This window comes from Fulvivirga ligni, from assembly GCF_021389935.1.
Taxonomy (GTDB): Bacteria; Bacteroidota; Bacteroidia; order Cytophagales; family Cyclobacteriaceae; genus Fulvivirga; species Fulvivirga ligni.
Genome location: NZ_CP089979.1, coordinates 876,372 through 1,337,744 on the forward strand (window position 1 = coordinate 876,372; position 461,373 = coordinate 1,337,744).

Sequence of the window (461,373 nt, forward strand, 5' to 3'; positions counted from 1 at the left end):
TGAGGTTTTTTAGGGTTTGGTGAACCTTGGTAACTTCTAAATTGCTAATAATGAGCAAGTTAAATTTCTTTTTAACTTTTCTATCTGCAGCTACATCAAACTTAATCATGAAAGCACCGTTGCCACCTTCTCTCTCAATAACAGGGATTATTGTATTCTGTTCTTTATAGAAAACTGTCGATTGAAGTTGGTGGGGCGATATGTAGTTAGATAAAGTCATCATGGTGTTACTTTTGCTTCAGTGTGAAATAGAAGGTAGCCCCCTCATTAATAGAAGCATCGGCCCATACTTCCTCACCATGTCTGGTCAAAATTCTTTTAACTGTTGCCAGTCCTATTCCGGTTCCTTCAAATTCTTTTTCACTATGTAGTCTCTGAAAGGCCCCAAATAACTTGGTTGAATAGTTTATGTCGAAACCGACACCGTTATCCTGGATTAGAATCACTTGCTTACCGTCTTGCTGTTTAGATAGTAGCTTAACTGAAGGATGTTCTGAGTTTCTTGAGTACTTCGCCGCATTAGAAAGGAAGTTTTCTAGAACGATGGAAATCAATCCTTTGTCTCCTTTCCCAGTAATATTTGGCTGAATGACAAAATTCGTATTAGGGTACTCCTTCGAGAGATCCTCTATAATTTCCTTTGCCATCTTTGAAATATTTAGGGACATTACCGTAATTTCCTGCCTGGTAATGCGTGATAGCAGTAGCAGGTTATCAATCAAAAGGCCCATTTTTACGCTGGCAGAAGAAACTCTTCTTAAGTAATTCTGTCCATTAATATCCAGTTGGCTTGCATAGTCTTCTAAAAGGGCTTGGCTGAATCCATGTATGCTACGTAAGGGTGATCGTAAATCGTGAGATACTGAATAACTGAATGCCTCTAATTCTTTATTGGCATTTTTAAGTTCCGTAGTTCTTTGTTCTACAATTTCTAGTACTTTTTGCTCTTCCTCTTTTCTTTTAGTGATTTCCTGAACGTGACTGATAAAATATTGCGGAATACTATTTTTATTTCTTACTAAGGATACGCTGAGCTGCCCCCAGAAGATGCTTCCATCTTTTCTATAGTACCGTTTATCTAATTGGTAAGTATTAATTTGACCATCAATTATTTGCTCTACTAATTTCATGTCGCCTGCCAAATCATCAGGATGGGTGAGTTTTTGAAAGTTTAGATTAAGCATTTCTTTTGCTGTATAGCCAAACATCTTAGTAAGCGCCTTATTTACTTCCAACCAATTACCTTGAAGGTCAAGAATGCCGATACCGATAGGAGAAAAATCCAGGGCGGCATGAAATTTTTGCTCACTTGCCTTTAATGCATGTTCGATTTGCATATCTCTGGTGATATCCATGCAAATACCACTGAGCATATCATGCTGCTCGCTAAAAGAGCCAATGGTTTTTATGAATTTTTGATTTCCGTGGGCGTCAACAATTCTATAGTTAATGTTAACGTCCTGCCGCTGTGCTAAACTATGTTTAAGTTTTAGAATTAGTTTTTGACGATCCTTTGGATGTACTCTTTTAAGAAAATATCTTAAACTCACGGGTTGATTATCATCAGGAAGATTAAATAAGGAGAGCATTTCCTTATCCCAATCAAAAACTTTCTGGCTCACGTTCCATGACCAAACACCGGCATGTGCCGCCTCAAGAGCCATTTCTAAAATTTTCTGCTTTTCCATTTTATTGTCGTCTCTTACCCCTCCTGTTCTCTCTTCATTAAAGCTATTTATTCTATGAGTATTCAGGTAAATATGTTTTTCTGACCTGGGTTGTTCGTTATTGAAAGTGAAATAATCACCCTCATTTAAATCTGGTGTTTGCTCGGTGCAGTACAATGTGGACAACCTGATGTCATAAACGGAGTTCTTACTCAGTTTTAATTCAGGTGTTCTCTTAGGTACTGTTCCGATCAAACTTATCATCTGGTTTAAATTTTAAGTTCGAAAATATGACTTAAGGCAGATTTGCTGCTCAAAAGCCCTGAATCGGCCTTTTTATTCGTGTTGAAAAGAATATCATTATAACCGTTAAAAATACTATTGTATGCGTGTAAGGAAAAGGTTTCTTTTTTGTTAGCCGATGATGCTATGCCGCATAAAATGATATGATAAAGAGCTAAGAATGGCCTTTGGAATAACTGCTGGGGTTGAACCGAAATAATACTATAAAGGAATAATCTCGTCTTACCTCCTGTAACAGCCAGATATTTAGTTAGCCTCTTTGTCATTTGTTCCCTCTCCTATTCGATACTATAATAAGATACCAAAAAAAACGATAAGAAGGAATAGGTATTAGTATAGTAATGAGTAAGGTTTAGGTATAAATTACATAATACTAATTGACGGACTGAGGGAATATATAGATGTAATTTGAATTATATAAATATGGAATTATAAATGAGGGTTAGCGCTTTTCATACACCAATTTTCCTCGTGTGTTCCATTCTTTAACAATAAAAGGGGTTTCTTCTTTTATGTAAGGCTCTTTAGGGTATCTGATGATTTTCTTTCTTTTACCACTAGCATAGTATTCAATCCAATCTCCAACTCTCATACCCCACCTGAACTCACCTTTAACGGCCACCCTGCCATTATTATGAAAGTAATAATAGTTGCCTTCTTTTTCACCATATTCTATGGGCACTATCTCTTTCATTTTCTCCCTCTTGGAGTCGTAATAGCTTACCATTGACTCACGTGGCCATCCTTTGTAGTATTTTTCTTTATCTACTAAAATGTCATCTTTATTATATTCTACCCACCTTCCATGCTTCATGCCTTTGTAAAAAATGCCCTCTTCAAGAACCTGATCATCCTTCATTCTTTTATAAGGACCGTGAAGCACTGAACCATTCTGCTGGTCTACTTCACCTCCATGCCTGATGGTTCCTCTTCTGTAGTCTAGCCAATAAATGTCCCTTACATAGGGGTCAAGTTCCACAGGTTCTTTTATTACATTGAATAACTCATAGGTCTTAGTGTTACCCATGCCCTTTTGGGTGTACTTTTTTTTGGTTTTTATGCCATAAAAGACGTTCTTTTTTCTCTTTTTCTCTTTAGGCTTTACATAATCTTCCTCTTCCTCCTTATCATCCAGCTCTATGGTGAGAGGGGTGTCTATAGTAAACATCTTATCAGTGCTTTCAGGGTCTACTTCCTGAGCATTAACCGATAAAATTGCTATAAATAAGCATATGCAGGATAAATAATATCTCACGAGAACAAAAGTTTAGGTGGTACTAACGTAAAGAACCAATTTTTATTTCTCTTCATCAATAGAGATGATAAATTAATAGTTCCTCACAATTTATAAAAAAAGCCATGACAATTCGCCATGGCTTTAATTTTGAGAATAATTTTGTTTATTCAGCTGCTAACTCAATACTTCTTTTAATGAAGTTGGTAAGGTCTTTACCTGTTAGCATATTCTGAGAAAGCATGGCCAAATCATAAGCTTGTTTGGCTAGTTGTACTTTCTTGTCTTCTTTCTTCGCTCTTAGGATCTTGCCTACAATGCTGTGGTTTCCATTAACAGAAAGCTCAAATTGATCAGGCATATTTCCCATCATAGCATACTGTCCACCGCCATTCTTAGCCATGTCTTTCATTCTTCTCATAAACTCAGACATGGTTATAGTTACTGGCATGTCATCCGGAGAAAGTGAATTCACAGAGATGTTCATTCTAGGGTTAGCTACAGCTTTTTCAAAAATGCCTTTCACCTTTTCTTCCTCATCCGCACTAAGTACACTTTCTATTTTCTCATCTTTATCAATAAGCTTTTCGATAGTGTCAGCATCCACACGCTTTAGCTGGGTGTTTTCTAGTTTCTGCTCCAAGAAGTTTACATAATGGCTGTCCAGCACTCCATCTAAAAGAAGTACATCATAACCTTTATTTTTAGCTACTTGTATGTAAGTGTCTTGCTTACCAGGATCTGTAGTATAAACATAGATTACGTTGTTATCCTTATCTTTTTGGTTTACTTCTACCTTGGCTTTATACTCATCCATAGTGAAGAACTCACCTTCAGTGTTAGTGAAAAGCGCAAAGTTTTTAGCCTTATCGTAGAACTTGTCTTCGCTAAGCATTCCATATTTTACGAATACTCCTATGTCACTCCATTTGTCCTGGTATGAATTTCTGTCAGACTTGAATAATTCATCCAGTTTATCAGCCACTTTCTTAGTAATGTGATTATTGATCTTCTTCACATTACCGTCTGACTGAAGATAACTTCTCGATACGTTTAATGGAATGTCTGGAGAATCTATAACACCATGAAGCAGCATTAAAAATTCTGGCACTACATCTTTTACCTCATCAGTAATGAATACCTGACGAGAATAAAGCTGAATTTTATTTTTTTGCACCTCGAAGTCGTTCTTCACTTTTGGGAAGTAAAGAATACCGGTAAGATTAAAAGGATAGTCTACGTTCAGATGGATCCAGAATAGAGGATCTTCTGACATAGGGTATAACTCCTTATAAAATTTCAGATAATCCTCATCTTTTAATTCTGAAGGAGACTTTGTCCACAAAGGATCAGTATCATTAATAATACGATCTTTAGTTTCAGTTTTATACTTAGGCTTACCTTCATCATCTTTCCCATCTTCTATTTGCTCGTCTTTTGTACCAAACTTAATAGGAACTGGTAAGAAACGGCAATACTTATCAAGAATAGATTTTAGTTTCCATTCATCTAAAAACTCTTCAGAGTCATCAGCTACATGAAGGATGATGTCAGTACCTCTACTTTCTTTAGTAGCTTCGGTAATTTCATATTCTGTAGAACCATCACAAACCCACCTTGCAGCTTCAGTACCATCCTGATAAGATTTACTAATGATCTCTACTTCCTTAGCTACCATGAAAGCAGAATAAAAACCAAGACCGAATTTTCCTATGATGTCTTTTGCATCACCTTTATCTTTGAATTTCTCTACAAACTCAGTAGCACCGGAAAATGCTATTTGGTTGATGTATTTCTTGATTTCATCAGCTGTCATACCAATACCCTTATCACTCACGGTAATGGTCTTCTTTTCTTTATCAAAACTTACTTCAACGGTGGTATCACCTATCTCTTCACTTATCTCTCCTAAAGATGATAATCTTTTAAGCTTTTGAGTGGCATCTACAGCATTAGAAACCAGCTCTCTTAAGAAAATCTCATGATCTGAATACAAGAACTTCTTGATAATTGGAAAGATGTTCTCGGTATGAATTGAAATTGTACCCTTTTCTGACATTTTTATATTTTTTAATTATTCGATAAATCACTTTGATACGTACGCCCTGACCAAATACTATTCCAGCAGATCAAAAATGACAAAATGACAGATTTACTTACCTTGTCACCATAAAATGTGACATCGTTTATATTTTCGTTGTTCAATTTTTTAAACTTTAGTACTATGAGGCTTTTATTAATTTCAGTGCTAACCATGATATCAATGCTGGCACATTCTCAAGTATGGGTAGGAGGTTCGTCGGGAAACTGGAATAATGTTTTGAATTGGACTGTTACCCCCGTTACATCACGAACATTTAACTCAGGCGGCTCAGTTAGTGTGACCAGTGTTCCGGGTATAACAACTGGGGGATTATATATTTTAAATAACACACATGTTTCACTTACTCCTACAGCTCTTTTATCTGCAACATTCTTTCTGACTAGCACTTTATATATCGAGCCAGGATCTTCCCTTACTTTAAAAACTAACTCTGGTCGTGTGATTAATATAACCATGGGTGGTTCATCAGATGCTGAAATTGGGGGTAATCTAACGTTTGAGGGAGGTATCTTTGATCTTGGAGATAATAGACTACTACTCCATACAAACTCTACTCCTATCAATGGCGTGGCAAGCTCTTTTACACTAGGGAGTGCCTCGAATGTAGAATTTGGCGAAGCTGGAAACACCTCAGGAGATATGATCATAATCCCTGATGATATTTTTTCTTCTGACCCTCAGGTAGAAACGATTGTAATAAATAGGACAAACGGTGTTCAGCTGGGCAATCAACCATTTACGGTAACAGATCAAGCTACATTTACTCTGGGAGATATTCATACCAATGATAATGGGAGATTGATATTTTCCAGCACTGCTCTTAATCCTGCTGAGATTCATGGCAGTGCTATTGTAGGCTACGCTGAAATGGAGTCTAGAGCAATAAGCACTGGCGCATTAGATTTTCTTGGGGCGAACATATCATCTGGTGAGGATATTGGTAATGTCAGTTTAACTAGAAGGACAGGCTCTGTAGGCGAAAACACTTTCAATGGCAACTCTAGTGTTTCATCAACTTGGGATATTTCTGTTTCAAGTGAGCCATCAACTACGGGTAGACTCATGTCCCTTGCCTGGCTTCCAGATATGGATAACTCCGTGAATATTTCCAATGATTTCCAAAAGTTTGTGTCTGACGGCCTTGGGGGCTGGGATGGTTTAGGATCACTCGCAAGTCTTAGCATTATCAGCGACTGGAGAATAACGACACCAGTTGCTGTATTCTCTATTTCAGGCACTCTGACAGTGGCTGATGAAAATAATGTTTTACCGGTATCAATCGCTGGCTTAAAAGCACGAAACGCAAAGGGTAAGATTGAGATTACATGGCAAACCCTATCTGAAATTCAAAACGATTATTTCATTCTTGAGAAGCAATTGGCTGGTGCTTTTTCACCCATCGGAAAAATAGGAGGAGCAGGTAATTCCAATGATTTGATTGAGTATAAAGGCGTGGATAATGACCCCGCTATTGGTCAGAATGTATATCGCTTGAAGCAGGTTGATCTGGATGGATCAATTACTTATTACGGTCCGGTAAGTTGCGATTATAGAAGTGGAAACCTCAGGCTGGTGGCTTATCCTAATCCTGTCATTAATGGAGCTGCATCCTATGTGATGTTTACTGCAGACGATGAATTGATCATGAACTTGCGACTTGTAAATTACTTGGGCCAGGAGTTTATGAACAAAGAGATCAAGTCTAATGAAGCATATGTCCTGCCCTCGGCTGATCTGCAGAATGGGATGTACAAACTTATAGCCACTGATCCATTTGGACAAAAAATTGCCAAATCAATAGTAATCAGTGACTAAAAGATATTATCTGATTCTATCTACTGATCTAACGAGCTTTTCATCTTTTCTGATGAAGCGGTTAGCAAGCACATTCATGATCATGGCGCCAATTGGAAGAAAGCTACCCATGCCGTAAGTCCAGTTTTGCTCAATTGATTCTTCCGCCATGACTTCTCTGGCAAACCAGAACCCTAGACCAAGAGTACCAATCATTAACAAAGAATTAAGAGCACTTAATTTTATTTGTAAAAGCCTGTTATTGAAGCGAGTGATCTCAACAATTCCGACAATGGCAGATAATACAGCACACACGCCTATCAGGATATAAGGAAATGTTACTTTCGAAACTTCTTCTACACCATTTGAAGTGAGTAAATAGAAGGCGGTGAGCAGAATTCCCTGATCGCTATCTGGGCTATGGTAAGCCCACATTGGGAAGATCAATGTTAGTAACATTAGTATCACTACTAATAATAGAAATACGGTTTGAATCCTTTGTAACATATTGCTATTGGCTTAAATTGCGAGTGCAAATTAAATCAAACCGTGCGGTTAAAAAAAGCAAATCCGCATTTACCCCTTAACCTTTTAATTTCCTCAGAAAACTACTACTTATGGAAAGTGCTTATATTGTTGATATTTTAAGAACACCAATTGGCAAGTTTGGTGGTACTTTAGCCACTATAAGACCGGATGATTTAGCGGCGCATGTAATTAAGAATCTGATAATTAGAAATAATACTATTGATTTTAATGATGTTGAAGACGTCATTTTTGGTGCGGCAAATCAGGCTGGTGAGGACAATAGAAATGTGGCCAGAATGGCGGCGCTCCTGGCAGACTTACCTCTATCAGTAGGTGGCGTTACTGTCAATAGATTATGTGCTTCTGGTTTGCAATCTATTATGGATGCTTCTCGGGCAGTGATGCTTCAGGAGGGCGCAATTTACATAGCAGGTGGAACTGAAAGCATGACCAGAGCTCCATTTGTCACTGCCAAATCCGAAGTTCCTTTTGGAAGGTCTGTAGAAACTTATGACACTACTATTGGGTGGAGGTTTGTTAATCCTGATCTAGCATCCAAGCACTACCCCTTTGGAATGGGTGAGACTGCAGAAAATGTAGCAGAAAAATATAAAATTTCTCGAGAGGAACAGGATGCTTTTGCTCATACCTCACAAGAGAGATATCAAAAAGCGTATGAAGCAGGAAAATTTAATGCTGAAATAGTAGCCGTAAATGTTCCTCAGAAAAGAGCAGAGGATATTTTATTTCAAAAAGATGAACATCCAAGGTTATCTAGTTTAGAAAAACTGGCAAGCTTAAGTCCGGCTTTTAAAAAAGGTGGAACAGTAACGGCCGGAAACTCTTCTGGAATAAATGATGGCGCTGCTGCTGCCCTAATAGTAAGTGAGGCAACGCTAAAGAAATATAATTTGAAACCAATGGCCAGAGTGGCTTCTATGGCTATAGCAGGTGTAGATCCTACCATTATGGGTGTAGGTCCGGTGCCAGCTACTCAGAAAGCCTTGAAAAGAGCTGGCCTGCAAATAAAGGATCTTGATTTAATTGAACTCAACGAGGCTTTTGCTTCTCAATCTATTGCTTGCATGAGAGATCTTGATTTGGACCCAAATATTGTAAATGTTAATGGTGGTTCAATAGCCATTGGTCATCCTTTGGGGGCTAGTGGTACGCGAATTTCAGCAACGCTTCTACATGAATTACAAAAAAGAGATAATGTAAAATACGGTCTGGCCACTATGTGTGTAGGTGTGGGACAAGGTGCCGCCGTGATATATGAAAAGTTATGAAAATGACTGATTTAAAAGTTATTGGCTTTGATGCTGATGATACCTTATGGATAAATGAAAATTATTTTCGCGAAGCAGAAAGTGCTTTCTGCGAAATGCTATCAGATTTTGCTGATGAGAAACAGGTCATGGAGACCCTGTTTAAAATCGAAATTCGAAACCTTGAGCTTTATGGTTTTGGAATTAAAGGCTTCACGCTTTCTATGATAGAATGTGCTACAGAAATCTGTGGAGAAAAACTGACATCAAAGCTCACCAGCAGAATTCTGTGCATAGGTCAGGAAATGTTAGATAAACCTGTAATTCTTTTAGACAAAGTGGAGGAGATACTTCAACACCTAAAGGATAAATACAGAATTATTTTAGTTACCAAAGGAGATTTACTAGATCAGCACCGCAAGCTGGAAAAGTCTGGACTGGAAAAATATTTTCACCACATAGAAGTGATGAATAACAAGTCAGAGGCGGATTATAGCAAGTTGGTGAAGCACTTAGATATTATTCCAGATGAGTTTTTAATGATTGGCAATTCTCTTAAATCAGATGTTATTCCTGTTCTGAATGTTGGAGCACATGCTATATATGTTCCTTATGAAATTACCTGGCAGCATGAAGTCCCCTCTCCTGAGGTATTGGTAAAAGAATATGTGCAAGTAGAATCATTGCATGACATTTTAGAATACGTTTAATGAGATATTTTTTTGAGGTTTCCTACCATGGAAAAAACTACCACGGATGGCAGCGGCAGAATAATGCCATTTCTGTACAACAGGTTCTAGAGGAGGCACTTGCATTACTTACAGGAGTAGATACTATAGTAATTACCGGAAGTGGGCGTACGGATACGGGAGTGCACTGCAAGCAGCAATTTTTTCATGCAGAAATAGAAAAGAATATCGATTGTGGTAAACTTCAATACAATTTAAATAGTTATTTACCGGAAGATATAAGCATTAACTCCATATTTGCAGTAAATGAGGAGGCTCATGCAAGATTTTCAGCTGTTTCCAGAAGTTATGAATATCATGTGAGCAAAAAGAAAACGCCATTTTTTAAAGACATGAGTCATGTGTATGTAAAACCTCTGGATATTACAACCATGAACGAGGCGGCTACGTTACTCATTGGAGACAAAGATTTTGAAGCGTTTAGCAAAGTAAAAACGGATGTAAATAATTTCAACTGTGACATTACCTATGCTAAATGGGAGGAGGATGAAAATTTCTACGTATTTCATATTTCTGCTAACAGATTTTTACGAGGCATGGTGAGAGCCATTGTCGGCACGCTTTTTCAGATTGGTATGGGAAAGATGAGTGTAGATCAATTTGCTGAGATTATTGAAAGTAAAGACAGAAGAAATGCAGGTGCGGCAGCTCCGGCACAAGGACTTTTTTTAACTAGGGTTAAATACCCTGATGATATTGTAAACTAGATTGGAAAAAGAAAAAGTTAATAGCGGTAATATAGTAGACCTTCAGGTTTTAAAAAGACTCCTAAAGTTCATACAGCCCTACAAAGGAAGGTTTATCTTTTTAATCATTCTTACTATTGCCTTGGGTGCTTTAGCTCCCTTAATGCCTCTGCTCATTCAGCAGACACTAGATAATCACGTGGCATTCGGTGATTATTCCGGTATGGTAACTATGATGATGATACTGATCGGGATACTCATAGCTCAGGCTATAGTACAGTATGCTCATACTTATCTCTCAGGTTGGCTGGGTCAGTATGTTATCAGAGACATTAGAGTGCAGCTTTATGAGCACTTAGTTAAATTGAGGCTTAAGTTTTTTGATAATACCCCAATTGGCCGACTAGTTACAAGGACCATTTCTGATGTAGAGACACTGGCAGATGTATTTTCTCAAGGTTTAGCAGCCATGATGGGAGACCTGCTACAGCTTGTTTTTATCCTTATCATTATGTTTAGTAGTGATTGGAGGCTGGCCCTAATCAGTTTGTCTACTTTACCAATTCTATTACTATCCACTTATGTGTTTAAGGAAAAGATTAAGGTAGCTTTTAATGATGTTCGAAATGCGGTGGCAAATCTAAATTCGTTTGTGCAAGAGCACATTACGGGAATGAGCATAGTCCAAATTTTCGGTAGTGAGCAAAAGGAATATGAAAAGTTTAGAGAGATAAACCGAGATCATAAAAGAGCCAACCTTAAATCCGTTTTATATTATTCCATCTATTTCCCTGTGGCCGAAATTATTAGTGCGGCGGGTATAGGCCTATTAGTATGGTACGGAGCAAAAGGTGTTATTAATGAGGAGGTTAGCGGATTTACTATAGGTAAGCTAATTGCTTTTATCATGTACATCAACATGTTCTTTAGACCGATACGAATGATTGCTGATAGGTTCAATACATTGCAATTAGGTATAGTAAGTTCTAGCAGAATATTAAAGCTGTTGGATAATGATGAGTTTATTCCTGATGAAGGAAAGCACGCACCTGATCATATAGATGGTGCCGTTTCATTTGACAAAGTATGGTTTGCGTATAATGATGATGAATATGTGCTGAAAGACATCAACTTTAGCGTAAAACCAGGTGAGACATTGGCTCTTGTTGGTGCTACTGGTGCCGGAAAGTCTTCTATCATTAATCTTCTAAATAGATTTTATGATATCAATAGAGGTTCTATTCAGGTCGATGGCGTAGATATAAAGGAGTATGATCTTTCTAGCCTAAGAGGCAAAATTGGAGTTGTACTTCAAGATGTATTCCTGTACAGTGACACTATCTATCATAACATCACCCTTGGCCATGATTCAATCACTGAAGAGGAAGTGATGAAAGCTGCTGAAATTGTTGGTGCTAAAAAATTTATTGAACGATTACCAGGTGGATTGCATTATAATGTAATGGAGCGTGGCTCTACCTTATCTGTAGGTCAGCGGCAGTTGATCTCTTTTGTGAGGGCCATGGTTTATGATCCGAAGATACTGGTTCTGGATGAAGCTACTTCTTCAGTAGATTCTGAAACTGAAGAGCTTATACAGAATGCGATAGAAAAAATGATGAAGGGCAGAACTTCAATTGTTATTGCTCACAGACTATCAACTATCCAAAAGGCGGATAAGATAATAGTGTTAGACAAAGGGGAAATTAAAGAGGAAGGCACTCATAATGAGTTAATTAACCTAGATGGCTATTACACTCAACTCCATAAAATGCAGTATAAAGAAATAGTTTAATTTTTTGCCTTAAATTATTGAAATTGCCATACTCTGGCTAAATTACTTCTCTAAAATATTTTTTTAATGCCATTTTTACTAAAGACATCTTTATTCTTTGGTCTGCTGTGTTTTTTTGCGATCAATGTATCTGCCCAGCGCAAGCCCCAGCCTTTCTACAAAGGCAGGTATAAACCTGTGAAAATATCCAGACAGAAGGCTAAGGTTGTATGTCCTGTTTTTCAAGATAGTGAATATCCTTATCAGGGAATTGGCTTTAAGCTTGGAGACCCTTCCGCTATTACCTATAAATTTTATGCTACTAAGAATTTTGCACTAGCTGTTGATGTAGGACGCACCGCAAGCGGATTATATAGTAAATATTATGCCTCGGAATTTGATTCATATACTGAAAGTGATACCCTGATTGGTACGCAGAATGTAGAATATCTAAACCACAAGGTAAAGTTTGACTGGCAGGGAGAAGCTAAAATCCTTTATCATATCAACGGTGACAGGTGGATAAAGGGTATACAAGGCTACCTTGGTGCTGGTTGGCAATGGAGACGTGCTCAAATTAGATATGAATACATTCTTGAGTTGAATTTCAATGAGAATGAAATATTATCTTTTGAAAGAGAGCGGTTTGCCACTGGGCCTGTGGGCGTGGTCGGTCTGGAGTATTCATATTTTGAGCTTCCTATATCTGCTTTCATAGAACTGGAAGTATTCTCCGATGTATTTGAAGATCCAGGATGGATAAGGCCACAAGGCGGAGTTGGCCTAAGATACATTTTTTAAGGCTTTTGTACCTTAGCTGGTAACTTCTTGTAATTTTACCTTCCTAATTTAAGCTCATTTTTCTATGGTTAAGAAAATTTTACCCATCGTAGTGGTTATTGTAGTAATAGGTGCCGTTGGTTATTACCTACTTGGTGGAGGTGAAAGTATTCAGTTTGAAATAAGGGAGTATCCGGACCTTCACGTAACGGGTAAGGAATTTCTTGGCAAGTACAATGATGGTGCGGTGAAAGATCTATTCTTTGAAGCTAAGCAAATTTCGGAGTCTCGAGAGGGTTGTGATGTTACAGTAATACATTATGAAACGCCTGAATTGCAAGATTCTGTAAGACAATTTATTGGTGTTTCTTCCCCAGATTCATCATTTGTTTCCGGTAAGGCGTTTAATGAAGTCCGAAGTTTTGAGAAGCCAACAATGCTTAAAGCTGTAATAACGGCTCACAATTTTGTGATGCCTAGACCTGAAGAGGTGAAATCAAAGGCATCTGAATATGCAAAGGAAAAGGGCTATGAGCTTGAGGGATATTCAATTGAGGTTTATAAAGGAACCCGAGACCTTGAAATATTATTTCCGTTAAAGAAGCTATAATTAAGATATAGCTTCTTCACTTAGCGTTTGCTTATCATAAAGCTCCTTGTAAGTTCCGTTGGCTTTCATAAGCTCTTCATGTGTGCCTTTTTCAACGGCCACACCATCGTCGAGAACTATTATTTTATCCGCAAGCTTCGCAGATGAAACTCTATGAGAAATAATGATGGATGTTCTACCCTGCATAATGTTCTTCATACTGTTAAGGATAGTATTTTCCGTTTTAGTATCTACTGCAGAAAGTGCATCATCGAGCATCAGTATCTTTGGATCTCTTGAGATAGCTCTTGCTATGGATACACGCTGCTTTTGTCCACCACTTAAAGTAATACCACGCTCTCCTACCCTGGTGTTGAATCCATTCGGGAAATCCATAATGTTATCATAAACATCGGCATCTTTAGCCGCTTTTAGTACTTTCTCCTCACTTAAGTCATTGGTACCAAAAGCAATGTTGTTAAAAATGGTATCGCTAAATAAGAAAACATCTTGAGGCACATAACCTAGCTGGCTTCTTAAGCTTACCATTTCATATTTCTTGATGTTTTTATCATCTATAAGGATTTCTCCCTCAGTGGTATCATATAATCTGGAGATAAGATTGGCAATGGTGCTCTTCCCTGAGCCCGTAGTACCAATAATTGACAATGATTGACCTGGTTTTATTTCAAAAGAAACATCTTTCAAGGCTGTAATGCCAGAGTCAGGGTAAACGAAAGTAACATTCTTAAATTCGATCTCTCCCCTTAGCTCTTGCTGAATGTTTTCCGTACTTATAATGTCATTTTTGGTTTTCAGGAATTCATTGATCCTCTTTTGTGATGCTGCTGCTCTTTGAATTAGACTACTGATCCACCCTAAAGAAGCCACGGGCCAGGTTAGTAGGTTTACATAGATGATAAACTCAGCTATATTTCCAAAACTCAATGAACCATCAATTACCTCTGTACTTCCGGCATAGATGGTAAGAATTGTACTAAGACCAATCAACCCCAGAATTAACGGAAAGAATAAAGACTGTACTTTGGTGAGCCTAAGTGACTTGTGTTTATACTCATCACTCTTTTCAGTAAACTGCTGTACAGAATCCTTCTCCTTAGTAAATGATTTTAATACCCGAATACCTGAAAATGCTTCCTGCGCAAAAGTGGAAAGACCAGATTGACTGATCTGTATTTCTTCTGACCGCTTATTTATGATGTTATTCACATAATAAATGCTGATAGAAAGTATGGGTAAAGGAATTAATGCATATAAAGTAAGGGTAACATTAATAGAGAGCATGTAAGGGATCAAAATGGCGAAAAGCACGAAAAGATTGAGTCCGTACATAATAGACGGCCCCAGGTACATACGCACCTTGCTCACATCTTCTGAAATCCTATTCATTAAGTCACCAGTATTATTTCTACGATAGAAACTTAATGGTAAAGATTGATAATGCGCATATATCTCATTCTTCAGATCATATTCTATAAGACGAGACATGGCTATTATCGTTTGCCTTACAAAAAAGAGAAATACACCTCGAAGAAGCGCCATGGCTAAAATCAGCACAGCGTAAATGATTATACTCCCGGCAAAAATGGTATAGTAGTTTTCCTGTAATTCAAGCCCGTCTAAAGATTTGTATATGGTGATGTTCTCTGTAACCAGATTTAATGCATACCTGACTATTAGAGCAGGAGCGATCTGAAATATTACAGAAAGTATAATAAATATGACCCCTGAAATGAGGTGATATTTGTATTTGAAAAGATATTTATTGAGGTAACTTAATTCTTTCATGCAGCACGAGCACACTCATTTAAAATGTGCAGAAAAATCCATTAATATCTAGATAACGAGCTTACGAATAAGAGGTTTTTCGCAATCGTTTTCTACGTTGATAAAATATTAAAAAAAGTCTACTTTTGCGCGACCTTATGATGAGCGATTATGCTCTAATAAGCCAAAACTACGATAAACAAATTATTTAACGGTACTAAGATGCAAATAAATGAAATGGAACGGATTTCTGAAGATTCCGTATTTGGAGGGTTAGCAAAACTAGGCCACGAGCAGGTCGTATTTTGCCATGATGAAGCAACAGGCCTTAAGGCCATTATTGCTATTCACAACACGGTTTTAGGACCAGCCTTAGGTGGCACCAGGATGTGGAACTATGCGTCTGAAAAGGAGGCTCTGAATGATGCTTTAAGACTTTCACGTGGTATGACCTATAAATCAGCCATAACCGGATTAAATCTTGGTGGTGGTAAAGCAGTTATTATAGGAGATGCGTCTACTATGAAAACTGAAGCTTTCATGAGAAGATTTGGCAAATTCGTGAATAGCCTGAACGGTAAGTACGTTACCGCTGAGGACGTGAACATGAAGACCCGTGACATGGAGCTTATCGGTATGGAAACTAAGCACGTTACAGGTCTGCCGCAAAGCATGGGTGGTGGAGGTGATCCTTCTCCTGTTACTGCTTATGGTACTTATATGGGAATGAAAGCTACTGCCAAAAAAGTATTTGGTAGTGATAGTCTTACTGGTAAAAAAGTGGCTGTGCAAGGTGTTGGCCAGGTGGGTATGTATTTGGTCGAGTATCTGACAAAAGAAAATGCAGAGATCTACATTACTGACATTAGTGAGGAGAAGCTTAAGAGCGTGGCGTCTACATCAGGAGCTAAAATAGTAGGCATGGATGAAATCTATGATATTGATATGGATATCTATGCTCCTTGTGCATTAGGTGCTACATTGAATGATGACACCATCGGTCGATTGAAGTGTGCTATGGTAGCTGGAGCGGCTAATAACCAGTTAGCAGATGAGCAAAAGCATGGTTACTTGTTGCTTGACAAGGGAATTACTTATGCACCAGACTTTCTAATAAATGCTGGTGGTATTATTAACGTATATGAAGAGTTCTTAGGAAACTATAATAGAGATAGAGCCTATGCCATGGCTGAAAATATCTATGATACTTGCCTTAATATTTTAAATGAAGCTGAAACTGATGGTATTTCTACTCAGGAAGCAGCTATTAAAATGGCAGAAAAACGTATTTCAGATATTGGCAAGGTGAAGTTGTCACTATAAGATATTATTGTTTAATTTTGCATTAGCAAAAGGACACTCCCATAAGTCTCCTCAAAATCTGCCGAACCTTTTGGCCGGCAATTACATGTAGTTTTGAAACATGACTTTTGAGAGTGTCTTTATTTTTTATGGACTAATAAGTTCTTTTTTTACACTGAAATGCTCAATAGACGAACATTAAGAATTAAGGCTATGCAAACCATCTTTGCCTATAGACAAGGTAGAGAGGCTAATTTTGGAATAGCCCAAGAGTACATTGCGGAGGGATTTGCACCTGATTTGAACTCTATGGAGGTGCAAGACAGAGGTTTGCTGAAAGAGCAAACACAAGAGGCCTTGAAAATTTTTAAGGCTAACTATAAAGATGAATCTTTCTCTAGCACAGCTGGCTCTGCAGAAAGAGTGAATACTGTGGTAGATGATGCTATTCGTCAGTACCACAGAAATGTGCACAAGGATTACCTGTTTTTTAAGAAAAACATGGTTACAGAAGCGGAAAAAATTCATGACCGCTACATCTCAATTCTTAACTTATTAATAAGCTTTTCTGAGAGATCTGTTCAGGACAAGAGGGAAAATCACGGCAACTTTGTTAAAAATTTGTTAATTAAATCTCTTTCCTCGAATGAGAACCTGGAAAATATTAGCTTGAGAAGAAATCTCAAGTGGGATGAAGAAGATACTTCCGTTTGGCAGTGGTTTAAAGAGTTTGTAAAGACTGATGATGAATACAAACAATATCAAAACCTGGCAGAAACCACTTTTGAAGATGACAAAGCTCTTTTAATGCACATTGTTAAAAACATCATTTTCAAAAATGAAGTTATAGACAAGTACATGGAAGAGCAGGACATTAACTGGACTGAGGACCGAGCTATTATTAAGAGTTTGGTTACAAAGACGTTAAAGTCTATTTCAGAGGAAGACGATGAGTCTGATCTGGAAATTCAAGAGTTGTCTTACAACTGGGAAGATGACAAGGAGTTCTTTATCATGTTGTTCGTGGAAACTACTAAAGTAGAAGCTGAGTACGAAGAATTAATCTCTAAAAAGACCAAAAACTGGGACATAGAGAGGATAGCGGCTACCGATAGAATAATATTGGAAATGGCAATCTGTGAAATGATTAATTTCCCAAGTATACCGGTAAAAGTTACAATTAATGAATATATTGAGGTCGCTAAAAAATATAGCACACCAAAAAGTAAAACCTTCGTCAATGGTGTGCTGGATGTTATAGCTAATGAATTGACAGATTCTGGTGACATCAGGAAAAGTGGACGAGGATTAATTGACAATAAATAAAAACTAAACCGAAATATGAGTAGTAAATCAGGTAACTCTTTTTTAGCCTTTCTACTAGGAGCAACTACCGGAGCAGTATTAGGAATTTTATATGCACCGGATAAAGGTTCAAACACCAGAGATAGACTAACATATAGATTAGACAAGTATAAAAAAATGCTTGAGGAGTTAGTGGATGATCTGGTAACGGAGAAAGACAGAAACTTTAATGAAGCAAAAAGCCACGGACAAAAGGTAGTGGATGATGCTAAAGAAAAGGCTGAAAAGCTTCTTGAAGATGTGGATGAGCTAATCAGCCACATTAAAAAAGGAGATAAGAAAGACGAGTTAAATTAAAAACTATTATTGTTTGTAAATAACGAACACAAATTAAACCTAATATGAGAAAAGGAATCAAATTATCGCTATTAGTTGGTCTTTTGGCAATGGTTTTTGCTGCATGTAGTAGCAATAAAGATTCAGAGAAGAGAATTGCTGAATTAGAAAACAGAATCAATGAACTAGAAGGCACTGGTGCTACGGCAAATCCTGCTACAGCAACACCTGTTGCTCCTGCTCCGGAAGAAAAACCAGAAGGTCCTCTTCCTGCATTCGAATTTGAAGAAGAAGAGTTTGATTTTGGTGAAATTAACGAAGGTGACATTGTAGAGCATACTTTCAAGTTTAAGAACGTAGGTGACGCTCCGCTAATCATTCAAGATGCTAAAGGTTCTTGTGGATGTACAGTGCCTACATGGCCTAAGGAGCCAATTCCAGTAGGAGGTACAGGAGAAGTTACGGCTAAGTTTAACAGTAAAGGAAAATCTAATACTCAAAACAAAACTGTAACGCTTACTTCTAACACTTGGCCTAAGCTTACAAGACTTAGAATTAAAGCTCAGGTTAACTCTACAGACGCTCCTGCTACGGACGGTCCTGTGAAGTAACAATCATAGAAAAAACATAAAAAACATCCCAGCTCCTGAATAAGGGGTTGGGATGTTTTGTTTTAATTCATGTACTTTTACGAAAAATAATAATTAGTAAGATGTTAAAGACAGTTCTATTACAGGCTTCTGGTTCAGGAGGAGGAATGCAATCAATGATTCTTTTTGGTGGTGTTGCACTTGTGTTCTATTTCTTTATGATCAGACCACAGCAAAAGAAGCAAAAGGATCAGAAAAAATTCATTCAGGAAATAAAGAGAGGAGATCAGGTAGTTACCATTGGTGGTATTCACGGGAAAGTATTAAGCGCTGATGATGACAACGTGGTGTTAGAAATTGATAAGGGAGTAAAAATTACTATCTTAAAATCATCAATTTCACTTGAGGCATCTAAGCCTCCGGTAAAGGAAGAGAAAAAAGAAGACAAGAAATAAGTTGAGTAGAATAAGTGACATCGTAAAATCATTGAAGCCGGAGTCATACGGGCATATCCGAGTGATAGTTCTGTGTGTTTTTGCGGCTACTACTTTCTGGTTTTTAAATTCACTTAACGAAAATTACTCTACTACTTTAAAATATCCCATCAAGTTTATGTACGATGAGGAAAGCTACATGGCAGTAGAAAAGCTTCCTGAAAATGTACAGTTAAACGTAAGTGGTCTTGGCTGGAATTTGTTTAGAAATAGCTTGGGTATAAAAGTTACCCCATTAGAAATACCATTAGAAACCCCTGCAGATGATAAACGGATTGTCGGGGCTTCACTGCCAGGTTTAATTTCTGAGCAACTAAATGAATTTCAGCTTAACTATGTTCTTACAGATACCCTTTATGTAAATATAGAGAGGCGTATAAGTAGAACTTTTCTATTAGCAATAGACAGTGCTGGCATTTCTCTGGATAATAATTATAGGGTGGTTAGCCCTATAACTTATGAGCCAGATTCTGTGCTTCTACAGGGCCCGGAAAACATCCTTAGTGCTATGTCAGATACTATCTATGTAAAAATCCCTCAGGAAGAATTAGACGAAAGCTATAATGAGGATGTCCCCATTAGTTTAGCTCAATCTTCTCTCATCCATAAAAACCCTCCTGCCATAAGAGTTAGCTTTGAGGTGGAGGAATTTGTGAATAATAAGCTTACTGTGCCTCTGGAACTTGTAAATTTCCCTGAGAACTTTACTGGTACCAAAAGTTCTATCGAGGTTAATTATCGTGTAGCCAGATCAAGGCAGGAAGATGTTACCCCTGAATATTTTGAAGCTGTTATCAACTTCAGAAAGATGGATAAGCAGGATTCTACCATCCTACCTGTGTTAAGAGCTTATCCGGACTACATTAAGGATGTAAAAATAGATACAGCTCGCGTTAAAGTGTTGCTCAATGAGTAATCTGCCACTTCAGGTTGGTGTTACAGGCGGTATAGGTTCAGGAAAAAGTATGGTGTGTGAGGTATTTGCCTCTATAGGCGCGCCTACCTATGATGCTGATAAGCGAGGCAAATGGCTTACAGATAATCACGCTGAAATAGTGGAGGAGGTTTCTTCTCTTTTTGGTGAAGATGCCTACAAAAATGGTCAGCTTGACAGGCCCTTTATTGCCAAGATCGTATTTAACGCACCCGAGAAACTTCAGCAACTCAATCAAATCATTCACCCCAGAGTAAAGGACGATTATCTGGAATGGGTCTCCTATCAGGATTATCCCTATGTAATTAAAGAGGCTGCCATTATGTTTGAATCAGGATCAAACAAGAGCCTGGATAAAGTGATTACCGTGTACGCTGCTGAGGACATCAGAATAAAGCGAGTTCAGCAAAGAGATCCTTTCAGGTCAGTTAATGAGATTAAAACAATCATAAAGAAGCAACTACCTGAAGAGGAACGCCAGGCTCTTTCTGATTATGTAATAGTTAATGATGATAGTGAATTACTATTACCTCAAGTTCTAAAGCTGCATTACCAGTTTGCTAATGACTATAGCGCTGATTGAGCCTCTTCTGGCTTAGGTTTTTTAGCAAATGCCTTCTTAATCCAGCGAGGAAGTACTAATGCACCACCCAGTAAGTATGGATAGTAGGTGATGAGCCTCCAGAAAAGGGTAGTGCCTAGAGTAAACTCTACCAAATAACCATCGAATAATTTAATAAAGAACTCTTCTGCTAAGCCACTTCCGCCCGGTGTTGGAGAAACTAGCATCACTATCCATAAGATCAAATGCTTACCTAGTATAAGTAGATGGTCTGCAAAATTAAGCCCTTGTGTGTAGGCGCTTATGATGAAGTTTAAAATGGCATATCTTGCGACCCATGCCACTATGGTAGACATGATTATTTTAAACCAATATCTTTTTTGCTTGCCTCTAATAAGTGTGGAGGCCCACATTACCTCGTTACCATGCTGATAAGCTGCATATCTCCATTTTCTGAGGAATTTTATAGAGGTCACCTTAATTAGAATCCATTTGAAAACCCTCGGTCTGTAAAAAAGAGCGAAGGCCATGCTAAAGGTGTATATGGCTATTAAAGAATAACTTGTAATGAATAAACCCTTTAAAGTGCCCTCAAAATCGGGAAAACTACTACTTCCGATCAATAGCAGCGCGATAGGGGCAAATATTACAAAGAAAAGATTATCAAGAATGGCTGTGAGTAGTGTGTAAGCCAATGATTTACCCAGATTGATACCCTCTTTAAGCAATATGAACACGGCTACTGCTGTGCCTCCTACTACCGAAGGTGTTACTGCTGAGGCAAATTCCCAAAGAATGATGACATAAACGCTGCTGGTCCAGCTGAGCTCTTCATTCGTAAGCGTTCTGATTCGGTATATATAAGCAGCATCTTTAATGAATAAGACCAGAAAAGCTAGTACTACAGGTAGTACTTGTGCTTCAAAAATAAGATTTAACTTTTGCGGAGTAAACGTATCATCCGTAAGGATTTTGTACACCACGAAGGCAACACTAATTACAGCCGGAACCCAAATCTTATTGGGATTAAGAGTTTTTAATATTTTTTTAGTGTCTATGTTCATTTATTCAGCAGCAGCTTCCTCCAGCTTCTCTATCCAAAAGTTATTAAAGCCTTCACCAATGTACATGGTGATAATGTTCAACTGTAATAATTCCAGAATAGCTAAAAAGTTAAAAATTACTGCAATTTTATTCGGATCACTTTCAATAAATGTTGAAAAAGCGATTTTAGGGGACTTCAGTAATTGGGCCTGAACATAGTCTTTTTGCCCTGATATGGTGTATGGATATTGGATTACCTCGTGTCTTGGTTTGTTTTGTTCTATCTCATAACGCTCCAAAACTCTCTGAAATACTTTTAAGAGTTTATAAAGGTCCAGGTCCTGCAGTTCAGATTCTACATTCACATTTTCAGAAAGTGACCTTACTTCCTTAAGAACATTTCCACGCTTCTCTTTACTGATCTGAGCATCCTCCATTTCTTTGAGTTGCTCCAGTACGGACTTGTATTTCTTGTACTCCAGAAGGTGTTTTACAAGCTCTTCCCGGGGGTCTATTTCATTTCCTTCGTCATCTAGCTGCGGCCTAGGCAGAAGCATTTTAGACTTAATACGCATTAAGGTGGCCGCTACTAATATAAATTCGCTGGCTACTTCAATATTCATTTGCTCCATATGGTGCAAATAGTCTAGAAAGTCATTGGTAATCTGATAGATAGGAATATCGTGAATATCTAGCTCATCCCTTTCAATGAAGAAAAGCAATAGGTCAAAAGGACCCTCAAAGAGTGGTAATTTTATTTCAAAACTCAAGGTAAATCAGCTTTTTCTAAATAAGACGAACTAGTTCAAAGATATTACTTATACCCCAAATTATACCCTGTTGCTAAAAAAAATGTAAATTTACAGGATGCTGTTTAATTATCTTTTCCAGCACATTGGAATAGGTACATAAAACAGTTACCTTGAGTTGTTGTTATTTGTTACAAACCCATTTTTTGCCGATGTTAATTGAGCCTGGAAAACTTTTAGCCACCATCAACAGCCCTGATGATTTGAAGCAATTAGATCAAACTCAGTTAGTAAAGCTGTGTGATGAATTAAGGCATTATATCATAGATAATGTTTCTGTTTATGGTGGTCATTTTGGTGCTAGCCTTGGCGTGGTAGAACTTACCGTGGCTTTACACTATGTGTTTAATACCCCTAAAGATCAGCTCGTTTGGGATGTTGGCCATCAGGCATATGGCCATAAGATATTAACCGGCCGAAGAGATGAGTTTCATACAAATAGAATTTATAAAGGCTTATCAGGTTTTCCTAAAAGAAAGGAAAGTGAATACGATGCTTTTGGCGTAGGCCATTCATCTACTTCTATTTCTGCAGCACTGGGAATGGCTGTAGCCTCAAAATATAAAGGAGACAAAGACCGACAGCACATTGCCGTGATAGGTGACGGAGCCATGACGGGTGGTCTTGCCTTTGAAGGAATGAACCATGCAGGTGTTTCTAATAGCAATTTACTCATTGTGCTTAATGATAACTGCATGTCTATAGACCCAAATGTGGGTGCGCTCAAAGACTATTTGACTGATATTACCACATCACACACTTATAATAAAGTGAAAGATGATGTTTGGAAAATATTGGGTAAGGTGAGCAAATTTGGTCCCAATGCCAGGGACATTATCTCAAAAGTAGAGAACAGTATTAAGTCTTTCTTACTTAGCCAAAGCAATATGTTTGAGTCATTGAATCTCAGATATTTTGGCCCGGTGGATGGTCATGATGTTAACCATTTGGTGAGCGTTATGGAAGACTTGAAAGATATAAAAGGACCAAAGATACTTCACTGTATTACCATGAAAGGTAAGGGCTATGGTCCTGCTGAAAATGGTAACAAAACTACCTGGCATGCCCCTGGTAAGTTTGATAAAGTGACAGGAGAAATAAGAAAGAAGGTCTACGAAACTCCGCAAGCGCCTAAATATCAAGATGTTTTTGGCCATACCCTGGTGGAATTGGCGAAGAAGAATAAAGATATCGTGGGAATCACCCCTGCTATGCCTTCAGGTTCTTCTATGAATATCATGATGAATGAAATGCCGGATAGAGCGTTTGATGTAGGTATAGCGGAGCAACATGCTGTTACTTTCTCTGCTGGTTTAGCTACGCAAGGCTTAATTCCTTATTGTAATATCTATAGTACGTTCATGCAAAGGGCCTATGATCAGGTGATTCATGATGTATGTATTCAAGATTTACCGGTTAATTTCTGCTTAGATAGAGCCGGTTTTGCCGGTGCAGATGGTCCCACTCACCACGGTGCGTATGACATTGCTTACATGAGATGTATTCCGAACATGATCATCGCTTCTCCTATGAATGAGCAAGAGCTTAGAAACCTCATGTACACAGCACAGAAGCCTAGAAAAGGTAATGCCTTCACTATTAGATATCCAAGAGGTGAGGGTGTGATGCCGGAATGGAAAACACCGATGGAGGAAGTAAAAATAGGTACAGGCCGAAAAATTAAAGACGGAGAGGAAGTAGCTATTTTAACCATAGGGCATATAGGAAATTATGCGGTTGAAGCTTGCGAGAAGTTGGAGAAAAAAGGCTTTAACCCGGCTCATTATGATATGAGGTTTGTAAAGCCTTTAGATGAGAACATGCTTCATGAAATATTTCAGAACTATACTAAGGTAATCACTGTAGAGGACGGCTGCCTCGTGGGTGGGTTTGGTACTGCGGTTTTAGAATTTATGGCTGAAAATGGTTATCAGGCGCAAATAAAAAGATTGGGTATTCCTGATGAAATTGTAGAGCACGGAGAGCAGTTAGAGTTGCATAAGGAATGTGGATTTGATCCTGATGGAATTGTTGATGCTGTTATTCAAGTGTCTGAGAAAGAACTGGTAAAGAAATAGTGTCTGCCATAACCTACACAGAAACCGGTCACGGTTTTCCTGTTATCCTTATTCATGGGTTTTGTGAATCTAAAGCTATGTGGGATCCATTTTTAAGTGGTCTTCCTGAGGACTATCGATATATAACTCCAGATCTTCCCGGCTTTGGTGAAAGTACTCTTCCTGAGGGCGATTTTACCATTGATGATATTGCAGAATCAGTGGCCGAATGGCTGGAGCAGTTAGAGATAAATACTTGCATTATCATCGGTCATAGTCTTGGCGGCTACGTGGCGCTATCATTGGCTAGATATCATTCTGAAAAAGTAGCGGGCATAGGGCTCTTTCATTCCAGTGCCTATGCGGACGATGAAGCGAAGAAAGATTCCCGAAATAAAACCATCACTTTTGTGGAGAAGCATGGAGTTCAGCGATTTGCGGATTCCTTTGTAGAGCCTCTTTTCCATGTATCTAACAGGAAGGATAACCAGCTCACCATTGCTTGGCTTAAAGAAATAGTAGCCAGTACTGACCAAGAGAGTCTCATCCAATATACCAAGGCTATGCGTGACAGGTTTGATAATGCTCAGGCCTTGAAATCATTTAAGAAGCCTGTTTTAATTATAGGTGGGGAAGAAGATCCTGCGGTGCCTGTAGAGAAAACTAGGGAAATGGCCGAGCTTCCAGAGAATTGCCGATTAGAATTACTGCCTATGACCGGGCATAAGGGTATGTATGAAAGGAATGATGTCTGCCAGCAGGTAATTACAGAATTTATACGGAACGTAGCAGCTAGCTAAGGGCTCTTTTAATTAACTCGAAAACTCTTGGTTCATAATCGAGTTTTAATGCCTCATTATGAGCTTTTGGGGACATTTTTCTCCAGGTTTTACCTATGATACTTACCACTTTGTCATCTTCATGATCTTTAATGAAATCAGTAATATAATATTTCAGAAATACCAGGCAGACTACATCTTCTAAAGCCTGACTTTCCTCGTCAGATTTCATCTGACTTTTCATTATATACATGGATACCTGAGAGATTTCCTCATCAGAAAAATCATATTTGGATAGAATGCTTCCTAAGATGTCACAATGCATCTTTTTAGCCTCCGTTCGCCATATAAGATAACCTTTTCTATCTGCCGAATACTCAGTTCTGGGTAATGACCACCTCTTAATGTGCTGGCCGTGAGCGGCGATTTTAAGTAATGTGCTGGCTTGTGGATAATATTGATTTAAGGCCTCAGTCATTCTTAGCGAATAGAGATACTCATATGCATATGTTCGTCCATCCCAGGTGTCAGTTCGTGGATCTTGTTGATTAATATTATCTATTTCATCAATAATAGCGTCATAATCTTTGGAGCGGTCATTCATAGGACTGTAAGGCTTTTGAATTCATATATTCAAATATAGCCTTTGGTCTGTGCTTTACTACCTCTCCTATTACAATTATTGATGGTGATTCTAACTTTTCAAGAGCCACCTGTTTTTCAATGTGGGCCAAGTCCGAAAATACTCTTCGTTCATTGCTACAAGTTCCATTTTGAATGATTCCAATAGCTTCTTTCGGGCCTCTATATTTACTGAACAATTTGGTGATTTGCCCCAGGTTTTTCATACCCATTAGAATAATCACTGTTGCAGTGCTTTGGGCGGCCAGTTCTAAATCTTTGGATACTTCCAAATTCGTGGTGGTTCCAGTAATTACCCAAAAGCTTTCATTAACGCCTCTTTTGGTGAGCGGTATGTAATTAGTAGCCGGTACACTTAAGGAGCTACTGATTCCTGGAATGATTTCTACTTCTATATTATGAGCCATGGCATGCTCTAATTCTTCATGTCCCCTACCAAACACAAATGGATCACCTCCTTTTAATCTTACTACTGTATCATGCTTTTGAGCATAATCTACCAGCATGTCATTAATGTAGATTTGCTGATAGCTATGTATCCCGGCTTTCTTTCCAACATAAACTTTGATGCAATGCTCACTGCAGTAATCTAGCAGTTCAGGATTAGCCAGCGCGTCATATAAAACTACATCTGCTTTTTGCAAAGCTTTGATCGCTTTGAGTGTAATTAGCTCCGAGTCCCCTGGACCGGCGCCTGTAAGTATGATTTTGCCCATTTCCGTGCGTTTTAGAGGGTTTTTAGTAAATATACGTAAAATGATTTTTCGAATTGCATATTTTTTACGTAATATTACTTAAAATTAATAAAAACCACTCTAAGTATGAAGAAAGTAGTTATTATCGGAAATGGTATGGTTGGCTATAAGTTCTGTGAAAAACTTAGGACTGTGGCCACGGCGGAGCAAATTCAGGTGGTTGTGTATGGGGAAGAAGTGCTGCCAGCTTATGACAGGGTACACTTATGTGAATATTTCACTAATGGCTCGGCTGATGATTTGCTTATGGCACCAACAAGCTGGTACGCTGAAAATCAGATAGAATTAATAACCGGCGAATTAGTGACATCCATAAATAGAGAGGAAAAAACCATTTCTACTCACAAAAATAATGTTGAGAACTATGATTATCTAATATTAGCCACTGGTTCCAGGCCATTGGTGCCACCTATAGAAGGGGTGGATAGAAATGGAGTATTTGTTTATAGAACTATTGAGGATCTTGATAATATTATCGATTACGCGAAGAATGCCACCAGTGCGGCGGTCCTTGGCGGCGGTTTACTAGGGTTGGAAGCGGCTAAGGCCCTTATTGACTTAGAGTTAGATACTCATGTAATAGAATTTTCTGATAGACTCATGCCGCGTCAGTTAGATGAAGCGGGGTCAGATTTATTAAAATATTCACTTGAGCAGTTAGGGCTGAAGATTCATTTAGGTATAAACACGAGATCCATCCAGGGTAATGGCAAGCCGGAATCCTTTCTTTTTCAGGACGGGGAGCAATTAAAGGCAGATATGCTGGTGATAAGTTGTGGTATAGTGCCGAGAGATGAATTGGCCCGAGAGTGCGGACTAGAAGTGGGAACTCGTGGCGGTGTGGTAGTTAATGACTTGATGCAAACTAATGATGCTCACATCTTCGCTATTGGAGAGGTGGCCTTACACAACGGTATGATTTATGGCCTGGTAGCTCCAGGTTATGAGATGGCTGATGTAGTGGTGAATCAGTTAACTTCTACACCTGAAAAATTATTTGCGGGCTTTGATATGTCTACCAAGCTGAAGCTGATTGGTATTGAGGTGGCCAGTTTTGGTAATGCTCTTGATCTGGAAAAGATCGGTACTCCTATTACCTATAAAAACCTGAAACAGGGAATTTACAAGAGAATCAATATTTCTAAAGATGGCTCTCAACTATTAGGAGGAATTTTGGTAGGAGATAGTAAGGACTATAATATGCTCATGCAGATGTCTCAAAACGGCATGGCGCTTCCCCCTAATGCTGAAGATCTAATTTTGGGAGCAAGAGGAGGCGAAGGAATGGATATGGTAGGTAGCCTTCCTGATGATGCTCAGGTATGCTCGTGTGAGAATGTAACTAAAGCTGATATTGTAACCTCTGTTAAAGAAAAGGGTTGTGAAGATTTGGCGTCAGTAAAGGGATGTTGTAAAGCTGGAACGGGCTGTGGCGCATGTACTCCAATGGTCAATGACATCCTTCAACAAACACTATTATCCCTGGGTAAACGTGTAAGAAATGTAATTTGCGAGCATTTTGATTATACCAGACAGGAACTCTTTGATCTGGTGAAGATTAAAAACATTAAATCCTATGATGAGTTGCTAGATCAGTTTGGTGCCGGTGATGGTTGTGAAATATGCAAACCTGCGGTGGCTTCTATCATGGCAAGTATTTTCAATGAGCTTATTGTAAAACAAGATACCATTCAGGATACCAATGACAGGTATTTGGCTAACATTCAAAAAGGGGGCTCATATTCGGTAGTGCCTAGAATTCCCGGTGGTGAGATAACTCCGGAGAAGTTGATAGTCATAGGTCAGGTGGCTCAAAAGTATGGTCTTTATACTAAAATAACTGGCGGTCAAAGAATAGATCTGTTTGGTGCTCGCTTGAATGATTTACCTAAAATCTGGGGCGAACTGGTGAAGGCTGGTTTTGAAAGTGGCCATGCTTATGGTAAATCTTTAAGAACAGTTAAAAGCTGCGTGGGCTCAACCTGGTGCAGGTATGGCTTGCATGATTCTGTATCTTTTGCAATAGAAGTGGAGGAAAGATACCGTGGATTGAGGTCACCCCATAAGCTCAAAGGCGGTGTTTCTGGCTGCAGACGAGAATGCGCAGAAGCCCAAAGTAAGGATTTTGGAATTATTGCTACTGAAAAAGGATGGAACCTATATGTGTGTGGAAACGGAGGAGCCAACCCTCAACATGCTCAGCTTTTGGCAGGTGATATAGATAAAAAAACATGCGTAAAATACCTGGATCGCTTCCTTATGTTTTACATCAGAACAGCGGAGCCACTAAATAGAACAGCTACATGGTTGAATAAACTAGATGGCGGCTTGGAGTATTTGTACGACGTAGTGGTAAATGACTGTCTGGGTATAGGTGATGAATTAGAGAAAGAGATGCAGGGTGTGATTGATACATATTCCTGCGAATGGAAGGAAGTGGTTGATAATGAGCATCTTCAGGCTAAATTCAGACACTTTGTAAATTCAGAAGAGCATGATCCTCAGCAGGCCTTTGGTGACATGCGTGGACAAAAGCTTCCTGCCAATTGGGCTTAATTCTTTCAACTTTAAACCTGTAGAAAATGGAAAACAATAACTTAATAGATACTTACCCTCAGTACGAAACGGTTCATCCTGAAGATGTTAAAGTTTGGTTTAGGGCCGCTCATGTAGATGATTTTCCTAAAAACGGAGGAGGCTGTATTCTTTACAAAGGACTTCAAGTGGCGGTGTTTAATTTTACCAGAAGGAATGAATGGTTTGCCACTCAAAACTTATGTCCGCATAAAAAGCAGATGATTCTATCGAGAGGGATGATTGGTACGGAAGGAGATGAGCCAAAAGTGGCCTGTCCTTATCATAAAAAAACGTTTTCATTGCAGTCAGGTGAAAATCTGAATGATAGCTTATGCCAACTGGCTACCTATCCGGTAAAGGTAGAAAATGATACTGTCTATGTTGGCTTTAAGTTTTGATCTGCAGATGTAGTTTTTCTCAAACCATAATTTTTATAATTTAGACAGGCCTAATGATGATGCATTATATATATGCCCCGACTTCTAAAATTTGATAAACTTGGCCGGTTTTATATACTTGCCCTCTCTGCTATTGCATTTAGCATTTTATTCAGTCAGCTGGTAGTTCAGAACTATATCGGCAAACAGCAAAATTATTCACGTACTATAAATGTAGCTGGTAGACAGAGAATGTTGAGCCAGAAGATAAGCAAGATAGCGCTTCAATTAGCCTATTTTCAGAATACTGATTCTCAAAAACCATTGCTTACAGACCTGCAGGAAACCTTGGATCTATGGGTGCAATCTCACGAAGGGCTTCTTCATGGTGATGAGGCTTTGGGTCTTCCTGGTACTGATACAGAGGATATTCTTAAAATGTATGAGAAGGTATATCCTCATTATGAGCCGATAGTTGAAAGTGTGAAGAGCATCATTAAAAAGAGATTGGCCGATCCTGATAGCGATATTAAAGAAGAGGTAAATGTTACCTTAGAAAATGAGGATAGCTTTCTGGCTGCAATGGACGCAATAGTATTTGCTTATGATACTGAAGCACAAGCTAAAATTGTAAGATTAAAGAATATAGAGGTGGGTCTGCTCATCTTATCATTGACTATTATTCTGATAGAATTTTTATTCATTTTCAAACCATTGGCCAGGGATGTTCGGCTCACGGTGTCTGATTTGATAGACTCTGAGGCCAAGTCAGTAAAAATGGCAGAAGAAATGAGCCGGTTATATGAAGAGCTGGTTCGCTCTTATCAGGAATTGGAATCCTTGAATTTTGAAACAGAACCGCAGCAGGTTTATGCTACTATAAATTCAAAAGGAGGTTTTCAGTCTATATCACCTGCTTTTGCCAAATTATTAGGTGAGTCAATGAATAGTATGCCTGGCTCATTTCCATTACTGCTTCAGAAAAATGAATTCTCAGAGCAGTTTATCAATGATCTTCTGCTTTTAATTGAGAACAGGCAGGCCTGGAACGGGGAGCTAAAATTCACTGATTCTGATGGTGATTTTTGCTGGCTGGAGCTTTCTATTATTCCTACGGAGTTTCAGACTAAGTCTGAATTTAAGCTTATAGGTAGAAATATAACTGAGATAAAAGAAGCTCGGATTCGGTCCAGAGAGATTAACCGTGAGAAGATAGAGAAAAAGGTAAGGGAGCAGCAATATCGATCCGTGCTTATATTAGAAGGTCAGGAAGAGGAAAGGCGCCGGCTTGGCAGGGAAATGCATGATGGCATTGGGCAAATGCTCACTGCCCTAAAATTGAGTATTGAATCCATTACGCCAACAGATTCTATTCACACTAAAAAGAGGCTGCAGGATACTAAATCTCTTATGAAGAGTATCTTACAGGAAGTACGGCGTATTTCTTTTAACCTCACACCTACCAGCCTGGTTGATTTTGGCATAGTGCCAGCCGTTAAAAAGTTTTGTCAGGAAGTAAATAACTTTTCTGCCCCTGAAATTGCTTTTCAAAACAAAACCAGTTTCGTAAATAGGCTGGATACACATATTGAAAGTAATATATATCGTATAGTGCAAGAAGCCGTAAATAACGCTATTAAGTATGCGAAGGCCAAAAACATAAATGTTTCCTTCGAGCATAATATTAACTTGCTGACTATAAAGATTATAGATGATGGAAAAGGCTTTAATTATGAGAATTTATTAAATTCAGGTCATTTTAAAAGAGCAGGACACGGTATATTTAATATGAAGGAAAGAGCAGCGTTTGTTAATGCTGATTTTAACTTATCTTCTGAAGTAGGTTCTGGTACAGAAATTACAATTAAACTACCTTTGGAGTAAATGGATACTACTATAAACATAATGCTGGCTGATGATCATGAGATCGTTAGGAAGGGTATAAAGATGCTGCTGGAGAGTGAATCAGATATTGAGGTGGTGGCAGAGGCTTCTGATGGACAAGAGGCTATAGATTTGCTGGGCAGTAATCATCCTGATATTGTGATTATGGATATTAGAATGCCGAATCTCAATGGCATAGAGGCTACAAAAACCATTAAAGATAAATTTCCTGCAGTAAGTGTCTTAGTGCTATCCATGCATGATGACGAAGAGTATATTACCCAGTCTATAGATTGTGGTGCTGATGGTTATCTCTTAAAAGATTCTGGTAAAGAAGAATTTGTAAAGGCTATTCATAACGTTTATGGCGGTCAGAAATACTTCAGTGCTGATATTTCTAATATTCTGGTGAATAATTACCTCTCAGCTAAAAAGTCTGGAGCTGTTCAGGTAGATACTGAGCCTGCTCAAACCATCGATTATGGACTAACCAAACGCGAGCGCCAGATTCTTAAAATGATTTACGAAGGTGTCTCTAATAAGGATATCGCAGACCAGTTACAGAAGAGCATCAGAACCATTGAGACTCATAGATTCAATATTATGAAGAAATTGGAAGTAAGTAATATTGCTGAACTACTACGTAAAATTGAAAATGAGCCTGGACTCAAGAATGGCTTAAAATAATCTAAATCCCTCTTTAAACTAGATTTTAAGCATTTCCAACCTTTTTAATAACACGTAATTACGTAGAAATTAAGTTTTACGTAAATTATACGTAGAAATATTTGACTTATTGGTTTATAAATACGTAATTTTACTTAACAAACCTAAGTAATCGTATTCATAACCATGAAACACCTTATCTACCTTAGCCTTTTCATGATTATCTGTGCAAAATCCTACGCACAATTATCTGTATCTGGACAGGTTCGGCCCAGGGCTGAATTCTACAATGGTAATAACTCCGGCTTATCTACTGAAGATAATAAGCCAGGTTTCGCCATTATGCAACGCACGCGGCTACAATTAGCGTTTTCTAATGAAAATGTAATTGTTCACTTCACTCCTCAGTACATTAATTTTTGGGGTCAATATGCTGAAACCAGCACTCAGGGAGCTGTCTCTATCTACGAGGCATGGGCTGGTTATAAGTTTTCAGAGAAGTTTACCTTGCAATTTGGCAGGCAGCCCATTTCTTATGGGGATCAGCGTTTTCTTGGAGCGCTAGATTGGGCTGCATCTGGCCGAGCTCATGACGCTTTTGTGGGTAAGTGGAAAACGGATAAGGTATCATTAGATGGCGGCGTCACCTGGAATCAGGTAGGATTTACTAATGACATTAACACCTTTAATAATACCGGTGCTGCCAGCGTAAAAAGCCTTCAATATCTTTGGTTATCTGCCGGAAAGGAAGATTTCTCTTATGCTGGTATGGTGGCCAATGTGGTAACAGAAACAGATCCAGGCATTTATTACGCTTATACTACAATAGGTGTAATGCCTAAGGTTGAACTAAGTGATAACTTCTCCCTTTCGGCATCAGGATATTTTCAGTTTGGTAAATTCAAAGGCACCAAGCTTGGAGGCTCTCTTTTTTCTATAGAAGGAACCTACAAAGCTGGAAAGATGCCACTCACAGCAGGGGCTGATATAGTATCTGGAGATAAAGAAGATACTCAGGGTAAGAATGAAACCTGGAAGCAGCAGTTTGGCACTAACCATAAGTTCTATGGCTACATGGATTTCTTTTATGTGGGTGAGCAGCCATCTATGGGTTTAAATGATTTCTATGTAAAAACTTCATTTGCCACAGGTAAGAAATCAAAATTGATTACCCATCTACACTATTTCACTGCTAACCAAAGCTTTACGGATGAGATTAGTGATACGGGCGTTAGCGCTTCTGGCTACCTCGGAACAGAACTAGACCTCATTTATAATCTTAACATCAGCGAGGAGCTCAATTTCAAACTTGGCTATTCTCAGCTTTTCGCCTCTGAAAATTTCGAGCTCTACAAAAATGGTTCATCAGAAACCATCAATAACTGGGCCTGGCTTCAGCTCAATTTAAATACATCCTTCCTTAAATCAAGTAAATAACCTTTAACCATTATTGATATGAAACTTCTTAGCAACGGACAAGCCACTAACATCAAATTGTGGAGTATCAGCTCTCCGCAAATGCGTGCATTTCACTTTTCCTGGATGGCATTCTTTCTATGCTTTTTCGGATGGTTCGGTATAGCACCCATGCTTCAGGTAGTAAGAGAAGACCTGGGTATTACCACAGATCAAATTGTTACTACTAACATGGTAGCTGTAGCTTCTACAGTATTTATGCGCCTGATTATCGGGTGGTTATGTGATAAAATAGGCCCTAGAATTACTTATACCTGGCTACTGATTTTAGGTGCTATTCCAGTTATGCTTATCGGTATTTCCCAGAATTATGAACAGTTTTTATTATTCAGAATGTTTATTGGTGCCATAGGTGCGTCATTTGTAATTACTCAGTTTCACACTTCTGTCATGTTCGCTTCTAATGTGGTAGGTACTGCTAATGCTACTACCGCTGGTTGGGGTAATCTTGGTGGCGGCGTTACACAGCAACTTATGCCTGTAGTTTTTGCAGCGGCCCTGGCCATTTTCGGAGCGGAAACATTAGCCTGGAGATATGCCATGGTAGCACCAGGTATACTTCTTTTTATCATGGGAATTTTATATTACAAATATACCCAGGATACACCTCAAGGAAATTATAAAGACCTTAAAGACACAGAGTTAGAAAGAAAAAATGCAGGCAGCGCATTTAGAGAAGCATGTAAAGATTATAGAGTGTGGGTGCTTTTTGTAATCTATGGTGCATGTTTCGGTGTGGAGTTAATTGTTAATTCAAAAGCTGCTTTATACTTCTTCGATTATTTTCAGATGGACATGGCCACAGCTGGTCTTATTGCCGGCCTTTTTGGTCTTATGAACCTTTTTGCTCGTTCACTGGGAGGTATTGTTGGTGATTATTTCGGCAAAAGCTCAGGTCTTTCTGGTAGAGTACGCTGGCTATTTGTAGCACTACTGTGTGAAGGTATTGCGCTTGTAATATTCTCCAGAATGGGTACTGTACCTACCATTATTGCTTCGTTAATAGTGTTCAGTTTATTTGTTCAGATGAGTGAAGGTGCTACTTACAGTGTGGTTCCATTCATTAATAAGAAAGCTTTGGGAGCTATATCTGGTATAGTCGGTGCTGGTGGAAATGCTGGTGCAGTAGCAGGAATGTTTTTGTTCAAAAAGCAACTTACCGGCCTTGAGTGGACAGACTCTTTCTTTATCCTCGGTTTAATAGTGGCCGGAGTGTCGTTCTTCAGCTTTGCAGTACGATTCTCAGCAGAAACAGAAGCTGCTGTGAAAGAAGAAAGAACCAGAATAGCCGAAGCAGAACCCATGCTACAGGCTTCATAATTTCAATTATTCTTCGGAGGGTGTATGATACAAAACAAGAAAACTTATAAAAGCACGTGCTCTTACTGCGGTGTGGGTTGTGGTGTCAAAGTGTCTATAGATAAACAAGGAAAAATTGATTTAGAAGGAGACGAGACCTATCCTGTAAATCAAGGAAAGCTTTGTAGCAAAGGCATGAACCTTCATTATACAGTAATGGAAAAGAGTGATCGATTGTTGTTTCCGCAGATGAGAGGAAGCAAGAATCATCCTCTGGCTCGTGTGAGTTGGGATGACGCTATCAATAGGGCTGCCGCCGTTTTTAAAACATTGATAGCGATGCACGGTCCTGATTCTGTAGGTTTTTATGTATCGGGTCAGTGCCTTACCGAAGAATATTACCTTGTAAACAAGTTAACCAAAGGTTTTCTTGGTACAAATAACATAGATACCAACAGTAGGCTCTGCATGAGTTCTGCTGTGGTTGGCTACAAATTGGCACTGGGTGAAGACTCAGTGCCTGTTTCTTATGAAGACATAGAACTAGCCGACTGCTTTTTTATTTCCGGGGCTAACCCTGCTTGGTGCCACCCTATTTTATTTCAACGCATACTCAGTCACAAAGAAAAAAATCCAGATGTAAAGCTCATTGTGGTTGATCCACGAGCTACAGATACCTGCAGCATGGCAGATCTGCATTTGCAAGTGCTTCCTGGTACTGACGAAGTGCTGCTTCATGCCATCACCAGGGTGCTAATTGAACAAGGCTACGCAGATCATGAGTTTATTCAGCAACATACTGATGGCTATGATTTGTTATATAAGGAGGTAATGAACACTTCTTTAAAAGAGGCTGCCTCCATTTGTCAGATTTCAGTGGATGATATTTTGTCTGCAGCTAGAATAATTGGTCAATCAAAAGGTTTCATCAGCATGTGGGCCATGGGACTTAACCAAAGTACTCAAGGGGTCAACACTAATCTGGCTTTGCTTAACCTGCATTTGGTCACTGGTCAAATAGGAAAACCTGGCGCCGGTCCATTCTCACTAACAGGTCAGCCTAACGCCATGGGAGGCCGAGAGGTAGGTGGAATGGCCAATCTACTAGCCGCCCATAAAGATCTACTCAACCCTGAGCATAGAAATGAAGTAGCCGAGTTTTGGGGTGTAGATAAAATCAATGAAAAACCAGGACTCACTGCTACTCAGATGTTTGAAGCACTGAAGTCTGGTAAAATGAAGGCTATCTGGATCATCTGTACTAACCCTTCTGTAAGTATGCCAAATGCCCGAATTGTGGACGAGGCTCTTTCTCAGGCAAAGTTTGTGGTAGTGCAGGACATATCTAATTCTAGCGATACTGCCAAGTATGCTGATCTTTTACTGCCCGCAGCAGGCTGGCTTGAAAAAGAAGGCACCATGACTAATTCAGAACGAAGAATTAGCTATCTGCCTAAATCTGTGGATGCTCCGGGTGAGGCATTGCCAGACGCAGAAATACTCATGAGGTTTGCCAAAGCCATGGGTTTCAAAGGCTTTGATTTTAAAAACAATGAAGAAATTTATTTAGAACATTGCCGCCTCACTAATGGTACTCGAATAGATATTTCAGGCCTAAATTACTCTATGCTGAAAGAGAGAACTTACCAGTGGCCAGTTCCATCATCTCAGCATGAAGGAACTGCTCGTCTGTTTGAAGATAAAATCTTTTATACTGATAATGGTAGGGCAAAGATTCATACTCCTGGTCCTGCAGATAAGCCAGAGCGATTATCGAAAGATAAACCATTGATATTAACCACAGGTCGTATCCGTGACCAGTGGCATACTATGACTAAAACTGGCAAAGTGAATAAGCTGAAAAAGCATATTCCAAAGCCCTTTCTTGAAATAAACCCTTCAGATGCTGAAGCCAGAGACATAAAAGATGGTGATCCAGTAAATGTTACAGGTTCTCGGGGAGACGTAAGGGTCAGTGCAAAAATCACTGATACCATTAAAAAGGGAGTAGTCTTCCTGCCCATGCATTGGGGCAAAATGCTGGGTAATGATAATGGCAGAGCCAATAATCTTACTAATGAAGCTATCGACCCAAGGTCAAAACAACCGGGGTTTAAGTACTCTGCCGTGGAGGTCACAAAATATAAAAAGCCTAAATCGAAAATAGTGATTGTGGGTGCCGGTACCGCAGCCTTTAGGTTTATACAAACTTATAGAGAACGGAATATCTCTGATGAAATTCATGTGTTTTCCAGAGAAGAATGGCCTTTTTATAATCGCGTTTTGCTCCCTGAATATTGTAATAACTCAAAGGGCTGGCAAGATTTATTAAAGTATGAAATAGCCGAATTAGAGAAGCTCGGAATTGTGCTTCATGTCTCGAATGGAGTAGTGAATTTGGATAGAAAAAATAAGGTAATTATAGATGAAAAAGGAGAAGAGCACGATTATGACCAGCTTATTTTAGCAACCGGAAGTAAAGCTTTTGTCCCACCTGGTGCTCCCATGCACATTCCCGGGGTATTTACCATGAGGGAACGGCAAAATGCTGATGAGCTCAAAAACTACCTGCACAGCGGTAATCATGTTTTGGTAATTGGAGGAGGATTATTGGGCTTGGAAATGGTAGCAGCATTGAGAGAAATCAATGTAATGGTCACAGTAGTGCAACTAAGCTCCAGACTGATGGAGCGCCAATTAGATGCTACGGCTAGCACTTTGCTCCGAGAATATGTGGAAGAGCTTGGTGCTCAGGTACTTACTAATGATCAGGTTATTGGCCTTAAAGAAACTCCGAAAGGGACTATCGCGGCTACATTTCGCAGTGGAAAAATGGGGCATTTCAACAGCGTAATTTACGCAGTGGGTACTCGTCCGAATATTGAGCTTGCCACACAGGCCGGCCTTGAAACTTCTAGAGGTATAGTAGTTAATGAGCACTTGCAAACTACCGATCCAGATATTTTTGCCATCGGAGAAATAGCTGAATATCAAAACAAAACAAATGGAACAACCGCAGCGGCTGAAGAGCAGGCAGATTGCTGTGCTAAATATATTTTGGGAGATACAGGTGCAACTTATGCGGGCTCCACGGTGATGAATATACTAAAATTCTCCCATCTGGATCTATGCTCTATTGGTCTGCCGGAGATACCTTACAATGGAAAAAATTATGATGAAATCATATTCATGGATAGATCTCAACTATATTATAAAAAGTGTATTATCCATAAAGACCGATTAGTTGGGGCCATTCTGATGGGCGATAAAGAGGAATTTGCTGATTTTAAACAGCTCATAGAAACTCAAACAGAGCTTTCTGAAAAAAGATTAAAACTTTTAAGGTCCGGCCAAAAACCTAAATCTATAAGTGGTAAATTAGTTTGTGCTTGTAATAATGTAGGTTCTGGAAATTTAGAGGAAGCCATGGCATCTGGCTGCTCCTCCTTAAATGATATTTGCCAGGCCACAGGTGCTGGCTTAGGGTGTGGAAGTTGCAAGACAGAAATTCAAAGAATGTTAAACGATAGGCTTGAGCCGTGTAAGGTATGAGTGAAACCAAGTTTAGGGACTTAGTCCGTGTGTTCGTAAAGGGTGGTATTATTTCACCAGGTGATTTATTAAAAATTTTGTTAGTGGCTCATAAAGTAGGATCAGAATATATTCACATAGGGTCACGTCAGGACATCCTCTTTCCTGTTCCTGATGACTCACAAGCGGATCTGGATTCTTTATTTCAAGAGATTGATTTGCAGTATGAGCTGGAAGATTTTCATTATCAAAATATAGCCAGTAGCTATGTGGCTTTAGACATTCAGCCCAGCAAGCAGTGGCTGGTGGCTCATCTCTATCAATATATTCTGAACAGCTTTGATTACAATCCTAAGTTGAGAATTAACATTGTTGATCCTTCACAGAGTATGGTTCCATTATTTACCGGAAATATCAATTTCATTGCATCAGATTATGAAAACTTCTGGTTTGTCTATCTAAGGTTTACAGATCAAAATTCTGGCAAGCCATGGCAATTGCCTTTTCTACTATATGGCGAAGAAATATCTGCCTTTTCGAAGAAAATTGAAGAGCTAAATGATCAAAATCCTCAGATTGAATACGCTGAGATTTATAATGTATTAAAAACATTGGCTTTTAAGACGCAACCGCTTTCAGAAAAACTCACCTTGCCAGAAGTGAATTTTAGTTATTACGAAGGCATCAACAGAATGCCTGATGGTAAGTATTGGCTGGGGCTTTATTGGCGGAATAATAAGTTTTCCGTTAATATTTTGGAAGCCATTTGTTCGCGATGCTTAAATACTGATATCGGCGTAATAACACTTACTCCATGGAAGTCTTTAATTATTAAAGGAATCATGGAAAATCATCGTGTGGGGTGGGAAAAATTGATGGGTAAATCAGGTATGAATCTGAGACATTCTTCTTTAGAATTAAACTGGCATTTGCCAGTAAGAGACAGAGAAGCGCTTGATTTGAAAGTGGAATTAGTACGAACTTTAGATCAACAAGATATTAGTACATATGGCCTTTCTTTTACCATTAAAACCTCTGAAGATATCACACCTTTTTCTACGGTGGTAATTGAAAAAAACAATCTTCATAACACTTATAATATTTTGTATTCCAAAGACTTTAATCCTAATCTGATGGATTACCAGTTATACGCCAGAAATGTGGAGAAAGAAAGTATAGCTGCATTGCTAATAGAGCTTAGCCATATTTATTACGATAACTTGCCTGAGGACAATGTCTTTCATAACATGGGAGATACACTGGTGCAAAACTTAAAAAAAGATTTGTATCAATGTAGTAGATGCAAAACTCTTTACGATGAGGAATATGGAGATCCTCAAAATAGTATCAAGGCAGGAGTTGCATTTGCAGATTTGCCTGTTTCATATCAGTGTCCTCTGTGTGGTTCGGAAAAGGCATTATATGAAAGAGCAATATTTTAGTTAGCCACCGCAGCCTAAATTTTTCTTCAAGTTCCTGTTAGGAAGAATTCCGAAGGTTTCCTGATCTTCATTTTCTTCCTTTTCTTTTTCTTTTTCGGCCTTTTTATTTTCTGGCTTCTTCTTTCCTTCGTTCTTCATACTATAAAAATGGATAGTTTTAGTAAATTAAACGTGAAATCCATGTCTTCTGTTTAGATCTACAAACTATGAAATTAATCAACCAAATGCTCTGCGCATTATGCATAACCTGTATTTTTGCGGCCTGTCAGAAAATAGATAAAGAAGAAAATACTATGAGTAAAGCAACGCCTCCAAAAGCGGAGAAGATAGAAAAGCAGCTGATTGCGCACGGAGAGACACGTATAGATAATTATTATTGGTTAAATGAACGTGAAAATCAGAAAGTAATTGATTATCTGGAAGCTGAAAATGCCTATACAGATACTGTTTTAAAACATACTGAAGGTTTTCAAGACAAGCTTTACAATGAAATTGTTGGCAGAATAAAACAGACTGATGAATCTGTTCCATACAAAACCCATGGATATTGGTATTATACCCGCTATGAAGAAGGGCAAGAATACCCTATTTTCTGTAGGAAGAAAGGCACGTTAGAAGGTCAGGAAGAGGTGATGCTGAATGTGAATATTATGGCTGAAGGTCATGAATACTTTCAGGTAGGTGGCCTCAATGTGAGTATGGATAATAAGCTTCTTGCCTATGGCGTAGATTCAGTGGGAAGAAGACAATATACAATCCACGTAAAGAATCTTGAAACGGGAGAAGTAACGAAAACGGCAATTGCTAACACAACCGGAGGAAGTACATGGGCCAATGACAATGAAACCCTGTTCTATACCAAGAAGGATCCCGAAACACTACGTTCAGATAAGATATTCAAGCATAAATTAGATTCTACCACTGCGGATGCCCTTATCTATCAGGAAGATGATGATACATTTTACACGGGTATCTATAAAACAAAGTCAGACAAATATTTAGTAATATGGTCAGGAAGCACGCTTACTAATGACTATAGAATACTAAATGCAGATACTCCTGATGGTGATTTCAAAGAATTTATCCCAAGAGAAAAAGGCCTAGAATATTCTTTCGACCACTTTGAAGATAAATTTTACATAGTGACCAACTGGGACGCCATTAACTTTAGATTAATGGAAACTCCTGAAAACAATACGGGTAAAGAGAATTGGAAAGAGGTCATCCCACATCGTGCCGATGTTTATCTGGAAGGCATTGAGCTTTTTAGAAATCACATGGTAGTGGAGGAGCGCTCTAATGGTCTTACTCAGCTAAGAATAATCAACCAGGAAACTAAAGACGAGCACTATCTGGATTTTGGTGAGGAGGCTTACACCGCCTACATTGGCACAAACCCTGAGTTTGATACTGACATACTCAGATATGGCTATACATCTTTAACCACTCCAAATTCGGTCTATGACTATAACATGGACAATAAAGAAAAGGAGCTGATGAAGCAGCAAGAAGTGATCGGCGGTTATAATCCTGATGAATACGAAACCAAGAGATTATTTGCTACTGCTAGGGATGGTGTGAAAGTGCCAATATCATTAGTTTATAAAAAAGGGACTAAAGCAGGCTGAAGGAAATCCTACATTACTTTATGGATATGGTTCTTATGGCGCTACCATAGATCCATCCTTCAGCTCTACCAGATTAAGCCTAATTGATAGAGGGTTTGTCTTTGCTATTGCGCATATACGAGGTGGCCAAACCATGGGGCGCCAGTGGTATGAGGATGGTAAGATGTTTAAAAAGAAAAACACCTTCAATGATTTTATTGACTGTGCGAAGTTTCTAGTCAGTGAAAAATATGCTCAGAAAGATGAATTATTTGCCATGGGAGGAAGTGCCGGTGGTCTTTTGATGGGTGCAGTGATCAATCAGAGTCCTGAACTGTGGAAAGGTGTGGTGGCAGCCGTACCATTTGTAGATGTAATGACCACCATGTTAGACGAAAGCATACCATTGACTACAGGCGAATATGACGAATGGGGAAACCCCAATAATAAAGATAGCTATGATTATATGCTCTCTTATTCTCCTTATGATAATGTTAAGAAACAAGACTATCCTAATATGCTTGTAACTACCGGGCTGCATGATTCTCAGGTTCAATACTGGGAGCCTGCCAAGTGGGTGGCTAAATTAAGGGAGATGAAGACAGATAATAACATCATATTACTAGAAACGAATATGGATGCTGGACACGGTGGGGCGTCTGGCAGGTTCCAGAGGTATAAGGAGACTGCCTTGGAATATGCCTTTATCTTAGACCTTGCTGGCATTAAAGAGTAGAAATTACCCACATCATTTTCAACAGGTTAGGGATAAAATTCCACGTGATGGAAGCCTTAACCTGTTTTTTTGTTTTAAAATGGCCCAAAAAGCAGTTTGGTACATTCCTTGAATAATTGTAGGCAAAACGAAACTAATTTTTACGCTAAGCAAAACCTACCTTAAATTTTTGTTTGGCAGAGTTTAAATATAACTACAATGAATCATACACAGCATAGTAAAAAAGCGGCACAACCTTTAGGAGAGTTAGTGAAAGAGCACCAGTTGGCTATAGAATCTTTTGAAAGAATTATGGAAACTGCGGATAGTGAGGATTTAAAAGAATACTGTGAAAAAGCTATCGAACTAAGAAATACATTAATTGCAGATCTTCAGGAAGAAATCGATACGGTATCAACAGATTATAAATTATCAGATAGAATTAATATCGTTGACAGAATTAAGTCAGGAAAGAAAAATATAGTTCAGGCTATCGAAAAGGTAGAAAAGAACATTGTTCAGGCGTACATGAGAATTATTAGAAGTAACACTTTCAATAACACCACTGAGAGTATCCTGCGTGCGCAATTAGAAACTTTAAGAAATCGACTAAAAGCTGTAAAAACGACTGCACCGAAAGGTATTCTACAGGCGGCATAAAATTTTCATCACTATTAGTTATAATTTTCTTGGGCGTACTAACTTCGTACCATGCCTAAGAAAGATCCTTATGCATCCCTAAGGTTCAAGGAATTCAGATACTTCTTAATACTAAGATTTGCACTGATATTTGCCTGGGGGATGCAATTTGTCGTTATAGAGTGGGAAGTTTATAGTCTCACCAAAGATCCTTTATCACTCGGACTTATTGGTTTGGCTGAAGTCATTCCGGCGGTTTCACTAGCGCTATTTGCCGGCCATTACGTCGACAAGCTGGAAAAGCGATCATTACTACAGAAATGTATACTTGGTTTTTTAATCATCAGTACTGGCCTATTCTTACTCACGTGGCCATTAGTGAACCAGAATTTTAGCGTTCAGCTCACGCTGATTTTAGTATATGTTCTGGTATTTATTGGGGGTATTGTTCGCTCCTTTCTTGGACCAACAGTATTTTCTCTCTTCTCTTTAATAATTCCTAAAAAGCATTACCCCAACGGAGCTACTTGGAGCAGTGGTGCCTGGCAAATGGGAGCTGTACTTGGCCCGGCAGTTGGTGGTCTCACCATTGGCTGGATTGGTGTCCATTGGTCTCTTCTGGTAATTGTAGGTTTTGCATTGATAGCCTTCATAGCACTTCTTTTCATTGAGTCTAAGCCTATACTAAATGCGGCTAAGGATGAAGGAGTATTTAAAAGCTTAAAAGAAGGCCTCACTTTCGTCTTCAAAACAAAGGAAGTTCTTGGGGCCCTTTCACTAGATATGTTCGCGGTGCTGTTTGGTGGTGCCGTGGCTTTGCTTCCAGTATTCGCTCAAGACATCTTGAAAGTGGGGTCAATGGGCTTTGGGTTTTTAAGAGCGGCACCTGCTGTCGGTTCTTTTCTTACTATTCTTACGGTCACCTATTTTCCTCTAAATAAAAATGCTGGCCTTAAACTTTTAGCAGCTGTGTTTGGCTTCGGTCTTTGTATAATCACCTTCGGTATTTCAGAAATTTTCATTGTCAGTTTGGTGGCCCTCTTCTTTAGCGGAGTTACTGACGGGATTAGTGTGGTTATTCGTCAGACAATTTTACAGCTCAAAACTCCCGACAATATGCGGGGTAGAGTGGCCTCCGTTAACAGTATGTTTGTGGGGTCTTCCAATGAGTTGGGGGCATTCGAAAGTGGTGTTACCGCTAAACTCATGGGCGCTGTCACGGCCGTTGTTTTCGGTGGCTCCATGACTTGCTTAATTGTACTGGTAACCGGTGTAGTTTCACCTAAAATGAGAAAATTGGACTTCAGTAAAGATCTGGAAGACAATGATTTAGAATAAAAATTCTCCAACTTACTTACTAGTTAGTAAGTTTGTCTATATTTGTCTCGTGAACACTCGAGAAAAGATAGTAAAATTAGCGAGAAGAGAGATTCTGAAGGTAGGCTACAAAGGCTTTAGTTTCCATGATATTTCTTCTCCCCTTCGTATTAAAAATGCCGCTGTTCATTATTACTTCCCTACCAAAGAAGACCTGGGTCTGGAGGTGATTGATAATGAGATACAGCGTTTCATTTCCTGGTTTGAAGACATGGCAGACCTCAGTCATTGGCAAAAATTGGAAGCCTTTTTTGAGCTTTATGATGGCAAGCTTACGGATGAGCAAATGTGTATGGTGGGCAGTTTATGCTCTTCCTATTTTTCTGTAACTGAAAACATTCAGGCTAAACTCAAAGAAATGATGGACCATATTAAGAACTGGCTTAGCGGACTTCTCGCCGAAGGAAGCGAGGAGGGTTCATTTAGTTTTATTGGTTCAGCTAATGATAAAGCGCTAGTGATTCTTACCAGTCTGGCGGCCGGGGTGCAAATGGCTCGTGCAGTAGATGAAGATTATTTTACCCCCTTAAAACATCAACTAAGATTAGAACTAAATATAAATAGTCATGAATAAAAGAGTAGTAATTACAGGCTTAGGTGCGCTCACTCCTATCGGAAATAATGTGAATGACTTCTGGAATAATTTATTAGCAGGAGTAAGTGGAGCAGGCCCTATCACCAAGTTCGATACAGAACTCTTTAAAACGAAATTTGCATGCGAGCTGAAAGGTCTGAACCTGGAGGAACACTTCGACCGTAAGGAGATCAGGAAAAATGATCCTTTTACTTTATACGCATTGATAGCTTCAGAGGAGGCTATGACAGATTCAAAAATTGACCTTGAGGCTACTAATATAGACAGATTCGGTGTGGTATGGGCATCTGGTAATGGTGGTATCACCACATTTGAAAATGAGGTTCTGGAATATGCTCAATCTGATCGTGGTCCTAGATTCTCACCTTTTTTCATACCTAAAATATTAGTGGATACTCCTTCTGGTGCTATTGCTTTGAAATATGGTTTAAGAGGTGTGAATTACTGTACAGTTTCTGCCTGTGCATCATCTACAAGTGCTATAATGGATGCTCTGAACTACATTCGTCTTGGCAAAGCTGATCTTATGCTGGCTGGCGGCTCTGAGGCTCCAATTACCAGATCAGGTATAGGTGGCTTCGGGTCCATGAAGGCCTTGTCAACCAATAATGATGATTATAAAACAGCTTCAAGACCGTTTGATGTGTCTAGGGATGGCTTCGTAATGGGAGAAGGCGCAGGTGCACTCATCCTTGAAGAATACGAGCACGCTAAAGCAAGGGGAGCTCATATCTATGCAGAGCTTGTAGGTGCAGGTATGTCTAACGATGCCTATCACGCCACTGCAACTCATCCTGATGGGTTAGGCGCGCAATTGGCTATCCAAATGGCCTTAGATGAAGCTGGCATAGGTATGCAGGATATAGATTATGTAAACCTTCATGCTACTAGCACGCCTGTAGGCGATTCTTCGGAGCTTAATGCCATTCATAATATATCTAAAGGTGATACGGCACACATGCACGTGAGCGCCACCAAATCAATGACGGGGCACTTACTTGGTGCGGCTGGTGCAGTGGAGGCCATTGCTAGTATAAAGGCCGTTCAAAATGATGTAATTCCACCAACTATAAACACTAAGGAAGTTGATTCTGATTTACCTCAGGGGATTAACTTAACACTTGGTGAAAAAGTAGAAAAGAAAGTGAATTATGCTATTAGCAACACCTTTGGCTTTGGAGGTCATAATGCCATAGCTATATTTAAAAAATACAGCTAAGCCTCTTTAATAAAAGGCTTTTCTTCATCCACAAACTTGCGAGATACGCTGTAGATCTTCACGGGCTGCCGCTTACCTCGCAAGTCAATGTTTCCAAGTTCCTCCACTCTAAAATCTCCATCCAGAGGAATTAAAGAAATCAAGCCTTCAGATACTAATAGCTTTTTATCAAATTCATTGCATTGTGATTCAATCCTCGAGGTAGTGTTAAGCACATCGCCCGTGAAAATAATATCCTTTTTAAAAGTACCTACCTCACCTGTAGTCACTTCCCCACAATGTAATCCGGCTTTGAAAGTAGGAGCCACACCATACTTTTCTAAGTATTTGTGCGCTTTATGCTTTATAATGTCTTCAATATCAAAGAAACAACGAATACAATTGGCATTTTCAATTCCATATTTCAGTTTCCAGGTAATTACTACCTCATCCCCCACGTACTGATATATTTCTCCATCTCTCTCTATAATTCCCTTAGTAACGTCCTCAAAAAACCTGTTCAGTAACTTAAAATATCTTTTATGACCAAGTCTTTCAGCAATGGTGGTAGAAGACTTTAAATCCAAAAACATGAATATTCTATCTTCATTGATTGGCGTATGATACTTGCCTAACAGCGTTTCAAAGAATACGCCTCTACCGTATTTATCATTCACTTGAAGTATCACCATGGTAATCGTTGATATAATACTCCAGCAAATTACATTAAGGGCAAAGGCATAGCTGCTCACAAATTCTGTGATGTTGAACCATAAATCACCATCAAAATAAGATTCGCCAATAAATACCCAATAGTAGAACACGAATGCACCCATACTTACGATACCAATAATCACCATAAACGATAATAAGTTGATGATGATTACCATACCTAAAGGTAGTTTCCTAAGCTTATCTTTGAGAAAGAATGTTATGATAGAGCCGCCAATGACACCTCCTATGAGTACCGCGAAAACATTAGTATATAATGTGGTTTCAAAGTCATAATCATTAAACTCAAAGGCTTGTTGCGAAAGCTTTATCAAATGATTGTAGTACACTATCAGTATACTTAAAACAATCCAGGCGAACGTGATGAACAGTACCGTTCGAAGCTTGATTTTGGTGTTGTTGGAAATCAGTTTGCTCACTCTTATTTAAGGTTGAAGTTCCCTGGCTAAAGATATCATGATTTTAAAAATTTAGCATTAGGAAGTGAATGTCTAATGTTTTTAACGGTCATTTTGTTTTAAATTCATTGAAACTATTACAATAAAAAAGGGCAGTACTCTACATACTGCCCTTTTCATGCGTTTAAATTTATGAATTAAGGTATTGGTTTCTCCATTTCTTTCAGATGGCTGTATTTATGGTATTGCATTAATATAAATGCGGTTAAAATACCTGAAAATGTGCCTTCAAAGAATATCACTCCACCACAAATGAATGGATTTAAGTACTGTCCGAAATATTCAAATTGCTGAAGTTTACTCATGAACTGAGCATCTGCAAGTAAGTAGAGCGTTACAAAAACAGAAAAAATCAGAAGACCTAAGGCTGCTGTGGCTATTCCCACACCCAACCCATTAAAATAGGCAAATGTATTTCTGTTATGCATCTTAAAGTGCTTTATAGAGAATAAAACACCCGAAAATAGAATTACATAATTTAGAGCACGTAGCTCATATACGTAAATCCAACCCGTAAACAACATCAAGAAAAAAAAGATAATGAGTGCAGCGGCTGTAAGCACCCCGTAATGAACACTAACGTTTTCTAAGTTATGCTTTTTCATGGATACGGTATTTGGTGATACCTCTATAACCGAGAAAACTTAAAAAAGTTCTATATGAGCTTTGTAAAATAAAAAAAGCTAAGCTCTCGTGAAGCTTAGCTTTATATTTTTCAATTGTCTTTTCTTAGAAAGAATAAGAAAGACCAAAGTCTAAACCACTGAATCTGTTTCCACTGTAAACTTCAGCATTAGCAGACCATCTATCATGGAAATACCATCTTGCACCAGCTTGTACTTTTACAAGGGCGCCTGAATCTTCAAAGTCAGGATCATTTCCATTATTGTTATCATAATCATCACTCCAAATGGTCGCACCTACAGTTAAACCACCGTAAAGGTCTAATTCGCTAGGTAAGCCACTAATGTGAGAACCATAATGGTAATCACCTCTGAACCCTAGGTTAAATATGTTATAATGATACCCATAATTAGTTCCTAAATATCTGTAATCATTACCGTGTCTTCTGTAGCTGATTCTTGGTCCGATAGTTATTTTATCAGATACTCCGAAGTCTAGACCTCCGTATACAGGTACACCCCAATTAGAGAATCCCACACCAAAGTCTACTTGTTTAAATCCATATCCTGGCTCAAATCCCTGAGCCTTTGAGTCTTGCAGGTTAAAGCCGAAAAAAATCAGTGCTATTAAAGCCGTACTTTTTAATACCTTTTTCATTGTGTTTAAAATTGATTATTAATCCAGTATAAAGTTATACTTACAATTCAACGCTTAAATTAAATTATTGTTTTCACTCCTAATCTATTAAGCGTTATTTGATGGGTCAAATTTAGTATTAAAAATGAAAATCAAACTATATTTTAATGTCCGGATAAAATTTAAGCAGTTATTCCGACCAATACATCTTTTAGTAGCTCTCCTTCAAAATCTTTAGCCTTGGCATCAAGATTAATTCCTACTCTTATGGCTTTTAAACCATGAGCCCCCTGAAGTTCTTCTAGCTCTACAAACTCGATGTCATCATCAAGATAACCGATGGATTGCAGATACTGAATATAACCAACATACTCGGTAGCCTCCTTCTGCTGAGTGTAAACTATAGCTATTTTTCCTGGCTGAGTGAGTCTTTCTTCGGTATTTTTTATGAAGGCCTTATCAATCCTCTTTTTAACTATTTCATAGCTAATATTATATGCGCCATCTACATCAAAGTGTTTCTCGTCTCTTCTAAACTTAATAGATAATGGTTCACCATGAACAAGAATGAGTTGGGTGATGTCTAATTGCTTAGGCAAAGAGCTTTTAAGTTGATTAATATTTACAGCGATTTCGCACTGAATGATCAGTTGCCATAACCTAAAGTTTCTTAGATAGATTGGGTCAAATTTATGATCCTGCACTAATGAACCTCCCAGGTAAATATTATACTCTACGCCATCAGTTTTGTACTTCTCATAATAATGTGGAAAGATCTCCTGAGCATCATGTTCCACCTTGTCCAGGTAGCTGGTTATGTGCTCATTTATCATAGTTAAGCTTTCTTCAAAATTCTTTCGCTTATCATAAATCACACCCAACTGAGGATCAAGCAACTTCTCGTAGTTTTTAATAATTGGTCTAAGGAGCTCATCCTTTTTGAAGAAGTTGAAAGTGCTGGCAACTTCTTCCCTCAGAAACTCAAGAATTACTGATTCATCACCAGAATTAAGACCTCTGGATATCTTGTTAATATACTGTTCTACCCTATAATTAATTTCATTTAGGATAGGCATGTTTTTTACCGCTATAATATCCTGAAGTACTTTCTGTACTTGTTTCAGGTTATTAGTCAAGTCCTGCTGAATAGCATAAGCTCTTTCACCACTGGAGTTTCGAATATCAGCTAAACCATATATAGGATATACCTTTGGGAAAACTATGTTATCAAACTTGGCAGGCAAGCCTTTGCGGCGCTTATGCATCAAGTCAAACCCGCTTTCTATAAATTTCCATTCTACCGTTGGGTGAATGGCAGTACATTCCTCTTGAATCAACGCTCTTACCTCGGTTTGCATATCAGCCAATACTCTGCGCACTGCTGCTGTAAACATCGGCATAACATTATATAACCTGGAGGCTGTCAGTGCGTTCAGCTTTCCGGCCTCAGGGCTTCCTAGCTCAATAATTCCTAAAACAAGACCTTCGTGAATAAGCGGTGCTACCACCACATTTTCAATACCTTTCTTTACAAGTGTACTTTCTATACAGCCGCAGCTCTCATATTCTTTCAGGTCTTCTACAATTACAGGTTTTTTCTCTGTGTAGGCTCTTACATATATGGAATCTACTAAATGTTCACAGTCAAGATTATCATCTTCTGCTGTCATTACGAAGCTGCTCCAGTTATTTTCACCATAATTAGAAATAATATTATAATTAGGGTCAAAATAGGATAAGCCCAGCTGCAAGTCAGGCATATTGAAAATAGATCTGATCTTCTCTCTGATTGAAATAAAGCTATCACCATCGGTTACAGCGTTCTTTTTCAAAAGATCATATTTCACCGCCGAGAGCATTTCTTCTGTAGTTACATCAGTAAGCCTCATTACCGTGAAGCCCTGAAACTCATAATTTTCAGGATTAATATGCTTCAACCATAAATCAGTATCATGCATATGGCTGAGGAGCATATTGATGGTTTTTTTATCAATTTCTTTGGGTTGGCCCTTGCTAATAACATCTACAAATTGAGTGTTCACATCTATTTTGTAGACCTTTTTTAAGCCAGTTTTTTCATCCGGAATAGTTACCAGGATGGGTTGATCCATTTGTAAATTTGTGCCATAAAATTTGTTTAGAATATAAATGCATGCCATTGTGATTTTGCCAGTGATAATATCATTGTTAGGCAAATTCGTTGTTAAATCATCCCTTAAACTGTTAATGGGAAGTAATTTTTGGTAGTTTGGAGTGGCATATACGCCCTCAAAGTTGAAAGGTAAAATAGCAGCGGCTATTTCAGTTTCAATCAAAGCAGGAGGGAATATAACACTCATGAGTAATCCAATTAGCTCATGATGTTTATCTATAATACTTAAATCTTCAATCGGCTCCCTAAGTTCAGGAGCTTCGGCTAGCAGATCTTCAATTTTCTCTGCCAAGAAACCGGAAAATATTTGATTACCTTCCAGGTTAGCTTCCCAATACCGTATCAATCGGGACAAATTGAGTACCGATTTGAACGGAAAGTTGTGAATATTTGCAAAACAAGACTGCATGGTTAGGTAGTTTGTGTGTATTGAATTAGTTCAACGTTAAATTTTTAATAGAGGTTATTAATCTGCTTGGAAAAATAATCTCTTAGTTAATCGTATAATCTATAAGTCGGATGACGACTGATTATATTTTATACACAACCATTTTATTTTTATAAATGGTTCAATTATTTCTTCATCGGTGATAAATTCTTTTTTCAACACTTTATGTACACTTTTACAGTCTTATGAGTAAAAAAGTAAAACTATATACCATCATTTTGGTCTATTGGGTAACCATAGTAGATATGGTGGCCTATTTTGGATTATCCAGTATCAGAGGTTTTGTGGAAGTGGCCGCTATAGATGTGAAGTCATTACAAAGTCCTTTAATCACCTACTGGGTGTCTCCCTTTCAGATTTATGAAAGTACTTTGTTCGGAATATTTTTTGGCGTTTTATTCATTGCAGTTAATGAGCTTTCAGATAGGCTCGAAGTACAGCGGTTAAGCTTTGGAAGAGTCATTCTCATGAAGAGTAGCATCTATCTGTCAGGGTTTATAGTCAGTTTATGTCTCGTCTATTTTATTATGAGCCAGTTTAGCTTCTTTCCTAAAGCTGAACTGGAGCAGTTGCGAGCGGAAAAATCTGTCTTTGTATTACTGATCCTTGCCTTCTTTTTTGTAGGCTTTCAAATTGTGCTTATCAACTTTATGCTTCAAACCGTTATTAAGTTTGGTACAAATAACCTTTTTAACATACTGTCTGGTAAATATAGAACACCAATTGTAGAGAGCAGAGTCTTTCTTTTTATGGATTTAAAGTCTTCTACCACCTATGCAGAAAGATTGGGTAGCATAAAATACTCCAACATGATTAAGGATTGTATCGATGAGATTAATCGGATTGTAGATGATTATCATGCTGATATTTACCAGTATGTAGGTGACGAAATAGTCCTTACCTGGAAAAAGGATTCACTTTCTGATTCTTCTTGCTTAAATATTTATTTTGCCTTTCAGAACAACTTAAAAAAGAAGGGCAGTTATTATCAGGAAAGATATGGAGTGGTCCCTGAATTTAAAGCCGGCATCCATGGTGGAGATGTAACAGTAGCCGAGATTGGTAACGTAAAACGCGATATTGCCTACTATGGTGACGTTCTGAACACGGCTTCCAGACTACAGTCAATCTGTAATGATTATGGTGAGCATATGCTTATATCCAGAACGCTGCTAAATCAGCTTTCTTCAAATAGCTATGAGTACGGTAATTTAGGAAAGCTACAATTGAAAGGGAAGGTAGAAGCAGTGGATGTAGTGTCTGTTAGAGAAAGGTAAAAGTCAATAAACAAAAAAAGCCTCGATTCTTATTAGAAACGAGGCTTTTTTTGTTTATGCTTTTTATTAGTAGTTAGATCCAGCTCTGATCATCGCACATCTAAATCCGATAGTAGCTGTTGAAGAATCTTGATCTAAATATCTTCTGGTACCTGGAGACATCCAATATGCAACGTCTTTCCAAGATCCACCTTTATAAACTCTTGCTTCGTCAGTGATTAATGAAGTGAAACCTTCAGGATTATTCTCTCTATCACTGTTGTAATACTGCTCACCAGTAGCTGCATTTCTAGTCTCATCCATATAACCATCTCTTCTGATAGGGTTAAGATCATCAAAATCCTGGAATGACATAGGACGGTAAACGTCAAGTACCCACTCACTTACGTTTCCAGCCATGTTATAAAGACCGAAATCATTTGGAGGGAACTCATATATGTAAGAAGTAATTAATGCTCCATCATTTAATTTACCGGCGATACCAGCGTAGTCACCTCTACCTCTTTTGAAGTTAGCTAAGAAGTAACCCATTTCTTTTCCATAAGGATTTCTTAGTGCGTGACCGTCCCAAGGGTAAACTCTTTGGTGTGTTTGGTTTTCATCTAGCCACTGAGTACCGATCAAGGCAGCAGCAGCATATTCCCACTCAGCCTCAGAAGGTAATCTATAGTTTGGAAGAACTACACCAGACTCCAATGGAATTCTACCATCAGTTTCTGCATACTCTTCACCTGCATCTTCTGCAAGCTTCATGTTTACAGCTCTGGTTCTCCACTCTGAGTAATTATTAGCTTGTACCCAGCTTACACCTACCACAGGGAAATATCTGAAACCAGGGTATCTTAAGTAATGATCTACATAAGGGTCATTATATGCTAATCTGCTCACCCATACTGAAGTATCAGGTAAAGCTGACATATAAACCTCTCTTGAAGAATCAGATACGTTTAAGTAATGTAGGTATTCTAACCAGTGAATGTTGGCAATTTCAGTTTCATCCATGTAGAATGAAGCCACTGAAACTGTTCTTTCAATGTTATCCCTTCTTTTAAGAAGATCTTCTTCATAAGAACCGATAACAGCACGTCCACCTTCTATGAAGCGTAAGTTCGGACCTTCTGGTTGACCGGCGTATGGGTTAACCATGAAACCGTTATTATCTTCATCATTATAAGCCAATCCTGTGGCTGTACTCACTGCTCCTGGGTGCACACTGGTAGGTCTACTGCTTCCACCCATAAAACAAGAAGTAAGTAACATTGAACCACTGACAACTAACAAAGCACTTTTAAAAAAGCTTGCAGTTCTTTTCATACCTGTTTTATTTATTCAAAAAAATCAAATGCAAACACTAATATAGTGATATAAATTAATCATATACAAGTTAATGCGGAGCCAAAATAACATTTCTAATTGAGAATTATTAAACAAAGTGCATATTTTTCAATATTAACATTTTGTAAACTCCCAATATGGCTACACTTACTACACAAAAAATACTACCGCTTCTAAATAACTAAAAATCAATGTAAATATTATAATACACCAAATCATTTTTTCATAAATAATTCAGTGCCGCTTATAAACCATTTAACAAAATGAAAAGCCGTAGAATGAAGTTATGATTTACTTTTAAACCACCATATATATATTTGAGACTGTATATACTCATTATACCCCTTTGGTAAACCAGCTTTATGATAAGCATTGATAATATTAATAGAAAAAAACTCTACTGGCTTTTTCAGATTACCGGATGGCTCATGTTTTATCTGGTGTATGTGCTAATAGCATCCTACTTTTCGGGTTTCCGGGCAGAAGTATTTCTGGGCTACTTGAATACCGCTGTATGTGGTCTCTTGGTAACGCACTTCTATAGATTGCATGTAAAAAAACATAATTGGGTCGGTTATGGCCTGGTGAACCTGGCATTACGCGTATTGCTGGCATGTTTTATATGTGCCATCATCTGGTCGGCTATAGTGTTACCTATTAATTATATATTTTTTCAAGTAGACTCCGATCAGAAATTTACATGGTTTATAGCCATAATAATTGCCTTTAACCTTTCCATTATGATGGTGGGTTGGTCTCTCATTTATTTTCTTTTTCAAGTCTTCATTAATTTTAAAAAGACAGAAATAGAAAAATGGAAATTACAGGCAGCGGTGAAGGATGCGGAGCTTATAGCACTTAAGTCCCAGATAAATCCGCATTTTATATTTAATAGTCTTAATAATATAAGGTCTTTGGTAATTGAAAACCCGGAAAAGGCCAGAGATATGATCACTCACCTTTCCGGCTTGCTCAGATATTCGGTGCAGTTTAATAATAAGGAGAAGGTTTCTCTAGAAGATGAATTGGAGATAGTTCAAAATTATTTAAATCTGGAATCTATACAGTTTGAAGACAGACTGAGATATAAACTGGAGATTAAGCCGGAAACTTTAGACCTTAAAATTCCTCCCATGGCTGTACAGCTTTTAGTAGAGAATGCTATAAAGCACGGAATTTCTAATTTACCGGAAGGCGGGGATATTTATATCAAGTCATTTTTAAAAGAAAATACACTTATAATAGAAGTGATAAATACAGGCCAGCTAAAAACGACAAGTGATAGTACCGGCATAGGTTTAAGAAATGCCTCTGACCGATTGAAGTTGCTCTTTGGTAAATTATCAGATCTTAAAATTGAAAACCTGGATAGTAAATCTGTTTCTGCCAAATTTACTATACCCTTAACTTAATATATTATGAAAGCGATAGTAGTAGATGATTCAAGGTTAGCCAGAAATGAGTTGAAACGCCTCTTGAAAGAGTTTGATCATATTAATGTGATCGGAGAGGCAGCGAATGCCATGGAAGCTAAAGAGAAAATAGAGACGGATAAGCCTGATATGGTATTTCTGGATATACAAATGCCAGGTAAAAATGGATTTGAGCTACTTGAGGAGCTGGAATACGTTCCATATGTGATCTTCACGACTGCCTATAATGAATACGCTATTAAAGCTTTTGAATATAATGCGTTGGACTACTTACAAAAACCTGTTCAGAAGGATAGGCTAGCTGGTGCAATAAGTAAGGTATCGGAAAAGAAGAAAAGTGAAGAGCAGGCTGATACCGAAGATAGAATGACGGCGAATGATCAGGTGTTTGTAAAGGATGGTGATAATTGCTGGTTTGTACAGTTGGCCAATGTGAGAATGCTTGAGGTGGATGGAAATTATACTAAACTCTATTTTGACGATCAAAAACCAATGATTCCTAGGACGCTAAACTATCTGGAGTCAAGATTAGATCCTAAAACTTTCTTCCGGGCTAACAGGCAGCAGATCATTAATCTAAAATGGGTAGAAAGAATAGAGCCATGGTTTAGCGGTAGTATTAAAATATATATGAAGGGCGGAGAAGAGGTGGATGTTTCACGCAGACAAACGCAGAGATTTAAGGAGCTAATGAGTTTCTAACTCTATGAGTTGCAGAATTTGACGATGAGTTGCATCCCAAAATGGGACAGGCGTGTCGTATATAGGAAAATTTTCTAAAGTGGAAATGCATTTCTAGGGTCTGAAGGGTGTTTTGTCAGCTGGCATAGTTCTTATTTAAGAGAAAACAAATAGGAACTAAAACTGAATTGATATGATACCTTTGGACGATTTCAAAATTTTACCTTTCGACAAAAAATGTGACTTTATAACGGTATTCGCGGACTACCTTATCTACAGAACTGAAGATGATAATAAGTTCTATTTATATTATCTAGGTGGCTACTTTGTAGAGGTATGTTACGCTCCTTACGAGAATAAAGTATTGGGAATCAATGCATTTGACACTACAGATGACCTTGCTCCTTACTTGAATGATATTCAAATTGGAGAGTTAGCTTTCTAAGATTACTTTTTCCCTGTTATTCCAGACAGGATTTCAATGGCTTGATTAACTGTGAGTACGTTTTGAATAGTTAAGATTAACTTATCCTTGACCTCTTTTAATCGGCATGTTTTAGCATTGGTTTGTACGTAAGCGAGGATACGACCAAAGGTTTCAGATTTAAAATATTCTTCCTTATCTGAGCTTACGAAATAACCTTTCATCTTTTCACCTTTAAGCGTAAGCTTTTCAAAGCCTAGCTGTTCGGCTAACCATCTTAATCTCACGGTTTCAATGAGTTCTTTTACTGACTCTGGTAAAGGACCAAACCTATCCTTAATAGATTCTGTAAAGGCTTGAAGTTCCTCTTCAGTTTTAATATTGTCTAGTTGAGAATACAAGCTTAGTCTTTCGGAAATATTGCTTACATATTCATCCGGAATAACTACTTCCAGATCCGTTTCAATATTACAGTCTTGAACAAGGACCTTTGCAGCTTCTGACAGTTCTTTTACGAAAAGGTCTTTAAACTCTGTTTCTTTTAGCTCTTGTACTGCCTCATCCAGTATTTTGTGATACATATCAAACCCAAGGTCTGAGATAAATCCACTTTGCTCCGCTCCTAATAGGTTTCCTGCTCCACGAATATCTAAATCTCGCATGGCCACTTTAAAACCATCGCCAAGATCAGAAAATTCTTCCAACGTACTTAGTCGCTTTCTTGCATCTGACGAAAGCGCTATGGTAGGAGGTGTTAATAAATAACAGAAGGCCTTCTTATTGCTTCGCCCTACTCTACCACGCATTTGGTGTAGATCTGAAAGGCCGAACATATGAGCCCGGTTTATAATTATGGTATTGGCATTCGGAATATCCAGCCCAGATTCAATGATGTTAGTAGATACCAAAACATCATACTCACCCTCGATGAACTTCATCATGGCTTTTTCCAAAACAGGGCCATCCATCTGACCATGAGCAATTCCAACTCTTGAATCTGGAACCAATCTAAGGATGATATTTGCGACCTCTTCAATGTCCCCCACTCTGTTATGCACGAAAAACGCCTGCCCCCCACGTCTTAGCTCAAAGCTGATGGCATCTCTCACCACTTCTTCATTAAAGGTATGAAGCTCTGTAGTAACAGGTTGCCTGTTTGGTGGAGGGGTAGAAATGATACTTAAATCTCTCGCTCCCATTAAAGAGAAATGTAGTGTTCTAGGTATAGGAGTAGCCGTTAATGTTAATGCATCTACGTTTACACGCATTTCCTTAAGCCTCTCTTTCACCTTTACACCAAACTTTTGTTCCTCATCAATAATCATGAGCCCGAGGTCCTTGAACTGAACATCTTTGCTAGCTATACGATGAGTTCCAACTAGTATGTCAGTAGTTCCTTCTTTAACTCTTTTCAGAGTGTCTTTAATCTCTTTAGTAGATTTGAATCTATTGATGTATTCCACCTTCACAGGGAAATTCTCTAGCCTGGCTCTGAAGGTGTTATAATGCTGCATGGCTAGGATAGTGGTAGGCACCAAAACTGCAACCTGCTTGCTATCAGTTACTGCCTTAAATGCCGCTCTTATAGCCACTTCTGTTTTTCCGAAGCCAACATCACCACACACCAGCCTATCCATAGGGTGCTGCTTCTGCATGTCTTCCTTTACATCTTCAGTAGCTTTCGCCTGGTCAGGGGTGTCTTCATATATAAAGGATGATTCCAATTCGGCTTGGAGGAAACTGTCTTTAGTAAAAGCATAACCAGGTGCTTTTTTACGTTTGGCATATAGCTCAATCAGGTCTTTGGCTATATCGGCTACCTGCTTTTTAACTTTCTTCTTCTTGTTTTCCCATTCTGGAGAACCAAGCTTGCTGATAGCAGGAGGTGTTCCCTCTTTCCCTGTATATTTTGAAATTTTATGGATGGAGTGAATGCTTACATAAAGTAAATCATCATCTCTATATATAAGTCTAATGGCTTCTTGCTCTTTACCATTAACCTCTCTCTTTTCCAGTCCGGCAAATTTTCCAATACCATAATCAATATGGGTAACAAAATCGCCTGGTTGCAGCGTTCTTAGTTCTTTAAGAGTTAGCGCCTTAGACTTCGACTGACGGTCTTTAGTTTTATACCTATGAAATCTTTCAAACAGCTGGTGATCAGTATAGCAAGCAATTTTCAAGGTGCTATCAATGAATCCTTCTCTCAAACTGATATTGAGACCCTGAAAGTCGCTGTTATGGTCTATTTCTTCAAAAATAGATTGAAGGCGGTTCAGTTGCTGCTGTGAATCAGATGCTATGAGTGTGGTGTAGCCTTGATCTTGATTATCAGATAGATTCTGAGCCAGCAGTTTAAAATCTTTATTAAATGAAGGCTGAGGTTCTGCTTCGAAGCTGTAAGTTTCGCCTGCTTTGAAATAAAAACGATTACCAAATTCTATTTTTGACAATTCAGTGGTTTGAGCCACAAAACTTTTTGCTGTCTCAAAAAGATCTTCCGGCTTTAAAACAATCTGAGTATCACCACTTTCTTGCAATATCTGGTCAAAACTGCCTTTGGCCTTTTCAAAGTAAGCATCAATAACATCAAGTGTCTGCTGATGATCTTTAAACCATATTTTGGTATTTCTTGGCAAGAAATCTATGAAGCCTTGCCTTTCCTCTGATATGAGTTTGGTCTGAACATTTGGGATTAAATTAATCTCCTTCACTGTTTCCACAGAAAGCTGTGATGAAGGATCAAATGTTCTTATGCTATCTATTTCATTACCAAATAGTTCTAGTCTATAAGGTAGGTCCTGAGCGTAGCTAAATATGTCTATAATACCACCACGAACTGAAAATTGGCCTGCTTCATATACGAAATCAGTTTTTTCAAAATCATAGGTAAGTAACAGTTCACTTAAAAATTCGATATCCACTTCTTCCCCCACCTTAGCTGAAAAGGTATTCTTAAGAAGTGATTTTTTGTTGATTACTTTCTCCGTTAATGCTTCTGGGTAGGTCACTATAATCTCACCTGTAGAAGCCTTATGGTTTACACGGTTAAGAATTTCGGCCCGCATGAGCACATTGGCATTTTCTGTTTCCTCAAACTCATACGGTCTTTTATATGAGGTAGGGAAAAAGAGAATTTCTTTACCTGAAAGTAGGTTTTGTAAATCGTTATGAAAGTAGGCGGCTTCTTCTTTATCATGAAGCACAACCAGGTGGTTTTGGTGATTGATCTGATAGAGCGAGGCCACCAAAATAGCATCTAAACTCCCTCTTAATCCTTTTAACTGGACGCAGTTATCCTCATTAGGCTTGATTACCTCAGCCATAGTTTGAATAATACTGTCCGCCTTATATAACTTAAGTAGTTCTCCTGCTTTCACTCAGCTATCAACAAAATTGAAGGGCCAAAGTTACTGAATAATAAATGAGTAGGCAGGTAAGCGTATTAGTTTATTGTTAAAAATGTTATTGGTGGTGCTCGTGAATTATATTTTGAATTTGATGCATATGTCTAAGGTTGTGAGCGGTGTAAAACCAGATACTATCCCCGAGATAGAATTTTAGAATAGGTCCTAGTGCAGTCTTTACCTTGAATGCTCTCAAGTTCTTCTGCTCAATTTGCTGAATGATCTGCAGGGTTCTTTTAATGTTTTGTTCAAATTGTTTTAAAACATCACTTTTCACCTCATTGAGAATGGGATCAAGCTTTTTGAAGGTCTTCATTTTATTTTTGAGCTGTCCATCTGTAGTTGGTTCCATGCCTTTCGCAAAATAGGCGGCAATCCAGCTTGTTTTGAAATTGCTCTTTTTCTTATCTAAAGGCGGAATAAGCTTAGGCTCTATCTGTTCAAGATAAACTTCCATTGAGATATTCATGTGGTGCAGACAGTCCAACACGCTCCAGCCACCACTGCTCTTTGCTTCTAGTTCATTACTCGAAAGGGTATGAAGGCCTGCGGCAAATGACTGTAAGTTAAGATTATCCTGTGTTAATTTATTGATGAGAGTTTCCTGATCCATGTTTCTATATTTTTCTTAAAATTAGTGATCACTTTCTAATTGCAGATTGATATAGATCAAGTTCGCCTATCGGCATTTTTTCCTTAGTCGGCTCAGAGTTTCGGGCGTCATGCCCAGGTAAGAGGCCAAATACTTTTGAGGAACGAGCTGAAAAATATGTGGACTTTGAGTTCGTAGTCTTTCAAATTTTTCTTCAGCGGTATAAGATCGAACTTCAAGCTGTCTTTTAGCCATACCAATGAGTATTTTCTCATTGAATTTTCTGCCCCAGCGCTCTACACTTTTAAACCGATCAAACATCATGGTTAAGTCTGAATACGAAATGCGCAATAAGCTACATTCTGTAAGTGCTTGCAAAGACCATTCTGATGGAGTTTGGCTTAAAAAAGAGTCATAAGCTCCGGAATAGTCATCATCATAAGTGAAGCCAACGCAGGTTTCCTCACCATCAATTAAATAAAAGCCTCTTAAAACTCCCTTCACTACATAATAAAAGAACTTTTCAATACTTCCTTCTTCTATCAGATATTCGCCTTTTTTTAAATCATAAGATTTCCAATATTGGCTAAACTCAAGCCAGTCATCATCTGGCATATCAGAAAGTAGTTTAACGTATTTATGGAGCTGGCTCAGGCCGAAACTATTTCTATCTTTGCTGGGCATAATTGGATTAAAAATACTAAAAACTACTGAATGGATGATTTCTTATCTATTACAAGAGTGTTAATTTGGACGTGCCTGGTCTGTACGATTGTAGGACTTTATAGGCCTGTGATTATGCTTTGGTGGATGGAACGTCAAAATAGATGGAAAATCTTAGAGACTTATGGGTTGGCCACAGTGGTGGTATTTGTTATACATTACCTTATGTTGATCATATTTTCCTAAGCCTTTTCAGTAATTGCTATTACCTTTTGATTATTTAAATCCGTAAAGGCAAAAAGATACAGATCTCCCCCTTCCTGCAAGCCTGTTTTTTTTCTAATACTTTTTACTTCCTCAGGAAAATTGCGAGTGGTAATATTAGCTTTCTTAGAACCCAATGCGCTCAAGATCTTCTTCTTATTATAAGGAACGGTTGATTTCACCTTGAATTTTCTCCCAGGAAAATCATCAACTAATTCATTGCTTGTATATAGGTGAGTGTTAGGATGCATCTTTTTTACTGGGAATGCATGTGTAAGCATATTAAAGGCACCAGCTTTCATAACACTACTATTGGGCTCATATAAATACCCTTGAAGCTCTCCATAATTAGCCTGACAATTGACCTCTTCTGAATGATGGAATGAAAAAGTTTGCTCGGAATTACCATGGAGATTTACCGTATGAGTTTTGGCTACCCCAGAATGGTCAAAATCAATATGATAAAGCACCTCTTTACATTCATTGTTAACCGATACGATGTGGACAGCTTTTACATAATCCAGGCTTTTCAGCGCCAGATGAATATCCAGCATAGGTGAGGTTTTTATAAGGATCTCCTTGGTCTTTCCTTTAAGCTGATCGATTACTAGTGTTACATCGGGCTCACAGTCTTCGAGCAAAACTACTTTCTGGCTATTCTCATCTCTGCGGGCAGGGTCAATATACACCAAATCAGTATTTTCTATACTTTTCAATAACGGTATTGATTCTTCGTTGCAAACGGAGATATTATCAGATCCTAAAGCATGAAAGTTGTGAGCTGCAATTTCGCAGAGATGCATCTGCCTTTCCACATAAACGGCTTTTTCAAAACGCTTACTTAAATAGTAACAATCAATACCATAGCCGCCTGTTAGGTCATACATTCTATGCCCCTCAACTAATTGGGCTTTATATAAAGCAGTGGCTTGCGAAGAGCACTGCTCCATGGATATCTGAGGAGGAAAAACAATATTGTCTGCCTGATGCCAGTCTGGAAGCTTGCTTTTAGCTCGCTTTCTGGAAGCAATCTGCTCAGCTACTAACTTCACAGGCACACCGCAGACTTCTTTAAATTTTAGTGAAAGTGAAAAAGGATCATGATTTTCATGATCCTTTATAAATTGTTGTACTTCTGTTTGAAGAAGCAGGTCTATCATTAATAAACTAAATTATTGGCGGCTAAGAATTCTGCAATTTGAACGGCATTCGTAGCAGCTCCTTTTCTTAGATTATCTGCCACCACCCACATATTTAATGTGTTTGGCTGAGACTCATCTCTTCTTAATCTTCCGACAAAAACTTCATCTTTTCCGTGAGCATTTAATGGCATAGGGTAAACGTTGTTGGCTACATCGTCTTCTATTACTATACCAGGAGTCTTGCTCAATAGCTCATAAACTTCCTTAATGTCAAAATCCTTGTGGAATTCTACATTTACAGATTCAGAATGACCACCCATAACAGGTAGTCTAACGGCTGTTGCAGTTACTGCAATTGACTGATCATCAAGGATTTTCTTTGTCTCATTTACCATTTTCATCTCCTCCTTAGTGTATCCGTTTTCCTGGAATACATCTATATGAGGAAGAACATTCATATCTATTTTATGTGGGTACACCTTGGCAGTTTCATTGCCTGATCTTTCCCCCATAAGCTGATCTACTGCATCTTTTCCTGTTCCAGTAACAGACTGATAAGTAGATACAACCACTCTCTTTATTTTATATTTTTTGTGTAAAGGAGCTAACGCTAATACCATCTGAATGGTAGAGCAGTTCGGATTAGCGATGATTCTATCATCTATTCTTAATGCTTCAGCGTTAATTTCAGGCACAATAAGTTTGTGGTCAGGGCTCATTCTCCATGCAGAAGAATTGTCCACCACTATACAACCAGCCTCAGCGAATTTCGGAGCCCACTCTAATGATGTGCCTCCGCCTGCTGAAAATATAGCTACATCTGGTTTATTAGCAATAGCATCTTCCATACCAATCACCTTATAGGTCTTACCCTTAAAAGTGTATTCCTTACCTACAGACCTTGGTGAGGCTACGAGAAATAATTGGTCGAATTGAAAATTTCTTTCATCGATGACTTTTAGTACCTCCTGGCCAACTAAACCAGTGGCACCGACTACTGCTAATTTCATGTTTATTGTTTTTTATAAAATTGGACCCAAAAATAGTGTTTTTATACATTTTATGTGGTATTTTATTATAAATGAATAGATTTATTTGGCATTTATTTCTTTCAGCCAATATTATACTGTCATTTATAATTAACCTAAACCCTTGCTGTGCACAGGTATACGATGATTTTTCTGATTCTGACTTTCTGAATAATCCTTCCTGGCAAGGTAGTGATAATTTGTGGCAGGTAGCTAATGGCATTTTACAGTCTAACAGTGACGGTGCGGCTACTTATTATCTTTCCACAGGAAATCAATTAGCTGAAGATGTAGAATTTGAATTTTTAATAAACCTTAAATTCGCCACCTCAGGGGCTAATTATGTTGATGTTTTCCTCTTATCAGATAGTTCAAATCTTCTGCAAACAAAAAATGGATACTGTCTGAGATTGGGTGGAACCAATGATGCTGTAAGCCTTTTCAAATTGCTCAATGGTGCATCTTCAATTCTAATAGAGGCCGATGGTGTTATTAGCAGTAGTTCGGATAATCCCTTTCAAATAAAAGTGATTCGTGATACTGGCCTTTGGACCTTAATGCTAGATAAGGGGTATACAGGTGTTTATGATTCCATCGGATCAATTGCCGACTCTGATATTAACACTACTTCTTCCTTTGGCTTTTTAATAAAGCAATCAACAGCATCTGCTCCTAAGCATAACCACTTCTTTGACAATGTCATTGTTCAAGAAATAGGTGCTGATAGAATCCCACCATCTATAGTTAATGTTGATTTTATTGCAATGAATAAGGTGAGCATCGAATTTTCTGAGGAGGTGCTACAATCCACGGCTGAGGAGGTTGCTAATTATAAAATAGACGATGCACTACCCTCTCGGGCTGAGTTGGAGGATTCTGGATTGAAGGTTGAATTGACATTTGACCATCCTTTTGTTGAGGGTACTTTATATCAAATGTCTGTTGAAAATATTGAGGACTTACTAAGTAATAAGTTGGTGCCGTTCCATGACGAGCTTACCTTTTATCTTGCCCAAGAAGCTGATTTCAAAGATTTGATTATCAATGAAATAATGGCTGATTACGAGCCTTCAGTGGGCTTGCCGACTTCTGAATTTGTAGAGCTTTATAATCGAAGTGAAAAAACTATTCATCTTGATAATTGGTCCCTGAGTGATGCATCTTCTTCTGGCGTAATTTCTGAAAGCTATTTGCTGGCAGGTGAATATGTAATACTATGTCCTGAGGGTTTTGAGCTTGAATACTCAGATTACGGCCAGGTAGCCACGGTAGATCCCTGGCCAAGCCTTAATAATGGTGGAGATCAACTTGTGATAAAATCATCAATTGCAATAGACTCCGTCGAGTATGATGATGGCTGGCATAGCAGTTCTTCCAATCGTGATGGTGGTTGGTCTTTGGAACTTATTGACCCTAATAATTTATGTGGAGGAGCCGCTAATTGGTCTTCATCTACCGATATAAAAGGAGGCACACCGGGAGCGCAAAATTCTATAAAAAGTGACAAGCCAGATTTGATGGGGCCAGAACTTCTGGAGGTATTCGCAGTATCTGAAGATAGTGTGCTCATTCGCTTCAATGAAGTGTTGGATGCTTCTACTATACAGGCTAATGACTTTATTATTTCTCCTTCTGTGAATGTTATCGGAGTTGAACTAAGTGATGATCTGCAATCAGCGTGGTTATCCTTGAGTGAAGGATTAAAGGCTCGGCAGGCCTATCAATTAGATGTGGTCAATATTACTGATTGTAACGGAAATAAGATTCACCTGTCTAGTAAAGCTGAATTTTATCTGATAGAGAAGCCTGAAAATGGAGAGCTCGTAATTAATGAAGTTCTCTTTAACCCCCGAACTGGAGGGGTTGATTTTGTAGAATTGTATAATGACTCCGAAAAATATATTAATCTGAAAGATTGGAAATTGAGTAATGGAAGCTCTTATAGTGTTATTTCTACCAACTATTTAGTGATTGCACCTCATGAATTTATTGTGTTCACCGATGATCCAGTCATTTTGCATGAGCAATATCCATTAGGTAACATTGAAAGGTTCTTTGAGGCTGATCTTCCTTCTTTTCCAAACGATCAGGGAACTGTAGAAATTCAGGCAGCCGATAGCCTGATAAATGAGTCTTTTGATTATGATGAAGACCTACATTTTGAATTGCTGAAATCAGTGGAGGGTGTTTCTCTGGAGCGTATTTCAATTACGGCTTCCGCTAATGATGCAAATAACTGGAAATCAGCGGCCTCATCTGTTGGATATGCAACTCCAGGCTATAAAAATTCTCAACTCTTAGAGCCCGGCCAGCTTTCCATGGGTAGTATCGATATTAGCCCAAGAATAATTATTCCTGATGGTTCTGGCCAAGCGGACTACACTACAATCAGCTATAGTTTTGATAAGCCGGGTTATGTTTCAAATGTTGAAGTGTTTGATTCAAATGGAAGATCAATTAAAATGCTTGCCGCTAATGATTACTTGGCTGCTGAAGGGTTCTATGTGTGGGATGGAGTTACCGATGAAGGGCACAAAGCAAGAGTAGGGTACTATATTATATATTTTCAGGTATTTGATGATTTAGGAAACGAGCGTATTTATAAAGAACGGCTGGCGGTGGGAACGACTTATTAAGATTTAGCAAGAAAATTTTTAACTAATCAGGAAAATGAATCAGAAATCGATTGCAAACCTCCTATAATTAATTTTTTTTGATTAAATTGTAAGACTAATTAACTCGTGCTATAGTTATGAACTGCGTAATTGACAACTCTATTCTTTATCATTTGCGACAAGGTCGTAAAATGGATGTAATTCGAAGGTATATCAAATTGAAGTATCGCATAAGTATGGATATGGAAACCCTGAAAGAAAGGATTAAGCATATCAATACGAAGCATTTAGAGCTTACCAAGCATACTTTAGTAGGGAATTAATTCAATTCATTCCCATACATAAATACCTGAGGTTTATTTTCTTCTTTGATGTATCCTCGGAACATTCCCGCGGTGTTAAACGTCATGGCCACATTTCCTTGTCGGTCTAGTGCAATAACGCCGCCTGTTCCTCCTGTTTCTGTAAGCTTCCTGCTGATTACCTCTTTTGTGGCTTCCTCAACCGTCATGTAATTATATTTCATGTTAGCGGCAACATCATAAGCAATCACTTCTCTTATAAAGTATTCGCCATGTCCTGTGCCTGATATGCCACATGTCTCATTATGAGCATAGGTGCCTGCGCCAATAACTGGAGAGTCTCCTATTCTTCCGTATTTTTTATTTGTCATTCCTCCGGTGGATGTTCCTGCTGCTATGTTTCCCTTCGAGTCAAGTGCTACACAGCCTACAGTTCCAAATTTATAGTCAGGATAAGTTTGCATATAGGCCGTTTCCTTGTTGTCCTGCTGTTCCTTTATTTTTTGGAATTGCTCAAACCTCGTTTCATCAAAAAAGTATGATGGCTCTACCATTTCCATGCCCTGCTCTTCTGCAAAAACCTCTGCACCGTGGCCAGCCATCATTACATGAGGTGATTTCTCCATTACGGTACGAGCGGCTAGAATAGGACTTTTTATGCGGCTTATGCCTGCTACTGCGCCAGCCATGCCAGTGGCTCCATCCATAATGGAGGCATCTAATTCGTTTTTACCCTGATTGGTGAATACGGCACCTTTTCCGGCATTAAATAGAGGTGATTGTTCCATTACCTGAATGGTTCCCGTTACAGCATCTAAAGCCGATCCGCCATCTTTTAATATCTGATAACCAGTGTTTAACGCTTCCTGAAGCTTTTCTTGATAAGCTTTTTCTCGTTCAGGAGTCATGTTTTCTTTCTTGATGGTACCGGCGCCACCATGGATCACCAAAGTAATTGGTCCGGCTCCTTGAACCACTTCAGTAGTTTTTGCGTTAAGGGCTGAACTGTCACTTTCTTCGCCATGCTGCTTACATGAACTGAAGAAAAAGGATAAAAGAACAATGCAATTAATAAGTATGTGTAGTCTTAAATTCATAATAATGAGTTTAATTTGCAGCCTTAAATTAGAAGTGTGAGGTTAATTTATCTAACCGCTCATGTAAAGATTTATTCATACTGATTTTTTTGTTTTTCGTTTTCATAAATTATTTTTAGGCGATTTGTAAAAAATCCAAGTTATCACTTAAACTAATTAACCATGAGCAAGGAAGAAAAGACCAGGTACTCAGACGCTGAGTTAGCGGAATTTGAAACGTTAATCAATGAAAAGCTGGAAAAAGCCAAAGGCGAGCTTAAGATTTTAAAAGGATCTTTAAATAAAAGCAATGATGAGGGCACTGACAGCACTTCTGGTAATACCAAAGTCTTAGAAGATGGTGCGGATACGGCAGAGAAAGAAAATCTTAGTCAGTTAGCGGCAAGACAGCAAAAATTTATCAACAATCTTGAGAATGCTCTAATAAGAATCAAAAACGGTACTTATGGCGTGTGTTCTGTAACAGGAAAGTTGATTGCTAAGGAAAGACTTAAAGCAGTACCTCATACTACACAATCTATTGAGGCTAAATTGAGCCAACAGAATTAATTGGATTTTCTTCAAAACCATATTGAAGCACTAGTATTCTGCTCTACCAGCCCTATTAAGGAAAAGGATTTACAAGCATGCTTATCTGAAATGTTTGAGGCGGATGTGCCTATGGAAGACATAGAAACAGCCTTGGAGGAAATAGGTAAGAAGTATGAGGGTGATAATTTTTCCTTTAGTTTAAATCATAGTGGTGGAGGCTATCAGTTTTTGACTAAGCCGGCTTATCAAGCCAGTATTGGCATTATGCTTAAGCAGCAGTCAAAACGTAGATTATCTACATCTGCGCTGGAAACGCTTTCTATCATTGCTTACAAGCAGCCAGTAACCAAATCTGATGTAGAAAGCATCAGAGGAGTAAGCTGTGATTATGCGGTGCAAAAGCTCTTGGAGAAGAGTTTGATAGAAATAAAAGGAAAGGCAGATGCTATCGGCAGGCCGCTTTTATACGGCACTAGTGATAGTTTTATGGAATATTTTGGCATTAACAGCCTAAAAGAATTACCAACTCCCAAGGATTTTGCGGAGGCTGGTGACAATGTGATTGGAGAAGAATCAGACGAGAATTAAAATCCAGTAGCGATACTGTGTTAAAAATATGAAACCTAGAAAAAAAGGCTCCTCGCGGGTAAAGCAAGTAGTGCGGAAGGAGCAACCACAAACTGAAGATATCAGGCTGAATAAATATATTGCCAATTCAGGTGTGTGTTCAAGAAGAGAGGCTGATAAACTTATTGAAGCCGGAGAGATCAAAGTTAATGGCAAAGTAGTTACTGAAATGGGCTTTAAAGTAAAGCCTGAAGATAAGGTAACTCATAACGGCAAGAAGCTTGTGCCGGAAAAGCATATCTATTTGCTATTAAATAAACCAAAAGATTTTATTACCACCACCGATGATCCTGAAAACAGAAGAACTGTTATGGATTTGGTGAAGAACGCCTGTTCGGAGAGAATTTACCCGGTAGGAAGATTAGATAGAAATACTTCTGGTTTACTTCTTTTCACGAATGATGGAGAGTTAGCAAAGAAGCTGTCTCACCCTTCTCATAAGGTGAAGAAGATTTATAAGGTAGACCTTGATAAAAGCATTACCAAGGAACATTTTATTCAAATTCAGTCTGGTCTGGAGCTAGAAGATGGATTAGCAGTGGTGGACAACCTGGCTATTCTGGATGGCGATAAAAGACAGCTGGGTATAGAGATTCACATTGGTAAGAATAGAATTGTAAGAAGAATTTTCGAGCACCTTGGCTACGAGGTAGAGAAGCTTGATAGAGTGATGTATGGATTTTTAGACAAGCTAAATTTACCAAGAGGTAAATGGAGAATGCTTACTGAAAAAGAAGTCATCAAACTTAAGCATCTTAATTAAGAAAGAGGTTACGGAGCCATTGACGGCAGGCTCACGGTAAAAGTTGAGCCTTTTCCATACTCTGAATCCACCTTAACGGTACCGTTAAGTTTGTGGGCAGCTTCTTTAACGATATATAATCCTAAGCCGGAGCCTACGGAATTTCCTGAGGCCCGGTAAAACATATCAAAAATCTTTCCTTGATTTTCCTTCTTAATTCCACTGCCATTATCCTGTACCACAATACTTACCCTACCACCTTCTTTAATTAAATCTACTTTTATAAAAGGTTTCTCCTTGTGCAAATCATGATACTTAATTGAATTGGAGATGAGGTTATGAAGGATGGTAGTGATCTTTATTTTATCACTAAATACCTGAATACCAGAATGATCGTATTGCAGCTCTATCTGAGATGCCCCTTCATTGAATTCCAGGGCGGTCTTCACCTCTTCAATAATCTGCACAAAGTTTAGTGGCTCTATCTTAAGATGGTGCTTCACACTTTTAGCATAGCTGAGAATATCATTGATCACCGCATCTAACTTGTCCACTCGGCCTTCTATTTTCTCAAAAAACTCAAGTGCAGTGTCATCCTTTATATGAACCTTTCCAAGGCCTATAAGACCCAAAATGGATGCTATTGGCGACCTTAAATCATGACTGGTACTGTAGAAGAAATTATCGAGATCTTCATTGGCTTTTTCAAGATCCCTTCTTTCATTTTCTAAAAGCCAAATGGCCATACCCATTCCTACAAGAGCTTCTAAGAAGAAATCAAGGAGCCCAAGATACTGTATGTAAGGGAAGCTGATATCTACATTGATCAATGGAAAAAATCCCAGAAGAAAATAATTAAATTGCTCGGCTCCATAGATGAGGAAAGCAATAATCAACAGCCTCTTACCCAGGCTTTTGTCATGGGAAAGATTAGTAATCATCCATAAACCGGTGATGAAGAAACCGGCCCCGGTAATGAGAGCTCTAAAGCTTACTCTAATAAAGAATCTAAGATCCTGTCCGTCAGCATTTTCTATAAAGAGAATACTTGATAAAAGCGCTAAAAATACCGCTATGAATAAAATGATTCTGAGGTGACCAGAATAGAACTTTCTGTTCCTTATCAGTTCCCAGGTACCTATTAGGAGAAGGGATACTTGTATGTAGGCAAAACCTATTGAAATAGTTGATAACGCTATTCGTATAGGATTTTGAACAGGGTAAACCCACGAGGCATACAGGTTTAGGCCAGAAGTGAGCATATAAAGAGCAAATGCCCACCAGCACCATGACCACAACTTCAGGTAGTGTCGCTTGTATATCCTAAAAGTATAAAAGAATAGTAGGCCTAGTATAATTGACCAAATTCCCTGAATGAGATACTGAGAAAATATTCTTACCGAGAGCTCTGACAATGACTTAAAATTAAGGTGCCAAGATAGTTACATCATTATTAGTTATCAAGGAAACTTATCAAGAAGGATTATAAATTATTAGCAAAAATAGTATGCTTGCATACTATTTTGTTATAGAAATATTAACTTTATGTATGCTAGATACTGTATTGAAATCGATTGAAAAAATGGAAAAGGAAATAAGAGGCCATAAAAAAAGCCTCACTAAAATAGCGAGGCTTTTGGGTGGTGCTGAGTGGGCTCGAACCACCGACTCACGGATTTTCAGTCCGATGCTCTACCAACTGAGCTACAGCACCTTGTTAAGAGGATGCAAAACTATATAAATTTATTTGTGGTGCAAACAAAAACTTTAAAAATTAGATATAAATTTTTTTTCTATGGAATACATACAACAGATACTGTTCTTAGTCACGCTCGGTATCGCCTCATTTATTCTTTTTAAGCGCATTTCGCGAATAAGATCCAATATCAAACTAGGTAAAGATATTGACCTTAGTGATAATGGATCGGAGAGAATGAAAAATATGTTTCTGATTGCCTTCGGTCAGAAAAAAATGTTCAAGAGACCTGTACCTGCTTTTTTGCATTTGCTCATTTATGTAGGCTTTCTTGTTATAAATCTGGAAGTTTTGGAGTTCGTCATTGACGGGCTTACCGGGCAGCATAGAATATTTGCTCCACTATTGGGCGGTTTTTATTCTGTCTTAATGAATGTGTTTGAGTTTTTGGCAGTGGCTGTGCTGTTCTCATGTGTGGTTTTCTTAATAAGGAGAAATGTTATTCGTTTGAAGAGGTTCCACTCTAAAGAGATGACCTCCTGGCCTACTTTAGATGCTAATCTTATTCTTGTTATAGAGATTGTACTGATGCTAGCTATATTAACCATGAACGCTACTGATCAGCTCTTACAAGCCCAAAATGAACATTATACTGCCACGGGATCGCTGTTTTTCAGTAGTTTCCTTATGCCTTTGTTCTCAGGGTTGAGTGAAGGCACCCTGGTTTTTATTGAAAGGTTTGCCTGGTGGTTCCACATTGTAGGTATTCTTGGTTTCGCCATTTATGTTACCTTCTCTAAGCATCTTCATATATTCCTGGCCTTCCCGAACACCTACTATGGAGATTTAAGGCCCAAGGGTGAGATGAGAAATATGGAGGCAGTTACCAATGAGGTAAATATGATGCTTGGTATTCAACAAGAACAACCTGCCGCACCTCCTGAAGAGATCGCAAGGTTTGGAGCTAAGGATGTAAATGACCTTACCTGGAAAAATATCATGAATGCTTATGCCTGTACGGAATGTGGGCGCTGTACGTCAGAGTGTCCAGCTAATCAGACCGGTAAGAAGCTTTCTCCTAGGAAAATTATGATGGATACCAGAGATAGAGCTGAGGAAGTAGGTAAAAGCCTGGCTACCGGTGGTAAAGGATTGGAGGATGGCAAATCTTTACTTGGAGATTACATCACCAAAGAGGAGATCAATGCCTGTACAAGTTGTAATGCTTGTGTTGAGGCCTGCCCTGTAAGCATCAACCCATTAGAAATAATACTTGAGATGAGAAGATATGTAGCCATGGAAGAGTCCGGCTCGCCAGCTTCATGGAATAGTATGTTTCAAAATGTGGAGACCAATTTTGCGCCGTGGAAATTTGCGCCTACAGATAGGTTTAAATGGGCGGATGATTTAAAGAAGGACTAAAATATTAAAGATATAGATATGAGTAAATATAAAGTACCAACCATGGCCGAGATGGCCGCTAGTGGAGAGTCACCTGAAATTTTGTTTTGGGTTGGCTGTGCCGGTTCTTTTGATGATAGATATAAGAATGTTACCCAAGCCTTTATTAAGATTTTGAATAAAGTGGGAATCTCATTCGCGGTGCTTGGACCTGAAGAAACCTGTACTGGTGATCCTGCAAGAAGAGCTGGAAATGAATTCTTATTTCAAATGCAGGCAGTGGCAAACATTCAGGTGATGAATGGATATAATGTGAAAAAAGTAGTGACTGCTTGTCCGCATTGTTTCAATACTATCAAAAATGAATACCCGGCTTTGGGAGGTGAATACGAAGTGATTCATCATAGCACTTTTCTGCAGCAGTTAATCAATGATGGAAAAGTGTCACTTAAAGGTGGAGGAACATTTAAGGGTAAGAAAATCACTTATCATGATTCTTGTTATCTCGGCCGATCTAACAATATCTATGAGGCTCCCAGGCAGGTGTTAGAAGCTCTTGATGCTGAGTTAATAGAAATGAAGCGTTGCCGAACCAAAGGATTCTGTTGTGGGGCTGGAGGAGCTCAAATGTTTAAAGATGCTGAGCCTGGTAAAAAAGAGGTGAACATAGAAAGAACAGAAGAGGCCCTAAGCACAGGTGCTGATACAATAGCCGTAGCCTGTCCATTCTGCATGACTATGATGAGCGATGGCGTAAAAAACAAAGAAAAAGAAGGTGAAGTGAAGGTGAAGGATCTAGCTGAGTTGATAGCTGAGTCTGAGGGATTAGACTGATAACAATACTGGTGGCCTCATTATCTGGAGGCCACTGTTACTTCTGAGTTTAATAACTTATTTACCCTGCTGATCATATCACTTTTATCAGTATAAGAGTATTTATTGCTATCTAGAATTTGTCTTCCTATAAGCTCACCAAATTCTATAATTCTTTCTGAGCTATAAAAAACATTAGCCTTCTCGAGCTGAATAAGAGCTAAATCAAATTTCTGATGATTGAAAGCATCTACGGCCTGATTAAAATATTGCAACCCTACCAAGCCATCCATTGAGATTATTTGGTTGATATTAAATTCAAATTCATACTGACCTTCCTGAAGTTTCTCCTGGTCACTCTCTATTTCGCCCATTCGGCTGGCAACTTGATTGTTGTTATCGATATAGCCGTTTAAAGGATCTGTACTTTCCATGAGTACGGTGCCATTTTCAGTTTCTATTTTTAAGTAGATGTGATAATTAGTTTCTACAATTTGAAAGGGCACATTAAGTTTTTCAAGTAAAACCGCATATAAAGAGGTTCCAGAAAGACAGTCATAATTACCGTTTTGAATGGTTTCACTCAATGAAGAATATTGAACATATCTCTTTAAGTACTTTCTGTGCACTTTATAAAATAGTTGAGAAAGATACCTGCCCTGGATTTGATTCGAGGTGATTTTAGTATTGTATTTTTCTAAAAATAAATCTATCTCCTGATTAAACTCGTTAGCCACGGCGTCTGTCATCGTTTCATCAGCCGCTATTAATAACTCAAAATATCCATGAAGGGAATTATTTTGATATTTCTTAATGAGAGATTGTTCAAGCGCAGATTGATAACTGAGGTCTGTTAAAAGTATCTGAGCGTGTGCCTGCCAACATGTGGCGATAACCATAAAAAATGTAAAAGCCTTCTTCATCTTATCCTCTGTTAAAGTTTACTTAAAAAACTTAACATTAAGTTAACATAAAATAAAATTCAAGGCAACTTTTGTTAACATTAAGTTAACATTGGAATTAGATTTTCGCTCAGAAATTTTTTGACACCTGTTACAATGTTTTAATTTTTCGGCCGTTCATTGATTAGAAACGAAGAATGGATGAAAAGATTAGCGTTAATTTGTCTTATAGTGACTGTTGGCTGTGCAGATGATCAGGAGATGATGATGCAAAGTCAATGGGATGTTTTATGGGAGGCCGGTACAGAGCAGGTCAGCGGAGAGTTAGTATTATATAAAGATAATCGAGCAAAGCTAAAGGTATTTGGAAACACAAATTCCCTATTAGTTTCTGATACCTCTCAGGTTAACTACGAATGGAGCCTTCAACAGAATGCTCTTACCCTAAAAAGAGTAGATAACGGCATATCATTAAAATATCAGATCTTAAAAAAGGCCCCTGATATGATGGAATTATCATTTGCAGATGATATCAAGGTTAATCTTCACCTCAAGAAAGGTCAGTCTAACATATAAAATTATTCTTTCTTACATTTGTTAAGGTTTAAACTTTAACAAGACATATGAAAAAAGTCCTAATTATTTTTGGCTGTATCATTTTGGTACTGTTGGCTGCTCTATTCATTATCCCAATTGCATTTAAAGACCAGATCAAGGCTGGTATAGATAAGGCTTTGGCTGAGTCTCTTGATGCGGATGTGGTTTGGGATGTAGAAGATTTCGATATTTCTCTTTTCAGAAACTTTCCTAATGCTACGGCTAATCTGAATAATTTTGGTGTGTTAAATCATGCACCATTTGAAGGACAAATACTTTTTGCCGTAGAACAGTTTGAGGTTGAAGTAGATCTTTTCAGTCTTTTTGGTGATCAGATTAAGATCAATGGTATAAAACTGAATCATCCGGAAATTAAGATTAAGGTGCTTGAAGATGGTACTGCTAATTACGATATCGCAATAGCAGATACTACCGCAGTAGATCCAGCTACGGATACTGCAGCAGTGGCTTACAATATTGGAATTGACCACTGGGAAATTACCCATGGGCATGTAGTATATGATGATAAAACCATGCCTATTTTTCTAGAAATAGTGGGCCTTAACCATAGCGGTAGCGGAGATTTTACTCAGGATATATTTGATTTATCAACTAAAACAGTGGCCGACTCAGTTACAGTGGAGTTTGATGGTATTGAGTATATCACTAAAAAAAGAGCTGAAATTGATGCTGTTCTGACTATTAGCGATGAATATGGTAAATATACATTCAAAGAAAACACAGCTAAAATCAATGACTTTGCCCTAAGTTTTGATGGATACCTTGCCCTATTAGAAGATGGAAGCATGGATATGGACTTAACTTATGGTACCCAGGAAAATAGCTTTAAAAGCCTTCTGTCGTTAGTGCCTGGAGTTTACACCGAAGGATTTAATGATATTGAAACTGAGGGTTCACTGGCTTTTGATGGTGCGGTGAAAGGTAAATATGACAGCTTACACATGCCTGCTTTTAACCTGAATATGAAAGTGAATGAGGCCATGTTTAAATACCCAGACCTACCCACGGCAGTAAAAAATATTAACATGGATTTGGCTGTAGCCAATGAAGACGGCGTGATAGATAATACCGTGGTTAACCTAAAAACTTTGCATTTAGAGTTTGGTAGCAATCCTTTTGATGCGAAGTTATTAGTGAAAAACCTTTATAACTATGACATGGATGCTAATGTAAAGGGAAAACTAAACCTTGAAGAGCTTAGCAGAATGTTTCCTTTAGAAGGTATGGCTTTGAAAGGAAGCTTTAATGTAGATATGTCTGCATCTGGTGTTTACGATAGTGTGAAGCAGGTTATTCCGGCCATTAATGGTGTTATGAGCATGCAAAATGGCTATGTAAAAACTGCCGAATTTCCTTATGCCCTTGAAAACTTAAGCTTTGATGCAAAAGTGGCTGATCCATCTGGAAAGATGAGCGACTTTAAAGCTGAGGTTAATAATTTCAATATGGTGATGGATGGTGAGCCATTTGCCGCAAGCCTTGTTTTCGAAAATCTTGATAACTATACCTGGGATTTAACCGCTAAAGGTGGTGTGGATCTTGAAAAAATCACAAAAGTATTCCCGCTAGAAGGTATGGAGCTTACCGGCAAGATAGATGCGGATATAGAAACTGCAGGTAAAATGTCTGAGCTTGAAGCTGAAAGATATCAAAACTTGCCTACCAGTGGTAAGGTAACGGTGAGTAAGTTCACTTATAAAGATAGTGAACTACCTTATGATGTAACTATTTCTGATGCTCAGGTATCTTTCGATCCTCAGAAAATGACTATCAATAACTATAAAGGAACAGTTGGAAAAAGTGACATGACTATCAATGGATCTGTTTCTAACTACATTGGATATATGTTTGGTGAAAACCAAATTATAAAAGGAAACATGAACTTCAGCTCGAATATGCTCGATTTAAATGAGTTTATGTCCGAAGAGGAAGATCCGGCTACTACAGTTACGGAAGAAGAGTCTTATGGTGTAATTCAAGTGCCTGAAGATATTGATTTTGTGTTGCATTCGAATATTAAAACGGTGAAGGTAATGGATATGGACATTACCAATGCTACCGGAGACATTATAGTGAAAGATGGTATAGCTAATCTTTCGGGCTTGAAGTTTAACCTTTTAGGGGGTGATTTTGGTGTGAATGGAGCTTATAATGCTAAAGACATAAAAAATCCTAAATATGATTTCTCTTTAGATATTGACCAGCTTTCCACCCAGAAGGCTTTCCAAACATTTAATGTAGTAAAAGCCTTTGCTCCTATTGCTAAAGATGTAGATGGAAAGGTTTCTACCGATTTTAAAATCAGCGGCCTTTTAGATGATGAAATGATGCCAAAGATGGAATCAGTAGATGGTAGTGGAGTGCTGAAAATTCTTCAGGCTTCTATGACTGACTCAAAAATTATAAAAGGAATTACCAGCCTCACTAAACTTAGTGATACAGATGAAGTGACAATCAAAGATTTGCTGCTTTCTATCACTATAGAAGATGGTCAATTGAAAGTGAAGCCTTTTGATGTAAAAATTGCTGGTTATACCACTACCGTGGCAGGTGCTACCGGATTTAACGGAGGCATAGATTACAGCCTTAAAATGGATGTTCCGGCTGGAAAATTAGGAAGTCAGTTTAATGGCCTTATCTCTAAATATGCTGGAGGCAGTACTTCTGAGAACAGCACGATACCAGTAACTATTGGATTAGGAGGTACTTATGATGATCCTAAACCAAAGTTATTAATGGATGAGCAGGAAGAACAGGTGAAAACTGCTGTGAAAGAGAAAGCCAAGGAAGAAGTGAAAGAAAAAGCATCTGAACTATTGGATGAGGTGAAAGATGAAAAGGCGAAAGAGGTGATTGGAAATATCCTGAATAGAGATAAAAAGGACACTACCAAAACGGAAGAAACTAAAGAGCCTGAAATAGATGTTGATAAGGCTAAAGATAAAATCAAAGACCTTTTCAAAAAGAAGAAAGATAACTAAAATTTGAAGGTGCTTCGCTAAACACGAAGCACCTTTTTTATTTCTCTTTTTGCCATTCTGGCGAATAGAAAGTACCTCTCCCTCCTACGGTTATTTTTACAATATCAGCACCCGTGTGATAGCACTTGCCTCCTTTCTTTCGATTGTGAATCAAGAAGTCTTTCGGAAAATCGTCATAATGAGCCTCATTATCTATAGCTACCTTGCACACTCGCTGTATCTTATCATAAATTTTCTTTTTCTCAGCCTCGGTCAGTTCTGCGGCGCGACTTTCCGGGTGTATTTGGCTTTGATATAAAATGTCATCAGCCATCCAGTTGCCTATGCCAGCCATAGTATCCTGATTCAATAGGATACTCTTGATCGGTGCCTTTCTATTTTCCAGTGATTCTAGGAATTCTGTTTCTGAAAGCTGAAGCGCATCTTTGCCTAGATTATGATCCTTTTGAAATTCTTCAATGGAATTAGCAAGGTCAATCCAGCCAAACTTTCTTTTACTGATGTATGACATTTTAAAACCATTGTTAAAATGAAAGAGCACTTTATTATACTTCGGAGTATCTTCCAGGTCTTTAAAATATTTCCAGGAGCCAGTCATCCCAAAGTGAACTACCATGAACTTCTCGCCCGTAGTTTCTACAAATAGATATTTGCCGATTCGTTTAGTAGACTTAAATTCCTGTCCTATTAAATGCTTGTTCAGGGTGGTTTCTGCTACTTTAATTAATTTCTTATCGGCTACTTCTATCTTGGTGATCTTGCTATGCAGCATGGTGCTATCTGCATATCTCTTGTACATTTCTACCTCAGGTAACTCAGGCATTGTTTTTTATTAAATAAACAGGTCACCATTCATATAGTTGAGGCTAGATGTTTAGAATCAAAAAAATGACAAAGATCAGTAGATTTATTGATCTAATTTTGAATTAAACACTTGGCAAACCGGGCTGTAGATCATATCTTCGCAATAGTTTGTAATTAATCTAAATAAAAGAAGGTGAATACAAGAAGTGTAGTAGATTTGACCCCGGGAGAAAGTGGTATAATAAATGGCTTTATGGATGATACGCTTTCTTTGAAGCTTTTAGAAATGGGATGCCTACCTGGCCAGCCGATCAAGTTTAATTTCGCTGCCCCTCTTGGTGACCCTATTTGCGTTAGTGTTGCCGGTTACAATCTTTCACTAAGATTAGACGAAGCAATCACTATTTCTATTCAGTAAATGTCTAAAAAGAGTATTCCCAAAATTGCTTTAGTAGGGAATCCTAATTCTGGCAAATCTTCATTATTCAATCACCTTACTGGATTAAATCAGAAAATAGGAAACTTCCCAGGCGTTACCGTTGATAAGAAAACGGGTATTTGCCATCTTGATGATACACATAAGGCTGAGATTATAGATCTTCCTGGTACCTACAGTATCTATCCTAATTCTACTGACGAAAAAATTGTTTTTGATATACTAGGAAACAGAGACAATCCTCTGCACCCTGATATTGTGGTGGTGATTGTTGATGCTTCTAACTTTAAAAGAAACTTACTATTATTTACTCAGCTGTATGATCTGCATATTCCTACCGTATTAGCTCTTAATATGATGGACATTGTGGAGAAAACGGGTCTGAGTATAGATGAAAAAAAGCTTTCTAAGGAGCTTGGTGTGCCGGTTATTCCTATGAAGGCCAGAAGAGGTAAGGGAATTGACCTGTTGAAGAAAACACTACTGGCTGATATAGATTATAATTTCAAGCCCATTTTTGATGCTCGCTCACATGCGCCAGAGGCTATTGAGGCAGTAAAAGAAACATTTTCAATACAAGATGACTATGTGGCATATCAAATGCTTCAGCAGCATAGAATAAACCAATCACTTACTAAAAGCGAGCAGAACTTAATAAGTGACATCATTGAAAAGCATGACTTTTCAAAAGATGAGCTTAGAAGAAAAGAAACTTTAGACCGTTATGCCGCTATCAATCAGTTTATTGATGGCTCGGTTAAAGAGAATTTCACTACCCTACCTATGCGCTGGACTCAGCGCTTAGACAGGATCTTTACTCATAAAGTATGGGGTTATGTGATTTTCTTTGCGATCCTGTTCCTAATATTTCAGTCTATTTTTACCTGGTCCAGTGTGCCTCAGGATTTTATAGATCTTACCTTCTCTGAGTTTGGAGCTTATCTGGCAGATACACTGCCACCAGGTGTTCTCACGAGATTGCTTACGGAAGGAATTATTCCAGGTATCGGTGGTATTGTAATATTCATACCGCAGATCGCCATCCTTTTTGCATTCATAGCTATTCTTGAAGAAACGGGCTACATGTCAAGGGTGGTTTTTCTTATGGATAAGATCATGAGAAAATTCGGTCTTAACGGAAAGAGCGTGGTTCCTTTGATTTCAGGGGTGGCCTGTGCCATACCGGCCATCATGGCCACCAGAACTATTGAAAACTGGAAAGAAAGGCTAATAACCATATTTGTAACTCCGTTGATGAGTTGCTCAGCCAGGCTTCCTATTTATACTATTCTTATTGCCCTTATTGTGCCAGATACCAGTTATGGCTTATTTTGGAATCTTCAGGGCTTAGTACTTATGGGCATGTATTTGCTGGGCTTTTTGGCAGCTTTGATATCAGCCTTGGTAATGAAGCTTATACTAAAAACTAAGGATAGAAGCTTTTTAGTGATGGAGCTTCCTACTTACAAGATGCCGAGGTGGAAGAACGTAGGAATGACCATGTATGAGAAGTCTAAGACGTTTGTGCTTGAGGCTGGAAAGATCATCTTGGCTATTTCCATAGTGCTTTGGGTGCTGGCCTCTTATGGTCCGGGTGATAATATTGAGAATGCAGAGCAGATTGTGAGACAGAAGTATGCCCAGGAAAATATTTCTGAAGTGGATCTTCAAAATAGGATAGAATCATATAAGCTGGAAAGCTCCTATGCGGGTCTATTTGGTAAGGCCATTGAGCCTGCTATAGAGCCGTTAGGGTACGACTGGAAAATTGGTATTGCGTTAATCACGTCATTTGCGGCTAGAGAAGTTTTTGTGGGTACAATGGCTACCATATATAGTATAGGTGATACAGAAGATGAGGCCACTATCAAAAATAGAATGAAGAATGAGGTAAATCTGGAAACGGGTGAGCCCAGATATACATTGGCTACAGGTCTGTCTTTGCTGGTATTCTATGCTTTTGCCATGCAGTGTATGAGTACATTGGCGATTGTATATAGAGAAACTAAAGGGTGGAAATGGCCTATGTTGCAACTTATCTATATGTCACTATTAGCTTATTGCTCAGCGCTTTTGGTATATCAGGGATTAACTTAAGATGTCTTTTCAAGAATTAGCTTTCTTTTAGCCCAGATCATACCTATCTCCATATTACTCACAATTTTGTATTCCATGGGAGGTGAGCCAATAAAAAAGGCGTTTTTCAAAGTGATCTGAATAATTGGTGATGGGGCAATGTATACTGCTCCAAGAATTTTTTCTTTGATAAGCTCTCGGTGGTCTCTATAAAAATACCCCAATTTGGACTTGAGGTTTGCTGTAAGCATTTTAGCAGTTGTTAGGTCCACAATTAAGATACTTTTGCTTTCTAGAGAGTTTAGGAAAGCAAGGGCATCATCGAGATATTGCTCGAAGTATTCCACAGTGGCACCCACTGGTTCTATCTTATTGAGATAGATTTCATTTTCTATTTTCTTAAAAGAAGAATAGCTAGACATATTGTTTTGTTACTGCTTAAGTATCTTTATACTATAACTACGTAAAAGCACCCGTGTACGGTTCCTATATATTAAGTTAAGATTTTAAAATGACACATAATAATAATATTCCGCTAAAAGATAGCTTTAAACTTCGTGAAGATGCTTTTAAGCTGGAATATAGAAAGTTGGAGAAGCACCATGCATTGGTGTCGGTGATTAGAGTTTCACTTTTCCTGTTGACTCTGGTCTTAATAGTTTGGTTTGCAAATGTTCGTTTGGCCGAAGGTATTCTGGGTACAATTGTGTTTTTTGGGGTAGCCTTTGTGGTTATTGTGAAATATCATAACAGAGTAAAAGCAAAAAGGGACAGGGCTGCTGCTCTATCTTTAATTAACCATAATGAGATAAAAAGACTGGATTTTGACTTTTCCGGTATTAATGGAGGTGAGGAATTCATTCAGAAACCTCACCCTTACGTTCAGGATCTGGATATTTTTGGGCGGCATTCTGTTTATCAGCTTTTAAATAGGTGCGAAACGCCCTCCGGCCGTGAAGCATTGGCTAAATGGCTGAAGCATCCGGCAGATTCTCAGGCCATAAAGAGAAGGCAGGAAGCTGCTCAGGAGCTAACAAATGATCTGGAATGGAGACAAAATTTTCAGGCGGCAGGTATGTCGGAAGGTAAAAGTGAAAGCAAAATTAAGACCCTCCTCAGCTGGATTAATGAACCTAACCAAGTGATAGATAAGCCTTGGCCGAAAGTTTTAATGTACGCTTTACCTGTGGTGGCTCTTTCTGCCCTTATGGCGGTCATTTTTTTTGATGCCAGCATCTATTTCATTTTTGGGGCGATGCTTGTTAACGGCATTGTGCTGAAGAGGTTTACAGGATACATAAAGAACATTACTGAAAAGACCGAAGCTGGAATTTCTGTTCTGGGCAGCTACGGCGTCATGATTGGCCTCATTGAAAATAAAGCCTTTCAATCGGATTATTTGCAAGAGCTCAAGATGGTATTTGAACATAAAGAAACTAAGGCCTCAGATTCAATTCTAAAATTAAAGTCTATTCTGGATTATTTACAGTCTAGAGCGAATGCCTTTTATCTGATTTTAAACACCTTCTTGCTTTTGGATCTTCACCTGGTGATTGCGGCCGAAAAATGGAAGAGAAACCAAAAAGCCGATGTCAATCACTGGTTTGAAAATATTGGTGACTACGAGGCACTAAGCAGCATTGCTGCTTTTGCTTATGCTCACCCATCATACCATTTCCCGGCCATTGAAGGGGATGATTATAAACTTGAGGCTCAGGAGATTGGTCATCCGCTCATTCTCCCTCAAGAGCGAATAAGCAATGATTTTCATATGGATGGAAAAGGGTCGATTAATATCATTACGGGTTCCAACATGTCTGGTAAAAGTACCTTCTTGAGAACTATCGGGGTAAATCTGGTTTTGGCCTTAGCCGGTAGCCCTGTCTGTGCCAGGCAAATGAAAACTTCCATATTACAGATATTTACCAGCATGCGTACCGAAGACGATCTGCAAAGCCATACGTCATCATTCTATGCTGAGCTCAAAAGGCTTCGTTATCTGCTGGATATTCTAGAGGAAGACGGCCTTCCGGTTTTATTTATGCTGGATGAAATTTTGAAAGGAACCAATTCAATCGACCGCCATAAAGGCTCTTCTGGTTTGGTAAGGCAGTTGTCAGATAAAAATGCTATGGGTTTTGTTTCCACCCATGATTTGGATCTAGGTGAGCTGGAAAACCAGTTGCCTAAGGTGAAGAATTATAGCTTCAATAGCGTAATTAATGGGGATAAAATAGTTTTTAAATACAAGTTAGAAGAAGGAATTTGCAGAAGCTTTAATGCCAGCAAGCTCATGCAGAATATAGGTATTGAAGTAGATGAAGTTTCCAGTTAGAAAAATCTAAATGGACTTCATGCTCATTTCAAATCTAATTGTTTAATTTGCTCATCTTGGGATGTTAGCTCAGTTGGTTCAGAGCACTGCCTTGACAGGGCAGGGGTCGTTGGTTCGAGTCCAATACATCCCACATTAGGTTGTATCAAAAGAGAGGTCTTTGGCCAAAAGTGATTTTATATATGAAGATTACTGCTTGTGATACAACCTCTTTTTGTTTTGTGATGATCCACCCTCCTAATTGGTGCATTTGCCCCTGTCATCAATGCTGATGTTTTATGCATTTATCCCGAAATTGCGTTAATTTCAATGAAACAAACTAAAATCTATTACTTAGAAAAACCAGATAACTCTAAAACGCTATGAGAACCAGACCTTTAACCGCCATTTATCTAATGGTAGGTGCTTTGCTATGGAGTAGTTCATTGCTCTTTGCGCAAAAAAAGCAAGATACTGATGCTGCCGTGGAGGCATTACTTTCAAAAATGTCAGTAGAAGAAAAAGTAGGACAGATGACTCAGGTCACCATAGACTTGATTCTAAAGGACAACTCTAATACCGAAATTGATCAGAAAAAATTAGAGGAGGCTATTTTAAATAAGCATGTGGGCTCCATTCTAAATGTAAAGGGCCATGCTTACTCCATGGACACCTGGCACAAGATTCAAACAGCCATCCAAGACGTAGCCACTAAGAAAACGGCCAATAAAATACCTATTGTTTATGGTATAGATGCTATTCACGGAGCTAACTACATCGAAGGATCTGTTCTTTATCCCCATAACATTGGTATGGCTGCCACCCGTAATCCTGACTTGGTAGCGGAGTCCGCCAGATTAACTGCCATTGAAACCAGAGCAAGCGGTATCAGATGGAATTTTGATCCAGTATTAGGTCTGGGAAGACAGCCTCTATGGTCTAGATTCGAAGAGACTTTTGGTGAAGATGTTGTGTTAGTATCAGAAATGGGGAGCACTGCCATTGAGGCTTATCAAGGTGATGACCTTCAGGCTTTTACGTCAGTAGCTGCTTGCCTTAAACATTTCTTGGGTTATTCACTTCCTGCTTCAGGCAAAGACAGAACTCCGGCATACATCACTGACTACACCATAAAAGAATATTTACTCCCTCCTTTCGAAGCAGCAGTAAAATCTGGTGCTGCCACTGCCATGATCAACTCAGGTGAAATCAACGGTGTGCCAGTGCACGCCAGCAAATATTACCTCACAGAGGTATTAAGAAATCAACTGGGCTTTAAAGGTGTTGCTGTTTCTGATTGGGAAGATGTGATTCGTCTGCATACTCGCCATAGAGTGGCCGACACACCCAAAGAGGCTGTGAGGTTGTCAGTGGAGGCTGGCCTTGACATGAGCATGGTGCCAACCGATTACTCTTTTTATGATTTGCTTTTAGAGCTTGTGAAGGAAGGTAAAATTACTGAAGAAAGATTGGACCTTTCTGTAAGAAGAATCCTAAAACTAAAGTATGATTTAGGCCTGTTCCAAAATGCATATCCTGAGAAGGAAGCCATGAAATTGGTGGATAGAGCGAAGGAAGAAGAAGTGGCTAAAACAGCGGCTTTAGAATCTATGACGCTTCTAAAAAATGAAGGTAATGTTTTGCCACTGCCAAAATCAGCTAAGGTTCTGTTGGCTGGTCCATCTGCGAATGAAGTTACATCTCTACATAGCTCATGGTCATATGTATGGCAGGGAAATGAAGCAGCAATGTATCCTAAAACTACTAAGACCATTAAGCAGGCTTTGGTAGAAAAGCTAGGTCAGGAAAATGTGATCTCATATACCGGAAATAAGTACGAAGCCGCTGAAAATTATGATGTAAATCAATTTAAAAAAGAGGCTTCGAAGTATGATTACATTGTATTATGCCTTGGAGAAAAGGCTTACGCCGAGAGCCCGGGAAGCATCAATGATCTTACACTGCCACAAGAGCAGATTGATTTGGCTAAAGCCGCTATAGCTACTGGAAAAAAAGTCATTTTGGTGCTGGTAGAAGGAAGACCTAGAATAGTTTCATCTTTTGTAGATGACATTCCAGGTGTTTTGTTAGCCTACAGACCTTCAACTAAGGGAGCTGAGGCCATTGCTGACGTACTTGTGGGAGATTATAATCCGAACGGAATACTACCGTTCTCTTATCCTAAATACAGCGGCGATTTAACAAAATATGATTTCAAGCATTCTGAAGCCATAAGAGAAAATGTGCCTAACCAATATACCACAGGCCAATATAGCGGTCAGTGGGCATTTGGCCATGGTTTGAGTTATACCACTTTTGAGGTAACAAGACTTAAATCTGATAAAACCACTTTTGGACCAACAGACGTGCTTACCATCACCGCTACGGTGAAAAATACTGGTAAGAAAGATGGTAAAATGGCAGTTGAACTTTATAGCAGTGATTTATTTGCATCTATCACTCCTAATAACAAAAGGCTTCGAAAGTTCGATAAGGTAAATCTGAAAGCTGGTGAAGAGAAAACGGTAACCTTCAAGGTGTCACCAATGGACCTGGCTTTTATTAATGCTGAAGGCAAGAAAGTTACTGAGGCAGGTGATTTTGTTTTGATAGTAAAAGATAAAACTATCAAAGTCACCTATAAATAATTACTTAATCGAGGCTGGGGCGAAATGCTTCAGCCTCACTTTCTAATGGCTTGTATTGAATAGGGATACGTACTATAAAATGAGCAATATTATGCTCGGACTCCACCAGTTTAATAGTTCCCCCTAAACGTGTTACCGCCAGGTTCACCATGTAAAGCCCTAAGCCAATAGAGCCATGAATACCTGCAGCTCGAGTAAACATTTCGAAGAGTGTGGGAATGTCTTCCTGTTTTATTCCTATGCCATTATCCATGATACTTATCTCCAGGTAAGGGCGGTCAAATGCCGCAAATACAGCGATTAAAAGCTCATCTTTAGTTGGGTCATTAAATTTAATAGCATTATCTAATAAGTCAGAAACTATAAATTTGATCAATAAAGGATCTGAATAAATTGTGAGGCCATCCATTACGTTATGCTCTAACGAGAAGCCTGATAGCTGATCCTCATATTCCTCAATTATAGAATGGAAGATATCTGAAAAGTCAATTTCCTGAGGTTCAACCTTGGTTACACTTATATCATAGACGGATGATAGTCTGGCCAAAATGGTATCAAGGTTTTTGGCATCTTTAAAGAACCGACTGAAATATTCTTTCGATTTTTCATCTTCCACATCCATTAACGCTACATTACAAAGACCTAATAGTCGTGCCAGTGGCCCTTTTATATCATGAGCTGTTTTGTAAATAAATGAGTCCAGTTCTTGGTAGGACTTCCTTAACTGCTCATTTTTTTGCTGAATAATCTTACGTTTTTCTTGGGCTCGGCGTGTTTCAAGCCTTTCATTGGCCAGTGTTTGTAACGCTAGTTCTTTTCTTGTTACATTAATTCTATCTGCTAAACCCAGAGAAAACAAGGCTACTTCAAACACCGTCGCGATCTGTATTGCATGCTCTGTAATGTCGTTTTCAACGGATATATTTAACCTTTCCAGAGCAAATGCTAATCCACCAAGTATAAATAGTGCATTAGCGCCCAAAAAATACCTGGCTGGGGTAAAGCCCTGTCGAATATTTTGAATAGCCAATGTAAGTATAGCCAGGAAGCTTACCGCCGCTGATATAATTGTAAGTGTTCTGCCTGTTTTCCAAAATCCTAAGACCATTATTATTGATACTAATACTAAAAAGAGCATTATGAAAAAGGTGATGATGCTCATGGCTCTGTTGTGCTGCCTTATTTTAAGAAAGCTTCGGCTAAATGTAAGGTAGAAAAAAACGGCCGAGACCGGGGATAAAAACCTTATGTATAGATCTAATCGCGGTGAATTTTTGAACAATGAATTTGCCAGATAGCCATTGTTTGAAGCAAAAAACAGCAACAAAAAAAACAGGAAGATTACATAGTATAAATAGCTATTGCTTCTTAATGAAATGAAAAGTAAAAAATTGTAAATGAGCATTATGCCCAGTGCTCCATAAAATAACGCCTGAGAGAGTTTTTCTTTTTCAAACCTTTTAAAGAAGGTATCGCCGACATAGAGTCTTGATGATTTTAGCGTGAAGCTTTTAAACTGATGTGAGATGTCTGTTGTACTATGTAGCCGTACATATATCTGTCTGGTTTTTCCTGCTGGTATTTCAATATGATGAAATACCATAACCCCAGACTGTACTGGCCTGTCTTTTACGTTTAGCAAATCACCACTTCTAGCCTGAGATAGAAGGGAGTCATATTCATTCAATACATAGAAATCTACATAGTCGGTAAAGGTGAAATTGATATTACCGCTCACCGTCTCCGCCAATTTGTTCTTGATATTGAAGTGTAACCATTGTGTGTTGCCTAATTGAGCACTATCCTGATAGGCTGAGAAATGTGCAGACCGTATCACTTTTTGAATGTCAGCCGTTTCAGTACTGTCTTCCCAGTAAGTAATATATGGTGTAAGGTCAGTAATAATATTTGGCTCATCGATAACCACCGTATTCTGGCTAAAGCAATGGATGCTCAGACATGCCATAATAAACATTAGAAGTGGCCTCATTGACGGAAGTTTAATATCCAAATGGTTTGGAGCTTACAAAGTACTAAGATTTCTTGGCTCAAAAAATTTAAAGATATAATTAAACTCTCAACAGATATAGATTATATCAGAAAATAGAAATATCTGACTATTTGCCTGCTTTAAAATGATTTATTTATCCAACTTAGCCGTTATGTAAGGGTAAAATTGGTATCTTTTGTTTTACTACCTCATGAGTTTTAATTGCAGAATAATTTTCATTGTCTTTTTGCTTTTTGGCACATTCGCTGCCAATGCGCAAATTATCAGGCTTGATGCCGATACAGACGAGAAGATTATTACCATTAACCAATTGAAATTCTATCAGGATGCCACTGGAAATGATAATTTCGATGATATTTTCTACCAGCCTGAGCTTTTCAGAAGTGATCCCAATTTTGCCTTAAAAGACTTCGATCCAGCCTCTACTTATTGGGTTAGAATGAAAGTCAATTTTCCGAAGGACTCCGAAAAGCAGTGGATTATTGAGTTCTACGATCAAACCATAGATCATATTGAAGCCTACATACCTCAGCAGGGAGGTGGATTTAAAAAGTTCGTTTTAGGTGATCAGTATACTTTTGATTCAAAGCCTTTCAAACATAAAAACTTTGAAATACCGCTAGACGGGCAGCTGCAAGGCATTAGAGAGTTTTACTTTATGTTTAAAAGCAGCTCAAATGCTGATGTACGAATTGCGATAAGAAGTGTTAATAGGTTTATTCATTATTCGCTTAATGAATACTATCTCTATGGTCTTTTTTATGGTATGATATTGATTATCAGCCTTTATAACCTTTTAATTTACTCAGCCATAAGAGAGAAAAAGCATGTTTACTATACCTTTTATATTTTGAGTGTAGGTGTCTACGCTATGTGTGTAGATGGGATAGCTTACCAGTATTTATGGCCTTCGTGGCCTCAATGGAATCAGATTTCTTATGGGGTAGCGCTGTTTTCATTAATATTCTGGGCATTGGTTTTCGGTCAGCGCTTTTTAAATACTAATGTTAGGGCACCAAGACTTCATGTCATTATCAACTGGACTATAGGACTTAGATCGGCTCTGTTTTTATACGCACTGTTTGTTGATAACTCAATTTTTGAAATCAGAAATATTGAAATCATTCCATTATCCCTCATATTCTATGCAGGTATCGATGTCTGGGTAAGAGGCTATAAACCAGCACGTTTCTTCGTAATGGCCTATGGTGTGTTGTTCTTAGGCTTTTTATCTAAAGCATTATTAACCATCTCCATCATACCATTTAATATCATTTCATACTACAGCTTGCACATTTGCTTTTTGCTGGAAATGCTGTTTCTGTCATTCGCACTTAGTGATAGAGTAAGAATATTAAAGGCCAATAGAGATAGAGCATTGAAGAGAATAATTATTCAGCATCAGGAGAATGTAAAGCTGAAGGATAAGGTGAATAAGGAACTTGAAAATCTTGTAGCCAAAAGAACAAAGCAGCTGGAGGAGAAAAATATGCTTTTGGAAGAGAGTAATCAAAAGCTTTATGCCCAGACCAATGACATTAACAAGATCAACTCTATGCTGGATCTTGATAACTGGAAGCTTAAGAACAATATTAAAGAGATTCTACAGGATCGTTTGATTAATAAGAACCTTACTCTCGAGGAATTTAATAAGATATTTCCAGACAAAATTAGCTGCTATAAATTTCTTGAGAAGCTAAAGTGGAGCCAGGGCTATGAATGCCAGAAGTGCGGAAATACTAAATATTCTGATGGACAAAGTAAGCTGTCACGAAGGTGCTCCAAGTGCGGTTATGATGAGTCAATTACCAGTAACACGGTGTTTCATCGGATAAAATTTCCAATAGAAAAGGCCTTTTACATCCTTTATATCACCAATAATAAGCAAATCCAATATACACTTGATGAACTCAGTGAAATGCTGGATTTGAGAAGAAATACGGTGTGGAATTTCAAGAAAAAAATTGAGAGTGTTTATAAATCTTCAGATGGTTCTTCCATTATCATTCATGATCTGTTTACAGCTCATTTAAATTAGAATAGGGTATAATGCCCACCCCTTCTAAAAAGGGTTTTATCCAATTCAGGCACTTCTCTCCCTTTCATGTATTTGCTGATAGAGACATGAAAAAGCTGGGCAATCACATCTGAAATCTCTCCGGATCCTTTCATTCGCCTGCCAAACTCGCTGTCATTCACATGGCCATCGTGCACGGCACATATTTGATTCCATACTTTATCAAACCTGTCTGGAAAATTTTTCCTGAGCCAATCTTCAAATACCTGGCCGATGAAGCCATTTAATCTCACAATGGTATACCCTGCTCCTAATGCGCCATGATCCGCTGCGGCCTTTATTACCGTTGGTATTTCATGGTGATTCAGACCCGGTATAATTGGAGCATTCATAATCGAGACCGGTATACCTGCCAAAGTTAACTCTTCAATGGCCTTGAGCTTTCTTCTGGCACTGGCCGTTCGTGGCTCTAACTTAGACCTGAGCTCTTCGTCCAGTGAAGTGATAGAAAGAACCACCCGTACCAGGTTAAGCTTAGCCAATTCTTTCAATAGATCAATATCCCTAAGCATGGTCACATTTTTAGAAATAATGCCAACAGGGTTTCTATACTTCAGAAATATTTTGAGCAGCTCCCGAGTAATGCCGAGTTTTCTTTCCAATGGCTGGTAGCAGTCTGTATTTCCTGAAAGTACAATGGTTTCAGGTCGCCATGATTTCTGTAGAAAATGCTTTTCAAGTAATTCAGCAGCGTTCTTTTTCACTATAATCTTACTCTCAAAATCGAGGCCGGCATTAAATCCCCAAAATTCATGGCTACGACGAGCATAGCAGTATATGCAGCCATGCTCACAGCCTTGATATGGATTAAGGGAATAGCCCATGCCTACATCTGGGCTTTCTACCTTATTCACTATTTTTTTAGGTGTCTCATAAAAGATTTGGGTGGTGATTTTCTCCTCCAGAAGTTCTTCATCCAGGCCCTCTATATGCTCTTGAACATATTCATGAGCCAGATAGGGGTTCTTAGCCTGTATTTGAGCACCTCTTCCTTTACGATATTCATCAACCATAAAGTGAAATTACTAATTTAATTAGTAAAAACTATTAAAAATAGTAATTATGATTATGCTATGAATTTAAAGCCTACGCCGTGCTGGTTAAGTATTTCTACATCAGGATCTTCCTTTAAATACTTACGAAGTTTCGAAATGAAAACATCCATGCTGCGGCCCAGGAAATAATCATCACTGCCCCAGATTTTTTTTAGTATCTCTTCACGTTTTACCACTTTGCCTTTATGCTCACAGAGGTATTTTAGTACATCAGCCTCTTTTTGAGTGAGGTTTTTTTCTTTGTCAGAGATATTTAAAGTGAGGTTTGGGTAATCAAATGAATAAGCTCCGATCTTAAATATTTGTGAGCTCTCAGATTTATGTGTACGCTTTAGAAAGACCTCAATTCTGTAAATAAGTTCTTTCATATGAAAAGGCTTGGTCACGTAGTCATCTGCACCTGTTTCAAAACCGATGAGCTTATCTTCCTGCATAGATTTGGCGGTAAGAAAAATAATAGGCACTTCTGAATCGAGCTCTCTTATTTCTTTAGCTAAGGAAAAACCATCTTTCTTTGGAAGCATAACATCCAGCACGCAAAGGTCAAACTGGTCATCTTTAAACCTGTCGATTCCCTCTTGGCCATCATGGCAGCGAAGTACCTGATAACCATTTTGCTCCAGGTTATCCTGTATTACGAAGCCCAGGCTCGTGTCATCTTCTACTAATAATATGGTTTTATTCTGCATTTAAAAAACTGAGTTGAAATGTGCTTCCCTCGCCTAATTCACTGAATACCTTTAACGTACCCTTATGAGCTTTTGCTACTAAATTCACATAATTTAAACCAAGACCAAAGCCTTTCACATTATGAACATTACCGGTAGGTACTCTATAAAATTGTAAGAAAATCTTCGACTGCTCCTGTTTGCTAATGCCTATGCCGTTATCAATCACCTCTATAAAAACCCTTCCATCTTTATTAAAAGTTCTGATCTTAATTTGCGGTACATCAAGGCAATACTTAATAGCATTATCAAGCAAGTTGTAAAGAACGTTGGTAAGGTGCAGAGGGTCTGCGTTTATAATAGTGTCAGTGGCCTGAAAATCCATGGTAATGTGACCTCCCTGATCCGCTATTGAAAGTGACATACTTTTTTGCGTGTCAACGATGATTTCATGAACGTCCACATTTTCTGCCTTGAGCGTAATTTCCTGTTTGTTCAAATTGGCCATTTGTAACACACGTTCCACTTGCCGTTTTAGCCGCAGGTTTTCATTGTCTATAATAATGGCATAATTACGAAGCCTATCGGGTTGATGAATGATATTTGGGTCTTTCAAAACATCAGCAGAAAGTGCAATGGTGCTTATCGGGGTTTTGAACTCATGGGTCATGTTATTGATAAAGTCTTTCTGCACCTCAGACAGCCGCCTTTGTTTTAATATTACAAAAAGGGCGTAAGCAAAAAAGATGACCACCACCAGTAGCACCATGGAAGAAAAGATCCAAATGCCCATACGGTTAGTAATGAAAGAAGCCTTGTTAGGAAACTGTACTCCGAAATAATAATTCTGATTATTCCATTTAGGAAGATTTTTGGTAATCGGGCTTATCTGATTATCATTAAGAGAGACATAGCAGCCATAAACCATTTTATCATTGGTACAATCATAAATACCATATTCAAAGTCGGCATTTATATTTCTTTTGCCGAATTCTGATTTAAGTAAATCTTCTAAAATTGCCGCATCGATCTCATTATTAATCATTACTACATAATAATTGGTAGAGAGCTGTTTAATGGGATTATTATTAGGTTGAGTATCTGTAAGTGTAAAAAAAGCTTGCGCTACATTATAAAGCGCAGTATTCACTTCACGGTCAAATTGCTCTGTTTCCGTGTTAAAAGCCTGCTTAAACCAATAGATCTGGGTCACTACAATACCCACTATGCTTACTATGGCTAGTATAACTAATAACCGGATGGTTCTGCGCTTCATAAGCTCAAATTAACTATTATTGAGCGGGTTACCAGAAATTTTAACAAATCATTAACACCATATTGGCATATCGTGTGTCTTAGTACTACATAATAAAAACTTAACTCTTTTATGAAAACACTTCTTTACGCTGCTACACTGATTTTACTGGTCTCGTCATGTCGTCAGTCCTTTTATGGGCCTGCAATGTATGGGCATGATGTGATTGCCGTTCAAAAGCCAATTTATGATGATACTGTAAAATCTGGCCTTTATTTATCAGGTACTTATTCGATCGGAGCAGGTTATAATTATGATGATCGCAATGAATCTATCCTGGGTCAGCTTGTTTATGCCAGATCCTGGGAAAATGCCAGCATAGCCTTAGGTGGTTATGGTTTCACTGGTAATTACTTCGTGTCAGGTGATGATAGCGACTTTATTTCAGATAATGATTATGAAGGAAATTATACCTACAATGGTGTGGGTGGAGTGGCAAGTGCAAACTTCACTTTAGATTTCAGGAAGGTTAATTTTCGAATGATAGGTATTCAGGTTAATAAATCTTTGGAGTATGGCAAATTCCAGGATTTTAAAGATATGATTGCTACAGATACCACTCGTAATTTTTCTACTATTGGAAATGACAATCTGAACGTTCTTCTTACTTCTGAAATAGTAACTAAGACAGACCCTTCATTTTCCGCCAGGCTATTCATAGGTAAATCTTACGGAGGCATTGATAAAATTGCCGAGGAAGAATCAGACGCTTATGGTACCATGTTAGTTGGAGCTACATTTTCACTTACTTCAAAAAGATTTAATGGCTATATTCAGGTAAATAGCCAAGAGCACGCCGACCCTGTATTCAATTTAGGAGTGGGTTATAACTTGCTAAAACCTTAAAAATCAGCTTTATCCTATTTTTTGATAGGATAAAGCAAATTTCTCCCTAAATAGTATGCATGCATAACATATTTAGTTATATTTGTTAAGAGCAACTAAATCGTTTGCAGTGAAGAGAGAAGAAACTATTGACCACAACATAAAGACCGCCTGGCATGCTATTTCACGCATGTATAATCAGCAGGCGGCTAAGGAAGACATTACCACTTCAATTGGTTTTGTTCTTCTCAATATCTCCTCAAAGGAAGGCACCCCCGCCACCAAAATAGCACCACTTATGGGCTTGGAATCCAGAAGCTTAACACGCGTGCTCAAAAACATGGAGGAAAAGGGTTTGGTATACCGCCAGCCTGATGCTAACGACAAAAGATCTGTTCGAATTCATTTAACTGATGAGGGAAAACGCAAAAAAGAGTTCTCCCGCCAAACAGTTTTATCGTTTAACAACTTTGTAAGAGAAGAGATACCGGATGACAAGTTATCTGTGTTCTTCGAAGTGATAAGCGCAATTAATAAAAGAATAGAAAATAATAACATATACGAAACGGAAAACCATAAAAATCAACAATGAGAAGAATAAACAAAGTAGCCGTGTTAGGTTCGGGAATCATGGGTTCTCGAATAGCATGCCACTTCGCGAATATTGGAGTAAAGGTGCTCTTGTTGGATATTGTTCCTCGTGAATTAAACGATCAGGAAAAGAAAAAGGGGCTAACCCTGGAAGACAAGGCAGTAAGGAACAGAATAGTACAGCAGTCTTTTGACACCGCTGTAAAGTCCAAACCCGCACCATTGTATGATTCCAGCTTCGCCAGCAGAGTTTCATTAGGAAACTTTGATGATGACATGGAAAAGATCAAGGACTTTGATTGGATTATTGAAGTAGTAGTAGAGAACCTTGATATTAAAAAGAAGGTGTTTGATCAGGTAGAAAAATACCGTAAGCCTGGCACACTAATCACATCTAACACTTCAGGTATTCCTATTCACCTGATGCTGGATGGTAGAAGTGAAGATTTTCAAAAGCATTTCTGTGGTACCCACTTCTTTAACCCACCGAGATACTTAAAATTATTAGAAATCATCCCTACGCCAAAGACAGACCCTGAAATAGTGGACTTCTTTATGCACTACGGAGATCTTTACCTGGGTAAAACTACTGTATTATGTAAGGATACCCCTGCATTTATTGCTAACCGTGTAGGTATCTACGCCATATTAAAGGTGATAGAAACTATGCAAAAGCTGGATCTGAATGTAGATGAAATAGATAAACTTACAGGTCCTGTTATTGGCCGTCCTAAATCTGCCACCTTCAGAACTTCTGATGTAGTAGGTTTAGATACTTTGGTGAAAGTGGCGAATGGTCTTTACCAGGGTTTACCTAACGATGAAGGCAGAGAGACCTTTAAATTACCAGAGGTAGTTTCTAAGCTGGAAGAAAATAAATGGCTTGGAGATAAAACTGGTCAGGGTTTCTATAAGAAAACCAAAGATGAAAACGGTAAGACAGAGATACTTACGTTAGATCTTAAAACATTAGAATACCAACCTAAAGCCAAGGTGAAATTTGGAACTCTTGAGGCAACCAAGCCCATAGAAAATCTGAAAGAACGTTTCAAGGCTTTATTTGCCGGAAAAGATAAAGCAGGTGAATTCTACAGAGATTCATTCTACGCATTATTCAAATATGTTTCTAACCGAATTCCTGAAATAGCAGATGAGCTTTACAAAATAGACGATGCTATCTGTGCTGGTTTCGGTTGGGAAGTAGGACCTTTCGCCACCTGGGATGCCGTGGGAGTGAAAAAGTCTGTAGAGAAGATGGAAGAAATGGGCTACAAGCCAAACCGATGGGTTTATGATATGCTTGATGCCGGCTTCGACTCCTTCTACACGGTGAAAGATGGTCTGAAGCATTATTACGATATTGAATCTAAGTCATACAAAGCTATTCCTGGCGCTGAAGAATACATCATTCTTGATGATATCAGAGGTAGCAAAAAACTTTGGGGTAACGCAGGAGCTACCATTTTCGATCTTGGAGATGGAGTGATCAACGTGGAATTCCATAGTAAAATGAATACCCTGGGAAGTGAGGTAGTTGAAGGTATCAACAAAGCCATCGATATGGCTGAGAAAGATTACAGAGGCCTTGTTATTGGTAATCAGGGGGCACAGTTCTCTGCTGGTGCTAACCTGGGTCTGGTATTCATGTATGCCATAGAGCAAGAATATGATGAGATCGATTTTATGATCCGTCACTTCCAAAATACCATGATGAGAGTGCGTTACTCTTCAGTGCCGGTAGTGGTAGCTCCTCATGCATTAACCTTGGGCGGTGGTTGTGAAATGACCATGCACGCTGACATAGTGCAGGCAGCAGCGGAAACTTATATCGGACTGGTAGAAGTGGGTGTTGGCCTTATCCCTGGCGGTGGTGGTACAAAAGAACTCACCAAGAGAGTGTCTGATGCTATAGAAGAGGGTGATGTTGAGCTGAATGCACTTCAAAACTCCTTCATGAACATTGCTACCGCAAAAGTGGCTACCTCTGCTCATGAAGCGATTGGAATGAACATTCTAAGACCTCAGGATAAAATTACCATTAACAAAGACAGACAAATTGCTGATGCCAAGGCCACTGTACTTGAGCTAGCCGATGCGGGTTATACACAACCTATCCAGGCTACTAATATAAAAGTACAGGGTAAAACCGGTATGGCACTTTTCATGGCCGGAGTTAGCGGTATGAGAATGGGTAGATACATATCAGACCATGATGTGAAAATAGCCAACAAGATAGCTTACGTAATGAGTGGAGGAGACCTTTCCTACCCTCAGGAAGTTTCCGAGCAGTACCTTCTAGACCTGGAAAGAGAAGCCTTCCTTTCCCTTACAGGAGAAAAGAAAACGCTGGAAAGAATCCAAAGCATCTTAACCACAGGTAAACCATTGAGAAATTAGATATTGAGTTAATAGTTATTGGTGAATTAGTTATTAAAACTATAACCAATAACCCATTAACTGAATAACCAATAACTAAAGAAATAATGAACGCATATATAATAAAAGGATATAGAACAGCGGTAGGTAGGGCTAAAAAGGGTGGCTTCAGATTCACTCGTCCTGATGACCTGGCCGTGGAAACTATCAAACATTTGGTAAGCTCTATTGAGGGGCTTGAAAATGAGATGGTTGATGATGTTATCGTTGGAAATGCTGTACAAGAGGCTGAGCAGGGAATGCAGATGGGAAGAATGATTTCCCTTATGGCATTAGGTATTGAAACACCAGGAATGGTGATCAACCGTTACTGTGGGTCTGGCCTGGAAGCAATTCATTTGGCCTCAGCCAAAATTAATGCTGGTATGGCTGATGTAGTAATTGCCGGTGGTACAGAATCCATGTCTATGGTACCTGTAATGGGTTATAAGACAGCGCTTAACTATAAAATAGCCTCTGAGCATCCTGACTACTACACCAGCATGGGATTAACTGCTGAACAGATAGCACAGGAATGGAAGATCTCCAGGGATGAGCAGGATCAGTTTGCTTACAATTCGCATATGAAAGCCGTGGCGGCTCAGAAAGATGGTAAGTTCAAAGATGAAATCTTGCCTATCACTGTGAAGGAAACCTATGTTGAAAACGGTAAAAAGAAAAACAGAGAATACGTAGTGGATACTGATGAAGGTCCAAGAGCTGATACCAGCGTGGAAGTTTTAGGAAAACTAAGACCAGTATTTGCCGCAGGTGGATCCGTTACGGCCGGTAACTCATCTCCTACTAATGACGGTGCTGCTTTTGTGGTAGTAATGTCAGAGAAGAAGGTGAAAGAACTTGGTCTTGAGCCAGTTGCTCGTATGGTCAGCTATGCCGTGGCAGGCGTTGAGCCTCGCATCATGGGTGTAGGTCCTACGTATGCCGTGCCTAAAGCTTTGGATAGAGCAGGTCTAAAATTGAATGATATCGACCTTATTGAATTAAATGAGGCCTTTGCCGCTCAGTCTATTTCTGTAATCCGTGACCTTGATATGGATATGTCTAAAGTAAATGTAAATGGCGGCGCCATTGCATTAGGACACCCACTAGGAAGCACCGGAGCACGTTTGTCCATCACACTTCTAAACGAAATGAGAAGAAGACAAGGCAGCAAATACGGTATGGTAACAGCCTGCGTAGGCGGTGGCCAGGGCGTAGCCGGTATTTATGAGTTTTTGAAATAAGATTTGAGTAGTGAGTAAAGAGTATTGAGAGGTGAGAAATTAGACTTGAGATTATTGTTCAACCTAAAAATATATCAGTTATGCACAATTTAAATGAATTGAAAATCTGGCATAAATCTATGGATTTGGCGGTCTCAGCTTACAAACTTTCATCAGTGTTTCCCAGTGATGAAAAATTTGGCCTTACCTCTCAGATTAGAAGAGCGGCAGTGTCTGTATCCTCAAATATTGCTGAGGGAGCAGGACGCAATACTAACAATGAATTTGCTCACTTTTTAGGAGTTTCTAATGGCTCATCTTATGAATTACAGACTCAACTCATCATAGCCGAAAGGCTGGGTTATTGTGATAATAAGGAGATGAGCTTATTACTAAATGACATTATAGAAGTTCAGAAAATGAATTTCACCTTTCAAAGAAGATTAAAACAATAAAACATTCGATTTGAGCAAGTGACGTCTCAATACTCTCTACTCAAATCTATAAATCAAATTACTATGAGTACAGCAACAGAACAAGCCAATGCTGCTATTAAAGGTGGCGAGTTTTTAATAAAGGAAACAGAAGCGAAAGACGTTTTTATTCCTGAAGAATGGAATGAAGAGCAAAAGATGATTGCTCAGACCTGTAAAGATTTCTTGAAGCAGGAAGTATTAACTCGCCTGGATGAGATTGATTCTATGAAGCATCCAGAGTTAATGCCTTCTTTGCTAGATAAAGCCGGAGAGCTAGGTCTTCTAGGTACTTCAGTGCCGGAGCAGTATGGTGGTTTTGGTATGGACTTTAACACTTCTATGCTTGTAGCTGAAGTTTTAGGTGCAGGACATTCATTTGCTGTTGCTATTTCTGCTCATACCGGTATCGGCACATTGCCTATTTTGTATTATGGAAATGAAGAGCAGAAGGCTAAATATTTGCCTAAGCTCGCTACTGGTGAATGGAAAGCAGCTTACTGCTTAACTGAGCCAGATTCTGGTTCTGATGCTAATTCTGGTAAAACCAAAGCGAAACTTACTGATGATGGTAAACACTATATCATCAATGGTCAGAAAATGTGGATAACCAATGGTGGTTTTGCAGATGTGTACATCGTTTTTGCTAAAATAGATGACGATAAAAACCTTTCCGCCTTCATCGTGGAGAAAGACTTTGGTGGTATCACAATGAACGAGGAAGAGAAGAAGATGGGTATCAAAGGATCTTCTACTCGTCAGATCTTCTTTAACGACTGCAAGGTGCCCGTAGAGAATATGCTTTCTGAAAGAGAGAACGGCTTTAAAATCGCTGTAAATATTCTAAATATTGGTAGAATTAAGCTGGGTGCAGCTGCTATTGGTGGTAGCAAAGGAGTAATTGATAATGCTGTTAACTACGCAAACGAAAGAAAGCAGTTTGGTACTTCTATCTCTAGCTTCGGTGCTATTAAGCACAAACTGGCAGAGATGGCTACTAAAGTATATGCTTCAGAGTCAGCTCATTACCGTGCAGGACAGAATATTGATGATGCCTATGATTCGTTAGTGCAAGGTGGAATGGATCCTGCAAAAGCAAGGTTAAAGTCAGTAGAGGAATTCGCTATTGAGTGTGCTATTCTAAAAGTACACGGTTCTGAAGTGCTTGATTTTGTTACTGATGAAGGTGTACAGATATATGGTGGCATGGGTTTCTCAGCTGATGGTCCTATGGACAGAGCTTATCGTGATGCACGTATCAACCGAATATTTGAAGGTACCAATGAGATCAACAGAATGTTGTGTATCGACATGCTTATGAAAAGAGCACTGAAAGGTCACCTTGATTTAATGACGCCAGCTATGGCAGTGCAAAAGGAGCTGATGTCTATTCCTGACTTCGGAGCTTCTGATGATGAGACATTATTTGCTAAAGAGAAAAAAGCACTAAATAACCTAAAGAAGGCCGGATTGATGGTAGCTGGTGCAGCTGTACAGAAGTTCATGCAAAAGTTAGGTGAAGAGCAAGAGATATTGATGAACATGGCTGATATGCTTATTGAAGGTTATGTAGCTGAATCTTGTCTGCTAAGAGTAGAGAAACTCGTGGGCCAAAAAGGAGAGGAAGCCTTAAAGACTGAAATAGATATGATGCGCGTGTATTTATATGAGGCTGTTGAAAAAGCTGCTTCTGCAGGTAAGCAAGCCATCTATGCTTTTGCAGAAGGAGATGAGCAGCGCATGATGCTTATGGGATTAAAACGATTTACCAAGTTAGAGTCATTTAACTTGAAAGACGCTCGAAGAAGGATAGCCGATCAAATGATCGCGAAGAATGAGTATTCTTTTTAGAGATCCAGATTAATAGTTAAAAGAGAGTAAGGTGTCTGTTGCAGACACCTTATTTTTTTGTGATTACCCTAACCACTTTCTCGCTTCGTCCTCACTATCAAAGTATTGCATTTCTGCGGTGGCACTCATGATGGTTTTTACATTGTCTATGTAGAATTTTTTGAAAACATCTTTTTCTACTACAATAGCAATCTTGTTTAATCCGGCCTGAATTGCCTTTGGAAGGATTTCTTCTCGGAGCCATTTAGCGTTGCTTGGCCCCACTACTCCCTGCTTTCTAATATCAGAAATCCATTTATTGGCCTTATTATCAATAATGGCGTTTAATGCGCCGGTAAAAATTTCTCTATACATTCCTTCTGTTGGTATCTTTTTCCATACCACGTGCACGGCGTTAAGATCTGCCTCATAAGAGATGGTAGAATAATCGTCGTTTCGAATTTCCATGAGTGTTAGTTTAGTCGTTTATAAAGTGCGATTTGAAATTGGAAATGTTGTGTTTCGTTCCTAGGATGATCAACACATCTCCTTTTTCAATTTTTTTATCTGATGCCGGGTTGAATATAAACCCCTCTTTATCATCTTTAAAAGCAATTATGGTGACACCACTTTTCTGTCTGATGTCTAATTCCCTTATTGTTTTATGATGAAATTCATCTTTTAATCGAGCGTAACTCACCTCTTCCAGCTCCAGATGCTGTTCGCCAACTCCACTTAGTAGCTCTAAAAATTCTATAACATAGGGTTTTGTGATAAGGTTTGCCATGTGAATACCCCCTAACCTATCAGGCATTACTACATGAGAAGCCCCGGCACGGTAAAGTTTCTTTTCAGAATTGGTCTCTGCCGCCTTAGCAATCACATTAATTGTCGGGTTCAGCTCCTTTGCTGTAAGAGTGATAAAAACGTTATCGGCATCACTAGGAAGGGCTGTTATCACTGTTGATGCACGTTCCAGGCCTGCTTCCAGGAGCACTTCATCTAAAGTGGCATTACCACTGATAAAAGCATATTTTTTTTCTTCAGGAAAGGCGTCTATCACTTCATTATCTCTTTCTATAATTACAAAGTCCTTTTGTGCCTTGTGCAATTCTTCGCACGCCATGGCGCCATTTCTACCAAAACCACAAACAATGACATGATCTTTCAATTTATTCACTTCTCTCGCTGAAATATAGTTTTTAAAAACCCTGCCTAACTCGCCTTCAAACAAAAAGGTAGATAGTACAGAAACAGTATAAGCAAAAATGCCAAGATTTAAAACGATGTAACATACCGTGAAGATTTTTCCATTGGTAGAAAGGGCATTTACCTCAGTAAAACCTACCGTAGCAAAGGTTATTATAGACATATAAACAGCGTCTATTATATTATACCCCTCTATATAAATATAGCCCACTGTGCCTATAATTAGGCTGAGTAAGAATAATAGGGTGGCATAAATAAGCTTAATAACACTTCTCGGCATCTCTTTTCTCATATTCAAAGTTGAAGATATTGATATTGTAAATTCTATCCAATTTTTATAGTTTACGGAAATGAAAATCCTCTCCTTATGGTCGGGACCCAGAAATGTGTCTACGGCCTTGATGTATTCCTTTGCTCAACGTCCGGATACCCATGTAATAGATGAGCCTTTATATGCTCATTACCTGGCCAATACACCGGTAGAGCATCCTGGTGGAGATGAGGTGCTTCAAGTCATGGAAAATGATGGAGACAAGGTATTGACCGACCTGTTTGATGATGACCATAGTGCTGATCTGATATTTCTGAAAAATATGGCCCACCATTGGATTCATTTAAATGACAACTGGCTGGCTAAAATGGATCATTTATTTCTAATCCGTGACCCCAGGGAAATGCTTCCATCATTGATCAACCAGATTCCACAGCCTATCTTAAGAGATACGGGATTAAAAATGCAGTATGATCTCTACCATACCATGCAGGCGCAAGGCAAAAAACCGGAGATTATAGACTCAAAGAGATTGCTCCTAAATCCTGCCGTTATTTTGCGTAAGGCATGCGATGCTTTACAAATTCCATTTACAGAGGGCATGCTAAGATGGGAAGCGGGGGCCAGACCTGAAGATGGTGTTTGGGCAAAGCAATGGTACCATAGTGTACACCAGTCTACAGGATTTTCACCTTATAAAACCAAAACCGAACCCTTTCCGGATCAACTCTTACCCTTGCTGGAGGAGTGCGAACCCTATTATCAATTTCTATTAGAACGAGCTTTACAATAACATGATGAGAGAAGTACAATTACCTGACGAAAGAAATAAGGATATTTTAATCAATATAAACGGCACACTTTACCCTAGAGATGAAGCCAAGGTATCAGTATTTGATAGTGTAGTACAAGGTGGAGATGCTGTGTGGGAAGGTCTAAGGATCTACAATGGCAAGGTGTTTATGCTGGAAGAGCACCTTGACAGGTTAGTGGCTTCCGCCAAAGCAATGGCGTTTGCAGAGATACCAACCAAAGAGGAGGTAAAGGCTGAGGTTTTTAAAACATTGAACGCCAATAAAATGTATGACGAGGCTCACATAAGACTAACTCTGACCAGAGGAAAGAAAGTGACTTCAGGGATGAGTCCACATTTTAATCAGTACGGGCCAACCCTCATCGTACTGGCAGAATGGAAAAAGCCGGTATATGATAATGAAGGTATAGACCTGATTACGTCCTCTATCCGCAGAAATAGTCCTCAATGTGTGGATTCAAAAATTCATCATAATAACCTCATCAATAATATTCTGGCCAAAATAGAAGCCAATCTTGCAGGCGTGGCCGATGCCGTAATGCTTGATGTTGATGGATTTGTATCGGAAACTAATGCCACCAACATTTTCTTCATTAATGGTGAAAATGTGAAAACTCCTTTTGCTGATAGCTGCCTGCCAGGTATTACCAGGTCTAATGTTATTAAGCTTTGTGATAAGAATAATATTCCTATTAAGGAGAAAAGAATCTCTATAGCCGAAATGTATATTGCTGATCAAGTATTCGTTACCGGAACTATGGGGGAGATAACTCCTGTTTTAAAGATAGATGGCAGACAAATTGGGTCAGGGAAAAAGGGTGATCTCACAAAAAAGATTGAAAAACTTTACCTGCAAATGACCAAAGATGATGGAATAGTGATTCCTAAGTATTAATATTGAAAATTCAACCAATGTACTAAAGTATGAATCCATCGGAAAAAGGATGGTTGAGAGGGTTTCTGGAAGCTAGAAAAGAATCATTTCTTCATAACATCAAGGAACAAGTTCGAGGCCAGAATCCTGATCAGTCTTTTTATGGTTTAATACAACCTACCGGTATTATGTACGGATATCCTGTAGATACGGTAGAAAAGGAACATCAGGCTAGCTGGCACAACTCTGATAAGGTAAAAGTTATTCTTTTGGATACTTTTATAAACATCGCTGAGCTTTATAGCGAGGGTGGTGCAGATGATTACTGGCAGCTGATGGAAGACGTTATGAATAGCGTAAATCGCTTTTATAATGGCGTATATCCTGAAATAGCTACTTCCAGCACTAACTGGCTCGGAAGGAAAATAGATACTTTTGCTCTTACCGAGAAAATTCTTGAGAAGCGTATTGATATAGCTTTCAAAAAATCATCTGGTAATTTCTGGGCAGAGTTTTTCTATCATACGCAGCTTTTTCTGGATGTTTATATCTTTAGTCAATGGAGCCATACTACTCAGGATCAGGTGCTTACCGACTTCTTCCGTGAGGAGAAAGTTGACTTAAGCTATACCTCGGTTAAGGTGATGGCTGCTGCTGCTCATGCTAACAAAAAAGTAGAAACTGAGGAGCAAAAGCTTTTCCAACATTTCATTGAAAATTCAGCATTTCCAGTGGAGAAGAGGCGCGTAGCTCAGGAATATTTTATTCATGGGCTGGGTATTCAGGATATTCCTGTAGAGCCTACTGATTCATGGATTATACGAAAGTTTTTCCTGGAGCTGGCTATACTTACCATTTGGTCAGATAAGAAAGTAGATGATATAGAAATAGAATTCCTGCAGGGATTCAACAAATCATTAGGCTTTTCTGATGATGATTTTGATCATAGTATGATTGCCGTGGAGGGCTTTGTGCTTCAAAACTGGCATCAATTGGATTCACTTCAGGATAAAAAAGAGTTTGCCGAAGTGAGTGATGAGTATGTGCTACGCATCTCCAGAGTGGTTGAAAAATATCGTAATAGAATTACCAAAGGCATTACCGAAGATATTGACTTACTCACAGTAATAAAGTCAGGTGTATCTGCAGAGCTCAATGATGTGGAAAAGGAGATCATTAAGGATAAGCTTATTGCTTTACTTAAGGAAATTCCAAGCTTCAGAGTGATTGCACTACCCAATGATTTTCTAACGTTTAACATTCTCCTAAGGATCATTCCGAAGGACATTATGAAAGACGTGTTACAGAGTACTTAATCGCTAGATTCAGTATTCTTCTCTGGTAGCACTATAGACATCACTATTGAACCCACTAGCGTTACTATAATCACGGTAAATGATGCTACGATTGGAATATGTATATCCACTAATTCTATCAGCATTTTCGCGCCGATGAAGATGAGAATAAATGCCAGCCCTTTCTGTAATAGGTAGAACTTATCTATGATGTTCGCCAGTAGGAAGAATTTCGCCCTTAAGCCTAATACTGCGAAAATATTACTGGTATAGATAATAAATTCGCTTTGGGTAATAGCAAAAGCCGCTGGAATGGAATCCACAGCAAATATTAAGTCAGTGGTTTCTATTAGAATGATCACTAAGAAAAGGGGTGTAAATAAAAGGCTGCCACCTTTTCTAACCATAAACCTGCCACCGAAGTCTCCTTTAGTAATCTTTAAGTGTTTTCTTGCAAACTTAAGAATTGGGTTCTTTCCTGGATCGATTTCGTCTTCTTCACCTTCAAAAAAGATCTTAATACCGCTATAAACCAGAAATACTCCAAAGATGTACAGTATCCAGTAGAATTGGCCGATGAGGTATGCCCCCACAAAAATGAAAATGGCCCGGAAGACTAAAGCTCCCAGAATACCCCAAAACAATATGTTATGATAATATTCTTCCTTTACCTTAAAGTACCTGAGAATGAGAAGTATTACGAAAATGTTATCTACAGAAAGTGCATATTCTGTGAGATAGGCCGAAAAATAGGCCAATGAAGTTTCTGTGCCGCCATCATTCAGATAAATGAGAAAACCGAAACATACAGAAATCACCACCCAGAAAATAGACTGGAAAAGGGCTGATTTGGTTGAAATTTTATGTGCTTTCCGATTAAATACTCCTAAATCTATGACTAGAAAGATTAGGATAATTCCTCCAAAAACAGCGAAAAGCACAGGTTCATACGTGTTGTCAAACAATGAAATCCCTAACATAATGCTGTTTCCGAGCACGGAATAATAAGTAAAGAAAGTTTTGCCATTTAACTATATATACAATCGCTCAAATCTACAAAATAAATCTGAAGACTAAAGCTTACATAACTGGATAATTAAACTGATAAATGGTAATATAATAATATTTTTTAGTTATTACACTGGTTACATAGTCCCTGAATCAAAACATTTTTTTCTTTGGACTTGAACCCTTGAGGTAAGGCTATATCGGGGATCTTTACATTATCAAGGCACTGAGTTTGACCACAATGTTCACACTTGAAATGTACGTGTTCATGGTGATGTTCTTCCTTCGAACATTCGTGACACAGAGCATATTTTGTAATGCCTTCATCGTCAAGCACTTTGTGGATGATGCCTTTACTTAAAAACGATTTTAAGGTTCTATAGACCGTAACACGGTCATGAGAATCATCTATTTTAGTTTCGATATCTGAATGAGACAAAGCATGTTCATTAGAAATAAGAAGCTGAAGTACCTCAGATCGGCAAGGTGTAGATTTCAGCTTATAGTCATTCAGTATCTTTTTGGTTTCCATTGATTAGGGTTAATTCATTTGAAACTGCAGGCTAAGTAAGTGACTATAAATACCTTCATCATAGGCAGAAAGTTCCTCATGAGAACCTGATTCTACGATTTTTCCATCTTTAATCACAAAGATATTGTCGGCCTTTCTAATAGTTGATAGTCTGTGAGCTATCATAATGGTAGTTCTTCCCACCATCAGTTTATCTAATGCTTCCTGCACTAACACTTCAGATTCAGCATCCAGAGCGCTGGTGGCTTCATCCAGAATGAGCATGGAAGGATCTTTTAATATAGCTCTGGCAATGGCAATTCGCTGTCTCTGTCCACCGCTTAACTTTATACCTCTATCACCCACCAGTGTTTCGAATTTTTCAGGGAATTTTTCTATAAACTCCAGAGCATTAGCCTTTTCAGCTGCTTGCCTTATTTCTTCATCGGTAGCGCCAGGCTTAGCGTAAGCTATATTTTCTTTTATTGATCCTCCAAATAAGATCACCTCCTGAGGCACGATTCCTACGTTGCTTCTGTAGTAAGAAAGGTCATAATCGCTGGCTGATTTGCCATCTACCATGATATTACCTGCCTGGATGTCATAAAACCTCATCAATAGCTGTATGATGGTAGATTTACCAGCACCACTCGGCCCAACTAAAGCCACTTTTTGACCTTCTTGAATGTGGAGGCTCATGCCTTCCAAAATATTGATCTCACTTCTGGTAGGATAGGCAAAAGTCACATTGTCATAAATGATATCTCCCTTAAGCTTTTCTTGAGATTCAATTCCTTTCTTGGTTTCTTCTTCCTCATCTATGATTTCAATTACCCGCTCAGAAGCTCCTATCGCTCTTTGTATTTGGCTAAACACTTCTCCCAATCCGGCTAACGAACCTCCGATGAAGGTTGTGTAAAGAACGAAAGACATAAGCTCACCTACGGACATGGCATCTGTTTGTACCAAAGTGGCTCCATACCACATGATGGCAACTATGGCACCAAGTAGAGCGAATATCAGGAAGGAAATAAACATGCCTCTAAACTTGGCAGATTTAAGGGCAATATTTACAGTTTCTTTAAGCTTCTTAGTGTATCTATGGATTTCAAAAACCTCGTTGGTAAAGGCCTTTACGGTAATGATAGATTGTAACGTCTCTTCTACTATTACATTGGTCTCTGCCAGTTTATCCTGAGTGGATTTGGAAAGCTGTCTAATAAACTTGCCGAAAAATAAAGCTGCCAACACCACAATTGGAAAGGTGCATATCATAAAAAGAGTAAGCTTAGGAGCTATAAAAGCTATAACTACTGTGCCTATGATGAGTGTAGCCCCTTGTCTGAAAAGCTCAGCAAGCGTTACTGAAAATGTATCCTGTAGTAAAGAGATGTCTGAGGTAATACGGCTGATGAGCTCTCCTATCCTTCTGTTATCGTAGAACTTTAGGGGCAGCACCAAGATTTTGCTAAACATGTGCTTTCTCAGGTCTGCCATAGACCTTTCATTCACCTGAGCGAAAAGAATAACTCTGAGAAAAGAGAAAATACTTTGTACGAAAAGGATACCGATAAGCATTAAGGTGATTTCCAAAATGGAGTTAATCACATAATCTTTTCCTGGAATAATGACCCACGGCCTACCTTCTGCCACATCAATTAGTTTCCCTGCGAAATAGGGGAAAGCTAAAAGGGTAGTGCTGCTAAAAAGCAGACAGATCATACCAAAAACAAAAGTAGGTTTGTAAGGCGATACGTATCGAAATACCCTTATGAGTTTTTTGAAATTCTTCTTATCCAGCTTTCGCTTTTCTCCTTCTTCTAAGGGCTCTCTTCCTCTTCTTTTAGCCATGCAATGTATTATTAGATAAAGATTTACCTTTTGCGCGGCTGCAAATTTATCCACTAATAACTTTATAGACTAATCAAGCGTTCAAAATATGTGATATTTCGGCTCATTTCGAATTTTTCACATAACTTTAAGACGACTTAATTCACAAATTATGTACTCATATAAAAGACTACTTGTAGCGCTGGACCTCAGTGAAATGGATGAGGTGTTGCTTAAATATACTTCCGAGCTTGTAAAAATCTGTGGCATAGAAAAGATCTACTTTATGCACGTAGCCAAGTCATTGAACTTGCCTGAAAAATTACGTGAGTCTTATCCAGATTTGATGGCACCTACTGATGAAGCTCTAAAAAAGGACATTGAAGACAATATTGGGAAGTATTTTACAGGAAGTTGTGAGTATGACGTAGAGATAAAAGAGGGTAGTGCCGAAGATAAAATTCTTAGATGGGCAGATATTAAAGAGATAGATCTTTTGGTGGTTGGTAGAAAGATAGAACTAAAAGGTAAGGGTACCCTTACTGGTAAGCTGGCTAAAACTATACACTGTTCTATCTTATTTGTGCCGGAAACAGCTACTCCGAAAATATCAACAGTGCTTATGGCTACTGATTTTTCAAAGACCTCTTCTCTTGCTCTGCAGGAAGCGGTAAAAGTGAAAGAGGCTGTTGGTGCTAAGCTTATAGTGCAGAATTCTTATGAGGTGCCGTCAGGATACCACACTAGCGGTAAAACTTATGAGGAATTTTCTGAAATTATGAAAAGCCATGCTTATGAGGATGTGGTGGAATTTCTTGATAGAGAAGGAGTTAGCATTAATGATGCTGAAATAGTTCTTTCTTTAGATGAGGATGACGATCCTGCAGAAAAGGCCTGGAAAGTAGCTGATGAAAAGAACGCTGATTTAATAATCATTGGCTCCAGAGGAAGAGCGGGATTGGCCTCTATTTTATTAGGAAGTGTGGCCGATAAAATGGTGCATTATGACCGAGGCATACCTTTGCTAGTGGTAAAAGATAAGAAAGAGAACCTGAGTTTCTTACAGGCTCTCCTTAAATTGTAGTTAGAAAGAAATACTAGACTTTATATGCATATTAACGGAATCCTTAAATATCATTTTTTGGGTTCCGTAAATTTCATACTCTCTCAGCACGGGCTCTTTCCTAATATCATCAAAAACAAATTCTAAGTTTCTTTGAGAGTGATAGATTGGATTGTCTTCCACGTATTCAGCCTCTACCTTTCTGATGTTATTTAAATTATTCAGATAGTAAATTTTCAACGATTTTACTTGAGCATCATCATTGTTAGCAGTGTATGATTTCACCTGTAAGTTACTGTTACTATCAGCATATACTTTTTCATCATACATGCCCTGAAGAGTTGGTTTATTGATATTGATGTTATCAAATATTTTAAACTCTTTATCCCATAAGGCACTATCCGGATGTATTTCGGCCTGAGCCGTATCACCAGACAGCATAGCAGATTTTTTAATCACTGCACCTTTACTTAAAAGCAGTGCTTTTTGAGTAGATAGTAAACTATCAATATTATAGTAATAAGAAACATCCTTCTCTGGCTTAGTGCATGCTGCCAGAAGAAGGATGAAGAATAATGCTGTATATCTCATTTATATTAGAATATCGCCAGTCATTTCTGCAGGGATTTCTACTCCCATTAGAGTAAGGATAGTTGGTGCTAAATCACCTAACTTACCATCTTTTATAGTTCCTTTGAAATCATTACTAGCAAGGATGCAAGGCACCAGGTTAGTAGTATGTGCTGTGTTTGGTGTACCGTCAGGGTTAACCATAATGTCAGAGTTACCGTGGTCAGCAATGATGATGATATCATAACCATTTTCCAAGGCTGCTTCTGTCACTGCTTTTGCACAACCATCCACGGTTTCACACGCTTTAACGGCCGCTTCGAATACACCTGTATGGCCTACCATATCAGGGTTAGCGAAGTTAAGGCAAATGAAATCAGGCTCTTTAGACTGTAGCTCAGGGATGATCTTATCCTTAATGTCATTGGCACTCATTTCTGGCTGAAGATCATAAGTGGCCACCTTCGGTGATGGACAAAGTAATCTCTTTTCACCATTAAACTCATCTTCACGGCCTCCTGAGAAGAAGAAAGTTACGTGCGGATATTTTTCAGTTTCAGCGATACGAATTTGCTTCTTTCCAGCTCTTTCTAATACTTCGCCTAATGTATTTTTAAGGTTATCTTTCTCAAACAAGACCTTCACACCTTTGAATGTTTCATCATAAGTGGTCATGGTGAAGTAGTTAAGATCTAATTTTTTCAGTCCTTGCTCAGGGAAATCTTTTTGAGTTAAAGCCTGAGTGATCTGGCGGCCTCTATCCGTTCTGAAGTTGAAGCAAATAACCACATCACCTTCTTCAATTACAGCCACTGGCTTACCATCAGCCCCTACATGAACTATAGGCTTGATGAACTCATCAGTAACATCATTTGCATATGATTCTTTAACCGCAGCAATCAGGTCTGTAGCCTCATTTCCCTCTCCTTTCACCATTAAGTCATAAGCAAGCTTTACTCTTTCCCAACGGTTATCTCTATCCATGGCATAGTATCTTCCTACAATAGAAGCCACTGTACCCGCAGTTTTTTCTGTATGTGATATAAGGTCTTGAAGGTATTTCTCGCCACCTTTTGGATCGGTATCACGACCATCAGTAAAAGCATGGATGAATACATTATCTAAAGCCTTATCTTTAGCCAAAGAACAAAGTCCTTGAAGATGTTTGATGTGAGAATGCACACCACCATCAGATACTAATCCGATAAAATGAATCTTCTTTCCATTGCTTTTAGCATAGTCAAAGGCTTCATTAAGCACAGGATTGTCATCAATAGTATGTTCTTCGAAAGCTTTATTGATCTTAACTAAATCCTGATATACTACTCTACCAGCACCTATGTTCATGTGGCCTACTTCAGAGTTACCCATCTGACCTTCAGGAAGACCAACGGCTAATCCTGAAGCTTCTAGTTTGCTGTGTGAAAACTTTTCAAAACAGCTGTCTACAAAGGGTGTATTCGCTGCTTGTATTGCTGAAACATCAGGGTTAGTACCTAATCCCCAGCCGTCTAGGATCATTAATAAAACTTTCTTACTCATAGTTTTTAAGGGTTTGCTGCTGCAAAAAACGGCAATTTTGGTTTGGTATTCAAAGCCTTAGTTAAAAACATTGCCCAGGCTAAATAATATAAGTCCAGATTCCTCTTCTGAGAACCCAACGGACACATTTAGCGTGAATTTTTCCTCTAAAGGTACCAGGTAAAATCCCGCTCCGTAGCCAGTATGCCACTGATCTGTAAGGTCCTGACTATCAAACACACGGCCGCTGTCTACAAAGCCTCTCAGGCCTACTTTTATTGGCAATACCTTGGTGTTTCTTTCAAAAAGCTGCACTCGGAGTTCACTATTAATAAAGGCGGTAGACTCTCCGGTAAACCTGTTTTTTCTGAAGCCTCGTAAGTCATTATTTTGCCCCAGGTATTTGAGGTTATAAAAAGGAACATCACCGAATGACGTAGAGCCACCCACCTTTAGACCCAGAGTAATCGGATTTTGCCAGTAATTAGAAATAAACTGCTCCAAAGAGGAGTTCGCAATTCCAAAATTATCATACGAAGGATTGTCCAGATATATGCCATTCTGGTAATTCAGGAAAAAGCGCATACCGCGTAATGAAAGGTTAGGCCTGTCTCTAAAATCCAGATCTAACATGGCATTAGACGTGAAGAAACTTTGAGATTCATCTCCTGGCCTAAGGTTTTCGGAGGCATCTTGCTGGAAAAGATTATTGTTTTTTAATTGGTCGCTGTTGTGCTCATAACCTGCACCAAGCTTTAAGGTGCTGAATTTTAGGAAGTTTCTGATAATTCCAACATTGCCGCTGTAAGTATTGTATTGCACATCATAAAAATCCGCATCCATCAAATCATCAGTCTTTTCGGTGTCATTCCCTTGGCCGAAATAGAAATTTAATCGGTGTGGAACGCCCATGTGAGCATTGAAATAAGTATCCCATTTCCCGAAGGTATACCTCCAGCGAGCTTCATATTTAAGTTCAAAATTACCTATTGTGGTGGCAGAGGCACTGATGAAATGAGTGCTACTGAAATCAGGTTTTCCATATTTTTGATTGGTAAATTTTACTCCTGCGTTCAGTGACATGCCATTATCAGCATTGTAAGAAATATAAGCAAGAGGGAAATAGGTAGGATAAACAAATGCGGTGCGCTCATAATTGTAAGCATCTAAATCTTTTGTTTTCGCCCGCTTTCCATCGCTGCCAAGTTCATAGGTGTGATCTTCGTCCCTGTCATATACAATCAACTGTTTTCCAGGCGCTTGAGAAGAATCTTCGATGGAGTCGCCTCCCGGGCCGGGTATTATTCTTATTAGGATTGAGTTTTTGGTGCTTTTACCACTTATCTTGAAGATATCATGATCATCAAGGCCAAAAAGCCTTATTTCTTTGGTTTCCGAAGGGTAAAAAATACGGTGGTATAACTGCTTTTCTTTTTGATCATCCTTTTGTTTATACACATTCACCTCTACGGAACCATCATTATTTCTAATCGCTTCGAAGTACTCATCTTTTTCTGTACCTACTATGTCCACTAGTTTAGCCAACATTAGATAATACTCTTCCGCATATTTTTGAAGGTCTTTTTTTCGGGCTTTCAACTTGTTTTCTATCTCCATGCCGTCAGGATTATATATCTCTTCGGGCATGTTGTGTACCGCTTCGCTAATCACTTCATCGGTAATCTTAGCTTGTATTTCTTTAGCGGCGTTGATCCAGTCTTCTTTTGTGGCTTCATTGGTGAGCGGGCGATCCATATGGCGGGCTTGCCACATCAGGCTTCGAAGGCCTTTTATTTTATATCCGAAATTTTCACCACTGGCCTTGGCCCACTCGCGGTCTGCCAACCAGGGGAAAAGGCCATCCCATTTGGAGAATACATGGTCTCTATCTCTTGGTACAGGTCTGTATAAAGTTCCTTTGTCCTGCTCGTAGCCTATCCATTTCCAGTTGTCTTCATGTTTACCCCAGTCGCCAACCAGAATATCAAACACGCGGGCTTTCACAAACTCCTGTTCGGCAATATGATTATCATTGTCCTCATATAATTCTCGGAACATTTGTAGGGAATGCTTTACATCATCACCATTACCAAACACTATCTCCACTTTGTCTGGGTTGATGGGCTTTTCTTCCAACATACCCAGCAAATGAGCATAGTCAGGTCGGTAAATTCCTAACTCAGGGCTATCGGGCAGCACGTATAAAGTAGGTCTCGGGTGCATAATATCAATAGCATCGAGCATTACACTGGCAGCCATGGCACCATAAGGTTGTTCGGTGGTGGTCTGGTCTTTAAGTACGCTGCTCACTACGGTTTCTCTTAGTTCATAAGGTAAGGCTTTAACCGGATCTTTGTTTACTGATCTAAAAACATATTCTTTACCATCTCCTCCATTTATTTTTAAAGAGGTAGTTTGTCTTCCACCTCCTACAGCATAAGGTTTGAGTCCTTCAAAAGTAGTGTCCATATCAAGATATGGCACCTTCACTGGTGTGATCCAGCTGCTACGATAATGTTGGCCAAAGAAAAGCTTATAAAATATGTCTCTTCGATATTCCGGGCCAGCCACTCGGGTCACATATTTGGTGGTATCAGTAGAAGGTGCGGTTGAGGCCTCTTCATTGTCACATGGTACCACTCTGGTATTATTTAGGGCGGTATGGTCTTCATCTATCTTACAAACGGATGCAAAAACCTGGATTTTTTCATTGGTGTCACCTTCTAAGGCAATGAAATGTGACGAAACGGCACCATTGTCATAATAATCAATGGTTAGAAATCCTTCTTTTTCTGATCCAAATTTGATGCTTGGCTGGTTGGCCAGGTAGCCGGATTTTCCTAAACCACCGCTGTTGATAAGGATATTATCTCCAGACTTAATAATTTCCTGATTTTTTTCATGACTTGAAGTGTAAATTATGGACTTATAGTCCTTTAGCACATTGGTCATGGTGTTAGCAAATGGCTCGTAATTTTCATTAGAAAGATCTACACTTCTGCCAATATTTTGTCTGTATGAGGTGACCATACCTTTGGCGATAGGAAGGGGCCATAGCCAGTCTTTTAGGCTATATCTGCCACCATAGTTACCTTGTGATTGTAGCGGATGGTGGCCTGCTATCAATATATTTTTATTGCCATTTTCATCTAAAAGTTCAGTGAATTCTTCCAGATAGTCACCGGTAGTGGTCACTTTGCAGTCCGCATCGGCCGGTAGCGTTTTTCTGTAGGGGTGGTTCCACCATTGGGTGTCTATGGTAATGAGCAGAAGGTTGTCACTGAGTTCTATATCTTCCGGGCCGGGGCAGGCGTCATCATTGGGCCATTTTACATTTTCCAGCTCCCAGTCCTTCACTATTTTCTCCAGCTTTTTTACGGCTTTCCATCCGTCAGGACCTGAGTTATCCCAATCACGGTCACCGGGAACGATGATGATTTTTCCAGTAGCGGCCTGGCTAAGTTGTGTGAGAAAAACTTTTAGGTCAGCGGTATTTTCCTGAGTAGGTTTTTCATGAATAAGGTCACCATTGATTAGTACGGTGTATACGCCATTGTAGCTTTTAAAAGAAGGGATGACCTGAGAAGCCAGCTGCTCCTTATTTGCTACATCTGCTATATTTCCTAATAAATAAACTCTATGCTCTAAATTCTGAGCGCAAACCCGTATAGCAGAGATGCATAATACGGCCACCATTGCCAACAATATCTTTTTAATCATAACATGACTAACAAGTAAAAGAGGCCTTAGTTATGATGAGAGATACTTTTGGAAAGAGAAGGGGTGAAAGTGTTAATTGCCAAAAGCACTGATTACAAGCCTTCTTTGGCCACCATAATCTCTATGCTCGCATAAATAAATACCTTGCCAGGTGCCTAAATTGAGCGCACCATTGGTAATTGGAATAGTCACGGATGCGCCTAGTAATGAACTCTTTATATGTGCAGGCATATCATCCGGGCCTTCAAAAGTGTGCTTATAATATGGGGCATTTTCGGGCACCATCTTATTAAAATGACTTTCAAAATCCTGCCTTACTGTGGGATCTGCATTTTCATTAATGCTTAAGCTGGCAGAGGTATGTTTTATGAATACCTGAAGCATGCCTGAGCTTATTTCAGCAATCTCCGGGAGCGCCTGCTCTACTCTGCTTGTAATTAAATGGAAGCCACGGTTGAAAGCGGGTAAGGTTAGTTCTGTCTGATGAAACTGCATAGGCCTAATTTTCTATCCTTTCAAACGCTCCTATGTCAGGTTTGTTATCGCGGGTGTTACCATCATGATCAGTAGTTAAGCCTAAGTTTACACCCGCATCTTTGGCTACTGATAGAGTGTCTAAATGATAGTCATTTGAGCCCGGGTTCATAAACTTCGGGTCTTCGTTAATGATGTTATCATTGGCATTTAAATCCTCATTACTCGTGCGGATAAGATTATGAGACATAGCCAGAGTGAAGTTGGCGTCTCCTCCATTACTGAGCAATATTTCTTCTCTGAGATTCCCCCAAATGATGGTATTAGAAAGGTCTACACTAAGATCGCTCACCAAAAGCTGATCATTACCTAAAACCAGATTATCTGAAAAAACCACCGACGGATCTTCTCTAAAAAAGTCAAAAGAGTAGCTGGCAAAGGTGCAGTGGTCATAAATGTAATTACCACCAGCATAATTACCCACAGCATTGATGGCGCAGTTATTCACTACAGTATTGTACATGGTTAAATCTGAAGTGATTGCCAATACGCCATATCCAGGCAAAACCAAACCTCCGGAAACTGGTATTTCGGCAACGCCACCTATATTTTCAATAGTACAACCATCTAGTTCGAGATCAGCAATATTATCATCGTCAGGTGTACCCAGGTAAATGCCTACTTCGGCATTTCTTATATCCGAATAGCTTATTTTGTTATCCTTGCTGCCTGGTAGGAATATTATTCCACCCCACTGGCCTGGTACATTTTCATAGTCCAGACGGTCATTAGTAAATGAAATGCGATTGTCAGCTTCTCCTTCAGCCTTGATGCTTCCTTTTACGAAGATGTAGCTGGTGTTATGGGAGTAAATTTTTGTCCCTGGCTCTATGGTAAGACTGCATAGAGAATCTACCAATATGGAATTATAAATGACATAAGGCCTGTCTGCCGTCCAAACAGCATCACAAGTAAGCACAGAATCTCTAAGAAAATTAGCATCCTGACCCCAGGAAACTAGCTTTACATCCTGAATATTATCATTGGTATTAAAAACCAGTTCATCAGTAACTATAAACGGAAGATCCTGATCATCAGGGTTTATCATTACTTCTACCAGCACTAAAAGGCTATCTTCACCAAGTAGTCTGGTATCTGTAAATTTTGAATTAGCCCTGCCGTTGATATACACTGTATATGCCGAAGATGAGGCCTTAGATAATGAGATATCTTGTATGTTTACAGCGTTTTTATTGTCATTATACACTTTAAACCTCTGGGTGATACTGCCTACAGATGTGAATACCGTATCAAAAAACACGGTATCTGTAGAAAAGCGTAAGGCAGTATCACTATCGTAGGTGAATTTTTCCTCTTCAGGTTTACAGCCATAAATGGCAATAAATAAGCACAATACAGGTATTAGATATCTCAAAGGGTTTACCGTTTATGCGCCTTCTTTCATTTTTTCGGCGCTTTCTGCAAGTTGCAGTTGTTCTATGAATTCATCAATTTCCCCGTCCATCACTGATGGCAGGTTATGCTGACTGTAGTTGATACGGTGGTCTGTAACCCTACTTTGAGGGTAGTTATAGGTTCTGATCTTGTCAGAACGGTCTCCACTACCTACCATAGATTTACGCTGAGCACCTACGGCCTCATTATGTTTGGCCAGCTCTATCTCATAAATTCTTGAACGAAGTACCTTTAATGCTTTATCAAAGTTTTTTAGCTGTGATTTCTGGTCTTGACAAGATACCACTATTCCGGTAGGCATGTGGGTAAGTCTCACCGCTGAATAAGTGGTGTTTACTGACTGACCACCAGGGCCTGAAGAACAGAAGGTGTCTTTTCTTACGTCGTTCATATCTATTTCAACTTCTACGTCATCCATTTCAGGTAAAACGGCAACAGTAGCTGCTGAAGTATGTACGCGGCCTTGAGTTTCTGTTTGAGGTACTCTTTGCACCCGGTGTACACCAGATTCAAACTTTAACGTACCGAAAGCATTTTCACCGCTTACAGTACTTACTATTTCTTTATAGCCACCACTGGTGCCTTCGGTAAGATCCAGCACAGTAAGATTAAGGCCTCTTTTCTCACAGAATCTCTGATACATTCTGAACAAATCACCAGCGAAAATGGCCGCTTCATCACCACCTGTACCAGCTCTAATCTCTAGGATAGCTTCTTTATCATCATTAGGATCTTTAGGAATGAGCATCTGCTTCAGTTCGTCCTCTAATGCTTCTTTTTGTGGCTCTAGCTCGTCAAGCTCCATTTTAGCCATATCACGAAATTCTTCATCTTTTTCATTTTTGATGACTTCTTTCGCGTTGGATATATTAGATAATACGTCTTTATAGACTTCGTATTTTTTAACTATCTTATCGAGATCTTTATATTCTTTGCTCAGCTGAGAATATTTCTTCATGTCAGACATGGCGTCTGGCTGCACAATAAGCTGGGCCACTTCGTCAAATCTATCTTTTATCTCTTCTAGCTTTTCAATCATAAGGATTATGTTATTCTTACAACAAAATTAATAAAACAGCACGATTATGTCGTAGCTTTGATGAATATTCACAAACGAAGCAGATATGAGCAGAATATTTCTTATTTCCTTTCTCGTAGTGTTGGCCAGCTGTGGAGGCAACTTGTCTGATAAAGAGAGAAAAGCCCTGCACACCGAAATGGATGAACGTGCTATAAAAAAGGTTTCTGAAGAAGAAATATTTGAAAAGGCTCTGGAAGAAGGCCGCTCACTGATACAAGCCGTTACTGAAGACTTCGTTTCTGAAGAACAGGCTGCCTCTATGTGCAAATGCACTCTGCAGTGGATCACTGAAGATAATGCTTCCTCACTTTCCGGTACTAGCAAAGAACTATGGGATGCCTATGAGTTTGCCGTGTCTAATGGCAATAGCCTGAACGATAATGTTCAAAAACAAGACGATGATCTTCTGTATTCTGCGCCATCTATGGAAGGTGAATCACTTCATGGTGTTTGGTTCATCACCTTCAAAAAGAAAAATATTATTCTATCACTTTGATGGTTTTTCAGGGCAAGCTCCTTCTGTCCAGGAGTTTAGACCTGCAGCTTTAGCTTCACATTTGTTGCCATAAGTTTGGCCATTGCAGCCACAAACAGGCATATACTCTTTGGTACACATGGCCTCAGGGTTTATTTTTTCTTGGTTAATACAATCCTCTTGTTCCTGAACTTTGCATCCTGCTAGTATGGCCACTGTAAAGAGAACAGAAAAAGTAAACTTTTTAATCATAGGTATTATTGGTTTAGGTGTATTAGGTTAACGTATTATAACGAAAACAGTTAACCGTATGGTCGTTCACCAGGCCACAAGCCTGCATGTGTGCGTAAATTACAGTGCTTCCAACAAATTTGAAACCCCTTTTCTTTAAATCTTTGCTCAGATCGTCAGATTCTTTTGTGGTGGCAGGAGCATCTTTGTGATTCACCCATGAATTTATAATGGGCTTATTGTCAACAAATTGCCAGATGTATTTGTCGAACGAGCCAAATTCTTTCTGTACTTCAAGAAACCGTTGGGCATTATTCACGGCGGCCCTTACTTTGAGCTGGTTTCTGATAATACCCGGGTTGAGCAATAATTCCTGGATTTTGGTCTCATCAAAGGCGGCTACTTTTACTGGGTCAAAGTGAGCAAAAGCCTCTCGGTAGCCTTCTCTTTTCTTCAGCACAGTGGCCCAGCTTAGTCCGGCCTGAGCACCTTCCAGAATAAGAAATTCAAAATGCACCTGATCATCATGCACAGGTACACCCCATTCTTCATCATGATATTTGACATAATCATCAAACTGGCCCTCGGCCCATCCGCACCGGTGAATCTCACTCATATCAGAAGTGTTTCATCCATTCAAAGAACTGATAATGATCACCATTCATACCGATGGATTCATACACCTTTTGAGCTCTAAGGTTGGTTTTCTCCACATAGAGACGCAGACCCATAAGGTTTTCTTCGGCCATAACCATCTCCTTCAGGTAACTATACATTTGCCTGAATATACCTTGCTTTCGGTAGTCTTCTTCTACAAAAACAGATTGAATCCATAGTACGGTGCCATTTCTCCACTCGCTCCATTCTGGGGTGGTTAGAAGGCAGGCTATCACTCTGTCTCCATCTTTGGCAACATAGTAGGTTCCTTTGGCGGGGTCTTCAAAAACAGCGGTTACACCTTTGGTCACCGTTACGGTGTCCAGCTCCAGCTCTTCAGTTTGCCAGGCCATTTTTGCCTGAAAGTTTACAATTGTATCTATATGAGATTTATCAGCCGTAGTAATTTTAATCATAGGGCTAAAGATACAAAGAGTAAAAAAAGAAAAGCGGCCCGTGAGCCGCTTTTTCCTTTTACCTTGAGTTTTATAAACCTTTTCAACTAATATTGTTAATAAGAATACCGGGGAAATATTAAATAGTTACAAAATATGTACGATGTTATAATTATAGGTGCTGGGCCCATCGGTTTAGCCTGTGGAATAGAAGCAAAAAAGGCGGGGCTGGAATATGTGATCATAGATAAGGGCTGCCTGGTGAATTCCATTTATAATTATCCTTTGAACATGAGCTTTTTCTCTACCTCAGAAAGGTTGGAGATAGGTGGTGTACCTTTTATTTCTCATGCTAATAAGCCGAATAGATTCGAAGCCCTGGAATATTATAGAAGGGTGGCGCTAAGCTGGGATTTGAAGCTAAAGTTATATGAAGAAGTAAACTCATCAGTTAAAGAAGGGGATTTATTCACCATTAAAACTTCCAAAGGTACCTATCAGTCTAGGGCTATTATTTTGGCTACTGGCTTTTATGATATTCCTTATATGATGAATGTTCCCGGTGAAGATTTGCCTAAGGTAAAGCATTATTATGATGAGCCTCATCCATATTTTGGTCAAAAAATAGTGGTTGTAGGAGCCGCCAATAGTGCAGTAGATGTCGCACTTGAAACTTACAGAAAGGGTGCAGAAGTAACTATGGTTATCCGTGAAGACGGCATCAGAGATACTGTAAAATACTGGGTGAAGCCAGATATTGAGAATCGTATTAAGGAAGAATCTATCAGCTCATATTTTCATTCAGAGATTAAAGCTATAAGGGAGCATGAGGTGGATATTGAAACGCCGGAAGGAGTAGTAACCTTAGAAAATGACTTTGTGCTGGCCATGACTGGTTATAAGCCAAACTTCTCTCTTATGGATTCATTGGGAATTGCTTTTCAGGACGATCCTATGCACACTCCGGTTTTTAATGACCAAACGCAGGAAACTAACGTCGAAAATCTATACCTGGCGGGCGTAGTTTGTGGTGGGCTTAAAACCAACAAATGGTTTATAGAAAATAGCCGGGTTCATGCCGATGTGATAATTGCCGATTTATCAGCCAAATTGAAGTAAACTACGAGTCTAAGGCGCAAAAGGTTATCTGGACGGATGTGAACAGAAGGTGTTCAATCACATATCACCCAAATGGGTTTTTGAAAACGCATGCTATTGTTAAGTAATTGATAATCAGTCATTTATTTTCTTGGCATGATGCTAGTATTAGGGTTTAGCAACAACAACAAATTCTTAATTCAAAAACTCAAATTAAACGTCTTATGAAAAATCTAGTTAAAACTTCCCTGTTTGCATTTATAGCTGTATTTATGGCCTCTACTTTTACCATGGCTGCCAACCCTGATAAAACTACAGAGAAGGCCCGCACCGCCGTAAGCAACGCTGCTCCTGATGATTGGCACACTTTAGCCGAGTCTGCACAGATGTGTATTAAGAAAGGGGTAAATCTGAAAGAAGCTAAGCAGTGGTTAGATACCTCCTTACAAATTAAAAAGAGTGCTTTCGGAAAAGAAGTTGCCGGTGATTATTATCTAAGCAACAAACTTTATGAAAAAGCAATCAATTCATATGTAGAAAGCATGAAGTTGATAAAAGAAAAAGATTTCTACGCCGATACTGATGATATTCAAAAGAAAATAGACAAGGCAAAGAAAAGCCTATAAAGATTATTCCTTATATATCGTCCACTTTAAACCTTGTCAGAAACGGCAGGGTTTATTTATTTTAATAATAATCAAAAGTCCAGGCAAAAAGCCATACCAGCATGAGTATGACCAGAATTACTGCAATGATTCTTATAAAAGGTTTATTAAACATTGGTTCCGTTATTAGTTGATTCGTCGGTTTCTTTCTCTTCTTCTTGCCTTTCCTCTACAGACTTGTTTTTCTCCTGCTGGGGAATGCTTTCTATCTCTTTATCTACTTCTTGCCAATAGGCCATTTTCACAGCTTCTACGGGCTCTATGTGCTTGCCGCTGGCAATAAGTGCTATCGCCATTATTACGCTGGTAATGAGTATGGTGTACAACAATATTCCAGAGCTGAAATTATCACTTTGCAAAGCCAGAGGAATATCAAAGAAGAGCAAAATGGTAATGAGTCCTCTTGGGCCTATGAGTGCTTCCGGACTTATATTGCGGCCTTTGAATGAACGTAAAAGAATGGCCCTAACACCGAGAATTACCACCACAATTCCAGCGCTTATCAATAATACCTGGAGGTCTAATAATGAATTTAAGTCAATGGTTATACCGAAGATCACAAAGAAGAATGTCCGCACCACAAAGGCTGATTCAATTGTGACCAGATGAAAGTTCTTAAGAATACTGCCGAGCGAAGGTACATGCAATAACTTTTTGAGCTTCCCTCTAAAGAATATCTTATAATTATTGAGCACCAAGCCAAAAATCAGGATGATCAATAAAGACGAAAGGTGGAAGATCTTTCCAATAGAATATAATAATAAAAGTACAGCTATAAGTAAGAATAGCTTTACCTGAGTTTGTACTTTTTGAAAAATGAAAACTAGCGCATAGCTGATTACTACAGATAAAACTATGGTAATGAATATGTTAGAGAATACATCCCAGATTACTGAATTGACATTGTCATTATTAAGATTGCCGGTAAGGAAATAGAAGTACATAATTCCCAGAATGTCGGAAAAGGTACTTTCATACACCATAAACTCTTTCTTTTCATCAGTTAATTCCCCAACAGAAGGAATAACGATGGCACTACTCATAATGGATAATGGAATAGCATAAAGCAGACCAGTTAAGAAAGATAGATCTAGTATGAGCTGTAAAAAGTAGGCTATAATAAAGGAGCAAATCATTAAAGTAAGGAAGGCTACCACAAATGATTTCCAGATCAACGGCCACTTTTCCCAAGTTAATTCCAAATCAAGTGAGGCCTCCAGCACGATCATGATTAACCCTACGATACCCAGTATTTCAAGGATATGGAAGAGCACATCGCCCGTAGGGATCTCAAAATAATTAAGCCCTAATTTTATTAGAATACCAGACAGAATGAGCAGTAAAACGCTCGGTATACTGGTTTTTTGTGATATGATATTGAAAAAGTAAGACATTATCACCACTATGGAGATTGTGATAATGGCCGTATATGAGTTAAAAATTTCCATCCGCGAATAAAATCAATATTTCCTTAACAAGGAATAAGCTGTAAGGTTGAAAATAGAAAATTAATTATTAACTTTGAATTTCAAAGTACTTTTTTACTTGTGTAATTAGCCGATTATCCCGTAATGAGCAATACAGATTCGAACAAGAATTATAGTCAGGATTTATTTGAGATCCGAAACATGATGGAGAAATCTTCAAGGTTTATGGCACTTAGTGGCCTCTCTGGAGTTCTCGCTGGTATTTACGCCATAGTGGCCGCTTACCTGGCATATAAGATATTCTACTTTTCTGATGAAATCATTTATAAGTCTATATCTTATGGTGAGTTGTCAGATAATGTGATAAAGCTGGTTGGTTTGGCTACTGCTACCTTAGTTTTGGCATTATTAACAGGCCTCTTTTTCTCATACCGCAGGGCTAAGGCTCACCAGCAAAAAATGTGGGATGCCACTGCTAAGCGAATGCTCATTAACCTGGCCATCCCTTTATTCACGGGCGGTATTTTTGTACTCATCATGTTTTCAAAAGGTGCTATTGGACTTATAGCTCCTGCTACGCTCATCTTTTATGGATTGGCTTTGGTAAATGGCAGTAAGTATACTTATACAGATATTCGATATTTAGGTATCTTTGAAATCGTTCTGGGCTTGATCAGTTGTTATTTTATTGGGTTTGGATTGTTATTTTGGACACTGGGCTTTGGTGTTCTTCATATCATTTATGGCACAGTGTTGTATTTCAAGTACGAAAAGTGAGAAGTTATTTAAATAATTTACATAAGGCTTTTGAAAACCGCATAAGGCTGGGCGTAATGTCTGCTTTGGCGGTGAATGAGTCCGTAGATTTCAATACGCTAAGGGACCTGCTGGGTGTAACGGATGGTAACTTGGCTAGCCATCTGAAATCCTTGGAGAAAGTGAAGTTTATAGAGGTAAAAAAAACCTTTGTAGGAAGAAAGCCGAACACATCCTATGTAATGACTAAGGCGGGAAAAAAGGCTTTTGAAGAGCACTTAGATGCGCTTGAAAAATTAATTAAGGAACAATCTAGATAATTTTTTTTATACCTATACTTTGAAATGCAAAGTACTTTCTAAAACAATAAATATGGAACAACAAATAGAGAAAACACCGCTTGAGAAGCTTAATAACGGAATTAAGAATTCTGTTATGCTGAAGGTATTCACCATTACCATTATTGGATTACTGCTGCTCATACCTACATCCAGCATCAAATCTTTGATCAGTGAGAGGCAATTCAATCAGACTCATGTCATTGAGGAGGTAAGCTCTAAATGGGGAGGTGAGCAGAGCTTAATAGGCCCTGTATTGTCCATCCCTTATAAGTCTTACTATAAATCTGATAATGTGATGAAATATGCGATACACCACGCCCATTTCTTGCCAGAAAAGTTGATTGTGAATGGTGAGGTAGAGCCCAACATGTTGGAGAGAAGTATTTATGAGATCATACTTTACAATGCTAAAATACAGGTGTCTGGAGCTTTTAATAAGCCTGATTTTTCTAAGTGGGACATTAGGCCTGAGGATATTCTTTGGTCAGATGCTTATTTGACTATTGGCATTCCGGATATGTCTGGTGTAAGAGAGGAGATAAAGGTAAATTGGGATGGAAGCCCAGAAGCCGTGGAAGCTGGTGTTACCAATCATGACATTACCAGCTCGGGTGTAACCTGCCACATTCCTTTGGTAGATTCTCTTCAGGCTGATGGGCATAAATTTGACTTCAATCTGGATTTAAACGGCCATAAATCTTTGAATTTTGTTCCACTAGGCAAAAGCTCTCAGGTGAAATTGGCTTCTACCTGGCCTCACCCCAGTTTCAATGGAAATTTCCTGCCGAGCGAAAGAGATGTGACTGATGATGGTTTCACAGCAGAATGGAAAGTATTTTCTCTCAACAGAAACTTCCCTCAACAGTGGTTGAATAATACACACGCTGTGTCAGGATCAAGCTTTGGTGTAGACCTGATTTTACCGGTAGATGATTATCAGAAAAACATGCGGTCTGCTAAATATGCTTTACTTATCGTAGCCTTTACTTTCGTGATCTTCTTTTTAGTGGAGGTGCTCAATAAAAAGAAATTTCATCCTTTTCAATACATTTTGGTTGGCTTAGCTTTGATACTTTTCTATAGTCTGCTACTCTCTTTTTCAGAGCACCAGGGTTTTGATGTGGCCTATCTTATTTCCAGTGTAGCTACAGTTGCCCTTATTACCATGTATGTTTCGGCAGTAATGAAAGATTGGAAAATTACCGTCATCACCTCGGTGCTGCTTTGTGTTATTTACTTCTTTATATATATCATCCTACAACTGCAGGATTTTGCCCTGTTGGTAGGAAGTGTTGGCTTGTTTGCGGCTCTGGCTGTGCTAATGTATTTCTCTCGAAATATAGATTGGTACAATATCAATCGAAGGCCTGTAGAGGCGTAAACTTTGAAAATATTGCCCCAAGTATATAATTTGGGGCAATTTTTCCATTCTTTTTCCCATTAATCTTAGCTATTGTCCAAAAAAAGAGCATTTTTGTCAAATACATTATGCTATTTTCAGCATGGTTGGGTTTAATGACGGATTGTTTATATGTGGGTTTATATTTTATTCGTAATTGGATTTATATTCTTAATTAAAGGGGCTGACCTCCTGGTTGAGGGTGCGTCTTCTATTGGGAGAAAATTCAATATATCCAGTCTTATTCTTGGTCTTACCATTGTTTCCTTTGGTACTTCGCTACCCGAACTTCTTGTAAATATTATAGCCAGTTATAATAATAACCCAGAGATTGGTGTAGGAAACATTCTGGGGAGCAACATAGCTAACATACTCCTGATATTGGGAGTGGCGGCTTTGATTAATCCACTTCCAATAACCAAAAACACCTATTTCATAGAGGTGCCTTTTTCGCTTACAGCTACACTTTTAGTAGGCTTTTTGGCGAATGCGTCACTTTTTGGAAAAACCAATGACTTTCTTATTAGTCAGTATGATGGGTTCATTCTTATTTTCTTCTTCATCCTGTTTATGGGCTATGTCTACATTGTTTCCAAGCAGAAAAAGTCAGAGTTTGATTCCGATGAGTTTAAGGAAATGCCCATGGCAAAATCCGTCCTATTGATTTTGATAGGTATGGTTGGGCTGTTTTTTGGTGGACAATGGGTGGTAGATGGAGCCGTACAAATGGCCAGAGCTATGAATATGAGTGAAGGTTTTATTGGACTTACAGTAATTGCCATAGGAACTTCACTGCCTGAATTAGTGACATCTGCGGTTGCTGCTTTTAAGAAGAATACAGACATAGCCGTTGGTAATGTAGTAGGGTCTAACATCTTTAATCTGCTATGGATATTAGGAATTAGCTCTATTATAAAGCCCATACCTTATGATGTAATCAGCAATGCTGATATTTTTATGATCATAGCTTCCAGTACGGCTTTAATTTTAGCCGTAGTGATAGGTAAGAAACCCATTATTTCTCGCTGGGAGGGTTTATTTTTCCTAATTGCTTATGCCTGGTACATTACTTTCCTGGTAGAAAGAGGCTAAAGTTTACTCTTCCTCTGTTTCTGGTGTCATGCCGCCGGGCTGTACCTTCTCATTTCGCCTTTTTCTATAAAAGTTAATGAACTTAAAGATCACGATGCAGACGATGATCCAGATGAAACCACCCAAAAATCCAGCAAGCACATCACTAGGGTAATGTACTCCAAGGTATACCCGAGAAAGGCCTATCATAATGATTAATGAAATTTCTAGTACAATAAGACCAATTTTGGCCCACCGATTTTTCATGTACTTGTAAGTGAGGTACACCAAAAAACCGTAAAATGCCATGGCGCTCATACTATGGCCGCTAGGAAAGCTATAAGAATGGGTATGAATAGCCACCAACCTCATGTCCTCTATCGGCCTGGGTCTTGCTAATATCTCCTTGATTCCAATATTTAATAAGAATGAGGTAGATAAAACCAACGTTGCCTGCAAAGCTACCTTCCAACGATGCCCTCTAAAATATAATAATGCAGCTATTATGGGTATAATGATAAGATAGGCCGTTACATCCCCCAGGTCTGTAATAAAGGTGACTACCTTGGTAAAGCCCTCAGAGCGATATTGATAAACGAAATCAGTGATGTGGTTATCAAAGTTTAAGAGCTCATCTGCTCTCATCTTTTCCGTTATTTCCAAAAATGCATTCAAAGATAATATGCATATTATCGTAGGAATGATCAGTGAAATAAGGAAAATCACATATTCACTTTTGTGTCGGCTTAGCTCTATTTTTAGTCTCCTGTACGCTGTAATCATTGACTCATTCTAATTTTTCAAAAGGATGGTCTTTTTTTAACAGCAACAAAGAGGTGAAGGTTATTTAATATTGAATTCGTTCATGAGCTCCTCAATAGAAAGGGTATTCTCAAAGAAAGATAAAACCTTCAGCATTACTTCATCTACAAGTGTATCAGGGCATGACGCACCACTAGTAAGAATAACTTTTACAGGCTCTTGATTAGGTAGCCAGTTTTCAGTGGTCAGTAATTCCTTTTTACTGTAGTTAAAGTGCCTGATTTCCTTTTCAGACTTAATCTCAGAAGCAGAGTTAATGAAGTAAGAAGGAAATTTTCTTTCACAAAGCTCCACAATATGAGAGGTGTTAGAGCTATTGTACCCTCCTACAATTAGGGCCAGATCAGCATCTTGCTCTAGTAGACCGTAAGTAGCATCCTGATTGTCATTGGTGGCATAGCAAAGTGTATCACGTGTGTCGGCAAAATGGTCTTTATGGTCGTCTCCATAAAGTTCTACCATCACATTTTTTATGTAATCTGCTATCTCCTGAGTTTCCGTAGCCAGCATAGTGGTTTGATTCACCACGCCTACACGGTTAAAATGTATTTCTGGATCAAAGCCCTCTGAATATTTGCCTTCAAAGAGCTGATAAAATTCTTCTTTACTAATGTTACCCTTTATCACCTCACCTAACTGCTCCGCTTCGCTCAGGTTTTTTACAATTACTGCAGGCGCCTTTTCTGCACTATGAGAAAAAGTAGCGCGGGTTTCTTCATGGTTATGCTTACCATGAATAATGATGGTGTGCTGCTCATCTCCAAGCTTGGAAGACCTTTTCCATACCTTTTCCACAAAAGGGCATGTGGTATTATACTGCTGTATTTCTATGCCAATATCCTCAAGCTTTTTCTCTATTTCCAGGGTGGTACCAAAAGCAGGGATGATCACCACATCTTCTGGATTCAGCTGATCCCATGGAATAAATTGTGTGCCATCAGTATCCATAATGAACTCAATTCCTTTGGACTGTAAATCTTTATTTACCTCCTGATTATGAATCATTTGGCTAAGTAGATATACCTTCTTGTCAGGATTTTCCTCCAGTGCCTTATAGCTTTTTTCAATGGCATTTTCTACACCATAGCAAAACCCAAAGTGACGAGCTATATAAAACTTCACGGGCCCAAAATCTAACTCCGTAGGTGTAAAGTCCTTTTTACGCGGATCCATAATTCTACGAGCCTCTTTTATCTTACCCGTTATGGATGACTTGTAATATTCTGGTATATCAAATTTCTTGATGGCAGTGCTATTTAGATGAACTACAAAAGTAAGGAATAGTGCAGAAATAGTAGAATGAAATGAGCGGATTGGTGTTTGAATGTGGAGGATGAGCAATTGGGATAGACAACCGAGTCGGAACGCACCCTCCCTAAAACAAAAATGGGAACTCTTTTTTACAAGAATTCCCATTTCACAGCTACTTCCTTAAAAGCATTGTGCCAAGTTACTGTTCTCCCAACTTCATCAGCGGTTTTATCGCAAGACAAATTCTGAATCTAGCTTTTGTATAAAATCTCAAACAATACCGCTTACGCTATACTCTTATCAGTAATTTTCTGTGATTTGCATCATTTCAAGTTACTTACTTTTACATAAATAACTCCTTCAACTATCTGCTAAGAATCCGTTATCATCTTGACTAGCAATATGACTTCAGACTGTTCTATTAAGCTTTTTTACTTTGCGACTTTAGTCCTTTCAGGTTATCAACTTGCGCCTTAACCCATATAAAAACTACTTAACAATTTCACATTACTAACCTGCTACTCTTTTGTGGCAGTTGAGATTATCTCTCGCTTGGTAAATCTAAGGTCGTAATAATATCTTTGCATGCAAAAAAAATGGACTTCTACTTTCCCACAAGTTTTCCCCTGAGAAGTACCATAAAAACACATATTTATTCACATTAAATACAAGATAATCACAGAGTTATCCACAATTTATCTTAAAAACTCTTTTTAAGGTGGCGTTCTGTTAGCATTACTACCAAAATGAGAGCTAAAACTATCATTGCAGAAGCTATTGTCAATCCGGTTTGGTAGCTCACAAATAAGAAAATGAGGCCCTCAATCACCGTTATCGCTATAAAAAACCATAGCATAAGCTTGTTGGCATATCGGTTTGCTTCATCCCAGGTCTGCTGGTTTTTCATCGAGCGTTTTGTTCGGTAGCCATATACATGGTTGATCGCCTTTGGAGGGAACGCATAGAAAAGAATAGAAATCAGTAGCATCAAAGGGCCGGTTAGCAAATAACTGATCAGACTGGTGCTCATAATTATAAGGTTAAGGTAAAGGTAGTTGTTCCATTTTCGGAGCGAGCAGAAATACCGCCGTTGTGTAATTTCATAATCTGCCGCGCGAAGCTGAGTCCAATGCCTGATCCACTCTTTTTGGTTGTGTAGAAAGGAATAAACACCTTTTCTATATCCGTGGGGGACAGGCCAGAGCCGCTGTTGGAAATGCTCAAACGCACACGATGAAGATCATGATATATTTTAATGTCGATTAATCGTTCTGAATCGTCAATGGCTTCAATGGCATTTTTTAATAGGTTAATAATAACTTGCTCTATGAGGTTTTGATCTCCATTAACTTTAATATCCTGACTTTCAGCATGTATAGTATGTTTAATCTCGGCCTGCTGCATATCTGGTTCCAGCAGTTGAGTAATCCTTTTTACTACCTCCACCAGGTTGAAAGGTCTAAGCGTCAGGTCCGGGGTTTTAGAGAATTCTTTATAGGTATTAATAAATTTGATCAGCCCTTTGCTCCTTTTTTCCACGGTATCCAGGCTGGTATAAATGTCATCACCGTCTTCAGCGGTCAATGTGTTGATATCTTGATCCTTTAATTGCGCATTAATAGCTGCGCTTAATGAGGCGATTGGAGTAACTGAGTTCATTATCTCATGAGTAAGAACGCCGATCAATTTTTGCCAGGCTTCTACTTCTTTTTGATCCAGCTCAAATAGCAGGTTTTGGATGAGTATTAACTTGAAAGACTTCTGCTGAACCACAAATTCCTTGAGCTGCACGGACAGCTGTTGCATTTCTCCACCTATATAGGTTTTGATTACCTGTTTTTCCTCTGGTTTTAGCTTTTTGATGGTTTCGAAAAGATGACTATCAATTGATTTTAATTCATCTATGTTTCTTAGAAAAGGCTTTCTGATCAGATTCTTGGCCGCTGGGTTGAGCATTTCTATGTTGCCATCTTCACTGTAGCTTATCAGCCCTACACCTATGTTTTCATTCAGCGTTTTTAAGTACTGAAATTGACTTTCTTTTTCCAGGTTGAGCTTTTGAAACTCCTTTATAATGTCATTCAGTGCCGCACTGAGATGAGCCTCTACGGCGCCGTTTTTATTGCCTTGAAAAGATGAAGTAAAAGCGCCTTGCTTAATGGACAGCAAGAAATGTGTAAGCCTGATATTCGTTTTTTCAATATAGAGTACCAGATTTACAACTACTATGATCAATATAATGAAAAGCACCGCCGGTGTGAACCACCATTCAGTATAGAGCCAGCAATAGGCCATTCCAAAAGCCATGAGCAAGATGAGGAATACCCGTAATAGGATGTTTATACGGAAGTTTTTGAAGTTCATAGTTAGTAGCTGATGCCGTATTTGTCCATTTTTCTGTAAATAGTGGTTCTTCCCAGTCCCAGCTCTTTGGCAGCCTTTGAGATGTTGCCTTTATTTTTAGCTATTGCTTTCTCTATAGTCTCCTTTTCAATCTCATTTAAGCTTACTGACTCATTGGGGGATATTACCTTGTTTTTAGGATTTTGAAGAAGTAAATCGTCAGGGTCTAGCACACTAGTGTCGCTCATAATCACGGCTCTTTCTATGGCATGTTGCAGTTCTCGTATGTTGCCAGGCCATGAGTGTTGCTCCAGGTGCTTCAGGCCTTTTTTGCTAAGCTGGAGAGTCCCTTTTCGGTATTTATCGCCGAATAATTTAAGGAAGTGCTCTGCTAATAGTTGAATATCTTCCGGCCTATCTTGCAATGGCGGCATTTGCAGCTCTACGGTATTAATTCTATAAAGAAGGTCTTCTCTAAATTCACCGTTCTGCACCATTTGAAATAAGTTATTATTGGTAGCTGCGATAATTCTACAATCTATGGCTATTGTTTCGCTGGTTCCCACTCTGGTGATGGTTTTATGCTGGATGGCAGTGAGTAATTTTGCCTGAAGGTTCAGGGAAAGATTTCCTATTTCATCCAAAAATAACGTGCCTCCATGTGCCAATTCAAAGCGGCCAATCTTATCTTGTTTAGCATCTGTAAATGATCCCTTAGCATGGCCGAACATTTCAGACTCAAATAATGATTCACTGATAGTACCTAAATCTACTTTCACAAAAACATTGTTGCTTCTGCTGGATTTTTCATGAATAGATTTCGCCAATAATTCCTTTCCTGTTCCATTTTCACCAAAAATGATAACGTTGGCGTCTGTAGTAGCTACTTTGGCCGTCATCTTAAAAAGGGATTTCATGGCAGGAGATTGGCCTATGATCTCCGTGCTGGTGTCATTAAGTAGCTGTTTGATGCCCGTTTCCTTTTGCTTCAGCTGTTCTATTTCTTGTTTGCTTTGGCTAAGATTAAAGGCAGAGAGCACCGTAGCTTGTAGCTTTTCGTTTTCCCAGGGCTTTACCACAAAATCTGCTGCACCAATTTTCATGGCTTCTACTGCCAGCTTTATATCTCCATAGGCGGTGATCATTACCACTTGCTGTTCAGGGTTTAGGCCTTTTATCTGCTGGAGCCAGTAGAGGCCTTCCTTGCCGCTGGTAGAGCCAGTGGTATAGTTCATATCCAGCAATATCACATCATATTGATGATGGTTGAGCAGGTAGTTGATCTGCTCCGGCTGACTTTCTACCGTAATATTTTTGAATAATGGCTTTAAGGTCATGCGGGCAGAATGAAGCACATCGCTATCATCATCTATAACTAAAATATTGGCAGATATCTGCTTCATACTTTTATTGGCTTATTTTTATAATGAAGATAGAATTTGTTCCTGTTTGGAACAAATATCTGTTCCATAACGGAACACACTAATCAACTTAAGTTATATATTTTCACTTTAAATATCTGTAAATCAGTGTTTTAAGTTTAGAGGCATGTTTTTGGCCTTTGAGGAAGAAACACATTTACTATGCTGAAAAATTATCTAAAAATCGCGTTTCGAAATCTGATCAAGCAAAAAGTATATGCCTTGATCAATGTTTTAGGGCTTGCTTTTGGTCTCGCTTGCGTTATTCTGATCTCTTTATACATTTCAGATGAGTGGAGCTATGATAAATTTCATAAGGATGCCGCTGACATTTATCGATTGGAATGGCATTCTGATAATTCTCAAACCCGAACACCTCATCCCATGGCTCTGGCCATGAAGCGCGATTTTCCTCAGGTATTGGAAGCTACATCGCTAACACCACTTTGGGGTGCAGGACTAACCAAGCGCGTTTTTTCCATTAAAAATCCTGAAAAAGATTTAGTTTATGATGAGAGAGATATCCTGGGTGTGGATAGTACTTTCTTTAAGGTTTTTGATTTTAAATTGATCAAAGGAAATAAGGCGGATGTACTTAGGAATGTGGGAGGAGTTCTTCTGTCTCAGAGCTATGCGCAGAAATATTTTGGCGATGAAGACCCCATCGGCAAACAACTTTCTATAGATGATGATAAAACTTTGGTAATGGTGGAAGGTGTGTTTGAAGACGTGCCCTCTAATTCTCATTTCCATTTTCATATACTCATTTCTTATGTCACCCTGAAGGCATTAGAGCCAGGCAATAAATTTTATACCTGGGATGATTTTGGGCATTTTAATTACTTGAAATTAAAGCCAGGAGCTGATGCCCACGAACTGGATGAGCAGCTTTTGGTGTGGTTTTCTAAGCAAGTAAAATTACCCGATGAGGACGTGGCTCGAATCTCTAAAACAAATATGCATTTCCAGCTGACTCCTCTTACTGATATTCATTTAAAATCACATATTAGATGGGAGCTGGAGCCAAATGGAAATGTTGAGTATGTGTATATCATGACCACTGCGGCATTCCTTATTTTGTTAATTGCTTCAGTTAATTTTATGAATATTAGCACGGCCCAGTCGACAGAGCGATCAAAGGAGATTGGTGTTAGAAAGGCTTTGGGAGCGTATAAAAGTCAGGTTTCATTACAGTTTTTGGGAGAATCCTTACTTACGGCGGCTATAGCAGTGATCATAGCGGGGCTTTTAGCTGAGGTGGCCTTGCCGTTATTCAATTACATTACTGGTAAACAGCTAGAAACCAATTATCTACATGCTCCAGTATATCTATTTTCAATGATAGGTATAGGTGCCTTGGTGGGCTTATTGGCTGGTTTGTACCCTGCCGTATTTCTTTCTTCAATCAATACTATGGTGAGTTTAAAAGGCATTGAGAAGATAAAGCCAAAGGGTGTAGGCCTTAGAAATGTGTTAGTGGTGCTACAGTTTTTAATAAGCATGGTTCTTATTAGTGGAAGCTTCATCATCAATGATCAGCTTTACTTTCTGGAGAATAAAGATTTAGGTTATGATAAAAATCGCATCCTCAATATTCCCTTAAAAAATGCTGATCTCGATAATCGATTTCTGGCCTTGAAAACGGAGCTGGAGGCAGTGTCTGGTGTGCAGTCTGTTTCCGGCGTAAGCAATGTTCCCGGTCTTCAGTTTAATCAGCACAATATTTATCCTGTAGGAAGCCCAAAGAACAGCATTAACATATCTGAGCTTTATACTGACGAGAGTGTCATAAGCACTATGGGGCTTACGCTTCTGGATGGAAGGGGTTTTTCAAGAGACATTCTAACGGATAGAGATAATGCTTTAATTATTAATGAAAAAGCGGCCAACGAGCTTGGTCTTTCTGATCCTGTCGGCAAAGAGGTAATGTGGGAGCAAGTGACCGGTGAGGCGCCAAAAAGACATACTATTATAGGTGTGGTAAAGGATTTTAACTATCAATCGCTTCATGAAACAGTAAAACCATTGGTTTTTAAATATGCTGAGCACTACAATTACATGCTGGTGAAGATTTCAAATGATGATTATCAGGCCACTCTTAATGACATGGCGCAGGTTTGGAGCCAGTTTATAGACCGTTTTAACTTTGAGTACACTGTGCTTTCTGATGATCTCTCTTATCAGTATCAATCTGAAGAGCAGACTGCTAAAATCTTCAGTGGCTTTTCCATCATCGCTGTATTTATTGCCTGCTGTGGCCTGTTTGGCTTGGCTAGTTTATCATTTAAGCGAAGAATGAAAGAAGTGGGCGTAAGAAAGGTACTCGGGGCCAGTGTGTTTTCAGTGCTATCGCTTTTATTGAAAGACTTTTCCAGGCTCATAATAATCGCTATTCTTATTGCAGCTCCTTTTGCCTGGTATTTAGCTGATAACTGGCTTCATAATTTCACCTACAAGGTAGAGGTAAATCCATTGATTTTTGTTCTATCAGGAATAGCTTTGATTATCATTTCATGGATAACACTTTCTTACCTTACTCTAAAAGCAGCAAAGGCTAATCCGGTGGATGTGCTGAAAGATGAATAGACTTATAAGCGCAGGCGAATAGTTATACCATGAGTGCCTTTATACTGGAAGTAGCCGGCACTAAAGTCTTCGAGCTTGCGCATATATTGTTTTTCTTTCTTGTTGCCTATAATGGCTAAAACAACTCCTCCGATGGTAATGGGTAGACCAATCATGGTGAGGTAATATCCAGTGATGCCATCAGGGTCATCTGTGGAAAGTTGGCTGCTGCCGTTGCTGCTATAAGTGGTGTACCAGTCTGCCCTGGATACCAGAACGATACCTGTGGCAGTCATGATAGCTCCACCGGCAGCCATGGTGGTTCCTATTCGCTTTAACTTGCCGAATTTTTGCACTTTATTAGCATAAAGCATGTGCTTGTCGTCAAACTGAGCTTTGGCGATTTGAAGGGTGCACACCACAAAAAGCAGGGTAAAGGTTAGGGCCTTCATCATAAAAGAATTATTGTAGATCAAAAAATATTTACAATATATGCACTTTCCTTGAGGAGGTAAAGCTTTTTAAAAGTAAAGTTCTGCGGCCACCGCAATGAAGGCTCCCATAATAGCCACGCCTAGTTTCTTAGGGTTAAAAGAGTGCGATGTGTTGGTTTCAAAAATAATGGTGGTGGAAATGTGTAGGAAGCTACCACTTACTATGGCAAAAAGTATGGTAAATATCTTCGGAGAAAAAGCGTTTCCTTCAACATAGTAATCACCTAAAAACAGGCCAACAGGAGATGCCAGTGAGAAAATCAATAGGAAAATAATGGCAGTGTTTCTCTTCTTTAAATGACAAAGCAAAATAGACATCAGCGCAAAAGCCGCCGGGGCTTTGTGCAGCACTATTCCTGCTAGTAATGACATGGATTCATGGTGTGCATGAATGGTGCTAGGGTGAGCTAACAAAGATCCCTCTAAAAAAGAGTGCACAGAAAGAGCTATCAAAACCATAATAGCACTGGATTTACCATGTTTATGATCACCTTCGTGTTCGTGCATATGGCCATGCTCTGCGCCAGCTGAAAAGTATTCTAATATCTGCTGCACAAAGAAGCCCACCAAAATATAGAGCCCTATGGTAATGGGATCAGTGGATCTGGCAAAAAGCTCGGGTAAAATGTGAATGATGGTAATGGCAAACAAGTATGCACCTGCAAATACCAGTGCCAGCTTATATTTATTGCCTTGATTTTGAGGAACAAATAATGCTAGTATTCCGGGAGCGAATGCTGAAAAGAATAAAACTAGAAGGTTTATTGCCATTAATCTAATATTAGGGAGCAAATATACAACATAGTTGCATTTGCAATGCTCTTATTCAGCATTTTGCGTAACAAAGATCATTCTGTCAGAAGTTTCTTTGTCATATGGGTTAAGGTCGTAGTCGCCGAATATCTGAATGGTCTTGAGACCAGCCTTAGAGAAATAGCGAAGGAAGCTCTCTTTGTATATTACCTTCACATGTTCGTGGAAGATATAATCTCTACCTTCATCTGAGAACTCGATGTATTTAATGATAAAGCCATCATCACTTAGCTTTTTACGAATCTTGAAATGAATTCCGCCAATTTCTTTCTCGTGAAAAGGTTGTAGGTTTTTAATTACTTTATGTGGGTTAAGGAAGTCCATAAGGAAGCTGCCTTTTGGCTTCAGGCCCGCAGCTACAGCACAAATGGCTTGCTCATTTTCAGCCTCAGTTTTGAAATAGCCAAAGCTGGTGAACATGTTCAGAATAACGTCGAATTCATTCTTCCTGAATATTTCACGCATGTCATGAATATGGAAATGCAGCTTTTCATTCTCAAACTGCTTAGCATACTTAATGCTCTCAGCAGATAAATCAACACCTACCACATCGAAGCCTTTCTTATTGATGTAGATGGAGTGTCTTCCTTTACCGCAAGCCAGGTCAAGCACCTTATGGTTAATGTCAATTTTAAAGTGGCTGATCAGGTTATCTATAAACTTCTGAGCCTCTTCAAGATTTCTGTTCTTATATAAAATATGATAATAAGGTGAGTTAAACCACTCTCCAAACCATTCTTTGCTTACTGCTGTCATTGCTCTACCTTTTCAATTTTATCCTTTATGCCCGGAGTTGCATAGGATTGCATGTTTCCGTCTTTATCAGTATATATTAAGAAGGCATCCATTTCCGGGTGCTCGTTAAAGAAGGCCTTTGATTTTTCTACGCCCATTACCATGCAGGCCGTGGCTACGGCATCGGCAGTCATGCAATCATCAGCAAAAATAGAGGCGCTGAGGAGTGAGTGCACTATTGGAAATCCTGTGGTTGGATCTATGGTATGGCCATATTTTACGCTATCAATAATGTGGTAGTTAAAATAGTTTCCTGAGGTAGCCATAGCCTTATTTTCTAAGGTTACTATGGCATAGTAAAACTGGTTGAGCTCATCAGAGTTCGGGTCTAAAATTCCAACTGACCAGAAAGTGTCTTTTTGAAGGTTTTTTCCTTTAGCATACACTTCGCCACCTATTTCTACAAACAGGTTTTCAATGCCTTTATCTTCCAGGTAATGAGCTACTTCGTCTACTCCGTAACCTTTAGCTACAGCGCTAAAGTCCAGCTCGGCTCTTCTGTCTTTTTTCCAGACTTGCTTTTCGTTAAAATCAATATTATTAAACCCCACAAATGTCATGAGTGAGTCCAGATAAGCAGAATCTTTTTTGATCTCTTTCTCAGGTCCGAAGCCCCAGGCATTGATCACAGGCATTACTGTAGGATCGAAAGCCCCTGATGTCATATTATAAATCTCCTGGCTTCTTTTGAGTACCGGGTAGAAAAACGGAAGCTGGAAGGTGAAGGCGGAATCTCGGTTAAAACCAGATATCTCAGATTCCGGTATGTAGGTGTTTAATGACTGATTAAAAACCTTGAGTAATGAATCTACCTGAGTTTGGTAATGCTGAGTATTAGGATCAAAATACTTCACATTGTAGGTTATGGGTCCCATGGTTTTACCGGTGAGATAACCCATAGGAACTTGTTGGCTTTTTCTGTATTTCCAAACTAAAAACACCGCAAGTAATAGAATTACGGTATAAAGGATGTTTTTATAACGGAGGCTCATTCACATTAAAATTTGCCGCTAAATTAATGAAATTGATGTGGCTTATGTTTACTTTAGAATTATTAATTAGGGAATTATATCCTAAATTCACACTTGGAAAAGGCAATCGTTATATTTTTAACTGATTTATGAGAGAAGACTATTTAAGTGCAGAAGGAGAAGGGCTAAACCCGGCGGAAAAGGAAATTGAGAAGGCGCTTAGGCCTTTGAGTTTCAATGACTTTACCGGCCAGCATAAGGTAGTAGAGAATATTCAGATATTTGTGCGAGCTGCCCAGCAGAGAGGAGAATCTTTAGATCATGTGTTACTTCATGGCCCTCCCGGATTGGGTAAAACCACCCTTTCAAATATCATTGCTAATGAGCTTGAAACTAATATCAAGATCACCTCAGGGCCAGTGCTGGATAAACCCAGTGACCTGGCCGGTCTGCTCACCAACCTGGAAGATAATGATGTTCTTTTTATAGATGAGATTCACCGACTGAACCCTATCGTGGAGGAGTATTTATATTCTGCCATGGAGGATTTCAGAATAGATATTATGCTGGATTCCGGACCAAGCGCACGCTCGGTTCAAATTAGTCTGGCGCCTTTTACATTGATTGGTGCTACCACCAGAGCGGGATTGCTTACGTCACCGTTAAGAGCCAGGTTTGGTATAAATGCCAGGCTGGAATATTATGATGCCGAGCTTTTAAAAACCATAGTTGAGCGCTCGTGTGGTATTTTGAATTGTCCCATTCATGAAGATGCGGCCTATGAAATAGCTCGTAGAAGCCGTGGTACCCCGAGGATTGCCAATAATCTATTGCGAAGAACACGAGACTTTGCTCAGATCAAGGGTGATGGCACCATCACAAAAGAGATAGCCAAAATGGCCTTAGATGCTCTTGATGTAGATGAGCATGGTTTAGATGATATGGATAACCGTATTCTTACCACCATTATCGAAAAGTTCAAGGGTGGGCCTGTAGGTATTTCTACCATTGCAACGGCCTGTGGCGATGAAGCAGAAACTATTGAGGAGGTGTATGAGCCTTTTCTGATACAGGAAGGTTTTATAAAAAGAACCTCGCGTGGTAGGGAAGCTACTGAGCTGGCTTACAAGCACTTAAAACTAGTGCCTCCTAATAGAACTCGCGGACTGTTCGATTAAAAATTTAACCGGGAAGTGCTATAACCATAGCCTGAAATATGTTCCTTCCCGGTTTAATAGTTGCCTTATCATTTTAAAACTTTGGCCAGTGCGCTTCCGATTATTTCACCGGTTTTAAAGAAATATATGGCTGCAATCATGCATATTAAGAAAACGGCTATTGCTTTACCTGCTTTTGATTTTGGAGTAAGTTTGGCTACTAAAGTATTCATAGTCTTTTAATTTTTGTTTTCTGGTTAGTAGACCGTTTTTTCAGTTTATTACAGATCTCAATTAATTTTTTTCAAAATCTTCAATTTGTTTCTTCAACCTGTTGATTTTATTCCCATAAAGTAGGTTTACAAATTTGTTAATGAGCCAGCCAAGTCCTGAGGCTAGTAGCAAGGTGCCTATAAATACAAGCCAGATTTTATAGTTAGTAAAAATGTCTTTCCCTCCAGCCTCGGTATAGCCTAAATAGATTCCCCAAATAAATGTAACGGAGCCACCCACAGGGAATAGCCCCCACATTAAAGCCTTATAGTGTAATAAGTAAAATCTAAGATAGCGGTAGGTAGATTTTAACGATTCTACTACATTCTGGCTGTAGTCAAAGTGCTTTATCTTTTTGATTAGCACCGTATAATAGAAGAAATAAGCGATGCTAATAGAGGCCTGAAAAACGGCCAGCCACCACTGATCTTGCCATATTAAAAGTAGTATAAATATGGGGCTGAGAATGAGGTTCAGCCAATATTCTATGGATAGAATTTTCTTAATTCTGGTCAGAGTATTTGTAGACTCAGATTTTAGCTTGTCCAAATCTGGGCTAACCAGTGTTTCTTCACTGCTATTCCATAATGCCTTCAGGTCTGTACTCATAGTATTATGGATTTTAATTGTGTTTTAGCTCTGTTCACTTTTGCTCCTACGTTTGTCACGGTAATACCCAGGATATCAGCTATTTCCTTGTAGCTCTTATCTTCCAGGTACAATAATAAAATGGCCCTTTCGGTGTCTTTCAGTTTTTTAATGCCAGCATAGAGCTTTTCTAGTTGCTCATGTTTGGGGTCATGAGCGTCGGGCATTACATCATTAGGTAGTGCTGATACAGTTTTTACTCTCCTCTCTCCTTTTTTAGATAAAGAAAGGCACACATTTAGCGTAACACGATATACCCAGGTAGAAACCTGCGAGTCGCCTTTAAACTTTTCGTAAGACTTCCATAGCTGGATGGTCACTTCCTGCACATAATCCTTCATTTCTTCAGAGTCACTAGCGTATGCCCTGCAGATACGGTTAATTATGCGCAAGTTGCTTTCTACAAACTTTTCAAAAAATATATCAGATCCCATGAAATCAATTTCACCTCGTTAGTAGACAGAATTTCAAATTTATTACAAATGGTCTAACTTTTTTAGAGAATTACTCATTGAGAGATGTTTGTACAAAATCTATCTTTGTAGCGTGCAGTCAAAAAGTGAAAGAAGCCACATTATTAAAAAAATAGCTCATGATCTGGGCTTTATGTTTTGCGGAATAGCCAAGGCAGAGTTTCTGGAAGAGGAAGCCCCACGTCTGGAAAAATGGCTGAAGCAAAATATGCATGGCAAAATGAGCTACATGGAAAATCACTTTGACAAGCGACTGGATCCTACCAAGCTGGTGCCTGGAGCAAAGTCTGTGGTGAGCCTGGCCTACAATTATTACCCAGAGCAAGACCTGGCTCAGAAAGATAATTTCAAGGTGGCCAAATATGCCTATGGTAAAGATTACCACTTCGTTATAAAAGAAAAGCTCAAAACCTTCATGGACCTTGTTCATGAGCAGGTAGGAGCTGTAGATGGCCGTGTATTTGTAGATTCTGCACCGGTCATGGAACGCGCCTGGGCAGCTAAAAGTGGTGTAGGATGGATAGGAAAAAACAGCCTTATTTTACGTAAACAGGCAGGTAGTTTTTTCTTTTTATCTGAGCTCATTATCGATCTGGAGCTGGAGTATGATGGACCTGTAAAGGACTACTGCGGCACCTGCACTGCCTGCATGGACCATTGCCCTACTGATGCTATTCCAGAGCCTACTGTTATAGATTCGAACAAATGCATTTCTTATCTCACCATAGAGCTTAAAGACGAAATCCCCAATGATCTGCAAGCTAACATGGATGACTGGATTTTCGGCTGTGATGTCTGTCAGGATGTCTGCCCATGGAATAGATTCTCTAAACCACATCAGGAACCAGCCTTTACCCCCCACAGCCAATTAGGCCAGCTGGATAAAAAAGAATGGAAAGAACTGACCAGGGAAGTATTCAATGAAATATTTCGAAAATCGGCTGTGAAAAGAACCAAATTTGAGGGCTTGAAGAGGAATATTGAGGCGGCAGATCATTAACCTGCCGCTTCATTTATAGTAGGAAACTAATTTAAATTCTTAAGCTCAATTACTATTGCCCCATTTTTCGCTGCCGCACCAAATTGATCAATTGCAGATTCTCCTTTTAGTACGTTAATACTTTTAATAGAGCTAGGATCAATACCGTCAGCTGATGGTATTTCCTTATAGCCATTAGCTGATTTGATATAGTATTTAGGAGCCGCATCAGCTTGAACGCCATCTACCTTTACTACTACTCTTGGGTTTTCACTGATGGGAGTTATAAAATCATAGGAACTAAGCCCATTTTCACCTCTATATTTATCCAGCGTAGTCTGCTGGTTAGCAGATAGTTGATTCTTTATCTGAATAAGCATATCCAAGCGAATTTTTTTGGCTTCACTTTCAAGAGCAAGCATTTTTTCAAGCATCTGCAGAGACTTCTCTGAATCTACCTCTGTATTATGAAGCGTTTTTTTCATAGATACCTGAAGTGCATCCATATCCCATTTCAAAGAGTTGAATTTAGCCATATGCTCACTATGGATCTTTTTAATATTGCTTTCCTGCTTGTCAGAAAGTTTAATCTCATCGCGATATTTCATTACCAGATCGGCACTAAAAAGCTCTTGCTGAAATATATCCTGACCGTAAGTAATGGCTGAGATTGAAATGAATAACAATAATGTGAATACCTTTTTCATATAAGTAATGTTAAAAATCGTTGATTAATGAAGCGGTGGGAGATTCCCAGTCGCTTGTTGGGTTTTCGTGTTGAATTAATGATTCAGAGCCAGATTTTTCACTGAAGATTACAATAGAAATGCTTTCTGTAGCATCATTAGTTTTGTGCTTCGGGATGAGCGCTACGTACCCCAAAACAAGTAGCAAAACCATGGCAATAGAAGATACATAGGTGCTCAAAGTCTGCTTCCTTTTTTGCTTTGGGAAAGCGGGCACTTCAATATTTTCCTGATCGTTCTTCTTCATTTCGGAGAAGAAGTCCTGTATTAACTTATCATCTTCCATATGCATATCTATTTTGAATCAGCTCTTTTAATTTTTTCTTTCCCCGGTCGTAGTGCGTACGTACCGTACCTAAACCTAAGTTTAAGACTTTGGCTACTTCCTCGAGAGTAAGGTTATGATAAAACACCAGAAGCAAAACTTCTTGCTGTCTATCAGGGAGTTGTTTTAGAAGACCTTCATAATCTTCTCCCTCTCCTTCGGGCATGGAATATTCTTCGTTAAGAATGTCGGTTACCTCTAAGCTTAAAAACTTGCTTTCACTTTTTTGGAAGTCAATGGCAGTGTACTTGATTACCGAAAAAAGCCATGTTTTAATATGAGATTTTCCTTTATACTTAGCTCTGCCCTCCAATATTTTCAGGTAAACCCTTTGAAGCACTTCGTTGGCTACATCACTATTATAGTTACAGCTCTGCCTGGCCCACAAAAAAGCTTCCTGATGTAAGGATTTTAAATGATTTTCTAGCTCCGTCTTCGTCATTCTTACTGCTTAGTCTGTCGGAGGGGTGTTTTATATGACAGGCTTTGTGATAAATTTAAATAAATCTCAATTCTTTATTTATTACTTAATTGTAGAACATATGTCAGATAGTTTCGTATATTAGTTCTACAATTTAGAATGTAATAGAGTAAACTTTTAAATTAAACATATGAAAGAGACTCGTTTAGGAGAGTTTGAGGAGGTGATTTTGTTGCTGGTGGGAATTCTGGATGATGATGCCTATGCTTTTAAAATTGCAGAGGAATTTGAATCTCAAACGGCAAGATCGGTTTCCATAGGGGCAGTTCATTCTACACTGAACAGGCTTTCTGAAAAGGGCTTTCTTAATTCTGAAATGGGTGCTTCTTCTCCTGAAAGAGGAGGCAGAAGAAAGCGAATATATAAGATTACTGCATTGGGGCACAGGGTGTTGACAGAGGCGAAGGATTTTAGGGTTTCCCTTTGGAACCAATTTCCTGGTCTTGCCAATGGTTAAGAATAACAACACACCACCAAAGCTTGCGGAAAGGTTGCTCCTTTGCTTTTTAAGAGAGGAGCTGGCGGAAGAAGTATTAGGTGATTTGGACGAGAAATTTTATGGCTTAGCTGCAAATGGGTCAACGTGGCAAGCCAGACGGAATTATTGGTATCAGGTATTACATTATCTGCGGCCATTTGCAATAAAAAGTATTAGTTCAAAAACTCGAAATATCATGCTTATCAACCACCTAAAAATTGGCTTTAGAAGCATTAAATCTTCTAAGGCATTTTCCATCATCAATATTTCAGGCCTCGCTCTGGGGCTGGCGTCATTCCTTTTTATTATGCTGTGGGTCAATGATGAGCTCCAGATGGATGCTTTTCATAGCAAAAGCAATCAGCTATTTAATGTATATCAAACTGTGGAGGAGCAGTCTGGTAATTTAACTGGAAGCTTCGAAACTCCGCTGGGAAATGCAGGCGCCATACTTTTAGATTCGGCAGAAAGTGAAATTCCTGAGGTAAAAATGGTGAATCACTATGCCACAGGCTATGAATTGCCGTGGGGCTTTCCTAAAACCTTTAGACTGGGTGAAAAGCTGTTTAAACTCTCCGGTTCCAGGGCCAGTGCTAATTTCTTTGAGATGTTTGATTACCCCATTATTGCGGGCAGTAAGCAGGCGGCCATTAAAGATATTAGCAGCATAGCCATATCCAGAAAAATGGCTCTAATGTTTTTCGATTCACCGGAGGAGGCCATTGGCAAAACCCTTAACTATGAAAACAATCTCGATTTTCAGGTGCAAGCTGTTTTTGAAGATGTGCCCCAGCATAGTTCTCTGGAGTTTGATTACGTCATAAACATAGAAAATCAAATTTTACGTAAAGTAGAATGGGCATCTCATAAAATAATCACTACTTATTTATTAGCAGAAGGAGCCAATCCTGATGAAGTCTCACGGAAACTTAGTGCTTATTTATCCAATCGCGTGGATGAAAATTCGGGAAACAAAGTGAGTATAGGCTTGCAGCCATTTAAAGATCAATATCTGGTTTCCGGTTTTGATAATGGTAAGCCTGCTAACGGTAAAATGGCATATGTGAAGTTATTTATCGCGGTAGCCATATTTATTTTAATCGTGGCCTGCATTAATTTCATGAATTTGTCTACCGCGCGTTCGGTTAAAAAAGGTAAGGAAGTGGCCGTTCGCAAAGTGGTGGGCTCCTCAAAAAGCCTACTAGTGCAGCAGTTTCTCAGTGAATTTTTGCTAATGACCTTGATGGCATTCGCATTGGCTGTATTAATAGTGTTTAGTCTATTGCCGGCATTTAATCAGTTTACAGGCAAGCAAATTGAACTTCCACTTACAGAACTGTGGTTTTGGGGTTCTCTCCTGCTGCTTGCTTTTATGACCAGCTTTGCGGCCGGGGCTTATCCTTCATTCTTTCTGTCGGCACTTATTCCAGCCAGAATATTAAAAGGTACTGTACGTTTTTCAAAACGCTCCAGGCTCTTTCAAAAAGGATTGGTGGTGTTTCAGTTTTGCCTTTCTATTATGCTACTCATTTCCACAGTGGTATTTACCTGGCAAACTAACTATATCAGAAACAGCAACTTAGGTTATGATAAAGAAAATCTCATCTATGTGAGAATAGAAGGAGACCTAAATCCCAAATATGATTTATTAAGAAAAAGGCTGAATTCCATGCCGGGAATAGCTTTGGTAGACCGAAGCAGTGAGGCACCTCATGCCATGAATTTTGAGACAGCTGATCCTATTAATTGGGAGGGCAAGCAAGAAGGTCATGTGGTAAGTTTTAAGCCAGTTTCCGTTGGGTTTGATTTTACCAAAATTATGGACTTACAGGTGGTGGAAGGGCGTGCTTTCGACAGGAATATTGCCAGTGATTCTAATGCTTTTATGATTAATGAAATTGCCCTGAAAGAAATGGGCATAAAAGATCCGATAGGTAAATGGATATCGGCCTGGGAAAAGAAAGGGCACATTGTGGGCGTGCTGAAAGATTTTCATACTCATTCCTTCAAGCAGAAGATAAAGCCACTGGTGGTAGATGTAAAAGAAGACTTATATTTTGGAGAAGTTATCGTACGTACGGAGCCAGGGAAAACTAAAGAAGCATTAGCCAGTATGGAGCAGGTGCTTGGAGAGATCAACCCTGATTATCCGTTTAGCTATAAGTTTTTAGATGCTGAGTACATGAAGCTTTACAAGAGTGAGGAAACGGTGTCTAACCTTTGTAATCTGTTTGCCGGGCTGGCCATAATTATTTCTTGCCTGGGCTTATTAGGCTTATCTATGTTTTCTGCTCAGCAGCGTACCAAAGAGATGGGAATACGCAAGGTGCTGGGTGCGGATGCAGGCCATATCTTATCGAAATTTTCTATTCAATTCCTGGTGCTGGTAGCCATTGCATTTCTTATTACAGTGCCACTGGCCTGGATTTTAATGAATGACTGGCTGCAAGGTTTTGCATACCGAATAGATTTAAGCTGGTGGATTTTTGCTCTGGTAGGTCTCGTAATATTAGGCATTACCATACTTACTGTGAGTTTTCAGTCCTTCAAGTTGGCCAGGATCAACCCTGCTCGTACACTGAGATTAGAATAGTGAAAGCAACAAAAAAGTCGATACCACCCAAGCTTGCCGAACACCTGCTCACCTGGTTCCTAAAAGATGAGCTGGCCGAGGAAGTATTGGGTGATCTGGATGAAAAATTTTATAGTACCGCTACAAAAGGGTCATTGTGGCGGGCTAAGCTCAATTATTGGTATCAGGTGCTGCATTATTTCAGGCCTTTTGCTATTAGAATTTTTAGGTCAAACCACTCAACAAACATCATCATGCTTCAGCATTATTTTAAAATATTCATCCGGAATTTAGGTAAGAATAAAGCCTTTTCTTTAATCAATATCAGCGGATTAGCCATTGGTCTTACGGTGGTGATTACCATTGCCTTGTGGGTGAAGGATGAATATTCTTATGACAGTCATTTCGATAATTATGACCGCATAGCTCAGGTCATGTACAGACAAACTTATGAAGATGGCGTAAAGGTGGGACTTTCTACAGCCAGGCCACTAGAGTTTGTGCTGAAAAACGATTACAATGACTTGTTTAAGCAAGTGGTGATGACTGCCTGGAATAGAGAGCATATTCTTTCTCATGAAGATAATAATGTGATAAAACATGGTACTTACATGCAGGAAGGTGCCGAAGAACTGCTGTCATTAAAGATGATTTCAGGCAGCGGTAAAGGGCTGGCTGAACCAGGAAATATACTGTTATCTGCAAGTGCAGCTGATGCTATATTTGGCCATAAAGAGCCTACAGGACAAACTATTCAGCTGGATGCTGCTCATGAGATGTTCGTAGCCGGCGTTTATGAAGATATGCCTTCTAATACTTCTGAAAAATTTGCTCAGCTCGATTTCATAGCACCGTGGTCATTATATGTGGCTAGTTCTGAATGGATTCAATCTGTGGAGCAAGTTTGGGATCAGTCCTTTCAGACTTATGTTTTGCTCAATGACAATGTCTCTATAGCTCAGGCCAATGCTGCTGTAGAAGGTGCTTTGAAAAACAGAGATCAACATTTGACGGATACAAAAGCTGAACTTTTCTTATATCCCATGGAAGACTGGCACCTGCGAAATCACTGGGAGGAGGGTGTGTTGGATGGTGGAAACATTGATTTTGTACATCTTTTCGAAACCATAGGAGTATTTATATTGCTGTTGGCTTGTATCAATTTTATGAATCTTAGCACGGCCAGGTCAGAACAGCGATCCAAGGAAATAGGCTTGAGGAAATCAATTGGTTCAGGCCGATTTCAGATTGTTTTTCAGTTTTATATAGAAAGCTTTTTGATCGTATTTGCTGCCTTTATTATATCGCTTTTTGCGGTGTATCATTTGCTCCCATATTTCAATAGCTGGACGCACAAGAATATTCATTTACCTTTAGGCTCACCGGCATTTTGGTTCATTGGGGTCTCATTTATAATTATTACTTCTATAATGGCAGGTAGCTATCCTGCCTTGTACCTATCTTCTTTTAATGCCATTAACGCTTTGCAGGGCAAGGTGAGACAAGGGGCTGCTGCGCTTATCACCAGAAAGGCATTGGTGATCACGCAGTTTGCCGTGGCTATTGTGCTGATTGTCTGCACCGTAGTAGTCCATCTTCAGGTAAATTTCACCAAAGACCGACCGACAGGTTATGACAAGGCGGGGTTAGTACAAATAAGGCAAAATTCTGATGCCTTTAAGTTTAAATATAAAAAACTGAGAACCGAGTTTATAAATTCTGGTGCTGTAGTAGAGATGTCTGCTTCACATAGTCCACTCACTGATGTTTATTCAAGGAGCTCTGGCATCAACTGGCCAGGAAAACCCGCAGATTTCAAAGATCAGTTTCTAATAGTGAGATCGTCTGCAGAATATGGAGCTACGGTGCAATGGAAAATATTGGAAGGAAGAGACTTTGAACCTGAAAATATAGCCGATGAGGAAGCTGTCATTATCAATGAAGCCGCTGCTGCCTATATGGGGCTGGAAGATCCTGTGGGCCAATACATTGGAAACAAAAGAAAGTCTCCCATTATAGGAGTGGTAAAGGATATGGTAATGGAGTCGCCTTACGAGCAGGTAAAACCGACCTTGTATGTTATAGATGGGCCGTATAACTTTTATAACCTGAGGCTTAACCCTAACCAAAGCATCCATAAAAATCTCTCGGTGCTAGAGCAAACCTTCAAGAAGAATTTGCCCAATGTACCCTTCAACTTTCAATTTATAGATGATCAGTACGCTCAAAAGTTTGAGAGCGAGGAAAGGCTGGGCCAGCTATCCGGCCTGTTTACCATTCTGGCTATTTTTATCTCCTGCATCGGTTTGTTCGGCTTATCTGGATATTTGGCAGAGCAGCGAACCAAAGAATTAGGGATAAGAAAAATTTTAGGAGCCTCAGCCCTGAGCTTATGGCGCTTGCTCTCCAGAGAGTTTGCCTGGCTCACCCTCATTGCCTGCTTCATTTCGGCTCCTTTGGCATATTATTTCATCACCGATTGGCTTTCAGCCTACCAATATAGCATTTCCATGCCTTGGTGGCTATTTGGAGTTACCTGGGTTGGAATTTTAATGATTGCCTTGCTTACAGTGAGTCACCAGGCGGTGAAGGCTGCTTTGATCAATCCGGTGGATAGTTTGAGGGGGGATTGATTCAATATTCATCTTACACCGTTAGTGCTTAGTTTATAATAAGTCTCAGGAAGCACAGGTTATATTATTATGAGTTTTACGGGAAAAGATTTAGATTCGGTGATATATTGTAAATAAGGGGATGTTTTGTTTTATTCTCTGAATCTCTTAAATCAATACCCAGGGCTTGATTTGGCTTTTAATAATGGATAAATCAAAATGAACCATTTGGCTCAGAACTAACTTGAACTCTCAATACTTTTTGCGCCATATGTGACATATATAAAACGCTGTGTAATATATCATGACAAAAATCCTTCTGTTAACAATCATAACTTTGACAATAAGCACATTACTATTTGCCCAGACCAGTGATGATAACTGGTTAATAACTGAAGACGCTTTAGGGTGCATTATTTTATGTCAAAATGTAAATGATGCGGATGACTTTGTAGTTGCGGACTCATCTTTCAATGGAGATGGGTTTATGTATTATGGTAAATACATTGATTGCAATAATTCTAAAATACTTGCAGACATAAGTTTGAGTGATTCTATTACAGTTGAGGGCCTAAATACCAGGTCGGGAAAATTTGCAACTAGTAAAAATATATCAGTGGGGAGCACGCTCATGGATTTAGTCAATTCTAATAAGGACATTCAGATAACAGCTGTCATGTCTGAATATGATGATTTGTATCTATTTGAGAATTTTAAAAATAGCAGAATTGAATATAGACTATCTTCAGCAGTTTCTAAAGTGCTATCTGGATACACCATTGATGATAGGGAAGTGCGGTTACTGAACTTTGAAGGTATTGAAGCGAAAATTAATGCAGCAGGAAACGCTATTACAGTAGAACAAATTTCGGTTGTTTTAACTGGAATGTGTAAAAATTAAATGCTGTAAGTTATTCCCGCAGTCATTCAGCTCTTTGCCGTGTGAAAATTATTTCTGAGGTCTCTGGCCGGTTAAGTTAAGATTGATAAATCATGGAGGTGAACAAAACCTCTCAAACCGCTGGTTTTTAATCATTATGAGGTTTACTTTAAAATATTTAGTTTGCACAATATAAATGAGGGGATGTATATTTCTCTTGCACGAATGTTAGCAATCACTATAATCCTTTATACTTCAAAGTATTGACAAAATCTGAAATAGAAAGTCTGGAAAAGATCATTAATGAAATTGATATCATCATAACTGATTTGGAGGACAAAGAAAAGAAGGTTACATCAAAGAATCTGATGAAATATAAAAATGATACGGCCTTTTTAACTAGGGTTATTGGAATAGGTAAGCCCAGGGTTTATAAGCCTTCCTGGAAGACAAAACGGATTTCTTACGCTTTTAAGCAGTTGTTGAATATGGGACCAGTAAAAAATAGTGAAATTGCTTCTGTATTAGATTTATATTGTTCGGAAGCTGCGACGTATCTTGCTCGATTGAAAGCTGATAGGTCGGAAATAGAGAAAATAGAAATTCTTAGACAGCATGGCCAAGCTATTAGAATCTAACGATTGGTTAACTCCACGCAGTCGCTCGGCTCTTTGCCATGAGACTATTATTCTGGTTTTTTCATTATGGATTTAAATATATGACAAGAGAAGAAATATTAATTAATAGTATCTGGACTTCAGGAAAGATGAATGTTTATTCTGAATTTTTTCAGAAAGAAGTTCGGTTAGACTTATTGACTTCTAATTACAACCTTAAAAACACCGAAAAAATAATATCTGAAAGGTTTGTACAAGCGATTAACGACTTTTTGAATTTACCTGTAGAAAGTAGCCCTCTCATAAAAAAATTACTGTATAAGCATTGTTTAGAATGCTGTGAAAATACTTCTTTCGGATTTGATACATTGGATGGGGAAACAGAAACGCAAGCTAACTTAAGAGAGTTTGGTATAAGCAATGAAGAAAATGCCTTCGAAAAATCATATATTGACCACATTGTAGTTGATGAAAGTGAGCAAAGCAATAATCGATTTGTAAGGATCAGTTTTTATCCTGTGTGGGAAGAAGAGCACGGCTGTGAATTAATCATGAAAAATGGTATCGTATTGGACTACTTTGGTGAAAGTGGAACCTATATTGGGCAATTTGATTATGATTAAGATGAATTAGCTAAGGAAAATTTGCGTCATTAACTAAATAGTTATAAGTCGTTGTTCGGATTAAGCAGATATAAAATTGCACATAGCAGTAACCAAAAACTTGTTATAACTACAGACAAGAATTATGTATTAGTCATTCTTTTCATTGCTATCATTGCCTTTGCAATTTTTGGATACTCTCTGTGGGATAAGATTAATTTCAACAAAATAGACATTCTTGAAGTATCGCTTATAGGATTGGCGATTGGTGTAGTTTATGCCTTTGTGATAAACATTAAAGTCCTATTTGAGGGGGAAGAATATATATTTGATCAATCACTTAATAGTATTGAAAAGAATAATCTCGAGATCGGAAAGCTCGACAAGATTTCAAGTATCAAAATAATCGAACATCAGGATGCCGAATATGGTAGCGAATACGAGCTTAATGTTTACGTAGAGTCGTATGGGGCGATATCCTTTCGGAAAACCAAGGACTTAGGATCATCCAGGGAACTTGGTGCAGCAATTTCAAAAATCTCTGGAATATCGTTCAGCTTCAAAAGCAGTGATGAAATGAGGCAGGAGGAACGGCAAGAAAACAAGAAAGCTTCTTATGATAGGCACGTGGAATTGTTTGAAAAAAAGTTTGACAATAAAAGTGAATCGGAATTATTAAGAATAGCTCAAGTTGATAGTAAATATGCCGATTATGCAAAACAAGCTGCCCTCAATATTCTTGAAAGGAAAGTTATTGAAAAGGAAAGTACCACAACACCTAAACGCCATGGATAGTGGGGAATCTTCGTAGGAAGAGGCAAGTTTAACTAAGTAAAGCCGATGAGTTTTTACGATAAAATATTTACATTGGGCTCCAGAATATGGATGTTGTATGGTATCCGTGATAGAATTTCTAAAAGCCAATAAGAGAGTATATCTTCTCTCATTCATTTCAACTACTGTCTTATTATTTCTGATAATAATAGCCCTTAATAAATTTATTAAAGAACATTCTGAGCCACTAGGCATCGAATTGATTGGAACCTTCCTTGGACTTTCTCTAATGGCAGGATTCTCTGCACTAATAATCGCTCTTTCATTAAGTTTAATCAATTATCTAAAGGGACAAAGAATTCTAAATACGAAAGCCCTTCATAAATTAATTGACTTGGGTTTCAAAAGAGATTTAATTAAGGAGAACAGTAATTGGACCATTACAACATATGGACTTATTGGAGCTTTTCAAAGCTATCCATTTACTATAGTTTGTAACCCAAATAACTCCAATACTTTAGACATTGTGATTCATATAATAATTTCAGCTGACCCAGTTTTGTGGGAATCTCAGTATCAAAATTTATTGCCTAAACTAAAAAACAATAAAATCACTTTTGCAAGTGACGGACTCCAAATTAGATATCCACTAAGCCGAAGATATTTTAAAGACGAAAGAATTATTATAAATGAACTTGAGCATTTGGTTGAATTTGCACACAGGAATAACTTGGAAGCTGCAAATGAACGTTAAAATTCAATTAAACCCCATCCCGCAGTCGCTCGGCTCTTTGCAGCGTTACGATTATTCCTGAGGTCTCTGGCCGGTCAGGTCAGATGAATAGGTCAAGAAGGTGAAAATTTTCATATTTGCTGGATAGGATTTCACTTATTCATTGCTTTTTGAAGACATTATATAAAATACTATTTTGTTATGTCCTATATTTCCAGACCCAAGAGTTAGCGAATGAGAAAAGGTTTTAATATCCTGACATATGTAATAATCGGATTTCTTATTTTGATATCCATTTTCAATTTCCAATATCAGCTGGCCACAGGTCCGTTCATGGGTGGGATTTTCTACTTTCTAATTTTGCTTTGTGGACTCATCTTCAGCATTATTTTCATTTTTGTGAACAGGAAAACTGGTATGCGAACTATGTTGCCAGTTGCAGGATTAATTCTGAGCTTATTCATTTCCTTTGGCGGACTCAACTTAGGAATATCTTATAAACTATTCTACTTGTTAAATAAATCTGACTTTCAAAAGCTCGAATCTCAGTTAAAAAAACATCCTAATTTGAAGGAAATGACTGATATGCTGAGGTACTCAAAACGCATCAACTCTAAATACCTAGGTAATTATGAAGATTACCGAACGAAACAAGAACTTGAATCTGCATTTGGAGACTACTTAAACTCGTCTGGTATCGATGTGAACTTAGTTTACGATATCAGAAAGCGAATGGAATACCTGAACGTGATAAGCCTAACTAATTCTGAACAAAGTCTTTGCCTAACTGTGGATGGTATGATTGACAATGAATACGGATTCATCAAATTCTACGGGAAAGTACCTGAACTCGGTGAAGGAATTGAGCCCTTCGGGTTCACACTTATCAACCTAATTCATGTAGGAGATAACTGGTATTTTTTCGCAACGACCTGAAGACTGGTCATAACAGAGGAGGATGGAGCATGGTCTTGTTTAGTCATTTAACTGCAATTTAAAAAGCTCCCACTAAACGAATAAATAGATCTTTCCTTTCGTCAAGATGACAGATGGAAAAAAAACAGTCCATAGACAGTCTGCTTCTTTAAAATCCCCCACCAACCCCACCTTTTACAACCCCCTCAATTAAAAATCAACCATTTCCTTAACAATTATGAAACTAATATATTATATTCACGTTTGTTAAGTAAATTAAAATCAGGATGAAAGAACCTTCTTTAGGTGAATTTGAAGAATTAGTGTTACTCATGGTGGCCGCTCTCCATGATGAAGCTTATGGTGTATCCATTCTTGAAAACCTCGAAACCAAGCTTGATAAACGGGTCAATATCAGCGCTATACATGTGGCTTTAAAGCGCATGGAAGAAAAAGGTTTCGTACAGTCAAGATATGGAGGCATTACTAATGATCGTGGGGGCAGAAGGAAGAAGTTCTATGTGATCACTGCCTTTGGTAAGAAAATGCTGGATCAGCAGTATGCCTTGCGTACTGATCTTTATCAGCAGATTCCTAACATTTCTTTTAGCTAAATGCACGCGTCTCCCCCAAAATATGCTTTAAAATTTCTTCGGTGGTTTTGTAGAGAAGACTACCTGGAAGAAGTTGAGGGTGATTTGCTGGAATTATTCGAGCTCAACACTGCAAAGCATCCGCATGCAGCAAAAAGGAAGTTTACCTGGAGTGTTGTACGCTACTTTCGCCCTGAGTTTATGAAGCTATTTTCAAGTCGAAACTCAAATTATATCAACATGCAACAACACAATCTAAAAATCACTTATCGTACCTTTCTGAGGTACAAAAGCTCTTTTTTAATTAACCTTTTTGGTCTGGCTACAGGACTTACCTGTGCTATTCTTATTTTTCTTTGGGTGAATGATGAGCTCAATATCGATAAATTTCATAAACATGATAAGCAGCTGTATCATGTCATGCTTAATCATGAAGAAGATGGTAAAATACGTACAGATACCAGCACACCAGGGCTGTTAGCAGATGCCTTGAAAGAGGAAGTGCCTGAAATAGAGATGGCCGTGGAGGATAGTGATCCTCTTTGGTTTGGAGAGAATTTCTCCCTGCATTATGGGGATCAGTTTTATAAATCATCAGGCAAATTTGCAGGCACAAATTATTTTGAAATGTACTCTTACCCCATGGCGGAAGGGCAACCGGAATCAGCCTTAACGGATAAAAAATCAGTGGTAATTTCAGAGTCTCTGGCTGAAAGGTTATTTGGTAGCTCCAGAGATGTGCTAGGTAAAACCGTAGAGTGGAAACTCTTGCATTTTACAGCTCAGGCAAAGATAACAGGTGTTTTCAAAGACATTCCTAATAACTCTACCCAGCAGTTCGATTTTGTTTTGCCATACGATGTATTCAAGGATATTTTAGGAGATGGACTGCACTGGGGTAATTATAATACCTATACCTCTGTACTGATTGCGCCGGGTGTAGATGTAGATGAGTTAAATAAAAAGCTCGCTGGTTTTATTAAAAGCAAAAGTGAAGGCAGCAATGTGTCTCCCATGTTAGTGCAGTTCTCAGATCTATATCTTAACGGTAAATTTGAAAATGGAAAGCAGGCAGGAGGTAGAATTATGTATGTCAGGCTTTTTGCCGTGGTAGGTATCTTCGTTTTGGTCATTGCTTGTATCAATTTTATGAATTTAAGCACGGCCAGAGCATCTCGTAGGTTAAAGGAAATAGGTGTAAAAAAATCTTTAGGAGCAGGCAGAAGGACACTTGTAGTACAATATTTAAGCGAGGCTTTATTAATGTCCTTTTTAGGCTTAATCTGTGCCATTGCCCTAACTTATGCCTTGTTGCCACAGTTTAATAATATCACTGGCAAATCACTTTCGCTGGAGCTTAATGCACCAATAATTATTGGGTTAGTATCTATTGTAACTTTTACTGGTCTGGTGGCAGGAAGTTATCCTGCACTCTTTTTATCGGGCTTTAAACCCATCAATATTTTCAGAGGCAAGTTTAAAGGTTCCAGCACTGAGGCCTGGACCCGAAAAGGTCTGGTGGTATTCCAGTTTGTCCTTTCCATTGTAATGGTGGTTTCAGTGCTCATCGTTTATAAGCAAATTGATTTTGCGCTTAACAAAAATATCGGCTATGATCGTGATGGGGTAATTATGGTGCCGATGGAGGGCAAGGCACTAGAAAATATTGATGGCTATCTCAGTCGTTTGAATGATGTGCCTGGTGTAATGCACGTTTCGGCAAGCACCCATTCATTCACACAAAATGGATCTTACACTACGGGCGTCAACTGGCCTGGCAAGGCTGATGGTACCATTATCAAGTTTGAGCAGTCTAGAGTGTACAATGACATACAAGGCGTACTTGGTTTTGATTTAGTTGAGGGCCGAAGTTTCTCTAAAGAATTTGCTGATGAAGAGTCCAAGATTATGTTTAATGAAGCAGCAATTAAAGCCATGGGGCTTGAAGATCCTATTGGTACCAAAGTAGTGATGTGGGGTGAGGAAAAGGAGATAATCGGTGTGATGAAAGACTTCAACTACTCCAGCCTGCATACCAAGGTTGAGCCGCTGTTGTTTCATTTTAAAACAGACTTTTTACCCAATATCCTTATCAAAATCGATTCCCATGATCCCAGTCAGGTGCTTTCCAGTTTAAAGAGCTGGTATAAAGAAAATAACCCTGGTTATACCTTTGACTATACCTTTTTGGACAGCTCTTATGAGGCTCAGTATAAAGCGGAAGAAAGGGTGTCATTACTGGCTCGGTATTTTGCGGGGGTAGCTATAATCATTTCTTGTCTTGGTCTATTCGCGCTGGCAGCATTTACTGCCGAAAGAAGACAGAAGGAAGTAGGGATTAGAAAGATTTTAGGAGCAGGCCACGTCACTATTGTCAGGTTGCTCACTGCTGATTTTACGAAGATGGTATTGCTAGCCATTGTCATTGGCATACCTATCAGTTACTACCTCGCGCAAGCATGGTTGCAGAATTTTGCTTACCACATAGAGTTGGAATGGTGGTATTTTGCTATCTCGGGGCTAGCTGCTATGCTAATCGCTTGGTTTACAGTGGCCTTTCAAACTATTAAAGCCGCCGCTTTAAATCCGGTTAAGAGCCTAAAAGACGAATAAATGAATATCCTCAGAAACTGAATTTGCGGTTTCTGAGGATATTTTTTATTACTGTAGCTCGTAAAGTAACCCAGGTCCATCACAAGCAGACCAAGAGCTGTTTAAAGTGCTTTCTGATTGAAAATAAAGTAATTCTTTGTTGTCTCCAGTGCAGTTGCCGATCAATTCACTGTCTTCGTCAAAAGTGAGTTCAAAATATTTTTCACTGCCCTTTTCCACTTTTTCATAGGTTCCTTTGGCTTGTCTGGTTTGGCCGTTCTGGGTGCGTACCTTTGTGAAAGTTTTATCTTTATTAAAGGAGTAAGATTCTTGATATTCCATATCACTGCCAGTTCTTTCTGAACCTTGCATATTTCCACTCATTTTGGTCAGCTTCCAGTTCATGGCGGAGTCATCAGAGAGTTTTTCTTGATCTTCATTTACGCCTGTAGAGTCGCAAGACACATTCATAATTAATATGGCAAATATGAATAGTAGGCTTTTAAGGTATTTCATAATTTATAATGGTTAAGTTATATGTCTATGACACGCGTCTACCCCTCAAAGTTGTAAAGCTTCCTTAAATAGATGCTACTGAACCACCATCTATTCTGAAATTAGATCCAGTTATAAATGATGCTTTTTCAGAGGCTAAGAATGCCACCAACCCAGCTGTTTCTTCTATTTCTCCCGCGCGTTCTAAAACTATGTTAGGACGTTTGTTTTTAAGGAAATTTTCTTCCGCTTCTTTCTCAGAAATCCCTTGATTGTCGGCCTGTCCTTTGAGCATATTTTCTACCAGCGGTGTCTTTATAAAGGCAGGAGATACCGTGTTTACCAGTATTCCGTCTTTACCAAGTACTTTTGAAAGTGTCTTAGTAAGGTTATTTAATGCACCCTTTGTTACATTATAGTGTGGCATGTCCGGATCTGGCTGTTCTCCATTTTCAGAAGAGATATTGATTATTCGGCCCCATTGCTTTTGCTGCATGATAGGCACTACTTTTCTTACCAAAGTCACCACAGAGAAAACATTAAGTTCAAAGATATTTCTCCACTGATCTGTGCTCAGCTCCATGAAAGATAGTGGCTCACCAATGGTTCCGGCATTGTTTACCAAAATGTCAATCCTACCAAAGCGTTCGTGAGAAGTATGAATCAGATTATCAATTTGCTGCTCATCAGTAAGGTCTGCTATTACAGAAAGCACCTCAACATTAAACTTATCCAGGTCCATTACAGCCTGTGAAAGTTCTGCCTTATCTCTTGCACAAATAATGATGTTACAGCCCTCTTTGGCCAGCTCTATAGCTATCCCTTTACCTATGCCCTTGCTAGCACCAGTAACCAGCGCCACCTTGTTTTTTAAATTCAAATCCATGACTCTAACTTTTCCGTATTTTTAATGTATTTGTCAGCTGGCTGGCATTGAATATGAAACAATACAATGACCTGACCAGTTAATACTCTGAGATATTAACACTTATAATATGAAGCTTGTTTTTAAAATTTCGTCAATATTCTTTTTGCTCATAGCTTTTGGCTGCGGAGCAAAAACTGAAAATGCAGAATCTCAACAAACCACACCGGCAGTAAAGGAGATAAGCCCTGAAATAGCGGCCAAATTGGATACAGCCTATTTCGCAGGAGGCTGTTTTTGGTGTATAGAAGCCATATTTGAAAGGGTAAAGGGTGTGGAAGAAGCGGTGTCTGGATATAGTGGTGGTGATAAACCCAATCCAACTTATCATGAGGTGAGTTACGGTAAAACAAATTATGCCGAATCAGTAATGGTGCTTTTTGATCCTGAGGTGGTATCATTTAAAACTCTTGTGACCATCTTCTTTGGCTCTATAGATCCCACTCAGCTGAATAGACAAGGGCCTGATGTAGGCAAGCAATATCGTTCTGCTGTTTTTTATAAAGATGCTGAACAGAAAAAAGTAGCTACCGAGGTAAAAAACGCTCTGAATGAATCCGACTATGACGGTAAGATAGTTACTGAGATAACCCGTTTCAAATCTTTTTATGATGCGGAAGATTATCATCAGGGATATTATGACTTGCACCCTAATGATCCTTACATCAGAAGCGTGTCAAAACCTAAAGTAGAAAAGTTTAAAAAGCACTTTAAAGAATATTTGAAGGCTAAGTAATTAGTCTTCAATGATTATGGTTTTATCAGAAAAGTGAGTCTTAATTTGTTCACAGATTTCGGGCCAAGAGGGTGTTATCAACTTAGTAGCGCTTAATGTAAAATCATTGATGAATTTTGTGGTGTCTATGTTAATTTCTGTTTTTGAGATACGAATGTTAATGATAGTCTCTTTTGTGATTACCAAACTATCGCTATTAAGATGAAATATTCCATTTTCAGTAATTGTGTAATTCTGGAATCTTGAAGTCTTAAAAATTAGATAGAGACTGCCCAAAAGAAATAGAAGGCTGATTAGTATCCAGTATATTTTCCCTATTATAGAAAGAAAGACTATAATATTAGTAATGGAGAGTGCGGAATAGGATGCATAATCCCATTTTAGTTGATTAGTTCTAATAAGATTAGCTTGCTGGGTAATTTTTTTATTAAGCTTGATACTTTGAGATAAAGTGATTATAAATATAACCGGCGAGGCAGATATTAAAAATAAAAGCGAGAAATCCATGCACGAAAGATACGAGGATGAGATAAAAAACAAAAGGCTGCCCATAGGGCAGCCTTTTGTTTTTTATGCTTCGGTTAGCCTTAAGTATGGCTTTACTTTTTCGTTATTCGGCCATCTCTTATCGGCATCTTCATCAGATACCGACGGTGAAATCACCACTCTCTCTCCGTGCTTCCAGTTAGCAGGGGTTGCAAGCTGCTGATTAGCAGTTAGCTGCAAGCTGTCAATAACTCGAAGAAGCTCGTCAAAATTTCTACCTGTAGACGCTGGATAAGTTAATAATAGTTTCAACTTCTTATCTGGCCCTATAATGTATACAGACCTAACAGTGGCTTTATCAGAAGCATTTGGGTGCATCATACCATAAAGATTAGCTACTGTTTTGTCAGGGTCAGCTATAATAGGGAAGTTCACAGTGCACTGCTGGGTTTCATTGATGTCTTTTACCCATTCATGGTGTGAATCAATGCCATCTACGCTGATAGCAATCATTTTTACATTTCTTTTATCAAATTGTGGCTTGTATTTGGCTGCTGTACCTAGTTCTGTGGTACAAACAGGTGTGAAATCTGCTGGGTGCGAAAATAAAATGCCCCAGGAGTCTCCTAAATATTCATAGAGGCTCAGTTGGCCTTCTGTAGTATCGGCTGTAAAGTCAGGGGCTACATCGCCCAATTTTAAATCTGCCATAGTGTTTATTGTTAGGTTAACGTTTTGCAATAAAGTCTCAGTTTTTGAGACACTTTAAATATTAACGAGGCAGAAAATTCTATGTTGAGTTTTTTTAAGATATTATTCATAAAGCAGAAAAGCAGCCCCTTGTGAGGGCTGCCTTTCAAATTATTCGACCTAAACTGATTTTTATTCGATTGTAATATCCCAGGTTAAATCCACATCTGTATCACCATCTGCAGTGGTTGTAGTGGATGATTTTAAACCAGGCTGATGTTTTAATACCGTTCTGAACGTGCCGCTAACTGCATCTGAAGTAGTCCATTTTGTGGTTAATCCTATTGGTAATCCATTGTTATCTTCATCTTCATAGTTCATAGGATCATTTCTTTGTCCTGCACCTATGTTGCCATCACCTTGTGGGTTGCCAAAAAGACCTAAATCCCAACCAAAAAAGAACATATGGGCATCGCTCTCTTCTTCTACTTCTTCTGTAATGTCTTCATCTTCATCTCCTACTGTGTTCTTCAGAGAAATACTCATTTCATACTCCGTGTTGGCAGCCAAAACGATCTCATCTGTTTCTCCAGCTTGAGTTCCATCTCCATCAGGATCATAGAAGGTAGCTGTAACGGTTTCTCCTCCTTGGGTGGGAGTGAATGTTAAAGTTACTTCGTTGATCACTTCTTCTTCGTTTTCTGGGGCCGGGGCTTCATCATCTCCACATGATGCAAGGATGAAACTAAGTCCGGCAAAGAGCATTAATAAGCTATTAAATTTTCTCATGTTATATATCTTTTCTTGTTTGGTTTTACAAAGCTGAAACAAAAAACTCTAAAATGCAACATTGTTGCATTTAAATTTACATGAGTGGTTCTTTACATCTATCTGGGGTTATTATTGACTAAAATTTATATTTCGCGCTCAAAAGAAAGTTGATTCCAGGCTCATCAGCATAGTAGCGCATGCTGTTAGTGTAGTCTCTGTAGGTGCTATTCAAAAGGTTCTTTACTCTTGCCCCTATAATGAACTTCTTTATAGTAATATTGGCGTGAGCGTTTAGCAATAAGTAGCCATCCGGAGCTTTCATAAAGTCAAAACTGCTGGATCTGTCTTGAAAAAGAGGTTCATCATTTTCATAAGCCTCCTGAATTTGATCTACCGTGATTGCTCCAGGGGTGTTGGTTTGCTTAAAAATGTAAGAGGCTTCCAGGCCTGCATTTAGGTGGGGAAGCTTACCTATCTTTTTGTCAAAAGTCACTGCATAGCTCACCTTTTGAGAAGGAATGCCAACAAAGAAAGTGTCATGGGTTATGTCTTTAGCTTTTAAATAGGAGGCTTGTAGCTGAGAGGAAAGAAACGAATTATGGTTATAGATGTAAGTGGCATCAACTCCATACAGTAGGGCATTAGTTTGGTCGTGCACATAATACGTAAATGGCCCTCTCACCGACTGAAGAATACCTGCCGGTTTAGTGTAAATATAATTAGCTATATAGTTTACATAAGGACTTATTTCAAATCTGGTTTTGCCCTTGTTTAGGGAGTAGGTGGATAGCCATTTAAAAGAGGTTTCATTGCTTATGGGTTTATTGTCTTGATTTAAAACATCACTGGAGCTAATATATTGGCCATTATCATCTATTTCCCATCTCCAAAAACCAAATTCATATATGGTTTCATGCTTTCCAAAGCTGTATAGTTCAGCTACATTTGGAGGTCTCCAGGCTGTGCCTATACTAGATTGGAATCTTCCGTTGCTTCCTATTGAAGTGCCTATGCCAACTAAGCCGGTAACGCTATTATAGCTTAGGTTTTGGCTATAAATGTCATTGTTTGGTTTTCTGCCTATAACATCATTCTGTTGGTAATCATACCGAATGCCTAGTTCCAGTGTAAAATCATTAAATGTTTTAGATTCGGCCATGTACGCTCCAATCCTTGAGCTGGTATAGTTGGGTACAAAAGGTACGGTGTTGGTGCCCGGTATATTATTATTGTCCTGATACATGAATTGTCCGCCAATGCTTCCTTCCCACCCTGATACCTCCGGATGGATCCATTCAGCGTCGAACGTATGTGTATAAAGTTCTAGATTAATGGATGGTATTTTATTGTTGTTTGATTTTCGAACATCATATTCCTGCCTTTTATTTATCTGCAAACCATATTCTAATTTTAACTGACTGCCATTGAAATTGATCAATGATTTAACAGTGGCTGCATCATGGCTCACCTCCTGGTGTGGGTTATTTATATCATAGCTAAAATCCTTGGTGTAAAATGGAATCGGAGCTTTCAGCGCGGAGTCCAAATCATCCAAATTTCCTGTTACCGAACCTCTTAATATTCCTAGTTTTTGTTGTACATGGCAATAGTTAAGCTGTAGGTCCCAGTTTTTCTTATGGTACCTAGCGCCCAGTAGATAGCTGAGCTCCTGAGCTCCTGTGTTAGTGAGCATGTAATCCGGTGCTTTCAAATCTCCCTGATTTCTACTTGAAACCTGAGCTAGCCAAGCCCATTTTTTATACCCCTGTTGTAGGAGTAGGTTGCTGCTTAGCGAGCGACCATTAGTGGCTGCTTCTAGGCCTGCCTCTCCATGTAGGTGGTTTGTGAGTAAATCCATTTTAGGCGGATCAAGAATAATGACACCTCCCATGGCACCGGGGCCATATTTAATAGCTGCAGCCCCTTTAACCAAAGTGATATTTTCTATTTGGCTTAGGTCTATTTCCGGAGCATGGTCGTTGCCCCAGGTTTGTCCTTCATGCCTTAATCCATTGTTAATAATTAAAATTCTATTACCATATAGGCCATGAATAATAGGCTTAACTATGTTGGAGCCCGTTTTCATGGTAGAAACTCCGGTTATTCGGCCAAGAGCGTCACCCAGGCTTTCATTCTTTACTAAGTCTAGTTCTTTTTTGGATAGCTGCGATTGGGAAACGGTGGTTAATCCTGTTTGCTCTTCTTCTCCTTCCACCACAATACTTTCTAAAATCATATCATCTGGTGCAAGCTGTACATTCATGTGCGGATGGAAAAGATCATGATGGTGGGTTACACTTTTATAGCCAATATGTGATACTATAATGTCGAACTCCTGCTCACAAAGATTTTCTAATACAAAATGACCGTTCTCATCGGTTAAAACACCCTTCTGAGTTCCCTTTATCTGAATAGTGGCGAAGGGGATAGGCTCATTACTTTGTGCATCTGATATAACACCATCAAAAGAACAGTTACAGCCTGTGGTGCAGTCCTTTGATTGGCCGAAGGACAGGGTAGAAATCAATACCAGAACTAGTGCTTTTAATAGATTAATCTTTCTCATCGCAAGTGTCAACAAAATACCTGCAACAAAGTTGCATACACTAAAGCGAAATAGGTATACCTTTCAAAAATTATTTGAACCTTTTGCAACAAAATCGAGGCAGAGGCATTTACTATTGCATGAATTTGCACTTACAAATGCTCTAATTATGATTAAACCGAACAAATTATATCAGTCATTACTGCTGGGAATGGTATTCATCAGCTGTATAAATTGCTCACCCCAGGTGACTACTTCGACGTCATCTTCTCCGGAGCAGCAGCTGGCCAATCAGCTCACCTCTGGCGTTCTGTGGTATCAGCAGTCAGCTGAGATGACCGCCAGCTATTTACAGGCTTACCACTATGCTGAGCTTATGGTAGGTAGCAAACTAGATACCATGGAGCTCACTCTTCCACCAGCAGTGGTTCTGGATATTGATGAAACCGTTTTGGATAATAGCCCTTATGAGGTGAAACTCATTGAGGAAGGAAAGCAGTATTCTTCTGAATCATGGAAAGCGTGGACAGAAGAAAGCAGAGCCGAGGCACTACCTGGAGCTTTAGAGTTTGTGGAGTTTGCAAAGTCAAAAGGTGTGGAGGTGTTTTATATCTCTAATAGAAAAGAACCGGAATTGCAGTCCACTATCCAGAACTTGCAAGCGCTAAATTTTCCTAATGCAGATAATAATCATGTGATCCTAAGATCTGGTACTAGCGACAAGACTGAAAGAAGAAGTTTGGTAGCCTCAGATTATACCATAATCCTATTTATTGGAGATAATCTTACTGACTATTCTCAATTATTCGCTGACAGAGGTAGTGATTTAGGTAAAGATTTAGTGTTAGAAAATAAAGAAGAGCTTCTTAATAATTTCATAATGCTTCCTAACCCTATGTACGGTGAATGGGAAGGTGCCATTTATGGAAATAATTATAGTATTACTACAGAAAGTAAGATAGAAAAGAGAAAGAAAGTGATGAAGAAGTAATTCTATTCATCAACCATTTCAGAAAACTTAAATTTCTGAATGATATAATGGAGGAAGTTGAATGAAACTACAGAATCAGGATCTTCCTCCTCAGTAGTTGTTTTTTCTGCCGGAGCAGGATTTTCTTTTGGCTTGGTTAAAGTAGCAGCAGCAGCTTTAGAAGGTGTTGCTTTTTTAACTTCTGAAGTTTGGGGCTTTTTGCTTTCTTTTTCGTTCTCAGTGGGAGTAGTTGTGGTTCTGGTTACATTATGACGAGTCCTTGAAGACCCTGAACCAGAGGTATATGATCTTTCGCCGCCGGCTGTAGTCAGCTCACTTGGGGCAGGTTCTGTACCCCCGGCTTCAAACATAAAACCGCCTTCCTGTGCCATGGCAGGCATGATGCTCACACCGCAGAACATTGAAAGTACAAGTATGTAATTGAACGACTTTAGTTTCATAAGAGCATTAAAGTGATGCTAAATATACGCATTAATTTTTGAAATGTTACAAAAAAATGGCAAACAGCCTTATATTATTGTGTATTTTTCAATATTGACAGTATGGAATTAATCAATTGGGGTGATTTTGAGAGAGTTAATATCTGTGTAGGTACAATCATCAAAGCAGAAGAGTTCCCCGAAGCGCGAAAACCCGCATACAAACTTTGGGTTGACCTGGGTGACGCCATTGGGGTGAAGAAATCGAGTGCTCAAATCACCCACCACTACACACCTGAAACCTTGATCAATAAACAAGTGCTCTGCGTGGTGAACTTTCCAGAGAAGCAAATAGGTCCTTTGTTATCTCAAGTTCTGGTTACAGGTTTTCATGATCCTGAAGGAAATGTAGTGCTTGCTACACCAGATGCCAAAGTTCCAAACGGCACCAGATTACTGTAGCTATGGCTTCCGGGCTAACCATCAGGACTTTTAAGCCATCAGAACTAACAGAAATGTATCTTGCTTTTCTGGATGCCTTTTCAGATTATGAGGTGCCCTTTCGGCTCTCCAAGGAGCAGTTTGTTAGAAAATTTGTGCAGAAGCTACAGATAGACTTTTCTCTTTCCGTAGGCGCTTTTGACTATGATGCCCTGGCTGGCTTTATCTTTACTTCGGTAAGTTATTATAATGGCAAGCTTACAGCTTATAATGGTGGTACTGGGGTGAGACCTTATTATCGGGGACGCAAAATTCCTGCGGAAATGATCAGTTTTCTGATCCCGCGCTTTCAACAAAAGCATATTAAGAGATGCATACTAGAGGTGTTGGTTAATAATAATAAGGCCATAAAGTCTTATGAGTCTATAGGTTTTGAGAAGACGAAACTATATAAATGCTACCAACTTAAGGAAGCAGATTTCAGTGACTTTATACCCCAGGTAGATCTGGAAATTTTTTCAGTAAAATCTCCTAACTGGGAGCTGTACGAAACCTTTCTGGACTATCCACTCTCATTTCTGGACTCTAACGCCATGGTTAATGCGAATATTTCCAATGAAACTATCATAGAGATACACAGCGACTACAAGTGTGTTGGGTACGTGATTTATCAAACTAGCTTTAACAGAATAAGTCAGATTGGTGTTAGCAAAGCCTACCGTGGCAAAGGTGTGGGTAAGAGCTTGATCAATTATTTGGTGAATCAACTCAACGGCAGCACACTATCCATTGTTAATGTAGATGAACAAGTTGAATCCCTCAATGGATTTCTAAATCATTTAGGTTTTCAGAATCATCTGGACCAATATGAGATGGAACTTGCTTTGTAAAAGCAGTACTATTCAATAGTTTTAAAGAAAATTCCAGGCCATTTTTTATGATAACTTTCCAAGAGCTATCTGGTATTACCGGGGGCAACATATTTTCTGATCGGGCAGATGAAGAAATAAAATATCTTATCACAGACAGTCGAAGATCATTCTTTGCTAGGGAAGCCTTGTTTTTCGCCATTCCTGGTAAGCGACATGATGGTCATGACTACCTTTCTTCTGCCTACAAGCAGGGTATTAGGCAGTTTGTGGTACAGTATAAACCAGATCTAACTTCATTCCCTGAAAGTAATTTTTTGGTAGTAGATGATGTAGTGGGCGCCTTGCAAGCTATTGCCGCGCATCATCGTGCTCAGTATCAATTAAAAACAATTGGAATAACTGGCAGTAATGGTAAAACCATTATTAAAGAATGGCTTTATCAGATGCTGATTCCTTATAGAAAAATAGTAAAAAGTCCTCACAGTTATAATTCTCAGATAGGTGTGCCGCTTTCGGTATGGCAGATTAATAAGGAGCACGAAATAGGAATATTTGAGGCCGGGATAAGCACTACTGGTGAGATGAAAAAAGTGGCCGGAATTATTCAGCCTGAACTAGGGATCTTCACAAACATTGGCTCCGCACATGATGAAGGCTTTACCAGCACCGAGGAAAAGGTAACTGAAAAAGCCTTGCTGTTTGAAAAGGCCAAAAAAGTGGTTTATTGTAAAGATGTGGAGATCATTGATAGGGCGCTTAGCCACAAGGGATTTACCTGGGGATATTCTTCAGAAGCTGATTTGGTCATTGAGGACCTAAAACTTTATGATAGCTTCAGTGTGGTACATTTAAAATGTAAAGACCAATCCGAAAACCTGTCAATCCCTTTTGTTTATAAAGCCTCCGTTGAGAACTGCATGCATTGTGTGGCTACCATGAAGCTACTGGGCTTTTCATTCTATGAGATTCAGGAGGGCTTGAATAAGCTGCAGAGTATTTCTATGCGCCTGGAAATGAAGCGCGCTATTAATGGGTGTTCCATTATAGATGATACTTATAATAATGATTTTGCCGGTTTGCAGATAGCTTTGGAGTTTGTGTCTCATCAAAAGCAACAGCTGAAGAAAACTGTTATTTTATCTGACATCCAACAGAGTGGGGTACCTGAAAAAGAATTATACCAGCAAGTCAATAGCCTGTTTAATGCTGCAGGTATTCAAAAGTTAATAGGGATAGGAGATCAGCTCTCCAGCAATAGTGATTGTTTTGATATTCCAGCGGCCTTTTTTGTTGATACCGAGGAATTCCTTAAAAATTATGACATGAGTGAGTTTCAAAATGAGCTCATTCTGGTGAAAGGTGCCCGGAGCTTTATGTTTGAAAGGCTAGTGAAAACCCTGGAAGAAAGAATTCATGGTACACAGCTGGAGATCAACTTGGATGCCCTCACGAATAACCTCAACTTTTACAAATCTAAGTTAAAGGCAGAGACTAAATTAATGGTAATGGTAAAGGCTTTTGCTTACGGAAGCGGAAGTCTGGAGGTAGCCAATTTTCTTCAATTCCATCGCATAGATTATCTGGGTGTGGCCTATCCTGATGAGGGTTTTTATTTAAGGCAGCATGGTATTTACCTGCCGATTATGGTGATGAACACCAGTGAAGACAGCTTTGATACCATTCTTAAATATGATCTGGAGCCGGAGATTTATAATTTCAATATTCTACAGAAATACATCACTCATTTAAATGGCAGGGTTTCGCCCATCCATTTAAAGTTGGACACTGGAATGCATCGCCTGGGTTTTGAGGAGCAAGATTTAGATAAGCTAATAAATCTGCTTCAGGCTCATCCTAATTTACAGGTAAGGAGCATATTTAGCCACCTTGCCGGGGCAGACGAAGAGCGGCATAATGATTATTCTTACGATCAGGCAACTAAGCTAAAAGAGTGGTCAGACAGGATCAAAAAGGCACTAAATATTGAGGTCATTATTCATTTGTTGAATTCTCCGGGTATTGTGAGATTTCCGGATTTACAATTCGATATGGTTCGTTTGGGTATTGGTCTTTATGGCTTAGAAACCAATAATCAGGAGCAGGAAAAATTACAGCCTATTGGAAAGCTTAAAACTATTATTTCACAAATAAAGACTTTGCATAATGGAGAAACCGTGGGTTATGGACGCCATGGAAAAATAGATGGTGAAAAAAGGATTGCCACTATTGCCATTGGCTATGCTGATGGTTTTAGCAGGGCTTTTAGCAAAGGGGTGGGTGAAGTTTGGATTAATGGAGAGAAGGCACCGGTGGTAGGAAATGTTTGTATGGATATGACCATGGTAGATGTTACGAATATTCCAGCGCAAGAAGGAGATGAAGTAGAAGTTTTTGGTGAGCACCTTACTATTTCAGAAGTGGCTCAGAAGATTAATACAATACCCTACGAGATATTAACCAATGTGAGCCAGCGTGTAAAGAGAACTTATTATGTCGAATAATTAGAATCCGATCATACTTATAATAATCAGGATCAGTATGAAAATGATAACAGCACCAGGGTTATTTCTGCCTTTTTCTGCTAGTTGATCATATCGGTCTTGTCCAGGTTGTGTTTCAGAAATGATTGCTTCTACGTCCTTTTCGGCTTTTTTTAGATAAAGAACATTACCATAAAAGGCAAGTAAAATTCCTACGGCTAGCATCCAAAAGAGATCAAAATAAATTTGATATGCACCTAGAGCGAACTTTTCAACAATGAAATCCTCAGCGAAACCAATTACAATCTGGGTGCCTAATAACACAAAGCCAGGTACATATAACTTTTTATAGAACATCCACAGTAGCCCAAATAAGAATGGCCAGAAATTGAGAGAGTAAGAGCGCTCGTTTTTTAGAGCTTCTATTTCTCTTAAATAGTAATCCGCATCATTGCCAAAATAGGCCCTGTAATATTTTTCTTTTTCATTCCCCTCTTCAATAAAATTCTCATCTAAAGTTTCGTCAATCATGCTTTCCTAACTATCAAACTATTTAAATTCTCTTGCCGTTAAAGATAGCAAATTTCATATTATGAGAAGGGCAGTGATTTTATTAGCGGTGTTACTAACTGGTTGTAACTTAGATAGTGAGAAGCGGGTTAACCTGGAAGATTTTGACTTCAAAACGGGAGACGACACCGAGATCTTTTTCAAAAATGTAAGACAATACTATTATGATCTGGAGGAGAATAAAGAGGCTAAACTGAACATTTTTCGCTATGAAGATAGAGTGGTTAATGCCGAGCATCCACTATTGAATTTGGCCATTGTTATCAATTATTTGCAAGATGAAGCCTCTTTGATTTTGGAGCCTTCAAATTTTAATTCAGATTCTGCTATCCGACTTCAATTTAAAGACAATAAAAATTCTGTGGAGAAATTATCGCTTACCGAATTTAATAGAATGGAGATGCTGAAATTTGCAAATGGCATTTATGAAGCTCTTCTTTCTAAGAAAAGGGTTTTTCTGGAGATAGCCCCTGACAAGCTTGAGCCTATTTTGGTAGATTCTAAAGAACGGGAAGCCTTTAGAATAACCGTTTCGGATTATTATAGGCTTACCCGTTTATATTAGTTCATCAAGTTTTATTTACTAAAACCGCCTTCTTATTATCAGAGGTTCTTACTTGCTTGAAGAATTCCACCACATCAGAATATGTTTCTGGGCTATAAATACCTTTGTTGATGGTGAGCTTTCTATAATAGATCAGTTGATTTTCCTTTTTCTCAACCTTCATTTCGTAAGCTCCAAATGGATATTCGATTGAAGTTTCTTCAGGAACATAATCCACATGATAATTAGCTGGTAGCGTATATGTTATGGTGTCTGCAGTGATAGATGATGAAGAAAATTTAACATCCCTTTTTCTATTTTCTGTTTTTGGCGGAACATAACTTCTGGCATCAAGAAAATTAAGTGGTAAGAATATTCTTTTACCACTAACTGATGCTAGCTTTCGCACTATGATGTCTGCTTCTAAGTCTATTGATGGTATTACATCCTTTGTTTGAGTAAAGTCATACTTTTGCAGCTCATAGTCAGATATATGCAGGCTTTGGTGAAGCCAGTCTTTACGATCCTTATCAGTGAGGGTAAGATAATGTTCCAGGCCATTGTATTCAGATCCGGCTCCATTGTAATTAGTATGTAACTTCGTGAAGCCATTACCTTGTTCGTCTAATTCTACCTTCACATTACTGGCTATCATGTTGTTTTCATGATCGTATGAAGGTGTGCGCACTATTTTGCCTCCTTCTTCCGTAATCATAAGTACATTTCTATCACCAGTAAATTTCCCCATATAATTGAATGGATTAGTTTGGCTGGTACATTCCAACCAAATAGTATCCGCCTCATCAGGAACAGCCAGAATAATATGGTTAAAGCTATCTGCAGGAAAGTTTTTATTCATTTCTTTATAAGTGGAGCCCGCAGATACCAGGGTATAGTAAGATTTGATTCCTATGCTATTCAATAGCGCTTGGGTATAATTAACTAATGCCTTACAATCTCCATAACCCACTTCATCCACAACTTCAGCTTTTATAGGTTGAAAACCTCCTATTCCCAATTGAACACTGACGTATCTTGTTCTTTTCTGCATATACTCATAAACTGCCTTCACCTTTTCCTTCTTAGTAGGTATACTTGCTGTTAAGGCTTTGACTTCATTTGCCGTTTTGTCCGATATATCACTCCTTCCCTTATTCAGTTTCATTTGCCATTCTGCCAAGCCATCCCAGGATGATAAGCTACCTTCGTACCCTTCAAAGGAAAAATTCGAAGGACTTGTAAGTACTATTGGAGCTACATCTTGAATACCTCTACTATACGCCTCAATCTCTATGGTAGGGTGTTTTGATAATGTCCATTTATAAGATATGCTGCCGTTAGCTTCTTGTGACTCAAAAATTCCTTTAGGAATGTTTAGTTCAAGAAAATTGGGAGCAAGATTTTTAGGACTGTTTATAGTGAATTCTGCTTTTTCTACGCTTATATGTTCCTTGTGAATGGGATACCAATCAGGTGATATATAGGTAGTTTTAAACTTCTGTTCATACTCAATATCTATGGTATATGGGTAATCTTTTTGCCCCAAACTTACCCATTGGACACGATCATCCTCATATAATGAATAACCAGAAATATAACTTTCATCATTGATGTCGGATTTTTTTAATGAATATACTTCCTTACCATCCTTGTCATATACATGAGCGTCAAAATGTGTTATCTTCATGTAATCGTTATACATGGCATCTAAATACGCGAGGTCAGAGGCTTTCTCATTTAATATGGTTATTACCTGATGAGTCCGCTCAACACTTTCTTCCATGCCCAAAATGCTGTATTCCGTAGAGTTGAGTCTATAAATGGCATAAGCTCCTTTTTTAAGCTCTTCAGGAATGCTGCTTACTGGATATTTTGGGTCTTTCCCCAAGCCATAAGAGGCTGAGTAAGCAATTAGTGCTATTAAACCAAAAATCAGCTTTTTCATTATTAGATTTTCTTAAGTACTACCTGTTCAGCTTCTTTAGCTACTACCTGTGCATAAAACTCTCTAAGGAATATATATTCGTCAGTAGAAAACTCAACTTTATTAATAACAAATTTGGAGCTAACGGCAAGGTATTCACCAACTTGATTTACACTATAGACAAAGAGACCTCCATTATTAGGTAAGCCTATAGCCACTTGTTCGGGCTTTTCTTCTACTTTGTAACCTGCAGGAAGTTTAATTCTAAAAGTTAGAACCTCTTCTATTGGTGCCCCAAAGCTTACAGGGAACAACCTATCTTTGGTTTTAAAAATGTTGCTCTTCATTCTGCCATAAGGTAGGGGATTTAAATAGATGATATCTCCCAAAGACTCAGCATATGAATCTTGTATCATATCTATCTTTTCAACTACTGCAGCTTCTAGATCTTCTGCTCCTGTGATATCATGAGAATCAATAGCCCATTGGTCATGATTTTCTGAAAATGTCTTTTTATACTCATCTAAATCTTTCTTGTTGTTTTCCTTAAAATCTATTGCTTCATAACCAGCCTTGGATAAGCTAACCTGACCCGATAAAGTGCCGCTTTCATCTAGTTCCAGCATAGCAAATACTTGTGTTTTATGACTGGAAGATGCATTCAAGTCTACCCACCCGAAATTGTCCGCAGATATTATCATACCTTGTCCATTAAGGCAGCTTTTGTCCAGGGTGTTGAATGGTAAATGCTTTTCACTGGCATCAAGAAGGTATTCCTTGTCACCATCTTTTACTAAGCAAATGGTATAATTAAAATTAGCTTGCATGGCGTAAATAGGATGTAGTCTACCATGTTTTCTGGTACTCAACCTTACAGGCATGGCATTGAATCCAGCTTCGTTACACATGGCTATTACAATGAAGTTGATATCTACAGGAAAGCCCTTTTTAAGATTATAGATTCTTCTCAGACCTTCACTGATCACATCATAATCTACTTCAAAAGTATCTCTTACATATTCATAAATAGCCTTTATTTTTTCTTCATTAGTTGTAGCGTCTTTGGTTATAAGATCCACATCATCTTTAAGAAAATTATTTGATTCTAGTCTTTTACCATAAAAATCACCCTCTGCCCAGTGTTTGCTCAAATGAGCATAACTGTTTGGAAGGTATCTTTTACTCATGGTTCCTGGTATGTCTATTCTGTTAAGCTCGAACTTAATTTTTGTAATATAGTCATCCTGACAAGCGAGATAAGGTTCTTCTTTGAATGCAGGTACATTCTTCGCTACAAATTTTTCCACATTTAGTCTGAAGGTAGCATCACCGTATCTTCCATTCTCGAATTTTTGTTCATAATCTGCTAAAGGAACGAAACCAGATTGAACCTTTTTATAATCAAAATATTCAGGAAGTGCTACTACATATTCACTGTATAACACAGGTATAGTTGACTGAAAATACCAAGTAGCTAAGCTTCCCCAACTACCATAGTTTACTTCATAAGTATATTCAATTATAGAGCCTTCTTTTACATCAGGTAAACTAAATCTCATCTGCTTTACATCATCATCTACGTCTTCGATGAATGCATCTTTTCGTGCGAACTTGGACTCAACTATCTCACCATTTACAAGATTGTAGGTAGCGGCTTTGAATTTTTCAATTCTATCATTGGCTCCAAATGGTATTTTTATGGTTCCTTGATCTAATTCAGAACTATTCAGAATTTTGATCCGGATATGATTTTCAATACTGATGTCAAAATTGTGATCAAATGATGTTTTTCCGTAATTGAAAATCATCACAGCGCCAGCCGATGAATCAATAGGGTTTTCGGTCATCTTCAGGTTTTCCATACTGATTTTGCCGAACTTCTGGGGACTTTGTGCTACTGCCAGATTTATAACAAAAAAGGCAGCCAGGGTAAAAAATAAAGGTTTAGCCAGACTCATAAACATAATACTTTAACAATATAATTTTTAATTAAACCTGCAATATAATACGATTTTTGAATAAAGTCACATGTTTTTCATCAAATGGATGTTAAGAAATTAAATTTCATGCGAATCATATGGGTTTGCTATCTTTGGGCATGGCTAAAGCAAAGACCTTATTTTTCTGTCAAAACTGCGGGTATGAGTCTGCAAAGTGGCTAGGGAAGTGCCCTTCTTGCGGTACTTGGAATAGTTTTGTAGAGGAATTAACCAAGAGTAAATCTACTTCAGCTGATAAAAATGAATGGCGTGCTCGTGGTGGCAGGCCTGCGGCGGCACCTAAAAAGGTGGCTGAGATAACCCATGAGCGCGAACTACGGATCAACTCAAAAAATAGTGAGCTCAATAGGGTCCTTGGAGGAGGAATTGTGCCAGGTTCTGTCGTTCTGATTGCCGGTGAGCCCGGTATCGGTAAGTCTACATTAATGCTTCAGATAGCTTTAACGGTGAATTGCAAAGTGCTTTATGTATCTGGTGAGGAAAGTGAGCAGCAAATAAAAATGCGTGCTGATAGGCTGGATAGCATGAAATTGGCCGCTGATGAATGCTATATTCTTGCTGAAACTGATACAAATGATATTTTTACGCAGGCCGAGGAGCTAAAGCCTGATGTACTTATTTTAGATTCAATTCAGACCCTGCATTCTGCTAACGTAGAGTCTGCGGCAGGGAGCGTGAGCCAGGTGAAACAGTGTACAGCCGAGCTTATCAAGTTTGCGAAGGAGACCAATACACCTGTTTTTCTGGTGGGACATATTACTAAGGAAGGGGCTATTGCCGGGCCGAAGGTTCTGGAACATATGGTAGACACGGTTCTGCAATTTGAAGGGGACAGACATCTTTCTTATAGAATTTTAAGAACTACAAAAAACCGTTTTGGATCTACCTCAGAATTAGGTATTTATGAAATGTTGGGCTCCGGCCTTCGAGAGGTTAGCAATCCATCTGAAATATTAATATCTCAAAAAGAAGGCGATCTAAGCGGGGTGACGATAGGGGCCACCATTGAGGGTAACAGGCCTTTGATGATTGAAATTCAGTCTTTGGTGAGCACGGCTGCTTATGGCACACCTCAGAGGAGCTCCACTGGTTTTGAGCCTCGTAGGCTCAATATGCTATTAGCGGTACTGGAGAAACGCTGCGGCTTTAGACTTGGATTACAAGATGTATTCTTAAATATGGCTGGCGGTATAAAGGTAGAAGACCCAGCTATTGATTTGGCTGTTTGTTGTGCAGTGGTTTCCTCTCTAGAGGAAATTTCCATACCTGAGAAAGCTTGCTTTGCTGCAGAAGTGGGGCTTGGAGGCGAATTGAGAGCAGTGAATCGTATTGAAAGTCGAATAGCTGAAGCAGAGAAATTGGGTTTTGAAGAAATTTATATCTCAAAGTTCGGAATGAAGGGGGCAGAGCAATCAAAATTTAAAATTACAATTAAACCATTCGCTAAAATCAATGATGTTTTTAGTGATTTGTTAGGATAGATATGGAAGAGTTTTTTCTTAAATACGGGATTGATTCTGAGACTTTTAGGATCGTGGTTTTGCCACTGATGATATTTTTTGCCAGGATCTGTGATGTTTCTATCAATACCTTAAGAATAATCTTTGTCATGAGTGGGAAGAAAATGGTTTCTACTCTCCTTGGCTTTTTTGAGTCACTGATTTGGCTATTGGCCATAGGGCAAATTTTTCAACATATAGATAATGTCTACTCCTACATTGCTTATCCTGCCGGTTTTGCCTGTGGAATATTGGTAGGTATGTTAATTGAAGAGAGGCTGGCCTTAGGAAAAGTAGTGGTAAGGATCATTACCTCAGATGATCTTTCAGGCATTCTAGAGTATATCCATAAAAAGAATATTCGTTATTCCATCGTGTCATCCGAAACGCGTGCTGGTGAAGAGAAGCTTCTCTTTACGGTGCAAAATAGAGATAACCTGTCAGAGTTCCTGGATCATATGCAGGAAAGCCTACCCAAGGCCTTTTACACCGTGGAATCCGTTAAAAATGCCAGTGAATCAGGGATTTTAGTGGAAAAACCTAGCCGAAGAGGCATAGGTACATGGTTAACTTCTGTGAGGAGGAAGTAATGCTTACTTTTTAATGAATTTATAAGACTCACCATCAATCATTAAGAAAAAAACTCCTTTTGGTAGTGATGAGACATTAATATAATCTGATTCAACAGGAAGGTTATACTCTTCCCCTTTCATGTCTATTATGGTAATGAAGTGAGATTGTAGGTCTGCCCCTAAATAAAACTTGTCTGTAACTGGGTTAGGGTAAGGTTTCAGAGAGGTTGTTTTTAATTTACCGACTGATGTAATTAACTCATTAACATTGGGAGCTAAAAGTTCTGGTTCTTCCGTTTCTTGAGTATAAATTAAGATGGGCATATCCTTTACCAAAGAGTCAGACTCTAAATAATTGGTCGACCTCAAGACCACAACGTAGGGATTCTCTCTAGCCATCATTTCATTTATTTGTATTTGAAGCGTGATTGTATCTGAATTTCTCTCTAAGGAAGCTGAGTTTAGGTCAGAAAACACCTCGAACCCTGAATCTCCAGATTGAATTTTGGAAATAAATGAAATAGACTTACTGCTACCTGCTGGTATAATTAATGAATTATTTTCTCCTAGACCTGAATTTTCAATAGTGTTCAATTCCATTTTACCTTCTATATCTTCTAGTATAATTTGAAAGTCTCGAATCACATATCCGATAAGCTCATAGTTGTCTCCTATCTTGGTCCATTGCGATGTTTTTAAAGCAAAATTATATTCGCCAATCATGTCATTAGCGGTGGTCTTCCAGGTAAATTGGCCAGTAAGAGGGTTAACAGAGACCTCATTTGGAATGAAATATCCTTCTGAAACCTGGTTGCGACCTTGTTGGCATGGAACCAGGTCGTACCTCAGTTTAATTTCAGATGGAGAAAGGTTTTTTGAGGCAAGGGAATAGTTTAAGGTGTCTCCAAGCTGGCCTTTGAATAATAAAGGAGCTAATGTTTTTGGTGCAGGACTAGCGATTAATTTATCAGATGGTAAAACGAGTAAAGATTCTATATAAAATAATTTATTTGCCGAATTGGGCAAGTTAACCACATTCTCATTGCGGTTAGGCTCTGAATAGTAGAGGAGGTAGTTGCCTGAAGCACAATAATTGTGATTTACCGAATATTTGGAATAAGATAAGCCATCTTTGATTTTAGTGCTGCTAATGGGTGGTAGTTGAATAGAAGTACCGTCGCCAAAATGAAGAGTGCCTTCTCCAAAACTCACCTCCGAAGTATCGTCCATGTAGACGGTTATCGTAATATTATAAGTTTGTGTAGATTCATTTAATAATTCATATGTTATTTCACCTGCCCTCAAGTGTGTGGCATATGAGGTGATGCTAGCCATCAGAATGACCAGTAATGATATAAGTGTATTTTTTATCATTATTATAATCTAAAAAATAAAATTACTCACATTATTTGACTACTCAAAGCCTTTTAGGCCTTGTAATCCTCCCGTATGAATTGCCAATATCCTACTATTCTCTTCAAATAAATTTTTCGAAATCATATCAAAGAGGCCATACATCATCTTGCCTGTGTAGATAGGCTCTAACTGAATGTGGTAGTCTTTTTTAAAATCATTAATGAAAGCCATTAATTCGGGTTTTACTTTCGCATAGCCTCCAAAATGATAGTCATTGATTATCTCCCAGTTTTGAAAATCGCATTGATAACCTGAAAGCAACTGCTTTACCTCATCAGTGAGGAAATTGCCTTTTAGTGAGGAGAAGCCTATAATTTTTGCATTACCCTTCATGCCTGCAATAATGCCTGAAATGGTGCCGCCGGTACCTACAGCAGAGCATACTATATCAAATGATTTCACCTGATCATCAATAATTTCTTCACAACCTTGTATAGCAAGATTATTGGTGCCTCCTTCAGGTACCAGGAAAAATTCGCCGAACTGATCACGCAGCCTCTGAATAACATCAGCCTCTTTTTTTAACCGGTAGGTGCTTCTGTCCATGTAGGAAAGCTGCATGCCTTGTTCTTGAGCAAAGCTTAAGGTATGATTAAGAGGCAAATGTTCTTCTCCTCTAATGATGCCTATAGATTTAAACCCTGCTTCTTTTGCGGCAGCTGCAGTGGCATAAATATGGTTAGAATAAGCACCTCCGAAAGTGAGCAGGGTGTGATGTCCTTGTTTTTTGGCTTCTTCCAGATTGTACTTGAGCTTTCTCCACTTATTACCAGAAACATGAGGGTGTATTAGGTCCTCTCTTTTTATAAATAGTTGGACCTTCTTTTGGGTTAGAAAATCACTTTTAAGTTCTTGTATTTCAGGCTTCTGGTAAATTTTAAGCATTATTTTTTCTGCTCCATGCAATCTATAGTGAGGTTTAGCATGGCTTTCACACCAGTGATTAGCCCGGCCTCATCAATATAGAAATCTGGTGTATGATGTCCGCCCAAAGTTATTTCCTGCTTTTTAGAATTCAATGGCTGACCACCCAGGAAAAAGTATAATCCAGGTATTTTTTCTTGAAAGAATGAGAAGTCCTCTGCTCCTGTTACGGCATCAATCAGCTGCACATTTTCTTTTCCAGCTGCCTTTTCCAGGCTAGGCACCATCTTGTCGGTCAGTGCTGGATCATTGTAGGTAACGGGCACCATCTTTTGGATATGTACTTCAGCAGTGGCTCCGGCACTTTCGGCAATTTTGGTAGCAGTAAGAATTATCTTTTTGTGAATCAAAGCCTGCATGGCGGTGTCCAAGGTTCTTATGGTACCTGTCATTTCTACTTCCTCGGGCACAATATTAAACCTTACTCCTCCATTTATTTTACCCACAGTAATTACAGCGGCTTCTTTGGTAAGCATAGTTTGTCGGCTAATAATGGTTTGAAGGCCATTGATGATTTGGGCTGAAACCACCACAGGATCTACACCATTCCATGGAGATGAACCGTGTGTTTGTTGTCCTTTTACTTTAATAGTGAACCTATCTGATGCAGCCATGGCGCCTCCTGGTTTATAATTTATTTTGCCAATAGGCGTGCCAGCGCTGATATGCAACCCAAAAATCACTTCTGGTGCAGGGTTTTGTAGTACTCCTTCTTTTACCATCAGGTCAGCCCCACCTTCTTCACCTGGAGGCGCTCCCTCTTCGGCAGGTTGGAAAATGAATTTAACGGTTCCTGGCAGGTCAGATTTTATGCTGGTCAGCACCTCAGCTACCGCCATCAATATGGCAATGTGCGTATCATGACCGCAAGCATGCATTACGCCGGTTTTTACACCACCATATTCTGTTGTTACTTTTGATGCAAAGGGAACATCTGTTCTTTCGGTTACCGGAAGGGCATCAATATCTGCTCTTAACGCTACTACAGGGCCGGGTTTTCCTCCTTTTAAAATACCAACTACTCCAGTTTTAGCTACACCTGTTTCTACTTTCAGGCCTAGAGATTTTAAGTGTTCAGCAATCTTCTTGGCGGTTTCAAACTCACGGTTAGAAAGCTCCGGGTGTTCATGAAAATAGCGACGCCATTCGATAACTTTATCTTCTATTTTTATAGCCTTCTCAGTGGCTTTTTTAGATAAATTAGATTGTGAATACGCATAAGAAAACAGGATACAAAGCAAACAGGTAAGGTAGGTTCTCATTAATATTTAGATTGATTCGTTTCAATATAAATATTAACCGCCTATCGTTTAAGTAATTACCAGATTAATTGTTGGCAGATTGCTTTAAGCTGGATAATGACAAGTTAATTTCCCCGCCGGCTGACTTAATAAAGAGTTCACCTGGGTAATTGCTCTTGTCGCCTATTTCACCTGTAATCCTAACGTCTCTTTTCTTTTCGTCCAGATAATCTGTTTTAGTCTTGGCATTTTCTTTTGGTAGCCTTATGTCTTCTTCCCTTCCAGTAATGTCAATCTTTAAGTAGCTGTTAGGGTAAAATGCCAGGTTAATGTCTGTATATCTGCTTTCTACATTTATTTTATTGAAGCTAAAGGGTATACTTTTAATCGACATATACCCATAAGTCAGGTTTAAGTCTGCTGTTTTTTGAAGTTCTTCTATTTCTATCTCTGAGAATGTTGACTTACCCTTGATGCTATTGAGATTCTGAAAAACAAGTTTCCTATCACTTCTAGAGTCTATAATAATATTTTCTGCCTCTTCAATGATCAGAGCTGATGAGCTACTTTGTAAGTCTACCTGTCCTAACTTCTTAATTTCACCCTCTACAGATTTTAAAGTAAGTCTGCCCTTCTTAAACTCTTTAATGCGAATATCTCCATACCCAATATCTATTTGTGAGTACGCATTAATTCGGTTAGCTCGAAGGTTCCCATGCATAATTTTGATGTCGCACTGGCCTGAGAGCTCTTGTAAATAGACATCTCCAAATTTATTATCAAGCTCCAAATGCATGGTGGCAGGCATGAAAATTTCGTAGTCTATTTCCAGCTTGTTCTTACTCAAAATGGTTTTAGAATAGTCATTAATGTTATTCCATACTTCTTTGAAGAAGCCTGATTTTCTATCTAGCAATGTTTCCATGGTAAGGTATTGACCAGTCTTATTGAAGTCAATGTCTACCCTATCTAGCATTTTTTGAGCATCTTCCTCGTCTTTTCCAAAGCCGGTAATGGTAATATTCACCTGCACCGAATCTTTTTCCCAGGTGCTGATCACCACTTGGCCGTATTTATTAAAGACTTCTAAATAGCCATTGGCAGGCATATCATAGGCTTTTTGAATTTTTTTAGTGCTCTTATGATCGGTGCCACTATTAGCCTTGGCCACAAAACTTATGCACAGTAAAAGTGCCAGGCAATTAAATATTAATTTCATCATCAGTGGTTCCTTCTTTATGTTTCCTTATCTCACTAATTATCTGCTCCAATATTTGCAATTTAATTCTGTAGTTGGTGATCATAGCGTCTATAACCTCCTCATTATCAGCGTTATCTTTTAGGTCATTCTTCAGCTCAGAGTAGGCACTATCCAGTACGGATAGGTTTTGCATTACTTCCTGATCTACGCCGGTATCGCTCGCTTTTATATATTGTAACTTTTCGGCCACCTGTTGAGAGTAAAAGTATTCGGTTTCTGCCAGTTCAGGAGATATTTCATGAAGTGCGAAACCATCCCTCGCTTCCTCAGTTTCAGTAGATATGCTCCAGACCAGAAAGCCAAGTCCTACTGCCACAATTACAGCAGCAGCTATTTTACCAATTACATGCCAAGGGTCTATTTTTCTGGTATTCAGGCCTTTGTCTATACCGTCCCACATCTGATCAAAATCTGTTTTATAGATTTCGAATTCCTCCCTCCTGTTTTGGACAGTTTCTTTTAAATGATCTTTCATATTCAGGTATTTACGTCCAATAATTTTCTGATCTTACTCTTGGCTTTGCTATACTGAGCTTTAGAAGCTGATTCACTAATGCCTAAAATCTGCCCTATCTCTTTATGATCGTAGCCCTCAAAAAGGTAAAGGTTTAACACTGTTCTGCACCCTTCGGATATGTTATCAATCGCTTGAAGTACCTTTCTTGCTTCCAGGTCACAATAATCCATCTCTTCAGAAGGCTGTTCTTCAAAGTCATGATGCTCCTCTAACTCTGTAGTGAGCAATCTCTTTTTCTTAATGGCATTCAGGCAGTGGTTAATCACTATTCTTTTAAGCCAGGCACCAAAAGTAATCTCATTTTTTAATGTGTGGATAGATGAAAAGGCTGTGATGAATGCATCTTGCAATACATCTTTGGCTTCTTCTTCGCCACCCATCATACGCCTACAGATATTATACATAGCACCAACATAGAGCTTATAGAGCTCATTTTGGGCTTGTCTATCTCCGCGCTGGCATCTTTCTACCAGATAAATATGTATAGTCTTCTGTTCGGGAGCCACTTAAGTGTTTCGTTACTGGAATGACAAGGCAAGTATGGGCAGGTTTCCAATTTTCTGAAAAACATTTTAGATATCCCATCGTTGTTCCTCGTATGATTATACGAAACAGGTCAAAAAAATCTATCAAATTTAATGGAAGGACACTATGCCTGTTATTCGGTTTCATATGCCTTGGAGCTTCATTAAAAGCTCAGCAAATTACTTATAAGCTAGAATGGCGAGGCGACTCCATTGGCTACATGACAGCTAAAAAGGTAGTGCAGGGCAATGTCACTAACTACGAAATAGAAAGTAAAACCAAAATAAGGATGCTACTAAGTTTCGAGCATTCTTCTTTATATAAAGCTAAATACACTAATAATTTTTTAGAGTCTTCATTCTGCAAAAATGTGGTTAATGACAAAACCAAGGCAGAAACCAAGGTGACTTTAAGAAATGGTATCTATGAAATTGAGTGTTTAGATGAAGACGATAAAACTCTTCAGGAAAAAATATCAGAGAGCATAGTAGGCTTATATTTCAATGAGCCGACAGGAAATAGGCTTTTTTCAGAGAATTATGGAGGCTATTGTGATCTGCGAAAACTGAGCAATCATAGCTATGAGCTGGTAAAACCAGATGACAATACTAATATATATTACTTCGAGAATGGGCTTTGTGTCGGAGCGACATTTAATTTAAGTCTTGCTACCATCAAGGTGACCAAAGTCAATTAAATTTCTACTATAATTTCTTAAATAGAAACATTTTATCGGGTAACTTAGCCTTTTTACTTTAACCACCTACCCCTATGGAGAAAGAAATTTTCACCCTAGATAAACTTGATTCCTTACATCTACCAAACATCATTGTATGGGCAGCTCCTGTGATGATCTCCTTGGTGGCGCTGGAATGGTTTATCAGCTTTAGGCAAAAGAAAGATTATTACGACTCTAAAGACACTTTATCTGCTACATTTATCGGACTAGTAAACGTAGCTATGAGTGCGGGGTTAAAAGTACTGACCTTTGGTATCATTTTATTTTTCTACAATTTGGTGCCGTGGTCTATTCCTCCTACATGGTGGTCTTATGTGCTGTGCTTAATATGGATTGATTTCTGGAGATACTGGGCTCATAGAGTAGGACATGAGAATCGTTTTTGGTGGGCTACGCATGTTACTCATCATAATTCAGAGAAATATAATTGGTCTGTTTCTTTCCGTTTAAGCTGGACCCAACATATTAAAGTTATTTTCTTTATTCCTGTGGCACTTACAGGTTTTCATCCGGTAGTTTTCTTTATCTGCCATCAGATAGAGGTGCTATATCAGTTTTGGATTCATACCGAATACATTCATAAGTTGCCTCGTCCTATTGAGTATATCTTCACCACACCATCTCACCACAGAGTGCACCATGCCAGTGATGAGAAATATTTGGACAAAAACTATGGTTCTACTTTCATCATATGGGATAGAATTTTTGGCACCTTTCATCCAGAAGAGGAAAGACCTACTTATGGTTTAACGGAGCCAGTGAAGACTTATAATCCTGTTACGCTAAACTTCCATGAGTGGAAAGATATTTATCATGACGTGAAAAAAAGTAAGTCGTTTAAAGAGGCTTATTTTATGATGTTTGGTAGTCCGGCAAAAATTGCCGCTCATAAAAAGGCTCTTTTAATGAAGCAGCAGGAAGAGGCTGTGGAGGCACGAAAGACACAGCACGCCGCTTAATTATATTTGATTACATTTTTGATTTATCTATGAAAGTACCTCCTTTTCACCTGGCTTTTCCTGTTTCTGACCTTGAAGAAACCAGGAAATTTTATACTGAAATTCTAGGCTGTAGTACAGGAAGAAGTTCTGATCATTGGATAGATTTTAATATGTATGGCCACCAGGTAGTAGCTCACCTTAAGCCTGAAGAGGCGGGTAGTGCTACTACTAATGAGGTGGATGGCGATAACGTGCCGGTGAAGCACTTTGGTGTTATTCTGCCTTGGGAAGACTGGGAAAAACTGGCTGATCAGCTCAAAGCCGCTGGTATAAAATTTATCATAGAGCCACATATTCGCTTTAAAGGACAGGTTGGAGAGCAAGCCACTATGTTCTTTTTAGATCCCAGTGGAAATGCTCTCGAGTTCAAGTCATTTAAAGATGAAAGCCAGATTTTCGCCTTTTAATCTTATTGCTGAAAATACTCCTGCAGCTCTTGTAAAGTAGTAGGTGTGGTAACGATATCTTTTATCACTTCACCTTTTTCCAGAAGAATTATTCTATCACATACCTCAGTAACGTGTGTCAGGTCATGGCTGGAAATGAGGTAGGTAACGGCGTTTTCAGTTTTATAATCAATCAGTAATTTTTTCAGCTTTATTTGCGTACTTGGGTCCAGGTTAGCAAAAGGCTCATCCAGAATTATGATCTCAGGGTGGCCTAGAAAGGCTGCTGCAATACCCACTTTCTTCTGATTTCCTTTAGAAAGGTCTCTGATGTATTTCTTCTGATTTCTAATTTCTCCATTAAATATATGATCGAATCGCTGAAGAGAGAGTTCTATATCGGCGGGTGACAACTTGTAGAGTCCACCTACAAACTGAAAATACTCATCAGGAGTAAGGAAGTTGATCAGAAAGCCTTCGTCCAGAAAGGAACCTGTAAATGTCTTCCACTCATCTCTGCCTTTTACGGGCACATCTTTTAATATTACCTCGCCTTCATTGGCCAAAATGAGATCTAAAAGCACCCTGAACATAGTGGTTTTCCCGGCTCCATTGTTACCCACTACGCCAACGCTTGAGTTGGTGTTTATTTCAATATGAGGTAGGTTCAGTACGGGTGTTCCGTTATATACTTTTTTTATATCTTTTATTTCAATCATTATTCTTTTCTTAAAGAGCTCGCAATGAGGTATTTGTAGTTATTAAACCTCTTCACTAAAATGTTTACAAACATGTTTCTGAGTAAAATTCCTATAAAGCCTATCAGGCCTATCATCAGAACCCCGATCAGAGGTATATTCAGTAGGTGGAAAGCAAGATAGATTAGTAAAGGCATGACCAAACAAGGTAAGATCAGTAAAAATTGGGCTGCACCCGTGCCTTCATAATTAAACATGCTCGATTTGGTAATATCAATCCGCTTAGGCTTTTTACCAGTAAAATATAAAATGAAAAATGAGTTTATACCCATATTAAATAACACCGCTATGATGTGAATAAGAATAATTTTATATCCGAAATAGACATATGGCAGTGTCAGCGCAAAGCAAACCAAAGAGCCATAATCAAACAGTTTCATTTTACTTTCAACTATTTCTCTGTAAGTCAGATTTTTAGTGAGGAAGGTGTCGAAATATGAGCTTTCCCAGCTAAAGCTAAATTGGCCATAGTTAATCATAAAGCCTCCAGTCATAAATATGCCCACGAAAATGAGCATCCCAAAGCCATCCATATATTCATCTTTTGTGTAAAAGAGTAGTCCGTAAAACATAAAGAAGAGTACTATGGTAATTAAGGATCGCGGTCTTTTATTTCTAAGGATCAGCTTAAGCTCCAATGAGATCAGCTGATCTTTGAACTCTGGATTAAAATTTAACCACCCCGGATTTTTGGTGCTGGTTTTGGCCTCATCAGGGTAGAATGAGTTTTTAAATCCAAAGAAATTCAGCAAGTAAAATCCTGCTAAAGTCACAATCAGAGCTGCAGGCAGCACAAATGAAGTGGTAGAATATTTTATAAATTCCCTTGATAAAGCTCGGAAATCGAAAAGCTGAAGCTTATCCAGGAAGAATATAGTTATAAGTGCACCAAGAAATATAAAGATGATCCAGGGCTTGTTATAAAGGGCCTTTTTAAGGTATACAATCAGAAAGCTATTGATCAAAGAAAGCAGGTATATTGATATCATCCAGCTCATGGCCATAGCTGTGCCATATTCAGGTGTCACTTGCTTAAAGGTGAACGGCACCAAAAGGAAGAGTGGCATTATATTGAATAGGGTGAATACCGAACGGATCATTACATAATGAATGATTTTCGATCTTTTAATCGGTAAAATGAGATAAGGCTGCACTTCCATTGCCGGTATGTCTTGCAAATAAAACCTCATGACCAATTCTGTCATGAAATAATAAAGCACCAGGCCGGCATATATGTCAATTACATTCTGATCGGGGAAGAATGATAACAGTATTTCATCCAGGAAAAAGCCTGCTACCAAGAGATACAGAACCATCAATATGATAAGAAAAAGAAGGATTGCACCCAGGGTTTTGTTCTTTCCCCATGATGGTGATCGCCTCATTTTCTTGGATTGATGGCTAAAAATCCATTTGAACATAAGTGTAAATTAGAGGGTTAAGCGTTAATTAAAGCCGATTGATTTTCAATAAAATAATTTTTAAACGTTATTTGAGATAGACTAAGCCAAATTATGCATAAATATATTCTAATTGCAACTTTATCCTTACTAATCGGACAGATTAAGGCTCAAGATAAAAGGCCTATAATTGATATTCTAGATTCCCTTCAGTACACGGCTGATATGCCGAAAGACATCCTGAAAACCAAGTCGTTAGTGTTGGTAAGCGTACCTCCCAAAAGCACTAGCCCATATATTCGAGGAAACTGGCAGGCACTGGCAGAAGAAGCTCAGCCAGGCTTTAGCCGTGCCGGTTTAGATGCTGTAGTTTATTATCATGTAGAGGACATTTATAGTGGTAAAGAATCCTTCGATGCCTTTGCTGAGAACTTCAACAAAAGAGAGATCCCTAATGTGATATTTCTGATTCGTGAAAATGGCATCAACAAGATTATTCTTACAAATATGCATGATGGTGCTACTTTGGTAAAAGCAGGCCAGCAAGCCTGGAAAACTGAAAATAAAGATCTGTCGGTGGCTATGAATAATCTGTACAAAGCTGCCGGAAATGCATCTCAAGCCAGAGAGAATTTATTAATTCCAGAGGTGCCTGAATTTGGTGAGATGCCAAGAGTAATCAAGGCCAGAAGAGGTGAATATTATGATCTTAACTTTTCTTCTGAAAAACTGGCCATTCCCATATTCGCAGATACTTCAAAAATTAACCTTGTAATGGGCAACTACCCTTATAAGTATGGCTTAGTAGACCCTGAAATGGAAGAGAAAAAGATGCGGTCAGAGGGCTATCAGTATGTGCTATATTTTGTGCATTCTACCAGCAAATCTGTTAAGGAGATGTTAGAGTATCCTATTAAAGAGTCTGAGACCGCCTATATTTCTGAAGTAATCAAGGATGGTGAGTCTAAGGTGACTTCTAATAATATAAATACACCGGTTTATAAGTTTTATATCAAGCACATTTATTCTGGAAATATATTTTTGGGTAAAAGATGGGATGCGGCACCTAAATGGGAGGATGCGCTTAACAACTACATAGACAACCTCAAAAACGAATTAGTTAGAAACTAACTATTCCTAAGCTACGGTAAAATTAGAAAGAGATGAAGAAGATATTGATAGGAATACTTTGCCTGGCAGCGTTAAGCTATGGCTGTAAAAAGACCCCGGAAGAAAACCCTGCTATGGAGGCTGACGTACAGGCCTTTTTAGATGATTATACTAACGAATTTCTAAAGCTTTATTATGCCTCCTCCAAGGCGGAATGGGCCTCTAACACTCATATTGTGGATGGAGATACTACCAATGCTTATGAAACAAGAATGGCCAATGAAGCCTTTGCAGATTTTACTGGAAGTGAGGAGGTTATTAATAAAACCAAGGAGTTTTTAAAGCATAAAAATGAACTGGACACACAGCAAGTAAAGCAGCTGGAAGCGATTTTATATAGTGCTGCTAATAACCCAGCCACTGTACAGGATGTGGTGAAAAAGAGAATTAAAGCAGAAACCATTCAAACGGAAAAATTATTCGGTTTTGATTTTAAGATTGGACCAAAGTCCGTTTCTACTAACGAGATAGACAACATCTTAAAAGACCAGAAGGATTTAATTCTACGTGAGGCGGCCTGGGATGCAAGTAAAGAAGTAGGCAAGAACCTAAAAGGTGGCCTCGACACACTACGGGCCCTTAGAAATGAGACCGTTCGGGCCTTAGGCTATGATGATTATTTCTCTTACCAGGTTTCAGACTACAATATGGGTGTAGATGAAATGATGGCGCTTAACCGTAAGCTGGTGGAGGATGTGTGGCCATTATATAGAGAGCTACACACATATGTGCGTTATGAGCTGGCTGAGCAGTATGAGGTTTCTGTGGTACCAGAAATGATTCCTGCACACTGGCTACCCAATCGCTGGGGTCAGGATTGGTCAGGCATTATCAATGTAGAAGGCATCAACCTGGATAAAGCATTAGAAGAGAAAGGTTCAGAATGGCTGGTTAAACAGGCCGAGCGATTTTATGTAAGCTTGGGTTTCGAGAATTTACCACAAACTTTCTATGAGCGTTCCAGCCTATATCCGGCTCCTGAAGGTGCTGACTATAAGAAGAATAACCATGCCTCTGCCTGGCATATGGATTTAAAGAAGGACGTAAGGAGCCTGATGAGTGTAATACCGAACGCCGAATGGTATGAAACCACACACCACGAGTTGGGGCATATTTATTATTATATTTCATACTCTACACCAGAAGTACCACCATTGCTGAGAGGAGGTGCCAACAGAGCTTTTCACGAAGCCATCGGTAGTATGATGGGGCTGGCTGCTATGCAAAAGCCATTCTTAAGTAATCTGGAGCTCATCCCGGCTAATGTGAAAACTGATGAAACAAAGGCCTTATTAAAGGAGGCTTTGCATTACATTGTGTTTATCCCTTTTTCAGCAGGAGTTATGACTCATTTTGAGCATGATTTATATTCTAAACAGCTGCCTATCGATGAATTTAATCAGAAATGGTGGGAGTATAAGAAAACTTTTCAGGGCATAGTGGCTCCCACTCCAAGAGGGGAGGAATATGCTGATGCTACTTCAAAAACGCATATTAATAATGATGCGGCGCAGTATTATGATTATGCATTGTCCTACGCCTTACTATTCCAGATTCATAATCATATTGCGAAAGAGATTTTGCATCAAGACCCTAGAGCAACTAACTATTTTGGTAGTAAAGAAACAGGGGCCTTCCTTCATAATATTTTAAAGCAGGGAGCTACTGAAGACTGGCGCAAATTATTAAAAGAAGCTACTGGCGAGGACATTAATGCTAAAGCCATGTTAGAATATTTTGAGCCCCTTATGGACTACCTTAAAAAAGAAAATGAAGGCCGGGAATATACACTTCCAGTGAGGCCGATTTTTAATTAAATGGTGGGTGTTCGAATAGTTCTAATTCTTATTTGTCAGTTCATGCAAAACCGAAATGCCATTGATTTGAATTATACTTCGGATGAAGAACTTTTAAGACAGATTAGTGAAGCAAGGGACCATTTAGAATCTCTCAAAATATATATTAGGGATAATGCAAATACCTGGGTAGTTTATCCGAGGACTCCTAAGGCTCAGCAAATGCCTTCGTTTACCATAAAGAGGCCAATTGATAGGTTACCAGCTTTAGGTGAACTCCCAAAACTCAAGAGTCTGGATATATCCTTTCTTGGTCTCAAATCTCTTCCAGATGACCTGAATCAGTACGCTACGCTAGAGGAATTAAATATAAGTTTTAATAGCTTCAAGTTTTCTGATGTACTAAATAATTTAATGATGCTAAAAGGATTGAAAACGATCAAAGCTTACGGTATTATGACGAACCAGGATGAAGTCCGATTATTAATACAAAAAAATCCTGAGTTAAAAGTATATTATACTCAGGCGCAGTTTTTGGCAGAAGTGGAAGAGCTCAAGCGAATGAAGAATTAAAATTCACCTCTTTACATAACAAAAAATAACCCTCATAAATATCTGATATTCAGATATTTATGAGGGTTATTTTATTTTTGGCACGCCTATTGATTATTACCTATCAAGAGTTATTAACTGACGTCACTTTATAACTTCTTTGGTTCATGAGACTATTTAATTAGAGGGTTTCATGTAGATGTTAAATCTAAATTATACGGACATGAAGAAGGCAACTTTACTTTTGATATTTGCAGTATTAGCAATGAGCAGTAGTATGGCAGCAGAGAAAGCCGCCGCTACTTTTAGAACCGCTAAAGGTGAAAAAATACAGGTGATCATTAACAATAAAGTGATTAATCATCAGCCCAAGAAAATAGTTAAAGTTCAAGGTGGTGGAGGTCTGCTTGATGTTAAAATTAAGGTTTATAAACCTAATAAAACCATCACTTTCAGAGACCATTTAGATATAACTCCAGGGTTTAAAAGCGACTTTACCGTGGTTAAGCTAGGATCGAAGAATGCAGCTATTGAGAAGACAGGTATTACTAGAATGTATAATAACCACTATCGTAGACCGGAGAGCATTTACAATAGAAGATATTATTCTATAGTAAGTGAAAGTGATATGAATACGCTGATGAACAGAATGAATCGTGCTTATACAGATCAGTCTAGGCTGTTAGTAGCAAGAAACGGTATTGGTGATAAGAAGATAACTACTTATGATGTGAATGAGATATTGGCATCATTAGAATACGAAGATTCTAAACTCAAATTTGCCAAGTGGGCTTATAAGAGAACTTTAGATCAAAAGCAATATGAAGATATCTATGGTGCTTTTCAGTATAGAACCAGCATCATGGAGTTGGATAGGTTTATTTATGGTTAGTTAATGTGTTGTGTAGCTGCCTCGCCCCCGTGCGAGGCAGCACATTTTATAAACAACTCTACTAACAATGATCAATACTAGCGCTGCCTGCACCCTCACCACACACCTTCTCGCGTGTCTTTTCCAAATCTATGGCAGAATAACCGCTAGTACTTTTAAAATCCTTCATACTGTAAACAGAGTTTACAGAAAAGTTATAGTTACTGTATGTTCTATTAGTTTTTGAAACATCTACTTTCAGAGTTTCATCACACCCGGGAGCCCAATCTCCGTTGCTGATCAATTCTATCTCGTGAGATCCCGGTTCTATTTCTAACTTATACGTTCCGTTGTTATCAGTATACACCTTCTTGTCTCCTATTTCCAGGGCCATCCCTGGCAAAATCTTCTCCCCCACATCGTAGATACAGTTATCATTAGCATCTACATATACTACACCTGTAATCATGGTTGTTTCAGGTTCCGTAGCATTTTCTACTGCAAATAGATTGATTGAAGTACTGAGGATTGCTGCTGTTAGTAATAATTTTTTCATGATTAACATTTTCTATGTATTATCACGATATGTGCCTATTTTAAAATCATTTGATTATCAGTGAGTTAATGATTTTAGGAGCTTCCAATTTTTCCAAATTACTACTTTTCAGTCCTAATTCTGGAAATTAGATTTAGGTAGGTTTTGTCGAAAAAGTGAATAAAATTCAATTATTGTCAAGGCGAAAAGAGAGATGATACTAGCTAAACCGTTAGTGCAGTAAAATGATGGTTACTTATTTTCGGCCTCCACTATTTGACCTACTAAACTTTCTGCTTTACCCCTTTGCTCTTGGGTCTCTTGCTGCACCATGGTAAGCTCGTTTTCCGTAATGTACTGATTTTCAAAGGCATGTTTCGCGGCAGCGGCTGTATCTTCTACTAAAAGCATTTCTACTCCATGCTGTTTTAAGCCTTCAGCCATGGCTAGCACTTTCTTTTCTTTCCTTGATTTGGAAACATCTCTGATATAAATGGCCTTTACTCTTCCAGGAAATTCTTCACATATTTTAGTGTATAGCTCACTGTCCCGCTGGCCACTGTCTCCTATAAGGATGAAGGGCAGGTCAGAATATACTTCGAAGAGGTGCCTTATTTTTTCGAGCTTGTGATTATGAGTGCCACCCCCGGATTTCACTAATTTCCAAAGGCTTGTTTTTAGCTCCTGAAGTAAAAATGGACCTTTAGGTATATTTCTCACTTCGCAAAAGTCTTCCAGGAAGTCATATAAATTCCACTCACTGCTGCTTACGTAAAAAATCGGGTTTCTAATATTGTCTACTCCCGTATTTAAGGCGTCGTAAAATGCGGCTACACCAGTGAAAGGTAATCTCGTTTTTGAGTTTTTAGTAAGGATAAGCCTAAGTTTTCTCAGTGTTTGGGTAGCGTGAGATATTAATATGGTGTCATCCACATCAGAAATAATTCCAAATGCAGATTGTGGCTCTTGAATATATACCTCTCCTTCTGTTTCTATTTCTTTTTGCTCATCTACAATTTTATCTAACACTTTATAGAAGATGCACTGCCAGCCAGTCTGTGTGGTTGGCTCAGAAAATTCAAAAGTGGTTTCGAAAAGGCCGTTGGCATCAGTAGTCACTATTTTTTCTTTGCCGAACAGCTGAATGCTTACCCTTACATCTGGAATGGCCTCACTGAGATAGCGGCTGATCATAGCCCTGAAGTTCTTTCGCTTTCTATCTTCTTTGTTAGACTCGTAAAGGATTCTATCATCCAATACATGGCCTCTTATGAAAACCTGGGAAGGAGTACCATAGCCACGGTAGGGAATGATGGTAGGTGGAGATAGTACACCTAGCCATTTCTTTATCCTCAATGAGAGCTTCTTTACCGGTTTTCGTATGAATTTTTTAATAGTATTTTCTTTTCCTTCATAACCATTTCTGATTGCCTAATGTTATCAGATCACGTATGAATCACCTTTTGTTTGTAATTAATCCAATATCCGGTGGCATAGATAAATCGGATCTGTATAGTCAAATAGATACCTGCTGCTCACAGAGAAGTGTTCAATTTTCTATTCTCGAAACAAAGGGTGAAAATGATCAAAAACGCATAAAAAAGGCAATTGAAGAAAAAAAGCCAGATACGGTAGTCGCCTGCGGGGGTGATGGTACTATTAATCTTGTGGCCCAGGTTTTATTGGGAAATAAAGACTTAAAGTTGGGAATTATGCCTCTTGGGTCTGCCAATGGATTAGCCACTGAGTTGGGTATTCCAGAAGATACCGTCGCAGCCATTGATATTATCATTGGTCAGAAAACCATAGATATGGATGTGCTTAGGGTGAATGACGACCATTTATCGTTACATCTCAGCGACATAGGCTTCAATGCTACCCTTATAAAAAGGTTTGAGGCTAGTGGTTCCAGAGGAAAAATGGCCTATGCCCGCCACTTTTTTACCACCTTATTTAAAAAGAAGCCCAGGAAATATCATTTTGATTTTGGCTATACCAAATTCAATCAGCGTGCGGAAATGGTGGTTTTTGCTAATGCCACTAAATATGGTACCGGAGCCGTGGTGAACCCTGAAGGTCAACTTGATGACGGAAAATTTGAGGTATGCATATTCAAGCCGTACCCATGGTATGCTATCTTTAGTTTGGCTTATCGTTTTTTCACCGGAAAAATGAAAAACTCCAGGTATGTAGATATTCTAACGGCCGAAGAACTGCATTTGTCCACCCGCCAGGAAGATACTTTGCAGATTGATGGGGAAGATCTGGGCGACTTTAAAAAGGTACATGTAAAGATAGAGCCGGCTCAGCTCAAAGTAATCAAGCCTTGAGCTTACTTTGAATCTACCAAATAGCCAAGCATAGCCCCGCTCAAACATTACCACATTTTTAATATGATTTGATTATCTATTTTAGAAATAGAAATCAATGACTATGAAAAAAATCCTTTATCTATTATTTGCTATATCAATTACCGCCCATGCGCAGTATACCTCCAAGCTCTCTATTCCTGAGATTATGCAAGGGGAAGATTTTGTAGGCTATTTGCCTGAAAGAGTTCAGTGGAGCCCGGATGGAAAGTTCATCTATTTTAGTTGGAATCCGGATAAGGAAATTACCCGAAGCTTGTATAAGGTTGACGTAGCTACTGGTAAGATAGATAAGGTGAGCACTGAGGAGCAAAAGAGTAGAGCTTACATAGGCCAATATAATGAAGATAGAAGCCGAATGGTATACGATAAAAATGGGGATATCTTCCTTTATGATACCAAAACCAATAAGGCCACTCAGGTTACAAATACTTTGGAGAATGAAAATGTTCAGGGGTTCAGTGGTGATCAAAAACATGTTATTTATTCTATTGGCAACAATCTTTTCTCATGGTCTATCTCTAGTGGCGTAACCAAGCAGCTAACAGATTTCAAATCTGGAAATAAGAAGGCCGACAAAAAACTGCCGGCTGAAGAGCAGTGGTTGGAAAATGATCAGCTAGCGCTTTTTGATATTCTGGTAAAAAGAAAACAGCAAAAAGAAGCTGGTGAAGAAGAAAGGGAAACACTGAAGCCGGATCGTCCATTGGAAATTTATGTAGGTAAGAAAAGGGTTTCAAACACAGGCGTGAGTCCTGATATGAATTATATTACCTACAGACTGACTACAAGCGCTGAGGATAAATCTACGGAGGTGACTTATTTCGTTACCGAATCAGGCTATTCAGAGCAGCGAACAGCCAGATCAAAGGTGGGATCTCCACAAAGTTCTTTTGAGATGGGAATTTACGATGTGAAGAAGGATACTACTTATATAATTGATACTAAGCAGATTGAAGGTATTTATGATAAGCCTGAGTTTCTAAAAGATTATGCTGAAGGTGAGTTTAATCCTAAATATGATGAGCCAAGGGGTGTAGTAATTCATGGGCCCTTCTATGCAAAAAGCGGAAAGGCATTTGTAGATATTCGGTCTGATGATAATAAAGATCGCTGGCTGATGCAGCTAGACCTGGCCAATGGAAATCTTACCTTGATTGATCGCCAGCATGACGATGCGTGGATTGGAGGTCCTGGCATCAGCAGCTGGAATTTCTTCCCGGGTAACCTGGGTTGGCTCCCAGACGGTGAAACGATATGGTTCCAGTCTGAAGAAACCGGCTACTCTCATTTATATACCTATAATATAAACACTAAAAAGAAAAAGGCCTTGACACAAGGTGAGTTTGAAATCAGAGATGCTCAGCTTTCAAACGATAAAAAATACTTCTATATACAGAGTAATAAGGTTTCTCCACATGTGAGTCACTTTTACAAGTTGCCAGTTTCCGGTGGTACTATGGCGCAGATTACATCTAAGGAAGGAAATAATAATGTTTACTTATCTCCTGATGAGAAGCAGCTAGCGGTCTTATATTCCTACAGCAATAAGCCATGGGAACTCTACTTGATGAAAAATAAAGAAGGTGCTGAAATGAAGCAGCTTACAGAATCTACCACCGAAGCTTTCAAGTCTTATGAATGGAAAGATCCTGAAATAGTACAGTTTAAGGCGGAAGATGGTGCAGAGGTAGCCGCCCGTTTATATAAGCCGGAAAAGGCCAATGGTGCTGCAGTGATCTTTGTGCACGGAGCTGGATATTTACAAAATGTGCATAAGTGGTGGAGTTCATATTACAGAGAATATATGTTCCACAATTATCTTACAGACATGGGATATACCGTGATGGACATAGACTATCGTGGTAGTGACGGCTATGGTAGAGACTGGAGAACGGGCATTTACAGGTGGATGGGTGGTAAAGACCTTTCAGACCAGGTAGATGGTGCTAAATACCTTGTGGATCACCACGGGGTGGATAAAGACAGAATTGGTATTTACGGTGGCTCGTATGGCGGATTCATCACCTTAATGGCCATGTTTACCGCTCCAGACACCTTTCAAAGTGGCGCCGCATTGCGCTCGGTTACAGATTGGGCTCACTATAATCATGGGTATACTTCTAATATTTTGAATACGCCTGTTCAGGATAGTATTGCTTATGCTAAAAGCTCACCGATTTACTTTGCAGATGGTTTGAAAGGTAAATTGGTAATGCTTCATGGCATGGTGGATGATAACGTTCAGTTTCAGGATGTGGTCAGGTTATCTCAGCGACTCATTGAATTAGGTAAAAAAGATTGGGATCTGGCCGTTTTTCCTCTGGAAAGGCATGGATTTGTGGAGGCCAGCAGCTGGGCAGATGAATACCGCAGAATTTATGAGTTATTCGAAGAGACTCTTAAAGAAAAATAAATAAAGTGAGGCTGAATCAAAAGTGGCATCTTTACCACTTTTGATTCAGCCTCACTTTATTTTAAAATGGTAATGCCCCGAGGTCTACATTTCCTCCACTAATGATTATGCCCACCTTTTTGCCTTCAAACTTTTCTTTGTTTCGAAGTACAACTGCCAACGGTACGGCAGCACTAGGCTCTATAATTATTTTCATTCTTTCCCACACCATTTTCATAGCTGCCGTTATTTCTTCATCGTTGGTTAAAAGTATATCGGATACATGTTCCAGAATGATCTGAAATGGTTTTTCACCCACAGAAGTTCTTAGACCATCCGCAATGGTGTTCGGGTTCACCATAGGAATCAATGTTTTGGCGTTAAATGATCGGTAAGCATCATCAGCACCTTCGGGCTCACAGCCAATCACTTTAGTTTCAGGTGACCAGTAATGCGCACTTAGTGATGTGCCACTAAGTAGCCCGCCACCGCCAACAGGTGTTAATATATAATCCAGAGGATCATTCACTCCTTCGATAAGTTCTTTAGCTGCAGTGGCTTGTCCCGCAATGATATAGTAGTCATTATAAGGGTGAATCATAGTAGCCCCTGTTTTTTCTACCACTTCCTGAAGTGTATCTTCTCGGGCTTGAAGTGTAGGCTCACACTCAATCAAGTTGGCTCCATAACCTCTTACGGCATCCATTTTTACCTTTGCCGAGTTTGAAGGCATAACTATGTGGGCGGGAATACCTTCTACCTTGGCTGCTAAAGCCACTGCCTGTGCATGATTTCCAGAGCTGTGGGTGGCTACTCCTTTTTGTCTGTCTTCATCAGATAAGGAAAGAATAGCATTCATGCCTCCTCGGGCTTTGAAAGCACCTACTTTTTGGAAGTTTTCACATTTAAAATATATCTCTGCCCCAGCAATTTTATTAATGCTTTCAGAGGTGTAAACAGGGGTGTAATTGATGTAAGCAGACACCAGGTCATGGGCCTTCTCTATATCTTGTGCGGTTGGCTTTGAGTTCATACTCAAAAATAGAAGATATTCATTTAATCAGACGTAATTGATTAAATGAATATAACCACTATCACTAGAGCAATGATAACTCCAAAGATAAGTAAGCCGGTATGGTTTCTTTTTTTCATAGCTTGGGAGATTGTCTTACAAATATGGTAGGTTAAACCATCTCATGAAAAACAACCTTCCCCAACTGCAGAAATTATGGAGTGAACCGTAGATATTTACCGGTAAAAGCCTAGTGTGCTTTTAGCCAGTTTTCACCTACGCCGGCTTCTACCTCCATAGGCACTTCAAGGTCTACCGCAGATGTCATTAGCTCTACAATCTTTGGTTTTACTATATCCAGCTCATCTTTAGGAACATCAAACACCAATTCATCATGCACCTGCATAATCATTTTGGTTTTGAGATTTTCCTTTTGCAGCCATTCGTGAATCTTCACCATGGCTACTTTTATGATGTCTGCTGCGCTACCCTGAATAGGCGCATTAATGGCATTTCTTTCGGCATAACCTCTCATGGTGGCATTTCGTGAGTTGATATCTCTTAAATATCTTCTTCTGCCCATTAGAGTTTCGACATATTCCTTTTCCTTAGCCTTCTGGATTGAATCGTCCATATAAGCTCTGATAGATGGGAACTCTTTAAAGTAGGATTTTATAATATCACTGGCCTCAGACCTTGGAATGTTTAAGTTTTGAGATAAGCCAAAAGCTGAAATTCCGTAAATGATACCAAAGTTTACCTCCTTAGCCTTTCTACGCATGTTTGGATCCACGTCTTCTAAAGCCACATTAAATACTTTGGCAGCAGTAGTGGCGTGAATGTCTCTCCCTTCCTTAAATGCAGAGATCATATCCTTGTCTTGAGCAAATGATGCTGCTATTCTCAGCTCTATCTGGCTATAATCCGCAGCCAGTAGCGCATGGTTTTCATCTCTTGGAACAAATGCCTTTCTAATCTCTCTGCCTTTTTCCGTTCTAATAGGAATATTTTGCAGGTTAGGATTATTAGAGCTTAACCTACCGGTGGCAGCCACGGCTTGTCCATAGTCTGTATGCACCCTGCCATCACCACTGATCATTTTAGGAAGAGCATCTACATAAGTAGATTTTAGTTTTTGATACTCCCTAAAATCGAGAATTCTACTACAGATTTTGTGCTCACCAGCTAAGCGGCTCAGTATTTCTTCACCAGTAGCATATTGGCCAGATTTGGTTTTTTTAGGCTTATCCATAAGCTTCAGCTTATCGAATAAAACCTCTCCCAGCTGTTTGGGAGATGCGATATTGAACTCCTGACCTGCAAGCTCAAATATCTCATTCTGAGCCTCTAAGCTTGCTTCCTGAAGTTCCTTGCTCATATCATGAAGAGCGCTTTCATCTATCTTCACTCCTTCATACTCCATTTGAGCTAATACTTGCACCAATGGATGCTCCACATCATTGAGAAGCTTATCTAAGCCTTCCTTATTTATCTCTTCGTCCAGCCTCACTTTTAATTGTAAAGTGATATCAGCATCTTCTCCTGCGTACTCTACCACATCTTTAGGGTCGAGGTCACGCATGTTAAGCTGTTTTTTGCCTTTTGGTCCTAAGACATCAGAGATAGGAATTGGAATGTAGTGCAGATATTGTTCTGCAATTACATCCATGCTGTGCTTTGTTTCCGGCTCAAGCAGGTAGTGAGCTAGCATGGTGTCAAATATTTGACCTTTTACATTGATGCCATATTTCTTCAGCACCAAAATATCATATTTTAGATTTTGGCCGATTTTGCCAATTTTCGAATCTTCTAAAATCTCTTTAAAATCATTTAAAACCGCGGTAGCCTCCTCTTTATTTTCAGGCACGCTCACGTAGAAGGCCTCTCCTTTAAGGTATGAAATAGCCAAACCAACCACCTCGGCTTCTACAGCATCTATGTCAGTGGTTTCAGTGTCAAAGCAGAATTCCTTTTGCTTTTTTAAGTATGCAACCAGCTCTTTCCTCTTTTCAGGAGTAGTGATCAGGTGATATTCGTGCTCTATGGTCTTAATGGTGTCCTTGGCAGTAATAATCTCCTCTTCTATTTCAATGGCCTCTTTACTTTCCTGGCTAAACATAGAAAGCTGCCCTGCTGAAGATGAAGTGGCACTTGAAGATTTCATCTCTTCATTGAAGACTCTTTTTAGTAATGTCCTGAATTCCAGTTCTTCAAAAATAGGTTGAAGCTTCTCTTTTTCAGGGCCTGTATATACCAGATCTTCCTCATTAAAATCAACAGGTACCTCTACATTGATCGTAGCTAATTCTTTGGAAAGCACTCCCTGAGCACCAAAGTTTTCTACATTTTCTTTTTGCTTTCCTTTTAGCTGGTCAGCGTTTTGCACCAGGTTTTCAACCGAGCCAAATTGCTTAATGAGTTTGGAGGCAGTTTTAGGGCCTATGCCTGGTATACCTGGTATATTATCAGATGCATCGCCTTGTAAACCAAGCATATCTCTTACCTGATCTACTGATTCTATGTCCCATTTTTTCAGAACCTCATCAACGCCTAAAATATCTACAGCATTGCCCATGTAGGCAGGTTTATAGAGATAAACATGCTCCTGAACCAGCTGCCCGTAATCCTTATCTGGTGTCATCATAAACACCTCAAAATCATTTTCAGCGGCTTTCTTAGATAATGTTCCAATGATATCATCAGCCTCAAAACCGTCTAGCTCTATAACCGGAATGTTAAAAGCCCTTACAATATCTTTCACTATAGGAATGCCCACCTTAATATCCTCCGGAGTTTCCTCTCTATTAGCTTTATATTCTTTGTATTGCTCGTGTCTGAAGGTAGGGGCCGAGGTGTCAAAAGCTACCGCAATATGGGTTGGCTTTTGTTTTTGAATTACTTCCAACAGGGTGTTGGTAAAGCCAAACATCACTCCAGTATTTATACCTTTTGAGCTTATTCTTGGGCTTTTACTAAATGCAAAATGTGCTCTGTAAATTAACGCGTAAGCGTCAAGTAGAAATAATTTTTTCTCCGGTTTACTCATAGGGCATAAAGGTAGCCAATTGCCCTCAATTGATGGACAATGTAAACCAGAAATCCTCGCTATCTGTACCTGTAAGTTCGGCCTAAACGACTGAGGGTTTCATTTTCTTTTTCTTCCTCAAGGTTTTTCATCTTATGAATGGCACTAACAAAATGAGCTGCTATAACCAATGAATTCAAAAAGAAAATGGCCAGATAACCGATATTTATTAGAACGTGATTCACCTTGAAAATGAAAATGTAAGCAGTTATTTCATAAGTGAATAACGAAATGCCGATGAAAATACTGGCCGCACTAAACCAGGCCTCTTTTTGCTTGTCCATAATGGCTCTCACTATGATAAGAACGATATAGGCAAGGTTAACTGCTAAGAAAAACTGATATGCCGGCAGCATAGAAGTAAAGAAGAGTGGCGGCAATATCAGCGATAAGGCTATAAACAAATAGTTAATAGTAATGATGATCCACTTGAATAATGGATTAAAGAATTCACCATAAGTTTTTGTGATAAACAAGACACCGGCAAGTACGCTGGCGTAGAGTGACAAGTATTCTATTCTTATTGCTGCATTCCAGGTAATGCCTGGCATAAGGTCAGTAATGAGATAAATATTTGAAAATAAGGCTCTTAATGCCCATAGTATACACAGCAACCCAAAGTATAAAGTGGCGGTCTGTCCTTTTCTAATAAAGAAGAAAATGATGAAGAATAGTCCAAGAACGATAAGACCACCTACCGAAAGAATATTAGAAATAACTGACTTTTCTCTGGTAAAGGCCACTGACTCCGGTGAGCCAAATTTTAATACTTTATGGATGCCTCCTCTATTATGGTAAAAGTTAGAAACCTGCCATATGATTTCCATCTTAGAGTCTTTACATATAAATGTTTTATAAAGGGGCTTCCAGCTAGGACTTGATTTGTCTTTTGATTCACCTACTTCGCCATTTTGTGCTACTAGAGAATCATTAACATAAAGTTTATAAGATGTGTAAACGTTCGGAATGAAGAACGCCAATAGTTGATCTCTTTCTTTTTTGTGGACCGTTAATCGGTAGGTGGCGTAACCCTGACCGCCTAGTTTTATACCTTTATATAGTATGTCATTCCATATAGAAGGTACATGGATAAGTTCCATATTGTTATTTAGGCCATCCTTGAAGTCCTGAGGAGATAGAAGTCTATTATAATAGAATTCCCATTCACCATCCAGATCAATGGTGCCCAAATCACGAATATTGTAATCTGATATATTTAGTTCACCTTTTAGAACCTCGGGCTCCTCCTGCACATCCCCACCGGCCAAAGAAAGAATAGGTAAAAAAATTATAAATATTACACAGCAAAAAGCTTTAGCTACAGACATTTGTTATGCATAATTCAACAAACCACCTTGCAATTTAGTAGTAAAAGATAATACATCCTATTGAAAAGTGAGTTAAAAGGTACGCGCTAACTTACAATCTTTCTTGTTAATCTTTTACTAAAACCCGTTTTAAAAACATTATGGACTTGTTATAAGCCTCTTCCGCCGCCTTTTTATCATAATCAGGGTTGCTGGGGTTGGCAAAGGCGTGAACGGCATCATAATTATAAATGGTGATGTCCTTATCAGCTTTTTCCATTTTGTCAGAGAAGGTATTAACTACCTCTGGAGTGATGTGACTATCTTTTAGAGCAAAAATGCCTAATACCGGGAAGTTAATGGCTTTTATTTTCTGTTCATCTTTCTCGGGCATTCCATAATACATTACTGCTCCATTGGCCTGATCTCCTGCCAACATAGCTGCCTGCAGTGCCCAACCGCCACCAAAACACCAGCCAATAGTTGCTATTTCTGAACTATTACCTGTATAATCAATCGCTCCTTTAATGATGGCTTCGGCACGTGCAGTGGAAACACTTCGAACCAACTCCGAGGCTGTTTCTCGTGTGGTGGCTACCTGGCCGTCATAAAGATCAATGGCAATCACATTAATATTCTTATTGAAAGCATGCCAAAACTTATCGGCCTCCTGCTTGATGTAGTCATTAAGGCCCCACCATTCATGAAATACAAATATGTAATTATCAATATCGGTGTTTGCTTTTACTAGATAGGCATGACCTTCTTTACCGTCAGAGGTTTTGAAAGTCATCATTTTTCCGGCCTGTTCAGTATAGTGAAATGGCTTTGGATTAGCATGCTCATCTTTAAAGTCAGAAAATGAAGCAAGTCTGGAGAAGCTCTCAGTAGACGAAGTCTGACATATGGTAATATTGTCTTGAGCAAAGAGGTGAAAGCTTAAAGACAGGGTTAGAATGAAGAGGCTTATTTTTTTCATACTTGTAATAGTTTAGGTATGAAATTTTAACAGATAAGCCCCTTTAGTGTTTACTTCTGCCTGCTGTAGGCAATGTAGTCTGTTACAGGTGGTTCAATGTCCATTTGCCTTAATAAAGCTATAACTTGCCCTCTATGGTGGGTGCTGTGGTTAAGAACGTGCGTCACTATCTCTCGCAAAGTGCTCTCATACTTTATACCCTTTGTATTTTTATAAAAGATCATTTCTTCAAAAGCATCTCCTTTGTAAACATCAAGAAGTTTTAGCCAGTTTCTTCCACTCTCCTCATTCATGCTCACTATCTCATGAAGTTTATATTGTTCCCAGATAGGAAAAGGTGAAGTAGGTAGATCCTGAAGTCTGTTTATCCATACAATCTGAGCTGAAAGTATGTGGCTGGTAAGCGTTAAAATTTTGTCGTCATCAACATTATTCTCTTCTAAAGTGATGATTAATCTGGTATTAGCCCAGTTGTTATACCTAAATAAATCTAAAAAGTGTTTTTTCATACCGGTCATAAAAATCAAATAGTGGGATATTCATTTATGAAGTATATTGAGAGCTATATACTTACTGACTAAATTATGAAAAATCTGATTCTTTACTCCATTATTGTTAGTGCATTGCTTTCTTGCACGGTTAAAAGCTCCAGTGATGACGCGCAGGCGGTAGATACTCTTGCAATAATTGAATCTGTGTTTGATCTTAAATTCGATCAGGCCAAAAGAGATTCTCTAAAAGATGGAATAAAGAATAATCTGAAAAGTATACAGAGCATTCACCAATATCATCTCGATAATAGCATTTCTCCAGCTCTGGTTTTTAATCCGGTTCCAGAAGGGTTCAAAATCGATCAAAATCAGAAGCCTATAAACTGGGATTTGCCAGATAACCTCACTCTTCCTGAAAACAAGAATGATCTTGCGTTTTATACTGTGGCTGAGTTATCTACATTGATTAAAAGAAGATTGATCACCTCTACAGAACTGACCACGTTCTTTATCAATAGGTTGAAGCAATATGGCGATACACTTCAATGTGTGATTACCATCACGGAAGAGTTGGCTATGGAACAGGCTAAGAAAGCTGATGAAGAACTGGCGGCTGGAATTTATAAAGGCCCTCTTCATGGCATTCCCTATGGAGTTAAAGATTTATTGGCTTTAGAAGGATATAAAACTACATGGGGAGCGATGCCATTTAAAGATCAGAACATTGATGCCACTGCTACAGTAATAAAAAAACTGGAACAGGCGGGGGGTGTGCTTGTGGCTAAACTAACGCTTGGTGCTTTGGCCATGGGAGATATCTGGTATGGAGGAAAGACTAAAAACCCGTGGGATCTGAATCAGGGATCCAGTGGTTCTTCTGCGGGTTCAGCTTCTGCTACTGCAGCTGGCTTGGTGCCCTTTGCTATAGGCACCGAAACCTGGGGATCCATTGTTTCTCCATCCACCCGCTGTGGTACTACAGGTCTGAGACCTACCTTTGGAAGGGTAAGTAAATACGGTGCAATGGCACTGAGCTGGTCTATGGATAAAATTGGACCTATCTGCCGTTCAGCTAAAGATTGCGCCATAGTTTTTGATGCTATAAGAGGTGTGGATGAACTAGACAGATCTACTATCGGTGCTGCTTTTAACTTTAATGCCGGCCAAAATCCTAAAACTTTGAAAGTGGCCTATCTCAAAGATCTTTTTCAGAGCTCTACTTTTCATAAAGAAATAGATAGTGCCTCAGTGGAGGTGTTTAAAGGTATGGGAATAGAACTACATGAGCTATCACTCTCAACAAAGCTGCCTGTAGATGACTTGTCACTTATCTTATCAGCAGAATCAGCTGCGGCTTTTGATGAACTTACACGAAGTGGTAGAGATAGCTTGCTTGTGAATCAGAAGAAGAATGCATGGCCCAACTATTTTCGTCAGGGAAGATTTATTTCAGCCGCGGATTATATAAATGCTAACAGAATAAGACATGAATTGATCATAGAATTCAATGAAATGCTCAACGAATATGACGCCATTATAACCCCTAGTTTCGGCGGTGATCAGCTGTTAATGACCAATCTTACTGGTAATCCTTGTGTGGTTTTTCCAAATGGATTTGATGATGAGGGCCACCCGGGCAGCCTTTCCATCATAGGGAAATTATTTGGAGAAGCGGCGATTTTAGAACTCGCTAATGCCTATCAAAGTCAGACTAATAGTGAGGATCTGCATCCTGAAAAATTCATAAACTGATTTAGCAAAAGTGGCATTCGCATAACGGTTAAATGGAAAAATTCCGCTGGATGGAAAAGTGTGCGCTCTCTGGAAAAAATATAGCCGCTATTTCAAATTAAGTATCTGATAACTAGAATTTTATAATTCAGGCATAACTCCTGTTATAATCTATTCAACATAGCTTAGGCATTGTTTATTCTAATAGATCTACAATGGTAGTGAATAGATTAGCAACTGAAAAGATTGAGATGATAAGTGATGGTGTAGGGAATTTACTTTTCAGAAGTGGGTGTGAATGTAGATTGTTAGTAATTGTTGGCCGTTTAAAATCAGGTAGTACTTTAGTGTAGAGGAGCCATTGGGAAGAAAAGTGAAGTTGGTATGGCAAGTGGGTTTTGAGGAAAAGTACTTCCTGGTGAGGCCTCAAGATGGGATACAAAGAGATAAAACGTGGAATGTATGTGTTGAGAGTGACCAATATAGAGGGGGAGAAGTTTAGCACGAGATTATTGGTCGAGTAAGCGTAAGCGCCTGGTCTAAGATAGATCAGGCGCTTTTTTTATTGAGGTATCATAGGTAAGTCTACCAAAGTGTTTTCCCACATAAACACCATTTCAATGTCATTACCCATTTCATGAAACTGAATTGTAAATTGTTCAAAAAAGGCTTTTGTAGAAATAGATGATACTTCCACAACTAAAGCGTCTTTGCTTTCATCTCTATTGGCCTCTTGAGTCAGTATATCTATGCCCCACTGATCTGTTTCTTTGTTAAAAATAATCTTCCAGCTCTCTTTATCTGGTATGGTAAATAGAGAATATTTACCAGCTTTTAAGAGCCGATTATCTATCATCAAATCCTTGCTGGTTGAAAATTGAGTGGCTTCGTTTGCGCCTGTTCTCCAAACCTTACCGTAAGGTACTAATTGTCCAAATACTGTTCGACCTTTAACAGAGGGCCTGCTATAATTCACTTTAAGCGTGGTACTTTTCTGATCATAAAGTACCTGATCTTGTGGGCTGAAAGATTTAGTATGAAATCTATAGAATATAAAGGAGAAGCAGATTATGGCTATAACAGCCCCAACGAGTACGGTAAATTTTTTCATCAACTATGGATAATGTGCTTATTCAAAGGTTTGTGTTTCAGCCAAGGATCCGCTGCCATTATAATAAAACCACTGACCTTTTTCTTCACCCATTACATAGCTCCCTCTGGATTGTCTATTGCCGTTTTTGTAGTAATAAATCCATTCGCCGTCCTTTAGGCCATTTTTGAAGGCTCCTTTTTCTGCAACTTCACCGCTATGGTAATAATAAGTCCATTCCCCATCAGGAACGCCATTTTTAAATTCACATTCTACTTCTTTGAGCCCATCAATGTAATAATTGATTTTTAAACCTTGTCCATTTTTAAGATTTCCAGATGAAAGCGTGTCCCCATAAATGGTTATGTAAGGACTTACGCTCATGAGCATGCCGGCCTTCCACTCTTCCTCTTGCATGAGTAATCCGGTGGTATGAAAAATACCCCATTTTCCATCTTCTAAGCCCGATCTGAAAGTACCAATGCTTTTTAGCGCTCCTTCATCATAATAGGTAAACCACTGACCTATTTGTTTGTCTGCTTTGTAATGACCCTCTTCAATAAGATACCCTTCCTTATTGTAAAATCTCCAGTTGCCCTCTTTTAAGCCATACTTATAATTGCCCTGTACTTCTGGTTTTCCATTGCTGAAAAAAGATAAGTATACACTGTCTTGTTGACCATACTTATAGAAACTGATGCTTTCAGTGCGCCCTGTAATGTGGTAAGTAACCCATTGTCCTTTAGGCATGCCATTTACATATTGACGCTCGGTTCTAACCTTTCCGTTAGCGTAGTATTCGTGCCAAACACTGTCTGGTCTGCCTATATCGTATTTTCCAACTGACATCATTTGGCCATAATCATAATATTCTTTCCATGTACCTACCTGAATACCAGAACTGTACTGACCAACAATCATTAGCTGTCCATTGTCATAATATTTTTTCCAATAGCCATCAGTAGTGTCATTTTTAAATTCTGCCTCGATAATTAAAGTGCCATAAACATCATAAATTTTTTCCAGGCCTTCTTTCTTGTCTTCCTTATAATCACTAACAGTACTTACCTCCCCATTGCCATAATAGTCAGTCCAGGTGCCGGTTTTCTTACCGTTTTCAAATTTTCCAGTTTTTACGACTTTACCGTACAAATCCAACCCTTCATATTCCACAGGTAGATCGTTTTTGTAAATGATTCTGCCTGATATTCTTCCGTTGGCGAAGAAGAGTTTCCAGAGGCCTTCTCGCTTATCATCCTGGTAGGTGCCTTCTTCAAGCTTTACGTTGTCTTTATCGTAAAACTGCCACATGCCTGCTTTTTTGCCGTTGACAAGGTCGCCGATGGCATAAGCCGAGCTATCAGTAGTAAATAAGGTAGTCTTCTGGGCGTAGGTACTTGCCGTTACACAAAAGAAACAGATGGTCAGTAGGTTTTTTAAGAGCTTCATTAAGAGAAATTAGGCTTTAGGCGTTAAAAATGCATTTTAAGTAATTTTCAAGCAAATACCATACAAATCTATTTAATGCAATAATAAGGCAATCATATCTTAAATAGTAATGCACTAATTTTATCTTTGTTTAAGGTAAATTAGTCTGAACAAACTATTGAATCAATATGCAAAATATATGTGTTTTTTGTGGGTCTAGTAAGGGTAAAAAGGAAATTTACCTGACCCAGGCAAAGAAGCTAGGTGCAGCCCTTGCTACTCAAGGAAAAACTTTAGTTTATGGAGGTGGTAATGTGGGCCTTATGGGTGCTATTGCCGATGAGGTAATGACCGGAGGCGGCAAGGCCATTGGTGTAATCCCTGAGTTCTTGATGAGTAAAGAAGTGGGGCATAGCGGCCTTACGGATTTAATAGTGGTTGATTCTATGCACACCAGAAAAAGAAAAATGGCCGAACTGGCCGATGCTTTTATAGCTATGCCTGGAGGTTTTGGTACTCTTGAGGAGCTGGCCGAAATTCTTACCTGGGTGCAGATAGAGATCATTAAGAAGCCGATTGCCTTATTAAACATAGATGGATACTACGACTTACTGCTGAAGCAGATGGATCATATGGTGGAGGAAGGATTTTTAAAGGCCCAGAACCGATCTCTCTTACTCAATATTACTGATGCAGATCAAATTTTGCATGCATTAGAAAGCTTTGAGTTTAGTGACTATTCTGTGTGGAGCGATCTAGATAAAACCTGATATTAAATGTTCAGATGTGTACATTAGCATGGTCTGAACCTGAACAATTAATTATCTTATAATTGGTAATGTAGCCTTTATAAAGCGTTTTTTTATTTGGTATGCTGTTTGGTATCTCTTACCCAAAGAGGAGGAAGAGATGATGCGTATACACTTTATAGTAGCATTTAGAAAGTTTAAGAAAAACTTATTTCAAAGGCTGGTGCTTATTTTCCTTTTAAGCATTGGCTTTGTTTTCCTTATGCTTTCTCTTTACCAAATAAGCCAGAGAAATATCAATTTCTCTTTTATCATCATGTCTGTGGTCGTGTTCGTGGCTGGTATTATGCTGCAGCTACAAACGAGCAGATCGTTTTGCAAGGAGATTGGTATTAGAAAGCTATTAGGTGCAACTGATATAAATTTCTTTGGCCTTAGCATTGTTAATTACCTCACAAATGCTGTTCTGGCTCTTTTATTGGGTTTCATCATATATGAAAACCGCCCTCTAATGCACTTTATATCAGGTGATTATGCTGATTCACTAAACTTTCTGGCTGTTATCTTCACTGTGGCAATAGCCATTGCTATCAGTGCAGTTGGCAGCATTGCTCTAGGAGTAAAAATATCTAAGCGGTCAATTGTCACTATTTTAGGTAAGAGATAGCACTATTCTCCTTTATCTTTTGAAATATCTTATCCGAAGCTGTAATATCATATAAATTGATTAAATTTTTATGAGAATGAGCAAGTGAATGAAGAAGCGATTCATACTGATATTACTGTTTTTTTACTTTTATGGTATTACTAATAACTATGGCCAACAACTAGGTTTTAGTATTAGTGATAACAAAAAGAAGGTAGAGATACCTTTTGATATTTATAATAATTTGATCGTGGTGCCTGTGGTGTTAAATGACAAGCTACCACTTAAGTTCATTATAGATACGGGTGTAAGAACGAGTATTCTTACTGAAAAATCATTTGGTGATATTATTAATTTATCCTACTCTAGAAAGTATACCATCTCTGGTCTTGGTGGTGAAAACCTTATCGATGCTTATGTAACGAACAATGTGTCTCTTACTCTGCCGGGTGTGAAAGGCAGAGGTCATGCTTTATTAGTTTTAGCTGAGGATTATCTTGAGCTAAGGAACTACTTGGGCACAGACGTGCATGGTATTTTGGGTTATGAGCTGTTTAGCCGTTTTATTGTAGATATTGATTATGATCGGAAAATAATGACGCTTACTAGCCCTGATTACTTTAAAAAAGGGAAGAAGTTTCAAGAGATCCCCATGAATATCGTGGATACGAAGCCTTACATAAATGCTACGGTCGTTTTTGATGATAAAACTAAAAAAGATGTGAGGCTAATGGTTGATTCTGGGGCGAGCCACGGACTAAGGTTAGAGCCTGATTCAGCGAAAAACATTCTTCCCCCTGAAAAAAGTATTGATGCCATTCTAGGTCGGGGTTTAGGCGGTGTGATGGGCGGAAAAATAGGAAGAATAGATATGTTTCAACTAGCAGAAAACATTTGCTGGGAAAACGTAATCACCAGTTTTCCTGAAGATCATGATTTTCTAGATAGTTTGAAGACTGTCGGCTTACAAAGAGATGGTTCTATAGGAGGTGAAATATTAACTCGATTTAAGGTCATCTTCAATTTTCCTCATGAGAAGCTCTATCTCAAGCCAAGCAAAGGGTTTAAGAATAGATTTACTTACAACCTAAGTGGACTCACCATTAAGGCTAAGGGCAGTAAATTAGATGTGTTTGAAGTAATTGAAGTTAGAAAAGGTTCTTCTGGTGCTCTGGCTGGTATAAAAGAAGGAGATCAAATAATAAAAGTTAATGGCACCAGCTCTAAAGTTTTACATCTCAATAATATAAATGCCGCCTTGAACTACAGGGAAGGAAAAAAAATAAGGTTAGTCATTCAAAGAGATAATGAAAAACTAACCGTTAAATTCCGTCTGCATAGTATTATCTAAAGAAACCTTTTAGTTTGGATTTACTTTTCTCATACTTGTCATTGATGTAGGCATGCATGCTTTTGAAACGAATGGCATTTAAAATTGATATGCTTAATGCTTCAGAGGTTAATCCTTCTTTAAGGATAAATTCCTGAGCATGCCCCAAATACGTTTCTGTATAATTTGAATTTTTAATGATAGTAATGGGGATATGCTTCGTTTTTATGCTGGAAGCAAGCCTTTTCACTAAAGTCTTTAGATAGGTCTTATCAAAATTATCATCTATAAGGATACAGCTAGGCTTAGAATGCAAGATCTTTTTGTAAAGACCTTTTATGTCAAAACCAATTTCTGCATTGTAAGATTTGTTCTTGATCTTTTTGAGCTTCTCATATATATCACCTAGTTCAATGGGGTTATTTCCCACTAAAAATACATTAAGAGATTCTCTAGTTTTAATTGGAGTAGTAGTTAAAGCTTGCATAAACAACTATGTTTGGATGTGTTAACGTTTATTAAAATAATTTGTTGATACCACAGCATTCAATTTTTAAAATAATTACTCACCTTTTTATAATCCGATTTTGAGAAAGGTAATCATAGTAGGTGGCGGTCTGGCCGGTTTAGTTGTTTCTATTAAGTTACGAAAATCTGGGCTCGATCCGATTTTGATTGAGAAAAAAAAATATCCTTTTCACCGGGTCTGTGGTGAGTATATTTCTAATGAAGTAAGACCATTTTTAGAGGAATTATCTATTTACCCGGATGAGCTAGGGGCCTCAGATCTTCATACTTTTCAGCTTACATCTGTCTCGGGAAAAGAGGTGAGACTACCCCTGGAAATGGGTGGCTTTGGCATCAGTAGATATTCCTTAGACCAGCATCTTTATAACATGGCACAGGCGATGGGCGTGGAGGTGGTTACAGGTAAATCTGTCATGGACCTAAAGTATGAACATGGCCATTTTGATGTAGAGCTCTCAGGAGGAGAAGTGCTTCAAAGTGAACTAGTTGTGGGTGCTTTTGGAAAACGTTCCAGACTTGATCAGGTGCTGAATAGAAGTTTTTTTAAGAAAAGATCACCCTACATGGGAGTTAAATATCATATCTCAAATATTGACCAGCCTGATCATTTAATTTCTCTTCATAATTTCAAAAGTGGTTACTGCGGACTAAGTAAAATTGAAGGAGATAAGTACAATCTGTGCTATCTCACTGCCAGAAAAAATCTGGAAACCAGCATCATGGAAATGGAGCAGACGGTGCTGAGTGAAAATTCGTTTTTAAAGAAAATTTTTAAATCGGCGAATTTCTTAATGGATAAGCCATTGGTGATAAATGAAATCTCATTTGAGACTAAAGAGCCGGTTCAAAATCATATTCTTATGTGCGGTGATGCCGCGGGCATGATCACACCTCTCTGTGGTAATGGCATGGCTATGGCTATTCATTCTGCCAAAATATTAGCCGAGCAAATACTAAAATATCACAAGGATAATGATGCTCAGAGCAAAATTGAACAGGCCTATTCTAAGGCATGGACGGATCAATTTAGTAGACGTCTGTGGACAGGAAGGCAAATACAAAAATTATTTGGCAGCAGATGGTTATCAGATACCAGCGTAAGCCTGGTGAATAAATCTGATGCTTTGGGTAAATACCTGGTGAAACAAACACATGGCGAATATTTTTAGAAGCCTGCTTCCAGTGCCTGAAGAACAAGCGAATTTTTCAGAAAGAAATAAATAAAGAAGGCGTTTAAGCATGTAGCAGAAATAAGGTTGAGCCACATCGTGTGAGAGAAATCGGCCTTTTCAGGGTTTTTATTCACTTTTAAAAACCAAACTCCGAAGAAGATAACCGTTGGAGCCATGCTGATAAGAAAAGCGATAGCATACTTCATCTGAAAGTAGTAAATAAAATAAAGTACAAAAGCTGCAGAGGCCAACGAAAAAGCGATTGCTGTAAAATAGAAAGTCCCTTTAATGCCCAGCTTTATACTTAATGTATGGTCTCCTCTTTTGGCATCTTCCTCATGCTGATAAATCTGTGTCATAGGATATGACCCCCACAAAATCAGTGAAGTAAGTAGCGCTGGAATAATAACATGAGGCAGGGTTAAAACTCGAAAACTGAAATCATTAAGCCCCATGTATGACATGATGAAAGTAAAAGCGCCCTGAAAGAAACCGGCGATGAACCAGCTGCCAAATGGATATTTCTTAATACGAACAGATGGATGGCTGTAGGCTTTAGAAACCATTCCGTATATGAAAAGTGCTAAGGCAAATTGCCAGTTTATAATAAATCCCATTGAAATGGCTATGATATCAAAGAGTATGGCTAGATAATATAATCCTTTTGATACTTTTGGAGGATGCTTTAGCCCACCTATGCTTTTTTCATCTTTATCGAAGTAGCTGTTATAGCCATTGCTGGCTGGGTATAGAAAAAAATGTAGGGCCACGAAAACAATGATCATGTGGCTAACATTAATATTTGGTGAAATAGCTAGGGCAAATAAAAATACTGGCAATAAAAAAAACGAAAATGGTATTCGTAGGTGTAGCCAGGATGATTTTTTGAACATGAGAAAAATTATTTTCACCAAGTTATAGATTTTTATAATAACTACTGAATGAAGGCTTTCATTACGTCTATAGGAACGGCTAATCCTAAACATAAAATATCACAACCCCAGGTCTGGGAATTTATGGCTAAGGCCCACCAGATGAATGAAGCTGAGGCTCGAAGCTTAAACATGTTGTATAGAGCTACGGGCATTCATACGCGTTATTCTGTAATTGAAGACTACAGTGAACCTGGTGTAAGAAGCTTTTACCCAGATTCAGAGGACCTTGAGCCATTTCCGTCTACTCAAAAAAGGGCTGCTTTATTTCAAAAAGAGGCCATCTCACTTTGTGAGGAGGCCGCCAGCAAGGCATTGAAAAATAGGAATGTACAAGAAATAACTCACTTGATTACAGTAAGCTGTACGGGTATGTATGCTCCAGGTATTGACATAGAACTTATAGATAAACTGGGCCTGAATACCACTGTAGAGAGAACGGGCATCAACTTTATGGGCTGTTATGCTGCCTTTAATGCTATAAAAGTGGCCAGATCTATTTGTATGTCCAACGCTAAGGCCAAGGTGCTCATTGTGTGCGTTGAGCTATGCAGTATTCATTTTCAAAAGGAAAAGGTGGCCGATTATTTACTGGCTAATGCTCTTTTTGGAGATGGAGCAGCGGCGATGCTAATGGAAGCCGAACCTGTAAATGGTATCAACCTGGAAACTCAGGCTTTCCATAGTGACCTAAACCGCGGTGGTGGTGAAGATATGGCCTGGAGAATTGGTGACTATGGTTTTGAAATGAGACTTTCTTCATACATTCCAGACTTTATAGAAAAAGATATTGCTCCATTGATTAAAAGACTAAAAGAAAATCTGGATATTGAAAGCTTTGATTTTCATGCAGTGCATCCTGGAGGTAAAAAGATTCTTGAGGTAATAGAAAGCGAATTAGAGCTTCAACCTGAAGATAACCGCTTTGCACATGAGGTACTGAGAAATTATGGTAATATGTCATCGCCAACCATTCTTTTTGTTTTGAAAGAAATAATGCAGATTTTGAAGAAGGAAGATCACAATAAAAATGTATTAGGCCTGGCATTCGGACCAGGGTTAACATTGGAGAGCATGGTCTTATCAGTTAAGTATCAATAACATGGCATCGAAATTCAGCAATCGTAGTACTGAACCTGAGCTCATGGATGATCTTGAGAGCTCCGGGCCGGTGATTGAGCAAACGCTGCGAGAGCTGGAAACCATCAATAAATGGTTAGGGGGGAATTATGTTACTACCAACGGACTGGGCAAACTAATCAAAAGGCTTGAAGAAAAACCTAAGGAGCTGACAATCATTGACCTGGGCTGTGGTAGTGGTGATATGTTAAAGAAAATAGCACTTTGGGCTCGCAAGAAGTCAATCGCTATTCGGTTAATTGGAGTTGATGCGAATCCACATATTATCAGATATGCAGAAAATAATACCAGAGATTATCCCGAAATAGAATTTAAGTGCATCAACATTTTCTCTGACGAATTTAAGGAGCTCAAATGTGATGTAATTACGGCTACATTATTTACCCACCATTTCACTGATCAGGAACTGGCCGATTTATTTAATCAATTTAAGACTCAAGCCAGGTTGGGAGTAGTAATTAATGATATCCATCGCCATTGGTTAGCATATTATTCCATTAAATTACTTACCTCTTTATTTTCCAGATCACCCATGGTGAAGTATGATGCAGCCGTTTCTGTGCTAAGAGCATTTCATAAAAGTGAGCTGAGATCCATTTTGTCTAAAAGCCAATGTCCAGATTATAAATTAAAGTGGCTCTGGGCCTTTAGATGGCAACTGATCGTTTGGCACTAAGCCGCTGAGCTTACCTCCAGCATAGTCTCCTGAAGCTCTCTTTTGAGGTTATAGTGGAAACTTGAAAAGTTTAAAAGATCCACATGTTTGTTTAAAGACTTCAGAACTGTAATCACAGCAGTGAGAGCGTCTACCTCCTTAAAGAAAACTCTTTCTTCATCCTGATCATCTTCTGCCAGAACTTCCTCAGTAAACTCATCCAGGTGGCGTAGCTGTATACGTTCTTCTCTGGGGTTCCAGTTCATTACGTACATTACCTTTAAGTATTCCGGAAGCCTCTTAATGAACTCAGCAGACTCATGGTAAGTTAAGCTTTTACGAATAGTATGTAAAACACGGCTAATAGCTAATCCCGCTTTCTCCATGCTTTTAAGACCTAATGATTGGCAAATTTCTTTAATTAGGCCATTGTCTTGCAAAGACAAATTAGAGTAGTCAAGAGCGATTGTATTTTCCATAAAATTTTACCTGAAGTTATCGTACTACATTATTTGATTTGATAACCTCAGGTAAATAATCGTGCCAACATCAATTAGCTATTATAAAATGACATTTTTACAGATTTGACCACTCATTTTGGCAGTCTCTTCGTGGATTGATTTCACACTGTGGTGGGCTGGTTCGCCACTATTCCACAACCCATTTTACTTTTTCATCAATAGGTTTTCTTCTGCCCGCTGGCCATTTGTCAGACTTCGGCATGCCTATGTATAAGAACCCAAGTAGCTGATCTTCATCACCTAAACCAAAGAAGCTTTTAGCTTTAGGCTGGAAGGTGATGCCGCCCGTGCTCCAGTAACAACCTATTTTATTAGCGGCCGCGGTAAGTAGCATATTTTGTACGGCACAAGCAGTAGCACATACTTCTTCCACCTCCGGCACCATATTGCTTTTTTTCATACCTATAGCAATAACATGAGAGCATTCTAATGGCTTACTGTACAGTTTGTCATACTTGTTCTCATCAAAAGTGTCAGGGTTGTTTTCTTTATAAAAATTGGCTTGAAACTCACCCAATTTTTTAATTCCCTCGCCTTTAAACACTACGAATCTCCAAGGTTCCGTGTGCTTATGGTTAGGGGCCCAGTTAGCATTTTCCAGCATAGTTTCAATGATTGCATCATCTACCACTTCACCAGAAAACATATTTGTATAAATAGATCGTCTATCACGAATGATATCATTAACCGCTGTTGTAAAATCCATCTGTGTATATTTATTTATTAGTTAACTTTTCGCCTTTGACGGAAGGGTCAAAGCATCAATTGTCAATTTTAAAGTTACAACAATGAAATCTTTTCTTTCAGGATCTTGTCTTCTTTTCTTTACACTTACCTCCCTTTTTGCACAAAAGCTGGAAACAGTATTTGAAAAATCAGATGGTAAAGAAACAGGTACTTACCTGGAAACCATTCAGTTTTATTCTGCTCTAGCGCAGCAGTCTCCATACATCTCTATTTCAGAAGTAGGTGAAACAGATAGTGGCCATCCACTACATTTGGTTGTCTTTGATGCAGACAAAAATTTTGATCTCAATGCCGCCAGAGCAAAAGGGAAAACTATCATCCTGATTAACAATGGCATTCACCCTGGTGAGCCGGATGGAGTAGAGGCTTCTGCCATGTTATTAAGAAATTATGCTAGCAACAAAAAGCTTAGGGCTGAGCTGAAAGATATTACACTGGCCATCATTCCTCTGTACAATATTGGTGGAGCTTTAAATAGAAATGAACATAGTCGTGCTAACCAGAACGGGCCGGTATCTTATGGTTTTAGAGGTAACGCCAGAAATTATGATCTCAACCGTGATTTTATAAAAGCAGATTCGAAGAATGCCAGGGCATTTTATCAAATATATCAAAAGGTACAGCCCGACGTGTTCATAGATACGCATGTGAGCAATGGTGCTGATTACCAATACAGTATAACTCATCTGGCTACTCAGCATGATAAAATTGGGGGAGACATGGGCGACTATTTGCATCAGGTTTTTACGCCTGATTTGGAGAAAAAGATGGTGGAAAAGAAAAGTGAAATTACTCCCTATGTAAATGTTTTTAACACCACTCCGGATGCTGAAGGGATAAGTCAGTTTATGGATTATCCAAGATATTCTACCGGATATACAGCCATGTTTAATACCCTCGGCTTTATGATTGAAACGCACATGCTAAAGCCGTTTGATGTTAGGGTGGAGGCTACTTATAATTTTCTAGAGAGCGTTTTAGAACTGGCCAAGAGAGATGGTAAAAAGATACAACAACTGCATCATGCATATGAATTGAAGCCTGGCTCTCGTCATTTTTTAGATTGGAAGATGGACAAAGACAGCCCTGAAATGATCACATTTAAAGGATATGAAGGTGAGATGATTGATAGTAAGTTTACAGGAAAGCAAAGGCTCTTCTATGACAGAAATAAACCTTTTACGAGGGAGATTCCCTACTACACAAATTTCACTGGCACTACGGAGGTGATAGTTCCAAAAGCATATATTATTCCTCAGGGCTGGCATGAGGTGATTGATCGCTTAAAATGGAATAATGTTTCGTTTTCTAGATTTCAATCTGATACTACAATTAATGTGGAAGCCTACAGAATACAAGATTATAAGACAGCCAAAATGGTATACGAAGGGCACTACAGACATTCTGGTGTAGAGCTTTCTACCAGCAAAGAAACCATAGATTTTAGGAAAGGAGATTATATATTCTACATCAACCAGCCAGCCGCAAGATTCTTAGTGGAAACACTGGAGCCTCAGGCTCCTGACTCATACTTTAGTTGGAACTTTTTCGATACTATTTTACAGCAGAAAGAACATTTTTCACCTTACGTTTTTGAGGATATCGCGGCAGAATTATTGCAGAAAGACCCTAATCTAAAAGAGGCTTTGAAGAGAAAGAAAAAGGAAGATTCAGATTTTGCTGAAAATAGCTACCAGCAGTTAAACTTCATTTACGAGCATTCTCCCTACTACGAAGAAGCGCATATGAACTATCCTGTTTATCGGTTGGTAGATTGATTGTAATCTATGTCACTTAGGCGAACAATAATTTTATAAATTTCGTTAAAGCTTACAATCACTTTACCCTGGAATTGTATAGTGCGAGATTCTAAAATTAAATATTTTGCCTACGGATCCAACATGGATCTGGATCATTTGAAAAGGTTGAAGATTAAGGTTTATAAAGCCCAATCAGCCTCTTTACGTGGTTATAAGTTGGTGTTTAATATTAAGGATGACGATATACCAAATATCGGATATGCTAATATTATTACCAGCCCCTTTAGCGAGGTAGAAGGTGTGCTCATTGAAACCGATGTTCAATCAGTTTCTTATCTGGATCTTTATGAAAATTTCCCAGTGGATTATACGAAGGAAATGCATAATATTCGCTTGAAAAGCGGCATTATGGAAAGAGCCTTTTTATACATTGGTAATACTGGCAGGTACGAAGAAGGACTTAAACCTCTGGATGGGCACTTGCAGCACATTCTAAAGGGCAAAGATTTCATGTCAAAGGCTTATTATCAAAATTTATTGGAGATTGACTCTATTCAATTCGTATAATAAATGCCATAAACTTTAAAAGTAAACGGCTGTTACATTTTGCATGGATGTAGCCCTTGTTTTTCCTCATCAGCTTTTTCAAAATAATCCTGCTATCGCTTCGGGCAGGAAGGTTTATTTAATTGAGGACCACCTTTATTTTAATCAATTTAAGTTTCATAAGCATAAGCTGATATTACATCGGGCATCCATGAAGTATTATGCTCATTTTTTGGAGCAAAAAGACTTACAGGTCAGCTATATTGAAGCAAATGAGCATGATGGTTTATCTCACTTTTTTAGTGATGTGTTAGATAAGCGAGCTAGGAAAATTCACTACACCCAAACTACAGATTACCTCTTGGAGAGGAGGCTTAGGAGATTTTCTAAGAAGCATGATATAGCCCTGGAATCTTACCAAACACCTGATTTTTTGTCTAATGCGGAAGACTTAAGGCAAATGATGCCATCTGGCAAGAATTATTTTATGGCCAATTTCTATAAGAAACAAAGGCTTCGATTAGACATACTTATTGATAATGGCGAGCCACTCGGAGGCAAATGGAGTTTTGATGAAGAGAATAGAAAAAAGCTACCTAAAGATGTTTCAATACCCGCCCCTTATCAGCCACAAAAGAATCATTATGTGTCGGAGGCTATTGAGTATGTAGAATCTAATTATGGTGATAATTATGGAGACTCAGAGAATTTCCATTACCCTGTAACGCACTACCAGGCGGAAAAGGTGTTGGAAGACTTTCTTGAAAATAGAATGCACTTGTTTGGTGACTATGAGGATGCTATTAGTAAAAAAGAGCACTTTTTATATCATTCTGTATTGACTCCAGCCCTAAATATCGGTCTGATGACACCAAAGCAGGTGTTGGATACTCTTTTCAGATACCATAAAAAACATGATTATCCATTAAACTGTCTTGAAGGTTTTGTGAGGCAAATTATTGGTTGGCGAGAGTTTATGCGTGGTGTCTATGCTTTTGAAGGCGTTTTCGAGCGAACCAATAATCATTTTAAGCATAAGCGGAAAATTCCTGAGTCTTTCTGGTCTGGTACTACTGGCCTGGAGCCCATAGATAATACGATTAAAAAAGTGATCGATACGAGCTATTGTCATCATATTGAGAGACTTATGATCATGGCCAATTTTATGCTGTTATGCGAGTTTGACCCTGATGAAATATATCAATGGTTTATGGAGCTCTTTATAGATGCCTATGACTGGGTAATGGTACCAAATGTTTATGGTATGACGCAATATGCCGATGGCGGTCTAATTACCACTAAGCCATATATCTCTAGTTCTAATTATGTGCTCAAAATGAGTGATTATAAGAAGGGCGACTGGTGCCAGGTATGGGACGGGTTGTATTGGCGATTTCTACACGTACATCAGGAAGAATTTAGCAAAAATCACCGGATGTCATTTATGACCAAGATGCTGGAGAAAATGGATAAAGAAACTCTACAGAATCATATTAATAATGCTGAAGAGTTTCTTGAAAAGTTAGATAAAGGCTAGAGTGATAAAATCTTCATTTTCACCTCTATAGGTTTTTCTGCTGTCTCATTTTCTTTTTTGGTAGCCTTAATCTCAATTCTATCTTCCGCTATTCCCCTACCAGTTATATATTCCTTTATGGCTTCAGCTTGCTGTTGAGTTCTATCATTATGGTAGGTGTAGGTCAGCTCCATTACCGGTTCTTTGTCTTCTACGCGCATACTGTCCGGTGCTGTAAGAATTATTGCACTGCCTCTACTGATGCTCTTCACAGAGTCCGTGGAGCTTTCTTTGTACGATGCCGTTTGGTAGCTGGTGTCCACTTTTACCTCCGTAAGATCAGGATTAGAAGCCATTGAATCTTGCAGATAATTATTGAGCATTACCTCCAGCTCTACTTTCATTGAAGAGTTTTTTCTCATCAAATCAGCCACTCGGCGCAATTCAAAAATACCGTCATCGCTAAGCTCTGCAGAGTGCTCTTTAAATAAAATGTCAAGAGGGTAAACATCGCCTTTCTTTATAGGCTGAAGGCTAATATTTAAATTTTCCTTATCTCGGGATCCCACTTCTTCCAGATCGTATATTTTAGAAAAATACATATAGCCAGGATCATCCACATCTATAGAAATATCATATACTGCTCCTTCTTTAAGTACGATGGCAAATTCACCAGCTTTTCCTACTTTCTCGTTCCATAGTCGGTCCCTCATGCCTACATTAAATACTGTTAGGTTAGCGTTTAGAGGCTCGCTGGTAGTAGCATCCGTAACAGTACCTCTTATCCTCATCACCTTTTTAGGTTGAAATTCTTCAGGAATCAGCACTTCAGCTATTTCCCGGTCTTTTACACCATCTATTTCAGTATATAAATAACGCCCTTTAGCAGGAATACTTACAAACTGATCGTCTTTTTCTGTGTTGATAAAATCCAACGCTACCGGTTCAGACCAGCTATCGCCTTCTTTTGTACTTATAAAAAGGTCCATACCACCCTTGCCACCCATCTGGTCTGAGGAGAATATAAGAGTCTCACCATCAGCAAGTATACGTGGCATTTGTGAGTTGCCCGTGTTAATATTTGATGGTAAAGCCACAGGTTCTTCCCACCCCTTATATGATTTTTTTGAAACCATAATCTGGCATCCACTAGCTCCCTTATGTTCACTCATTTGGTCGCAACGCATGAAATATAAATATTCTCCATCTGGAGATAGCATGGGGCTGCCTTCATTAGCACTACTATTTACAGGCATACCGAAGTTTTTGGGTGCGGCCCAGTCGTCTCCTCTCCTATCACTATACCATAGATCAAAACCTCCCAATCCACTTTTTCTAGAAGTGAACAATAACATGTCTCCATCAAAACTTAAGCTGTAGCCGCCTCTGAAATTTAATGTGGGCCTATTGGTTAACTTGTTTACCTCCTGCCCGTCATTCCAGGTAGATACAGTTTTTTTAGTGGCCCAGCGCATGCCATGGTAGCCATCATCAGTGTAGTCAGAAAGGTATACGATGGTTTTACCATCACCACTTACAAACGGAGCATAAAGGTTAATAGAAGGTCTGTTTATATTGGCGGGTAATGGTCTTACTTTGGTTTGACCATACATGCTTATTGCTATAAATAAGAGTAAAAAAGTGAGGTAGGTCCTGTGCATAATGATATAATTATGTAGAATAAATATACAGATTTAAGCAAAAATTTTTCCAAAACAAATTCCTAAATTGAAGACCCAAAATAAAATAACCAGAAGTGAGAATCTACAATTTTTTAATTTTCAGCCTATTTTTTCTATCAGTTGCTATTTCAAACGCTCAGGACATTGAAACTGTGGTTCAGCGCGGCCACTATGCAGCCGTTAAAGCGGTGGCATTTACGCCTGATGGTAAATACTTGCTTACAGGTAGTCGAGATAAATCTATTAAACTCTGGGATTTTGAATCAGGCAGAGAGGTAAGATCTTACCTGGGGCATAAATCAACGGTCAACGACATTGACATTACCTCAGACGGCAAATATTTTGTAAGCAGCTCAGCAGACCGCACCGCTAAGTATTGGGAAATAAGTACTGGTAAGCTTATCCGATCATTCGACATCCATAAAGATTATGTCACTGAAGTTAAGCTTAGCGAAGATGATAAAGTGCTTTTTACAGGAGGTTATGATTTTAAGGCATATCTCTGGAATGTTGCCACTGGCGACACTATTCGAAGTATTAAAGTTGACCCTGATAAAGGTTTAGGATACGGCGTCACAGCTGCTTTTCATCCGAATGGCAGGTTTTTAGCCATCGGTAATGATAATAGCACCACAAGAGTAATCGACTTAAAAAGCGATAAAGAATTTTATGTTAACAAGCCCTCATCAGGCTCTTGCGGAGGATGTGGTACCTCAGTGAGCTATGCTCAGAAAGGTTCGTATTTGATTATGGCCCCAAATAAGGGTAGGATAAAGGTGCAGGATATTGAGGCAGAAAAAATCACTGAAATAGAAACTTATATAGATGAATATCAGACGGTAGCAATGAACGACCAGGGAGATGCCATTATGGCTTTGGGGGAAGATTCTTTAAAGCTATACTCGTGGCCAGCTGTCAAATTAATATATGCCATTGATTTGGGGTTTTCAGCCGAAGCAAGGGGTGCAGCTTTTAGCCCTAATGGCAAAAATATAGTGGTGGTAAGTGACGATCAAAGCATGAATGTCTACGATGCCGAGCATGGAAAGCTGGTCAAAAAAATGGGTGGCTACCTGGTAACTATGGATAAGGCAGGCCTGGACTACGATGCCAATAGCAGATGGGATTATTACATTAAAAAATACACTGATTTAAAAAATGACTTTGCCATTTCACCTGATGGTAAATATCTGGCAAAAGGTAAAATAAGTGATATTGTACGCCTGTGGGATATAAAATCTGGTAAGCTTATTAGAGAGTTTCATGGTCATGAAAAAGCTGTTCTTTGTATGGCATTCACGCCAGATGGTAAAAAGCTGGTTACAGGTAGTGCTGATAAAACCATACGAGTTTGGGATGTAGAAACAGGTGAAGAGCTTAACGTTTTAAAAGGGCACTGGGAAGTGGTTTTTTCAGTAAACATAAATAAAGAGGGCACTAAAATTATCAGTGGTAGCTGGGACTCTAATGCCAGAGTTTGGGACCTGAATACAGGAGAATTACTAGAGTCTTACCCTTATGATCAAGCATCACCTTATCAGATTGAATTCTATGGAAATGATATATATGCCATAGTTGCAGGTCTTGATAAAACATTGAAAATGTATGAGTTAGACTCAAAAACTGAGGTTAAGAATTTTATTGGACATACTGATGTTATTAATGCTTTCTCTGTGCATCCTGACCAAAACACACTGGCGTCCGTTTCTTGGGATGGTCGTTTAAAATGTTGGAACATATTCACTGGTCTCCAAAATTGGAAGGTACAATTTGAGGAGTCTCTTTTTGCGGTGAGCTTTAATCATCAAGGCAATATTCTGGCTGTAGGTGGAGGAAATAGGGATATTGAGTTTAGAGATGCCAAGAATGGTAATCTCATTAAAACGCTGAAAGGGCATCAGGCTGCGGTCACTAACCTATCATTTACTCAAGATGATAAACTCCTCATTAGCTCTAGTGAAGATGGCATGATTAAGATATGGAATGTGGAATCGGCCACAGAGATTATCACCTATATTATTTTGAATGATAAAGATTGGATGGCAATTAGTCCTGAAGGGTTTTTTAATGGTACCCCAGATGCATTTGATAAAGTAGCCTTTGTAAAGGGCATGAAAAGCTATAGTGCCAATCAGTTTTTTGATCAATACTACCAGCCGGATCTTTTGGATAAAGTCTTTAGTTCTGTGAAAAATGGAAATATTAATCTGAATGACAGGCTGCAGAAATCACCACCACCAACTATACAGTTAATGACTCCTCATGCCGGAGAGGTATTTAAAACGGACAAAGCATCGGTGATATTAAAAGTTACGGATCAGGGTGGAGGAATTGACGAAATAAGCCTAATGAATAATGGCAAGGCCATTAAAATTGAGAACCAGGAAAGAAAAGGCAATGTAGTAATTGTAAATCAGGACGTTAACCTGGTTCCAGGTAGAAATGAGATTTCCGCAGTGGCTTTTAGTAATGGCAGGGTGCAGTCAGACCGAGAGAAAGTGGCAGTAAGTATGGAAGGGAAATTGAATTCTACGCTCTATTTAGTATCCATTGGTATAAACAAATACAAAAATGAGGATTTAAACCTCAATTATGCCGCTGCTGATGCTGAAGGTTTTTCTGAGATTATCTCTAAAAAATCAAAGAGTCTTTTTGATCGGGTAGAGGTAATATCACTGAAGGATGAAAATGCCACTAGAAGCGAGATTATGAATAAACTCGATTTGCTTTCAAAGGTGGTAAAGCCTCAGGATGTGCTCTTTTTCTATTATGCCGGCCATGGAAGTATGGTAGACTCTGATTTTTATTTTATCCCATCAGATAATGTGAAATTGTATAATAAAGATAAACTTTCTAAAGAGGCCATTTACGCAGGAGATATTCAGCAAAAACTTAAGTCTATTGCCGCTTTAAAGCAGGTTTTGATTATAGATGCATGCCAATCTGGCGGTAGCGTGGAGGTGCTTGCCAGCCGTGGAGCGGAAGAGGAAAAAGCTCTGGCTCAGTTATCTCGCAGTACTGGTACACATGTTCTAGCCTCAGCAGGTAGTGATCAGTCCGCTATAGAATTTAAAGAGCTTGGCCATGGTTTATTTACCTATGTTTTGCTTCAGGCGTTGAGCGGAGAGGCTGATGGAGCTCCAAAAGATGGTAAAATCACCGTTTATGAGCTGAAATCGTATGTAGAAGATCAGGTGCCGGAGTATTCCAGAAAATATAGAGGTAAAATGCAGTTTCCTCATTCCTTTTCTCATGGCCATGATTTTCCTATAGTTATAGATTAATCTGTGACTATTACTCCTGCCATGTGTTAACTTAGCAAGTAGAAATATACTTGAATTATGGAGTTAAATTATAAGGTTTTTGGAGAGGGGAAACCCCTAATTATATTACACGGACTTTTTGGTTCTGCGGATAACTGGCTCACTATAGCAAAGGATTTAGCAGAACATAACTATCAAATTTTCCTGGTAGATCAACGTAATCATGGGGATTCTCCGCATAGCGATGAGTTTAACTACACAGCTATGGCAGCAGACTTAAATGAGTTCATTGAAACTCACCAATTAGAAAGGCCATTGATCTTGGGGCATTCTATGGGTGGAAAAACGGTGATGAAATTTGCTGTAAACTACGCGGATAAATGGGATAAAATTATTGTAGTAGACATTGGCCCTAAAGCATATCCCGTGCATCACGATGTCATTCTGAAAGGCCTTAAATCCATTGATTTGCCAAACATCAAGTCTAGAGGTGATGCTGATAAGCAACTATCAGAGTATGTTAAAGATATGGGAACCAGACAGTTCTTACTTAAAAACCTTGCTAGAGATAAACAAGGCGGATACAAATGGAAAATTAACCTGCCCGTAATTGATAAAAATATTGAAAATGTGGGAGAAGGACTTGAGGAACCCTTAGCCATAGAAAGAGAGGTGCTTTTCATTAGAGGAGAGAAGTCTGACTATATCTTAGATCAGGATATTATTCTTATCAATCAGATATTCCCTAACTCAGAAGTAAAGACTATAAAGGGTGCTGGCCATTGGGTACATGCAGAAAAGCCTAATGAAGTGGAGGAGCTAATGCTGGAGTTTTTCAGGTAAGCCTGTTAACCCTTCAGTTTGCGAATAATGTAGAATATTACCGAGAGCAATATACTTAATACTACGCTGGTCATTATTGGGAAATAGAAGCTGTAATTTTCTTTTTTGATATGGATGTCTCCAGGTAGTTTGCCTAATAGGGGGATCTTAATTCCAAAGTGAATAATGGCGCCTATAATGATTAAGGCAATACCAATGATGATCAGCGTTTTTCCCATAGGTTAAAATTGTACATAATTACAAAGAGCACAAAATAAAAAAACCGCCTCTTTCGAGACGGTCTTTCCCTCATGAATAAACGCTACTACTGTTATTTTAAATCAATTGATTTCGTGAATGATCTGCCTGCCAGATTGAATCTCAAAGTGTAGATTCCTGGATCAAGCTTAGACATGTCATATCTTTTGTTAACAGACTGGCTATCAGCCAATGTGTCTTCATAGACAATGTCATTTGTGTTGTTAATAATGCTGAATGTCATAGGTACATCTAAGTATTTCAGCATGGCTATATCTACCATATTCCCTTTTTGGAATACCTGAGGCTTGAAGATAGCTACGCGGCTATCGTTTTCAATGTTCAATTGCCCCTCAGCTATCTCTATAGAATACACATCTATTTTCTGCTCATTTTCGATCTCAAGAAAATAGTTGCCATCAGGTAGATCTGCTACGTCAAACTTCTTTGCGTAACCATCAGTCAAATTCGCGTGTTTCTCGCTATAAATTTGATAGTTATTGTTATCTTTCAGACTAATCTGCAAATCAGTTGGATTAGCTGACTTTATGATAACTACAAATTTCTTTGCGTCATAACTCTTCACTTTTACATATGGTGAAGCACCGGAAGCAAACGTAGACAGTGACATGATAAACATAATCACTAATAGGCTGTTCTTAATAAGTTGTTTCATCTCTTATTGCGTTTTGTTTGCAAATAATTATGATACAAACATAGAGCGAAATTTAGCCACCCACTACTACCCGATTTACAACTTTATGTACTAAATTAACTTCATATAAAGGTAACATTATACATGAGGTTAATATTGAATATATCGAGGTTAATTTCCTATATTTGCCCATGTAAAGCACGATTTTTTTAACGCACTCTGAACATGGCAAAGAAACCAAGATTAGAAAAAATTAATCCTGCGTTTGGTACTTCCTTTCATGTAAAAAGGTATGCAGACCCTTGCAGGAATAAACTTCCGTACTGGCATATACACCCAGAAATGGAAATTGTTTACGTAAATGGTGGTAGTGGTAAAAGACATATTGGTAATCAGATGTCCTATTTTAACAATGGAGATTTGATTTTCATAGGGTCCAACCTGCCTCATTTTGGCTTTACAGACAGACTTACCGCCAATAGCTCTGAAACAATCATTCAAATGAGAGAAGATTTTCTGGGAGAAGGATTTTTTGAGCTTCCGGAAATGTCAGTCATTAAAAAATTAATCCAGAGATCTAAAAGTGGTCTGGTATTTCATGGAGATACTAAAGAAAGTGCAGGTTCTAAGATTGAAAACCTGGTGAACCTTGATCCATTTAATAGAATAGTGAGTCTTTTAGATATATTAAAGGAGCTAGCTGTTTCTGAAGAGTATACTGTGCTTAATGTAGATGGCTATGCCCTTGAAATAGAACCTCAGGATAATGATCGGATCAATTCTGTATATCAATATGTAAGAAAAAACTTCCAAAGGCCTATTAGTCTGGAAGAGATATCAGATATGGTGAGCATGACTGTGCCAGCCTTCTGCCGTTATTTTAAAAAGATTTCGGGTAAAACATTTACACAATTTGTAAATGAGTACAGGTTAGTGCATGCCTCTAAGCTTCTCTCAGAAAGCCACACTAGTATTACAGAGATATCATTTGAGTGTGGATTTAATAATTTTTCTCATTTTAATAAGCAGTTTAAAGCCTTTACAGGAAAGAGCCCTTCTAAATATAGAAGTGAGCTGAAGAAGGTTTTGGATGCCGAATGAACATAAACTAAATGTCTAAAGGGGCTTTGTACTTAATTCCCTCAGTAATTTCTGAAGGAGAAACTAGCGTAATACCTGAGCAGGTAAGATCAATCGTAAAGAATACTGAATATTTCGTGGTGGAGAACGTACGCACCGCAAGAAGATATATTAGTAGTTTGAAATTAGGCTTAACCATAGAAGATCTCCATTTTGATGTTCTTGATAAGAAAACACCAGATCAGGCGGTAGCTAAATTGCTCAAACCATTGCATGAAGGTAAAAATGTAGGCGTTATCTCAGAGTCCGGCTGCCCGGGTATAGCTGACCCAGGATCTAGAGCAGTGGCCTACGCACATAAAAATGATATTCAGGTGGTGCCTTTAGTGGGGCCATCTTCACTTTTTCTGGCATTGATGGCCTCTGGCTTCAATGGACAGCGATTTGCCTTTCATGGTTATCTGCCTATAAAAAAGAGTGAATTGGAAACGGCCATTAGAAAAATGGAAACTGAATCTGCCAAAAGCAATCAGACACAGATATTTATAGAAGCTCCTTACAGGAATAACCAACTTCTGGAGCAATTCATTAAAAACTGTAATCCTAATACAAAACTTTGCGTGGCTAAAGACGTTTCTGGGAATAGTGAATTTATAAAAACACTATCCATTGCGCAGTGGAAAAAGGTTAAAGTAGACCTGCATAAAATTCCAACTGTGTTTTTATTATTTAGCGGCGATATATAAAATACCGTAAATTTTATTTAATTAGTGATTAAGTTAAATTTGCAGCCAAAAGAGATTGTATAAAATACATATATAAACTATGCCTTACTTATTTACCTCGGAGTCGGTTTCTGAAGGCCACCCGGACAAAATAGCAGATCAAATATCTGACGCACTTATTGATAACTTTCTTGCCTTTGACCCACAGTCTAAAGTTGCTTGCGAAACCTTGGTAACTACAGGTTTAACCGTGCTTAGTGGTGAGGTAAAGTCAGAAGCTTACCTTGATGTACAGCAAATAGCCAGAGATGTGATCAACAGAATTGGTTACACCAAAGGAGAATACATGTTCGATGGAAATTCTTGTGGTGTAATTTCTGCCATCCACGAGCAGTCTCCAGACATTAATCAGGGGGTAGATAGAGGAAACCCTGAAGAGCAAGGAGCTGGTGATCAAGGTATGATGTTCGGTTATGCTACTGGCGAAACGGATGATTATATGCCTTTGGCGCTAGATCTTTCACACAAGATGCTTATCGAGCTGGCAAATCTTAGAAGAGAAGGAAGTGAAATTGGCTACTTAAGACCAGATGCTAAGAGTCAGGTTACTATTGAATATTCTGATGACAATGTGCCTCAAAAGATTGTAGCTATTGTACTTTCAACTCAGCACGATGATTTCGATACTGAAGAGAAGATGCTAGCTAAAATCCGTGAGGATATAGTAAATATTTTAATACCTAGAGTTAAAGCTCAGTTGAAGCCAGAGATTCAGGCCTTATTCTCTGATGATATCAAATATCATATTAACCCTACTGGTAAGTTCGTAATCGGTGGTCCTCATGGAGATACTGGTTTAACGGGTCGTAAGATCATTGTGGATACTTACGGTGGTAAAGGTGCTCATGGTGGTGGTGCATTCTCAGGTAAAGATCCTTCGAAAGTAGACAGATCTGCAGCCTACGCTACCAGACATATTGCTAAAAACCTTGTAGCTGCGGGTGTGGCGGAAGAGGTTCTTGTGCAGGTGTCTTATGCTATCGGTGTGGTAGAGCCTATGGGAATATTCATCAATACCTACGGTACTTCCAAAGTAGATTTATCTGATGGTGAAATAGCTAAGAAGGTAGAGCAAATCTTCGATATGCGTCCTTATGCTATTGAGACAAGATTGAAGTTAAGAAATCCGATTTACTCAGAAACAGCGGCTTACGGACACATGGGCCGTGAGAATAAAGTGGTGCAAAAGACATTCACTGCAGCTAACGGAGAAGTAATTACTAAAGATGTAGAGTTATTCCCTTGGGAAAAACTAGACTTCGTAGATAAAGTAAAAGAAGCATTCGGCCTTTAATGGCCAAATGCTTGTTCCACAGCATTAGTATTATTGCTAAATAGATTTCCCTCAAGGGTTGCCCGTGTTCTGGGTAAGCATTGAGGGAATTCTTTTTGTATAAACTCTATCATATGTTCTCTCACATAGCAGCGAAGGTCCCAGGCTGTGGGAGAGTTTTTAGCTGTCATCAAGAGTCTAATGGTCATGGTTTTTTCGCTAGTATCCGTTACCTGGAAAGCCTTGGCATCTTTATCCCACATACTGGTGCTTTCTAAAACCTCATCGAAATGTTTTCTTAAAGGCTCTAGCGGCAAAGTGTAATCAATATATAAAAACACTGACCCTAATATCTGGGCTGTGCTTCTGGTCCAGTTTTGAAAAGGAGTTTCCGTAAAATAGGTGATGGGCAATACCAGGCGCCTCATATCCCATATTCTTACAACCACGTAAGTCAGGTTGATTTCTTCTATCCAGCCCCACTCATTTTCTACTACCACGGCGTCATCTATTTTTATAGGTTGAGTAAACGCTATCTGGATGCCCGCGAAGAGATTGGCCAGGGTTTTCTGTAAGGCAAAACCAATAATAATTCCTGCTACTCCGGCACCAGTAAGTATAGTGGCTCCATACTTTCTTACGCTGTCAAAGCTGAGTAAAATAATGGCTACGGCTAATACCGCTACTATCACCATAGCTATTTTCTTTACATACATTATCTGTGTTCGTGCCTTTCTGGCTTTCAGGTTGTCAGCCTGAGAGATGTCGTATTTAGAGAAAAGTACATCTTGGAAGACGTTGATCAGCCTAATGATAATAATGGCCATTGAAATGATAATGGCTACTTCAAGAAGCTTCTGTATCCATACAACATGCTCCATTTCTATATCCAGATAGGAAACGGCTATATGCACTATAATGCAGGGAACGAAAATGAAGAACGACCCTTGCAGTCTTTTCTGCATAGATTCAAAAATGATCTGATCTTCATTTTTAGAATAATGCTTTAAAAACTTGAAAAGGATAGCCCTCCCGGCTAAAGTGAGTAAAAATGCAAATATGAAAATAACAACAGCAGTGATGAGGGGATGTGAATCAATGAATGTGTTTAATTTCATACGAGTTGTTTGTTAAATTTTAATAATAATAAAAAAAGGGGTCCAAAAATGAACCCCTAACTTAAAATTTATTGAAATTTAACAGACTAATGGGCTATTTGTTTAACCTTAAACTTTCTGATTTGTCTCCTTAATGCTTCAGTGGCCAGATCAGCAGCTTCTTCAAAGCTTTTGGCGTCTTCTTTTGCAAACAGCTGATTGCCAGGTATATTTAATTTTATTTCTACGGTTTTGTTTTCAATTCCGGAATTGTTTAACCTAAAAAACACTTCCCCATCAATCACTCTATCGTAAAAAGTCTCTAACTTATCTACTTTCTTTTGAACGAAGTCAATCAGTTTCTGATCGGCATCGAAGTGAATTGAGTGCATTTGTAACTTCATAATCTTAAAGTTTTAAAAGGTTATAAAAAATATTAAGCTTTTGGGTGCGCCTGTTCGAAGACAGCCTTAAGCTTATCTAATGAATTATGGGTGTAAACCTGAGTGGCAGCCAAACTAGAATGGCCAAGCAGATCTTTCACCGCATTAAGTTCCGCTCCTTTATTGAGCAGATGCGTAGCAAACGTGTGGCGCAATACATGAGGGCTACGTTTTTCTACCGTGGTAAAAAGATTTAAATACTTTTTAACAGTTCTATAAATCATCATCGGATAACAGTCTTCTCCTGTATCTGTAACGACCAGAGTTTTTGAATCTTTTAAATTTTCGTGCTTATTTTTAAGTGATAAATATGTTTCAATATTTCTCTTCAGAGAAGAAGAAAATGGTATGACCCGTTCTTTATTTCTTTTGCCTAACACCTTGATAGTGTGGCTGTGAAGGTTAACGTCTTGTGTTTGTAAAGAGATGAGTTCTGCAAGCCGAATACCTGTACCATAAAGCAACTCCAGAATAAGCTGATCTCTTTTGCTGGTAAAGCTATTGCCATCAAACTCGAAGTTATCTAGCAGGCGCATGATCTCGTTTTCCTGTACAAATTGTGGTAGCTTCTTGCTAGTTTTTAGTACACGAAGCTTCTGGGTAGGATCTTTGGTGATTACCTCATTTCTTAAGAGGAATTTATAGAATGATCTTAAGCAAGCAATTTTCCTGTTGACAGTTCTGGGATCCAGCTTGTCATCAATCAATTGAATTATCCAACTTCTTAATATAGAATGAGTGGCTTGGGCCAAGTCTGAGAAGTCATAATTGGCTTGCATGAAAAGCTCCAATTGCTCTAAATCTTTGCTGTAAGACGCAATTGTATGTTTGCTATATCGCTTTTCGTATTCTAGGTATCTAAGGAATTTTTCCCGCATAAAAAAAAAGTACTACCCACAAACCGAGGTAGTACTAATTTAAAAATTTTGAGCGGAAAAAAATAGCTGATTAATAGTTTTCTTCAGCGTACTTTTTCTGTCTATATTTTGCCTTTATAATTTCAGTTCTTCTTTGAACAGAAGGCTTTTCGTAGAATGTTCTTCCTCTTAGTTCCTTAAGAACACCAGTTTTTTCGAACTTCTTTTTAAATCTCTTAAGAGCTTTCTCAATAGATTCGTTTTCTTTTACGTTTACTACGATCATAATTATACACCTCCTTTCTTTGGGACTGCAAACTTAGAGATAGAATATGACAAATCAAAGAATTCAATCATATTAAACTGTCCAGCCGCCTTCGTCGATTAGATTTCCCTGTCCATTATACTCCTTCCAGGTACCATTACCTACGCTATCCCAGCTGTATTCATATTTTTTCACACCGTTTTCGATAACCACCATGGTGCCAGATTTATCCGTATTTGATTGTATTTCTGTAACACCTTCATCTTCTGCTGTCACATATCTTATGAAATAGCCATTGTCATTTTTCTTAATAGTCCATGAAACAAGCTCAACTCTCTCGTCTTCTTCAGGATCCAGATAGGTGAAGGTAGCTTCGGATTTATCCTTTTTCTGGCTAGCCTCGTACCATTTTTTATAATCTTCGTTTTCTATTTTAACAAAAACCTCATATAAATATGAGGAACCTTGATCAGTAATTTGGTTGGCTATAATATATCCACCATAGTTGTAAACATAGGTTTCAGTGTTGTCTGATAATCTACCATTAGATGCAGTGATGGGGCCACTAGTGCTGGCTCCTTCCGGTACAGTGAAATAGCTGCCATAGGATGACAGAATTCCAATATAGGTCATGTAGAAAGACAAAGTGTTAGCGCGGGGATCGTCACTTTGTGTTAGGCCAGTAGGGAGATTAATAATTTCTTCATCCATGAAGAAAAGATTCGTTTCTGACAACTTGGGATCAGAAGGTTCGTCATCCTTTGAGCAGGAGAATAGGCTTATTGCTAATACGAATAAGGTTAGAAAAAATTTAGTATTACACGTTTTCATAATGAATAATTGATTAGGATTCTTTTCAAATGCCCTTAATTATCCCTTATGAAAACATGTAAACACGAATTGAAAAATTATTTCAAAATTGATCTTGAGATCACTAATTTTTGAATTTCTGATGTGCCCTCACCGATGGTACACAGTTTAGAATCACGATAGTACTTTTCAGCTGGGTAATCTTTGGTATAACCATATCCGCCGAAAATTTGAACTGCTTCGGTAGCGTTTTCCACGGCCACTTCAGAGGCATAATACTTGGCCATAGCAGATTCTTTATTCACTGATTTGCCTTTGTTTTTAAGATCAGCTGCCTGATGTGTTAATAATTTAGCGGCTTCTACTTTTGTAGCCATATCAGCCAGTTTGAAGGAGATGCCCTGATAGCTTGCTATCGGTTTGTGAAATTGCTCCCTTTCTTTGGCATATTGAAGGGCCACGTCTAATGAGCCTTGTGCTATACCTAAACTAAGTGCGGCGATGCTTATTCTTCCACCATCCAGAACCTTCATCGCTTGAATAAATCCTTCACCAACATTACCAAGAACATTTTCTTTAGGTACTTTGCAGTTATCGAAAATGAGCTCGGTTGTTTCAGAGGCTCTCATGCCTAATTTGTTTTCTTTTCGTCCTGCCGAGAAACCAGGCGTCCCCTTTTCTATAATAAAGGCAGTCATACCGTGAGAGTCGCCTACTTCACCGGTTCTGGCTATTACTACCGCCACATTTCCAGATTTACCATGGGTGATGAAGTTCTTGGCGCCATTTAGTACAAAGAAATCTCCTTCTTCTTTTGCCACTGTTCTCATATTTCCAGCATCAGATCCCGTGTTAGGTTCTGTAAGCCCCCAGGCACCAATCCACTCTGCAGTAGCTAGTTTTGGTAAATACTTTTGTTTTTGCTCATCATTGCCAAACTGTAAAATATGACCTGTACAAAGAGAGTTGTGCGCCGCCATGGATAAACCGATAGACCCATCTATTCTGGCCAACTCTGATATGGCAGTAACATATTCGTGATACCCGAAGCCTGAGCCGCCATATTCTTGAGGTACAAGCACTCCCATCAAGCCCAGGTCTCCTAACTTTTTGAATAATTCAACTGGAAATTCCTGAGATTCATCCCACTCCATCATATATGGCTTTATCTCTTTCTCTCCAAAATCACGGATCATATCTGTGATCATTTTCTGATTTTCATTTTCCATGAATGTCAGGTTTTGTTCAGTAGTAGTAGCGTGCATAAACTTTAGTTATTAATTCATGTTAATAGGTTTCATTGTAAATATACTACTTTCCTGAGGTTACCCAAACGAATGTTAGTTTGGTTCTGATTAAAGTAATTTACTTATTGATTTAAACTTTATAAAGACTATTTTTACCGAACAAAATAGTATCTAAACATTAATTAAATATGAAAATAGCTGTAGTCGGCACTGGCTATGTAGGATTGGTTACTGGAACCTGCTTTGCAGAGACCGGAAATAATGTTACATGTATTGATATTGACGAAAAGAAAGTCAATAGTCTTAAGAATGGAAAAATAACTATTTACGAACCTGGCCTTGAAGTAATATTTCAAAGAAATTTGGAGCAAGGCAGATTGAATTTCACCACTGATCTTAAAGAAGGTATAGAAGGAGCCAAGATAATTTTCCTTGCCTTACCTACACCTCCAGGAGAAGATGGTTCAGCCGACCTTCAGTATGTATTGAAAGTAGCTCAAGATTTAGGTCCTATTCTTAAAGATTACGCTGTAATTGTAGATAAGAGCACTGTGCCTGTAGGTACTGCAGATAAAGTTCATGCAAAAATCGCTGAGAACGCTACCGTAGATTTCGATGTGGTTTCTAACCCGGAATTCTTAAGAGAAGGTGTGGCAGTAGATGATTTCATGAAGCCAGACAGAGTGGTGATTGGAACAAATTCAGAAAAAGCTAGAAAGGTGATGGATACACTTTATGCACCGCTTGTGCGTCAGGGTAATCCTATCATTTTTATGGATGAAAAATCAGCTGAGCTTACTAAATATGCTGCCAACTCATTCTTAGCAACTAAGATCACATTCATGAACGAAATTGCGAACATGTGTGAGCTTTTAGGAGCTGATGTAGATGCTGTAAGAAAAGGTGTTGGTACAGATACTCGTATTGGTAAAAGATTCCTTTTTGCTGGTATAGGATATGGAGGATCATGCTTCCCTAAAGATGTGCAGGCGTTAGCTAAATCTGCAGAGCAGGTAGATTACGACTTCAGAATTTTGAAATCCGTAATGGAGGTGAATGAAGATCAGAAGACCAAGCTGGTTCCTAGAATTAAAGAATACTTTGGTGGAGATTTAAAAGGAAAAACTATTGGCCTTTGGGGCTTGTCCTTCAAACCATATACTGATGATATCCGTGAAGCTCCATCATTATATAACATCGATGAATTAATAGCGGCTGGAGCAGAAATTAAAGCATATGACCCTGAGGGGATGGAAAATGTACGTGGCCAGATCGGTGAGAAAATCACCTATTGTCATGATGCTTATTCTGCTATCAATGGAGCTGACGCATTATTTATAGCTACTGAATGGCCGGTGTTCAGAACGCCAGATTTTGATAAAGTAGGAAGCCTTTTAAAGAATAAAGTAATATTCGATGGAAGAAACCTTTATCAACTGGAAGAAATGGAAGAACTAGGTTTTACATATGTAAGTATTGGTAGAAGAACAATCAATGGATAAGAAAAGAGTATTAATAACAGGAGCAGCAGGCTTTTTAGGGTCTCACCTTTGCGATAGATTTATCAAAGAGGGCTTTTATGTAATAGGTATGGATAACCTTATTACAGGAAGCTTAAAAAATATAGAGCACCTATTTGGCCTGGAAGATTTTGAGTTTCAGCATCATGATGTCTCAAACTATGTACATGTTTCAGGACAGCTGGATTATATCTTGCATTTTGCTTCTCCTGCAAGTCCGATAGATTACTTAAAAATACCAATTCAAACATTAAAGGTGGGTTCTTTAGGAACCCACAATCTATTAGGTTTAGCTAAAACCAAAGGAGCCAGAATGCTTATTGCTTCTACTTCTGAGGTTTACGGAGATCCTTTAGTTCACCCACAGACTGAGTCTTATTACGGAAATGTAAATCCAATAGGACCAAGAGGTGTGTATGATGAAGCTAAAAGATTTCAGGAAGCTATGACCATGGCATACCATACTTACCATGGCTTGGAAACCAGAATAGTAAGAATATTTAATACTTATGGCCCGCGTATGAGGTTGAATGACGGTAGAGTATTGCCAGCATTCATTGGACAGGCCTTAAGAGGTGAAGATCTTACAGTATTTGGAGATGGTTCACAAACCAGATCTTTCTGTTATGTAGATGATCTTATTGATGGAATTTACAGGTTATTGTTCTCTGATTATGCAGAGCCGGTTAACGTTGGAAATCCTGATGAGATTACCATTAAGGAGTTCGCTGAGGAGATCATAAAGCTTACGGGTACTGATCAGAAAGTGACTTACAAGCCTTTGCCAAAGGATGATCCTATGCAGCGTCAGCCTGACATTACTAAAGCCAGGGAGATCCTGAAATGGGAGCCGAAGGTAAGTAGAGCAGATGGTCTTAAAATTACTTATGACTATTTCAAAACTTTGACCCAGGAAGAGCTTTTCGCTAAGGAGCATAACAGCTTTGAAGGGTACATCAAAAAATAAGTATGGCTCTAGAAAAATCTTTAAGTTTTTTAACTGAGCTTAATGAAAATAATGATCGCGACTGGATGCAGGACAATAAGCCTGCATACCAGGATGCGAGAAATGAGTTCATTGCATTCGTGTCTGAGCTCATTCCTTCCATCGCTGAGTTTGATAGCGGTATAGTTGGTCTTGATCCTAAAAAATCTGTATTCAGAATTAACAGAGATATTAGATTTAGTAAAGACAAAAGGCCTTATAAAAACAATTTTGGGGTACTGATGAGTGAGGGAGGCAAGAAATCTGGTAATGCTGGATATTACCTTCATTTACAACCCGGAGATCAGTCTTTTGTGGCAGGCGGTGTATATGCCCCTGATGCCGAGCGGCTGGCAAAAGTAAGACAGGAAATCGATTATAACCCTGAAGAATTAAAACAGATCACATCCGATAAGGAATTTGTGGAGCGCTTTGGTGTAATTCAAGGAGAAAGCCTTAAAAGAGCTCCTAAAGGTTATGATGAAAGTCATCCTAATATCGATCTGATAAAACTAAAAAGCTTTATCGTTTTAAAAAGATTGACTGATAAAGAGGTAAAAGGCTGGTCTTCTCATAAAGACTGTGTTAAGTATTTCTCAACAGTGCATCCTTTCATTCAGTATCTGAATGTAGCGCTGAGTTGATTTTTTAATTGTCCCAGTCAAAGTAATCATCTTCTTGAAGTTCTATGGTTTCTTTCTTTTCCTTGCCTTTATTTTTAAAGGCATTTTTTAATTCTGTAGCTTCTTTCTTAATGTCGCTGATTACTTTTTTCTTCACACTTTCCTTGTCGTAAAGCACTTGATAATCAGAGGTGTTACCAATGATTTTTAAGTAAAGCATAGTACGGCCACTATCATCTTCTTCAATGGCGCCAAAGGCTTCGTCTTTATCAATTTTACGCTTACTTCTAAGTGGAGCAACTACTCTATAGTTAATATTCTGATCAAAGGTGTGGATACCACTAATTTTTATATCTGTAACATTAGATGACACCTCCATTTGTGGCAGGTATATTTTCTTGTTTTCAATATGAATTTCATTTCTCAACTCAGAAAAAACCAGATGGTCCAGCTTGTCTTCATCCAGATATTTGGCTAAACGCTGCATGGGTTCGAAATTATTCAATTCACCACCTATGATGGTCGCATTGATATTACTCACCAGCGTTTCAGAGTAAAGATGCAGGTCGCTGTTAAAAGTCATCCTTGCTTCTACATCGGCTTTGATCTTGCCTTTTAGATGCTTGTCTTGAAGGAAGTCCTGATCAAAATTTTCAAAAACATAGAAAATGCTATCAACATCGATGTTATTCAGATTGAATCCGGTGTTTACTTTCAGTAGATTATTATAAGAAGCATCCACCTTTCCATTAAGGGTAATGCGGCCACCCATGGCATTGAATCGTATTTGATTCGATTGGGCGATCTTATTTCGTACAATCAAGTCTCCTTTTATCTTCTGAGGCTTAAATCTTCTAAAGTTTAAATGGTCAATATCACAATCAAATTTTAGCACTAGCTTTTGAGATATGCTGAAACTGTATTTAGAATCTTGTTGATCCGTAGGGTTGGCAGCCAGAAGTTCATCCAGATCAATAAACTTGGAGCGTAGGTCTGATTCTATGCCTACCGGCTCATCTTCAAAAAGCATGTAGGCAATGATATTTTTAAAAAATCCATTGAGCACAAAATCGCTATGACCGAGCTTACCGGAAACATCACTGAGGGCAAGATCATTATTGTTAAAGAGTAAATTCCCAGAGACGCCGTTTAAGGGCAGCGGGTAGTCGGCAAGGTGTAAGGATAGATTAGCCAAGTTAATGTCTCCTGTGGTCTTAAAACGACCTGAGCTAGCCTTGTTTTGCAGGTCTTTCACCTGGCCTTCAAAACTTATGTCAGCATCTAGCTGGCCTTTGCCTGAAACTATGCTTTTAGACTTGTAAAATTTAAAAATGGATTCTAAATCCAAAAGTCCTTTGAAATCGCCTTTAACATATGGCTTTTCGAAATTTTTAATGTACAAGTTAGATTTGAAGCGGTGATTTTCGATTATTCCGTTGATATCCTTTAAGTCTAGGACGGAATTGTTAATATTATTTAAATCAGGCACTATGTAGCTACCTCTCAGAACGGCATGAGTAATTTTAACATCAGTGTCCGGATGGTAAAGTTCGGCGTCGTTCATTCCAAAATTAATACTCATCTTGGTGGCGGCGTTTTCAGCTATTTCACCCTCCAGCACCATAGAAAAATACACATCTCCTTCACTTCGGTACTTGGCGAAGTCTTGTGTGATAGATTCCGGCAAGATTGAAAGTAGGGTCTGAATATCGGTATCCTTACCATCTACTGAGAGAGAAATTAATTGCTTGTCTAAAAATTCATAGGTTCCTTCTAAGGCAAAGTCAGATTCATTCACTTTCAGCATTGATGGTCTTATGAGTAGATCCTTAAGCCCATCATCATACCTAAGATTCGCATTTACTTGTGTTTTTTTATCTTTCGCCCAGGTGGTGGACCCTACTATTACATGATTAACAGTGACATCACCATCCGCGAGTATATCATAAGTTCGGCCTATAGCCGTGAGATGAGCAGATAATGATTCTGTATTAAAATCCAGATCTACATTTCTAAGATCATTTTTATACTTGAAAGATGTTTCTTCAATAATTATTTTAGAAAGATCCAGCTTTACCGTCTGGCTTGAGCTGGTGGTGTCTGTTTCCTTGAGAATGTTGTAATTAATATTTCCTTTAGCATCCATTTTTAAATGAACAAAGGCTTTCTTCAAATAAACCCTTTCTACGGTGTAGTCCTTTCGAAAAACAGCTATAGGATTAAAAGTAAAATCTATTTGCTCTGCCTGAAGTAAAGGATAGCTGCTACCTTCAAAGCTTTCTTCTATAAAGACACCATTAAAGGTTAAGGATATGTATGGAAAGTTATTTAAAGAAGATACGGAAATTTTATCTACATGAACTGGGGTGTTCAGGCTCTTGTTGGCCTCCCGAATAAAATGGTTAATGAGCTGATCTTTATAGAGATAAGTGGCCAGTATGCTGGATGTTACCACCACCGCAATGGTCAATACTGTATAAATTAAAACCTTTTTTAGTATTCTCTTTATTTTCAATGCCGCAAGCTTAAGCTCAATCTAATTCGAAATGTACACTATTCAATTATAAACATCAAACGTAATGCCATGAGAAAAATTTATTCTTTTTTTATATAAATGTTTGCACTAGTAAAAATGTTTACTACATTTGCATTCCCATTCACAAACGGTGAGGGTAAAAATAACAAAAAGGGCGCTTAGCTCAGCTGGTTCAGAGCATCTCGTTTACACCGAGGGGGTCGGGGGTTCGAATCCCTCAGCGCCCACAAAAAGGCAGTCAGAAATGACTGCCTTTTTTATTTTGCACTGTTTTTATTGAAAATGAAAACTATGTCAGAACTTAAAAGACATAAAAAAAGTGGCCGATTTTCAGCCACTCTATATTTTTTATTGTCTTTCTTTACTCACCTTAGGTGTGGGTAAGTCAGGCAAACCCAGCATCTCTTTTACGGATTGATAAGACATGTCTCGTCTTCCGTTACTATTCCAGAACTCTCCCGGTACTACCACTACTCTTATAAGCCAATTATCAGTATCATTAGCACCCAATAAATCTAGATCGAAGTCACTATCCAGGAATAAGATTACCTTGTTTTTAGTGAAATCGAATTTGTATTGTAAAATTCCTAATTCATCTATAAGAACCGTTTCAGGGAGTGGCCACCAAATTTCATCTCCGTTACTATCTTCTCCTTGAAAGAAATAGACTAAAGTAACATCAGAGTCATAACCCTCAAAGTCATTGGGGTGGTTTAATGTTACACTGTAGTCATTGGCAGCGGTGAAGCTTACGTTTTCATATTCGAATACATGAGCTAATTCTCCAACTCCATCCTGTCCGTTTAATCCATCTAATCCTGGAGGGCCCTGTGGACCTTCACATGAGGCGAAAAATAAAGTAGCAAAAACTGCTGTAAGTATAAAAGTAAATCTTTTCATAGCTGAAATCTTTTGGTATAGAAAGTTTTATCCAAAAATAAGGCCAATCTTTTGATTGGCCTATATTTAATTGAATGTCAATATTTTATGTAGTGAATCTAGTTCTTTTTCTTTTGTTTTTGCTCTTTTAAGAACTCTTCAAAATCAGCTTCATCACCATATTTGTCTTCATATAAAGCATCCAGAGTTTTTTCGTATTCTTTGTTGTATTCCAACCAATGCTCTATTGCGCTGAAATAAACCTGAGCTACGTCTTTTACTCTGCTACTGGTAGTGATTCCTTCAATAGTCAAATCCTTTTTGCCTAAAAGAGGTATCTCCTTTTCGTTATCCTGGTATAAAGCTTCAGCATAAGCGATAGGTCCTTTTACCACTCTGGTAAGATAGAGGTTACGGTGATAAACTCCTGTAGAAAGATCAGACAGAATAGAATAGTTCTGAGCGAAACCAAAGTCATTGTCAACAGGTACAGCGTCTACCTTTAATTCATCATTTAATGATTTTATGATGTTAGATGCAAATACATTAGACTCTTCCAGATCGTGAGATACTAATAATCTAAGTAGCTCAAATCTTTGATCAAGCTGGTCTGAGCCATCTATTTCAAAGCCCAAGAAAGAGCCTGGAATAAATACCATGCTATAGTTTTCTTTAACAGGTTTTAAGTATCGCTCGTCATAACGAGGATTGTTTTCGCTGGCGTTGTAGTGAATTACCAAGGTAAGATCTGGCTTAAACTCATTGATCTTTTCAGCTCTTTTTACGAAGTCCATGTTTCTGAACACATCATAAAAGAGCATGAAATCAGTAGCTTCACCGCTAAGGAAATAATCAAGTTTTTCTCTGTTAAACCAGTCACTTTTATAGCCTTTGATGATATCGTCTTTTATTTCAGTCTTCTTCCACTCTTCAAAAGTGTTGCCCATAGAACTCTTTCCATAGTCATGAGTAAGCATTACTTCTGCTCCGTTATCTTCCAACTGCTTCTTTAATACTAGAGCAGTAGTATAGGCAAGGTTAGCTTCGAAAAATGTGATATCTTTCTTTTGCTTGTAAAACTTGCCTTCAGTTTTCACATATCTTTTTTCAAGAACGGCTTGCTCAAAATCTCCTGCCATATGTCCTGGATCAAGAGCTATTTTAAGGCCTTTGAATTTGCTCACGGGATATCTGGCAGGGTCCACATGGGTATCATTAATACCGTAGAAATAGGCAGTGCCTTTTCTTTGAAGAATGTCTATAATATCTTCATTGGATTTTGTTTTGAGAAGGTCAACCAGATGAGGCATTTCTCTCCAATGAACAATAAACTCGGGTTTGTTAACTTTTTGTGTAGTAGGATAAATATAGAGGCCTCTATCATTAATCACCACGTTATCCATACATTCTGCCTCTTTGCACAAAAATTCGAGGTTTCTCGTAACCCTATCACGGTAAAATGTTTTTACTGGAATGGGGTCAATTTCTTGTGCCAAAGACAAGGAAAAAAAGGTGGCCGATAAGGCAAGACTAAAAAATAACCTGAAGAATGAATTTTTCATGAATCAGTGAATTAAACCTTTAACTTTCTAATTTTTTAGATAAAATCAAAGCTATTGATCTATATTAATTTAATTGGTTTTGATTTTTTTACCAAAGTTAAAAGCATCATACGATAAGTATACTGCTATACCAAGGTAAATAAGTATAAATGCTATGAATACCAGGTCTCTCTGGCCGAAGTTGATCTGCCTTCTTACCCCGGTGGAGCCATACTCCGGCTGGGTGTTAAGAACGGCTATATCTAATATCATTTTCGGTACCGCCAGATGCTCTCTTACGAACATGGCCCAGTTCATATCACCTTTGGCTTCATAGCCTCGGGCATCTACTCCAAAGTACCAAGACAAAAACAGTGCCCGTTGTAAATGGAAGCCCTGACTTACGATAACCACATCATGCAGGCCAAAGTATCTTTTGGACCTTACAATGGAGTCCAAAGTACGAAAACCGGCAAAATCCAGCTTAATGATGCTCTTAGGGATTCCTCTTTTTACAAGGCTCCGCATCATATCTATGGGCTCGTTATAATTGGGACTGCTGTTGTCTCCACTTATTAGGATTCTGGCTACATAGCCTTCATCATAAAGTTCTTTTACGGCATCTATTCTTGATGTGTAATACATGTTTTCATGCACGCCATCTTGCAAAAGCTTGCTGGTGCCGAGTAAAAGCACAGTGTATTTTCTTTTTTCCAGATCATCTATTTTACTGGCTATCCTTATGTTAGAATAAAAATCTACGAATAAGTTAGCCATGAAGATGAAGAGTAAGGTAGTAAAAAGAAGGCTCAATTGCCTCTTTCCCATCCAAAGAAGACCATCCAAGAAAAACTTGCCAGAATAAAATCTGTCCAGTTTATGCAAGATGAAATGATCCACAATACTATGGATAACCAAAATAGTGGCAGCCAGAAAAAGTAGGCCGAGCACATTCCAACTATCCATGTTAGAAAAATAGCCTCGAGTCTCATCCCAAACAGATGAAATAGTCTTTCTTCCATTATTAAGATCTGATAATAAAGTGGTTATGTCAGAATAGTAGAATGGAATAAGAAAAAGAACAACTAATAAGACAAGAATAAATAAGAAAAGTAAAAACTTTAGTCCTTTCATGGAAGCAAAAAATAAGTACACTACTCGCTTAGACGAGTAAATGTATAATATAACTTGTTACCATGGGAATTTTTCCTGTTAAAATTATGAGACCATGTAAGAACTTATATTAAATTAATGTTCTTTGCCGTTTGCGTCATTGGTGTTCTCCGAAAGTGGTGGCTGGCCGCCGGTTATTCCATATTGTACAACTTCTTCTGGTGTGTTATCTATCTTATTTTCAGCAGTCTTTTCTTCAATAATGCCTAATCTCAGGGCTCGTCTTTTCCACTTTTGTCGGGCATAATCCTGCATATCTTCTACGTTATCATACTCGTCCATAATTTCTTCCCCAAGTAAGGTTTCCATTACATCTTCCATGGTGAGCAAGCCGGAAACGCCGCCATATCGGTCTGTGGCCAAAGCGATATGTTCTTTACTTTCCAGGAATTTATCCAGAAGAACAGGTAGCCTCATCTCTTTGCTGATCATTAAGATATCTCTTTTGATATCCACTAGTTTCATATCGTGGTTGTCCTCAGCCATTTGTGTAAGTACATCGTGCTTATGAACATAGCCGGAGATGTCATCTCTGTTTTCGAGGAAAACAGGGATTCTGGAAAATTTAGAAAAGTCTTTATTCTTATATAAGTGTACTATGGTATGGCTGTCTTTTACCATAACCATTACGGTACGTGGAGTCATAATATCTTCTGCAGTAATATTTCTGAAGCGGATCATGTTTTTCAGCATCCTTGATTCCATTTCGTGAAATATGCCCTCCTTATGGCCCAGATCGGCCATAGCTGAAACTTCATCTCTGCTTATAGATGATTTCTTCTCATTACTAGAAAGTATTTTGGTAATACCCTGTGAAAGAAGAACCAGAGGGTACATAAGGAAAATCAGAATTTTAAGCGTGCTGGCCGTGAACTTTCCTAAATGCCTCCAATAACTGGCGCCAATAGTCTTAGGTATAATTTCAGAAAATATAAGGATGAGCAGTGTAAGCGCTGCAGATACTAAGCCTAAGTAATCGTCTCCAAATACTTTGGCCGCCTGGGCACCAACTCCAGCAGCACCTACGGTATGCGCGATAGTATTAAAACTAAGAATAGCCGCTAATGGCTTGTCTATTTCATTTTTAAGCTTGCCTAGTCTTTCACTAAGGGCATATTTTCCTTTTTCTTTCAGAGATTCTATGTACGACGGCGTAATTGAAAGTAGTACAGCTTCTAATACAGAGCATAGAAAAGAGATGCAAATGGCTAGTGCCAGGTATAATATTAGTAAACCCATATTCTACAATAATTTCAAAACATGTGCTATTGTTTAAAAATCAGGCGGTTATCATTTTTAAATTGCTGGTAATCAGTTGTATAGCAGGTTGTGAAATGAAAAGCTTTAGGTTCAATTCTCCTGGATGTTGGGTAATGAAATACGCATATCTTGGTAATGTTAAGTTCTCAATATGCCACAGTAAGCTTAGAATGACTTTTTGTATATTTGATTTTTCAAATAGAATAAAGCCGTGCATAACATTAAAAACCTAACACCTTCCTTTTGGCTTCTATGCCTTATCATCGCCATTGGCGCCTGTCAAAGCAAAGTGGAGAAGCCATCTACTGCTGTAAATCAATTTTCGGATAGTGTCATAGCCCAAATTTATGACCTTGGTGATAAACGGGACACCGAAGCTTTATTAGGATATTTCGATAATGAGAATGCAGAGTATAGAGCTAAGGCCGCTGAGTTATTTGGCTCTGTGCAGGATAGCATGGCTATACCAAAGTTAGGTCTGATGCTGAATGATGATAGCCCGAAGGTAAGAAAGGCAGCTGCCTATGCACTGGGACAAAGTTATGACAGCAGTGCGGTAAGGTTTTTAGCGGAAGCGTTAAGCACTGAAGATAGTTTACTGGTGCGCAGGGAGATATTTGAAGCTATGGGTAAAGTAGTTACTCAGCCACAAATCGAACTTCTTTATAAAAGAAATATTGAAGAGGGTGATAAAGAAGGTCTTGCCTGGGGTATCTATCGCGCTGGATTAAGAAATGTTTATGATGGAGTGACTACAGAGTGGGCTGTTAACCTGCTCGATAGCTCCAATAACTATGAAACAAGATTAGGAGCCGCGCATTACCTGGCTCGTACCAGAGATTTGGAATTGGCCAAATATAAAAAGCAGCTGATCAGTGCTGCTACTACAGATACAGCGCCTAATGTAAGAATGGCTATTGTACAGGCACTGAGAAACTTGTCACCTTCGTCAGACATCAGCGATCTTGTTACAGAAATAATCATGTCTAAAGCTGATTATCGGGTGAAGATCAATGCTTTAAGGACCTTAGGTCAATATGATTATGAGGCTATTCAGAAGGCAGCTTATAATGCGCTTAAAGATGATAATGTCAATGTGGCTGTTACTGCTGCTTCGCTGATAGATCAAAAGGCAGATTCTACTGATGAAGTCTATATTACTGAGGAGGCCTTGAAGGCCGTAAACCCAAGAGTAAAAGCAGCATTGCTAGGTACAGCACTGAAAATTACAGATAGTAAAGATGAAATTTTCAGACAGATTAAAGAGCAGTATGAAAATAGTGATGATCCTTATTTCAAAGCCGATCTGCTTACAGCTTTATCTTCTTACTTAAAGGCCTATGAGTTTATCATTACAAAAACCTTTGATGCTAATCACCCAGCCGTTTCTACTGCAGGTATCAGTGCTTTGGTGTCGTTGAGATATAGCCAGGATTTTCCAGATGAATTGCAGCCTGCTTTTGCTGACATTTTTAAGCAATCTATGGAGTCAGGAGATATTGCTATGGTGGCGATTGTTTCACCAGTATTGATAGATTCAACGCTTCATTTTAAAGAGGCTTATGATAGTATTCAGTTTCTATATACCGCAAAATCTAAATTATCACTGCCAAAGGATAACGAAGCCTTGCAAGTACTCAATAAAACTATTGCCTATTTTGAAGGTAAAGAGGAGCTGCCGGAGACTAAAAATGAATTTAATCATCCTATAGACTGGGGTTTCGTAAAGAATATACCTCAAAATCAAGAGGTTGTAGTTAAAACCGAAAAAGGAGATATCACCATGAGAATGTTAGTGAATGAGGCGCCAGGATCGGTGGCCAACTTTATACAGCTGGCAGAGAAGGGCTATTTCAATGGTAAAAACTTCCATAGAGTAGTGCCTAATTTTGTGGTTCAGGGAGGTTGTAATCGTGGTGATGGCTATGGTGGTGAAGATTATTCCATCAGATCTGAATTTGCCAACTTACGCTATCAGGATGGTTCCGTTGGTATGGCTTCTGCCGGAAAAGATACAGAAGGTACACAATGGTTCATTACACACTCGCCTACTCCGCATTTAGATGGCAGATATACTATATTTGCACAAGTAACCGAAGGCATGGATGTAGTGCACCAAATTGAAGTGGGCGATCTTATCCAGTCGGTAGAGGTGAAAGGTAATAATCGAGAACAAAAAACAAAGTAATCACGGCATGTCCGCATCAGTTCAGACGCAAAAACTAGGTATACTTGGAGGAGGCCAGCTGGGTCGTATGCTTATTCAATCCGCCTTAGATTTTAATATCGATATTCATATTCTAGATCCCGATGAAAATGCACCATGTAAGAATGTGGCCAGCACTTTTACGGTTGGTTCATTGAAAGACTATGACACTGTTTATAATTTCGGTCAGTCTATGGACATCATCAGCATCGAAATAGAAAGTGTAAATGTTGATGCGCTGAAGGCTTTGCAGGCAGAAGGAAAGAAAGTATTTCCGCCGCCGGAGGTAATAGAGCTTATTCAGGATAAGCGTGTGCAGAAGCAGTTTTATAAAGATAAAGGTATACCTACGGCGGATTTCATACTTACTGATACCAAAGATGAGGTTAAGGCTAAGGCAGGTTTTCTGCCAGCTGTAAATAAGCTGGGTAAAGACGGATACGATGGACGTGGAGTTCAGATTCTTCGCTCTGAAGCAGATCTGGATAAAGCCTTTGAAGCTCCTAGTTTACTAGAGAAACTTATTGATTTCAAAAAGGAAATCGCCGTAATAGTGGCCAGAAATGAGTCTGGAGACATCAAAACATTTCCAGTGGTAGAGCTGGTATATCATCCGGAAGCGAACCTGGTGGAATACCTCTTTGCCCCAGCGGAAATATCAGATGAAGTGGATGAAAAAGCCAAGGAGATCGCTACCACAGTCATTAAAGAACTTGATATGGTAGGATTGCTGGCGGTGGAAATGTTCGTTACTAAGCAGGATGAGGTTTTAGTAAATGAAATAGCTCCCAGACCTCACAATAGCGGCCACCAAACCATAGAGGCAAACCATACTTCTCAATATGAACAACACCTGAGATCAATCTTCAATTTACCCTTAGGAAATACTGACCTTATACTTCCTTCTGCGATGGTTAATTTACTTGGCGAGGAAGGGTTTACTGGTATTGCCCAGTATGAAGGTTTGCCTGAGTGTGTAGCAGAAAAAGGGGTGCACGTACATCTGTATGGCAAAAAAATGACAAAGCCATTTCGTAAAATGGGCCATGTAACCATAGTGGAGGCCGATGTTGAGCTATTGAGAAAGAAGGTTGATTTTGTTAAAAACACATTAAAAGTAAAAGCATAAGAATATGAGTAAGCCACAAGTAGGAATTATTATGGGCAGCCAGTCTGACCTAAGAATTATGAAAGACGCTGCAGAAATTTTAGAGGAATTAGGCGTAGAATATGAGCTTACTGTCGTTTCGGCACATAGAACTCCTGAAAGAATGGTGGAATATGCTGAAGGGGCCAGAAAGAAAGGTCTTAAAGTGATCATTGCTGGTGCAGGCGGGGCTGCTCACCTTCCGGGAATGGTAGCATCCATGACTACTTTGCCAGTAATTGGTGTACCAGTAAAGTCAAGCAACTCTATTGATGGTTGGGATTCGGTATTATCTATTTTACAAATGCCCGGAGGTATACCCGTAGCTACTGTAGCGCTAGATGGAGCCAAGAATGCTGGTATATTGGCAGCTGAGATGATTGGTGCTTTTGATAATAAAATAGCAGATAACCTGGCCGATTATAAGAAGCAATTGAAAGAAAAGGTATTAGAGTCAGCCAAAAATATAGAAGCTAATGGCTGGCGTGGAGGCAAGATAGGTTTTTAGTGACTATCTAAACTTTTCTGATTATATCCCTAAAACTCAAAAATGTTAAAAAAGGTCTTTGTTTTAGTTATTTGTCTGTGGGCCAACCATTTATACGGTCAAAAAGGTGCTCCTTATGACATAAAGGATGCTGGAGCAGATTATAAGAAAAAGTGTGAAAGCTGTCTGAAAATGATTGAATCTAAACCTCGGGAAGTGGGGTTTAGTGTAAGGGATGATGGCGAATATATCTACTTCTTAACCAACGACCATGAATGGTTATTTCAGCTATTAGATGGCAACAATGATGGTATTGCTATTGATATAGTTACCAAAAACCAGTTTAAATGTGGCTCTAAAAACAGCTATAATGAAAATGCGTTATACAAGGGCTACCTGCTGCCGCCTTTGTATAAAAAAGACCTGGAAAAGCTGGGTGAAATTTATGATAGAGGTTATTATAAAGTAGCTGTAGGTAAGCTTCCGCCCCAATTCAGGAATATACAAGTAGAATATAATATTCTGTTTCTGGATAATAAATATAACTGCTACTACCAGTCTTTTTACAATATAGAAGGAACCAAGTGGGAGTTATTGGAAACCGGTCTTTTCGTGGACACGCTTCAGAATTTATCGGATATAGATAAGTCCATTATTTTAAATAAGCGGTTCAAGTTTGAAATTCCTTTTGAGAAGAACAAGTATGATTATCAGGAGTCAGACATAAGGCCGGTTTATGATTCTTTGCAGCTTTATAATTATGATATAAAAAGCCTGACTATAGAGGCTTACACGTCAGTTGAAGGTTCTAAAGAAATTAATGAGGAGCTTCAGGAGAAAAGAGCTAATTCAATCGTAAAGGCCCTGGAGTCTTTCCAGCAGCACGATATAGAAAAGGAAATAATAACTGCCGAAAACTGGGTAGATTTCTTTAATGACATAAAAGGAACTTCCTTTGACCAGTGGGGGAGATGGAACAAGTCAAAAATTAAACAAGAGCTGGTAAATGATAACCTGGATAGATTAGAGCCTATTTTATCTAACCATAGAAAAGCTATCTTATACTTATCGTTAGAAAAAAAGGTGGATTACCATTTTACCAGTGAAGAGGAGGTGGTAAAACTGTTTGACGAAGCTGTAGCCAAGGACGACGTGCAAGCCGCTTTAGACATTCAAAAGGCAGCCTACTATCATGTACAGAACGAATTACTTCCGGAAACATTGATTGATAAGCTGGAAATACCTCAAACCAGTATTTTTGGGCCGGTTTATAATAATAGTGTGGTATACAAATACACTTATGCTCCTCAAAAGATCAACCATGCTATAGCTGAGTTTAAAAAACTTCACGAACTGCTGCCTGATAATTCAAGAGTATTATATAACCTGGTGTCTCTTCAACTTAAAGCCTTAAGTTATAATGACCCCTTGGTGGATCAAAAGCAAGTGTTGAGCAGCATTAAAGAGTTGGAAGATACCGATCTTGATGAAAGCCTAACTGATAGGTTAAATATTAATTATGGAATTATAAGAAGTGAGCAGCTAGAACTTCAAAAGAAATACAAAGAGCGAACGGAAATGGTAAAATCAATTTATTATATCTATTCCTCAACGGATCTTTCGGCTGAAGACGCGCTTAGCCTTGCCAAGTATTTTGTGTCCTACTACCAATATGCATGGGCTATGTCATTGCTTGAGCCTTATATACAGCAAATAGATACCTCGGAAGATTTATTATTCTATTATATCAATCTTACCATCATTCATGACGATATGGTGAACTCAGAATCTTATAGGTCATTATTAATTAATGCAGCCAACAAGGATAAAGATAGATTCTGTAAGCTATTTGATAGCTCTATTGACGGGGGAATTACTTTTCAGCTTCTCACTAAGAAGCGGTTGAAAGATCAATACTGCGATAGTTGCGCAGAGTAACAGGTAGAGCGGCCTTCTTTAAAGTATAATGCCTCAATCTGGCTTTTATAACACTTTGAAGAAGGCCGCTTTTTTTATGCTTTCACTAGAAAAGACTCCAGGTCCTTCAGGTTTATTTTACCTTCATAATAGGCTTTACCGAATATTACGGCAAATACGCCCATATCATTCAGGCGCTTAATGTCATCCACGTTTCTAACTCCACCACTAGCTAGCACACAAATGTCCGGGAAGGTATCTATCAATTTCTTGTAGAGATCAAAAGAGGGGCCCTCCATGGTTCCATCTCTGGCTATATCTGTGGTTTTCACATACTTAAGGCCTCTTGAATAGAAATATTCAATATGATCGAACAAGTCTATTTCAGTAGACTTTTGCCACCCTCTAATGGCTATTTTGTTATCAATGGCATCTGCTCCAAGTGTGATTTTTTCTCTACCATAGGAGATGATCCATGAGGCAAATTGCTCTTTGCGGGCTACAGCTACACTGGCCGCTGTAATATACTTAGCACCATATTCATAAGCCTTGCTGATGTCTCCATCGGTATGAATACCACCGGTGAAATCTACTTTTAGATTAGTATAAGCAGCTATGGTTTCAAGTATATGATAATTTACAGGCTGGCCTCTTCTGGCTCCATCTAAATCTACCAGGTGTACTACATCTATACCGTGGTCTTCAAAACTCTTGGCCAGGTCCAGTGGGCTTGCATCGTACACCTTCTCTCTGGATAAGTCTCCTTGCTGTAGGCGGATAACTTTTCCCTCATTAATAACAATAGAAGGTATTATTTGAATCATTGCAAATCAGGTTAAAAGGTTAAGGTCAAAACTCTCTGTAGTAATGCTACCGCTGACCCTTCAAAAAATTCAACAGATTTTACCTTTGTTTTCGTTCAGGATCAAACAGAAAAGTACGAAAATTACAGAAGATTTACAAGATTGCAAATAGGTGCGAAAGGAAATTCTCGTTCCTTTTATTCTATTATAAATTGATGAGTTTGAAGCCCTCTCCATGAATGGTAAGGATTTGAATAGATTCATCTGCCTTCAGGTATTTTCTGAGTTTGGTAATGTATACATCCATACTTCTGGCATTAAAATACGAGTCATCACCCCAAATACTGTTAAGAGCCATGCGTCTTGAAAGTACCTGATTTTGGTGCTGACAAAGTAGCATTAGCAAGTCATTTTCTTTAGTGGTAAGCTTAGTACTATCCCCATTGTTTTCCAGAATTCTTCTGGTAGGGTCAAAGGAGTAACTACCCAAAGTATAAATAACCGGTTTGTCAGTGATCTCTGGCCCTGACCGGCGTAAAATGGCCTTCAGTCTTAAAAGAAGCTCTTCCATACTAAAAGGCTTCGTGATATAGTCATCAGCACCTATGGTCAGTCCTTTTATAGCATCTTCTTTCATAGATTTTGCAGTGAGGAAAACCAGGGGAATGTGCTTATCCTGATTTTTTATCTCCTGAGCCAGCGAGAAACCATCACGTTTAGGCATCATGATATCTAAAATACATAAATCATAGCGGCCTGGAGAGAAGGCCTTTAGGCCTGAATCGCCATCTCTATGAAGGTCTGCTTTATAACCTTTTAACTCTAGATATTCTTTTAGTATCTGACCCAGATTTTGGTCATCTTCTACTATCAGTAAACGTTTCTTATTCTCCATCTTTGTAAGGTAAAAATACACTAAAGGTGCTGCCATGATTAACGGCAGATCTCACTGAGATGTCTCCTCCGTGCATATTAACAATTGATTTTACGTAGCTCAAGCCTAAGCCGAAGCCTTTCACATCATGTCTGTCACCGGTATGAACCCGGTAAAATTTATCGAAGATGCGTTTTTGCTCTTCCGGCCTCATGCCCTGGCCTTTGTCGCTCACATCTATCACCACACCATCTTGCCTGTTACTAGTGGCTATGCTTATTTCAGGATCATCCATAGAATACTTTATGGCGTTATCCAGCAGATTTAAAATAACGTGAGATAAGTGCTCATAATCACCATAAATTATCGGGTTGTCGGCATCTAGATCCATATGCATCTGGCCGTTTCGAGCTTCTAGCTGCACATTGATTTTCCCAGCTATATTCTGAATAAGCTCATTAATTTCTACTTCAGATTTTTTTAGTTCGAATGAAGGCTTGTCTAATAATGCTGATTGCAAAACCTTCTCCACCTGATTGGCCAACCTGTTATTTTCATCTTTGATCACATCCAGATAGCGCAGAAGAATGGCATCGTTTTGCCTCATTTCCTGCTCATGTAGTGCCTCGCAAGCCAGCCCAACCGTGGCTATCGGAGTCTTCAGCTCATGAGTCATGTTATTTATGAAGTCATTCTTGATCTCTGATAGTTTTTTCTGCCTTATGATAGTGTATATCGCATAAGTGAAGCAGCCAATAATGATCAAAATAAAAATGACCGAGGTGGCCAATGTGGCCCATATTTTTTTAAATAGGAAAGCATTCTCATCAGGGAAGTTTACCGTTAAATAATGAGTGCTGCCAAAAAGATCATTAGGGAAAAGCCTCGCTCTTAAAGGAGAGTGAGTGATTTCACTGATCTTTTCATTGGAGCTGGTATAGATAACCGTATCTAGAAAAGGACTCCAAACGGCGAAGTTATAATTGAGGTCAATACCTTTATCAAAAAACTCCTTTTCCAGCATCTTTTTTAATATAGATGGGTCTATTCTTTCATCCACATCTCTTTTTTTGCCGAACATTTCTTCGATAACCACATTTACCACCTCTGATTTTTTTAACCTTTGATTCTCCGGTGGTGCTCCAGGATGAGGCAGGTTAAACCAAAAAGCATGTTTTTTCCAGATCAGCGAGAGATCAATGGGGCTGGTATCGTCAGAGGAGTACTCCATAGTAGGTACGCCAAATGTTAAAGTGCTCTGAGTCAATAGGTTAGGATATACTCGTAGAATGTTATGAGTGAAATCATATGCATCTTTCTTTTCCAGCCGCTGTGCTACCAGTTGAAGAGACTGCTGCACCTTTTGTTCGAACTGCTTCTGATTGAGTTTAATGGCATTATTTATCCAGTACACCTGAAAGCTAGTGAGGCCTATCAGTGCAATGGACATGAGGGTGATTACCATCCATATAATGCTCTTCTTCATTCAGATTTTACAGTGTAGCGCTAGTATTATTAATAACAATGATACCCTTTTAAGTTGGCTAAAGTTTCGATTTAACCAAATTTAACTGGAAATGACCATGCTTGCAGAATATGAATTATTCCTTTTCAGGGCAATTCTGAAGCTGTTTTTCTAAAAACATGTACCTCTTTTTATATATTTGAGCTTATTTTAAAAATAATGGAATTAAAAAACGACACTTATCAGCTTCAAGGCTTAAATGTGACCGATATAGCGAAAGAATTCGGCACGCCAGTGTATGTGTATAACGCAGACAAAATAGTAAGCCAGCTACAGAATTTGAAGAATGCTTTTTCTAACCAGGAGTTAAAGATAAAGTATGCTGCCAAGGCATTGACCAACATTTCAATTCTGAAGCTTATGAAGAAGCATGGAGCTGGTGTGGATGTAGTTTCCATTCAAGAAGCTCAGTTAGCTCTAAAGGCTGGCTTCACCCCTGATGAAATTTTATTTACTCCTAACTGTGTATCATTTGCAGAGCTACAGCAGGGAGTAGACATGGGGCTTATTATTAACATTGATAATATTTCTATACTTGAGCAGTTTGGTCATAAGTATAGAAGCAGCGTGCCTTGCTGCATTCGTTTAAACCCACATATTATGGCGGGTGGAAATGCAAAAATTTCTACTGGCCATGGTGATTCTAAATTCGGAATTTCCATTTATCAATTACCACATTTACTTAGAGTGGTAAATACCAATGATATTCATGTGGTGGGGCTTCATATGCATACCGGGTCTGACATTCTTGATGCAGAAGTATTCTTGAAAATGGCAGAAATCCTCTTTGGTGTGGCTGGTGATTTCCCAGATCTTGAGTTTATTGACTTTGGTAGCGGTTTTAAAGTAGGGTATAAGCCTAACGATATAGTAACAAATGTTTATGACCTGGGTGTAAAACTGGGTAAAGCTTTTGATAAATTCTGCGAAGCGTATGGCAGAAAGCTTGAAATGTGGTTTGAGCCAGGTAAATATCTGGTAAGTGAGTCAGGATACTTCCTGGTAAGTGCTAATGTGATTAAAACCACACCTGCCACTGTGTTTGTAGGTGTTGACTCTGGTATGAATCACTTGCTAAGACCTATGATGTATGATGCGCACCACGAAATAGTGAACGTGTCTAACCCTAAGGGTATTCAGAGGGTTTATTCTATCGTAGGATATATCTGCGAGACGGATACGTTTGGCTGGGACAGAAAGCTTAACGAGGTGAGAGAAGGTGACGTACTTGCCATTAAGAATGCAGGAGCTTACGGATTCAGCATGTCCTCTAACTACAACTCTCGTTACAGACCAGCAGAAGTATTAGTTTATGAAGGCAAAGCGCATCTGATAAGAGAGCGTGAGACTATGGATGATATTCTAAGAAATCAGGTAGAAATAGAGATTTAATCTATTTCTACCTGATAAGACATAAAAAAAGCTGCTTCATGTGAATGAAGCAGCTTTTTTTATAAAGATTTTTCCCTTAAGCTTCTACAGAAACGAAAGATCTGTTGTTTCTTCCTTTTTTGAAAGTAACAGTACCATCAACAAGAGCAAATAATGTATGATCTTTTCCGATACCTACATTTTGTCCTGGGTGATGCTTTGTTCCTCTTTGTCTTACAATGATGTTTCCAGCTACTGCGTGCTGTCCACCGAATATCTTAACTCCAAGTCGTTTACTTTCCGACTCTCTACCGTTTTTAGAACTACCAGCTCCTTTTTTGTGTGCCATGTTCGTTAAATGTTTTTATTATACTAAGTATTCTTTCCTTTAATTACCTGATAGACTATTCTTCAGTTTTAGTCTCTTCAGTTTTCTTCTTAGAAGATTTCTTTGAGCTCTTTCCTAAGATGTCTTCAATTTGGATCTTAGTAAACTCCTGACGGTGACCATTTTTCTTCTTGTAACCTTTTCTTCTTTTCTTTTTGAAAACGATTACTTTGTCACCTTTTACATGACCCAGGATTTTTCCTGATACTTTGGCACCGTCAATTAAGGGTGCACCTACTTCGATTGTATCGCCATCACCAAATAACAATACGTTACCGAACTCAACGGAAGCGCCTTCTTCGCCCTCCATCTTCGGAGCGTATACGAATTGGTCTTTTGTTACTTTGAACTGCTTTCCGGCTATGTCAACTATTGCGTACATGTAACTTATAATATTTAAAAATTGGAGTGCAAAGTTAAACTAATTATCTAAAATTTCAAACACTGCTTCACACTTAACGCATTTTTTCCCTTTATATATTAAGGTGTAACAAAGATCCTTCACGCTTGCTTCGCTTGCTTACGCCGCTTGCCTTGCTTGAAATTATTTCCATCATAAATTTTAACTTATTATCTTTGTTATAGATTATGAAACTCAACATTCCGGAAAAGTACGCTGATCTATACTTAAAGGCACTTTCTGAACGCAAACGCACTCTTGAAGATAAGATTGAAGAGTTCAAAAAGGAGATAGAAGATATAGATAATCACATAAGCGCTCTCACAAGCATCCCTATTTTTCAGGATAACCTTCCGGTAAATACCTATCAAAAAAAATCTAAAACTTATAGGGAAGAATGGCCCTGGTCACGTAAAATCACTTATTATCAGGAGCTTACAAAGCAGCTGATGACTTCTTCTGAGGTTGTAGATTTTATTATGAGCAAAGAACCCACATTAGATAAAAATAAGGTCAGAAGCTCCATTTCAGCCGCTTTATCCAACAAACATCGGTCTGGCGATTATACGAAATTCGTTGATCCTGTGACAAATAGCGCTTACTATGGGCCGCCCGAATGGTTCGTAAGTAAAGATCAGCCGCACCTCACCTATGTGCCCAATGATCTGAAGAAAAGACTCATCGGGCAGTAAGTTCATGTAAGAAATTGTGCTTCATGAAGCGCTTGAGAGCTTGATTCTGTGGAAAACTTTTTGAGATTTTTTTTAGGCCGTTTTTGACGCACTGAGGGCAAACTAACAATTCAAATTTTGCTTGTAACTATCTGTATAGTAGCGAATTAAGCACTTATCCACATCTGAGTGTTGAATACCTTCTCTGGCTTTGATTTTTAGTCCCAATTGTTAATTTTGTATGCAGATTCAACGGCATACAAGCACGTGACCGTTCTAGATTATCCTTGTAATTTTTAGAACAGAAATTCGCATTTAATAAAAGAGACCATCAAGGTCATTTTTTAATAACATCAAGTTTTCAACTTAAACGGCAAATAATGAGTGATTTTACAAACACCCAGGAGGAACCTATTCTAAAGGAGAACAAAAACAGGTTTGTACTATTTCCTATTCAACATGACGATATATGGGAATTCTACAAAAAATCTGAAGCCAGTTTTTGGACTGCAGAAGAGATTGATCTGGGTCAGGATTTGAGGGATTGGAACGCCTTAAATGATGGAGAGCGTCACTTTATATCTCATGTATTGGCCTTTTTTGCTGCTAGCGATGGTATAGTAAATGAAAACCTGGCTGAGAACTTTGTAGCTGAAGTACAATATACTGAAGCCAAGTTCTTTTACGGTTTCCAGATAGCTGTTGAAAACATACACTCAGAAACCTATTCATTATTAATAGACACCTACATAAAAAATCCGCAGGAAAAAGATAAGCTGTTTAACGCAATAGATACCATGGATTGCGTTAAAAGAAAAGCTGACTGGGCCCTTAGATGGATTGATAAAGGAAGTTTTGCTGAAAGACTTATTGCTTTTGCTGCGGTTGAAGGTATTTTCTTCTCAGGTAGTTTCTGTTCTATATTCTGGTTAAAGAAAAGAGGTTTAATGCCAGGCCTGAGCTTCTCTAATGAGCTTATCTCTAGAGATGAGGGGCTACACTGCGATTTTGCCTGTTTACTTTATAATAACCATGTGGTAAACAAGCTGCCTAAAGAAACTGTTATTGAAATCATTAAGGACGCTGTAACCATTGAAAAAGAATTTGTTACAGATGCTCTTCCAGTTTCTTTAATAGGGATGAATGCCGAATTGATGTGCCAGTACATCGAGTTTGTGGCAGATAGACTTTTAAATGAGCTTGTAGGTGAAAAAATTTATGGAGCAAGTAACCCATTTGACTTCATGGAAATGATTTCTCTTCAAGGAAAAACAAACTTTTTCGAGAAAAGAGTGGGAGATTATCAGAAGGCGGGCGTGATGAAGAAGAATGATGACGATTCCCCTAAATTCTCATTAGACGAAGACTTTTAATTTTTTTAAATTTTTAATAACCCATAACCCCCGATTAAAATGCTAGTAATAAAAAGAGACGGAAGGCGTGAGTCCGTCAAATTTGATAAAGTCACTGCAAGAATTGAAAAACTATGCTACGGCCTTGATATGAATTATATTGAGCCGGTAGATATTGCCAAAAAGGTTATTAACGGAATTTATGACGGTGTTACCACTGTAGAGCTAGACAACCTGGCTGCTGAAACAGCTGCGTCTATGACTACAAAGCACCCTGATTTTGCTCTTCTTGCTGCAAGAATGGCTATCTCTAATCTTCATAAGGTAACTAGCAAGTCTTTCTCTAATACTATGAAGAGACTTTACACTTATGTAGATCCTAAAACCGGAGAAAATGCTCCGTTGATATCTAAAGAAGCGTATGGGGTTATTAAGAAAAATGCTGCTTTATTAGATTCATCGATAATATACGATCGGGATTTCAACTACGATTATTTCGGGTTTAAAACATTAGAAAGATCTTACCTAATGAAAGTAGAGGGTAAGATTGTGGAAAGACCACAGCATATGCTTATGAGGGTGGCTGTAGGTATTCATATGGATGATGTTGATTCTATCATTGAAACCTACAATTTATTAAGTGAAAAATGGTTTACTCACGCTACACCAACACTTTTTAACGCAGCTACTCCTAAGCCACAATTATCTTCTTGTTTCCTATTAACTGTACAGGACGATAGTATTGATGGTATTTATGATACACTTAAACAATGTGCAAAGATTTCGCAGTCTGCCGGGGGTATTGGTTTAAGTATTCATAACGTAAGAGCTACAGGATCATACATTAAAGGTACAGGTGGAGTTTCTAACGGTATAGTTCCTATGCTTAGAAACTTTGACATGACTGCCAGATATGTCGATCAGGGTGGTGGTAAGAGAAAAGGAAGTTTTGCCATCTACTTAGAGCCATGGCATGCTGATATCTTCGATTTCCTTGATCTTAAGAAAAACCATGGTAAAGAAGAGCTTAGAGCTCGTGACCTTTTCTACGCGCTTTGGATCTCCGATCTATTCATGAAGAGAGTAGAGAATAACGAAATGTGGTCATTATTCTGCCCTAACGAAGCTCCAGGATTAGCTGATTGCTACGGAGAAGAGTTTGAAAAGCTTTACTTAAAGTATGAGAAAGAAGAGAAATACAGAAGACAAGTAAAAGCTCAGGACCTATGGTTCGAAATTCTTGAGGCACAAATAGAGACTGGTACTCCTTATATGCTATATAAAGATGCTGCCAACAAGAAGTCTAACCAAAAGAACTTAGGTATTATCAAGTCTAGTAACTTGTGTACTGAAATTATGGAATACACTGCTCCTGATGAAGTAGCTGTGTGTAACCTGGCTTCAATAGCTCTACCTAAGTTTGTTGCAGAAGATGGTACTTTCGATCATCAGAAGCTATATGATATCACAAAGGTGATCACCAAAAACCTGAACAAGGTAATTGATGTGAACTACTACCCTGTGAAAGAAGCTGAGTACTCTAACTTAAGACACAGACCTATCGGTATTGGTGTTCAAGGTTTGGCAGATACTTTCTTAATGTTAAAAATGCCTTTTGAATCTGAAGAAGCAAGAGGTCTTAACAAAGACATTCATGAAACTATCTACTTTGCTGCTATGACTGCTTCTATGGAGCTTTCTAAAGAGCACGGCCCATATGAAACATTCAAAGGATCTCCGGTATCTAAAGGTATCTTCCAGTTCGATATGTGGGGTGTAACTCCAGACTCTAACCGTTGGGATTGGAATGCATTGAAGCAAGAAGTGAAAAAGAATGGTGTGAGAAACTCATTACTTTTAGCTCCTATGCCTACAGCTTCTACTTCTCAGATCTTAGGAAACAATGAGTGCTTTGAGCCTTATACTTCTAACATCTACACTAGAAGAACATTATCAGGAGAGTTCATTGTAGTGAACAAGCACCTAATGAAAGATTTAATTGAAATTGGCCTTTGGGATGATTCAATGAAAAACAGACTGATCGAGGCTAACGGATCAGTTCAAAATATATCTGAGATTCCTCAAAAAATTAAAGAACGTTATAAAACGGTTTGGGAAATCTCTCAGAAAGCAATTATTGATATGGCTGCAGACAGAGGAGCATTCATCTGTCAGAGTCAGAGTATGAACGTTCATATTCAAGATCCTAACTTCGGAAAACTTACTTCAATGCACTTCTATGCATGGAAAAAAGGTCTGAAAACAGGTATGTATTATTTAAGGTCTAAAGCTGCTGCATCAGCTATCCAGTTTACTGTAGATAAGTCTGCCAAGAACGAACCAGTAGCTAGAAATGCTGAGATTAGCGAAGAGCAAAATCGTGCAGATATGGCCTGTTCACTAGATAACCCTGATGCATGCGAGGCATGTGGAAGTTAATTAACTAGTGGTTTGATGAAAAAAGTCCCGGTCTTTGCAGGTCGGGACTTTTTTATTGCCCAGATTTTACGAACGGTGCCCACTCCTTCTCATCTTTTATTAATTTAGCTTTACGATTAACCAAAATGTTATGATGAGAAAATTATTACTGGCCTTCAGTGCGCTGCTCCTGGTAAGCACTGCTTTTGCTCAGAAAGAAATTACCATTGCCGATATTTATCAAAAAGGAACCTTCTCGCAAAGAAGTGTTTACGGCATTAACTGGATGAACGATGGCCGCTACTACAGCGCCCAGGAAGGTAATGACATCGTAAAATATGATGTAACTACCGGAAATAAAGTGTCTACCATTCTTAATGGAAATGACTTAAGCCCATCTATCAACTTTAGAGGCTATACTTTTAGTGATGCTATGGATAAAATCCTTCTAATGACTGAGAGGGAGAGCATCTACAGAAGATCATATAAAGCAGAGTTTTATGTATATGATATGAATTCTAAGGAGCTGGTAAAGCTTTCTAAAAACGGAAAGCAGTCATACGCTACTTTCTCTCCTGACGGTAGTAAGGTAGCCTTTGCCAGAGATAATAACTTGTTTTATGTGACACTCAGCGATATGAGCGAGGTGCAAATCACTAATGATGGCGAGTTTAACCACATCATTAACGGAAGCACTGACTGGGTTTATGAAGAAGAACTTTCATTTACCAGAGCTTTTGAATGGTCAGGAAACGGAAAAGAAATTTTCTTCCTTACTTTTGATGAGAGTGGCGTGAAAGAATACAATATGCAGGTTTGGCATAATGGCCAACTTTACCCTGAGGATTACCGCTTTAAATATCCTAAAGCAGGAGAAGATAACAGTAAAATTAAAGCTCAGATCTATCAGCTAGATAGCAAGAAGCTTACCCCTGTAAACCTTAAAGGCGCAGATGAAGAATTTTACATTGCCAGAATTAAGCACACCAAAGATCCGCAGACATTATCTCTCATCAGACTGAACAGATTACAAAATAAAATTGATCTGCTTCATTTAAACATGACTGACGGATCAGTAAAAGAAGTGCTATCAGAAAAGTATGACACCTATGTAGATATCGACTTTGTAGATGAGCTTACTTACTTACAGGATGGAAAGCGATTCATTTGGGCTAGTGAGAAAGATGGATTCAAGCACCTTTATTTATACTCTACTGATGGCAAACTGATCAACCAGATTACTAAAGGAGAGTGGGAAGCACTTTATATCGAAGGTGTGTCTGAAAAAGGCAAAAAAGCCACTGTTTATTATACTTCCAATGAAGGTTCACCACTAGAGAAATACTTCTACTCTATTGATATTTCAGGAAAAGGAAAGAAAAAACTCACCGAAGCAAAGGGTGTGCACAGCATCAATATGAGTAATGATGAAAAGTATTATATCGATTATTACTCAAATTCTACTACTCCACTTGTAGTTACTCTTTTTCAAACTAACGGTAACAAGAAAATTAAGGTATTAGAAGATAATGCCAAGCTGAAAGAAACTGTAGCTGAGTATCATCTTACCACTAAGGAGTTCTTTACTTATAAAACAGTAGATGGTACTGAACTTAATGGCTACCTATTAAAACCTGAAAGCTTCGATGCTAGTAAAGAACACCCTGTTTTAATTTTCCAGTATAGCGGCCCTGGTTCTCAAAATGTGTTCAATTCTTGGGATGGTGGCAACTACATTTGGCATGAAATGCTAACACAAAAAGGCTATATAGTAGCTGTGATCGATACCAGAGGTACTGGCGGTCGTGGTGCTGATTTCAAAAAGATCACTTACAAGCAGCTTGGGAAGTATGAGGTGCAAGATCACATAGAAGGTGCGAAATACCTTGGAAGCCTGCCTTACATAGATGCCGATAGAATCGGAATTTGGGGCTGGAGTTACGGTGGTTATATGAGTTCATTGGCCATACTTAAAGGTAACGATGTATTCAAAGCCGCTATAGCGGTAGCACCAGTAACTAACTGGAGATATTATGACACTATCTATACTGAGAGATACATGGATACTCCGCAAAACAATGCATCAGGTTATGATGATAATTCACCAACTACCTATGCAGATCGCCTGGAAGGTAATTTCTTACTTATCCATGGCACGGGTGATGACAATGTACATTTCCAGAATGCAGTGGCCCTGCAAAATGCATTAATCCGTAATGGAAAGCAGTTTGATTCATTCTATTATCCTGACAGAACTCACGGAATTTACAGAGATAATGCTCGTGTGCATTTATTCACTATGATGACTAACTGGATTACAGAAAATCTTTAATCAAATAATATGAAGAGGATGTATCAGAAATAAAGGTTCTGATACATCCTCTTCTTTTTTTCCCTATGGCAGATCTTTCCATATACTTTATTGCCATTATCCCTCCTGAACCAATAAAGGAGTATGCGCAAGAGTTGAAAGAGTATTTTGCTGCTAATTATAACTCTAAAGCTGCTCTTAAATCCCCGCCGCACATTACGCTACATATGCCTTTTAAATGGAAAGAAGAAAAAGAGCATAAACTCTTAGAAGCACTTGATCTAATACCGCCTCAAAATCAAGCATTTGAGCTGACTTTAGAAAATTTTGGAGCTTTTGAACCCCGAGTAATTTACATGGGAGTAGAAAAAAGTCCTGAATTAGTTTCCCTCTATAAAAGCATTAATGAAGTGATGAAGAAAGAGCTTCATATTTTTAATGCTGATTATAAAAATCGTGGCTACCATCCGCACCTTACGCTGGCTTTTAGAGATCTTAAAAAAGCGGTTTTCCCAGAGGCCTGGGAAGAGTTTAAAAATAGATCTTACCAAGAAAAATTTATGGTAGAAGGCTTTCATTTGCTGAAACACAACGGCAAAAACTGGGATGAATACAAAAAAATATCGCTTTCTTAAAAGTATTGTTACTCTCTGATAATCAGACCGAAACGTATTTATTTTTTATAAAAGTTCAGCTTTAATTCTTATTCTATTCATAGCTATTTCTATATTAGTACAATAGTCATGTTTACAAGTTGATTTTTAAAATCATTAAGGGCAAATAATATTGGAGCCAGGAGACAAGGAGATACTAGAAGGTCTAAAAGAAGGTAATGAAAAAGTGCTTACTTCTCTGTATAGAGATTACAGAGGAGAATTTCTTCATTGGAGCTATAAGAACCTTAGCTTGTCAGAAGATGAGGCGGCTGATGTTTTTCAGGATGCCGTTGTCACCTTTTACTATAATGCTAAGAGTGGAAAAGTAACTGAACTACAAAGCTCTGCGAAAACCTACCTTTTTGCGATCGGTAAAAATCTGGCTCTAAAGAAACTAAAACGTGACTCGCGAATGGTAACAACTGATCACACCATCCAAGGGGGCCAGGAGCAAAAGTATGAACGAGATATTTTTGAAGCTTCTGAAAGACAAAAAATAGTGGCCGATATGATTAAGAGTATGGGCGAACCATGTAAGTCTATTCTCAGAATGTTTTACTTTGACCGGTATACTATGGATTCTATTGCCTCCCGTCTGGACTACAAGAATGAACATGTAGTAAAGTCTCAAAAGCTACGATGCTTTAACCAGCTAAAGAAAATGATTACTGAAAGATTTGACGTGGAGGACCTATGAGCATGGAGAAGAACTATAATGACCAAATCGATCAGTATCTCAGAGGCGAACTTTCGTCTGAGGATGAAAGCGCTTTTTTAGCAGAGGTAAACTCATCAGCAGAGCTAAAATCTGAACTTGAATTAGCTCAGGATATTCAAAAAGGGATAGAGTTAGATGCTCTTTATTCGGCCAAATCTTTATTGGCAGCTGAAGAGGTAAAACTAAAAAAGCCTGAGGCTCCATCATCATCGTCTAACAACTGGTGGTGGAAGGCTGCAGCTTCTCTTGTGTTAATCTGTAGTGTGCTATATTTCTTTTTAGGACAGTCAGCAGATATGCAGGAGCTTTACAGCCAGAGCTACTCCCCATATCCTAACATAGTTAATCCTGTTAATCGCTCGTCATCAGATCAGCCTAAAGATTGGCCTGAAGCTTATGAAGCCAAAAAATATGCACAGGTAATAAATGTGTTAGATGAAAAGCTAAAAGCTGACCCTGATAGCGACGTATACCTATTCTACCTGGCACAATCGCACCTGGCGCTGGGCAGTGCTGATGAGGCCATCACACATCTGGAGAAAATAAAGAGCGATTCTAAATTTTATGAGCCCGCTCAATGGTACGTGGCACTCTCATATTTAAAGCAAGATAACTCTGATAAAGCAGAAGAGAAGTTAAATCAGATAAAGGACTCTGATAGTGCCTATGCTATGAGGGCAGAGAAATTGCTGAATTCGCTTTAAATTGGTGTGTTATCGTTATGAGGTCATATCAGCTAATTTTATGTTCATTAATTTTATTTATCAACTGTACCGAAGCTGATAAAAAGAAACCCCGAACTAAGGAAATTGAAGCTGAACAAGAGAAACTAGAGCCGGGCAATAACAAAATATCAGCGCTAAAATCCCCGGATAATAATTTATTGACCGACTCCATTGCTGAATTATATTCTGGCTTCTGGTTGAATGAGGATTTTTTGCAGCAAGTTGAGCAAAATAAATCAATATATAGATCAACGGAATTCCAGGGCGTACTCTTCGGATTTACGCTGGATAAGAAAGACCTGTTAACCGGAAAAGCTGGAATCAATGGCTTTACTGTTCATGAGGGAGGCTTAGGAGCTCCCATAGCCTGGCATGATAAACTACATTGTTTTACAACCTCGGGTGAGGTTGATGAACAAAGTAGTTTACCGAAAGCTATGGACCTCATATTGTCAGAAACGAATCAGATTGAATTTCAATTCGAGACTGGTGATTCATACTTCTACAGAAAAGTAGAGAGCGAAATTACCGAATTGCGCAAAATTCTATTTGCCGGATCATATACTGATATTAAAGATTATAATTACCTGTTTCAAGAGGACGGCAGGATTTCAGGGTTTAATAACTTCTCCAAATATTCGGTGTTGTATGATTTCGGTGAAGGGCTATACTTTGATACGATCATATTAACGAATGATCAAAACAACGAAGAATTGCTTTATCACTATAGGATTTCAAATGACACACTTAGATTATATGAAATTACTGGTGAGCTTCCTCAATATGCCATTGGTGAGTTGAAGTTTGAATTAGTGAAGGAATAATTTTTCAAATTCCACTACTTAAAACTTAAATTCGTTTATATAAATAATAAGCTACCCATAGACAATAGTTACCTTTCTTAAGTAGTGTGTTTACAAGTTAATTTTTAATGGAATGAAGGCCAAAACTCACCAAGAGGAGTTCATCATTCTTTTAAAAATTAACCTATAATGAAAAAACAGATTTTTACCCTTTTTGTAATTCTCGCTGCCTTTACCTTCATCAATCAAGAGGCGAAAGCGCAAATAAGAGCAGGTGCACAGCTCGTGTATGGTACTGAGGCCGAATCTCCTGGTCTTGGATTAAATGGAGAATACCAGTTTACTGAGAGCTGGGCTGCCAGCGTAAGTTTTAATTACTTTTTCCCAAGAGACCTTGGCTACTATGACCTTAAATGGTTTGAAGTAAACTTGAATGCTCAGTATCATTTTGATGTGGAAACCGTAAAGCCATACGCTCTGGCTGGGCTTAACATTACTACCATATCTCTGCCATATAATTACTATGATGTATACGGATCTAATAGTTCAAATACAGAGATTGGTCTTAACCTGGGTGCAGGAGCTAATATTGATTTGGGTAGTAAATTTATGCCTTTTGCAGAGCTTAGATATGTAATCAGCGATGCTGACCAGCTGGTGTTGGGGGCAGGTGTTAAATATATTATTAAAGAATAATAGTTAGAATGTACTGCCTCAGGTATCACTCCAAGCCAATTATTTATTCGTAAGCCTGGGGCAGATTTTCTAAAACTTTAGTTCATCAATTTTTCTCTGCGGTGTAAGCTTCATGCTGCTGATATCTTCTCCTATTTCTACATGCACTAGGTTTACCTGATCATCATAAACTTCAGTAAGCACATCGTTAAATATTCTTATAGAGCTCAAGGTCTTAACACCGTCTAGCTCCATGTAAGTATAAATAGCATCATTCTCTACTTCGTGGCCCAGATATTTGGGTAGGGCACTTTTACCATTTACCGTTACCTTAAAGTGCTTTTTCATATAAGCCGCAACAAGCTCATCGGTAGTTTTGCCTACATCAGGGTTGTTGATATCTAAATATGGCTTGTTAAATGACTGGCGGAATGATTTTTCCAGGTCGTCAATAAAAATATGATGAGTAAATTCTAAGGAATGATCCTTTTGGTTAAAATTTATCTCACAAACACTCACATGCATTGGGTGTACCCACGAAGATCCTACAAACACAACCACTAACATTAAATACTTCAGCATTGATATAAATGTTTTATCTATTTCTAACAAATATAGCCTAAACTTGGCCCTTTAATTAAAGCATTATGTCTCAATTTCAAATATATTTTGAATTTGGTCTAGATCATATCCTTGATATTGAAGCCTACGATCATATTTCATTTATTATTGCACTCTGTGCTATTTATCTACTGGAAGATTGGAAAAAAGTATTGGTTTTGGTAACAGCCTTTACTATTGGTCATTCTATCACACTAGCACTTTCTACATTAGAAATACTCAATTTTGATCCACCAATAATTGAATTCCTTATTACTCTAACTATATTTTTAACCGCTTTGAGTAATATTTTGAAAAAGGAAAGAAGTCTATCTCAAAGGAAAATTCAAGTCAATTACTTATTAGCTCTGTTTTTTGGCCTGATACATGGCTTGGCATATTCCTATTCCCTTAAAAGTCTTCTTGGAAGTAGCAGAAATATAGTATCACAGTTATTTGCCTTTAATATAGGCCTGGAGGTCGGTCAAATAATTGTGGTTGCCATTTTCCTGCTAATTACTTTTATATTCGTAGATCTCATAGGTGTGAATAAAAGAGATTGGCGAATAGTCATTTCATCAGCAGTGGCTGGAGTCGCATTAAAATTAATGTTCGAAACAAAATTTTGGTAATTAAATAAATAAGAATGAGGAAACTAACACTTGGCTTAATCGCCCTTTTTGCCTGTCAGTTATCTTTTGCACAAGATAAACCTTGGCAAGGTAAATTTGAGCAGCTCGGCACCGAGCTTCCTACCCCTAATGAGTACAGAACAGGTTCTGGAGCTCCAGGTAGCGAATATTGGCAACAGCAGGCTAACTATGAAATAGAAGTAGAGCTTAATGACAATAACCAGAGTATTGCAGGTAAGGAAAAAATTACCTATATCAATAACTCACCTGACAATCTTTCTTACCTATGGGTGCAGTTAGATCAGAATGTGAGAGAGAAAGAAACTAACACTCAAAAGATCAGCACTTCTGCAATTAGAGATTCTATCCCGGCAAAATTTGCAGCTTCTTTAGTAGAGTCTGATTATGACGGTGGTTTCAAAATCAAATCAGTAAAAGATAATTCTGGTAAAGATTTGAAACATGTTATCAACAAAACCATGATGAGAGTGGATCTTCCGGCTAATCTAAAGTCTGGCGAATCTTACACTTTCAATATTGAGTGGAGCTATAACATCAATGACAGAATGGAAGATGGTGGAAGAAGTGGTCTTGAGTACTTCCCTAAAGATGATAACTATCTTTACACTATCGCTCAGTTCTACCCTAGAATGGCTGTTTATGACGACTATGAAGGATGGCAAAACAAGCAGTTTTTAGGTAGAGGTGAGTTTGCACTTGTATTTGGAAACTTTGATGTGAAAATCACTGTACCTTCAGATCACATTGTAGCTTCTACAGGTACACTTCAGAACCCTAAAGATGTACTTACAAAAGATCAGATTAGCCGTTTTGAAAAAGCTAAAAAGTCTTTTGATGCACCGGTAATTATTGCAACTCAAGCTGAAGCTGAAGCAAGAGAAAAATCTAAGTCAACTAAAAAATCTACATGGTACTACCATGCTGATAATGTAAGAGACTTTGCTTTTGCTACTTCAAGAAAATTCATCTGGGATGCTCAGGCTGTGAAAATCGGAGATAAAACTCCTTTGGCTATGTCTTACTACCCTAAAGAAGGAAATCCTCTTTGGGAGAAAGAATCTACTAAAGCTGTAAAAAACACTTTAGAAACTTACTCTAAGTACACTATTGATTATCCTTACTCTAAGGCTATATCTGTACACGCTGCATCTATCGGTATGGAATATCCAATGATTTGCTTCAACTTCGGTAGACCAAATCCTGATGGAACCTATAGCGATCAATTAAAATATAGAATGATCGGTGTTATTATTCACGAAGTAGGTCATAACTTCTTCCCAATGATCATCAACTCTGATGAGCGTCAGTGGACTTGGATGGATGAAGGTTTAAATACTTTTGTGCAGTACAGAACAGAGCAAGAGAAATATGATGATTTCCCTTCAAGAAGAGGACCTGCAAAAGACATCGTAAGATACATGAAGGGAGATACTAAATTTATTCGTCCTATCATGACTAACTCTGAGCAGATCGTTCAGTTTGGAAACAACGCTTACGCTAAGCCTGCTACAGCTTTAAATATTCTTAGAGAAACCGTAATGGGTCCTGAATTATTTGATGCTGCATTTAAAGAATATGCTACGAGATGGGCATTTAAACACCCTAAACCTGCTGATTTCTTTAGAACAATGGAAGATGCCTCAGCATTTGACCTAGACTGGTTCTGGAGAGGATGGTTCTATTCTGTAGATCACGTAGATATGTCAATAGATGAGGTGAAGTGGTTCAAAATGAGATCTGAAGAAGATAATATTGAGAACAAAGGTAAGAAAGTGAAAAAAGGAGACCTTACAGCTAAAAATGAAGAGTCTTCTACTATGGATTTCAGCAACGGACCTGAGCCATTCTCATTAATCGAAACTGATTCAAGATACTATGGTGAATTCCAAAATCAGATAGATGATAAGGCGGTAATTGCCAAGTTTGCTGATAAGAACTTCTACCAGGTGAAATTCCAGAACAAAGGCGGATTAGTAATGCCTATCATTGTTCAGTTTACATTCAAAGACGGAAGCAAAACTATAGAGAAAATACCTGCTGAAATCTGGAGAATGAACGAGGAATCAGCCACTAAGGTGTTCTCTTTCGATAAAGAAGTTACTGACATTGTGTTAGATCCTAACTTGGAAACTGCAGATACTAATGTAGATGATAACATGTTCCCAAGAACTGAGAGCCCATCTAAATTTGATGAGTTTAAAGACAAGGAATAAATCTTAAAAAAATAACTATGAAAAAAGGGTGATCTAGAATTCTAGATCACCCTTTTTTCATTTATAAAGCTTTATTCTTATTCCATTTCCAAATCCACCTTCTCCACTTTGCCATACCCGAAAATATCTTCAAGGCTTAGTTCTTCTACTTCACCATAATTTTTAAGGTCTTCAAAATTGATTTTGTCTTTATTACCAATAAGAACGGTAACGTAAGATTGATTTTTAACATATTCATCATGGAATTTCTTGAGATCATCAAAAGTCATGTTCTGAACTTTATTGTACACATCTTTTCTAATGTCATAGTCCAGGTCTAATCTTTTTGCGTTCTCATAATTCCATAATATACTAGATTTGGTAATCCTTTCACTTTCAATTTTTGATAGTATGGCCTTTTTAGCCACTTCAAAATCACCAGCAGATTGGGGCATGTTATCCAGCAGGTTATTAATAGCCGCCATGGCTTCAGATTGCTTATCAGCCTGAGTACCTACATAAGCCAGAAGCACATCATCTTTATCAGACTTAGATGGAGTAGAGTAACTAGAGAAAACCGAATATGCTAAACCTTCAGCCTCTCTAATCTCCTGGAATACCAGTGCCCCAAAATATTCGTTAAAAGCTCTCACCTCTGGAGCTATGCTTTTGTCATATTGGTTTCCTTTGGCTAACATGATGAACTCGGTCTGTACCATGTCATAGTTAGTCCAGTAAACCTTTGGCTTTTCAGTAGATGCTTGGGCAAATTCTACTGGCTCAGGGAGCGGAGTTAGTTTTTCAGGCACCTTATGACCTTCATTAATTACTTTCTTAACGTCATCTATGGATCTTGGTCCATAATACAAAATGCTATGTTCCATTGTGGTGAGGTCATTTATCTTCTTGGTCAGATCAGAAGCTTGCAAAGCTTGGAGCTCGGCATTAGATAATACATTGGTAAATGAAGATTCTGCCCCGTATTGACCATAACTCATAAGTCCGCTGAATAAAATGGTTGACTTATTCTTCTTGGCATCCTCTCTGGCTTTAAGCTCTCTTTTAATGAACTCATCCAGAGCTTCTTGGTCTGGTTTTGCATGATGAAGCAGATCCTCGAATAGGGCAAGTGACTTCTCCATATTCTCATCAAGTCCGCTTAAGGTAATGTAGGTTCTATCTCCGGAAGCATATACATTCATGCTACAACCTATTTTATAGAATTCCTTCTTAAACTCTTCTGCGTTTAATGAATCTGTGCCTAGAAACTCTAAGTATTCTACGGCCACTTTCATCGCAGGATCATTATCGCTACCTATATCTAGCAGTAAAATGAGGTTGAAGAGCTCATTTTCTTTATTTTCAATAGAGAGTATTTCTATACCGGTTTTAGTCTTCGTTTTGGCTATATCTTTCTCATAGTCAACAAATACCGGCTTCAACTGCGGACTCTTTTTTTCTTCCAGCTTTTTGTAAAAATCTGACTGAGCATCTCTGTTTACAGGTACCTTGGTAATAAATGGCTTATCAACATGCTGTTTATTAGGGTCTTCACCGTTGTGCTTGTAAACTACTACATAGTTGTTTTTATAATTTTGCTTTACAAACTCCATTACTTGTTCCTTAGTAATGGCCTCTATTTTATCCATCAGAGCAATGTGCTCTTCCCAGGGAATACCGTTTGTAAATGCCATTACCATATCGTTAGCTCTGCTCCAGTTATTTTCTAACTCTTGCATTTTGCCTTTTTTCATGTCAGTAACCACTGCATCTATGAGCCAATCATCAAACTCTCCCTTCTTTATCAACTCTATCTGATCAAGGATTAACTGCTGCACTTCTTCCAGCGTTTGTCCGTCTTTTGGTTCACCATAAAAAGTATGAAGAGAATAATCATTCATGTTATCTACATAGCTGCCGGCGTTAAGTACTTTTTGCTGCTGCTTCAAATTAAGATCTATTAATCCTGCTTCAGAATTGCTCAGCATCATATCTACCAATGTTACCATGGCATAATTAGGATCACTTGTGCCACCAAATCTGAACGCTAAAGAGACATTATCAGCATCCGGCCCGAAAACCTCAGCTACTCTTGGTTCTGTAATAGGTTTCTCCTCAATCTTCTCTAATGGCTTTAATTCTTTGTTAGGCTCCCAATTACCAAAATACTTGTCTACTATTTTAATAGTTTCAGTCGGATCAATATCACCACTGATACAAATGGCCATATTATTAGGTCTGTAGTAGGTGTTAAAATATTTTTTTATCTCCGTAATGGAAGGATTTTTCAAATGATCTATTGTGCCTATTACTGTTTGGGTGCCGTAAGGGTGTTCTTGAAAAGCCAACTCATACATAGCCTCATAGGCCTTCCATCCGTCATTATCTAAAGAGCGGTTTTTCTCCTCGTATACAGCCTCAAGCTCAGTGTGAAACAGTCGGTTAACTATTTTTCTGAATCTCGAACCTTCTATTTCCAGGAATTTATCCATTTCATTTGATGGGATATCTACAGTATACACCGTGCGGTCATTAGTCGTGTAGGCATTTAGACCCTTGCCACCTATGGCTGATATCATTTTATCATACTCATTCGGTATGGCGAATTTGGCAGCCTCCCCAGAAACAAGATCAATTTGCTTATAGTAATCTTTGCGCTCCTGATCATCCGTGAGCTTAGCATAGGTGTTGAACATAGATTCAACACTATCAAGAAGAGGTTCTTCTTTTTCATAATCTAGTGTACCAAATGCTTCCGTTCCTTTGAACATCATATGTTCCAGGTAGTGAGCAAGACCAGTGTTGCTTGCAGGATCATTTTTGCCACCTGCCTTAACAGGCATAAATACATGTGCTCGTGGTGCATCTTTATAAACACTTAAATAAACCTTTAGTCCATTGTCTAAAGTATAAATCCTGGTGTTAGAAGGATCTGAGGTTACGTACTCGTAGGCATAGCCGCCTTCTTCTCCTGTTTTTGTAGCATACTTAGGCTCATTCTCCTCTTTGGAAGGATTACATGAAATAAGTATGCTGAAGAGCATTAAAAACAAAATATTAAAAGGTTGTCTCATAAGTAAGTTGGTTAATGTGAAATAAATTTATGGAAATATTATTGAAAAATATAAATTCAATCATAAATCGTAACATCCTCGCATTCTTACCTTTCACCATTGCTATTTACCCATAAACATGAAACGCTTAATCTGGTGTAATTCCATACCATTTGCCATGAAAAATATATAGTTTTGTTTAGTGCTATCTCGTGCAGATAGCAAATGCTTTTTTAACCACACTTAATGATATGAGAAGATTATTTTTATTAATGCTATTTGCTTCCGTAACCTGGAGCGCCGCACAGGCACAGGAAGGATGGGGGCAAAAATTTGAGCAGTTAGGTCAGCAATTACCTACTCCTAACGCTTACAGAACCGGATCAGGAGCTCCCGGTGTTAAATACTGGCAGCAACAGGCCGACTACAAGATAGATGTTGCCATTGATGATAAAACTCAAGTGCTTACAGGTTCTGAAACTATAAAGTACCATAATAACTCACCTGATGTACTTACCTACCTTTGGGTACAGTTAGATCAAAATGTGAGAGCTAAAGGTAATTTAGATGATGCCACTAGCACAGGAACGGTAAGAGATTCAGTCCCTACAAAATTCTTTGAATCTTCTATGGGTACAGATGCTTCTGGTTATGAAGGTGGTTATAAAATTAAGTCTGTTAAAGACGAAAGTGGCAAGGCCCTACCTCACACCATCAACAGAACGATGATGCGTGTAGACCTTCCTTCTCCACTTAAGTCTGGTGAGTCATTTACTTTCTCTATTGACTGGTCTTACAATATTTATGACAGAATGAGAATAGGAGGCCGCGGTGGTTACGAGTACTTCCCTGAAGATGATAACTATGCCTACACTTGCGCACAGTGGTTTCCAAGAATGGCTGTCTATGATGACTATGAAGGATGGCAAAACAAGCAGTTCATCGGTAGAGGTGAGTTTGCTTTAGCTTTCGGAGACTATGAAGTAAATATTACAGTGCCTGAAGACCATATCGTGGCAGCTACAGGGGTACTTCAAAACCCTAAGCAGGTACTTACTAAAACTCAGCAAGAAAGATTTGAGAAAGCTAAAAAATCTTATGATAAGCCTGTATTTATCGTAACTGAAGATGAGGCTAAAGAAAAAGAAAAGAAAAAGGCATCTAAAACCAGCACATGGTCATTCAAAGCTGATAATGTGAGGGATTTTGCTTTTGCTTCTTCAAGAAAATATATCTGGGATGCTCAAGCTGTAAAACTTCCTACTGCTACTCCATTGGCTATGTCTTTCTATCCTAAAGAAGGAAATCCATTATGGGCTGATGAGTCAACAAAGGCGATTAAAAACACGCTTGAGATTTACTCTGAGCGTACATTCGACTACCCTTATCCAGTTGCTATCTCAGTAAATGCTGCCAACCAAGGTATGGAGTATCCAATGATTTGCTTCAACTATGGCCGTCCAAGAAATGGAGAAATATCTGAAAGACTGATTGATGGTACCGTGAGTGTAATCGTGCACGAAGTGGGTCACAACTACTTCCCTATGATTGTAAACTCTGATGAGCGCCAGTGGACATGGATGGATGAAGGTTTGAACACTTTCCTTGAAAAAGAAACTAAAAGGGTGAGATACCCAGAATTGGATTTAGTTTGGGGAACTCCTAAAGGCGTAATTCGCTATATGAAAGGTGATACTAAATATATCACTCCTATCATGACTAACTCTGAGCAAGTGAAGCAGTTTGGTTATAACGCATATGGAAAACCTTCTGCAGCGCTTACAGTACTAAGAGAAGTAGTAATGGGACCTGAGCTTTTCGACGCTGCTTTTAAAGAATACTCTAACAGATGGATGTTTAAGCACCCTAAGCCAGCAGATTTCTTCAGAACAATGGAAGATGCCTCAGCTGTTGACCTTGATTGGTTCTGGAGAGGATGGTTCTATTCAGTGGATCATGTAGATGTGAACCTGGCTGAAGTGAAATGGTTCAAAATGAGAAGTGAATCAGATAATATCGAGAATAAAGGTAAGTCAGTAGCCACTGGTGATCTTCAGTCTGGTGAAAAAGAAGCTGCTATGGATTTCAGCAGTGGTCCAGAGCCTTTCTCATTAATAGAGACAGATGCCAGATATTATGGAGAATTTCAAAACCAGATAGATGATAAAGCTGTGATGGCCAAATTTGCGGATAAGAACTTCTATCAAATCAAATTTGAAAACCAGGGTGGACTTGTTACTCCTTTGGTAGTGCAGTTTACCTTCAAAGATGGTTCTAAAACCACAGAAACTATTCCTGCAGAAATCTGGAGAATGAATGAAAAAGAAGTAACTAAAGTTTTCGCTTTTGAAAAAGAAGTTACTGACATTACTATAGATCCTGAAGAAAAAACAGGTGATACTAACCTTGAGGATAACGTATTCCCAAGAGTAGAAAAAGTTTCGAAGTTTGATGAGTTCAAATCAAAGATTGATAAAAACGCAAAAGTAGATGCTAGTGGCAAATGGTCGTTCTCTATGACCACACCTGACGGCAACACTACTACAGGTACTTTGAACTTAAAAGGTAAGAAAAACAAATATTCTGGAAACTTAGTAACTGAAAGTGGAAATAAGCTTGACCTTACATCTGTATCATTAGAAGGAAATGTTCTAAAATTCTCTTTCAAATATGAAGGAATGGATGGTTCATCTGAGGTTATAATTATCAAAGATGAATTCAACGGAACTTTAACACTTAGCTCTATGGGTACATTTGATGTTACTGGTAAGAGATAAGACTTCTTGAAGAATCAGTAAAAGCCTTCCCGAGAAAACGGGAAGGCTTTTTTATTTAAATATGGCAACCCCGCAAATTGCATTACTAATTTTGGCTTCTTTGAGAATTTAAAATGTGATTATGAAAATTGCAATGTAGAGAAGTTCTATAGCGAGAAATTCTTAATAAAACTACCCTATCTCTCTCCATTTAAAGTTTACTGTTTAAACAGATACTTTAACATCATTTTTGCAAAATAATATACCTTGTCAAGATTTTAATCCGAAATAACATTTTGTTTTTAAGATTGGGTGTCTTAATTTGGCATTTTGGTGCCCCAAACTGGGGTATGGTATTATAACTAAATTAACCTTAAACAACTAATTATGAGGAAACTATTACTATTTATGAGTTTTTTCATGTTCTCATTGGTTTCATGGGCACAAGAAAAGACTGTTTCTGGTAAGGTTACATCTGCAGAAGATGGATCTGGATTACCAGGGGTTAACGTGATCCTTAAAGGTACATCTACAGGAACGGTTACTGACATTAGCGGTAACTATTCAGTAAACGTACCTTCTAATACCAGCGTACTAGTATTTTCTTTTGTGGGTTTAACTACAGAAGAGGTAGAAGTTGGTTCTAGGACTACTGTTGATGTACAAATGGCAAATGATGTTCAGCAGCTTTCTGAAGTTGTTGTTACAGCCTTGAACATCGAAAGAGATGAGAGAACATTGACTTATGCAGCACAGGAGGTAAGTGCTGAGAAGTTAAACGTAACTCAGGCTGTTGATGTGCAGAATGCTCTTGCAGGTAAAGTATCTGGTGTTCAGATTAATGGACAAGCAGGTTCAAAACTTGGTTCTTATGGAAAAATCAGACTAAGAGGAGCAATCTCTCTTACGGATGATAATGGCCCTCTTTATATTGTAGATGGTGTTCCTGTTCCAGATGCTAATGATGTAGACATGAACAACGTTGCATCAATGAACGTTTTGAAAGGACCAAACGCAACTGCTCTTTATGGACAAAGAGCCAGTGCAGGTGTGATAGTAATCACTACTAAAGGTGGATCAAAAAATGTGGCTGTTGAAGTATTCAGCTCTACAGTTTTTGATAAAGTTGCATACTTGCCTAAGTATCAAAATCAGTATGGACAAGGATATGGACAAAACGCTTTTGGAACATTTGATTTTTCATCAAGAGATTACCCTGCAGAATGGGAAGTTTTTGATGGTGAAAGATACATTGTAGGTTCTAACAACTATGCTGATGAGAGCTGGGGACCAAAGTTTGACGGACAGACTTATGTGCCATGGTATGCTTGGTGGCCAGATAGCCCTTATTTTGGTGAAACTGCTAAATATGAGGCTCAACCTGATAACATTAAAGACTTTTACCAAACAGGTGTACTAGCGAAAAATACTATTGCTTTGAGTGGTGGTGGTGATAAATTTAGTTCTCGCTTATCATATACTAACGTTAATCAAAAGGGTATTACACCTTATACGCAGTTAAATAAGCATTATATTACTGCTAATATGAATTATCAGGCATCTGAGAAATTATCTTTGAAGAGTAACATTAGGTTTACAACTTATGAGACAAAAGGTAATTATGATGATGGATACGGTAACCAGACTTCTGGATCATTTAACTCTTGGTTCAACCGTCAGGTTGATATGACTAAGCTTGAAGAGCTAAAAGATTTAACTACATATAATGGATACTCAGCTTCTTGGAACTGGTGGGGACCAGATACATACACAGCTGGTGGAGGTTATGAAAAAGCAGCTTTCTGGTTTAATCCATATACTTTTATGGATCAGTATGACCAGTCTAGAGTAAATACTAACTATGCAGGTTCATTAGCAGCCACATATGACTTTAATGATCACTTAGCATTAGATGTTACTGGATCTAGAACTCAAACTAATTATAGATATGAGTATACTACATGCCATTCTTCTTATCTAATTCAGCAGCTCCTGAGTTATATAACTCTTGGTCTAACTCATTTGGTAATTACGAAAGAACAGAAATTGAAAATAACTTTAGTGGAGCATTAAGATACACTAACCGTTTTGGTGAGTTTGATGTTTCTGGGTTTATTGGTGGAAATATTAGATATAACAGCTACCATAGATTCGTAGAGCAAATGCCTACAGATGCTAAAACAGGTGGTCTAATTATCCCTGATGTATATCAATTCTCTAACGCTGGAATAGTTCCTACTCCTTCTACTTATGATTATGAGAAGCAAGTAAACAGTTTATATGGTAACTTCTCTATTGGTTATCGTGACTTCATCTACTTAGATGGTAGTGTTAGAAATGACTGGAGTTCTGCACTTCCTGCTAGTAACAATGGATATATGTATCCTTCAGTGGGAGCAAGTTTTATTTTCTCAGAATTACTTGATAGCGATTTCATAAGCTACGGTAAGTTAAGAGGAGGTTGGGCTCAAGTAGGTAGTGATGTTGACGCTATATTGATCAACCAGGTTTACAGAACAGATGCTCAGCCATTTAATGGTTCTAACGTTATCATGTATAACCCAACTAGAGCGGTAAGCCCTACTATTGAACCAGCGAAAAATACTTCAATCGAGACAGGTTTTGATTTAAGAATGTTAGATAGCCGTATTGGTTTGAACTTTACTTACTACAGAGAAACTCGTAAGAATGATATCATCCCGGTAAGTGTTTCTCAGGCATCAGGTTATTATGATTACTTAACTAATGCAGGTGAGACTATGAGACGTGGAGTTGAGATCTCATTAGATGCTGATGTTATCAAATCTACTTCAGGTTTCAACTGGAATGTAACAGTTAACTTTGCTAAAAATAAGACTACTATTGAGGCATTACCTGATAACTTAACTTCAATTGTTGCTCCAGGTGGTACAGGTTCTTTCGGTTTCGTGTCTATGTATCATGAACTTGGAAATGAGTGGGGACAATTAAGAGGTATTGGTTATGCTACTGATGATAATGGAAACAAAATCATTGATCCTGCAACTGGTCTTTATGAGGTAGAGACTAACCAGTTCATGGGTACAGTACTTCCTGACTTCACAGGTGGTATATTCACTACTTTGAGCTATAAAGGTGTAAGATTAGCTGCTAACTTTGATTTCCAAAAAGGTGGTAAATTCTTCTCATTATCAGAGCAATGGGGTAGCTATTCAGGTCTACTTGAAGAAACTGCTGCAACTAATGATAGAGGATCTAATATTAGAGATGATGTATCTGAAGGTGGTGGTGTAAGAGTTACTGGTGTTACTGCTTCTGGTGAAGAATTTGATGAGTATGTGGATGCACAAGCTTATTATGCTCAGTTCATAGACAGTGGTTTGGCTAGTCCTTTTGTGCATAATGCTAGCTATTTCAAATTAAGAGAGGTTAGTCTTTCTTATGACTTTGGAAAGCTTCTTAATGTAGGTTTCATTAAAGGTGCTCAATTGAGTTTAATTGGTAGAAACTTGGCTTTGATCGCTGTTTCTAAAGATAATACTCACAGATGGGATCCTTCTGAACTTTCTCAAACTTATGGAGAGAACGGTCAGTTGCCAGGTACTAGAAGCTATGGTGTTAATTTAAAACTTACTTTTTAATTGAAACACAATATGAAATACTTAAAATATATATTAGTAATAGTACTTCTCTCTCAATCAATAGTATCGTGTGATACTGTAGATTTTGGAGATACTAACCAAAATGTAAATGGTCCAAGTGAGCCATATCCTGCTGGATTATTAGGTGGAGCCATTATGGGATTCTCTACTCTAACAGGTCGTTCAGGTATCACAAGACCTACATTATATGTTCAATATCAGAGTCAAGTGACTTATACTACTGAAATGCTATACGGTCAAACTCCGGATTCATGGTATACCTATTACATTGACATTCTGAATCCGTTGAATACAGTTATAGAATATGTAGGTAATGAGGAAAACCAAAATTCTTTATTACTAAGCCAAGGTTCTCCAGAGAATCAAATTGGTGTTGCAATGATCTTTAGATCAATTGTAATGAAGCGTGTAACTGATACTTGGGGTGATGTACCATTCAGTTCTGCATTAGAGGGAACAGGTAATCTTACTCCTGCTTATGATTCTCAAGAGTCAATTTATCAAGCTATAATTGCAGATTTAAAGGCTGGACGTGATATGCTCGATGCTAGCGCAACTTTACCAACTGGAGATATTATCTATTCAGGTGATGTTGATATGTGGAAAAAGCTTGCTAACTCAGTGTTACTGCAAACTACATTACAACTTTCTAAGGTTTATCCTTCTAATAGTGGATTTGCAGCGACTGAGTTTAACTTAGCTCTAAATGATGCTAATGGATTAATTGATGAAGTTTCTGAAGAAGCTTGGTTCAAATATGAAGATGCTTCAGGTTTCACAAACCCTTGGAATGGTAACAGAACTCCTGACTACTTCCTGTCAGAAGAGTTTACTGATGCTTTACATGGTGAAGATGATCTTAATCCAACTTCGAACACTACATATGATAGCCGTTTAGAGGTTTATGCTGATGATGCTACATTAGATGGTGTTGCTTATGGATATGACGATGGAGCAGGAGATGGAAAAGCGTCAATGTCTGTTGATTATTTCTGGAACAACGTTACACCATTACCTTTGATGACTGCGTCATACACATATCTAAACAGAGCTGAAGCTGCTAATTTAGGTTGGACTTCAGAGAGTGCAGAGGATATGTTAACTGAAGGTATAGAAAAGTCATTCGAATCTTTACAATATCTTACTGAGATTGCTAATGGTTTGAATGGTGCTGAAGTAAAAGAAATAGCTGCTGATGGTTCTGCTTACGCTGCAGCTAGAATAGCTGATGCGGCTACTGCAGATGATGGACTTGCTCAAATCATTGGTGAAGAGAAGTGGGTTTCTTTATTCGCTCAAGGTTTTGATGCTTGGTCTGAATGGAGAAGAACAGGATATCCTGATTTAACTCCAGCAACTGATGCTGTTACTAGTGGTGGTATCACAAGAAGGTACATGTATCCTTCTGAAGAGGCTGGCTTAAATGGAGTAAATTACTCTGCTGCTATTAATGGCCTTAGTCCTAGCGAGGATGATGGTAAGGCCCGTGTATGGTGGGATCAGTAAACACTGATTATAGATAATATTAAAAAAGCCAGACTTACATAGTCTGGCTTTTTGTTTTATAGGTTTCGTCCTGAAATAAGATGACATAAACCAGACTTATAATGAAACAGGACAAAAAGAATTGTGAACAAGCCAAAAATCGTATACAATGTGATTATACCTAAGGCTTTAAATTATCAGGAGTAGATTTAGTAGAAAAGGGCGATCTGACCTATATGTAAGTACAAGGCCGTGATGGATCCAAGGAAGTAGTACGGTTTTAATCTGTTGAAGAAAGCATGTACAATCAGATAGGAGTTGATCTTATGTCCATTTTAAATAGATGCTAAATTCAGATGAAACTCAGGATCAAAAAAATCAAGCGTTTGGAAAAAGAACTTGCAGATGAAAAAGCGAGAAATCTAGGTTTAAATAGAATGATCGATATATCAGACAAAGAGTTTAGAATAGCGATCAGAAAAGGCACTTGCCCGGACAGCAAGGGAACTCCAGCAAGAAAGCTAAGTTTAGCTATGCTGCCGCTTTTTCGGGGTAGGCCGTCAAACTAATTAAAACTTTTGAAGAATTAGCGCGCTATTTAAGTGGATCTATGAACACCTACAATAACATAAGATCTCATTTGAGTTACTTAATAACTTTTCAAATAAAATAGTTAGAAACAGTCTGGTTAAAACAAACTAAAATACTTCAACTGATTCAAAAAGATCATAACCACCCCCGGATAAACAGCTATAGTAAAAGCGATACCAAAAAGTCCGCCCCACAGGTGGGCATCATGGTTTATGTTGTCTCCACCTCTTTTGCCCATGTAAATGGAGTAGATAATGTATAGTGCGGCCCAAACTATGGCAGGTAGTGCCAGGAAGGATATGCCATAGGGTGCTAGGGGCATGTTAGGATCAAACAGGATAAAGCTGAATAGTATTGAGGATACACCGCCTGATGCGCCCAATGCATTGTAGTAGGCGTGTTCTTTATGTTTGAAATAGGTAGGCATGTCAGACATAATTATGCCTAATATGTACATGGCTACAAACACAATTATTCCGGCAGAACCAAAAATGTCTACGAATTCTCTTTCCACCTGTTCTCCAAACATCCAGAGTACAATCATATTAAAAATGAGGTGCATGAGGTCATTGTGGATAAAGCCGCTGGTGATAAACCTGTAGTACTGTTTGTACTTGTTCACACTGTAGGGATTAAATATCCACTTATTCATGATATTGCTATTGTTCCACGCGTAGTAGGAGAGAATAGCAGTGATGATTACTAATATGATTGTTGCTGACATAGAAAAAGAAAGGCTGTCATTAGACAGCCTTATTTAGTTTAATATTGAATGCAATTTATACGTGTATAGCTCTGTTTTCAGTAGCTGCTAAGCAAGCTTCCTTAACGGCCTCCATGTAGGTAGGGTGAGCGTGTGACATTCTGGATACATCCTCAGCAGCAGCACGGTACTCCATGGCAGTTACACCTGCAGCGATCATATCAGCGGCTCTAGGGCCAGTAATATGAATGCCTAGTATCTCGTCTGTGTTCTTGTCTGCAAGTATCTTTACTTGCCCGTCAGTGTCCATACTAGCTCTTGCTCTACCTAAAGCTTTGAAAGGGAATGATCCCACTTTGTAAGCAGATCCTTTTTCTTTCAACTCTTCTTCGGTGTAACCTACTCCCGCTACTTCTGGCCAGGTATATACTACGCCAGGTATTAATCTGTAGTTAATGTGCGGCTTTTGCCCGGCAAATTGCTCAGCTACCATCACACCTTCTTCTTCTGCTTTATGGGCAAGCATAGCGCCTTTCACCACGTCACCGATAGCATAAATGTTATCTACATTGGTTTTTAGATGCTCATCAGTTTCTATTCGGCCTCTTTCATCAGTTTTAATGCCCACATTCTCAAGACCTAACCCTTCTGTGTATGGCTTTCTTCCAATAGCTACTAAGCAGTAATCACCTTTAATTTCAACTTCGTTACCCTTCTTATCCTCTGCTTTTACTATAACTTCTTTGCCTTTATTCTCCACAGAAGTTACTTTATGACTAGTCTTAAAGTCTATACCAAGTTGCTTCTTACTTGTTCTGGTAAGTTCTTTACTCATAGTACTGTCCATAGTAGGTATAATTCTGTCAAGATACTCTACCACAGTTACTTTGGATCCGATACGTGCGTAAACAGAACCAAGTTCCATACCGATAACTCCACCACCCATTACAATCAGATGCTTAGGAATTTCTTTTAATTCTAAAGCTTCAGTACTGCTAATAATTCTTTTCTTATCAATCTTAGCAAAGAGAAGATCTGCAGGCTTTGAACCAGTAGCAATAATCACTTTTTCAGTAGTGATCTGCTTAGCTTCACCTTCAGCAGGAGTTACTTTAATAGTGTTTTTATCTACGAAAGAACCTACACCATGAAGAACATCAATTTTGTTTTTGTTCATCAAGAAGTCTATTCCATCACAGGTTTGCTTCACTACATCAGCCTTTCTGCTAATCATTTGTTTTAGATTAGCTTTCGGCTCACTGATTTCAATACCGTGCTCTTTAAAATGATTAGCAGCGTTATGAAAATGCTCAGTAGAGTCTAATAAAGCTTTTGAGGGAATACAGCCTACATTCAGGCAAGTACCTCCCAGGGTGTTATATTTTTCAATTATGGCCGTTTTAAATCCTAGCTGAGCACTTCTGATTGCCGCTACGTATCCTCCGGGGCCAGAACCGATTACAGTAACATCGTAATCCATAATATTATGTTTTTATGAATCGGCACTGGGATGGTGCCGATTCTATATTTTAAAATTTATTAAGCGCTTATATACCAAGCATTAATCTTGCAGGGTCTTCCAATAGTTGCTTCACGCGAACAAGGAAGCTTACAGACTCTCTACCGTCAATGATTCGGTGATCATAAGACAGAGCTAAATACATCATTGGTCTAATTTCTACCTGTCCGTTAATAGCTACTGGTCTTTCTACTATATTATGCATTCCTAAAATCGCTGACTGAGGAGCGTTAATAATAGGAGTAGACATCATAGAGCCAAATACACCACCGTTAGTGATGGTGAAAGTACCGCCACTCATCTCATCAATAGAAAGTTTACCATCACGAGCTCTTGTAGCTAGTCTAATAATCTCGCTTTCAATGCCTTGGAAATTCATTGACTCTGCGTTTCTTATTACCGGCACCACCAATCCTTTAGGGGTGGAAACAGCCACAGAAACATCACAGTAATCATGATAGATGATTTCATTACCATCTATAGAAGCATTTACCGCTGGCCATTCTTGTAGGGCCTGGCAGCAAGCTTTTGTGAAGAATGACATAAAGCCTAAGCCTACACCATACTTCTCTTTAAACTGATCCTTATATTTCTTACGAAGATCCATGATAGGCTTCATGTCTACCTCGTTAAAGGTAGTAAGCATAGCCGTCTCATTTTTCACAGAAACTAATCTCTTAGCGATGGTTTTTCTAAGGTTAGACATTTTTTCTTTTCTGTCTTCCCTTGAAATACCGCCAGCATAAGATGGTCCACTTGGAGCCTCGCTTGCTTTTTCTGCTTTGGGAGCTTCCTTTTTAGCAGTTTTTTGTGCTGCTTCAGCATCCTCTTTAGTGATTCTTCCGTCAACTCCAGTACCTTTCACATCTTTAGGATCAATTCCTTTTTCAGCGAGAATTTTGGCTGCCGCTGGAGATGCATGACCTGTGGCGTAAGTATCTTTATCGCTTGAAGAAGCAGCCTTTTCAGTGGCAGCACCACTTGAGGCTGGAGCACTTGCAGCTGGTTTACCACCTTCCATTACCTCTATCTTACAGATTAACGCGCCAATTTCAAGAGTATCACCCTCTTGTGCTTCTATTCTAAGTATTCCGTTTGCCTCAGCAGGAAGTTCGAAAGTAGCTTTGTCAGACTCTATCTCTGCGATAGTTTCATCCATTTCTATAAAATCACCATCTTCTTTTAACCAAGATGCCAACGTTACTTCAGTGATAGATTCACCTAATTCTGTTACGTGCATTTCCTTCACTTCACCTGTTTTCTTGGCTTCGGAAGAACCTGAATCACTTGATGGTGCAGCACTCTCCGTTTTACTTTCTTCGGCAGAAGATGAACCTTGTTTGGCATCAGTATCAATTTCAGCGATAACTGCGCCTACTTCTACGGTTTCTCCTTCTTCTACTTTTATTCGTAATATACCTGAAGCTTCTGCAGGAAATTCCTGGGTAGCCTTATCAGTTTCTATTTCCGCAATGATTTCGTCTTGCTCCACATAGTCACCGTCACTTTTTAGCCAAGAGCCAATAGTAACTTCAGTTATAGATTCTCCTACTTCAGGAATTTTTATCTCTAAACTCATGGGGTTATTTTTTTAATGTTATATTTCAAAAGCTTTTTCTACGATTCTGGCTTGCTCATCTTTATGAACTTTAGCGTATCCAATGGCTGGTGATGCACTTGCCTTTCTAGAAACAAGCTCTAAACCATAGTCACCCATGAATCTTTGGATGAAGAACCAATATCCCATATTAGCAGGCTCTTCTTGTACCCAGGCTAATTTCGGATTCTTATATTTCTTAAGTATGGCGTCTATCTGATTTTTAGGGAAAGGATAAAGTTGCTCTACTCTTACGATAGCTACATTTTTCTCCTCGTGTTTTTCCTGCTCCTCTAAAAGATCAAAATAAACCTTACCAGTACATAAAACTACTTTTTTCACATCCTTATCCTTCACAGATGTATCTGCTATCACCTCTTGGAATTTACCTTCTGTAACGTCAGAAACAGGGGATACTACCTTAGGGTGTCTTAGTAAAGATTTAGGAGAGAATACCACACATGGCTTTCTGAAATTCCAGGTCACTTGTCTTCTTAATAAGTGGAACAAGTTAGCAGGCGTAGTCATGTTAGCGATAATCATATTCTCTTCTGCAGCCAGCTGTAAGAATCTTTCAGGTCTTGCATTAGAGTGCTCAGGACCTTGACCTTCATAACCGTGCGGTAATAACATTACCAGACCGTTCATGCGCTGCCATTTAGATTCAGCACTTACTATAAACTGATCTATCATTACCTGCGCTCCGTTTGCGAAGTCACCAAACTGTGCTTCCCAAATTACTAAGGCATTAGGCGTAGCCATGGCGAATCCATACTCGAAGCCTAATACAGCAAACTCTGATAATAAAGAGTTGAAGATTTTGAATTTCTGCTGACCATCCTCGATATGATCCAAGTTGCAGTACGGCTCATTAGTGTTGGCATCAAATATATAAGAATGGCGGTGAGAGAAGGTTCCCCTTTTCACATCTTGTCCTGACATACGAACAAGCTTGCCCTCTGTTAATAATGATCCATAAGCTAATAGCTCAGCATCTGCCCATGATAATTCTTTCTTCTCAAAGAAGCTGGCTTTTCTATCTTTAAGAAGTTTATCTATTTGCTTTAAAGGCTTGAAACCTTTAGGAATAGATGTGAGCGCTTTTGCAACCTTATCCACCGTTTCTTGCGGAATACTGGTGTCAGGAGAAGTCTCAAAATCTGCAGTTTTTGATTTTGTTAATAACTTCCATTCTTCTTCCACTTTTTGTGGCTTGTATGGAAGTGGTTTTTGTTTCACCTCGTTTAGCCTGTCTTGAAGAAGATCTCTAAATTCTTTATCTAGACTTTTGGCTTTGTTTTCATCTATATCACCCCTTTCGATCAATGTGTTTACGTAGATCTCTCTAGGATTCGGGTGTTTTGCTATTAGGCTATAAAGTTTTGGCTGAGTGAATTTTGGTTCATCACTCTCATTGTGACCATGTCTTCTATAGCACAATAGATCTATAAATATATCTTTTCCAAATTTCTGGTTGTATTCTACTGCCAGTTTTGAAGCAAATACTACAGCTTCAGGATCATCACCATTGATGTGAATGATTGGAGCATCAATAATTTTTGCTATATCAGTACAGTAGATACTTGAACGAGCATCGTCATAGTCAGTAGTAAAACCTACCTGGTTGTTAATTACAAAGTGAATTGTACCACCTGTTTTATAGCCTGGCAGCTGAGACATTTGTGTAATCTCATATACTATACCTTGGCCGGCAAGCGCAGCATCACCATGAATAAGGATAGACATCGCTTTTCTCGTGTCACCATCATATTCATCGTCTATCTGTCCACGGGTATAACCTAAAACTACAGGATCTACCGCTTCAAGGTGAGATGGGTTTGGCGTTAATTTTACGTACACATTATTGCCAGATGTAGTGTTAATATGACTTGAATAGCCTAAGTGATACTTAACATCGCCATCACCCATAGTTAAGTCAGGCGTTGTGGTGCCTTCAAATTCACTAAAGATCTCCTCATAAGTCTTACCCATTATATTGGCCAAAACGTTAAGTCTACCTCTATGAGCCATTCCTATAACTACCTCCTTCACGTCAAACTCAGCGGCAGCATTAATTATGCTATCAAGAGCGGGTATGGTATTTTCACCACCTTCTAAAGAGAAGCGTTTTTGCCCTAAAAATTTAGTATGAAGGAAGTTCTCAAATACCACAGCCTCATTAAGCTTGTTTAATATTCTCTTACGTGTGTCACCATCAGGGACGGTATTCACAGCCTCTTTCTCACATTTTTTCTTAAACCATTCAAGGATCTCATTATCTCTAATGTGCATATACTCAAATCCAAGATGCCCGAGATAAACTTTATCCAGCGTGTCTACTATTTTCTCTAATGAAGCTTTTCCTATCCCAATAATATTACCTACTTCAAATTCGGTTTTTAAATCATTTTTAGAAAGGTCGAAATCTTCAATAGATAAAGATACGTTGTGGTCTCTTCGTTTTCTTACCGGGTTGGTATCAGACTTTAAGTGCGCACGCGACCTGTATGCATGTATAAGGTCACGTACATGCATTTCTTTAGACGAAATGCTGCTGCCTTCTACGCCGTTTTCCCCAAATTTGGCCTGGGAAAATTCAAACCCTTCAAAAAACTTTTGCCATGAGTCATCTACAGATTCCGGATCTTGTCTATATGCTTCATATAGCTCATCCAGATAATGTCCATGTGCGTTTGATATGTAGGAATATTTATCCATGAGTAAAAATGTGTTCGTAATGATAAAAACAAAGGTATATAACATGTTTTTAATAAAAAAACCGTAAAGTCGGTTATACAAATATAGTTGATTATCAGTGTGTTATTGGTTGTATTGGGTACTGTTTTGAAATGTTCCTTAAGTTTGACTGATAAAAGGCTAAAAGAAGTGGATAAAACTTAGTTTAATGAATGCATATATTAAAAAAAGGTTTATCTTTGCAGTCTTTTAAATGACGGACGTGTTCCGCAATGTTTAAAAACTAATAAACAAATGGCAGTAAAAATTAGATTAGCGCGCAGAGGCCGCAAAAAAAGGGCGATGTATGATGTAGTCATAGCTGACGCCCGTGCACCACGAGATGGTCGTTACATTGAAAAAATTGGTAGATACAATCCAAACACTGATCCTGCAACTATCGAGTTGAACGAGGAGAAGGCGTTTGATTGGGTAATGAAAGGTGCCCAGCCTACTGATACTGTAAGAGCAATGTTATCTTACAGAGGTATCATGTTAAAGAAACACTTACAAATAGGTGTTAACAAAGGAGCTATCACTCAAGAAGAGGCAGACAAAAAATTCGACGCTTGGTTACAAGAGAAAGAAGGAAAAGTTACTGCTAAGAGAGATAAACTTGCTCAAGATGCTGCTGCTAGCGCTAAAGCTAGAAAAGAAGCTGAAACTAAAGTGAAAGAAGCAAGAGCTGAGGCAATAGCTAAAAAGAATGTTGTAGAAGAAGAGCCGGCTGCTGAAGCAGAAGCTACTGAAGAAGCAACAGATGCGCCTGAGGCAGAAGCTGAAAGCACAGAAGAAGCTGCAGATAAAGAATAATTGACATGAATATTGATGAGTGTTTCCAGCTCGGTTACGTCATCAAGAAGCATGGCTTGAAGGGCGAAGTTAGCATTTTGTTAGATGTTGATGAGCCTGAATATTATCAGGAAATGGAATCAGTTTTTGTTGAGATCAACAAAAAACTGGTTCCTTTTTTTATGAATCGCTTCAGTCTGAAAGGCAAAAAAGCGGTCGTTAAATTTGAAGATATAGATACGGCAGAGCAAGCCGAAGAGCTTTGCGGCCATTCACTTTATCTTCCCCTCTCCTTTTTACCTAAACTTACAGGTAATCAATTTTATTTTCATGATATAATAGGTTTTACCGTAGTGGATAAAACTGCTGGTGAAATAGGTGCAATAACTGATATCTATGCATCTCCGCAGCAGGACTTACTGGCGGTAGATTATAATGATAAGGAAGTACTAATGCCTATTAATGATGAAATTATCGTTCAAGTAGATCGTGAGAAAAAGCAATTGACTGTTGCTTTACCGGATGGTTTGCTTGATATTTATATAGAATAAGATGCGAATAGACATTGTCACTTGTTTGCCGCGCCTTTTGGATAGCCCTTTTGGAGATTCCATTTTAAAAAGAGCGCAGCAAAAAGATTTAGTAAGCGTGTGTGTGAATGACCTTAGGCAATACTCTACTGATAAACATCAGAGGTTAGATGATTATGCTTATGGCGGCGGTGCTGGTATGGTTATGCTGATGGAGCCTATTTTGAATTGTTTCCGCACGCTTCAGTCTGAGAGAGAATATGACGAGATCATATATATGAGTCCGGATGGTGAGCAATTTAGTCAGAGCATGGCCAACGAGCTGTCTCTGAAGAAAAATTTGCTTATATTATGTGGACATTATAAAGGTGTGGATGAGCGAATTCGTGAGCATTTTATTACCCGTGAAATAAGTATTGGTGATTATGTGCTGTCAGGTGGTGAGCTTGCAGCTGCCGTGGTTTCGGATGCAATCATTAGATTATTGCCCGGGGTGTTATCAGATGAGACCTCTGCACTTACTGATTCTTATCAAGATGATTTAGTCGCACCACCAGTATATACAAGGCCTGCAGAATTTGAAGGAATGAAGGTGCCGGATGTGCTGCTCAGTGGTAACGAAGCAAAAATTGAAGAGTGGCGTTTTGAACAATCAGTGGAAAGAACTAAAAAAAGAAGACCAGGTTTGATTTCCTGATCATGGAAGACTACGAAGAATTATGGCATAAGGCAAAAAGGGAGCTCCACGAAAGAGAGGAGGAGCTCATGGCTCAGCATGAAGAGCTTACTGCTGCTATAGAGAGCGTAGTGAATAAAAACGATGAGTTGGAGAGGGTGCTCTCTGAACTTAAAAGTCGAAATAAGGAACTCGATCAGATTATCTACCGCACGTCACACGACCTTAAATCCCCTATAACCACCATGCGGGGGTTAATCAACTTAATTTCTGCTGAAGCTATCAATCCTGAAATCAGAGCCTATACGCAAATGGCTGTGAATTCAACCCTTGAGATGGAAAAGGTTCTTTTTCTGCTCACTAAATATTCATGGAATCTTCTGGATAACTCTCGTCTTGAGACCATTAATGTTTATAGCCTTATTGAAGAAGCCAAAAGCAGTCTCCGTTTTATTGAGGGAGTGAAAGATGTGGATATTAAGGTGTCAGAAGAAAAAGAACATCCCGAAGTAATTACCGATAGTGAGAGGCTTCAACTTGTGTTATTCCAGGTGATATCTAATGCTGTTCATTTCAGAAACAGAAGCATAGAAACTGAAATCACTATTGAGGTATCTGAAGCTGAGCTGGGTTTGGATATTGTAGTAACAGATAATGGCATAGGTATGAGTCAGGATATTATGGATAGGGCCTTTGAAATGTTCTTCAGGGGAGCTACTCTGTCTAGAGGCCCGGGGCTTGGATTATATATTTCTCACCAAATTATGAAGAAACTAAGGGGTGAGATACTACTTTCCAGTGTTGTTAACCAAGGCAGTGTAGTTACTGTAAGAATTCCTTATAGCTATATTAAAGGTCTATAGCCTTCTGAATATCATCGGTGTATTGAATGTCTAATTCCCTGAAACGTCCTTCCGGGAATTTATTATAAATCTGTTCTCTTCCAATTTTAACACTCTCCACGAAAACCTGATCATTTGGTAATAGCTTGCGGTGTTTGGTAAGGCCTTCTTGTATCATACTTTCTTTCCAGCTGGTAAAATACCATTCCATGGAAGGTTGGTGGAAAACGGTAAGTTTGCGTTTATCAAAAATTAACTTTTCTATGGCTTCGGATTTCACTGTTTCACCCACTTGCTTGAATAGAAGTTTAAAATCCTCTACAGGAATGTATCTATCAGTGGCTGTAACTAATAAAATGGGTTTATCTTTGATTTTGTGAAGAGTAGCTTTCTCAAAAGTGTATAAGAGTATCAAAGAATCACTGTGCATAGTGGGTAAAGTGAGGTAGCTTAAAAAATGAGTGTCAAATATATGATTTTATTTATACGTGTGTGATGGTATTATTTGAAAATTGTTTTATATTTGCAGTCCGTTTTGGAATTGAGACTTTTTAGAGATATAGATCATGAACGATATTATCAAATCAATTGAGGCAGAAAACAACGAGAGAAGAGATTCGCTTCCTTCTTTCAAAGCCGGTGATACAGTAAATGTACACGTAAGAATTACTGAGGGTAACAAAGAAAGAATTCAGCAATTTCAAGGTACTGTAATTCAAAGAAGACATCCTAATAGTAATGGAGAGACCTTTACAGTAAGAAAAGTTTCTAATGGAATTGGAATTGAGAGAATTTTCCCAATTTTATCTCCAAGCATCGACAAAATCGAAGTAATCAGAAAAGGTAAGGTAAGAAGAGCTAGACTTTACTACTTAAGAGGCAGACAAGGTAAAGCTGCTAGAATCAAAGAAAAGCTTTAATTATCTTATAATAAAGATATTAGATAGGGGTTGCCTTAATAAAGGTTACCCCTTTTTTCGTTGGCTCCAGTTTAGCTGCCCGTTTTCTGTAAAATATCCGTTGTAATTATTACTTGAAGTACATATATTACGACTTGTTTTTTTTTAAAGAACGCAGAATAGTTTTTTTTAACTTTTGTAATATCTATGCAAGGGATCCAGAATAGTCGTGAAGAACAGTTTAGGGTTTTTCATGATAAAGTTTATGAAGAGGCAGACGGAATAACCAGATATTTTATAATAGGCTATTTCTTTTTTGGGGTATTTTTATCAGTATTCTATTCTACTTGGGAGTTAGGGCTGGTAATGGGAGGCGTATCCATTGGACTTTATTATCTAGTTCAGACACTTAGCAAAGGAACTTTCTTATCAAGACTCACCGTGAGTTTCCTTTTTTGGAACTTTCCTTTCCAATTTATTTTACAGCTACATGGCACCTACGAAATGTATTTCTTCTATTTCGTGTCGCTCACAGTTCTTCTTTTTTATGAAGATTGGAGATTGCTCATGCCGGCTATCATTTATGCTATTATCACATTTCTATTTCTGTTTTACTGTAAGTTATATGGTACTGAGTTAAAGGTATATATGAATAATATCCCTGATCTCAACTATAAAAATGCACTATTACATATAGCCATTATCACAGTATATGCGGGGTTATGTATTTTGTGGTCTAAGTTGCAAAGAGATCAAACCAAGCAGGCCGCGATTACCAATCTTGATATGCAAGGTCAGCTGAAATTAATGGATACCAATATCAATTTCGCTGACAATATCAGTCAGGGTGATCTTACGGCTGAATACGGTGCTGAGGAACCAGATAAGCTGGGTAAGGCTCTAATGGATATGAGAGAGAGTTTAGTAGAGGCTTCTGATCGTGAATCTAAAGAAAGGTTTGTGAACGTGGGGCTGGCTTCTATTGGTGATATTCTTAGAAGCAACTCAGATGACCTGAATAAACTTTGCGATATGGTTATTCAGGAGTTAGTAAAATACATGAAGGTAAATCAGGGCGGTATTTTTATTATAACGGAGAACGAGAATGGAAGTGACCGTCATTTAGAGCTCATGGCTTGTCGTGCTTATGAGCGTAAGAAATATTTGAAAAAGAGGGTAGAAATAGGTGAAGGTCTGGTAGGTCAGTCTGCCATTGAACGTAAGTTTATACATCTGAAAGAGATACCATCTAACTATGTAAATATTAGTTCTGGTCTAGGCACAGCAAGGCCTAACAGTTTGCTGATAGTGCCATTGCAATCTAATGATGAGATGGTTGGGGTAATAGAGATGGCCTCGTTCAAAGATTTCGAACAAAATGATATTGAATTCCTGGAGAAGGTCGGTGAAAGTATAGCATCTAGTATTATTAGTGCTAAGACCAACCAGGCTACGGTTGAGCTTCTGCAGCAATCTAGAGAGATGACTGAGCAAATGCAGGCCCAGGAAGAGGAGATGCGTCAGAACATGGAGGAGATGCAAGCTACTCAAGAGGAGATGGCCAGAGCTCAAAGAGAACTGTCTGCTAAAGAGGCTAACTTCAATGCGCTTATTAATAATACTACAGATAGTATAATCACTATTGATCGTGAATATAGAATAGTGATCATGAATGAGGTTCAAAAGGCCAGATATCGTGGTAGTCAGTATGAAGCTATGAAAGAGGGTTCTAACGCTCTGGATATGTTGGGTAGTGTGAGGGAAGAATGGAAAGGTTATTATGATAGAGCCTTTGCTGGTGAAGCACTTAACTTTACTATTAAGAGTTCTGTTCATGGTGAAAATAGCTGGAGAGAATACTATATCAATCCGATCAGAGATAATCACGGCGGTACTGTGGGAGCATCAATCTTCTCAAGAGACATTACGTCACGTAAGAGAATAGAAGAGAATTCTAAAACCATGGCTAATGTAGTAGGAGAGTTGTTAAACACTTCTACCGATATGCTAATGGCAATTGATAATAAATATAACTTGCTTGTTTCTAATGATAAGTTCAAGGATGAATCGGTAGAGATTTTGGGAGCAAGGGCTGCAGATGGAGTCAATCTTCTGGAGAATCTGGAAGGTGCCAGACAATCTGCCATTAAAGAGCAATATGATAAAGCTTTAGCAGGCGCTGAATTTGATGCTGAGCTTAAAGTGGCTAATGGTGTATTGGTGAATCACTATAAGCCTATCAGAAATGAAGATAAAGAGGTGATAGGTGTAGCTATCAAAACTCATTTCAAATAAAACATTGGAGGAAGTGTTTGCTAAGAGGCAAACACTTCTGAAAATTTTGATTCCACCCCATCCAGAACGTTCAATATTTCCTCGTGAGAATCTAACTCTACTAATTGAGTTCTATAAGGTTTAAAGTTTGGTATTCCTCTGAAATAATTAGTGTAATGCCTTCTCATTTCAAAAATACCTTTCTTCTCCCCTTTCCATTCTACAGAAAAGTTTAAGTGCTTTTTAGCAACATCTACTCTGTCCTTCAACGTTGGTGGCGGTAGGTGCTCTCCTGTTTCAAAGAAGTGCTTTATTTCATTAAAAATCCAAGGATAGCCAATGGCTGCTCTACCGATCATGATGCCATCAACTTCATACTTGTTTTTATATTCTAATGCTTTCTCGGGTGAGTCAATATCACCATTCCCGAAAATGGGTATATGAATATCCGGATGATTTTTAACTTCCGCTATTTTAGTCCAGTCAGCCACACCCTTGTACATCTGTTTTCTAGTACGTCCGTGGATGGTAAGGGCCTGAATGCCTACATCTTGTAACCTCTTGGCTACTTCTACAATCTTGATGGTGCTGTCATCCCAGCCTAATCTGGTCTTTACCGTAACGGGCAGCTGCACTTGCTTCACTATCTCCTCCGTCATCTTCTGCATCTTGGGTATATCCAAAAGAATACCGGCACCCGCTCCTTTACAAGCCACTTTTTTTACAGGACAGCCATAATTGATGTCAATAATTTCAGGTCTTGCCTCTTCTGCTATGGCTGCAGCTTCTCGCATAGATTCTATCTTGTCTCCAAAAATCTGGATACCAATAGGCCTTTCATAATCATATATGTCAAGCTTTTCTACGCTCTTTGCAGCATTTCTGATTAAACCCTCAGAGGAAATAAATTCCGTGTACATCATATCTGCCCCATTTTCCTTGCATACGGCTCTAAACGGAGGATCACTTACATCTTCCATAGGCGCCAATAAAAGCGGAAAATCACCAATCTCTACATTTCCAATCTTTACCATCAACTCTAGGTTTAACTTAGCGGGTGTGTTTTAAAATAAACTGTAAATTTACATGAAATTATGGATATTTCAGATAACAATATACAGTCGCCAGGAGGAGTTAGTTCCCTTGGAGCAGCTGTAGTGGTATTTTTATTGGCCTTGCTTGGTACTCTCTTCGGTTCTATTATTGGTATGGCCATATGTATTCCTTTCTATTCCGGTTCCGTATTAGATTTAAGTGAAGCCATGGCCAACCCTCAGGGTAACGAGGGCATGAAGTCTATCCTTTTCTTTAGTCAGGGATTTGGCTCCGCATTTGGAATGATCTTTATTCCTATGGCCTATTTGAAGGTGACTCAAAAAAGGGGAATTGATGTATTCTTTCAAAAGCCGATAGGTTGGCTTCCTCTAGTGCTTACTGCCTTTACTGTCATTTCATTTATGGTGGTGAATTCATTATTTATAGAGTGGAATGCTAACTTTCAGTTTCCTGAATTCATGAGCGGCTTTGAATCATGGGCCAGAGCTAAGGAAGATCATTTGGCAGAAATAACCACGTACCTTACTGATTTCAAGAATGTTGGTGATTTTGTAATGGCTTTTATAGTGATTGCCATAATCGCTCCAATAGGGGAAGAGTTAGTTTTTAGAGGATTTATACAGACCCATCTACATAAGTTTTCAAAAAATATTCATGTGGCCATATGGGTTTCAGCTATACTTTTTAGTGCTATTCACATGCAGTTTTTTGGTTTTATACCCAGGCTGTTACTAGGCGCACTTTTCGGCTACTTATATCACTGGTCTGGAAACCTCATTGTGCCTATGATCGCACATTTTGTTAACAATGGATTTACCTTAGTGTTAGTTATTATGGCAAAGCGAGAGGCTATTCCTTATGATATAGAAAATACTGAGTCACTCCCTTTGTCTACTGTACTAATATTCGCTATTATTACCACAGGACTATTGTTTTATTTTAGAAACCATTTTTATAGAAGCCAAGTGAAATGACCAAGTGGTCTAAGGTATATTCTACAGACAAGCCGTATAGAGCTGACATGGTGAAAAGCTTGCTAGATCAGAATGACCTTCACTCAGTTATAGTTAATAAAAGAGATTCGTCCTATCACTTTGGCCTACTAGAAGTTCATGTAGCCTCTGATGAAGTAATGAGAGCGCTACAACTAATTAATAATGACATCGATTTTAAATAAATACAGCAATTTCACTCAAAGAGTTATAGCTGGCTTATTCGGAGCTTTAGTGATCATATCCAGTATTTGCTATGGTCAGTGGACGTATTTTATAATGTTTTTGCTGATCTGTGTAGTCACACAGCTTGAGTTTTACAAACTAGTGGGGCTGGACGGAATGCTTCCGCTGAAAACCTTCGGCACATTCTGTGGAGGTTGTCTTTTTATTATTTCTTTTTTAGTTGAAGGAGGGCACATATCCAGTAAATATTATTTTGTGCTCTTTCCTGTGGTTACTTGTGTTTACTTAATCTATTTATATCAAAGTAAGGCCGTGAAACCTTTTAGGGGCATAGCCTTTACATTTTTAGGAATACTATACGTAGCTATTCCATTTTCACTACTTAATGTGGTAGCGTTTCAGCCTGGAAGCTATACTTTTGAACTCATTTTAGGTTCATTGCTTATCCTTTGGGCAAACGATACTGGTGCCTATTTTACGGGTGTTAGGTATGGAAAAAGAAAGCTTTTTGAAAGAGTGTCTCCTAAAAAATCCTGGGAAGGAAGTGTGGGAGGTTTAATACTTGCTCTTTCTATGGCTTACGCTTTATATTATACTACAGGATCTATGGAACTTTGGAGATGGATGGGCGTAGGATTAATAATAGTGATTGGTGGTACTTATGGTGACTTGGTAGAGTCACTTTTTAAAAGGAGCATCGAGATTAAAGATTCTGGCAGATTAATTCCTGGCCATGGTGGATTTTTAGATCGTTTTGATGGACTTTTGCTATCAGTACCATTTATTACTGCTTTTTTAAAAATTTTTTGATTGTAATGATTGAATTTAGATTAATATCTAAATTTGCAATCGTTTTAGTAATTTAAAAACCATTGATATGGGTTATATTGAACCAGCTCCAATAAAGGACGAGAAGAATCCATTTGAGGCCATGATGTCGAGATTTCACATCGCCTCTCAAATACTTGGGTTAGATGATGAAGTATATAACGTACTGAAGTCTCCCGCCAAGCAAGTGATAGTTTCCTTACCAATAACTATGGATGATGGATCTATCAGAGTGTTTGAAGGTTTTAGGGTAATCCACTCTAATATATTAGGACCTTCTAAAGGTGGGATTAGATTCGATCCCGGTGTAAACATAGATGAGGTAAAGGCTTTGGCTGCATGGATGACCTGGAAGTGCGCCGTAGTGGATATTCCTTACGGTGGAGCTAAAGGTGGAATCAAGTGTAACCCTAGAGAAATGTCTTCAGGAGAGATAGAAAGGTTAATGCGTGCTTACACATTAACTATGATCGAAATCTTTGGACCTGACAGAGATATTCCAGCACCGGACATGGGTACGGGACCAAGAGAAATGGCCTGGCTAATGGATGAATACTCAAGAACACAAGGTATGACTGTAAACTCTGTTGTTACTGGTAAGCCTTTGGTACTTGGTGGTTCATTAGGTAGAACTGAAGCTACTGGTAGAGGGGTAATGGTTTCTGCTTTGGCAGCCATGGAAAAATTAAAAATCAATCCTTATAAAGCTACTTGTGCTGTACAGGGGTTTGGTAACGTAGGATCTTACGCTGCACTTCTTTTGGAAGAAAGAGGTGTGAAAGTAGTTTCTGTAAGTGATCTTTCAGGTGCATATTATAATGCATCGGGAATCAATATTCAGGAAGCTATTGAATATAGAAATGGTAATAACGGTTCACTAGAGGGATATGGCGGCGCTGAGAAAATCGACGGCGAAGAGTTATTGACCCTTGAAGTAGATGTACTTGTGCCAGCTGCTACTGAAGATGTAATTACATCTCATAACGCTGATAAAATTAAAGCCAAACTTATTGTGGAGGGTGCTAACGGCCCTACTTCAGCTAAAGCAGATGCTTTAATTAACGATAAAGGAATTATGGTGGCTCCAGATATCTTAGCAAATGCTGGTGGTGTTACTGTTTCTTACTTTGAGTGGGTGCAAAACAGACTAGGATATAAATGGACTGGAGAAAGAGTAAACAGAAGATCTGACAGGATTATGAAAGATGCTTTTGATAACGTTTACCGTACATCCAAAGAGTACAATGTATCCATGAGAATTGCAGCTTATGTAGTGGCTATTGACAAAGTAGCTAAAACATATAAATTTCGTGGTGGTTATTAATTTGGAATAGAGATATTTGCAAATTATTAAAACAGTTTAAAATTGACTATACACAAAGAAGGAAGAGTATTACTCGCGGTTCTATTAATAGTGCTAATCATTATTAATGGCCTGGTTTTATATTTTATACCAGAAAAACCAATCGTTTTTAATCTGGTATTAGCAGCTAGTTTTATACTCTTTTTATTGATTTTACAGTTCTTCAGACATCCTAAAATTACTATTCCTATCAACGACAAGCACGTAGTGGCTCCAGCGGATGGGAAAGTAGTGGTAATAGAAGAAACTACTGAAACGGAATATTTGAAAGACAAAAGACTTCAAATTTCTATTTTCATGTCACCTGTAAATGTGCATGTAAACAGAATGCCTGTTAAAGGTGTGGTAGAGTTTTTTAAATATCATGCAGGTAAATATTTGGTAGCATGGCATCCTAAATCCAGTTCGGAAAATGAGAGAACTACGTTAGTGGTGAAAACCGACAAGGGAGTGCCTGTTTTGGTTCGTCAGATTGCTGGTGCTTTAGCCAGAAGAATCAAATGGTATGCAAAGGAAGGTCAGCAGTTTGAGCAGGGAGAAGAGTTTGGTTTCATTAAATTTGGATCTAGAGTAGATGTATTCTTACCGCTAGATGCAAAAGTGAAAGTAAACATAGGTGAGAAAACCAAAGGTGGTAGAACTGTAATAGCAGAAATATAACAGCATCTGATGCTGTAAACAAAAAAGGCGGTGATTTCACCGCCTTTTTTGTTTTATAGATTTTCCTTTTAATTCATATCCCAGAAAAGTTTAGTAGTTACATCATCACCACCTATGGCTGCAGCGGCTGAAGCCCGCTGTGATCCATTGAGTGTCTGTTCTACTATAGGATAGGTATAACGAACTGGTAGAGCACTTACGGCATCAACAGAAGGAAGTAGAACAGGATAGTCCAGTCTTCTCCATTCTCTCCATCCGGTAAAGCCTCTATTGTACAAAGCAATCCATTTTTGGAGGCCTATCTTCTGTTTATAGTCACCAGAAGCTGTGGTATAAGCCACATCTGTTCGGGCTAAATAGTTATTAGCGGCTTCTTCACTCACACCCCAGAAGTCCATAGATGCCATAATAGCTTTATTGTAATGTTCTTCTGCGGTGCCGCCTACGTTGTAGCCCCTCTCCACTGCTTCGGCTAACAAGAATTCAAGTTCCGCATAATCGAGGATAGTACCAGGAAAGGTTGGCTCTTGAATGGCATCAGCAATATGGGTACTAGACCCAAAATTATTTTGTAGGCCATATAAACCACCTAAGTATACGGTTTGCTCTACAGTAGGATCAGCATCCACATTACTGGCAAAGTAAAATTCTGCTCTTGGATCAGTCATGGTTACAGAACCTAGCACTACAGTAGCATTATCTTTTTCGTTGATTACACCATCTTCATTATCATCAGTTAAGTATTCGTATTCTCTAGGCTGCATGATATCGATTAGCGTGTTGGCAGGGACAAAATCATGTCTTCCACTGGCCACCAGGTCTACATATAATGGATTAGTGTTTGGCGTAGCGCTGAGATATATTAAGGATGCATTATCTGCATTGCTTTCAAATATATTTGCAACGGCTTCTTCTACTATGTTTTTAGCGGAAGCATTATCTACATCGGCTAACAGCATTCCCATTCTTAACTTTAATGAATTGGCAAACTTGATCCATTTCGTAACATCGCCTTGATAAAGATTATCTTCATCTCCAAAGCTTCCATGAGCAGGATCTAAAGCGTCTCTTGCGGCATCTAATCTGGTGATCAGGTCCATGTAAATGGTCTGGGCATCATCATATTTTGGTAGTAATACTTCTATATCTAAAGCTTGCTCATAGGGCACATCTCCAAAGGTTTCCACCAAAATAGAGTAAGTGAATACCGACATGATTTCGGTGATGAGAATTTTGTTCTCCTTCTCCACAGGATCATCAGTGGGTAGTAATTCTGTGTTTTCAAGAACAATGGCCGCCTCGTTGAGATCTTTCAATACATCTTTATAAAGAACACTCCAATGCTGCTCAGGAATGGTCCTGGTCACTAAATCATACTGGCTTTCGTCTGGATATTGCGTTTGTGTCCAGTACTGTGAAAACAAACGGAATACATTATAATTTACATTAGTGCTGGTAAGCTGATCCACCAGATTCTTCTGAGCCCCAGTGAAAAGTGCCTCGCCAGGTACTTCTGATGGGTCTTTCACGTTGGTGTTGAGTTCATCAAAGTCATTACAAGAAGTAATTAAACCGATGCTCAACAATATTATTAGTATTTTTTTCATGTGTGTCATTTTTTAAATATTCTTCAAATGATGGAACAGGTTTTAAAACTGTAATTTGAGATTGAAGCCGTAGTTTCTGGTAGATGGCAATGAGCCAGCAGTATAACCTTGCAAGTTACCTGCGCCTAAACCAGATTCTGGATCAGCATGAGGTAGGTTTTTATGTATAATCCATAGGTTAGATCCTACAGCGCTTAAGGTTATTCCATTGAAAGGAAGCTTTGTTAGCATACCATCAGGTAGACTATATGATAGAGCCACTTCTCTTAACTTTACATAGCTGGCGTCATAAACAAAAGCTTTATCAGGAAGTCCTCTTCTGTAACCAAAAGCTCCATATCTATCTGCTTGTATTCTGGTTTCGTTAGGGCTTCCATCACCATTTACGCCATCATTAATGAACCCGCCGCCATCTTCGAGGGTATTTCTTACAGGATTGCCCAAATCATTGATGAAAACTGTTTCTTCATACAGCCCTGTAGCAAGGCCATAATACTGGTCTAAAGAGAATATACTTCCTCCTTTTTGCACATCTATTAAGAAACTGAGTCTAAGGTTTTTGTAGCTAAAGCTGTTATTTAAACCTGCCTGCCATTCCGGGTTGGCATTACCAATAACATGATCTGACTTATCCGTTTTGATATACTCACCGCTAATATCATTCACCAGCTTGCCGCCATTTTCATGGTAAGTGTAGTCTGTGCCATAAATTACTCCGTAAGGTTCTCCTACAGTAGCGTTAATGGTTACACCACCCTGGAATGAGCCTAACTGCAGATTAGTTAATCCCTCAGTAAGGGAAAGTACTTTGTTTCGGTTCTTGGTCCAGTTTAAGTTAACATCCCACTGAAAGTCTCCAGCTTTTATTGGTGTTCCAAATAATGATAATTCAATACCTTTATTTTCAACCTCTCCAGAGTTGATCACCTTATACAAATAACCAGTACTTTCAGATACCCTAACTGGCAAAATCTGATCTACAGTATTGGTTTTGTAAACGCCCAGGTCAAAGCCGAGCCTTCTGTTAAAGAAGCTCATTTCAAGGCCTGCTTCTAAGCTTTTAGTAGTTTCAGGTTTAAGGTCAGGATTCTTTTTGGTGTCTGCTACTGAGGCATTAGGTCCATTTAGCGCCGTAAGCACAACATAAGTGTCGTTGATTTGATCGAAGCCAGCACTATTTCCTGCCTCAGCATAGTTTACTCTAACTTTTCCGAATGATAACCATGGCTGGTTGAGCATTTCTGAGAAAACAAAGCTAGTTGCCACAGAAGGGTAATAGAAGGTATTATGATCTTCAGGGAGCGTAGAAGAATGGTCTCTTCTCAATGTAGCATCCAGGAATAACATACCATTGTACCCTAAAGAAACGCTTCCATAAAGGCCATCTACACCAATTTTTGAATCTACTTCTTTAGGTAATGGTAGAGGGTCCACACTGTTCTGAAGAGAATAGAGTTTTTCTATGTTCAGGCCTCCATTGGTAGCTGAGAAAATAGACTGGTAATTGGTTCTTCTGGAGTTGAAACCTAAAACACTTTTGATATTGAATTTTTCAGATAGATCTTTCTGAATGTTCAGCATTAGATCATAGTTGTATTCACTAAATACGATATCCCTTCTTTGGTAGCCAGACCCTACATCTATCCTGTTGATACTTCCATCTTGTCCTGAGCCGATACCAAAATCGCTAGGTACGCTACCAATGGCTCTTCTCTCCTCTTGCAAAGCTGAATAGGTATCTCCTGCAACCCGGCCGTAGATGTTAAGCCAGTCAGTGAGATCGTAGCTCAGCGCCATATTACCAATAAACCTTTTACGAGTATCATTCTGATAGTTTTCATAACGAGTCCAGTAAGGGTTATCCCAGAAAATAGGTACTTGATCATCACTAGCAGCCCAGTTCCATGTAACATTTCTACCGGTTGATTTATAGGCTTGTTCCAATGCTTTTATATCTACATTGGTCTGCCACCATTGTCTCCACATACCAGTGATATTGTCACCATATCCGGTAGAGTTTCTGCCTAATGCATCTGTTTTGATGAAATTACCAAAAGCCGATGCCGTAAGTTTATCCGTTACTTTAGAAGATACATTAAGTGAAAAGTTGTTTCTTTCCAGCGAGCTGTTGGGGAGAATTCCCGTTTGGTCAAAGTTGGTGTAAGAAAATCTATACGAACCATTTTCATTGGTTTTACCTATGGAAAGTGTGTTGTTATAAGTAACGCCTGTTTCAAAGAATTCGATAGGGCCATTATCAGCAGCTTTCCATGGTGTTTTCTTTAAATAATTTGGAGATTCTGAATCCAGAGCATCCCACTGAAACACCATCAGGTTAGGATCAAAGGGAGCGCCATATGAGGCATCTTCATAAAAAGGAACAAGCAAATCATCAGTGCCATCTCCATCGAGGTCTTCTACGTCCCAATAACTTTCAGGGCCACTATAATAATGGCCATAGCCAGCACCGTATTGTGTCTGGTATTTTGGGAAAGTAGTTTTATCTACCTTGCTAAAGGTTACACCAGAATTGATAGCAATATCTAAGCCTCCATTGGCCTTTTTTGATCCTTTTTTAGTGGTAATCATAATCACCCCATTAGCAGCTCTGGATCCATAAAGGGCACTTGCAGCAGCTCCTTTCAGTACGTTAATGGACTCAATGTTATCTGGGTTGATATCTGCAGCGGCATTACCATAATCATAACCTGCTCCTGACTGTTCCTGATCACGACTATTAGAGATATTATTGCTGATAGGCACACCATCAATCACAAAAAGTGCCTGGTTGTTTCCAGTAAGGGAAGTGTTACCACGGATAACAATATTAGTAGAGCCACCCATATTGGTAGTTCTTTTAATATTTACACCAGCTACTTTTCCAGATAGTGAATTTACAAAGTTGTCAGTCTGTACAGTATTAACTTTGTCACCGCTAACTTCCTGAGTTGAATAACCCAACGATCTTTTTTCTCTCGAAATACCTAAAGCGGTAACCACTACTTCACTAAGTTCGGTAATGTCAGAGTTCATTTGTACATCGATTACTGTTTGTGAACCGATATCTACTTTCTGAGTCTGTAATCCTACAAAAGAAAAGATGAGTGTTTTAGCAGAGCCAGGTACGGATAATGAATAGTTGCCGTCTACATCTGTTACTGTACCGTTACCAGTACCTTCTATGATAACGTTAACGCCGGGTAGACTTTCACCATCTTCTGCACTGGTTACTTTACCTGTTATTTGTGTTTGGGCAAAGAGGGTAAAGGAACACATGCAGAGGCACATGAATAGTAATAGTTTCCTCATAATAAGTTGATTTAGTTAATTAATTATTAAGCACACCTTGTGCTGGTGTTAAGGTAATTGCTTATTAAAAGGAATGATACACGTATACAGGGGGGTGATTTTATCGCAAATAGGAGGATAAAATCATTTTTTTGGGGCAAAAGGGTGATTGTCTACCATTGACAGATGGTAGAAAGTATCATGAAATCTTAATATATAATTGAGTTAAATCTTCTCTTCTATGAGGGAGATGATCTGCTGTAGAAATTCCTTATCGGTTTCGTCGAAGTCATTGACTTTGTCACTGTCTACATCCAGTATAAGGAATACTTCATTGTCTTTAAAGGCAGGCAAAACAATCTCTGATTTGGATTCGGAGCTACAAGCGATGTGGCCAGGGAATTCATCTACGTTGGGCACTAATAAAGTTTCCTTTTTCTCCCAGGTGGTACCACAAACACCCTTGCCTTTTCTGATTCTCGTACAGGCAATGGGGCCCTGAAATGGACCTAAAACAAGTTCATCATTTTTAACCAAATAGAAGCCTACCCAAAAAAAGTCCATACCAAACTTCAGAGCGGCAGATATATTGGCCAGGTTGGCTGTGAGGTCATCCTCACCCATAATCAGGCCTTGAATCTGAGGAATGAGGTCTTTGTATTTCTCCTGCTTGCTAGCGCTTTTATTTACGATAAGTTCTTCAGCCATTTTTCAGGTTTTTAAAAATGAGCAGCTGGTCTTCTGCTACTTGTTGTGTTTCTACTAAACCGTTAATTGCAGGTGCTGCTATGCCTTCCTCAAACTGTTGTGGAGAGATGAAAACTAAAGCTTCATTCCAAAGCCCTTTTTCTATAAAGTTGTTTAATAAAAGAGAGCCGCCTTCTACAATTAAGCTGTGCAAATTTCGGTCATAGAGATCATGGAGTAAAGCTTCTAAGAAATTATTTTCATCGAGCTGTACAAAAGTTAAATGATGGTTTTCCTCATCCTTCATTAAATTATAACATATGGTAGGCTGGCTGCCATCAAACAGAGCCAGCTCTTTATCAAGTCTGAGTCTTTTGTCTATGACTATCCTTACAGGATTTCTGCCTTCCCAGCTACGAACATTGAGCTTTGGATTATCATGCTCCACGGTATTGGTGCCTACCATTATAGCGTCTTCCTCAGACCGCCACTTGTGCACCATCTTCCGACTGCTTTCATTGCTTATCCACTTAGAATCGTAGTTTTTTCTGGCTACAAATCCGTCTTGCGTTTGGGCCCATTTTAGAATAATGTAGGGGCGTTTGTGTTTTAAGGTAGTAAAGAATCTCTTGTTAACTTCCCAGCCTTTATCTTCTAAGATTCCCGTAATTACTTCTATACCAGCATCTTCTAGTTTTTTCACTCCTTTCCCTCCTACCAGAGGGTTGCTGTCAATATTGGCGATCACTACTCGCTTTACTTTATGCTTCACTAATAGATCGGCACAAGGTGGCGTTTTGCCAAAATGAGAACAAGGTTCCAGAGTAACATAAACGGTAGCTTCGGGAAGTAAGGACTGATCTTTAACACTATTAATGGCATTGACTTCAGCATGAGCCTCGCCATATTTTTTATGCCACCCTTCTCCAATTATTTTATCATTATGCACTATAACGCAGCCTACCATAGGATTTGGACTTACATGACCTAGTCCGTTTGCTGCTAAATCAAATGCACGGGTAATATATTGTTCGTCTTTATTCATTAGATTTGCTCTGGCTTTACAATGATAAACAAACTCTTCCGCATTATATAACCATGTCAGAAAGCAGTCCAGACTCGTCAAAAAAGCTACTCCAATATATTATTCAAGAAATAACCATAGATGAAGCTCCTGAGGAGATTTCGAGTATTGCTCATATGGTTTTGGAAGATCTGTTTGATATCAACAAAACGGAGATCATTCTGGATAGGTCTGTGAATTTTTCCAAAGAAAAGGAGAAAGCTCTGAAGCAAATGCTGAAGCGGATCAATGATCATGAGCCTATTCAATACATTTTAGGTGAGGCTGAATTTTATGGCCGAAAATTTAATGTGGGCCCAGGGGTACTCATCCCGAGATCAGAGACAGAAGAGCTCATTCAGCTGATTGTTAATGAGAATAAAGGTAAGAAGATTCGTTTCCTTGATATTGGTACAGGAACGGGATGTATACCAATTACACTGACCAAAGAACTCCGTGAAGTAAGGGCCAACGCCATAGATTTTGACCCTAGGGTGATAAAAATCGCTCGTAAAAATGCTGAGAGGTATGAAGTGCCAGTGGAATTTCTTTTGATTGATATACTAAAAGAGCCGATTCCTCTAACCGGGCTTGATGTCATAATTAGCAACCCTCCTTACGTATTGGAGAGCGAGAAGGTAGATATGAAAAGCAATGTACTTGATTATGAGCCACATACTGCTCTTTTTGTGGAGGATAGCGACCCTTTAATTTTTTATAGAAGAATAGCTGAGCTATCTAAACAGGCGTTGAAAGAAGGAGGAAGTTTATACTTCGAGATCAATGAAAGGTACGGCGAAGAAGTACAAATGCTGTTGGAAGTAATGGATTATACCCACGTAGAGGTAGTAAAAGATATCCATGGAAAGGATCGAATAGTGAGAGCTACTAATTCTGTAGATGTGGGAGGGCTTGATTAAAGCCGCTCACCTATCCAGAAAACTTCCGGACTAGTTATCTCTATTATGCCTGCAGAAGCGGTGATTATTTTTTGATCATCAACCTTTTCGAAATCGCCTTTTATTTGAAGGGAAGATCCTGCAAGCTGTAATTCATGCTTCTCCTTTAACCATTTGCTAAACCTACCAGATTTGAATAATGACCACATGTTGTCACCATCAGACCAGTTCAGGTTCAGTGAAGTATAATTTGTAATAGTCATCATGCTGTCCTTACTGATGGGGCCGATGATATGAGCTGCAGGATATTTGGAATATCCTAAAAAGCTAATGGCCTCACTAATAATCGATGATTCTAAGGCTTCAAAGCCCAGTATCTTCACGGGCTGTTGAAATTCCAGAAGTTGAAAGATGTTTTTTTGATCCTCATTCTTGCAGATGACCACATCTACTTTTATTTGATTTTTAATCAGCCAGGGCAAGGCGTCCTGAGAGGAAATCACGGTTGGGCTCCACTCTAGCAGCTGTTGGACATGCTCCAGATTATCAATGGCTTCGTTAATAATGAGTGCCGGCTCCTGATCGTCTCGTACTATGTGGTGAGAAGACATTATTCTTTGGGATAGGTATCGATAATGTGTTGTGAAACAAGTTTGTACAATTCAGAAAGCTCTTCATTACCATCAAGATATTCCATGTGCTTATCAAGAGTTTCAAAATCATGGCGAACAGCTGGGCCGGTCTGCGCATTTTCTGGTCCTATTTCCATGGCCTTAGATACTGTCTCTATCACTAATGGATGGAGTAGGTCAAAATCCATTTTTTTACTTTTAAGAATATCAGAAGCTATTTTAAAAAAATGGTTAGTGAAATTACAGGCAAATACTGCGGCTATGTGTAGAGAGCGACGATCCGCTGAATCAACTGTATAAACTTTCTTGCTAATGGAATCCGCGAGCTCTATTAGCACGTTGCGGGTAAACTTGTTTTCTGCTTCCACGCAAATAGGTAGATTACTGAAGTCTATCTTTTTGCTTTTAGAGAAAGTTTGAAGTGGGTAGAATACCCCAATGTTTTCTCCTGCAGTATAAGAAAGCGTACTCATAGGTTGAGCCCCAGATGTGTGAGCTATAATAGCGTTATCTGGTAACACTATTTCCTGTGCTATTTCCGATATGGCATCATCAGAAACCGCTACAATGAAGATTTGTGAAGCGCTGGAAGAGAAGTCAAGATCTGTTTTAAGTTCAGCCTGGTATAACCTTCCTATCAGGGCTTTAGCATTTTTTGTAGAGCGGCTGTATACTTCTCTTACTGGAAAACCTGCGTTATCTAGTGCTGGTGCTAAATGCCAGGCCACATTCCCGGCTCCGATGAAAGTAACATACTGCTGGTGTGCCATAGGCTCTGGAAAAGGGAATTATTCCATTCCCTTCTCTCTCATTTTTTTGAATTCTTTATACCTTCTGTTAATAGCAATTCCAAAACCAATCATTAATAACAGAGTGCCAGACCATAAAATATTGATCAATGGTTTTTCCATGGCTTTTAATACTACCCAGTTTTTCTGACGTGTGTTTGCCCCGATAGAAAACTGGTTTTCATCTGGATGAATGTTAAGTACAGTAAGCTTTATGCCCAGGTCAACTATCTCATCTGAAATTCTACCTACTAGCCCGTCTTTTATTACGAAAATAGGCTGAGCCAGGTAGTTGTCATCTTCCCCTTGCACAATAATATCTATTCTAACAGCCACATCTTCAGGACCAAGATCCAGGCCATCAACCTGGTCTATTCTTTCAACTTTGTTGATGCTAGTGACATAATCATTCACAAAGAAATTTTGATCAGGAGCTACTTTAAACTCTTCCATTTCGCTCCACTCTACTTTTTCATTCGGGCTTCTAATAGAGGATACGTGGGTATAAAGATCTTTACCCAATCCTCTTTTAATGTCCGGTGAAGCTAGTAGGCCACCCATGGACTCATTTACCTGAGCTCTAGGATATAACGTGAAAATATTGTTGTTTCCGTCCTTATATTGAATTTCATAATAAGTGTTTTCAGGAGCTATTTTTATGGTATCACCTTTTTGAAAAACCGTTTCACCATCCTCTTCAATATCTCTTTTGGCTGTAACCAAATATGGAATGGCAGTATTTTCTATATCTCCTTTTTTGATGAACATAGAAGGAGATTCAGATTCCACTCTCTCTCCTTTATATTTTAGCTCGTAACCTGCCATTTCCTTTGGTTCATTTACAAAAAGAAGAAGGTTTTCACTATTAAATTCATTAGAAGACTCTTTTGAAATGAGCATTCCTGTTCTATTCAAAGACACTACTTTAGAGTATCCTGCGGAGAACATAATCCCTATTAAGATCATGCCCACTCCGATATGGGTTACGGCACCGCCAGATAAACCAGGGCTTTTTCTAAATACATCGATAAAGATCTTTCCATTTGCCACAACTGTAAATACACCAGCAAGTAATAGAACTATATAAGAAGGATCAGCCACATTTTTCACTAATATGATGATCATCGTGGTGATAAGTGTTATAACTACAGGAATGATTAGGCTGTTCTTCAGCTGACTCTTGTCCATTTTCTTCCACCAAAAGAATTGGCCTACACCAGAAAGCAAAGCCACTGCTACAGCGAACCATAGTTGGAATTTAGAGTAGAATTGAATTTGCTCTGCAGGAGGTGCTAGATTTGATACAACTCCAAAGGCTTCTACTATTTTATTATATACTGGTATGGAAGTAGGAATCAATACCTGGAAGCCCATCATGCACAATACGAGCGCACCAATAAAAATCCAGAACTCTCTGGAATAAGTGGAGGCTTCTTTTTCTGAAGTCGGTAAGTATTTCCATCTTATCACTGTCAGCCAAATGGCTCCGATAGTGAAGAATAATAAGTAAATCAATAACTGACCAGAAAGACCCAGGTCTGTAAATGAGTGCACTGACGATTCTCCTAAAATACCACTTCTTGTAAGAAATGTAGAGTATAAGAGCAATACGAAAGTGGTGATAACCAATACAATACTTGCCTTCAGGGCGGTTTCACTGCTTCTGAAGGTAATCATGGTGTGAATAGCTGCTATCAGGAATAACCAAGGTACATATACTGCATTTTCTACAGGATCCCAGTTCCAATAACCACCAAAGTTTAAGGTTTCATATGCCCAATATCCGCCCATGAGTATACCTAAACCAAGGATAGCGCCTCCTACCAATGCCCAAGGCAAAGCAGGTCTTATCCAATCTCTATATCTCTTTTTCCAAAGGCCACCTATACAGTAAGCAAAAGGCACCGTGCATAATGCAAAACCTAAGAATAACGTAGGAGGGTGAATCACCATCCAATAGTTCTGTAATAATGGATTCAGACCGGTACCATCTTTAGGAACAAAGTCAGGCTGAGAAGCAAAAATAGGAGCGTCAATAGCATCTCTTAGAAGAATAAAAGGAGAGCTTCCCAGTTTCAATTCAAGGCCAGGGATTACAACACCCAAAATCATTGACGCCAGAAAAGCCTGCACCAATGAAAATACAGTCATCACAGATGATTCCCAGAATTTATTAGTAGCAATTACAATGATGCCTAAGATGGCATGCCAGAACATCCACAAAAGAAAACTGCCCTCTTGTCCTTCCCAAAAACATGAAATCATGTAATGAGTAGGTAGTTGGCGAGAAGAATGACTCCAGGCGTAATGGTATTCGAAATAGTGGCCGTATATGATGTAGAAGAGGCAAACAACTATCCCTAAAACAGCGATAGCATGAAATGAAAAAAACATTTTGCCTATAGATTTCCAGCCTTCTGCGGCTAAATCATCTTTTTGAGCGGCTTTAAAATAACTGAATGCTGCAAGTAATGCAGTAACAAGAGAAATAATAACAAAAAGGTGACCGAGGTCACCTATTAATGTATGTATCATAATTTCTTTTTAAACGATTTGTATGATGCGTCCCCACTGATCATGGCTGCTAAATTTCTGCATTCACCGTTTCTTCCTGGTATTTAGATGGGCACTTCATCAGGATTTTATCGGCTATGAAAAGGTCATCTTTATAAGAACCTATAACTACCACTTTCTCAGATCTTTTAAAATCAGCTGGCATAGGTTCATTGTAATAAACTCGTTGCTGTTTCTGATTGTCATCAACCATTACAAAAGAAAAAGATAACTTGTCTGGCGATGGCTCAATCCCAATAATTTCTCCGCTGTTGTCCTTAGTGAGTTCTCCCACTACATGAATACTATTGCCATTACCATTCTCAGCCATTTCCTGAGCCTCGTTGAATGTAACATAAGAACTAGCGTCACCTGCGGTGGCTATGATTATTCCTATGGCAACAGCGATAATTACGATACCGATAATATGTGATGCCTTCATAATATTAAAATCTTATATGCTACAAATTTAGGGTCAAAAAGGTTTCTAACTGTTATGATTTGGCAATTGTTTCTCTATTCTTGCCACCTTTCTGTCTATGATCACAAGATAGGTGACTAAACCACCGAGAATAAGCACTATAACGCCAGTAAGCACGTATATTTTGCCGTCTTCTCTAAACTGGTCAGCCATTTCTACTTCAGTATTATTGTAGTCTTCTTCAGTGACCTTTATCTTGTCTTGTGCTTGCATGCTTAGTGAGCATAAGATGAACAGAAGGATTGAAAAAATCTTTTTCATATTAAATTCTCGAATTTATTAATGGTGTAATTTCAGATTGAGATGGGTATCAATCATGATAAAAGAGAATGATTTATTTTGTTGATTCTTATTCTAACTGAGGTAATCCATACACCAAGCAATGTCCAGCCGATAACTGCAGGATAAAACACCAACCTCAGCCTGCTATCCATGTCGTAAGCGTTAAAGCCTGGGTTGCCTCCATTGCCGGGATGCAGCGAGTCGGTAAGTCGCGGTAATACAAATAGTAATGGAATAAGGGCGAAAAAAGCGAAGATATTATATACTGCACTTATTCTTGCTTTCTGATCCTGGTTCTCCAGGGAGCCTCTTAGAATGAAATAGGCAAAGTAAATAAGAAGCCCAACAGCAGCTCCGTTTTGCTTAGGGTCTCCGCTCCACCAGTCACCCCATGTAAATTGTGCCCAAAGCATGCCGGTAATGATACCCAATATGCCGAAAACCACACCAACATTAGCAAATTCAATGGCCGCAATATCATATTTGGAATCAGATGATCTTAAATAAAGAACCGAAAATATTACGGATATCAACAGCATTATAATCATGCCGAACCACATGGGTACATGAAAATGTAGGGCTCTGACGGTTTCATTGAGAATATTCAGGCGTGGCACCTTGAATAATAAACCACCTAATATGGTGTATAATAGTAAAAGAACGGTTAAGATTTTCCACCAGGTCTTCTTCATATTCCATAATCACTTAGCTGCGCCAAATATACGGGAATAAGAGGTAAGATACGGCTCCAACAATTAGATTAATTGCAAATAATGTGAGTATCTCACTGTAGCTGGAATCTCTTGGTAATCCGTCCATAGCATTTTTAGATATTTTAATGATCATCAGAAGCATAGGTAAGATTACAGGAAAGCCTAAGATGGCCATTAACGTCTGGTTATTATTCGCCTTGGAGGCAATGGCCGAAATCATTGTTAAAGCGGTAGAAAAGCTGATAGAGGCTAAAACTAGATTAACAATAAAGAGCAGCAGATCTTGTACTGGATTTCCAAGGATAATACTGTAAATGATGAAACCGGCTAATCCTAAAATCATCATTAAAATGCCATTGTAAATAACACGAGCCAGGATAAGAGTTTGAGGTTTTAATATCCAATAGTAATAAAGGTATCTTTCCTGTTTTTCTTGGATAAAGCTTTTAGCTATAGCACTAATTGAGGTGAAAAGTATGATGATCCAAAATAGCGTGTTCCATGTGATTGGATCAAGCTGGTTGGTTTTTACATTAAAACTGAGGTAGCATATAAAAATGGTGCTTACTAGATATAGCAATATTCCGTTGATAGCGTATCGCTGGCGCCATTCTAATAAAAGCTCTTTTTTAATGAAATGGAAAATCAATGTTTATTGCTTTTCGTATTGTTTGATATAGCTGCTTACTTCAAGTAAGAAGATGATCATAAAGCTGATCATTAGACCAATTCCAAAACCAACTACCGCTGACTTGAATAATCCTGCACTTACAGGTCTGCTGTAATCAATAGTATCGATTATTTCTACTCCTTCGGCTAATTCTAAACTTTCATTAGCGTCGAGTTGATCTTTGTACAGGGTGATTAGCGTTTCATAAACCATAGAAGGACTTAAAATGGTAACATCTCTTCCTCTATTATCCAGACCAGAAAGGTTGCCTTTCAAACTATCAATTTGACCAATTTCCGTATTTAGCTTGCTGATTAGGTTTTGGTAATTTTCCTTTTTCAGTGTAACTCTTTTTTTAACATACTCATTAGAAGACAGATAGTTGATAATTCCTGCGTTTATCTGATTGAAATATGCGTTGGAAGAGGCATCTACTCTGATGGTGAAAAATGAGCCTTTTTTATTTTTTTGATTTTGATCTAAATCAATTTCGATGCTTGATATTGCAGCTGCAATACTATCTGGTAATGAAAGTTTATTAGCTAGGTTTTTGTGATTACGATCAGATACTATCTTATCAAGATTCTCACCGATAGTAGAGATTAATGTCTCTTCAATGACCTCGGAATATATTACCATTTCACTCTCATAAACATTAGGCTTGGAGTAAAATAACACAACACCGACGATAAGGCCAAGTATGCTCAAAGCTATGATAAGTAACCTATGACTTATAATAGATCTTTTAATTTTAACCAGTAACTCCCCTAAATCAATTTCGTCAGTTTTCTGTGTGGTCATGTCGGTTTTTTAATAATTAGTGCAAATATATTTAAACATTTAATATAGCATAACCATAATTATTACCTTTGCCAACCAAACATATAATAAATGTTCTGTGGATAAAGAGAAAATATTAGTAACAGGTGCGGCGGGCTTTATAGGGCTACATGTATGTGAGAGGTTGTTAGTGCAAGGCTATGAAGTGATAGGCTTAGATAATCTAAATGATTATTATGATGTTAATCTGAAGCAAGCACGACTGGAGGTTCTCGAGAAATATGAATCTTTCTCATTTGAAAGGCTGGACCTGTGCGAGAAAGCAAAAATGGATGAGCTATTTGCGAACTATAAGTTTGATTATGTCATCAATTTAGCGGCACAGGCAGGAGTAAGATACTCAATCACTAATCCCGATGCATATATTGCTAGCAATATTCAGGGTTTTTTAAATATCCTTGAAGGGTGTCGTCATAATGAAGTGAAACACCTCATCTATGCATCTTCTAGCTCTGTATATGGAGGAAATACTGAGATGCCTTTCTCTGTTCATCAGAATGTAGATCATCCGGTTTCATTATATGCGGCCACCAAAAAGTCTAATGAGTTGATGGCGCATACTTACTCACATCTCTATAATGTGCCAACTACCGGACTAAGATTTTTTACCGTTTATGGACCATATGGACGTCCTGACATGGCATTATTCCTTTTCACCAAAAACATTTTAGAAGGTAAGCCTATTAATGTGTTTAATAATGGCAAAATGAAAAGAGACTTTACCTATGTAGGAGATATCGTTTCAGGAATTGAGAAATTAGTTACTAAAATTCCTGCAAAGGATGAGAGCTGGGATAAGCAGAATCCAGACCCTGGTACTAGCTGGGCTCCGTATAGAATCTATAATATAGGTAATAATAAACCGGTAGAGCTCTTAGAATATATTAGCACTTTGGAAGAGTGCTTAGGTAAAGAAGCAATTAAGAATTATATGCCATTACAACCTGGAGATGTACTTGAAACTTATGCAGATGTTGATGATTTAGCGGAAGCTGTCGGCTTTAGACCTGAAACACCGCTTAAGTATGGTATTCAACAGTTTGTAGACTGGTATTTAGACTATTATAATATAAAATGAGTAATAAAACTGTAGCTGTAATTGGATTGGGGTACGTAGGCTTACCTCTAGCAGTTGAATTTGGAAAGAAAATCAAGGTAATTGGTTTTGATATTAATAAAAAAAGAATTTCTGAACTAGAAAACGGTGTTGATAGAACGCTGGAGGTAGATGCAGATGAACTAAAAGAAGCATCTCAATTACAGTACAGTGCTGAGATTTCTGATTTGGAAAGTGCACAAATCTATATTGTTACCGTACCTACCCCAATAGACCAATATAAAAAGCCTGACCTAACTCCCCTTGAAAAGGCTAGTGAGACCGTAGGGAAGGTTCTTAAGAAAGGTGATATTGTAATTTACGAATCAACGGTATTTCCAGGCTGTACAGAGGAAGTATGTGTACCTATCTTAGAGAAAGTAAGCGGGCTGAAATATAATACTGACTTTTATTGCGGCTATTCTCCAGAGAGAATTAATCCGGGTGATAAGGTTCACAGATTACCGTCAATAAAGAAAGTTACTAGTGGTAGCAACGACGAAATTGCTGAGGAAGTAGATCAGTTATACAAAACCATTATTACGGCTGGTACACACAAAGCTTCTTCTATTAAAGTTGCTGAAGCGGCTAAAGTTATAGAGAACTCGCAGAGAGATCTCAATATTGCCTTTGTAAATGAGCTATCTCTTATTTTCGATAAAGTAGGAATTGATACGCACGAGGTGCTTGAAGCTGCTGGTACTAAATGGAACTTCTTGCCCTTTAAGCCAGGGTTGGTCGGTGGACATTGTATTGGAGTAGACCCTTATTACCTTACTTATAAAGCAGAAAGCTTAGGATACCACCCTGAAGTTATTCTTTCAGGCAGAAGAATTAATGACAATATGGGAGTTCATGTGGCCAATAAGGTGATCAAGTTGATGACTAGAAAGGATAACCCGATTAATAATAGTCACATATTGGTGCTAGGAATCACCTTCAAGGAAAATTGTCCTGATATAAGAAATAGCCGCGTGATTGATGTGGTAGAAGAGTTAAAAGGCTTTGGGGCTAACGTAGAAGTATATGATCCTTCAGCTGACAAAGAAGAGGTGAAACATGAGTATGGTTTAGACCTAATTGAAAAGCCAAATAAGAAATATAATGCAGTGGTTTTGGCCGTGAGTCACGATGAATTTACTAACTTAAATTTAAGTGATATTACAGATGAGCACACCGCCATTTATGATATAAAGGGATTTTGGGATAAAAATTCTGTAACTGCTAGACTTTAATTACCGTGGAAAAGAAAATAATAGTAACAGGAGGAGCCGGCTACATAGGCTCTCACACATGCGTGGAACTAGTGAAATCTGGTTATACGCCCATCATCATTGATAACTTCTCTAACTCTGAAAAATTTATTGTAGACAGAGTTGAGGAGCTGACAGGAAAAAAGATAGAAGTTGAAGAGGGAGACTGTGGTGATTATGAGTTTGTAAAATCAGTATTTAAGAAACACGCCGAAGTTTCTGGCGTTATTCATTTTGCTGCTTTTAAAGCGGTGGGTGAGTCTTCAAATTTGCCTTTGAAGTACTATCAAAATAACCTTCTTTCTACTATCATCATGCTGAAAGTGATGGAAGAAGAAGGAGTGAGTAATTTTGTTTTTTCTTCCTCTTGTACCGTTTACGGTGAGCCAGATCAGCTGCCTGTTACAGAAGATTCTCCTACAAAACCTGCTGAGTCGCCCTACGGACGTACTAAGCAAATGTGTGAGAACATAGTCACAGATTTCTCTAAAGTAACTAAGGGGTTCAAAGGAATATTCTTGAGATATTTTAATCCTATAGGTGCCCATCCTTCTTCAAGAATTGGAGAATTACCTATTGGAGCACCTAATAATCTGGTTCCTTACATCACTCAAACAGCTGCTGGAATAAGGGAGAAACTTACCATTTTTGGTAATGACTATGACACTCCGGACGGAACCTGTATAAGAGATTATATACATGTGGTAGATTTGGCCAAAGCTCATATCGCTGCTCTTGATTATCTTTTAGCTGAGAAAGAAGATTGTCTTGAAGTGTTTAATGTAGGTACCGGTAATGGTAATTCTGTGCAAGAAGTAGTAGATACTTTCCAAGAGGTTACAGGAGTAAAACTTAATTACGAAATAGGGCCAAGAAGAGCTGGAGATGTGGAAAAAGTTTATTCAGACGCTACCAAAGTGGAGAACGGACTAAAATGGAAAGCTGACATTAGCTTGGCAGAATCGCTGAAAGATTCCTGGAACTGGCAACAGTCTTTGAAGTAAAATTTTAGAAATATAGAAATGAAAGGGAAGTCGTGAGGCTTCCCTTTTTTTATTATGAGAGTTTATGTTAATGTAAGTTTTTCCTTGAAAAGGAATATTTTCTAAGCAATGAAGAGCCGTGTAGGATATATTATTAGTTTAGTTATATATAATATTTCCATTGTTTTATGTGATTTTGAGTGGTAAATAGGTGTTTTTTAAATCTTTTATATTATTAGGTTTACCCGCTGAAGAAATTCAATCTATTCAACTCGCCTGCTTAAGTGCACAACGCCAGGATAGGTTTCAACAGAAAGAATTTAGTGTAACAAAATAAGATAATAGAAAAATTAGAGAACAAATGAAGAAAAGCATAAGCGTGATCATCTTTTTATTATCTGTGTTTTCCACTGTTCTGGCCCAGACGCCAATTAATGGAACTAGTGATGTATATTACAATAATGGAAATCTTGGAATAGGAACTAGTGCTCCAGAGAAGAAATTACATATTCAGGGAGATGTTGTAATTGAGGGTACGAATAATCCTCGAATTTATACTGGCGTGGGTACGGATGAATTAAATCGATATATTCAATTTCAAAATTCACCTGAATACACCTCAGCTTCAGGTGTAAAGGCTGGTGGAATACTAATTTCTGATAGTTACAATTATGCAAACCCAGGAAAAAACGATCTCATAGTTAAAGGTTATATTGGTGTCGGTACTGCAAGGCCACTTTCTAAATTAGATATCAGAGGTAATATTCTGTTAGATAACTCCGAGAGTCCTGTAATCTACACTGGATCAGAAGATGCGGAACTAAATAGATTTCTTAAAATAATCAATTCCCCTGACTTCACATCGGCCTCAGGCCTTAAAGCTGGGGGAATGTTGGTGGCTGATCAATTCAGTTTTGCCAATCCAGGGAAAAACGATCTCATTGTAAAGGGTAAGGTGGGGATAGGTACAGCTGTTCCTGGCTCTTATAAGTTAGCCGTCGAGGGAAAGATAGGAGCCAGAGAGATCAATGTGCAGACAGGATCATGGGCAGATTATGTATTTGAAGAGGAATATTCTTTAACCCCACTTTCAGAACTCAAGAACTACATTCATATTAATAAACACCTTCCAGGTATCCCAACAAGCTCAGAGGTAGCAGCTAATGGTGTGGATTTAGGTGAAATGAATAAAAAGCTTTTAGAAAAAGTAGAAGAGTTAACGCTATATATAATTCAGCAGAGTGAAGAAATTAAAGAGTTGAAAAGTGAGGTTAAAGAAATGAGAAATGAGAAATAAATTACTCTTGATTTTAGTGGCTCTTCCGTTTGTAATTAGAGCCCAAAATGTTCCATTAAACTCAGGGATAGGACTCAATGTAGGTTCAGATAATTTTAGCTATGCAGGCTATAATGTGGGTAATTACTCGATTGGGTGGTATTCTGATAGCTGGCATGCATCAGCACCTACGGGTTACATATCCGGTTATGGAGGTCTCAAATTTTTTACAGGAGGATCACCTAAAATGGTTATAATGAGAAACGGTGGTTTTGTAGGTATTGGTACTAATGCCCCTCAAGCAAAGCTTTCAGTTCAAAACTCACAGGAAAATGGTGATTTAATGGTGCTTGGTCTGGGAGACGTAAATCCGAAGAGGATCAGTTTAGGAGTAAATCAGTGGAGTGGAGTTTTATCTCTTTATAATTCTTCAAATAATCAAAAAGTCAAAATATCATCCGGTGGTGAGCACTCTTATTTTAATGCAGGATATGTAGGCATAGGAACAACTAGCCCAGATGAACTCCTTACCGTAAACGGCACCATCCATTCCAAAGAAGTGAAAGTAGATACGAATATTCCGGCGCCAGACTATGTCTTTGCACCAGAATATGGACTTCCTACATTGTCATTTATAGAACAATATATTAAGGAAAACCAACATCTGCCGGAGGTGCCATCGGCGAAGGAAATGGAGGCCGAAGGAATAAATGTCGGTGAAATGAATATGCTGCTGCTTAAAAAGGTGGAGGAGCTAACGCTGCATATCATAGAGTTGAAGAAACAGAACGATCAACAAAACAAACTAATCCAAAAACTACTACAAAAAGAATGAAAAAGGTTTTACTACTCATTGTGCTTTCTGCATTTAGCTACCTAAATGTTATAGCTCAGGAATCTAATGCTCCTAATTTAATAATGAATAGCTATATGGATATGTTGGGAGAATCCGATGTTCCGGTAGGCTATACTCCTTATGGAGGAACATTAAATATTAAGGCAGTTCATCCGTTCACCAAGGGTTTTGAAGGACCATATTTGCCTTCTGCACCTTCGAGTACCGCCTCAAGCCCGGATGCGGCCACTGAGAGCAAACCTTATTATTATGGTGTCTATAACAAGGGCCCTAGAACTTTACGTGGTGGCTTAGCCGATGGCTGGCACTACTATGCAGGAGGGAAGATTTTGAAAATTACAGGTAATAATAGTGGTACCCACGCCGCTGTCTATTTTCCCTTTGAAAAAAATCTATTAACTGCCAAAGTTAGGTTTAGAGCCTGGGTAAAAATAAGTCAAGGTACTTCTGTAAGTTTCGGAAGCGATGCTGGCTATAAGTTCAAGGAAACAGGCCTCACTATAACTAAACAAACGGCAAATGCCGCCACTGATGGATGGTATAGAATCGATGAAATTATCGATGTGTCACAATTTACAAATCTTTATGGATTCTCTTTTTCTATGGGCGTGAAGGGATCTAATATAGAAGTTTATCTGGCTTTGCCTTATTTAACTAATGTTTACGAAGATGGGTGGATGCCTAGCCCATCGGATAACCTAGCTAGAAATGACTTTAACCTTGTAGGGAAGAAAGTGGGCATTGGCACTTTGCAACCCGATGAAAAACTTACTGTAAATGGAGTGATCCATTCTAAAGAAGTAAAAGTAGATACAAATATTCCCGTTCCGGATTATGTGTTTGCCCCTGAATATAATTTACCTACTCTATCTACCATTGAAAGATATATCCAGGAAAACCATCACTTGCCAGACATACCTGCCGCTAAAGAAATGGAAGCGGAAGGAATTAAAGTAGGTGAAATGAATATGCTTCTGCTTAAAAAAGTAGAGGAGTTAACGCTGCATATTATTGAATTAGAGAAACGAATTAAGGAATTAGAGAAGGATAACCAGTAAGTGATAATGAAAAATAAATACTTAATTATATTAGGAGCACTGTTAGCACTTAGTGCTTCTCTATTTGCTCAGACTAATGTCATTCCTCCTTCGCCAAATTCGGCTGCCGCTAATAATTTGTCCGGTATTAATGTTGGGGCATCAGGTGTAGGAGTAGTAGATGTTCCATTATATACTCTAAAGGGCAAAGACATATCCATTCCTATTTCTTTGCGGTATTCTACTTCAGGCATTAAAGTGCAAGATGTAGCTAGTTCAGTTGGTTTAGGATGGGCTTTAGATGCTGGAGGTAGCATTACTAGGGTGGTCAATGACGCTCCAGATGTTAGTTCGGATTATAATTTTATTGGGGAAGATGAAATCAATAAGGTGAACACAGGATATAATCATTTATATGATTCAGAACTTGATGTATTTATTTATTCTTTTTTAGGGAGAAGTGGGAAATTTTATTTAGATCCTGAAACTAATGTAGGGTATACACAACCATCAAGTGATTTAATAATTGAATATATACCAGGTGGAGTTGTTCAGGGTGCTGAAGAGGCAGATGGCATTTGGAAAATTACTGATGAAAGTGGAAATATTTTCACTTTTAGTTATGTGGAGAATACCTTATTCAGCCAAATGAATATGGAGTTATCATATGATGATGTGCCTTCCGATGGTGCCTATCAAGAGAAATACTCTTACACATCAAGTTGGAATCTATATACTATACAGAACCCTAATAGGATTGAATTGGCGAAGTTTATTTATACTAATCATGATATAGAATATAATTATTATTCAGAACAAGAGTTTACGAGTTGTGATGGATCGGGAACACCAAGGCATTTCTACACTAATAGTAAACTAAATGTTTCGCAAGGGTATATCAAATCTATTGAAACGTCTTTGGGAAAAGTTGATTTTTACTATCAATCGGGCAGAAGGGATTTGAAAGGAGGTTATTCTTTAGAAAGAGTGACCTTATCCAATGATAACTTGATAGGAAATTGTGTGCTAAATTATTCGTACCATAATTCAGTGCAAAAAGAATATTTCAGTTTAACAGCTAGATATCACCCTATAGAATGTAGAAATGATTACGACTGCAATAGATTTATGTTACGCTCTATCATTAGAGATAATATTTTGTATAGGAGGTTTGAGTATCACAGTGAAGTTCCTCTTCCAAGTCGAGATGCTGTTCTTTACGATCACTGGGGCTATTCTACATGGGATCCGAATCCTAGTTACCCAAGGTATTCTGATCGCAATGCAAGAGGCTGGAAGTCTTCCATTTATCCACATAGTGATAAAAGTCCAAATGAAGTTGGATCAACAGCGTGTGCTCTAAAGAGAATTATATACCCAACTGGGGGATATCAAAATCTGGAATATGAAGGTCATGATAATGTGGGTGGAATTAGGATAAAAAAAATTTTTTTGAGTGATGGACATAAAGAGTGGTTGGATAAAGAATTTACATATTCTGGTTTTCATGTAATTAATCAACCAATTCATAATTATCAATATTATACTGGAGGTAATTGCAATGAAGTAAGGTCTTCTTCACCAATCAATGATATTATAGATTTGAATGGGGTGTCAATTATCTATAATAAGATTGTAGAAATTAGTGCAGACGGTTCTAGTATTGAGCGCAATTACAATTATACACCTGACACTCCTCCTTCTGTAAATGCATACGTCTTCGAGTCAAAAGGTGACAAGTTTTATGACAGAGGGCCAATTGATTACAATAGAGTGCCATATGCAAAGAAAAACTCAAGAAGATATGCTAGTGGTAATCTAACTGATATAATATATAGAAACAGTAATAATAAAATGATTAAGAGTGTTCATTATAATTATGAATTCGGTTCTGAAAACTTCTCCAAAAGAAATCATCAAGTTCTTTATTCTATACCCTCTGATAATTCAGGGTTCGTTTATACTGTCAATTTTTATAATGTAGTATGTCAGTCAATTAAGATTAGTGATATTTCTGTGGTTGAATATGATGAAAATCAGTCTGAGACAATGAGAACAAATACCTCACTAGAGTATGGTATAACCAATCACCCTTCGCTCATTACAAAGTTATTAACTACATTTTCAGATGGCACTAGATTTAAGCAAACGTTTAATTATATGACCGATTTTGAAATGTATAATCCAAGCCCCTTTTTGGATTTAAAGGTTAATGGATTGTTTAAAAAACTTAATACTCATAATATCGCAAGCCCATTCGAAACCATTTCATACATAGCAGAGCCTAATCAAGAATTTAAAGTTACATCAGGTAAGTTATTAGTTTATAAGTTTTACAATGATCAGGATAGATATTATCCCTATGAGAGCTATAATTTACGATTGGATGCGCCCATTCCTGAATCACAATTTATCAATTTATCATTTGGGCAAACTAGTAACGAACTAAATTGGGATGATCATTATCATAAAGAATCTGAAGCCTCGTATGTTAATCAAAACATAAAAGAGGTAAAGAATTTATACGATGGCATGAGTTTTCAATATGAATGGCACTCGAATGGACTATTAAAGTCTGTTACTAAGGTTCGAGCCAATAATTATCAGAATTTTAAAACTAGTTATAATTCCACCCCACTTATCGGCCTTAAACAGCTGACTGATATAAACCAGAAGTCATTTTATCTGGACTATGATGAAAGAAATCGACTGTCCTTGGAAAAGGATAATGCTGGTAATATTTTAGTCAAATATCAGTATGATCAAACTGAAATATGCGATTTCGAAATTTCAGCTAATTATTTAGGTAACAATAAAGTAGCATTCAATGCTATGGGAAACTGCTATTCCGGAGGGACCTCATCATATTATTGGGATTTTGGTGATGGGAATGTTGTGAAGACTAATACTTTGAATGTAAGTCATACATACACCGGATCGCCTTATGATAAATATAATGTGAAGTTGGTGGTTGAAAATGATAATTTTCCTACAGTTTATTTTTCTAAACAAATCTCTACACTTGGAAACCAATGAAAAAATTTACATTATTTATAACGCTCTTAATTTCTTTTTATTCCAGTGTTTTTGCACAAGATGAGGAGATTATTATCAATGAAGTTAAGTCTGAAGGGTATGAAGATAAATCATACTATGTGGTAGAGAGCCTTACTTTAAAAAACTTTTCTTTCAAAGCCACCTCCGGTTCAACTTTCTTTGCTAAAACAATAGGAAGGATGGCTAATCATGAGGAAAAAAATGCCCTTCAGAAGGATATTATTACTGTAGAGGGAATAACATCTTCCAGTGTCGTTGATGCACTAGACCATGATCAGAAAAATACGGTTATAAACTATTTTGATGGATTGGGAAGAAATGCTCAAAATGTACTTAAGCAAGGGGGGGCTAATGGATATGATGTTGTAACGCCGTTTGAATATGATAATAAGGGAAGAATAGTTAACTCTTATCTTTCACATGAGGCCCGGACTTCTACCGGGGATTATCATGATGATATAATTGGGGAACTTTTAAATCAATATAGTGGTGAAAAACCCTACACTACTATTACTTATGATGATTCACCTTTAGACAGAGTCAAAACCCTGACCGGCGTTGGTAAAGATTGGTCTAATAACGGTAAGACTACAGACCTTAAAATTACATATAATTATGCATCTGAGGTGCGTAGATGGAAGGTAGTCGGCAATTTACCTCAGAGTAGTATGTATTACCCGGTTAATTCACTTATTGTTAAATCTGTTACTTCTGAAGATGGCATAGTGACCAAACAATATATCGATCCCCTAGGTAGAGTAGTACTAAATAGAGCGGATAGAATTTATGGTGATGGCCCTATAAGGCCGGTGGAGCATTATGATACTTATTATGTCTATGATGAATTGGGGCGTGTAAGATTTATAATTCCTCCAATGCTACATCTGAATTACTCTCCATCCATTGATGATGTAAATAAATGGTGTTATCAGTATGAGTATGACAAATATGACAATGTGATAAAGAGCAAATCACCAGGCAGTGATGTGAGGCCGATGCTTTTTATATATGATAATTATCAACGATTAGTGTTAATGCAAGATGGTAATCAATGGGGTAATTCACAATGGACGTTTTTTAAATATGATGATTTGAATAGGGCTATTGCAGTAGGAATATTTGAGACAAGTGCTTCTTATGAGTCATTAAAATCAAATATAAAAGGTAGTTCTAATCCACATCGATATGAACTAACTAATGTCAGCGATGTGGGTTACACACTCAATAGAACATTCCCTACGGATGTGGATGAAGATGACCTCTTATCTATTTCCTATTATGATACTTATGATGTGCTCTCAAATTCCGGGTGGGATGTTAACGCCAACTCTTATTCTCCAGTAACAGCAGAATTGAATGCTTCCGTCAATTATGCTGTTATGGGACAAGCTACTGCTAGTAAAACTAAAATACTCGGAACAGCAGAATGGCTACATTCAGTGATTTACTATGATGATGATTATCAAGCTATTCAATATATATCAGATAATCATTTGAATGGACTTGACCGTGTATCTACCCAATATGACTTTGAGGGAAAGATGATTAACATATCTTACAATCATTCTAGCAGTAATGAGCAGATGAGCACGGTAGAGTCTTTTGACTACGATCATGCAGGGAGGTTGCTTAAGATAACACACGGCATTAATAATCAAGATCCCATTGTGCTAGCCTCTTGCAGCTATAATGAGCGTGGTGAGGTTATCGAGAAAAACCTCTACTCAGCAGATGGTGGTGCCACTTATTTACAGTCCGAAGATTATAAATATAACATTAGAGGCTGGCTTACCCAGATAAATGATGTAGACCATTTATCTGATGAAAATGATCTTTTTGGGATGGAATTAGTCTATAACACATCTGATAAATTGACGAGTGTAAATGGACAAAATTTAACGCCAAAATATGGAGGAAACATATCTGCAGTTCTTTGGCGTAGAAATGATGGTATCAACAACTCTGAAAAGCAAGCCTATAAATTTGAATATGATGAATTGAATAGGTTTTCATCGGCAGAATATGCTAAGGAGGGAAATAATTATACCTCTGATGGAGGGATGATTAATGAGCAAGTGGAAGATTATGATATGAATGGTAATATAAAACGGTTAAGCAGAAATGATAAGATTAATAGCTCAATTACAGAGATTGATGATCTGACTCTAAGTCATAATGGAAATGCTCTAATAAAGGTGGAAGATGACGGCACAGAATTTGGCTATAATGAACATAATGTTTCCCTATCATCAGAATATACTTATGATTACAATGGTAATCTTACTTCGGATCTTAATAATGAAATAGTTTCCGTCATCTATAACTATCTCGATCTTCCAGAGGAGATAGAGTTTTATAACGGTATTACTATTACATATAGTTATGATGCTGCAGGCACTGTGCTTACCAAAGAAGTTACGAAAGGAACTCGGACTTTGGCTAGAACCGATTATTTAGGAGGTGTCCAATATGAAAATGGTGAGCTAGCATTTATCAGCACCTCAGAGGGTAGAGCGATAAACAAGTCTGATAAATTTGAATATGAATACTTTATGACAGACCATTTAGGTAATACCAGATTAACCTATGGTATGCTCAGTGAGGTAAACGTATATAAGGCAACAATGGAGTCCGAACGGTCTGCCCAAGAAGTGTCGGAGTTTGTAAACATTGACGAAGCACGACAACAAATGGTAAAAATGGGGGCCAATGGGGGCTTTATAAATACTACCCCTGCATCCAGTCAGATTCCTGTCCCTAAATATATGGCTGCATTAGGAGGTAGCTTTTCACAATACGTAGGGCCTGGTCTACAGCTTGATGTATCACAAAATGAAAAAATTAAAATTTCAGTTAATGCATATTTGAATGGATCTGGCACCGATAATACTGTTCTGCCAAGTCTTGTGGCTGCTGTAACAAACTCTTTTCAAATTTTGGATGGAGGTGAAACTGAAATCATTTATAGCGCATTTGAAAGTTATTTGCCAGTATTTTCTGGGCAAATACCAAATAATGGACTAAAGGCATATTTAAATTATATTCTTTTCCCAGCAGACTATAGTGGCACGCCGCAGTTTGGGTATATCCCGGTGGAAGCCAATAACGCTGGAGCTTGGCAGACTCTTAAACTAGATTTGGATATTCCTTTTAATGGACATATCTATATTTATACTGCTAACGAAAGTACAGTTAGTAGTTGTTATTTTGATGATTTGCAGGTTATTCACGATAAGAATAATGCAGGACTTCAGGTTACCAGTACTTCTGACTACTACCCGTTTGGATTAGAAATAGCAAGTACTAGATATGTTAACGAAGGGTTTTCACCCAACCGGTTCAGGTATCAAGGACAATATAGTACATATGATGAATATACTCAATGGAATGCTTTTGCAATACGAGGAAACTATGATAGCAGATTGGGTACTTGGTATAGTCAGGATCCTTATGGTCAATATTCTAGCCCATATAAGGGTATGGGGAATAATCCATTCAACGGTACTGATCCTGATGGAGGCTGGTTTGGAGGAAATGTTGTTTTAAATGCAGTCACTTGGGCTGCCATAGGTGGCGTATCAGGTGGCCTCTATTCGCTTGCTTCAGGCGCTGATTCTGAAGAGACTAGACGGAATGTGATGGCTGGAGCTTTGACATTTTCTGGTGTTTTTTTAGCATCAAAGGTTTCTTGGAGCAATGTTTTTAATAAAGTATCCGATGCAGCTTCAATTACAGCGTCCAATATTAAGGCAACCTTACTGGATATTGGCAAGAAGACTTTATTTACTCCTAAAGGTACAGTTACCGTTGAAAAGGCAATTTTTATGGGACGCGTGTATCCTACAATGGAGGAAATCAATGCCATGCAGCAAGCTGAACTATTCGCCAGGGGTGACGGTATAGAGCCTGTGTTTGTTGAATATGACATAGTTGAACTTTTTACTACAGGTGGCCTTGGTAAGGTCTTGAGAGCTGGAGCAACAGATGTGACAACATCTATTGTTAGGCGTGAGTTAACAGAAGAGGTGGGTGAGCAGGCTTTTAAAAAAGTTGTTGCTAAGGGGGCAAGAGCTCTTTGGAAATTGACAGATGAAGGCGCATCGCAAATAAAACGTCATTCTCAATTTGGTAAAATCTTCAAAAGTAAATCAGATGGACTTTGGTGGGCTGTTGACAATGCAGGTCATGGGGGTAGTAAATTTAAAGTGTTCAAAGAGGGTAAGAAAGGATTGGAATGGATTAGTGATGCTGATGAATTTGGTGACTTTATCATAAACAAACACAAAGGATCTACGGGTAAATTTATTCCTTGGGGACAATTGAAAACTATCAAATAGGAGTTACAATGAAAGTTGTTAAAAAATATAGTTCCAATGATTTTAAGGGTTTTGATTGGTTAGATTTTGATTATTTGCCAGGCAGTAAGGGGTTTAAGTTTGAAGTTTATTTCAAGGAGCCGAAAGATTTAGTCTCAAAATCAATCTTAATCTTTTATTCATTATTCAGAAGTTTTTTGGACGATGTCCTGATTACGACTTTTGGACAAGATGGAGAGTGGGGGAATTTCTGCCTTGATACTTGGGATATAGAAAATGATAGATATGATTATTCTCCTCATAATAAAAAGGAACCAACAGCAAGTTATCTTTCCATGTTAAATGATAGTGGAATTGAGCCAGAGTATAATGGTTATTGCAAATGCATTAATTGGGATAAATTCTTATATGTAATGTTTCACTGCGTTGCTCAGCATACGGCACCTTATAGTATGATGTTTTATGAACCTAAAAATGAGTTTGTGTTTTACTTTCATCATTCTGGCAGTTTCGGGATTTATTACAAAGATCTTAACAGTTCCATAAAGAAGGTTATAAGGAAAGTGCAAGAAGAAAATTTGGAAATCAAAAACACTAACGATAAAAGGGTTTCTTCGATAGCAATGTAGGGTAAGTTTCTTGGTGTTAGTGGAGTTGCCGCTAAGGGGAGTTCAAAGCTTTTAGCTCAAGGCAGATCCCCAATGCAGCAAGAATCAAATTGGAGTATTAGGAATAGATAGATCCTGGTTAGCGCTCGTTTCCAACGAGTGCTTATAGCTCCACAACAAGGATTTATAGATGTTTTAAATTTTTACATACAAGAATAAATAGTGAAGCCCTATTTCTTTATACTAATCTTGGTAACCATGTCAAAGTTATGCCTGGCACAAAAATATGATGTAAAACTCTCCCCTTCCCATCTAAAAAAAATAGAGCGTGCCAAAGATGCACGCTCTAAGTTAGATAGGTACCGGAAGTTTTATACCAAAGATAGCACCAGCGCTGCTAAAAAGGAGGGCAGGTACTGGCGCCAGAAGTCTGATAGTTTGTCTAAAGTATATACCCAGGAAAGACTTGAGAGCAATAAGACCCTATCAAAAATCTATTATACTGATTTAGATAGTGTTAAGTATGACTCTTTAGTAAAAGTAGCAGAAGAGCAGGGAAAAAGACAAACTTTGGAGTTTATGCAAAATCAAGGCATGGATGATCAATGGCTTTCCTTAAATTCCGGTGATAGTCTTTCTGATAAAATTGCCAACATGGCTGAAAATGAATTATTGAGTAAGGGGGGGGGGTATAGAAGAGATTAATGAGTTTGAAAAATATGCTGAGCAAGCTAAAGAGCTTAATTCCTCCCTTAATAAGCAGGAGGAGTTGGAAAAGTATACCGATGCCGATGCTGTACATAATGTAGGCAAGGAAGAGGCCAGAAAGCGTGCTCAAACTTTTTTTGCAAATAATACACAACAGCTAGAAGCTTTTCAGAAAAAAATGAGGATGCTGCAAAAGAAATATTCCGCGCTACCCAACTCCAATGATCTTTCCACAGCAGTGAAACGAAACTCGCTGGAGGGCAAGCCTTTGAGAGAACGTTTACTAATAGGAGGTAATTTTCAGGTAACAAGTCTGAATCCTTTTTCATTAGATGCATCACCGCAGGTGGGGTATAAGTTCAATAAAAAGTTGGTAGTGGGTGTAGGTGGAGCTTTACGGCATACATTTAGCAATGATCCTATCTCTACCACCACAGATATACCAAATAATAGCTATGGCTACAAAGCATTTGTTAGTTATGATATTATTAGCAGCTTTTTTGCCTATGGTGAATATGAGCGCATGAGCAAAGAAATAGCAGATAATAATGATCTCTCCGCCACCAAAATTCAGTGGATAGACGGTCTATTATTAGGTGCCGGGCGTAGATTTACCGTCCTGCCAAAAATAGATATGACCGTAATTATACTTTATAACTTTTTACATGATCCCCGGAAGGCAGTGCACCCCCAACCATGGCAGGTGAAGGTAGGATTTCAATTGAGCGAGCTAGCCCTAATCAAAAAATAAATGTTACTCTCTATTCAACTCTTCATGTGGCTTTATTCATCGGCCCAGCATGAGTCTTCTATAGCAGAAAAATACCAGTCAGCAGATTTAATTGTGGAGGCCTATTTAGATGGTATTTTTCAAATAAAAAAAGGGGAAGTGGTGAGTTTCATTATCAGAAAAAACTGGAAAGGAAAAGCTTATGTCTCCTCTTTTATTCTCAGGTATGATTTGAATGATACGGACCGAATGCACTTTTATGAAAATGAAGACTACCTTCTTTTTTGCAAAATGGATAGCGTATCTGGAAATTATATAACCACGGCAGAAATGGGAACCAAGTTATTATTAAATGCCGAGGCGGAAATTGATTACTTAGAGGCAAATGCGGCCTGTATAGATAATGAAAGTAAGCCTCAAAAATTTCCCTGTACTCGAGATATTTCCTTCGTATGCGGGTGTGATGGAAACACCTACTCTAATATCTGCGCGGCCAATGAAGCCGGTATCCAAGTGTGGACACAGGGTATTTGTGATTAAAATGATTTATTAAATATATGTATATGAAAAACTCTTTATTGTTAATCTTTTTTTGTCTGATTTCAATTAACCTTTTGGGGCAAACCTTATACGTGCCAGGAGGAAATACTGGTATTTCTAATACTAATGCAGGTAATGATAATGTCGGTATTGGTAAAAACGATCCAAGCTACAAATTGCATGTGAATGGAATAATAAGAGGTCGTGACCATATTGCCGTAGAGAAAGATGGTGCTTATAGGGTTGCACTGAATGGCACTCAAAATGGGTATGTAGAAGGAAGGAACGATTTGAGTGAATCCAAATTCAAAATTCATTCTGATGGACCGTCATATTTTAATGGAGGTAGAGTGGGTTTTGGAACAACAAACCCAAGGGCTACAGTTGAGGTTAGAGGAAGTTCTAACAGCTATTCAGGGACCGAGCATTTTATAGTAACAGACCAATATGGTAATAAAGATTTCCTAATAAGAGGAGATGGAAGTGTCCAAATAGGTTACAACATAAATGTTCCCAACGGGTACTTATTGGGTGTCGGAGGCAAGGCAATAATGGAAGAAGTTGTGGTGCAACTAAAGAGCCAATGGCCGGATTATGTTTTCGAAGAAGACTATTCACGACCTACATTAATGGAATTGATCGATTACATCCGAATTAATAAACATTTGCCAGGAATTCCTTCGGCCCAAGAGGTGCAAGAAGAAGGTATAGCAGTTGGTGAAATGAATGCGAAGTTATTAGAGAAAGTAGAAGAGCTTACATTGTATTTGATTGAGCTCAAGAAGGAAAATGAAAAATTAACTGAGCGAATTGAAATATTAGAAAAGAAATAAATTTCCTGCGTAATCTTATTAATATGAAACACTCAATACTTTTAGCTTTAGCATTTATGATGTGTCTAGGACTTCATGCTCAGACTTTATATGTTCCAGGTAATGTACAGTCTTCTAACAATGGTAATGTGGGTATTGGCACTCAAGACCCCACAGCTACTTTACACGTAAATGGAGACATTGCTTGGGGAAGTTCTGGTAGCAAGCTGTCTCCTGCTGGCACGATAGAACTTAAAGGTGCCGGTACACCTTATATAGACTTTTCAAATAGTAGTGCTGATGACTTTGATGCTCGCATTATGTTAAAAGATGATAATAAGCTTGGACTTACGGGGGCTAATTTTGGTGTGGGTACCAACTCCCCATTGTCTTTACTGTCCATATATAAGGCCAATGTTGGCACTAATACTGATGGCTTGGATCATTCATTATTATATTTAAATAATGGAAATGAAAGAGACGGTAGTATCGTTATTAAGTCTCATGGGGCACATAAAGATGAGGTTATTGGAGCTTTAAAATTTCATTCTAGCCCTGATGCTCTAAACTACAGTCAGTCAGCAATTAAAGCATTGGCAAACCAGGATGCTACAGCTAATGCTCTTGCATTCTATACGGCTTCATCCAATTCACAGCAAGAAGGTACTGAAGTAATGAGAATTCAAGGTGATCGTATTGGTATTTTAACCCCTAATCCAGATGCTAAGCTTACCGTAAATGGTGATATACACGCCAAAGAGGTTAGGGTTGATTTGAATTTCCCGGCACCAGATTATGTTTTTCAACCAGATTATAGTTTAGTTCCTTTGGTGGATGTGAAGAAATATATACAGGAAAATCATCACCTATCGGAAGTTCCGTCAGCTACAGAAATGGAAGAAAATGGTATTGATGTGGCTAGCATGAATATGCTATTATTAAAAAAGGTAGAAGAGCTTACTCTTTATCTCATTAAGCAAAATGAAATTAACCAAAAGCAAGCCGAGGAAATTGAAGCTTTGAAAGAAAGATTGCTCAACCTCGAACAATAATGTCAATTCATTGCTTCTACATAAAGCCGAATAAATAATATCTAAAATTTATCATATGAGATAATTGCTTTAACTTAGGGGAGTAATTGTCTCATATTTTTGAAATCTAAATCAAAAATTCTGAGGAATTTTAAGAGATTTCATTTGGCTTAAATAAATAAAAAGAAACACATGAAAGGAATAATATTAGCCGGAGGTTCTGGCACCCGTCTTTACCCGCTTACAAAAACGGTATCTAAGCAGCTTCTGCCAATTTACGATAAGCCGATGATCTACTATCCTTTATCGGTATTGATGCTGGCTAATATTAAAGAGGTTCTTATCATTACTACACCTGAAGATTCTGAAGCTTTCAAAAAGCTTTTAGGTGATGGTTCTCAGTTTGGAATTAAGCTAGAGTATGCTATCCAGCCTTCTCCTGACGGACTTGCTCAGGCATTCATTATAGGTGAAGAATTTATTGGTGATGATTCATGCTGCCTGATCTTGGGAGATAACATTTTCTATGGCTATAACTTCTCAAAAACATTAGTAAGTGCTTCTGAAATTCAAAAAGGGGCCACTGTTTTTGGTTATTATGTGAAAGATCCTGAGAGATACGGCGTGGTAGAATTTACTGATGATAACAAAGTAGTATCATTAGTAGAGAAGCCAACAGAGCCAAAGTCTAACTATGCAGTAACAGGTTTATATTTCTATGACAATACTGTTGCCGAAAAGGCGAAGCAAATAAAGCCTTCTCCAAGAGGTGAGTTAGAAATTACAGACCTTAATAATATGTACCTTGAAGAAGGTTCATTACAGGTAGAGCTACTCGGCCGTGGTATGGCCTGGTTAGATACCGGTACACATCAAAGCTTGATTCAGGCAGGAAACTTCGTAGAATCTATTGAAGAAAGACAAGGCCTTAAAATCGCTTGCTTGGAAGAAATAGCCTTCAGAAAAGGATACATTAATAAAGCACAACTGGTGGAGGCTGCTCAGCCTTTGTTGAAAAATCAATACGGCCAGTATCTAATGAAAATAGCCGGAGAGTAATTTCTGGCTTCAATATTATCTCAGCACCTTTATAGTGATTACTTTTACTCGCTAATAGTGAGGAGTATTGTTATGAAGGTGCCATTTATAGATCTAAAAGCCCAGTACGAAATCATAAAATTTGATATAGATAGAGCAATATCAGATGTTTTAAGTGGAGCTACTTTCGTAGGCGGCCATCACCTTCATGATTTTGAAAAACAATTTGCGGCCAGTTATGGTGTAAAGCACTGTATTGGTTTAGGTAACGGCACTGATGCTATTTTCATAACCCTCAAAGTGCTGGGCATAGGGCCCGGCGATGAAGTGATCACAGCCGCTAATAGCTATATTGCAGCCTCCGCTGCTATTTCATTAGCAGGGGCCAAAGCCGTTTTTGCTGATATAGATCCTGAGTATTATACTATTGATGTTGAGGATATTAAGCGTAAGATCAATGCCAGAACAAAGGCTATTTTACCTGTACATCTTTATGGGCAGGCAGCACCAATTGATCAACTTCAGGAGCTAGCCCGGAAACATAATTTATTTGTGCTGGAAGACTGTGCACAAGCACATTTTACTGAGGAAAATGGTGTGAAAGTGGGCACAAGCAGCAATGCCTCCACTTTTAGCTTTTATCCCACCAAGAATTTAGGCGCTTATGGAGATGCCGGATGTGTACTAATCAATGATGATGAATTAGCTGAGAAAATAAGAAAATATGCTAACCAAGGTGCTTTAAAGAAGCATCAACACGATATTGAAGGTGTAAACAGCAGGTTGGATACATTCCAGGCGGCCATTTTAGGTGTTAAATTGAAGTACATCCATCATTGGACAGAAACCAGGATTAACCATGCCGCTCAATATGATAAATTGCTTCAGGCGAGTGAGAAAGTAGAGATTCCCAAGGTAAGGGAAAATACTAAGCATACCTATCATTTATATGTTATACGCTGTAAGGTAGGTGTAGATAGAGATCATCTAAGATCGTACCTCGCAGACAATGACGTAATTACAGAGGTGCATTACCCACTTGCTCTCCCCAACATGGGAGCCTATGATTATATGCATCATTCACCCAATGATTTTCCAGTGTCCAGCGATCTGCAAAATCGCATATTATCCCTTCCCATGTACGCAGAGCTCACAGATGAGCAAATACAACATGTTTGTGAATTGATTCTAAAATATTAACATAGGAGTATCTCTACGTTATATTTGTTTATCTTGCGGGCAGAAATTGAAACAAACCATTAAAAAAGTAGTTAGTCTTAAAAAAACTCTAATGAACAAGAATATATTAATTACCGGAGGAGCTGGATTTATAGGAGCCAACTTCGTTCCTTATTTTTTAGATCAGCACTCAGATTGGAATGTCATTAATCTAGACAAGCTTACTTATGCAGGTGACTTGAAAAACCTGAAAGAGGCTGAGGGTAATGAGAGGTATACGTTTGTTCAGGGAGATATTTGTGATAGAGCGTTAATCGAAAAGCTTTTTAATGAATATAAGTTTCAAGGAGTAATCCATTTTGCTGCAGAGTCTCACGTAGATAATTCTATTTTAGGACCTGAAGCGTTTATAAATACAAACATCAACGGCACCTTCACCCTGCTTGATGTGGCCAGAAAGACTTGGATGAATGAGCCTTTCAGCAAGAAAGCCGAGTTTGAAAATGCTCGTTTTCACCATATTTCTACTGATGAAGTGTATGGTACATTAGGAGAAACAGGCCTTTTTACAGAAGAAACTCCTTATGCTCCAAATAGCCCTTACTCAGCATCAAAAGCCAGTAGCGATTTGTTGGTAAGAAGCTATTTCCATACTTACGGAATGGACGTAGTAACCACGAATTGTTCTAATAACTACGGTCCTAAGCAGCATGATGAAAAGCTTATCCCTGTAATAATAAGAAAGGCCCTTGGCGGAGAAAATATTCCTATTTACGGTGATGGAAAGAATATCAGAGATTGGTTGTACGTGCTGGATCACTGCAAAGGAATTGACCTGGTTTTCCAAAAAGGAGCTGCCGGAGAAACTTATAATGTTGGTGGTAGAAATGAACGCAATAACAATGAAGTAGTAAATACCATCTGCAGTATTTTAGATGAGCTCAATCCTAAGGAAAATGGAGACTCATACAAATCTCAAATAACCTACGTAAAAGACCGCGCAGGTCATGATAGAAGGTATGCCATAGATGCCACAAAATTGGAAAACGAGTTAGGCTGGAAGGCTGATGAAAACTTCGAAACAGGCATCAAAAGAACTATTGATTGGTATTTGAAGAAGTATAATAACTAAGATTAAAGGGTGTCATTCTAAGCTACTTTTAATATTCTATTAATTATTTTAAAAACGCTCAATTGAGCTAAGTTGAGGTGCTTTACCCTGTTTTTAGGTTATTTATAACTTGTTGATTAACCAATTATTTCCATAATATTTTATAGTTTTGCGGGTCAAAACCAACCCGCAAACATTTTTTGAAACACCTTTTTATATTTGGTACTCGCCCGGAAGCTATTAAAATGGCTCCTCTCATCAAGGCATTTAAATCAGATAGTTATTTCGATGTAAGAGTCTTGGTTACAGGGCAACACAGAGAAATGTTAGATCAGGTGTTAGAATTCTTTGACATCTCACCAGACTATGATTTAAATCTCATGTCTGCTAATCAGACACTTTTTGATATTACCGCAAAGTCATTACAAGGAATCCAGCCTGTTCTAAAGGAATTTCAACCAGATAATATTTTTGTGCAGGGAGATACGAGCACTGCATTTGTAGGTTCTTTAGCAGGATTTTACGAGAAAATCAGTGTATCTCATATAGAAGCGGGATTACGTAGTGGTGACATGACCTCACCATATCCTGAGGAAGGGAATCGTAAGTTAGCAGGAGTATTGGCTACATATCATTTCGCCCCTACAGAGAGAGCTGTCTCAAACTTAACAAAAGAGGGGTATAACAGTAATATATTCATGGTTGGGAATACTGTTATTGATGCATTACTTCTAGGTTTGAAGTTAATAGAAGAAAAGGGGGAAGAGCCATACAAAGAATATTTTCAGGGAATTGATTTAAATAAGAAAATCATTCTGGTTACTGGTCATAGAAGAGAAAGCTTTGGCGAGCCTTTCGAGAATATGTGTAGGGCCATTAAAGAAATAGCTCAGGAGAATGATGTACAGGTAGTATATCCTGTTCATTTGAACCCTAATGTTCGTAGTACGGTAGGTGAAATATTGAATGGAATAGATAATGTCCATTTGATAGAGCCGTTATCATATCCATATCTGATATGGCTTATGAACAAAAGTTATTTTGTACTCACAGATAGTGGGGGTATTCAAGAGGAAGCTCCTAGTTTAGGTAAGCCTGTCTTAGTGATGAGAGACGTTACTGAGAGGCAAGAGGGAATTGATGCCGGTACAGCTCTTTTAGTGGGTACGGAAAGATCCAAAATTGTTGCTGAGGCAAATAAATTGCTTAAAAATAAAGATCATTATAAAAAAATGGCCAACGCGGTGAATCCATATGGAGATGGCACCACCAGCCAGCAGATTGTAAAAGTGTTTAGAGGATAATGGTAAGGAAATCTTTAGATATTAAGGTGGTTATGATGGGGCTGGGTTATATTGGTCTACCCACCGCAGCGTTAATGGCAAGTAAAGGCATTCACGTACATGGGGTTGATATTAATCAGAAGACCGTTGATACCATTAATAGAGGTCAAATTCATATTGTGGAGCCTGACCTTGATGGACTAGTAAGGCATGTAGTTTCTGAGGGATACTTAAAGGCTGATACCTCTCCATGTAATGCTGATGTGTTTCTTATAGCCGTACCTACACCATTTAGAGAAGGTTTTGAGCCAGATTTGTCTTATGTAGAGTCGGCGGTTAAAGGAATATTGCCATTTATTAAAGAGGGAAATCTGGTTATTCTAGAGTCTACGAGTCCTGTAGGAACTACTGAATATATAGAGCAGATTATAAATAAGGAGAGGCCGGAAATAGTTGGTCAATACTTTTTGGCTTACTGCCCAGAGCGGGTTCTTCCGGGTAGAGTAATATACGAGCTAGAGAATAACGATAGATCTATCGGCGGTATAAATAAAGACTCTACGGATAAGGCCATTAGTTTTTATCGAAATTTTGTAAAAGGTGATTTAATATCCACCAATTCCAAGACGGCAGAAATGTGTAAGCTGGTAGAGAACTCCTCACGGGATGTGAACATTGCCTTTGCAAACGAGCTTTCGATGATTTGTGATGAAGCGGGAGTAGATATTCATGAATTGATTTCATTAGCTAACAAGCATCCCAGAGTTAATATTCTATCTCCCGGACCGGGAGTAGGTGGGCATTGTATTCCTGTAGATCCATGGTTTTTGGTCTCATCCTTTCCAGGCACAACTAAGATGATTCGATCTGCACGTGAGGTAAACAATTATAAAACCGAATGGGTCATAGAAAAAATTAAAAATCATGCATTACAGTTTGAATTAGAGCACGGTAGGAAACCAATCATTGCTTGTTTGGGTTTGACATACAAAGCTGATATTGATGATATTAGGGAAAGCCCGGCTTTGCATATTGTGAAAACATTAATTAAGGATGGTCTTGAGGTTATGGCGGTGGATCCTCATGTGGAAAGTGTTAAACAAATTTCACTAGTTAATTTACAAGAGGCTGTTTTAAATTGTGATTTCGCCGTAAAACTTGTAGATCATAAATATTTTAAAGAATTAACCAACAAGGAATTTAATTCCATAATAGAATTTTAGGAATGAAAACTGCACTTATTACAGGTATAACTGGGCAGGATGGTGCTTATCTGGCTGAATTGTTATTGAGAAAAGGATATGAGGTTCATGGCGTAAAAAGAAGAGCTTCCTTATTTAATACTGACAGAATAGATCACCTCTACCAAGATCCTCACGAAAATGATGTGAAATTTAAACTTCATTATGGAGATTTAACAGATTCTACTAACATCATAAGAATAATACAGCAGGTGCAGCCTGATGAAATATATAATTTGGGCGCCATGTCTCATGTTAGAGTAAGTTTTGATACGCCTGAATATACAGCCAATGTTGATGGTTTGGGGACCTTAAGAATTTTAGAAGCTGTAAGAATTTTGGGTTTAACAGAGAAGACAAGAATCTATCAGGCTTCTACCTCAGAGCTTTATGGTCTGGTTCAAGAGGTTCCACAGAAAGAGACTACCCCGTTCTACCCGAGATCACCCTATGCTGTGGCTAAACTATATGGTTATTGGATAACAGTGAACTATCGTGAGGCATATGGCATGTATGCTGTGAACGGAATACTTTTTAACCATGAGTCACCATTAAGAGGAGAAACATTTGTTACGAGAAAAATTACCCGCGCAGCGTGTAGAATAGTTCTCGGACTCCAGGAAGCAACTTTTTTAGGTAATCTAGATTCTAAAAGGGACTGGGGCCATGCTAAGGATTATGCTGAAGTAATGTGGCTAATGCTGCAGCAAAATACACCCGAAGATTATGTTATCGCTACAGGTATTACTACTAGCATTAGAGACTTTGTGATTAAAGTCTTTAAAAAGTTGGGGGTGACCTTGGAGTTCAGTGGAGAAGGATTGGACGAGCAAGCTATTGTTGTGGACTTTGAAAATTCTAAGTGGAAGATAAAGAAAGGGCAATGTGTTGTGAAAATTGATGAGAGGTATTACAGGCCAACCGAAGTAGATTTGCTAATCGGTGACCCTAGTAAGGCAAAGAAGCAGCTTAATTGGACACCAAAATATGATTTAGATGGTTTAATAGATGAGATGGTTAAGGCTGATCTAGAGTTATTCGAAAAAGATAAGTATTTGGAAGAAGGTGGACATACTGTTTTAAATTATCACGAATAATATCTGATGTTACGAAAATATACTCCCAATATTATTATTAGTATTCTGAGGAAGGTAAAAGTTAGTTTGATAGCTTATAAAAATTATTCTTATGACGCTTCAAGGTATTTAAAATACTCAGCTTTTATCAAAAGGCACGATAATTATTCTTTTGAAGAATTGTTAGGACGAATTACAGCTTTGTACCATGTATTGGAAAAGGGAATTGTCATGGTTAATAGGAAAACTGGATTTGGAAAAGATCGTGTCTTATTACTATGCGAGTATTTAGATAAGTACAATAGGGCTGGTTTTGATAATGAAAATAGCCAATATCAAGCTGCCTTAAGAACATTAAGAACATATGTGAGAATACATGAAGAGGAAAATATAGATTTAGACTGGCTGGAAACGAAATCATTAGTTAAATTATTTCAAAGAATCTCTGAGAATAAATCTTTTAATACCACTGGTTTTCTGTTAAAAAAAGGTGAGGATATAAGGCAAGCTGCTAAGGGTGATTTTGCTTCGTTAGTTTATAGTAGACATAGTATAAGAAATTTCTCAGAGAGTAAAGTTGATATCGATAGAATTGAGTCCGCCATAAGATTTGCCCAGCAATCACCATCAGTGTGTAACAGGCAGTCTTCAAAGGTATATATATTACAGAAGAAAGATTTGGTCCAGAAAGCTTTGAATTGTCAAACAGGGAATCGTGGTTTTGGCCATTTAGTGGATACATTACTTATTGTAACATCTTCCTTACAGTATTTCAATAGCATAGGAGAGAGGAATCAGTCATTTATAGATGGAGGGATGTTTTCAATGTCACTTTTATATGCTCTTCATTACTGCGAGCTAGGTGCATGTCCATTGAATTGGTCTACTGATCGACAGGCAGATCTGGCCTTAAGGAACGTTATTGATATAGATGATGAGGATAATATTATAATGATGATAGCGGTCGGTAATATTCCAAGTGAGTTAATGGTGGCATCTTCGGCTCGAAAACAATTAAAAGAGATTATTAAAGTTTTATAGAATGAATAAAGATTCAAAAATCTATGTTGCGGGCCATAATGGAATGGTTGGTTCTGCAATAGTTCGGAAACTAAAATCTGATGGATATACTAATCTTTTGATGAAGGGGTCATCTGAATTAGATTTGCGTCGTGCAGATGATGTAAATGATTTTTTTAGTAACAATTGTCCCGACTATGTTTTTCTTGCAGCAGCAAAAGTTGGAGGAATATTGTCAAACGATAAATATAAAGCGGACTTTCTCTATGATAATTTAATGATTCAAAATAATGTTATTCATGCCGCACATGTGTATAAGTGTGAGAAACTTCTCTTTCTAGGTTCCTCCTGTATTTATCCAAAGTATGCAAATCAGCCAATTACTGAAGATTCTTTATTGACAGGTCTTTTAGAACCAACTAATGAGCCTTACGCCGTTGCAAAGATTGCTGGAATAAAGTTATGTCAATCGTTTAACTTTCAATATGGAACAAATTTTATTTCTGCCATGCCTACTAATTTGTTTGGGCCTAATGACAACTATGATTTGCAAAACTCTCATGTGCTTCCTGCTCTCGTTAGAAAATTTCATGAGGCCAAGGAGAATCGTTTGTCAAGTGTGGTAGTTTGGGGATCGGGAAGGCCAAAGAGAGAATTTTTACACGTCGATGATTTAGCAGAAGCTTGCGTTTATTTAATGAATAACTACAATCAAGATAGTATTATAAATATTGGAACTGGAGAAGATATTAGTATTAAAGATTTGGCTGTCCTTATAAAGGATATAGTAGGGTATAATGGAGACATTGTTTTTGATCAATCTAAGCCTGACGGTACTCCAAGAAAGCTTCTTAATGTTGATAAGATTACCGAAGAGGGGTGGAAGGCTAAAATATCGTTAAAATCAGGAATAATTTCTACTTATCAAGAATATATAAATCAGTTGAATGATAAAGCTTCTTGATCTTACTAAGAAAATTTCGCTATATAAAAGAGATGCAGATAAAGCAAAGATTCTAAAAAACATATCTTGGCTATTTTTTGATAAATTTGTATCCACATTTCTCTCCTTATTATCAGGCATTTTATTAGTTCGTTATCTTGGTCCTGATCAATTTGGTGTACTAAGTTTTAGTCAAAGTATTTTCATTATGCTTACTGCTATATGTAAGCTCGGCCTTGATAATATTGTTGTTAGAGAAATTGTGGAAAATGATAAACATCAGGATAGCATAATTTCCAGTGCATTCTTGATGAAGTCAATTTTGACGTTGTCTACCTACTGCATTCTGATGCTTATAGTGCTTCCCTTTGGAGTTTCAACCCCAGAGAAAATAACATTAATTTTCTGTTTAGGGTTGATTTTTCAACCTATAGGAATTTTAGATTTGTTCTTTCAGACTAGGTCTCTTTCTAAATACTTAGTAATATCAAAAGTTATAGGTGTCATTATTTGCTCATTATTGAAGTTTCTTTGTATTTATTTAGAAGCTTCCTTGACAGTAATTGCCTTAGTATTTCTTTTGGAACCAATAATTACTTTTGGAGTTCTGGGATATATTTATTTTAGTCGATCAAACCAGCTAAAATGGAGGCCGAAACTCTCTTTTTCTAAATTTCTTCTTAAGTCTTCTTGGTTACTCCTATTATCTTCAATGTCTGTAACACTTTATTTGAAAGTGGATGTAATTATGATAAAGTACTTCTTATCATTTTCTGAAGTTGGTATCTATTCTTCGGCAGTAAGAATTAGTGAAGGATGGTATTTTATACCGCAGGCAATGGTTATTTCACTTTTTCCTACAATTATAAAAGCTAAAGCAGAAAGTCTTCATAAATATTATTCACAATTGCAGAAATTAATGAATGTGATGGTGTGGCTTTCATTATTCTTAGCTCTGATAGTTTTTTTTACAGGGGATTATATAATTCACTTTCTTTATGGCGAGAAATATCAGGCCGCTTCAAGTGTGTTATCAATACATATTTGGTCCGGTATATTTGTGTTCTTAGGTTTTGTTAGTGGCCGTTGGTTGATCATTGAAAGAATGGAGTTTTATGCGTTTAAACGCAGTTTTTATGGTGCTTTGGTAAATGTAGTCCTAAATTTAATATTAATACCCCAATTCGGCATTAATGGAGCAGCCATTGCAACATTCTTTTCGATGTTTACATCGATGTATTTGGCTTTCTATATCGATCGACGAACAAGACATATTTTCTATATGAAAACGAAGTCATTATTATTTCATTCTTTATGGAAAAAATTATATCAGTATAAATGAGAGTAGGAATCTTAACATATCATCATACCACTAACTATGGAGCTACAATGCAAACTTTTGCATTATATAGTTATTTGCAAAGTCAAGGTGTTGAAGTACATATAATTGATTACAAACCAAAGGCAGCACGAAAGGCCTATTTCAAAAGTAACTTTATAAATAAACAAGCAGTTAGTAACCTAGTTAAATGGCGACGTTTTAAAAAGTTTACTCAGCAAAATTTGTCACTTTATAAATTGAGAAAGCAAAATTTTTCAGGGGTTGAAGAAATATTGAGTGATTTTGATATCATTATTTCAGGAAGTGATGAAATTTGGAATTTTGATTCGTTTAGAGGGTTTGACCCTGTGTATTTTCTAGGATTTAAAAGAAATACTCCGAAAAAAATATCTTATGCTGCTAGTTTTGGGGAAGCTAAAAATTTTCATGCAAATGAAGGAAAACTTAAAGAATTTTTAAATTCATATGATGCTTTAGCTGTGCGCGATAATAAGACGTTTGATAAAGTTGGGGAATATACAAATAACACAGTATATAAAGTTTTTGATCCTACACTACTTATAAGTTATCAGGATAAATTTAATTTAGAAGATGTACAACATTCTAATTATGTTTTAATATATGGGATTGTGGCTGAAGAATTTATTCAAAGTATTATCACTTTTGCAGATAGAAATTCCCTAATTATAATTTCTGTTGGTTACTATAATAAATTTGCTACTTATAACTATGTAGATGCTGGTCCAATAGAATGGCTTTGTTATATGAAAAATGCAAGCTTCATATATACGAATTTCTATCATGGATTATTGTTCTCTATTATCTTTAATAAACCGTATAAAGTGTTTATAATCCAATCCAAATCCAGTAAAATACATGACGTTTTGCTAAAGTTAAATTTGAAGTCTGATTATCAGCTGGATTATAGTGGAGAAAATGAAATACGTCTATTAGAGCGAGATCTTGAGGACTATACAAAGGAGTCGAAGGATTTTATTTTTAAATACATAATTGGGAATAATTTTTGAAAGTACTATTTATAACACATTACTCATCAATGTATGGGGCTAATAAATCCCTAATTAATTTAATTGAAGGTTTAAGGGTATATGATGTTGATATATTAGTTTTATGCCCAGAGGATGGGGCATTAGTTGAGAATCTGAAGAACCTTAATGTAAATCACATAGTGAGGAAATTTAGTAATGCTCATCATAAAACCACTCGTAGTTTATTTAAAGTGCCATTCAAGTTATTTAGTAACCTGATCTTTTTGTTAAAGTCTGGATGGGTTAAAGAGTTTGCTCCAGACGTTATATATAGCAATAGTTCTGTCGTTTTTATAGGGAGCTTACTTTCGTGGAAATACAATATACCACATATATGGCATATCAGAGAGTTTGGTTATTTGGATTATAAATTAAAATTCGACTTCGGAAGTTCATTTTTGACCTATTGGAGAAAAAAAACATCAAAGTTTATATGTATTTCAAATGCTATTTCTGAAACTGTTTTACCAAATGTATCAATTGAAAAGAAATTCATAATCTATAATGGTATAGTGCGAAAAATGGAGCTTGAGCAATATACTGTTAGATCTTTAAAAACTGATCAAAGAATGATTTTGGGGATTGTAGGTCTGGTTAGTCCCGTTAAAAATCAATTAGAAGCAATTCGTGCTTTTGCTATAGTTAATAAAGTATACCCCCTTACTGTACTTAGAATTATAGGTGATGGAGATGGTGAATATCTAGATTTATTGAGCTTAGAAGCTGGAAAACTTGGGGTGAGGGATTCAGTGATTTTTGAGGGATATATGTCTGACCCGTCTTCTGTTTATGATGACTTGGATATACTTCTAATGTGCTCTAGAAATGAGGGCATGGGAAGAGTAACGGTCGAAGCTATGTCGCGGGGTATACCCACAGTTGGTTATGCCAATGGTGGCACTCTTGAACTTATTAATGATGGTCAAAATGGATTTCTTTATAATAACGGTTACGAAAAATTAAGTTCAAAGGTGATGGAACTGTTAGGTAATAAGAGTTTGTATATTCAGATGAGTGAGGCGTGCTTGCGGGAGGTAGAACGCAAGTTTACAGTTGAAGAATATTCCAAAAAGGTAAGTGAAGTTTTATTTGGTCTGAAAAATTAGCGGTTAATGGCAAATGAATGTGTAAGTATAGTAACTATAGTTTATAATAATAGAGAGTATATTCAACAAACAATTGATAGCGTAGCTTCTCAAAACTATCCCAATATAGAGTATCTCGTTATTGATGGTGGATCAACAGATGGCACAATAAATATTCTAAAAAAGAATGATAATAACATTGCTCATTGGATCAGTGAGAAGGATAGAGGAATTAGTGATGCATTTAACAAAGGCTTAAGGTTTTCTAGTGGGGCATTAATAGGGTTTTTAAATTCTGACGACTGGTATGAGCCAGATGTCATAAATAATATTATGTCTTTTGCTTCTGAGCACGAATGTTTAAATAAACCTTGTGTATTATATGGGAAAACATATCGGGTTTTGAAGGACGGACAGAGAATAAATAAAAAGAATAACACCATGGGCTGGCATGTTTCGGTGCCTTTTAGTCATTGTTCATCATTTATTACAAGAGAATATTACGAGCAATATGGAGATTTTGATGATAAGTTTAAAATAGCGATGGACGTTGATTTCTTGATGAGGGGGCTGGGTGAAGCAGAGTATATTGAAATGCCAATGTTTGTGGGAAATCAGAGAGATGGTGGAGTAAGTGATAAGAATAGACTTAATGGGTATAAGGAATACTTTAAAATCGCGGCATCCAAAGTAGGTTTTTTAAACGCTTTAGTAGGTTTCTTAATTAAGCTGAGTATTCACTATCTAAAGAAAAGGAAATGAAATCATTGCTCTACTATTTTATTAATAATATATTAAATAAGATACCTTCAAGGAGGGTTCGTATGATATTTTATAATATCCTTTCCAAAGGAAAAATTAAAAAGTCTGCTACTATTGGTCTTAATGTAAGGATATTAGACATTCGAAATGTTGAAATTGGGGTTCGAACTAATATCAATTATGATAGTATAATCGATGGTAGGGGTTCTGGGGTACAAATCGGTAATGATGTTGATGTTGCACCTCAGGTAAATATATGGTCCTTAGAGCACGATCCCAAATCTGATATTCATTCTTCAAGAAGTGAAAAAGTGGTAATTAAGGATAATGTGTGGTTAGCCAACAAGGTAATCATTTTACCTGGTTCTTATATTGAGTCTGGTGTGGTGATTGGAGCAGGAGGAGTTTTTAAGGGACGAGCTTTAAGGAATGGGATATATGTTGGAAATCCTGCAACAGTAAAAAAGAGTCGACCCCAAGATCCTACATTTAAGCTTACAGCTATTAGACGATTTAGATGAATTATAGCACGTTACTTTTTCTATTGGTCCTATTAAATTCATATGTTATAGATGTGGCCTTGCTACCGTTAGTTGTAGTCTTCTCAATGCATAACGGACTAAAATTAAATCTAGGCTTTAACAACATCGTATATTTGATTCTAATAGCGCTATTTTACATATTAGCACTTTTTATTGGAGGTAATGATATAGATTATGACCAAGCCCCTCATCTGGTAATAATCTTAATTTTAACAGTTTTAGCTACAGATTATAAATTTAGCCTTAAGAACATTGTAATTTTATCTAAAGGTTTTCTAATCATTAATGTATTAATCATTGTGTATTGTATTTTCTATAATCAAATGGATATTGCATTTATTGAAGCCCGTTCTTTCTTTAGATTTAAAAGTTTATTTTTAGAGCCATCTATAGCAAGCTTTTATTTTATCTTAATGTTTATTCTACTGTATAATTTTGATAAAAAGATATCCATATATACATTATTGTCATTACTCTTTATAGTATTAACCTTTTCCGGTTCAGGGTACGTTATGTTGACGCTTGTTATAATCGTACTTTTAAGGTCGGCTAAATTATCATATAATAGTCTTCTTGGTTTCGCACTTATCATTATACTACTTATTACGATTAGCATACTATTAGCTCAAATTGATGCATTTCAGAGTTTAATTGTTAAAAGGCTGGGCTCTGTTCAGGAGGGTAGAGATAACAGTTCCAAGTTGAGATTTTTAGCACCTTTTGAGGTAATGTATTTTACTTTAAAATCATCCCCGATCTTCGGTTTTGGTTTTGGGAATTTAGCTAACACATTAAGCCGAAATTCAAGCAGCTTTCAATATCAAAGGATATTTGATGGAGCCTTCACTGAGAAAGTAAATAATATTTATGCAATAATCTGTGGCTCAGGAGGAATTACATTTCTTTTGTATCATTTCTACTATTTATACAAAAACGTTTATTCCAGAATAATTAGTGGCAATAGCGCTTTGTTTATTATGCTATTGATATATCCTTTTTTCTCGGGCCATTTTGTTCATATATTTTATTGGTATCTAATTTATTTAATTAGGCATATTTATTTGGCTACTCACACTAAAATTAATAATAATGAGGAAGAAGCTTGCTATTGTTGATCCCTCCTCTAGAACTCTTCCATACGATTTTCATTATATTGAGCAAGTTTCAAAGGAGTTTGACGTTGTTTTTTATTGCTCTAAAACTCAATTTAATGGTGATTTTATTTCCTTGATAAGGGCGCTACCTAATGTTGAGGTTAAGGAGTTTAATGTTTCAAATAGAGGTAGAGTGATGGGGCTTATCTCTTATCTTGGGTTGTTGTTATCAATTATAAGTAATGTGCGAAAATATAAATATGTGCATTTCCAATGGAGTATAGCCTTTACTCTGGAGCTACCTTTATTTTTCATAATTAAGAATAAGCTTTGTTTTACTTTCCACAATAAAGTTCCTCATCATTATGAAAAGATGACTTTTTGGCCTTTCAAAATTATTTCACGTTTAAGTAGATTAGTTTTCTTTGTAAGTGAAACAGTTGCAGAAGAATTTATAAAGGATTATAAACTAACTTCAACTGAAAAAGTGAAGGTTGTCCCTCATGGGGTGATGTCTTTAAATGAAGATAATTCTGTTTTACTACACAAAAGTCCTAATCTTGAAAAAGAGTTGATATTTTGGGGTAACGTAAAGCCCTATAAAGGAGTAGAATTATTTGAGTTCATCCCCCAAAATATTCCAAGGTCCATTTATGGAAAATGGGACAATAAGTTAAAAGGGCTAAAAGAAAGATTGCTGAAAAGTGGTGTTGAAGTGGTTGATAAATATCTAACGGTTGATGAAATTCTGAATGTAATTGAGCGTAATGGTATATTCGTTTTACCGTACTTAAAGGCATCACAATCTGGTGTACTCTATACTTTACTTAACTATGGTTGTGTCTTTATCAGTTCTAGAGTTGGTGACAGTGCGAGTGTATTAAAAAAAGGGGGCTTAGAAGGCCTACTTTTCACATATGGGGATGTACATGAATTGATTGATGCTGTAGAATATTGTCATTCTCATTATGACGAGATAAAAAATAAACTTCACACTTTGAAAATAGAGTATTCATGGGCTAACATTATTAAAAACGGAACATATGAATTTGGCTCAAAATAGATTTAAAGTACTGGGGAATTTATTTTTTTGCGGATTAATATGCTTTGTAGTAACAATGCCATTACCTCCGATTTATAACTCTTTGTCAATTGTATTTTTATTCTTGATAAGAATAGTGACGTGTATTGTCAGTCAAAAGATAGGGGTTGACATAAGATTTAGAGAGTTGTTTTACTGTTTTGTATTTATCTTTTTTAGCTTCCTTATCAGTGCATTGTGGTCTGAGCATTTATCTGATATTTTTGTTCACCTTGAGAAAAGGTTATCGTATTTAGTTTTTCCCATTATTTTTTTTCTCACACCTTCTCTAATAAGTCGAAATAGAATCTTTATAGTTTTTAAGCTCTATGTTCTAGTAATAGTTGTAGTTGCACTTTACTGTGAGCTTAACGTTTTCGTCGATATTTATTTAAAAAATCAAAATTTTAATCAATGGAATAGTTGGAGATATACAAGTGACTATTTAAGTGGCTTCGTAAATTTACATCCCTCATACCTCAGTATTTATGTAAATATTGCATTAATACTGGTGTTGTATATGTCTAATTTAGGTAGAAATAAAATACAGTATGCACTGGTGGCATGTCTAATATGCTTTCTTTTTGGATTTAATGTTCTATTGGCTTCAAGAGTAAATTTTATGGTAAGTGTATTTTTAGTTGTTTTCCATCTATACAATGAGCTTTGCAAAAGAATGCAGAGGAAATATGCTTTGGGAGGGATGCTTATAGCCATTTTTTGCATTTTTCTAATGCTCTATAATATGCCATATTTTCAATCAAAAATTGAGCAAACAATGAGTTATTTATTGAATGAAAAAGTAAATAATGGTAACTCAACTAGTGCGCATTTTGCAGCATGGGAGTGTAGTTGGGAAAGTATTAATTCTCATAATTTGTGGTTTGGCAATGGTTTGTCTAATGTAGATAACATTTTAGCTGATTGTTATAGCTCGAAAGGCTTTAATTATAATTTGCGCAATAAATTTAATTCCCATAATCAAATTTTTCAGATCGTCTTAGGTGTAGGCGTGATCGGGTTTATTCCTTTTTTACTGGCCTATATTAATTTAGTCATTAAAAAAAGTCTTTTAATAAATCTATTTATCTTTGTTATTTCTGTAGCATGTATGGCTGAGTCAGTCCTTGCCCGGCAGAAGGGTATTATTGTTTTCATGTTTTTCGCTTGTATTCTTTACTATTGGTCTGGTAATGAAAAAAAACATGTATAGGATGAAGAATTTTTCGAAATTTTTCGTTAATGATAAAAAGAACTATTGTTTATGACTAACTTACTTTTTTCAATAATAACTGCGTCTCATAATTCCGCCGAGCATATTAGAGAAGCCATTAATTCGGTGCTTCAACAGGAATATCAGAATTGGGAATTGTTAGTTACGGATGATGGTTCTGATGATGAGACGGTTCAAATCATAAAAGAATATACGAAAGACGATAGCCGTATAAAAATCTTTGAAATGCTCCATAATTCTGGGCCGGCAATTGCACGTAACAATTCCATAAGTAAGGCTAAAGGACAACTTATAGCCTTTTTAGATAGTGATGACACTTGGGAGAGTGATAAGTTAAAGATGCAGTATGAGTTTTTTTTAAAGCACCCCGAATGCCCCCTCTTGTTTTCGTCTTATAATGTAATGGATAGTGCTGGGGCTTTGCTAAAAAGGCAAGAGGTGCCATCAAAAGTTACCTATAAAGAATTGCTTAAAAATTGTCCTATAGGCTGTTTAACTGCGGTTATAAACACAGATGTAACTGGCAAAGTTTATATGCCAGATCTAAAGAAAAGGCAAGACTATGCATTATGGTTGAAAATTTTAAAAGAACACAAGTTTGCATTATCACTGGATAAGCCCCTGGCCAACTATCGTCTAGGTAATGCCACTGTTTCCAGTAATAAATTTAAGGTGATTAAATATCAATGGTTAACGTATTATAAGGTGGAAAACCTTAACTTTTTTCAGTCAATCTATTATATGGTTCACTGGGCACTTCATGGTGTCAATAAGCACTATTTAAATTAAATAGTTTCGACTAAATTCATACCTTTGCGCATCTAAAAATATCTTAGATGACTGCAATACTTCTTGCGATAGCTACATCATTCATAATCACATTTTTAGTGATCCCCGTGATCATTAAATATTCTAAGAAAAAGGCCAAGCTTTTGGATACTCCGGGCAGGAGAAAAATCCATAAGAAGATCACTCCTTCTATGGGGGGAGTCGGTATATTTCTTGGTTTTTTTGTGGCTTTGCTGGTGTGGTTGCCTTTAGAAGGTTTTGAGTATTTCAAATATATACTTGCAGGTACTGCTATTATCTTTCTGGTTGGTATCAGAGATGATATTGTTCCTTTGAGGCCGCTCTACAAGTTAGTAGGCCAGCTTATAGCAGCTTCTATTGTGGTGCTCTTTTCTGGGGTAAGGCTACATTCATTATACGGTTTGTTTGGTGTCTATGAAATGAATGAGGTGGTAAGTTATCTTATCAGCGTTTTCACTTTCATTGTAGTTACTAACTCTTTTAACCTTATTGACGGGTTAGATGGCCTGGCCGGTACTATTGCTTTAATAGCGCTCACTAGCTTTGGCCTTTGGTTCTATCTTATAGATCAGCCTTGGGTGGCATTGCTTTCTTTAAGCATTGCCGGAGCGGTATTGGCCTTCTTAACTTTTAACTGGGAGCCTTCTAAAATATTTATGGGAGATACCGGAGCGCTGGTCATAGGCTTTGTGTTTTCGGTGATGGTAATCACCTTTATTGATGCCAATTATAATCTGCCAGAGAGCAATCCATTCAGATTTACAGCCTCTATAACCAGTGGAATATGCGTAATCATTATTCCCCTGTTTGATACATTAAGGATATTTATTCTTAGGATTTCGAAGAAGCAGTCACCGTTTGCCCCGGATAAGAATCATATTCATCATGCTTTGATGAGATTGGGGCTGAAGCATTCTGAAACTGCGGTGGCTTTAGGCATCCTCAACATTGGTTATATATTGCTGGCTGTGGCCTGCATGAATGTTAAAGATGCCATCTTATTGCCTTTATTGATAATAATGTCAGTGGTCTTGTCACTAACGCTGGATTTTCTAATTATCAGAAAGCTAAACCGATAACGGTTTAGAATCCAAGGGCCAGAAATCCAGTATTCAATAATGTTTCTTTGTTATAAGTAAAAGGTACAGGTCCTGTTTCTTTCAGTACAGTACCACCAGCACTTTCAAGTACAGCTTGTCCTGCAGCCGTATCCCATTCCATAGTAGGCCCATGACGGTAATAAATGTCTGCTTTACCTTCTGCCACCATGCAGAACTTTAGAGAACTACCTACTGAAATACTGTCAGTAACATCGTATTGCTTCAATAATACTTCTTCTTCAGGAGATGCGTGAGACTTGCTTCTTACGGCTATTCTATTAGCAGTAGATCCATTTACTTTCAAAGGAGACTCTTCTCCATTTACAAGTTTAAATGCTCTTTCACCTGTACCTACATAAACTACATCAGGCACTGGCGCATACACAATACCAAATACTGGTTTGTGCTTATTGATCAAAGCTATATTTACAGTAAACTCACCATTTCTGTTGATAAATTCTTTAGTACCATCTAAAGGATCTACTAACCAAAAAGTGTCATACTTGATTCTAGTGCTATATTCTATTTCATTCCCTTCTTCAGAGATAATTGGTATTTCAGGGTATAATTTAGATAACCCCTTCATAATCACAGCATGAGATGCTTTATCTGCTAGTGTCAGTGGAGAGTCATCACTTTTGTGTTCAACGTTACCAGCAAGTTCTTTATCATGATAAATATTAAGAATGGCCTGGCCGGCATGTAGAGCTAAATCAACCAGCTCCTGGGTGTTAATGGTTTCTATCATGTAAACAAAACTACACAAAAGGCTATAGGGTTTATTAATTAACTTAATTAATTGTATTTTTGGCGTTTAAATTTCAAATAATGGCTGAAAACATCCATCCCATATTCGATAAGATATTAAATACCCAACAGAAGGAAGAGTTACTCAAGCAAAAATCCCTTGTTATTTGGATGGTAGGGCTTTCCGGATCAGGAAAAAGCACTGTAGCGAGAGGTCTCGAAAACAAACTTCACGAAGAAGGATATTTAACATCATTGTTGGATGGCGATAATTTAAGAACCGGTTTAAACAATAATCTAGGCTTCTCTGAGGAAGATAGAACGGAAAATATTAGAAGAGCAGCAGAAGCTTCTAAACTATTAGCCGCGAACGGTGTAATTACTATATGCTCTTTGATAAGCCCCACCGAAAAAATTCGGAAGATGGCAGCAGATATCATCGGAGATAAATATTGTGAGGTTTTTATAGATTGCCCTCTAGAAGAGTGTGAGAAAAGAGATGTGAAAGGACTTTACGCGAAAGCCAGAAGAGGTGAAATCAAAAGCTTTACAGGAATAGATTCACCGTTTGAAGCACCTCAAAACCCTCATGTAAGACTAGCTACTGCTGAAGAGCCAGTTGAAGACAGTTTATCAAAACTTTTAGAATACATTTTGCCAAAAATAAAATTAAGTAAGAATTAATGAAGGCTTACAACTTGACCCACTTAAAAGAGCTGGAAGCGGAAGCAATATACGTTATCCGCGAAGTAGCAGCTCAGTTTGAAAATCCTGCCATATTATTTTCCGGTGGTAAGGACTCTATTACAGTAGCACATTTAGCGAAAAAGGCATTCTTTCCAGGTAAAGTTCCTTTTCCATTAGTGCACATAGATACCGGACATAACTTCCCTGAAACCATTCAGTTTAGAGATGATTTCGTGAAAGAAATGGGAGCTGAACTAATCGTAGGATCGGTTCAGAAATCAATTGATGAAGGCAAAGTAGTAGAAGAGAAAGGCTTTAACGCCAGTAGAAATGGTTTACAGACAGTAACATTATTAGAAACTATTGAATCTAATAAGTTTGATGCTTGTCTAGGTGGGGCCAGAAGAGATGAGGAAAAAGCCAGAGCTAAAGAGAGATTCTTCTCACATAGAGATGAGTTTGGACAGTGGGATCCTAAAAACCAGAGACCAGAGCTTTGGAACATATTTAACGGGAAAAAACATTTTGGAGAGAACTTTAGAGTGTTCCCTATCAGTAACTGGACTGAAATGGATGTGTGGCAGTACATCTTGCAAGAGAAAATTGAATTGCCATCATTATACTTTGCTCACGAGCGTGATATTTTCGTTAGAGATAACGTGATCATGGCCGAGTGTGATTTTATTCAGCAAAGAGATACTGAAATTACAGAAAAGAGAACTGTAAGATTCAGAACTATTGGTGATATGACTTGTACTGGAGCAGTAGAGTCTTCAGCATCTACTTTAGAAGATATAATCGAAGAAGTAGCAGCGGCAAGATCTACAGAACGAGGAACCAGATCGGATGATAAAAGATCAGAGGCGGCTATGGAAGACCGTAAAAAACAAGGTTATTTTTAATATCTCTTTTTTAAAATCATTTTAACAAGCATTACTCGTATCGTAAGATTTTAACGGTCTTACAAAATCCAGAAAATAATGAGCAATAATAATACAGACGCTAAAGGATATTTAGATATGGAACTTCTACGCTTTACCACTGCAGGTAGTGTAGATGATGGTAAAAGTACTCTTATAGGAAGGCTTCTATATGACTCAAAGTCAATCTTTGAAGATCAGTATGAGGCTATCGAAGAGTCTAGTAAGAGAAAAGGAGATGAAAACGTAAACCTTGCTTTACTTACTGACGGACTTAGAGCTGAGCGTGAGCAGGGAATTACCATAGATGTAGCTTACAGATACTTCGCTACACCAAAAAGAAAGTTTATCATAGCTGATACTCCAGGACATATTCAGTACACCAGAAACATGGTTACTGGTGCTTCTACAGCTAACCTTGCCCTTATCCTGGTAGATGCCAGAAACGGTGTAGTAGAGCAAACACACAGACATACATTCATTGCTTCTTTGTTAGGTATACCTCACGTGGTTTTTTGTATCAACAAAATGGACCTGGTAGACTACAGCGAAGAGGTTTACAATAAAATTAAAGGCGATATTGAATCTTTCGCTTCTAAGCTTAATGTAAAAGATATCAGATTCATTCCTATCAGTGCCTTGAAAGGTGATAACGTAGTAAATGAGTCTGAGCAGACACCTTGGTTTAAAGGTGGTACTTTACTTTACTTATTAGAAAATATTCACATAGGAAGTGACCACAATCACATCGATTGTCGTTTCCCTGTGCAGCATGTTATCCGCCCTCATTCTGATAAATATCATGACTATAGAGGGTATGCTGGTAGAATAGCAGGTGGTGTGTTCAAACCTGGTGATACCGTTTCTGTATTACCTTCAGGATTCACCTCGAAAATTAAAAGTATAGATTCTTTTGATGGCGAGCTGGAAGAAGCGTTTGCTCCTATGTCTGTAACTATTCAGTTAGAAGATGATATAGACATCAGTCGTGGAGACATGATTGTGAGAGAAAACAACAAGCCAAACGTAGGTCAGGATGTAGAGATTATGCTTTGCTGGATGAATGAGAAAGCACTTGTTCCTAACGGTAAATACGGCATTAAGCATACTACAAACGATGCTCGTTGTATGGTGAAAAACATTCAGTATAAGGTAGATATCAACACTTTACACCGAATTGAAGACGATAAGACCATTAAAATGAATGACATTGCCAGAGTAACATTGCGTACTACAAAGCCACTTTTCTTTGATAGGTATACAAGAAACAGAATTACAGGTAGTGTTATTTTAATAGATGAAGCTACAAATGAAACGGTAGCTGCAGGAATGATTATCTAAGTTATGCAGGAAAAGGTAAATGCGATATTAGCAGAAATTGGAAGTGCTGATGCTAATTCTCAAGAGGAGTTAGAGCAGTTCCGTATCCGCTTTATTAGTAAGAAGAGTGTAGTAGGAGAGCTTTTTGCCGGTTTGAAAGATGTTCCAAATGAAGAGAAAAAGGCATTTGGAATGAAGCTTAACGAGGTGAAGCAAGCTGCGCAAGCCAAATTCAAAGAACTTATTGATAAGCTGGAGTCTTCTTCGGAAGGAGGAGACCATGCTCATCCGGATTTAACCTTGCCTCCTTCTGGAGCAGGTTTAGGTAGCATGCATCCACTTACTTATGTTAGAAATCAGATCATTCAGATTTTTGAAAGAATAGGTTTCAACGTAGCTGATGGACCCGAGATTGAGGATGATTTCCATAATTTCACAGCCCTTAACTTCCCTGAAAATCACCCTGCTAGAGAAATGCAGGATACTTTCTTTATAGAGAAGAATCCGGACATTTTACTTAGAACACATACCTCTAACGTGCAGGTGAGACTTATGCAGCATCAAAAGCCGCCATTGAGATCGATCATGCCGGGTAGGGTGTATAGAAATGAGGCTATTTCTGCCAGAGCGCATTGTGTATTTCATCAGGTAGAAGGGCTATATGTAGATAAAAACGTGAGCTTTGCTGACCTGAAGCAGACTTTATATCATTTCGCTAAAGAAATGTTTGATAAGGATACTAAAATCAGATTCAGACCTTCATATTTCCCATTTACTGAGCCAAGTGCTGAGATCGATATCTCATGTCAGATTTGTAAAGGGGATGGCTGCCAGCTATGTAAATACACTGGGTGGGTAGAAATAGCAGGTTCTGGAATGGTAGATCCTAATGTTCTGGCCAGCTCAGGTATAGATCCTGAGGAGTACACTGGTTTTGCGTTCGGTATGGGTATAGAAAGAATCACTCAGCTGAAATTCAGAGTGAATGATCTAAGGCTTTACACCGAGAACGACGTGAGGTTTTTACAACAGTTTAAAACACTGCACTGATGATAAATACGGTTAATGATATCAAGACCGTAGCAATAATTGGAGCCGGAACTATGGGCCTGGGCATCGCTCAGATCTGCGCCATGTCCGGCTTTAAAACTATACTTTTTGATATAGAAAAGGATAGTTTATCTAAGGCAGAAAAAGCCATTATCGGCAACCTTGATAAAGGCATTGAAAAAGGAAAAGTTTCAGAGGAAGATAAGGCAAAGGCATTAGATCTTATCTCCTATACTTCTGATATTAAGTCAGTTATCGCTGATTTTATTATTGAGGCCATAGTGGAAAACCTTGATGTGAAAAGAAAGGTCTTCCTTCAGCTTGAAGCGCTTAATGCAGATCACACCATACTGGCTTCTAATACTTCTTCCATTCCTATTACAAAAATAGCTTCTGTACTTACCAAGCCTGAAAGAATGGTAGGCATGCACTTTTTTAATCCTGCTCACATCATGAAATTGGTGGAGGTGATCTCAGGTGCTGCTACAGATAATAATACTACCGAGCTCACCGTTAAACTAGCGGAGAAGCTAAATAAAACGCCTGTGAGAGCTCAGGATTCACCTGGGTTTATCGTGAATAGGGTGGCCAGACATTTTTACGTAGAGAGCCTTAAAGTGCTTGAGGAGGGTGTCACAGAAGTGGAAGGCCTGGATAGGTTAATGGAAACGTCAGGCTTCCGTATGGGGCCATTTAAACTGATGGATTTAATTGGTGTGGACACTAATTATTCTGTAACTGAGTCTATGTTCAGAGCCTTTCATGAAGATCCTAAGTTTAGACCTAACCGTATTCAGGAGCAGAAAGTGAATGCGGGGCATCACGGCAGAAAATCAGGTAGAGGTTTTTATAATTATGAATAAAATATTTTCTATTCTAGCGCTTTGCTTCATGGCAGGCATGATGTCTTGCGGTGATGAAAGTTATCAGAGCGATATCCCATACACTAGCTTTGCTGATGTATATATAAATCTTGATCTTCCTGAATATAACAGCCTTGCTATTGATAAGGGCTATTATGAATTGGATGAAGGCTTAAGAGGAATAATTATTTACAGAGAAAACTCTGGCAGCTACAAAGCTTATGAAAGAAATTGTCCATATCATCCTTATGAAGCTTGCGCCACAGTAAGTGTACATAGTTCTAAGCTGTATATTTTCTGCCCTTGTTGTCAATCACAATTCAATTCGAACAACGGTTATCCTATGGGTGGACCAGCACAATATCCATTAAGGCAATACGGTGCTTATCTTTCAGGCCGAGCTCTCACCATTACTGATGAGGTACTGAATTAAAGGTGGCTATTAAATAAGCTGATCGATAATATTATCTACTGAAACGCCGTCTGCTTCTGCTTTGAAGTTTCTTACCACACGGTGTCTTAAGGTAGGCTTAGCTACGGCTTTTACATCTTCTATATCAGGAGAATACTTTCCGTTAAGTAAGGCATTACACTTAGCTCCAATCACTAAGAACTGAGACGCACGAGGACCGGCACCCCATTCTAAATATTCATTGGTTACTGAAGTAGCCTTGGTGGAGTTAGGTCTTGTTTTATGAACCAGCTCTACCGCGTACTCTACTACGTTATCAGTAACAGGTACTTTTCTTACCAGCTGCTGGAAAAAGTTAATTTCTTCAGCTGACAGCACATGCTGAGCAGTAGCACGAACGTCGCTGGTGGTATTCTTTACAATTTCTACCTCCTTCTCATAGGAAGGGTAGTCTAGCAGCACATTAAACATAAAACGGTCTAGCTGTGCTTCTGGTAAAGGATATGTACCTTCTTGCTCTATTGGGTTCTGTGTAGCTAACACAAAGAACGGCCTGTCCAGATCATACTTTTTGCCAGCAATGGTAACAGCATACTCCTGCATAGACTCTAGCAAGGCAGCCTGGGTCTTAGGAGGAGTACGGTTGATCTCATCCGCTAACACGATATTAGCGAAAATAGGGCCTTTGATAAATTTGAAATTACGATCCCTGTCTAATGTCTCTGCACCTAAAATGTCAGAAGGCATAAGATCTGGCGTAAACTGTATCCTATTGAAGTCAAGGTCCAATACAGATGATATTGTTTGAATAAGAAGCGTTTTGGCTAAACCAGGCACACCAATAAGTAAGCAATGCCCCTGACAGAAAATAGAGGTAAGCAGAAGTCTTACTACTTCGTCCTGTCCTACTACTACTTTAGAGATTTCTGCAGTTAGTTTATGGTACGCCTCATGAAAGGCATTAGCTGCTTCTACATCCGACTCAAATGACTTCATATAATGCTGTTAGTTTTTTAAGATTGGTATTGTCAATTCAATATACCACAATAATTGTATTCCTCATCTATACTAATGAATACATCATCACGAGCACCATTAAACCATTTGTTTATAGCTCTGTTTTTCTTTTCATTAAGTGCTGCTGCCTGTATTTTCTGCCAGTCGTCCTTAAGGTTAGCCTGGTGAGGTTTTACCTTTGACTTGTAATATAAGATACGAATAGCTTGCTTGCCGTTATCAGTTCTGAACTTAATTGGCTTACTAATATCACCAATTTGCATACTGTCTAGTGCGAAGAAGATTACAGGATCAAGTTCTTCACTTGAAACTCTAATGCCTTCGTTATTATCTGTAAAGAAACCACCGCTACCAGCAGTATACATGTCATCACTATATTCTTTAGCAGCCTTGGTAAAGGAGATAGAGTCTGCTATAATTACTGATCTTAAGCTGTCAAGATACTCATAGCCGATTTCCATATCTTCTTCAGAAGGTTCTGCAGAGATAAGTATGTGTCTACTGTTATATTCATTACCTCTACGCTCAATAAGCTGAACTATGTGCACACCAAATTGGGTAGTGAAAGGTGCTGAAATTTCACCTGGCTTTAATTTTAAAGCAGATGCTTCAAACTCAGGAGCCATCATACCTCTTTGTGCGAAACCGAGATTACCACCATATTTGGCACTACCCGGGTCTTGAGAGAACTCTTTGGCCATGGCCTCAAACTCAGCTTCTCCTGCTAGTACTTTTCTTCTTATCTCACTTAATTTCTTCTTAGCGGCGTCTATTTGTACCTCACCTACTTCCGGTATTTTCACTATCTGAGCTACCTCTACTTCTGTGCTGAAGTATGGTAAACTATCCTGAGCTATCTTTCCAAAGAATTTTTTAACCTCAGAAGGAGTGATCTTGATATCCGCTGTGATGGTCTCTTGCATTCTCTGCACCACCAGCTGCTCTTTTACCTGATCTCTTAAGTCGGCCTGAAGCTCTTCTACAGTTTTACCATAATACTGCTCTAGCTGCTCTGCAGAACCACCATATTGAGAAAGGATCATCTGCATCCTTCTGTCCAGGTTGCCATCTACTTCTTCGTCAGTTACTATTACAGAATCTATTTCTGCTTTAGCTACCATAAGCTTCTGGCTAATAAGCTGTGCTAGGATTCTACATCTGGCATCTGATGTGGCAGGATTACCATTGGCCAGGTAGTTTATATAAGTGTTTTCAAGCTCAGATTTTAGTATAATGTAGTTATCTACTTTGGCGATAATTTCATCAACTACTACACCTGGACTGGATGATTCTTCCTGGTCTTCTGCAGCTTCGTCTTGTGCATAAATTGCAGTCCATTGTAGGGCACATAAGAATGCCAGCGCCACATACTTAGTTATATATCTCAAATTCATTGTTTTGTGTTGCACGTTCATAAACTTCGTCTTCAAGCTTTTTAGCCAGCTCTACTTTACGCTTATTTATAATAATACTTCTAATATCCTCCTTCACAAACTCCAGTGGAGAAATATTATCAGATATTCTAAATTCTTCTATTCTTAGGAAATATTTAAACTTATCGTCAGATGTCTCTGCATATTTCTGTTTTTGCAAGTACTGTACCTTGTTAGGTATCTCTGCTAGAGGAGAGTCTTGTATAACCTCATCAAATATCATCCAAACGGAGTCGTCTAGCTGGTATTTGGTAGCAAAACTTAGACAGTAGGAGTTGAGTTCATCCAAATCCTTCTTCTTGCTGGAGGTGATGAGTGATTTTACCTTCTTGATTTTCGGGGCATTCAGCGGCAACTTTATATATCGGCCCCTGATAATATTTTGCTTCAGGATAAAGTTATCGATGTGCTCATCATAGTACTGACTTACTTCTTCATCGCTCACTTCTTTATTCAAGCGTTTATTCACGTAATAAGACTGATACTGGTAGCCCATTAAACTATACTTATAGTCTAATACTTTCCTTTCAATATCAGCCTCATTAAATTCTATTTGAGTGGCAGCTTCCTGAATAAGAAGCTGCTTTTGAATCCAGTTATGTATAAACCTGTCCACGCGGCTAGAGCTGTCCTCTTTGCTCATTCCGGCAGGAGCTATACCTTCAAGGTCTTCCAAGTAAAGATATTGATCTTTTACTCTGGCAATAGGCTCTCCTTTTTCGGAATCCTCGCCATTGGCGCTGTCTTTCATTTTAATGAAATCACAACCCCATAAGCTGCACAGGCATAATATTAAAACACTATTTTTCTTCCAACTGCTCATATATGTATTTGAGACCTTTTTCATTTTCCTTCACAGGGTATTTTGCACGAAGCTCACTTACCCATTCCTTCTCCAGGTGATTTTGGTAGTCAGAAATAACCATACCTTTGATCTCGTTTAATGCTTTCGGGCCTGCAGGAATAATTCGATGTATAACTACAAGATTATACCTTCCGTTTTGCTCCTGAGTAAATGTACCCTCTTTCCATGAAATCTGATCAAGGACGGACTCATCCTCCTTTTCAAACACCCCTTCTTTAACCTGCAAAGATAGCGCACCTTTCTGATTATATTTATCTTCCAGCGCTTTTGTGTTCACACTATCTCCACTAGCCAATAAATCTTTAATTTCTTTTATAATGTCCTCACTCTTTGCATTATAGATAGTAGCCTCTACTCTTTCACCTGCCTGGTAACTATCCTGGTGGTTTTCATAGTAGTTCTTAAGGCCTACAGTATCTTTTACAGCTTTGTTCCAAACCTCTTCCTCCATCAACTGAAATAATAAAATACCTTCTTTGTACTCTTTTACAAGCATGCGATAATCTTCATATTTCTCTTCCAGATGATTTTCTTCATAAGCTAATAACTTCTGGTCAGTGTAATTATTATACATCTGTTTCATATATTCTTCAGGTGTATAAGAATTAGGAAGCTGATTTTTAGCTAGATAGGTTACGAAATCATTCACTGTATAGTTTTCGTTTTTCACAGAAAAAAGCGGATTGTTTAAAAGCTCAGCATTTTCAGGTGCTACCCACTTGCCTCTGGTAAGGCTGCTATCAGCATACGACCATAGGTTTTGTTTAGCAGGGAACTCCTGAAAGTCATTTTCTTTCTTAAGTCTGCTAATAAATACCTTCTTGCTTATTTGGGCTCTGCTGTCTCTTCCTATTCTATTTTTAATGGTAGGCTCCATCTCTTCAAATCTTTCAATAGGATATTTCTTCTCTAGCTTGATGATGTGCCATCCATAAGGGCTCATGACAGGATCCGATATGTCGCCCGGATTCTTTAGAGCGAAGGCCGCTTCCTGAAATTCAAATGGGAATTTGCCAAGGCCGAAAACAGGCAAAAGGCCGCCTTTATTTTTTGAGTTGATGTCTTCTGAAAATTCTTTTGCCAGTTGATCCCAGTTTACACCGCCAGTAGCTTGGTCATAGATTTCAAAAATCTTATTTCTAGCCTCTAGTGAGTCAGATTTGTTAGGCTGAATACGAATCATAATATGCGAAACCTCAACTCTTCCCTGATTGGGCCTTCTGTCAAGCACTTTTATGATATGATATCCGAATCGTGTTCTTACTGGTGTGGAGATGCTGCCTTTAGCAGTATTATAAGCGGCTGATTCAAATGGGTAAACCATTTGGAATGAGCTGAAATAGCCTAAATTACCACCATTGGTTTTAGCAGATGGATCATCTGAAAACTCACCCGCCAGCTTTGAAAAGTCTTCGCCGTTTAGCGCTCTGTTTCTGATGTCTATTATTTCATTGTAAGCCTTTAAAGTATCTTCTGGTGATGCGTTCTCGTCTACAGTAATGAGAATATGAGATGCATTGATGTCTTCTTTGTAGCGGTCATAGGCTTCTTGAATTAGCTGATCCGTTACTTTGTTCTCAGTAAGATACGGCTTTTTTAATTGCTCTTTGTAAGTGTTAAATTCTCTATGAAAAGCGGCTGTGGTGTCCATGCCGCGGCTTTTGGCTTCTTTAATTTTTAGCTTAAAGTTTTCATATAGGTTGAGATAGTCGGCAATGTCAGCATGAGTGTAGGCGCTGTCATTGTTAATGTTGTTCTTTTTGTACACGTACATAAATTCGTCACAAAAAGTGGTGTCATCGGAAACGGTGAATAATGCTTTGTTGCTCTTATCTTGAGGTGCAGAGTTAGAGCTTTTGTTTACCTGACAGGAGTTAAGTATAAGTAATACAAGGATTAGGGAGAGTAGCTGTTTCATTTAGGTTGTTGTTTTTTATCTGGCCAGATACTATAAACCTTGCAATTTTAACGAATTCTGCCTGAAAAAGCCGTAGGAATGAAAAATATGTGAGATTTTAGAAGTTATATCTTTTTAGAAAGGCGGCAAATGTGCTTCTTTCGGTCGGTGGTAATCTGAATGTCATCCATAATGCGCTTCACCAGGATGAGACCAACGCCTCCTTTTCTTCTTTTTTTGATGATATCATCTATACAAGGCTCTTCGTACTTATTGATGTTAAACATTTCAGATTTATCAATAATGCTGAAAACCACCTCATTATTTTTGGTGAACTTGATTTCTAGTTCTATGGAGTCGCTGGCGTTACATTGGTGTGAATGGATAATAAGGTTAGCACAGACCTCATCTATGGCCAATACTAATGTGCTTACATCTACTTCTGAGAGGCCGTTTTTATTCAAAACCTCCTTCACGAAGGTTCTGATGTCTTTCAGCATCTCCTTTTGACACGGAACTTTGTAACAATATTTCATCCCAACTTAGCTTGCGCTTCCCCTTTTGTTTGTTCAATATTCAATAACTGGTCTAAACCGAGTATTTCGAAAACATTTGCCACTTTTTTGTTCAATCCATATAGTATTAAGTGGATGTTTTCTTTCTTAAATTCTTCGATATAAGACATAAAAACACCCAGGCCGGCTGAGGATATATAATCCAGAGAAGTACAGTCAACTAAGAATTTTTTTCCGCCACTTTCCACGGCATCGTGTATTGCGTTGTCTAATTCTATAGAAGAGCTGGCATCTACTTCACCTACAATTTTTATTACTTCATACTCCTCTTCCTGAATTCTTTTTATGTCAACCATAATTGTTTTACGTATTATATAAACTTATGTTATACTTACTTCTTTAGGTAAATTTTATTATTAAAGTGGTGTAATCATCATCAATGGCCTTTGATCCCGAAAACTCGTAAAGGGCGTTGATAAGATCTTCCTGTATGTTCACTATTTCCTTATGGCTCACAGTCTCTATAAAGTTTTGGAGCCTTTCGTAACCAAATTCTTCTGATTTGGCATTCTTAGCCTCTGTTATACCATCGGTATAGAGCACTATTATATCGCCTTTTTTATATTGAAAGCAGTTAGTCTGGATGTAGTTTCCAAACTCGTTATTTCTAATGATCCCTAAGCCCAAGCCCTTATTCTGAAAATAGGATGCTTTCCCGGTTTGCGAATCATAATATAGCGTAGGGCAGTGGCCGGCTCTGGCAAACTCTACTTTTTGTCGCTCACTGTCGATTACAAAATAAGAAGTGGTGATAAACGAGGTCTTATCCAGGCAGCGGCTCAAGGCAGTATTGGCTTTAACTAAAAACTCTTTTGGAGGTAAATCCAACTGAGCAAAACTGTGAAACACCCCTTTCATTTGAGACATGTGGAAGGCCGCTGACGTTCCTTTTCCGGATACGTCACTAATAATTAGAGCTATTTTATCCTGATTGATCCTGAAGGTGTCATAATAATCACCTCCTACTTCATCTGCAGCCTCAGAAAAGGCTATCATATCATAATCTTGCCCGTGGTCCAATACCTTTGGAAGTAGGCTGCTTTGTACGCGCTTGGCAATTTTTAACTCTTCCTTATATCGCTCGTTTTCAAGGGCCTCAGAAAGAAGCCTGAAGTTTTCAATGGATATTCCGGCCTGGTTAGTAAAGGTGTCTATAATCTTAGACATCTCTTTATTGAAACCATCACTTACATCCTTTAAAAGAGCAAGCGTACCCACATGGCTGTTTTTTACATAAATAGGAAAAGCCATGATGGACCTAAAGCGCGATGATCTCAGCGTAGAAAGGTACTTGTTCGCGTTCTTAGATTTATCAGAGCTAGGCTCCAGCACGCCAGAAATCTTATTATTGCTAATGTGTTCCTTAATAGTACCTACTTCGGCCACTGATATTTTGTGAGTATAGAACTTGCTGTTGCCTTCTTCTTCGAAAATCTCGATCCAGGCGGCATCAGCAAATACGGTGCTGGTGGCACTTTCAAGCAAAATGTCATACACTCTCTCCTCGTTCTGCTCGGTTTGGATAGACTGGCTAAGCCTTTGGAAGTTAACTACTTCTTCCAGCTTTTGCTCAAATACCGAACTGGTAGGAAGGTTAAATAAAATTACCAGTAGTGAGAAAAGTGAGTAAATAAATATGAATATCATTAAAGATATCAGGAAGATATTATTCCCGATATTAAGGAAAACAGGTGTGTTTTTGCCAATGTCATCTGCAAAAGAGAATACCGTAAAAGCGAAATAGCCCAGATAGAACATGGCCAGCAAAATCAGCAGGATGCTCTTCCACTTTTGCTTAAAGTTAAGGTAGGCTACCCATTTCATATTGGCCGAAAGGAAGATTCCTAAAAGCACTAATATACCCATGTAGTACCTCTCTAAGTTCGCAATGGCCGGAACAGGAAGTACCACGTAAAGTAGACTTATTAATAAGGCATATTCAAAGATCTGCCATACGGTAAGTAAGAACTTGGATTTCTGGTAGAGAATGAGCCTTTTCCATACTATGAAAGTAGAAATGAGGAATGAAGCCAATAGACCCAGATTTATTAGATAGATAAACTCTTGAAAGAGTACATTTTCAGCCAGCTTGGTGCTGCCCAGCAATATAAGAAACAGGCGAAACACCAGAGAAACTATGGTGGTAATAAGCCCGGTTACGAATACTTTCCAGAGCAGGTCTATGAAGTTTACACTCTCAGCTTTTTCAATTCTGTATTTGAAGAAAACGAATAGTGAAAGAATGAAAACACTCAGCGCTATTTTAGGAATGCTATCAGCAATTCCCGAGTTCATGTCGATCTTGTTACTGAAAACAATGGAAAGCTCAGTGAATACCATAGTCACCCATGCAATGATGGAGACTAGGGTGGTGAGTCTGATTACGGCTTTCCGGCTGAGCATAGATTTTTAAAAAATTGCCTTGAAGATAGTAAATAATCTTTTTTTAAATAATAAATGACATGATCAAAGGACTTTTTTGAGTTTAAAAATAAAAAGCCCTGACCAGTGAATTTCACCAATCAGGGCTTTAAATCTCTTAATAAACGAGATTAGGCGATAGTGCCTACGTTATTTAAGTCTTCAAATGCCTTTTTCAATCTTACAATGAAAGAGTCTTCAGCTTTTCTTAACCAAACTCTTGGATCATAAAACTTCTTGTTTGGCACGTCATCTCCGTCAGGGTTACCAATTTGAGCCTGAAGGAAACCTTCGTTCTCTTTGTAGTAATTTTTGATGCCTTCCCAGAACGCCCACTGCTGATCAGTGTCTATGTTCATTTTAATAACACCGTAAGAAATACCTTCTCTGATCTCTTCTACAGTAGAACCAGAACCTCCGTGGAATACGAAATCTACAGGGTGGTCTTCGCTAGTGTTATATTTTTCTTTGATGTAATCCTGAGAATTCTTAAGAATTACAGGAGTTAATTTTACGTTACCTGGCTTATAAACACCGTGTACGTTACCGAAAGCTGCTGCAATAGTAAATCTATGGCTTATTTTGCCTAATTCTTCATAAGCATAAGCTACCTCTTCTGGTTGAGTATATAACTTAGAGCTATCTACGTCTGTATTGTCTACACCATCTTCTTCACCACCAGTAACACCTAATTCAATCTCCAGAGTCATGTCCATTTTGCTCATTCTCTCCAGATATGTTTTACAGATGTCTATGTTCTCTTCTAAAGACTCTTCAGAAAGGTCAATCATGTGAGAACTGAAAAGCGGCTTGCCGTGAGATTTATAGAATTCCTCGCCAGCATCTAGCATACCATCTATCCATGGTAAAAGCTTTTTAGCTGCGTGGTCAGTGTGAAGTATTACAGTAGCTCCATAAAGTTCAGCCATTTGATGAACGTGCTTGGCACCAGAAACGGCACCTGCAATAGCGGCTTGTTGGTCAGTATTTGGTAAACCTTTACCAGCATAAAAACTTGCGCCACCGTTTGAGAATTGAATAATTACGGGAGATTTAATAGCAGCAGCGGTCTCTAAAACTGCGTTTACTGTGTTAGTACCTGTTACATTTACCGCAGGTAATGCAAACTGCTTTTCTTTTGCGTACTGAAATAATTTTTGTACATCATCTCCGGTGATTACTCCCGGTTTTAAATATGAAGCTGACATTATTCTATTAGTTTAATGATTAAATGTGCTTTTATTATGCTATGCAAATAAACTAAATAATTTAGGTTGGACACATTCTTATAGGTAATTTTTGAAAGATTGGTATTAAGGTAGATATTTGCAAGAATCATTTAGACTGTAATTGATCGTGGATCAATAAATATATATGGATAACATGAGCTGGTTCAAAAGAAAAGATAAGGGGATTCAGACCCCTACAGAGGCGAAAAAAGAAGCGCCTGACGGCCTTTGGTTTAAAACTCCAAGCGGAAAAATTATACATACCAGGGAATTGAAAAACAATTCCTACGTAAGCCCGGAAGATGGGTACCATGTTCGGATTGGTAGCAAAGAGTATTTCGAAATTCTCTTTGATGATAATAATTTCACTGAGTTGGATGAAAATATGGAGTCTGGTGACCCATTGAAATTCAAAGACACCAAAGCTTACCCTGAAAGGATTAAAGCTTCTCAGAAAAAATCAGGTCTTAAAGATGCGGTAAGAACTGCACACGGTAAAATCAATGGCTTAGATTTAACTATTGCTTGTATGGATTTCGGTTTCATCGGAGGTTCTATGGGATCTGTGGTGGGTGAGAAGATTGCACGAGCTATTGATCATTCTATTGAAAACAAGAAGCCTTTCTTAATGATCTCTAAGTCTGGTGGTGCCAGAATGATGGAGGCAGGGCTTTCTCTTATGCAGATGGCTAAAACTTCTGCTAAACTGGCTTTACTTAGTGAGGCTAAATTACCTTATATCTCATTATTAACTGACCCTACTACAGGTGGTGTTACTGCTTCTTATGCTATGCTAGGAGATTTTAACATTGCTGAGCCAGGTGCGCTTATAGGCTTTGCCGGGCCAAGGGTAATTAGAGAAACCATTGGTAAAGATCTTCCTAAAGGATTCCAAAGTGCAGAGTTTGTGCTAGATCATGGTTTCCTTGATTTTATAGTGGACAGAAGAAACTTAAAAGCTAAGCTTACTACGTTATTAAAAATGTTGAAATAAGTTTAGCTACGATATATTTAATGAAAAACTGCTTCGATAACCGAAGCAGTTTTTTTATGCTCCTTTCATAGAAGTGAAATTTTTTATTAGATTTATATTATAACTTAAATCTTACCGCTATGAACAGAGTGATTAAATTTTCTATTGTAATCCTGGCTGCAGTATTTCTAAGTGCCTTTTATCCAGCAAGAGAGGAAAAACTTGTTGTGATAGATCCGGGCCATGGAGGGGCTGATGCCGGAGCTAGGTTAGATGAGATTGCGGAAAAGGATTTGACATTGGCTATAGCCGAAAAGCTGCAGAAGTTCAATTCAGATACTCGTATCAAAATAGTCTTATCTAGAAATACAGATCACTTAAAAACACTAAAAGAAAGGGTTGAAGAGATCAATCTGTTAAAGCCTGATCTTCTAATTTCATTGCATGTATCTACTCATGAAAATGTAAATGAGCAGGGCATACAGGCTACCGTCTGTGCAAATAAGGACTATGAGTCAGTATCTTCTGTGGTTGCTGAAAATTTGGTAGCATCTTTTCCAGACGCTTTTGAAAAGCAGCCGGTTCAAGCTGGTAACTATTTTATTTTGAGGAATTTAGATAGTCCAGGTGTGCTTCTTAATATGGGCTATTTATCTAATGAGCATGATAGAGCGTATTTATCCAGTGAAGCCGGCCAGAATGAAATTGCTAATACTATTGTAACGGCCATTCAAAAGTCATTGTAAAGTGGTTATTCAAAATGGATATCATTGAGACCTTCTTATCCGGGAAAGGAGCGGGTTGGGTTCTGCTGATTTTGGCGCTGATTGCTGTTTTTAGTTTTGATAAAATCGTGAAACTCATAGTGTATTTTATCAACAGAGCTGAGGAAAGAAAAAACAAGCGAAGGCATTAGCATTGCTGCTGAATTATTGTTTGTATATTTGAATTTTACAAACCAGAGGAGGTGGATTATGAGAAATGTTACTTTAGATGAGTTCTACAAAGAAGCTGCTGATTTTACCGGTAAGGAAATAAGTGCTCTTCTGCCTCCAGGCATCACGAAGGAAATTGGTCACTTCAATGTTTTTGATGTGGCAGACACCATCCAAAAGGTAAAGCGCAAGGCGGAAATGCCTTATAACCGACGTGCCTATTATAAAATAAGCTTAATTAGAGGGAAAAACAGGGCTGAATATGCTGATAAGGTGATTCAGGTGGAAAAGAACGCCCTTCTTTTCGGTACGCCTAAAGTGCCCTATCATTGGTTGCCTCAAGATGAGAATCAGGCAGGTTCTTTTTGTGTGTTCACTGCAGAGTTCATGGTGAAGAATAAAAGCGGTCTGGTGCTGGATGACCTTCCTATTTTTAAAGCAGGCGGCTATCCTGTGTTTGAAATATCAGAAGAAAAGGCCAATGAAATCAATTGGATTTTCAAAAAAATGCAGGAAGAAATCAGCTCTGATTATGAGTTTAAATATGACCTGTTAAGAAATTATGTGATCGAGCTGATTCATTATGGCCAAAAATTACAGCCAGCCAGCACCGTACATAGTCAGCAAGATGCCTCAGCTAGAATCATTTCACTTTTTATAGAACTATTAGAGCGCCAGTTTCCTATTGAATCACCCACTCAGAAGCTGAGTTTGAGATCGGCCAAGGAATATGCGGACCGATTGGCCATACATGTAAATCACCTCAATAAGGTGCTGAAAGAAAGCACAGGTAAGACTACAACAGAAGTTATAACCAGCCGCATGTTACAGGAAGCTAAGATTTTGCTTAAACAAACTGACTGGAATATTTCTGAAATTGCCTATAGCCTGGGTTTTGAAGAGGTGGCCCATTTTTCTAATTTCTTCAAGAAGAGAACAGAGCAGGCTCCACTGGCTTTCCGTGCATAGCTTCATATTTGATTTTTGCAAACTATGGATTGATTCTTACAAACGCCCGCTTGGGTAATTGTACGACCTTTGCTTCATCTTATTAGAATTAAAAAGTAATTAAAGATGAAGACAGACAATCAAAAAATAGCAGTTGTAACAGGTGGTAGTCGCGGACTCGGAAGAGATATGGTTATCAACTTGGCAAAAAAAGGTTTAGATGTGATTTTTACTTATCACAGCAATAAGGAAAAAGCCGATGAAGTAGTGGCGGAAGTTCAGAATATAGGACAAAAGGCCATAGCTTTCCAGCTAGATACCAGCGACATTTCTCAGTTCGATGGCTTTTTCGAAAAAGTAGGTTCACACTTAAAGGAAAATACAGGTAGCTCTAATTTCGATTATTTGGTAAACAATGCTGGTACAGCGCTTTATTCGCCGTTTGCACAAACTACCGAGCAGCAGTTTGATGATATTATGAATATCCATTATAAGGGTGTATTCTTCCTTACTCAAAAGGCATTGCCATTAATGAATGATGGCGGCGGCATTGTGAATATTTCTTCCGGATTAGCTCGCTTTGCCATGCCAGGATCTTCCACTTACGGGTCTATGAAAGGAGCTGTAGAGGTGCTTACCAAATATTTGGCTAAAGAGCTGGGTGGTAGACAAATTAAGGCTAATGTAGTGGCTCCAGGTGCTATTGAAACAGATTTCGGAGGAGGCCATGTAAGAGATAACAAGGAAACAAATCAGATGGTGGCTAATTCTACGGCGCTGGGCAGAGCCGGAGTGCCAGAAGATATTGGTGGCGTAGTAGCTTTCCTTTGTACAGAAGATGCCAGATGGATCAACGGACAGCGCATTGAAGTTTCTGGCGGTATGAATATCTAATAAATACGTTTTGGTCAAATAATTGCTGAGGTTGTTTTATTAAATATAATTAATTCTATATTTTTCAATAAAATAACCTCAGCGATTATGATTAAAAAAATGATTCTTTGCACCTTGCTCTGTGTAGTTATGGGCAAGGCTTATTCTCAATTTGGCGTTAGTGCTCATCAATCTAACATACCCTTTGTAGGGCTGAGTTATGAAATAAATAATACATTCTTACCTGAGCTAAGGATAGGCATGGATTCTTATTTAGACGATTTGAGTGTAGAGCTAACGGCCAGTTATATCTATGCGAAGAATGAAACTGTAAATGGCTATGCAGGCATAGGTTACAGAGTAAATGTTTTCGAAGGTGTTGTAATTCCGATTGGAATAAATATTTACCCATTCGAACAGAAGCATTTTGGTTGCCAAATTGAGCTTGCGCCTATTCTGGCAGAAGATGATAGTATTTTGAGAGGAAGCTGGGGTATCAGGTATAGATTTTAAAATAAAGAGGTTGTATCAAATGTGGAGCTTGTCTGCCACGTTTGATGCGACCTCTTTACTATTCGATGTTAAATCAAATTAGTATGTACCGCTTCTGGATACATCAAATCCGCTCATAATATCTGATACGGCTTTCATAGCATCGGTATCTTTTACCGTATAATCTTGTTTAAAGGCACCATTCTCAAGTCCTTGCCATATGGTTTTTCCAGTAGTATAATCTGTGGCAGTTATTAATAGCGTACCTCTGTCGGCTTGCATGGTTTCGGGTCTTTCTATGCCAGTTGTAGGCTCTGCTCTGTTATCGAAATCTCCTTTAATATTTCCTTCCCTGTTAAATACTATATAAGAAATCAATACATCAGGATGTTTAGGGCTGTATTTAAAATTTCTGTCAATCATTTCTTGTTTTATGGAAGTTTTGATTGACTCATTGGCTTCCGTTCCCGGGTATTTCTCATCAGTGAAAATATAAACGCTCTGCATATTTTCACTTTCTACAATTACAGCTTCCTGTGTGCCAGGTTCCTGATCTTCATTCGGGTTTATAAAGGCAAAAGTACGGTAGGTTTTGTCTATAGATCCTGCAGCTTTTTCAGTGTGAATTTGTTGTGCATAGGCTGAGATAAAAAACACGCTCATTCCTAGTGCTAATATTATCTTTTTCATAACTAATTTACTTTAGTTTTCTTTAAATAAATTCAATGAAAAGATTAGAAAAAACCATGCCTGATTTAAACGGGCGTTTAATGGTGTAAAATGCTTATTATGAAATAATTGAGTGGATTTTTTGAGAATTTTAGGGCAAGTTTTTACACACTAAAAATGGGTGCCAAACGGCCTATTTTTTATCGCTGTGTCCCAGGTCTCTTTCAGGGTCAATAATATCTCTAATCAGCTGCTTTAATTCTTTAGATTCGGGGAATCTTTCCGCTTGTTTTCTGGAGAAAATTAGCTCGTTATCTAGCCATACTTCAAAGATACCTCCAGTGCCTGGTTGAAGTGCTACTTCACTCAAATCTGTATTAAAAGTAGTAAGTAATTCCTGAGCGATCCAGGCGGCTCTGAGCAGCCAGCGACATTGCGTGCAGTATATGATGGTGACTTTTGGATTCATGGTGTAAAAATAAAGGCTCTCTGGGATATGAGAGCCTTTGGCAAACTAATTAATCTAATATATCAAACTTAAAAATCTTTGGTTTCACCTATTTTCATAAGTACTAATTCTTTGCCGCTTTCTTTAAATTGCTTTACAGCATCTTCGTGATCAATTTTTATCACCTCCATGGTGTCATAATGTACTCCTAATACTTTATTACACTCCACAAAGTCAGCTGCCACTATGGCTTCTTCTACGCCCATGGTCAAATCATTTCCGATAGGTAAAATAGAGAAATCTAATTTGAAGAATTGAGGTATCAGCTTCATATCCATAGTTAAGGCAGTATCTCCCGCATAATAGAAGGTTTTTTCGCTACTGCTGATAACAAAACCGCCAGGATTACCGGCATAGCTGCCATCTGCAAATGAGCTGGAATGTATGGCCGTAACATATTTCACTCTACCAAAATCAAAGTCATAATATCCGCCATGGTTCATCGGGTGTACATTGTCCACGCCATTATTTTGCGCCCATGTCACAATTTCAAAGTTTGAAATGATTTTAGCACCCGTCTTCTTGGCTAGTTTTATGGCATCGGCTGTGTGGTCCTGATGACCGTGGCTGATCAAAATATAATCAGCTTCTATACTATCTATGTCTATATCTTTTGCCTTTTCATTGGGAGTGATAAACGGATCGAACAGTAATTTCTTCCCTGACACTTCCACTGAAAAACAAGCATGTCCATAATACGTGAGTTTCATAATATCTGAATGGGTTTTTAATATTAAATATTAAATTTTTTAAATTTCAGAAACACACAAGTGCTTCTATAAAATCAACTGATTAGGGATGGAATAGTTATGCCTTTTACAAAATTTAACGTTGACTTAATTTTTACATGGAAAGCAGAGTAATCACCATTATTTCAAATATCAGGGCCACGGGTTGGGTAACTATATTAATTTTTGCCTGCACTACTTATTATGCGCTTAACAACGGCATTTTAAGCATTATGATGATGAACTTTACAAGTCAACTTAATGAAGATACTCAGAAGGATTCAAGCGTAGTAGAAATGATTCAACTTTCAGAATATTTCTTCATAGGTTTTTTTGCTGTGCTGATTTTGAGTGTTATAGGTTTGTATATTGGTTACGGACTTTTGAAAATAAAGAAATGGGCCGTAATAGGATTCAATTAATCTCCGTTATTATAGTGTTAACCGCACTAGGTAGTCTGGCTTACTGGATATATGCTACTCATCAATTGATGCGGAACATGGATGTGATGATACCGGTTAGGAATTTTAGCATAATCTCTATAGGAGTATTTGTATTGCTCTGCTGCTGGTTGGTGACCAGGACTAACCTCATGCTTTTGAAAAAGGAATATCGATTGGAACTACATTAATTGCTATGGTAAATATTCAGAATCTTGCAGAAGTAGTCTATGATGAGCCCCAAAGGGTGAAAAAGTACTTTTTTATCTATATTACCAGCGGACTCCTTAATATTCAGGTTGATGATAAGCTACTTCAAGTAAAGCCCATGCAAGTGCTAACTATTACTTCAGGTCAATATCATTTCATAAAGCCTCATCAGCAGGTAGAGGGCTTTCTTTTAGATTTTACCTTAGATTATATGGCTAAGAATGAGCAAGATATAGAGCTAATATTCCAAAACAGCCTTTTTTGCCATTTCGATTATAATGAGATCATCACTATCAACCATCCTGACCATATACTTCAGCAGCTAAAATTGATTACTAGAGAGCTGGCTGAAATGCCTTTTCAATATCTCACTTCGGTGCATGCCAGAATAGAACTTTTACTGGTGGAAGTAAATCGTGCTAAAATTGAGAATGGAGAAGAAGTTTGGAAGCCAACTGCTCTATTTCTCACTTTTCTAGAATTTGTCAGAAACAATTTTGAGCATAATTATAGCCTTTCTGAAATAGCTGCTCAGTTACAAACCACTGAGTTAAAGCTTAATGAACAGGCCAAGCTTCATGCTGGTAAAACTGCTCAGAACGTAATCTATGGCTTAGTGATTTCAGAGGCCAAGCGTATCATTCAATATGAAAACTTGCTGATGAAAGAGGTGGCTTTTCGTCTTGGTTTTGAAGACCCTCTTTATTTTTCTAAGTTTTTCAAGAATCACACAGGCGTTTCCCCTAAAGAATATGCTGCCGCTCTAGAATCTTCCATGTAATACTCAGGATTCTCCATTTCCTCTGTGGCTATTAAGCGGCACTTTTGCTTTGTCAATAACCAAAAATCATTATCATGAACATTCAGAATTATATAACCCATAGTGAAGCAAAAGAATGGCAGCCATTAATAGAAAACGGTGTTTACTATCACGGTCTTTTTGTGAAATCACTCCGATTTGATGAAGCTACTCAGCGCTCAAAAACAATTTTATTGCGTTTTGATGCCGGGGCCAGTTATCCCTATCATAACCACCCGGCCGGAGAGGAAATCTTTGTGCTGGAAGGCCAGTGTGAGATACACGGTGAGAAACTGAAAAAGGGTGACTTTTTGTATACCCCGCCTAGCGGTAAGCATGGTGTGAAAAGTGAGATAGGGTGCACGCTGCTACTCTCTATACCTGAAGAGGTGGAGCTTCTCTCCGAATAGCATCTTGCTTTAGACCACTTATGGCTCAAAATATACCACACGCCAGGAAAAGTGGTCTAAAAGGAGGTTAGATGAGTTAATATAGTCATTAATCATCTAACCTATTCCTACCTATGAAACAGTTCATCGTATTAATCATTTTGCTCTCCGCAGGCTCTATTTCTTATGCTCAAAAAGCCGATACTATTGTGGTAACGGCCAAAACGCTCAACATTAAAAACCTGAAGCCGGGGAAAAGTCATTACTTGCTTTATTTTTCAGATTTAAATGAGCAGAATCACAAAAATTTAGAATTCTGGACCCGGACCGTAAGTTTCAAGAACTGGTCTGGAAAAGAGATTATCGAAATCTCTCAGAGTTGGGAGAGTAGAGATTCAGTTTATCACACTGCCATGTCTGTTTGTGATAAGAAAACCTTTGGTACCTTATATCAGGAAACCTGGTGGGGCATGAAAGAAAGAGGTACCTATAAGGCAGAAATTAATTTTGAAGATCGGAAGGCAATAATTCAGGGAAAAGATTTGACCTCTGATACTTCCTCTGCCATGGCCAAAGAATGTCTTGCTGCTTTTGATCAGGCTCGCAACGAGTATAATCTCAATTGGCATCTTGATCTGGAAACATTTGCACTACTTCCACTGGCTGAAAATAAGGTGTTTAAAATCAATTTTTACGAAGCTGGATATCCAACTCCTCCTAAATGGGAGACCTACGCTGTGGTTGGCTCCAATACTTTTACGGGCTTTAATAATGTGCCTGTAGATTGCTGGCTGCTAAAGCATGTGACTGACCAGTCAGAAGAGGTGTTTTGGGTGAGTAAAGAAACTCATGAGGTCTTAAAGCTGAAGCAAAAACAGGGAGATCAATACCGATTTAAGATAAAACTTGAAGGTATTTAGTAGTTAAAATATTGATTCATTGAGGCTGAGTTCCTATTTAGGTTAAAAAAGGCTAGTTTAAAAGCCTCAATGAATATAACAGACGACCATATCGCTCTTTTAGGAGCCATTCATGATGCTGAGGGTCAGTCACTAAGCGTGGCTGAATTTAGCAAGAAAGAAAATCTACCATATGCTGCCATTAACCAGCTGATGCAGGAACTTGAGTCTTTTGATTTAGTGGAGACTGAAGAGGAGGCAGGTGTGTTTTACCTCACGACTTATGGATATGAGTATGTAGAAAACTATGATCGAGGGGGCGTAGCCAAACGTAAGAAGGAAGTTTTTCAAGACTTTGATCAGCTGAATGATGCGGTGGAGAAGATTGGAAGTAGTAAGGCTATGAGGTATACTTCGTTTTGGCTTTTTGGCTTCGCTATCATCTTTACCCTGGCACTTGTTTTTATGCCAGATCTATTCAGTCCTGATAAGCCTGACATACCTGATCTCAATTTAGAAAACATCCAACAACAAGTAGATTCTATTAGAACATCTGATTCTTTAAATATCCCTAATGAATGAAAGCAAAATACGGATTAATTGTTTTGATAATCGGCTACTGTATTGATTTTATCGCGGCAATAGTAAAGATCTTGCACTTAAAAGGTCCGGAGATGTTGTTTATGATAGCTTTGGTTTTTAAAGTGGTAGGAGCTTTGACATTGCTATATAAAATAGTTACTTATCCCAAATTCAAAGAATTCTTTAATCACTAATGAACATTACCATTTCCGAAACCAGAGATATACCTGTGGAGCGAATTCTTGATTTGTACAAAGCTAACAAATGGAGCTCTGCCGATAAGCCGGAAGAACTGTACAAAGCTCTGATGAATTCTCATGGCCTGGTTTCTGCCTGGGATGGCGACACCCTGGTGGGCATTGGCAACGCTATTTCGGATGGTTATCTGGTGGTGTATTATCCGCACCTATTGGTGCTGCCGACATACCAGGGCAAAGGCATAGGTCATATGATCATGAATAAGATGCAGGAGAAATATTCAGGCTTCCATATGCAAATGCTTACTGCCGATGGCAAAGCCATAGATTTCTATAAAAAAGTTGGCTTTTCAAGAGCCGGACAAACCGAGCCCATGTGGATTTATAAGGGAAATGAGCATTAAAACCTAAACCTATGATAGCAAGAATATGGCATGGCCGAACCAAAGCGGAGCATTATGAAGAGTACACGGCATTCACAAATGCCACAGCTATTCCCGACTATAGCGGCACCGAGGGATTCATAAAACTAAGCTTCCTTAGACGCCTGGACGGTGATGTAGCACATTATACCCTGATCACCTATTGGGAGAATATGGAGGTAATAAAAAACTTCGCCGGCGAAGATTACGAAAAGGCCAAATACTATCCTGAGGATAAGGATTACCTACTTGAGTTTGAAGAGAAAGTGATTCATTATGAGGTGTTTGCAGATGGTGACTTATAGGAGAATTAAAAAATTTATTATTATAATAATTCTAAATGATTTTGTTTAGATAACTTGGGTTTTAATTAACTTCCTTAAATGATAGCTCATGCGACGATTGCTCCAGAATGAAAAACTTAGCATATTCTTAATATTCTTAGGGCTAATAATTATCGTATTAGGCATAATTAGCTTTTTGTGGCTGAATTTCAACTTAAGATTTGATAAATCCATAAATTCGGAATTGTTTGCTCGGTTTGGAGATTTTATAGGTGGAGTTGTTGGTTCAATTTGGGCATTGGCGGGTGTTATGCTATTTTATATAGCTTTATCAGAGCAAAGAAATGATTTCAGAACTAATAGAGAGGCGTTAGACTTACAAATCAACGCCCTAAATCAACAGATTAAAGAATTTCAACTCCAGCGTGCAGAGCTTACTTCGAGTCGCAAAATATATGAAGACCAGAGCAATACCCTTAGAGTTCAGCAGTTTGAATCTAATTTCTACTCGCTCTTAAATGTTTATCTCACAATAAAAAAAAATTTAAACGAGATAGATAAAGATGGTGATTTTTTTAAAAGCCTACAGGAAAGGCTTCTAGAAAATTATGATATTTCTAATTTGTCTGTATATGAATTGCACAATGGTCTAATTAAAAAGTATATGCAATTGTATCAGTTTCAAAGAGGGCATTTGTCTCACTATTTTAAGGCATTTTATAGACTCGTTAAAATTATTGAATCAAATAAAGTATTAAGCGATAATGAAAAGATTTTTTATGCCAAAATTTTAAGGTCTCAATTGACTGACTACGAACAGTTAATTTTATACTATAATTCTCATTCGATCTATGGAACTAAAGCTCGCTCACTGATACTTCAATATAATCTTCTTAAACATGTCCCAATGTTTCATAAGCCTGAATTCCATCAATTCAAAAAAGAAGATTATCATGATTTACTTCAATTTAGTGATAGATTAACTTATTTCCTTATTAAACATATTAATTCTTCCTATGATGTTGATAATGAAGTGCTAAAAGTTGAAGAGGAGTTTGTGGTATTCAAATGTATAGTTGGAATATATTTTGAAGAAGCAATTGATTTGAAGGTTTTTTGTAAAAAGGATATTAGAGACAATAACATTCAATTAGGGGAAGATGACTTTCACGAGTTTTTGTTTTACTTTTTGCACGATAGATTAGTATTCAGTACCTATTTGGATATTACAAAAGTTAGAATTTCTAAGTTTAAAACTGAGGAAGATGAGCTAAAAATTTTTGGTTTACGTATTGAATCCGACTCTCAACTTATTCTAAATCATGACAAGATCAGCTAATATAGACCAAACATTAAAGGCTGAAGAATTCAGAAAAATTTTTCAATCCTCATTAAGAATTATAGCAAGAAGTATGTCTGTTAAGACACTTTTAAGCGAGAGGAACTTAAAAAGAATAGATTACAGTCCATACTATCAGCGTAATTATGTTTGGGATAAGGCGAAGCAAACATTTTTTATTGAAAGTGTAATACTTGGAACTGAGGTCCCTCCTTTAATTCTTTTTAAGATGGGCGCCAAAATTGAGGTTATTGACGGGAGGCAAAGGTTTGAGACTCTAAAGAGATTTAAAGAAAATATCCTGACATTAAGTATTAAAGGATTAAAGGAATTGCAAGTACTCAATAAACAATCATTCAATAAATTATCTGATGTAAATAAGGATACATTTTTGACCTCTAATATTAGAGTGTTTGAATTTGAAGTGATAAATCACCCTAATTTGACCGATGAAATCATTGATAGAGTTAAAAAGGAAATTTTCAGACGCTATAATACCGGTATAACACCTTTGACACGCGACGAACTTGATAATGCCAAGTATGATAGTGATGAATTTTCGGATTTATTTAAAAATGATTTGAAACATGATTTTGAGCTTTTAGAAAATTTCAATAAGTGTTTCTTCCCTAAGGAAAATGTTAGCGAAAAGGGTAATAATGATGGTTTAATATCGAAAAACATTGACCTAATTAGGAGGTTTAGAATTTTATATAAATTTCCAATTTCCACTTATGCCAGAGGTTCTAATAGAACAGAAATCATTGACTTATTATATGATTTTGCTCAAAATAACACGGAAGACGTAACTTATGAGTATATACAATTTAAGTCTACTATTTTAACAGTTCTGAAAATTTTCAACAAATTAACATCCTTAGATTCAGAGTTAGCAAATAAATATATTTACGAATGTTTATGGTGGGCGATTACGATTTTACAAGACGCCAATATTGAGTTTGAATATGATTTAATCAAATTTAAAAATTTTTACTCAGGTAATATTGACAGTTATTCACAGGATAATAGTCACTATTATGGAAGTATAATAAAACGATTCGAAAATACCAGTCAATTATTTGAAGACCTTTTTAATTATGAATTTTCTTCCTTCATTCGAAATAGTAAATTTAAAGAACAATTGGTTAAGTTGAGGCAGACTGAGGAAGATTCAGCTCAATCCATTCAAGAATTATCTAACCTTAGATTACATAAACCTAATCCTACCTCTACCCCAATTGATGAGATAAGGAATGATCTCAAAACTACTAGATACTTATTACGCCCATCTTATCAAAGACAAGAGAAAATTAATGAGCTGAAAGCTTCTGCTCTAATAGAGAGCATACTGTTGGGTATCAATTTACCCCCATTGTTTATTTTTAAGCGAAAAAATAAAGTTAAGGAGGTGGTTGACGGGCAACAAAGATTATTATCTATAATTGGTTTTTTAGGAGATCAATTTCACAATGAAGATGGGAAATTGACTTACTCAAAGAATAATAATTTTAAATTAAAAGGCTTACGAGTCTTAACCGATTTGGAGGGGCGCAGATTTAGTGAATTGAGCGATTTACAGCAAGATAAAATATTGGATTTTGTTGTTGATTCTATAATTATTGAGGAGGATATGAATGAAGGGTTTGATGAGGTTGATTTATTTATCCGATTAAATTATAAGCCCTATCCTATTAAAGCTAATTCCTTTGAAATGTGGAATTCTATTGTTGATCCAGATGTGGTTAAGAGTATAAAGGATGTTACTAACGCAGAACATATAAATTGGTTTTTTTTAAGAGAAAGAAAGGAAGGTCGGCCTGATCGTATGTATAATGAAGAGCTGATTACAGTTCTTTCATACATACATTTTAAATTTGAAAGTGAGGACGTTATAGGTTTTTTCCCAAGACAAGATCGCATAACCTGCAGATTGAAGGATAAAAAAGGCTTAAGTGATTTTTTGATAGAATTAGACAATACTGCAATTGATAAAAAATTATTTTTACAATCAATTCATACAACTAAAAAAATGATTTCTAATTTTGGGTTGTTGTTTCATGAAGAAATAACCAAGGATATTCTTAACGATTTTTTAAATGTAAAAAAGGCCAAAACCTATAAGCGTTCTCTTCAAGATTTTTATGTTATATGGCTTGTTTTATGTAGTGTGAGCCCGACAGCCTGTGTTTCAAAGCAAAAGGATATTTTACTAGATATTCAACAATTGCTGGTCATTGTGAAAAATACCAACGATGACACAGTTGATAATACTTACTTTGCGAATTTTGAGGGTCACCTTAGAGAGATACAGGGGAAATATAGGTCATAAGCTCTGTTAATTTCATATGAGCCGTTTGTAGTGTTCCGACAGGTTCACTGCAAATTACAACATGAATTAGAAGTCTCTGACTTCGCTACATCGGCTTCATTAATAGAACTCTAACCACAACCACTCAGGTCCACCAAATGATCTCAGCTTCCGCTTATTGAAAAAGTATCTGGTTAATTATGCATTGAATGTTATATTACGAGAGTATTTAAGAAAACCGCTGATGAATTCACTTGAACCACGACAGATTGATAATGCCAAATTAGCCGCAAAATATGAGCAGTTTAAATCTTTGCTCCAAGAGCTGGATAATCGTGAGCTGTCAGAAGAAGTGTTGGAAGTGGTTAATAATGAGGTGAATACCATTAATGCATCTACAGATAAGGGACTTCATAAACATCTTACAGGAGCCAAAACCAGGATTTTCAGAAAGCTGATGACCGTGCATAAGTTGGTGCCTAAAAATTATTATAGAACCACCTGGTTATTGTTAGGGATGACGGCTTTAGGGTTGCCATTTGGAACGGCTTTCGCCTTGTCTCTGGGAAACACTGCTTTTATAGGGATTGGTTTGCCTATTGGTATGGCGCTGGGAATGGCCATCGGCGCTAAGATGGATAAGAAGGCTGAAGAGGAAGGTAGGCAGTTGGGTTTTTCGGTTTGATCATTAACAGTGTAATAATCTCACCCTCTCCTCGTTCCAACTGAATGCAAAATACTTTACAGGCTACCCGACAGAATAATAGAATTCAATCGCTTGATTTTTTACGTGGGCTGGCGGTGCTGGGAATATTGCTGATCAATATTGAATCATTTTGCTACCCTAATCCATGGAGCTCTTATGAATATGGATATCAGTCGACACTAGATCATGATGTTCGGTTTTTGGTTTATTTTCTGGCTCAGGGCAAGTTCTTTGGAATGTTTTCACTCCTTTTTGGAGTAGGGTTTTACATCTTTCTGGACCGACTGGAGGCTAAGGGAATCGGCTTAAAGGCTTTGGATATCTATGCCCGAAGGCTGCTGATATTATTTCTTTTAGGTGTAATTCACGCTTACTTTATTTGGGATGGTGACATATTGTATCATTATTCCATTTGTGGATTTCTACTCTTTCCCTTTCGCGCTTTTACCGTGAGGAAGCTGCTCTTTATTTTGCTGGTACCTGTTTCTGTTTTATCATATAACTCCATTTCTAATATATTGAGCAGGCAGGATCAACATCAGAAATATGTAGAAGCTTCCAGTGCTAAAAATCCTACCGAAGAGCAGAAGAAAATAGTGGAAAAGTGGATTTCCAGAACATCCCGGAAAGAAGGTCACATTGGTGACATAGAAAATCACCGGCAAACTTACTGGCAAAGTGTGAAGGCCAACGCTGAACATACTAAAGTGCATAAAGGCGAGGTGATGTATTCCGGCATACTGTTCCGCACCCTGATCATGATGATTCTCGGTATCATCTTATACAAAAGTGGCGTGTTTAGAGATTATCACTCTGTAAAATACTACTGGCTGATCACCGCGGCCGTCACTGCTTTTGCCGTTTATGTTAACTACATCAGATACTACCACTGGACATACCAATACTTTGACCCAGTGCTCAGTGTATGGAAAGAATGGCTTTTCACCTTTCCAAAAGAAACCATGGCCCTTGCCTATATTCTGGTGTTCAACGGACTCTACCAGAAGTTTTCAATATTCAAACGCCTGATACCAATTTCCCTGGCAGGCCGAATGGCCCTCACCAACTATATCACCCAAAGCATCATCTGCGGATTAATATTCTATGGCTATGGCTTTTCCCTCTACGGCCAACTGGCTCGCCATGAGCTACTTTACATAGTCCCCTGCATTTGGATGCTACAATTAATCTGGAGCTACTTCTGGTTCAAAAAGTTTGAATACGGGCCATTAGAGTGGTGCTGGAGGAGGTTGACTTATTCGGGGGGGGGGGTGGGGTAAGCATTAGTTTATCTCAGGCTCGTAATCCTCTGGATTGACATTTTTTTATATTTTACGCTTAAAACTTCGTTAAATGAATTTAAAGCCTTCTTTCTTAGAATAAAGAGAGTTTGGGAGATAGGGCAATGAAAATTTGTTTAGACTAAAAACAGGCTTAGATCTTCTCCAAATCCTCTGAAAATAGATCATTGAAAACCTTGTCATGATCTTTAAAATACTGAGGGTATTTAAACACCTCATCAGAATAAAATTCTTTTCTCTGCTGAAGTTCTACCAAGTAATCCGTGGAGTGAACTAACTTTTTTATCAGAGGTATTTTTATACCGATAATACCCGATACAAAATTACTAGTCTCATCCTCTGACATCCTAGCTACATCTTCATTGACTTTTTTAAGTTCTTTGTATCTTTCAAAAAACGGAAGCACTCCGTTCAAAACAATCTTTTCAACCACGGACATGACCGTTCTATAAGAATATTCATCGTTAATCTCTGTATCGAGGACTTTGTAATCAATACCATTGAGTGTTTGGAATGACTTCTGAATGGTTGTATTGCCGTATCTCTGATCAATTCTATGTTTATCCAACAGGATATTTAATTTATCCTCAACTTCATTAAAGTAGATGTCAGCAGATACACTAGTGAGATAAAAGCCATGTGGTGCGTAATCTTTGTAACTGAGGGTAATTGTCTCTGTACGATATTGCTCTTTTCGAACGAACAAATAAGCCTGAACAGCACTCTTTAGTTTAAAGCCTTCAATTTGAAGGGTACTTATGTGGTTATTAAAGTCTGCTTTGTTATAAATCATTCTATTGCATTTTTTCAATCCCTTCACCCCCCTCGCTGGTGCGAGCCTCAGGCTCGTATCCCTCTGCACATTAAAGTAATCAAAATCTATTGATTAAACCTACATTGCTTAAAGTCCGAGCTAGAACCTCGAACTAGCGATTAATAAAAAAGCAATCCCGCTGGTGCGAGCCTCGGGCTTGTATCCCTCTACACATAAACTAATCTACTCCCATCGTATTCCGAGCAAATGCTCTTGCTCATGATAAGTCGTAGGACCGCTGCGCTTAACCTACGACCAGTGGGAGACTGCGGGAAGGCGACTGCTAGTGCTGCTAAATATAAAATTGAACAGGTTTAGGGTAACTAGTAGAAGGTAAAGTATTTATGCCTAAACACTTTATAAACATATTATAAATTACAAATGAAAAATTCTTCTCCCGCTGGTGCGAGCCTCAGGATCGTATCCCTCTACATAATAAAGTACTCAAAATCTTATTGATTAAATCTACAATGCTTAAAGTCCGAGATAGAAGTTCACCCTCCTCAGAGTCACTCGCAGAGGACTCTGAGGTCCTTCTATTGGCAAATGATCAATATACTTCGTTATAATCATCATGTTAATGCTAAATCTTTATAGTGTGTTACATAGTTATTCGCCAAACCTAACTCATAGTAAGCTGCACTAGTAAAATCCTTTACCAATTCCCATTTGCCGCATACCGGGTTATGATGAATGTAATCCAACTTGTGCTCTATCATCTGCATGTCAAAACATTTCCTGGAATCAAAGGACAATCTGAAAACCTGATGTTTTTTACCCTTTTGCCGTTCATTTTCCTGAACTCCTCCCTCGATAACTTGTAATAATCTAACATCGGCTTGCTTTTTGATATCTTTCACTATAGCATAGGCCATAAACCGTTTTCCCTCACTAAAAAGCAGGTTTAAAGGTTTTGATGGATGGGTAGGACTAAGAAGACAATACAAATGATTGGGCATGATCATATAAGCCAAAATACAGCAACCATCTTTCAATAAATGATCAAACCACTTATACACAGCTGGATATGCCTGCGCCTGCTCAAATAGCGCCAACCATTGGTAGCCGGTTAAAGTACAGTGGAAAACTTCGTTTGTTTTGGTATGTAATCTATGGGTTGACAATTTATTATTTTTTAATTCTCTAATTCCTCAGAGTCCTCTGCGAGTGACTCTGAGGAGGGGAAAAAAGCTCGAACTAGCGCTGGAATTTTATTAATGTTACTAATCCCACCACAAACGAACAATCCTGTGATAGTTAATAGTACTACGGATCATGAACTTACTCCAACCTTCTCCTCGTTCTGAATAATTATCTTGATACAGGTAATCTGGACAAAATTTAATCAGTTCCTCAACATATTCATCTAAATCTTCAGGGAGGATTTCGAGCTGAAACATCACCCAATCCCTATTCGCTCCCGCGATATATAAACCGTATAGCTTTTTCCACTCGGAAAGTCTCTCTATTATGTCTTCAGTAAGCAAATTATAATTGGGAGCTTCTGTTCCGTGAAAACGAAGTATATCAAATTCATCATCAACGTTTAGAAGATTCAACAGATATTCTTGCTTGCCCAATTGCGAAAAATAAACCTGACACCCTTTAGGATTTAGGGACGACCGAAGTGTTGCTATTGCCTGATTAGCCCTGGTCTGGCTTATAGGAAATACAATACTTACATCTAATGAATCTACCGTAACAAAAGCATCTAGATCAGTTTGCTTATATTTTAATATCTCCTGAAGATCAACAGGATCAAGCCCGGCTTCTTCTATTATTTCTAGTTCTTTATCAGTAAATCCAGCCATTAGTTAAATAAATTATAACATTTTATCTCAAAAAGTAGTTTTATCTAAATACGCAACCATTTCATGGAATGCATCATAGGATGGTTGCCATCTGGCAGGGTCTTGTTTCACAAACCTGATATAATCATCTTCTTTCACTTTCTTGTATTCTTCGTACTGAGGATTATTGAACATTTTCATTATGATCAAACTTTTGAAAGTGCAATTACCAGGAATATAACTAGAGTATTCACTGAAAGAATGTGCATTAAGAATTTTATCATTTACTGCCTGCAGGTCTGGATATTTCTCAAAAAAAGGTAGAATGTAAGTAGCTACATGGTTCATGATGGCAACCTGAAAGGCCTCTATATCACTCTTCAGTTTTAGGGGCATAGACCCCAAATCTTTCAGAACATGAGTCCAAGCTTCTTTGTCTCTCCAAACCTCATGACTAGTCAATAATGGTTCAAAGTCTGGATTTTTTAAATCTATTATTTTGCCCAAGTGATAATTCATGCTTTCAAACCCTAAATCTCCGGATATTCTAACAAATCCTCTGTTGGTTAGGCTCATGCTCAAAGAAATTCTATAGATGGCATTTCCTTTTTTCTTTTTATACCTAGCGACTCCATGATGAGCCAGATACTCAGACTCTTCAAATTCTATTGTCTGAAATCGAAGGGCGAATGATTGATATATACTCTCGTTAAACTTCATACTTATTTCGCTTCTATAGATCCTCCATTTTGATATAACTTAATAAAATCACACCTGGTGCGGGGTGGCCCAAAGTGGCAGAACAGTAAATATTAAAAAATGGGTAAGTAAAGTTTTTTTCATGGTTTAGACATTAAATGTTTTCATGTATATACTTTAAAATTTCGACTCTCAATATTATATTTTTCGTTGATTTATTCATTTCATCATTATTGATTCTCATCACTCTAGAAATTTAAAAATTGATTCTACCCAGAACTACGTTTTTTCTTGCATTCACTGAAAAAAAGTAGCGATAAGCCAAGTAATTTAGCAACCAAAAGAAACGCTAGCTACTACTTTCCAATTTTGCTACAGCATAAACAAATCCTGATGTTTTAGAAGATCCCAATTCAGAAGAGGTCCTATCTCCTATCATATAGGAAAACCATTTAAATGCAACAGCAAAAGATAATAATGCTGATAACACACCCATTATCATGAAGTCCAACCAACTAAGTTCATACTCAGATTTTGCCATATGTTAATTATATTTAAAAAATTATTTCAACTAATATTATGGCTTCATCACATATGAAATATGATAGCAAAACGCTCACTTCACTGTTAAAAATATTTATTTTTACTTTAAAAAATCATATTCATCTTTGTAATTACTATTCGGCCGTACTGGCAACATTACATTTGGAATTAGAGGGTTATCTAACTCCACCATTACCCCTTTTAACCAAGCCAGCTTAGCATAACCTAAGGCCGGATGTGATATAAACTCATTAACCAGTTCCATGTATTTATTGCGTTGCTTATGCCGTCTAGGTGTCAACAGCTCATTAATCGCCACTTCACAACCTGATTTATCCTTTTCTATCAAAGCTCTAAAAAAAGTTACGTCGGGCTGAATTGAAACATTCCGTTTCTTTTGGCTTAGTGCATCCAAAATATCAACATAGCTATGTTCTAATTCATCTTTTATAGCTAATTGAATAGCATAAATAATTGAGCCTTTTTTGGTGATCTTATCATAGCCGGAATGCCTGAGATGAGCATAACGATTAATCAAACCCTGGTGATCACTTAAAAGTGCATATGATACATGAGCCATTCCATATTCCAGTATGCGGCTGTCATAATTATTTATTAGATGCTCATCAAGTCTTCCGCAGGTGTAAAAATGCTGCCGACACCCTAAAAGAGAACCTTCTAAGAAAAATGATTTCAAAGCAAATCTTTGATGATCGTACCACTTTGATGATTTAAAGGATTCAATTCTGACTTTTCCTGATTTCAGGCTTTGTAGTAAATCATCCTCATTATCAATTACACTTTGACAAACCTTTAACAATCTTTCCTCCCTACTTTGCAAACTAAATTCCACCATGGCTTAAAAATCTCCTAATCTTAATAAATTAACTTGACCAGACTCCCGCTGGTGCGAGCCTCAGGCTCGTATCCCACTGCACATGAAAGTACTCAAAATCTATTTATTAAACCTACAATGCTTAAAGTCCGAGCTGGAACCTCGAACTAGCGATTAATAAAAAAGCAATTGCTGGTACGAGCCTCAGGCTCGTGCCTCAACTATCTCATAAGCACCTAAACCACCAACTTATACCCATACCCCCTAACATTCAAAATCTGAATAGAACTATCATGTTGTAATTTTTTTCGGAGCTTGCTGATGAAAACATCCATGCTGCGGGCGTTGAAAAAGTCATCGTTGCCCCAGAGCTCTTTGAGGATCACGCTTCTTTCTGTGAGGTCGTTTTTGTGTATGATCAGCTGGTAGAGCAGCTGGGCTTCGCGGTGGGTCAGGGTTTCTTCGGCTTTTTCATGTACCAGTACCTGCTTGCTCAGGTGAAACTGGTAGCTGCCCAGCGTAATCCAGGCGTCAGTTTCGGGCTTGGCGGCCCTGTTCACTAGTGCGTTGATTCTCACAATTAATTCTTCCATGCTAAATGGCTTTTTAATGTAATCATTGGCACCATAGCCAAAGCCTTCCACCACATCTTCAGTACGAGATTTGGCCGTGAGGAAGATAATGGGAATAAACGGATCTATCCTTCTGATTTCCTGGGCTACGGTAAAGCCATCTTTCTGAGGCATCATCACGTCAAGTACCAGCACATCTGGTTTATTTGAGGCATAACTTTTTGATGCTGCTACGCCATTTTCGCAAAGCTCTACCTGGAAGCCGCGGCTTTCCAGACTTTCTTTTACGATGAGCCCTAGTGCGGCCTCGTCCTCTGCTAATAGCACTTTTATTTCTTCTTTCATGGCAGTTCTATTTTGAAAGTGGTATGCTGATCGTCAGCGATTAGCGTTACTTGTCCGCCATGCTTTTCTATGATGTTTTTAGTGTAATAAAGTCCTATTCCAAAGCCTTTTACATCATGCACATTGCCTTTTGGTATGCGATAAAACTTTTCAAATATCTTGTCTCGCTGTCCCTTGGGAATGTTTCCGCCATTGTCATCTACCAAAATAGTGGGTTTAGCCGTATCAGCAAGGGTGATGTGTATATCATCTCCACCATATTTAGCAGCATTATCTACCAGGTTAGAAACCGCGTTTTCAAAATGGAAGGCATCTACTTCCGCCATTACTTGCTTTTTCAGTGTTAGCCTGATCTGCTTTCCGGGATGAATGGTAGTATACTTTTCGGTGATCTGTTTTAAAAGCTGTCCCAGATCTGCGGGCTCTAAATGAAGCAGTAATTTTTCACTATCTAAAGTGGCCGTTTCCAGAAGCTTTTCAACCATTAGATTCAGTTTAATCAGTTGATCATGAGATATTTGTAGATACTTTTCAGTTTTCTTCGGGTCGTTCTCTGTATTGAAATTCCGAATACCTTCTATAGCAGTCGATACCGTGGCAATAGGCGTTTTAAACTCATGTGTGATGTTATTGATCAGGTCATTCTTAATCTCAGAAAGCTCTTTTTGTGATTTTATGGTACGATAGAGGAAAGCCAATGTAGCACTGATAAGTAGCACAAAGAGCACCGAGAAGAGGATGTTCCAAAGACCCTTTTTTAATATGATCAAAGGAGCATTTTCATACTTCATTTCCAGCTTCTGCTGATCAGGCAAGTAGGTGGATTTCGAGAATGTACTTAACACCAGTGGTTGACCCTGGCCTGTTTGGTAAGAGTCCGTTATAGAATCTTTGTTGATGTGAATGAGCGCGTAATCAATGGTGAGGTTCTTCCTTTCTAATTCATCGGCTAAGAGTTCATTTAGCATAGGGAAATCCAATGTATCTCTTGTCAATGAAACTACAATTTTGTTAGTGAGTGTTTGCAACTTTTCCAGACTATCAGCTAAATGTCGGCCTTTAAACATAGCAATGGCATTGGTTTCATCAATCATAATGCTATCCGCAATATTCTTAGTGATCTTGACAAATGATATATGAACACTATCATCATTAATTACAGTATCCGGATTATCCCAAAGTAAAGCCTGTTTTCGTAATAGATGACTTTTGCCAATGCGCCTGGTGAAATTTTGACTGTTAATTAATGAGTCAGGTTGGCTTCCAAATCCGAACTGAAGTTTGATGTCCTTCATGTCTGTGAAAGTGAGAATATCAGATTTGGCTATTTCCGAATAATATTCTTCTACACTATTATCCAGGCTTTGCTGTACTTCATTTTCAAAGCGCAGCTTATTCTGCTGGTAATTTTCCTGTATGTAGTACAGTTGCAAAGCGGTGGTGACCACAATGATAATCACTATTGCTACCCCAATAAGCCTGAAACGTTTGGAATTCATATACCAAATATAAGGAAGTAATTGGCCTTTCATCAGTCGGTTAACACTCGTTAACACTAGTTAACCCAGTCTTAAGACTCTTTCCATTTTGTTTGCTAAAGATCAACATTCAAACATCATGACAACATTTACCCGATTACTCTTCAGCATCTTTTTGATTTCATTCTTTAGCTATAAGGTATCAGCCCAGAATTTTTCAGGCATTGCTACTTATACAACTAGCTCTTCTATCCATATATCTATGGACAGCACACAGGTGCCTCTTGAAGAGATAACAAGAATCCAAAATGAGCTTAAGAAGAAGATGCAGAAAGAATATACGCTCGTTTTTAACACCACTGAATCTAGTTGGAAGCAGGTAGAATCCTTAAATAGTGGGCCAGCCAAAGCTTCAGGCAATGGCATGGAACTTATGATTGTCGATAATTCTTCCGATGAAGTCCTTTATAAAAACCTGCCTATGAAGCAGTTTGAAAGAGGCTCTGATCTGATGGGTAAAAAATTCATAGTTAAAGATTCACTTCGGAATTATAACTGGGTACTTACTAATGAGACCAAGACCATTGGAAATTATAAATGTCAGAAAGCTATAAGCACAAGGATAGTGGAGGCCAAGAAATTTTCAACCGGAATGACGGAGATGGAAGTAACTCAGGATACTATTAAAACAGTAGTTTGGTTTACCCCGGATATTCCAGTAGCCCATGGTCCGCAGGAATACACAGGTTTGCCCGGTCTTATATTGGAGGTCAACACCGGCAATAGAGTAGTGATCTGCACCAAAGTGATCCTGAATCCCACCGAGCCAGTGAAAATAGAAAGACCCACCAAAGGAAAAGTAGTGACATCAGAGGAATACAGAGCCATCTCTGAGAAGAAGATGGAAGAAATGATGAAGCGCTACAACGGCGGAGATGGTGAAAATATTATCGAAATAAGAACGAGCGGCTGATCAGTAGTAAAGAGGTTACTCTTACCACTTCGAAAGAGTAACCTCTTTACTACTGCTAAAGCAAGAGCAACCTCTTTACTTGACTACCGCTCTCTCTCGAAATAACCAACAACAACACAAATCCATGCTCCGCTATACTCTACTCATTTTATTAAGTTTTTGCGCTTTTAAGGTCAAAGCTCAAAATATAGTGCTCACGGGCAGGGTGATCGATTCTTTGAGATCACCCATTGCCTATGCTAATGTGCTGGCTACTAACCCTGAAACCAATGCAGTTACCTCTTTCGCGGTTTCGGATGCTGAGGGAAGGTTCAAATTATCGCTGGCCAGGAATACTCGTTATTTATTAAAGGTTTCTTTTATCGGCTATGCTACTTTTGAAGAGGAGCTAACCACTCAAAATGCTGATAGAGAGAACCTTTTGATTGAGTTGAGTCAGTCTACCAGCTACCTGGATGCCGTGGAGGTGGTGGAGGAAATGCCTGTAACCATGTCGGGAGACACCTTAATTTATAAAGCTGACGCCTTTACCAACGGCAGAGAAAGAAAATTGGGAGATGTGCTGGAAAAGCTGCCGGGGATAGAGGTGGATGATAATGGCGATGTGAAAGTGCAAGGGAAGAAGGTGAATAAGGTGTTAGTAGATGGTAAGCAGTTTTTTGATGGAGACACAAAAATGGCAACTAAAAACCTGCCTGCCAATGCCGTCGACAGGGTGCAGGTGCTAAAAGATTACAATGAAGTATCGCCTATGAATGGTTTATCAAATGATGATAATCTTGCGCTGAACATTCAGCTGAAGGATGGAAAAAAGAACCTGGTTTTTGGTGATGTTTCGCTTGGCGTAGGGCCTGAAGCAAGGTATGCCGGACATGGGAATGTTTTTTACTATAGTCCAAAGGTAAATGTGAATTTCATCGGTGATGCTAATAATATTGGAGAGCAGCCTTTTACTATGCAGGATTATTTCCGATTTAGCGGTGGGCTTGGAGAAATAGCCTCACATTCGGGGGCAGATGTAAATATATCATCTAGTGATTTAGGTTTTCCGATGGCCAATAAGGAAAGCGCACGGGATTTAGAGACCAAACTTGGAGCTCTAAATTTTAACTATAATCCCAGTAAGAAGTGGCGCCATTCGGCTTTTTTTATTGGTTCAGAATCAAAAAATACTTTTGGTAGCTTGTCGCAAAGAAGATATTTGAGAGAGGATATTACCTCTGAAGAGCTATTGCAAACTGATCTGTCTACCACAAACCAGTCAGGGCTGCTGAAATATTCGGCAACTTATACTCCTCGGGAGGAGACGTACATTAAGTACAGCCTTTTTGGAAAAGGGGCGGCACAGACATCTGATAATAATCAATTGTCGCAGTTTCCTGAGCAAACATCAGCTATTCAGGAAAGGGAAAAGCAGAATCCTTTGAGCATTGATCAGCAAATAGAATGGTATCATACGCCTAATGAAAAGAATGTGTTTTCCATGGAAGCAAAGTATTCATATCAATCAAAAGACCCATTTTTACGACTGAGTGGTGATCAGCCGTTGTTTCCCACTTTTCTGGATGCTGATGTTCGGGCTCTACGCCAGTCTCGGAATATCAGTAGTCAGAAAGCGGTGTCAGCATTTAATTATTACCGCGTTTTAAATAAAACCAATCATATAAACCTCTCACTGGGATATCGATACCTGAGGCAAAATTATACCTCAGATATTTACCATGAGCAGGAGAGTGGTGCTTCGACTCAACTGGATTCAGGTGTTTTTTTGATAGATGCCGATTATCATTTCTCCGATCTTTTCGGCGGTGTATCTTATAAAATGAAATGGGGACCATTGGTCTTAAGTCCTTCTTTGTATCTGCATCAGTACCAAGTAAAGAATGTGCAGCAAACTGTGGATATCACTAATAGACCGGTAATGGTTTTACCATCCATGTACGCCAAATGGTCTATAAGAAGTACTCAAAGTTTGACCTTCAGATATGGTATGAATGCAGAATTTGCTGACATAGAAAAGCAGATGAATGGCCTGATCATTTCGGATTATAATGCGCTGTACCAAGGGAATCCATTTTTGAAATATGGTTTATATCATTCATTATCAATGTATTATAACTATTTCAACCTCTTCGGTGGTATGAATATGTTTGGTAATGTGAGTTATAACCACAAGGCTGATGACTTTGCCAGTACTTCTAATTTCTCCGATTTACAACGTATTAATGGTGTCTATAATGCTCATCTGATTAATGAGAATTTTAGTGGTATGCTGCAGGCAGATAAAAGATTTAATCAGTTTAAAATCAGTGGCTCAGCAGAAGTAACGGCGAACACCAGCAATAATGAAGTGGAAGGTGATTTAGTAAAAAACAATAGCATCAGTCAGACTTACAAAGCCTCTTTGGCTACTACCTTCTTTAAAAAGTTGGATGTAAAAGTCGGTTACAGCCATCAGTTTAATAATTATAAATCTACTGTGGCCAATAATTCTTTTACTACTTATAATCCTTTTGTGAGATTAGATTTGGATGTAACTAAGTCGCTAAACCTCAACACAGAATATAGGTATAATGCCTACAAAAATACAGACACCCAAACCACTAGTAAGTTCATGCTTTGGGATGCCTCTATTAGAATTCATAAACCTTCCTCTGCATGGGAATTTAACCTGGTAGGCTATAATTTACTCAACACGCTCGGTGTACAGAGGAACAGCTTCAACGCCAATTTAATAAGCACCTTTGAATATTATATTCAGCAGCGTTATGTGGTGTTTTCTGTGAAATATGATTTGTGATTATTTTTATTTAATTTAGTACTTTGCTAGTTAAAATGTAATGTGAATGCCTAAATTATTAAAAATAGACCTCTTATCGGTAATACTAATAATATTTATCATTCTATCCTGCAACGATGATAAGGAAGTTGATGTTAGTTCAAATTTAGATTTAGAGATTGGATACGCTCGTGAATATTTTAATCAGAATAGGGAAGAGCTTTTCGGTCGATTTTCATTGAAGTCAGGGCGGTCTAAATTAATGCAATTGCACTGGGAGGGCGCTCATTTCAATAAAATGGATGACGCTCAATTGATAATTCCTTTCCATTTTAATAATACCTTGGTGGCTAAGACTGATGGTCTTCAAATGCCACTAGCGGATATAAGTTATATTATGATGAAAAAAATAGGCGATAATTATTTTGTAAGAAGAATTATTTCAATTCCAATTTTGGAATCATCTACTGCTCGTCTTGATCCTGATTGTTTTTCTGGGGTTCAATTTGTACAAAAGTTAAGTGGAGAAACGGTTGACGCTTATACTTTTGAAAATGGGATTGCTAGTAGGTTAAATGTGAACGGTGGTAGTAGAGATAATAGGATGTATTTGGATTGCTATACGATAGACTATTATGAATGTCAAAATGTTTTCGTGCCAGACTATGGGATTGATGAAACTTCATGTAATTATAGCTATTCAGAAACAATTTGTATGGAGCACGGAGGGACAGAGGGAGGATCTGACGGAAGTGATAATACTGGAGGAGGTGGGGATAATAGTTCTTACCCTCCTGGAAATGGAGCTGGAGATTCATGTTCTGGCCCCGGTGTTGGAGAACCCATAGAAGATTGTGGTGAGGGTTATATTATGGATGAAAATGGTGATTGTGTACGTCAAGTACAAGATCCATTACAAGATATTATGAAGTGTGAAGATTTAGATGATACACAGTTAGAAAAATTAAGAAACGTAGTAAAGGAATATTTGACTGCCGAATATTTAGCTAGCTGCCTAAATAATCAAATATATCAATATAATATCGATCACGGAAAGGAGTTGTGTTTTAAAATGGGAACTAGTACGGGCTCCCCGGGGGAATATGTTTCATCTAATGAAACCATATTCTTTCGAGATAATCAAGATATAGATGAAACAGTATTTGGTGAGGAGTTTTTTCATGTTTATCAAGATTTATTTTATAATGGGCTTCCATCTAATTTAGGTCGATCGAACGTAGAGTTTGAGGCAAAACTTTTCCATGACCTCAGCCATGGAGGTCAATGTTGTATTGCTTTTTGGGATCCTGAAATTCAGGAAGAGTATGTTGATTGGATTCGAGAAATTACAGATTGGTATTCTAAAATGCCCATATGGACAGATATGAGTGGGAAATATTTCCAATTCATGGAACAATTTATTCAGCTCAAGCCTGAGTATAACTTTCCAATTGACTATCAAAAAAAACCTGAGGCTATTTTTAATTTGAATGATTGTTTATGAAAAAATTCGTATTTATTACATCAATATTAATGCTTTCTATGACAAGCTGTAAATCTCAGAACCATTCTCAGGATGCTCGCTTGATAGGAAGTGTAGATAGTTTGTTTCAAGCTATTCAGGATGAAACAACCCTTAAATTCAAGTGTGAGGAAAAAAGAAAGGTTCACTTAGATTATATAATTAAGGAGGATGGAAATGTTGGAAAAGTAACGGTTGCTAAAGGTATTTGTCCTAAAGCAGATTCAATTGCCACTGTAATTGTGAAAAGGTTAAAATATCACCCTGCTATAAGAGATAATAATGCGGTTGAGGTTAGGAAGTCTATTGCAATTCCTTTTCGATGGAATGAATGACTATTTCTTCTTACTCCCTCTGCTTCTCCTTATAAACCAGCACCCTCCTGCCAATAATACAACCCAAAGACAGTATTAGAAAAACATAAGTATAATTGGCATAGATGTCATACACTTCACGAAGAATCGCAAAAGTGGCGAGAAAGATTAAAGCGCCTAGAAACAGGAGTTTGTGGTACATATAGATTTTTTTGCGTGCTTAAAACAGCAAGGAGACTACCTCATCCCCTTACTCAATTCCTTCACCGTTTCTACAAAAAACTTCACCTTGCCAGGGTCTGTGTCAGGATATACGCCATGACCAAGGTTGGCTATGTGCTTATAAGGTCCAAAGGCTTCAAGCATGTTTTTCACGGCTTCTTTAATATCATTTTCAGATCCGTAAAGCACACAAGGATCAAGATTTCCTTGTAGCACTTTATCTGGTCCTATCAGTGCTCTGGATTCTTTCACGTCCATACACCAGTCAAGGCCGATGGTATTGCAGTTTACCTTGCCTAGGGCTTGTCTTGCGAAGTATGCATCCTTGGCAAAAACTGTTTTTGGTACTTCTGTTATGGCATCACAAATCTGTGAGATGTACGGTAAGCTAAATGTTTCGTACTGTGCAGGAGATAAGATACCAGCCCAAGAATCAAATATTTGAATGAAATCAGCGCCAGCGGCTATTTGTCCTTTTAGGTAATTGATGGTGCTGTCTGTAATTTTCTGTAAAAGCTGATGCGCCATTTCTGGCTCAGTATAGAGCATGGCTCTGGCTTTTGAAAAGGTTTTGCTGCCGCCACCTTCAACCATATAGGCAAATATAGTCCAAGGTGCACCGGCAAATCCGATCAATGGCACACGACCGTTCAGCTCCTGTTTTGTGATTTTAATGGCATCGATGGTGTAGTGCAGATCTTCTGCTTCGGCTACCTTTAGTTGATCTACATCACCTTTGCTTTTAATGGTTTTAGGGAAGCTCGGACCTTTTTTCTCTACCATTTCATAAGTAAGCCCCATCGCTTCGGGGATAACCAAAATGTCAGAGAAAATAATGGCGGCATCTACCCCGAGAATATCCACTGGCTGAATAGTGACCTCGGCTGCCTTTTCAGGAGTTTCTACCAACTCTTTAAAGCCACTAAGGGCACCTCTCACCGCTCTGTACTCAGGTAAAATTCTGCCAGCTTGTCTCATTAACCAAACTGGGGTTCGTTCCGTTTTTTCTCCTTTAATAGTGCGGAGAATAAGGTCATTTTTTAAAAGCATGCGCAAAGATAATCCCATCTTATTAAAATGAAGAACGTTTTTTCTTAAACTCAAATTTGTTTGATTTGTTGAGAGGGTAGAATTTATAAATATGAGGACTTTTACATTACTATTTTTATCGATGGTGGCACTGATCATGCTCACCAATAATTGCGTTACTTTTTCTGAAACTACGGATAAAGACAGTACCTATATGGACTATGATGAGGCCGCGTTAGGCTATAAATTTTATGAACCTACGCTGGATTTGAAGCTTGAAGATGAATTAGAAGAAACCTCAGGGCTGGCATATGTAGATAGAAGTACGCTGGCCACCATTGAAGATGAGAATGGTGATTTGTATTTGATTGATTCTCAGACTGGTGAAACTAAAAGAAAGATAAAGTTCCATAAAGATGGCGACTATGAAAGTGTGGAAATAGTCAATCAAACGGTTTATGTCATGAAAAGTAATGGCGACCTCTATTATTTTGAAATGCCTGATGAAGATGAAGTAGATGCGGAGGAGATCGATACTGAATTTTCCTCAAAAAATAACCTGGAAGGCATGGGGTATGACGGTGAAAAATTATTGATTGCCTGTAAGAATAGCGGAGATGTAGATGATAATGAAGTGGATGGAAAGGCCGTATATAGCTTTGATCTTTCAGAGAAGAAAGTAAGTAAAAAAGAGGCTTTTAGCATAACGGAAGATGAGCTAGATGCCTTTATAAAAGACCGTAAATACTTCGATAATGTTAAAGATTTTGATCCTTCAGGAATAGCGGTCCATCCCATAACCGGCGATGTTTATCTCCTCTCTGCGGATCATGTTTTAGTGGTTTTTACTAAAAGCTACAAGCTGAAGGAAGTGGTTAAGCTGGATCATGATATCTATCGCCAGCCAGAAGGTATCTGCTTTGCGCCAGATGGCACGTTATATATCTCTAGCGAGGGTGCCGGTAAAAGCGCCAAGCTATTTCAACTATTATATCAGGACTAAGCCTTTGTTTTTCCGCTATACCCGTATAACTTAATGAATCTTAATCAAACATATGGGGTGAAGCGTTTAAATATATACCTGGTTCTTTGTATTCTTTTGTTTATGGGACTTTCTGCTCAGGCTCAGAAGGCGGATTCTATTATTACTTCTGCCAGTGAGCAATATGAGACTCACAGCAAGTTTAAGGTAAAGATGCTGGGAGAAAACTATCGAAAGGAGTGGCAGCAGCCATTGTCCGTAAAAGTCTTCCGTATTAATGAGGAGCATGGTGGGCTTGTGATAGTACAAAAGGGGGGCGGACAGCAGACCAAATCTCTTAGGTTGGAGGCTAAGAATGGTAAGCAATACGTACTTAGAACCATTGAAAAGTATGCTGAAGGCGCTATCCCTCAGATGATTAGAAAAAACTTTTGCTCAGGATTTGGTGCAAGATCAGATTTCAGCTTCACATCCTTACGGAGCGTTCGTGGTTCCTTTTCTGGCTGAAGCTGCTGGCATCTATCACACTAATCCACAGCTGGTTTACATTCCTGCAGATACCAGCTTTGGGGAATATCAGTCCCTTTTTGAAAATTCACTAGCCCTTTATGAGGAGCGTCCTGATGATGACTGGTCAGATGCTGATTATTTTGGTAACTCTGAAAAAATAATGAGTACAGCCAAAGTATTAGAAAAGCTGGCAGAAGATAATGATGATGAAATAGATCAAAAATTTGTAGTGCGTTCGCGCTTATTTGATATGCTAATCGGCGACTGGGACAGGCATGATGACCAGTGGCGATGGGCTTCTTTTGATAAAAAAGGAAAAGGAAAACTCTACAGACCAATACCCCGAGATCGTGATCAGGCCTTTTTTGTGAATGAAGGTTTTCTTCCCTCAATAGTGAGTAGAAAATGGGCCTTACCCAAGTTGGAAGGCTTTGACTATGATATTAGATGGCCTTCCGGATTAAGCTTTAATGCCAGGTACTTCGATAGATCATTTCTAACTGATCTTTCTAAAAAAGACTGGATAGAGCAGGCTCAGGATTTAAAGAAAAATATTACCGATGAAGTTATAGAGAAAGCGGTTCGTCAATGGCCAGATTCTATATTTCAATGGCACGGGGAAGAAATCATTGCCAAACTGAAATCGAGAAGAGATCATCTGGAAAAATATGCCGAGCAGCATTATTTGTTTCTGGCCGAGTCGGTTGATGTAGTAGGTACGGATAAACACGAGTATTTTAAAATAGAGAGAAAGGCGAATAATGATGTGGAGGTCACCGTAAGAAAAATGAAAAAGGATGGTGAGCAGAAGAAAAAGATCTACCACAGAACCTTTCATGCCTCAGAAACGGATGAGATCCGGATTTATGGACGCGGGGATAGTGATGAGTTTCATATTTCTGGCGAGTCATCTTCAGGCCCGAAGATTAGGGTGATTGGCGGCGATGGCGATGACGTATTTGTAGATTCTTCTAAAGTGGCTGGTTGGGGTAAAAGGAATATTTTTTATGACACTAAAGAGGGCACCAAAGCAGCCTTAGGTTATGAAGGTCGAAACAAGTTCAAGAATGATACTACTGTTAATGTGTATGATAGGAAGTCATACAAGTACAATGTGCTAATGCCTTTGCTTACAGGTAATTATAATGTGGATGACGGCATATTTATAGGTGGAGGCTTTGTCTATACTGATCATGGTTTCAGAAAAGAACCTTTCAGAAATAAACATATGGTAATGGGCAGCTATGCCATAAAAACTACTTCATTTAACTTAAAATATAAAGGTGAGTTCACTGATGTCATTGGCACCTGGGATTTGAATACCACCTTGGATATTAAACGGCCGAATTTTGTGAATAACTTTTTCGGCATGGGTAACGAGTCTGTCTATGATAAAAGTGCAGAGGAAACTTTTGGGCTGGAACGACCTATCGATTATTACCGCTTAAGGTTTGAGGAAATAGCCACAGATATCGGGCTGTCTCAAAATTTAGGTAAAAAAGGGAAGATTACAATCTCTCACCTTTTTCAATCTTTTGAAATAGAAAGTGAGTCTGATAAAGAGCGATTTATTTACGCTTATGATGCTGTGGTTGCGAAAGATCTTGTAGGCGTGTATAGAAACTATATGGGAGGAAAAGTTAACCTGCTAATAGACGGGCGAGATAACCCTGTACTACCTCTGTCCGGAATTTATGTAAATACGGACCTTGCCGTGATGCGGGGTATTTATAATTCTAGCAATACCTATACTGCTTTTAATGCCGCTCTTTCAAGTTACAATAGCACTAACACTGTTCATCCACTTACGCTGGCAGTAAGAGTGGGCGGTGGGGCTAACTTTGGTGATTACGAATTTTACCAATCACAAATTCTTGATGGTAAAACGGAGCTGAGAGGCTTTAGAAAAACTCGTTTTTATGGAGAGCAGAAAGTGTTTACTAATGTAGAGTTGCGCTGGGAGCTCTTTACTTTTAAAACTTATATTTTTCCTGGAAGCTTCGGAATTCTTGGCTTTCATGATTTTGGTAGGGTGTGGTATAATGATGAAGATTCAGATAAGTGGCACAAAGGATATGGTGGAGGTATTTGGGTGGCTCCATTTAATATGGCAGTAGTATCTGCTGAAGTAGGACATTCTGATGAGGACACACTCTTCTATCTGAGGTTGGGATACCTCTTCTAAAACAAAAAATCCCGATCACTGAGGATAGTGGTCGGGATTCAGAATTGAGTTAGGTTTTTTCTAGAGTTGGTATATGGTTTTGATTGAATTTCTAGGAATAAATCCACCGTCTTTAGTCAACACTAAGTCTTGCTTAAGGCCTATGATTGTATCGATGATCGTCTCATAACCTTCATGAATCGCCTTCACGATTTTCACCTTTCTGTGGTAAAAGTTACCTAGAATTAAAGCTCTTTTCAACTTGATCTCTTTTTCCTCTACATTCATCTTAGTACTGTTTATAGTTAGTTGGGTATTTTTGTAATAGCTTAACTAATTAACGCATTTTACCGCAGATTTTAAGGGCTTGGTAGACAAGCTGCTTTATAAACCAACTAATTGCATTTTTAGGCGATAAACTGCGGAGTGGGCGGAAGAAATGATTTTTTCATCGATGAGTGGTAGATTATCCCGATGAACTAACCGGTGTATCTATAAGTAGCGGTTACCGCATTTTTACTGTTTTCAGAAAAGTTGTTTCCAAGTACCTTTAAGGCGGTTGTACTTAATGGTGCTGGGCAGAGCCTTCCACCAGTACTTATTCATTTCAACAGCAAATGAGGGTTGCATATAACAGTTTATAGTACAGCCTTCGCAGGCAGGTAGCCTACCTTCCTGAGCAACCAGCGATTGTACCTTGTCTGTTTGGTAAAGCTCATAGAGGTCATTCTGAATTTTGACAGACTGAATCCCCAAATGATAGCATGGTAAAACAAGTTCGTTATAAGGAGAAATTACAATAGTGGAGCTGGCGGCTTTGCACACCGGTTTGTCAATGTGGTTTCCACCATCCATCCTGAGCTGGATAAAGGCATCATTCAGGTAAACATTCTTCTTCTTTGACCAGCTGGCTAAAGTTTTTAAACTTTCTGATGAAAATGACTCGCCTGTATTGACATCGTTATATTCAAACATGGGGTTAAGAATGAGTACAAGGTTTTGTGGTAGACAAAACTTCTGATACACTTCTTCTATTTGATGAATATTATGCTCGAAAACAGTAAACAGAATGTCTGGCTGCTCTCCTAACTCATTGGCCTTTGCGAGCGATTGTAATATAAAATCATAGCAGGCGACACCCCTCGATTCATTGTGCTCTTCCTCATGGGGTGAGTCCAGAGAGAAATGAAGCATGTCGATAAGGCCTTTGAGCTTATCCGCATATTTTGGGTATAGCAGGCAGTTGGTAGTAACGGTGGTGATAAAGCCATATGACTTAGCCAAAGAAAGTAGCTGGTCCAGCTGCTGATGTAGCAAGGGCTCACCGCCTGTGAAGTCAATTACCTTCACACCAAGCTTTTTTAGTGCCTTAAAATTTTCCTCAGCAGACTTCAGATCAACATATGGTGATGGCTTCTCCCAGATATCACAAAAGCCGCATTTTGCATTACACCGATAGGTGACATAATAGTTGCAAAGAATAGGATGTGATATCAAGCGCATGGGTTAAAGGTAGCTAACGGAGGTGGTAATCGTATGGCTACCTTTAATTAATCTTACAGCCAGTTTAGTCTCGCTTAAAATTATCTATCTCTTCAATAAAAGAAGCGGCTTCTGCCACCTCTCTACCTACCGCATGAGTCACTAATTTATTCACCCACTTCTTATGCATATTTTTAAATGAGAGCTGACTTACCACATAAGCTACTGCTACCATAAGCACACCGCTGAAGATAAGGTTGCTCATTAACCAGGTAGAATTTACTTCCGGGAAAATATCAAAACCTGTAATTAATTTAAAGCCGAAGAAAAAATAGGCCATCCAGAATGGAATGGTGCACAGGATTAATTTGAAGACACCTAAAGCATGGGCTTTTATGTTTTCTAATTGCTTTTGTACACGGGTTATGCCTCTGGAATAGTCCAGTTTACTTATCATTACCACTTGGCCTATGCTACCTATAAGTCCAATAATGGCAAACGTGCATAACAGGCCCGCAGATACTATCGGTGCTGTAAAGGCAGGCTCAGCTTTGATGGAATCCACGAGACCGGATATAATGACGATGAATATGGCACCTTCTATTATTCTATAGGCCAGTACTTTCTTTAAGCCGTCCTGCACTTTTTGTTTTAAGGCAGCTTCAGCATTGAGTTTTACGTTAACCTGTATTTCCTGATTATACTGCTGCCAAACTGATTGTATGTTATCTAATTCCATGTTGTTTTTATTTTAAGTTATTGAATTTTTCTTTTAGTTGAATCTTTATTCGGCTGATCTTAGTGCCTACATTACTTTCTGAAATATTGAGTATCTCGGCTATTTCTTTATGGCTATTCCCATCAAGGTATAAGATCATAAGTGCTTTATTAAGCTCATCCAGCTCTGCTATAAATTGGTTAAGCAGTTTTATATTTTCATTTTCTGGTTGCTCGCTTACCTCGAAGGTGTGCTCCTGAATCGGTTGTATGTATTTCTTTCTCGTCTGCTCTTTGCGGTAATAAGAAATGGCCACATTCAACGCTATGCGGTAGATCCAGGTAGAGAGCTTATAATCGGCATTATATTTAGGGTAAGCTTTCCATAAATGGCCGATAACATCCTGTACAAGATCCTCTCTGTCATCAGCCTCTTTGCAGTAGCCATTACATATTTTGTATATGATGCCTTTGTGCTTTTCTATTATATCTACAAACTCTTTTTTGACAGGTTGCATACAGCCAATCTATTTTGTTTCTGCCTCATTATTCGCAGAGTGCTCTGGAAAATCACAGTAAGTAAAATATTTTTTTTAATAAATGGCCTAAATCCTATTATAAGCTGATAATGGGGTGTTTATAAAATTTATCTTAATGTAGTTTGATAACTATATATGGGGTCTCATGTTCTTTTTGTAATATAAACTATAGATTAAATTTTATGAAAAAAATCTTTTACCTAACCCTGTCGTTGTTAATTTTAGTTGGCTCTCAAGTTACGGCGCAACAGACCAAGCAAAGGATGCCGGGCACGGATAACTATTACTGGTTACACCTGCCGCCTGGCTACAATGCTAATTCCTCAGAAACGTATCCATTTATACTGTTTTTGCATGGATGTGGAGCTGTAGCCTTTAGTAATAATTGTGGAAACACAAGATATCAAAGTGATCCCTGGACTGAACTGAATAAAGTTCTAAGAGAAGGTGTAGCCAGAGAAATAAATAATGGCTCCAACATGTGCTTTACGGTGAATGGAGAAGAGCAGTGTTTCATAGTAATATCACCTCAGCTGGATGGAGGTAACTGGAATCAAAGCATTGTGGCTAACTGGCTTCAATATGCCATGCAGACCTATAATATAGATGAAGAAATGGTTTATCTCACCGGGCTCAGCTTAGGGGGGATAGGTACCTATGAGTTTGCCCTATCTAATTCAGGAAGCTTTTATTTTAATGACCATTTAGCCGCGGTTGCTCCAATAGCTGGTATGGGGAGACGTTACCTGGCCTGTAATTTTGTAGAGAAAGATTTGCCATTATGGGCTTTTCACGGAGATCAGGATAATGTAGTGAGTTTTAATGCTGATCAGGGAATGATTGATGACATTAATGCTTGTGTACCAGGCCCTTATCCGCCACCAGTATTTACCGTATTTGAAGGTTATGGTCACAGTGGTTATGTTTGGAATACAGCTTATAATACTACCAATGATTATTTTAAACCCAATCTTTACCAATGGTTTTTAACCAATAAGGACGGCGCTAATGGTAATGTTACTCCTAACAGAGTTCCTGTGGTAGATTTGGGTAATGATGTCACTGTAACAGGTCCCAATGTTACTTTAACCAGTGAAGCAGTAGACTATGATGGCAGCATTGCCGCTTACACCTGGACGCAGCGCAGTGGTCCTAGAAGCGCAACCTTAAATAATGCTAATCAGGCCAATGTGAATGTTTCAGGCATGTCCCTGCCAGGTACATATAAGTTCAGACTTACAGTAAGAGATAATAGGTGGGCTACAGCATACGATGAGATTACAGTTACAGTAACTGGTGGTGGAGGTGGAAACCAATCAGGAAACTGGTTACAAATGACCTTGAACAATGGTGCCGGAAAGGCAGTGACCATGTACTATAACTCTAGCAAGAGCAACAGCCAGCAGCAGGATGTTAGAAATTCAGGTAATAACAACCTTAGATTTTCACTTAAAAGTGTCTCAGGATCAATTAATTGGGATGAGGTGAAAATTAATCTTACCGTAGGTTATCAGACCAAAACATTGATGATCGGGGATTATACTAACTATGTTGGCTCTGGCTGGACCAACGTGACTATTCCATTAGCCGCCTTTGGTCATGATGCCTCAAAATGGCAAAACGGAGGAGTATCGGCAGTAAGCTTTAAAGCTAAAGCAGGTGCAGGTAATGGAGTTTTTGGAGTAGATGAAATCAAGTTTATTGGGGGTAGTCAGGATTTTGTATGGTACGGAGATAGTTATGCGGTGTCAGGGGAAGCATCATCAATTACTCAGGCGCCTAACCAATTCTATGTAAGTAACCGATTAACAAATGGAGGTGTGAACACTACCAGTGCCAATAGCGCTGTTGCTAATAGTCTTTCAGAAATGAAGGTGAAAGAAGAAGTGGCATTAGATAATGGCGATTTTGTAGCGGTCTTTGATGCTTATGGAAATAAGCTCAAAGAGTTTACTTATGAAGGCGAATCTAAGGATGTGAAAAGCTTGAGGGAATATGTAAATAAAGAAGGTTTGTTTATTTACAAAGTCTTAAAATCTGACGGTACGGCACATACAGTGAAAATAATGCAGAAATAATAAACTTTAAAAAGAAGCTGCCTTAAAAGCTATAGCTACCCTATCTTTTAAGGCAGCTTCTTATTTTATTTTTCGATCAGAATATGAGAAGTTACGGCTTCATCATCACTGGCCAGTTTTATAATATAAAAACCAGGCTTAAGATTATTTACCGGTATCGTCAACTCATCTTCCTGGCTTAAGTTCCTTTCAAAAGCCACTTGTCCCGTGGTGGTAATTATGAATACCTGTGAATAGTCCTTTATTCCTTTCAGGTGAATTTCACTGGAAGCAGGATTCGGGTATAGAGTGGCATCTCCTAAATTACTCGCTAACAGACTTGAAGATGCGCCGTTAAATTCAGCATGAGACCATGGGAAATTCCCTGAATAATGGATGTAATAATTGCCATCTATCCTGGCAGGCATACTGTTAGACCAAGTGTTTGTATAATCCACTCCATTAATAGTAAGTTCAACTAAATTCCATGAGTTAATATAGCTGATATTACCTGATGTTACCCAGCAATATTCTCCACTACCTTCCTGAGTATACGGCAATGAGATTGGCGTATATGTTGCACAACCTGTAGGCGGTGTATCAACTTCACTAAAGGTAGCCGTTATGCTGAGATTAGAATTCACAGTTACACTTAATGGATTAGCTGTACTGCTAACGCTGCCAGACCAGCCATCAAACTGATATCCGCTCGATGCGGATGCTGTTAAAGTTACCACTGTGCCAGCATCATATGTGCCTCCCGCAGGGCTTACGCTTACTGTTCCTGACCCCACTACAGAGGTAGTTAGAGTATATTGCTCAATAGGATCATCAGTCACCGTGATGGTACTTGTATCTGTGTATCCGCCATCTGCTGTGGTTACGGTAATGGTAGCAGATCCTTCACCCTGAGCAGTCACAACTCCTGAGGCCGAAACAGTTGCCACGTCAGTGTCACTTGAAGACCAGCTAACAGCCTTGTTGCTTGCATTCGATGGAGTTACAGTAGCCGTGAGTGTTGCTGTTTGTCCCAGGCTAAGCTCCACATTTGATGGAGATAATGATACCCCACTAACATCCACCGGCTCACTAGCTCCTGGTTCTTCACCAAAAGCTAATTGCCCATCCACATACAATGGAATATTAGGAGTTTTTGCTAATCCAGACCCTACTCCTTGATATGAGTAGTCATTAGAAGGATCCCACGCGCTGGCAGGTGCATCGTAAGGTAGTCTAATCCTCATTTGCACTTCTTTTCTGGATTCTCCCTGCCCCCCAGGCCATAAAAATACTGATGGGCTTAGTGTTACTTCCGTGAAGTAAATATTGTTAGCGGCATCCCAGGCTTGTAGTCCGGTATAGGTAGCAATGCCTCCATTATTAGTGCTTACAACGTAATCCGATGCTGAATATCCAGCGGCAACACCTTCGGATATATTAATGAATAATCTGAAGGAATGATTGTCTGCTATACGAGAAGGCCATGCAGTATGATTGTAGATCCAAACAGCCCATTCCGTGTGAGAAGGACCTTGAGCATTGAGTTTAGCTTCTGTAAAGAACTCTTCACCAGGTATTTCTGGTGTAGGAAAACTGCTCAGCTCTGATCCGCCAAAGTCTTCCACGAGTTTGGCCATTACACCTGAAAAACCAGCATTGTAGTCACAGGCCACTTCATTATTTACATAATTAGAGCGCTCATCCGCATAAGAATCATCATTGTTAGGTCCGCCGACCAATGCTCCGTAAAGGGTATGACGAGTGAATGAAGGAGGTCCGTTCTGGTTATTAGACCAGCAACCATGAGCCGTTCTATGGTGCGGATTTAATGGTGGATTAGTACCATAACCACATACGTAGCTACTATTTCTTGGATTATCGCCTAAAGCGTATTGCGCTTGTGAGAGTGCAAAGTCATAGTATTTGCTGGCTTTGGCGCTGGAGGTGGCCAGGGGTGAATAAACCAAAGCTAAAAAGCTGGTATTCAGGCTGTACCTCAAAGCACCCCAAACATCCAGATAAGCTAAGCCTCCCGGTGTGTAAGTAATTCTGCTGCCATTGTAGCCGTCAGTCCAGTAGTCCAGGTGGCGCTCTGCATCAGTTTTATACTGAGCGTTGCCAGTAAGCTGAGCCATGAGTACATAACAGCCATATGATTTATCATCCCAGGCTAGTCCCCATTTGTAAGACTTGTCGGTACTTTGTCTTTCATTACTCAAATTAGCGTAATAGCTGGTAGCCTTGGTAAGGTAGCTCTGATTGCCAGTGGCTTTATATAACCAAATAGCTCCCCAAACTAATTCATCATTATAGCCACTGTATGAGCGATAGTAGCCGGCCGCATCAGTAATGGCATCAGAGTAAGAGCCTCTGTAGGTGTCAGCGAAACTATATAGTTGCTCTGCATGTGCTAATAAAGTACTGCTATAGGCAGGGTCATCATTAGCAAAGATGATACTAGCTGCAGCCATGGCAGCAGCAGTTTCGGCTGCCAGGTCAGAGCCAGGGTTGCTGGCATCTATTTTATATGATGGCCTTTCCATTTGCATTACTTCTGCAGAGCCCCACCAGGCATGGTCTGTTCCACCGTTGCCTACCTGTCCCCAAAATTCATTGGGAGCGGTATGGCACTTAATGAAATAATCATTTACCCATCGTAGATTTCTCTTTAGATAAGCCATCTGGTTGGTGGAGGTATAGCCATCTTCAAACTCTATTGCTCCCCAGGCCAGCACAGTGGCAGAAAAAGCCATCGGGAAGCCAAACTTTACATGGTCTCCGGCATCATACCAGCCACCGGTTAAGTCATGGCCAACATCGGCACCGTCATCCAGGGCAGAATCATCGCGCCAGTTGAGGCGGTTGTTGTTTAACTGGCCGGATTCCTGAGCTTCGTAAAAAAGCATTGATTTTTGTAAAACTTCGGCATAATTATACTGTGCCCATGCCAGGGGCATGCTCATGAGATAAATGAGCACGAATGTGCTTAACGTTTTCATAAGGATATGTTTAAGGTGAAAAATGGTTTAGGTTGAGACAATATAATCTCAGGTTCAGAATGGTGAATTCTGAAAATATAAGGTGGCATGCCGGGTAGCTGGTATGCCGGGTTAAGTTTCTAAGATTGTGTAATTACAACACTAGGTCCGCAGCAAATCTCTGCGAGAGTGATGTGAAAATGGCCAATAGACAGTAGTGGTTTTTAGTAGTAGAAGCATGAGGTTTAGGTTATGGTAGTTTTGATTATAACTATACTGAATTTAGTGATTTTTTGTGAGAGATAAAAGCCAAAAGTGTTGCAGAAGGCACTAAACGAGCCAGTTGAGAAAGGTTGATTAAATGTTTTTACTACAATTAATTGATAGTCAGAGAGGTGATGGACCAAATAAAATCTGAACTTCTAATTTTTAAAATCAGATTTGATCTGTCAAACTATTCCAAACTCACCTCATAGTCATACCTATCCATCTTTTGTACTCCTGAAAATGAAACGGTAAGCTTTTTCTTGGTCCAGTCGCCTTTGTAGTATCCTAGAATATCATCATCTCCCAGGTATTTGGAAACATCATTATAGGTTAGGCCATCTTTCATCATTTGTTCATAGTAAACTCTGATTACTGGCTCTATCTGTTCAATGTTTTTATCAGTATCCATCTCTAAAAGGAAAATAACCAGTTGCTCAGGTTTTGAGTCCAGTTTTAAAGGAATATTAACTTCACGATTTGAGGAGGAAAGAATAAGTGTTTTGGCTAGTAAAGGGCTTGATAGAGTTGGCTGTTGAGTATTCTCATATATCAAAAGCATGAGCTCATCATTTTGAGTAGATAGAGTACTCATGTCTTCACTCAGGTTATACGCCTTTACGAAGATATTATATGTATCTGATAATGAGGAGGTAGTTGGTTTTGCGGAATTTGAGCTACTACTAGTGCTGGTGGGGTGCTGTTTAGATGCACAGCTGACTAGAATTAAGAAAGCAGAGAGGTAAGCAAGGTATTTCATAAACTAAAAATTGGGTGCACCTAAAGCCGGCACACCCAATGATTATATTTTTATTAGGTAAGCATTCCACCGTCTACCTGTAGTACTTGTCCTGAGATGTATGAAGACATATCAGATCCTAAGAATACACAAGCTTCAGCTACATCTTCCGGAGTACCACCTCTTTTCAAAGGGATAGCGTCTCTCCATCCTTGTACCGTTTTTTCGTCAAGCTTATCAGTCATTTCAGTTTCTATAAATCCTGGAGCAATGGCGTTAGATCTTACACCTCTTGAGCCAAGCTCTAAAGCTACTGATTTAGTGAAACCGATAATACCTGCTTTACTAGCAGAATAGTTGGTCTGGCCGGCGTTACCCTTAATTCCTACTACAGAAGTCATGTTTATGATAGAACCACTTCTCTGCTTCATCATAGTTTTAGTAGCAGCTTTCACTGTGTTAAAACAAGACTTCAAGTTTATATTGATTACAGAATCCCAATCAGCTTCATTTATTCTAAGAAGCAAGTTATCTTTAGTAATACCTGCATTGTTCACAAGGATATCTAAAGATCCAAATTCTGCAACTACGTCGTTGATTAACTGCTCAGCAGCAGCAAAATCAGAAGCATCCGAGCGATAACCTTTGGCCTTAACACCTTTGTCAGCCAACTCTTTTTCTAAAGCTTCACCTTTTTCTACACTAGAAAGATAAGTGAAAGCAACATTAGCTCCTTGCTCAGCATATTTTAGAGCAATGGCTCTTCCTATACCTTTTGAAGCTCCGGTTACCAACGCGGTTTTGCCTTCTAATAATTTCATTTGTATACGTTTTATTATTCTATTTTAAATATCACCAGCAAAAATACAGATATGAATATTATTCCCGAGCTTTTTTGTTCTTCTTTAACAATGTTGGTGCTAATTGTAAGGCGGAAATAGTGATTATGACACAGCTAATACCACCCTAAAAGTCTCTCAGATTGCTATTAGGAATAAAAGTATTGGGAAGTACATAATATGTGAAAAGCAGCAATATTCCCGCATATCTAACAGTAACTTATCCTTTATTCATTTTTCTAAAATACAAAAAAATCATTTCAGAAAACAATTTGCCGCTCTAACTTGCTATTAACTAACATTATGGAAGCATTGAAAAAAATACTTCTGCTGGAAGATGATGAATTTACAAGAACCATCACTGAAGCGCAGTTAAAAAAATCAGGCTTTGAAGTAGAGAGCTTTGAAGATCTGGAGTCTGTGCTGGATATGAAAGCAGAAGTTTATGATCTGATTATCTCTGACAGAAATATTCATGGAATAGATGTGGAGGAGGCCATTCTTTCGTTTAGGCAAAGGGCTGATGTGCCTTTGGTTATCCTGAGCCAAAATGATAAGCAGGGAGATATGGCAGATCTCTATCTAAAAAAGCCACTCAATGCTGATAAAATAGAGCAACTTTCGAAGTTAATCTCCTCTGATGATGTGAATATTGATCGAGTAAAAGCATTTGCTATGGGCGATAAGCAGCTCATCAGATCTTATATAGACACCTTTACCAGTACCTTTAAAAGTGAGTTGAGTCTGCTAGAAAAAGAGGTGCTCACGGAAGATGCTATTGTACTCAAAAACAGAGCTCATAAAATGCTCTCATCGGTAGCTTATTATGGCAATAAGGAAATAAACAGCATCCTGGAAAAGCTGGAAACTGAAGCTTCACAGATGAGCTCTAAAGAAAGAGAACTGGCAGTAATACAGGTGAAAAATGCCTCTGTGAAACTTATAGAATCTTTGGAAAAGAAAGTATTAACTCTCTAAAGAGTATTTTCTTATCTTGTTGTAAAGGGTAGACCTATCAATGTTTAATATTCTGGCTGCCTTCGATTTATTGTATTTTACTTCTTCTAAAGTTCTGGCTATCAGCTGTTTTTCGTTTTCAGAAGCTATGCTTTTCAAATCTTTAGGCGAATCGTCTGACATCACCTGCTGTACGGGTTCTTCAAACATAACATCAGGCAGGTTTTCAGTGGTGAGCTGATCTTCAGTTTCCAAAAGCACAGACCTACGGATTACGTTTTTTAGCTCACGAAGATTTCCCGGCCAGCCATAATGGATAAACCTTTCTTCTGCCAGCTTGCTAAAACCTTCAACATTTCTCTCCAATTCTTCATTGGCTCTATTCAGAAAGTAGTTGGCGTATATCATGATGTCATCTTTCCTTTCCCTTAATGGAGGCAGGTTAATCATGAATTCATTGATTCGGTGGTATAAATCTTCTCTAAATTTATTCTCTCCAGCAGCTGTTTTAAGGTCTTCGTTAGTAGCCGTAATGAGCCTTACATCCACATCTACATCTGTATTGCCACCCAGTTTTCTTACTTTTCGTTCTTGCAGCACACGAAGAAGTTTTACTTGTACCTCATATGACAAATTGCCAATTTCATCTAGAAACAAGGTGCCTCCGTTGGCTAGCTTAAATTGCCCGTCTTTATCATTTACTGCTCCTGTAAAAGCTCCTTTTACATGACCAAATAGTTCACTGGCCGCCAGGTTTTCAGATAAGGCACCACAATCTATAGAAACAAAAGGTTTACCCTTTCTTTTGCTCTGCTGGTGGATTCTCTTGGCTATGTATTCTTTACCGGTACCGCTTTCTCCTAAAATTAAAACAGACATATCAGTGGCGGCTACCAAGTCAAGGTGGTTGAGTACTTGCTTAAAAGGCTCACTTTGACCTTCTACAAACTCAAATGATGACCTTTTAGCTTTTTTCTGAGGCGCTTGTACACGCTCCTCTTTGCTAGAAATGGCTTTTTTTATTACTGAAAGGAGCTCATCAGGGTTGATGGGCTTAGCTATATATTCAAAGGCACCTAATTTTATCGCCTGCACTGCCGTTTTTATGTGGGCATAGCTGGTCATAATAATTACATTGCACCTGTAATTCTTTTTCTTAATATCACCCAGTAGCTCAATGCCGTCATAATCAGGCATTTTAAGGTCAGAAATTACAATATCATAATCACTTTGGTTTAGTAATCTAAGCGCACTTAGTGCATCTGTGGCGTGCTGGCAATCAAAGCTATTTTTCTCCAGAAATCCCTTAAGCATAGTGGCAAAAGAGATATCATCCTCTACTATTAGTATCTTGGTCATTGGGTTTTAGCAATTGCGATATCTTGTTAACGCAAATTTGGTACAATAGTCCCACTAAAATTTAAAAAAATAAAGGCCCACCGGTTAAAGTGAGCCTTTAGTAGTTAAAAGTTGAGCTTAAAGCTACAAGCGTTGTTTAGTCTTCCACTACTTTACCATCTTTATCATATACTTCTATTTCTTTCTCTTGCTCAGCGTTTTGGAAGTGAATTTCATATTCAACTGAATTATCAGTAGTGGTCATTTCACCCTCACCTTCATAGGTAATTTTATAAGCCTTAGCGATACTCCATTTAGAGAAATCACCCTTTACAATGGCTTGTTTCACTGTGGCAGGAAGTTCAGAAGCACTGATCTCTGTCTTTTTAGGGTCTACTTTTACTACAAGGGCATCAGTAGTAGTTGTATTTGGTTCTATTGTATTTGCGTTGGTCGCAACAGTTGCTGAAAATAATAATGCTGCTGCTCCTATAATTATTCTATTGAATTTCATGGTTGGTTTCATTTAAATTTTTAATAACTCATTTACTCTTTCAATATGAGATAATGATGCCATGAAACGGATTAAAGTATAATCAATTGATTATCAGTGCATTTAAAGAATTTCAATTTATTTAGGAAGCTCATTTTTTGTTGGATAATCCAACAGTCTGTTGTGTAATTGCTAAATGATCAACACATTTTTGGCTGGGCATGAAACCACATCATTTAGTTAATTTTTTTCTAACCGCTTTTCGATTAAATTTGCAGTCCCGCAAACGGAATAAGAAATAGATAAAAAATACAGCTTATGTCAAAAAAATATGATCTTTTGGTTTTAGGTAGTGGCCCTGGAGGTTACGTAGCAGCTATTAGAGCGTCTCAGCTGGGGCTTAAAGTAGGTGTAATTGAAAAAGAAGCTCTTGGTGGTATTTGCCTTAACTGGGGATGTATCCCTACAAAAGCTCTTTTAAAAAGTGCCAATGTTTTTGAATATATATCGCATTCTGAAGATTACGGTATTACTGTAAAAGATGCTAAGGCTGATCTTTCTGCTATGGTGAAAAGAAGCCGTGGTGTAGCTGATGGTATGAGTAAGGGTATTCAATTTTTATTTAAAAAGAATAAGATTGATGCTATTATGGGATTTGGTAAGCTGGTAGCTGGTAAGAAGGTAGAAGTGAAAGGTGAAGACGGTAAAGTTGAAACTTACAGCGCAGACCATATTATAGTAGCTACAGGAGGTAGATCACGAGAGCTACCTGCAATGCCTATTGATAACGAAAAAATTATTGGTTATAGAAAAGCTTTAGTACTAGACAAACTGCCTAAGAAAATGGTAGTAGTAGGTTCTGGTGCTATCGGTGTAGAGTTTGCTTATTTCTATAATACTATTGGTGTAGAAGTAACTATTGTTGAGTACTTGCCAAACATAGTGCCTTTAGAAGATGAAGAGGTTTCTAAAACATTAGCTAGAAGCTTCAAGAAATCGGGCATTAAAATTATGACTGAGTCTGAAGTGACTAATGTAGACACTAAAGGAAAAGGTTGTAAAGTGATTGTTAAAACCAAGAAGGGTGAAGAGATTATTGATTGTGATGTAGTACTTTCTGCAGTAGGTATCTCTACTAACCTTGACGGAATTGGTTTAGAAGATGTAGGTGTAGCTACAGATAGAGGTAAGATCATTGTAGATGATTATTACAAAACAAACATACCTGGCGTTTATGCTATTGGTGATATCGTTCACGGACCAGCACTTGCTCACGTAGCATCTGCAGAAGGTATTATCTGTGTAGAGAAAATAGCAGGTCAGTCTCCTGAGCCATTAGATTATGGAAACATCCCAGGATGTACTTACTGTAGCCCAGAAGTAGCTTCTGTAGGATATACTGAAGCTTCTGCTAAAGAGGCCGGTTACGAAGTGAAAGTAGGTAAATTCCCATTCTCAGCTTCTGGTAAAGCTAGTGCTGCCGGTGCTAAAGATGGTTTCGTAAAAGTAATTTTCGATGCTAAGTATGGCGAATTCCTTGGTGCTCACATGATTGGTAGTAACGTTACAGAGATGATTGCCGAAGTAGTAGCAGCTCGTAAGCTAGAAACTACAGGCCATGAAATCATTAAAACTGTACACCCTCACCCAACTATGTCAGAGGCTGTTATGGAAGCTGCGGCAGCTGCTTATGATGAAGTGATCCACATATAATTCAATTATATATAGCATATTATAAACAAAAGCATCAATTTAGTGTTGATGCTTTTGTATTTTAAACGCAAATGTCTCCCACCCTACAAGGCCATATAGACCAGTCTGAGCTAGCCATGCTTCTGAAAAGAAAGGATGAAACGGCTATGGAATATTTGTACAATAATTATTCCCAGGCACTTTATGGTATCATCTTAAGGATCGTAACTGACGAGAAAGTAGCTGAAGAAGTAACTCAAGATGCCTTTATAAAGATATGGGATAAGATAGATGCGTATGATGCTACAAAAGGTCGATTGTTCACCTGGATGCTTAATCTGAGCAGAAATTTGGCAATCGATAAACTCCGCTCCAAAGAAATAAAGAGAGTACAAAAAACTGATGAGTTATCTAATAGCGTATATGATGTTGAGAGACAAAATCTCATCCATCAGGATATTGATGGCATAGGCGTTAAAAAGTTTTTAGATAAACTGAGAGATGAAGAAAGACTCATTGTAGAGCTTATTTATTTCAAGGGCTATACACAATCGGAGGTGTCCAAGGAAAAGGATATCCCATTAGGTACAGTAAAAACACGCCTCAGAATGGCTTTAATTAATTTAAGAAAGGAGTTAGGTGTAGGGTGAATATTCAGGAGTACATATCGTCAGGTATCTTAGAGGCTTACGTATTAGGTGAGCTTTCGCAAACAGAACAGCAAGAAGTTCTTAATCAGGCTCAGCAATACCCTGAAATAAGGGAGGAGATTGAGAAAATAGAGCTTTCGCTGGAAGCGTTGGCATTTGAAACAGCAGTACAACCGTCTGCTGATTTGAAAGGTGCCATCATGTCTAAAATTTCAAGTAATAAGGAAGAAGTTGTAGAAGAAAGTAAAGTAGTGCCTCTACAAACCAGCTCATATTCATCAGGCTGGAAGTGGGCAGCGGCCGCATCTGTAACCATTGCAGTTACCACATCTATTCTTGCTTATTCTTACTATAATAAATGGCAAGCTACTGAATATGAGCTGGATACATTAGTGGCTCAGAATGAGAGAGTAGCACAAGATTACAATCAGGTCAATCAAAAGCTTGAACAAATAGAGAGTGATCTCTCTATCATAAACAGTAGTGCGTACAGTAGAGTAGCAATGAAAGGGACAGATAATTCTCCTGAATCTTTAGCTTACATCTATTGGAACGAGTCTACTGAAAATGTGTACCTCAGCATTAGCAACCTGAAAGAGCTAAGCAAGGAGAATCAATATCAGCTTTGGGCCATTATTGATGGTGCACCGGTAGACGCCGGCGTATTTAGTCCGGGTTCATCTCAGCTTCTCAAAATGAAAAACATTGCCGGAGCATCAGCATTTGCTGTTACCATAGAGCCTAAAGGTGGTAGTGAATCACCTTCATTAGAAACTATGCAGGTATTGGGTGCTGTATCTAAAGGCTAAGCCTTCACAGAATTTTTCTTAAACACTTTAATGAATCTGCTGGTGGTATTCACCATGTTTTTGGTTTCAAGTAAGATGTTGAAGTATAAGGTGCTGGTTCTTTTACTCTGACCCTTTTTCCTCACATCTTTAATTTGAACTTCCATGAGATTTAGAATTTCATCTAAGGTTTCCCTTTTCATTGAAATGAGTTTATTCATCTTCTGGCTATCGCTGTGATGAATGACTGCAATGGCCTGATTCATAAATTCGGTGAACTTAATGGTCAAGGATTCAAGGCCTTTCATCTGCTTTTTCCGCAGTGGAGAGTGCATGTTCTTTACATGATCCAAACTTTCAGTAATAATGAATTTAATGGATTCATTCAGGTCTTGCTCTAATTCATAAATAGATAAATAAACCTTACTGGTAATGGCCTCGTCTTCATCCATCCTGTTAATGAATTTGATAAGATTAGATTTAAATTTCTCACTCTTATCAATGAGTTCATCTAACTCCTCAATGGATTTTTTCAGAGGCTTTTTCTTTTCTTTCAGCAGGCCTTCCATTGATTTTTGAAAGAGCTGATTGGCGATGGCCAAATTCTCCCTGGTTCTATTATTAATTTCTATAAGTGCCTTATTTACAGGGATAAGAGAGGTCTGCGCCATAAGCTTATCGGCCAGCGTTTTCTTCCTCTCTTTTGCCTTGTGGTAAGTGAAGCTTCTGAAAATAGTGATGCCGGCGATCACCACTATTACTGCTACCATTGAAAGACCGAATTGGTAAATTACAAAAGCGAAAATACCGGAAATGGTGAAGGCAATTAGCGCAGTGCCTAACCAGCCAAGGATTACATTAATTACCCCAGACACCCTGTAAACTGCACTGTCTCTGCCCCAGGCTCTATCAGATAGTGATGAACCCATAGCCACCATAAAAGAAACATAGGTGGTGGATAGCGGTAATTTTAAAGATGTGGCAAATGCTATTAGAACACTGGCAATAGTAAGATTTACAGAAGCTCTAACCAGGTCAAAGGCAGGGGCGTCATCCTCACTTATAGTTACTTCGTTTTTAAAGTTTTGCTCTATCTGTACTAATGCTCGTTTTGGTATTATGCTCATAAGACCTCTTCCTATACCTCGAGCCCCGATAACAAGACCTCTGGATACGGCATTAGCCTTAAATCTTTCTGTACCTGAATCCTGACGGCCAAGATTTACCTCGGTTTCAGTAACTGATTTTGCCTTTTTAGAAAACCATAAAGTGAGCACCATAATAGTGCCTGCAATTAATAATAGATAGGTGTCAGTTTTTACGGGCTTAGTTAGTGATGTCATGAGCAGTTCATCGGGTTGAAGACCAGAGCCCGTCCATTCTTTAAATGACTCCAAACCCGCAATTGGCACACCTATAAAGTTAACTAAGTCATTACCTGCGAAAGCCATAGCCAAAGCGAATGTGCCAAACAGAACGACTATTTTTAATATGTTTATTTTGAAAATCTCGTGAAGTATATAGAAGATAATGCTCCAGGCCAGGAAAGAGACAATCGATATTTCAAGACTGTTATTTTCGAACCACTGTACACTTTCGTCAGACATAAAAGAGCTTCCTTTCACACCTTTTATAATAAGAAAGTAACTCAGTGCCGTTACTGCTAATCCGGCCCAAATGACGCCGATAGTTTTCATACGCTTCTCATATTGAAAAGTGAAAAGTACACGGCTAATGTATTGTACAATCATCCCCACCGTAAAGGCTACCGCTACAGATAGGAAAATGCTGGATACAATGGTGACGGCATTATCAAAATTAATATAGGTGTGGAGTATGCTTAGGCCATTATCATTATCAAGGGTCTTGAGAAAAGCCACACAAAAAGCGGATCCTAAAAGCTCAAACACTATAGATACCGTGGTAGACGTAGGCATCGCAAAAGTGTTAAACAAGTCTAGCAAGATGATGTCCGTGAGCATTACCGCCAGGAAAATGATCATCACATCAGAGAAGAGAAAATGGTCCGGAAAAAATATACCTTTTCTGGCTACTTCCATAATTCCTGAAGAAAAAGTAGCGCCTAAGATTATACCTACGCTGGCTACTATAAGGATTACTTTTCGAGAAGCCACTTTCGAACCAATAGCCGAGTTAAGAAAGTTAACAGCATCATTGCTAACCCCAACTACAAGATCACTTATCGCTAATACGAAAAGAAGAATTATGAGTAATAAATATACTTGTTCCACACTTTTATGTTTTGCATTACGAGCTAAATAACAAGAAAATAAGCGTTTTGTAATCTTCAGTTAGGAAGCTTAACAATTAATTAATGTAATACGGAGCCGTTTGTTAAAGAAAATCTGACTTTAAAAAATCCAGTGGCCAAAGAGGTGTCGTATATAAGCCAAGTATATTGGTTGATGAAGCTAGTTCACACGACACGATTTGAAGTTGGCATGTCTTGCGTTGGTTGTCTTGTGACTGTTAAATTAGTTTCAGGTTTCGAGAGTCCCGGTTCATAGCCGGGACTTTTTTTATATGTGTTCGTTAATGATAGAAGTCACTTTATCGGCTTGGGCTAATATCATAAAGTGAGTTCCCTCATCAATTTTTATAGCTTTATCATGACACGGTATGAGCCTGTCATTAGTGCCATGAACACATAAGCATGGCACCTCTTCTATATTCTCCCAGCACATGATCTGCTTTATAGCCCATTTAAGAAAGAGAGGATCCGTGTTTTGCACAAAATCTTCCAATAGCTTTTTGCTCTCCTCATCTTCTACACCAAAAAACCAATTTGAAATGAATGGCGGAGGTGTAAGTTTAGAAGGAGGTATAGCTCTTATGAAACCTGTTCTTCCCATAAACCTCATTCCGGCTGGCACCTCAGCCTTAGTAGGCGCTGAGGATATCAAGATAGTTTTTAAAGGCTTTTTAATCTTGGCAATCTCAATTGCCACTATTCCTCCGAATGATAATCCCATGAGCATGAATTCTTCAGAAGAATCAATCTCTTCGGCCATTCTGTTGGCATAATTTGAGAGGCTTTCATCTCTCTCAGGAGACTTCCAGCTAATATGTTTTAAAGGATGTTTTAATTTCAGTTTTGCGAAGGCTCTTTCATCTGCCCCTAATCCGCTGATGGCGTAAATTATCATTTTGATATTCAGGTCTCTACAAATAAAATCTTCTATATATAATTCTAAAGATGAGTGATAGTTTAGAATTTAAAAAATAACAGTTACTAATTGCCTAGAACTTACATCTATTCATTACTAAGCTATATTTTTTAATATATTTACTAAAGCCAATTTTTTTAAGGTGATGAAGAGAGCGCTATTTTTATCCTTACTAATTATTACTTTCAGTTATAACCTGTTTGCCCAAGATCAGGACCCCTTGGAAGCTGCCTATGAAAAGGCCAATGCAAAGCTTAAATCAGAAGATTACCGAGGTGCAGCACTAGACTTTTCTCAACTCATTAACTCAAAGTTTAAAAACGATGAGGTGCTGGTGAAAAGGGGTGTAGCTTACTACCATTTAAAAGATTATGCTAAAGCTAGTCAAGACTTTGATGAGGCTGTAAAAGCAAGAGTAAATACTGCAGAGCTGTTGGGATACAGAGGGCTAACAAAATATGAGCTTAAAGACTACCAAACAGCCGCTGATAATTTAGAAAAAGCCATTGGCCAAGGGTTCAATTCGCCAGAGGGAGCCTATTATTTGGGTAATGCCAAATTCAGATTGGAAAGCTTTCAAGATGCAATAAAATATTATGATATGGCGGTGAATAAGGGTTATTCAGATGCCACTATTTTCAATAACAGGGGTAAAGCTCACGCCAATCTGAAAAATTACGATAAGGCTCTGGCTGATTTTAATAAAGCGCTTAGTGTAGATGCTAATTATGATAAGGCTTTAGAAAATAGGGCGGAGGCTAATTTCGAGCTGAAAAAATGGGACGCTGCGGCTCAGGATTATGAGCAACTTATTAAGAGTGGTCAGGTTACTGACGAGAATTTTGCCAGAAAAGGTATAGCTCTATATGAGTCTGGGAAAACTGATGAGGCTGCTAAGGCTTTAGAAAGTGCAGTACAGCGAGGAAGTAAGAGACCGGAGTTGAGAGCTTATCTTGGAGAAATTTTTCTTCAGCAAAAAGATTATAAAAAGGCGGCTCTATACTTTGAGCAAGCCACTAAAGATCAGGATACCAAAGAAAATTTTGCCAAGCTAGGTGAGGCTTATTATTACAGTAAGAACTATTCTGCTGCAGATCAGGCGCTATCTCAATCTATTAACAAAGGCGGAAATAATGTTGATGTTTATCTTTTTAGAGGTCTATCCAGAAATGAGCTTAAAAAAGAAGAGGCACTTTTAGATCTAAAGCTTGCCGTTGATAAAGGAGCCAAGAATTATGAAGCTTTCAAGGTATTGGGAGATTTACAATTCAAAAAAGAGGAGTATCACAGAGCGGTAGAAAATTATAATAATGCCCTTGCTATGGATGCTTCAGATCCTGTAGTGTTTAATAACAGAGGAAAAGCCAAATATTTACTAGATGATCCTAAAGGAGCTTTAGCAGATTATGATAAAGCACTTTCATTAAAGGCTGACTACAACAAGGCACTTGAGAATAGAGCGGTGGTTAGATTTCAAATGAAAGATTGGAAAGGTGCTAAGGCAGATTATATGGCTTTGAAAAATGGTGGTGGTTCAGATGCGGAGCTTTATAAAAACTTAGGTATTGCTGAGTTTAATCTTCAGGAATATGAGGCCGCAGCTGCAGACCTAAAATCAGGCATACAAAGAGGAGCTACCGGATCGGAAATAAACTACCCTTACGGAGTCTCGCTTTATAAGACTGGAGATAATAAGCAGGCCTTCACTTATCTGTCTAATGCCGAAAAAGAAGGAGTGTCAGATCCTGCCATGTATGAGATGCTTGGTATTTCTGCTTATGAATCTAAAAATGCTGGGGCAGAGGGTTTTTTAAGCAAGGCGATTGATGGTGGTGCAAAAAGCAAGCAGGTATTTCATTACCGTGGAATGCTGCGCTACTCCTCCGGAAACGTAGATGGCGCACTTGAAGATTTTAAGAAAGTAGAATTATTGGGAGCTGCTGACTATGATGTGTATAAGACGATTGGAGGAATCTATTATGCCAAACAAGATTATAAGAATGCCATTGCCTATTATAATAAGGCCGTAAATCTAAAATCTGATGATCCTGCTATATTCAATAATCTTGGGCAGGCGAAGATGAGCATGAAGGATTACAATGGAGCAATTACCGATTTTGACAAGGCCTTACAACTAAAGCCGGATCTAGGTAAAGCACTTCTAAGTAGAGGAGTCGCTAATTTTGAATTGAAAAATTATGAAAAGGCCATCGCCGATCTCTCTAAAGCCAAAGAGGCGAGTGGATCAGGCAAAGAGGTAAACAAGATGTTGGCCCTGGCTTATTATAAAACTGGTAATACTGAGGAAGCTAAAAAATACCTTGAAGCTGCAATAAAAGACGGAGCAAAGAGTGGTGAGCTATATCTGTATGCCGGTTTAATTAATTATGATCAGAAAGAGTATAAAAAAGCCGCATCGTACCTGGATGAGGCTGAGAAGCTGGGAGAAAAATCAGCAGACATTTACCAAAAGAGAGGTGGGGCTAAATTTTACCTTAAGGATTACATTGGGGCGATTAAGGATTTAAGAGAGGCTGAAAAGGTTACTCCAAATAACGTTACTGTAGCCTCTCAATTAGGATTAGCATACTATGAGCAAAAGCAATATGAAGATGCTGCGGCTTCATTGAAAAAGGCAGTCAGTTTAGGAGCTAAAGATCAGGAGGTGTTTTATAATTTAGGAAATGCTCAGTTCAGAATGGAAGCTCATAAAGAGGCTGTCCAGAGTTATGATCAGGCGATAGCAGCAGGAATGTCTGACGAAGTTATATATAATAACCGAGGCAAAGCAAAGCTATTGCTAGGTGAAACTAAATCAGCTATAGCAGATTTTGACAAGGCTCTTGGAATCAAATCAGATTATAATGTGGCTTTGCGAAATCGAGGGGCAGCTAAGTATGAGTTAAAGGACTACGCTGGAGCCGAGGCCGATCTCAATAAAATCATTGCTAGCGGTGAAGGAGGCAGAGAAGAGTACCTTTATTTAGGTGTATCAAAATATGAAACTGGAAAGTTAGATGATGCTCTCTCTTATCTTGAAAAAGCCAAGTCTTTCGGAGCTGATGATAAGTTACTTTATTATGGGTTAGGAAATATTTATTACTCACAGGAGAATTACGAAGAAGCTATTTCGAATTTGAGTAAAGCCATAGAAAAAGGGATTGACAAACCTGAGGTTTATGCTAATAGAGGTAAATCTCATTATGCTCTAAATAATTTTGTTAGTGCTATTCCTGATTTAAAATTAGTAGTAGATAAAGGGGCAGCAGATGCTGAGATTTTCAGACAGTTGGGTGCTGCCTATTATGAGCAAAATAACTTTGAGGAAGCACTTTCTGCTTTGAATAAGGCTATAGAAAAAGATCCTGCCAAGGGTGAAACTTATTATAATAGAGGTAATACTAAATTCAGGTTGAAAGACTATGATAGCGCCATCAAGGATTATGATCTAGCAGAACAGAAAGGCTACAGAGACCCTATCTTGAGTAATAATAAAGGGAAAGCCTATGCAATGGCTGATAATGTGGAGAAGGCCATTGAAAGTTATTCTGAAGCTATAGAGCAGAACGGTGATTATGCTAAGGCTATAGAAAATAGAGGTAAGTTATACTATCAAACCAAACAATATGATTTGGCCTTAAATGACCTGGGTACTGTGCTTGATATGCAGGATGAGTCAGATGGTGAAATAGTATATTTTATTGCAGATTCATACTATCAGAAGGAAGAATACAGAAAGGCACTGTCATTTTTCGATCAGGCCATTGAGGCGGGAAATAAATCTGGTGACACGTATTATCACAGAGCTCGAGCCTTGATAGAAACAGAAAACTATGAAGATGCTATCACTGATTTGCAAGCCGCAATTAACGCCGGCTTAAAAAGCGCAGATGTATATATGGACCGAGCCAGAGCTAATTTATTTCTGGGAAATATGAGAGCTGCCATGTCTGATCTTAACGATGTTATTGCAAAAGATCCTGAGAATGCAGATGCCTATTATAACAGGGCTTATCTAAAAGAAGAAAATGAAGATTATGAGGCTGCTATTCTGGATTATAATAAAGTGATCCAGCTTAATCCTGATGATGCCGCTGCTCACTATAACCTCGCGAATGCAAAGGTATCTGCTAATAAAGTGGGTGCCGCCTTAGAAGCTATTCAGAAAGCCATTCAATTAGATGATTCAAATGCTTCATATTATAAAGTACAAGGAAACATTTTCTACCAGCTAGAAGAAGAGGACAAAGCGTGTGAAAGCTGGAACAAGTCTAAAGAACTGGGAGATACAAAAGCATCATATTTCATTAAACAATATTGTAATTAAATAAGATTCTGAATATGTAAGATTACCTGTTGGTCACCGTTTGTATATATAATTAGGAAAAGAGGGAGGGAATATGAACGTATTATATATTATTTCGGTATTACTATTAGCAGTTCCTACTAAAGAGGTTGAGCTGTCAGCTAAGGTAATTAATGTGATAGACGGAAATACCTTAGAGGTACTTACAGAGGAGGAGGAAACGGTAAAAATTTTACTAAGTGATGTTGATTGCCCTGAGAATGGGCAGCTTTTTTATGATGAAGCCACATCATTTACCAAAAAGACAGCCTTGAAGAAGAAAGTGACTGTTCAGATGAAGGGTAAGGATCGCTGGGGTAATAAGTTGGCCGTAGTCATCCTTAAGAATGGAGAATCATTAAATCATAAGCTTGTAGAAGAAGGGTTAGGATGGGCTTATAAGTCTGAAGATAGCAAGCTGAATGGTCTTGAAAATAAGGCCAAACAAAATAAAATTGGTCTATGGAGTCAGGAAGAAACAGAAGCTCCATGGATTTATAGAAGGAAGCAAACTATGCTTCAGGCCAAAGGACGCTAAACAATAATTTAAGAGTAATCTAGTTATTAAGGTAGATTACTCAAATACTTCATATGATCAGGTTCGTTTTTATATTCACTTTTCTACTGTTCGCCGCCACCATTTCAGTGTCGGCTCAGACTAAAAAACAGCCTGCCAATCAGAATAATTCTGGCAACTCGTTTCAGCCATATGCTGAAACACCTGTCGCCAATAGTGCTACTCAGAAAAAGTCTTCCAAAAAGAAAAATACTAAAAGTAAGAAATCATTTGCTTCATGGTTTAAGAAGGATCTTAACAATAAAAAGCAGGAGTTTTATGATCTTATGGAAGCTAATGCCAAGCGAGATCGTAAGATGGCTAGAAAAATGTTAAAACCTCAATATTCTGACCCAACCTATTTCGGTCATAAGAAGAAGCCCAAAAAGCGTAAGCCCGGAAAACGCAAGTTCTGCAAGGAATGTGGCATAGTTCACTAAGCCAGTGTATTAATTCCTATTTAAAACAGTTAGTCAATTTTGAAGGTTGTATAAACGTATCCAGTATTCAATGAGATACTAGGTTGAATATGCGTTAACTTTTAATTTTGACCCATGCAAAATCTTCATAGATATATAGAACAAACCAATTTAAAGCCTGTAATCACAGCCAGTGATATTGACACTTTAACTCAACAGGCAATACAACATAATTTCCGAGGTATCTGTGTGCCTCCCTTTTGGGTGAAAAAGGCTAGCAGAGATATTGCAGATCTAGATGTGCAGCTGGTTACCGTAATTGGTTTTCCGCTAGGATACCAGATGACAGAAGTGAAGATGGAAGAAATTAAGCTTGCTATTCGTGATGGAGCAGATGAACTGGATATTGTTATGAACATCTCGTCTTTTAAAACAGGTCTTCCCTGGACAAAGATTGAGCTGGCAAAATGCAGTAGCCTCATACATGAGCATTCTTGTTTAGTTAAGGTAATTATTGAAACTGCCTACCTTAATGATTCTGAAATAGAAACAGCCTGTAAATTATGTGCTGATGCGGGTGTTGATTTTGTGAAAACTTCTACCGGGTTTGCCTCTGAAGGTGCTCAGTTAAAGCATATTGAACTGATGAGAAAAGTGTTGCCTTCACAGGTAGGCATTAAGTCCTCGGGTGGAATAAAAACCAGAGAGCAGGCTATTCAGCTCATTGAAGCTGGTGCTGATAGAATTGGAACTTCTTCAGGAGTTGAAATAGTATCAGTGTAATTATGAAGCATCTTAATATTCAGGTTAAAGGTCTGGTGCAAGGTGTTTTCTTTAGAAAAAACACTAAGATAGAAGCTGATAAAAACCACATCAAAGGCTGGGTGAGAAATGAAATGGATGGAAGTGTATACCTTGAAGCCGAGGGTGAGGAAGAAAATTTTAAAATTTTCCTGGAATGGTTGCATCATGCTCCCGAACATTCTATAGTGAATGAAGTAGTAATAAATGAAGGTAATTTAGATCATTTTGATGATTTTCAAATAAGATATTAATCCCTTTCTTATGTAATGTTTATCACAGATATATAAAGTCTATTCATCTCATTTCTAGGACTTTGTGAATCTAATCCATATCTTGTGCCGCTTAAACTTTAATAAACAATGCTTACCTTTGCAGGCTATATGTAATATATATTGCATTATGTTCGCATTTTTTTAGATAATCTTAATTTTTGATTATGAAACTTTCTAGAGTGGTGAAGAAAGGAATGAGGGTTGATTTGCTAATAACAATTTTCTTAGTAGGGATAACAGTTTCATCTGTTATGGGGCAATGTGTTGCGGATGACCAATCTTTTTACCCGGTAGACTCGTGGAGGGGGTATGTTTATGATGGCATGGCCAACTATACTTCTACCGACTATCAGGGATATATTTCTGAGGCTGATAATTTTGATCAAAGCTTCTGCGGTGATAACTGTGATTTTACTACCAGTGGCTGTGATGTTAACACAGAGACTTTTTCAGTTCGCTATAGAATGAATAAGAACTTCACTTATGGTGTGTACAGATTCACTGTTGGTGGTGATGATGGTGTACGCCTAAGTTCTGACGGAGGATCTAGTTTTGTGCTGGGTGATTTTAATCAGCATTCATATACTACCTACAGAGGCTATTTAATTCTTAATGGTTCTCATAATATGGTTTTCGAGTATTATGAAAATGGTGGGCAAAATAGAGTGTCCTTAAATTATCAATACCTGGGTGTTAATTTCGGAGGTACAGTGGCTGCTGATCAAAATTTTTGCGGGTTTACTGCTCCGGACGCTGATGCCTTTACCTCATCTGAGGCTGCTATTTTCTCAGGAGGAGGTACGCCGACTTATCAATGGCAAATATCCACCGACGGCTCATCCTGGTCTGACATAAGTGGAGCTACCAGCGAGACCTATGATTATGGCACAGTAGCAGCCGGCACAACATACTTTAGACGTAAAGCAGAAAATGGACTTGGTGATACGGCTTACAGCAACACCATTACATTAACCTATGATGTGCCTGCTGGTGATGAAACTACATTTGGTAATGAGCAGTGGATAGGCTACGTATATGATGGTGCGGCTGATTTTTCCACTACTTATATAGGTCAAATTACAGAAACGGAAATTTTTGATGAGTCATTTACAGGTGATAATACCGCCTTTAGCACTGATGGATGCGATGTGACCACAGAAACATTTAGTGTGCGATTCAAAATGACCAAAGATTTTTCGTGTGGAGATTATACGTTTACGATTGGTGGTGATGATGGTGTGAGGTTAATAGTTGACGGCGTTACAGTAATAGATGCTTTTTCTGACCATGGATATGGCACATATTCAAATAGTACTTCGCTAAGCCTTGAAGGATCTACTGATCTTATTTTAGAGTATTATGAAAACGGGGGTTATAACAGAGTTACATTTAATTATAGTCAAGTGGCCTGTACCCTTCCGGTTGAATTGACATCATTTGATGTTGATGGAAAAGATGATTACAATGAATTACATTGGAGTACGGCTTCCGAATTAAATAATGATGGTTTTGAGGTGCAGAGAAGTAAAGATGGAAAGAGCTTTGAAACCATTGCATGGGTTGCTGGTCATGGCACCACTAATGATGAGAAGTTGTATAGTTTTGTAGATTATGAGCCTTTGAAAGGTAATAATTACTATAGACTAAAGCAGATCGATTTTGATGGGCAATATGAATACTCTCCTGTGAAGTTTTTATATCGTGATTTCCCGCTTAGACTGAATATATATCCAAATCCGGCCAAAGATTATGTGATTGTGAAAGGTTTAGGAGATGATTTTTCGGCTTACCTCAATAATATAGCTACTCAAGCTAAATTCACTTTACCACAAAATGGTAATACACTTCATGTTGCAGATGTACCAGCCGGTGTTTATGTGATGTCTATCACTACAGGCGGACTAACTCACGAGGAAAAAATAATAATTATAAAATAATAGCAGGGATAAAGATTAACAGATGGAAGTTGCCTTAAGCAATTTTCATCTGTACTATTCCTTTGTGCTTATAGATCTTTAGGTCGAATTGTGATTGAATGAAAGTTTTCATTCTGTTCTCTGCCAGTTCTGATTTACGACCTTCTGGGTAGAATACGGTAAGTTCCAATACTGCCTTTAAGAAATTGGGTTTGTTGCAGAAATCAATTAACCAGTCTTTGTAAGTCTGTTTCCAGTCGTTTAGATATTTCTGGTAGTGATCTTGTCCATCAAATAGCAGCTCTAATTGATTATCGGCATTTTGGAATCTATATATTCCAGATAAGTTACTGTAGAACTCTTGAAGTCTGGTGGTGTACTCTGTTTCGTGAGTTTTAATTCTTCTTACAGGCTCATCTAACAAACCTAATGGATTAAACTGATCTTGGTAGTATTTTTTAGCAAAATCGATGAGATATACTATCAGCTCTCTTTCGCTGTTAATCTGGGCTTGCTCCAGAATGTAGTTCTTATCAAGTTTAAAATACTTTTGGACCATAATGTATAATCTATCATGCAAATATAATAGATTCTTGCTTTTGTTACTCTACTAAAAAGGGTTAAATAACTATTTAAATGGTGAATTCTCTTCTTTAGCCATTACGTTATACACCATTTTATCCATAAACCCAGGTGCCCATTTGTTAAGGAATACGGTCAGTTTCCCCTGAGTGGTTAGAGTTAGGAATTTTTTACGCTTTTTGGTGGCTTTGTAAATATGCATCGCACATTCTTCAGCTGTCATCATTTTATCCTCTGCTCGTGGCGATTCACCTTGATGGCTTCCATCGGCAGTAAGTGAACTCTTTCTGATATTAGACGCGGTAAACCCTGGGCATGCCGTAAGTACATGCACATTTTTCTTGAGCATTTCAGTACGTAAAACCTCTAGAAAACCCTGTAAAGCAAACTTGGAAGCAGAATAACCAGTTCGGCCAGGTAGACCGCGGTAGCCTGCAATAGAGGAGATGCCCACTACAGAACCCTGGTTCTTCTCTATTTCCGGAAGGCAGTATTTTGTAGCATAAAGTGCTCCGTAAAAGTTAATATCCATTACTTTCTTCACTATAGAAAGATCCAACTCAGAAAATAGGGCCCTCATAGATATACCTGCATTGTTTATTAATATATCAATGCGTCCAAAATGCTTGATGGCTTCTTCAGCCATGGCCTTATTATCTTCTTCTTTGCTTACATCAGACTGAAAACCGGTAACCTCAATGTTTTGCTGTTGTAATTTGGCTACGGCTTCATCAAGGGCTTCTTTTTTACGGCCGGTTATCATGATTTTTGATCCATGACTTCCGAAAATTTCAGCCAAAGCCAAACCTATTCCTGATGATCCTCCAGTGATGATGACTACTTTATCTTTCATAGTTGAGCATTTATGTCTGCGAAAATAAGAGTTTAGAAATAGTTTTAAACCTTCTTTTCAGAAAATGGCTAATTTTGCCGCCCTATGTTTATGCTGAAGTGGTTATCCCGGCTCCCCATGTGGATGTTATATGCATTATCTGATATAATGTATGTGCTAGTGTATTATGTGCTGGGCTATAGAAAGAAAGTGGTCTATAGTAACCTGCGAAATTCATTTCCTGAAAAGTCCAATGCCGAGATTAAGGCTATTGCAAAAAGCTTCTACAAGGGCTTTATGGATTTTAATATGGAAACACTAAAAGCATTCACTATTTCAGAGAAAGAGCTGTTAAAACGGGTGCAGTTTACCAATGTGCCCGAGGTGGAACCACAGGCAAGGGCTAATCAATCGATTTTGGTTATGGCCTCTCATCAGTTTAATTGGGAGTGGGCTCTACTGGCGGGCTGTTTGGTGCTGCCATTCCCTGTCGATGCTGTATATCAAAGGCTGAAGAACACTGGATTTAATGACATCATGCTCAAAACCAGAGGTAAGTTTGGTGGGCAGCCTATTGATAAGAATCAGATATTGCGAGCCATACTTAAAACAAAGCATCGATTAAGGGCGTTGGGCATTGTTGCTGATCAATCACCGCGCAGGAATTCTCCGAAGTATTGGACAGAATTTATGAACCAGGAAACGGCCTTTTACATTGGTTCTGAGCAGATTGCTCAAGCGGCTAATTTTCCTGTTTACTTTTTTAGAGTTACCAAGCCAAAAAGAGGTCACTATGAAGTAGAGCTAGTAAAGCTTGCTGACCCGCCCTATGACAAGCAAAGTCACAACATTCTTGAGGCCTATATCAAAGAAACTGAAAGACTCATTCGCGATCAACCGGAAGGATATTTATGGTCACACAAAAGATGGAAATTGAAGAGAGATCAAGAAAAGTGATTAATTAAGATATCTTTCTGCTCCGGTGTAATGCAGTAGAAATCACTTGCTCTTTTATATTCCTCTTCTTTCTTACCATCCTTACCAGTTTTGAGCTGTTGGTTGTAGAAAGCCAGATAGGCATTGGTGTCGTTGCGGGTAGCATATATAACAACCTCTGTAAATTCCCTGCTATCGATATTAGAGTAGGCTATGCCTGTAAATGCTTCCATGTTATTATCTTTTAGGCCATTCAGAAAGGAGCCAAAGCCACGGTGAAGCGGCATTTTTCTTGGAAGCTTATTTTCTGGAAACCAATTGTTCTCAACATGAGAATATGGAAAGATCGACCATTTTTTGTTAGCCTGCCACATAGCTATAAATATGATGATAGCTTCAATGATCCATACAGCCCATAACCCAAAGTCTTTGACCGTAATAGAGCCAATAGACCATAATCCATATAAGGAAACGTCATACATATCCTGGACCAGTGTCACCGGGTGCAACAGATAATAAAAGAAACTCGATGTGAAACTGACTTCTTCAATCTCTGAGTATGAAGTTTTTATTACTATTGCCATAAAGGCTGACCATTGAAATATCATAGCGAAGAACCAAATGGTAATCAGACACAATAATTCATTTCTATATCCGACTATATGCCCATATTTCACTACCGGAAAGGATAGAAAGCCTAAGGCAACACCAAATGCCGCGCATGTGACAAAATTAAGGTATATCACGGGCATAAAATTTATGGCATATGAATATGCAATGGCCAACAGCGGAACAATAGTTAAGACCTCAATGACTAATATTACAATAGCCTTTGTGCCAAACTTGGAGGATGGTAAGTAAACTTCGCCAGATTTCATCTTACGATAGTAGTGATTCTATATCAGACTGTGAAAGACTTTTCACAAAACTTTCTTCAGTTGTGATTAGATCACTGGCAAGTTTCTTCTTATGACTTTGCAAAGCCAGAATCTTTTCCTCTACCGTGTTTTTAGTGATAAACTTATAGGTGAATACTTTATTCTCCTGTCCTATTCTGTGTGCTCTATCTACTGCCTGAGCTTCTATTGCTGGGTTCCACCACGGATCTAGTATAAATACATAATCGGCTTTTGTAAGGTTAAGACCTAAACCACCAGCCTTCAAGGAAATAAGGAATACCTTAAGCTCAGGTGTGTTCTGGAACCTTTCCACTTGCCCTTGTCTGTCTTTCGTAGATCCATCCAGATAAGCAAAATCTATTTTTCGCTCTTTTAAATGATCTGCCAGAATAGAAAGGTGCTTTACAAACTGACTGAATATTAGAATCTTATGATCATCCCTAATGGCATTATCTAGTTTCAAAATCACGTCTTCCATCTTACCCGAATCACCTTCATATTCCTGATCTACCATTTTAGGGTGATTAGCAATCTGTCTAAGTTTGGTTAAGCCTTGTAAAAGCAGAAGTTGCGACTTATTAAGTCCTTGTGACTCAATATTTTCAAGAATCTTGTTGCGATAGAAAGATTTTACCTTTTCGTATTCTTTTTCCTGGTCATCGGTAAGCGGGCTATATTGAATGTTCTCAACCTTTTCAGGTAATTCAGTCGCCACTTGAGATTTATGTCTTCTCAGAATGAATGGTTTGATGATAGCATTAAGCTTTTTCATCTTGTTCTCATCCTGCTTCTTTTCAATAGGATTTAAAAACTCATTCTTGAAGAAGTTCTGGCTACCAAGTAATCCTGGGTTGATGAAGTGCATTTGAGACCATAGGTCCATAGTGCTGTTCTCCAGAGGAGTACCCGTTAAGATTAAACGGTTTCTGCTATTTAATCTTCTCACAGCCTTAGCAATGTTAGATGCAGGATTCTTAATAGCTTGAGATTCATCCAGGATAATATAGTTGAAATAGTATTCTGTTAAAATATCAATATCTAATCTTACTATTCCATATGAGGTTATGATAACATCATACTTGGCAAATTTCCTTGGGTCTTTATCCCTATTGGTACCAGTATAAATGAAAACCTTCAGCTTCGGTGTAAACTTTTTAGCTTCTACTTCCCAGTTATAAATCAATGAAGTAGGCATGATTAGCATAGACGCTCCTTCTACTCCAGCCTCTTTTTGAGCCTGTAGCATGGTGAGTGTCTGTACTGTCTTACCAAGACCCATATCATCAGCAAGACAACCACCAAATTTGTATTGATTAAGGAACATCAGCCAGTTATAACCAGCTTTCTGGTAAGGTCTTAATTCACCTTTGAAATGTCCGGGCACATGGGTGTCATCGATTTTTTCGAAACCTTTCAGTGACTCGAGTTTTCTACTCATAGTCACTTTGGCCAGGTTGCCACTCTCAAGGTCCTGAACCAAAGCCAGGTGATGTTTTTTAAGCTTAGGAATGCCGTTCTCGTCTTCTTCAGCAAAAGCGAATAACTCGGAATATTCCGTAAGCCACGATTCTGGTATAACTGCAATTTCACCATTTGGCAATGTGATCTCCATTTTCTTTTTAAGAATGAACTTTCTTAATTCTTTAAAGGAGATTTCATATTCACCAAACTGGATCACAGCATGAATGTCGAACCAGTCAATATTTTCTTTTACTTCAACTTTTATGCGGTACTCGCCAATAAAGTATTTTTTCTCAGATTTACCTTTTTGAGTAATCCTGAAATTTCTACTATCTAGATCATCACGGTGCTCATCTAGCCATGCAAAAGCCACAGTTTTGCTTAAAGTAGCTTTGAAGTTTCTAAGCTGAAGCCCAGATTCTTGAAGAAACTGTATCACTTCTTTTTCATCGTCTAGCTTACGCTTTACTCTGTGGAAGGTGTAGTTATCTCCGTCTTTTTCCACGGTCACACTTACAGGGCCTATGTTATTGGCCTTAAAAGTGAAAGGTCCGTATTTGAAAGCGAGCTCAAATACCATTTTGCCGCTATCGGCTACCTCTGGCTTTTTAGAATCAAATAAGCTTAGATTAGATGCATTTCCGGCTAATTCTGAAATAGACAATAGCGGAATTGGATCATATTTTTCGCTGTTTATATCAAAGCCTTTGGCATAAACATCAAAAGAAGCAATAAGTGGAGCCACGAACTTATTGTAGTAGGTTTCTTCTACATTTCGAGGTATCACTATAAACTTTTTATTTAGGAAAGGTGCTAATTTCTTTCCATCAACATCTTTCTCAAAAGAATAAAGTTTGCCATCCAGAACCATCCAAGCCGGGCTCTTGCAAATAATGTAAGCTCCATTATATTGAAAATCCACCTTTTCACCGTCATATTTTATGGTAGGGAAATAGTGGGTGTTATCATCATTTCTTCTAAAATGAAACAGAACAGTAGCTTTCTTATCAAGCACTTCGATCTGTTTCCAGGCCGGTTCGCCATCGTTACCCATTTCGAAGACCCATTTGCCCTGGAGTCTTTCCAGTACCTTGGCTCTTCTTCTTTCCATGTAGTTTTCTATTTCACTCTGTAGCATTTCATTGCCCTTGGATGAATCATAGATTTTTGGAAAGAACTCTTCCGGCTTTACATTTTTCTTGTTGAAATATTTAATAACTGCGCCTTGCTGCATAGAGTCCATAAGCTCAATAAGCTCATAATCAGTGTTGTCTAAACCTGATTTAAACTCCTTTGCGTTTTTAGCGGATATATTCTGGTGCTGTAAGGTTAACTTGCCCTTATCGTCCAGATGCACCACGAACGACTCGAATAAATATCCAAGATATTCGTGCTGGTATAATGAGTAGATTATCTGAAATGGTTGTGCTGCTGATACTTTCATAGTTAAAATACAAACAGAACTTGCAAATTAAGGAAAATGTAGATTTCTGCCCCTATGATGAGCCCTAAAAATCGTTAAAATGCTAAAATTTTAGTTTGGATTAATTTTATTTAGATAATTAATCATGGATTAATATCAATGTTATAACATAAGAATTCTATTAAATAATAGGCTAATAGCTATTTATAGGTTGGATGCCGAATTGTAACGAGTAGCAATTACGGCAGGTCTGTAAGAAATGAGTAGAGTTATAAATATAATACTCCCAGAGGTGTATATGAAATCATTTAACGCCATTCTTACAGGATAGTTTTCTAAAACTGAAGTTTCCATACCCATTGAGATCAATCCGTAGTTTTGCTGAAGCCAGCAAATAGTCCCTCCAAGGATCAATCCGAGGAAGGCACCACCTAAGGAAATAATGGCTCCTTCAGCCATAAATATCTTTTTAATCAGTGCATTACTAGCTCCCATAGCATAAAGTACTGAGATGTCTTTCTTCTTATCCAGTGCTAACATGGTAAGAGCGAAGAAAATATTAATAGACCCAATGGCAAGGATAAAAGAGAAGGCGATGAACACGAAAAGTTTCTCGAGGTTCAGAAGCTTATAGAGATCTGCGTGCTGCTCTTCATTATTTTGAACTTTAAACTGGGCTGTGAGTTTCTCTTGTAATTCTTTTTTTACATCGTTTATCTTATAATCGTCTTTAACTTTTACTTCTAAAGATGTCCGCTTATCTCCATAGTCCAGTAGCTCACGGGCAAAGTTAAGAGGCACGAAAATATAGTTTTCATCGTAGTTTTTCTCAATGGCAAAAACGCTTCCTGGTAAAATATTTTTCCGACTATATAGCTTACTGGGATCTAAAGAGCCTGACTTAACATCTTTTATGTAATGTACTTGCAGGGGATATACATCAGTGCCTGGCATAATGGATAATGTATATTGAACGCCTCTTCCAATAATGGCATAGTTTAGTCCATTTTCATGGAGTTTGAGCTCACCCCCTACAATGGCTGAGTCTATTCTGTTTTGATCAAGAAAGTTATCACTAACACCTTTGATAATCACCACCATATCCGCATCTCTATAACGGACATAAGCATAATCTTCAATGACTTCGGTTATAATATCTACGCCTTCGGTAGATTTTATTGCAGAGGCCATTTCTGAAGAATAAATGAATGACTTACCTTCTGTAGCTTCTATTTTAATTTGAGGATCAAAAGCTGTGTACAAGGATCTTAATAGCCCCTCCAGACCATTGAATACAGATAGCACAATAATAAGTGCAGCAGTACAAATGGCTACTATTCCTAATGAAAGAAGCGAAATAACATTAATGAAATTCCTTTTTCTCTTAGAGAGGAAGTATTTGCGGGCTATAAAGAAAGGTAAATTCAAAGATTAGTCGTTTATGTCATCATCCTCTTCTTCAGGGATGTCCAGGTCATCAATTAGTTTGTCGATTTTAGACGCTCTTTCTTCTACCTCATCTATGAAAAATATAAGTTCGGGAACTATCCTTACTTGCTTACCTATTTTATTTCCCAGATCTCTTCTGAGCTCACTTTTGCGGCTGTCTATTTTGTCTAATAACTCTTCTTTATCTTTCACGAGCATCATGGAAAGATAAATTTTAGCTACACTTAAATCCGGACTCATTTTTACATCAGCCACTGTAACGAAAGAATTGCTGAAAATTCCCTGCTTATCCTTCTGAATAATATCGCTGAAGTCTTTCTGTATTAATCGGGAAAATTTCTGTTGTCTCTTACTCTCATTCATAGCTGCAAATATCTGATTTTATTATAATCTCACGGTTATATTTTAACACAACCTTTTCATAACTTAAAGGTTTAAAGTGTGATGAGCTTTGGTGGTTTATGTCAAGGTTAAATATTTAGCCATATAAATGAAAAGGCTTTTGAAAATATTCTTTTAATTTGGCGAGAAGCCAATAAAATTGAAACTTTTTGCTCAGTTATTTTAGAATAAACGATCCGTATAGGCTGGTTATAATTTTTTTCATCCTTCTGGCCTTTCGTCTGCCTGTGATGATGAGCTCAGGTGGTTTAACACTGCCAGAGCTGAACTACATGCTTGTAGGTGAAAAACTTAACCAGGGAGCTTCATTGTATGAAGGCTTATGGGATAATATCGCTCCACTGTCAGCTTTAGTATATGCTTCTATTGATTTCTTATTCGGAAGGTCTCAGCTGGCTTATCAAATTGTAGCCCTTGTACTTGTTTTCTTTCAGTGCCTTGTGTTTAACAAGCTAATGCTGGATAGAAAGGCCTTTAATGAAAATACTTATATTCCTGGCCTTATGTACGCTGTACTCATGTCATTTTTCTTTGACCTGTTTACGCTTACCCCGGTACTTATGGGTATGACATTTCTGTTGCTCGCTTTGAATAATATTTTTAATCATATAGAATTTAGGGCGAAAGAAGATGAGAAAATATTGAATATAGGCATATACATTGGCTTGGCCAGTTTGTTCTACCTGCCTTACTTCATATTCGGAATTACAGTGCTGTTAATTTTTATGATTCTTACAGGTACTGTAGCAAGAAGGTATTTGTTAATGCTTTTTGGTCTGTTTTTGCCTTTATTAATTACAGGCTGCTACTTTCTTTTAAGAAGTAGACTAAATGTTTTTATCTATAATTTCCTTAATCCTCTATGGCAATATCAAGCAGATCATTACATGGCCTTGTGGCAAATTGCTATTGTTTTTGCAGTGCCAATGGGCTTATTGATATTCTCTTTAGCCAGATTAAGTCAAAGGGCGAGATTTAATAATTATCAGAGCCGGGTTACTCAAGCCATGTTTTTGCTCCTGATTTTTTCGGTGATATTTATTCTTATCAGCGGCCAGCTTACTCCGAACATATTTATTGTTTTTATGCCTTCCATGGCCTTTTTTCTAGCTCATGGTTTTTTGGTGTTTAACAGAAGATGGATTGGTGAAATAGTATTTACGCTGTTTCTTATTGCAACAGTACTAGTAGGTTTGGGTACTTATTTCGATTTTTCATTTACTGCGAAGTATATAGATGAAACAGAATACCTGGTTAACAAGAAGGATGGGGATAAGTGGGAGAGTAAGAAAGTTCTTATTCTGGATGATGACATTACGCCTTATGCTTCGGCATTTGCAGCTACTCCTTTCTTAAACTGGCAGCTGGTAGAAGGTTTATTTAGAAATCCTGAATTTTATGATAACCTGACCATTATTCATCAGGGTTTTCAGGAAGATATGCCGGATGTTATTATCGATACTCATGATGTGATGCCTCCCATATTAGAGAGGCTACCACAAATGAAATTGAAATACCGAAAAGAAGGTAATACCTATTACTTAAAAGGTTAGCAGCTAATCTTATTTACTCTTCTCTCGTGTCTACCACCTTCAAAGTCTTGAGTTAAAAAGGTCTTGGCTATAGATTTAGCCAGGTCTTGAGATATAAATCTCGCAGGTAAACATACAATATTAGCATTGTTATGCTCACGAGCTAAAGATGCAAGTTCCTCCGTCCAGCAGATAGCGGCACGGATACCCTGGTGCTTATTTGCAGCCATAGCTACACCATTAGCACTTCCGCAAATAAGTATACCTAGTGGACTTTCTCCTTTTTCTACTGATTCAGATACAGGATGAGCAAAGTCAGGATAATCAACAGAGTCGCTGCTATGAGTACCAAAATCTTTCACTTCATAGCCTTCAGCTTGAAGGTATTCTACCATCATGGTTTTATAGTCAAAACCCGCATGGTCAGAGCCAATAGCAATTGTTTTATTCATAGTATTAGTAGTTATCCTTTTGCGTCATTAATTCGTTTTTTCTCTGCTTTCTAGCCACATATCGTGAGATAAGTATACTAGCTTCATACAAGCCGAAAAGAGGTAATGATATGAGTATCTGGCTCAAAGGATCTGGAGGAGTAAGTATAGCACCCATGATCAAAATCACCACTATCGCGTGCTTACGGTACACTTTCATTAATTCAGGTGTGATCAAGCCAATTTTGGATAGTACATACACCACAATAGGGAGCTGGAATAAAATACCACTACCGAGAACAAGAGTTGTAAGTGTACCAACATATGAAGTGATGTCAAACTCGTTAAAAACGATATCACTTACTGTATAGTTGGCAAGGAAATTCACTGAAAGCGGAGCCAGAATGTAGTATCCAAATAATACACCCATGGCAAATAATAGAGTAACAAAGAAAACAGCTCCTCGGGTATTTTGCCTTTCTGTGGTATATAATCCAGGCTTTATGAAGCGCCAGAATTCCCAGAATACATAAGGAAAAGTAACAATCAGACCAGTGATGACCGATGTAGTAATGTGCATGGTAAACTGCCCCGTCATCTGTCGGCTTTGTATTTTGAAAGGAACACTTTCTATACACAAAGCCTTAGAGTTGATCAGGTCGCTAATCTTACAAAGCATTTTGAAGGTCCAGAAGTCAGGTTTGGCTGGTCCAAAAATCACTGTGCCGAACACAAAATCTTTCATAACAAATGCAGCTATTGAAAAAACTAAAATAGCTGCAAGAGCGCGGATCAGGTGCCATCTTAACTCTTCGAGATGGTCTATAAAAGACATCTCGTTCTCATCTCCTAACTGATCTAGTTTTGGTACCACTATTTATATAACGGGAAGTTTTTCATCCAGGTATTAACCTCAGATTTAATCTGGTTAAGTTCATCATCATTTTCGTGGTTAGTAAGACATCTGTCTATTAAATCAACCACTTTGGTCATATCATCTTCTTTCATACCTCTGGTAGTGATGGCAGCAGTACCTATTCTCATACCTGAAGTAACAAATGGAGACTGATCATCAAAAGGAACCATGTTCTTATTAATAGTAATGTCAGCTTTGATCAAAGTGTTCTCAGCAATTTTACCAGTTAAGTCTTTAGATCTCAGATCTATTAACATCATGTGGTTATCTGTTCCTCCAGAAATGATTTTATAACCTTTATCGATAAATGCTTTGGCCATTACTTTAGCATTTTTAGCTACCTGAACTACATATTGTAAGTAGTCATCGCTTAATGCTTCTTGATAAGCTATGGCTTTAGCGGCAATTACGTGCTCTAATGGTCCGCCTTGTGTCCCTGGGAATACACCAGAATCTAATATGGCAGAAATTTTCTTTATTTCTCCTTTAGGAGTTTTTAGTCCCCAAGGGTTTTCAAAGTTTTCACCTATCATTATCATTCCACCTCTTGGTCCTCTCAAGGTTTTGTGAGTAGTAGTGGTAACAATATGGCAATGCTCCAATGGATCATTTAATAATCCTCTGGCAATAAGCCCTGATGGATGTGAAATATCTGCTAATAATAAAGCTCCTACCTCGTCTGCAGCTTTTCTTAATGTTGCGTAGTCCCAGTCACGGCTGTAAGCGGAAGCTCCACATACAATTAACTTAGGCTTTTCTTTCTTAGCAGTTTCTACAACTTTATCAAAATCGATAAGGCCGGTTTCTTTTTCTACACCGTAAGAAGTTGGCTTGTAAAGCTTACCTGAAAAGTTTACCGGTGAGCCGTGAGTAAGGTGACCTCCATGAGATAGGTCAAAGCCCAATATTTTATCACCTGCTTCTAATACGGCTAGCATCACTGCGGCATTAGCCTGAGCTCCAGAGTGCGGCTGCACATTTACCCAGCTAGCACCAAAAAGCTCTTTAGCTCTATCGATGGCCAACTGCTCAATCTCATCCACCACTTCACAACCACCATAATACCTCTTGCCTGGCAGGCCCTCTGCATATTTGTTAGTAAGCACGGTGCCCATAGCTTCCATCACTTGTGGTGAGGTAAAGTTTTCTGAAGCAATTAGCTCTATGCCAGACTCTTGTCTGTGCTTTTCTTTTTCAATTAGGTCGAAGATTGCTGTATCTTTTTGCATAATTTTTTATGAGGTGTGAAATGGAAGCCTCAAAAATAGTGTAACCACTACATATTAACAATATTGTGATGCCCGATTCTTTAACTCAGCCATTTTTTTTATATTGCTCGAATAAAATGCATTAATATGAAAACCAATCTACCTAACTTATTTGCTATTCTAATCCTTCTATTCTGCCTTAGCTGCGACAGCATGGTGCAGGAGCATGGTAATGGAAATATTACCTCTAAAGAATTTCAGTTCGAGTCTTTTGATAAAGTTGATATCAGTGGTGCTTTCGAAGTTCACTTACGAAAAGCATCTACCACTGGAGTAACCATTACTACTGATGAAAATCTTCATGAGTTCATAAAGACAGAGCTAGATGAAGATGTTTTGAAAATATGGTCGGAAAGAAATCTGGACAGCGATGAGCCTATTTTACTAGAGGTGAACTATGATAAACTACAGGGTATATCTGCAGGTGGAGCATCTTCCATAGAGGGACAAGACCAGATTACAGGAGATTATCTAAGAGTTGAAATGTCTGGCGCCGGTGCTATTGATCTTGATGTATCTTTAAAAGCATTAAGAGTAAGTATTTCTGGAGCCGGAGCAATGGATCTAAAAGGAGAAGTTTTGGAGCAGTATATAGATATGAGTGGTGCGGGTAGTTTGGAAGCATTTGGTCTTAAGAGCCAGACATGCGAGATCGAACTTAGTGGCGTAGGTGGTGCTTCGGTGTTCGTAGAGAAGAGATTGGAAGCTACTGTAAGTGGGGTAGGTGGAGTCTCATATAAAGGAGACCCCGAAAATGTTATTTCCAATGTGTCAGGCATTGGATCTATTAGTAAAGCAGATGACTAAACCTGCAGTTGCTTCAGATACATTTGTATTGTATTCTCCAAGCCCAGATAAATAGCATCACAAACTAGCGCATGACCAATTGAAACCTCATCTATTTCAGATATTTCTTTAGCGAGATAGGCGAGGTTGTCAAGGTCGAGATCGTGGCCAGCGTTTATTCCAATGCCTGCCTCATGGGCCGCTTTGGCGGCTTCTTTAAATGGAGCGATGGCTTTTTCTTTATCAGCAAGATAGGCCGTTGCATAACTCTCAGTATATAGCTCTACACGGTCAGCGCCCATTTTTGCTGCCATTTCTACCATTTTAGGGTCAGGATCAACAAAGATTGATGCCCTTACACCTTGATTCTTTAGCTCTGTTACAATTTCTTGTAGGAAAGAATAATGACTAACTGTATCCCAGCCAGCATTAGAAGTTAATACATGTGGTCCGTCGGGTACCAAAGTAGCTTGAGCTGGTTTGGTTTTCTGAACCAATTCCATGTAACGGTCATCCGGGTAGCCTTCTATGTTAAATTCCGTGGAAATCACTTTTTTAAGTTCTATCACATCATTGTATCTGATGTGCCTTTCATCAGGTCTTGGATGAACCGTAATTCCCTGTGCTCCAAACCTTTCACAATCCAGAGCCGTCTTTACAACGTCGGGATTATTGCCCCCACGGGCGTTTCGTAATGTGGCGAATTTATTGATATTTACACTTAACCGAGTCATGGAATTTTTTAATATTTATACCTTTGTATCGAAAACGCAAAAATAACAACTAGAAAAAGAAAACTTATAGATATGAGCCTGAAACAACAAATTGATCAAGATATAAAGAGCGCCATGCTGGCAAAGAAGAAGGAAGAACTTACCGCTTTAAGAGCTATAAAGTCTGCTATTTTGCTAGCTGAGACCGAAAAAGGTGGTGGTGAAGGTCTTAATGAAGACGCAGAAATAAAACTTCTAACTAAGGCGGCTAAGCAAAGAAAGGAGTCTGCAGAACTTTATGATAAAGAGGGGAGAGCAGATTTAGCAGATAAAGAAAAGTTCGAATACGAGGTAATCAGCAGATATCTTCCAGCTCAACTTTCTGAAGAAGAACTTAAGGCTGAAATAGAAGCCATTATCAGTCAGGTAGGAGCAGCCGGTCCTCAGGATATGGGGAAGGTAATGGGTGTAGCCTCTAAGCAGTTAGCAGGTAAAGCTGATGGTAAAATGATAGCTAGTGTGGTTAAAGATTCTCTGAATAAGTAATTGAGCATTCTAGACATTATCTTATTGGGTATCATCCTTTTTGGAGCCTATAAAGGATATAAAAAAGGGTTTTTGCTAGAAATTATTTCTATCATAGCCTTTTTTCTTGCCATTGTAGGAGGTTTCAAGCTGCTTCATTTGGGAGTTCAGTTTTTAGATGATCATTTCCAGATTAGTGGTGAGTTACTTCCATATATCTCCTTCATAATAATATTTATTTTGATAATATTATTAGTGAATCTGTTAGGAAAGGCCCTAAAGAAGATTATTGATCTCACTTTACTTGGCTCCATAGATAACCTGGCCGGTGCCATGTTGTCAATGTTGAAATGGGCATTCGGAGTTAGTGTGATTTTGTGGCTAAGCAATTCTTTCGGTATAGACCCTCCAGAAAAATGGACGGTAAATTCTGTACTATATCCACATATTCTCAACTTTGCGCCTTTAATGGTAGAGTATTTCTCTGTGATAATGCCTTTTGCCCATGATTTATTCGAAATTATAAAGGAAACACTCCAAGGTGATTCTATTACTGGATAATTATGATTCCTTCACATATAACCTGGTAGATTATTTTGATCAATTAGGGGTGGAAAGCCATGTGCTGCGTAATAGTGTTCCTCTAAGTGAGATCAAAAAGAATTTATATAAAGGAGTAGTGCTGTCTCCAGGTCCGGAAACTCCTGAGAAAGCAGGTAATTTGATGGAGGTGATAGATTACTATCATAACAAATTACCGATGTTAGGCATCTGTTTGGGGCATCAGGCCTTAGGACAGTATTTTGGGGCTAATCTGATGAAGGCCAAAGCTCCAATGCATGGAAAAATTAGTTCAATCTCACATTCTGATGATATTCTTTTTAAGAATTTGCCTAAAAAGATTAATGTTGTGAGATATAATTCACTTTTGATAGAAGGAGGTGCTCACTGTGAGGTGATTGCCAAGACATCAGAAGACGAGAATATGGCCCTTAAACATAAGGATTTGCCACTGTGGGGAGTACAGTTTCACCCGGAGGCGGCACTTACAGAAAACGGCCTTGAGATTCTCAGAAATTGGTCAACTTATAATAAGATAGCAGTTTAAATTGCTCAATTTTGTTTACTTTAGTAACAGTCAGTAAAATATTATGGCATTAACTATAAAAGAGGAAAATCAGTTTAAATATATAGACGAGGGGGCAGGAGAAGTATTATTATTACTGCATGGATTGTTCGGAGCGTTAAGTAATTGGGAAGGTGTAGTTAATCACTTTAAAAGTAACTACAGAGTTGTAATTCCATTATTGCCTATCTATGACATGCCTCTAAAAAAGGCTGGGTTAGATGGACTTAATAGTTTCGTAGAAGACTTCGTAAAGCTAAAGGCTTTAAATCAAATGACTTTAATTGGGAACTCACTTGGTGGTCATGTGGGTTTAATATATACCTTAAACAACCCTGATAAAGTAAAGAACCTGGTGCTTACCGGCAGTTCAGGTCTTTTTGAAAATTCTATGGGAGGCTCATTTCCTAAAAGAGGTAGTTATGAGTACATAAAAGAAAGAGTGGCTTATACCTTTTATGATCCTGAAACGGCCACAAAAGAACTGGTAGATGAGGTTTTTGAAACTACTAAAAGTATTCCTAAGTGTTTAAGAATAGTAGCTATTGCCAAATCTGCACAGCGCCATAATATGGCAAAAGAAATACCTAAAATCCAACACCCTACATTATTGGTATGGGGGCTTAATGATACCATTACTCCACCACTTGTAGGACACGAATTCAACAAACTAATCCCTAATTCCGAGCTGCATTTTATTGATAAGTGCTGCCATGCACCAATGATGGAGCGCCCAGAAAAGTTTAACAAAATACTAAGTGAATTCTTAGAAACGAGGCCAAATGATAGCTAAGGAATTAATAAATCATATGATTCCACCATTAAAAGCTGGAGATAACGCTCACAAAGCTATTTTATGGATGGAGGAGTTACGTTGTAATCAGCTGCCAGTAGTAAAGGATGAAACCTTTCTTGGACTGATCACTGAAGATATGATACTTGAGGCAAATGATATTGAAAATGAAATTTCATCATTTGACCTTTTAGGTGTTAGATGCTTCGTATATGACAATAGTCATTTTTACGAGGTTATAAAATTAGCTGCTGATAATGACGTGCAGATGGTAGGCGTGCTTGATGAGCAAAATAAATATATGGGTGTAATCACGGTGCAAGACACTATTACTTCCTTTGCTCAATCTGCCGCGGTACAAATGCAGGGAGGAATTTTAGTCCTTTCTATAAGTCAGATAGATTATTCTATGTCAGAAATTAGTCGTCTTATAGAAGAAAATAATGTTAAAATCCTCAGTAGCAGCGTGAAAGTGGACGAGCTGGATCCCTCCAAAATTAAACTTACTTTAAAATTAAACCGATTAGACCTTACTCATACTGTAGCTACTCTGGAAAGATTTGGATATAAAATTATAGCCAGATTTCAGGAAACTAAAGTTCAGGATGATGAGAAGGAAAAACTCGATATGCTACTTAGATATCTGGATATTTAATACAGTAGCCATAAATAATTAAAAATCTCGATGAAGATAGGTATCCACGGAAAGGAATTTACTCAAGATACATCGGAGTTTATTCTTTCAGTATTTGATGAGCTTAAGAAAAGATCTTGTGAGGTTGTAGTTTCATCAGAATTTAAGGAGCATTTATTATTCAATGAACTTGAATTATCCAATATTCAGGCGTATCAAGCGGGTGAAGATCTAAGTAATTTGGATTTTATGCTTACTCTTGGGGGTGATGGAACTCTTCTGGAGGCTCTAACTCATATTAAGGATAAGCACGTTCCTATATTAGGTATTAATACAGGCAGGCTGGGTTTTTTGGCGACAACCGCTAAAACTGAGCTGGATAGTGCTCTTGAGAGTTTGTTCAATGGTGATTATGATTACGATGATAGAACATTATTGAGGTTAGACTCTGATATCAAGGCTTTTGGAGACCTCAATTTTGCATTAAATGATTTTGCCATCCTAAAAAAAGATACATCATCTATGATTACAGTACATGTATATATAGATGGTGATTTTTTAAATTCCTATTGGGCAGATGGTATCATATTATCAACTCCAACCGGGTCTACCGGTTATTCTATAAGTTGTGGTGGCCCTGTAGTTTTGCCCCATTCTGATAATTTTATACTTACGCCTGTTAGTCCGCATAACTTAACAGTGCGTCCAATTGTAGTTCCTGATGAATCGGAGCTAACATTTACCATTGAGGGAAGGAGTAATAATTTCTTAATCTCTTTAGATTCTAGATTTGAAGTAGTAGATAGTTCAGTAAGTCTTACAATACGTAGAGAAAGTTTTAAGGCGAGATTGGTAAAATTAAAAGGGAATAGTTATTTTAAAACTCTGAGACAAAAGTTAAATTGGGGCCTGGATGTGAGGAATTAAATTTTAAACCAAAAAATTAATGATTACTTTTGGTGTTAATCCTGTATTAGTCTATTGGTTAGGGTTGTAAAGAAATTAAAATGAAGAAACTTTTTGTAATTGCTTTTTGTGCATTTTTATATCTCATTTCGGTTCAGGATGTATCGGCTCAGATTAGAAGTAGGAAGATAAAGAAGAATAATAAACGCATTTCCAATTACAGAGGTAGAAAAAATACTTTTGGTAAAGAGAAGAGGTATAATTATGTAGGTGTTTCTCTTAACGCCTTTAACTACTTTGGCGATTTAGCTCCCCTACCAAGCAAATTAAGTACAGACATTTCATTTACTAAGCCAGGTATTGGTATTTTCTACGGTCACAGATTTGGTCCTAGGTATTCATTGAGAGCTTCTTTCACTTATGGAACCGTGAGTGGTAATGATTATGAATCAGCAGATCCAAATGATGATAACGCTAAGTTTAGGTACGTAAGAAACCTCCATTTTAGAAATCGAATTAAGGAGCTAACTGTAGTGGCTGTATTTGATTTAGTGAAGAATGAGTCTTCATATATCAGCAGAGCTCAAATTACACCTTATGTATTTGGTGGTCTTACTGTTTTTCATCATAACCCTCAAGCATATGTTCCTGAGGATTCAGGCTTTGATGAGGCAGGTACTTGGATCGATCTTCAGCCATTAGGTACCGAAGGTCAATATGCGGATTTGCAGCCAGGTGACGTAAATGAGAGTATTAAACCTTATAAGAATATTCAAATAGCTATACCCCTAGGAATTGGTGTAAGATACAGGTTGAACCAGGTGGTGGATATATCTTTTGAAACGGGTATGCGATACTTGTTTACTGATTACCTGGATGATGTCAGCCAAAATTATGTGAATCCAAGTAGGTTCACTGGAGAAAATGCTGACTTGGCCAGATATATGAGCGATTTATCTCAGTACCCTAATGACCCGGTGTCAGGAAACGCTAGAGATTTGTCAAACCCTGAAATAAGTGAAATCATGAACAATACTTATGAGGTTGATGGTGTTACAAAAATCAGAGGCTACGGATCAGAAAGTAGAGATAATATGAGGGGCAATAGCAATGAAAAGGATCTTTATTTCGTTAGCACTTTTAAGGTGGCATTTATCATAGGTGCATCCTTCAGAAGAGCTAAATTCAGATAATATGAATAAATTGAAAGTATTGTTTACAGGGAAGCTTCTATGGAGTTTTCCCTTTTTTATATATTTAATTTTTATCTCAAGCCAGCTCCACGCTCAGGAAACAGAAATAGGTTTCGGTGTTGGTGGCTTTAAGTATTCTGGTGATTTATCACGTGGCATTAATCTCAAATCTATTAACCCAGCCGCCACCGCATTCTTCAGATCTAATATTAGTAAAGCAGTAAGTTTTCGTGTAGGTGCCACAGCCGGAAAACTAGGCGCCAGCGATGAAAGCGCACCTATTGATGTCTTCGCTGAAAATAGAGATGCCAGTTTTGATGTATTCCTTTTTGAAGCTTCCACTGTTTTTGAATACCATTTTCTCAAATGGCGGGAACAATCGACCATGCTGCGATGGACCCCTTATTTTTTTGGGGGATTTGCCATTTTTGGCGTTTCAGGTATGGGCGAAAAGCCAGAGGAATACAGTAACATCCAACCTTCTGTGCCTTTCGGTTTTGGTTTTAAATATGTATTGAACCCTAAATGGTATATGGGTCTTGAATTTGGAGCAAGAAAAACGTTTTTTGATTACTTAGATAATGTTAGTGCTGGAGACGGTGTGATTAAAGACTATCAGTACGGTAATAAGTACGATAATGACGCTTATTATTTTATAGGATTAACATTAAACTACTCTTTTTACACCATTCCTTGTCCAACTAATCCTTACAAGAAAAATTACAGAAAAAATTAAAAAAGGCGATAAATAAGCTTTTTTTCGTTAATAAACTTAATTTTGCAATCTTGTGTCCATGCCAAAAGAAAATATTGTGAAAGAATCGCTTCCTAAGCACATCGCCATCATTATGGATGGTAATGGAAGATGGGCTAAAAATAAAGGAGCAGCCAGAATTTTTGGTCATAGGAATGCTGTAGCCGCGGTGAGAGATGCGACCGAAGGTTGTGCCGAGCTTGGGGTGGATTATTTGACACTTTATGCTTTTTCCACTGAAAATTGGGGGCGTCCTGCTGAAGAGGTGATGGGCCTAATGGAGCTTTTGGTGGCAACTATTAAGCAGGAATTAAAGACCTTACAAAAGAACAACGTAAAGCTGGCTGCTATAGGAGATATTGAAGCTCTTCCAAAGCGCTGCAAGAAGCAATTAAGAGAGGCCATTGAACTTACAAAGAACAATTCTGGTCTAACTCTCGTACTAGCTTTAAGTTATAGTGGACGTTGGGAAATAATTGAAGCAATTAAACGTTTAGCCGTAGACGTTAAAGAAGATAAACTTAAGTTAGACGACATCTCAAGTGAGGTGTTTGAAACTTATTTGAATACCGCTAACATGCCAGACCCTGAACTAATGATAAGAACAAGTGGGGAAATGCGTATTAGTAATTTTTTACTTTGGCAGTTAGCATACACAGAAATTTACTTTACAGATAAATTGTGGCCAGATTTCAGAAGACAAGATTTGAATGAAGCCATAATTGCCTATCAAAATAGAGAACGCAGATTTGGTAGAATAAGCGAACAGGTGAACACTTGATATTGATGAAAAAGACATTACTCTTCCTATTATTAATTTTTTTATTTATAGGCTCTGCTGATGCCCAATTCAGGAGACGTTCGAATAGAACAACACAAGACGAAGGTGGTTTAAACTACTCTAACCCAAAGGAATATACCATTGCTGATATTCAGGTTACAGGACTTAAAATCTTAGACAAAAATGCCTTGATCTCTCTTAGTGGATTGAAGGTAGGTGATAAGATTAAAGTACCCGGAGATGCCATTAGTGGAGCAATCCGAAAATTGTGGAAACACGGTTTGGTGGGTGATGTGTCTATAGAGATTGACAAAGTAGATGGGGAGCAAGTTTACTTGAATATAGCGCTTTCAGAAAGACCTCGATTAACGGGCTTTACTTTCGAAGGGACTAAGAAAAGTCAGGAAAGTGATATCAGAGAAGATTTAAACCTAATTAGAGGTAGGATTCTAAGTGATGCGATTATCCGTAACAGTGAGTTAACGGTAAAAAAGTATTACAAAGAAAAAGGATTTTTATATGCTGATGTAAAGGTTATTCAACAGCAAGACACTATAAATACTGATGGAGTTAAGCTTCGTATTGTTGTTAACCCAAAGGCCAAGGTTAAGGTTAACAAAATTAACATCATTGGTAACGAAGAGTTTGACGACAATAGAATTAAAAAGAAAATGAAGAAGACTAACGAGAGAGTTAGACTTTCTTTATTTAAAAGAGCCGCAGAGGTTGTGGTTGGAGCCTTCAACCCTAAAAATGTTAAAAGCTTTGTTGATTCTACCTACGAAGTATCTGGTTCTGAGCTTAAGGCATTTTTAAATGATAACGTTAAACTTAACTTCTTCAACTCCACTAAATTTATCGAGTCTGAATATGAGAATGATAAGAATGCGATCATAGCTTTTTATAATTCTAAAGGATATAGAGATGCTGAGATTGTTAGAGATACAGTTTATGTAAATAATGAGAATTCTATAAATATTGATATTGAAATCTCAGAAGGAAGAAAATACTATTTCAGGGATATTATCTGGACTGGAAACTTTGTTTATAGTGATGAGACATTAAATAACGTACTCGCCATAGAGAAAGGGGATGTTTATAATAAGGAGTTGATTGACAAGAAGCTTACTTTTAACCCAAAAGGAGCTGATATCAGTGGGCTTTACATGGATGACGGATACTTATTCTTTAGAGTTAATCCAGTGGAAGTGGCCGTTGAAGGTGATTCGATTGATGTAGAAATGAGAATCTACGAGGGTGAACAAGCTACTATTAAAGATGTTATTATAACTGGTAATGAAAGAACCAGAGATCATGTAATTAGACGTGAATTGTATACCATCCCTGGTGAGAAGTTTAGTAGATCAGACTTGATCAGAACTCAGCAGATACTTGGTCAGTTAGGCTATTTTGATCCAGAGCAAATTAATCCAGTTCCAAAGCCTAACCCTGCGGATGGTACAGTAGATATAGAATGGAATTTAGTTGAGAGATCTAGTGATCAGATAGAATTATCTGGAGGCTGGGGAGGTCAGCTTGGTTTCGTTGGTACTTTGGGACTTTCTCTAAATAACTTCTCAATGAGAAACCTTATTAAAGGGAAATTCACTCCGATTCCAGTTGGAGATGGACAGAAGTTATCGATGCGTGTTCAGGCTACGGGTCGTCAGTATCAGAACTATTCTGTATCATTTACAGAACCATGGTTAGGAGGAAAGAAGCCTAACTCATTTACTGTGAGTGGTAACTATTCTATTCAAAGAAGTCGCTTTACAGAATATGATGAAGATGGCAACGCCTATCTGCCTCCGTATGGAGAGTTTAATGCTCATATTTCAGTGAAAGGAATTACAGTTGGTCTTGGAAAGAGACTTCAATGGCCAGATAACTATTTCATGTGGACCAATTCCATCTCTTATATGGTTTATGGTTTGAATAATTATCAATTTGGAGGTCTTGGATTCTCTAATGGTAATGCTAATAGTATTGCCTTTAATACTACGATCTCTCGAAATAGTGTAAGCAACCCTATGTATCCGATGGGAGGCTCTACTATTTCATTAAGTGCTACATTCACTCCTCCTTATTCAGCATGGAGAGATATTGATTATGATAATGCTAGCCCTGTAGATAAGTATAAATGGATCGAATATCACAAGTGGATGTTTGATTCTAAGTATTATCTGAATTTAGTGGGTAAGTTAGTGCTAGAAGCTAAAGCTCACTTTGGGTTTATAGGGTCATACGGGAAGAAAGCAGGTATTGGTCCTTTCGAAAGATTTAAGTTAGGAGGGGATGGACTTGCTGGACAAAACTTTGTACTAGGTACTGATGTGATTGGATTGAGAGGTTATGAGAATAACTCTATAACTCCACCTTACACTACCGTAGGACAAAATCAGATTCAGGGTGGTATTGTTTATGATAAGTTTGGCTTAGAGCTTAGATACCCGGTCACTACAGGTCAGGCGGCAACAATCTATGGTTTTGTTTTTGCTGAAGCCGGTAATAATTTTGACAACTATCAGGAGTTTAATCCTTTTGAAAATTATAGATCTGCTGGATTTGGGGCTAGAATCTTTATGCCTGCCTTTGGTTTGATTGGTATAAACTGGGGTTATGGCTTTGATACTTTACCTGGTCAAACTGAAAGAAGTGGAGCTCAGTTCCATTTCACAATTGGTCAGCAAATAAGATAGTAATCAATAAAATGATCGTATAAACGTTAATTCATCAAAATCCTAAACCATGAAAAAGATTCTATTTTTATTTCTGGCATTATTTTCGATAATTAATGTTTACGGCCAAAAGTTTGGATATGTCGACACCAACTATATCCTGAGCAAAATGCCAGAATATAAAGAGGCTCAAGCTGAGATGGAAAAGCTATCTCAGGGGTGGCAAGATGAAATCAAAGAGATGTCTAAAAACATCGAAGCTATGTACAATGAACTACAGGCTGAAGAGGTTTTGCTTACCGCTGAAATGAAGAAAGATCGCATGGCCGAGATCGAAAGAAAAGAGGATGAACTGAAAGAATACCAGAAGAAAGTTTTTGGTTTTGAAGGTTTATTCTTCTTGAAGAAAAAGGAACTTGTAAAGCCTGTTCAAGATAAGGTTTTTGAAGCCATAGAACATGTATGCAAGGAGCAGCGTTTAGCTATTATGTTCGATAAGGCCGGTGAATTGGTGATGATTTATACTGATCCTAGACACGATTATACAGATTATGTGTTAGATGATCTGGGACTTGGCGATCCGAACGACGTAATAAAGTAGAATGTTTAATTTAGAATATATCATGAAAAACAAATTATTTTTAACCCTTATAGCTTTTTCTTTCCTAGGGCTTGCTTCAGTAAATGCTCAAACTACGAAAATTGCCTATGCAGATGTTGATTATATTTTAAGTCAATTACCGGACTCTAAAACAATAGAAGCAGACCTAAATACTCATAATACTCAATTGCAAAATCAGTTAGAGGCGAAGTATCAGGAGTATCAACAAAAATTACAGGCTTATCAGCAGGGAGCAGCTACAATGGACCCAGCTATTCGTCAGGATAAAGAAACTGAATTAGCACAACTAGAGCAAAGAATTCAAAAATTCCGTCAAGATGCTCAGAGCTCATTGCAGAAGAAGCAAATGGATTTGATGCAGCCAGTTTATGAGAAAATTGGTAATAACATAGAGGCAGTAGCTAAAGAAAATGGTTATGCTTACGTGTTAAATGGACAGATTGCTGGTGTTGATGTTGTTCTTTACGCAGATGCGAAATTTGATATTAGTGATTTAGTTTTGAAGAAAATGGGAGTTACTCCAGCTTCGAAATAATAACATATAGAAATCTTAAATGAGCCCCTTTTTAGGGGCTTTTTTGTTATGTCAATAACACCTCCAAAATTAGAAAAAGGTCAAAGAGTCGGTATGATTTCACCATCACGAATGATTACTCCTGACCAGGTTGAATTATCTTTTGAAGTCCTAACTGAATGGGGCTTGAACGTGGTTAAAAGCTCATCTTTATTTCATCAAGATGGTTATTTTGGAGGAACAGATGAGGAGCGGTTAACTGAATTGCAAAGCTTCTTAGATGACCCGTCCATCAAGGCTATCTTTTGTGCAAGGGGTGGATATGGCATGACCAGAATTGTAGATGATTTGGATTTTACTAAATTCATGGAACACCCAAAGTGGATCGTAGGATTTAGTGATATTACTGCGCTACATTTAGCTCTAGATAAAGTAGGCTTTGAAAGTATCCATGGGCTGATGCCTGTTCAATTTAGTTATTCGGGTGTAGAAGAATCATTAGCCAGCTTGAGAGCACTGCTTTTTGAAGAGCGCACTGAATATCTCATTAGCCCAAATGATCATAATATAGAAGGCGAAGTTTCTGCTAAGATAATAGGTGGGAATTTATCCCTGCTAGCTGAAAGTCTCGGTACCAATACTGAGATAAATACGGATGGAAAGATTCTATTCATAGAGGAAATAGATGAATACCTATACAAGGTGGACAGGATGCTCATGCAATTGAAAAGATCAGGCAAGTTTAACAATCTCGCCGGGGTTATGCTGGGAGATTTTTCTGATATGAAGGATACACAAATCCCGTTTGGAAAGAATTTCTATGAATTGGTACTGCGCTATTTTAATCATGTACCAGTGTGTTTTCAATTTCCAGCCGGGCATGAACCACATCACCTGGCACTACCCATTGGAAGGGTAGTCCATCTGAATGTCAATACTGACAGTGTTAAATTAGTCTGCTGAGTTACCAAAGCCACCACCTCCAGGTGTATATATGGTTAAGACATCACCTTTTTCCACATCTAGAGAGGCACACGAGTCTAATTGATACGGATTTTCTCCAGGCTTGCAGATAGTTTGTATACCTACTGAACCTGACTTACCACCTTCCAGACCGTAAGGTTCTTTTATTCTGTGCTGTGTTAATAGAGTCAGTCTTAGGTGTTCTAGAAATTTAATTTCCCTTACAATACCATCTCCACCTCTCCACTTACCTGATCCACCGCTGCCTTTTCTAATTTCAAACTTATTGAGCCTTACCGGATATCTCATTTCCATTATTTCAGGATCTGTAATTTTGGTGTTTGTCATATGTTGGTGCACTGCATCTGCTCCGTCAAAGCCATCTCCAGCTCCCACTCCTCCACAAATGGTTTCATAATATCCGAAATGATCATTTCCAAAAAGCACATTATTCATTGTTCCCTGGCTGCAGGCTGCCATTCCCAGAGCCTTTAAAAGAGTGTCTGTCAATCTTTGGCTTACTTCGGTATTTCCACCTACAACAGCTGGAGACCCTTCTTTAAAATTAGGGTTGAGCAGGCAGTGAGGTAATATTATGTTTACATGTTCCATTAAGCCTTCGTTGAGCGGGAGCTCTTCGTCTAAAAGGAGCCGTAGTACATAGAGGACCACGCTATTTACAATAGCTTCAGTGGCATTTAAATTATTGGGATGGGTTGGAGATGTTCCTGTAAAATCAAATGTAACGTTGTTTTTAGCAAAACTGATTTTGACCTCAAGAATGGAACCATCATCAAGCTCTTCGGTGGCTGAGTATGATGTCCCTTCTTTATCGCTTAACTTTTGCCAAAGCTTTTTATCCACGTAGTTTTTTAATTTTTGCATATATGCATCCACAGTAGTGGTCCCGAATTGCGTACAAAGCGACTCTAATTCTTGAATGCCTTTTTGAAGTGACGCTACTGCCCCTTCCAAATCAGCCATGTTTTCCTGGATGGACCTTGTCGGATATTTGGCGTTTAAGAAGACTTTTTTAATATTTCCCCACTGAAATTCGCCTCCTTTTGATAAATGTTGAGGCTTTATAATAACCCCTTCTTCCTCCAGAGAAGTGGCATTGGTGGGCATCGATCCGGGGGTTTTACCACCAATTTCAGCATGGTGCGCTCGATTAGCCAGGTATCCAATTAATTGACCATCAATAAACACGCCTGTAATCAAAGTGATGTCAGGCAGATGTGAGCCTCCATATGCCGGGTGATTGGTTATGATAATATCTCCTGGCTCAAGGTTTATTTCCTCAATAACTTTTCGCACGCAAATACCCATGCTTCCCAAGTGCACCGGAATATGTGGAGCATTTACAATGAGAAAACCATCTTTGTCTAATAATGTGCATGAAAAATCCAGCCTTTCTTTAATATTTACAGAGAATGAGGTTCGCTGTAATTGCGTTCCCATCTTCTCTACAATACCTGTGAATCTATTTTTAAAAAGTTCCAAGTTGGCCATTTCTGGCTGCTCCATGCTTTCTAATTTCGACTGATCTTCATCTTTATTAAGTATAGCATTATTATGTTGGTCAATGTGGAAAGACCAATTTTTTTCTATGAATAGAGTGCAGTTATTGCTAACTACTATTGCAGGACCAGTAATATTAGCCCCTGATTGTAGTTTTTCCCATCTGTAGTAGTTCACATCCGTCCGTCCGGTACTTGTGAGGCATGATTGAGAACCGTCTTCAGTAGGGCTGTACTTTGAGATGTTTTGTTTCTCCGTTTTAAACAAATCAGGGCTTACAGCGGCTATCAGCTTAGCTGACTCTATCTCTATGGTTCTGTGTTCTAATTTGTGGGCATATACCGATTCGTATTTAGAATAGAAGGCCTCTTGAATATTAAGGCCTGGAGTGATTTCTAGTTCCACAGTGGCCTCTTGTCCCTTATATCTTAAATAGAGTAGTTTTTTCTTGATATAGACTTTCTCTTCTACAAAGCCCTGGTCTAAAAGAGTATGTCTTGCATTATCTTCTAATTCCTGCCAAATAGCTTCTAACGAGTTTTTTTCATGCTGGTATGCTTCTAGAATTTGCTTTTCTGCAAACTGCTCAATGTCTGCCTTTCCTATTCCATAAGCACTTAGTAAACCTGCATCGTAAGGGACGATAATGGTTTTTATATTTAATAATTCGGCAATAGCGCAAGCGTGCTGTCCTCCGGCTCCGCCATATGTAACCAGTGCATAATCGGATGGAGAATATCCTTTTTTTACAGAAACCTTTTTAATGGCTTCCGCCATTTTTTCATTGGCGATGTTCAGGAAAGCAAGCAAGTTTTCATCATTCAGTTCGACCATGTTTTCCAATGCCAGCCTTGCGCCTTCTTTGTCTAAAGGAATGCTAAAATTAGATTCTACAATTCTCCCGCTCAGTAGATTTATGTCAGTTATAGAAAGTGGACCATTTTCACCATAGCATGCTGGTCCTGGAGTAGAACCAGCGCTTTCGGGGCCAACTTTCATAATATCATCCTTTATGCTGCAGATGGAGCCGCCCCCGGCAGCAATTGTCTCAATGGATAAACCTGGACTAAGGATAGTGGCATCACCTACTTTGGTTTCGTATTGATAGTCGTAACCGTCGTTATATATAGCCACATCTGTGCTGGTGCCGCCCATATCAAAAGTGATAATTTTACTATATCCTGATAGCTCAGCTATTGTCTTTGCGCCCACAATTCCCCCAGCGGGACCACTGAGTAAGCTATCTTTAGGGGTAAAATGATCGGCATTAACGATGGCTCCGGCGCTCGTCATAATTCTTAAATGACTCTCACCAAGTTTATCTAATATGCCATTTAGATAAGATTCAATTACAGGTTGCAGGTAGGCGTTGGCAACAGCTGTTTCGGCACGACTAAGTATTTTTATATTGCTGGAAATAGCTGAGGAGCAGGTAATGTTGCTAAAGCCTTGTGATAATAGAAGTTCTTTTAATCGGTTTTCATGAACGTTATTCTGATAACTATTCATGAATGCAATAGCAAACGAAGTTGATTTATCAATAGACTTTAAAGTGTTGGTTAATCTATATAGGTGATCTTGAGTGAGTTCTGTAACAACTAACCCGTCGTTATCTAATCTTTCATTTACCTCAATCACATCTTTGTAAAGTGGTTTTGGCTTTTGAATATTTAAACTGAAAATATGAGGACGCTGCTGTGAGCCAATTGCAATAAGATCCTTGAAGCCTTTGGTAGTGAGAAAAATTACATCTGCTCCTTTCCTTTCTAGTAAAGCATTTGTTCCTTTAGTGGAGCCCAATCTCATATCAATAGGGGGAAGGTCTTGGTTTAGGCGCGTGGAAGTGAGAATTCTACTGGCCAGTATAGGCACTTCTTCACCACTGGTAAGAGTAAAGTCACCAGGTTTTATACTGGTGGATTTCTGAAATGTTATTATGCTGTTTTCAAAATCTATCGAGTCAATAAGATGATCATCTTGATTGCCAATTTGGCTGAGTTTGTAATTCTTAAAAATGTCATCAGCTATTTGCCAATGCATTTCAGCCTGATACTTGAAGTCGTCAATTTTATTGATGATTTTACCTTTCAGTCGGCTGCTGCTCAGTATTTTTAGTCTTTTAGTAGATCCTTCCGGGGTTATAGCAATGCAATCTGTGAAAGTGCCACCAGTATCAATAAAAATTTGCCACATATCAGTAGTTGTAAACGAAGAGAACAAAATATCACGTTAATATATTATACATTAAGAGATTAAGAAAGTTATTTAGAGTATGCGTACCGTAAGAATGTTAATATTTGTGTTTCCCTGGTTTCTGGCAGTGGTGTTGGCCTTTTGGCTTTATTGGGATAATCGTGATGAAAAACAGGAATCTGAGTTAATTATTAGCAATAGTACGATACTTCAGAAGGTAGAATCGCTGGGTAAGATGGAATTAGTCAGGTACAACTTTAAGGAAATAACTGAGTTGAAACAGGTTAGTAAGGAATATTTCAGACTGTTCAAGTTAGGGCCGGACTCAAAGATTGCACTAATCAGTGCCGGTCATGCTGTTGGGTGTATTGACTTAACAAAAGTTCAGGAAAAGGATATTTCCATTCAGCAGGATACTATATTTATGCGGCTGCCTGCTCCGGAAATTTGCTATTATAAACTTGATATGGAGAATACTAAGATTTATGATATGCAAACAAATCCATTAAAGGATGAGAAGGCATTTATCCAAAAGGCCTACAAAAATGCTGAGCGTGAAATTAGAAATGCAGCTATGAATTCTGGTATTTTGGATCAAACCAGGGCCAATGCAGAGCTTATTATGAAGCCGATGCTGGAAGAGATGAGTGGTAAAGTAGTAATCTTGACAGATGATATACCTGCAACGACTATTGAGCTTAACTAAGCCATGTCTCTCAGGATATCCCAAACTAACTCTGCCTCGTAACCTTTTTGAATAGCGTGATTAGCTATTTTTCGTTTCCGAATGAACATGTTGGTTTCGCTCAACGCAGCATCTTTCTTATCAATGATATGGTGAAGAGCTTCCAAATAATCGCTTTCTTCAATTTCTTCCATACCTTTTTTAATACAATAGTCTGATAGCCTATGTTGCTTTAGTCCCTGCATTATTTTTACTCTACCCCATTTTTTCATTCGGAACTTACCGCCCACATAGCTTTTGGCAAATCTCTCTTCGTTAATAAAGCCATCAGTAATTAAATCAGTTAGTACGTTTTCCACTTCATCTTGATAAAGTCCGTATTCGTAGAGTTTGTCACGTACCTGTTGTTGAGTTCTTTCCTGATAAGCACAAAAATCAGCTGCTTTTACCTTTGCTTCTTTCATGGTAAAAGTTCTGCGGGGCTTTTTATTATGCTCGTTGTATTCCATTGGCTTAAAAATAAAAGGCTCTCATTTTTAATAGAGAGCCTTCAATAAGTCTTTTGTGATTTTTATTTCACAAGTTTTTTTCTCTTCAGAATGCTTTCAACAAATTTTCTTTCATTGTCATTATTAAAAATCTTGAAAGGCAGGTGTATTAGCTGAGCCTTATTGATGATTAGTAATAAATGATCTTTTCCGATGCTCGCACTTTTTACCTGATCCCATTTAATAGGCATTCCTTGTCTTGGATTCAGTTTAATAAGTATTTGTTGACTATTGATTTCGTAAGAAAGCTTTTCAAATAGCATTTTGGTTTGTTCCAGCTGTGTAACACCTGCAAACTGAATAACCCAAAATAGAATATAAAGAACAAGGGCTATGGTTGCACCAATGATCCACCACATATTTGGAATCCAGAAATATCCGGCGCAGATGGCAAGAGCAATAAGAAATACCCACCACTGTTGTTTCAATACATTTAATAAACCAAGCTTGATATATGTGTTGCTTTCTAGTTTATATTTTTTTGTTTTTACAATCATGATATGTTTGAAAATAAATTAAATGCGAATGTTTTAGTTAGCTTTTAGGCTGATGTCAAGACTTTTCACCGAGTGTGTGAGCGCTCCTACAGAAATGTAATCAACGCCACATTCTGCCACCTCACGAATGCTTTTTTCAGTAATGCCGCCACTGGCTTCAGTTTTATATTTGCCATCGATAAGTTTAATGGCTTCTTTCATTACAGAAGGCATCATATTATCCAACATGATGATATCCACACCGCCTACAGCTAAAACCTCTCTTACTTCCTGGATGTTTCTGGTCTCTATTTCAATTTTTAGTTTCTTACCTGTTTTCTTAAGGTAATCTTGTGTGGCATGAATAGCTTTTTCAATGCCGCCGGCAAAATCAATATGATTATCCTTGAGCATGATCATGTCATATAAAGCAAATCTGTGATTTTTACCACCTCCAATTGAAACAGCCCACTTTTCAGGAAGCCTAAAGTTAGGCGTTGTTTTTCTGGTATCTAATATTTGAGTGTCAGTGCCAGCGATAAGTCCACATAAATAATGCGTGTAGGTAGCTATACCGCTCATGCGCTGCATGCAGTTAAGCACAAGGCGCTCGCAGGTTAAAATAGATCTGGCAGATCCTTTTACAATTAAGCCAATATCCCCATTATTGATCTCTTCGCCGTCCTTTTTCAAAATCGTAAGTGAAAGACTAGGATCAAAATGGTTGAAAATTTTCTCTGCAAGGTCCATTCCTGCCAAAATGCCATCATCTTTAAATAGCAGCCTTGCCTCGCTCTGCGTACCTTCAGGTATTGAGGCTAAAGAAGAATGATCTCCGTCACCCACGTCTTCTTGCATAGCTTCTGAGATGAAGCTTTTTATCGATTCCTCTGTTAAGTAGGTCAATTCCATCGTGCAAAAATAAAAAAAGCACTGATTTAATCAGTGCTTATTTATAGAAATGAAACTTTCTTCTATTCCTTTATAAAGCTTATTTCATGGATCAGGTATTTATTGCTTGAGCTTTTTATCCTTACCCAAACCCGATAAGTCTGATCATTTGATAAATATTGGCCGATTGCATAGGGTAATCCACCCTTAGATGCTCCCTGGTGAACAATGGTAAAACTAGTTGGTGGATTGTTTTTGAAAAAATCTTTCATCACAAACTCTGCTTGAGTTTTGCTATAGCTCTGCATCTCACCGTCCAGCGTTACATCTACATTTTGATTAAAGAATTTGGCAATCTCTTTAGAACTTCCAGTCTTAATGGCTTCTTTCACATCATTGATAATGTCTCCCTGAGCGCTACAATTGAATGAAAAAAGTATTCCTAAAGAAAAAATAAAGCCAAATATTACACTGTGTTTTTTACTGTTCATCTGATTTTGAAAAGTTCTACATTTCTGATGAGGCTAAAACTATGCCAAATCACTAGTAAACGGAATTTCCAAATTAACATAATCAAAGCTTGTAAGCAACTTGCTTAAAGTTTTTAATATTAACGGTCGGCCCCTCTGTCTATTAATGGCGCAAAGAAAATAGCATTTAAGAATATTTTGTTCGTGCCGTACCAAAAAGCTCTAAAATTTAAGTCTTCAGTAAAACCGATTATACAGCCTTTGCCATAGTGTGAAATGCCGACGACGGAACTTCCCCCTACTTTATCTAGATTCGGCTTAGATATGTAACCACTTAGAAGTGGAGCTTCTGTAAAACTTATAGGATTGGCAAATGGATTATTTGAAGGGTTTAAAAACAGTCTGTTCCTTTTAAATACGGGTACGTTCTCATTTTCATAACCATAAAGTAATGGGTGAGTCAGATCAACTTTTGTGTTGAAAATTGCGCCGCCAATCTGTTGGGCTCCTTTATACCTCTCCATCTTCGCATAAGAGAGTGAACCCTCTGGCTTTTCATTATCAGAAGGCTTAAAGTCAAACTTGCCTAAGCCTAAACCTGCGAGGTATGAAAGTGATTTTTCCGTTGCGATGATTGTTCCGCCGGCTTTAATCCAGGATTTTAAATTTTCTATAGTAGTATTATTCAGTTCGCTATAGGTGCCGTCAGGCATGATTAAAGTATTATAGCTATTAAGATTTACTCTATTAAAATGGTCTTTATCAATTAGACTAACCGGTATTTCAAACCTTTTGTCAAGAAGGTGCCATATTTCTCCAGCATCATAGCTACTTATTCCACTGCCAATTAGCATGGCTATTTTGGGTTTGTGGATAGTTTCAAAAGATGGACTGCCCAGGCTTACACCATTAAAATTTAATCCTGAATGAACGGCATGAATGTTTATTCCTTCTTCTGAGGCGATTTGCTCTAACTGACCGTAAATGATACTGGAGGATATGTTTTGTAGCGTTACAGGAATGAAAATGGCCCCTCTTTTGAAATCGTAGCTGCTGGTACTGAAAAAATCAGTGGCAACTTTTAAATTATATCCTTTGTTAAGGAGTTTGTATAATATCTTTGGTGAGTAGTAGTCGGTCCATTCAAAAATATAACCGTATTCAGAAACACCACCAATGATGCTGCCTTGAGGTTTCTGATCTGGAGAATATTTCTTACCGAGACTGGAGCTGGGAATGTTTTTGTTAACTTCTTCATACTTTACTCCAAAGGCCAGAGGCATGGTCCATGCAGAAACATCATAAAAAAGGCTGTCTTCATAAGAAAGATTCTTTTCGAAAATAGTCTGAATCAAAGTCTGCTGTGGCTGACTAGTGGGGATCACATAGATTTCGTTAGCCTTAAATGAAGTGCCATTGACTTTTCTATCATCCTTGCTATGGTAAACTGCTATATCATGCCTGTTAATAAGCTCAGCCAAATGATAATTTCTATGCTGATCTTTAGAGGCAAATACATATGCTTTAACAGGTGATGTATTTTCTTTAGTATAAAAATTTCTTTGATAGCTGATTAACTCATCTTTTAAAGATAGTGCTGCCTTTAAGGTTGATAAGGTGGTGTTTAAGTGGTTCTTAACGGTGAAAGGGAATTTCAGTACGCCATGCTCAGTGTTTTGTGCATAAGCTCTTGAACTGGCTTGCTCAAATAAAATGCCTATGCCACCTTGAATATCAGGATAAGTTGAGCCCTTGCCGAAATAGAAATCATCGTAATTTTCTTTAGTGTAATACAATGATCCGATACTATCAAGAGCAGAAGCGTGGTACTCTGCAATTTTATGAGTGAGGTTGTAGGTTATTTCAGGGATGAGCGGGTTGTTTCGTGATGGAATGCCTGGTTGAAAGAAAAACGTGGCATTTGAGCCCATTTCATGATGATCAGTAAGTATGTTGGGTTTCCATTTTTGGAAAAGTGCCACTCTCCCTTGAGATTCTGGTTGTTGTGCGGTTAACCAATCTCTATTCAAATCGAACCAGTAGTGATTGGTTCTGCCGTTGGGCCAGGGCTCATTTTGTTCTATATTCTGAGGATCCGGGTTCATGGTGTAACCTGTTCGAGAATTGGTCCAGTTAGCAAATCTTTGGAGGCCGTCAGGGTTAAAGCTAGGATCAAGTATAATTATGGTGTTTTCTAAAAGGCGATTGATTTCTTCCCCTTGCGCCGCTGCTAAATAATAGGCTGCTAATAACGCTGCATTACTGCCGCTGGCCTCATTACCATGAATGCTATAGCCCATGTACACCACCAGTGGAGATTTTTCTGAGCTTTTCCCAAGTGCGTAGTCAACATGCTGGTTTCTTAGTGTCTCAAGATTTTTATGGTTTTCAGGGCTGGTGATAAAGAGAGCCATAAGCGGCCGGTGTTCATTAGATTCACCATAGTTGATGTGAGTAATTCGGTCTGAGCTCTCTGAGAGTAACTGCATGTATTGAACTAACTTATCATGGCTAACATGTTGTTCGCCAACCTCATATCCTATCACCGATTTGGGTGTGGGTACGTGCGTAAGAAAATTTACAGATGGTGAAAAATAGTAATTCAAATCTAAAGATTGCCCGTTGCAAACGATAGCGACTAAAATGGTAACCAAAAGAGTGGAAATTGTTTTCATAAGGTGCTATATTCAGCCTGTCATAAAATGTGAAAGTGCCTTAAAATAAGCGTAATATAAGATTTGGAAATAATTCTTAACATTAACTTAACATTAGAGAAGCTTATTTTTCATTAAGATAAACTTCTCAAGCGAAAGGTAAATCATTATATACTTTATATTTGTGGCGCAAAAATTATTAATGTAATTAATTAATCTATTTTCAAACCAAACAAACAAGGAATGAAGCAATTTTTACGATTGGGAATTACTGTTGTCACTTTACTAGTGATGACGAGCTTTGCTGCCCTGGCCCAAACGGGGACTATCAGCGGTAAGGTTTTGGACGCGGACAACGGTGAGGCCTTAATTGGGGCTAACGTTGTAGTAAAAGGTACCACTAAGGGTTCTACTACAGACCTGGAAGGTAACTTTAAGATTGGTAATGTTAATGCGGGTACAAACACAGTGGTGTTAACTTTTATTGGTTACCAAACTAAGGAAGTGAGTGTGGAGGTGTCCTCAGGTCAAGATGCAAATGTTGGATCAATTCGTTTAGCTACTGATGCAATAGGTCTAGATGAGGTGCAGGTAATCGCATCAATTGCAGTAGATAGAAAAACTCCAGTTGCAGTTTCTACGATCAAGCAGTCTCAGATCGAAGCGAAAATAGGAAGTCAGGAGTTTCCTGAAATCTTAAAATCTACTCCAGGTGTCTATGCCACAAAAACTGGTGGTGGATATGGTGATGGCCGTGTAAACATAAGAGGTTTTAACGATGAGAATGTTGCTGTGTTGATTAATGGTGTTCCCGTTAATGATATGGAAAATGGAAACGTATACTGGTCTAACTGGGCCGGCTTAACGGATGCTGCTA

At 38.3% G+C, this 461,373-nt stretch carries 413 protein-coding genes, 3 tRNA genes and 1 pseudogene (1 of these 417 cut by a window edge); 239 read left to right on the top strand and 178 right to left on the bottom strand.

The genetic code is table 11. The annotated features are described in order from the left end of the window. Nucleotides 1-227 precede the first annotated feature (227 nt). From LVD16_RS03900 to htpG, 4 genes are all read right to left on the bottom strand, one after another. Nucleotides 228-1,931 (bottom strand): sensor histidine kinase, encoded by a 1,704-nt coding sequence (locus tag LVD16_RS03900; protein WP_233772280.1) that lies wholly within the window; start codon nucleotides 1,929-1,931, stop codon nucleotides 228-230. 5 nt (nucleotides 1,932-1,936) lie between these two features. After that, complete coding sequence (locus tag LVD16_RS03905; protein WP_233772281.1) at nucleotides 1,937-2,236, bottom strand: hypothetical protein; 300 nt, start codon at nucleotides 2,234-2,236, stop codon at nucleotides 1,937-1,939. Between the two features lie 176 nt (nucleotides 2,237-2,412). Next, on the bottom strand, nucleotides 2,413-3,225 hold the full coding sequence (locus tag LVD16_RS03910) for a toxin-antitoxin system YwqK family antitoxin (protein WP_233772282.1): 813 nt from the start codon (nucleotides 3,223-3,225) through the stop codon (nucleotides 2,413-2,415). A gap of 145 nt (nucleotides 3,226-3,370) precedes the next feature. Further along, nucleotides 3,371-5,263, bottom strand: a complete 1,893-nt coding sequence (gene htpG / locus LVD16_RS03915; protein ID WP_233772283.1) for a molecular chaperone HtpG — start codon at nucleotides 5,261-5,263, stop codon at nucleotides 3,371-3,373. Between the two features lie 165 nt (nucleotides 5,264-5,428). Between htpG and LVD16_RS03920 the strand changes: the two genes are divergently transcribed. After that, entirely contained in the window at nucleotides 5,429-7,123 is a 1,695-nt protein-coding gene (locus LVD16_RS03920) for a T9SS type A sorting domain-containing protein (protein ID WP_233772284.1), read from the top strand. Between the two features lie 6 nt (nucleotides 7,124-7,129). Here the strand turns inward: LVD16_RS03920 and LVD16_RS03925 are convergent, their stop codons facing one another. Beyond that, nucleotides 7,130-7,609, bottom strand: coding sequence for a DUF4293 domain-containing protein (locus LVD16_RS03925; protein WP_233772285.1), 480 nt, complete (start codon nucleotides 7,607-7,609; stop codon nucleotides 7,130-7,132). 110 nt (nucleotides 7,610-7,719) lie between these two features. Between LVD16_RS03925 and LVD16_RS03930 the strand changes: the two genes are divergently transcribed. From LVD16_RS03930 to LVD16_RS03955, 6 genes are all read left to right on the top strand, one after another. Next, nucleotides 7,720-8,919, top strand: coding sequence for a thiolase family protein (locus tag LVD16_RS03930; RefSeq protein ID WP_233772286.1), 1,200 nt, complete (start codon nucleotides 7,720-7,722; stop codon nucleotides 8,917-8,919). 2 nt (nucleotides 8,920-8,921) lie between these two features. After that, nucleotides 8,922-9,608, top strand: coding sequence for an HAD family hydrolase (locus LVD16_RS03935; RefSeq protein WP_233772287.1), 687 nt, complete (start codon nucleotides 8,922-8,924; stop codon nucleotides 9,606-9,608). Further along, complete coding sequence (gene truA, locus LVD16_RS03940) at nucleotides 9,608-10,354, top strand: tRNA pseudouridine(38-40) synthase TruA (protein ID WP_233772288.1); 747 nt, start codon at nucleotides 9,608-9,610, stop codon at nucleotides 10,352-10,354. Before LVD16_RS03935 ends, truA begins: the two co-directional genes overlap by 1 nt. A 1-nt stretch (nucleotide 10,355) precedes the next feature. Further along, on the top strand, nucleotides 10,356-12,128 hold the full coding sequence (locus LVD16_RS03945; RefSeq protein ID WP_233772289.1) for an ABC transporter ATP-binding protein: 1,773 nt from the start codon (nucleotides 10,356-10,358) through the stop codon (nucleotides 12,126-12,128). Between the two features lie 66 nt (nucleotides 12,129-12,194). Then, nucleotides 12,195-12,908, top strand: coding sequence for a hypothetical protein (locus LVD16_RS03950; RefSeq protein ID WP_233772290.1), 714 nt, complete (start codon nucleotides 12,195-12,197; stop codon nucleotides 12,906-12,908). A 64-nt stretch (nucleotides 12,909-12,972) separates the two neighbouring features. Next, nucleotides 12,973-13,497 (top strand): hypothetical protein, encoded by a 525-nt coding sequence (locus LVD16_RS03955; RefSeq protein WP_233772291.1) that lies wholly within the window; start codon nucleotides 12,973-12,975, stop codon nucleotides 13,495-13,497. Here the strand turns inward: LVD16_RS03955 and LVD16_RS03960 are convergent, their stop codons facing one another. Continuing rightward, entirely contained in the window at nucleotides 13,498-15,285 is a 1,788-nt protein-coding gene (locus LVD16_RS03960) for an ABC transporter ATP-binding protein (protein ID WP_233772292.1), read from the bottom strand. Between the two features lie 201 nt (nucleotides 15,286-15,486). Between LVD16_RS03960 and LVD16_RS03965 the strand changes: the two genes are divergently transcribed. From LVD16_RS03965 to coaE, 7 genes are all read left to right on the top strand, one after another. Further along, nucleotides 15,487-16,587, top strand: a complete 1,101-nt coding sequence (locus LVD16_RS03965; protein ID WP_305038996.1) for a Glu/Leu/Phe/Val dehydrogenase dimerization domain-containing protein — start codon at nucleotides 15,487-15,489, stop codon at nucleotides 16,585-16,587. A 192-nt stretch (nucleotides 16,588-16,779) separates the two neighbouring features. Then, nucleotides 16,780-17,892 carry a transcription antitermination factor NusB gene (gene nusB / locus LVD16_RS03970; protein WP_233772293.1) on the top strand — a complete coding sequence of 371 codons (1,113 nt, stop codon included), beginning with the start codon at nucleotides 16,780-16,782 and terminating at the stop codon, nucleotides 17,890-17,892. A 15-nt stretch (nucleotides 17,893-17,907) separates the two neighbouring features. Beyond that, entirely contained in the window at nucleotides 17,908-18,228 is a 321-nt protein-coding gene (locus tag LVD16_RS03975; RefSeq protein ID WP_233772294.1) for a YtxH domain-containing protein, read from the top strand. A 44-nt stretch (nucleotides 18,229-18,272) separates the two neighbouring features. Beyond that, complete coding sequence (locus LVD16_RS03980) at nucleotides 18,273-18,818, top strand: DUF1573 domain-containing protein (protein ID WP_233772295.1); 546 nt, start codon at nucleotides 18,273-18,275, stop codon at nucleotides 18,816-18,818. 101 nt (nucleotides 18,819-18,919) lie between these two features. Then, nucleotides 18,920-19,252 (top strand): preprotein translocase subunit YajC, encoded by a 333-nt coding sequence (gene yajC, locus LVD16_RS03985; RefSeq protein ID WP_233772296.1) that lies wholly within the window; start codon nucleotides 18,920-18,922, stop codon nucleotides 19,250-19,252. A gap of 1 nt (nucleotide 19,253) precedes the next feature. Next, a complete protein-coding gene (locus LVD16_RS03990) occupies nucleotides 19,254-20,207 on the top strand; it encodes a YbbR-like domain-containing protein (RefSeq protein WP_233772297.1) in 954 nt (317 codons plus the stop codon). Continuing rightward, nucleotides 20,200-20,808 carry a dephospho-CoA kinase gene (coaE, locus tag LVD16_RS03995; protein ID WP_233772298.1) on the top strand — a complete coding sequence of 203 codons (609 nt, stop codon included), beginning with the start codon at nucleotides 20,200-20,202 and terminating at the stop codon, nucleotides 20,806-20,808. Before LVD16_RS03990 ends, coaE begins: the two co-directional genes overlap by 8 nt. On the opposite strand, the gene LVD16_RS04000 is transcribed toward coaE, so the two are convergent. Next, complete coding sequence (locus LVD16_RS04000; protein ID WP_233772299.1) at nucleotides 20,793-21,851, bottom strand: lysylphosphatidylglycerol synthase transmembrane domain-containing protein; 1,059 nt, start codon at nucleotides 21,849-21,851, stop codon at nucleotides 20,793-20,795. The genes coaE and LVD16_RS04000 overlap by 16 nt on opposite strands. After that, entirely contained in the window at nucleotides 21,852-22,601 is a 750-nt protein-coding gene (locus tag LVD16_RS04005; RefSeq protein ID WP_233772300.1) for a segregation and condensation protein A, read from the bottom strand. Between the two features lie 191 nt (nucleotides 22,602-22,792). Here LVD16_RS04005 and dxs point away from each other — a divergent pair, with 191 nt between their 5' ends. Continuing rightward, a complete protein-coding gene (gene dxs, locus LVD16_RS04010; RefSeq protein ID WP_233772301.1) occupies nucleotides 22,793-24,718 on the top strand; it encodes a 1-deoxy-D-xylulose-5-phosphate synthase in 1,926 nt (641 codons plus the stop codon). Next, nucleotides 24,718-25,497: an alpha/beta fold hydrolase gene (locus LVD16_RS04015; protein ID WP_233772302.1), complete on the top strand. Its 780-nt coding sequence runs from the start codon at nucleotides 24,718-24,720 to the stop codon at nucleotides 25,495-25,497. Before dxs ends, LVD16_RS04015 begins: the two co-directional genes overlap by 1 nt. Here the strand turns inward: LVD16_RS04015 and LVD16_RS04020 are convergent. After that, nucleotides 25,490-26,080, bottom strand: a complete 591-nt coding sequence (locus LVD16_RS04020; protein ID WP_233772303.1) for a DUF4202 domain-containing protein — start codon at nucleotides 26,078-26,080, stop codon at nucleotides 25,490-25,492. The two genes, LVD16_RS04015 and LVD16_RS04020, sit on opposite strands and share 8 nt — an antisense overlap. Further along, nucleotides 26,073-26,834 carry a uroporphyrinogen-III C-methyltransferase gene (gene cobA / locus LVD16_RS04025; RefSeq protein WP_233772304.1) on the bottom strand — a complete coding sequence of 254 codons (762 nt, stop codon included), beginning with the start codon at nucleotides 26,832-26,834 and terminating at the stop codon, nucleotides 26,073-26,075. Before cobA ends, LVD16_RS04020 begins: the two co-directional genes overlap by 8 nt. 105 nt (nucleotides 26,835-26,939) lie before the next feature. Here cobA and nirB point away from each other — a divergent pair, with 105 nt between their 5' ends. The 8 genes from nirB (at nucleotide 26,940) to LVD16_RS04065 (ending at nucleotide 40,125) form a co-directional block, all read left to right on the top strand. Next, nucleotides 26,940-29,429: a nitrite reductase large subunit NirB gene (nirB, locus tag LVD16_RS04030; RefSeq protein WP_233772305.1), complete on the top strand. Its 2,490-nt coding sequence runs from the start codon at nucleotides 26,940-26,942 to the stop codon at nucleotides 29,427-29,429. 26 nt (nucleotides 29,430-29,455) lie between these two features. Further along, the gene (nirD, locus tag LVD16_RS04035) at nucleotides 29,456-29,848 is read left to right on the top strand and encodes a nitrite reductase small subunit NirD (RefSeq protein WP_233772306.1); all 393 of its coding nucleotides are present in this window, start codon (nucleotides 29,456-29,458) and stop codon (nucleotides 29,846-29,848) included. A 72-nt stretch (nucleotides 29,849-29,920) separates the two neighbouring features. Then, nucleotides 29,921-31,711 (top strand): sensor histidine kinase, encoded by a 1,791-nt coding sequence (locus LVD16_RS04040; protein WP_233772307.1) that lies wholly within the window; start codon nucleotides 29,921-29,923, stop codon nucleotides 31,709-31,711. Further along, nucleotides 31,712-32,398: a response regulator transcription factor gene (locus LVD16_RS04045; RefSeq protein ID WP_233772308.1), complete on the top strand. Its 687-nt coding sequence runs from the start codon at nucleotides 31,712-31,714 to the stop codon at nucleotides 32,396-32,398. A gap of 165 nt (nucleotides 32,399-32,563) precedes the next feature. Further along, nucleotides 32,564-33,814: an alginate export family protein gene (locus LVD16_RS04050; protein ID WP_233772309.1), complete on the top strand. Its 1,251-nt coding sequence runs from the start codon at nucleotides 32,564-32,566 to the stop codon at nucleotides 33,812-33,814. Between the two features lie 18 nt (nucleotides 33,815-33,832). Further along, a complete protein-coding gene (locus LVD16_RS04055) occupies nucleotides 33,833-35,173 on the top strand; it encodes an MFS transporter (protein WP_233772310.1) in 1,341 nt (446 codons plus the stop codon). 24 nt (nucleotides 35,174-35,197) lie between these two features. Then, nucleotides 35,198-38,704 (top strand): nitrate reductase, encoded by a 3,507-nt coding sequence (locus LVD16_RS04060; protein WP_233772311.1) that lies wholly within the window; start codon nucleotides 35,198-35,200, stop codon nucleotides 38,702-38,704. Then, nucleotides 38,701-40,125 carry a rubredoxin gene (locus LVD16_RS04065; protein ID WP_233772312.1) on the top strand — a complete coding sequence of 475 codons (1,425 nt, stop codon included), beginning with the start codon at nucleotides 38,701-38,703 and terminating at the stop codon, nucleotides 40,123-40,125. Before LVD16_RS04060 ends, LVD16_RS04065 begins: the two co-directional genes overlap by 4 nt. Here the strand turns inward: LVD16_RS04065 and LVD16_RS04070 are convergent, their stop codons facing one another. After that, on the bottom strand, nucleotides 40,126-40,263 hold the full coding sequence (locus tag LVD16_RS04070; RefSeq protein ID WP_233772313.1) for a hypothetical protein: 138 nt from the start codon (nucleotides 40,261-40,263) through the stop codon (nucleotides 40,126-40,128). A 155-nt stretch (nucleotides 40,264-40,418) separates the two neighbouring features. Between LVD16_RS04070 and LVD16_RS04075 the strand changes: the two are divergent. The 5 genes and pseudogenes from LVD16_RS04075 (at nucleotide 40,419) to fabF (ending at nucleotide 46,277) form a co-directional block, all read left to right on the top strand. Beyond that, nucleotides 40,419-42,468 (top strand): annotated as a pseudogene (locus LVD16_RS04075) (S9 family peptidase). Between the two features lie 198 nt (nucleotides 42,469-42,666). Then, nucleotides 42,667-43,107 carry a ferritin family protein gene (locus tag LVD16_RS04080; RefSeq protein WP_233772314.1) on the top strand — a complete coding sequence of 147 codons (441 nt, stop codon included), beginning with the start codon at nucleotides 42,667-42,669 and terminating at the stop codon, nucleotides 43,105-43,107. A 51-nt stretch (nucleotides 43,108-43,158) separates the two neighbouring features. Continuing rightward, entirely contained in the window at nucleotides 43,159-44,424 is a 1,266-nt protein-coding gene (locus tag LVD16_RS04085; RefSeq protein ID WP_233772315.1) for an MFS transporter, read from the top strand. 49 nt (nucleotides 44,425-44,473) lie between these two features. Continuing rightward, nucleotides 44,474-45,037: a TetR/AcrR family transcriptional regulator gene (locus LVD16_RS04090; RefSeq protein WP_233772316.1), complete on the top strand. Its 564-nt coding sequence runs from the start codon at nucleotides 44,474-44,476 to the stop codon at nucleotides 45,035-45,037. Further along, complete coding sequence (gene fabF, locus LVD16_RS04095) at nucleotides 45,030-46,277, top strand: beta-ketoacyl-ACP synthase II (RefSeq protein WP_233772317.1); 1,248 nt, start codon at nucleotides 45,030-45,032, stop codon at nucleotides 46,275-46,277. The genes LVD16_RS04090 and fabF overlap by 8 nt, the downstream gene beginning before the upstream one ends. On the opposite strand, the gene LVD16_RS04100 is transcribed toward fabF, so the two are convergent. The 4 genes from LVD16_RS04100 to LVD16_RS04115 all read right to left on the bottom strand — a co-directional run bounded on the left by LVD16_RS04100 (nucleotide 46,274) and on the right by LVD16_RS04115 (nucleotide 51,204). Beyond that, nucleotides 46,274-47,407 (bottom strand): adenylate/guanylate cyclase domain-containing protein, encoded by a 1,134-nt coding sequence (locus LVD16_RS04100; RefSeq protein WP_233772318.1) that lies wholly within the window; start codon nucleotides 47,405-47,407, stop codon nucleotides 46,274-46,276. The genes fabF and LVD16_RS04100 overlap by 4 nt on opposite strands. A gap of 176 nt (nucleotides 47,408-47,583) precedes the next feature. After that, entirely contained in the window at nucleotides 47,584-48,051 is a 468-nt protein-coding gene (locus LVD16_RS04105) for a hypothetical protein (RefSeq protein WP_233772319.1), read from the bottom strand. Between the two features lie 124 nt (nucleotides 48,052-48,175). Continuing rightward, complete coding sequence (locus tag LVD16_RS04110; RefSeq protein ID WP_233772320.1) at nucleotides 48,176-48,727, bottom strand: hypothetical protein; 552 nt, start codon at nucleotides 48,725-48,727, stop codon at nucleotides 48,176-48,178. Between the two features lie 161 nt (nucleotides 48,728-48,888). After that, nucleotides 48,889-51,204 carry a GAF domain-containing protein gene (locus LVD16_RS04115; protein ID WP_233772321.1) on the bottom strand — a complete coding sequence of 772 codons (2,316 nt, stop codon included), beginning with the start codon at nucleotides 51,202-51,204 and terminating at the stop codon, nucleotides 48,889-48,891. A gap of 287 nt (nucleotides 51,205-51,491) precedes the next feature. Here LVD16_RS04115 and LVD16_RS04120 point away from each other — a divergent pair, with 287 nt between their 5' ends. Beyond that, on the top strand, nucleotides 51,492-52,583 hold the full coding sequence (locus LVD16_RS04120) for an adenylate/guanylate cyclase domain-containing protein (protein ID WP_233772322.1): 1,092 nt from the start codon (nucleotides 51,492-51,494) through the stop codon (nucleotides 52,581-52,583). A gap of 66 nt (nucleotides 52,584-52,649) precedes the next feature. Here LVD16_RS04120 and gldJ read toward each other — a convergent pair whose 3' ends face one another. Beyond that, nucleotides 52,650-53,897 carry a gliding motility lipoprotein GldJ gene (gene gldJ / locus LVD16_RS04125; RefSeq protein WP_233772323.1) on the bottom strand — a complete coding sequence of 416 codons (1,248 nt, stop codon included), beginning with the start codon at nucleotides 53,895-53,897 and terminating at the stop codon, nucleotides 52,650-52,652. Between the two features lie 383 nt (nucleotides 53,898-54,280). Here gldJ and LVD16_RS04130 point away from each other — a divergent pair, with 383 nt between their 5' ends. From LVD16_RS04130 to LVD16_RS04140, 3 genes are all read left to right on the top strand, one after another. Beyond that, complete coding sequence (locus LVD16_RS04130; RefSeq protein WP_233772324.1) at nucleotides 54,281-55,330, top strand: sensor histidine kinase; 1,050 nt, start codon at nucleotides 54,281-54,283, stop codon at nucleotides 55,328-55,330. Between the two features lie 6 nt (nucleotides 55,331-55,336). Continuing rightward, a complete protein-coding gene (locus LVD16_RS04135) occupies nucleotides 55,337-56,053 on the top strand; it encodes a LytR/AlgR family response regulator transcription factor (protein WP_233772325.1) in 717 nt (238 codons plus the stop codon). A gap of 172 nt (nucleotides 56,054-56,225) precedes the next feature. Then, nucleotides 56,226-56,477 carry a hypothetical protein gene (locus tag LVD16_RS04140; protein WP_233772326.1) on the top strand — a complete coding sequence of 84 codons (252 nt, stop codon included), beginning with the start codon at nucleotides 56,226-56,228 and terminating at the stop codon, nucleotides 56,475-56,477. Nucleotides 56,478-56,479: 2 nt separating this feature from the next. On the opposite strand, the gene mfd is transcribed toward LVD16_RS04140, so the two are convergent. From mfd to LVD16_RS04165, 5 genes are all read right to left on the bottom strand, one after another. After that, nucleotides 56,480-59,782 (bottom strand): transcription-repair coupling factor, encoded by a 3,303-nt coding sequence (gene mfd / locus LVD16_RS04145; protein WP_233772327.1) that lies wholly within the window; start codon nucleotides 59,780-59,782, stop codon nucleotides 56,480-56,482. A gap of 139 nt (nucleotides 59,783-59,921) precedes the next feature. Beyond that, nucleotides 59,922-60,476: a DinB family protein gene (locus tag LVD16_RS04150; RefSeq protein WP_233772328.1), complete on the bottom strand. Its 555-nt coding sequence runs from the start codon at nucleotides 60,474-60,476 to the stop codon at nucleotides 59,922-59,924. A gap of 66 nt (nucleotides 60,477-60,542) precedes the next feature. After that, nucleotides 60,543-61,139, bottom strand: coding sequence for a Crp/Fnr family transcriptional regulator (locus LVD16_RS04155; protein WP_233772329.1), 597 nt, complete (start codon nucleotides 61,137-61,139; stop codon nucleotides 60,543-60,545). A 221-nt stretch (nucleotides 61,140-61,360) separates the two neighbouring features. Continuing rightward, on the bottom strand, nucleotides 61,361-62,542 hold the full coding sequence (locus LVD16_RS04160) for a THUMP-like domain-containing protein (protein WP_233772330.1): 1,182 nt from the start codon (nucleotides 62,540-62,542) through the stop codon (nucleotides 61,361-61,363). Next, nucleotides 62,542-63,534 carry an aspartate-semialdehyde dehydrogenase gene (locus LVD16_RS04165; RefSeq protein WP_233772331.1) on the bottom strand — a complete coding sequence of 331 codons (993 nt, stop codon included), beginning with the start codon at nucleotides 63,532-63,534 and terminating at the stop codon, nucleotides 62,542-62,544. Before LVD16_RS04165 ends, LVD16_RS04160 begins: the two co-directional genes overlap by 1 nt. A 71-nt stretch (nucleotides 63,535-63,605) precedes the next feature. On the opposite strand from LVD16_RS04165, the gene LVD16_RS04170 reads away from it, so the two are divergent. Both LVD16_RS04170 and LVD16_RS04175 read left to right on the top strand, forming a co-directional pair. Continuing rightward, a complete protein-coding gene (locus LVD16_RS04170; RefSeq protein WP_233772332.1) occupies nucleotides 63,606-66,188 on the top strand; it encodes a lamin tail domain-containing protein in 2,583 nt (860 codons plus the stop codon). Nucleotides 66,189-66,304: 116 nt separating this feature from the next. Beyond that, nucleotides 66,305-66,490, top strand: coding sequence for a hypothetical protein (locus LVD16_RS04175; protein WP_233772333.1), 186 nt, complete (start codon nucleotides 66,305-66,307; stop codon nucleotides 66,488-66,490). On the opposite strand, the gene LVD16_RS04180 is transcribed toward LVD16_RS04175, so the two are convergent. Beyond that, the gene (locus tag LVD16_RS04180; RefSeq protein WP_233772334.1) at nucleotides 66,487-67,566 is read right to left on the bottom strand and encodes an isoaspartyl peptidase/L-asparaginase family protein; all 1,080 of its coding nucleotides are present in this window, start codon (nucleotides 67,564-67,566) and stop codon (nucleotides 66,487-66,489) included. The genes LVD16_RS04175 and LVD16_RS04180 overlap by 4 nt on opposite strands. A 162-nt stretch (nucleotides 67,567-67,728) precedes the next feature. Between LVD16_RS04180 and LVD16_RS04185 the strand changes: the two genes are divergently transcribed. From LVD16_RS04185 to LVD16_RS04195, 3 genes are read left to right on the top strand one after another with little or no spacing between them, the layout of a single operon-like run. Further along, nucleotides 67,729-68,115 (top strand): TraR/DksA family transcriptional regulator, encoded by a 387-nt coding sequence (locus tag LVD16_RS04185; RefSeq protein WP_233772335.1) that lies wholly within the window; start codon nucleotides 67,729-67,731, stop codon nucleotides 68,113-68,115. Continuing rightward, nucleotides 68,116-68,685, top strand: a complete 570-nt coding sequence (gene scpB, locus LVD16_RS04190; RefSeq protein ID WP_233772336.1) for an SMC-Scp complex subunit ScpB — start codon at nucleotides 68,116-68,118, stop codon at nucleotides 68,683-68,685. Between the two features lie 28 nt (nucleotides 68,686-68,713). Next, entirely contained in the window at nucleotides 68,714-69,487 is a 774-nt protein-coding gene (locus LVD16_RS04195; RefSeq protein WP_233772337.1) for a pseudouridine synthase, read from the top strand. 8 nt (nucleotides 69,488-69,495) lie between these two features. Here the strand turns inward: LVD16_RS04195 and LVD16_RS04200 are convergent, their stop codons facing one another. Next, on the bottom strand, nucleotides 69,496-70,881 hold the full coding sequence (locus LVD16_RS04200) for a sensor histidine kinase (protein WP_233772338.1): 1,386 nt from the start codon (nucleotides 70,879-70,881) through the stop codon (nucleotides 69,496-69,498). A gap of 226 nt (nucleotides 70,882-71,107) precedes the next feature. Beyond that, nucleotides 71,108-71,180 (bottom strand) — tRNA-Phe (locus LVD16_RS04205). Nucleotides 71,181-71,261: 81 nt separating this feature from the next. On the opposite strand from LVD16_RS04205, the gene LVD16_RS04210 reads away from it, so the two are divergent. Further along, nucleotides 71,262-72,584 carry a 4Fe-4S dicluster domain-containing protein gene (locus tag LVD16_RS04210; RefSeq protein ID WP_233772339.1) on the top strand — a complete coding sequence of 441 codons (1,323 nt, stop codon included), beginning with the start codon at nucleotides 71,262-71,264 and terminating at the stop codon, nucleotides 72,582-72,584. Between the two features lie 18 nt (nucleotides 72,585-72,602). After that, nucleotides 72,603-73,397, top strand: a complete 795-nt coding sequence (locus LVD16_RS04215) for a (Fe-S)-binding protein (RefSeq protein ID WP_233772340.1) — start codon at nucleotides 72,603-72,605, stop codon at nucleotides 73,395-73,397. A gap of 20 nt (nucleotides 73,398-73,417) precedes the next feature. Here the strand turns inward: LVD16_RS04215 and LVD16_RS04220 are convergent, their stop codons facing one another. Further along, on the bottom strand, nucleotides 73,418-74,299 hold the full coding sequence (locus LVD16_RS04220) for a hypothetical protein (protein ID WP_233772341.1): 882 nt from the start codon (nucleotides 74,297-74,299) through the stop codon (nucleotides 73,418-73,420). A 180-nt stretch (nucleotides 74,300-74,479) separates the two neighbouring features. On the opposite strand from LVD16_RS04220, the gene LVD16_RS04225 reads away from it, so the two are divergent. Together LVD16_RS04225 and LVD16_RS04230 are read left to right on the top strand one after the other, a co-directional pair. After that, entirely contained in the window at nucleotides 74,480-74,854 is a 375-nt protein-coding gene (locus tag LVD16_RS04225) for a hypothetical protein (RefSeq protein WP_233772342.1), read from the top strand. 47 nt (nucleotides 74,855-74,901) lie between these two features. Further along, nucleotides 74,902-77,877 (top strand): AsmA family protein, encoded by a 2,976-nt coding sequence (locus LVD16_RS04230; protein ID WP_233772343.1) that lies wholly within the window; start codon nucleotides 74,902-74,904, stop codon nucleotides 77,875-77,877. Between the two features lie 37 nt (nucleotides 77,878-77,914). Here LVD16_RS04230 and LVD16_RS04235 read toward each other — a convergent pair whose 3' ends face one another. Beyond that, nucleotides 77,915-78,700: an Fpg/Nei family DNA glycosylase gene (locus LVD16_RS04235; protein ID WP_233772344.1), complete on the bottom strand. Its 786-nt coding sequence runs from the start codon at nucleotides 78,698-78,700 to the stop codon at nucleotides 77,915-77,917. A gap of 174 nt (nucleotides 78,701-78,874) precedes the next feature. Between LVD16_RS04235 and LVD16_RS04240 the strand changes: the two genes are divergently transcribed. Both LVD16_RS04240 and feoB read left to right on the top strand, forming a co-directional pair. Continuing rightward, the gene (locus tag LVD16_RS04240; protein WP_233772345.1) at nucleotides 78,875-79,099 is read left to right on the top strand and encodes a FeoA family protein; all 225 of its coding nucleotides are present in this window, start codon (nucleotides 78,875-78,877) and stop codon (nucleotides 79,097-79,099) included. After that, complete coding sequence (gene feoB / locus LVD16_RS04245; protein WP_233772346.1) at nucleotides 79,100-81,214, top strand: ferrous iron transport protein B; 2,115 nt, start codon at nucleotides 79,100-79,102, stop codon at nucleotides 81,212-81,214. Here feoB and LVD16_RS04250 read toward each other — a convergent pair. After that, on the bottom strand, nucleotides 81,211-81,615 hold the full coding sequence (locus tag LVD16_RS04250) for a hypothetical protein (RefSeq protein ID WP_233772347.1): 405 nt from the start codon (nucleotides 81,613-81,615) through the stop codon (nucleotides 81,211-81,213). The genes feoB and LVD16_RS04250 overlap by 4 nt on opposite strands. Nucleotides 81,616-81,704: 89 nt before the next feature. Here LVD16_RS04250 and LVD16_RS04255 point away from each other — a divergent pair, with 89 nt between their 5' ends. The 3 genes from LVD16_RS04255 to LVD16_RS04265 all read left to right on the top strand — a co-directional run bounded on the left by LVD16_RS04255 (nucleotide 81,705) and on the right by LVD16_RS04265 (nucleotide 86,155). Next, on the top strand, nucleotides 81,705-83,528 hold the full coding sequence (locus LVD16_RS04255; RefSeq protein ID WP_233772348.1) for a MutS-related protein: 1,824 nt from the start codon (nucleotides 81,705-81,707) through the stop codon (nucleotides 83,526-83,528). Nucleotides 83,529-83,586: 58 nt separating this feature from the next. Beyond that, nucleotides 83,587-83,661 (top strand) — tRNA-Val (locus LVD16_RS04260). A 229-nt stretch (nucleotides 83,662-83,890) separates the two neighbouring features. Continuing rightward, entirely contained in the window at nucleotides 83,891-86,155 is a 2,265-nt protein-coding gene (locus LVD16_RS04265; protein ID WP_233772349.1) for a glycoside hydrolase family 3 N-terminal domain-containing protein, read from the top strand. Nucleotides 86,156-86,159: 4 nt separating this feature from the next. Here the strand turns inward: LVD16_RS04265 and LVD16_RS04270 are convergent, their stop codons facing one another. Continuing rightward, complete coding sequence (locus LVD16_RS04270; protein WP_233772350.1) at nucleotides 86,160-88,145, bottom strand: sensor histidine kinase; 1,986 nt, start codon at nucleotides 88,143-88,145, stop codon at nucleotides 86,160-86,162. A gap of 211 nt (nucleotides 88,146-88,356) precedes the next feature. Here LVD16_RS04270 and LVD16_RS04275 point away from each other — a divergent pair, with 211 nt between their 5' ends. Further along, nucleotides 88,357-90,204 (top strand): 7TM diverse intracellular signaling domain-containing protein, encoded by a 1,848-nt coding sequence (locus tag LVD16_RS04275; protein ID WP_233772351.1) that lies wholly within the window; start codon nucleotides 88,357-88,359, stop codon nucleotides 90,202-90,204. Here LVD16_RS04275 and LVD16_RS04280 read toward each other — a convergent pair. The 3 genes from LVD16_RS04280 to LVD16_RS04290 are packed head-to-tail and all read right to left on the bottom strand — an operon-like array spanning nucleotide 90,201 to nucleotide 93,242. Next, nucleotides 90,201-91,256, bottom strand: coding sequence for a PA0069 family radical SAM protein (locus LVD16_RS04280; RefSeq protein WP_233772352.1), 1,056 nt, complete (start codon nucleotides 91,254-91,256; stop codon nucleotides 90,201-90,203). The two genes, LVD16_RS04275 and LVD16_RS04280, sit on opposite strands and share 4 nt — an antisense overlap. 53 nt (nucleotides 91,257-91,309) lie before the next feature. Further along, nucleotides 91,310-91,987 (bottom strand): response regulator transcription factor, encoded by a 678-nt coding sequence (locus tag LVD16_RS04285; protein WP_233772353.1) that lies wholly within the window; start codon nucleotides 91,985-91,987, stop codon nucleotides 91,310-91,312. After that, nucleotides 91,977-93,242, bottom strand: coding sequence for a sensor histidine kinase (locus LVD16_RS04290; protein ID WP_233772354.1), 1,266 nt, complete (start codon nucleotides 93,240-93,242; stop codon nucleotides 91,977-91,979). The genes LVD16_RS04285 and LVD16_RS04290 overlap by 11 nt, the downstream gene beginning before the upstream one ends. A 111-nt stretch (nucleotides 93,243-93,353) precedes the next feature. Here LVD16_RS04290 and LVD16_RS04295 point away from each other — a divergent pair, with 111 nt between their 5' ends. The 6 genes from LVD16_RS04295 (at nucleotide 93,354) to LVD16_RS04320 (ending at nucleotide 100,659) form a co-directional block, all read left to right on the top strand. Continuing rightward, complete coding sequence (locus LVD16_RS04295) at nucleotides 93,354-94,127, top strand: hypothetical protein (protein WP_233772355.1); 774 nt, start codon at nucleotides 93,354-93,356, stop codon at nucleotides 94,125-94,127. A gap of 109 nt (nucleotides 94,128-94,236) precedes the next feature. Further along, nucleotides 94,237-94,698, top strand: a complete 462-nt coding sequence (locus LVD16_RS04300) for a MarR family winged helix-turn-helix transcriptional regulator (protein ID WP_233772356.1) — start codon at nucleotides 94,237-94,239, stop codon at nucleotides 94,696-94,698. After that, nucleotides 94,695-97,094 carry a 3-hydroxyacyl-CoA dehydrogenase/enoyl-CoA hydratase family protein gene (locus tag LVD16_RS04305; RefSeq protein ID WP_233772357.1) on the top strand — a complete coding sequence of 800 codons (2,400 nt, stop codon included), beginning with the start codon at nucleotides 94,695-94,697 and terminating at the stop codon, nucleotides 97,092-97,094. The genes LVD16_RS04300 and LVD16_RS04305 overlap by 4 nt, the downstream gene beginning before the upstream one ends. Nucleotides 97,095-97,180: 86 nt before the next feature. Next, nucleotides 97,181-98,356 (top strand): thiolase family protein, encoded by a 1,176-nt coding sequence (locus tag LVD16_RS04310; protein WP_233772358.1) that lies wholly within the window; start codon nucleotides 97,181-97,183, stop codon nucleotides 98,354-98,356. An 80-nt stretch (nucleotides 98,357-98,436) separates the two neighbouring features. Then, nucleotides 98,437-98,790 carry a four helix bundle protein gene (locus LVD16_RS04315; protein WP_233772359.1) on the top strand — a complete coding sequence of 118 codons (354 nt, stop codon included), beginning with the start codon at nucleotides 98,437-98,439 and terminating at the stop codon, nucleotides 98,788-98,790. A gap of 63 nt (nucleotides 98,791-98,853) precedes the next feature. Further along, entirely contained in the window at nucleotides 98,854-100,659 is a 1,806-nt protein-coding gene (locus LVD16_RS04320; RefSeq protein WP_233772360.1) for an acyl-CoA dehydrogenase FadE, read from the top strand. A gap of 63 nt (nucleotides 100,660-100,722) precedes the next feature. Here the strand turns inward: LVD16_RS04320 and LVD16_RS04325 are convergent, their stop codons facing one another. Together LVD16_RS04325 and LVD16_RS04330 are read right to left on the bottom strand one after the other, a co-directional pair. Then, entirely contained in the window at nucleotides 100,723-101,106 is a 384-nt protein-coding gene (locus LVD16_RS04325) for an STAS/SEC14 domain-containing protein (protein WP_233772361.1), read from the bottom strand. A gap of 10 nt (nucleotides 101,107-101,116) precedes the next feature. Beyond that, complete coding sequence (locus LVD16_RS04330) at nucleotides 101,117-102,139, bottom strand: potassium channel family protein (RefSeq protein ID WP_233772362.1); 1,023 nt, start codon at nucleotides 102,137-102,139, stop codon at nucleotides 101,117-101,119. Nucleotides 102,140-102,197: 58 nt separating this feature from the next. Between LVD16_RS04330 and LVD16_RS04335 the strand changes: the two genes are divergently transcribed. From LVD16_RS04335 to LVD16_RS04345, 3 genes are read left to right on the top strand one after another with little or no spacing between them, the layout of a single operon-like run. Continuing rightward, nucleotides 102,198-102,911 carry a sulfotransferase-like domain-containing protein gene (locus LVD16_RS04335; protein ID WP_233772363.1) on the top strand — a complete coding sequence of 238 codons (714 nt, stop codon included), beginning with the start codon at nucleotides 102,198-102,200 and terminating at the stop codon, nucleotides 102,909-102,911. Between the two features lies 1 nt (nucleotide 102,912). Further along, the gene (locus LVD16_RS04340) at nucleotides 102,913-103,827 is read left to right on the top strand and encodes an aminotransferase class IV (RefSeq protein ID WP_233772364.1); all 915 of its coding nucleotides are present in this window, start codon (nucleotides 102,913-102,915) and stop codon (nucleotides 103,825-103,827) included. A 29-nt stretch (nucleotides 103,828-103,856) separates the two neighbouring features. Next, nucleotides 103,857-105,122, top strand: a complete 1,266-nt coding sequence (locus LVD16_RS04345) for a hypothetical protein (RefSeq protein ID WP_233772365.1) — start codon at nucleotides 103,857-103,859, stop codon at nucleotides 105,120-105,122. Here the strand turns inward: LVD16_RS04345 and LVD16_RS04350 are convergent. From LVD16_RS04350 to LVD16_RS04360, 3 genes are all read right to left on the bottom strand, one after another. Continuing rightward, nucleotides 105,119-106,081 (bottom strand): TerC family protein, encoded by a 963-nt coding sequence (locus LVD16_RS04350; RefSeq protein ID WP_233772366.1) that lies wholly within the window; start codon nucleotides 106,079-106,081, stop codon nucleotides 105,119-105,121. The genes LVD16_RS04345 and LVD16_RS04350 overlap by 4 nt on opposite strands. 149 nt (nucleotides 106,082-106,230) lie before the next feature. Beyond that, nucleotides 106,231-106,641: a Fur family transcriptional regulator gene (locus LVD16_RS04355; RefSeq protein ID WP_233772367.1), complete on the bottom strand. Its 411-nt coding sequence runs from the start codon at nucleotides 106,639-106,641 to the stop codon at nucleotides 106,231-106,233. 9 nt (nucleotides 106,642-106,650) lie between these two features. Further along, entirely contained in the window at nucleotides 106,651-108,471 is a 1,821-nt protein-coding gene (locus LVD16_RS04360) for an ABC transporter ATP-binding protein (protein ID WP_233772368.1), read from the bottom strand. A 151-nt stretch (nucleotides 108,472-108,622) separates the two neighbouring features. Here LVD16_RS04360 and LVD16_RS04365 point away from each other — a divergent pair, with 151 nt between their 5' ends. Further along, a complete protein-coding gene (locus LVD16_RS04365; RefSeq protein ID WP_233772369.1) occupies nucleotides 108,623-109,534 on the top strand; it encodes a universal stress protein in 912 nt (303 codons plus the stop codon). Here the strand turns inward: LVD16_RS04365 and LVD16_RS04370 are convergent, their stop codons facing one another. From LVD16_RS04370 to prfA, 6 genes are all read right to left on the bottom strand, one after another. Further along, nucleotides 109,535-110,104 carry a hypothetical protein gene (locus LVD16_RS04370; RefSeq protein WP_233772370.1) on the bottom strand — a complete coding sequence of 190 codons (570 nt, stop codon included), beginning with the start codon at nucleotides 110,102-110,104 and terminating at the stop codon, nucleotides 109,535-109,537. Beyond that, nucleotides 110,105-111,625: a 2,3-bisphosphoglycerate-independent phosphoglycerate mutase gene (gene gpmI, locus LVD16_RS04375; RefSeq protein ID WP_233772371.1), complete on the bottom strand. Its 1,521-nt coding sequence runs from the start codon at nucleotides 111,623-111,625 to the stop codon at nucleotides 110,105-110,107. Between the two features lie 57 nt (nucleotides 111,626-111,682). Then, on the bottom strand, nucleotides 111,683-115,324 hold the full coding sequence (locus LVD16_RS04380) for a BamA/TamA family outer membrane protein (protein WP_233772372.1): 3,642 nt from the start codon (nucleotides 115,322-115,324) through the stop codon (nucleotides 111,683-111,685). Nucleotides 115,325-115,396: 72 nt separating this feature from the next. Then, nucleotides 115,397-115,819 carry a secondary thiamine-phosphate synthase enzyme YjbQ gene (locus tag LVD16_RS04385; RefSeq protein WP_233772373.1) on the bottom strand — a complete coding sequence of 141 codons (423 nt, stop codon included), beginning with the start codon at nucleotides 115,817-115,819 and terminating at the stop codon, nucleotides 115,397-115,399. Nucleotides 115,820-115,823: 4 nt separating this feature from the next. Next, nucleotides 115,824-117,233, bottom strand: a complete 1,410-nt coding sequence (locus LVD16_RS04390; protein ID WP_233772374.1) for a beta-helix domain-containing protein — start codon at nucleotides 117,231-117,233, stop codon at nucleotides 115,824-115,826. 12 nt (nucleotides 117,234-117,245) lie between these two features. Further along, a complete protein-coding gene (prfA, locus tag LVD16_RS04395) occupies nucleotides 117,246-118,313 on the bottom strand; it encodes a peptide chain release factor 1 (RefSeq protein ID WP_233772375.1) in 1,068 nt (355 codons plus the stop codon). Between the two features lie 85 nt (nucleotides 118,314-118,398). Here prfA and LVD16_RS04400 point away from each other — a divergent pair, with 85 nt between their 5' ends. Then, nucleotides 118,399-118,851, top strand: a complete 453-nt coding sequence (locus LVD16_RS04400) for a hypothetical protein (RefSeq protein ID WP_233772376.1) — start codon at nucleotides 118,399-118,401, stop codon at nucleotides 118,849-118,851. Here LVD16_RS04400 and LVD16_RS04405 read toward each other — a convergent pair. The 3 genes from LVD16_RS04405 to LVD16_RS04415 are packed head-to-tail and all read right to left on the bottom strand — an operon-like array spanning nucleotide 118,843 to nucleotide 120,134. Next, complete coding sequence (locus LVD16_RS04405; protein ID WP_233772377.1) at nucleotides 118,843-119,082, bottom strand: Kazal-type serine protease inhibitor family protein; 240 nt, start codon at nucleotides 119,080-119,082, stop codon at nucleotides 118,843-118,845. The genes LVD16_RS04400 and LVD16_RS04405 overlap by 9 nt on opposite strands. Before the next feature lie 22 nt (nucleotides 119,083-119,104). Continuing rightward, the gene (locus LVD16_RS04410; RefSeq protein WP_233772378.1) at nucleotides 119,105-119,677 is read right to left on the bottom strand and encodes a DNA-3-methyladenine glycosylase I; all 573 of its coding nucleotides are present in this window, start codon (nucleotides 119,675-119,677) and stop codon (nucleotides 119,105-119,107) included. 1 nt (nucleotide 119,678) lies between these two features. Next, the gene (locus tag LVD16_RS04415; protein WP_233772379.1) at nucleotides 119,679-120,134 is read right to left on the bottom strand and encodes a GNAT family N-acetyltransferase; all 456 of its coding nucleotides are present in this window, start codon (nucleotides 120,132-120,134) and stop codon (nucleotides 119,679-119,681) included. Between the two features lie 135 nt (nucleotides 120,135-120,269). Here LVD16_RS04415 and LVD16_RS04420 point away from each other — a divergent pair, with 135 nt between their 5' ends. Next, nucleotides 120,270-121,232: a YpdA family putative bacillithiol disulfide reductase gene (locus LVD16_RS04420; RefSeq protein ID WP_233772380.1), complete on the top strand. Its 963-nt coding sequence runs from the start codon at nucleotides 120,270-120,272 to the stop codon at nucleotides 121,230-121,232. A 203-nt stretch (nucleotides 121,233-121,435) separates the two neighbouring features. After that, nucleotides 121,436-121,837, top strand: a complete 402-nt coding sequence (locus LVD16_RS04425; protein ID WP_233772381.1) for a hypothetical protein — start codon at nucleotides 121,436-121,438, stop codon at nucleotides 121,835-121,837. A 146-nt stretch (nucleotides 121,838-121,983) separates the two neighbouring features. Here the strand turns inward: LVD16_RS04425 and LVD16_RS04430 are convergent, their stop codons facing one another. Beyond that, a complete protein-coding gene (locus tag LVD16_RS04430; RefSeq protein WP_233772383.1) occupies nucleotides 121,984-123,324 on the bottom strand; it encodes a cation:proton antiporter domain-containing protein in 1,341 nt (446 codons plus the stop codon). 123 nt (nucleotides 123,325-123,447) lie between these two features. Here LVD16_RS04430 and LVD16_RS04435 point away from each other — a divergent pair, with 123 nt between their 5' ends. From LVD16_RS04435 to LVD16_RS04450, 4 genes are all read left to right on the top strand, one after another. Next, nucleotides 123,448-124,080 carry a hypothetical protein gene (locus tag LVD16_RS04435; RefSeq protein WP_233772384.1) on the top strand — a complete coding sequence of 211 codons (633 nt, stop codon included), beginning with the start codon at nucleotides 123,448-123,450 and terminating at the stop codon, nucleotides 124,078-124,080. Next, nucleotides 124,077-124,379, top strand: coding sequence for a winged helix-turn-helix domain-containing protein (locus LVD16_RS04440; protein WP_233772385.1), 303 nt, complete (start codon nucleotides 124,077-124,079; stop codon nucleotides 124,377-124,379). The genes LVD16_RS04435 and LVD16_RS04440 overlap by 4 nt, the downstream gene beginning before the upstream one ends. A 52-nt stretch (nucleotides 124,380-124,431) precedes the next feature. Further along, nucleotides 124,432-125,781 carry a cell envelope integrity protein CreD gene (gene creD, locus LVD16_RS04445; protein ID WP_233772386.1) on the top strand — a complete coding sequence of 450 codons (1,350 nt, stop codon included), beginning with the start codon at nucleotides 124,432-124,434 and terminating at the stop codon, nucleotides 125,779-125,781. A 150-nt stretch (nucleotides 125,782-125,931) separates the two neighbouring features. After that, the gene (locus LVD16_RS04450) at nucleotides 125,932-126,891 is read left to right on the top strand and encodes a calcium/sodium antiporter (protein WP_233772387.1); all 960 of its coding nucleotides are present in this window, start codon (nucleotides 125,932-125,934) and stop codon (nucleotides 126,889-126,891) included. A gap of 3 nt (nucleotides 126,892-126,894) precedes the next feature. Here the strand turns inward: LVD16_RS04450 and LVD16_RS04455 are convergent, their stop codons facing one another. The 5 genes from LVD16_RS04455 to LVD16_RS04475 all read right to left on the bottom strand — a co-directional run bounded on the left by LVD16_RS04455 (nucleotide 126,895) and on the right by LVD16_RS04475 (nucleotide 132,689). Continuing rightward, nucleotides 126,895-127,653, bottom strand: a complete 759-nt coding sequence (locus tag LVD16_RS04455) for a phosphatase PAP2 family protein (protein WP_233772389.1) — start codon at nucleotides 127,651-127,653, stop codon at nucleotides 126,895-126,897. 60 nt (nucleotides 127,654-127,713) lie between these two features. Continuing rightward, complete coding sequence (locus tag LVD16_RS04460; RefSeq protein WP_233774566.1) at nucleotides 127,714-128,937, bottom strand: 4-hydroxy-3-methylbut-2-enyl diphosphate reductase; 1,224 nt, start codon at nucleotides 128,935-128,937, stop codon at nucleotides 127,714-127,716. Nucleotides 128,938-129,643: 706 nt separating this feature from the next. Beyond that, the gene (locus tag LVD16_RS04465; protein WP_233772406.1) at nucleotides 129,644-129,973 is read right to left on the bottom strand and encodes an SdpI family protein; all 330 of its coding nucleotides are present in this window, start codon (nucleotides 129,971-129,973) and stop codon (nucleotides 129,644-129,646) included. Nucleotides 129,974-129,975: 2 nt separating this feature from the next. Then, entirely contained in the window at nucleotides 129,976-131,307 is a 1,332-nt protein-coding gene (locus tag LVD16_RS04470; RefSeq protein WP_233772412.1) for a sensor histidine kinase, read from the bottom strand. A 2-nt stretch (nucleotides 131,308-131,309) separates the two neighbouring features. Continuing rightward, a complete protein-coding gene (locus tag LVD16_RS04475; RefSeq protein ID WP_233772427.1) occupies nucleotides 131,310-132,689 on the bottom strand; it encodes a sigma-54-dependent transcriptional regulator in 1,380 nt (459 codons plus the stop codon). A 180-nt stretch (nucleotides 132,690-132,869) separates the two neighbouring features. On the opposite strand from LVD16_RS04475, the gene LVD16_RS04480 reads away from it, so the two are divergent. Beyond that, nucleotides 132,870-135,293 (top strand): ABC transporter permease, encoded by a 2,424-nt coding sequence (locus LVD16_RS04480; RefSeq protein WP_233772432.1) that lies wholly within the window; start codon nucleotides 132,870-132,872, stop codon nucleotides 135,291-135,293. Nucleotides 135,294-135,295: 2 nt separating this feature from the next. Here LVD16_RS04480 and LVD16_RS04485 read toward each other — a convergent pair whose 3' ends face one another. From LVD16_RS04485 to LVD16_RS04500, 4 genes are all read right to left on the bottom strand, one after another. Further along, on the bottom strand, nucleotides 135,296-135,727 hold the full coding sequence (locus LVD16_RS04485; RefSeq protein ID WP_233772437.1) for a hypothetical protein: 432 nt from the start codon (nucleotides 135,725-135,727) through the stop codon (nucleotides 135,296-135,298). Between the two features lie 66 nt (nucleotides 135,728-135,793). Continuing rightward, the gene (locus LVD16_RS04490) at nucleotides 135,794-136,537 is read right to left on the bottom strand and encodes a ZIP family metal transporter (protein ID WP_233772444.1); all 744 of its coding nucleotides are present in this window, start codon (nucleotides 136,535-136,537) and stop codon (nucleotides 135,794-135,796) included. 51 nt (nucleotides 136,538-136,588) lie between these two features. After that, nucleotides 136,589-137,335: an SAM-dependent methyltransferase gene (locus LVD16_RS04495; protein ID WP_233772449.1), complete on the bottom strand. Its 747-nt coding sequence runs from the start codon at nucleotides 137,333-137,335 to the stop codon at nucleotides 136,589-136,591. Continuing rightward, nucleotides 137,332-138,366 (bottom strand): FAD:protein FMN transferase, encoded by a 1,035-nt coding sequence (locus LVD16_RS04500; protein ID WP_233772453.1) that lies wholly within the window; start codon nucleotides 138,364-138,366, stop codon nucleotides 137,332-137,334. Before LVD16_RS04500 ends, LVD16_RS04495 begins: the two co-directional genes overlap by 4 nt. A gap of 128 nt (nucleotides 138,367-138,494) precedes the next feature. On the opposite strand from LVD16_RS04500, the gene ruvB reads away from it, so the two are divergent. After that, nucleotides 138,495-139,523: a Holliday junction branch migration DNA helicase RuvB gene (ruvB, locus tag LVD16_RS04505; protein WP_233772454.1), complete on the top strand. Its 1,029-nt coding sequence runs from the start codon at nucleotides 138,495-138,497 to the stop codon at nucleotides 139,521-139,523. Between the two features lie 68 nt (nucleotides 139,524-139,591). Here ruvB and LVD16_RS04510 read toward each other — a convergent pair whose 3' ends face one another. From LVD16_RS04510 to LVD16_RS04520, 3 genes are all read right to left on the bottom strand, one after another. Beyond that, the gene (locus LVD16_RS04510) at nucleotides 139,592-139,735 is read right to left on the bottom strand and encodes a hypothetical protein (RefSeq protein ID WP_233772459.1); all 144 of its coding nucleotides are present in this window, start codon (nucleotides 139,733-139,735) and stop codon (nucleotides 139,592-139,594) included. Between the two features lie 61 nt (nucleotides 139,736-139,796). Continuing rightward, the gene (locus LVD16_RS04515) at nucleotides 139,797-140,384 is read right to left on the bottom strand and encodes a hypothetical protein (RefSeq protein ID WP_233772464.1); all 588 of its coding nucleotides are present in this window, start codon (nucleotides 140,382-140,384) and stop codon (nucleotides 139,797-139,799) included. Continuing rightward, entirely contained in the window at nucleotides 140,381-140,857 is a 477-nt protein-coding gene (locus LVD16_RS04520) for an RNA polymerase sigma factor (protein WP_233772469.1), read from the bottom strand. The genes LVD16_RS04515 and LVD16_RS04520 overlap by 4 nt, the downstream gene beginning before the upstream one ends. 112 nt (nucleotides 140,858-140,969) lie before the next feature. Between LVD16_RS04520 and queG the strand changes: the two genes are divergently transcribed. After that, nucleotides 140,970-141,896, top strand: a complete 927-nt coding sequence (queG, locus tag LVD16_RS04525; RefSeq protein WP_255697839.1) for a tRNA epoxyqueuosine(34) reductase QueG — start codon at nucleotides 140,970-140,972, stop codon at nucleotides 141,894-141,896. Between the two features lie 26 nt (nucleotides 141,897-141,922). Here the strand turns inward: queG and LVD16_RS04530 are convergent, their stop codons facing one another. Genes LVD16_RS04530 through LVD16_RS04540 form a run of 3 tightly spaced genes read right to left on the bottom strand, consistent with a single transcriptional unit; the run spans nucleotide 141,923 to nucleotide 143,388 of the window. Then, on the bottom strand, nucleotides 141,923-142,582 hold the full coding sequence (locus LVD16_RS04530; protein WP_233772483.1) for a Spy/CpxP family protein refolding chaperone: 660 nt from the start codon (nucleotides 142,580-142,582) through the stop codon (nucleotides 141,923-141,925). A 10-nt stretch (nucleotides 142,583-142,592) separates the two neighbouring features. Next, nucleotides 142,593-142,907 (bottom strand): hypothetical protein, encoded by a 315-nt coding sequence (locus LVD16_RS04535; protein WP_233772487.1) that lies wholly within the window; start codon nucleotides 142,905-142,907, stop codon nucleotides 142,593-142,595. Beyond that, nucleotides 142,897-143,388, bottom strand: a complete 492-nt coding sequence (locus LVD16_RS04540) for an RNA polymerase sigma factor (protein WP_233772492.1) — start codon at nucleotides 143,386-143,388, stop codon at nucleotides 142,897-142,899. Before LVD16_RS04540 ends, LVD16_RS04535 begins: the two co-directional genes overlap by 11 nt. Before the next feature lie 169 nt (nucleotides 143,389-143,557). On the opposite strand from LVD16_RS04540, the gene LVD16_RS04545 reads away from it, so the two are divergent. From LVD16_RS04545 to LVD16_RS04595, 11 genes are all read left to right on the top strand, one after another. Next, nucleotides 143,558-143,884 (top strand): PadR family transcriptional regulator, encoded by a 327-nt coding sequence (locus LVD16_RS04545; RefSeq protein WP_233772498.1) that lies wholly within the window; start codon nucleotides 143,558-143,560, stop codon nucleotides 143,882-143,884. Continuing rightward, entirely contained in the window at nucleotides 143,877-146,498 is a 2,622-nt protein-coding gene (locus tag LVD16_RS04550) for an ABC transporter permease (RefSeq protein WP_233772504.1), read from the top strand. The genes LVD16_RS04545 and LVD16_RS04550 overlap by 8 nt, the downstream gene beginning before the upstream one ends. Beyond that, nucleotides 146,498-149,110: an ABC transporter permease gene (locus LVD16_RS04555; RefSeq protein WP_233772508.1), complete on the top strand. Its 2,613-nt coding sequence runs from the start codon at nucleotides 146,498-146,500 to the stop codon at nucleotides 149,108-149,110. Before LVD16_RS04550 ends, LVD16_RS04555 begins: the two co-directional genes overlap by 1 nt. Before the next feature lie 316 nt (nucleotides 149,111-149,426). Further along, nucleotides 149,427-149,990, top strand: a complete 564-nt coding sequence (locus LVD16_RS04560; RefSeq protein WP_233772514.1) for a hypothetical protein — start codon at nucleotides 149,427-149,429, stop codon at nucleotides 149,988-149,990. Between the two features lie 242 nt (nucleotides 149,991-150,232). After that, nucleotides 150,233-150,607, top strand: a complete 375-nt coding sequence (locus tag LVD16_RS04565; protein ID WP_233772519.1) for a hypothetical protein — start codon at nucleotides 150,233-150,235, stop codon at nucleotides 150,605-150,607. Nucleotides 150,608-150,687: 80 nt separating this feature from the next. Further along, nucleotides 150,688-151,209 (top strand): DUF6985 domain-containing protein, encoded by a 522-nt coding sequence (locus tag LVD16_RS04570; protein ID WP_233772524.1) that lies wholly within the window; start codon nucleotides 150,688-150,690, stop codon nucleotides 151,207-151,209. A gap of 51 nt (nucleotides 151,210-151,260) precedes the next feature. Further along, nucleotides 151,261-151,983 (top strand): hypothetical protein, encoded by a 723-nt coding sequence (locus tag LVD16_RS04575; protein ID WP_233772529.1) that lies wholly within the window; start codon nucleotides 151,261-151,263, stop codon nucleotides 151,981-151,983. Between the two features lie 97 nt (nucleotides 151,984-152,080). After that, the gene (locus LVD16_RS04580) at nucleotides 152,081-152,716 is read left to right on the top strand and encodes a hypothetical protein (protein ID WP_233772531.1); all 636 of its coding nucleotides are present in this window, start codon (nucleotides 152,081-152,083) and stop codon (nucleotides 152,714-152,716) included. 213 nt (nucleotides 152,717-152,929) lie between these two features. Continuing rightward, a complete protein-coding gene (locus tag LVD16_RS04585; protein WP_233772533.1) occupies nucleotides 152,930-153,631 on the top strand; it encodes a hypothetical protein in 702 nt (233 codons plus the stop codon). Nucleotides 153,632-153,897: 266 nt separating this feature from the next. Continuing rightward, the gene (locus tag LVD16_RS04590) at nucleotides 153,898-154,224 is read left to right on the top strand and encodes a PadR family transcriptional regulator (protein ID WP_233772535.1); all 327 of its coding nucleotides are present in this window, start codon (nucleotides 153,898-153,900) and stop codon (nucleotides 154,222-154,224) included. Continuing rightward, a complete protein-coding gene (locus LVD16_RS04595; RefSeq protein WP_233772537.1) occupies nucleotides 154,225-156,816 on the top strand; it encodes an ABC transporter permease in 2,592 nt (863 codons plus the stop codon). 48 nt (nucleotides 156,817-156,864) lie between these two features. Here the strand turns inward: LVD16_RS04595 and LVD16_RS04600 are convergent, their stop codons facing one another. Both LVD16_RS04600 and LVD16_RS04605 read right to left on the bottom strand, forming a co-directional pair. Continuing rightward, nucleotides 156,865-157,311, bottom strand: a complete 447-nt coding sequence (locus LVD16_RS04600) for a hypothetical protein (RefSeq protein WP_233772539.1) — start codon at nucleotides 157,309-157,311, stop codon at nucleotides 156,865-156,867. A 64-nt stretch (nucleotides 157,312-157,375) separates the two neighbouring features. Then, nucleotides 157,376-158,176, bottom strand: coding sequence for an SDR family NAD(P)-dependent oxidoreductase (locus tag LVD16_RS04605; protein WP_233772540.1), 801 nt, complete (start codon nucleotides 158,174-158,176; stop codon nucleotides 157,376-157,378). Nucleotides 158,177-158,285: 109 nt separating this feature from the next. Between LVD16_RS04605 and msrA the strand changes: the two genes are divergently transcribed. Then, complete coding sequence (msrA, locus tag LVD16_RS04610; protein WP_233772542.1) at nucleotides 158,286-158,951, top strand: peptide-methionine (S)-S-oxide reductase MsrA; 666 nt, start codon at nucleotides 158,286-158,288, stop codon at nucleotides 158,949-158,951. A gap of 570 nt (nucleotides 158,952-159,521) precedes the next feature. Here msrA and LVD16_RS04615 read toward each other — a convergent pair. From LVD16_RS04615 to LVD16_RS04625, 3 genes are all read right to left on the bottom strand, one after another. Then, nucleotides 159,522-160,148: a peroxiredoxin gene (locus tag LVD16_RS04615; RefSeq protein WP_233772544.1), complete on the bottom strand. Its 627-nt coding sequence runs from the start codon at nucleotides 160,146-160,148 to the stop codon at nucleotides 159,522-159,524. 171 nt (nucleotides 160,149-160,319) lie between these two features. After that, entirely contained in the window at nucleotides 160,320-160,916 is a 597-nt protein-coding gene (locus tag LVD16_RS04620; RefSeq protein ID WP_233772546.1) for a hypothetical protein, read from the bottom strand. A gap of 118 nt (nucleotides 160,917-161,034) precedes the next feature. Continuing rightward, the gene (locus LVD16_RS04625; protein WP_233772547.1) at nucleotides 161,035-163,464 is read right to left on the bottom strand and encodes a TonB-dependent receptor; all 2,430 of its coding nucleotides are present in this window, start codon (nucleotides 163,462-163,464) and stop codon (nucleotides 161,035-161,037) included. Between the two features lie 148 nt (nucleotides 163,465-163,612). On the opposite strand from LVD16_RS04625, the gene LVD16_RS04630 reads away from it, so the two are divergent. Then, nucleotides 163,613-164,434, top strand: a complete 822-nt coding sequence (locus LVD16_RS04630; RefSeq protein WP_233772550.1) for a 5'-nucleotidase, lipoprotein e(P4) family — start codon at nucleotides 163,613-163,615, stop codon at nucleotides 164,432-164,434. Between the two features lie 2 nt (nucleotides 164,435-164,436). On the opposite strand, the gene LVD16_RS04635 is transcribed toward LVD16_RS04630, so the two are convergent. Next, entirely contained in the window at nucleotides 164,437-164,874 is a 438-nt protein-coding gene (locus LVD16_RS04635) for a hypothetical protein (protein WP_233772552.1), read from the bottom strand. Nucleotides 164,875-164,976: 102 nt separating this feature from the next. Here LVD16_RS04635 and LVD16_RS04640 point away from each other — a divergent pair, with 102 nt between their 5' ends. Genes LVD16_RS04640 through LVD16_RS04650 form a run of 3 tightly spaced genes read left to right on the top strand, consistent with a single transcriptional unit; the run spans nucleotide 164,977 to nucleotide 168,667 of the window. After that, on the top strand, nucleotides 164,977-165,315 hold the full coding sequence (locus tag LVD16_RS04640) for a tRNA-binding protein (RefSeq protein WP_233772554.1): 339 nt from the start codon (nucleotides 164,977-164,979) through the stop codon (nucleotides 165,313-165,315). Between the two features lie 2 nt (nucleotides 165,316-165,317). Next, nucleotides 165,318-166,184 (top strand): GNAT family N-acetyltransferase, encoded by an 867-nt coding sequence (locus tag LVD16_RS04645; protein WP_233772556.1) that lies wholly within the window; start codon nucleotides 165,318-165,320, stop codon nucleotides 166,182-166,184. 47 nt (nucleotides 166,185-166,231) lie between these two features. After that, on the top strand, nucleotides 166,232-168,667 hold the full coding sequence (locus tag LVD16_RS04650; protein WP_233772558.1) for a bifunctional UDP-N-acetylmuramoyl-tripeptide:D-alanyl-D-alanine ligase/alanine racemase: 2,436 nt from the start codon (nucleotides 166,232-166,234) through the stop codon (nucleotides 168,665-168,667). On the opposite strand, the gene LVD16_RS04655 is transcribed toward LVD16_RS04650, so the two are convergent. Then, a complete protein-coding gene (locus LVD16_RS04655; RefSeq protein WP_233772560.1) occupies nucleotides 168,668-169,177 on the bottom strand; it encodes a DUF2628 domain-containing protein in 510 nt (169 codons plus the stop codon). It abuts the gene before it with no gap. Between the two features lie 61 nt (nucleotides 169,178-169,238). Between LVD16_RS04655 and LVD16_RS04660 the strand changes: the two genes are divergently transcribed. Beyond that, nucleotides 169,239-169,781, top strand: coding sequence for a hypothetical protein (locus LVD16_RS04660; protein WP_233772562.1), 543 nt, complete (start codon nucleotides 169,239-169,241; stop codon nucleotides 169,779-169,781). Nucleotides 169,782-169,785: 4 nt separating this feature from the next. Here LVD16_RS04660 and LVD16_RS04665 read toward each other — a convergent pair whose 3' ends face one another. After that, complete coding sequence (locus tag LVD16_RS04665) at nucleotides 169,786-171,705, bottom strand: DUF3858 domain-containing protein (protein ID WP_233772564.1); 1,920 nt, start codon at nucleotides 171,703-171,705, stop codon at nucleotides 169,786-169,788. 2 nt (nucleotides 171,706-171,707) lie between these two features. After that, complete coding sequence (locus LVD16_RS04670) at nucleotides 171,708-173,642, bottom strand: DUF3858 domain-containing protein (protein ID WP_233772565.1); 1,935 nt, start codon at nucleotides 173,640-173,642, stop codon at nucleotides 171,708-171,710. A gap of 140 nt (nucleotides 173,643-173,782) precedes the next feature. Between LVD16_RS04670 and radA the strand changes: the two genes are divergently transcribed. Beyond that, nucleotides 173,783-175,165: a DNA repair protein RadA gene (gene radA, locus LVD16_RS04675; protein WP_233774568.1), complete on the top strand. Its 1,383-nt coding sequence runs from the start codon at nucleotides 173,783-173,785 to the stop codon at nucleotides 175,163-175,165. Between the two features lie 2 nt (nucleotides 175,166-175,167). Further along, on the top strand, nucleotides 175,168-175,773 hold the full coding sequence (locus LVD16_RS04680) for a DUF2179 domain-containing protein (protein ID WP_255697841.1): 606 nt from the start codon (nucleotides 175,168-175,170) through the stop codon (nucleotides 175,771-175,773). A 3-nt stretch (nucleotides 175,774-175,776) separates the two neighbouring features. Here the strand turns inward: LVD16_RS04680 and LVD16_RS04685 are convergent, their stop codons facing one another. The 6 genes from LVD16_RS04685 to LVD16_RS04710 form a co-directional block, all read right to left on the bottom strand. Beyond that, on the bottom strand, nucleotides 175,777-177,129 hold the full coding sequence (locus LVD16_RS04685) for a T9SS type A sorting domain-containing protein (protein ID WP_233772567.1): 1,353 nt from the start codon (nucleotides 177,127-177,129) through the stop codon (nucleotides 175,777-175,779). Nucleotides 177,130-177,168: 39 nt separating this feature from the next. Beyond that, nucleotides 177,169-178,056, bottom strand: a complete 888-nt coding sequence (locus tag LVD16_RS04690) for a 1-aminocyclopropane-1-carboxylate deaminase/D-cysteine desulfhydrase (RefSeq protein ID WP_233772569.1) — start codon at nucleotides 178,054-178,056, stop codon at nucleotides 177,169-177,171. Then, nucleotides 178,056-179,357, bottom strand: a complete 1,302-nt coding sequence (locus tag LVD16_RS04695) for an amidohydrolase (RefSeq protein ID WP_233772570.1) — start codon at nucleotides 179,355-179,357, stop codon at nucleotides 178,056-178,058. The genes LVD16_RS04690 and LVD16_RS04695 overlap by 1 nt, the downstream gene beginning before the upstream one ends. A gap of 64 nt (nucleotides 179,358-179,421) precedes the next feature. Continuing rightward, on the bottom strand, nucleotides 179,422-180,558 hold the full coding sequence (locus LVD16_RS04700) for a DUF4097 family beta strand repeat-containing protein (protein WP_233772572.1): 1,137 nt from the start codon (nucleotides 180,556-180,558) through the stop codon (nucleotides 179,422-179,424). Then, nucleotides 180,539-181,072, bottom strand: a complete 534-nt coding sequence (locus LVD16_RS04705) for a hypothetical protein (RefSeq protein WP_233772574.1) — start codon at nucleotides 181,070-181,072, stop codon at nucleotides 180,539-180,541. The genes LVD16_RS04700 and LVD16_RS04705 overlap by 20 nt, the downstream gene beginning before the upstream one ends. Nucleotides 181,073-181,074: 2 nt before the next feature. Beyond that, on the bottom strand, nucleotides 181,075-181,620 hold the full coding sequence (locus LVD16_RS04710; RefSeq protein WP_233772576.1) for an RNA polymerase sigma factor: 546 nt from the start codon (nucleotides 181,618-181,620) through the stop codon (nucleotides 181,075-181,077). A 20-nt stretch (nucleotides 181,621-181,640) separates the two neighbouring features. On the opposite strand from LVD16_RS04710, the gene LVD16_RS04715 reads away from it, so the two are divergent. The 3 genes from LVD16_RS04715 to LVD16_RS04725 all read left to right on the top strand — a co-directional run bounded on the left by LVD16_RS04715 (nucleotide 181,641) and on the right by LVD16_RS04725 (nucleotide 183,786). Beyond that, complete coding sequence (locus tag LVD16_RS04715) at nucleotides 181,641-182,336, top strand: DUF6134 family protein (RefSeq protein WP_233772578.1); 696 nt, start codon at nucleotides 181,641-181,643, stop codon at nucleotides 182,334-182,336. A 74-nt stretch (nucleotides 182,337-182,410) separates the two neighbouring features. Beyond that, nucleotides 182,411-183,337 carry a sterol desaturase family protein gene (locus tag LVD16_RS04720; RefSeq protein ID WP_233772580.1) on the top strand — a complete coding sequence of 309 codons (927 nt, stop codon included), beginning with the start codon at nucleotides 182,411-182,413 and terminating at the stop codon, nucleotides 183,335-183,337. A 29-nt stretch (nucleotides 183,338-183,366) separates the two neighbouring features. Next, nucleotides 183,367-183,786: a VOC family protein gene (locus tag LVD16_RS04725; RefSeq protein ID WP_233772582.1), complete on the top strand. Its 420-nt coding sequence runs from the start codon at nucleotides 183,367-183,369 to the stop codon at nucleotides 183,784-183,786. A gap of 2 nt (nucleotides 183,787-183,788) precedes the next feature. Here LVD16_RS04725 and LVD16_RS04730 read toward each other — a convergent pair whose 3' ends face one another. Together LVD16_RS04730 and LVD16_RS04735 are read right to left on the bottom strand one after the other, a co-directional pair. Next, nucleotides 183,789-184,484 (bottom strand): ATP-binding cassette domain-containing protein, encoded by a 696-nt coding sequence (locus LVD16_RS04730; RefSeq protein WP_233772584.1) that lies wholly within the window; start codon nucleotides 184,482-184,484, stop codon nucleotides 183,789-183,791. Continuing rightward, nucleotides 184,484-185,908, bottom strand: a complete 1,425-nt coding sequence (locus tag LVD16_RS04735; RefSeq protein ID WP_233772586.1) for a DUF5687 family protein — start codon at nucleotides 185,906-185,908, stop codon at nucleotides 184,484-184,486. The genes LVD16_RS04730 and LVD16_RS04735 overlap by 1 nt, the downstream gene beginning before the upstream one ends. Nucleotides 185,909-186,037: 129 nt before the next feature. Between LVD16_RS04735 and LVD16_RS04740 the strand changes: the two genes are divergently transcribed. The 4 genes from LVD16_RS04740 to LVD16_RS04755 all read left to right on the top strand — a co-directional run bounded on the left by LVD16_RS04740 (nucleotide 186,038) and on the right by LVD16_RS04755 (nucleotide 190,333). Beyond that, the gene (locus tag LVD16_RS04740; RefSeq protein ID WP_233772588.1) at nucleotides 186,038-187,054 is read left to right on the top strand and encodes a hypothetical protein; all 1,017 of its coding nucleotides are present in this window, start codon (nucleotides 186,038-186,040) and stop codon (nucleotides 187,052-187,054) included. A 32-nt stretch (nucleotides 187,055-187,086) separates the two neighbouring features. Next, complete coding sequence (locus LVD16_RS04745; RefSeq protein ID WP_233772590.1) at nucleotides 187,087-188,910, top strand: M2 family metallopeptidase; 1,824 nt, start codon at nucleotides 187,087-187,089, stop codon at nucleotides 188,908-188,910. A gap of 42 nt (nucleotides 188,911-188,952) precedes the next feature. After that, nucleotides 188,953-189,462 (top strand): hypothetical protein, encoded by a 510-nt coding sequence (locus LVD16_RS04750; protein WP_233772592.1) that lies wholly within the window; start codon nucleotides 188,953-188,955, stop codon nucleotides 189,460-189,462. Between the two features lie 202 nt (nucleotides 189,463-189,664). After that, nucleotides 189,665-190,333, top strand: a complete 669-nt coding sequence (locus tag LVD16_RS04755; protein WP_233772594.1) for a DUF4476 domain-containing protein — start codon at nucleotides 189,665-189,667, stop codon at nucleotides 190,331-190,333. A 61-nt stretch (nucleotides 190,334-190,394) separates the two neighbouring features. On the opposite strand, the gene LVD16_RS04760 is transcribed toward LVD16_RS04755, so the two are convergent. Next, nucleotides 190,395-190,868, bottom strand: coding sequence for a hypothetical protein (locus LVD16_RS04760; RefSeq protein WP_233772596.1), 474 nt, complete (start codon nucleotides 190,866-190,868; stop codon nucleotides 190,395-190,397). A 231-nt stretch (nucleotides 190,869-191,099) separates the two neighbouring features. Then, nucleotides 191,100-192,203: an App1 family protein phosphatidate phosphatase gene (locus tag LVD16_RS04765; protein WP_233772598.1), complete on the bottom strand. Its 1,104-nt coding sequence runs from the start codon at nucleotides 192,201-192,203 to the stop codon at nucleotides 191,100-191,102. Nucleotides 192,204-192,298: 95 nt separating this feature from the next. Here LVD16_RS04765 and LVD16_RS04770 point away from each other — a divergent pair, with 95 nt between their 5' ends. Together LVD16_RS04770 and LVD16_RS04775 are read left to right on the top strand one after the other, a co-directional pair. Next, nucleotides 192,299-193,177 carry a diacylglycerol/lipid kinase family protein gene (locus LVD16_RS04770; RefSeq protein WP_233772600.1) on the top strand — a complete coding sequence of 293 codons (879 nt, stop codon included), beginning with the start codon at nucleotides 192,299-192,301 and terminating at the stop codon, nucleotides 193,175-193,177. Nucleotides 193,178-193,280: 103 nt separating this feature from the next. After that, complete coding sequence (locus tag LVD16_RS04775) at nucleotides 193,281-195,632, top strand: S9 family peptidase (RefSeq protein ID WP_233772602.1); 2,352 nt, start codon at nucleotides 193,281-193,283, stop codon at nucleotides 195,630-195,632. 61 nt (nucleotides 195,633-195,693) lie between these two features. Here the strand turns inward: LVD16_RS04775 and LVD16_RS04780 are convergent, their stop codons facing one another. From LVD16_RS04780 to LVD16_RS04800, 5 genes are all read right to left on the bottom strand, one after another. Further along, a complete protein-coding gene (locus LVD16_RS04780; protein WP_233772604.1) occupies nucleotides 195,694-196,644 on the bottom strand; it encodes a pyridoxal-phosphate dependent enzyme in 951 nt (316 codons plus the stop codon). Between the two features lie 229 nt (nucleotides 196,645-196,873). Beyond that, the gene (polA, locus tag LVD16_RS04785; protein WP_233772607.1) at nucleotides 196,874-199,669 is read right to left on the bottom strand and encodes a DNA polymerase I; all 2,796 of its coding nucleotides are present in this window, start codon (nucleotides 199,667-199,669) and stop codon (nucleotides 196,874-196,876) included. A 59-nt stretch (nucleotides 199,670-199,728) separates the two neighbouring features. Next, nucleotides 199,729-201,036 carry a 7TM-DISM domain-containing protein gene (locus tag LVD16_RS04790; protein ID WP_233772608.1) on the bottom strand — a complete coding sequence of 436 codons (1,308 nt, stop codon included), beginning with the start codon at nucleotides 201,034-201,036 and terminating at the stop codon, nucleotides 199,729-199,731. Between the two features lie 106 nt (nucleotides 201,037-201,142). After that, entirely contained in the window at nucleotides 201,143-201,994 is an 852-nt protein-coding gene (locus LVD16_RS04795; RefSeq protein WP_233772610.1) for a dienelactone hydrolase family protein, read from the bottom strand. Nucleotides 201,995-202,044: 50 nt separating this feature from the next. Then, nucleotides 202,045-202,503, bottom strand: a complete 459-nt coding sequence (locus tag LVD16_RS04800) for a DinB family protein (protein WP_233772612.1) — start codon at nucleotides 202,501-202,503, stop codon at nucleotides 202,045-202,047. Between the two features lie 75 nt (nucleotides 202,504-202,578). On the opposite strand from LVD16_RS04800, the gene LVD16_RS04805 reads away from it, so the two are divergent. Then, a complete protein-coding gene (locus tag LVD16_RS04805) occupies nucleotides 202,579-204,237 on the top strand; it encodes an amidase (RefSeq protein WP_233772614.1) in 1,659 nt (552 codons plus the stop codon). A gap of 541 nt (nucleotides 204,238-204,778) precedes the next feature. Here LVD16_RS04805 and LVD16_RS04810 read toward each other — a convergent pair. Together LVD16_RS04810 and LVD16_RS04815 are read right to left on the bottom strand one after the other, a co-directional pair. Then, complete coding sequence (locus LVD16_RS04810) at nucleotides 204,779-205,327, bottom strand: DUF2911 domain-containing protein (RefSeq protein ID WP_233772617.1); 549 nt, start codon at nucleotides 205,325-205,327, stop codon at nucleotides 204,779-204,781. Between the two features lie 18 nt (nucleotides 205,328-205,345). After that, on the bottom strand, nucleotides 205,346-206,755 hold the full coding sequence (locus LVD16_RS04815; RefSeq protein ID WP_233772619.1) for a toxin-antitoxin system YwqK family antitoxin: 1,410 nt from the start codon (nucleotides 206,753-206,755) through the stop codon (nucleotides 205,346-205,348). A gap of 167 nt (nucleotides 206,756-206,922) precedes the next feature. Here LVD16_RS04815 and LVD16_RS04820 point away from each other — a divergent pair, with 167 nt between their 5' ends. The 3 genes from LVD16_RS04820 (at nucleotide 206,923) to LVD16_RS04830 (ending at nucleotide 209,480) form a co-directional block, all read left to right on the top strand. After that, nucleotides 206,923-207,504, top strand: a complete 582-nt coding sequence (locus LVD16_RS04820; RefSeq protein WP_233772620.1) for an LOG family protein — start codon at nucleotides 206,923-206,925, stop codon at nucleotides 207,502-207,504. A 139-nt stretch (nucleotides 207,505-207,643) separates the two neighbouring features. Beyond that, nucleotides 207,644-208,150, top strand: coding sequence for an ABC transporter permease family protein (locus tag LVD16_RS04825; RefSeq protein WP_233772623.1), 507 nt, complete (start codon nucleotides 207,644-207,646; stop codon nucleotides 208,148-208,150). Between the two features lie 88 nt (nucleotides 208,151-208,238). Next, nucleotides 208,239-209,480: an aspartyl protease family protein gene (locus LVD16_RS04830; protein ID WP_233772625.1), complete on the top strand. Its 1,242-nt coding sequence runs from the start codon at nucleotides 208,239-208,241 to the stop codon at nucleotides 209,478-209,480. Here the strand turns inward: LVD16_RS04830 and LVD16_RS04835 are convergent. After that, nucleotides 209,473-209,946, bottom strand: coding sequence for a hypothetical protein (locus tag LVD16_RS04835; protein ID WP_233772627.1), 474 nt, complete (start codon nucleotides 209,944-209,946; stop codon nucleotides 209,473-209,475). The genes LVD16_RS04830 and LVD16_RS04835 overlap by 8 nt on opposite strands. 100 nt (nucleotides 209,947-210,046) lie before the next feature. Between LVD16_RS04835 and LVD16_RS04840 the strand changes: the two genes are divergently transcribed. Further along, nucleotides 210,047-211,156 (top strand): NAD(P)/FAD-dependent oxidoreductase, encoded by a 1,110-nt coding sequence (locus LVD16_RS04840; protein ID WP_233772629.1) that lies wholly within the window; start codon nucleotides 210,047-210,049, stop codon nucleotides 211,154-211,156. On the opposite strand, the gene LVD16_RS04845 is transcribed toward LVD16_RS04840, so the two are convergent. After that, a complete protein-coding gene (locus LVD16_RS04845; RefSeq protein WP_233772631.1) occupies nucleotides 211,153-212,052 on the bottom strand; it encodes a UbiA family prenyltransferase in 900 nt (299 codons plus the stop codon). The genes LVD16_RS04840 and LVD16_RS04845 overlap by 4 nt on opposite strands. Nucleotides 212,053-212,100: 48 nt before the next feature. Between LVD16_RS04845 and LVD16_RS04850 the strand changes: the two genes are divergently transcribed. Beyond that, nucleotides 212,101-213,192: a type III polyketide synthase gene (locus LVD16_RS04850; RefSeq protein WP_233772632.1), complete on the top strand. Its 1,092-nt coding sequence runs from the start codon at nucleotides 212,101-212,103 to the stop codon at nucleotides 213,190-213,192. A 1-nt stretch (nucleotide 213,193) separates the two neighbouring features. Then, nucleotides 213,194-213,907 (top strand): methyltransferase domain-containing protein, encoded by a 714-nt coding sequence (locus LVD16_RS04855; RefSeq protein ID WP_233772634.1) that lies wholly within the window; start codon nucleotides 213,194-213,196, stop codon nucleotides 213,905-213,907. Here the strand turns inward: LVD16_RS04855 and LVD16_RS04860 are convergent. Next, nucleotides 213,904-214,365 (bottom strand): DUF2267 domain-containing protein, encoded by a 462-nt coding sequence (locus LVD16_RS04860; RefSeq protein ID WP_233772636.1) that lies wholly within the window; start codon nucleotides 214,363-214,365, stop codon nucleotides 213,904-213,906. The genes LVD16_RS04855 and LVD16_RS04860 overlap by 4 nt on opposite strands. Before the next feature lie 169 nt (nucleotides 214,366-214,534). Further along, complete coding sequence (locus tag LVD16_RS04865) at nucleotides 214,535-215,113, bottom strand: nitroreductase family protein (RefSeq protein WP_233772637.1); 579 nt, start codon at nucleotides 215,111-215,113, stop codon at nucleotides 214,535-214,537. A gap of 82 nt (nucleotides 215,114-215,195) precedes the next feature. Here LVD16_RS04865 and LVD16_RS04870 point away from each other — a divergent pair, with 82 nt between their 5' ends. The 3 genes from LVD16_RS04870 (at nucleotide 215,196) to LVD16_RS04880 (ending at nucleotide 218,997) form a co-directional block, all read left to right on the top strand. Next, nucleotides 215,196-216,932, top strand: a complete 1,737-nt coding sequence (locus LVD16_RS04870; protein ID WP_233772638.1) for a M14 family metallopeptidase — start codon at nucleotides 215,196-215,198, stop codon at nucleotides 216,930-216,932. Between the two features lie 81 nt (nucleotides 216,933-217,013). Next, nucleotides 217,014-217,481: a gamma-glutamylcyclotransferase family protein gene (locus tag LVD16_RS04875; RefSeq protein WP_233772640.1), complete on the top strand. Its 468-nt coding sequence runs from the start codon at nucleotides 217,014-217,016 to the stop codon at nucleotides 217,479-217,481. Between the two features lie 43 nt (nucleotides 217,482-217,524). Then, the gene (locus LVD16_RS04880; protein ID WP_233772642.1) at nucleotides 217,525-218,997 is read left to right on the top strand and encodes a cryptochrome/photolyase family protein; all 1,473 of its coding nucleotides are present in this window, start codon (nucleotides 217,525-217,527) and stop codon (nucleotides 218,995-218,997) included. Here the strand turns inward: LVD16_RS04880 and LVD16_RS04885 are convergent. Beyond that, nucleotides 218,994-220,637 (bottom strand): TolB family protein, encoded by a 1,644-nt coding sequence (locus LVD16_RS04885; RefSeq protein ID WP_233772644.1) that lies wholly within the window; start codon nucleotides 220,635-220,637, stop codon nucleotides 218,994-218,996. The two genes, LVD16_RS04880 and LVD16_RS04885, sit on opposite strands and share 4 nt — an antisense overlap. Before the next feature lie 95 nt (nucleotides 220,638-220,732). Between LVD16_RS04885 and LVD16_RS04890 the strand changes: the two genes are divergently transcribed. Beyond that, entirely contained in the window at nucleotides 220,733-223,942 is a 3,210-nt protein-coding gene (locus LVD16_RS04890) for a caspase family protein (RefSeq protein ID WP_233772646.1), read from the top strand. A gap of 57 nt (nucleotides 223,943-223,999) precedes the next feature. Continuing rightward, nucleotides 224,000-224,764: an alpha/beta fold hydrolase gene (locus LVD16_RS04895; protein WP_233772648.1), complete on the top strand. Its 765-nt coding sequence runs from the start codon at nucleotides 224,000-224,002 to the stop codon at nucleotides 224,762-224,764. A gap of 5 nt (nucleotides 224,765-224,769) precedes the next feature. On the opposite strand, the gene LVD16_RS04900 is transcribed toward LVD16_RS04895, so the two are convergent. Both LVD16_RS04900 and LVD16_RS04905 read right to left on the bottom strand, forming a co-directional pair. Further along, nucleotides 224,770-224,982, bottom strand: a complete 213-nt coding sequence (locus LVD16_RS04900) for a DUF2905 domain-containing protein (RefSeq protein ID WP_233772650.1) — start codon at nucleotides 224,980-224,982, stop codon at nucleotides 224,770-224,772. A 92-nt stretch (nucleotides 224,983-225,074) separates the two neighbouring features. Further along, a complete protein-coding gene (locus tag LVD16_RS04905; RefSeq protein ID WP_233772652.1) occupies nucleotides 225,075-225,677 on the bottom strand; it encodes a T9SS type A sorting domain-containing protein in 603 nt (200 codons plus the stop codon). 204 nt (nucleotides 225,678-225,881) lie between these two features. On the opposite strand from LVD16_RS04905, the gene LVD16_RS04910 reads away from it, so the two are divergent. From LVD16_RS04910 to metK, 3 genes are all read left to right on the top strand, one after another. Next, nucleotides 225,882-226,757 (top strand): AraC family transcriptional regulator, encoded by an 876-nt coding sequence (locus LVD16_RS04910; protein ID WP_233772654.1) that lies wholly within the window; start codon nucleotides 225,882-225,884, stop codon nucleotides 226,755-226,757. An 11-nt stretch (nucleotides 226,758-226,768) separates the two neighbouring features. Next, nucleotides 226,769-227,482 (top strand): SAM-dependent methyltransferase, encoded by a 714-nt coding sequence (locus tag LVD16_RS04915; protein WP_233772656.1) that lies wholly within the window; start codon nucleotides 226,769-226,771, stop codon nucleotides 227,480-227,482. A 79-nt stretch (nucleotides 227,483-227,561) separates the two neighbouring features. Then, nucleotides 227,562-228,815 (top strand): methionine adenosyltransferase, encoded by a 1,254-nt coding sequence (gene metK / locus LVD16_RS04920; protein ID WP_233772658.1) that lies wholly within the window; start codon nucleotides 227,562-227,564, stop codon nucleotides 228,813-228,815. Here the strand turns inward: metK and LVD16_RS04925 are convergent. The 6 genes from LVD16_RS04925 to LVD16_RS04950 form a co-directional block, all read right to left on the bottom strand. Beyond that, entirely contained in the window at nucleotides 228,812-229,912 is a 1,101-nt protein-coding gene (locus LVD16_RS04925) for a mechanosensitive ion channel family protein (protein WP_233772659.1), read from the bottom strand. The genes metK and LVD16_RS04925 overlap by 4 nt on opposite strands. An 86-nt stretch (nucleotides 229,913-229,998) precedes the next feature. Beyond that, on the bottom strand, nucleotides 229,999-230,295 hold the full coding sequence (hpf, locus tag LVD16_RS04930; protein WP_233772661.1) for a ribosome hibernation-promoting factor, HPF/YfiA family: 297 nt from the start codon (nucleotides 230,293-230,295) through the stop codon (nucleotides 229,999-230,001). 32 nt (nucleotides 230,296-230,327) lie between these two features. Further along, complete coding sequence (locus LVD16_RS04935) at nucleotides 230,328-231,212, bottom strand: tyrosine-type recombinase/integrase (RefSeq protein ID WP_233772663.1); 885 nt, start codon at nucleotides 231,210-231,212, stop codon at nucleotides 230,328-230,330. Nucleotides 231,213-231,282: 70 nt separating this feature from the next. Further along, nucleotides 231,283-231,477: a 30S ribosomal protein S21 gene (gene rpsU, locus LVD16_RS04940; protein ID WP_202241695.1), complete on the bottom strand. Its 195-nt coding sequence runs from the start codon at nucleotides 231,475-231,477 to the stop codon at nucleotides 231,283-231,285. A 72-nt stretch (nucleotides 231,478-231,549) separates the two neighbouring features. Then, nucleotides 231,550-232,287, bottom strand: a complete 738-nt coding sequence (locus LVD16_RS04945; protein ID WP_233772665.1) for a hypothetical protein — start codon at nucleotides 232,285-232,287, stop codon at nucleotides 231,550-231,552. Between the two features lie 77 nt (nucleotides 232,288-232,364). Continuing rightward, the gene (locus tag LVD16_RS04950) at nucleotides 232,365-233,531 is read right to left on the bottom strand and encodes an acyl-CoA dehydrogenase (protein WP_305038997.1); all 1,167 of its coding nucleotides are present in this window, start codon (nucleotides 233,529-233,531) and stop codon (nucleotides 232,365-232,367) included. Between the two features lie 170 nt (nucleotides 233,532-233,701). Between LVD16_RS04950 and LVD16_RS04955 the strand changes: the two genes are divergently transcribed. Genes LVD16_RS04955 through LVD16_RS04965 form a run of 3 tightly spaced genes read left to right on the top strand, consistent with a single transcriptional unit; the run spans nucleotide 233,702 to nucleotide 236,662 of the window. Continuing rightward, entirely contained in the window at nucleotides 233,702-235,015 is a 1,314-nt protein-coding gene (locus LVD16_RS04955; RefSeq protein WP_233772667.1) for a UDP-glucose dehydrogenase family protein, read from the top strand. Then, complete coding sequence (locus LVD16_RS04960; protein WP_233772669.1) at nucleotides 235,008-236,000, top strand: UDP-glucuronic acid decarboxylase family protein; 993 nt, start codon at nucleotides 235,008-235,010, stop codon at nucleotides 235,998-236,000. The genes LVD16_RS04955 and LVD16_RS04960 overlap by 8 nt, the downstream gene beginning before the upstream one ends. Nucleotides 236,001-236,002: 2 nt before the next feature. After that, nucleotides 236,003-236,662, top strand: a complete 660-nt coding sequence (locus tag LVD16_RS04965; RefSeq protein WP_233772671.1) for a DUF2461 domain-containing protein — start codon at nucleotides 236,003-236,005, stop codon at nucleotides 236,660-236,662. A gap of 4 nt (nucleotides 236,663-236,666) precedes the next feature. Here the strand turns inward: LVD16_RS04965 and LVD16_RS04970 are convergent, their stop codons facing one another. Then, on the bottom strand, nucleotides 236,667-239,156 hold the full coding sequence (locus LVD16_RS04970; protein WP_233772673.1) for an AsmA-like C-terminal region-containing protein: 2,490 nt from the start codon (nucleotides 239,154-239,156) through the stop codon (nucleotides 236,667-236,669). Between the two features lie 173 nt (nucleotides 239,157-239,329). Between LVD16_RS04970 and LVD16_RS04975 the strand changes: the two genes are divergently transcribed. Next, nucleotides 239,330-239,404 (top strand) — tRNA-Val (locus LVD16_RS04975). 121 nt (nucleotides 239,405-239,525) lie between these two features. Here the strand turns inward: LVD16_RS04975 and LVD16_RS04980 are convergent. The 4 genes from LVD16_RS04980 to LVD16_RS04995 all read right to left on the bottom strand — a co-directional run bounded on the left by LVD16_RS04980 (nucleotide 239,526) and on the right by LVD16_RS04995 (nucleotide 244,009). Beyond that, entirely contained in the window at nucleotides 239,526-240,077 is a 552-nt protein-coding gene (locus LVD16_RS04980) for a hypothetical protein (protein ID WP_233772675.1), read from the bottom strand. A gap of 98 nt (nucleotides 240,078-240,175) precedes the next feature. After that, nucleotides 240,176-241,618 carry an N-acetylmuramoyl-L-alanine amidase gene (locus LVD16_RS04985; protein ID WP_233772677.1) on the bottom strand — a complete coding sequence of 481 codons (1,443 nt, stop codon included), beginning with the start codon at nucleotides 241,616-241,618 and terminating at the stop codon, nucleotides 240,176-240,178. A 69-nt stretch (nucleotides 241,619-241,687) separates the two neighbouring features. Beyond that, complete coding sequence (locus LVD16_RS04990; RefSeq protein WP_233772680.1) at nucleotides 241,688-242,731, bottom strand: SanA/YdcF family protein; 1,044 nt, start codon at nucleotides 242,729-242,731, stop codon at nucleotides 241,688-241,690. A 114-nt stretch (nucleotides 242,732-242,845) separates the two neighbouring features. Further along, entirely contained in the window at nucleotides 242,846-244,009 is a 1,164-nt protein-coding gene (locus LVD16_RS04995) for a CNNM domain-containing protein (RefSeq protein ID WP_233772682.1), read from the bottom strand. A 232-nt stretch (nucleotides 244,010-244,241) separates the two neighbouring features. Between LVD16_RS04995 and LVD16_RS05000 the strand changes: the two genes are divergently transcribed. From LVD16_RS05000 to LVD16_RS05015, 4 genes are read left to right on the top strand one after another with little or no spacing between them, the layout of a single operon-like run. Beyond that, entirely contained in the window at nucleotides 244,242-246,218 is a 1,977-nt protein-coding gene (locus LVD16_RS05000) for a peptidylprolyl isomerase (protein ID WP_233772684.1), read from the top strand. A gap of 7 nt (nucleotides 246,219-246,225) precedes the next feature. Beyond that, on the top strand, nucleotides 246,226-247,365 hold the full coding sequence (locus LVD16_RS05005) for a 5-(carboxyamino)imidazole ribonucleotide synthase (protein WP_233772686.1): 1,140 nt from the start codon (nucleotides 246,226-246,228) through the stop codon (nucleotides 247,363-247,365). Between the two features lie 4 nt (nucleotides 247,366-247,369). Further along, nucleotides 247,370-247,891 (top strand): 5-(carboxyamino)imidazole ribonucleotide mutase, encoded by a 522-nt coding sequence (purE, locus tag LVD16_RS05010; protein WP_233772688.1) that lies wholly within the window; start codon nucleotides 247,370-247,372, stop codon nucleotides 247,889-247,891. Between the two features lie 42 nt (nucleotides 247,892-247,933). Next, nucleotides 247,934-249,808: an OmpA family protein gene (locus LVD16_RS05015; protein WP_233772691.1), complete on the top strand. Its 1,875-nt coding sequence runs from the start codon at nucleotides 247,934-247,936 to the stop codon at nucleotides 249,806-249,808. Nucleotides 249,809-249,882: 74 nt separating this feature from the next. Here LVD16_RS05015 and LVD16_RS05020 read toward each other — a convergent pair whose 3' ends face one another. The 3 genes from LVD16_RS05020 to LVD16_RS05030 all read right to left on the bottom strand — a co-directional run bounded on the left by LVD16_RS05020 (nucleotide 249,883) and on the right by LVD16_RS05030 (nucleotide 252,950). After that, nucleotides 249,883-250,611 carry a 1-(5-phosphoribosyl)-5-[(5-phosphoribosylamino)methylideneamino]imidazole-4-carboxamide isomerase gene (locus LVD16_RS05020; protein WP_233772693.1) on the bottom strand — a complete coding sequence of 243 codons (729 nt, stop codon included), beginning with the start codon at nucleotides 250,609-250,611 and terminating at the stop codon, nucleotides 249,883-249,885. A gap of 184 nt (nucleotides 250,612-250,795) precedes the next feature. Next, nucleotides 250,796-251,485 (bottom strand): response regulator transcription factor, encoded by a 690-nt coding sequence (locus tag LVD16_RS05025; RefSeq protein ID WP_233772695.1) that lies wholly within the window; start codon nucleotides 251,483-251,485, stop codon nucleotides 250,796-250,798. Beyond that, on the bottom strand, nucleotides 251,475-252,950 hold the full coding sequence (locus LVD16_RS05030; protein WP_233772697.1) for a sensor histidine kinase: 1,476 nt from the start codon (nucleotides 252,948-252,950) through the stop codon (nucleotides 251,475-251,477). Before LVD16_RS05030 ends, LVD16_RS05025 begins: the two co-directional genes overlap by 11 nt. A gap of 198 nt (nucleotides 252,951-253,148) precedes the next feature. On the opposite strand from LVD16_RS05030, the gene lysA reads away from it, so the two are divergent. Beyond that, nucleotides 253,149-254,381: a diaminopimelate decarboxylase gene (lysA, locus tag LVD16_RS05035; RefSeq protein WP_233772699.1), complete on the top strand. Its 1,233-nt coding sequence runs from the start codon at nucleotides 253,149-253,151 to the stop codon at nucleotides 254,379-254,381. 76 nt (nucleotides 254,382-254,457) lie between these two features. Here the strand turns inward: lysA and rpmA are convergent, their stop codons facing one another. Further along, the gene (rpmA, locus tag LVD16_RS05040; protein ID WP_233772701.1) at nucleotides 254,458-254,709 is read right to left on the bottom strand and encodes a 50S ribosomal protein L27; all 252 of its coding nucleotides are present in this window, start codon (nucleotides 254,707-254,709) and stop codon (nucleotides 254,458-254,460) included. Nucleotides 254,710-254,764: 55 nt separating this feature from the next. Next, entirely contained in the window at nucleotides 254,765-255,130 is a 366-nt protein-coding gene (gene rplU, locus LVD16_RS05045) for a 50S ribosomal protein L21 (protein WP_233772703.1), read from the bottom strand. Nucleotides 255,131-255,336: 206 nt separating this feature from the next. On the opposite strand from rplU, the gene LVD16_RS05050 reads away from it, so the two are divergent. The 9 genes from LVD16_RS05050 (at nucleotide 255,337) to LVD16_RS05090 (ending at nucleotide 265,498) form a co-directional block, all read left to right on the top strand. Further along, entirely contained in the window at nucleotides 255,337-255,840 is a 504-nt protein-coding gene (locus LVD16_RS05050; RefSeq protein WP_233772705.1) for a hypothetical protein, read from the top strand. A gap of 359 nt (nucleotides 255,841-256,199) precedes the next feature. Continuing rightward, on the top strand, nucleotides 256,200-257,192 hold the full coding sequence (locus LVD16_RS05055) for a ribonucleoside-diphosphate reductase small subunit (protein WP_233772707.1): 993 nt from the start codon (nucleotides 256,200-256,202) through the stop codon (nucleotides 257,190-257,192). Between the two features lie 39 nt (nucleotides 257,193-257,231). Then, on the top strand, nucleotides 257,232-259,610 hold the full coding sequence (locus tag LVD16_RS05060) for a ribonucleoside-diphosphate reductase subunit alpha (protein WP_233772710.1): 2,379 nt from the start codon (nucleotides 257,232-257,234) through the stop codon (nucleotides 259,608-259,610). 130 nt (nucleotides 259,611-259,740) lie between these two features. Then, the gene (locus LVD16_RS05065; RefSeq protein WP_306309384.1) at nucleotides 259,741-261,921 is read left to right on the top strand and encodes a S9 family peptidase; all 2,181 of its coding nucleotides are present in this window, start codon (nucleotides 259,741-259,743) and stop codon (nucleotides 261,919-261,921) included. Between the two features lie 65 nt (nucleotides 261,922-261,986). Continuing rightward, complete coding sequence (thpR, locus tag LVD16_RS05070; RefSeq protein WP_255697843.1) at nucleotides 261,987-262,535, top strand: RNA 2',3'-cyclic phosphodiesterase; 549 nt, start codon at nucleotides 261,987-261,989, stop codon at nucleotides 262,533-262,535. A 151-nt stretch (nucleotides 262,536-262,686) separates the two neighbouring features. Beyond that, a complete protein-coding gene (locus LVD16_RS05075; protein ID WP_233772714.1) occupies nucleotides 262,687-263,253 on the top strand; it encodes an RNA polymerase sigma factor in 567 nt (188 codons plus the stop codon). 2 nt (nucleotides 263,254-263,255) lie between these two features. Continuing rightward, nucleotides 263,256-263,978 carry a tetratricopeptide repeat protein gene (locus tag LVD16_RS05080; protein WP_233772716.1) on the top strand — a complete coding sequence of 241 codons (723 nt, stop codon included), beginning with the start codon at nucleotides 263,256-263,258 and terminating at the stop codon, nucleotides 263,976-263,978. A gap of 17 nt (nucleotides 263,979-263,995) precedes the next feature. Beyond that, entirely contained in the window at nucleotides 263,996-264,823 is an 828-nt protein-coding gene (locus LVD16_RS05085) for a hypothetical protein (RefSeq protein ID WP_233772718.1), read from the top strand. Nucleotides 264,824-264,991: 168 nt separating this feature from the next. Next, a complete protein-coding gene (locus LVD16_RS05090; RefSeq protein WP_233772720.1) occupies nucleotides 264,992-265,498 on the top strand; it encodes an outer membrane beta-barrel protein in 507 nt (168 codons plus the stop codon). 69 nt (nucleotides 265,499-265,567) lie between these two features. On the opposite strand, the gene LVD16_RS05095 is transcribed toward LVD16_RS05090, so the two are convergent. After that, a complete protein-coding gene (locus LVD16_RS05095; RefSeq protein ID WP_233772722.1) occupies nucleotides 265,568-266,059 on the bottom strand; it encodes a DUF6702 family protein in 492 nt (163 codons plus the stop codon). 65 nt (nucleotides 266,060-266,124) lie between these two features. Between LVD16_RS05095 and LVD16_RS05100 the strand changes: the two genes are divergently transcribed. Next, complete coding sequence (locus LVD16_RS05100) at nucleotides 266,125-266,709, top strand: HupE/UreJ family protein (RefSeq protein WP_233772724.1); 585 nt, start codon at nucleotides 266,125-266,127, stop codon at nucleotides 266,707-266,709. A 14-nt stretch (nucleotides 266,710-266,723) separates the two neighbouring features. Continuing rightward, complete coding sequence (locus tag LVD16_RS05105; RefSeq protein WP_233772726.1) at nucleotides 266,724-268,943, top strand: M1 family metallopeptidase; 2,220 nt, start codon at nucleotides 266,724-266,726, stop codon at nucleotides 268,941-268,943. A 77-nt stretch (nucleotides 268,944-269,020) separates the two neighbouring features. On the opposite strand, the gene LVD16_RS05110 is transcribed toward LVD16_RS05105, so the two are convergent. Continuing rightward, complete coding sequence (locus LVD16_RS05110) at nucleotides 269,021-271,996, bottom strand: M16 family metallopeptidase (RefSeq protein WP_233772728.1); 2,976 nt, start codon at nucleotides 271,994-271,996, stop codon at nucleotides 269,021-269,023. Between the two features lie 230 nt (nucleotides 271,997-272,226). On the opposite strand from LVD16_RS05110, the gene LVD16_RS05115 reads away from it, so the two are divergent. From LVD16_RS05115 to LVD16_RS05135, 5 genes are all read left to right on the top strand, one after another. Next, nucleotides 272,227-274,752: a M1 family metallopeptidase gene (locus tag LVD16_RS05115; protein WP_233772730.1), complete on the top strand. Its 2,526-nt coding sequence runs from the start codon at nucleotides 272,227-272,229 to the stop codon at nucleotides 274,750-274,752. Nucleotides 274,753-275,118: 366 nt separating this feature from the next. Further along, entirely contained in the window at nucleotides 275,119-276,804 is a 1,686-nt protein-coding gene (locus tag LVD16_RS05120; RefSeq protein ID WP_233772732.1) for a carboxypeptidase-like regulatory domain-containing protein, read from the top strand. Beyond that, on the top strand, nucleotides 276,693-278,351 hold the full coding sequence (locus tag LVD16_RS05125) for a SusC/RagA family TonB-linked outer membrane protein (protein ID WP_233772735.1): 1,659 nt from the start codon (nucleotides 276,693-276,695) through the stop codon (nucleotides 278,349-278,351). Before LVD16_RS05120 ends, LVD16_RS05125 begins: the two co-directional genes overlap by 112 nt. Before the next feature lie 12 nt (nucleotides 278,352-278,363). Continuing rightward, a complete protein-coding gene (locus LVD16_RS05130) occupies nucleotides 278,364-279,878 on the top strand; it encodes a SusD/RagB family nutrient-binding outer membrane lipoprotein (RefSeq protein ID WP_233772737.1) in 1,515 nt (504 codons plus the stop codon). Between the two features lie 335 nt (nucleotides 279,879-280,213). Beyond that, on the top strand, nucleotides 280,214-280,426 hold the full coding sequence (locus LVD16_RS05135; protein ID WP_233772738.1) for a hypothetical protein: 213 nt from the start codon (nucleotides 280,214-280,216) through the stop codon (nucleotides 280,424-280,426). Nucleotides 280,427-280,545: 119 nt separating this feature from the next. Here LVD16_RS05135 and LVD16_RS05140 read toward each other — a convergent pair whose 3' ends face one another. The 4 genes from LVD16_RS05140 to LVD16_RS05155 form a co-directional block, all read right to left on the bottom strand. After that, complete coding sequence (locus tag LVD16_RS05140; RefSeq protein WP_233772740.1) at nucleotides 280,546-281,172, bottom strand: rhomboid family intramembrane serine protease; 627 nt, start codon at nucleotides 281,170-281,172, stop codon at nucleotides 280,546-280,548. 55 nt (nucleotides 281,173-281,227) lie between these two features. After that, nucleotides 281,228-282,631, bottom strand: a complete 1,404-nt coding sequence (gene lpdA, locus LVD16_RS05145; protein ID WP_233772742.1) for a dihydrolipoyl dehydrogenase — start codon at nucleotides 282,629-282,631, stop codon at nucleotides 281,228-281,230. 67 nt (nucleotides 282,632-282,698) lie between these two features. Then, nucleotides 282,699-284,249, bottom strand: a complete 1,551-nt coding sequence (gene odhB / locus LVD16_RS05150) for a 2-oxoglutarate dehydrogenase complex dihydrolipoyllysine-residue succinyltransferase (protein ID WP_233772744.1) — start codon at nucleotides 284,247-284,249, stop codon at nucleotides 282,699-282,701. Nucleotides 284,250-284,267: 18 nt separating this feature from the next. Continuing rightward, nucleotides 284,268-286,985, bottom strand: coding sequence for a 2-oxoglutarate dehydrogenase E1 component (locus LVD16_RS05155; protein ID WP_233774572.1), 2,718 nt, complete (start codon nucleotides 286,983-286,985; stop codon nucleotides 284,268-284,270). Between the two features lie 273 nt (nucleotides 286,986-287,258). On the opposite strand from LVD16_RS05155, the gene LVD16_RS05160 reads away from it, so the two are divergent. From LVD16_RS05160 to LVD16_RS05175, 4 genes are read left to right on the top strand one after another with little or no spacing between them, the layout of a single operon-like run. Continuing rightward, the gene (locus LVD16_RS05160) at nucleotides 287,259-287,816 is read left to right on the top strand and encodes a 30S ribosomal protein S16 (RefSeq protein WP_233772746.1); all 558 of its coding nucleotides are present in this window, start codon (nucleotides 287,259-287,261) and stop codon (nucleotides 287,814-287,816) included. Nucleotides 287,817-287,821: 5 nt separating this feature from the next. Further along, the gene (gene rimM / locus LVD16_RS05165; RefSeq protein WP_233772747.1) at nucleotides 287,822-288,346 is read left to right on the top strand and encodes a ribosome maturation factor RimM; all 525 of its coding nucleotides are present in this window, start codon (nucleotides 287,822-287,824) and stop codon (nucleotides 288,344-288,346) included. 1 nt (nucleotide 288,347) lies between these two features. Then, nucleotides 288,348-289,022, top strand: a complete 675-nt coding sequence (gene trmD / locus LVD16_RS05170) for a tRNA (guanosine(37)-N1)-methyltransferase TrmD (RefSeq protein WP_233772749.1) — start codon at nucleotides 288,348-288,350, stop codon at nucleotides 289,020-289,022. A 2-nt stretch (nucleotides 289,023-289,024) separates the two neighbouring features. After that, nucleotides 289,025-289,864 carry a sensor histidine kinase gene (locus LVD16_RS05175; protein WP_233772751.1) on the top strand — a complete coding sequence of 280 codons (840 nt, stop codon included), beginning with the start codon at nucleotides 289,025-289,027 and terminating at the stop codon, nucleotides 289,862-289,864. Here LVD16_RS05175 and LVD16_RS05180 read toward each other — a convergent pair. Then, complete coding sequence (locus LVD16_RS05180; RefSeq protein ID WP_233772753.1) at nucleotides 289,851-290,273, bottom strand: hypothetical protein; 423 nt, start codon at nucleotides 290,271-290,273, stop codon at nucleotides 289,851-289,853. The two genes, LVD16_RS05175 and LVD16_RS05180, sit on opposite strands and share 14 nt — an antisense overlap. Before the next feature lie 136 nt (nucleotides 290,274-290,409). Between LVD16_RS05180 and rplS the strand changes: the two genes are divergently transcribed. Then, nucleotides 290,410-290,763, top strand: a complete 354-nt coding sequence (gene rplS, locus LVD16_RS05185) for a 50S ribosomal protein L19 (protein ID WP_233772755.1) — start codon at nucleotides 290,410-290,412, stop codon at nucleotides 290,761-290,763. A 186-nt stretch (nucleotides 290,764-290,949) separates the two neighbouring features. Continuing rightward, nucleotides 290,950-293,037 (top strand): GAF domain-containing protein, encoded by a 2,088-nt coding sequence (locus LVD16_RS05190; RefSeq protein ID WP_233772757.1) that lies wholly within the window; start codon nucleotides 290,950-290,952, stop codon nucleotides 293,035-293,037. Between the two features lie 20 nt (nucleotides 293,038-293,057). On the opposite strand, the gene dusB is transcribed toward LVD16_RS05190, so the two are convergent. After that, complete coding sequence (gene dusB, locus LVD16_RS05195) at nucleotides 293,058-294,050, bottom strand: tRNA dihydrouridine synthase DusB (RefSeq protein ID WP_233772759.1); 993 nt, start codon at nucleotides 294,048-294,050, stop codon at nucleotides 293,058-293,060. Nucleotides 294,051-294,110: 60 nt separating this feature from the next. On the opposite strand from dusB, the gene LVD16_RS05200 reads away from it, so the two are divergent. The 5 genes from LVD16_RS05200 to LVD16_RS05220 all read left to right on the top strand — a co-directional run bounded on the left by LVD16_RS05200 (nucleotide 294,111) and on the right by LVD16_RS05220 (nucleotide 298,101). Next, nucleotides 294,111-295,046, top strand: a complete 936-nt coding sequence (locus tag LVD16_RS05200; protein ID WP_233772760.1) for a CPBP family intramembrane glutamic endopeptidase — start codon at nucleotides 294,111-294,113, stop codon at nucleotides 295,044-295,046. Further along, nucleotides 295,043-295,249, top strand: a complete 207-nt coding sequence (locus tag LVD16_RS05205) for a putative signal transducing protein (protein ID WP_233772762.1) — start codon at nucleotides 295,043-295,045, stop codon at nucleotides 295,247-295,249. Before LVD16_RS05200 ends, LVD16_RS05205 begins: the two co-directional genes overlap by 4 nt. Next, nucleotides 295,230-296,060 carry a phosphatidate cytidylyltransferase gene (locus LVD16_RS05210; protein WP_233772764.1) on the top strand — a complete coding sequence of 277 codons (831 nt, stop codon included), beginning with the start codon at nucleotides 295,230-295,232 and terminating at the stop codon, nucleotides 296,058-296,060. Before LVD16_RS05205 ends, LVD16_RS05210 begins: the two co-directional genes overlap by 20 nt. A 67-nt stretch (nucleotides 296,061-296,127) precedes the next feature. After that, nucleotides 296,128-297,402: a Glu/Leu/Phe/Val family dehydrogenase gene (locus LVD16_RS05215; protein WP_233772767.1), complete on the top strand. Its 1,275-nt coding sequence runs from the start codon at nucleotides 296,128-296,130 to the stop codon at nucleotides 297,400-297,402. Nucleotides 297,403-297,444: 42 nt separating this feature from the next. Next, nucleotides 297,445-298,101: a phosphatidylserine decarboxylase family protein gene (locus LVD16_RS05220; RefSeq protein ID WP_233772769.1), complete on the top strand. Its 657-nt coding sequence runs from the start codon at nucleotides 297,445-297,447 to the stop codon at nucleotides 298,099-298,101. A 68-nt stretch (nucleotides 298,102-298,169) separates the two neighbouring features. Here LVD16_RS05220 and LVD16_RS05225 read toward each other — a convergent pair whose 3' ends face one another. From LVD16_RS05225 to ribD, 4 genes are all read right to left on the bottom strand, one after another. Then, a complete protein-coding gene (locus LVD16_RS05225) occupies nucleotides 298,170-299,708 on the bottom strand; it encodes a SusD/RagB family nutrient-binding outer membrane lipoprotein (protein WP_233772771.1) in 1,539 nt (512 codons plus the stop codon). A gap of 42 nt (nucleotides 299,709-299,750) precedes the next feature. Beyond that, entirely contained in the window at nucleotides 299,751-303,017 is a 3,267-nt protein-coding gene (locus LVD16_RS05230; protein WP_233772773.1) for a SusC/RagA family TonB-linked outer membrane protein, read from the bottom strand. Between the two features lie 204 nt (nucleotides 303,018-303,221). Beyond that, on the bottom strand, nucleotides 303,222-303,704 hold the full coding sequence (gene msrC / locus LVD16_RS05235) for a free L-methionine (R)-S-oxide reductase MsrC (RefSeq protein WP_233772775.1): 483 nt from the start codon (nucleotides 303,702-303,704) through the stop codon (nucleotides 303,222-303,224). Continuing rightward, nucleotides 303,697-304,728 carry a bifunctional diaminohydroxyphosphoribosylaminopyrimidine deaminase/5-amino-6-(5-phosphoribosylamino)uracil reductase RibD gene (gene ribD, locus LVD16_RS05240; RefSeq protein ID WP_233772778.1) on the bottom strand — a complete coding sequence of 344 codons (1,032 nt, stop codon included), beginning with the start codon at nucleotides 304,726-304,728 and terminating at the stop codon, nucleotides 303,697-303,699. The genes msrC and ribD overlap by 8 nt, the downstream gene beginning before the upstream one ends. A gap of 53 nt (nucleotides 304,729-304,781) precedes the next feature. On the opposite strand from ribD, the gene prmC reads away from it, so the two are divergent. Further along, on the top strand, nucleotides 304,782-305,666 hold the full coding sequence (prmC, locus tag LVD16_RS05245) for a peptide chain release factor N(5)-glutamine methyltransferase (protein ID WP_233772780.1): 885 nt from the start codon (nucleotides 304,782-304,784) through the stop codon (nucleotides 305,664-305,666). Here the strand turns inward: prmC and LVD16_RS05250 are convergent. The 8 genes from LVD16_RS05250 to LVD16_RS05285 are packed head-to-tail and all read right to left on the bottom strand — an operon-like array spanning nucleotide 305,663 to nucleotide 312,565. Further along, entirely contained in the window at nucleotides 305,663-306,256 is a 594-nt protein-coding gene (locus LVD16_RS05250) for a hypothetical protein (RefSeq protein WP_233772782.1), read from the bottom strand. The genes prmC and LVD16_RS05250 overlap by 4 nt on opposite strands. After that, on the bottom strand, nucleotides 306,256-307,047 hold the full coding sequence (locus tag LVD16_RS05255; RefSeq protein ID WP_233772783.1) for a Rossmann-like and DUF2520 domain-containing protein: 792 nt from the start codon (nucleotides 307,045-307,047) through the stop codon (nucleotides 306,256-306,258). Before LVD16_RS05255 ends, LVD16_RS05250 begins: the two co-directional genes overlap by 1 nt. Nucleotides 307,048-307,065: 18 nt before the next feature. Continuing rightward, on the bottom strand, nucleotides 307,066-309,600 hold the full coding sequence (locus LVD16_RS05260) for a heme lyase CcmF/NrfE family subunit (RefSeq protein WP_233772785.1): 2,535 nt from the start codon (nucleotides 309,598-309,600) through the stop codon (nucleotides 307,066-307,068). Nucleotides 309,601-309,649: 49 nt separating this feature from the next. Continuing rightward, nucleotides 309,650-310,060, bottom strand: a complete 411-nt coding sequence (locus LVD16_RS05265) for a cytochrome c maturation protein CcmE domain-containing protein (protein ID WP_233772787.1) — start codon at nucleotides 310,058-310,060, stop codon at nucleotides 309,650-309,652. A gap of 45 nt (nucleotides 310,061-310,105) precedes the next feature. Then, on the bottom strand, nucleotides 310,106-310,360 hold the full coding sequence (locus LVD16_RS05270) for a CcmD family protein (protein ID WP_233772789.1): 255 nt from the start codon (nucleotides 310,358-310,360) through the stop codon (nucleotides 310,106-310,108). Between the two features lie 53 nt (nucleotides 310,361-310,413). Next, nucleotides 310,414-311,073, bottom strand: a complete 660-nt coding sequence (gene ccsA, locus LVD16_RS05275; RefSeq protein WP_233772791.1) for a cytochrome c biogenesis protein CcsA — start codon at nucleotides 311,071-311,073, stop codon at nucleotides 310,414-310,416. A gap of 13 nt (nucleotides 311,074-311,086) precedes the next feature. After that, nucleotides 311,087-311,743 (bottom strand): heme exporter protein CcmB, encoded by a 657-nt coding sequence (locus tag LVD16_RS05280; protein WP_233772793.1) that lies wholly within the window; start codon nucleotides 311,741-311,743, stop codon nucleotides 311,087-311,089. A 3-nt stretch (nucleotides 311,744-311,746) separates the two neighbouring features. Beyond that, nucleotides 311,747-312,565, bottom strand: a complete 819-nt coding sequence (locus tag LVD16_RS05285) for a Wzz/FepE/Etk N-terminal domain-containing protein (protein ID WP_233772794.1) — start codon at nucleotides 312,563-312,565, stop codon at nucleotides 311,747-311,749. Nucleotides 312,566-312,662: 97 nt separating this feature from the next. On the opposite strand from LVD16_RS05285, the gene LVD16_RS05290 reads away from it, so the two are divergent. From LVD16_RS05290 to LVD16_RS05440, 32 genes are all read left to right on the top strand, one after another. Beyond that, nucleotides 312,663-313,682, top strand: a complete 1,020-nt coding sequence (locus LVD16_RS05290) for an NAD-dependent epimerase (RefSeq protein ID WP_233772796.1) — start codon at nucleotides 312,663-312,665, stop codon at nucleotides 313,680-313,682. Then, nucleotides 313,679-314,935 (top strand): nucleotide sugar dehydrogenase, encoded by a 1,257-nt coding sequence (locus tag LVD16_RS05295; protein WP_233772798.1) that lies wholly within the window; start codon nucleotides 313,679-313,681, stop codon nucleotides 314,933-314,935. The genes LVD16_RS05290 and LVD16_RS05295 overlap by 4 nt, the downstream gene beginning before the upstream one ends. Before the next feature lie 5 nt (nucleotides 314,936-314,940). Then, nucleotides 314,941-315,957: a UDP-glucose 4-epimerase GalE gene (gene galE / locus LVD16_RS05300; protein WP_233772800.1), complete on the top strand. Its 1,017-nt coding sequence runs from the start codon at nucleotides 314,941-314,943 to the stop codon at nucleotides 315,955-315,957. Nucleotides 315,958-316,297: 340 nt separating this feature from the next. Continuing rightward, nucleotides 316,298-317,233: a hypothetical protein gene (locus tag LVD16_RS05305; protein ID WP_233772802.1), complete on the top strand. Its 936-nt coding sequence runs from the start codon at nucleotides 316,298-316,300 to the stop codon at nucleotides 317,231-317,233. After that, a complete protein-coding gene (locus LVD16_RS05310) occupies nucleotides 317,223-318,047 on the top strand; it encodes a tail fiber protein (protein WP_233772804.1) in 825 nt (274 codons plus the stop codon). Before LVD16_RS05305 ends, LVD16_RS05310 begins: the two co-directional genes overlap by 11 nt. Beyond that, a complete protein-coding gene (locus LVD16_RS05315; RefSeq protein WP_233772807.1) occupies nucleotides 318,044-319,126 on the top strand; it encodes a hypothetical protein in 1,083 nt (360 codons plus the stop codon). The genes LVD16_RS05310 and LVD16_RS05315 overlap by 4 nt, the downstream gene beginning before the upstream one ends. Nucleotides 319,127-319,132: 6 nt before the next feature. Further along, complete coding sequence (locus LVD16_RS05320; RefSeq protein ID WP_233772809.1) at nucleotides 319,133-322,141, top strand: PKD domain-containing protein; 3,009 nt, start codon at nucleotides 319,133-319,135, stop codon at nucleotides 322,139-322,141. After that, entirely contained in the window at nucleotides 322,138-326,499 is a 4,362-nt protein-coding gene (locus LVD16_RS05325; protein ID WP_233772812.1) for a DUF6443 domain-containing protein, read from the top strand. Before LVD16_RS05320 ends, LVD16_RS05325 begins: the two co-directional genes overlap by 4 nt. An 8-nt stretch (nucleotides 326,500-326,507) precedes the next feature. Continuing rightward, nucleotides 326,508-327,107 (top strand): hypothetical protein, encoded by a 600-nt coding sequence (locus LVD16_RS05330; RefSeq protein ID WP_233772814.1) that lies wholly within the window; start codon nucleotides 326,508-326,510, stop codon nucleotides 327,105-327,107. Between the two features lie 237 nt (nucleotides 327,108-327,344). Next, nucleotides 327,345-327,791, top strand: a complete 447-nt coding sequence (locus LVD16_RS05335) for a hypothetical protein (RefSeq protein ID WP_233772816.1) — start codon at nucleotides 327,345-327,347, stop codon at nucleotides 327,789-327,791. Between the two features lie 64 nt (nucleotides 327,792-327,855). Beyond that, on the top strand, nucleotides 327,856-328,545 hold the full coding sequence (locus tag LVD16_RS05340) for a putative outer membrane beta-barrel protein (protein WP_233772818.1): 690 nt from the start codon (nucleotides 327,856-327,858) through the stop codon (nucleotides 328,543-328,545). Then, entirely contained in the window at nucleotides 328,546-329,064 is a 519-nt protein-coding gene (locus tag LVD16_RS05345) for a Kazal-type serine protease inhibitor family protein (RefSeq protein ID WP_233772820.1), read from the top strand. A gap of 23 nt (nucleotides 329,065-329,087) precedes the next feature. Next, nucleotides 329,088-329,897 carry a hypothetical protein gene (locus LVD16_RS05350; protein ID WP_233772822.1) on the top strand — a complete coding sequence of 270 codons (810 nt, stop codon included), beginning with the start codon at nucleotides 329,088-329,090 and terminating at the stop codon, nucleotides 329,895-329,897. Nucleotides 329,898-329,920: 23 nt separating this feature from the next. After that, nucleotides 329,921-330,928, top strand: coding sequence for a hypothetical protein (locus LVD16_RS05355; protein ID WP_233772824.1), 1,008 nt, complete (start codon nucleotides 329,921-329,923; stop codon nucleotides 330,926-330,928). A gap of 171 nt (nucleotides 330,929-331,099) precedes the next feature. Next, nucleotides 331,100-331,966, top strand: a complete 867-nt coding sequence (gene rfbA / locus LVD16_RS05360; RefSeq protein WP_233772826.1) for a glucose-1-phosphate thymidylyltransferase RfbA — start codon at nucleotides 331,100-331,102, stop codon at nucleotides 331,964-331,966. Nucleotides 331,967-332,023: 57 nt separating this feature from the next. Further along, nucleotides 332,024-333,145: a DegT/DnrJ/EryC1/StrS family aminotransferase gene (locus LVD16_RS05365; protein ID WP_233772828.1), complete on the top strand. Its 1,122-nt coding sequence runs from the start codon at nucleotides 332,024-332,026 to the stop codon at nucleotides 333,143-333,145. A gap of 91 nt (nucleotides 333,146-333,236) precedes the next feature. Continuing rightward, complete coding sequence (gene rfbB, locus LVD16_RS05370) at nucleotides 333,237-334,256, top strand: dTDP-glucose 4,6-dehydratase (RefSeq protein ID WP_233772830.1); 1,020 nt, start codon at nucleotides 333,237-333,239, stop codon at nucleotides 334,254-334,256. 179 nt (nucleotides 334,257-334,435) lie between these two features. After that, nucleotides 334,436-335,539 (top strand): non-hydrolyzing UDP-N-acetylglucosamine 2-epimerase, encoded by a 1,104-nt coding sequence (gene wecB, locus LVD16_RS05375; protein ID WP_255697845.1) that lies wholly within the window; start codon nucleotides 334,436-334,438, stop codon nucleotides 335,537-335,539. Then, nucleotides 335,539-336,741 carry a UDP-N-acetyl-D-mannosamine dehydrogenase gene (gene wecC, locus LVD16_RS05380; protein WP_233772833.1) on the top strand — a complete coding sequence of 401 codons (1,203 nt, stop codon included), beginning with the start codon at nucleotides 335,539-335,541 and terminating at the stop codon, nucleotides 336,739-336,741. Before wecB ends, wecC begins: the two co-directional genes overlap by 1 nt. Nucleotides 336,742-336,743: 2 nt before the next feature. Continuing rightward, nucleotides 336,744-337,856 (top strand): GDP-mannose 4,6-dehydratase, encoded by a 1,113-nt coding sequence (gene gmd / locus LVD16_RS05385; protein ID WP_233772835.1) that lies wholly within the window; start codon nucleotides 336,744-336,746, stop codon nucleotides 337,854-337,856. Nucleotides 337,857-337,862: 6 nt separating this feature from the next. After that, nucleotides 337,863-338,876, top strand: a complete 1,014-nt coding sequence (locus LVD16_RS05390; RefSeq protein WP_233772837.1) for a nitroreductase family protein — start codon at nucleotides 337,863-337,865, stop codon at nucleotides 338,874-338,876. 1 nt (nucleotide 338,877) lies between these two features. Next, a complete protein-coding gene (gene fcl, locus LVD16_RS05395) occupies nucleotides 338,878-339,819 on the top strand; it encodes a GDP-L-fucose synthase (protein ID WP_233772839.1) in 942 nt (313 codons plus the stop codon). Further along, nucleotides 339,803-341,140 (top strand): flippase, encoded by a 1,338-nt coding sequence (locus LVD16_RS05400; RefSeq protein ID WP_233772841.1) that lies wholly within the window; start codon nucleotides 339,803-339,805, stop codon nucleotides 341,138-341,140. The genes fcl and LVD16_RS05400 overlap by 17 nt, the downstream gene beginning before the upstream one ends. Continuing rightward, nucleotides 341,137-342,168 (top strand): polysaccharide pyruvyl transferase family protein, encoded by a 1,032-nt coding sequence (locus tag LVD16_RS05405; protein ID WP_233772843.1) that lies wholly within the window; start codon nucleotides 341,137-341,139, stop codon nucleotides 342,166-342,168. The genes LVD16_RS05400 and LVD16_RS05405 overlap by 4 nt, the downstream gene beginning before the upstream one ends. Next, nucleotides 342,165-343,295: a glycosyltransferase family 4 protein gene (locus tag LVD16_RS05410; protein WP_233772846.1), complete on the top strand. Its 1,131-nt coding sequence runs from the start codon at nucleotides 342,165-342,167 to the stop codon at nucleotides 343,293-343,295. The genes LVD16_RS05405 and LVD16_RS05410 overlap by 4 nt, the downstream gene beginning before the upstream one ends. Before the next feature lie 6 nt (nucleotides 343,296-343,301). Next, entirely contained in the window at nucleotides 343,302-344,036 is a 735-nt protein-coding gene (locus tag LVD16_RS05415; protein ID WP_233772848.1) for a glycosyltransferase family 2 protein, read from the top strand. A 62-nt stretch (nucleotides 344,037-344,098) separates the two neighbouring features. Further along, nucleotides 344,099-344,557: an acyltransferase gene (locus LVD16_RS05420; protein WP_233772850.1), complete on the top strand. Its 459-nt coding sequence runs from the start codon at nucleotides 344,099-344,101 to the stop codon at nucleotides 344,555-344,557. A gap of 434 nt (nucleotides 344,558-344,991) precedes the next feature. Continuing rightward, nucleotides 344,992-345,693 (top strand): O-antigen ligase family protein, encoded by a 702-nt coding sequence (locus tag LVD16_RS27860; RefSeq protein ID WP_370687646.1) that lies wholly within the window; start codon nucleotides 344,992-344,994, stop codon nucleotides 345,691-345,693. Further along, nucleotides 345,668-346,735: a glycosyltransferase gene (locus LVD16_RS05425; RefSeq protein WP_233772852.1), complete on the top strand. Its 1,068-nt coding sequence runs from the start codon at nucleotides 345,668-345,670 to the stop codon at nucleotides 346,733-346,735. Before LVD16_RS27860 ends, LVD16_RS05425 begins: the two co-directional genes overlap by 26 nt. After that, nucleotides 346,716-347,966 carry an O-antigen ligase family protein gene (locus tag LVD16_RS05430; RefSeq protein WP_233772854.1) on the top strand — a complete coding sequence of 417 codons (1,251 nt, stop codon included), beginning with the start codon at nucleotides 346,716-346,718 and terminating at the stop codon, nucleotides 347,964-347,966. Before LVD16_RS05425 ends, LVD16_RS05430 begins: the two co-directional genes overlap by 20 nt. Before the next feature lie 51 nt (nucleotides 347,967-348,017). Next, nucleotides 348,018-348,776, top strand: a complete 759-nt coding sequence (locus LVD16_RS05435) for a glycosyltransferase family 2 protein (RefSeq protein ID WP_233772856.1) — start codon at nucleotides 348,018-348,020, stop codon at nucleotides 348,774-348,776. 47 nt (nucleotides 348,777-348,823) lie between these two features. Then, a complete protein-coding gene (locus LVD16_RS05440) occupies nucleotides 348,824-349,876 on the top strand; it encodes an MraY family glycosyltransferase (protein WP_233772858.1) in 1,053 nt (350 codons plus the stop codon). A 4-nt stretch (nucleotides 349,877-349,880) separates the two neighbouring features. Here the strand turns inward: LVD16_RS05440 and cysQ are convergent, their stop codons facing one another. After that, nucleotides 349,881-350,645, bottom strand: a complete 765-nt coding sequence (gene cysQ, locus LVD16_RS05445) for a 3'(2'),5'-bisphosphate nucleotidase CysQ (protein ID WP_233772860.1) — start codon at nucleotides 350,643-350,645, stop codon at nucleotides 349,881-349,883. 80 nt (nucleotides 350,646-350,725) lie between these two features. On the opposite strand from cysQ, the gene cysC reads away from it, so the two are divergent. From cysC to LVD16_RS05475, 6 genes are all read left to right on the top strand, one after another. Next, a complete protein-coding gene (gene cysC / locus LVD16_RS05450; protein ID WP_233772862.1) occupies nucleotides 350,726-351,328 on the top strand; it encodes an adenylyl-sulfate kinase in 603 nt (200 codons plus the stop codon). Next, nucleotides 351,328-352,233 (top strand): sulfate adenylyltransferase subunit CysD, encoded by a 906-nt coding sequence (gene cysD / locus LVD16_RS05455; protein WP_233772864.1) that lies wholly within the window; start codon nucleotides 351,328-351,330, stop codon nucleotides 352,231-352,233. The genes cysC and cysD overlap by 1 nt, the downstream gene beginning before the upstream one ends. Nucleotides 352,234-352,311: 78 nt before the next feature. After that, complete coding sequence (cysN, locus tag LVD16_RS05460) at nucleotides 352,312-353,592, top strand: sulfate adenylyltransferase subunit CysN (RefSeq protein WP_233772866.1); 1,281 nt, start codon at nucleotides 352,312-352,314, stop codon at nucleotides 353,590-353,592. A 3-nt stretch (nucleotides 353,593-353,595) separates the two neighbouring features. Beyond that, nucleotides 353,596-354,621, top strand: a complete 1,026-nt coding sequence (pheS, locus tag LVD16_RS05465) for a phenylalanine--tRNA ligase subunit alpha (protein ID WP_233772868.1) — start codon at nucleotides 353,596-353,598, stop codon at nucleotides 354,619-354,621. Beyond that, the gene (locus tag LVD16_RS05470; RefSeq protein WP_233772870.1) at nucleotides 354,621-355,484 is read left to right on the top strand and encodes a 3-hydroxyacyl-CoA dehydrogenase family protein; all 864 of its coding nucleotides are present in this window, start codon (nucleotides 354,621-354,623) and stop codon (nucleotides 355,482-355,484) included. The genes pheS and LVD16_RS05470 overlap by 1 nt, the downstream gene beginning before the upstream one ends. Continuing rightward, a complete protein-coding gene (locus LVD16_RS05475) occupies nucleotides 355,477-355,917 on the top strand; it encodes a Rieske 2Fe-2S domain-containing protein (protein ID WP_233772872.1) in 441 nt (146 codons plus the stop codon). Before LVD16_RS05470 ends, LVD16_RS05475 begins: the two co-directional genes overlap by 8 nt. Before the next feature lie 9 nt (nucleotides 355,918-355,926). On the opposite strand, the gene LVD16_RS05480 is transcribed toward LVD16_RS05475, so the two are convergent. The 8 genes from LVD16_RS05480 to fbaA form a co-directional block, all read right to left on the bottom strand. Then, entirely contained in the window at nucleotides 355,927-356,892 is a 966-nt protein-coding gene (locus LVD16_RS05480) for an AAA family ATPase (RefSeq protein ID WP_233772875.1), read from the bottom strand. A gap of 32 nt (nucleotides 356,893-356,924) precedes the next feature. Then, nucleotides 356,925-358,307 (bottom strand): peptidylprolyl isomerase, encoded by a 1,383-nt coding sequence (locus tag LVD16_RS05485; protein ID WP_233772877.1) that lies wholly within the window; start codon nucleotides 358,305-358,307, stop codon nucleotides 356,925-356,927. Then, complete coding sequence (locus LVD16_RS05490) at nucleotides 358,285-359,193, bottom strand: peptidyl-prolyl cis-trans isomerase (protein WP_233772879.1); 909 nt, start codon at nucleotides 359,191-359,193, stop codon at nucleotides 358,285-358,287. Before LVD16_RS05490 ends, LVD16_RS05485 begins: the two co-directional genes overlap by 23 nt. Beyond that, nucleotides 359,147-361,129 (bottom strand): peptidylprolyl isomerase, encoded by a 1,983-nt coding sequence (locus LVD16_RS05495; RefSeq protein WP_233772881.1) that lies wholly within the window; start codon nucleotides 361,127-361,129, stop codon nucleotides 359,147-359,149. The genes LVD16_RS05490 and LVD16_RS05495 overlap by 47 nt, the downstream gene beginning before the upstream one ends. Nucleotides 361,130-361,233: 104 nt before the next feature. After that, the gene (locus LVD16_RS05500) at nucleotides 361,234-361,644 is read right to left on the bottom strand and encodes an ATP-binding protein (RefSeq protein WP_233772883.1); all 411 of its coding nucleotides are present in this window, start codon (nucleotides 361,642-361,644) and stop codon (nucleotides 361,234-361,236) included. Next, nucleotides 361,641-361,979: an STAS domain-containing protein gene (locus LVD16_RS05505; protein WP_233772886.1), complete on the bottom strand. Its 339-nt coding sequence runs from the start codon at nucleotides 361,977-361,979 to the stop codon at nucleotides 361,641-361,643. The genes LVD16_RS05500 and LVD16_RS05505 overlap by 4 nt, the downstream gene beginning before the upstream one ends. A 43-nt stretch (nucleotides 361,980-362,022) precedes the next feature. Then, nucleotides 362,023-364,086 (bottom strand): PP2C family protein-serine/threonine phosphatase, encoded by a 2,064-nt coding sequence (locus LVD16_RS05510; RefSeq protein WP_233772888.1) that lies wholly within the window; start codon nucleotides 364,084-364,086, stop codon nucleotides 362,023-362,025. Between the two features lie 149 nt (nucleotides 364,087-364,235). After that, a complete protein-coding gene (gene fbaA / locus LVD16_RS05515; RefSeq protein WP_233772890.1) occupies nucleotides 364,236-365,312 on the bottom strand; it encodes a class II fructose-bisphosphate aldolase in 1,077 nt (358 codons plus the stop codon). A gap of 175 nt (nucleotides 365,313-365,487) precedes the next feature. Between fbaA and accD the strand changes: the two genes are divergently transcribed. The 5 genes from accD (at nucleotide 365,488) to LVD16_RS05540 (ending at nucleotide 369,575) form a co-directional block, all read left to right on the top strand. Then, a complete protein-coding gene (accD, locus tag LVD16_RS05520) occupies nucleotides 365,488-366,327 on the top strand; it encodes an acetyl-CoA carboxylase, carboxyltransferase subunit beta (protein ID WP_233774574.1) in 840 nt (279 codons plus the stop codon). Nucleotides 366,328-366,446: 119 nt separating this feature from the next. Continuing rightward, nucleotides 366,447-367,052 (top strand): N-acetylmuramoyl-L-alanine amidase family protein, encoded by a 606-nt coding sequence (locus LVD16_RS05525; protein WP_233772892.1) that lies wholly within the window; start codon nucleotides 366,447-366,449, stop codon nucleotides 367,050-367,052. A gap of 228 nt (nucleotides 367,053-367,280) precedes the next feature. Then, nucleotides 367,281-368,210 (top strand): helix-turn-helix domain-containing protein, encoded by a 930-nt coding sequence (locus LVD16_RS05530; protein WP_233772894.1) that lies wholly within the window; start codon nucleotides 367,281-367,283, stop codon nucleotides 368,208-368,210. Nucleotides 368,211-368,315: 105 nt separating this feature from the next. Further along, nucleotides 368,316-369,083, top strand: coding sequence for an SDR family NAD(P)-dependent oxidoreductase (locus LVD16_RS05535; protein WP_233772896.1), 768 nt, complete (start codon nucleotides 368,316-368,318; stop codon nucleotides 369,081-369,083). 87 nt (nucleotides 369,084-369,170) lie between these two features. Continuing rightward, nucleotides 369,171-369,575 (top strand): hypothetical protein, encoded by a 405-nt coding sequence (locus tag LVD16_RS05540; protein ID WP_233772898.1) that lies wholly within the window; start codon nucleotides 369,171-369,173, stop codon nucleotides 369,573-369,575. A gap of 78 nt (nucleotides 369,576-369,653) precedes the next feature. Here the strand turns inward: LVD16_RS05540 and LVD16_RS05545 are convergent, their stop codons facing one another. The 3 genes from LVD16_RS05545 to LVD16_RS05555 all read right to left on the bottom strand — a co-directional run bounded on the left by LVD16_RS05545 (nucleotide 369,654) and on the right by LVD16_RS05555 (nucleotide 371,441). After that, nucleotides 369,654-370,244 (bottom strand): DUF4136 domain-containing protein, encoded by a 591-nt coding sequence (locus LVD16_RS05545; protein WP_233772900.1) that lies wholly within the window; start codon nucleotides 370,242-370,244, stop codon nucleotides 369,654-369,656. Between the two features lie 172 nt (nucleotides 370,245-370,416). Next, entirely contained in the window at nucleotides 370,417-370,692 is a 276-nt protein-coding gene (locus LVD16_RS05550) for an Rdx family protein (protein WP_233772903.1), read from the bottom strand. A 68-nt stretch (nucleotides 370,693-370,760) separates the two neighbouring features. After that, on the bottom strand, nucleotides 370,761-371,441 hold the full coding sequence (locus LVD16_RS05555) for a metal-dependent hydrolase (protein WP_233772905.1): 681 nt from the start codon (nucleotides 371,439-371,441) through the stop codon (nucleotides 370,761-370,763). Between the two features lie 137 nt (nucleotides 371,442-371,578). On the opposite strand from LVD16_RS05555, the gene LVD16_RS05560 reads away from it, so the two are divergent. From LVD16_RS05560 to LVD16_RS05615, 12 genes are all read left to right on the top strand, one after another. Further along, nucleotides 371,579-371,881: a hypothetical protein gene (locus tag LVD16_RS05560; RefSeq protein ID WP_233772907.1), complete on the top strand. Its 303-nt coding sequence runs from the start codon at nucleotides 371,579-371,581 to the stop codon at nucleotides 371,879-371,881. A gap of 214 nt (nucleotides 371,882-372,095) precedes the next feature. Then, nucleotides 372,096-372,890 (top strand): helix-turn-helix domain-containing protein, encoded by a 795-nt coding sequence (locus LVD16_RS05565; protein ID WP_233772910.1) that lies wholly within the window; start codon nucleotides 372,096-372,098, stop codon nucleotides 372,888-372,890. A 74-nt stretch (nucleotides 372,891-372,964) separates the two neighbouring features. Next, entirely contained in the window at nucleotides 372,965-373,318 is a 354-nt protein-coding gene (locus LVD16_RS05570) for a cupin domain-containing protein (RefSeq protein ID WP_233772912.1), read from the top strand. A gap of 113 nt (nucleotides 373,319-373,431) precedes the next feature. Beyond that, nucleotides 373,432-374,217: a DUF3108 domain-containing protein gene (locus LVD16_RS05575; RefSeq protein ID WP_233772914.1), complete on the top strand. Its 786-nt coding sequence runs from the start codon at nucleotides 373,432-373,434 to the stop codon at nucleotides 374,215-374,217. A gap of 69 nt (nucleotides 374,218-374,286) precedes the next feature. Next, complete coding sequence (locus tag LVD16_RS05580) at nucleotides 374,287-374,778, top strand: hypothetical protein (protein ID WP_233772916.1); 492 nt, start codon at nucleotides 374,287-374,289, stop codon at nucleotides 374,776-374,778. Then, nucleotides 374,775-374,972, top strand: a complete 198-nt coding sequence (locus tag LVD16_RS05585) for a hypothetical protein (RefSeq protein ID WP_233772918.1) — start codon at nucleotides 374,775-374,777, stop codon at nucleotides 374,970-374,972. Before LVD16_RS05580 ends, LVD16_RS05585 begins: the two co-directional genes overlap by 4 nt. Then, nucleotides 374,972-375,379, top strand: coding sequence for a GNAT family N-acetyltransferase (locus tag LVD16_RS05590; RefSeq protein ID WP_233772920.1), 408 nt, complete (start codon nucleotides 374,972-374,974; stop codon nucleotides 375,377-375,379). Before LVD16_RS05585 ends, LVD16_RS05590 begins: the two co-directional genes overlap by 1 nt. A gap of 11 nt (nucleotides 375,380-375,390) precedes the next feature. Continuing rightward, nucleotides 375,391-375,702 (top strand): antibiotic biosynthesis monooxygenase family protein, encoded by a 312-nt coding sequence (locus LVD16_RS05595; RefSeq protein ID WP_233772922.1) that lies wholly within the window; start codon nucleotides 375,391-375,393, stop codon nucleotides 375,700-375,702. 88 nt (nucleotides 375,703-375,790) lie between these two features. Next, nucleotides 375,791-377,020 carry a putative phage abortive infection protein gene (locus LVD16_RS05600; RefSeq protein ID WP_233772924.1) on the top strand — a complete coding sequence of 410 codons (1,230 nt, stop codon included), beginning with the start codon at nucleotides 375,791-375,793 and terminating at the stop codon, nucleotides 377,018-377,020. Beyond that, nucleotides 377,004-379,349 carry a DUF262 domain-containing protein gene (locus LVD16_RS05605; protein WP_233772926.1) on the top strand — a complete coding sequence of 782 codons (2,346 nt, stop codon included), beginning with the start codon at nucleotides 377,004-377,006 and terminating at the stop codon, nucleotides 379,347-379,349. Before LVD16_RS05600 ends, LVD16_RS05605 begins: the two co-directional genes overlap by 17 nt. Nucleotides 379,350-379,572: 223 nt before the next feature. Next, nucleotides 379,573-380,013, top strand: coding sequence for a hypothetical protein (locus LVD16_RS05610; protein WP_233772928.1), 441 nt, complete (start codon nucleotides 379,573-379,575; stop codon nucleotides 380,011-380,013). Between the two features lie 44 nt (nucleotides 380,014-380,057). Next, complete coding sequence (locus tag LVD16_RS05615) at nucleotides 380,058-381,314, top strand: DUF418 domain-containing protein (protein ID WP_233772930.1); 1,257 nt, start codon at nucleotides 380,058-380,060, stop codon at nucleotides 381,312-381,314. 154 nt (nucleotides 381,315-381,468) lie between these two features. On the opposite strand, the gene LVD16_RS05620 is transcribed toward LVD16_RS05615, so the two are convergent. The 7 genes from LVD16_RS05620 to LVD16_RS05650 form a co-directional block, all read right to left on the bottom strand. Beyond that, complete coding sequence (locus LVD16_RS05620) at nucleotides 381,469-382,128, bottom strand: hypothetical protein (RefSeq protein WP_233772932.1); 660 nt, start codon at nucleotides 382,126-382,128, stop codon at nucleotides 381,469-381,471. 593 nt (nucleotides 382,129-382,721) lie between these two features. After that, on the bottom strand, nucleotides 382,722-383,273 hold the full coding sequence (locus LVD16_RS05625) for a hypothetical protein (protein ID WP_233772934.1): 552 nt from the start codon (nucleotides 383,271-383,273) through the stop codon (nucleotides 382,722-382,724). 99 nt (nucleotides 383,274-383,372) lie between these two features. After that, a complete protein-coding gene (locus LVD16_RS05630) occupies nucleotides 383,373-383,960 on the bottom strand; it encodes a DUF4253 domain-containing protein (protein WP_233772936.1) in 588 nt (195 codons plus the stop codon). Nucleotides 383,961-383,987: 27 nt separating this feature from the next. Beyond that, nucleotides 383,988-384,659 (bottom strand): hypothetical protein, encoded by a 672-nt coding sequence (locus LVD16_RS05635; protein WP_233772938.1) that lies wholly within the window; start codon nucleotides 384,657-384,659, stop codon nucleotides 383,988-383,990. A gap of 622 nt (nucleotides 384,660-385,281) precedes the next feature. After that, nucleotides 385,282-386,037 (bottom strand): immunity 49 family protein, encoded by a 756-nt coding sequence (locus tag LVD16_RS05640; protein WP_233772940.1) that lies wholly within the window; start codon nucleotides 386,035-386,037, stop codon nucleotides 385,282-385,284. A 215-nt stretch (nucleotides 386,038-386,252) separates the two neighbouring features. Continuing rightward, complete coding sequence (locus tag LVD16_RS05645) at nucleotides 386,253-386,933, bottom strand: response regulator transcription factor (RefSeq protein WP_233772942.1); 681 nt, start codon at nucleotides 386,931-386,933, stop codon at nucleotides 386,253-386,255. Next, nucleotides 386,930-388,432: a sensor histidine kinase gene (locus tag LVD16_RS05650; RefSeq protein ID WP_233772945.1), complete on the bottom strand. Its 1,503-nt coding sequence runs from the start codon at nucleotides 388,430-388,432 to the stop codon at nucleotides 386,930-386,932. Before LVD16_RS05650 ends, LVD16_RS05645 begins: the two co-directional genes overlap by 4 nt. A 118-nt stretch (nucleotides 388,433-388,550) precedes the next feature. On the opposite strand from LVD16_RS05650, the gene LVD16_RS05655 reads away from it, so the two are divergent. The 4 genes from LVD16_RS05655 (at nucleotide 388,551) to LVD16_RS05670 (ending at nucleotide 394,020) form a co-directional block, all read left to right on the top strand. Further along, nucleotides 388,551-389,384 carry a GLPGLI family protein gene (locus tag LVD16_RS05655; protein WP_233772947.1) on the top strand — a complete coding sequence of 278 codons (834 nt, stop codon included), beginning with the start codon at nucleotides 388,551-388,553 and terminating at the stop codon, nucleotides 389,382-389,384. A gap of 124 nt (nucleotides 389,385-389,508) precedes the next feature. Continuing rightward, complete coding sequence (locus LVD16_RS05660; protein WP_233772949.1) at nucleotides 389,509-392,184, top strand: TonB-dependent receptor; 2,676 nt, start codon at nucleotides 389,509-389,511, stop codon at nucleotides 392,182-392,184. 46 nt (nucleotides 392,185-392,230) lie between these two features. Further along, a complete protein-coding gene (locus LVD16_RS05665) occupies nucleotides 392,231-393,667 on the top strand; it encodes a hypothetical protein (RefSeq protein ID WP_233772951.1) in 1,437 nt (478 codons plus the stop codon). After that, nucleotides 393,664-394,020, top strand: coding sequence for an energy transducer TonB (locus tag LVD16_RS05670; protein WP_233772953.1), 357 nt, complete (start codon nucleotides 393,664-393,666; stop codon nucleotides 394,018-394,020). The genes LVD16_RS05665 and LVD16_RS05670 overlap by 4 nt, the downstream gene beginning before the upstream one ends. Before the next feature lie 10 nt (nucleotides 394,021-394,030). Here the strand turns inward: LVD16_RS05670 and LVD16_RS05675 are convergent, their stop codons facing one another. After that, nucleotides 394,031-394,201, bottom strand: a complete 171-nt coding sequence (locus LVD16_RS05675) for a hypothetical protein (RefSeq protein ID WP_233772954.1) — start codon at nucleotides 394,199-394,201, stop codon at nucleotides 394,031-394,033. Between the two features lie 35 nt (nucleotides 394,202-394,236). Next, on the bottom strand, nucleotides 394,237-395,271 hold the full coding sequence (gene hemE, locus LVD16_RS05680) for a uroporphyrinogen decarboxylase (protein WP_233774575.1): 1,035 nt from the start codon (nucleotides 395,269-395,271) through the stop codon (nucleotides 394,237-394,239). A gap of 91 nt (nucleotides 395,272-395,362) precedes the next feature. Here hemE and LVD16_RS05685 point away from each other — a divergent pair, with 91 nt between their 5' ends. From LVD16_RS05685 to LVD16_RS05695, 3 genes are read left to right on the top strand one after another with little or no spacing between them, the layout of a single operon-like run. Next, nucleotides 395,363-396,253, top strand: coding sequence for an SdiA-regulated domain-containing protein (locus LVD16_RS05685; RefSeq protein WP_233772955.1), 891 nt, complete (start codon nucleotides 395,363-395,365; stop codon nucleotides 396,251-396,253). A gap of 33 nt (nucleotides 396,254-396,286) precedes the next feature. Beyond that, complete coding sequence (locus LVD16_RS05690) at nucleotides 396,287-396,739, top strand: hypothetical protein (protein WP_233772956.1); 453 nt, start codon at nucleotides 396,287-396,289, stop codon at nucleotides 396,737-396,739. Next, complete coding sequence (locus tag LVD16_RS05695) at nucleotides 396,678-398,927, top strand: BamA/TamA family outer membrane protein (protein ID WP_233772957.1); 2,250 nt, start codon at nucleotides 396,678-396,680, stop codon at nucleotides 398,925-398,927. The genes LVD16_RS05690 and LVD16_RS05695 overlap by 62 nt, the downstream gene beginning before the upstream one ends. 60 nt (nucleotides 398,928-398,987) lie before the next feature. Here the strand turns inward: LVD16_RS05695 and LVD16_RS05700 are convergent, their stop codons facing one another. From LVD16_RS05700 to LVD16_RS05715, 4 genes are all read right to left on the bottom strand, one after another. Next, on the bottom strand, nucleotides 398,988-399,194 hold the full coding sequence (locus LVD16_RS05700) for a hypothetical protein (RefSeq protein ID WP_233772958.1): 207 nt from the start codon (nucleotides 399,192-399,194) through the stop codon (nucleotides 398,988-398,990). Between the two features lie 237 nt (nucleotides 399,195-399,431). Beyond that, nucleotides 399,432-400,409 (bottom strand): radical SAM protein, encoded by a 978-nt coding sequence (locus LVD16_RS05705; RefSeq protein ID WP_233772959.1) that lies wholly within the window; start codon nucleotides 400,407-400,409, stop codon nucleotides 399,432-399,434. 64 nt (nucleotides 400,410-400,473) lie between these two features. Further along, entirely contained in the window at nucleotides 400,474-401,127 is a 654-nt protein-coding gene (locus LVD16_RS05710) for a hypothetical protein (RefSeq protein WP_233772960.1), read from the bottom strand. A 7-nt stretch (nucleotides 401,128-401,134) separates the two neighbouring features. Further along, the gene (locus tag LVD16_RS05715; RefSeq protein ID WP_233772961.1) at nucleotides 401,135-401,623 is read right to left on the bottom strand and encodes an RNA polymerase sigma factor; all 489 of its coding nucleotides are present in this window, start codon (nucleotides 401,621-401,623) and stop codon (nucleotides 401,135-401,137) included. 203 nt (nucleotides 401,624-401,826) lie between these two features. On the opposite strand from LVD16_RS05715, the gene LVD16_RS05720 reads away from it, so the two are divergent. After that, complete coding sequence (locus tag LVD16_RS05720) at nucleotides 401,827-403,722, top strand: carboxylesterase family protein (protein WP_233772962.1); 1,896 nt, start codon at nucleotides 401,827-401,829, stop codon at nucleotides 403,720-403,722. Between the two features lie 65 nt (nucleotides 403,723-403,787). Here LVD16_RS05720 and LVD16_RS05725 read toward each other — a convergent pair whose 3' ends face one another. From LVD16_RS05725 to fabG, 3 genes are all read right to left on the bottom strand, one after another. Then, nucleotides 403,788-406,700, bottom strand: coding sequence for a glycoside hydrolase family 9 protein (locus LVD16_RS05725; protein ID WP_233772963.1), 2,913 nt, complete (start codon nucleotides 406,698-406,700; stop codon nucleotides 403,788-403,790). A gap of 433 nt (nucleotides 406,701-407,133) precedes the next feature. Continuing rightward, nucleotides 407,134-407,703 (bottom strand): hypothetical protein, encoded by a 570-nt coding sequence (locus LVD16_RS05730; RefSeq protein WP_233772964.1) that lies wholly within the window; start codon nucleotides 407,701-407,703, stop codon nucleotides 407,134-407,136. 53 nt (nucleotides 407,704-407,756) lie between these two features. Then, a complete protein-coding gene (fabG, locus tag LVD16_RS05735) occupies nucleotides 407,757-408,503 on the bottom strand; it encodes a 3-oxoacyl-[acyl-carrier-protein] reductase (RefSeq protein ID WP_233772965.1) in 747 nt (248 codons plus the stop codon). A 321-nt stretch (nucleotides 408,504-408,824) separates the two neighbouring features. Between fabG and LVD16_RS05740 the strand changes: the two genes are divergently transcribed. Next, nucleotides 408,825-409,499: a response regulator gene (locus tag LVD16_RS05740; protein ID WP_233772966.1), complete on the top strand. Its 675-nt coding sequence runs from the start codon at nucleotides 408,825-408,827 to the stop codon at nucleotides 409,497-409,499. Here LVD16_RS05740 and LVD16_RS05745 read toward each other — a convergent pair. Both LVD16_RS05745 and LVD16_RS05750 read right to left on the bottom strand, forming a co-directional pair. After that, nucleotides 409,488-410,837, bottom strand: a complete 1,350-nt coding sequence (locus tag LVD16_RS05745) for a sigma-54-dependent transcriptional regulator (RefSeq protein ID WP_233772967.1) — start codon at nucleotides 410,835-410,837, stop codon at nucleotides 409,488-409,490. The genes LVD16_RS05740 and LVD16_RS05745 overlap by 12 nt on opposite strands. 136 nt (nucleotides 410,838-410,973) lie before the next feature. Continuing rightward, on the bottom strand, nucleotides 410,974-411,330 hold the full coding sequence (locus tag LVD16_RS05750; protein WP_233772968.1) for a hypothetical protein: 357 nt from the start codon (nucleotides 411,328-411,330) through the stop codon (nucleotides 410,974-410,976). A gap of 297 nt (nucleotides 411,331-411,627) precedes the next feature. On the opposite strand from LVD16_RS05750, the gene lpdA (LVD16_RS05755) reads away from it, so the two are divergent. The 3 genes from lpdA (LVD16_RS05755) (at nucleotide 411,628) to LVD16_RS05765 (ending at nucleotide 414,460) form a co-directional block, all read left to right on the top strand. After that, complete coding sequence (gene lpdA / locus LVD16_RS05755) at nucleotides 411,628-413,022, top strand: dihydrolipoyl dehydrogenase (RefSeq protein WP_233772969.1); 1,395 nt, start codon at nucleotides 411,628-411,630, stop codon at nucleotides 413,020-413,022. A gap of 71 nt (nucleotides 413,023-413,093) precedes the next feature. Next, on the top strand, nucleotides 413,094-413,651 hold the full coding sequence (locus LVD16_RS05760) for an RNA polymerase sigma factor (protein WP_233772970.1): 558 nt from the start codon (nucleotides 413,094-413,096) through the stop codon (nucleotides 413,649-413,651). Next, the gene (locus LVD16_RS05765) at nucleotides 413,648-414,460 is read left to right on the top strand and encodes an anti-sigma factor (protein WP_233772971.1); all 813 of its coding nucleotides are present in this window, start codon (nucleotides 413,648-413,650) and stop codon (nucleotides 414,458-414,460) included. The genes LVD16_RS05760 and LVD16_RS05765 overlap by 4 nt, the downstream gene beginning before the upstream one ends. On the opposite strand, the gene LVD16_RS05770 is transcribed toward LVD16_RS05765, so the two are convergent. Beyond that, nucleotides 414,457-416,691, bottom strand: coding sequence for an inorganic phosphate transporter (locus LVD16_RS05770; protein ID WP_233772972.1), 2,235 nt, complete (start codon nucleotides 416,689-416,691; stop codon nucleotides 414,457-414,459). The two genes, LVD16_RS05765 and LVD16_RS05770, sit on opposite strands and share 4 nt — an antisense overlap. 288 nt (nucleotides 416,692-416,979) lie before the next feature. Continuing rightward, on the bottom strand, nucleotides 416,980-417,606 hold the full coding sequence (locus LVD16_RS05775; protein WP_233772973.1) for an alpha/beta hydrolase: 627 nt from the start codon (nucleotides 417,604-417,606) through the stop codon (nucleotides 416,980-416,982). Between the two features lie 166 nt (nucleotides 417,607-417,772). Here LVD16_RS05775 and LVD16_RS05780 point away from each other — a divergent pair, with 166 nt between their 5' ends. From LVD16_RS05780 to LVD16_RS05805, 6 genes are all read left to right on the top strand, one after another. Next, on the top strand, nucleotides 417,773-421,954 hold the full coding sequence (locus LVD16_RS05780) for a tetratricopeptide repeat protein (RefSeq protein WP_233772974.1): 4,182 nt from the start codon (nucleotides 417,773-417,775) through the stop codon (nucleotides 421,952-421,954). A 73-nt stretch (nucleotides 421,955-422,027) separates the two neighbouring features. Continuing rightward, nucleotides 422,028-422,510 (top strand): thermonuclease family protein, encoded by a 483-nt coding sequence (locus LVD16_RS05785; RefSeq protein ID WP_233772975.1) that lies wholly within the window; start codon nucleotides 422,028-422,030, stop codon nucleotides 422,508-422,510. Nucleotides 422,511-422,563: 53 nt separating this feature from the next. After that, nucleotides 422,564-422,968 (top strand): hypothetical protein, encoded by a 405-nt coding sequence (locus LVD16_RS05790; RefSeq protein WP_233772976.1) that lies wholly within the window; start codon nucleotides 422,564-422,566, stop codon nucleotides 422,966-422,968. Nucleotides 422,969-423,082: 114 nt separating this feature from the next. Next, nucleotides 423,083-423,730, top strand: a complete 648-nt coding sequence (gene deoC / locus LVD16_RS05795) for a deoxyribose-phosphate aldolase (protein ID WP_233772977.1) — start codon at nucleotides 423,083-423,085, stop codon at nucleotides 423,728-423,730. 2 nt (nucleotides 423,731-423,732) lie between these two features. After that, nucleotides 423,733-424,002, top strand: a complete 270-nt coding sequence (locus LVD16_RS05800) for an acylphosphatase (RefSeq protein WP_233772978.1) — start codon at nucleotides 423,733-423,735, stop codon at nucleotides 424,000-424,002. Between the two features lie 185 nt (nucleotides 424,003-424,187). Continuing rightward, nucleotides 424,188-425,960: a DUF8696 domain-containing protein gene (locus LVD16_RS05805; RefSeq protein WP_233772979.1), complete on the top strand. Its 1,773-nt coding sequence runs from the start codon at nucleotides 424,188-424,190 to the stop codon at nucleotides 425,958-425,960. Between the two features lie 34 nt (nucleotides 425,961-425,994). Here LVD16_RS05805 and LVD16_RS05810 read toward each other — a convergent pair whose 3' ends face one another. After that, nucleotides 425,995-426,498 carry a hypothetical protein gene (locus LVD16_RS05810; RefSeq protein ID WP_233772980.1) on the bottom strand — a complete coding sequence of 168 codons (504 nt, stop codon included), beginning with the start codon at nucleotides 426,496-426,498 and terminating at the stop codon, nucleotides 425,995-425,997. A 69-nt stretch (nucleotides 426,499-426,567) separates the two neighbouring features. Beyond that, nucleotides 426,568-427,374 (bottom strand): SDR family oxidoreductase, encoded by an 807-nt coding sequence (locus LVD16_RS05815; protein ID WP_233772981.1) that lies wholly within the window; start codon nucleotides 427,372-427,374, stop codon nucleotides 426,568-426,570. Between the two features lie 84 nt (nucleotides 427,375-427,458). Here LVD16_RS05815 and LVD16_RS05820 point away from each other — a divergent pair, with 84 nt between their 5' ends. Beyond that, a complete protein-coding gene (locus LVD16_RS05820) occupies nucleotides 427,459-428,310 on the top strand; it encodes a lysophospholipid acyltransferase family protein (protein WP_233772982.1) in 852 nt (283 codons plus the stop codon). Here the strand turns inward: LVD16_RS05820 and LVD16_RS05825 are convergent. From LVD16_RS05825 to rbfA, 4 genes are all read right to left on the bottom strand, one after another. Beyond that, on the bottom strand, nucleotides 428,298-429,167 hold the full coding sequence (locus LVD16_RS05825) for a hypothetical protein (protein WP_233772983.1): 870 nt from the start codon (nucleotides 429,165-429,167) through the stop codon (nucleotides 428,298-428,300). The two genes, LVD16_RS05820 and LVD16_RS05825, sit on opposite strands and share 13 nt — an antisense overlap. Nucleotide 429,168: 1 nt before the next feature. Continuing rightward, nucleotides 429,169-432,093 carry a DEAD/DEAH box helicase gene (locus tag LVD16_RS05830; protein WP_233772984.1) on the bottom strand — a complete coding sequence of 975 codons (2,925 nt, stop codon included), beginning with the start codon at nucleotides 432,091-432,093 and terminating at the stop codon, nucleotides 429,169-429,171. Nucleotides 432,094-432,276: 183 nt separating this feature from the next. Next, nucleotides 432,277-433,500, bottom strand: a complete 1,224-nt coding sequence (locus tag LVD16_RS05835; RefSeq protein WP_233772985.1) for an FtsX-like permease family protein — start codon at nucleotides 433,498-433,500, stop codon at nucleotides 432,277-432,279. Nucleotides 433,501-433,503: 3 nt separating this feature from the next. Next, nucleotides 433,504-433,884 (bottom strand): 30S ribosome-binding factor RbfA, encoded by a 381-nt coding sequence (rbfA, locus tag LVD16_RS05840; protein ID WP_233772986.1) that lies wholly within the window; start codon nucleotides 433,882-433,884, stop codon nucleotides 433,504-433,506. Nucleotides 433,885-434,072: 188 nt separating this feature from the next. Here rbfA and LVD16_RS05845 point away from each other — a divergent pair, with 188 nt between their 5' ends. Beyond that, nucleotides 434,073-435,476 (top strand): hypothetical protein, encoded by a 1,404-nt coding sequence (locus LVD16_RS05845; RefSeq protein WP_233772987.1) that lies wholly within the window; start codon nucleotides 434,073-434,075, stop codon nucleotides 435,474-435,476. On the opposite strand, the gene rpiB is transcribed toward LVD16_RS05845, so the two are convergent. Genes rpiB through glyA form a run of 3 tightly spaced genes read right to left on the bottom strand, consistent with a single transcriptional unit; the run spans nucleotide 435,473 to nucleotide 438,031 of the window. Further along, nucleotides 435,473-435,907: a ribose 5-phosphate isomerase B gene (gene rpiB, locus LVD16_RS05850; RefSeq protein ID WP_233772988.1), complete on the bottom strand. Its 435-nt coding sequence runs from the start codon at nucleotides 435,905-435,907 to the stop codon at nucleotides 435,473-435,475. The genes LVD16_RS05845 and rpiB overlap by 4 nt on opposite strands. A 4-nt stretch (nucleotides 435,908-435,911) precedes the next feature. Then, nucleotides 435,912-436,721 carry a twin-arginine translocase subunit TatC gene (gene tatC, locus LVD16_RS05855; protein ID WP_233774576.1) on the bottom strand — a complete coding sequence of 270 codons (810 nt, stop codon included), beginning with the start codon at nucleotides 436,719-436,721 and terminating at the stop codon, nucleotides 435,912-435,914. A gap of 38 nt (nucleotides 436,722-436,759) precedes the next feature. Continuing rightward, nucleotides 436,760-438,031, bottom strand: a complete 1,272-nt coding sequence (gene glyA / locus LVD16_RS05860; RefSeq protein WP_233772989.1) for a serine hydroxymethyltransferase — start codon at nucleotides 438,029-438,031, stop codon at nucleotides 436,760-436,762. A 126-nt stretch (nucleotides 438,032-438,157) separates the two neighbouring features. Here glyA and LVD16_RS05865 point away from each other — a divergent pair, with 126 nt between their 5' ends. Then, nucleotides 438,158-438,877, top strand: a complete 720-nt coding sequence (locus LVD16_RS05865; RefSeq protein WP_233772990.1) for a head GIN domain-containing protein — start codon at nucleotides 438,158-438,160, stop codon at nucleotides 438,875-438,877. Here the strand turns inward: LVD16_RS05865 and LVD16_RS05870 are convergent. Continuing rightward, entirely contained in the window at nucleotides 438,874-439,590 is a 717-nt protein-coding gene (locus tag LVD16_RS05870; RefSeq protein ID WP_233772991.1) for a pyridoxine 5'-phosphate synthase, read from the bottom strand. The two genes, LVD16_RS05865 and LVD16_RS05870, sit on opposite strands and share 4 nt — an antisense overlap. Nucleotides 439,591-439,662: 72 nt before the next feature. On the opposite strand from LVD16_RS05870, the gene LVD16_RS05875 reads away from it, so the two are divergent. The 13 genes from LVD16_RS05875 (at nucleotide 439,663) to LVD16_RS05935 (ending at nucleotide 451,058) form a co-directional block, all read left to right on the top strand. After that, complete coding sequence (locus tag LVD16_RS05875) at nucleotides 439,663-440,115, top strand: GatB/YqeY domain-containing protein (RefSeq protein ID WP_233772992.1); 453 nt, start codon at nucleotides 439,663-439,665, stop codon at nucleotides 440,113-440,115. Next, on the top strand, nucleotides 440,116-440,655 hold the full coding sequence (locus tag LVD16_RS05880) for a CvpA family protein (protein WP_255697848.1): 540 nt from the start codon (nucleotides 440,116-440,118) through the stop codon (nucleotides 440,653-440,655). It abuts the gene before it with no gap. Beyond that, entirely contained in the window at nucleotides 440,636-441,202 is a 567-nt protein-coding gene (locus LVD16_RS05885; protein WP_233772994.1) for an anthranilate synthase component II, read from the top strand. Before LVD16_RS05880 ends, LVD16_RS05885 begins: the two co-directional genes overlap by 20 nt. Nucleotides 441,203-441,245: 43 nt before the next feature. Beyond that, entirely contained in the window at nucleotides 441,246-442,013 is a 768-nt protein-coding gene (locus tag LVD16_RS05890) for an alpha/beta fold hydrolase (RefSeq protein ID WP_233772995.1), read from the top strand. Beyond that, entirely contained in the window at nucleotides 442,003-442,668 is a 666-nt protein-coding gene (locus tag LVD16_RS05895; RefSeq protein ID WP_233772996.1) for a CBS domain-containing protein, read from the top strand. Before LVD16_RS05890 ends, LVD16_RS05895 begins: the two co-directional genes overlap by 11 nt. A 30-nt stretch (nucleotides 442,669-442,698) precedes the next feature. After that, nucleotides 442,699-443,574 (top strand): NAD kinase, encoded by an 876-nt coding sequence (locus LVD16_RS05900; RefSeq protein WP_233772997.1) that lies wholly within the window; start codon nucleotides 442,699-442,701, stop codon nucleotides 443,572-443,574. Between the two features lie 80 nt (nucleotides 443,575-443,654). Further along, a complete protein-coding gene (locus tag LVD16_RS05905) occupies nucleotides 443,655-444,746 on the top strand; it encodes a DUF6089 family protein (protein ID WP_233772998.1) in 1,092 nt (363 codons plus the stop codon). Nucleotide 444,747: 1 nt separating this feature from the next. Then, nucleotides 444,748-445,482 carry a type IX secretion system protein PorG gene (porG, locus tag LVD16_RS05910; protein ID WP_233772999.1) on the top strand — a complete coding sequence of 245 codons (735 nt, stop codon included), beginning with the start codon at nucleotides 444,748-444,750 and terminating at the stop codon, nucleotides 445,480-445,482. 58 nt (nucleotides 445,483-445,540) lie between these two features. After that, complete coding sequence (gene uppS, locus LVD16_RS05915) at nucleotides 445,541-446,281, top strand: undecaprenyl pyrophosphate synthase (protein ID WP_233773000.1); 741 nt, start codon at nucleotides 445,541-445,543, stop codon at nucleotides 446,279-446,281. Between the two features lie 5 nt (nucleotides 446,282-446,286). Continuing rightward, nucleotides 446,287-448,980 (top strand): BamA/OMP85 family outer membrane protein, encoded by a 2,694-nt coding sequence (locus LVD16_RS05920; RefSeq protein WP_233773001.1) that lies wholly within the window; start codon nucleotides 446,287-446,289, stop codon nucleotides 448,978-448,980. Between the two features lie 49 nt (nucleotides 448,981-449,029). Then, nucleotides 449,030-449,560, top strand: coding sequence for an OmpH/Skp family outer membrane protein (locus LVD16_RS05925; protein ID WP_233773002.1), 531 nt, complete (start codon nucleotides 449,030-449,032; stop codon nucleotides 449,558-449,560). Nucleotides 449,561-449,582: 22 nt separating this feature from the next. After that, nucleotides 449,583-450,116: an OmpH/Skp family outer membrane protein gene (locus LVD16_RS05930; RefSeq protein ID WP_233773003.1), complete on the top strand. Its 534-nt coding sequence runs from the start codon at nucleotides 449,583-449,585 to the stop codon at nucleotides 450,114-450,116. 93 nt (nucleotides 450,117-450,209) lie between these two features. Further along, the gene (locus tag LVD16_RS05935) at nucleotides 450,210-451,058 is read left to right on the top strand and encodes a S66 peptidase family protein (protein WP_233773004.1); all 849 of its coding nucleotides are present in this window, start codon (nucleotides 450,210-450,212) and stop codon (nucleotides 451,056-451,058) included. Here the strand turns inward: LVD16_RS05935 and LVD16_RS05940 are convergent. After that, complete coding sequence (locus tag LVD16_RS05940; RefSeq protein WP_233773005.1) at nucleotides 451,047-454,772, bottom strand: hydantoinase B/oxoprolinase family protein; 3,726 nt, start codon at nucleotides 454,770-454,772, stop codon at nucleotides 451,047-451,049. The two genes, LVD16_RS05935 and LVD16_RS05940, sit on opposite strands and share 12 nt — an antisense overlap. Nucleotides 454,773-454,851: 79 nt before the next feature. On the opposite strand from LVD16_RS05940, the gene LVD16_RS05945 reads away from it, so the two are divergent. Beyond that, on the top strand, nucleotides 454,852-455,478 hold the full coding sequence (locus LVD16_RS05945) for a DUF4230 domain-containing protein (protein ID WP_233773006.1): 627 nt from the start codon (nucleotides 454,852-454,854) through the stop codon (nucleotides 455,476-455,478). Here the strand turns inward: LVD16_RS05945 and LVD16_RS05950 are convergent. From LVD16_RS05950 to LVD16_RS05970, 5 genes are all read right to left on the bottom strand, one after another. Beyond that, a complete protein-coding gene (locus LVD16_RS05950; RefSeq protein ID WP_233773007.1) occupies nucleotides 455,475-455,966 on the bottom strand; it encodes a regulatory protein RecX in 492 nt (163 codons plus the stop codon). The genes LVD16_RS05945 and LVD16_RS05950 overlap by 4 nt on opposite strands. Before the next feature lie 62 nt (nucleotides 455,967-456,028). Then, entirely contained in the window at nucleotides 456,029-456,502 is a 474-nt protein-coding gene (locus LVD16_RS05955) for a YcxB family protein (protein WP_233773008.1), read from the bottom strand. Between the two features lie 33 nt (nucleotides 456,503-456,535). Beyond that, nucleotides 456,536-457,393, bottom strand: coding sequence for a carboxylating nicotinate-nucleotide diphosphorylase (nadC, locus tag LVD16_RS05960; protein WP_233773009.1), 858 nt, complete (start codon nucleotides 457,391-457,393; stop codon nucleotides 456,536-456,538). Between the two features lie 62 nt (nucleotides 457,394-457,455). Continuing rightward, nucleotides 457,456-457,863 carry a DUF4783 domain-containing protein gene (locus LVD16_RS05965; RefSeq protein ID WP_233773010.1) on the bottom strand — a complete coding sequence of 136 codons (408 nt, stop codon included), beginning with the start codon at nucleotides 457,861-457,863 and terminating at the stop codon, nucleotides 457,456-457,458. Nucleotides 457,864-457,982: 119 nt separating this feature from the next. Continuing rightward, the gene (locus LVD16_RS05970; protein ID WP_233773011.1) at nucleotides 457,983-460,517 is read right to left on the bottom strand and encodes a M14 family metallopeptidase; all 2,535 of its coding nucleotides are present in this window, start codon (nucleotides 460,515-460,517) and stop codon (nucleotides 457,983-457,985) included. A 222-nt stretch (nucleotides 460,518-460,739) separates the two neighbouring features. Between LVD16_RS05970 and LVD16_RS05975 the strand changes: the two genes are divergently transcribed. After that, nucleotides 460,740-461,373: the 5' portion of a TonB-dependent receptor gene (locus tag LVD16_RS05975; RefSeq protein WP_233773012.1), read on the top strand. Its footprint extends 1,907 nt past the window's final position; the window shows 634 of its 2,541 coding nt (coding positions 1-634); its start codon is at nucleotides 460,740-460,742; the stop codon falls past the right edge of the window.

Bases quoted from the DNA above. Each gene is read 5' to 3' on its own strand.
- LVD16_RS03900 (WP_233772280.1), bottom strand. From the start codon at position 1,931: ATGATAAGTTTGATCGGAACAGTACCTAAGAGAACACCTGAATTAAAA.
- LVD16_RS03905 (WP_233772281.1), bottom strand. From the start codon at position 2,236: ATGACAAAGAGGCTAACTAAATATCTGGCTGTTACAGGAGGTAAGACG.
- htpG (WP_233772283.1), bottom strand. From the start codon at position 5,263: ATGTCAGAAAAGGGTACAATTTCAATTCATACCGAGAACATCTTTCCA.
- LVD16_RS03920 (WP_233772284.1), top strand. From the start codon at position 5,429: ATGAGGCTTTTATTAATTTCAGTGCTAACCATGATATCAATGCTGGCA.
- LVD16_RS03925 (WP_233772285.1), bottom strand. From the start codon at position 7,609: ATGTTACAAAGGATTCAAACCGTATTTCTATTATTAGTAGTGATACTA.
- LVD16_RS03930 (WP_233772286.1), top strand. From the start codon at position 7,720: ATGGAAAGTGCTTATATTGTTGATATTTTAAGAACACCAATTGGCAAG.
- LVD16_RS03935 (WP_233772287.1), top strand. From the start codon at position 8,922: ATGACTGATTTAAAAGTTATTGGCTTTGATGCTGATGATACCTTATGG.
- truA (WP_233772288.1), top strand. From the start codon at position 9,608: ATGAGATATTTTTTTGAGGTTTCCTACCATGGAAAAAACTACCACGGA.
- LVD16_RS03950 (WP_233772290.1), top strand. From the start codon at position 12,195: ATGCCATTTTTACTAAAGACATCTTTATTCTTTGGTCTGCTGTGTTTT.
- LVD16_RS03955 (WP_233772291.1), top strand. From the start codon at position 12,973: ATGGTTAAGAAAATTTTACCCATCGTAGTGGTTATTGTAGTAATAGGT.
- LVD16_RS03960 (WP_233772292.1), bottom strand. From the start codon at position 15,285: ATGAAAGAATTAAGTTACCTCAATAAATATCTTTTCAAATACAAATAT.
- LVD16_RS03965 (WP_305038996.1), top strand. From the start codon at position 15,487: ATGCAAATAAATGAAATGGAACGGATTTCTGAAGATTCCGTATTTGGA.
- nusB (WP_233772293.1), top strand. From the start codon at position 16,780: ATGCAAACCATCTTTGCCTATAGACAAGGTAGAGAGGCTAATTTTGGA.
- LVD16_RS03975 (WP_233772294.1), top strand. From the start codon at position 17,908: ATGAGTAGTAAATCAGGTAACTCTTTTTTAGCCTTTCTACTAGGAGCA.
- LVD16_RS03980 (WP_233772295.1), top strand. From the start codon at position 18,273: ATGAGAAAAGGAATCAAATTATCGCTATTAGTTGGTCTTTTGGCAATG.
- yajC (WP_233772296.1), top strand. From the start codon at position 18,920: ATGTTAAAGACAGTTCTATTACAGGCTTCTGGTTCAGGAGGAGGAATG.
- coaE (WP_233772298.1), top strand. From the start codon at position 20,200: ATGAGTAATCTGCCACTTCAGGTTGGTGTTACAGGCGGTATAGGTTCA.
- LVD16_RS04000 (WP_233772299.1), bottom strand. From the start codon at position 21,851: ATGAACATAGACACTAAAAAAATATTAAAAACTCTTAATCCCAATAAG.
- dxs (WP_233772301.1), top strand. From the start codon at position 22,793: ATGTTAATTGAGCCTGGAAAACTTTTAGCCACCATCAACAGCCCTGAT.
- LVD16_RS04020 (WP_233772303.1), bottom strand. From the start codon at position 26,080: ATGAATGACCGCTCCAAAGATTATGACGCTATTATTGATGAAATAGAT.
- cobA (WP_233772304.1), bottom strand. From the start codon at position 26,834: ATGGGCAAAATCATACTTACAGGCGCCGGTCCAGGGGACTCGGAGCTA.
- nirB (WP_233772305.1), top strand. From the start codon at position 26,940: ATGAAGAAAGTAGTTATTATCGGAAATGGTATGGTTGGCTATAAGTTC.
- nirD (WP_233772306.1), top strand. From the start codon at position 29,456: ATGGAAAACAATAACTTAATAGATACTTACCCTCAGTACGAAACGGTT.
- LVD16_RS04040 (WP_233772307.1), top strand. From the start codon at position 29,921: ATGCCCCGACTTCTAAAATTTGATAAACTTGGCCGGTTTTATATACTT.
- LVD16_RS04045 (WP_233772308.1), top strand. From the start codon at position 31,712: ATGGATACTACTATAAACATAATGCTGGCTGATGATCATGAGATCGTT.
- LVD16_RS04050 (WP_233772309.1), top strand. From the start codon at position 32,564: ATGAAACACCTTATCTACCTTAGCCTTTTCATGATTATCTGTGCAAAA.
- LVD16_RS04055 (WP_233772310.1), top strand. From the start codon at position 33,833: ATGAAACTTCTTAGCAACGGACAAGCCACTAACATCAAATTGTGGAGT.
- LVD16_RS04060 (WP_233772311.1), top strand. From the start codon at position 35,198: ATGATACAAAACAAGAAAACTTATAAAAGCACGTGCTCTTACTGCGGT.
- LVD16_RS04065 (WP_233772312.1), top strand. From the start codon at position 38,701: ATGAGTGAAACCAAGTTTAGGGACTTAGTCCGTGTGTTCGTAAAGGGT.
- LVD16_RS04070 (WP_233772313.1), bottom strand. From the start codon at position 40,263: ATGAAGAACGAAGGAAAGAAGAAGCCAGAAAATAAAAAGGCCGAAAAA.
- LVD16_RS04080 (WP_233772314.1), top strand. From the start codon at position 42,667: ATGAATCATACACAGCATAGTAAAAAAGCGGCACAACCTTTAGGAGAG.
- LVD16_RS04085 (WP_233772315.1), top strand. From the start codon at position 43,159: ATGCCTAAGAAAGATCCTTATGCATCCCTAAGGTTCAAGGAATTCAGA.
- fabF (WP_233772317.1), top strand. From the start codon at position 45,030: ATGAATAAAAGAGTAGTAATTACAGGCTTAGGTGCGCTCACTCCTATC.
- LVD16_RS04105 (WP_233772319.1), bottom strand. From the start codon at position 48,051: ATGAAAAAGCATAACTTAGAAAACGTTAGTGTTCATTACGGGGTGCTT.
- LVD16_RS04110 (WP_233772320.1), bottom strand. From the start codon at position 48,727: ATGAAAAAGGTATTAAAAAGTACGGCTTTAATAGCACTGATTTTTTTC.
- LVD16_RS04120 (WP_233772322.1), top strand. From the start codon at position 51,492: ATGAGTAAAAAAGTAAAACTATATACCATCATTTTGGTCTATTGGGTA.
- gldJ (WP_233772323.1), bottom strand. From the start codon at position 53,897: ATGAAAAGAACTGCAAGCTTTTTTAAAAGTGCTTTGTTAGTTGTCAGT.
- LVD16_RS04130 (WP_233772324.1), top strand. From the start codon at position 54,281: ATGATAAGCATTGATAATATTAATAGAAAAAAACTCTACTGGCTTTTT.
- LVD16_RS04135 (WP_233772325.1), top strand. From the start codon at position 55,337: ATGAAAGCGATAGTAGTAGATGATTCAAGGTTAGCCAGAAATGAGTTG.
- LVD16_RS04140 (WP_233772326.1), top strand. From the start codon at position 56,226: ATGATACCTTTGGACGATTTCAAAATTTTACCTTTCGACAAAAAATGT.
- mfd (WP_233772327.1), bottom strand. From the start codon at position 59,782: ATGGCTGAGGTAATCAAGCCTAATGAGGATAACTGCGTCCAGTTAAAA.
- LVD16_RS04150 (WP_233772328.1), bottom strand. From the start codon at position 60,476: ATGGATCAGGAAACTCTCATCAATAAATTAACACAGGATAATCTTAAC.
- LVD16_RS04155 (WP_233772329.1), bottom strand. From the start codon at position 61,139: ATGCCCAGCAAAGATAGAAATAGTTTCGGCCTGAGCCAGCTCCATAAA.
- LVD16_RS04160 (WP_233772330.1), bottom strand. From the start codon at position 62,542: ATGATAGACCTGCTTCTTCAAACAGAAGTACAACAATTTATAAAGGAT.
- LVD16_RS04165 (WP_233772331.1), bottom strand. From the start codon at position 63,534: ATGAAATTAGCAGTAGTCGGTGCCACTGGTTTAGTTGGCCAGGAGGTA.
- LVD16_RS04170 (WP_233772332.1), top strand. From the start codon at position 63,606: ATGAATAGATTTATTTGGCATTTATTTCTTTCAGCCAATATTATACTG.
- LVD16_RS04175 (WP_233772333.1), top strand. From the start codon at position 66,305: ATGAACTGCGTAATTGACAACTCTATTCTTTATCATTTGCGACAAGGT.
- LVD16_RS04180 (WP_233772334.1), bottom strand. From the start codon at position 67,566: ATGAATTTAAGACTACACATACTTATTAATTGCATTGTTCTTTTATCC.
- LVD16_RS04185 (WP_233772335.1), top strand. From the start codon at position 67,729: ATGAGCAAGGAAGAAAAGACCAGGTACTCAGACGCTGAGTTAGCGGAA.
- LVD16_RS04195 (WP_233772337.1), top strand. From the start codon at position 68,714: ATGAAACCTAGAAAAAAAGGCTCCTCGCGGGTAAAGCAAGTAGTGCGG.
- LVD16_RS04210 (WP_233772339.1), top strand. From the start codon at position 71,262: ATGGAATACATACAACAGATACTGTTCTTAGTCACGCTCGGTATCGCC.
- LVD16_RS04215 (WP_233772340.1), top strand. From the start codon at position 72,603: ATGAGTAAATATAAAGTACCAACCATGGCCGAGATGGCCGCTAGTGGA.
- LVD16_RS04220 (WP_233772341.1), bottom strand. From the start codon at position 74,299: ATGAAGAAGGCTTTTACATTTTTTATGGTTATCGCCACATGTTGGCAG.
- LVD16_RS04225 (WP_233772342.1), top strand. From the start codon at position 74,480: ATGAAAAGATTAGCGTTAATTTGTCTTATAGTGACTGTTGGCTGTGCA.
- LVD16_RS04230 (WP_233772343.1), top strand. From the start codon at position 74,902: ATGAAAAAAGTCCTAATTATTTTTGGCTGTATCATTTTGGTACTGTTG.
- LVD16_RS04235 (WP_233772344.1), bottom strand. From the start codon at position 78,700: ATGCCTGAGTTACCTGAGGTAGAAATGTACAAGAGATATGCAGATAGC.
- feoB (WP_233772346.1), top strand. From the start codon at position 79,100: ATGTCTAAAAAGAGTATTCCCAAAATTGCTTTAGTAGGGAATCCTAAT.
- LVD16_RS04250 (WP_233772347.1), bottom strand. From the start codon at position 81,615: ATGTCTAGCTATTCTTCTTTTAAGAAAATAGAAAATGAAATCTATCTC.
- LVD16_RS04255 (WP_233772348.1), top strand. From the start codon at position 81,705: ATGACACATAATAATAATATTCCGCTAAAAGATAGCTTTAAACTTCGT.
- LVD16_RS04265 (WP_233772349.1), top strand. From the start codon at position 83,891: ATGAGAACCAGACCTTTAACCGCCATTTATCTAATGGTAGGTGCTTTG.
- LVD16_RS04270 (WP_233772350.1), bottom strand. From the start codon at position 88,145: ATGAGGCCACTTCTAATGTTTATTATGGCATGTCTGAGCATCCATTGC.
- LVD16_RS04275 (WP_233772351.1), top strand. From the start codon at position 88,357: ATGAGTTTTAATTGCAGAATAATTTTCATTGTCTTTTTGCTTTTTGGC.
- LVD16_RS04280 (WP_233772352.1), bottom strand. From the start codon at position 91,256: ATGGTTGATGAATATCGTAAAGGAAGAGGTGCTCAAATACAGGCTAAG.
- LVD16_RS04285 (WP_233772353.1), bottom strand. From the start codon at position 91,987: ATGCAGAATAAAACCATATTATTAGTAGAAGATGACACGAGCCTGGGC.
- LVD16_RS04290 (WP_233772354.1), bottom strand. From the start codon at position 93,242: ATGAAGCGCAGAACCATCCGGTTATTAGTTATACTAGCCATAGTAAGC.
- LVD16_RS04295 (WP_233772355.1), top strand. From the start codon at position 93,354: ATGAAAACACTTCTTTACGCTGCTACACTGATTTTACTGGTCTCGTCA.
- LVD16_RS04305 (WP_233772357.1), top strand. From the start codon at position 94,695: ATGAGAAGAATAAACAAAGTAGCCGTGTTAGGTTCGGGAATCATGGGT.
- LVD16_RS04310 (WP_233772358.1), top strand. From the start codon at position 97,181: ATGAACGCATATATAATAAAAGGATATAGAACAGCGGTAGGTAGGGCT.
- LVD16_RS04315 (WP_233772359.1), top strand. From the start codon at position 98,437: ATGCACAATTTAAATGAATTGAAAATCTGGCATAAATCTATGGATTTG.
- LVD16_RS04320 (WP_233772360.1), top strand. From the start codon at position 98,854: ATGAGTACAGCAACAGAACAAGCCAATGCTGCTATTAAAGGTGGCGAG.
- LVD16_RS04325 (WP_233772361.1), bottom strand. From the start codon at position 101,106: ATGGAAATTCGAAACGACGATTATTCTACCATCTCTTATGAGGCAGAT.
- LVD16_RS04330 (WP_233772362.1), bottom strand. From the start codon at position 102,139: ATGAGAAAAGAGATGCCGAGAAGTGTTATTAAGCTTATTTATGCCACC.
- LVD16_RS04335 (WP_233772363.1), top strand. From the start codon at position 102,198: ATGAAAATCCTCTCCTTATGGTCGGGACCCAGAAATGTGTCTACGGCC.
- LVD16_RS04340 (WP_233772364.1), top strand. From the start codon at position 102,913: ATGATGAGAGAAGTACAATTACCTGACGAAAGAAATAAGGATATTTTA.
- LVD16_RS04345 (WP_233772365.1), top strand. From the start codon at position 103,857: ATGAATCCATCGGAAAAAGGATGGTTGAGAGGGTTTCTGGAAGCTAGA.
- LVD16_RS04350 (WP_233772366.1), bottom strand. From the start codon at position 106,081: ATGTTAGGGATTTCATTGTTTGACAACACGTATGAACCTGTGCTTTTC.
- LVD16_RS04355 (WP_233772367.1), bottom strand. From the start codon at position 106,641: ATGGAAACCAAAAAGATACTGAATGACTATAAGCTGAAATCTACACCT.
- LVD16_RS04360 (WP_233772368.1), bottom strand. From the start codon at position 108,471: ATGGCTAAAAGAAGAGGAAGAGAGCCCTTAGAAGAAGGAGAAAAGCGA.
- LVD16_RS04365 (WP_233772369.1), top strand. From the start codon at position 108,623: ATGTACTCATATAAAAGACTACTTGTAGCGCTGGACCTCAGTGAAATG.
- LVD16_RS04370 (WP_233772370.1), bottom strand. From the start codon at position 110,104: ATGAGATATACAGCATTATTCTTCATCCTTCTTCTGGCAGCATGCACT.
- gpmI (WP_233772371.1), bottom strand. From the start codon at position 111,625: ATGAGTAAGAAAGTTTTATTAATGATCCTAGACGGCTGGGGATTAGGT.
- LVD16_RS04380 (WP_233772372.1), bottom strand. From the start codon at position 115,324: ATGATTAAAAAGATATTGTTGGCAATGGTGGCCGTATTATGCATCTCT.
- LVD16_RS04385 (WP_233772373.1), bottom strand. From the start codon at position 115,819: ATGCAGTTTCATCAGACAGAACTAACCTTACCCGCTTTCAACCGTGGC.
- prfA (WP_233772375.1), bottom strand. From the start codon at position 118,313: ATGATTGAAAAGCTAGAAGAGATAAAAGATAGATTTGACGAAGTGGCC.
- LVD16_RS04400 (WP_233772376.1), top strand. From the start codon at position 118,399: ATGAGCAGAATATTTCTTATTTCCTTTCTCGTAGTGTTGGCCAGCTGT.
- LVD16_RS04405 (WP_233772377.1), bottom strand. From the start codon at position 119,082: ATGATTAAAAAGTTTACTTTTTCTGTTCTCTTTACAGTGGCCATACTA.
- LVD16_RS04410 (WP_233772378.1), bottom strand. From the start codon at position 119,677: ATGAGTGAGATTCACCGGTGCGGATGGGCCGAGGGCCAGTTTGATGAT.
- LVD16_RS04415 (WP_233772379.1), bottom strand. From the start codon at position 120,134: ATGATTAAAATTACTACGGCTGATAAATCTCATATAGATACAATTGTA.
- LVD16_RS04420 (WP_233772380.1), top strand. From the start codon at position 120,270: ATGTACGATGTTATAATTATAGGTGCTGGGCCCATCGGTTTAGCCTGT.
- LVD16_RS04425 (WP_233772381.1), top strand. From the start codon at position 121,436: ATGAAAAATCTAGTTAAAACTTCCCTGTTTGCATTTATAGCTGTATTT.
- LVD16_RS04430 (WP_233772383.1), bottom strand. From the start codon at position 123,324: ATGGAAATTTTTAACTCATATACGGCCATTATCACAATCTCCATAGTG.
- LVD16_RS04435 (WP_233772384.1), top strand. From the start codon at position 123,448: ATGAGCAATACAGATTCGAACAAGAATTATAGTCAGGATTTATTTGAG.
- creD (WP_233772386.1), top strand. From the start codon at position 124,432: ATGGAACAACAAATAGAGAAAACACCGCTTGAGAAGCTTAATAACGGA.
- LVD16_RS04450 (WP_233772387.1), top strand. From the start codon at position 125,932: ATGTGGGTTTATATTTTATTCGTAATTGGATTTATATTCTTAATTAAA.
- LVD16_RS04455 (WP_233772389.1), bottom strand. From the start codon at position 127,653: ATGATTACAGCGTACAGGAGACTAAAAATAGAGCTAAGCCGACACAAA.
- LVD16_RS04465 (WP_233772406.1), bottom strand. From the start codon at position 129,973: ATGAGCACCAGTCTGATCAGTTATTTGCTAACCGGCCCTTTGATGCTA.
- LVD16_RS04470 (WP_233772412.1), bottom strand. From the start codon at position 131,307: ATGAACTTCAAAAACTTCCGTATAAACATCCTATTACGGGTATTCCTC.
- LVD16_RS04475 (WP_233772427.1), bottom strand. From the start codon at position 132,689: ATGAAGCAGATATCTGCCAATATTTTAGTTATAGATGATGATAGCGAT.
- LVD16_RS04480 (WP_233772432.1), top strand. From the start codon at position 132,870: ATGCTGAAAAATTATCTAAAAATCGCGTTTCGAAATCTGATCAAGCAA.
- LVD16_RS04485 (WP_233772437.1), bottom strand. From the start codon at position 135,727: ATGATGAAGGCCCTAACCTTTACCCTGCTTTTTGTGGTGTGCACCCTT.
- LVD16_RS04490 (WP_233772444.1), bottom strand. From the start codon at position 136,537: ATGGCAATAAACCTTCTAGTTTTATTCTTTTCAGCATTCGCTCCCGGA.
- LVD16_RS04495 (WP_233772449.1), bottom strand. From the start codon at position 137,335: ATGACAGCAGTAAGCAAAGAATGGTTTGGAGAGTGGTTTAACTCACCT.
- LVD16_RS04500 (WP_233772453.1), bottom strand. From the start codon at position 138,366: ATGAGCCTCCGTTATAAAAACATCCTTTATACCGTAATTCTATTACTT.
- ruvB (WP_233772454.1), top strand. From the start codon at position 138,495: ATGAGAGAAGACTATTTAAGTGCAGAAGGAGAAGGGCTAAACCCGGCG.
- LVD16_RS04510 (WP_233772459.1), bottom strand. From the start codon at position 139,735: ATGAATACTTTAGTAGCCAAACTTACTCCAAAATCAAAAGCAGGTAAA.
- LVD16_RS04515 (WP_233772464.1), bottom strand. From the start codon at position 140,384: ATGAGTACAGACCTGAAGGCATTATGGAATAGCAGTGAAGAAACACTG.
- LVD16_RS04520 (WP_233772469.1), bottom strand. From the start codon at position 140,857: ATGGGATCTGATATATTTTTTGAAAAGTTTGTAGAAAGCAACTTGCGC.
- LVD16_RS04530 (WP_233772483.1), bottom strand. From the start codon at position 142,582: ATGAAAAAGGTATTCACATTATTGTTATTCATTTCAATCTCAGCCATT.
- LVD16_RS04535 (WP_233772487.1), bottom strand. From the start codon at position 142,907: ATGGAAGATGATAAGTTAATACAGGACTTCTTCTCCGAAATGAAGAAG.
- LVD16_RS04540 (WP_233772492.1), bottom strand. From the start codon at position 143,388: ATGACGAAGACGGAGCTAGAAAATCATTTAAAATCCTTACATCAGGAA.
- LVD16_RS04545 (WP_233772498.1), top strand. From the start codon at position 143,558: ATGAAAGAGACTCGTTTAGGAGAGTTTGAGGAGGTGATTTTGTTGCTG.
- LVD16_RS04550 (WP_233772504.1), top strand. From the start codon at position 143,877: ATGGTTAAGAATAACAACACACCACCAAAGCTTGCGGAAAGGTTGCTC.
- LVD16_RS04570 (WP_233772524.1), top strand. From the start codon at position 150,688: ATGACAAGAGAAGAAATATTAATTAATAGTATCTGGACTTCAGGAAAG.
- LVD16_RS04580 (WP_233772531.1), top strand. From the start codon at position 152,081: ATGGTATCCGTGATAGAATTTCTAAAAGCCAATAAGAGAGTATATCTT.
- LVD16_RS04585 (WP_233772533.1), top strand. From the start codon at position 152,930: ATGAGAAAAGGTTTTAATATCCTGACATATGTAATAATCGGATTTCTT.
- LVD16_RS04590 (WP_233772535.1), top strand. From the start codon at position 153,898: ATGAAAGAACCTTCTTTAGGTGAATTTGAAGAATTAGTGTTACTCATG.
- LVD16_RS04595 (WP_233772537.1), top strand. From the start codon at position 154,225: ATGCACGCGTCTCCCCCAAAATATGCTTTAAAATTTCTTCGGTGGTTT.
- LVD16_RS04600 (WP_233772539.1), bottom strand. From the start codon at position 157,311: ATGAAATACCTTAAAAGCCTACTATTCATATTTGCCATATTAATTATG.
- LVD16_RS04605 (WP_233772540.1), bottom strand. From the start codon at position 158,176: ATGGATTTGAATTTAAAAAACAAGGTGGCGCTGGTTACTGGTGCTAGC.
- msrA (WP_233772542.1), top strand. From the start codon at position 158,286: ATGAAGCTTGTTTTTAAAATTTCGTCAATATTCTTTTTGCTCATAGCT.
- LVD16_RS04615 (WP_233772544.1), bottom strand. From the start codon at position 160,148: ATGGCAGATTTAAAATTGGGCGATGTAGCCCCTGACTTTACAGCCGAT.
- LVD16_RS04620 (WP_233772546.1), bottom strand. From the start codon at position 160,916: ATGAGAAAATTTAATAGCTTATTAATGCTCTTTGCCGGACTTAGTTTC.
- LVD16_RS04625 (WP_233772547.1), bottom strand. From the start codon at position 163,464: ATGAGAAAGATTAATCTATTAAAAGCACTAGTTCTGGTATTGATTTCT.
- LVD16_RS04630 (WP_233772550.1), top strand. From the start codon at position 163,613: ATGATTAAACCGAACAAATTATATCAGTCATTACTGCTGGGAATGGTA.
- LVD16_RS04635 (WP_233772552.1), bottom strand. From the start codon at position 164,874: ATGAAACTAAAGTCGTTCAATTACATACTTGTACTTTCAATGTTCTGC.
- LVD16_RS04640 (WP_233772554.1), top strand. From the start codon at position 164,977: ATGGAATTAATCAATTGGGGTGATTTTGAGAGAGTTAATATCTGTGTA.
- LVD16_RS04645 (WP_233772556.1), top strand. From the start codon at position 165,318: ATGGCTTCCGGGCTAACCATCAGGACTTTTAAGCCATCAGAACTAACA.
- LVD16_RS04650 (WP_233772558.1), top strand. From the start codon at position 166,232: ATGATAACTTTCCAAGAGCTATCTGGTATTACCGGGGGCAACATATTT.
- LVD16_RS04655 (WP_233772560.1), bottom strand. From the start codon at position 169,177: ATGATTGACGAAACTTTAGATGAGAATTTTATTGAAGAGGGGAATGAA.
- LVD16_RS04660 (WP_233772562.1), top strand. From the start codon at position 169,239: ATGAGAAGGGCAGTGATTTTATTAGCGGTGTTACTAACTGGTTGTAAC.
- LVD16_RS04665 (WP_233772564.1), bottom strand. From the start codon at position 171,705: ATGAAAAAGCTGATTTTTGGTTTAATAGCACTAATTGCTTACTCAGCC.
- LVD16_RS04670 (WP_233772565.1), bottom strand. From the start codon at position 173,642: ATGAGTCTGGCTAAACCTTTATTTTTTACCCTGGCTGCCTTTTTTGTT.
- radA (WP_233774568.1), top strand. From the start codon at position 173,783: ATGGCTAAAGCAAAGACCTTATTTTTCTGTCAAAACTGCGGGTATGAG.
- LVD16_RS04680 (WP_255697841.1), top strand. From the start codon at position 175,168: ATGGAAGAGTTTTTTCTTAAATACGGGATTGATTCTGAGACTTTTAGG.
- LVD16_RS04685 (WP_233772567.1), bottom strand. From the start codon at position 177,129: ATGATAAAAAATACACTTATATCATTACTGGTCATTCTGATGGCTAGC.
- LVD16_RS04690 (WP_233772569.1), bottom strand. From the start codon at position 178,056: ATGCTTAAAATTTACCAGAAGCCTGAAATACAAGAACTTAAAAGTGAT.
- LVD16_RS04695 (WP_233772570.1), bottom strand. From the start codon at position 179,357: ATGAGAACCTACCTTACCTGTTTGCTTTGTATCCTGTTTTCTTATGCG.
- LVD16_RS04700 (WP_233772572.1), bottom strand. From the start codon at position 180,558: ATGATGAAATTAATATTTAATTGCCTGGCACTTTTACTGTGCATAAGT.
- LVD16_RS04705 (WP_233772574.1), bottom strand. From the start codon at position 181,072: ATGAAAGATCATTTAAAAGAAACTGTCCAAAACAGGAGGGAGGAATTC.
- LVD16_RS04715 (WP_233772578.1), top strand. From the start codon at position 181,641: ATGACAAGGCAAGTATGGGCAGGTTTCCAATTTTCTGAAAAACATTTT.
- LVD16_RS04720 (WP_233772580.1), top strand. From the start codon at position 182,411: ATGGAGAAAGAAATTTTCACCCTAGATAAACTTGATTCCTTACATCTA.
- LVD16_RS04725 (WP_233772582.1), top strand. From the start codon at position 183,367: ATGAAAGTACCTCCTTTTCACCTGGCTTTTCCTGTTTCTGACCTTGAA.
- LVD16_RS04730 (WP_233772584.1), bottom strand. From the start codon at position 184,484: ATGATTGAAATAAAAGATATAAAAAAAGTATATAACGGAACACCCGTA.
- LVD16_RS04735 (WP_233772586.1), bottom strand. From the start codon at position 185,908: ATGAGGCGATCACCATCATGGGGAAAGAACAAAACCCTGGGTGCAATC.
- LVD16_RS04740 (WP_233772588.1), top strand. From the start codon at position 186,038: ATGCATAAATATATTCTAATTGCAACTTTATCCTTACTAATCGGACAG.
- LVD16_RS04745 (WP_233772590.1), top strand. From the start codon at position 187,087: ATGAAGAAGATATTGATAGGAATACTTTGCCTGGCAGCGTTAAGCTAT.
- LVD16_RS04750 (WP_233772592.1), top strand. From the start codon at position 188,953: ATGCAAAACCGAAATGCCATTGATTTGAATTATACTTCGGATGAAGAA.
- LVD16_RS04755 (WP_233772594.1), top strand. From the start codon at position 189,665: ATGAAGAAGGCAACTTTACTTTTGATATTTGCAGTATTAGCAATGAGC.
- LVD16_RS04760 (WP_233772596.1), bottom strand. From the start codon at position 190,868: ATGAAAAAATTATTACTAACAGCAGCAATCCTCAGTACTTCAATCAAT.
- LVD16_RS04770 (WP_233772600.1), top strand. From the start codon at position 192,299: ATGAATCACCTTTTGTTTGTAATTAATCCAATATCCGGTGGCATAGAT.
- LVD16_RS04775 (WP_233772602.1), top strand. From the start codon at position 193,281: ATGAAAAAAATCCTTTATCTATTATTTGCTATATCAATTACCGCCCAT.
- LVD16_RS04780 (WP_233772604.1), bottom strand. From the start codon at position 196,644: ATGAACTCAAAGCCAACCGCACAAGATATAGAGAAGGCCCATGACCTG.
- polA (WP_233772607.1), bottom strand. From the start codon at position 199,669: ATGAGTAAACCGGAGAAAAAATTATTTCTACTTGACGCTTACGCGTTA.
- LVD16_RS04790 (WP_233772608.1), bottom strand. From the start codon at position 201,036: ATGTCTGTAGCTAAAGCTTTTTGCTGTGTAATATTTATAATTTTTTTA.
- LVD16_RS04795 (WP_233772610.1), bottom strand. From the start codon at position 201,994: ATGAAAAAAATAAGCCTCTTCATTCTAACCCTGTCTTTAAGCTTTCAC.
- LVD16_RS04800 (WP_233772612.1), bottom strand. From the start codon at position 202,503: ATGAAAAAACACTTTTTAGATTTATTTAGGTATAACAACTGGGCTAAT.
- LVD16_RS04805 (WP_233772614.1), top strand. From the start codon at position 202,579: ATGAAAAATCTGATTCTTTACTCCATTATTGTTAGTGCATTGCTTTCT.
- LVD16_RS04810 (WP_233772617.1), bottom strand. From the start codon at position 205,327: ATGAAAAAATTTACCGTACTCGTTGGGGCTGTTATAGCCATAATCTGC.
- LVD16_RS04815 (WP_233772619.1), bottom strand. From the start codon at position 206,755: ATGAAGCTCTTAAAAAACCTACTGACCATCTGTTTCTTTTGTGTAACG.
- LVD16_RS04820 (WP_233772620.1), top strand. From the start codon at position 206,923: ATGCAAAATATATGTGTTTTTTGTGGGTCTAGTAAGGGTAAAAAGGAA.
- LVD16_RS04825 (WP_233772623.1), top strand. From the start codon at position 207,644: ATGATGCGTATACACTTTATAGTAGCATTTAGAAAGTTTAAGAAAAAC.
- LVD16_RS04830 (WP_233772625.1), top strand. From the start codon at position 208,239: ATGAAGAAGCGATTCATACTGATATTACTGTTTTTTTACTTTTATGGT.
- LVD16_RS04835 (WP_233772627.1), bottom strand. From the start codon at position 209,946: ATGCAAGCTTTAACTACTACTCCAATTAAAACTAGAGAATCTCTTAAT.
- LVD16_RS04845 (WP_233772631.1), bottom strand. From the start codon at position 212,052: ATGTTCAAAAAATCATCCTGGCTACACCTACGAATACCATTTTCGTTT.
- LVD16_RS04850 (WP_233772632.1), top strand. From the start codon at position 212,101: ATGAAGGCTTTCATTACGTCTATAGGAACGGCTAATCCTAAACATAAA.
- LVD16_RS04855 (WP_233772634.1), top strand. From the start codon at position 213,194: ATGGCATCGAAATTCAGCAATCGTAGTACTGAACCTGAGCTCATGGAT.
- LVD16_RS04860 (WP_233772636.1), bottom strand. From the start codon at position 214,365: ATGGAAAATACAATCGCTCTTGACTACTCTAATTTGTCTTTGCAAGAC.
- LVD16_RS04865 (WP_233772637.1), bottom strand. From the start codon at position 215,113: ATGGATTTTACAACAGCGGTTAATGATATCATTCGTGATAGACGATCT.
- LVD16_RS04870 (WP_233772638.1), top strand. From the start codon at position 215,196: ATGAAATCTTTTCTTTCAGGATCTTGTCTTCTTTTCTTTACACTTACC.
- LVD16_RS04880 (WP_233772642.1), top strand. From the start codon at position 217,525: ATGGATGTAGCCCTTGTTTTTCCTCATCAGCTTTTTCAAAATAATCCT.
- LVD16_RS04885 (WP_233772644.1), bottom strand. From the start codon at position 220,637: ATGCACAGGACCTACCTCACTTTTTTACTCTTATTTATAGCAATAAGC.
- LVD16_RS04895 (WP_233772648.1), top strand. From the start codon at position 224,000: ATGGAGTTAAATTATAAGGTTTTTGGAGAGGGGAAACCCCTAATTATA.
- LVD16_RS04900 (WP_233772650.1), bottom strand. From the start codon at position 224,982: ATGGGAAAAACGCTGATCATCATTGGTATTGCCTTAATCATTATAGGC.
- LVD16_RS04905 (WP_233772652.1), bottom strand. From the start codon at position 225,677: ATGAAACAACTTATTAAGAACAGCCTATTAGTGATTATGTTTATCATG.
- LVD16_RS04910 (WP_233772654.1), top strand. From the start codon at position 225,882: ATGGCAAAGAAACCAAGATTAGAAAAAATTAATCCTGCGTTTGGTACT.
- LVD16_RS04915 (WP_233772656.1), top strand. From the start codon at position 226,769: ATGTCTAAAGGGGCTTTGTACTTAATTCCCTCAGTAATTTCTGAAGGA.
- metK (WP_233772658.1), top strand. From the start codon at position 227,562: ATGCCTTACTTATTTACCTCGGAGTCGGTTTCTGAAGGCCACCCGGAC.
- LVD16_RS04925 (WP_233772659.1), bottom strand. From the start codon at position 229,912: ATGAAATTAAACACATTCATTGATTCACATCCCCTCATCACTGCTGTT.
- hpf (WP_233772661.1), bottom strand. From the start codon at position 230,295: ATGAAGTTACAAATGCACTCAATTCACTTCGATGCCGATCAGAAACTG.
- LVD16_RS04935 (WP_233772663.1), bottom strand. From the start codon at position 231,212: ATGCGGGAAAAATTCCTTAGATACCTAGAATACGAAAAGCGATATAGC.
- rpsU (WP_202241695.1), bottom strand. From the start codon at position 231,477: ATGATCGTAGTAAACGTAAAAGAAAACGAATCTATTGAGAAAGCTCTT.
- LVD16_RS04945 (WP_233772665.1), bottom strand. From the start codon at position 232,287: ATGAAAACGTGTAATACTAAATTTTTTCTAACCTTATTCGTATTAGCA.
- LVD16_RS04950 (WP_305038997.1), bottom strand. From the start codon at position 233,531: ATGCACGCTACTACTACTGAACAAAACCTGACATTCATGGAAAATGAA.
- LVD16_RS04955 (WP_233772667.1), top strand. From the start codon at position 233,702: ATGAAAATAGCTGTAGTCGGCACTGGCTATGTAGGATTGGTTACTGGA.
- LVD16_RS04960 (WP_233772669.1), top strand. From the start codon at position 235,008: ATGGATAAGAAAAGAGTATTAATAACAGGAGCAGCAGGCTTTTTAGGG.
- LVD16_RS04965 (WP_233772671.1), top strand. From the start codon at position 236,003: ATGGCTCTAGAAAAATCTTTAAGTTTTTTAACTGAGCTTAATGAAAAT.
- LVD16_RS04980 (WP_233772675.1), bottom strand. From the start codon at position 240,077: ATGAAAAGATTTACTTTTATACTTACAGCAGTTTTTGCTACTTTATTT.
- LVD16_RS04985 (WP_233772677.1), bottom strand. From the start codon at position 241,618: ATGAAAAATTCATTCTTCAGGTTATTTTTTAGTCTTGCCTTATCGGCC.
- LVD16_RS04990 (WP_233772680.1), bottom strand. From the start codon at position 242,731: ATGAAAGGACTAAAGTTTTTACTTTTCTTATTTATTCTTGTCTTATTA.
- LVD16_RS04995 (WP_233772682.1), bottom strand. From the start codon at position 244,009: ATGGGTTTACTAATATTATACCTGGCACTAGCCATTTGCATCTCTTTT.
- LVD16_RS05005 (WP_233772686.1), top strand. From the start codon at position 246,226: ATGTCCGCATCAGTTCAGACGCAAAAACTAGGTATACTTGGAGGAGGC.
- purE (WP_233772688.1), top strand. From the start codon at position 247,370: ATGAGTAAGCCACAAGTAGGAATTATTATGGGCAGCCAGTCTGACCTA.
- LVD16_RS05015 (WP_233772691.1), top strand. From the start codon at position 247,934: ATGTTAAAAAAGGTCTTTGTTTTAGTTATTTGTCTGTGGGCCAACCAT.
- LVD16_RS05020 (WP_233772693.1), bottom strand. From the start codon at position 250,611: ATGATTCAAATAATACCTTCTATTGTTATTAATGAGGGAAAAGTTATC.
- LVD16_RS05025 (WP_233772695.1), bottom strand. From the start codon at position 251,485: ATGGAGAATAAGAAACGTTTACTGATAGTAGAAGATGACCAAAATCTG.
- LVD16_RS05030 (WP_233772697.1), bottom strand. From the start codon at position 252,950: ATGAAGAAGAGCATTATATGGATGGTAATCACCCTCATGTCCATTGCA.
- lysA (WP_233772699.1), top strand. From the start codon at position 253,149: ATGGAATTAAAAAACGACACTTATCAGCTTCAAGGCTTAAATGTGACC.
- rpmA (WP_233772701.1), bottom strand. From the start codon at position 254,709: ATGGCACACAAAAAAGGAGCTGGTAGTTCTAAAAACGGTAGAGAGTCG.
- rplU (WP_233772703.1), bottom strand. From the start codon at position 255,130: ATGTACGCAATAGTTGACATAGCCGGAAAGCAGTTCAAAGTAACAAAA.
- LVD16_RS05050 (WP_233772705.1), top strand. From the start codon at position 255,337: ATGAAACTCAACATTCCGGAAAAGTACGCTGATCTATACTTAAAGGCA.
- LVD16_RS05055 (WP_233772707.1), top strand. From the start codon at position 256,200: ATGAGTGATTTTACAAACACCCAGGAGGAACCTATTCTAAAGGAGAAC.
- LVD16_RS05060 (WP_233772710.1), top strand. From the start codon at position 257,232: ATGCTAGTAATAAAAAGAGACGGAAGGCGTGAGTCCGTCAAATTTGAT.
- LVD16_RS05065 (WP_306309384.1), top strand. From the start codon at position 259,741: ATGATGAGAAAATTATTACTGGCCTTCAGTGCGCTGCTCCTGGTAAGC.
- thpR (WP_255697843.1), top strand. From the start codon at position 261,987: ATGGCAGATCTTTCCATATACTTTATTGCCATTATCCCTCCTGAACCA.
- LVD16_RS05080 (WP_233772716.1), top strand. From the start codon at position 263,256: ATGGAGAAGAACTATAATGACCAAATCGATCAGTATCTCAGAGGCGAA.
- LVD16_RS05085 (WP_233772718.1), top strand. From the start codon at position 263,996: ATGAGGTCATATCAGCTAATTTTATGTTCATTAATTTTATTTATCAAC.
- LVD16_RS05090 (WP_233772720.1), top strand. From the start codon at position 264,992: ATGAAAAAACAGATTTTTACCCTTTTTGTAATTCTCGCTGCCTTTACC.
- LVD16_RS05095 (WP_233772722.1), bottom strand. From the start codon at position 266,059: ATGCTGAAGTATTTAATGTTAGTGGTTGTGTTTGTAGGATCTTCGTGG.
- LVD16_RS05100 (WP_233772724.1), top strand. From the start codon at position 266,125: ATGTCTCAATTTCAAATATATTTTGAATTTGGTCTAGATCATATCCTT.
- LVD16_RS05105 (WP_233772726.1), top strand. From the start codon at position 266,724: ATGAGGAAACTAACACTTGGCTTAATCGCCCTTTTTGCCTGTCAGTTA.
- LVD16_RS05110 (WP_233772728.1), bottom strand. From the start codon at position 271,996: ATGAGACAACCTTTTAATATTTTGTTTTTAATGCTCTTCAGCATACTT.
- LVD16_RS05115 (WP_233772730.1), top strand. From the start codon at position 272,227: ATGAGAAGATTATTTTTATTAATGCTATTTGCTTCCGTAACCTGGAGC.
- LVD16_RS05120 (WP_233772732.1), top strand. From the start codon at position 275,119: ATGAGGAAACTATTACTATTTATGAGTTTTTTCATGTTCTCATTGGTT.
- LVD16_RS05125 (WP_233772735.1), top strand. From the start codon at position 276,693: ATGCCATTCTTCTTATCTAATTCAGCAGCTCCTGAGTTATATAACTCT.
- LVD16_RS05130 (WP_233772737.1), top strand. From the start codon at position 278,364: ATGAAATACTTAAAATATATATTAGTAATAGTACTTCTCTCTCAATCA.
- LVD16_RS05135 (WP_233772738.1), top strand. From the start codon at position 280,214: ATGAAACTCAGGATCAAAAAAATCAAGCGTTTGGAAAAAGAACTTGCA.
- LVD16_RS05140 (WP_233772740.1), bottom strand. From the start codon at position 281,172: ATGTCAGCAACAATCATATTAGTAATCATCACTGCTATTCTCTCCTAC.
- lpdA (WP_233772742.1), bottom strand. From the start codon at position 282,631: ATGGATTACGATGTTACTGTAATCGGTTCTGGCCCCGGAGGATACGTA.
- odhB (WP_233772744.1), bottom strand. From the start codon at position 284,249: ATGAGTTTAGAGATAAAAATTCCTGAAGTAGGAGAATCTATAACTGAA.
- LVD16_RS05155 (WP_233774572.1), bottom strand. From the start codon at position 286,985: ATGGATAAATATTCCTACATATCAAACGCACATGGACATTATCTGGAT.
- LVD16_RS05160 (WP_233772746.1), top strand. From the start codon at position 287,259: ATGGCAGTAAAAATTAGATTAGCGCGCAGAGGCCGCAAAAAAAGGGCG.
- rimM (WP_233772747.1), top strand. From the start codon at position 287,822: ATGAATATTGATGAGTGTTTCCAGCTCGGTTACGTCATCAAGAAGCAT.
- trmD (WP_233772749.1), top strand. From the start codon at position 288,348: ATGCGAATAGACATTGTCACTTGTTTGCCGCGCCTTTTGGATAGCCCT.
- LVD16_RS05175 (WP_233772751.1), top strand. From the start codon at position 289,025: ATGGAAGACTACGAAGAATTATGGCATAAGGCAAAAAGGGAGCTCCAC.
- LVD16_RS05180 (WP_233772753.1), bottom strand. From the start codon at position 290,273: ATGCACAGTGATTCTTTGATACTCTTATACACTTTTGAGAAAGCTACT.
- rplS (WP_233772755.1), top strand. From the start codon at position 290,410: ATGAACGATATTATCAAATCAATTGAGGCAGAAAACAACGAGAGAAGA.
- LVD16_RS05190 (WP_233772757.1), top strand. From the start codon at position 290,950: ATGCAAGGGATCCAGAATAGTCGTGAAGAACAGTTTAGGGTTTTTCAT.
- dusB (WP_233772759.1), bottom strand. From the start codon at position 294,050: ATGGTAAAGATTGGAAATGTAGAGATTGGTGATTTTCCGCTTTTATTG.
- LVD16_RS05200 (WP_233772760.1), top strand. From the start codon at position 294,111: ATGGATATTTCAGATAACAATATACAGTCGCCAGGAGGAGTTAGTTCC.
- LVD16_RS05205 (WP_233772762.1), top strand. From the start codon at position 295,043: ATGACCAAGTGGTCTAAGGTATATTCTACAGACAAGCCGTATAGAGCT.
- LVD16_RS05210 (WP_233772764.1), top strand. From the start codon at position 295,230: ATGACATCGATTTTAAATAAATACAGCAATTTCACTCAAAGAGTTATA.
- LVD16_RS05215 (WP_233772767.1), top strand. From the start codon at position 296,128: ATGGGTTATATTGAACCAGCTCCAATAAAGGACGAGAAGAATCCATTT.
- LVD16_RS05225 (WP_233772771.1), bottom strand. From the start codon at position 299,708: ATGAAAAAAATACTAATAATATTGTTGAGCATCGGTTTAATTACTTCT.
- LVD16_RS05230 (WP_233772773.1), bottom strand. From the start codon at position 303,017: ATGAGGAAACTATTACTATTCATGTGCCTCTGCATGTGTTCCTTTACC.
- msrC (WP_233772775.1), bottom strand. From the start codon at position 303,704: ATGGCTGAAGAACTTATCGTAAATAAAAGCGCTAGCAAGCAGGAGAAA.
- ribD (WP_233772778.1), bottom strand. From the start codon at position 304,728: ATGAATAAAGACGAACAATATATTACCCGTGCATTTGATTTAGCAGCA.
- prmC (WP_233772780.1), top strand. From the start codon at position 304,782: ATGTCAGAAAGCAGTCCAGACTCGTCAAAAAAGCTACTCCAATATATT.
- LVD16_RS05250 (WP_233772782.1), bottom strand. From the start codon at position 306,256: ATGTCTTCTCACCACATAGTACGAGACGATCAGGAGCCGGCACTCATT.
- LVD16_RS05255 (WP_233772783.1), bottom strand. From the start codon at position 307,047: ATGGCACACCAGCAGTATGTTACTTTCATCGGAGCCGGGAATGTGGCC.
- LVD16_RS05260 (WP_233772785.1), bottom strand. From the start codon at position 309,600: ATGATACATACATTAATAGGTGACCTCGGTCACCTTTTTGTTATTATT.
- LVD16_RS05265 (WP_233772787.1), bottom strand. From the start codon at position 310,060: ATGAAGGCATCACATATTATCGGTATCGTAATTATCGCTGTTGCCATA.
- LVD16_RS05270 (WP_233772789.1), bottom strand. From the start codon at position 310,360: ATGAAAAAGATTTTTTCAATCCTTCTGTTCATCTTATGCTCACTAAGC.
- ccsA (WP_233772791.1), bottom strand. From the start codon at position 311,073: ATGAAGAAGACCTGGTGGAAAATCTTAACCGTTCTTTTACTATTATAC.
- LVD16_RS05285 (WP_233772794.1), bottom strand. From the start codon at position 312,565: ATGACCACACAGAAAACTGACGAAATTGATTTAGGGGAGTTACTGGTT.
- LVD16_RS05295 (WP_233772798.1), top strand. From the start codon at position 313,679: ATGAGTAATAAAACTGTAGCTGTAATTGGATTGGGGTACGTAGGCTTA.
- LVD16_RS05305 (WP_233772802.1), top strand. From the start codon at position 316,298: ATGAAGAAAAGCATAAGCGTGATCATCTTTTTATTATCTGTGTTTTCC.
- LVD16_RS05310 (WP_233772804.1), top strand. From the start codon at position 317,223: ATGAGAAATAAATTACTCTTGATTTTAGTGGCTCTTCCGTTTGTAATT.
- LVD16_RS05315 (WP_233772807.1), top strand. From the start codon at position 318,044: ATGAAAAAGGTTTTACTACTCATTGTGCTTTCTGCATTTAGCTACCTA.
- LVD16_RS05320 (WP_233772809.1), top strand. From the start codon at position 319,133: ATGAAAAATAAATACTTAATTATATTAGGAGCACTGTTAGCACTTAGT.
- LVD16_RS05325 (WP_233772812.1), top strand. From the start codon at position 322,138: ATGAAAAAATTTACATTATTTATAACGCTCTTAATTTCTTTTTATTCC.
- LVD16_RS05330 (WP_233772814.1), top strand. From the start codon at position 326,508: ATGAAAGTTGTTAAAAAATATAGTTCCAATGATTTTAAGGGTTTTGAT.
- LVD16_RS05335 (WP_233772816.1), top strand. From the start codon at position 327,345: ATGTCAAAGTTATGCCTGGCACAAAAATATGATGTAAAACTCTCCCCT.
- LVD16_RS05345 (WP_233772820.1), top strand. From the start codon at position 328,546: ATGTTACTCTCTATTCAACTCTTCATGTGGCTTTATTCATCGGCCCAG.
- LVD16_RS05350 (WP_233772822.1), top strand. From the start codon at position 329,088: ATGAAAAACTCTTTATTGTTAATCTTTTTTTGTCTGATTTCAATTAAC.
- LVD16_RS05355 (WP_233772824.1), top strand. From the start codon at position 329,921: ATGAAACACTCAATACTTTTAGCTTTAGCATTTATGATGTGTCTAGGA.
- rfbA (WP_233772826.1), top strand. From the start codon at position 331,100: ATGAAAGGAATAATATTAGCCGGAGGTTCTGGCACCCGTCTTTACCCG.
- rfbB (WP_233772830.1), top strand. From the start codon at position 333,237: ATGAACAAGAATATATTAATTACCGGAGGAGCTGGATTTATAGGAGCC.
- wecC (WP_233772833.1), top strand. From the start codon at position 335,539: ATGGTAAGGAAATCTTTAGATATTAAGGTGGTTATGATGGGGCTGGGT.
- gmd (WP_233772835.1), top strand. From the start codon at position 336,744: ATGAAAACTGCACTTATTACAGGTATAACTGGGCAGGATGGTGCTTAT.
- LVD16_RS05390 (WP_233772837.1), top strand. From the start codon at position 337,863: ATGTTACGAAAATATACTCCCAATATTATTATTAGTATTCTGAGGAAG.
- fcl (WP_233772839.1), top strand. From the start codon at position 338,878: ATGAATAAAGATTCAAAAATCTATGTTGCGGGCCATAATGGAATGGTT.
- LVD16_RS05400 (WP_233772841.1), top strand. From the start codon at position 339,803: ATGATAAAGCTTCTTGATCTTACTAAGAAAATTTCGCTATATAAAAGA.
- LVD16_RS05405 (WP_233772843.1), top strand. From the start codon at position 341,137: ATGAGAGTAGGAATCTTAACATATCATCATACCACTAACTATGGAGCT.
- LVD16_RS05415 (WP_233772848.1), top strand. From the start codon at position 343,302: ATGGCAAATGAATGTGTAAGTATAGTAACTATAGTTTATAATAATAGA.
- LVD16_RS05420 (WP_233772850.1), top strand. From the start codon at position 344,099: ATGATATTTTATAATATCCTTTCCAAAGGAAAAATTAAAAAGTCTGCT.
- LVD16_RS27860 (WP_370687646.1), top strand. From the start codon at position 344,992: ATGTTTATTCTACTGTATAATTTTGATAAAAAGATATCCATATATACA.
- LVD16_RS05425 (WP_233772852.1), top strand. From the start codon at position 345,668: ATGAGGAAGAAGCTTGCTATTGTTGATCCCTCCTCTAGAACTCTTCCA.
- LVD16_RS05430 (WP_233772854.1), top strand. From the start codon at position 346,716: ATGAATTTGGCTCAAAATAGATTTAAAGTACTGGGGAATTTATTTTTT.
- LVD16_RS05435 (WP_233772856.1), top strand. From the start codon at position 348,018: ATGACTAACTTACTTTTTTCAATAATAACTGCGTCTCATAATTCCGCC.
- LVD16_RS05440 (WP_233772858.1), top strand. From the start codon at position 348,824: ATGACTGCAATACTTCTTGCGATAGCTACATCATTCATAATCACATTT.
- cysQ (WP_233772860.1), bottom strand. From the start codon at position 350,645: ATGATAGAAACCATTAACACCCAGGAGCTGGTTGATTTAGCTCTACAT.
- cysC (WP_233772862.1), top strand. From the start codon at position 350,726: ATGGCTGAAAACATCCATCCCATATTCGATAAGATATTAAATACCCAA.
- cysD (WP_233772864.1), top strand. From the start codon at position 351,328: ATGAAGGCTTACAACTTGACCCACTTAAAAGAGCTGGAAGCGGAAGCA.
- cysN (WP_233772866.1), top strand. From the start codon at position 352,312: ATGAGCAATAATAATACAGACGCTAAAGGATATTTAGATATGGAACTT.
- pheS (WP_233772868.1), top strand. From the start codon at position 353,596: ATGCAGGAAAAGGTAAATGCGATATTAGCAGAAATTGGAAGTGCTGAT.
- LVD16_RS05470 (WP_233772870.1), top strand. From the start codon at position 354,621: ATGATAAATACGGTTAATGATATCAAGACCGTAGCAATAATTGGAGCC.
- LVD16_RS05475 (WP_233772872.1), top strand. From the start codon at position 355,477: ATGAATAAAATATTTTCTATTCTAGCGCTTTGCTTCATGGCAGGCATG.
- LVD16_RS05480 (WP_233772875.1), bottom strand. From the start codon at position 356,892: ATGAAGTCATTTGAGTCGGATGTAGAAGCAGCTAATGCCTTTCATGAG.
- LVD16_RS05485 (WP_233772877.1), bottom strand. From the start codon at position 358,307: ATGAATTTGAGATATATAACTAAGTATGTGGCGCTGGCATTCTTATGT.
- LVD16_RS05490 (WP_233772879.1), bottom strand. From the start codon at position 359,193: ATGAAAAAGGTCTCAAATACATATATGAGCAGTTGGAAGAAAAATAGT.
- LVD16_RS05495 (WP_233772881.1), bottom strand. From the start codon at position 361,129: ATGAAACAGCTACTCTCCCTAATCCTTGTATTACTTATACTTAACTCC.
- LVD16_RS05500 (WP_233772883.1), bottom strand. From the start codon at position 361,644: ATGAAATATTGTTACAAAGTTCCGTGTCAAAAGGAGATGCTGAAAGAC.
- LVD16_RS05505 (WP_233772886.1), bottom strand. From the start codon at position 361,979: ATGGTTGACATAAAAAGAATTCAGGAAGAGGAGTATGAAGTAATAAAA.
- LVD16_RS05510 (WP_233772888.1), bottom strand. From the start codon at position 364,086: ATGCTCAGCCGGAAAGCCGTAATCAGACTCACCACCCTAGTCTCCATC.
- fbaA (WP_233772890.1), bottom strand. From the start codon at position 365,312: ATGTCAGCTTCATATTTAAAACCGGGAGTAATCACCGGAGATGATGTA.
- accD (WP_233774574.1), top strand. From the start codon at position 365,488: ATGAGCTGGTTCAAAAGAAAAGATAAGGGGATTCAGACCCCTACAGAG.
- LVD16_RS05525 (WP_233772892.1), top strand. From the start codon at position 366,447: ATGAACAGAGTGATTAAATTTTCTATTGTAATCCTGGCTGCAGTATTT.
- LVD16_RS05530 (WP_233772894.1), top strand. From the start codon at position 367,281: ATGAGAAATGTTACTTTAGATGAGTTCTACAAAGAAGCTGCTGATTTT.
- LVD16_RS05535 (WP_233772896.1), top strand. From the start codon at position 368,316: ATGAAGACAGACAATCAAAAAATAGCAGTTGTAACAGGTGGTAGTCGC.
- LVD16_RS05540 (WP_233772898.1), top strand. From the start codon at position 369,171: ATGATTAAAAAAATGATTCTTTGCACCTTGCTCTGTGTAGTTATGGGC.
- LVD16_RS05545 (WP_233772900.1), bottom strand. From the start codon at position 370,244: ATGAAAAAGATAATATTAGCACTAGGAATGAGCGTGTTTTTTATCTCA.
- LVD16_RS05550 (WP_233772903.1), bottom strand. From the start codon at position 370,692: ATGAATCCAAAAGTCACCATCATATACTGCACGCAATGTCGCTGGCTG.
- LVD16_RS05555 (WP_233772905.1), bottom strand. From the start codon at position 371,441: ATGAAACTCACGTATTATGGACATGCTTGTTTTTCAGTGGAAGTGTCA.
- LVD16_RS05560 (WP_233772907.1), top strand. From the start codon at position 371,579: ATGGAAAGCAGAGTAATCACCATTATTTCAAATATCAGGGCCACGGGT.
- LVD16_RS05565 (WP_233772910.1), top strand. From the start codon at position 372,096: ATGGTAAATATTCAGAATCTTGCAGAAGTAGTCTATGATGAGCCCCAA.
- LVD16_RS05570 (WP_233772912.1), top strand. From the start codon at position 372,965: ATGAACATTCAGAATTATATAACCCATAGTGAAGCAAAAGAATGGCAG.
- LVD16_RS05575 (WP_233772914.1), top strand. From the start codon at position 373,432: ATGAAACAGTTCATCGTATTAATCATTTTGCTCTCCGCAGGCTCTATT.
- LVD16_RS05580 (WP_233772916.1), top strand. From the start codon at position 374,287: ATGAATATAACAGACGACCATATCGCTCTTTTAGGAGCCATTCATGAT.
- LVD16_RS05585 (WP_233772918.1), top strand. From the start codon at position 374,775: ATGAAAGCAAAATACGGATTAATTGTTTTGATAATCGGCTACTGTATT.
- LVD16_RS05590 (WP_233772920.1), top strand. From the start codon at position 374,972: ATGAACATTACCATTTCCGAAACCAGAGATATACCTGTGGAGCGAATT.
- LVD16_RS05595 (WP_233772922.1), top strand. From the start codon at position 375,391: ATGATAGCAAGAATATGGCATGGCCGAACCAAAGCGGAGCATTATGAA.
- LVD16_RS05600 (WP_233772924.1), top strand. From the start codon at position 375,791: ATGCGACGATTGCTCCAGAATGAAAAACTTAGCATATTCTTAATATTC.
- LVD16_RS05605 (WP_233772926.1), top strand. From the start codon at position 377,004: ATGACAAGATCAGCTAATATAGACCAAACATTAAAGGCTGAAGAATTC.
- LVD16_RS05610 (WP_233772928.1), top strand. From the start codon at position 379,573: ATGAATTCACTTGAACCACGACAGATTGATAATGCCAAATTAGCCGCA.
- LVD16_RS05615 (WP_233772930.1), top strand. From the start codon at position 380,058: ATGCAAAATACTTTACAGGCTACCCGACAGAATAATAGAATTCAATCG.
- LVD16_RS05620 (WP_233772932.1), bottom strand. From the start codon at position 382,128: ATGATTTATAACAAAGCAGACTTTAATAACCACATAAGTACCCTTCAA.
- LVD16_RS05630 (WP_233772936.1), bottom strand. From the start codon at position 383,960: ATGGCTGGATTTACTGATAAAGAACTAGAAATAATAGAAGAAGCCGGG.
- LVD16_RS05635 (WP_233772938.1), bottom strand. From the start codon at position 384,659: ATGAAGTTTAACGAGAGTATATATCAATCATTCGCCCTTCGATTTCAG.
- LVD16_RS05640 (WP_233772940.1), bottom strand. From the start codon at position 386,037: ATGGTGGAATTTAGTTTGCAAAGTAGGGAGGAAAGATTGTTAAAGGTT.
- LVD16_RS05645 (WP_233772942.1), bottom strand. From the start codon at position 386,933: ATGAAAGAAGAAATAAAAGTGCTATTAGCAGAGGACGAGGCCGCACTA.
- LVD16_RS05650 (WP_233772945.1), bottom strand. From the start codon at position 388,432: ATGAATTCCAAACGTTTCAGGCTTATTGGGGTAGCAATAGTGATTATC.
- LVD16_RS05655 (WP_233772947.1), top strand. From the start codon at position 388,551: ATGACAACATTTACCCGATTACTCTTCAGCATCTTTTTGATTTCATTC.
- LVD16_RS05660 (WP_233772949.1), top strand. From the start codon at position 389,509: ATGCTCCGCTATACTCTACTCATTTTATTAAGTTTTTGCGCTTTTAAG.
- LVD16_RS05665 (WP_233772951.1), top strand. From the start codon at position 392,231: ATGCCTAAATTATTAAAAATAGACCTCTTATCGGTAATACTAATAATA.
- LVD16_RS05670 (WP_233772953.1), top strand. From the start codon at position 393,664: ATGAAAAAATTCGTATTTATTACATCAATATTAATGCTTTCTATGACA.
- LVD16_RS05675 (WP_233772954.1), bottom strand. From the start codon at position 394,201: ATGTACCACAAACTCCTGTTTCTAGGCGCTTTAATCTTTCTCGCCACT.
- hemE (WP_233774575.1), bottom strand. From the start codon at position 395,271: ATGCTTTTAAAAAATGACCTTATTCTCCGCACTATTAAAGGAGAAAAA.
- LVD16_RS05685 (WP_233772955.1), top strand. From the start codon at position 395,363: ATGAGGACTTTTACATTACTATTTTTATCGATGGTGGCACTGATCATG.
- LVD16_RS05690 (WP_233772956.1), top strand. From the start codon at position 396,287: ATGAATCTTAATCAAACATATGGGGTGAAGCGTTTAAATATATACCTG.
- LVD16_RS05700 (WP_233772958.1), bottom strand. From the start codon at position 399,194: ATGAATGTAGAGGAAAAAGAGATCAAGTTGAAAAGAGCTTTAATTCTA.
- LVD16_RS05705 (WP_233772959.1), bottom strand. From the start codon at position 400,409: ATGCGCTTGATATCACATCCTATTCTTTGCAACTATTATGTCACCTAT.
- LVD16_RS05710 (WP_233772960.1), bottom strand. From the start codon at position 401,127: ATGGAATTAGATAACATACAATCAGTTTGGCAGCAGTATAATCAGGAA.
- LVD16_RS05715 (WP_233772961.1), bottom strand. From the start codon at position 401,623: ATGCAACCTGTCAAAAAAGAGTTTGTAGATATAATAGAAAAGCACAAA.
- LVD16_RS05720 (WP_233772962.1), top strand. From the start codon at position 401,827: ATGAAAAAAATCTTTTACCTAACCCTGTCGTTGTTAATTTTAGTTGGC.
- LVD16_RS05725 (WP_233772963.1), bottom strand. From the start codon at position 406,700: ATGAAAACGTTAAGCACATTCGTGCTCATTTATCTCATGAGCATGCCC.
- LVD16_RS05730 (WP_233772964.1), bottom strand. From the start codon at position 407,703: ATGAAATACCTTGCTTACCTCTCTGCTTTCTTAATTCTAGTCAGCTGT.
- fabG (WP_233772965.1), bottom strand. From the start codon at position 408,503: ATGAAATTATTAGAAGGCAAAACCGCGTTGGTAACCGGAGCTTCAAAA.
- LVD16_RS05740 (WP_233772966.1), top strand. From the start codon at position 408,825: ATGGAAGCATTGAAAAAAATACTTCTGCTGGAAGATGATGAATTTACA.
- LVD16_RS05745 (WP_233772967.1), bottom strand. From the start codon at position 410,837: ATGACCAAGATACTAATAGTAGAGGATGATATCTCTTTTGCCACTATG.
- LVD16_RS05750 (WP_233772968.1), bottom strand. From the start codon at position 411,330: ATGAAATTCAATAGAATAATTATAGGAGCAGCAGCATTATTATTTTCA.
- lpdA (WP_233772969.1), top strand. From the start codon at position 411,628: ATGTCAAAAAAATATGATCTTTTGGTTTTAGGTAGTGGCCCTGGAGGT.
- LVD16_RS05760 (WP_233772970.1), top strand. From the start codon at position 413,094: ATGTCTCCCACCCTACAAGGCCATATAGACCAGTCTGAGCTAGCCATG.
- LVD16_RS05775 (WP_233772973.1), bottom strand. From the start codon at position 417,606: ATGATAATTTACGCCATCAGCGGATTAGGGGCAGATGAAAGAGCCTTC.
- LVD16_RS05780 (WP_233772974.1), top strand. From the start codon at position 417,773: ATGAAGAGAGCGCTATTTTTATCCTTACTAATTATTACTTTCAGTTAT.
- LVD16_RS05785 (WP_233772975.1), top strand. From the start codon at position 422,028: ATGAACGTATTATATATTATTTCGGTATTACTATTAGCAGTTCCTACT.
- LVD16_RS05790 (WP_233772976.1), top strand. From the start codon at position 422,564: ATGATCAGGTTCGTTTTTATATTCACTTTTCTACTGTTCGCCGCCACC.
- deoC (WP_233772977.1), top strand. From the start codon at position 423,083: ATGCAAAATCTTCATAGATATATAGAACAAACCAATTTAAAGCCTGTA.
- LVD16_RS05800 (WP_233772978.1), top strand. From the start codon at position 423,733: ATGAAGCATCTTAATATTCAGGTTAAAGGTCTGGTGCAAGGTGTTTTC.
- LVD16_RS05805 (WP_233772979.1), top strand. From the start codon at position 424,188: ATGAAACTTTCTAGAGTGGTGAAGAAAGGAATGAGGGTTGATTTGCTA.
- LVD16_RS05810 (WP_233772980.1), bottom strand. From the start codon at position 426,498: ATGGTCCAAAAGTATTTTAAACTTGATAAGAACTACATTCTGGAGCAA.
- LVD16_RS05815 (WP_233772981.1), bottom strand. From the start codon at position 427,374: ATGAAAGATAAAGTAGTCATCATCACTGGAGGATCATCAGGAATAGGT.
- LVD16_RS05820 (WP_233772982.1), top strand. From the start codon at position 427,459: ATGTTTATGCTGAAGTGGTTATCCCGGCTCCCCATGTGGATGTTATAT.
- LVD16_RS05825 (WP_233772983.1), bottom strand. From the start codon at position 429,167: ATGAAATCTGGCGAAGTTTACTTACCATCCTCCAAGTTTGGCACAAAG.
- LVD16_RS05830 (WP_233772984.1), bottom strand. From the start codon at position 432,093: ATGAAAGTATCAGCAGCACAACCATTTCAGATAATCTACTCATTATAC.
- rbfA (WP_233772986.1), bottom strand. From the start codon at position 433,884: ATGAATGAGAGTAAGAGACAACAGAAATTTTCCCGATTAATACAGAAA.
- rpiB (WP_233772988.1), bottom strand. From the start codon at position 435,907: ATGAATAAAACAATTGCTATTGGCTCTGACCATGCGGGTTTTGACTAT.
- tatC (WP_233774576.1), bottom strand. From the start codon at position 436,721: ATGTCTTTTATAGACCATCTCGAAGAGTTAAGATGGCACCTGATCCGC.
- glyA (WP_233772989.1), bottom strand. From the start codon at position 438,031: ATGCAAAAAGATACAGCAATCTTCGACCTAATTGAAAAAGAAAAGCAC.
- LVD16_RS05865 (WP_233772990.1), top strand. From the start codon at position 438,158: ATGAAAACCAATCTACCTAACTTATTTGCTATTCTAATCCTTCTATTC.
- LVD16_RS05870 (WP_233772991.1), bottom strand. From the start codon at position 439,590: ATGACTCGGTTAAGTGTAAATATCAATAAATTCGCCACATTACGAAAC.
- LVD16_RS05875 (WP_233772992.1), top strand. From the start codon at position 439,663: ATGAGCCTGAAACAACAAATTGATCAAGATATAAAGAGCGCCATGCTG.
- LVD16_RS05890 (WP_233772995.1), top strand. From the start codon at position 441,246: ATGGCATTAACTATAAAAGAGGAAAATCAGTTTAAATATATAGACGAG.
- LVD16_RS05895 (WP_233772996.1), top strand. From the start codon at position 442,003: ATGATAGCTAAGGAATTAATAAATCATATGATTCCACCATTAAAAGCT.
- LVD16_RS05900 (WP_233772997.1), top strand. From the start codon at position 442,699: ATGAAGATAGGTATCCACGGAAAGGAATTTACTCAAGATACATCGGAG.
- LVD16_RS05905 (WP_233772998.1), top strand. From the start codon at position 443,655: ATGAAGAAACTTTTTGTAATTGCTTTTTGTGCATTTTTATATCTCATT.
- porG (WP_233772999.1), top strand. From the start codon at position 444,748: ATGAATAAATTGAAAGTATTGTTTACAGGGAAGCTTCTATGGAGTTTT.
- uppS (WP_233773000.1), top strand. From the start codon at position 445,541: ATGCCAAAAGAAAATATTGTGAAAGAATCGCTTCCTAAGCACATCGCC.
- LVD16_RS05920 (WP_233773001.1), top strand. From the start codon at position 446,287: ATGAAAAAGACATTACTCTTCCTATTATTAATTTTTTTATTTATAGGC.
- LVD16_RS05925 (WP_233773002.1), top strand. From the start codon at position 449,030: ATGAAAAAGATTCTATTTTTATTTCTGGCATTATTTTCGATAATTAAT.
- LVD16_RS05930 (WP_233773003.1), top strand. From the start codon at position 449,583: ATGAAAAACAAATTATTTTTAACCCTTATAGCTTTTTCTTTCCTAGGG.
- LVD16_RS05935 (WP_233773004.1), top strand. From the start codon at position 450,210: ATGATTTCACCATCACGAATGATTACTCCTGACCAGGTTGAATTATCT.
- LVD16_RS05940 (WP_233773005.1), bottom strand. From the start codon at position 454,772: ATGTGGCAAATTTTTATTGATACTGGTGGCACTTTCACAGATTGCATT.
- LVD16_RS05945 (WP_233773006.1), top strand. From the start codon at position 454,852: ATGCGTACCGTAAGAATGTTAATATTTGTGTTTCCCTGGTTTCTGGCA.
- LVD16_RS05950 (WP_233773007.1), bottom strand. From the start codon at position 455,966: ATGGAATACAACGAGCATAATAAAAAGCCCCGCAGAACTTTTACCATG.
- LVD16_RS05955 (WP_233773008.1), bottom strand. From the start codon at position 456,502: ATGATTGTAAAAACAAAAAAATATAAACTAGAAAGCAACACATATATC.
- nadC (WP_233773009.1), bottom strand. From the start codon at position 457,393: ATGGAATTGACCTACTTAACAGAGGAATCGATAAAAAGCTTCATCTCA.
- LVD16_RS05965 (WP_233773010.1), bottom strand. From the start codon at position 457,863: ATGAACAGTAAAAAACACAGTGTAATATTTGGCTTTATTTTTTCTTTA.
- LVD16_RS05970 (WP_233773011.1), bottom strand. From the start codon at position 460,517: ATGAAAACAATTTCCACTCTTTTGGTTACCATTTTAGTCGCTATCGTT.